The sequence below is a fragment of the Akkermansia massiliensis genome, assembly GCF_018847375.1.
Taxonomy (GTDB): Bacteria; Verrucomicrobiota; Verrucomicrobiia; order Verrucomicrobiales; family Akkermansiaceae; genus Akkermansia; species Akkermansia massiliensis.
This window is the reverse complement of record NZ_CP072036.1, coordinates 1,610,532-2,071,904: the sequence shown is the minus strand read 5'-3', so window position 1 is coordinate 2,071,904 and position 461,373 is coordinate 1,610,532. Positions and strand designations below refer to the sequence as shown.

The window sequence follows — 461,373 nt, the reverse complement described above, 5'->3', positions numbered from 1 at the left end:
TCATCGGCTAGGAACTCTTTCAGGGTTTTTCCCTGGGCAAAGGCTTTTTTCTCAAGAACCTTGCGGGTATCCGGGTCGAGCTTCAGGGTAATCAGCGTCTCCTCTTCCACCTGCACCCGGCTCGGGAGAGTCAGCGGGAGCTGCTTGATGAGTTCCCGGATGATATGTTCCTTGGCGGCGGGAATGGGCTTTTTCGCCATCCAGTTGCGGACGGTCGCTTCCGTCACGAAACATCGTTCGGCGAGCCATGCGTAGTCGAAACCGTTGGCCTTGAGCCACAGCTTGACATTCATTTTCAACTCATCCTGATTCACTCCCGCCATGTTTCGGAATGTAGCACTATCGCTCAGGAATGGCAATACGGTTATATAACATCCCTATTTTTGAGATTAAAGTGAGATTTTCAGGTTGACTAAAATCGTAAAAAGGAGATATACAGGCAATGTAAACGAGATGCCGGCAATGAAAAGTATCATCCAGTTCACCTGTCCCCAGTGCGGAGGCCATCAACTGATGCTCGTCGAACGGGCCATGCACCGTTATGTCGTCCAGAGTCTGGAGGCCGATCGTCAGGGAGGGCTGTCTGTCGGACACAAGGTTCTGGTGGACGATTTATGCGGAGAGCCGCTGGGGTACCGCTGCGCGGACTGCCGTCATCCGGATTGCCATGGGAATGATTCATCGGAAGGATTTCAATGGCATTCCCTGAAGGAGGTGCAAAGCGCCGGAGCCATTGCCTGGCCGGACGGAATGGAAACGGTAGAGCACCGGTGCATGGTTTGTTTCCCCGACGGGAAGATGACGCCTGTGATCGTCGAGGTCGTTCATCCCGGAACTCTCACCGAGAAGGAACGCCGCACCGTTCTGGAACGGGAGCAGGCAGCGCATGGCATCCTGATCAGCCAGTCGGATTCCGGGATTCGAACGTTGGCCTGCCACAACTGGAAGCGGGTTAAGAAGCATATTCTGCAATCAATAACCAACGACATGTAATCACATGAAGAGAAATGAAATATATAAAATCGGGTTAGCGACTGGACTGGCCATTGTGACCACCTCCCTATTGTCCTCCTGCGCCATCCTTGTCGGGAAGAGCGCTCGGGAACTTAGCAAGACTGAACCAGGCAGGGAGATTCTGTTTACGTTGATTTGCTCCGGATTGTTTGGTTATTCGATCTTCCTGGCGCTTTACTGGTTGTCCGAGCATAAAGAACCGGCTGCAATCAAGGACTTCAAGACGATTGCCATTGTATTCGCCGTGGTCGATCTCATCCTTGCCGTGATAGACTCCGGTTTTCTTGCTTTGCTGGAATTGGCGGCCATTGTCCTGGTTGCTCATAAAGTTCTGAATTTCACACTGGGCAAATCATTCGGGGTATTAGGCATCAGTATGGGGATTTCTCTTGTCGGAGGTTTTCTGGCAGCAGCTATTTTGGGTGTAGAGATATAGAAACATTCGTACGTCACTCTTTGTGGTATTTTGGCTCTAACTCTTTTCGCGTCTTATCATGCAGGCAAAATCCTATCCGGATGGAATTAACACAAATACAAACATAACAATGAATACAGTACGTCAAAGACAAAGACTTGGGATAAAAAGAAGCATTCTTACTGCTCTGTTGATGGGATTTTGCTGCCTTTTTTATGCCCCTGAGGCGTTCTCTCAAGATGAGCCCGGCGCTCCTTCGCAGAGAACCGCAATGGATGATGACTTTGACAAGTCTATGGCGCAGGCGAGGCAACAATATGGTAATCGCTTGTACCAGCAGTACATGGGAGGGGCCACTACAGCCAAGGAACGTGCTATAGGAGTCCTACGGATGGAGAATGCTATTGCTGAAGCTGAGGGAAAGGGAGATACGGCCCAAGCTAATGCGTTGCGCCAGCAGCTTGCTATGGCTCAGAGCAACAATGAATGGTCGACAGGTCATTTACAGCAGAAAGCTAATGCCGGGGATACGAGAGCACAGAGAGAACTGGATGAATACTACGCATTCATGAAAACCGTGGAAGGTTCTTCTCCTGGGGAGGCGTTTCCATCCCTCATCAGCATCATCTCCGGTCTATTGTTGTACGGGTATATTGTGCTACTTTCTCCCAAGGATGCTACAATAAACCGGAAAACATTGATCCCGTGGTGCGTTGGTCTGGCCATCTTCGATATGCTTGGCAACTGGGTGAACCAGTCATGGCTCTTTCTCTTCGTTGAAATCCTGGTCATCCTTGTAGTCGCCCGGAATTTCCAATGCTCATGGAAACGTTCCTTTGCCATCCTGGGCCTCATGCTTGTTTCAATACTCATTCTGGGAGGACTGTTGCCATTATTCTTCTGATGCGCTTTCTCTCGTTCAGTTCATGAATCTACACTTTGATGCTTATGATTTCCTATTACCTTGCTCGACCGGGCAGCACACAGGAAGGACCTTTTTCCGAAGACGAGCTAAAAGGGTTCTATCATCAGCGGACTCTTCCCCCCGGGTCTTACGTCTGGACAGAAGGATGGGATCAATGGCGTCCCTGTGAAGACGCCTTTGAATGGTTTATTTCCAGCGCCAAGCTGCCGCCTCTTCCTCCACATTCCGGTTCAGAAGGTACGACATCCCATTCAAACACATCGTCTGCTCATGCGGAACAACACGAGAAAGCCTTTTCTCCAGATGAAATGAAGGCATCGACGGCAAAGGAATACAGGTCCTTGTCAGATTGGATGCAGAACCATGAAATTCTGAATCAGATCCATCGATGGGGATTGAAGAAACTGAATATAGGCTATAAATCATGGAAATTGAGCTATTACACTGCAATAGGAACGGGCTTGTTTTTTCTGATTTTAATAGGAATGCTGAATCATAGGGAAAACAATGATGATATAGTATCCTGGGAAAACGCTAGAACACAAAGGCAAATTTCGAATGAGCTCCAAGATCAAAGATTACGCCAAATGGCACAACAAGCGATAATGTACAATAACAGAATTCAGGCAGAACGTGAAGCCAATAAAATTGAGACCTGCAACAGATGCAGGGGAGCTGGAACATGTACTGCGGGGGCAGGTGGATACAATATGAACCGGCCAATTATTGTGTGCCCAACCTGTAGCGGAACAGGACAAGTAAGACATTCAAATAATCCAGGTCCATGGGCGCTTTAAAATTATGAAAAAATATATTACACTTTTTTTACTTTTTTCATTATTCCTGTCGTCTTGTGATAAGTTAACATCCTCAGATAAGCAAGAAATAGATAGGCAAGTTGCCCGACTATCTCCTGAAAAAGAAGCAGATTTTGTTCTTGGTAAAATGTTGTTAACGATCAAAAACGGAGGAGATATTAACGATTGTGAGACGAGGTATCCTTATATAGGAGGATCATGCGAATATCCCACGGCCTTGCATATTGCTGTTTATCAGAGAAAACCTCAAATTGCTGAGCTTCTGTTGAAACTTGGAGCAGATCCGAATGCTCATATCTCTAAAAATGAAATATCCGCATTGCATAACGCTGTCTTTACGGATCAGTATGATCTTGTTAAATCATTGCTGGATCGAGGAGCCAATCCCGATGAAGTAGGAAAACATACCTCTTCACTATTGGGAGACGCCTGCTCTCGATATCGAGAAAGTCCCCAAATAGCAATAGAGTTAATTCAAAGACACGCCAATGTCCGAATCACAGGAGTTGATGGTGCAACCCCACTTCACGATTTAGTGAAGCGTTCAGACTCCGATTATACCTCAGAATGGGGAACTGTCTTTGATCTTATTATTCGAAATGGAGCTGAAGTCAATTGTCGTGATGCGAAAGGGAAAACGCCCTTACATGAGGTAGACAACTTACACATGGCTAAATTACTTATTGCTAATGGGGCTGATATTAACAGCAAGGACAACTTGGGAAGAACCCCATTATTTTACATCAAAAATAAAGATATTATTCAATATCTTATAGAGAATGGAGCTATTCTTGATATAAAGGATAAAAACGGAGCAACTATTCTTCATTATATATTATCGCAAGACTTTGGAGAACTTGAATATTTTAGAGGGCTTAAATTCGAAGCCGATCGAATTAAATTTATTACAGAAAGAGGTATTGACGTAAACATTCAGGATATTGATGGAAATACGCCATTACATTTAATAATGAGAGAACCTTATTGTGAATATATTTCGGAATGGGGAACTTATGACAAGTTCGGAGCGGATGATTTATTTCCACTGCTAGTTACAAGCCAAACTGATGTAACGATCAAGAATAAGAAAAACAAAACAAGTTTAGAACTGGCATATTCAATTTCTAAAGAAACTGGAGATCGGTTAAAGGAAATATTAAGAGAAAAGAATAAGAACGGAAATACCGCACCTATGGATGTTGCCAACGAAGGAGATGCGACACAAGTGACATATGGAGACAAGGAACCACTTAGCAGAGAACAAATCAACGCAAATGCACTTAGAGAAGAGATTGCCAGACGTGATGCTTCTTTCGAAAATTCTCCAGCAAGACGTATGGAATGGATGCGAAATTCAGAACGTCAAAACATGCTAAATGAACTCGCACGACTTGAGACTGCAAAAGCGAACGTCAACATGCAGATTAAAGAAAGAGAACCAGCTCTTATGTCGGCTGTTGATGAGCGACATACGGATAGTGTAAAAGCATTACGGGAAGCCGTAGCAAACGCGAAAAGCAAGGATGAAGGGAAAAGAAAAGATTCCCTTTCCCCCGAGGAGGCTCAAAAACCAGTGGTTTTGCAAGACATATCGTCCGGCAACCTTAATGCAGGAAAAATGTCCATCGCCAACATTAAACGGGCTCTGAAGGACGCAAAAGAGGATGATCAACTACTACTTAACGATCTCGCTTCCGTCGTTACCGACCTTTATAGGTCAAAGCAAGAGATATCCCTGGTTCGTAAACAGAACATCAAAGATGAAAAGCAAATATCCAGCCTTGAATCATGGGCTGTCTCATGCATGACCCCCAACGCTCTTACTGGCCGTACCGATCCGGCAGGGGCGGAAAACGCCAGGCGTAAAGCCCGGATACTTGAGGGAGCAATTCAACAAAGGAATACCGGGATTCGAAACAAGTTGAATGCTCTCGCCGACAGAGCCCGGGAATTGGAGTCAAAGTTGAGAAATAATGGCAGAGCAGAAGATGCCGACATGCTGAAGAAAAGCGCTCGTTATTTTCTACAAGATCTTTGAGTTATCTAGTACTGTCTTCAGATGATACCTTGCCCTCTCCCATTGGCTTATTCGTCTCCTAACAATCATGATGACATAAACGTTACGGAAGATGGGAGCAAGAGCGCGTCGTTGCAATAACACCTCCCTCACCGTCATATATACCAGACACGGGAATTTACCCGCCTGTCATCCTTCACAACATGAAAATAATGAACTGGAACAATGTTTTCGCCTGTACTTTTGTTGCATTTACCTTACCCATTTCGGCGTTATCCGACACGGAACCGTTACCCGATTTTAACGTATTAAAGAAACAGGCTGAAGAGGGGGACATGGAATCCCAGTTTCAACTGGGCAGATGCTACGCTTTCGGCACAGGAACGGACAAAAATGGTAAGCAAGCTGCTCTCTGGTTTCGAAAAGCGGCGGAACAAGGGCATGCCAAGGCTCAATACAATTTGGGAGTAGCTTATGCGACCGCCCTTGGCGTTGATCATGATGATACCGAAGCTCGCAAATGGTTCCTTAAATCGGCTCAGCAGGGATTTGCAAACGCCCAATTCAACATGGGGCTACTGGAAGCTAAAGGAACTTCAGGAACAAGAAATATGGAACAAGCCTTCGGATGGTTCCTGAAAGCGGCCGAACAGGGATTGCCTCGTGCACAGTTTATGACTGGTCTCTTCTATTCTTCCGGAGAAGGATGCCGGAAAGACCACGATGAAGCCATGAAATGGATTTCAAAGGCGGCGGAACAAAATGATACGGAAGCCTTGTTATGGCTGGGTGATTCCTACGCCTTGAATGATGATATGAAGAAAGCCTTTTCACATTGGAAGAAAGCGGCCGATCTCAATCATCCCAAGGCCTTATATATTCTGGCCCAATGTTATGAACAGGGGAATATGGTAGAACAAAATGAACAGCAAGCTTTCGAGTTGTACCGGAAAGCGGCGGAATTGGGTCATATCCAAGCCATGAATACCCTGGCACTTTACTATCTTAACGGGAAAGGAGGAATTCCGAAAAATCCTCAACTTGCCATTTCCTGGCTTACAAAAACAGCGGAACAAGAGGATGCGTATGCCCAAAACTTGCTCGGGATGGGATATTTATATGGGTTGGGAAATATTCCCCAGGATCTGCAACTGGGGGCACAATGGACACTCCGGGCGGCTCGTCAAGGGGTTCCTGAAGCTCAGTCACGTGCCGGTAGTATGTATTTCACGGGTATGGGAGTTGAAAAAAATATGAAAAAAGCCGTATCGTGGTGGGAAAAAGCCGTCGCTCAGGGAGAGAAAAGAGCCCAATTCAGTTTAGGTTTATGCCTTATTGATGGAAATGGAATCGGAAAGGATCCGGAAAGAGGAATCAAATTGATTGAATTGTCGGCGCAGCAAGGAGAAGTGGCTGCACAACATTACATGGGGCTTTTTTGTGCTCAGGGAACATTTGGCATGAAAAAGGATATGGAAAAGGCTATCTCCTGGTGGGAAAAAGCAGCCTCTCAAAATAACCCTGCCTCACTATGTATTTTGGCTCAAATTTATGAAGAAGGCATCCATAAGCCCAAAAATGAAAATATGTTTATTCAATTATACCGCAAAGCGGCAGAAGGTGGAGACGCCATTGCTCAAAATGCTCTCGGCCACTTCTACACGAACGGTCTTTACGGTTTTCCTAAAGACCCGAAGCTTGCCTTTCAGTGGACGCTTAAATCGGCAGAGCAAGGTAATTCCAGTGCCATGGTCAATTTGGGGTATTTTTATGAAGTAGGAGATGGTTCAACCGATCCCAAACGCGTATTTGACAGGCCTTACGGTATCGTACCCAGAGATTACGACAAAGCTGCCGAGTGGTACGAAAAAGCAGCGGTTCAAGGTCATGTTCGTGCGCATTTTTACCTTGCTACAATTTACAGGCTCAAATCAGACGATAGAAAATACATGGAATATCTTGCCAGGGCTGCGAACCTGGGAGATCCGGAAGCTCAATTTGAAATAGCGAACACTTTTCAAAGTATCGGCGATCGTAAATCCGCCGTGACCTGGCTCATGAAAGCAGCCGAGCAAGGATTTACCAGAGCACAAGTTAATCTTGGCTACTGTTATGAAATGGGTGATGGAGTTGCCAAGGACCTTGATAAGGCGGCCGAATGGTACAATAAAGCTGCCAATTTGGGAAACGGGGAAGCAAAATACCTGTTGAATAAACTTAAGGAACAATAACGTTAGGAACATGATTTCATTTAGATGAAAGACAAATCAAATCGCTGGCCCCGGAGTGCCAAGATCACTGTGTGGGTGCTGGGTGTTTTGCTCGTCGCTTCATTGGTTACTGGCTTTATGTTGTATTCTGGACTTATGGATACAGCATACGATCCTAATGTAGCTAATCCTTGTGACATAATTTATTGACATCCAGCAATACTTCGCCGCTCCAAGTTCCCGGTGTAATTATCCCACGCCCCGGTACAGAGCACTGTACCGGGGCGTTGATTTTCTGAACAACTCAAAGAAAGGAGATTCTTATCATGAAAAGTAAAAGAACGCCGACAATCGAAGAAGTAGACGAGAAGCTTCAGGAGATCGCATACGGACCCGCCAAACGTCCGTGGCCCCGGAGTGCGAAGATCACTGTGTGGGTGCTGGGCATCTTGCTGTTCCTTGCCGGTGCCTATGTTGTGCTTGACGCTACAACAGTGCCAGCAGGGGACTATATTACGGACGAAGGTGACATTCATCTCCTCAACAGACTCGTACCGGAATTGCCAGACTCCAAGCAAGCCCCAACAAAAACGGTAAGAGAATTGTAATCTCGTCAGCAACACCCAGCTGTTCCACACCCGGAGCGGCTGGGTGTTGCTTTTCTTTTAGCTCAGTCATAAATACTGTTCATGAGATCTTCCTACTGGCATCAGCTGACCAAGACAGCTACTACGATTCATGGTTCCGGGTACGACAAGTTCATGTCCACTTTCCCGGGACAACGGGATATGAAGCTCTTTCTCATCTGAAATAACACCTTCCCTCCCGTCATATATACCAGACACAGGGATTTACCTGCCTGTCATCCTTCGAAGAGCCGCCATGGTCCCATCCCGGGGCATGGCGGTTTTTCTGTATCCATCCATCAACAACGAAAGAACCACCATCATGGCTATCAAACTCATCGCCAACTACAGCAAACGACTCGGACTGCCGGGATATTCCTCCCACCAGTTCGAGGTCTCCATCGAAACCGAAATCACCCACACATCCGAACTGGCTGCGGAAACCGAGCGGCTCTACGGCTCCCTTCAGACTGCCGTCGACGCCCGGATCCAACAGGTCGGGTTCGTTCCTGACGAACATTACGGCTCACAGGTCACGCAAAGGCCTGCCCTTGGGGCTTCCTGCTCACAGATGATATCCACATCATCCGTGAAACAAACACCGCCTGCAAGCGCTCCCGAGACCTCTGTTGCAACCGTTCCCACATGGAAGTTCTCGGAGAAGCAACAGTCTCTCATCCTGGAACTGGCCGGGAAGGCCGGGTTGGATGACTCTGCCCTGAACGAACTGGCTTCCCGGAGATTCAACAAGTCCGTTGCCATGCTCAACCGCATGGAAGCCTCCGGGTTAATCGACGAACTGATGAACCGCTCCGGTGCGACATTCAAACGTTCGGCATCAGGCAGGAACAACTACACCCGCCGTCCCGCTACGACCTATGCCGGTAACTCCAACCCGTACTGACCTATGATTGCTCCCGTAACCTGTCCCATACGTTCATCCTCCCTGCACCCGGCTATCGCATTGGTGAACAAATTTCCTTCGGAGGCTTCTTCTCCTTCTGCCATCCGCCCGGACTACCTGTCTCCCTCCTCGGTCAAATCGTATCTGTCGTGTTCTCTGCGCTTCTTCTTCGAGAGGGTAGCACAGATACGGAAGCCGACGACGGTTGCCCCGCATGTCGGCAAGGCCATCCACGCCACACTCCAGTCCTTCAACCTCGCCCGATGGCGGGAAGAGGACAGTAGTGAGACGGCCATGGAAGAAGCCTTCTCCGCCCACTTTCTGGAGTTGGAGAAGACGGAAGGCCCGGTGACTACGTCGACGAAGAAACGAGACAGAAGATACGTTCCTGCGCCTTTGACCACGAACTCCAGCTGGTTACCTATCAGATGATGATCGAAGAAGCCACGGGAGACACGCCTCCGTCGCTGGATCTGATCTACCTGGTCAAGACGAAGATGCCCCAGGTGATCCGGGTCAAGATTCACCCAGCCAACGAACAGCGCAAGCAACGCATCGCCGACTTGTACAGGATTGCCTGTGAAGGCATCACTACTGAACGTTTCCATCCCCAGCCCGGGATGCAATGCTCCTGGTGCCAGTACAGGAAGGAATGTTCCGGGTGGTGCAGGCAGTAAAGGGATGGAGATGCTGTCGATTCAGAAGCCTGCCATCAGGTGTGGCTGGCTTCTTTTTAGCTGTCACATCTATATTTCTTCCTCATCAGAGAAGAAGGAAGGAGTCAGTTCCAGAAGCTGGTAACGATTCTTTCTGACTCCCAGATTGTATTCCACAAGAAGAGAAACCAATTGGTCGCCGTCAATCAAATCGATGGGGGTATGGGAGGAGGTGCGCCTCGCTTCATCCCTGGCGCCTCTGGAAAAATTGGAAGTCGTCACAATCAGGCCGCGTTCGTCCGTCCCCAAGCTGCCGCGAAGTTGCTGGACGACAGGAGACTGCACATTGGCTTTCCATCGTTTGGCCTGTACGGCCAGCTTGATATGAATGACATCATGTACCGTCATAATGCCTCGCACATCAACGCCCCCGTCTCCGCCATAGGGAGTCCTGCTCACTTCGGAAAATCCCATTTTACTCAACAGAGTAGTAATCAATTCCTCAAAATCCTGCGGGTTTAATTGCATCATCCGTTCCATCAGGACTTTTCTTTGTTTATCATTGAACGAATCAATGTGACGTTCCAAGCCGGTTGATTTCCAGATGGTCAACCCAACCATTCCATTGCCCAACTTTTCGAAGCGGGGGATCTTCCCCTGTTTTTCTCTTCGCTGGATTTCTGTCAGGATTTGCGCGTACATGCTGGCCTCGGGAGTCAGCCCTTCCGTCTTGAGCCACCCCAACTCCAGGGCTTTGCTGGTAATATCCCTGTAGTGCATGGGGGCATTCCCTGAAAAGTGAAGGAGGACTTTTTCCGCACAGTCCGAAAAAGAATAGGAACCTGCTGACTTCTCCGGTTGTTTCCTTTTAACCGCTTTTCCTGCCTTTTCCCCTGAGTCCGACAATTCGATTTTCACGTTCGGGTTAAGCGCAAAGAGCCCTTCTGCCGCCTTGATGAACCGGGATTGATTTCCATGCTTTTTGATATCCTCATAGATACGCGCTCCGACTGTAGCGTCGGGAGTCTTTCCTTGAGATTGCCACATTCCCCGTTGGATGAGTGCAGCGGCAAGTTCTTTAGGACGCATGGGAGATACAGATTTTTGCAGAAGTAAATAAACGGAATCAAGAAGGCGGCTCATCTCAGGAATTGTCATAGGTTACCATCCTTTCCGGGGCGGGCAATCTCTTTTATCTCTGCTTCCCGTTTATCTGAGTACGATCCGTACCGAATAGGTCAGCATGGGGCCGCATGATTGTGCATCCAATAAGTGCGGAACAAATTTTTGATGAAATACTCTGAATGAGATGGCTGGATACCGCTTTGTATGGTACTTGTCTCTGTAGTTCTACATCTGTTTCATCTTATGCCCATCAAAAAAAGCCAAATATACTCTTCACTCTGGTCTGCCTGCGACGAATTGCGCGGCGGTATGGATGCCTCCCAGTACAAGGATTATATTCTGACTCTGTTGTTCATCAAATACATCAGCGATTTACACAAGGCCGGACGCCGGTCCCTGATCGTGGTTCCCCGGGGTGCGAGCTTCGATGACATGTATGCCATCCGCCACGAGGACGATCTGGGCGACAAAATGAATAAGATGGTCGAGAAGATCACCTCGGCCAATGCGGGGATCGGCAATATCAATGTGGCAGATTTCGACGACGGCAACAAGCTGGGTGACGCCCGAGAGAAAAAAGAGAAACTTGCCAGACTACTTGCTATCTTCAGCCGTCCGGAGCTGGATCTTACATCCAACCGTGTCGATGGGGACGATATTCTGGGCGACGCCTACGAGTACCTGATGAAGAACTTCGCCACGGAGTCAGGGAAATCGAAAGGCCAGTTTTATACCCCTGCCGAAGTTTCGCGCCTGATTGCAGCCGTCATCGGCATGAGTAACCGCCCTGCGGACGGCGAAAGCCTGGTGACTCTCTATGACCCGGCATGCGGCTCCGGCTCTCTCCTGCTGCGGGCGGCAGAGGCTTCCCCTGTCAAGGTATCCATCCACGGGCAGGAAAAGGACGGTTCCACAGCCGGCCTTGCCCGGATGAACATGGTGCTGCACGGGCAGGATACCGCCGTCATTCACGATGGCAACACGCTGGCCAATCCGCGCTTCAAGGACGGAGACGTCTTGCGGACATTCGACTACGTGGTCGCCAATCCGCCTTTTTCGCAAAAGAACTGGATGACGGGGTTCGAGCCTGCTGCCGATCTTTATCACCGTTTCGAGGACGGCATTCCCCCGGAAAAGAACGGAGACTATGCCTTCCTGCTTCATATCATCAAGTCCATGAAGCCCAAGACGGGCAAGGGCGCGTGCATTCTTCCCCACGGCATTCTGTTCCGGGGCAACGCAGAGGCGGATATCCGCCGGAACCTGATCAAGAGACGCATCATCAAGGCTATCATCAGCCTGCCGCCGAATCTGTTTTATGGGACGGGTATTCCCGCCTGCATCATTGTTCTGGACAAGGAAAACGCCGCCGCCCGGGATGGTATTTTCATGATCGACGCCAGCAAAGGCTTCATCAAGGACGGCGCGAAGAACCGTCTGCGCGAGCAGGATATCCAGAAGGCCATGGATGTCTTCCATGAATGTCAGGAGATACCGGGGTACTCCCGCATGGTTCCCTTGGCCGAAATTGATGCCAATGACTACAACTTGAATCTTCCGAGATACATCGACTCTTCGAATGATGAAGTGCGGCAGAACCTCTTTGCTCATCTCAACGGGGGGATTCCCGATGACGATCTCCGGGAGTTGGACGATTATTGGCAGGTATTCCCCCAGTTGCGTACACAATTATTTTCTCCGTCCGTTCATGTCGGGTACAGTGTATTGAATGTACCGTCCGGAAATATCCGTTCGTTGATTCTGGAAAGTCCCGAATTTCAGCAATTCCGCACTGCGGTGGAAAATCGCTTGTCGCGTTGGATGCAGCAGACCCGCGAGCTCATGATGGGGCTCCATGTCGGCGTGCATGCGAAGGACTTCATTCGTACGCTGGGCGACTCGCTGCGCGAACTCTTCCACGACATGCACCTTGTAGATGAATACGATGTGTACCAGCGCCTGATGGACTACTGGGAAGAGCCGATGCGGGATGATGTCTACCTCATCGCGGCCGAAGGGTGGATCTTCAAGACCAGCAACCTGACCAAAACAGACAAAAAGGGGAAAGAAAAAATCACGGGATGGGAAAGCCCCCTTCTACCGGAGACCTTGCTGCAACAGCACTTCTTCCCGGATGAAGTCGAGGAGCTTCACCAAAAACGACTGCAAGCCGAACAAATACAGACAGAGCTTGATTCGCAGGAAGAGGAACAACTGGGAGAGGACGGCTTCTTCTTCCAGTGGGAAAAAGTCGATCTTGCGGCATTGAAAAGCCGTATCAAGGAGATCAAAGGAGATTTGCTGAGAGCAGAAGAACTGGCCTTCCTCCGGGATTTTCTCGCCCGGAAGACAAGCGTCAATGAATTGAAATCCGACATCAAAACGTTGGAAACGAAGCTAAACCTTCGTACTCGGCAGGCGTGTGATGCTCTGACCGAAGACGAGGGGAAAATGATTGTCGTGAATCAAAAGTGGTTAGCGTCTCTTCGTTCCAGCATCCACGAAGATGCGGAACGAGTGATGCATACGTTTGCGCAGCAGTTGAAGATTCTGGCGGATCGTTATGCTACACCGTTGCCGGAGATTGAGCAGAACGTTGTTGAACTCAAGGATAGGGTAACCGCCCATTTGCAGAAAATGGGGCTGACATGGGAGGGGAGTCAGAGATGAGTAGTATTCCCAAAGGGTACAAAAAAACTGAAGTCGGGGTAATTCCTGAAGAGTGGGATGTACTAGATATTGATCATATCACTGATAAAGTTGGCAGTGGAATAACACCCAGTGGAGGCAGTCTCGTCTATTCAACAAATGGGCATCCGTTTATTCGAAGCCAAAATGTTGGTTGGGGAAATTTCATAATGGATGATATAGTTTACATAAATGATCATATACATAAAAAACAGTTATCTACTGAGGTAAAGTGGGGGGATATTTTACTTAATATAACAGGAGCCTCAATAGGTAGATCTTCGGTTGTGTTACGAGACGATTTGATTGGTGGAAACGTTAATCAACATGTGTGTATTATACGTTTATGTGATCAATATGATTCAAAATTTGTTAATATAAATATATTGTCTAATTTAGTTCAAAATCAAATCAAAGCATTTCAAGCTGGAGGTAATAGAGAGGGACTCAATTTTTCCCAAGTAAGAGTTATTAAAATGCCTTTCCCTCCTTCTTCTGAAAGGCAAGCCATTACCGAAGTTCTTTCGGACATGGACGCGTTGATTGAAGCGCAGAAAAAACTCATCGCTAAAAAACGGGACATCAAGCAAGGAACCATGCAGTATCTTCTTTCCGGGCGAGTGCGCCTCCCGGGGTATGAAACCAAAGGCTGGAAGCATACGGATATTGGAGATATTCCGGATGATTGGGTGGTGAAAAAGTTAGGAGATATTTCCGACTTATATCAGCCTAAAACAATTTCTCAAAATGAAATGCATGACTCTGGTCCTTATTTAGTTTATGGTGCAAATGGTATTATAGGACGTTATCACGAATACAATCACAAAGAATCAGAGATTATGATTACATGTCGAGGAAATACATGTGGCACAATCAATATATCATCTCCATATGCTTGGATTACCGGTAATGCCATGGTTGTTCGTATACAAAATAAAGAATTTATAGATAACAAGTTTATTTCATATTTTCTGAAATACACTTCACAAATTTTAGGATCAATTACGGGTGGAGCACAACCTCAAATTACCCGTGAACCTCTGAAAAAATTATGGATTTATTGTCCTCGTTTTTCCGAACAACAAGCCATTGCGCAAGTCCTTTCTGACATGGATAATGAAATAGAAACCCTCGAAGCGGAACTTGAGAAACTTAACCACATGAAACGCGGTATGATGCAGGAACTGCTGACGGGACGCATCCGCTTGATCTAAATACTTCTTCTTTACACCATCATGCAGGACGACACATACAACGAACTCGGGGCAGCCGAACGTGTGACACAGAACAAGGTTGTGGCCTTGTTCCGGGATCATCTGCAATTCACGTATCTGGGAAACTGGAAAGCATCTCCGGAAAATGCCCGCACGTCTCCCATCGAAGAAGGTTTGCTGCGTTCCTGGCTGGAACGGCGCGGAGGGGAAAGTGCTGTCTATGCTCCCAAAATCATTCAGACATTGAAGCGTGCCGCTTCGAATCCTTCCTGTTCTCTCTACGAGACAAACAAGGCTGTTTATTCTCTGCTGTATTACGGGGTGGAAATCAACCGCGAGGTGGGCCAATCTCACACCACGTTGCCCCTTATCGACTGGGATCACCCGGAAAATAACGAATTCGCCGTAGCGGAAGAGGTAAGCGTTCGCCGGGCTGACGGAAAGACGACGCGCCGCCCGGATGTCGTCCTGTATGTCAACGGGATTGCCCTGGCCGTACTGGAGCTCAAACGCGGCAGCGTGACCGTGAATGAAGCGATCCGGCAAAATCAGACAAACCAGCACGAGGGCGAAATTCCGCATTTCTTTTCGACTGTGCAGCTCGTCATGGCAGCCAATGAGACGGAAGGGCTGCGCTATGCGACGACTCAAACGCCCCCCAAGTATTACCTGACATGGAAACGCGATCAGGAAGATACGCCAGTCAACCATCTGCTCGAACACCTTCGGGAACTTTGCTCACAGAAACGCCTGCTGGAGTTCATCCACGATTTCGTGGTCTATGACGCCGGCATCAAAAAGGTGGCTCGCCCCCACCAGTACCGGGGAATCAAAAAGACACAGGAGTACCTGAGGCGGCGCGAAGGAGGAATCATCTGGCATACGCAGGGCAGCGGCAAGAGCCTGCTGATGATCTGGCTGGCAAAATGGATTCTGCGCAACACCCCCGATTCCCGTGTGCTGGTGATTACCGACCGCACGGAGCTTGATGAACAGATCGACCGCAACTTTAACCAGGCCGGAATTACCTCTTACCGGACAACATCCAGCCGGGATCTGTTCGCCAAACTCAACCGGGCGGAAGAACGCGTCATTTGCTCACTCGTCCACAAATTCGGGCTGCGCGAAGGAGATACTGATGACATCATCAGAGAATGGGATGATACGATTCCTGCCGATTTCAAGGTCAAGGGCGACTTGCATGTCTTCATCGACGAGTGTCACCGCACACAATCGGGCAAGTTGGCGAAGGCCATGAAAAGACTGCTGGGCTCGGGTATCTTCATTGGTTTTACAGGTACGCCTCTGTTCAAGTCGGACAAGGAAACCAGCCGGGAAACCTTCGGTAATTTCATTGATACATACAAATTCGACGAAGCGGTCAAGGATGGCGCCGTGCTTGACCTGCGTTACGAAGCTCGCAATGTGGATCAGGATTTTTCTCCCAAGGGAGATATCAAACTCGATGAGAGGTTCGAACGGCTGACGACCGGCATGACGGACGAGCAAAAATACCAGCTCAAGCAAAAATGGGGGACGATGAAGGCCCTGTACAGCAGCCGGGAGCGGCTGGAACGCATCGCCGCCAATATCTGCGAGGACATGGATCGTGATCCCCGGCTGCGCATGGATGCCGGAAACGCCATGCTGGTCGCCGACAATATTTATCAGGCTTTTCGATTTTACGAGATTTTTCAACGAACGGAATTGAAGGGTAAGTGTGCCGTGGTCAGTTCGTACATTGCTTCCAACGAAGCTTCGCGGACAGCAGGCTTGGGGGCAGCCCAGCAATCCGAGGAAATGCTCAAATATGAGACCTGCCAGCAGATGCTGAAGGATTTCGGCTTTCAGACGGCAAGCGTTACCGCCTGCGAAAAATTCGAGAGCAAGGTTAAAGAAATGTTCATCAAGGAGCCGGGGCGTATGAAACTGCTTATCGTCGTCGACAAGCTCCTGACGGGGTTTGATGCTCCTCCGGCCACCTACCTGTATATCGACAAGAAAATGCAGGATCACGGGCTCTTTCAGGCGATTTGTCGCGTCAACCGACTGGACGGCGAAAGCAAGGAATTTGGCTATATTGTCGACTACAAGGATCTCTTCCTGAGTCTGGGGGAAGCGGTCAAATCTTTCACGGCGGAGGCCTTCGAGCATTATGAATCCGCCGATGTGCAAGGACTGCTCAAAGACCGGCTCACAGAAGCGAACAAATTGCTGATGCAGCGCCTCGACCGGTTGCGTGCTCTTTGTGAACCCGTCGCGGAACCGAAGGGGCAGGATGAGTATCTGTCCTATTTCTGTATGGGCGAAAACCTGGAAAAACATCAACGCCAACGCATCGAACTCTATACGGGAACGGCGGCTCTGATGCGAGCCTATGCCAAAGTGTGCGATGAGCTTGATCTGGCCGGGTACAGCAAGGACCAGATTGTTTTGCTCCGGGAGGAGGTCGAACACTTTATTGATGCCAGAGATGCCGTAAAGCGTGCAAGTGGCGACTACATCGACATGAAGATGTATGAAGCGGAAATGCGCAATCTGATTGATACCTATGTGCATGCTTCGGACGCGGAAAGCGTCTCTACGATGGAGGATATGGGAATGGTCGAGCTGCTGGTTACCCGGACGGAAGAAATCATCCGCGACACCGAAAAAAAGACGGGCAAGCACGCGGCGGAGAGTATCGGCAACAACTTGAAAAAGGAGATTACGGAGAAACGTTCGCTCAATCCCAAATTCTACGACAGCATGGGAACGCTGTTGATTCGGCTATTGGAAGATCACAAGAAAGGAGCCATCGAGTACAAGGATTTTCTGGATGGCGTTGTGGAACTGGCTAAAAAGATAAGAGGCGGAGAGCGTCCGCGCCCGCAACCAATCAATACGCCACGGCTCAAGGCCTTGTACGACAATGCCCCTGTTCCGCGCAGGCATGCAGAACGATTCCCGGAGCAGTTTGCACTGATAATGGACAGGAAGTGCGCCGGAATGCAGGCGGGATTTAATGACCCCGTTTCGACACGTTATCGTGAGGCTTTCGTCTTGATTCGGGAAGGAATGGAAGAACTGGCTGGTGAATTCGATCTCGATATCAACGAGGAAATGATCGAGACTGTCTTCAATCTGGCGGTACAACATTACGGCAGATCATGAAGGTCGGCGGCATTAATGTGCGCATCGTAAGGAAAGGCGTCAAGCACCTCAGACTGTCGGTATGCCCTCCATCCGGTGAAGTCGTAATCACCGCCCCGCTGGCGATGGACGAGGATGCCGTGCGGTTGGCCGCTGTGCAGCGGTTGACCTGGATTCATGCACGACGCAGGGAATTCGATGATCAGGAACGCCAGAGCCTTCGCACGTATGAATCGGGAGAGACGCATTACTTTCTGGGTCGCCGCTATCGTTTGAAGGTGGTTCATATCCGTTCAGGAGAACCCCACTGCATCGAACCCAAGGGGAAATTCTTCGTGATGAACGTTTACGCTGAAACGACCCCCGGCAATCGTGAAGAGCTCCTGCATGCGTGGTACCGTCATCAACTGCGGGACATGGTAACGCCCTTGCTTGTCAAATGGTGCAAACGCCTTGAATTGACGGTACCAGTATTCACGATTCGAAAAATGAAGACAAAGTGGGGTTCTTGTGCTCCGGATGCCCATCGCATCCAGCTCAATATGGACCTGATCAAAAAGCCGCCTTTATGCATCGAATACGTGATTTTGCACGAACTGATTCATTTCTTTGAAGCGAACCACACTCCCCGGTTCAAAGCTCTTCTGTCAGCCCACATGCCCATGTGGGAACATTTGAAGGATGTCTTGAATCTGGCTCCTCTGGGCGAAGAGGTTTGGGAGGAAATGACGGAATAATTCATTTGTTTCTACACAATACATCATGATTGCTTGAGTAAGAATCACCTTCGAGTGTTTCCATTCTCAGCCCGGGACGAAATGCTTAGGGCGGGGAAGGAGGTAAAGGAATGAAGTCTATTCCGAAATCTGCCGTGAGGTATGCTTCTTTTTATCTGAAATCATTTACTGAATTCCGATTCCACAAAGTTCCGAATACGCTGTACGATGGCGGTAAACTCTTCAATTTCGCCAAACAACATCGGTTTCATTTGGATGTAGTCACGAGCCCAGGACTGATAACTGTGATCATCAGGAGGCAGGATATTCATATCGGAAGGACCCAGATGTTCGTAATCGATCCATGAATATCCATAATTGACTGCACGTTGTTGTTTGATTTGTTCAAACAAAGAGTTGTCGTACATGCCATTTCTGATCAGGGCGTCCAGATCATAATAGTGTCTGGCCAACCGTGGTTTGCTTGGGCCTCCCCGCACGTTTTCCTCATGCAGAATGAACGCCTTTTCCCAAAAGGTTCGTTTGGGAGAAACGACTTGCAGAGAAACAGGTTCTGCCAGTTCGGGAAAAACTTGGGCTATATAGGAGTCGATTTCAGCAGGAGAGGAAGGTGTTGTCTCTGCTCTGCCGCTTAGTTCCAGTTTGACCGCCGGAGCCACATAGGAACCGGCATCATGTTCCAGCACGGAAGGATAATGAATGAAAAGAACGAACGGGTCGCGAGCCTTACTGAGATCTTCCAGTTCAAAACGAACCCCTGAAATACCACGACAGTCAAAGGATTGCTGTAAGGCTGGCAGGATGAAGTCACACATCAGATTCCTGTAATACTCTCTCATCTTGCGCTGCTTGCGATCACGCTGCGACGAAGATTCACCAGGAACGGGGAGCAACTCTCTGGGCATGTCTGAAAAGAACGCAGGAGACAAAGCAATGTCTATGTCTTCAGAAAAGCGCTGGATGCAATGAAAGGCTTTTGACAAGGATGTGCCACCCCGGAAACACAAATGAGGCTCTAACGCTTGGTTTTCAAACAACATATCCAGAACCCGGCATACCCAGTAGTCTTTTTCCAGAAAGAGAGCTGGCAAACCTAATTGGTTCTGAGTTTCAGCAAGCACATCACGCTGCTGTTCGGGGACAAGCTGAAAATAACGAATCATGACGGCAAATTGCAGATAATGGGACGCATCCATTCAGGAGCTTGGGGTGCCCACCGGTTGAGTTGCTTCTTATCGTTCGATGAAAGGTTTTGAGACAAGCGGGAACGCACTTCTTCCACACTAGTCTGATTCTTACCGAGGAAACGCAATGCCATATATACTTCTCCCATGATGGTGCCTGACAAATCCATCAGGTTTTTGGCCGTGCGGCGTAACCTGATTTGCAAAGCCCCGATACGGAACTCTTTTGACCGTCCATCTGTCAAATACTCATAAGAGGCGGGAACCTGATCGCTCAACCCGAGTTTGTTGGCAAGGCTTGCCCCTGTCGGCATGATGCGGGAACCTGTTTTACGAGCCAGAGCCTGAATGATCTGATCCGGAGACGGAGGCAATGGCCGTTGAGAATAACTGCTGATTCGGGGCATGTAATACAACCCGGTTGCAATCCTGACAATACATCCTCTCTCTGCCAGCCGGGAAAGAGACTGATCCAAAGCAGCCCTGGTACCAAGTTCCTTCAAGTCTACAGCTGAGAACACATCTCCCAAGGCAAATCGCTTTTTGATTTGCTTCAGCATGTCGATTCTGGTTGCGGACAAGTTCATATCTTTCTGAGGAGCTGTAAATAATTTGCACGATCTCTGACATAAGGTCAAGATATATACTTGCACGATTTCTGACATCATGTATTTCGGGCAATCCATCATACGATTCAGGCGTGATGACTCGTTGGTTGATCAGAAAGACCATGAAGAGCATCATGGAAAGACAGCAGATCATTCGAAGTATTACCGCCTTCTTCGAAGATAGAGGTATTACCTGGAACAAGGTTTATATCGGAGTAACTAACAATGCAGAAAAACGCCTGTTTCAGGACCATAATGTGGACAGGAGGGAGGACGACTACATCGTCTGCCAATCCCGGTCTGCTGATGAAGCACGCAGTATCGAAGGATATTTCCAGGAGCTTGGGGCCTCCGGCTTCAATGGAGGAGGCAATGACACCAGCAGCATTGTCTACGCCTATCGCAAAAGGGGCTATACGATTGAATAAGCCTGTCTTTCGGATGGAGACATCCATCTGAAAATCCCCCTCTCTTCACGTCATATATCATTGAGGAAGTAGATGCTCTGCTTCCTGCCTGTGCCCGCCTCCCGGCTTTGTTCCGGGAGGCGGGCTTTTTGTTGCAACAAACCAATCATCAATGAACATGAATACTCGTACATCCACACGTGAACTCTATCGTAACCGAGATAACAGCCCTCTGGACAGATTCCAGATCCGGCGTGTCGCTCCCTCCGTCTTTGCCGACCGTGAGGACGACAGCCGTTCGGAGAAGTACCGTTTCGTCTCGTCCGACTCCCTGCTCGACCAGATGGAAGAGGCTGGATTCCTCGTCGTCGGAGCTCAGGAACAACGTACCCGGAAATCGGACGGCACGCCCACCCGCAAGCACCTGATTCGCTTCGCCCACCGGGACGTGCTGGAACACAACCGTGAGCAGCGCATCGAAGTGGTCATGATCAACAGTCACAACGGCAGCTGCTCCTACCAGCTCATGGCCGGTATCTTCCGGCTGGTGTGTACCAACGGTCTGATTGTCGGGGCGCGTATTGCCGCGATCAACATTCGTCACATGGGTCATACCGGAGAAGAGGTGATCGCCGCCAGTCTCCGGCTGGCCTCTGAAACGCCCCGGATCATGGACGACATTCACCGCATGCAGGGAGTCGAACTACCCTACAAGCGTCAGGTGGACTTCGTTCATGAAGCGGCACAGCTGCGAATGGGAGACGACTACGAAGACAAAATACGTCCCGAAGCCCTTCTGTCGCCCCGGCGCTGGAACGACATCGGCTTTACGGCGGGAGGACCAGCTACCGTCTGGCAGTGCTTCAACCGGGTTCAGGAAAACCTGATCCGGGGAGGCGTTCCTTTAAAACCGCAGACGGACGGCGTATATCGTCGCCGCTCCCTGCGTGCGCTCAATGGCATTGACGGAAACACACGCCTGAACCGGGAGCTCTGGGATCTGGCCGACAGCTATACCCTGAACAACTGATCTGAAACGACCATGAGAAGAAAACAACATCTACGGTTGAAACGTCTGGGGCGGGCTCCGTCCCTGACCGGACTGGAGCTGTCCATTCTCCTGTACCTTCACGGCGACTTTGAACGCAGTGACAAGGAGATCATGGCGGAATGCCATGGCATCAAGCAGGAAAGCGTCAGGCATTCCGTCCGAGGTCTGGCCGGGCGGGAGTTCATCATCCGCACAAAGGAAGAGGAATTTCTGCTTCGGTCCGATTGCTGGCTGATTACCTATGCCGGACGGCAGGCGCTCAGGCAATGGGTGTCCGCTGCCGCTCCGGTTCGTCGATCATCCCGGACAAGAATTCCCGCATGAGGCACGTCATGAACATGAAAGGCATCATGATCGCCCTGGTGGCGCTCGTACTGCTGTGTCTGCTGGGACCGATTGTCGTCGGCGTCCTGTCGGCTCTGGTGGCCGTAGCACCGTACCTGCTAGCCGTGCTGTTGCTCATGGGCGTCATCGCCTTCTTCTGCAAGTAACTCCGACAGGAAAGGAAGAGAACGAGACATGAAGACGATGCCCATCATCGCGCAACTGCGTTCCACGAGCGGATCCGATACGGACGTATCTGGAAGTGGATACGGAGCTATTGGCCCGGATCGGGAAGGCAGTGTCGCTTTGCAGCAGTCATCAGAACGATCCATCGCTGGGGCTGAGCACGCTGACGATTCACGGGCCGTCCATGACGGCTCTGGTGAATCTCCCGGAACTGACGGAAGAACAGCAGAAGTCTCTGGACGACGACGAAAGCATCCTGCTGGATTCGCCGATTCCGGAGGCGGAGCTGGCTACCCTTGAAAGCTGCATCCGGCTCTGCGGTGAAGCCATCGACATTCTTGATGTCCGGTATCTGTATGCCGTCGCCTGCAACAAGCACACACGGGACATGTATGAGGCCAATATCGGGGCCGTACTGAGACATCTGCTCAAGTCCCGCCATCATCCCGGAAAGGAGGTGTTGCCTGATGCTGACGATTGAAAAGTACAAGGGCACCCGCTTCTGGGCCGTCTTTCAAGACGGAGAGCTGTTGGCCGTGACCGTGTACAAACGAGGGGCTCAGGCCATTGTCAGGACGCTGGAAGCCAAGGACGGATAAGGCCTCCATTCAGCAGCTCTTCTTCATCATGAAGGAGAGCTGTTTTTTAGCTGTCGCAGGGAGGTTCCGATTCTGGCCTCAGATTATGAATACGTATTGAGGGTAATGTAGAGCCCGGATATGTCTGGGCCTACGTCTGCAAGTACTTGTTCTCTCCCAGTCTGGATAAACACAGGTACGAGTACAAACTGTATACCCCAGAGTCGGTTAAAGCTGCTATTCCGAAATGGATCAACGAGTATCAGGATAAGGAGATGATCAAGCAGTTCCGGGAAGCCGGGCTGTATGAGCCTCCGAGAATATCGTAGTTGAACCCAGTGTGACACTGCGTGTCTCATTTTCTTGCAAAATCCTGCACTGAAACAGGGGTAAATGTGACACTGAGGGCACAGAATGGCAACAGTCTAATGAGGGATATTCGGTGCTAATGATTGATTAGGAGCAGATTGCAGAGGTTTGAGTTATGGTGTGTAAGGCCGCTGCGCCACCACTTTTGAGATAACACGCATGCGAATCATTCCTCCCGGAATAAAACCGCACAGGCAAACTTTCTGCACGCCCTTCTTCTAAAGAAGAAGGGCGTTGCTGATAACGAAAAGAAATAAATCCCCTTCTGCAGAATAATTGCGACCATCTTGCAGCATTCTCTCACAGCACCCGGAGACGGCTCTCCGGGTGCTGTGATTGTTTTTAGCCCCAGGATGCCCCAGGCAGGCCGTTTATTCTCCGGAGCGAGATATGAGGCCAGCTCCCTTACGGGGCGTTCTGAAGCCATTTATACCCCAATATCGAGGACATTCTGCCACGCAGCGGACTTCCTGTATGAATTCCTTGTTGCAAACAGTTTATTGTTTTGAATCACCCTGATATTTCATGAGGTCAAGTCCATAGGTTCGCAACTGCATGAGTTCGTCCACAAGGTTCCTGACAAACTCGGTTTTTAACGCATTGAGCTGCCGTTTTTTCATTCCGAACAAAATTTGATAATCGGTGTCTGTCGCTTTCTCCTCCAGATATCTGAAAAGATCAGGATGTTCGAAAAGTTCTTTCCAGTTTTGTGACTGATGAAATTCCTGCACCTGTTTATTTGGAATTTTGATTCTGCCCAAGTAGCACCCCAGTACATATGCTTCGATACCACCCGAAGCAAAGCCGTAATAGCGCGGAATTCCTTTCTCGTCAAAGGGGCCGTTGTTCCACGCTTGAATACTGGAATCGAGCCAGATTTCACGTTGATATTTCAAATACGACCGCAGCCCGTTTTCTGTCCAGGAGGGGATATGGTACCCGTCAATCGGCTTTGGCCATTCCTTGAATTCCGACAGCATTTCCGGGCACAGAGATACGATACAGCATATACGTTCTGTTATTTTTGACTGCCAACTGATTATCGCTTGAGGGTGGTAAAATTCGGGAGAATCATGAATTCCATGAATCACACTGAACGGTTGTTTGCGTGTGCTGAATCTCTGGACAATCCAGTCAACGAATGGGATCGAACGCTTGAGGGCAAACGCTCCGAGATCATCCAGATAGTCTTCGTAATCCGTCATGGTGGAATCAAAAAGAAGCCGGGCCCAATGGGTATGTTTAAGCAGCCATAAAATGATAGCACCGGGAGGCAAGTTCTCTTCATTTTTGTACAGTGCAATAGCCTTTCTTACATCGGCCATGGCATGTCTCTGCCACTGTTGAACCAGCCTGTTCAGCTCCCGCAAGGAAACCTCCTCTCCTTCCTTTCGATAAGGAACCCATTCCGGGATTAGCGGCTCATCACCCTGTATCCCGGGGGAAGAGTCGAGACTGGGGCGGTCAGGGCGCAGCCCTGCCGCCGCAGGCGAGCTATTCATTCCTGTCGAAGTCGTCGGTAACGACAGGTCAGAGGCGGTGCCGAGACCTGTCGTTATCAGACTTTTGTTATTCACGACGCAATTCTTCATCTCGGTCATCCGCAAATTTTCATCTTGGTTTTGCATGGCTTCAATTCGTACCCGACGTCCATCAGGTATCTTCAGAGGAGGGTTCGAAACAGCTTTGTATAGACAAAGGGTACCTCGAACATCCCTCTTGCTCCGGAGAGGTGATTCTTCCAGATACCCGGCTTTGCGTAACTTGTTAAGGCGTGACTTCAGCGCAGACACAGAGATCTTCTTGTTCAAAAAATGAGGCAATTTCTGATGAATGGCCTTGAGTGTATGATTTTTCGGAGGTGTCGTCTGGCAATGGATGTATAACCAGAGCCAGAATGCCCGGTCCTTGGCAGTAAGTCGAGTGTCCAGCATTGGCCCGTTGGGAACGGGGATTTCTATGCGTTTGATGCCTTTTTTGTCAACTTCTCTGATATTTAGACAGATGTCTTGATGCCTTTGACGATCACAAAGGTTCAGACCTCTAGGAACACCTCCTTTCGCTACTTCGATCCAATTATCAGGGAAGGCGGTCCTTGCCCTCCAGTTTTGCAGGTCATGATAATACAGAGGAGTTCCTTCCTTTTTGGGTATACGCTGTTTACAGCACCAATGATTTTTCGCAAGGGCATTTAGCACAGAAGGCAGGGTTCTTACGGAAATGCCTGTCCCATTACTGATTGAGCTGATGGTATGCACGGTAAAACAATCACGTGCGTAAAGATAGAACCAGACAACTGCCTGGTTGTGATCTTCGAAGAGTGAAAGCATAATCCGAGAGAAAGGCGTGTAGTTTCCTCTTCTTTCGGTATATTGTGCTTCGATTGATGCGTCGGAACGCTTCCTTTGTTTTTTGCAGGTACTCATGATTAGTATGAAGCAAGAGCATACTTTGCTAATGAAAATAGTTCCTTCAGGCGCTCTTGATACTGAAGGGGGAAAATAATGTGGGATCTCGTTTGGATCTCCCGTTCAAGTTTTATGAGACTCAGCGAGTCTCCTTCCCGGCTATGCCGGAGTGCCTGCCTTCATCAAGAATGCAGGACAATTAACCTTATTAAGTAATATGAGAAATGCCCCTGTCGTGAAACTCCGGCGAACTCGCTGGGGGTGGAACTCAAGGAACAGGTATGAGGAGCTAGACCACCATTCCTTGTACGTTCCGGGTTTATAGAAAACCCAATGAAACGCTTGAGAGCGTCAAGATGTCCTGCGCTCAATGGTGACGACGGACAACGAAAACCAGTTACTACATCTGAAGATGGAGGTCAACAAAAACAGCAGGTTAATGACCAGTTTCCTCCGGAAATACATGGAACCATGCTTCGCCTTCGGCAGCACGAACGCCTTCCCGGTAATGCTTTTCCGTCATGTTGGTTCCCGAGTGTCCAAGCCACATGGATACCCGGGGTATATCGTGTGTTTTGGCTGCGGCATATGAGGCAAACGAATGGCGTAGGGCATTATGCGGTAGCGTGATGCCTGCAATTTCTGCCATTTTTTTGAGGCAGCGTCCATGGCGATTCTCGTATAATCTGTCAATTTCGTCAGGAGCCGGTTCATATTCCGCCAAGGCGAGCCAGGCCTTGGCAGCGGCAGGGAGTGGAACAAAACGTTGTTTCCCGGTTTTGGCTATTGAGGCCGAGACAAATACTTCATCCTTTTCATCAAGGATGGCATCCCGTGTTATTCTAACGCATTCGGAACGGCGCAGCCCGCAAAAGGCGACCAGGACCAATCGGAACAACATTCCTCTGTCGTGCTCAAGGGCAGCTTGCAGGAGTTTCTTCAGTTCAGACGGAGAGATGATACCAATCTGGACAGATTCCGCTCTCGGAGCAAGCGTTCTTTCAACCGGGTTATACGCAATGAGGTCCCTGCTCTGCGCCCAGACAAAGAATCCATGCAGGGTTGTACGGTAACGCCGTTTGGTAGCATTACTGAGTGGTTGTTTCCGATATCGGAATGAGGCCAGCTTTTCTTCAATCATGTCCGGCATTATCTGATTGAGCGGAAGGTCTTCCCATCCCAGTAGCCATTTTTGCAGTTCCATGATCATGCTGTCATGATGGGCTTTTTTGATGAGGTTAGATTCGAGCTTCTTATCGATCACTTCCTGATATTGCTCTGCGAGGGTGCCGAACTTTCTTTTGAAGTCAACTTTGACCTGTTCTTTCTTGTTCGCAAGGAATCTGGTCAGAGAAAACAAATTGGTCAGTTCTTCCAGCCTGTTCAAATTTTCCTCGTCCGTACGCGTTACCATCCAGTTGCCATTAGCGTCTTTCCGACCATAAATCGCGCCACTGGCTATTTCTCTCTTCAGGTTCTTCAAGGCTTCACGTACTACCAGATACAAAGGGAGAGAAGATTGTTGGGTTACTTCATCATAGATGCTCCTGAATTCTCTCCATAAAAGAATAGCATTGTAGTCCTGTTCATCTACATGTTCCCTCCATTCCTGCTTTCGCAAGTGTTCCGGCAACATATCGTTCAATGATTGATGCTGAAGTCGTTGATAGGCTTTCAGCGCCTCTTCATAGGAATCAAAGAGTCGGTGAGTTTCCCGGTCACCGGACATATCGCGCACCAGCCATTTTCTCTTTCCCCGGTGCTTTCTCGGGGAAAGAGAGGCATGTGAACCATATTGATTTTTTCGGGATCTTCTCACGGTTGAAAGTATCCCATGATCATTTATATTGACAAACCAAAAGTGTGTACAAAGTGTGTACAGTCATATAACTTATTGATAATTATCATACAGAATCAGACTTAGGATCTGGTGCCGAAAGGCGTACAGGTTCGAGTCCTGCCAGGCGCACCATTTATACCCCCCTTAAGTAAACAACTTGAAGAGGGGTTTTTGTTTATGGTGAAAAATTGGACCCTTTCACGCCGCTTTCGCCCCTATTTGACAAGGTATTTGCGCCATGCAAACTACATCATGCACGGATATTTGGCCGCCATGTAAAACAACAATCCAGTGCCTTATTCATCATTATTTACGCTTGTTACCATCAGATAAGGCGATTGGATGAATTACTCCGCAGTAATGACAAGAAGTACCCGGCTGACGACTCCCAACAGAAAAGCCGGCGGCCGCCCTTCGCACTCGCCTGCCCTGTCCGTACATTTGGAAGTCAATTCGTACTCCCGGCAAAGAGAATATTTTAAAATCCTCCTTAAAAATTAATTTAAAATCCTTATTATCAACATAAAAAATAATCATGCATACCATTTATACATGTACCCAAGGGAAAATCGAACCCGTTAATATCGGAAATTTCATACCACGCATCCAACAATACGGTCAGCATCTGTCCCCCCGCCACTATCAGGGCCCAACTCCATATATTCCGAAAAGACAGGGAATAAAACGCAATATTTTGACTACATATCAAAAAGGCCTGTTAACATTTGACGCCAATCCAGCAATGCTGTATTCCACCAACCTGTTGTCGTGCGTTTCAGTCATTTACACATCGACAGACATACGCGCTCAAGCATGCGCCCATGTTCATCACGTCAATTGCGGCAACCTGGCACTAACTGATATTGATCAAGCAATCCAGTCCCTTTACCCGGACAATTCAGCCTATCCATCCGACCCCCGTAAAATCTATGTAGTCTATGCCCACCCCACCAGCAATGTTTCGTACGGAGATGAAATCAAAAAATTGATGGAATGCGGCATTCTCTTGAACAACATCGTGGAAATCGAAGAATTGCCTACAGGAAGCTTCGGAATAGATAATAATGGCTATATCGGCTGCGTTGATTGACGCACCCGCATGTTCATTTCCTTCTCCCTGGCAAACAGACAACCCTGAATTTTTCATTCCCTTTTCCGGGAGGCTACCTGAACTTTTTCAGGAAGGGTGCAATGAACGCCGTGCCCAGCCCCACCAGGGCAATGAGGGAGAAGGACCACCGGAGGGAGGAAGCATGGGCAATGTGGCCGATGACCGGAGGCCCCAGCAGGAAGCCCAGAAAGCCGATGGTGGAGACGGAGGCCAGGGCTACGCTTGGTATCATTTTTTTGGATTTTCCGGCCATGCTGTAGCAAAGGGGAACGATGGAGGAGGTACCGAAGCCCACCAGCAGGAAGCCCAGCGTGGCGGACCACAGCATGGGGAACAGGACGGAGACCAGCAGCCCGGAGGCAATGAGAATGCCGCTGGCGCGCAGCACGCGCACGGGGCCGAAGCGCATCACCATGCGGTCCGCCGTAAAGCGTCCCAGGGCCATGGTGCTCATGAACGCCACGTAGCCCATCTGCACCAGTCCGGGACCGGGCTGCACCACGCTTTCAAAGTACACGCCGCTCCAGTCAAACATGGTTCCCTCGCTCACCATGCTTCCGAAGGCGATCAGTCCGATCACCAAGACATAGGCATCCATGCTCCGGAACATGCCTCCGCCCTGGGTGGAGGAGCGGCGTGCATCCCGCGGCAGGAGGGAGGGGGAAAAGACGGCCAGAATGACCATGCACATCAGGAAAATGGCGATGAAGTGCATTTCCGTGGATACCTTCCAGTCCACCATCACCGCCCCCAGCAGGGCGCCGAAGAATCCCGCCAGGCTCCACAAGCCATGGAACCGGGCCATGATGCTGCACTGGTACAGCCGCTCCACTCCCACGCCCTGCGTGTTGACGGAGATATTCGTCAAATTAGCGGCCACCCCGAAGAAAAACAGCCCCGCCGCCAGTTCCCAGAAGGAGGACGCCATGCCCAGATACACAAGCACGGCGGGATAAAAGATGGAAGCCGCTATCAGTATCCTCCGGCTGCCGCAACGGCCCACCAGATAGCCGGACAGCGCCATGGCGGACATTTGCCCCACCGGAACGGCAAAGAGCACGGAGCCAAGGTCGGCGTCATTCAGTCCCAGCGCATTCTTGATGTCCGGAATACGGCACGCCCAACTGGCGAATACCAGGCCCTGGAGAAAATAGAAGGTGCTGACCGACAGGCGGTAGACGCCCTGCGTCGTTTTGGGAAGAGGCAGATTCATGCTGGATTTCCTGGTCACGCAGACGCTATCCCCATTCCCTTTCCCTGGCAAGAGAAATCATCTTTCATACAATAAGAATTTATCCGCAAAAGAGACATAGAGGCAAGGAATAAGCCTTAAGGGGATTTTTCCCCGCCATAGGATTTCCCAGGGTTGTCCCCTTTCTTCCACATGAAAAACGCCGCGTTCCCGACGGAGCACGGCGTTTGATGAAATGGAATAAGGAAGGGTCAGCGGGGATCGTGGTGCCAGTTCAGGGCCCCCTTGCCCAGCGCGTACAGGTAGGCCACCAGCAGAATGCCGATGAAGATGCACATGGCCGTGAAGGATTCCGGATTCATCATCACATAGTCCCGGAAGTTGACGGCCCAGGGATAGAGGAATACCACTTCCAGGTCAAAGATGACGAAGAGCATGGCCACCATGTAGAATTTCACGGAGAACATGGGAGCGCCTTCCCCCATGGGAATCATCCCGCATTCGTAGGGAATGTCCGCAGGCTTGCGCACGGAGGAGCGCTTGCCCATCAAGATACTGAGCAACAAGATAATGCCGGCCAGCCCCAGGGCTGCCACCACTTGCACAAGCACTGAAAAGAATTCCTGATTCATGACGTCTGGCACGGATGTACCATATACGCCCCGGAAAAGCAAAACTAAAAAGGGCAGCGGCTTTCATGCTGACGGGGGCGCCCGTTTCCTCCCGGAACCGGAACCGTTATGATGAACCGCGTTCCCCATGTCCCTGCATTCCTTCCTCCAGTCACGGCTCTGCCGCACATTTTCCTTAGAAAAACGGGCGGCGCAACGGTTCCACCCTCCGGAACCGATACCGCACCGCAGCCACTGGAGCATCGTCAAATGGATGCTCACGCGCCGTCCGCGCCCCTATCCGTCCGTGGCGGAAAACGCCCGTATTCCCTCCTTTCATGTTCCCGTGGAACGGAGGCAATGGGAGGCCGTCATGGTCAATCATGCCACCATCCTGATTCGGCTGCACGGCCTGAACGTGCTGACGGACCCCGTCTGGTCCGGCCGCGTGAGCCCCGTGGCATGGATGGGCCCCAAACGGAAGCGGCCCGCGGGTATCGCATGGGAGGATCTGCCGCAGGTGGACGCCGTACTGGTTTCACACGACCATTACGACCATTTTGACGCGCCCACCCTGAAAAGGCTGGAGGAACGCTTCCACCCCATCTTTCTTGTTCCTCTGGGGCTGCGCCGCCTGCTTCTCCGCCATTGCGGCGCACAGGCGCAGATCCGCGAGCTGGACTGGTGGCAGTCCGCCGCCCTGCCGTCCGGGGATGGGGAAACCACCGTGACTTTTACCCCCGCACGGCATTACAGCGGCCGCAGTCCATTCCACGGAGACGCCAACCGGTCCCTGTGGGGAGGCTTTTTCCTGCGCGCGGCGGACGGCCCGGGAATTTATTTTGCCGGAGATACGGCCCGGACACGCTTTTTCGCGGAAATACGGGACCGCCTCGGCTCTCCGGACCTGGCCCTTCTTTCCATCGGGTCCTATCTTCCGGAAGAACTCATGGCAGGCGTCCATCTGTCGCCGCGCGACGCAGTCCGGGCCTTTAAAACGCTGCGCGCCAGGCAGGGCATGGCCTTCCACTTCGGCACCTGGCAACTAGCGGACGACGGCTACCAGGAAACGCTGGACGATTTCCGGGAAGCCCTTCGCCGGGAAGGCGTGGAGGAAGCATCCTTCATTGCCGCGGACAACGGCTTTACGCTCCCATCAAATGGAGAACCCAGTCCCCAGCCGCTTCCATCAGAACCAGATATCCCGCCAGAATCCCAAGAAGGGGATCCTCCAGCTTGAACAGCAGAAAGCCAGTTCCCGGCAAAACGCCGCCCACGCAGGCGAACACGGCCATCACCGGCATGGAACATAAGCCTGCCAGCCACGCCAGGATGCCCCATGCCCTTGTTTTACCAGTTTCCCTGCTCCCGGCAATATGGACCGGACGGCTCAGCAGTCCCCGGCCCCACCCTGCGGAGCATGGACCTCCAGCAACTTTCCGAGCACCTGCATGACTCCGTTTTCCTGATTGGACGGGGCCTCAAACGCGGCCATGGCACGGATTTCCGGCACGGCGTTCGCCACGGCATAGCTGAACCGGGCCTGCCGCATCATTTCCGCATCATTCATCTGGTCCCCAAAGACCATCGTTTCCTCCGGAGAAATGCCCAGTTTCCGCTGAATCAGCTCCAGGGCGGCGCCCTTATCGGCTCCCTTCCGGCTGATGTCCATCCATTTTTCTCCGGAGACGGCCACCTGGAAGCCATGCTCCAAATGCTTCAGGCGGGGATAACTGTTTTCCTTCGCTCCCTTGAAGTCATATACGGCTATTTTCAGCAGCTTGTCCCCCTGCACGTCCAGCAGGTCATCCACCTCCTTGCAGCGGGTGTAATACCGGCGGGCCTCCCGGACGAATTCCGGCTGTTTATCTTCAATATATGCGGAGTCCAGGCCTGCAAGGACAATGCACGTCCCTTCAATGCGCCTGATCATGGCAATCAGCCCGGCCACCGTTTCACGGTCCATGTCCAGCACCAGCCATTCTCTGGAACCAGACGCCACATAGGCGCCGTTTTCGGCAATGAACAGCATCCGGTCCGCCACGGGGGCAAAGGTCCGGCGCAGTCCGTCATACTGGCGCCCGCTGGCCGCCGCAAAGCGGATGCCCCGGTGTTCAAGTTTTTTAAAGAGGGAGAAAAACGCAGGGTCCAGTTCTCCCTTTCCATTGAGCAGCGTTCCATCCATATCGGACGCAATAAGTTTGACGGAGTCCATAACGTTGCCTGAATCATCATGCGCCGTTTCTTCCAAGGCAAGAGCGGCTTCAGACAGCATGGGCCAGGCGACGGAAGAGACGTTTCAGCACACAGTAACGGAAATACCGCCTTTTTTCCGGCTGTTTTTACGGAAAACTGGTGCTCCCTGCATTTTTTAACTTCAATGGCAACAACAGCAAATGAAAGAAATTTTAAGACAGCCGTCACAACCGCAACGCCTAACGCATCATACCGGATTGTGAATCCGGACATAATTCAAATAATTGGAATTAAATGAACCACATCATAAGACCCATGTCCAATATGACGTCCGGGGCATGACACCATATTTTCCGCCACCCTCGCAAATGACTTTATCCACGGGCTTCTTTTCCATATCAGGCGGGAAAAAATCTCCCTCCGGATTCACAATCCGCCGTTTAAATTTCCATATAATTCGCTCCGGGCATTCCTTGCGCGTACCATTTTTTCATTGCCCGAAGTTACGGATTCCTGCATCATGGCTTTTTGCAGTTCCCCTGCTTATGATACACACGACCTTAAGAAAGAAAACCCTCTGGTTTCTTGGAGCTTTGAGCGTTTTTGCGGCTCTTGTCGCAGGCTCCACCATTTTCTGGTTCCTCAGGAATGACCCTTCCCCCGCGGAATGGAAATTCAACCCTATCTGGACAAAAGCGGAAAGGGAGCAAATTCTTACCGCAGCGGATTTCACGGCGCACCGCAGCCCGGAGCGTTTCATTTTCCGCGGGCTTTCCCCCAATTCCCGCCATATTGACTGGCACATGTTTTCCGAGGTTTCCATGCGCCAGTACATGCAGGACGAAATCAGGGAAAGGCTCCAGATGATCCGGAATACGGCGGAGAGCGCGGACGGCCGCTGCAGCACCTCGTCCCACGAAACCCTGCTGCACCTGGCTGCGGGGCTCGGAGAGGTGCAATTGCTGGGCCGCCTTCTGCAGCGCAACGCGGACCCGAACCTCCAGATCATCCTGCCGCACCAGGCCCTTCCCTCCATCCCGGGGTCCGAACAGGGGGATACACCCCTGACTTATGCCTGCCAGCCCGGAATGGACGATACCAGGCCCCTGCCGGTGCACAACAGGCTTTCCTGCCTTAACCTGCTGATCCAAAACGGCGCGGATGTGGATAAACCGGGCCCGATGGGCTGGCCTCCCCTCGTCATGACCTGCGTAGCCGGCATCGGAGGGGCGCCCTATGAGGAAACGGCTCTGTTTCTTCTGAAATGCGGGGCGGATATTTCCCTCCAGCCGGAATTGAGGGGTAAAAAAACCAGTCTGCTGACCTGGGCCGCCGCTGCCGGATACCCTCTTCTGGTCCGCAAGCTTTGCGAAGCCGGGTATGATCCCAATTTCCGCGGAGAGATGACCCCTCCCCTTCTTTCCCTGAACCTGAACACCCCGAAAACCGCGCTGCAAATCGCGCATACCCTGCTGGAGTACGGGGCGGACGTCAACGCGGCCATGCCCATGAACACGGCTCCGCCGGATTCCGGAGGAGACACGGCCCTGCTGAACCTGTGCCGCCAATTGGCTTTCATTGATATATCCCATCTCCCCCAAATCAGGGAACTGGTCAATCTTTTCATCAGCGAGGGGGCGGACGTCAACCATCAAAACGCAGCCGGGGAAACGGCCCTCATGCTGTGCTGCCGTGACATGCTGCTGGGGGACGATTCCCTTGACCGCCTGAAACTGGGCATTGCACGCCTGCTGCTGGACCACCAGGCAGACCCTTCCCTGCGTGACAAGTACGGGCGCACGGTCCTCCAGCAGATAGGCAACCGGTCAAACGACCATCTGCACATGGTCCTGAAGAACCTGCCGGAGTTAAACGCTTCACCGCTTCCGAAAAAGAGAGGCCGCTGAGTTCCTGCCGCCCCCCTGCGGCAGGACGCCTTTTATTTCACCCGGGCGTTCACCGTATCCAGCAGGACGCCGGCATCCGGTTTGGAACCGGTGCTGATGAAATGGATGTAACTGGCTCCGTTGGGAGATTGATTGGCCATTTTCAGCGTTCCGGCCTTCTTCCCGTCCAGGGAGACCACAGCCTGCGGCCCCTGCCACAGAATGGAAATTTCATGCCACGCGCCGGGCGCAAAAGGAACTTTTTTCATGCCCAGCAGCAGATGGGGCGCGGGCTTCAGCTTGATGGGGAAGGTGAACAGGGCGTAATCCTTCGTGGTGGTATCACAGGCATTGAACAGGCGGTCCGTCAGGGAAACCTGAAGGCCGGAATCGTCCGCCTGGTCCCCGTCCGCCACGCGGAAGCGGAACTTGACCAGCCCCGTGGTCCCGTTCGGGAAGTTCCAGGTGGCGCCCCCGTTCTGGTAATCCACATTGGATTTCTCATTAACCAGTTCTGGATCATTCAGGCGTTTGATTTGCAGCACTTTTTTTCCACCTCCGGAGGGGTCGGGCACCAGTTCAGCGGAGGGTTTGCGGTTATAGCTGCAATGGCCTTTTTTCTGGGGGATATAGGTATGGATGGTCCACTGGCCGTCCAGGTCCCTGCCCGTCTGCGTGGAACGCGTTTTGGCAGCCACCCAGCGGCGGTCCACGATGACCAGGCGGCGGTGGTTTTTGTGCTGCCCCAGGGAAATCAGGATGCGGTTCTTGTCAAGCTGCACCATTTCACTCTGGTGCTTGCCGCGGTCCTCCGGACCGTCCAGGGTGGCATAGCCGGGATGGTTGCGGTGTTCGTCCAGAATGATTTCCCGGAAGCCGTACCACGTCTTTCCTTCGTCATCAGACATGGCGATGTGGTGGGAATCACGGTTGGTGAACACGTCCTCCCACGTGCCGTTGCCTGCCGTGGCGTTTTCAGGCAGGGCCATCGTGTTCGTCCACAGGGAGACGATGGTTCCGTCATCCAGGCGGCCCAGCGTATTCATGGTCAGGGTTCCGAAGAAACGGGACGGCTCCGGCTTGCTCCATGTTTCACCGAAATCCTTGGAGAAAGCCTGCCACGCCTGGTCCTGGGAGGTGCGGGCCAGCGCCCACAGGGTGCCGTCCTTCATTTCCAGCACTGTGGCTTCCACGGCATTGTTGAACCACCTGACGCCCTGGTGGGGCGGCCTGGCTTCATGCTTGGGAGAGGTAACGCCATTTTTGGACACGCGCCAGGTCAGGCCTCCGTCGTCGGAAATATGGAACTTGGTGCCGCCGCCCATGTTATGGAACGGCACGATCACCCTCCTGCCCTTGTTGACAAAGGTGGGCGTGCGCATGATGCCGCCCAGTTTTTTCAGATTTTTCTGCTTCTCCGGATTTTTCCAGTCTTCCTCCAGCTTGCCGTCGTTCGTGACCGCAAACCACTTGCCGTCCAGGCCTCCCTTGGAGAGGAAGATGAACCCTCCGATGGGCTGCACGCGGATGAATTCCCTGGTCACGGGGTTGCGCGCAATCGCCGGGGATTCCTTGGGAATGCCTCCATAGTTGGGCGGGTAGCCGCTCGGAGCCGCCTTCATTTCCCAGGTCTTTCCGTTGTCCTTGCTGACCAGGTAGTCCGGTTCCTTGCGGGTGCCGGAGTAATAGCGGATTTCACGGGAGTTCACGCGGATGAGGCCGCGTCCGGCATCGGACGGCGGCGTAGCGACAATTTCAGGCTCCGGAGCGGGAGCGGCGTTCTGCTGGGCATAACAGCAGCAGACGGAACCGGCAAACAACGCAAACAACAGGTTTTTCATAAATCAAATACTAAAGGCGGTACATTTTCCTCAAACAGGACTTCCCCTTCAAGCACAATTCCCTCCTTCCTCAAAAAGACCACCGTCAGGAATGCTTGCCCGCGGATTTCCCGCCGCGGTATTTCGCATCCAGCTTTTTCAGAAGTACGGCCAGTTCCTTCTCCAGCACCTCGTACCCTTTGGCATTGGGATGCACTACATCCTTCATCAATTCATTGCGCGGAGAAACGCCGTCCGCGGAAAGGAGAGCCTTCCCCGGATCGGCAAAAAAGACGTTTTTTCCATTCTGCAGCTTTGCGAGCAGCTTGTTCGTCTGCTTCACCGGCTCCGTCAGGTTTTTCTCCCTCCTGGGCAGAATGCCCAGCAGCAGGATTTTGGAAGAGGGGCATTTCTGATGCACCAGGCGAACAAATGCCTTGATATTGTCCGCACAGGCCTGCGGAGCATCCTTCCGGTGGCCCAGATTGTTGGTTCCCAGCAGAATAATGATGACCCGCGGGGAGATGCCGGCCAGCTCCCCGTTCTGCACGCGGTAATAGGCATTGTCCACATAATCAAAGCCAAAGCCCATGTTGGTCACCGCATGGGGACCGAACAATTTCTCCCAGGAGGCCTCCCCCGCCTTCCTGCTGTCTCCGGAGGGTTCCCCTCCCCAATGATGGGTGATGCTGTCCCCTATCATCACGTATTCCGGCTTCACGGCCCGGTTCCGCTTCTTGACGGCTTCATGCCGCGCATTCCAGTCATACGGATCCCGCTGGTGGGGTTCCGGCTTCAGGGTGGCGGGCAGCGCGGCCGCAGGAGCGGAAAATGCGGGGAGCGCCAGGCAGGCGGCACCCAGCAGCGCAGTGAACGTATACAGCAGGGAATTCATGACGGAAAAACGGAATTGAAAAGCAGTTTAAAGAAATACTTCCGCGCATCAAGACCACATGCTGAAGCGGCCTTTCCCGGAAGAAAAAGACCACTGCCCCGACAGCCGGCCATGCCGCGCCGGAACATCAGGACGCGCATCCTCCCATTCCTGTCTTACCGAACTACGGAACCTCCCTTGTATCTGCCGTCTATTTTCTCCAGAAGCGAACTCAATTCCTTCCCCAGCACGTCATATCCCGCAGCACTGGGATGCAAGCCATCCACCAGCAGGCCGCTCTTTGGCGACACGCCATCTTCTGCCAGAAACGCCGTGCCCGGATTGGCAAAAAACACCCTCTTTCCATCAGCAAGAACGGATATCATTTTATTAGTTTCCACAATCAGGGGCGCCACCGCCTTTTCCTTCCTGGGCAGAATGCCCAGGAGCAGGATTTTAGAGGCCGGGCACTTCCGCCCCACCAGGCTCACAAAAGCCTTGAGGTTGTCCGCGCATGACTGGGGGGTATCCTTCCTGCCGCCAAGATTATTGGTTCCCAAAAGCACGATGATCACGCGCGGAGAGATTCCGTCCAGTTCCCCAAGCTGCACACGGTAGTAGGCATTGTCCACGTAATCTGAGCCAAACCCCATATTGGTCACCGTATGAGGGGAGAAAAGATTTTTCCATGCCTCCTTTCCCGTCCCCAGGGCCCTGTTGTCTCCGGAAGGCTCCCCTCCCCAGCGGTGGGTAATGCTGTCGCCAAAGACGGCATATTCCGGATTAACGCTCCGGTTCCTCTCCATCACGGCCTTATGACGGCCATTCCAGTCATAAACGGCGCGCTCGTTCACCTGAGGCTTTAGCGTAGACGGCAGCTCATTGGCGCACGCGCCGGAGAAAAAGGCCGCGCAAGAAACTCCCGCCAGCAACAAACAGAGGAATGAATGGGATTTCATCAAAATGATAGTTAAATATTGTTGGCGGCAATTTGGAGAGTAAAGAAAAAACTATCCCCCATAACCGTAAATTTCCCTCATTTTTTATTCCGGAACAGCCAGATGCCTGAAACAGACCAGCGCAACCGCTCCCGTTCCCCTCCTGGAAGAATTGGCCTTGTTGACCGCTAACATTCCCGGTATAATCAGGCGGTGCGGAGTTTCGCCGCTTCCGGGCTTTCAGCGGGCGCGGAGCGTCTTTCTCCGGTCTTCTTCACTACATCCTATTTATGATCAGCATAGTAAAAGACTTGAAGGAATCCCCCGCCCTTCCGCAGGAATGGCAGGGATTCAAGCCGGGAGCATGGACGGAGTCCATTGACGTACGGGATTTCATCCAGAACAACTACACGCCCTATTCCGGCAATGAAGAGTTTCTTTCCGGCCCCTCCCAACGCACGCTCCGGCTCTGGGAGGAACTGAAAGTCCTGCTGAAACGGGAAATAGACAACGGCGGCGTGCTGGATGCGGACCAGGAAGTGGTCTCCTCCATCGTCTCCCACAAGCCCGGCTACATTGACAAGGAGCTGGAAGTGGTGGTGGGCCTCCAGACGGACGCTCCCCTGAAACGCGCCCTGATGCCCTTCGGCGGCCTGCGCATGGCCCAGCAGGCCCTGGAATCCTACGGGTTCAAGATGTGCGAAAAAACGGCGGATATTTTCAACAAGATACGCAAGACGCATAACGAGGGCGTTTTCGACGCCTACACCTCCGACATCCGCGCCGCCCGCTCCGCCGGCATCATCACCGGACTTCCGGACGCCTACGGCCGCGGCCGCATCATCGGGGACTACCGCCGCGTGGCCCTGTACGGCACGGACAAGCTGATTGCCGAACGCCGCAAGGATCTCAAAAACCGTGAAAATTCCCCCCTTACGGATGAGCTGATCCGCCTGCGCGAGGAAATGAGCGAACAAATCCGCGCCCTGGAGGAACTCGCCCGGATGGGCGCCTCCTACGGCTGCGACCTCAGCCGCCCCGCCGGGAACGCCCGCGAAGCCGTGCAATGGACCTACCTGGGCTACCTGGCCGCCGTGAAGGAACAGAACGGCGCGGCCATGTCCCTGGGCCGCGTCTCCACCTTCTTTGACATTTACTTTACCCGCGACCTGGAACAGGGCCTCATCACGGAAGAGGGAGTGCAGGAAATCATTGACCAGTTCGTGATGAAGCTGCGCATCGTCCGCTTCATCCGCACGCCGGACTACAACAACCTGTTCTCCGGGGACCCCACCTGGGTGACGGAATCCATCGGCGGCATGGGGGAAGACGGGCGCACCCTCGTCACCCGCAGCTCCTTCCGCATGCTCCAGACGCTGTACAACCTGGGTCCGGCTCCGGAGCCGAACCTGACGGTGCTGTGGTCCGGGAACCTGCCGGAAGCCTTCAAGAATTTCTGCGCCAGGGTTTCCATTGAAACGTCCTCCGTCCAGTACGAGAACGACGACCTGATGCGCCCGCACTGGGGCGACGACTACGGCATCGCCTGCTGCGTGTCCGCCATGCGCATCGGCAAGCAGATGCAATTCTTCGGTGCGCGCGCCAACCTCGCCAAGTGCCTGCTGTACGCCCTGAACGGCGGCGTGGACGAACTCAAGGGGAAACAGGTGGCCCCGCCCTCCCCGCGCTATACGGAGGAAGTGCTCAAGTACGACGAAGTGATGGCCCTGTACGACAAGATGCAGGACTGGCTTGCCAAAACCTACGTTGACGCGCTGAACATCATCCACTACATGCACGACAAGTACTGCTATGAACGCATTGAAATGGCGCTGCATGATCCGGAAATCCTGCGCACCATGGCCACGGGCATCGCCGGGCTCTCCGTGGCCGCGGACTCCCTGTCCGCCATCAAGTACGCCACCGTGAAGGCCGTCCGCAATGAAGAGGGCCTGATTGTGGATTTCAAGACGGAAGGGGAATTCCCGTGCTACGGGAACAACGACCCGCGCGTGGACGAAATCGCATGCAGCCTGGTCAGCAACTTCATGGAAAAGCTGCGCAAGCTCCACACCTACCGCAACTCCCTGCCCACCCAGTCCATCCTGACCATCACCTCCAACGTGGTGTACGGCAAGAAGACGGGCAACACGCCGGACGGCCGCCGCGCCGGGGAACCGTTCGCGCCCGGCGCCAACCCCATGCACGGAAGGGACAGGAACGGAGCCGTGGCCTCCATGCTCTCCGTAGCCAAACTGTCCTATGGCGACTCCCTGGACGGCATCTCCTACACCTTCTCCATCGTGCCGCAGGCCCTGGGCAAGGAAGAAGGGGAACGCCGCACGAAGCTCGTCTCCCTGCTGGACGCCTACTTTGCCGCCACCGGGCACCACATCAACGTGAACGTGCTGGAGCGGGAAACCCTCCTTGACGCGATGGACCACCCGGAAAAATACCCTCAGCTCACCATCCGCGTTTCCGGCTATGCCGTGAACTTCATCAAGCTGACCCGGGAACAGCAGCAGGAGGTCATCAACCGCACCTTCCATACCCGTTAACCCAGCCAGGAAGCGGATGCCGCAGGCTTTCTCCCAGAATCCGGCCCCGGACGGTGAAACTGCCGTCACCGGACTGGTCCATTCCGTGGAATCCTGCGGCACCGTGGACGGTCCAGGCATCCGCTTTGTCCTCTTCCTGTCCGGGTGCAGCCTGCGCTGCCGCTACTGCCACAATCCGGACACCTCCTACGTGCGGAGGGGACGCCGCAGAAGCGTGGCCGACGTCCTTGAAGAAATAGCCCGCTACCGGGATTTCCTGCTGGCGGCGGGCGGAGGCGTCACCCTTTCCGGGGGAGATCCCCTTTTCCAGCCGGATTTTGCGAGAACCGTACTGAAAGGATGCAAGAAACTGGGGCTGCACACCTGCCTGGACACCTCCGGCCATCTGGGCGCGAACGCGGATGAAGAACTGCTGGCGAATACGGACCTCGTCCTGCTGGACATCAAGGCGTGGAACCCGGAACGGTACCGGGCCCTGGCAGGCGGGGAATTGCGCCCCACCCTGGAATTCGCGGAACGCCTGGCCGCCCTCCGCAAACCCGTCTGGCTGCGCTACGTCCTGGTTCCGGGCCTCACGGACAACATGGAAGACATCACAGAGCTCTCCCGCCATGCGGCGCGCCTGGGCAACGTGGAGCGCGTGGACGTGCTCCCCTTCCACCAGATGGGGCGCTTCAAGTGGGATGAACTGAAGCTGGACTACACCTTGAAGGACGTTCCGGAACCTTCCGAGGAACTGACGGAACAGGTCCGCGACATCTTCCGCCAGGAAGAAAATTTAAAAAGTTCCGTGCATTGAAGGCAGGAAAAATTCTTTTCAACCATGAGGCGTTTATAAAACATCCATTCCTCCTTTTACCATTCCAAGTAAAATCTCTACCTTATATTCAGCTTTTAAAGCACGTTCACGCCATATTCTGACATCCAAAGCCAGACCCTCCTCCCGTGCTTGTAACAGCAACGCAAGAATACATTCCCGTATGCAGGGAGGAATTTTTTCTCCCTGTTCCAAACGAACTATATCGGTCACGTCATATCCAGACAATTCAGCAAGATGAGCCAGCGTTAAACCGGCATCATTTCTCAACTTTTTAAAATTAATGCCTTTAGACATGACTTCCTGTTTAACACAGGCGTTTCTTCATCATAAGAAAAAGGACTAAGCTCTTTTCTTGGTAGAGAAACCCGTTAAATTTCAGAGGTTGTTATTTCCCTCAGAGCATCCAATACCTCCTGCACGGCAATATGGCGGTTGCAGGGAACATCACGGTCGCACTCCTTCAGGAAGCAGGGGGAACAGCACTGGTGGCTGTACAGGGAGCGGTTGAAGGGGCCCATGGGCCGGCAAACGTCCGGGAGGCGGGTGGAAAACAGGGTCACCACCGGAAGACCGCGGAAGGAGCAGAGGGACGGAATGTCACCATCCACAGCCACGGCCGCCACGGCGGCATCCATCACGGGGAACAAGGCTTCCGGAGTTCCCACCGCCAGCTCCACATTCAGGCGTTCCGCCAGAGCGGACGCGCGTTCCCGGTCTTCTTCCAGAGCGGCCAGTACGGGCCTGCCCGGCAGAAGGGAAACCAGCTCCGCCCATTGTTCCTCACTCCATTCACTGGCGCTGCCCAAGCTGGAGAACGGAGCCAGCAGGATGGGGGCGTTTTCCGCCGCAGCCGCCTTTTTCACCGGGAACAGGGACGGATTCCAGGCATCCAGCCCGTGCAGCCCCCCCAGTTGCAGATAAAGCTGAACCCGGTGCATGGGGGGAGCGGCGCGCAGGACGGGAGCCTTCACCCGGAATTTGTATTTCCGTGCGCCGGGATGCGTGTCCAGCCCGGAGAACATCATGGGCCCGTACGGTTCCAGCGCCTTGAGCGTTTCCATGTCCTGGTCCAGCATGACGCCCAGGTCCAGCGGACCGTCATTGTAAAATTCATCCGCGGCCAGCGCCTCCCGGAGCTGATTCAGGGAATCGTGCGGCAGAACATGGGTGACTTCCGGCACCGCCTTCCATACCCCCGCCTGCGCGGACGGGCAGATGACGTTCACCTGCATGTCGCGCCGGACGGCTTTCAGCGCACGGACCAGGGGAACGGTCACCAGGGCTTCATCCAGCGCCTTGGGAACAGCCACCAGAATGCGGTACGGCTGCAGCTCCATGTTTTCCAGAAGGCCGTCCGTTTTTTTATCCTGCGGAGCAAAGCGGTCGATGGACTTCCAGCGGTGGTGCATCCAGAACACGTCCAGAACGGACTTGCGGATCAACGTTTCCAGGCTCCGGTTCACTTCAATGGTGTCCCCCGCCAGGGAACCGTCCGAGTTGGAAAAATCCACCACGTTCCCCATGTCCGCTATCCAGTGTCCGGGAGAATCCGTGCGTACTGCGATGGCTACCATATCCGCTCCCGTCCTCTTCCGCAGCAAAGCGGGCAACGGCGTCGTGCCGGTCACCTTGCCGAAGAAGGGGACATACACCCCCTCCCAGACGAACTGGTCGCTCAGCACACCCAGGGCGCCGCCCTCCTTGACCATCTTCATGGGAGCCTTGATGCCGCCTTCCTTGGAAAACATCCGCGTGCCCCGCTCCGTGCGCCGCTTGTATACGTATTCCTCCATCAGCGGGTTGTCAAACTGGCGGTATATGGACCCGTAACGTTCCACTTCTGGAAAGAACACGCGTATCCTCGCCAGCGCCTCCCAGTTGCCGGAATGGGCTATGGCGCATACCTGCCCGCGCCTTTCCGCCGCAGGAGCGGCAAATTCTTCATGCCCCGCGATGGTGACGCATTTTTTCAACTGCTCATCCGTCAGGGTGGCCGTCTTCGCGGAGCACAGGAAATTGGCTATCGTCCTTTTGAAATTTTCCCTGCTCAATTTTTGCAGTTCCCTGCCGCGCAGGGCCGGATCCAGCACAATGCGCAGGTTTCTTTCCACAATTTTCCGGCGTTGCGGCAGCAAGTACCACGCCACGCCGCCCGCCACGCGCCCCAGGCGGTAAAGCGTTTTCATGCCCACGAGCTTCAGCAGCCCTTCCATGATCAGGAATCCTTTCATTCCCAGCTGATGGGCAAATGCAGGGCGAGAAGGAGAGGATGAAGGGGAGCTCGTCATAAGAAAACCGGAGAACATTTTATACGAATCCCTTCCGGTCCACAAACCCTTTATTCTCCCGCATGCGGCTTCCCTCCCGCGTTCCGGCGGCCTGCCGTCCCGGGAAGCCCCGTTCCATGCTTCCTTCCCACGGCGGAAAAGAACCGCTGCCGGAACGGAAACTGCACCGCCCTCCCGCCCCGTTCCGGATTTCACCATGAACTGTTTCTCCTCCAAATGCAGGAAAAAGCTTCCGGAAGGCTGCAACTGCCGCAAGCTGCAGCCCGGGGCCATACAGGGACCCGGACCGCAGCAGGTCATGGAAAAGATGTATCCCGTCCGGACAGCGGATACCGTTTACATGACATCCGCACGTCCGAAGGAAGGGCCGGGAAAAACAGAAACTCACCAGTACATGGCGGCCCAGAGCCGCCATCGGAAAAAGAAGAGCCGTCTTTTTGCAACAGTTCCGTGAAACAATAAAAAAGCGGACATTCCCACCGGAAATGTCCGCCCTGCTGCCTGCCGTTTGAAATGTATTTTTTCCGCCTCTCTCACTTCCGGCGGCGCACCAGCAGCGCCATCAGTCCCAGAACGCTCAAGGAGGCGGCCGCTGGTTCGGGAACCATGTTCCACGCCTCCTTGATTTCCTGTCCCGTCAATGCGGTACCATAAGCCTTGAAATCCGCGATGCTGAAGTAATGTTCATCCGTCGTGCCTCCGCCGACGGTCACGGTTCCGTTCTGGCCTCCGTTGAGCCCCGCGGACAACTGGGGGGTATCCACGATGTTTTCCCCGTTCAGGAAAATCTGGAAATCCGTTTTCCGGGTGGTGGTATCCGTACTGAGGGACATGGAGAGGTTGAACCATCCTCCATCAATGACGTCCTGCCCAATGGTGAAAGTCTGGCCCGCTTCTCCCGTTCTCCTGGAAGTAAACGTGCCGTCCCCGTTGTAAACAAGCTGGAGGCCGCGGAGAGAATCCGTCTCTCCAAAGCTGTAAATAGTGGCGGCAGACCCCAGGGAGGACAAATCCAGCCACATGCCCACCGTCTGCGTAGAAATGTTGCGGTCCCCGCCCGTCACCGTCGCCCAGTCCGTATAGGATGCCGTTGAATTGACCGCGGAGGAAATGCTCCATCCTTCCAGCTTGATGCCGCTTCCCGTCATGAATTGTTCCGAGGGAACGCCGGAAGAAAATTCCCAGGCGGCGGTAGTTGCGGCGCAGGCGGAACCAATGCCGGCAGCCAGCATGATGGTTAAGAATGTCTTTTTCATTATCTTAAACAGAGTTGATCGTCAGTTGATTGAAGGGAATATCCAGAACCTTCCCTTCCATGCAAAACCAATACCGGATTTGTAATCCGGTATTGATTCTACAGTCGGGAAAAGCTGTCCTTCGCGAAACTCCGGCATCGTGGGTACGAACCTTAATTGATATTACCCAGCTCCTTTCCCCAGCCAGGCGGTATGCGGCAACGGTTATTGAACGGAAGCTTCCGCTACGCTACAGAACGGGTTTCAACCACGAAAGGCGGGAGCCTTCCGCTCCCAGGCGACGGAGCCGCAAAATCACCGGGCACCGGCAAGCGAAATTTGCCCAAACCTTTTTTCTTTCAATTTTGTAGGCTTGACTTCGGATTACAAATCCGTCCATGCGTACTATCTTCTCTTCCGCAAGCCGCAGAAGCAGTTCGTCCGGAACTGCAATTTTACTTTTGGTAAAGAAATGACTTTACAATTCTTAACCAAACGGTATATTCCGTCTCCCGAACCGAACACCAAACCGGAGTTACACACCATGAAAGTTCTTTCTTCCTTAGCCTCTATGAAGCGCCGCCACGCAGACTGCCAAATCGTGAAGCGCAAGGGCACGCTGTATGTGATTTGCAAGAGCAATCCCAAGTTTAAAGCCCGCCAGGGCGCCACGGCAGGTACGCGTCTTTCCAAGAAGGGCGTCAAGTAAACCCTGGCCCAGCACAGATTTCAAGAAGACCGCCGCCCGCCGGGTGCCGGTCTTTTTTTGCTGACAAAGACCCTTCCCGCACATCCATGCAGCTTCCCACCGTCCAAACCAGATTTCTGGACCTGCCCGGCTCCTTTTCCCTGCGGAACGGCGCCGTGCTGGACAAGGTGCGCGTGGCCTACGAGCAGTACGGCGCCCTGACGCCGGAGAAGGACAACGTGATCCTGCTGTTCCACGCTCTTTCCGGCAGCCAGCACGCCTACGGTTACAATCCGGAAGTTCCGGGCACCGGGTCCCTCTGGAAACCGGAAAACCACGAGGGCTGGTGGAACAGCATCATCGGCCCCGGCAAGCCGCTGAATACGGACCGCTTCTGCATCATCTGCGCCAATTACCTGGGGGGCTGCTACGGCACCACCGGACCGGCCAGCCCATCCCCTGCGGACGGCCTGCCCTACGGCTCCCGTTTCCCGCACGTGGAGGCGGCGGACCAGGCGCGCCTCCAGGCTCTTCTGCTGGACAGCCTGGGAATAGAACGCATCCATCTGGCAGGACCGTCCGTAGGCGGCCTGATCGCCCTCAGCTTCGCGTGCCAGTTCCCGGAACGGGCACGGAGCTTCATTTCCATCGGCTCCGGCTACCGGGCTTCCATTGAACACCGTTTGTCCCTGTTTGAACAAATCCTGGCCATCGAGCTTGATCCGGATTTCCGCGGGGGCGACTATTACCAGGGACCGGCCCCCAAAAAGGGGCTGGCGTTCGCGCGCATCATCGGCCACAAGTCGTTCGTATACCAGGAAGGCCTGGAACAGCGCGCCAGAAAGGAAGTGGGGGGCAAGTCCGGACTGCTCACATGGATGACACCCACCCGCAGCACACAGAGCTACATGCTGCACCAGGGGACCAAGTTTGCGGAACGCTTTGACGCGAACGCCTACATCCGCATTGCGGACATGTGGGCGGAGTTCGACATCCGCGACCACGCTCCGGACGGAACGTTTAAAACCGCTCTGGAAGGCTTCCGCCGCGCAGGAATTCCCTCGCTCGTCTTTTCCATTGATACGGATTGCTGCTTCCGCCCGGCGGAACAGCAGGATTTTGTGGCGCAGCTGGAATCCGCGCGCATTCCCGTGGAGTTCCATACCATCGTTTCCACCAAGGGGCACGATTCCTTCCTGCTGGAGCCAGAGCTTTACGCGGAACCCATCCGGCGCATTCTGGCGGAAGGGCACCCGGAACACACTCCGTAAGCTTTTCCGTTCAAGCCGGGGAAACCTCCCTCCCCATCCGTTCTCCTGATAACCGCATCCCCGGAAACAAGGGCCCCCGCCCTTGTAAAGCGATTCCCACAAACAAGGAGGCGCCACGGGTCCGGGCAAGCCCGGAAGACGGATTGACAGCAAAGCCCTCCGGCTTTAGTCTCCCTGTCAAGGCACCGGACGCTTCCGGCGAATCATGAAAACTGCGAATTCCCCACGGAGCATTTCATGGCAGCCGCACAGGAGCCGTCCACCAGGGAAAGGAAGGATATGAACTATTATTTTATCGTAACGGTTTCTTTAAGCTCCGATGCAGACACTACATACGATTCCTACATCAGGGAAGTGAAGCCCATTGTTGAAAAACACGGCGGCGAATACCTGGTCAGGACCAATGAGGTCATTCCGCTGAGCTCCGGGTGGAAGCCGGACCGCGTGATCGTCATCCGTTTTCCCTCCAGGGAAAGCCTGGAACGCTGCTTTTCTTCGGAAGAATACCGGCAGATCAAGTCACTGCGTGAAGATTCCGTTGACAGCCACGCCATCATCGTGAAAGGAACGGATGGTGATGAAGCTCGGTGAAGGGCTGCATCAGATCAGGATTGATTTCCTGGCAAGCACAGGAGAACGGGGATAAGGGGGGGCTTTGCCGCGCATGCCGGAATGGACCGGCACCCCTGCAAATCGGATTTCCGCGACGGCCCAACTAAAAAAATAACCAAATTCAGGTGAACTCGATCCAGGGTTCCGCTGTCACACTCCTATGACTGATACTCATTACACCTCCGAGACGGAGAACGTCGGGCAATTCCGCTGTGAAACCACCTACATTCCCTCCAACATCACTTTTGCCACGGACCTGCCCGCCTCTTTTGAAGGCCGCGCGGAGTTTCCCTCCCCCGGCGTGATGCTCGGTTCCACGCTCGCCTCCTGCATGATGAGCCTGGTTTCCGTGGTCGCGGCCAGAAAGGGCGTGGACCTGAAAGGCATGCGCGTTCTGGCGCGCGCGGTGGAATCCTCCAAGGGGATTGAAAAGATTGAGCTGAAGGCCGTAATGCCCCTGGAAAGCAGCCATCCCCTCCGTTCCATGCTGGAAAAAACGGCCATGAGCTGCCCGGTCCGCCAGGCGCTGAGGCCGGACATGGAAACGCCCGTTGAATGGGAATGGAAGTAAGCCGCCCATGAGAGGGCGGAAATCACTCTTCACGTTATCCTATAAAGAAATCCCGCCCATTCACGAAGAAGGCCGCTGCGGATTATTCCGCAGCGGCCTTCTGATTAACTGACGTTTTCTTCCTTTAGAAGTTGTAGCGGTAGCCGATGCTTCCGTTGATGGAGCTGGAACCGCTGCGGATGTCCGCATTGCCGTCCACGAAGATGACGCCCTGGGTGCCTACGGGGACGCTCAGCCCCACACCGGCCTGGAAGGCCGTGCTTCCCACCTTGGCGCCGTACACCGGACGCGTGTAGGAGGGGTCCGCCAGGAAGCCCACATTGGCCTGCCCGCGGCGGTCGCCCATGTCCTGGGAGACGTTCACCCGGATTTCACCCAGCGCTTCACGCCCGAAGACGTTGGAGCCCATGAGGCCGGAGAGTCTGGCGCCCACGGCGACTGCGGCCGTGGTCAGTTCCTGGTCCTCCACCCTCAGCCCGGCATTTCCGGCGGAGCCGCTTTCACTGTAGCCGTCCATGCGCGTCGTCACGATGGAGGCGTTGAACAGGGGCTGGAGAATCACGCTCTTGTCTTCATTGAGGGCGATGTCGTACGCCAGCTCGTACATGGCGCCGAAGCCGGACCCGGTGGTACTGCCGTGGGCCTGGTAGGAGCCCGAGCCGTAATCCACCGTGCGCGTGAGTTTGGCATCATTCCAGCCGCCCGTCAGGATAAGCAGGTGGGACCATTTGCGGGACTGGTACCGGGCGAACAGGTTGACGTAGTAGCTGTCCAGGTCACCGTCCGCGGTATCCGCCGCATTCGCCGTGAGGCTTCCGTAGTTGGCCGTGAAGGCCGCGCCAGCGGTGAAGTTGTCGTTGATGTCCACGTCCATGCCTACCGTTCCGCCCCAGGTGGTGAGCTCATAGCCGCTTTCATCCCCCTTGGTGTCCAGCTTGGCATAAGACCCGGTGCCCTGCATCCACATGTGGAAGTACGGCATGTCCTCATGGACGTACGCGGGGTTCACGCCCATCTGCGCCACGCGGTTGCGGATCCAGCCCATCTGGTCGCGCAGGGAGTCACGCTGGGCGATGCCCAGGCTGGTGACCGTGCTGCCCGCGGCGGCGGCCAGCTTGCGGGCCGCGCCGGAGTAGTCGCCCGCGTTCTGGGAGAGCAGAACGGAGGTGTAGAAGTCGCGCAGGGTGGTGCCTTCCTCCATATGGTAGCGGGAGTTCCACAGCAGGTCCGCCCCGGTGGCCGCGTTCCGCGTCAGGGAGGAGTCACGGAAGATGTTTTCCGTGCGCGCCGTGCCGGTGAGGATGATGGCCGTCATGCTGTCATTCGTGGTCAGAGACAGGTTTTCATACAGGGAGCTGAGGATCATGTCCTGGAGGGTGACGTTGTCGCCCAGGGATACCAGCGCGCCGTCCGTCGTCTTGAACAGTTCCATGTTCAGCGTTTCCGTGCTCCCCGTCACCAGGGTGTCCAGGTTGCTCATGACGAGCGTGACTTCCCCCGTTCCGTCGCCCAGCGTAATGTTTCCGCTGGAGGTGACGAAGGGGTTCCCCAGGCCATCCACCGTGGTGGAGGACGTGGTGATGGTAACCGTGCTGTTCCCCGTCACGCTCAAGCCGTCCGTGCCAAGAGTCAACTGGGTCTTGGGAGCGTCCGCACTGCCGATGTTGAGCGTGCCTCCGTTCACTGTAATGCCCTTGTAGGCAGCCTGGGCGGGATTGCCGCCTTCCGCAGCCGCGCCGGCCAGGGTCAGCGCGCCGCCGTCGCTCACGTTCAGGTTGTAGCCGGCATTGCCCGCACCCTTGATGGTCTGCACGCTGCCGTTGCCGGATTTGACGTTGAGCGTTCCGGATGCGCCGTCCAGCGTACCGGTGAAGGTATGGGAGGCGGAGGAGTCCACCGTCATTTCCGCACCGCTCAGCTTCAGGGCGCCCCCGCCCGTCAGGCCGGAGACCGTGTTCACGGAGCCGGCCGCGGTGGAAAGCGCGGAACCTTCCCGGATGTCCAGCAGAACGCCGTCCAGGGAGGAGCCGTTGCCCAGCGTCAGGGAGGAGTCCGTTCCCGTTCCTCCGAGAGTCAGCGTGCCGTCACCGGAAATGGTCACATCAGTCACATGGCTGCCGGCCTGCTGGCCGGTGAGGACCAGCTGGGCGCCGCGGCCCAGGTCCAGGGTTCCTCCACCCGTGCCGGAGGCCAGGTTTTCCACCGTCGTCACGCGGGAGGCGCCGTCATTCCTGCCGCCCAGCGTGATGTCTCCCCCGGCGAGCTCCAGCGTAGTGAGGCTGTTGCCCGTACCGTTCAGGACAATGTTCCCTTCCGTGGAGCTCAGCATGGAGTCATTTCCGGTGAAGCTGCCTTCCACGGTGAGGGTTTCCGCTCCTTTCTTGATAAAGTCCACATGGTCCCCGCTGATGGTGCCGCCGTAGCTGTTGCCTCCGGCGTCAACGTTCTGGATCAGGTCTACCACGGCATGGTTGGCGGCAGCGTCCGCCGCCGTATTCGTCACCACCAGAGCGCCATTGCTGCCGATCAGGTTGCTGACTTTCAGGCCGTCTCCGTTCCGGGAGGCTTCAGGAGCACCGTTCAGGCTTACATTGAGCGTGGTTCCGTTGATGCCCACGGCCTTGTAGGGATCCAGGGCGGCGTAGTCGCTGATGTTGGGGTTGTCCGAGTTGGGCGTGGTGTCCACGAGGTAGACGAGGTCCGTATTGCCGCTGACCATCAGCGTTCCGTCCGCGCCCAGGACTTCCGTCACGGCATAACCGAGGGAGGCCAGAAGCGGGGAGAAGGCTATCTGCTTGTAGTTGTCCACGGTCAGCGTTCCCGTCGTCAGCACCAGCCCTACGCCGTCGGCGGAATCCCGGTTGGCGGAGAGCAGGTCCAGGACGCCCTGGTTGCTGAGGTTGATGGTCGTGTTGGCGGCGGAGAGCGTCAGGCTGTCCGCATCAATGACGCCCTGCCCGGTTGTTCCGCCCGCGGTAAGGCTGCCGGAATCCAGTTTCAGCGTCACCGTCTTTCCCGTCATGTCCAGGCCGCCGGAGATGCCGGTGAGCCGGGAGTATTCTTCCATGACGATGGAGCCGACCATGGAGCCGGACAGACCGCCCAGATTGATGGTGTTCAGGGCGCCCTGCGTTCCGGCGGAAGCGGCCACTTCCACGTTTCCGGTGGTTTTAGCTCCCGCGTTTGCCAGGCTTCCCTTCGTGATCAGGATGGCGTTGGCCGCATTCTGGGAGGCCAGGTCAAGAATCCCGTTGTTGACGGTGACCCGCCCGGACCCCAGGGAGTCGGCCCCCGCGAGGGTGACGGTGCCCGTTCCGGAGAGCGTAGTGGAACCGGTGAACCCGGTGTTGCCGGCCGCCAGCGTTATATTCCCCGTGGTGTCGACGACCAGGGAACCGGCTCCGGAGAGGGCCCCGGCCCAGGCGCTCCCGTCACCCAGCCGCGCCGTAGCGCCGCCCGCAATGGAGAGGGTGCCCAGGAAGGTGTTCGCTCCGGTGAGCTCCAGCGTTCCGGCGTTTACGGATACCGTGCTGCCGGCCGTGCCGCTGATGACGCCGCCGTAGGAGAAGTCGCGGGCAAAGGCCAGCGTGGAGTTGTTCTGGATGTCAATGCTGTCCCCCAGCTTGGTCACATTGGCGGAGTTCACCGTAACCGTGCCGCGGTGCACCTTGAGCTGTCCGTCCAGATTGACGCCGCCCGTGAGGGTGATGTTGCCCGCACCCTGGGTGGAGAACGCCGTGCCGCTCAGATCTCCGCTGAGGGTGAAGTCCTTGGTGGCGAAGACCTGGTTGCCCGTAAAGACAATGTCATTGGCAAAGGCGCCCCCGGCCGTGCCGTTCCATTCCGCACGGACATTGGAGTCCGCCAGGTTCACGGTGCCGTCTGCTCCCATGGTCACGTTGTTCAATTGGAAGTAACCGGATGTCACGGACAGGGTTCCCTGGAATGCCGTGCTCATGTTCAGGACATTGGCTCCGTAGCTGGTTCCCAGGCCCACGGAAATGGTGCCGGTGCCGGAGGCATCCAGGTTCAGCGCCGTGTTGTCATTGGCGCCGCTGACCGTCAGCATGGAGCCGGCGGCCAGTTCCACGGTTTTTCCGTTGGCCAGGGCCTTGGCGGCGGTAGCCGTCACATTTTCACCCAGGATCAGGGAGCCGTCCGTCCACGTCATGTTGTCTGCAGTGAACGCCGTGGCAAAGGCGCCGGACGCCAGATTGAGGCTCCCGCCCTGAAGGTTGATCATGCCCATGCCCGGCTGGACGTCAGCCGTCGCCAGCGTGAGCGTACCGCCCGTAATGGTGACAGCCCCGGAACCGAGGGAGTTGGCCACCTGGGCCACCAGCTCGCCCTGCTGGAGGGAGATGGCTCCCGCCCAGCCCGTATTGTCCAGGTTCAGGGTCAGCTTGCCTTCGCCACGCTTGGTCAGCGTGCCCTGCGCAATTTTTCCGGTGCCGTCTGAGGCGAATACATAGTCGCTGCCCGCGGCGTTGTTCACCGTGATGGAGGCCGGATTCACCGCGCCGGACAGGGTGACGGTTCCCGCTCCGGAGCTGTTGAAGACCAAGTTCTGGCCGGCGGCCGTATCCGCAGAGCCGTCAATGCCCCACTGGGCTCCCGTGTTCGTGTCGCTCCAGGTCATGCCTTCCGTTCCCTGCCAGATCCAAACGTCCCCGGCGGAAGTCACCACCAACTTGAGGGTGGTGCCCGTCTGTTCGAGCGTGTAAATCAGCGTTTCGTCTCCGGTATAGCCGGCCCAGTTGAAGATGGCGCTGGCGGCATCAAGTCCGCTGGCAGCAGAAATCAGGGTGTATTCCCCGGCTTCCGTAATGCCTTCAAGGCCATTCAGGGTGAGGTTGAACGTACCGGCCCCGAAGGCCCCACCCACGCCGATGGAAGAGCTTATATCCAGGGTCAGCGTGGAACTGGCCGCCAGATTCAGGGCCCCGGCGGTCGTCATCCGCGTATTGGCCGCCATGGTGATGTTCCCCAGGGACGTGGCCCCTGCGGCAGTAAGGGCAAGGGTTCCACCCTGGATGTTCGTCAGCCCCGTGTAGCTGACCGTTCCGCCCAGCGTCAGGGTTTCATCGCTGACCTTGGTCAGGGAGAGGACTCCGGTGGTGTCATAGGAGATGGTGGTGGCTCCGTAGGCGATGGCAACGCCGTGGTCCGTGATGGTGCCGTTATACGTGCCGGAACCCACCGTCAGCGTACGCGCTCCCCCCACGGCGCCCACCTGGGAGTTGGCCGTGCCGTCCAGGGAGGCGATTTCAATATCCCCCAGCACGCGCATGAAGGCGAATCCCGTGGTATCCGTGCCGGACGTGAGGGTGACCCCGCCCTGCGCCATGGAGGTGCGCATGTCAAGCCCCGTGCTGTACCCGTTGGCGGCGTTCATGGTGATCATGCCGGTAAATCCGGAGGCGTCACCGCCGATGATGAGCTTGCCGTTGGAGTTGTACCTGCCGTCGCCCCCTCCGCGGCTGTAGGTCAGGGAGCCTGCGCCTGTAAGCGTTCCGGTGAAGCCCATTTCCTTGGCCCAGTTGTCCCGGCCCACCAGGGTGGCCGCCCCGTTGACGGTAACGGTTCCCGTAAAGTTATGCTGGTAATTGGTGGCGTTTGCCTGGGAGGCGTCCACCCATTTCAGGGAGACCGCGTCAGATGCGGCCGTGCCCAGAATCAGATCGGAACCGATGGTGTGGTGGGCGCTGTTGCCCGCAATGATCAGGGACGTGCCGTTCTGCAGGGTGACGGAGGAACCGGCGCTGCCCCAATTGATGGCAGTGGAGCCGCCCCCTATCTGGACGTTGCCTTCCTGCACGATCAGGTGGCCGGAGTTGGCCCCCGTCAATTTCAGCAGCCCCGTACCGGTTTTCCGGACGGAGCCGGCTCCCGTGATGTTATTGCCGAAGGTAAGGTCTGAAGGCGTTACCAGATTAATGAATGAGTTGGTATCCGCGGCAAGGGAGAACGCCGGGTTGGTCACGGTTCCCAGATTCACCGTGACCGTCGCGCCGTTGGCCGCTCCCAGGGAGGAACCCGCGCCCCAGGTGATGCCCGTGGCCGGCAGGTCCGTATCATACCCGAACGCCAGAACGCCCTGGTTCACGGCTACGGTGGTTCCCGTACCGAGGATGGAAGCGGAGCCCAGCACCAGGGTTCCCGTGCCTTCCTTGGTAACGGCGGTATTGGCAATTACTCCGGTTCCCGCCAGCTCATAGCGGGTGGTGGTGTTGCGGACCAGCATGGAGCCGGGGGAAACCTCGGAATCAAGCTGCACCGCGGAGGTGGCGACTCCGGCCTGGTCTGCAAAGGAAACCGCCAGGCCGTCCGCATACGTGGCGGGCGTGCCGCCGTCCGTCCAGATGTTTTCCGCGCTCCAGACCCCGTTTTCACCGCCCGCCCACAGCAGGAGGGTTTCCGCCGTGTAAACCAGGTCCCTGCCATTGTTGGAAAGGGTGATGGTTCCCGCCACGCCGTCCGCAAAGACGGCCTTGATGGAAGAGATGTTGGTCAGTCCGGTGGTGGAGAGCACGGACATGCCGTCCGTCAAGGCGCCAAACCCGGTAAGGTCCAGATTCAATTCCCCTTCCGCGGAAAGGGCGAACGTGCCATTCACGTTGATTCCCGTTCCGGCGCCTCCCGCCAGGGCCAGCGTGCTGGAGCCGTCCACGTTCAGGTTCCCCGTAAAGAAGGAGTTCTGGAACATGGTCACAATGTCGAAGCCGGTAATGACCGTATTGGAGAAGGAGATGGCCTGGTCCGCCGTATTGCCGTAACCGCCCAGAAGCAGGGAGGAGGTGCCCCCTACCGTGCCTTCCGACACATTCAGCGTGCTGCCCGCTCGGAACACGGCTTTTTTAACGGTGAGGGTGGCGTTCCCGTTCACGGCGGACCTTGCTCCGCCGCCGCCCGCATAAAGGGCTCCCGTATAGGCGCCGCCATCCAGCGTCAGGTTGGAATTGCCTCTGACCGTGGAAGTTCCGGCAGTGCCGTAGCCGCCGCCGTAAATGGCCCCGGTAAAGACGGCGTCACTGGCGGCAGTGATGCTGACGTTGGAGTCCCCGTTGATCGTATATGTTCCGGAGCTGCCCGAGTAGGAACCGCCCACGATGCTCTTGACGAAGGTGCCGGAGGCAGTCCCCAGGTCAATCGTCACATTGGTGCTTCCGGTGATGGCGGCGCTGGAAGTGGAGTTGGCTTCATAGGCGCTGCCGCCGATGATGAAGCCCCTGGCTACGGAATTGAGCGAGACGGTTTCATCCGTCACGCTCTGCATGCTGCGCACCACGACAAAGGTGCTGCCGTCAATGTTGTTGGTGGAGTTGTGGGCCGCGGTGCCGCCGCCTATCACGCTCCCCTTGACCACGGCATTTCCGTCCACGGACACGTAAACGTTCCCCGTAATGCCGGCAGCCTGGCCGTCCTTGTAGTTGCCGCCCACCACCCAGTTGACGGAGGTATCCCCCTGAATCTGGGTATGGACGTCACCCGTGATGTTCCACTTGCCGGTGCCGCTCCAGTTGTTGGCATAACTGCCGCCGATGATCAGGCCGTAATTGCCCCCGAGCACATCCGTCCAGATGCCGGTAGTGATCTCCGTGGCCGTTGCATTGGTTGCAGTGTTGTAATAGCCGCCTGCCAGGGTCACTCCCGTCAGGTCACCCGTTCCGGTCACGACGTTCACGGAGCCGAAGCCCTCCTGCATGGACGCGGCGCGAATGTTGTACAGGGCCAGCGTCTGCTGGTCCGCCAGTGTTCCGGCGCCGGAGGTGGGGGCGTTTTCCAGCCTCCAGGCGGAATCCCATGCGGTATCATACGCGCCGGATCCCGTGAAGGTAATAACCGTTTTCCCGTCAACGGTGGTGATGGTGTACAGGGACTCGTCAATATCCGCCAGCGTGAACCCCGTCCCCAGGTCAACGCCCAGATTGTAGGAGGTATTCACCAGGGCTTCGGAACCGAACAGGTCCTGGAATTCCTGGAAACCGGAAAAATCAATCAGGCCGGAAGTCAGCGTCACGTTCTGAAGCACGCTGCCCACATTGTCCATGGAGGTGTAGTACAGGCGTCCGCCGTCCACCGTTACATTGCCCGTAATGGTTCCGGAACCGTTGGCGAGGATGCCCATCGTTTCCCCCACTGTGAAGGCGTCCTGGAAATTCATGGTGCCCGCGGAGGCGGAGATGGTTCCATTCCCCGTCAGTCCCGTCACATTCATGGTTCCATTGCCTGCATCCAGCCTGCCTCCCGCAAGCGCGGCGCTGATGGCGCCGGTCTTGGAAAGTACGGCGCCGGAATTGACGGTGTAGGTGCCTGTAAGCGCTACGTTCTCGGACAGATGCACCCAGCCTGACTGGGCTACAAAGTTGCCTGCCCCGGTGATGGAGTTGTCAATGACGTCCGCCGCTTCTCCCGCCGTACCGTAATAAGTGAGGTACTGGCTGCCGGAGGAAGTGGTTACGGCGGCAGTGCCGAGGGAACCGGAAGCGTTGATGCCCAGGGAAGTGGAGTTGCGGGTGATGGCGATGGTCCCGCCAATCTGGTTTTCCGTGCCGGTCAGGGTGTAATAAGTGTATTCGCTATCGGCCCCGCTGATGGAAAAGCCGGAGGCGGCCGTAAGCACGCCCGTGAATTTGATGTTCTTGCCGTACTGGGTAGTGAGGTTCACTCCGGTGCCGAACGTGGCTGCCCCGGAGAAGGTAAAGCCATCCCCATTGATGGAAGTGGCGTCATAGTTATAATATCCGGAAACGGCGGGGCCGTCCTGCACGGTGAGCGTTGTGCCGTCCCCCATGACCAGCTTCTGTGACCAGTTGACATTGCCGGAAAACAGGGAAAGCGTTCCGCTGCTGATTTTAAGAGTGGCATCCGCGGAAGCGGCAGGGGTCAGAGCCACGGTCTTGTCGGAATTGCCCAGGGTGAACGTGCCGCCCCCCGTGTAATCAACCGTCACGGTGCCGCCGAAGCTTCCGCCGTAGGAGGAAGAATCCCCGGTGATGGTCAGCGTGGTTCCCTCCCCGGTAATCAGGGCGGCGGTGTTGTTGTGCTCCAGCTTGCTGATGGAGGTGTTCACGCCCGCTTGCAGGACGGAAGCTCCGGTCGTATACCCGTAGCCGCCCAGCTTGATGGTGGCGTTCTGGGCTGCCAGCGCGTGGTTGAGGTTCAGGATGTTGTTCTGCGTCCCCCCCGTCGTGTTGGAATAGAGGGAAATAATGCCGTTGAAGGTGCCCGCCCCGTTCAGGGTCAGGGTGGAGAGGGCCGTTCTTCCGTTGGCGACGCGGTTTACCGTCAGCACGGCTTCCGGAGCGTCTCCATTCAAATTGGTGATGGTGGCCGTGCCGGCTCCGGCAAAATTCAAGGTGGTGGAAGCCGTGACAGTGCCCACTTCATAGGCGGAAGTACCCCCCCGCCGCTACGTTAACCTGCGTTCCGTTAAAAGCAACGTCCGCCGCATAAGCCTGTGATACAGTTATTAAAAGACCAGAGACTCCTGCAAAAGTGGCAGTTCCAAGTGTTACTCCTGAGAAGGAAGTCATCAGGGCAGCCAGCAGATTCAAGGGAAGGTGCAATTTCATGTAACGTTTGACAATTAAGGGTTTATAAATCATAAAAGAACCTTTCCCACAACACGGCAAGGGGAATATGATTGTGAATATAAATAAGGAATTCGCAATCCGCTGTCAAAGGAAAAGAGTCAGTTGCAACGGTTTTCTAACAGTACAGAAATATTCCCATTGACAAAATTTTCCAAGTTCGCTCTGAATGGATTATTTTGGAAATAGATAATTCATTGCTCGTTAAACGTTATTCAATAATTGAATTTTGAATAATAGGTGAATATGGAGACAGCGGATTGCGAATCCGCATTTGCCCTTTTAATGGCAGGATAAAATAAAAAGATGCCCTGCAACAGGTTATGAAGGAATCTGCTTGGAGATTGAGGAAGAATGACTGGATATGCCTCTGGTCCATTTTCCAAAATTTCCCACTCTCGCAGTTTTGTAAAGCGTCTGAGCAGAACTCCGGGGCACGGCTCCGCACGAACGGACCGCTGAACCGGCGTCCGTTGAAACACAGGAAGAGTGAACGGATCCGGAAGAGAAACGGACTTGCAAGGCCGAGCCCCCTTGTTCCCGGGAGAACGGCCATCAGATAGCTTGGAGGACTCCATGGCTTGAACGCGTTTTCCCGGCTTTATCAATCAATCTCCTCCAAGCACAACAGAGGAATTCCATCTGTTTATTCCTTCCGGGGTCCTATGATTATTTTCTCCTTTTCCGGCATGTGACGGATTTCTAATCCGATGTCAATCCTACTACAATGATAGGGAATTATTTTAAGACAAATTCCTCTTCTGAAATAGAGCGCTGAGCGAAACCCCTTCATCTTTCAGAACCCCATGCTTCATTCTTTTCTTTTTTGCCGCGGCAAATTTCTTAATGCCCCAAAAATACTTAATCACATAGAAATACATAGTTTTCCAACAATCAATCCTGTTACCCGATATTTCTCAAATGGTACCTGCTTGAGTTTCTTCCTGCGGCTGAAGAAAAATACGGATTAGAAATCCGCTATTTAGTTCTGCTCTTTGCCATAAGGCTATATTTATTCTTATTATTGATCATGAAACCCATCCTTCCTTTGTTGCTGCGCCGCAGCCTCCTGGCCTCTCTGCTGGTTCCCATTATTTCCCTGTCCTTCTCCGCCTCCGCGGCGGACTTCATGGTAGACGCATCTCAATATTCCGATCCAAACAATAACATATACTCCACCCTGGAGGAACTGGTCTCCTCCGTCGCCCTAGTTGCCGGGGATACGGTGATTCTGAACAACGATGACGCCTCCCTGACTACCGGTCTAACCGTTCCTGTCAACTTCCGCTCCGCTGATCCGGCTGCACTCTGTGCCGTAGACTTATCCGGCCTGGGTAAGAATCCCTTGTACAACCTGGGAGCGGGAGAGTACACGCTGGAGATGGACTCCGTCATCTGGAGCAATGGCGCCGCAGGAGTGATACGCACAGCAGATGATAACGTATCTCTGGAAATCACCGGAGAGGTTCAATTTCTCAATAACCATGTTGATAATTCAAACAATAGTGCTTACGGAGGAGCTATTGATATGGAGGGAGACCATGCAACGCTGACCCTGGGGAACAACGCTACCTTCTCCAGGAATTATGCTTTCTCCTCCTCCAACTACTCCTCTTCCTCCTCCTCTGGCGGAGCGATTGCTATGAGTGGAGATTATACAACGGTGACTCTGGAGGACAACGCTACCTTCTCCGGGAATTATACTTTCTCCGACTCCACCTCCCACTTATCCAACTACCCCTCCACCTCCTTTGGCGGAGCAATTTACATGGAGGGAGACCATGCAACGCTGACCCTGGGGAGCAACGCTACCTTCTCCGGGAATTATACTTTCTCCAAGTCCGGCACCTACTCCACCGCCACCACCGCCACCTCCTCTGGCGGAGCGATTTATATGCGTGGAGACCATGCAATGCTGACGCTGGGGGACAACGCTACCTTCTCCGGGAATTATGCTTACTCAGACTCCTCCTCCAACTACTCCACCAACTACTCCAACTCCTCTGGCGGAGCGATTCATATGGAGGGAGACCATGCAACGCTGACCCTGGGAAACAATGTTACCTTCTCCGGGAATTATGCTTCCTCAGACTCCTACTCCATCTCCACCTCCTCTGGCGGAGCGATTTATATGCAGGGTGTTAACTCTTTCCTCACGATCTGTAACGGCGCCATCTTCACCAATAACTATTCCTCTACCTACGGTGGAGCCATTTACCTGCAAGGGATCACTACCGACAATTCCAGCCGCTTTCTGGCATTCACGCATGACGTGCTCTTCAGCGGCAACATGACCGGGGGAACGTTCACTCAACACAATGACGGCTCCTTCTCCGTGGTAAACGGCGTTGCCAACGCCATTCATGTAGACGGAACCAACCATCTCCAACTGGCCGCCGCCCAAGGAAAGGAGGTTCGCTTTAATGATCCGATCACCAGTGCGGCTTATTTTAGTTCTACGGAAAACGTCACCCTCTCTCTCAACCAGTACACGGATGATGACGGCATCTCCCACACTACGGATGGCACTGTCATCTTCAGCGGGGAACTCTACCAGGGAGACGACGCCCACCTCGTGGCCAGCCGCTACAGCGATTTCAAGGGACAAACCACCCTCTACGGCGGCTCCCTCATCCTGGAACACAATGTCGTCTTCGGCAATGCCGGCCTGCGGGACGATACCTCCATGACTCTGGAACACGGCACTCTGGAAATCACCGGGGGCAGCGTCATCAATGCCGCCTCCTTCTCCATCACCAACAATGACGTCGTCCTGCGCCCCGGAACCAGCGCCTTCATCAATGCCAAAAACGTGGATCTTTCCCGCGGCTTCGTCTTTGACATGCAGAAGCAGGCGCAGGAAGCCGCCTCCCTGGCAAACGCCACCGGACTTTCCATCTCCGCCACCGGTTCCTTCATCCTGGGCGGATCCATAGGCATCATGGACACGGGCACTACCGCGGACTACTTCTATGCAGACAATTCCTGGGCGCAGCAGCGCGCCTTCATTGTCCTGACGGATGCCAACCAGACCCACACGGATGACTTCTCCGGCGCCCATTCTCTGGCTACCGGGTCCGACCGGGTGGACAGCCCCTATGCCTACACGGGCTCCTGGAGCCACCAGTGGGTAGATGCGGATGGTGACGGCTTCCCGGAACAACTCCAACTGGTCTGGACTCCCGCCGAGGACTCCGCCATCCGGGACATCCTTCCGGAACTGGCAGGTACCCTGGCCATGAACTCCATGTGGTCCAGCGCCGCCAACGCGCTTGGGATGTCCCGGGCCGCCTTGGGCAACCTGGATGCCCAGCGCTTCATCACCGGGCCGGAAAACAACTACTGGGTCAAGGGCATGGGGGATTTCCTCAACCACGCCTCCGAGGGAGTACGGGACGGATTTGACTACCACGGCGGCGGCTATTCCGTGGGAGCGGACAGGAGAATCACTTCCCACGCTATCCTGGGCCTGGGCTTCGGAGACCTGTACGGCAAGATGCGCGGGCGCAGCTTTGCGGGAGATATTGACCAGCAGACGCGCATCGGCATGCTCTACGGCGGCTGGCACAAGGTTCTCAACAGGAAGAATACGTTGCTGGTGACGGGAACGGCAGGCTATGGCTGGACGGACAACAAGATGAATTCCTTCCACACGGGCGGCCGGTCCCACGGCAAGTGGACCAATGAAACCCTGTTTGGAACATTCACCGGGAAGTGGAGCCGCCGGGTAAACGAGACCGTTGCAATGGAGGTCATGCTGGGGCTGGAGTATACGGACGTGACGCAGGAGGCGTTTACGGAAACGGGCTGGGACGCGAGGCGCTTTGAAAAGGGGCGCCTGAAGAACCTGAGCGTACCGGTGGGAGTGGGCTTGACGCACCGCAGTGAGCTGAAAGACCGGGAATGGATCAACAGCGCGATGGTGAGCTACGTGCCGGACGTGTACCGCAGGAACCCAAGTGCGCAGGCGGAGCGGCTGCTCAACGGGTACCGCTGGGAAGCGGAAGGAACGTCTCCTGACCGGAACGGGGTGAGAGTGAACGTGAACAGCGCCCTGCAGTTGAACGCGCGCTGGAGGATGTATGCAGGGTACGAGTTTGAGGGAAGGAGCAAGGCCACGGCGCACCGGTTTAACGCCGGCGTCAGTTATGCCTATTGACAGAGCCTGATTGCAGGCGCCGGAAAACCGTCAAAATTACTTTATCTTTGACGGGCGGCCAGCAGCAAAGAGGCTGTGCAGTTATTCTGCACAGCCTCTTTTTAACGTTAACAGAAATGTTATTTTATTTTCCGGTCCATTTGCCCAGGAATTCCGCCGCATCCTTCCCTTCCGCAATGTGCCTGAGCAGGGCGCTGCCGAGGACGGCGGCGTCCGGACGGGCGTCTTCCGGCAGGGCGTCAAGCTGGTCCGGCGTCTGGAGGCCGAAGCCCAGTGCCAGAGGCACGTCAAATACGGCCCGGGCGCGGCGCATGGTTTCCGTGACGCTCTGCGTCAGGTCCACCTTTCCACCCGTGGTCCCCAGCACGGAAACCACGTAAACGAAGCCGGAGGTATGGGGCTTGTATTCCCGCATTCGTTCCACGGAGGTGTTGGGAGCCACCAGCGTGACGAGCGTCAGTCCGTGGGGGTCAAAGGCATCCCTGAAGATGCCGGATTCTTCCAGCGGCATGTCCGGAACGATGAAGCCGCTGACTCCGGCTTCCGCCGCATCCAGGGCAAGCCGTTCCAGCCCGTACTGGTAAAAGGGGTTCACGTACCCCATCAGCGCCAGTTTGGCGAAAAAGCGGCCCTTGCGGGCTTTCAGACCGTCCAGAATCCATTTCAGGCTTACGCCGCGGGCCAGCGCGTCCCGTGAGGCCTGTTCAATGAGAGGACCGTCCGCAACGGGGTCCGAGAAGGGAACGCCTATTTCAATGATGTCCGCCCCTGCTCCGTCAATCCGCTCCAGATGGGTCCAGAAGGATTCCTTGTCCGGAAATCCGGCGGTGATGAAGGGGATGACGGCGCGCCTGCCGAGGGAATGGGCGTGCTCCACGGCTTCCTGCAACGGTGATTTCTGCATGTTGTTCATGGAAAGATGCTGCTTAAAGGTTCAGATATTTTTTAACGATGCCCAGGTCCTTGTCTCCGCGGCCGGAGAGGTTCACCAGCACGTCACCCCCCGCGGGCAGCTCGTCCGCATGGTCCAGCACCCATGCCACGGCATGGGAGGATTCCAGGGCGGGGATGATGCCTTCCTCCTGCGTCAGGGTCTGGAAGGCGTTCAGCGCGGAGGCGTCACAGATGACGCCGTAATGCACCCGGCCGATTTCCGCCAGGTGGGAGTGCTCCGGCCCCACGCCGGGGTAGTCCAGCCCGGCGGAGATGGAGTGGGACGGCTGTATCTGCCCGTCTTGATCCTGTAAAAGCATGGTCACGTGGCCGTGCAGCACGCCGGGGCTGCCCAGGTTGATGGGTGCGGAGTTGTAACATCCGGGCTCCCCGGTGCCTCCGGCCTCCACGCCCACCAGGCGCACGCCTTCATCTTCCACAAAGGGGTGGAGCATGCCGATGGCGTTGGAACCGCCGCCCACGCATGCCACTACCACGTCCGGAAGCCTTCTGGCGCGTTCCAGCATCTGGGCCCGGGCCTCCGTGCCGATGACGGACTGGAGCTGCCTGACCAGCGTGGGGAACGGGTGGGGCCCCGCCGCCGTGCCGAAGCAGTACAGGGTGTCCTCCTGATGGGAAATCCAGTAGCGCAGGGCCTCGTTAATGGCGTCCTTCAGGGTGCGGGAACCGCTTTCTATCGGGAACACGCGGGCGCCAAGCAGTTTCATGCGCATGACGTTCATGGACTGGCGCTCCACGTCCTCCGCGCCCATGAAGATGGTGCAGTCCATCTTGAGCCGGGCCGCCGCCGTAGCCGTAGCCACGCCGTGCTGCCCCGCCCCGGTCTCCGCAATGAGGTGGGTTTTCCCCATCATCCTGGCCAGCAGGGCCTGCCCCAGCGCGTTATTGATCTTGTGCGCTCCGGTGTGCAGCAGGTCCTCCCGCTTCAGCCACAGGCGGAAGCCCAGCTTTTCCGAGAGATGGGGGCAGAACGTGAGGGGCGTTTCACGGCCCGCGTAGTTGACCAGCAGGTCCTGGAGCGCGTCCCGGTACTCGCGGGACGGCATGATGGTGGCCATGGCTTCCTCCAGCTCCATGAGCGGGGGGCGCAGCGCTTCCGGTACGAAGCGGCCGCCGAAGTTGCCGAAATATCCTTCTTTGTTCATGCGATATGGTAAGGGGTGTAGGAGATGAGTGATTTAAGGGCTGCCAGCAGCTTTTGCGGGCTTTTCTGGCCGGGGATGGCTTCCACGCCGGAGTTCAGGTCAATGCCGTTCGGGGTGCACTGCTCCAGCGCCTTGTTCAGGGAGGCGGAGGAAAGGCCGCCCGCCAGGAACCAGGGCCGGGGGGATTTGAGAGCCGCCAGGGCGTTCCAGTCCAGGGAGACGCCGTGGCCGCCGCCGTGGCTGCCCGCATCCAGCAGGAACCAGGCGCAGCTGTCCGCCCAGAGTTCCATTTCCTTCTGAAGGGCCGCCAGGGATTCATACCGGTCCGGCCACAGCACGCGGATCACCTTTTCCGGGCCTATGCGGCGGGCGCAGTCCAGGGACTGGGCGCCATGGAGCTGGGCGAATTCCAGCCGGGCCGTTTTCATGACGTCCATGATTTCCTCCGCGTTCTGGTTCACGAAGACTCCCACGCGGCGGATCAGCGCGGAGTCCAGGGCCGCGGCGCGTGACGGAGCAATATAACGCGGGCTTTTGGGATGAAAGATGAATCCGCAGAAATGGGCTCCCATCCCCATGGCGGTTGACAAATCGCTCTGGCGGGTAATCCCGCACACCTTGATTGCGAATGAATGCTTCTTCATGTTGTTTCTTCTAAAATTGCAGCCAGTTTTTCACCCGGCTTTCCGCCGTCCATCAGGGCAGTCCCCATCAGTACGGCCTGGAAGCCCGCTTCCGCGGCTTCCCTGAGATGCGCCCCGGCGCTCATGGCGCTGGCGGCGATCCACACCTCCCCCTCACGGCGGAGTTTCCCCATGTCCAGGCAGGCAGTCCTGTCCGTTTCAAGCGTATCCAGGTCACGGGCATTCACCTGGATGATGCGAGCGCCGGATTCCCTGGCAATTGCCAGGTCCGACTCGTCAAAAACCTCCACCACGGCATGCATGCCGTAGGCTTCCGCCTGTTCCCTCAGGATGCGGAGCGTCCGCGCGTCCGGCGTCAGGCGCACGATGAGCAGCAGGGCGGAAGCCGGGGTGGAGGCCGTCTCCATCACCTGGAGCTGGTGGAAGATGAAGTCCTTGCGGAGCAGCGGAAGCCCGGCGCGGCTCATGCGCTCCAGATACCCGATGCGGCCGCCAAAAAATTGTTCCTCCGTCAGCACGGAGATGCAGGAGGCGCCCGCCGCGGCATACTGTTCCGCCACTTCCTCCGGTTTCAGCCCGGTGGCGATGACGCCGCGCGACGGGGAGGACTGCTTGAACTCCGCAATGACGGCCACGGACTGCCCGGCGGGCGGCTCCGCGATGGCTTTCAGGAAGTCCGGCCTGTGCCCCTTCCACGGGTGCGGCAGCTCCCGGCGGGAGGCCATGTCCGTGAGCAGGGCTATTTCCTCCGCCTTGGCTTCCCTGAACCGGTCAAGCAGCATGAAGCGTTCTCCTTCCTACTCCGGCGCAGACGGCCTCACGGGCCTTCGCCATGCAGACGGCCAGGTCCATGTGGTCCTCCAGCAGGAACATGGCCACCCCCACATTGAGAATCACCATGTCCATCATGGCGCGCGGGCCTTTCCCCGCCAGAATGTCCTTCAGCACGGCCACGGCTTCCGATTTGGACCGAACGGCCAGGTCCTCCGGTTCGCAGGGCTGGATGCCGTAGTCCGCGGGGTCCAGGGTCATGGGCGTCAGCCTGCCGTTATGGACGATCATCATCTTGGTGGGTCCCAGCGGCGTCACCTCGTCATACCCTCCTGCGCCGTACACCACGGCGGCCCTGCGGATGTGGGACTGGCTGAGCGTCTCCGCCAGCAGTTCCACCAGCTCCGGACGGGCCACGCCCAGCAGGATGTGCGTGGGACGCGCCGGATTAATGAGGGGCCCCAGCAGGTTGAACAGGGTACGTATGCCCAGCTCCCTGCGGATGGGGCCCACATTGCGGAAGGCGGGATGGAAATTGGGCGCGAACAGGAAGGCGAAGTTCCGCTCGTCCAGCAGGCGCTGCACGTCCTCCGGAGCCACGTCCAGCGGGAAGCCCAGGCCTTCCAGGGCGTCCGCGGAGCCGCAGGAGGAGGACACGGCGCGGTTGCCGTGCTTCACCACCTTGTACCCCATTCCGGCCAGCGTCAGGGACGTGGCGGTGGAGCAGTTGAAAGAGCTGCGGCCGTCGCCGCCCGTGCCAACCACGTCTATGCAGTCCCCTTCCAGCCCTTCCACACGGTTGGCGCGGCCCAGGGCGATGCCGACGGCATGGGCCATCTCCAGCGGGGTCTCTCCCTTCATGCGCAGGCCCATCAGGAAGCAGCCCGCCTGGGCCGGGGTCATGCGGCCGTCCATGATGTCCGCAAAGCCCGCGGCGGCCATGTCCGCCGTCAGGTCCTGCCCGGCGGCCAGCGTGTCCAGAATGCGGTTGATGCGCTTTTCCTTCTGCCCTGCCGGAACGATGTTGTCCGGGAAGTTGCCCAGGAGCTGGAGGCCGTCCGGCGTCAGGATGGATTCCGGATGGAACTGGATGCCCACCCAGGGGCGGTCATTATAGCGCAGGGCCATGACTTCCCCTTCCGGCCCGCGGGAGGTGACGGTAAAACGGGGATTGGGCTCGTCCTCCTTGGACTGGACCACCAGGGAATGGTAGCGGCCCACGGTCATGGGGTTGGGAAGGCCGGTGAACAGCCCCGAACCGTCATGGATGATGTCCGAGCTCTTTCCGTGCATCACGTACGGAGCGCGGGAAACCTCCGCTCCGGCGAAGTAGCCCAGGAGCTGGTGCCCCAGGCATACGCCCAGCACGGGAACGGCGGCGGGGAGGCGTTTCAGGAACTCCAGGCACAGCCCGGCGTTGCGCGGATGGCTGGGGCCGGGGGAAATGCACACGGCCTCCAGCTCCGGGCTGGCCGCCAGGTCCAGAATGCGCGGATCGTCATTCGCGTACACCACGGGCTTGCGGCCCAGGGCGTAAAACGCCTGCACCAGATTCCACGAGAAGGAATCGTAATTATCAATGAACAGAAACATGGTCTTCTCCTTTCAAAATAACGTCAATAATCTTGCCCTTGTTCATGCACTCCTGCCATTCGGCGGCCGGGTCTGAATCGTACACAATGCCGGCGCCCGCCTGCCAGTGGATGCGGCCGTCCTTCACCCACATGCTGCGGATGGTGATGCCGGAATCCATGTGGACGCCGTTCCTGTCCAGCCCCAGCCAGCCGATGCAGCCGGCGTACGGCCCGCGCGGCAGGGGTTCCTCCTCCGCCAGGATTTCCATGGCCCGCACCTTGGGAGCGCCGCTGACCGTTCCGGCGGGGAAGGCCGCGCCGAGGATGTCCAGGGCGTCCAATCCGTCGTTCACCTGGGCGGTCACGCGGGAAGTCATGTGCATCACATGGGAAAAACGTTCAATCTCCATCAGGCGTTCCAGCTTCACGGAGCCGGGCTTGGCGACGCGGCCCAGGTCGTTGCGGCCCAGGTCCACCAGCATCACGTGTTCAGAGCACTCCTTCGGGTCCTTCAGCAGGTCGGCGGCCAGTGCGGAGTCTTCCTCATCGTCCCTGCCGCGCTTGCGCGTCCCGGCAATGGGGGAGAGCTGGAGCTTGCCGTCCGTGCACCGCACCATCAGTTCCGGGGAGGAGCCGAACAGCGTCACCTCCGGCAGACGCATGAAGAACATGTACGGGGAGGGATTGATGCTGCGCATGCGGCGGTACAGCGTGAAGGCGTCACCGTGGAACTCCGCGGAGGCCTGGGAGGAAAGCACCACCTGGATGGCTTCTCCGTCATGGAGCAGTTCCTTGATATGCTCCACGCCCTTCATGTAGCCCGCCTGGTCCGGCGTGCGGGAAACCTCCCCGACGGAAGGTTCTTCCGTCTCCTGAAGGGGCGCGTGGGACAGGTCCCGGTGTTCGCCCAGGCTGATCTGGGTGAGGCGGTTGTACAAATGGTCAAACACGATCACTGTGCCCGCCAATACCAGGCAGGATTCCGCGGAAGAGGGACTGATGGTCTGCGCCAGCTTGGGCTGGAACAGGGCGGCGGTTTCATACCCGAAGTAGCCGTACAGAGCCCGCGTGATGGGAGCCTGCCTCATGTCGTCCCCCACCAGTTCCAGACGCTGCATCAGGGAGCGCAGGCCGTCCAGGTAAGGCATGCCTTCCAGCTCCTTCAGGGAAGCGAGCCGGTCATCGCTGATGGAAAGGGAAAGCCTGGCGTCCACGCAGGAAACGGTCATCAGGTAATCGCAGGCGATGACGCTGTAGCGGCCCCATCTGCCATCCACCTCCGCGCTCTCCAGCAGAAGGCCGGGAGTTTGGTTCTGGGTCAGGCTCAGGAACAGGCTGATGGGCGTCTCCAAATCGGCGCTCAGCCGCCGGCTGCGCTGTTGGAGGGTGATGATGGATGGTGGTTGCATGGATGGATGATGGTGTAAGTTGAAAATAAAAAAACTGCTTTGACTCTCGGAGGAATCAAAGCAGTTCTTGAAAAACGGTCATAGCTGGATGCTACTACTGCACATCGGGATTCCCCCGTCCGGACATGGGTATACGCCACCAATAGCCGTTGCCATAATAACGGGTCGTGCTAAAAAAGGGCTGTCCAGTGCTGAATTGCATCTGCGCGTTTATTACTCCTCCCGCCCGGCGTTGTCAAAAAAACTTTCCGTCAATGGCGAAAAAAATCCACGGCGTCCTTCCTGCCGCCGGAAAAAAAGCCCGTGGATTCCACTGAATCCACGGGCCTTGAACATAATGACTGTCAACCTTTAGAACAGCGTCACGGCAATATTGACGCCGGCGGTGACGATGGCCACCATGCTCATGAGCTTGATCAGGATGTTCAGGGAGGGGCCGGACGTATCCTTGAAGGGGTCGCCCACGGTGTCGCCGATGACGGCGGCCTTATGGCTTTCCGATCCCTTGCCGCCCACGTGGCCCTGCTCAATGTACTTCTTGGCATTGTCCCATGCGCCGCCGGAGTTCGCCATGAACACGGCCAGTACGAAGCCGGAGGCCAGGCCGCCGGCCAGCAGCCCGAACACGCCGGGAACGCCGAACACGAGGCCCATGCAGATGGGGGTGATGACCGCCAGCACGGACGGCCAGATCATTTCATGCTGCGCGCCCGCCGTGGAGATTTCCACACAGCGCACGTAATCCGGTTCCGCTTCCCCGGTCAGGATGCCCTTGATTTCCTTGAACTGGCGGCGCACTTCCTTCACCATCTTCTCCGCGGCGCGGCCCACGGCGTTCATGGTCAGGCCGCAGAACAGGAAGGACATCATGGCGCCCACGAAAAGGCCCATGAGCACTTTCGGGTTCATCAGGGTCACCTGGAAGTAATTCATGAATTCAGGCAGCGTGCAGGAAGCTATCTTGGACACTTCCACGCTCACCGCGTCATTAATCTTGTACATGGTGTTTCCGGTGGCGTCCCCCCAATGCTGGATGGAAATCTTCAGCTCTTCAATGTAGGAGGCCAGCAGGGCCAGCGCGGTCAGCGCGGCGGAACCGATGGCGAAGCCCTTGCCCGTGGCGGCGGTCGTGTTGCCCAGGGCGTCCAGGGCGTCCGTGCGGCGGCGCACTTCCGGGTCCAGCTTGCTCATCTCCGCATTGCCACCGGCGTTGTCGGAAATGGGGCCGTAGGCGTCCGTCGCCAGGGTCAGGCCCAGGGTTGAAAGCATGCCGACAGCGGCAATGCCGATGCCGTACAGGCCCTTGCTCATTTCAGCGCCGGTGAAATGCCAGTCCCCGGAGGCCATGCCGTAGGCCAGCACGGTGCCCACGACGATGGTGATCACGGGAATGCAGGTGGAAATCATGCCGATGCCGATGCCGGAGATGATGACGGTGGCGGGCCCCGTCTTCGCGCTGTGGGCGATCTTGCGGCAGGGATAGGAGTCATGGGAGGTGTAATGCTCCGTGCTCTTCCCGATGATGATGCCCACCGCCAGGCCGGTGACGATGGCGCCCCAGATGCCCGCCCAGTTGTCCAGGCCGATGAGCTGGAGCAGGAAGGCGGAGGCGATGGCGATCAGGAAGGAGCTCAGGTTGATGCCGCGGTTCAGGGCGGCCATCAGCTCCGTCTGGGAAGCGCCGCGCTTTACGCGCACCGCATACACGCCCAGCAGGGAGAGAATGGTGCCGAGGGCGGCGATCAGCATGGGTGTGAGAACGGCCTTGATCGCCATTTCCGGCACGGCCATGTAAGCCGCGGCGCCAAGGGCCGCGGATGCCAGAATGGAACCGCAGTAGGACTCGTAAAGGTCCGCGCCCATGCCGGCCACGTCCCCCACGTTGTCGCCCACGTTATCCGCGATGGTGGCGGGATTGCGGGGGTCGTCCTCCGGAATGCCGGCTTCCACCTTCCCCACCAGGTCGGCCCCTACGTCCGCGGCCTTCGTGAAAATGCCGCCGCCCACGCGGGCGAACAGGGCCTGGAGGGAGGCCCCCATGCCGAAGGTCAGCATGGTGGTGGTGATGACGACCAGGCGCATGGAAAGCTCCATGTCTTCATAAAACCAGTCCAGCACCCAGTACCAGACGCCAATGTCAAGCATGGCAAGGCCCACGACGGTCAGGCCAAGCACGGCGCCCGAACGGAAGGCGATCTGCAGGCCGGCGTCCAGGGAGTGGCGGCAGGCGTTCGCCACGCGGCCGGAAGCGTATGTGGCCGTCTTCATGCCGATGTAGCCGGCCAGGCCGGAGAAAAAGCCGCCGGAAATGAACGCGAACGGCACCCAGGGATTCTGGATATGGAGGCAGTACGCCAGAAAAGCGAATACGACGGTAATCAGCACAAAGAAGATCGTGACGATCTTGTATTGCTGCCGCAGATAGGCCATGGCGCCGCTGCGAACGTGCTTGGCGATCATTTTCATGACCTCGTTCCCCTCATCCTGGGCTTTCATGCGGTAAAAAAAGACGGCCGCAAAAATGAGGGCCAGCACGGAAGCCGATGGGATGAGCCAAAATAAATCCTGGATGGTTATCATTGTCAGTACACTTTAAATTAAAGTGGTAGGAACATAACACCTGGTCCACTTTACTCCAAGAAAAAACCTCCGTTCGGAACGGAAAATTCACCTTCCTGCGGAAAGACCAGCACCGCAGGAAAATCCGGCGGATTCACGGAAGAAGCAAGTACCGCACCGATTAATCCAAATTGACTCCGGAGGTTCCGGAAGCGGCTGGGCCGCCCCTCTTTCCCCCTGCCTACTTCTTGTTACGGTTTTCTGCTGCCGGAAGCCCTGGAAAACGGCAAAAAACCGTGGTATTCCGCGCAATGTGCTCTCCTTGGCCAGCTATCTCCGGCAATTCTTGAAGCTGCCCTGATTCCGGGAAAACTGGATAAAAAGAAAAAGCAAACGCTCCCATTGGAAATAACAGCGCCTACCTGTCCGCCATTCCGTCAATGATGGAAAGCTCCTCCGCGGTGAACCGCGTATTTTCCAGGGCTTTCAGGCAATCCATGACTTGCTGGGGGCGGCTGGCGCCTATCAGGGCCGTGGTCACCACGGGGTCTCTCAACACCCAGGCCAGCGCCATCTGGGCGAGGCTCTGGCCGCGGCCCCGGGCCAGGGCAGCCAGGCTGCGAATTTTCTCCCCATGCTCCCGGACCCGTTCTTCCGTTAAAAAGACGGAGGAACCTGCCGCACGGGAATCCGCTGGAATTCCCTCCAGATAACGGTCCGTCAGCATTCCCTGGGCCAGGGGGGAAAAGGCGACGCACCCGGTGCCCGTTTCACGGATGGCCTGAAAAACGGACTCTTCCGGCTCCCGGTTGAACATGTTGTAACGGAGCTGGTGGACCAGGCACGGGACGCCGGCCTCCCTGAGCATGGCGCATATCTGCCTGGTTTGCTCTGCCGGGAATTTGGAAATACCGGCATACAAGGCCTTTCCGGACCGGACCGCCGTGACGAGGGCCCCCGCCGTCTCTTCCAGCGGAGTCTCCGAGTCATGCCGGTGCGCATAAAAAATATCCACGTAATCCAGCTTCATGCGGGAAAGGGACTGGTCCAGGCTGGCAAGCATATGCTTGCGGGAACCCCAGTCCCCGTACGGTCCGGCCCACATCAGGTGCCCCGCCTTGGTAGCGATGACAAGCTCGTCACGGAAACGGGACAAATCCTGCATGAAAATGCGGCCGAAGCATTCTTCCGCCGCGCCGGGAGGCGGCCCGTAATTGTTCGCCAGGTCAAAATACGTGATGCCGGCGTCAAACGCGCCATGGATAAGCTGCCGCGCATTCTCGAAATCGTCGGCAGCGCCGAAATTGTGCCAAAGCCCCAGGGAAACGGGAGGAAGCAGCAGCCCGCTGCGCCCGCAACGGCGATAGTCCAGATAACTGTAACGGCCGGGATCGGGGAGGTAACTCATCGGAAGGAAAAACGGGAGGGTTCACCGGGCATGGGACGTACGCTCATGCCGCACGCCGGAGCGCCATGCCTCCGTGCGGTATTTGGATGCCAGCAGCTCCGCCACCCTAGCGTTCATGCCGGGAAACAGCTCCGCTTCCACGCACAGGGAATGTCCGTCCGCCAGACGGGCGGCCAGCATTTCATCCCATCCGGCGGGAAGAAGGCAATTCTGGATGCTCCCCTGATGGAGAACGCCGCCGCGGACTCTTCTCTGGCCGCCACCGGCCAGCTTTTCCCCGCCGGGAAGTACTAAATCACTCGTCACGGGGCTGGCAAAACAGGCGCGGCCACCGTCCGGGGCGTCTCCGTCCAGCATCACGCACTCCACGCCGCAATCTCTCAAAACACGGGCCAAAGCCCCGTGAATCCATCGGTACAGGGTGGCGCTGGAAGGCCGTTCCTTCTCTCCCCGGCGGTGCATGGCCAAGGTAAAGGGGATGTCCTGCCGATGGTCCACAATTCCCCCTCCCGTCCAGCGGCGGACAAAATGGAGTTCCTCTCCCGGAAAAATGGCGCGTGCCGTGGCTTCCTCGTCAAAATAACCGTAGGTCACGGTCGGCTCCGCCCAGCGGTATGCACGCAGCACGGGCTTCTCTCCCCATTCCAGCAGGGCTTCATCCACGGCCATGGCTTCCTCCCCGCTTCTGGCGACCGGGTCGCGCCACAGCACCAGCTCCGGCAGAGGGGACAAATTGCCGACGACATTTGCGAAACCAGACATTTTGCAACTACAGTGTAAATAACGGCAGGACGCTCCGGGCGGGAAACGGCAGCGGAAAAACCCGCTTCCATCAGCCCCCATACCACAGGCCTAACGGTTCATGGGCAATGCTACGCGCTGGGTGAAGGACCGGGTATAGCGCTCAAAGAATTCCTCCGGAGAGGGGGCGGGACGCTTCTTCTGCCGGATCTGGTCCACCAGGGCCATGCCTTCATCCGTCACAACCGTCATGGAAATCGTCACGGCAGTGACGCGTCCGGACTTCAAATCGTCAATATTCACGCTGCTGCCGATGATGTCCAGACGGTTGCCGTACACATCCATCTGGGTGCAGGAACCGAGCCGGTTGGCCCCCGTAGTCATGACGGGCACCAGCACGGACGCCCGCTGCGTGGCATCCTTGTCCGACTTGTTGCTGCCGGAATTGCCGATCTTCTTCTGGTAATCCACTTCAAAAATCAGCGTCATTTCCACCACGTTCTCCACCAGGAAATTGGCGGGAATGGTCTCATCCTGCTGGTAGCGGGTATAAGCGGACCAAAGGTCCTGCTGGCCCAGGAGATTCTGCACGGTATCCTCCGCGCTGATCAAATTGCGGTACAAGGAATAAACCGGAAAGCCGTCAGACTCCGCCGTAGCGTCCTGGTCCAGAATCTGGTCACGGTAAAGCAGCTTGTACCCCACGCAATTCACGTCACCGATGATGCGGTCGTTCCGCATGTCCATGCTGGACTTGGCAGGATTGCGGTCCGTAGCCGTGGTAAAGAAAATCAACTGGGAGGCATTCGTGATCTTGGCGCCTTCCGGCCCCATGGTCATCAGGTTCACGCGGGCTTCATTCAGGGCGGAAGAACCGCCCTTCTTCCTGGACGCCGTGGTCTTGGTCGCGCGGGAAACCAGATCGCTGTCCCGCTGCACCAGCATCCATTCAAAGGGATTACCGGCACGGAACTGCATGCTCTCAAAATCCTTGGTCATGGTATCCATGGCCGTGCGGGCAAGCGTGGTGGTCCGCACATCCTGCAGCACCCATCTCCAGATATCCACCCCGCGGGAGGTCAGGGCCACAATCACCAGCACCAGCACGGTGGTGATGGTCATGGCTGCCAGGAGCTCAATCAGGGTGAACGCGCCGGATTTGATTTTGGCAAATGTCTTCATGATTTTTCAGAGGTCTTCAGATAATGCCCGTTAGCGGCGGAAAGCGAGATTGCGCGTAAAGATGGGAGTCTTCAAATTCTCCCACGTCAGGTGCTGCAAACGTTCAGGGTCCGTATTCAACAGCTGAAAAAACTCCGCCTGGTACAGGACTTCCGCCCCCCACGGCAAATTCAGGCCGCCGCCCTTCTCCGGCGTATAAACGTACAGGGAAGGCTCCGTAATCACCTTGCCGCGGTTGTAGGGATTATAAATCGTCCCGTACTTGGGAGCCAGCTTGTACCCGTAAGCGTTGGAATCCATGCGCTCCACCACCAGCTGGGTCATGCGCACGGCGAAGACGGGGCCGACAAGCGCCTTGAAATCATCCCAGCGGTCCTTGTTGTTCGCCAGGCAAACTCCCGTCACCACCGCCGTATTCTGCCCGGGGATGCTCCCGCCTTCCTCCAGCCAGGGCTGGGGGGTGCCGTCCTTGCGGGCGCCCTTGGTCAGATCCGCCCTGTAATTGTAAACAAGAATGGTCGTAGCGGGCTTGGACGTAAACTGCATCCAGTAAAACGCCTTGTCAAAAGCGGAAATATATCTGGTGGTGGAAGACTTTCTGGCATTGGGAGCGGCACGCTCGGAATTGCGAAGCTCTCCAAGTTCCGCCGTCAGGGCGTGGACGATGCGGTCCGCTTCGCGGATGGTCAGAGCGGACTGAACCGTCCTTCTGGCTGGAATGAACATGGCCATGAACACCACGATCAGCACGGCAACCACGCCGATCGCAAGCACCACTTCCGTCAGGGTGAACCCCTTGGAACGAGACTGTTTCATACACTTGGTCAACATAAAATGGGAAATCCGGTAAAATATGAATTAGTTGGGAATCACCTGCTCCGTCGTCCTCAGCCGGCTGATATTGCCTTTGGGATAAATCACGATGCCGCCTGCCAGGCCCGGCTTGCCGTCCACCACCGGAGTCGGTTTCTCCTCCTTGCCGTTTCCGGCGGAACCGGAAACCACCACCAGGCGGGTGGGGGCGTTCGGCTGGGACATGCGGCCTTCCTCGTCAAACTCAATGAAATAAATATCCGTCATCCTGTTGCCCGGAAGATTGACGGTATCCTGCCCGTCACGGCTGGCAAAGCTGCGGGCTGCGGACTTGCCCTTGGTCTTCTTGGAGCCTTCCAGCAGGGTGCTGTAGGTGGGGCTGATGTAAAACCCGGCGGGAAGAGTCTGCAAACGGTTGACCAGATGCCACTTTCCGGTGCGCGTATTTTTGGACATCACGCCCAGGGTGCGCATGTTGCGGGCTTCGTCCTCAGGAGTGCTCACGATAATCAGGCGGCTCCACGTTCCCTTGCCCATGGCGTCCAGGCGGGCTTCCTGCACCATGCCGTCCACCATCTCCACGGCGGACTGAAGGCCCTGCCCCCTGCCCCCTCCTCTTAACATGCTGGCGGCCAAGGCCATCATGGCAACCATAATGGTGATGACGACAATCAGTTCCACCAGGGTAAACCCCTTGCTCCCTGACGAGGAACAGTGCGAAGCCGTTCCGGAATGCTTGGAAAAATATCTCATACAGATGATGCAGGATTGAACAACGATTTTTGGCATGCTACCCGTTTCACACGGACACGGCAATCATTTTTTGAGAAACGGGAATGCCGGATATATTCCTGTCCAAATAAAAATCCGGCAACGGTTCACCACCCGGTAATCCTGGCTCCTTTCATCCGTCCGGAAGAAAAAAACTTCCGGCAGATTCAAGCCTCACATTTCAAAAAGGATAGGGAAAAACGGCCTTGAAGGAATCTCTTGAAATCCTCTTCCCTATCCGGCTCTTTCCTGCAAAGAAAAACACCTGGATATCTACCTCAATTCCACCCAAATGCCACGGTGGTCGCTGGCCTGGCGGGAGGGGGGAGAGTCAAGGATGCCCATGGGGGGCTTGCGGCCAAGGCGCTTTTTCAGGGTATTGTTGATGAAGAGATGGTCAAAGGAGTGGTAGGTGTCTCCGTCTTCGTAGTAGATGGTCCAAGTTTCCCCGCGGGAATCCCTGGGTTTCAGGCGGTTCAGGCGGTATTCCGTTTTAGCCGGCCCCTGGATGACCTGCACGGCGCTGTCCGCCGGACCGTCATTGAAGTCTCCGTACAAAAGCAGCGGCATGCCGTCCTGGGAGGCGATGGCTTCATTCAGGTAGTCCCGCAGGGCATACGCTTCCCTTCGCCGCGTGTCTTCCGCGGAGCCGTCACGGCTGAGGCGGGACTTCAAATGAATGCCCATCAGGCGGAAGAGGCGGCCATCCGGCGTTTTCACCGTGGCGTCCAGAATGCCCCGCAGCATCGTTTTTTTCCTCTTCGTTTCTCCGGATACAGGCATGTCCGTCACGGAACGGTTGTCCACAATGGGATATTTGGAGAGAAGGGCCAATCCCCGGTCTTCTCCGTTCCGCATGACCAGGACCTTATGCGGTAACTGAACTCCTTTTCTTTTCAGCCGCATTTGCAGGTCGCGCACGGCGGCTTCCCCACCCATTTCTGACAATCCTACTATTTCTGCACCGGATTGCCGGATGAGTTCGGCCACGGCCTCCCGTGCTTCAACGGGCTTGTATTTTACCTGAAAGTTGCTCCTGCGCGGATCTTCCGGTACAAAATAGTTGCCAGCATTTATTGTGAATAACCTGACAGGTTCTCCCTTTTCCGGTATAGAGATTTTCTCCAGAACCCTTCCCTTCCCGGGCGCCTCCCGGGAGGCAGGGACCGCCTGCGGCGTATCCGTCAGCGGCTTCCATTCCGTCAAGCCATACCCCAGCACCGCGCACAGCACAACCAGGGCCGCGATGACGGAGGTTCCCCTGCGTTTTGACGTTTTCCTCATCATGTCCGTTCCCTTGAAAGATTTTCTCCATGAAGGACGTAGTGAATGAACAGGCCGAGCCGCACAAAATTTTCCGGCTTATTACTCGGCTTTCACTTCACTTTCATCCGTAGTTCATGATAAACCATGAATGTGCCTTCATTGCAACCCCAGAACGAGTCCCAGCCTGACGAGCAGACACTTTCCCAATATGCCGAACATACCAGGAAAAGCCTGATTGCGCGCCTGGAGAATTGGGAGGACCAGCGCACGTGGGATGAGTTTTACCGGACGTACTGGCGTCTTATTTATTCCGTGGCCCTCAAGGCCGGATTGAGGGAGGACGAAGCCTGGGACGTGGTGCAGGAAACCATTCTTTCCATCGCCAAGCAGAGCAAGAAGAATATTTACAAGCCAGAACAGGGTTCCTTCAAGCTCTGGCTCTGGAATATGACCCGCTGGCGCATTAACGACCAGTTCCGCAAGCGGAAGAAGGATACGGCCATGCTGATGAGCCCGGACGCCACGGAGAGCCAGGAACATCCCATCGACAAGATTCCGGACGAAGGGAAGAATAATTTTGACCAGGTGTGGGAGAGGGAGTGGCAGAATAACCTGCTCCAGGCTGCCCTGGAACGCGTCAAAGCGAAGGTGTCTCCCAAGCAGTTTCAAATTTTTGATTATTACGTGTTGCGGGAGTGGGATGCGGCGAAGGTCCGCAGACAGCTCGGCGTCACGATTGCCCAGGTTTATCTGGCGAAGCACCGCGTAGGAAGCGCCTTGAAGAAAGAGCTGCAATTCCTTCATTCCCAGGAAGAGGAGAAGGAGAGATAGGCGGATGCCGCCCCGGTGCAACCGGGCCCGTTTCCCGCTTTTCTCCTGCCGTTCCGCTTTTCAGGAATGATTCCTTTATTTTGCCTCTTGCCAAGGCAGATGTTTTGTCGTTAGATAACGGCAACTGCAATGCCGCCCTCACGCAACAGACATTCCGCCCAGAGAGTTTTTACCTGGGACAAGATCAAGATGGCCCTGGCGGCGGCGGAAGAAGGGTTTTATATCTGGAATATCAAAACGGGCGTCATCCATTACACGGACCGCTGCCTGACCATGATGGGGGCCAGCCGCAAGGAGAAGGCCCCCAATATTTTCACCCAGCCGGAGCTTACCATCCACGAGGAGGACCAAGCCTTTTTTTCCCAGGAGGTGCGCCGTTACCTGGACGGCCATTCCCACATGCCCATGCGCATTGAAATACGCATGAAGAAGCTGAATTCCAAGAGCTGGAGCTGGGTCCGCATCAACGGTCTCGCTCGCAGGGACAAGCAGCGCCGCCCCGTCATGCTGGTAGGGGTATGGGTCAACATTACCCGGCGGAAGACGGCGGAACTGCGCGCCGCGGAAGACAGGGACCTGTTCCACACCCTGATTGAGCACATTCCGGACAGCATTTATTTCAAGAACCGGGAATCGCGCTTCGTGCTGGCGAATACCGCCACGGCCAATAAGCTGGGCGTGCCCACGCCGGCTGACCTGACCGGAAGGACGGACGATTACTTTTTCGATCAAACGATGTCCGATGTTTCCCGCAAGGAGGAGCTGGACATCATGGCTACCGGACGCCCCATCCGCGCCCGCCTCCATCATGAGACATGGCTTCACAAGGATGATTCCTGGAGCCAGATCAGCAAGTTTCCTTGGTACGGCCGCAACGGGGACCTGAAGGGCATCGTGGGCATTTCCAGCGACGTTACCAAGCTGGTGAAGACGGAGATCAAGGCCACGGAAACAGCCCGTATTCTGGAAGAGCGCAACAAGTCCCTGGAGAAGGAGATAGATTTGGCCCGGGAAATCCAGTTCGCCCTGCTTCCCTATGAGATTCCCTCCCGCTCCCATACGGAACACGGCCTGACGCGCCATGTGGATTTCCACCACATTTTCACTCCTTCAGAGGGGGTGGCGGGCGATTGGTTCGATGCCTTTCCCGTGGGGAATTCCGGCGTAGGCGCCATCGTCTGCGACGTGATGGGCCACGGCATCCGCGCCGCCCTAATCGCTTCCATGCTCCGCGGCCTGATGGAGCAGTTGTCCCATCTGGCGGACAATCCGGCGGCCTTTCTGTCTTCCCTCAACCACCAGCTTGCCAAAATTCTGCAACGGGCGAATACCACGATGTTCGCCTCCGCCGTTTATATTTACCTGGATTTGGAAACCGGCGTCATGACCGCCTCCACGGCCGGGCACCCGCATCCCATTATCCTGGGGCCGGACGGAGTTGCGCGCAAGATGCCGCTGCCCAGGGGCATTGCCCTGGGGCTGCTGGATGACGCCACATACCAGAACGCCCAGTTCCCCCTCCTGGCAGGTTCCCGCGTCCTGATGTATACGGACGGACTGACGGAAGCCGCCAATTCGGAAGGGGAAGAGCTGGGCGTGGAGAGGCTGATCGATTATTTCAACAATTCATCCCCCAAGAGCACCAAGGATTTTGTCCATCAGGCCCTTACCTGCGTAGCAAAGTTCACCGGCTGCACCAACCAGGCCGACGATATCTGCATGCTGGGCATCAGTTATTCCGAACACGAGGCAAAGCCGGGGCATTAACAAACCCGGTTGCTCCATTTTCCGGATATTTACCTCCTTCCTCCTTTTTTGCTGGGGAAAACTCCACATTCCGTCCGCCTGAAAAACAGGAATCATTCAAGCAGGAAGGCCCTTTCCCGGAAGGACGGTCTGCCAAGTTTTCCTTTTTCCCTGAAGAGTCCTGCCGGCAGGGAGGCACATTCTCCCTGCAAGGCCGCAGATGATTCCCGCCAGGAGAAAAACGGCAGAAGCGGCTTTCAATTTTCCCGCAGGACCGGAATACGCCTGCTCTCTTTTCAGTAAAACAGGTTCAAGAACTTCCTTTCCAGCCTCTCCCAAGCCGCATTCCGGAATTCCCGCCGCCAGGAACTTCCCGAATCGCATCTTCCTGACCAATCCTTAAAAGCCAGCGGAATACGGGACGGCAGTTTTCCCATGCCGCCAAATGACAAGGATCCGTCAGGTTGCCTCAGGACAATCATCCGGAGAGAATTTGAAGTTGCGCCAGAACGGAACGCTCAGCATCCAGATGGAGAACAAGGCTTCCAGCCCTCCCGCCATGATGATCGTCGCCTGGACTCCCCAAACATCCACTACGGCTCCCCAGCCCATGGCCGCCAAAGGCTGCACCCCAATCGTAACGATGCTGAACAGCCCCAGAATGGCAGATTTGCGTTCCGGCGGCGCCAGAAGCTGCACGGCGGATGAAGAGGTGACAAAGAGGGAAGAAGTAGCCAGACCGGCAAAGAAGAAGCAGAGGGCCTGTATTTCCACCACGGGAATGATGCCGGCCACGCATAATGCGCTCCCCATCCACAGCGTGCCCGAGGAGAGCTTGGCCCCCACCCTGTCGCTTTTGCGCGCAAACGGCAGGACAAAGAGGATGCTCACCATGGCACCGGCTCCGACCGCTCCCAGAATGAGGCCGGTATTCCTGGGGTTCCCGTGCATCAATGCCGGAACAATCTGGTAAAGGGATTGCCCGCAGATGTTCTGAATGAGCGCGCTGATCATGATGAAGAGCAGGCTGCGCGTAGAAAGCACCGCCTTGAGCCCGGAGGCCTTTCTTCCGGCCCCGCGCTGCTTTTTAGGGGCGGAGGTATCCGCAACGCGCCCTTTCAGAGCCACCAGGCAGCCTATCAACGGCAGGCTTGCCACGACATTGCCGCCAAAGGCGGTTCCGGCCCCCCCACTCCGCAATGATGTAGCCGGCCAGCGCCGGACCTACGGCGCGGCACGTGTTGAATACCAGGGAGTACATGCCCACGGCCTCCTGCAACTGCCTGCGCGGGATCAGATCGCCCACAAAAGCCTGCTGCGTGGGAAAGCCCACCGTCTGGTTGACGCCCATGACCAGCCCGGCGGCATACAAGTGCCATAGCTGGAGCATGTCCAGCATCGTCAGCAGAAACAGGGCTACGGCCACCAGCCATTGGACGCATTGCACGGCTATGAGCAGTTTTCTCCTGTCAAAACGGTCTCCCAGCCCGGCCAGCAGCATGCCGCCCAGAAAGAAAGGGAGCGCGTTCAGGGCGGCCAGGAAGCCCACCGCCGTGGCGGAGCCGCCGGAAATGTCGTACACAAGAATGCCCATGGCCGTCACCTGCAGCCACATCCCGATCAGGGCGGCGGCCTGCCCGGACCAGAAGATTTGCAGGTTCCTCACCTGAAGGGGCTTGAAAAAGCCCAGCCAGTCATTCAGCCATTTCATCAGCTCCGCCATCCTAGCCCCCGCCGCCGGAACCGTCCAGACGCGAGTGCGGCAACGGAAGCCCTCATAATCCCGGAACCTTTTTATTCCTCCGCGGTATAGCAGGCCGGGTAGTCCTTGGAAGGCAGCCAGACGGGAAGGTCTTTCATCCTGTCCGCGGCGCGTTCGGAAACCGGCATGCGCCAGATTTTAAAGAAAGGCCCCATGTTTTTTCCCGTGACCTTGGAGAAGGCGTTCATGACCCATTCCCATTTCTTTTCATCACTCAGCTTGCCGTTGTCGTACGGCTTGTCATGGAATTGAAGGGCCACCTGCCGGAAAGCGTCAAATCCCAGATAGTACATGAGCTCCACCCAGAAGAAGAGCTGCACCTTGTTGGGCGCTTCATTGTAGGTCTGGTCGCCGGAGAAGTATTTTTTCATCTCAGCGCTCATGCCGTACGGCCCCATGCCGCCGCCCCAGCAGGATTCAAAGTTTTTCCCGGTGCCCATTACCTCGCAAACCATGGAGAAGATGTTGACGGATACTTCCGTCTGGCCCTCCATCGTAAACGGAGGCGACTGGTGGTTATGCCCCAGTTCATGCCACAGCCCCCAGCTTCCGGAATGGATGATGGAGCCGCTGGCAATGGAGTCCGTCCAGTCCTTCGTAGCCATGGCGGGATAACCGGAATGCCCGGCCCCGGCGGAAATCTGCCTGTCCACGACAAAACGCATCGGGTGATGCAGGCGGTCCGGCTTGGTGTCCCATCCCATGATCCAGTCCTGGAGGGCCATGTTTTTTTGCAGGAATTCAGCCGTTTTCTGAACATCCGGGCACCGCTTCAACTGCTCCACGGGCATCGTGACAATGAGGCGGGGCATGCAGATTTCCCCCCACGGCGCCTTGGCATTTTCCAGTTGTTCGGCCCATTGTTCCGGAGTGGTCTTCCCCATGACGAACAGAGGGGCCGGCACGGCTCCGGAAATCTGAACCTTGAATACTTTTCCCCGTTTGGAACGCTGGCCCACATTCACGTAAACCAGGCCGCCCATCGGGTTCACCATTTTCACGCGGCCCCGGTCCGCCGGAACCTGCATGGTTATTTCCGGAACCCTTTTCCATTCATCCAGCTTGTGCAGGCTGTCCGTATGGCACCCTATGCGCACGCTGACCGTGCTGTCCTTGGGCGCGCCGGACAGGGAAAAGGAGATTTCCCCTCCGGGGGGAGCATACAGTCCCGTACTGTGCCAGCCGCCGATGTTGGAATCTATTTCCACCGTCCTTCTTACCGTCTGGGCCCCGTCCTCCGGAACGCCGGGAAAATCCTTCGCCGCCGGGCACGCCTTCAGGGTGGAAAGCTTGGCGTCCTTCCATTCCCGGCATTTTTCCAGAAGCTCCTGCATGCGCCGGGTGTCATTACCTCTTTTCCACGGAGCGGCTCCCGCAGGGAATTCCTCCATTCCCGCCATTTTTTCCGCCTTGTCCCAGGACCATGTTTCCAGCGGCTTGTCCTTATCCGTTTGAATTTCATCCCTGGAGGGGATTGAGTAGACGGAAAGCTCCGGCATCCGGTTCTTCACAGGCTGGGGAAAACGCCCTTCCGGTTCAGGCTCATCTTCTTCCACAGGGATGTTTTCCTCCTGCCTGCGGGCCTGTTCCTCACGTTCGCGCCGTTCCAGCTCCTCCCTCCTCTTCTTTTCCTTCTCTTCGCGTTGAGCCTGCTCCCGGAGCTTTTGAGCCGCTTCCGCAGCCTGCCGTTCCTTCTTTTCCCTGGCTTCCTCACGCGCCTTCTGCTCTGCCTGCCTCTCCTTTTCCTTCTTCTCCCTGATTTCCCGCTCACGCTGCATTCTCTGTTTTTCAGCGGCTTCCCTGGCCTTCTTTTCCTTCATTTTACGCTCGGCAGTCAATTCCTGGGCAGCTTTCCTTTTTGCCAGGTTATCCTGGTACAGATAATATCCGGCTCCCGCGCCGCAAACCAGCAGAAGCACTAAAAACCAGCCTACGGCGGAACCTCTGGAGACGCTTCGGGTAAAAGAAGGAATATTCATGTGATCGGAATTCGGAATAAATCGTCATTATTTCTGCATCGCAGACATTTCTTGTCAATACGATTCTTCCTTTTCCGCGGGAGCTTTCATGGAAAGAACATTCCGGAAACCGATTTTCCCCGCATCCGGCGTCCCCCGTTTTTCAAGCGTCCGCTTCCGGAACCTCCGCCTTCATCCCGAAATGGGGGAACGCGCCATGCATCAGGCCGTCCAGCACGCCGCGGGTGCGCGGTTCCGGGCTGATGTATCCATGGCCGCAGGCTACCATGGCTTTCACTTCCTCCGCCGCATTGGAGGGACAGCACCGGAACGCTTCCGGCAAATGGCGCATGGCGTCCAGGTCGTTGTGCCCGTCTCCGAAGATGGCCGCATGGACGGGAGGCACACCGAACCGTGAGGCTACAAAAGCCAGGGAAGTCCCCTTGTTGTAGTCACGGTGGCTGAAACGCAGGTAGGGCCCAGCCCTCTGCGTGACGATTTCATCATACGGTCCAACCGTGTCCTGAATGACGCAGGAGACGTCATCCAGCCCGCAGGCATCGTTCACCACCAGGGAAAAAGCGTCATTGGCCTGCCTGCGGAGTTCCAGCTCGGAGAACCGGTGTTCCAGATGGTCCATCAATGATTCCAGCATTCCGCCGTAACGGGTGAACAGGTCGTCATGGGCCACGGAGCAGGCATCGTTCCACGGAACGCCGGGCATCAGCCGCCCTTCCGCATCCGCCAGATGAACGTTCCGTTCCATCGTGACCGTAAAATCCGGGGCAAACGCTTCCGGATTACCCTGGAACATGTCCATCAGCCCTTCCCGCAGGTAAACGGGGTCCCTCCCCGTATTGATGCCCCAGAGCACGCCGTACCGCACCCGGAGTCCACGCATGGTTCTGAAAAAAACGCGTCTTTCCTCCGCAGGGCCGCCCAACGTGAACAGGGTATCGTCAAAGTCAAAGGAGAAGAGATACCGGGGCAGTCCGGGCCTGGGCAAGGCACGGACCGGCAGAAAACGCATCAGTTCCATTTCAGGCCAGTCCTCCCTTCACCGCGGCGCGCCTCTCCGCATGCACGACGGGTTCCGCCAGCGGAATATCCTCCTCCACCGGCTCCGCCGAGGGAATGTGTTCTTCCACGGGTTCGGCGGAAGGAATGGTTTCCGGAACGGGTTCCGCCTCAGGGATGACTTCCTGCCGCGGCGCAGGCTTCTCCCGGCGTCCCGGCGCAGCGGGAGCGGGACGGGCTGCCGGGACGGCAGACGGCGGACGCGCCGCAGGGGCCGTTTTCCTTTCTCCTGCGGAAGCGGGGATTCTGGCCTCGGCGCCCACGCCGGCCCGCACCTGGCGGGCAATGGGGGTATTCATATCCACCGCATACGTGACGGGCAGGCTTCCGGCGGGAATTTCCTCTCCCGGCTTGCGCATGTGGATTTCCACCCTGCGGTTGGCAGCCTGGGCATTCCGGTCCCCCTTCGTGGAGACTACCGGGCGGGAGGCCCCGCAGGCGCGTATGTAGAGCCTGCATTCCCCGTTCGGGCGCGTCAGGGCAATGCCGTTGTCCTTCAGCCACTGGCGCACGGCATTGGCCCGCATCAGGGAGAGCACGGCATTATATTCTCCGGAACCGAAGCTGTCCGTATGCCCCTCTACAATGAAAATCGTGTCCGGGTTTTTCATCATCAGCCCGGCGAGCTGAAGCATGCTGAGGCGCGCGGAATTTTTCATCACCGCCTTGTTGTATTCAAACAGAAGGTCCGCGCCCAGCCTGCTGTAACCGCTGTCCTTGCCCAGGGAGGACTGGGCCATCAACTGGGAAAGTGATTTACTGCCGTCCGGCAGATGGGAATCATCCTGGCCGCCAGCCCCCTTGAGCTTGTTGTTGTACCATTCGTCCGGGTTGACCATGTCCGGCTCCGCCGTCTTGATAGTCGCCGGGCTGGCGGAAGTTTTCAGCATCTCGGGCGGAGAAGGTTCAGGCAGTCCCTTCGCGACGGCATTCATGTCCACCTGCGGCATTTTGGGGGCGAGGGATTCCGGCGGGGACGGAGTAACCGGATCGGCGGAAAAGCTGGTTTCCCCCGGAGCGATCACCACCTGTTCCGGCAGCATGTCCTCCAGGTCCGGCAATTCCGGCGGCACTTCCTCAAGCTGCTCGATATCCGGTTTTTCAACCACTTCCGCCACATCCGGTGCGGGACGGTCGTCCGCTTTCAGCACGATTTTCTCAGGCAGCGGCTTCCGGTCCTCCTGAACCGCGGGTGCCTTATGCACATGAATGCCCAGGTCAAACCAGCTCAGAACGATGAAGCCCAGGTAGTGCACCAGCACGGCGGCAAGAAGGGCCCCCACCGCCACGGCGGCAAGATGGCGCGGCGCAGGCAGGATGAAACGGCTGCGCCTGCGGCGGTTCTCGCGGAGTTCACGGGTGTTTTCCTGATTGGCACTCACGGGATCATCAGCAAAAGGAGAGGCACGGTTCATGAACCGGAAGGAGCGGTGCCCGTAGCAGGTGCACTGTAGGTTTCATGGGACAACACCCTGGGCATGGGCATGCGCGTATTCTCATGAATCCATTCCGCAATGCCAGCCTGCAACTCGTCATCCCCGGCATAGACGTTGACCTTGTAGGTTTTCTCGAATTTCTCCCCCTTTTTTCCTTCAATGGAATGGAGGAAGGTCCGCTCCCGGGTGCCGTAGGGCTCGCCTTCCCGGATGGATTCATAAAGTTGTTTTTTCTCGTTTCTCAGGGAGTCGTAAATGCTCAGGCAATCCTCCAGCGTGGAGAAGAAGTACTGGTTCGTGCAAACCACCATGACGGGATAATCCAGTTTCAGGGCATCGTCTACGGGAGCTACGTCAAACGTACTGAAATCCGCACGCCAGTCAACGCCGGCATCCAGCAGCCAGTACGCGGCATAACACAGGGGCTTGCCCCAGTCCTGCTCCATTTCCCGGACGGCCACGGTTTTCAGGGAAGGAAAGCAGTCCATGCTGACCATGCAGCGGATGCGGGGATCTTCAGACGCGGCTTTCAGCAGCACCGCTGCCCCAAACCCCTGCCCTACGGCGGCCACGGGCGGCAATCCCCCCTGTTTCCGGGATACGGCGTCCAGCAGAGCCGTTACGTCCGCATATTCCTTCAATCCGTACGTGCAGAATTTCCGGGCGTCGTTTTTCCCGCGCGGATTCCATACCAGGCACGTGTAACCGGCTCCGGTCAGTCCTTCCGCCAGCGGCAGGGAGCCTTTCACCCCCTGGTCCCAGGAGGTGGCTATCACCACCAGCTCCGGCTTCGCCTCCAGATGCGGCATTCTTCCGCGCAGTTTCAAGGTATCCCGCACGCGGCTCTGGCGCGGGGACAAGGCCTCCGGACGCCCCGGACGCACCAGATAGCCTTCAATGGCGGTACCGTCGGCGGAGACGGCTTCCACCGGCTCCATCACCAGGGAATCCGCAACGGGAGAAGCGGAGGGTTCATCCCCCCCCACGGGAACGAGCAACGGAGTGGACACATACCACGCAAACCACACCAGGACGCCCACTGCTGCCAGAAGGAGCAGAAGAAACAGTTGAACAAGACGTTTGAACATGGAAAAGCTGTACCCGGAAAGCGGTTGTCAGGAAGATTTTATCCCATCCTGTCTACGTTGACAACACTCAACTTCTATCAGGAGAATATCTTCCGCACGCCATTCCGGCCCGCATGGAGCCGTGCCGCACCGCCCTCCGCTGGACAGGCGCGGGCGCACGGACATGCGGTTCCGGCAAGCCTCCGTCCCTGCCCGGCGGCCAAATAACGCTTTATTTCCCGCCCCCGATCTGGCATCCTTGTCCCACCTTACTTTTTCATGGCAATCCAGGCCCGACATTTCCGCCAATGGTTCGCATTCCTCCTCCTGCTTGCGCTGGGAGGAACGGCGGCCTGGTTCCTGATGCCCCGGGAATGGTCCCAGATGCAATGGGAAATTCCCGGCACGCCGTCCGAATATCCCCTTGCCCAGCTTCTGCGGCCCTGGCTCATTCTCCTGGGCTGTTTCCTTCCGGCGCTGGGGATGCTGCTGTACAACCGCTCGGGCATCCTGGACAGGTATGTGGCGCGTACCTGGTTCACGGCTTTCATCATGTGCACGGCCATCCTCACGCTGATTTACATCATCGGCGACTTTGCGGACAATGTGGGGGACCTGATGAACCTGGATTCCCCCCTGGCGGGCACCTTCCGCTTCTACCTGAGCCAGCTGCCCATGATTCTGAACCTGATCCTTCCCTACACCCTTCTGCTGGGAACGCTCTGGGCGCTTACCAAGCTTTCCTCATCCTCGGAAATCACCGGCATGCTGCAATCCGGGAGATCCCTGCTCCGGATCAACGCCCCGGTCATCATCGGTGCCGTCTTTGCGGCCATCTACTTCGGCATCTTCGGGTTTCACTGGGCTCCCAATTCCACTCTGTACAGGAAATTGATGTTTTCCTCCCTGAGCCAGAATAAAAATGACGACGCCTCCCGGAGCACCATCTACAAGAACGACGCGGAATCCCGCATCTGGTACCTCGGCGACCCTCCCGGAATAGACTCCCCCGGCGAGCCGTTCAGGCAGGTGCGCGTGGAACAGTTCAGCGCGCCCGGAAAGATGGAGTACGAGCTGTTTGCGGATGAAGCCATGTGGGACCCGGCTTCCAGAACATGGACATTCCGGCAAGCCATCAAAAGGAATTATTCCCAGGAGGAACCCCGCCAGCTGAACGACGTGCCCGTGTTCGCCGGGCAGGAATACCAAACGTTGAAAGAGCATTATCCAGAGACTCCCTGGCAGTTGATTTCCCCCAACGTCCGCGTGGATACCCAGGGCACTCCGGCCCTCCAGGAAATCATCAGGTCCGGCACGACAAACGCCAAGTACCTCAGAAGCCTGCAAACGGAATGGCACGTCAGGATAGCCCGCATGTTTTCCTGCATTATCCTGACATTCATCGCCATTCCTTCCGCCATCACGTTCCAGCGGCGCTCCGCCATGTCCGGCATCGGCATTGCGCTGTTCCTGGCGGCGGCCATGCTGTTCCTGTATGAGTTTTTCCCCACGCTGGCCTCCGCAGGCTACCTCCCCACCTGGCTGGGGGCGTGGATGCCCAACATCATTTACACCATCATCGCCATCCGCCTGTTCCAGACCAAGCTGGCCCACAGAAGCTTCATGGAGATGCTGAGAGGCTTGAAAAAGACACCCGTCCATGACCAACCCTGACCACCTTGACGACTCCCTGGCAGCCGTCCGGAAAGCCCGCGAACTGCTCCACCGGGCACGCGCCGTGATTTTTGACTTTGACGGGCTGCTGGTGGATACGGAATACGCCATTTATTCCTCCTGGGAACGCGTGTTCGCATCCTGCGGCCACGCCCTCCCCCTGGATTTGTTCAACCAGTGCCTGGGGAGCGGCTACACCCACTGGAACCCCGGGGAGCATCTGGAACAACTGACGGGCCGCACCTTCGACTGGGAAGCCGTCAACGGCCGCCGCCAGGAGGAAATCGTCCGCGACCTGGAGCACGCCGGCCTTCTGCCAGGAGCCTGCGAACTCATCCGGAGCCTGGCGGAAGCCGGAACGCCCATGGGCGTCGCCTCCAGCTCTTCCCACCGCTGGGTGGACGGCTGGCTGAACAGGCTGGACATCATGCCCTATTTCCAGACCGTCGTCTGCCGTGACGACGGCCTTCCCGTCAAACCGGACCCGGCCCTGTTCCTGAAGGCTGCGGAAAACCTGGGCATGCAGCCGGCTGAATGCCTGGTGCTGGAAGATTCCCAGAACGGCACCACCGCCGCGCACCGCGCAGGAATGCCCGTCATCTCCATCCCGAACCGGGTGACGGAGCAGGCGGATTTTTCCCTGGCAACCAGTAAAATCCGTTCCCTGGCGGAACTTCTTTAGGAATTCGGGAATTCCGCCTTCCATTCCGTTACGCTTGTTTCTTGACGGAATTCCTTTCATGCCTTATGTAAGGAGAATGGCTTCCCAACGTACCCCATTATATCACTACCGCGTCAAAGACAAGATTGTGGGCCCTATCTGCCTGACAGACCTCCACGCCCTGCTTGTCTCCAAGAAGATTCTTCCGGACACCATGATCCGGGAGGAACATTCCCAGTGCTGGATGCCGCTCGCAACGGAGCTGCGCCGCCAGGAGCGCCTGGCGCGCCTCAGGGCATCCGCCTTCATGCTTTCCTGCCGCCCTCCTAAAAGCTGCCTCCTGTTTTACATCATTGCCCTTCTCCTTCTGGCCTGCGGCGTGGCGCATTCCATCATGCTCCACACCATCCTTTACATGGAAGTGCTGTTCGTGCCTGCCATAGCGTTTTTCATGGGAAAGATGCTGATGTACATGCACCTTCTTACCGGAGGCATGAGGAAAATGCCCGCCCAGGAACCGGAACGCTGACCAGACGCAAACGTCTTCCTCCTCCCCGCTCTCTCCCCTGCAGCCTATGAGCCCGATACCCGCCAGAGCAACGCTCTACCATTACCGCACCGATGAGAAAACCGCCGGTCCCGTCAGCAAGGAAGTGATCGACACGCTGGCGGCAGCCGGCAAGCTTCCGTTTTCCACCACCATGGTCAGGAAAGAAGATTCCCGGAACTGGGTCCCCCTTTCCGCCATTCTGCAGAGGCGGATTAAATTCAAGGCGCTCCAGCCTTCAAAGAAGGAGCAGCCTTCCATCCGCATCCTGTTTTACGCAGCGGCAACCCTCTTTTTCTGCTTTGGCATCGTGATATTTTTCCTGACGAACCATGCCGAACTGGAAGTAATCATCCTGATTCCCTGCATCCTCGTTTTCATGGGCAAGCTTTTATGCTACGTCCACACGCTTGTGGAAAAGTGCGGCATTACCGCTGCTCCCGGCAGGGAATAAGAGCGCGGCGGAACGTCCGCCACCGTGTTGCACCCGGGCCGGGACGCCGTGCCGTCGGATAACTTGAAATAAAGAACCGCCGGGACCGTTGAAGATCCGGCGGTTTGAAAATTACTGTTACGGAGAATTATTTATTTAATTCCGCAACGGCGGCTTCCAGGCTGGGCACGTCTTCGATGGAGATGACGGTGGCATCCTTGCAGATGCGGCCCATCATGCCGGCCAGCGTCTTGCCCGGTCCCAGTTCAATGAAAAGGCGGTGGCCCTGGTCCACCAGCTTCTGCATGGAGGCCGTCCAGCGCACGGAGCCGCACACCTGGTGCTCCAGCACATTGCGGATGTCGTCCGGCCCTTCCACCACGCGGGCTTCATAGTTGCAGTAGACGGGCATGGAAGGCGTGCCGAAGGAGACATTCTTGAGTTCCTCCGCCAGCTTCACCATGGCGCTGTGCATCAGGCGGGAATGGTAGGCTCCCGCCACATTGAGCTTCTTGGCGATCTTGCAGCCGGCAGCCTTGGCTCCGGCAATGGCCTTGTCCACGCCTTCTTCCGTGCCGGAAACGACCGTCTGGCCGGGGCAGTTGAAGTTGGCAACGTCCACGTCGCATTCCTGCGCCAGCTTGATGACGTTTTCATCCGTCCCGCCGATCATCGCGGCCATGGTGCCCTTCGTGGCGTTGCAGGCTTCCTCCATGAACGCGCCGCGCTTCTGGACCAGGCGAAGGCCTTCTTCAAAGGTATAGGTTCCGGCAGCCGCATGAGCCGTGAATTCACCCAGGGAAAGGCCGGCGGCAGCCACGGGATTCAGGGAAGGCGCCAGCTCCTTCAAGACGGCCAGGCAGGCCAGGCCATGCACGTAGAGAGCGGGCTGGCAATTGCAGGTGCGGGTCAGTTCTTCGCCGGGGCCTTCAAACATGATGGAGGAGAGGGATTCCCCAAGCGCCTTGTCCGCCTGCTCAATCAGGGCCCTGGCTGCGGGATACTGGTCATACAAATCTTTGCCCATGCCTACTTTTTGGGCACCTTGTCCGGAAAACAATAATACTGCGTCCATAGTTGAGGCTGAATTATACCGTTCCGGCAGGAAAGAAGCAAGAGCGATCTTGCCACCGCACTTCCTCCGTAATCTCTTTACCGCCAATATGAATAGAAAATCCGCCCCGGTCTCTGCGAGAGGCCGGGGCAGATGGTTAAGCCTGATGTGTCAGGGAACGGCCTTAGGCGGTTGCTTCCGTGGTTGCGGGAGCTTCTTCCTTTTCAGCCGTTTCGCGGGGCAGATCGATGATTTCGATCATGGCCACGAGGGCGGAGTCCGTCAGACGCTGGCCCAGCTTGACGATGCGGGTATAGCCGCCCTTGCGTTCCGCGCAGAGGGGAGCGATTTCATCAAACAGGCGCTTGACGGCAACCGTGTTGTGAATGGTGGCGGTAGCCAGGCGGCGGGAATGCACGTCGCCGCGCTTGGCGAGCGTGATCAGCTTTTCCACATAGGGACGGAGAGCCTTGGCCTTGGCCAGGGTGGTGGTGATGCGTCCGTTGAGGATGAGGCTGCATGCCTGGTTGGCGAGCAAAGCCCTGCGGTGAGAAGCGTTGCGCTGAAGCTTGGAGGTTTTTACACCGTGTCTCATGATGATATTTTTCTATGTGTGTTGGTTTTGTGAGATTTAGTCGTCGTCGTCTTCGATGTTGGCGGCAATCAGGTCTGCCAGGCCCACGGGGCTTTCCTCTTCCAGACCCAGGCGCGGCTTGGCCTGCGGCACGGGACCGGTAAGCAGGGAGGGATCCACCTGAACACCCAGGGAAAGGCCCAGTTCCAGCAGCTTGTCCTTGATTTCGTTGAGGGACTTCTTGCCGAAGTTGCGGTACTTGAGCATTTCGCTTTCGCTCTTCATGGCGAGCTGGCCGACGGTGGTGATGTTGGCGTTGTTGAGGCAGTTGGCGGCGCGCACGGAAAGCTCGATTTCGTTGACGCTCATGTTGAGCAGCTTGCGCAGGCGGGCCGTTTCCTCGTCCTGGACGGCGGAAGGAGCTTCTTCAAAGTTGACCTGCTTGTCGTCATAGTTAACGAAGACGTCCAGGTGGTGGCGCAGAATGGCGGAGGCCTGGAGCATGGCGTCTGCGGGGGAGATGCGCCCGTCCGTCCATACTTCAAGGATCAGCTTGTCGTAGTCGGTCATCTGGCCCACACGGGTATTCTGCACGGAGTACTTCACGCGGGTGACCGGGGAGAAAATGGAGTCGATCGGGATCACGCCAATGGGCATGTCCGGCACCTTGTTTTCGTCGCCGGTGGCAAAGCCGCGGCCCACGCGCACCTGGAATTCGCATTCGAACATGGTGTCCTGGTCCAGGGTGCAGATGATTTGATCGGGATTGACCACCTGGTAGGTGGTGTCGTCAGTGATGTCGGCGGCGGTCACGACGCCCTGCTTGTGCACGCGCAGGGAGAGCAGGCGCGGTTCCTTGCCGTTGTGCTTGAACTTGACCTTTTTCAGGTTCAGCACGATTTCCGTCACGTCTTCCACCACGCCGGGCAGGGAGGAGAATTCATGCTGTGCGCCGGCGATGCGGACGGAGGTGATGGCGGCGCCTTCAAGTGAACCCAGAAGAACGCGGCGCAGGGAGTTGCCAAGCGTATGGCCGTAACCGTTTTCAAACGGTTCCGCCACGAAGGTCAGATGATTCGCATCATTCGGGTCTTCAATTTTTTCCAGACGGCTGGGAACTTCAAAGCGGGCCAGCGTGGTAACGGCGGTTTCTTCTGCAGTAGTGGTTTCGTTTTCCGACATAATCGTATGTAATGTACCGGGTTTCCCCTCAGCACGGGCATGGCGGGCAATCCGCCTGAAGGACCTACGGCATGTTTTGGAAACGCCCGTGCGGGGAGCAATTTAACGATCTGTTTTCAACAATCAACTCTTTTCATGTCCGCCGGCAAATTTTCTGTGACTTAACGTGCGTCATCTGGCATAGTGGGGCAAACCTATATACCAACTCATGAAGCATCCTGATTTTTTGGACAACAGGGATTTTACGGGGGAAGACAAGAAGCGCCCCTCCACCATGTCCATGGACACCAGCTACCAGGCTCTGGAAGGAGTCGTCAAAAAACTTTCCGAAATAGCCTCCACCAGGCACGATCCCCGTTACCTCCAGGAGTATATCAAGACGGGCATCAACATGGCGCAGTCCGAAGCCTCCGACCACGATTTTACCGTCCTGATCCGTTCCGGGCGGGAGATGTACCGGGCCAACTGCGTTTTCGCCCCGTACCGCCACATCCGCAAGATTTCCGTGTTCGGCTCCGCGCGCATCAGGAATGATGAGCCGGCGTATGAAACGGCGCGGGAGTTCGCCAGGGAAGCCAGCGAACACGGTTACATGGTCATTACGGGTGGCGGACCGGGCATCATGCAGGCGGCCAATGAAGGAGCCGGCGAGCAACGCTCCTTCGGCCTGAACATCACCCTGCCGTATGAGCAGACTTCCAACCACGTGGTAGCCCACAGCGACAAGCTGATCAATTTCTATTATTTCTTTGTCAGAAAGCTGAATTTCGTAGCGGAAAGCGATGCCATGGTGGCGTTCCCCGGCGGCTTCGGCACCATGGACGAGGTGTTTGAAACCCTCACCCTGATCCAGACGGGGAAGGCCACCATTTACCCGATCGTCCTTCTCGATTCCCCCGGCAAGACTTTCTGGCTGAACTGGCTGGCCTTCATCCGCGTGGAACTGGTGGATTCCGGCCTGATTTCCGCGGATGACCTGCACCTCATCCACGTCACCAAGAATCCGGCGGAGGCCATGGAGCACATCGACCGCTTCTACCGCATTTTCCACTCCTACCGTTTTGTCAGGGACGCCATCGTCATCCGCCTGAACACGCACCTGCCCGCCCAGTGGGTGGAGCACCTGGAACGGGATTTTTCAGACCTGATCCTGCCCGGGGGAAGAATGGTCCAGAGCGGACCGCTCCCGGATGAGGCGGACGAACCCCACCTGGACCGGCTGCCACGCCTCATTTTCCCCATCAAACGCGGCAATTACGGCAGGCTGAGGCTGCTGATTGACCGCATCAACCAGACGCCCAGCCGGACTTATTCCCCACCCTCCCATGTCTGACGGCCTTCCCGCGTGGCTGATTCCGCTGATTTTCGGCCTGATGGGAGCCTGCATCGGCTCCTTCCTGAACGTGGTCATTTACCGGACGCCGCTGGGCATCTCCGTCAATGATCCGGCGCGCTCCTTCTGCCCGGAATGCGAGGAACCCATTCCGTGGTACCTGAATATTCCGGTGCTAAGCTGGCTGGCGCTCCGGGGAAAATCCGCCTGCTGCGGAACGCGCATCAGCTTCCGCTATTGCTTCGTGGAGCTGCTTACGGCCCTGCTTTTCGCCGCCCTGGGGTGGAAGTACGCGGACGCCTCCGCGGGAGCCGCCATACTGCTCTGCCTGTGGACTGCCATGGCCATCGTCATCATGTTCATTGACGCGGAGCATCTGATCGTATTCCGCACCCAGGCGCTCATCGGCGCCGCAGCCGGAGTGGGAGCCTGTGCCCTTTACCCGTTTCTCCTGCCGGACAATGACGTCATGACCTGGACGGACGCCTTCACGGCCTCCGTGCTGGGGGGAATCGCCGGGTATGCCGCCATCAGGCTGGTGATTGAACTGGGCAAGCTCCTGTTCGGCACCTGGAAGCAGCACTTTGACGCTCCCGCTCCGTGGAGCCTGAAGGAGCCGGAATCCGACCGGGACGAGCTCCAGCTCATTATCAACGGACAGCCTCACGACTGGTCCATGCTTTTCCACCGGGCCACGGACAAGGCCGTCATTTCCGGGGGCTCCGTCACCATTGACGGGGAAACGCTCCCTCCCTGCTCCGTCATCCTGCGCCAGGATAGGATAGAGCTGGAGAACGGAGACGTTTTCCCGCTGGAAGACCTGGAAAGCGTGGAAGGAACCATGATGGATATTCGCGCGCAGCGGGAAGCCATGGGCTCCGGTGATGCCTGGATTCTGATGATGGCCGGATGCGTGGGCGGATGGCAGGGCGCGGTGTTCTGCCTTTTCCTCGGCTCCCTGCTGGGGATTGTGCAGGCAGTCGTTTCACGCATGGGGTTCGGCAGGAATCTTCCCTTCGGCCCCGCTCTGCTCAGCGCCGCCCTGATCTGGCTGCTGGGTGGCGACCAGTGGTGGCTGGCCTATCTCCGCTTCATTTCCGGAGAATAATTTTTCCCTCCATGACACGGCTGGACCGCAACCCTTCCGGGCTGCGGTCTTTTTTTACAGATTTATTTCATATTCAACAGCTTTACCATTCTGCACCCCGGCAGAAAAAAGGAAGCCCCGCAAAGGCTCCGTCCGCCCCTTTCCGGAGCACGCACGTTTTTATTTTGCAACCAGGACGAATTCCGGGGGTTCATCCTAGCAAAGGGAGGCGTTTCCACCTGTTTGAGATATCACAGCGCGACGCCCCTTTCCGAAACGCATCAAACCTCACCACTCAAAGTTATGACCAAGCAAATGATTATCGCCGCGGCCTTTGCCGCATGCTCCGCGTTCGCTCAGGACGCGCCGCCGCCCCCCGCCCCGGACGCACCTTCCGACGCTCCGGAAATGCAGCCCCCTCCTGAAAGAAGGGGAGGCCCCCGCCACCGCGCCGGAGGCAGGGACCGCCAGGGCCCAGGTCCGGAACGGGCCAACCTCCAAATGAGGAGAATTGATCCCGGCATCATGATCATCGGGGAAGAACTGGTCATGGCCAAGTATGACACCGACAAGGACGGCAAGCTTTCCGACGAGGAAATAGCCGTTCTCCAGGCGGACGTCAAGAAAGCCCAGGAAGCCAGGAAGGCCGCCATCCTGAAGAAGTTCGACAAGGACGGCGACGGCAAGCTTTCCAAGGAGGAAAGAAAGGCCATGCAGGAAGAATGGCTCAAGGACCATCCGGAAGCCGCCAAGCGCATGGAAGAAATGAAGGCCCGCCAGGAAGCCCGCAAGGCCGAAATGCTTAAGAAGTATGACAAGGACGGCGACGGCAAGCTTTCCGACGAGGAAAAGAAAGCCATGCGGGAGGACTGGGCCAAGGACCATCCGGAAGCCGCCAAGCGCATGGAGGAAATGAAAGCCCGCCAGGAAGCCCACGCTGCCAACATGATCAAGAAGTTTGACAAGGACGGCGACGGCAAGCTTTCCCCGGAAGAATTGCAGGCTATCCCTCCCCATCACGGCCAGCCCGGCCCGCATCATGCCGCGCCCGGCGGTCCCAAGGGACCGGGTGCGCCCAAGATGGATGGCCCGCGCCGTCCCGGAGGCCCCAGGGCTGAAGGACCCCGCGCGCCCAGGGGACCGGAAGGTCGCAGAGGCGGTGAAGGACGCCGCGGAGACGGTGACCGCGGTCCCCGCGGCAACCGCCCGGACGGCCCCCGCCCCCAGCTTGATCCCAACCGCGCCCCCATCATGGCGGCCGGCTGGATCCTGATTGAGGAAAAGTATGACGCCGACAAGGACGGCAAGCTGAATGAAGCTGAAATGGCACAGCTCAACGCTGACGCCTCCAAGGCTCTGGAAGCGCGCCGTTCCGCTCGCAGGGAAGCCAGGAAGGCAGCCCGCGGCAATAACGATATGCCCCTCCCTCCCGCTCCGGTCCAGGAAGAAGGGGATGATGAATAAGTTCACCCGCAGAAACGCATAGCAGAAACAGAGAGACGGCCCCGTCTGCCTTACGGCAGGCGGGGTTTTTCTTATCAGGGAAAAGGGAAAAGGAATTAGGGGTTATAGGAATCATAGGGAACTTTAGGGATTATAGGGAATTCCCATCATCACCCCTCTTACCCCTCTTACCCCTCTTACCCCTCTTACCCCTCTTACCCCTCTTACCCCTCTTACCCCTCTTACCCCTCTTACCCCTCTTACCCCTCTTACCCCTCTTACCCCTCTTACCTAGCAAACTCTCTCGGACTTACTTAACCCTTCCCCTTCCTTCCACCAAGAAACAGACCGGGGGAGGCATGCGGCCTCCCCCGGTCAGAGTTAACGAATCAATTTCCTGCCGCGCCTCAGGCTCCGGCCTTCATGGCCTGCTTGACTTCCTCATGCAGACCGTGCTTCCGGGAGAAGAGGAGGGCCGCCGGAGAGGCGATGAAGATGGAGGAGTACGTGCCGATCAGAATACCTGCGGAAATCGTCCAGGCGAAGTCCTCCATGGAAGGGCCGCCGAAGAAGTACAGGCACACCAGAACGGCCAGCGTGGAAAGAGAGGTCAGAATGGTGCGGGAAAGCGTCTGGTTGATGGCTTCATTCATGATCTGGGACGCGCTTTCATTCGGGTCCGAGAAGCGGAGGAATTCGCGAATGCGGTCAAACACGATGATTTTGTCATTGATGGAATAGCCGGCCACCGTCAGCAGCGCGCCGATGTGGATGACGTTCAGCTCAGTGCCGCTGATGATCACCAGCCCCAGCACCAGCAGGACGTCATGCGTCAGGGCGATGACCGCGCCGATGGCGAAGGTCCATTCAAACCGCACCGTCAGGTAAACCATGATGCCCAGAATGCCGAAGAAGAGTGCCCAGGCGGAAGTGATGAGCGTATCGTATCCCATGGACTGCCCGATGGTTTCCTCGCTGAATGGTGCGTTGTCCAGCACGGGGAACGCCTTGTCCAGGGCCGTGGTGATGGCCGCCTTGTCCAGGGCGTTGTCAGAGAAGTTGATCAGGATGTTGACTTTGCTGCTGTCCGTGGATTCCGCCACTTCCTGCACAGTGGCTTTCTGGGTCAGGGCCAGCTTGTTAACCACGCCTTCCACTTCCCGGAAGGAGATGTCTCCCTTGTTGACCAGGTAGGAGATGGAGGAACCGCCCGTAAAGTCCATGCCCAGGCAGTCCTTGCCCTTCATGGCCCCCACCACGATGCAGATAAGCAGCAGAATGGCGGACAGGGAGCAGGACCAGACCTTCTGGCCCATGAAGTTGATGTTGCTCTTCTTCTTGAAGAGATTCAGGAATTTAAGGTCCTTCATCATGCCGATGGTATCCGCCCAGTAGAACAGGACGCGGGTGACGAGAATCGCCCCGATCATGGAGGTGATGACGCCCACCGTCAGCGTAACGGCAAAGCCCTTGATGGTGCCGGTGGCCATCCAGTACAGGATGACGGCGGTAATGAGGGAGGTGATGTTGGAGTCAAAGATGGCGGAGAAAGCCTTGTCAAAGGAGTTGCGGATAGCCACGCGGAAGGGGCGCCCCATTTCCTTTTCTTCCCTCAGGCGTTCGTAAATCAGCACGTTCGCGTCCACCGCCACGCCCAGGGTCAGCACGATACCGGCAATACCCGGCAGCGTCAGCTCAAACCCGAAGATGGACATGGCCCCCAGAAGAAGCAGGGCATTGATCGTCAGGCCCATGATAGCCACCAGACCGGCAAAGCGGTAGTAGATGATCATCATGATGAAGCAGAGAATCAGCCCCGTGATGCCCGCGTATTCCCCCTGAAGGAGGGCCGTATGGCCCAGGGAGGCGGAGATTTCGCTGGCGGATTCAAAGTTGAGCTTGTTGGTGAGGGGGTTGGAAAGCACCTTCGTCAGGGCCTCCGCCTCGCCGGGCGCATCCAGTCCGCTGATTTCAAAGCTTTTTGAAAGAATGGCCTGAACCGTAGGCGCGCTCTTGACCACGTCATCCAGAACAATGGCCATGCGGTCGTGGCCCAGCTGCATGCGGGAAGTCAGGTTGTACATCTTGTCCGCCCCCTCGTTGCTCAGGGTGACGTTGACATGGCCGGGACGGGCCAGGTCCACCCCGGCGCGCACGATGTCCTTGCCCGTCAGGGATTCACGTTTTTCCAGGAAGATTTTTTCCGTGACGTCCTCGTTTTTGCCGTTCTTGAAGGTGTATTCATACATCCTGTAGCCGGGAACGCGGATGCGGCCTTCCGCCACCAGTTCATTGTTGCGCGGATGGACGGGGAGAATCTGCAGCTTGGCCACCTTGGTCAGGATGGCCTTGGTTTCCTCGCGCTTGGCAGGGTCCGCGGCGGGAATCTGCACTTCAATGAGGTTCAGGTTGTCCTTTTTCTTCGGGCGGATGATGACGTCATTGGCTCCGGTGCTGTTGAGCCGTTCCGTCAGGATCACGCACGCCTGCTCCATGGCCTGGTCCGTCAGCGGAATGGGCTTGCCGTCATCCCCGATGTTCGGTTCTACGCTCAGCGTGAAGGAGACGCCCCCGGCAATGTCAATGCCGTATTTCAAGCCCTGCTGGAAAAGGGAGAACAGGGAAAAGGACGCAATGCCGATGATGAAGATCGTGCCGGCGTTGCGCTTGACCTTGTCCTGGTCGGAACCCAGGTACCAGAAAAACACACCCAGCAATACCAGACCGCCAATGAAAATGAAGAGAGGGTTGTTGAAGAGATCGTAAATAAACGCGAGAGGAGCGGACATTCCGCCAGCCGCGGGGAGAGTATCGGCAGATGCCAGGAGATTCATAGACATTTCAATCCGGATTGGGTGTGAGTAATACGGCAAGGGATTGTGGAGAAATTCGCCAGCAGGTCAAGCCTTCTGTGCGTGTACCCGTTAAGAGGAAGCCACCCCCTGCGGACCTCCGGAAAACGAGCTCCGCCGCGGGCATGAAAAACCCGGTTTCCCTGCGGAAACCGGGTTGAAAGAAGAATGGAAAAGGGGAAACGCCGGAGATTACATGCCTGCCACCGTTTCAACGGGAACGGGGGCGGGCGCCACGGGAGTGACGATCACGGGCGCGGAAAGGGGGGAGGAATCCGGAACGGCGGGAGAAGCGGGCATGGAAGGAGCATGGCCGGCGGCGGCGCGTCCGCGCCGGATGAGCTCGGAAACGGTCACCAGCTCATAACCGCGGTTTTTCAGCCCTTTCACAATGGCGTCTACAGCCGCCACCGTGGAGGCGTGGATGTCATGCACCAGGATGATGGAGCCGGGCTTGGCGCCGTTTACGGCGCGGGCGGCCACCACGGAGGAGCCGGGCTTGCGCCAGTCATTCGTGTCCACGTCCCACATGATGGTGGTGAAGCCGAAGCGCTGGCGGGCCCAGGAAGCTACGCCGGCGTTCGTGTAGCCTCCGGGGGGGCGCATGACCACGGGAACAATGCCGCAGGCGTTGCGGATGGCTTCATTGGTGCTCTGGAGCTGGGATTCCGCCTTTTCGCGGGATACCTTGCTCAGGTAGGCGTGGTTCCACGTATGGTTGCCCACTTCATGGCCTTCACTGACCATGCGGCGCACTACCTGGGGATGGGCTTTCACGTTGCAGCCCTGCATGAAGAAGGTTCCCTTGACATTGTTGTCCCGCAGGATGTCCAGCACCCTGGGGGTCAGCGTCCCGTGGGGACCGTCGTCAAAGGTGAGGGCCACCACTTTGTCCGGCACGGCCACGCGGCTGACCGTCACTCCCGGAATGCGGGGGGAAAGCGGGGTGTTGTTGTAGGACGGGCTCACGGACGGCACCTGCACGGACTTGGGGGGCAGCTTCACGGCGGGGCGGTCCGGCTTCTTCCCCGGAGCGGTCACGGGAGAAAGGGAGGTCTTCACCGGAGCGCCGGACTCCACCGGCTGCTCCTGATGCTGGGAACAGGCGGACAGCCCGAGCGCCAGGGCACATGCAAGGAATAAACGTTTCTTCATAACAGGTTTTTGGAGGATGTACGCCCATCCCTCCTTCTTGTCACGTCCTAAATCATCCATCCGTGCGGCATGAAAAAGAAGGAGGCTTCCCCTCCCTGGGAAGGGCGCCCGCGGGAACGAGGCGGGGGATTATTCCGGACTGTCCATGTCGATATAGCTGACGGATACCGTTCTGCGGGGATTGGAGGGGTCCCGAACCTCCACCTTCATCCGTTTGAAAAACCAGGAGCCGTCCTTCAGCTTCATCACGGAATCAATCATGAACCTTTTAGCCAGTTCCCCGCGGCCGTCAATGCCGTCCACCTGCCACATGGCTCCGTTTTCCTTGTCAATCCAGACGCGCACCCAGGCATACTGCCCGACCTTGGGATTCGGGTTCGGAATCTGGACAATCCAGCAGTCCCGGCCCTTCACCGTGCTCGCCGCGTCGTCCCGGACGATTTTGGCCTGGGGCCAGTACAGGTAGCGCATGGAGAGGTCCTCATACGTCACGTCCGTCCCAGCGATGGGCACCGCGTACTGGGCGACCGGCAGAACGCCTGCTTTCCCGTCCTTCCAGGAAAGGATTTCCTGGCCGCGGTCCTTGAATTTCAGGTCAAACCTGTTCCAGACGTTATTCAACTGGTACTGGAAGGCAATGAGGTTGCCGCGCAAGCTCATGGAAAAGGGAACTTTCACGCTGCGTTTGCGTATTTGCCCCTTGATGTCCTTGTTCTCCTGGAGGGTCGCCCCCTGGCGAACCCTTTTCAGCAGTTGCCCGGCATCCGGGACGGCCTGGGAAAATGAAGGAGCCAGGGAAAGGACCATGGCGGCCATCCCCGCGAAAAAAGTGGAAAGCAAAGAATGTCTGCGCAGCATGAATTGCTCATATCACTCCGGAAACGCGGAAAAAAACCTTTTCTCAGTCACCGGGCGGCGTCCGTGACATTTTGCGCTAGATTTTGCTCGACTAGGTAATACAAAACGACAAGATGTGCCCAACGACATCTATTGATCCATCAATTATGGAAACGCCTGCATTCTTGAAGCCCATCCAGTCCTATCCTGGGGAAATCGTCCAGTTTATTGAAAGAATCCCGGGGGTGGACGTAACCGGAGACCGCGAAACCGTGCTGGAACAGCTGGAACCGTACCACAAGGCGGAAGTGGAGGCCCTGGGCTGGCGGTGGAAGGACCTGCGCCGCGCCGAACAGGTACACGGCACCAGGGTGGCCCTGGTGGGGGACATCGGCTCCAATTATCCCGTGGAAGGCGTGGACAGCCTGATCTGCTCCGGAGTTTCCGACTGCGTGCTTGCCATTTACGTGGCGGACTGCGCCGCCGTCTGGCTGTACGACAAGGAAAACTGCCACCGCTCCCTGATTCACTCAGGCAAGGCTGGAACCGCCGGCAACATCGTTTCCAACACCATCAAGTCCATGAAGAAATGCCTGGGGGTGGACCCTGCCAACCTGATTGCCGTCATCTCCCCCTGCATCCGTCCCCCCCATTATGAGGAAGACATCCCCACGGCCATCAAGGCCCAGCTCGTTGAGGAAGGGGTGCCGGAAGACCAGATTCACGATTCAGGGCTGGACACGGCGGCGGATACCAAGCGCTTCTACTCCTACCGCGTGGAGAAGGGGCAGACGGGCCGCATGCTGGCCCTCTTCGGCCCGGACCACGCCACCCGCCCGCACCCGATCATTCTTTAACAGCGGAAAGGCAGCGCCTTTCATTCCTTTTGCCCAGCGCATCACGGTTCCGCCGTGGTGCGTTTTTTTTGCAGGTGGCCCATACCCGTTGGCGCTGGACGGGACCGGCCCGCAATCCCGCAAGGGACATGGCCGCATCCCACCGCGGCAGGACCGTTCCGGTTATTCCGGACCCGATAATCCAAGTTGCCGTTCCCGCATTCAAACATCATTACATTTGCAATCATGGCAGTAACAATCAGCGACAATTATCAGGTAAAATACACCAGGAAATGGGGCACCCTGCTCCAGCAGCACGCCTCCCGCCTGGACAAATACGTCAGCGTCATGCGCGACTTGAGCGGAAAGGTGGTCTTTCTGGACCAATTCGGCGTTCTGGACTTCACGGAAAAAACCACCCGCGTGGGCCAGACCGTTCTGAACGAGGCGCCCACCACGCGCCGTTCCATGCGTCCGCGCACCTTCACCAAGGCCATCGGCTACGACGAATTCGACGCTACCCGCCTGGGCGACATGGACCTTCCCGTCAGCAAGACGATTGAAGGACTCCAGGCCGCCGCAGGGCGCCGCATGGACGACGTGATGATCTCCGCCTTTCTGGACACGAATTACGTGGGGGAAGACGGCATGACCGCCGTTCCGTTCAAGGAGAGCCAGCAGATCGCCGTGGACCACGTGGACAGCGGGACCAAGGGCGCGAGCAACCTCACGGTAGCCAAGCTGCGCGCGGCCCTCCAGCTCTTTGAGGAAAACGAGGCATGGAACCAGGATGCCCCCCAGTTCGGCGACCAGCTCGTCATTGCGGTGACCAGCTCCCAGATCATGAGCCTGCTGCGGGAAACGGAGGTCAGCAGTTATGACTTCAACAACGTGAAAGCCCTGGTGGAAGGCAAGATAGACACCTTCATGGGCTTCAAGTTCATCCGTACCCAGCGGCTTCCGAAGGCGGAGGACGGCACCCGTTCCTGCCTGGCCTGGGTGAAGAGCAAGGCGCAGTTCGGCATCTGGAACGACTTCAAGGTGAAGCTTTCCGTACGCGACGACATGGAGGAAGCCCTCCAGATCCGCGCCAAGTTCGCCTGCGGCGCCACCCGTCTCCAGGAGGAAGGCTTTGTCAAAATCCTGTGTGACGAAGGGGCCAGTTAATCCCCGGACACCCGTTTAACCCTGAACCACTCCCCTCTTCCATGAAGGGAGGCGCCCCGGACCGGCCTGCGGTCCGGGGCTTTTGTCTTTCCCCGGTATGCGTACACGCTCCAAAACGGGAATTTGACTTTCCCGGCATACCGGATACATTGCCCTGATGAACTGGAAGCGCTTTCATCTGGTACTCTGCATGCTCCTGCTGGCGGCATGCTCTACGGCACGCGGGGAGAAAACACGCGTCCTGATTGTGGACGGCTTTTCCAACCATGACTGGCAGCGCACCACCGCCTGCCTCCGGATGCTGCTGGAGAACGAGGGCAGCTATTCCGTGGACGTGAGCACCTTCCCGGCACGCGCCACGGAGGCGGAACGGGAGGCATGGCATCCGGATTTCAAAGGCTACGACGTGGTGATCCAGAATACCAATGGCGGAACGAACGGTCCCGAATGGGGCGCCGGGGCGAAAAAGGCCCTGGAACAGTACCTCGCGGAGGGAGGCGGCATGCTGGCCTTCCACTCCGCCAATAACGCCTTTCCCCGGTGGCCGGAATACAACCGCATGATCGGGCTGGGGTGGAGGCCACGGGATTACGGCACCTCCCTGGTCATTACGGATGATGAAGCCATCCTGCGCCTCCCTCCCGGCGAAGGGGGCCACACGTCCCACGGGGAACGGGTGGATGCGCTGGTCACACGCCTGGGAGAGCACCCCATTCATGCCGAACTGCCGCGCCGCTGGAGAACGGCGGACGTTGAAGTGTACCGTTATGTACGCGGCCCGGCGGAACACGTCCAGGTGCTTTCCTATGCCCGGGACCCGCTGACGGGCCTCAATTTTCCGGTGGAATGGACGGTCCAGTACGGAAAAGGGCGCGTATACACCTCCACGCTGGGCCATGTCTGGCCCGGAGACCCCAGCCTGAAGGGGATTCAATGCGCCGCCTTCCAGACCCTGCTGTTCCGTGCCCTGGACTGGCTGGCGGGAAAACCGGTCCACTACGCCGTTCCCGGAGATTTTCCGGACCGGAAAAAACCGTCCCTGCGTCCCCTCCCCCATATCCTCCTTCAGATGGTCTCCCCCTGAACGGGCACGCGTTTACGCATGCCTCCCCATGCCTTTACACCCAGAGCTGGCCCATGCTCCCGCGCCGGTGGCGTAGCGTTGCGCCTCCATGGAAAAGCTGACATTTTCCGGGCGCCAAAATGGGGTAATGTCATTAATAGAAGATTGACCTTCCTTCCTTAGCTGGGATAGTAGGATGTATGCAGCAGATTGTACGTGAACATCAGACCTATCCGCCGAAAATCGTTGCGTCCGTCACCTCATGGGAGTTGTGGAAAACGCTGAAAGGAAAAGATTTAACAGACCAGTGCGACTGGGTGGAACTGCGCGTGGATGCCCTTCCCCCGGAACTCACGGCGGAGCAGGTCATGGAGTTCAGGCCGGAGATGCCCCTGCTGGTCACCGTACGCTGCCATGAAGAAGGCGGCCTGCGCCGCATTCCGGAAGAGGAGCGCTTTGCCCTGCTCCGTGCCTACATGCCGTACGCCACCGCCATGGACATTGAAATCAAGGCCATGCGGCATGCCAGGGAACTAATCATGGAAGCGGGGGCACGGGACGTCATCGTCATCGGCTCCACCCATGACTTCCAAATCACGCCGGGCGTGGACTACCTGCGCGAACTGGAAAAACGGGCGCGCGCCCACAAGGCGGACATCGTCAAATTCGCGTTCACGCCGTGCCTCGCCTCGGACATCCAGACGGGCGTGCAGCTTTTCACCAAGCCCAAGGGGCCGATTGCCGTCATGGGCATGGGACCCATGGGGCCCGTCTCCCGCCTGCTTTACTCCCAGCTCGGCTCCTGCCTGGTGTACGGCTACCTGGGGGAAAAAGAGACGGCGCCCGGCCAGTGGCACGTCTCCCTCATCAAGGAAACCCTCCGCCACCTCGGCCCTATTCTCCGCTGATTCCGGAGCCTTTCTTTCCGCTCTCTCATGAACATTATTACTTCCGCCTTTCTGGCGGCACGCCCCAAAACACTCACCGCCTCCCTCATTCCGGTATGGGCAGGCTGCATGGTGGTGCAGAAACTGACCGGAAACTGGAACGCGGCCCTGGCCCTCCTGACGCTTGCCTCCTGCCTCTGCCTCCAGATTGCCTGCAATTTCTTCAATGACGCCATTGACCACGCCAAGCACGCCGATACGGAACGGCGCACCGGCCCCGTGCGCATGACGGCCAGCGGAGCGCTCTCCCACGGAACGGTCATGATCATCGGCCTCGCCTTCCTGCTGGGCGCGTGCCTGCTGGCGCTCCCCCTCATTGAGCTGCGCGGCTGGCCCATCATCGCCATCGGCATTCCGTCCCTCTACTTCACCTACGGCTACACGGGGGGACCATGGCCGCTGGCCTACAAGGGGCTGGGGGAAATATTCGTCATCCTCTTCTTCGGCCTGGTGGCCGTCCTGGGAACCATCCTGGTGCAGATAGGCACGGCTCCGGTCGTCCCCGGCACGCTGGTGGAATCCCTGGCGGTGTACAACGCCGGCATCGTGGTGGGCATTCAGTGCGGCCTTCTGTGCGCCGTCATGATAGCCGTCAACAACATCCGCGACAGAAAGGAAGACCTCACTACGGGCAAGCGCACGCTGGCCGTGCGGCTGGGGGAGGGAAAAGCGCGCGCCATGGCCCAGGCTTTCATCCTGGCGGCCTACATCACGCTGCCCACGTCCAGCCGGGCCCTGCACCTGAACCTCTCCCATACGTGGTGGATGTGGATTCCCGCCATCCTCTTCGGCGGCTACCTGATGCTCCTGATCCGCAAAACGCCTGCGGACAAACGCATGAACAAGGTGCTGGCCCTCGCCTCCCTCCACCTGCTGCTGTACCTGGCCACGTACACAATTCTGCCCGCACACTGAAAAACGCCTCCTTTTCCCAACGTAGTAACATACGTGTATCATGAATCTGCTTAAATTCATTCCCGTTTTTCTCATTCTCCCCACCTTCTTCTCCTGCACTCAAAAAAGCACTCTGGAAATCGCCACCGGGAAGGTGACGACCATCAAGCTGGGCAACGTGGTCCGCATCAAGGAAATCAACGTGCTGACCTCCGCGGATGACGGCACCTTCGCCAACATGGCGGGCACGGCGGCGGAAGCGATGACGCCCGGCATCATCGGCATGGGCACCTCCAAACTGGCTTCCGCCACCGGCTCCATCGTGGACGGCAGGGTGGAGGCCACCAAAATGATCCGCGTGCGCGTCAAGCTCAAGGACACGAACGAACTCGTGGAAGTCCAGCAGGAAGTAACGCCCAATTTCACCCTGAAAATAGGCCAGGAAGTCGTCATCACCCAGGGCAGCACGCCCGGCAATGTCTGGCCCGATTAACGGAAATGAACCACGCTGCGGCACCCGCCCCGCCACACCGGGGCCTCCTGATTAAAAGCGCCGGCCTCCTGGTGGCCGTCTCCCCCCTCTGTGCGTGGAACTACTGGAACAGCATTCCTTCCGCAGCGCTGCTGGCCCCCCTGCTCCTTGCGGCCCTGTTCGCCGGAACGGCATGGGCCATGAAAAAAAACGTCCGTGAAACCTTCCGCCCGGTTCTTCCGGCGGTGCGTCTCACGCTGGCCGCTGGACTGGCCTTCACGCTTATCACCCAGCTTTCCCAGGCTGCCCTCAACTGGCTTCCCCAGGTACTGGCGGGAACGGCAATCATGCCGCCCGCATGGATTATCCCGCTGGGTCACCTGAATCTGCTGGTGACCTTCTGTGCCCTTCTTCTGCTAACCATGGCGGCGGCCTGTGCATGCCTTCTCTGCATCGGAAAACGCGGAAGCCGCCCCACCGCGGAAAAAACGCAACCGGACTCCCGAACCCGGCCTTCCTGACGGAAGCCGCCGAAGACGCCAAGAAGATACTCCGGAAATACGGGGATGAACATCCCCTAACTCTCCCGCATCAGGCGGAACACGTCTTCCGGACGCATCCCCGCGGCACGCATCTCCTGAAGGCTCAGGCTCCGGTCCCTCTTGGCAAGCCGCTTGCCGGAGGCGTCCTTCACCAGCCGGTGATGGTACCACTGCGGCACTGGAAGCCCCAGCAGGGCCTGGAGCGTCCGGTGAATGCCGGTCACAGGGAACAAATCCTCACCACGGCTCACATGGGTGACGCCCTGGGCCGCATCATCCACCACCACGGCAATATGGTAGCTGGCCGCACAATCCTTGCGGCCCAGAATCACGTCCCCCAGTTCCTCCGGGCGGCAGACCTGGTCTCCGGACCGCATGTCCCGCCACAGCAGGGGGCCCGTAATCCGCGCCGCGGCGCGGCAGTCCAGCCGCCACGAAAAGGGCTTGCCGGATTTGAGAAGCTCCTTCCGGCGCCCCTTGTCAAGCAGGCGGCAGGTTCCCGGATAAACGTCCACGCGGCCGCCCTGCGGCGCGCCGCCCATGGCGGCCACCTCCTCCGCAATCTCCCGGCGCGTGCAGAAACAGGGGTACAGCACGCCGCGGTCCTTCAATATCTGGAGGGCGTGTTCATAAGCGCTGAAGCGTGAAGACTGGACCATCATCGGCCCGTCAAAGCGGATGCCCAGCCAGTCCAGGTCTTCCAGGATGCCCCCTACAAACTCCGGACGGCACCGCGTCCGGTCGATGTCTTCCATCCTCAGCACGCACCTTCCGGAAAAACGGTCCGCCAGGGAACGGGCCTCCCACGCGGCCAGGGCATGCCCCAGATGGAGACGGCCCGTAGGGCTGGGGGCGAACCTTGTTACTATGGGGGAATCCATGCGGCGCCGCCACCATAAAAAAGCGCAGCCGCCTTTTCAAACCCTTTCCGGAAAATTATTGCGGCTTGACAGAAAGAGGCCGGGAAAGTAGGAGAGTTGGTCCCTTTCCCTGCACCTTCAACTTTCAGTACATGCTTTCTCTTCTCAACATCAACTCCGCCTCCGTCATGGGCTGGCTGGAATCAGCGGCCACCCAGCAATGGATTGTGGGCATCCTGCTACTGCTCCTGTTCATCTGCTTCATCAAGGAATGGATGCCCGTGGAAATCACGGCCCTGGCAGGAACCGCCGTACTCATGCTTACGGGGATACTGAGCACGCGGGACGTGCTGTCCAGCTTTGCCAACAGCGGCCCGCTGACGGTGGTCTGCATGTTCATCCTGAGCGCCTCCCTGGAAAGGACGGGGCTGATCGGGGACCTCTCCAAGCTTTTCAACAAGGTAGCCAAAGGCCGGGAGCTGACCGCGCTGCTGGTCATCACGCTGGGGGCGTTCATGGTCTCCCCCTTCGTCAACAACACCCCGGTGGTCGTCATCCTGATGCCCATTGTGCTGGCCTTCTGCCGGGACCACAACATCGCGGCCTCCAAACTCCTCATTCCCCTCTCCTACGCCACCATCCTGGGCGGCACCTGCTCCGTGGTGGGCACCTCCACCAACGTGGTCGTGCTGGGCCAGGTGCAGAAACTGGGCTATGAAGGCATCCAGATGTTCACGGTAACTCCCATGGGGCTGATTTACGCGGCTGCGGGGCTGCTCTATCTCTGGACCTTTGGCCGCAAATGGCTCCCGTCCCGTCCTACCCTGTCCACCATGCTCCCCGGCGGCATCCAGCGCGACTTCCTGCTCCAGGTCAGAATCCCCGCGGACTCCCCGCACATCGGCGCCACTCCCGTCAGCCTCATGCAGTCCGAACTGCTGGGCACCAAAATCGTGGAAGTGCGCCGCAAGGGCTTCTCCATGCAGGAGGAACTGCAGCACATCAACCTGGAGGAGGGCGACCGCATCCTCTTCCTGTGCAATGCCAGAAAAGTCAACCAGGTCCGGGAGGCCAGGGGCGTGGACCTGGGCTGGGACGACAGCCGCGGACTGGAAACGCTGGAACAGCGCGACGTGCAAATCGTGGAAGGCATGATTGCCAACAATTCCGAATTCGCCGGACTGTCCCTGTCCGAACTCAAGCTGCGCCAGCGGTTCAACATTTTTGTGCTCGCCATCCACAGGCAGGGCAAGAACATCACGGACATGGGGCCGGATACCAAGCTGGCCGCCGGGGACACCCTGCTGCTGGAAGGCCCGCAGGAAGGGATGAACCGCATCCTGACCAAGCAGCGCATCATTCCCCTGAGCCAGCGCCCCGCGGACGCGCACAACCGCAGCAAGCAGGGCTGGGCCATCCTGGCCATGGGGCTGTTCATCTTCATCGGGCTGCTGGGCTCCTTTGAGCAGTACGGGGAATTTTTCAAATTCTTCGCGCGCTTCAACCCCTTCTACCTCGCCTTCATCGGCGCCCTGATCGTCGTCATCTCCGGCTGCGTCAAGCCGAAGGAAGCCTACCAGGCGGTGGACTGGGGCATCATCTTCCTGATTCTGGGCATGCTGTGCGTGGGGGAAGCCATGAGCAAGACCGGACTAGCCAAGGCCATCGCCTTCGGCGTGGTGGACAACATAGGCCCCATGGGCTGCCTGGTCGCCATCTCCGGCCTCTACCTGATCTGCTCCATCCTGACGGAAATGATTTCCAACAACGCCGTAGCCGCCGTCATGGGACCGCTGGCCTATGAAATGGCCCTGCAATTCGACGCCAACCCCATCCCCTTCATCCTGGCCGTCATGTTCGGCGCCAGCGCCAGCTTCTCCACCCCCATCGGCTACCAGACCAACACCTACGTGTACAACGCAGGCGGCTACAAATTCAAGGACTTCGTGAAAGTAGGGCTGCCCCTCAACATTCTTCTGTGGATCATCTTCACCTGCACCGTCGGCTGGCTGTACCCGCTCAAGTAGAAAAGACGATTCTGCGGAAAAGGCTTCCCGGCGGGCAATCCGCTCTTCCGTGTAAAAAGTCAGGATTCATCCGGATCACAGGAAAGGCGTTCTTTCCGTATCTTCTGACGCATGGGTTCTGAATGAAGATAAAGTGCCTCCTCATTCAAGTAGGAATCCGGCTGGGCCATCGTATGGAAAAAAGAAAGAATGGTCTCAATCAGGGGCGTGAATTCCTTCTTTTCTGTTAACGAAGCAAGCTTTTCACTTACCCGCACATACAGGGAATCAGGCTGGTGAATCACAGGTGACAAGTTACTGTACTGAAGAAATACTGATTTATAAAAGAATTGGCCCAAAGCCTGCTGTTCCTTCTCTGAGGCGGGTGGCTGAAGGGACATCACGTTCTGACCGGCGTTAATAGCGGCTTTCCAGGCGTCAACTGTCTTGGACATATCTTTTTCCCCATCCATGGCCAGCGTAAGGGCGCACGCGGCATTCCATGCCTTTTGAAGGTCCAGGATGACTTGACGTTGCTGTTTTTCAGAAGCGCCCGCGTGTTTGTCACGGAATAGGGGATCATAACCCTCTCTGGATAATCGGGAGGGCATGCGGAGGGTTGCGCCTTCCAATCCCTCGGCAATCATCGCCTGGAACTGCTGGCCGTTGAGAATGTCCGCGATCTGTTTCCGGGAGGGGCTGTTCGGAGATAGTTTGGAGTCCAGCTCCTTACAAATATCTCTGATTTGCCGGTCTCTCCAATTCAGGGCGAAAAAATTGTCCCTGGGACCTTCAAAAGGATCAAAAATGATTTTTTCAAGAAAACCTTGATGAAGCGGATCCGTGGCTTTTGCACGCCTGGCCAGTTCTTGAACTGCCTGCAAATAGTCTTCATCCGGAAATTTTCTGATGTAGTCAGCCATCTGTGTAAGCTCCACCCTGGAAAACCGGGAAAGATCATTGAAGATAAAGGGAATATTCTTAAGAATAAGCTGACGGCATTCGGCATCCGCCTTTGCCGCGGCCTTCCATTGCTTCTCCTTGATGCATTGACTTTTCTGTTGCTGAACAATTTTTATTTTTTTCCAATAATCCGGACTCTCCTGATTATTGGAAAAAGCCGGAAAGGAAAGCAGGCTCAGCAAGAAATAAGATAATAGTTTATTCATGTTTTCTAAAATAATTCGGGAATATTAAATAGAGAATTTTATTGTTATCAGAAACTCCGCCACTAATTCCTGCACCGTCATAGTCTATAATAGCACAGTGGGCATCATCGAAACAAAGCCATCCAGGCTCAGGTAAAACAGTGGAAGCCTTGAACCATTTCCACCCTTTTATTGTTGTATTTGGTGATATCCATTCTGCAACTATGGGGGCCCGTGATTGGACGAGGTTGATGGTGAAGGTAGGAATATCAATACCACAGGAATGGCAGTGGTAAAATACAAATATATTACATTTGCTCTGATTATAAAAATTATTCATTCCAAAGGCATTATGCCCGTAATTCTTTACTTCTTTTTTAAGAAGAGCCGCTTCCGTATAAAGCTGTTTTGTTGCGGTATCCAATGGAGGAGAAGCGTTACGGAAAACATCTTCCAATTTGTCAAAATCATACCACGGGGTCAATTTGGCATAAGTCTTTTTCATCAAATCTGCGATGGCACTATTAATAAGGTTTTTCTCATGCTGACTGTTGACTACCCCTACGCAATCCGGGTCTCCCCTACACAAAAAAGGAGATTTTTTTCCACCATACGCATCTTCCCGCCGAGTATATGTAAAAATTTTACCATTGATTTTAGAACGCACACGGTAAATTCCCGGAGTATTGCACTGGTAGGTACATGTTGTTCCATTTCCAACTTCAACCCATTGGGTTTCAAAATTAAGTGTCTTTGATGCTCGAAGCCGGCATATTTCCCATGTGATAATATCTTTAAATTTGCTTTTTTGTCCCAGCATATCCTTATTCAACGCCATTTCTATGCATTCTCCCTTAATCAGCAATACTCTACTGTTCTCCGTAGGCGCATTTTGCTTCCGCACGGAAATGTCCACCACAACAGGAGTGACGAAAAGGGTAATTCCGTCTAGATCTTTTTTCCCCGGAGCCGGATTGTAATAGGTCTGGGAATATTCAATGTCAAACGTATGGGTGCCGGGCATCAAAATGTGGGGATAATCCCTTCTTCCCTTGGAAATATCATGACCTTTGCCGCTTTCTTTCAGCCATTCCTGTTTTTTTCCCTTATCGTCCGTAATGGAAATAGTGCAACCGTCATCTGATACCAGAGCCACGAAACCGATACCGCAAGGCTGACCAGAAAAATCGTTGTTTTTGTCGTCGTCATATTCAGGGCGTTTACGGGAATTGGGAGCCTCCTTAAAAGTGAAGGAGACGGAATAATTCTCCTTGTGAGGTTTTCGAGGATCATCAACAATGGTTGAGTTAGGTTTTTTGACATGGCCTTCCAATACAATCCCACTCTTGAACATTCTCAGTGAGAAGTATCTATCAATGTTGAGCTGGTCCGGCAAATCCGGAATCCGGAGCCTGATCCCACGGTACATTTTACCTTCCGTGGTGATTCAGATGTGGACCCATTTCATTATTTGGGGCTGTCTCTCCTGTAAAAAGAAAGACAGCCCCTTAAAAATCCAGCACCCGGGAGTCCTACTCCCTCATCAGCGCCACGCGCATGGACTGGCACTTGAGCAGGGCGGCAAAGGCGGCGTAGTCCGTTTCCCGGTCTGAGGAAACCAGGCAATACTGGTACCGGGGCAGGCAGGCGTCCTCCCGCGCGGCATTGCGCAGGCGCAGGGAGATCACCTCGTCTTCATCCGTCTGGCGGCCGCAAAGGCGGTTTCTCAGCTCTTCCTGAGGCACGTAGATGTAGACGTCCGTATAGCATTTGGGAAGAATGCCGTCCACGCAGGCGCGGATCTGCTCCGCCCCCTGCACGTCTATGTCCATCACCACGTTTTTCCCCTGTTCCAGAAGATTCAGGATGTCCGCCTTCAGCGTGCCGTAACGGTTGCCGTGCACCTCCGCATATTCCAGAAAGTCCCCCCGCTCCACCCTGGCGGCGAATTCGGCGGCAGTCAGGAAGTGGTAGTCCACCCCGTCAACTTCCCCGGACCTGGGACGGCGCGTCGTGCAGGAGATGCTGTACACGCACAGCCCGTTTTCCGTCGCGCGGCGGCACAAGGTCGTTTTCCCGGAACCGGAAGGCCCGGACACCACCAGCAAAGTTCCCAATGGCTGTTTCATGGCTGTTATTCGATGTTCTGAACCTGTTCCCTGATTTTTTCCAGCTCCGTCTTGGCCGCCACCACCAGATGGGCCAGCGTGGAGTCGTTCGCCTTGGCGCCGATGGTGTTGAATTCCCGGAAGATTTCCTGGCAGAGGAAGTCCAGGGGCCTGCCCGCGGGCGCGGACGAACCGCACAAGGTGCGGAACTGGTCAAAATGGGAGGAAAGGCGGGTGATTTCCTCGGAAATGTCGCACTTGTCCGCAAACAGGGCCACTTCCCGGATGATGCGTTCATCGTCCGCAGAAACGGACAGGTCGGCCTCCGCCAGACGCTTGAGCATGGCTTCCCGCAGCCTGACGGGCACGGAAGGGGCGTGCTCCGCGATGCTGAGGCGGAATTGTTCCAGCGTATCCAGCTTGCCCAGCACGTCCGCTTTCAGATTGGCTCCTTCCGCCGCGCGCATGGCGGTAAAATCTTTCAGGGCGGCCTTGAGCGCCTCTTCCACCACCGGCCAAGCCTCCTCCGGAGAAAGGGCGGCTTCCGCCGTGGAAGCGATGATTTCCAGCCGCAGCAAGTCGGACGCCTGGAGGGGCATGGGCTGCCCGGCCAGGTCAGCCGCGCGGTTCAGCAGCCCCGCGAGGGAGGCCAGCTTGTTTTCATCAAGCTGGAGGGAGCCGTCCGCTTCCGCCAGCCGTTCCACGGAGACGGAGACGCCCACGCGGCCGCGTGATACGGCCCCCTGGACGATGGAGCGCACGGGGGCGTCCCATTCCGCATAGCTGCGCGGCACGTTGACGGCAATTTCCGTCTGTTTGCGGTTTACGCCTGATATTTCAACAAGGATGTTGTAACGGTCTGTCTGGGCAACGGCTCTGCCGAAGCCGGTCATGCTGTTCATGGTTACGGGTCAGATTTAGGTTAAGAATGGGAGTAGGCCTTCTTCACCTCGTCCGCCACGATGGAAAGCCCCTTGCGCAGGAGTTCCTCCGTCTGGGTGAAGCTGATGCGGATGCATTCATGCCGGTGCGGCCAGGGTTCCCCCTCCTCCGGAAGGGCGAAGAAGAAGTGGTGGCCGGGATTCACAAAACATCCCCGGGCCTTGCACCGTTCGTAGAGTTCCTGGCACGTGATGGGAAGCCCCTCGAACCACAGCCACAGGAACATGGCGCCTTCACTCTTGTGGACGCGCCACGGGATGGATTCTCCGAAGAGTTCCGGCAGCAGGGACAGGGCGAATTCCGCCTGTCCGCGGTAAAACGGCGTGAGGGTTTCACGGCAGACGCGCTCCAGCGTGCCGTCTTCCAGATAGGGCGTTACCAGCGCCTGGCCCAGGTTGTTCGGGCACAGGGAGGAGGTGGTCACCATGCTGACCACGGCCCGGATGACGTCCGGGCGCGCAATCACGATGCCGGTGCGCGTGCCGGGCAGACCGATTTTGGAAAGGCTCATGGTCAGGATCATGTTTTCATCCCAGGCCGGCTTCACGGGCACAAAGCAGATGTTGGGCAGCGGCGGTCCGTAGGCGTTGTCAATCATCAGGGGCACCCCGGCGCGGGACGCCATCTCCCGCAGGCGGTCCAGCTCCTCATCCGTCACCACGTTGCCGGTGGGGTTCGTAGGGCGGGACATGCAGACGGCGGCCGTTTCCGGGCGTATGTCCAGGCGGTCAAAGTCAATCACGTACTTGAACGTATGGCCGTCCAGCATGCGGATGCCGGGCCGGATGCCCCGGAACATCACGCCCCCGCACAGGGACTGGGACTGGTAGCCCACATAATCCGGGCACAGCGGAAAAAGGATTTCACGCATGCCTCCGCCCGGGCAAGGCCCCGCGAGCATGTTGAACAGCGTGAAGCAGGCCATCTGGCCGCCCTGGGTGATCGCCACGTTCTCCGGCGCCAGGTTCCAGCCGCAGCGTTCATTGAGAAAACGGACCAGCGCGCGAATGAAGGCGGGGTCACCGCCCGGATGGGCGTAATGGCCCACCAGCACGTCAAACTTTCCATTCCGCACCAGCTCCGCCATGCTGCGGCGCCAGAGTTCCGTCACCTCAGGAATGACGGCGGGGCTCCCACCGTTCAACTGGCACAGGCCTGTTTCCTCCGAATGGAGGGCCTTGAACAAATCCTCCATCAAATCATCAATACCCGTTCTGGCCGTCAGGTGGCCTCCAATCTCCGATAATTGCATCATGCCGCGGGCATTGTAGCCGCATGCGCGTTTTATGCGAGAAAAATCATTGTTCCGCAGGGCGCATGAACAGTTTGACTTTCCCCCCCCGTTAATGTTCATAATCCCCGGCATGTTCAATATCGTGCGATTCACCAGGCGTACCTGTCCGGCGCTGGCCCTTGCGCTGGCCCTCACCTCGTGCGACAGCGGTACGAATGAAGCCCTTACCTCCTTTATTACGGGAAATTCCTCCTCGGAACACCAGCAGCTCCAGGCCCAGCTCCAGCAGGCGAAGGACGCCCTGGCCCAGATAGACCAGGAAATCAGCCGCGCGGAATCCCACGACGCCCGCGTGAACTACAATCTTCAAAAACGGCTTTCCACCCCGGGAAAAGTCACCACGCCTTTCACGGTGAAGGATATTGACATTCTGCCCTCCAAGCGCCGCGACTTCGAGCACCTGTGCTTTGACATTGAAGACATGCGCAAGACGCTGGCTCAGCGCAAGCAGGAGTTCCACGCCCTGCAATACCAGTATAACGCGTATGCCGCCAAACTGGCCGAATTCAAGCAGTCCCACCCGGTAGATTAACCCCACCCCCCACGTAACCCATGACTGACTCACCTTCCCCCAAGCAGCCGTCCGACGAGGCCCTCCCTCCTTCCGAAGACGAAACCCGCTTCGCCCCCAGGGAGAACGGCGAAGAACACAAGGACGGAACCTCCGCCCCTGCGGCTAAAAAACGCCTGAAAACCTCCCTGGACGTTGTGTCCGAACACGCCGCGGAAGAAGAATCGGCCCGGCAGGAAGACGCCGAACGGAAAGCCAGGGGAGACGCCCTTTTCTGGAATCTGTGCCTTGGGCTGTTCGCCCTCATCGTCATCGGGGCCGGCTACATCGTTTATGAAAAATTCTCCCAGCTCCCGGACCCGGTCAAAGACGCGCGGGAGGCGCTGGAGGCCAATCACTCCCAGCTCCTGAAAAAGCAGGTACAGCTCATGGAAATACGGAACAGGACCGCCCCCAAGGAACAGCTCCTCGGCCTGCTGGACATTTTTGAACATACGGCATCCGATCTGGAAGAGACGCAGAAGTCCATTGAGAAGGAGAAAATGCGCGTGGCCGGCATCCGGGGGGAAATCCGCTCCTACTTTGAACGCTACCGCCAGGACGCCAGGGCCAAGGCCCGCGGCCGCAAATTCGACATCCTCAGAACATCCCATTCCGGCAAAACCTACCTGAACGTGGAAATCACCCGCGTGGAAAATGAATTCGTGCGCATCATGCACGAACAGGGGAGCACCTCCATTCCGGCCGGAGACCTCCCGGACGACATCCGGGAAATGCTGGCCTACGGCGACCCCCTGAACATCACGGCCATGAACCAGACGGACGCCTCCCTTCAGGCCCCCGTGATCCGCCGGGCGCCTTCTCCGGCTCCGGCTCCCTCCCCCGCTCCACAGTCCCCCAAAAAGAAAGTGGTGGTGGAGGACCTGGACCCGCCCGCCGGAAAGCCGCAAATTGAAACGCCCACACACACGGGAGATTCGGACGGATCCTCTTCCGGGAACATGTGGGTTCCTCCCGCCCATTCTCCGCTGCCCCCCATGTAACAATCATCTCCATATTATGAAAACACTCATATTACCCCTCGTGGCCGCGCTCCTTGCCGGAGTCGCCGGAGCTTCCGAAGCCTGGAGCACCAACCCCGCAGAGGCCATGCAGCAGGCCGCCGCCCGGAAAAAGGGCGTGATGCTGGAATTCACCGGTTCCGACTGGTGCGGAGCCTGCACCATGCAGAAAAAGCAGGCCCTTTCCCTCCCCAAAGTGCAGGAAGACATCGCCCGCTCCTTCATTCCCGTGGAACTGGACTACCCGCGTAAAAAGCAGCAGGACGAACAGACAAAAGCTTCTCTGGAAACCTACAAGAAATCCTACGGCATCACCGGATTCCCCACGCTGGTGTTTGCGGACGCCCAGGGGCGCCCCGTCCATACCGTCGTAGGCTACTCCAATCCGGACCAGGTCATGCAGGATACGGAAAAGGCGGCGGAAGCCCTCAAAACGCAGCAGGCCCTGACGGCCAAACTGGCGGGACAGCTTACAGAGCAAGAGCGCCGGGACGCCCTGGTCCAGCTGCTGAACACGGTTCCCCAGTCCAGCATCCGCACCTTCTATAAGCCGGCTCTGGAAGAACTGGCGAAACTGGATCCGCAGGATGCTTCCGGCATCCGCGCCAAACTGAACAGGAAAGAGCTGCTCAATACCCAGAGAGAGGAATTGGCCGATACGTTCCGGCAGAAAAACGTCCACATCCTGGCGGAGCAAAAGCCTGACGAAGCCCTTTCCATCATGGACGGCTACCTGAAGAAGGACGGGCTGCTTCCGGAAGTCAAACAGGCTGTCCTCATGCAAGAGGTGAACCTGCTCATGCAGCAAAACAGGGTGAATGAACTGGAACGGCCCCTTAAAGAAGCCATTGCGCTTCTTCCGGACAGCTTTGAAGGAAAAAGGTGCAGCAGGCTTCTGGAAAAACTGCCCGAAATCAAGAAGGAACGGGGCCAGCTGAAGCCGGGCGAAGAGCCCCCGCTTCCCCCCGGAGCCATCCGGGCCACTAAAATGATCGTTCCTCCGGCGCCCGCGAAAAAATAACCTATTTTTTCCTGCCGGGTACCGGGTTCTCCCTGCCCGGCAGGTCCGCACATGGACCTTTCCGCCAACCACATCCTCGTCGTCTTCCTGCTCACTACGCTGGCCGGTCTCGCCACCGGCATAGGGGGCTTCATCGCCTTCTTCATGAAGAGGACGGATACGAAGACGCTTACCTTTTCCCTGGGGTTTTCCGGCGGGGTGATGGTGTACATTTCCCTGGTGGAACTGCTGGGAGAGGCGCAGCACCGGCTGATGGAATTTGAAGGTCACACGGCAGGCGCATGGATTGCCATTGCCTCCTTCTTCGGAGGCATTGCCGTGGCGGCCCTGATTGACTACCTGGTGCCGGAAGACGAAAACCCGCACGAAGCGCGCGGCCCGGAAGACATCCACGGGCAGGGCAGCGGGGAATTTTCCTCCTCCAAAATCAAAAGGTCCGGCATCCTGTTCGCGCTGGCCATCGGCATCCACAACTTTCCGGAAGGGGTCGCCACCTTCGCCGCCGGGCTGGACTCCCTGACGCTGGGCACGTCCATCGCCCTGGCCGTAGCCGTCCACAACATTCCGGAAGGGATTGCCGTGGCGGTGCCTCTTTACTACGGTACGGGCAACCGTAAAAAAGCCCTCTTCTATTCCTTCCTCTCCGGCCTGGCGGAACCGGTGGGCGCGGCCATCGCCATGCTCTTCCTGTTCCACTTCCTCACCCCCACCGTGCTGGCCATCCTCTTCGCTTCCGTGGCGGGCATCATGGTCTTCATATCCTTTGACGAGCTGCTGCCCATGGCGGAACGCTGGGGGCACCACCACATTTCCATCATGGGCATCATTGCCGGGATGCTGCTGATGGCGGTTGTCCTGATCTGACCGGCCCTGCTGCGGGAAAGAAATTTTCCGTGTCCTGGATGCGGGCATATTGAGCATTTCCCGGCGTCAGGGGGTCTAAACGGAAACCCCCTTCTCATCCATGCCGGACTCCCCTGCTACCCCTGCTACCCCTGCTACCCCTGCTACCCCTGCTACCCCTGCTACCCCTGCTACCCCTGCTACCCCTGCTACCCCTGCTACCCCTGCTACCCCTGCTACTCCTGCTACTCCTGCTACTCCTGCTACTCCTGCTACTCCTGCTACTCCTGCTTCTCCTGCCGTTTCCGCCGCTCCACAGTCATCTTCCTCCCCTTCCCCCCTTTCCTGCTGGAAAAAAGGCTTCCGCCGTTATGCGGATTTCCGGGGCTGCACTTCCCGGGCGGAATTCTGGTGGTTCATGGCTCTTCCCCTCCTGGCCCTGATTCCGGCCCTGGCAGGCTACATCCTGACGGACTGGCTGCACATTCCGGATACAAGGCTGAGCGTTTACGGGGACGCCCTGACCATCCTCCTGTGGGCAGCCCTGATAGTTCCCTGCGCGGCGGCGGCATTCAGACGCCTGCATGATACGGGCAGGAGCGGCCTCTGGATTCTTTCCGTGCTGCTTCCCTTCGGCCTGGGGCACCTGATTTTTTTCTACCTGACGCTGGGAGAAAGCAAGACGGACGGCAACAAGTACTGCCGCCGCGCGGGCGCACAGCCGGCAAACGCCTCCGTTACTCCCGGAGAACGGAAAAAGCCGCCTTTCACGCCGTTTTACCTTTACTGGCTCATCAGCCTGCGGAAGCTGACCACGGTGGCCGGGCGCGCCTCACGGGCGGAATTCTGGTCCTTCTTCCTCCTTTCCGTCCTCCTGTTCCTGCCGCTGGGCTACAGCATGATAGACGTGGACAGCAACCCGCTGGGCTTTTACGTCTCCCCGTCCCGCCAAATCCTGCTGTACGCCGCCCACCCGCAGGATACCCTGATCCTGCTGGCGCACGCCTGCTTTAACCCCACCTTTTACTTTTTCTACCAGTCCGGAGAGCTGAGCATGCTTTCCCTGGAGCTTCTGGCGGCTGTGGCGGGGCTCAACATCCTGTTCAACCTGCCGGTGGCCGTGCGCCGCCTGCATGACAGCAGCCTGAGCGGAAAATTCATCCTGATTCCCATCCTCATTTTCATCGTTACCTTCCTGCTGATTTTCCTGCTGCGCCTGATTCCGGAGGACATGACGCCCTACCTGGGCTATCTGGGGATGGCCTCCAGCCTGATGGACCTGTTTTCCATCCTCTTCCTGTCCATGATGCTGCTTAAAAGCTCTCCCGGTCCCAATGAATATGGCGTGCTTCCGCAAAAAATAACCGTATCCTGATTCCAGGATACGGTTGAAAAACAGTCAACGCCGCAGGAGGCCGCGTTGTTCGCCTGCAAACGGGGGAACGTCAGTCCCCGAAGCATACGCCCAGGTCGCGCGCCGTGCGCACCAGCTGGCAGTCGGGGTCCACCAGCTTCAGGGTTTTCACGGCTTCCTCAATGGGCACGGCAGTCATCTGCGTTCCCCGGAGGGCAACCATGCAGCTGAACTTGCGCTTTTCCACCAGCTCCACGGCGTAACTGCCGAACCGCACGCCCAGAATACGGTCATAGGCGCAGGGGGAACCGCCGCGCTGGATATGGCCCAGCACGCAGGAACGCGTTTCAATTCCCGTGGCTTCCTCCAGTTTCTTGGAGATCACCTTGCCGATGCCTCCCAGGCGCACTTCCCCCTGGGTCTTTTCATCCAGCAGCACCAGTTCGTCCGCCAGGCGGGCGCCTTCAGAGACCACTACCAGGATTTCCCGCTGCCCGGCCGCCTTGCGGTCCTTGATGCATTTCACCACGTTTTCAATGGAGAAGGGAATTTCCGGCAGCAGGATCACATCCGCGCTTCCGGCGATGCCGCCTTCCAGGGCAATCCACCCCGCATGCCGCCCCATCACTTCCACCACCATCATGCGCTGGTGCGCGTTTGCGGTGGTTTCCAGGCGGTCCAGGGATTCGGAGACGATGGAAACGGCGCTGTAGAAGCCGAAGGTGACATCGGTCGCGCCCAGGTCGTTGTCAATGGTCTTGGGCACCCCTACCACGGGAAGGCCTATTTCAGAAAGCAGCAGAGCTGTGGACTGGGAGCCGTCTCCGCCCACGACGATCAGGGCGTCCAGGCCCAGCCGCCGGATGGTGGCCTTGGTCTTTTCCAGCACGGCGGGTTCAATCGCCCCCTTCTGGTCCACGCCTACCTTGATGGCGAAGTTCCCCTTGTTCACGGTTCCCAGGATGGTGCCGCCCTTGGCGCGCAAGCCGCGGCAGCAGACAGGAGTCAGCCATTCAAACCGTTCATTGCCTTCCTCGGACAGAAGCCCTTCAAAACCGTCGTAAAAACCGACAACGTTCCAGCCGCGGCGGGAAGCCGCGCCTACCACACCTTCAATGACTGCATTCAACCCGGGAGAGTCACCCCCGCTATTCAAAACACCGATGTTCATATTCGGTGCCTCTTATAGCAGAAAATTCCGGGGCCGTCTACTTCCTATCTCTTTTCTGTACCAGATTTCACGGGAAGCTGGACAAACTCCTTGGGATCCTTCATGTCCATGCCGGAAGCCTGCCAGTTTTCCCACACCCGCCAGCCGGTGGTCATCATCTGCTTGGCCAGGGGATAGCGGTTCGCAGAGCCGAGCACCACAATAATCATGCGCTGCGGGTAAATCACCTCCGTCCCCGTCTGGGGGCTGCGGCGGGAGATGGCGTTGCGCGTCACGCTGAGCAGCAGGCAGGGGCCGGCGGCGCGGGAGGTTCCCGCCTTGATGCCGTCCACGCCGGGAGAGCTCATGAGCTTGTTGTTGTTGGAAATATCATACATCGTCCTGCCCTTGGTCTGGGACTGCACCTCAATGCGGCGGCTCGCCTGGGAAACGATGTAGCAGAAGGCCGGGTTCTGCATGCTGTAAACGCCCAGCAGGGCCATGTCCAGCGCGCAGGAGGTGGAAACGGAGTTGCCCGCGTCCAGGCCGTGGGGAGCGGTGAAGCGCGTCTTGGCCATCCTCAGGGAACGGGCCAGGTTGTTCATTTCCGTCACGAAGGCGGCAATGGGTGAGCCGCCGCCCCGGCGGGACACCAGGTCACGGCCCACAAAGGAGGCGATGGTCAGGGCGGACACGTTGTCCGAGCCCAGCAGGGTGGAATACAGCGCGTCCCGGAGCGTCAGGCGGTCTCCCGGCTGGAGATCCATGGGATTTCCGGCGCGGAGGCCGAAGGCTTCCTGCGGCACGGCGATGAAGGTGTCCAGCGGCAGGCGCGTGCGGGCCACCCAGTCCAGCGTCACCATGGCGGTAGCTACCTGGGAGAGGCTGGCTACGGGCCGTTTTGCTTCCGCGTTGGAACTGAAAAGGAGTTTGCCGGAATTGGCCTCAATGGCGATGTAACTGGGCCGTTCCTGCGCCTGGGCGGAGAACTGGAATACACAGACCAGGGTCAAGAGGAATAGAGATAGCTTTTTCATGGCGGGACCGGCGGGATAGTGCCCGTTCCCCCCACGTTTGAAAAGTCTAAAATATTTTCCGTACAACACTTATATGTCATGACACGGAAAAACGCATTGACCTTTCGGCTCCTATCCTATTTGTTGGAGGAAGCCGTTTCCCGCAAACGGAAGCAGTCCGGACATCCCCACCGCCATGACCAGCATTCAATTTTTTTACAACCGGGACTTTCCGGGAAACGCCCTGCGCTCCAACGCCCGCCAGGCGCTGGACCGTCTGGGCATGAAACCGGAGATGCGGGAAACGGAAGCCGCGCCGGAGCAGGTCGGCGCTCCGCTTCCCGCCCTCGCCATTGACGGGGAGATCGTCGTTTCCGGCGTGGAGCCCTCCGTGCGCGAGCTGGAAATCCTCTTTGAAGACCACGCGCAGGAAGGGGAGGAAGATTCCGCCTGCGGCGCGTGCGGCATGGAGTGCGGCGGCGTGAACGGCACGGAGCATTGCCCCATGTGCGGCCAGCACGGGGAAGGCGGCAGCGTGGCGGGCAGGATTATCGGCTTCGTGATCCTGCTCATTATTCTGTTCCTTGCGGTTAAAATACTGTCCTGAATCTTTCCACGCCGCCTTCGTCTTCCCTCTTTTTACAGCTGCCCCACGCGCCGGGATTGAGCCGGCATGCGCCGGCGCAGTCGCCGCTCTGCTTCTGGCGCCTTCTTTCTGCGCCGCCGCCCCTTCCGGAAATGGGCGTGCGCAGCGGCGGAGTTTTACGTGGCCGTTTACGGCGTTTCCAGCCCATGCAGGCGGTCTTGATAATTTCTTGAATTCCCCTTTCCGTCAGGACACAGTAACGGCATGCGCTCCTTCTTCGGTTCCATTCTCCTGATTCTGGTGCTGGCCGCCCTTGGCGCCACCATTTACTACCACTGGTCCACCAACTCCCACCTGGAGTTCGAACTCCGCAACCCTGACGAACCGGAAAAAACCACCCAGGTCATCAACATGGAGAAGCGGGCTGCCGCCCTCCAGGCGGCCCCGGCGGCAGAAGCCCCTGCTCCCGCTGCCCCCCCTGCGGAAGAAGTTCCGGCTCCCGCCGCGGGGATACCGGAAGCCACGGAATTGTAAGGGCGCCACTTTCCACACCATGAAACCGGTTATCGGATACACGCTGGGCGACCAGTCAGGCATAGGCCCGGAAGTCATCTCCGCAGCTCTTGCCTCCGGAGAGCTCCCGGAAGGGGCGGAATACCGCCTCATCGGCAAGAGGGTGCAGGTCCGCATCGGCAGGCCGAATGCGGAATCCGCCAAGCACGCCTTTGACCATCTGGAACAGGCGGCCCATGCCCTGCGGGAAGGAACGGTTGACGCCGTCGTCACCGCGCCCGTCTGCAAGGAAACCCTGCACGAGGCAGGCTTCCGCTGGCCGGGACAGACGGAATTCTTCGCGGAACGCCTGGATACGGACAATTACGCCATGTGCCTGACCGGAAAACGGCTGACGGTGGGCCTGGCCACCATCCACACGTCCCTTCAAAGCGTGCCGTCCCTGCTGAACACGGAGGAACTGGTCCGCATCGGAACCCTGTTGAAAAATTTCTGCCTCCGCAAGGGAATCCTCCGCCCGCGCATCGCCCTGGCGGCCCTGAACCCCCACGCCGGGGAACACGGCGCCTTCGGCGACGAGGACGGAACTATTATTGCCCCGGCCGTAGAACGGCTGGGGGCCATTCATCCGGACGCGGAATTTGACGGTCCGTCCGTTCCGGACTGCGTGTACCGGGACGCCGTGGAAGGGAACTATGACGCCGTGCTGGCCCCATACCATGACCAGGGGCTGATTCCGCTGAAACTGGTGGACTTCCATACCGCCGTGAATGTCACGCTGGGCCTTCCCCGTCCCCGGCTGAGCCCGGACCACGGAACCGCCTTCAACCTGGCGGGCGCCGGAAAGGCCAATCCGTCCAGCACCATCCACGCCTTCCAGCTGGCCGTAAGGATGGCGCAGACGCGTTAACGCCCCTCTTCTTTCCGGAGTTTTTTCCGCCACACCTCTGCCACCCGTTCCGAGGCTGAAACCCAATACCGGAAGGTTTCTTCCATCAGGGGATCACTTTCCTCCCTTTCTCCTTTATTCCACAAAAGCAGAGCAATCGTTAACAGATCTGCGGCGGAACGTTCCAAGGCTTCCCTGTCATGCTCCCTCTTTTGGAACCAGCACCATTGTTCAGGCGTCAGGGCCGGAAGCCTGGAAAACCTTTCCGCCATCTCCACCTGCCGGTCTGCATAACACCGGATTAACAAAAAACGCCTCTCACGGGAAATCCGGGGAACCGTATCCGTCAACAACCCCAGAACTTCGCCACTCCAGCACCGTTGCAGCGTTTCTTCCAGACTGCCGTTAACCAGCGGGTCGTGATCTATCTTATAAGACAGGGAAGATTCAGGATTCAACTTCCAGGCCAGCAGCTTTTCATAGGAGTCTCCCTCCGGGGATGACGGCAGAGGCAGTTCCGCCTGCGCGATGAAATCATCCAGGGAGTCTATCGCCGTCTTGGACGCCCACATCATCCTGCGCAGCGCAGAAAATCCCTCTTCCGCCTCCTCATGGGTAATGACGCCGTCATCCTCCAATTCCGATAAGGAAACTATCTCCTCCTTTTTTTCCCGTTTCCTGCTTTCCGCCATTTTTCTGAACAACTGCACATCCACGTCAGCCACACGGCACCACTCCTGCGTGGTAGGGGGTCCGGACATGAACGCCTCCCGCCACGCCTTTTCCATCCGGTCAGCCTCCCGGTTCAATTCCTTGACCACTTTTTTGCAGGAGGAGGAATCCTTCACCTGGCTGCCAATCGTCCCCAGAGCCCTGGTAAACGTTTCATCCCCCACCACATCCACCATCCGGACGCCGGAACGGGCGCTCCCGCAGCAGAGGAATCCGGCAAGAAGCGCCATGCAGAACAATTTCACCATGAACGGATGATTGGCAACCGTACGGGAAAAGTCAATCTCTTCCGTTGCCGCGTTCCCCATTCTTTCCTTCCCCGACGGGAATAAAATGCAGGAAACGGCATCTTCCCGGAAACAAGGTAAAAAATAGGCTTGCTTTCTGAAGACAATCATTGCACCTTACTTGCCCGCAAGGTGCGCACCGTTCGCACGACACATTTCTAATTATCACAAGACCATGAGAAATTACGAAGCTCTTATCGTATTCAACATGAAGGGTACGGAAACCCCCGTTGAGGAGTTGATCAATACCGTAGCCGCCACGATGAAGGAAGAAGGCGCCGACATCACCGCCACGGAAAACACCGGCCGCCGCGAATTCGCTTACGAATCCAACCACCTTTCCGCCGGCCAGTACGTGACCTACACGTTCTCTGCGGAACCTTCCGCCATCAAGACCATCCGCGAACGCCTTCGCCTGAATCCCCAGATTCACCTTCAGTACTACAAGGTGCTCGGCTAAAGCCGGCCCATGCGGACGAAGCATCCGCTCCTTGCCTTTTTTCAAAAAGAACCGCCTCCCTAAAGGGGCGGTTCTTTTCTTATGGCCTGTTCCTTCCGTGCACGGAAGCAGGGAAGCCTTGTTCAGTAAACGTTTGCCGCCCTGGAGGCAATGTTCCTCAGCAGCTGGCGGATGGGGGCAACAGGAGGCAGATTTTCCACGCCGTATGCCCTGGCAATTTTTTCCATGTGGGGAAAGCTGATCCAGGTGCTGCCCTCCTTATCCTCCCATACGGCAATGCGCAGAGGCAGTTCCGTGGCAATGCCCGGGTTTTCCAGCATCAGGTTGGTGCCTACCTTGGGAGAGCCGAAGATGACGACCTTGGAGGGGGGCATTTCCAGTCCGGCTTCACGGGCGTTCTTACCGTGGTCAATCCTGGCAAAGACGGGAATGGATTTTTCCGCCAGAATTTTTTCAATGCGCTCCATGGTTTCGTCCACGCCGAAGACGCTTTCATAAAGATACAGGGAATCGTCGTCCAGATGGCCGGAGCCCAGCTTGGGATCCAGCGCCCCGGCGATGCGGCGCGCCAGATTGGTCAGGTCCACGCCCTCCTTGTTCGCCGTCAGCGTCACGCACACGAGTTCGGACGGGTCCGTGAACCGGCAGATGTAGGAGGAGAAGCCGGGAACGCCGCCTTTAATATCCATCAGGCCCTTGTGGTGAGGGAACTGCCAGCCGGCCATGGCCGGAACGATTTTCCCGTTGTCCAGCCGGATGGGCTTGTAAATCATGTCCCGGTGCTTTTCATCCTTCACCAGGATGGAGCCCGCCAGGCAAATGTCCCAGAAGCTGATTTCCTGCGGCGTGGACCAGATGTCCGAAAAACCGCGCAGGGAAGAGCGCGCGGGCGGCGGAACGGATTTAACGGCGCCGTCCTTTACCGCATAGCCCGCCGCCGTTTCCGCCGGGTCCACATATTCCACACGGGATTTGAACAGGGAATGCCTGTTGCCGTGTTCGCGCACGTTGTCCTGCTGCACGGCTCCCAGATCCTTCCCGAACATGGTGTGCTGGAGGCCCAGCGGCTGGAACTGGTTTTCCCGGACGAATTCCTCATAAGGCATGCCCGCCACCGCATCAATGACCATGGACAGAAGCAGGAAGTTCGTGGCGCTCTGGCGCACGTCCGTTCCGGAGGGGAATTCCAGATCGTTCAGCCTGACCAGGGAAAGGAGTTCCGCCGGATCATAATCCCGGCCTATATCGAACTGGGGGGATTTCCTGTAGTCCGGAATGCCGGAGGAATGCTGAAGAAGCTGGAGCACGGAGACATTCTGCCAGGCTTCCGGCAGGCCGGCCACATAGCGGGACACCTTGTCATGGATGTCCATTTTGCCCTTTTCCACGAGCTGGAAGGCGGCAATGGCGGCATATCCCTGGGAGATTTCCGCCGCAGGCCACAAGGTATTGGTGGAAGACAGCAGGCCCGTTTCCGCATTGGACAAGCCGTATCCTACCACGCGGGGAATGTAGGGGGCCTGGACAATCGCAAGGGTCATGCCGGGAATTTTTTCCTCCTGCATGAAGTCGTAAATCAACTGGTCCATGGACTGCCCAAGGTACTCTACCCTGGAATTTCCGCGGCCCTGGGCCGGGAGCTGGATGGTTGCAGATTCTTGAGCGGACATTTTGGTGGGGATGTTATTTGCATGTGCGGGAAGGCCGCCCAGCATGCACGCGCATGCGAGAATCCCTCCTGTTAACCTGAATGATTTATTCATGGGTGTCTTTTTATAAGACCGCATTCCGCGCATACGGTTCATTCAATTTGTCATCACTATCCCCAAAATAACGCAAAGGCGGGAGAATGCAATCCTCCCCTGCCCCGTCCTCCAGGAAAAGGGCCCTCCCGTCCCGGTTCCGTGATTTGCGGGCTACAGGGAAACGAAGTTTTCCAGCAGCTTCACGCCCAGTTTCTGGCTTTTTTCCGGGTGGAACTGCGTGGCGACCAGGTTGCCGCGCCTGATGGCGGCGGCAAAACGCACGCCGTAGGTGCAGAAGGCGGCCGCCAGGGATTCATCCTCCGGCTGCGGATAATAGGAGTGCACAAAGTAGAAGTACGGCTCCGGCCCCATGCCTTTCCAGATGGGATCGGCGGGATTGGAAAGAGTCAGGCTGTTCCATCCCATGTGGGGCACCTTGAGTTCCGATTCCGCAAAACGGACCACGCGGCCCTTGAAGATGCCCAGTCCGGGCACCTGTTCGTCTTCCTCCCCGGTTTCAAAGAGAACCTGGTAGCCCACGCAGATGCCCAGAAAAGGCTTGTCCTGCCCTATCCACGTCCGGATCAGCGGCACCAGCTCCTGGCTGCGCAGCTTTTCCGCGCAGTCGCCGAAGGCGCCCACACCGGGAAGAACCAGATGGGTCACGCCTGCCGCATCCTCCGGCGTGCGGACCAGATGGCCAGTCACGCCGGCAGCCTCAAAGGTGTTCAGCACGCTGCGGAGGTTGCCCGCGCCGTAATCAATCACGCCGAGCTTCATGGACTTACAGCATTCCCTTGGTTGAAGGCAGCGTCCCGGCGGCACGCGGGTCAATGGCCGCGGCCTGCCGCAGCGCATGGGCGATGCCCTTGAAGACGGATTCCGCAATATGGTGGCCGTCCCTGCCGTAGAGCACTTCCACATGCAGGTTGCAGCGCAGGTTGTTGGCCAGGGCGCGGCAGAATTCCTCGCACAGGGTCAGCGGAAAGTTGGGCGCGTCCGGAAGGCCCCCTTCCGGAATGCGGAAGACCACATACGAGCGGTTGCTCAGGTCCATCACCACGCGCGTAAGGGTTTCATCCATGGGCAGGTAGGAACAGCCGTAGCGCGCAATTCCCTTCTTGTCCCCCAGGGCGTTCTTGATGCATTCCCCCAGAACGATTCCTACGTCCTCCACCGTGTGGTGGGCGTCCACCTCCAGGTCGCCGCGGGCCTGGAGGGTCAGGTCCATCAGGGAATGGCGAGCCAGCAAATCCAGCATGTGGTCAAAAAACGCATGGCCCGTGGCGACGGCGGCGCACCCGGTGCCGTCCAGGTTCAGTTCCATGCTGATGTCCGTTTCACCGGTGACCCGTTTGCAAGAAGCGTTCCTCATGTGACTCTTCTATACCGAAGCCGCGGCGGAAGAAAGCAGGAAATACCGCATGGGGTAAGATTTGCCCGCTTTTCCGCGCAAAAAACCGCATGGCCCAGTAATAGGGCCATGCCACCGGAGCCCCCTCCATCAGAAGAATTCCAGGAGGCTTTTATATTAAACAACACGGGGTAAATGGACTAAACAGGCCCGACGGACAGAATGGGTCCAGCTTTACTTGATCCATCCTGTCCATGAAGGCCATTTCTGCGGCGCTCCCCGGAGGGTCTTTTCTCCGGGAAACAGCCGGATTATTTTTTCCTGGCCTTGGCAGCGGCAGCCCGTTCCTCCTGGCGCTTCTTGTCCCGGTCTTCACGGGCCTTGCGCGCCGCTTCCGCACGTTCCGCGCGTTCGCGGGCACGCTGTTCCTGCAGGCCCGCGCGCACCGTCTCCGTCAGTTCCTCATAGTATTCCCTGGGAACCTGGGCGGTGCGGACTTCCGTCAGGGCCTCCATGGCCTCGTCAAATTTCTTCTCGTCACACAGGTTCCAGGCCTTTTCCAGTGCGGCAGAGCCAGCCCCGTTTTCCGGGTCCTGGTTTTTCAGGCGTTCCGCATCCGTAGCGGCCACCAGCTTGACGTCCCTCATGGCTTCCAGGGAGCCGGCCGCAGGTTCAAACCACCGGTCCCCGCGCTCCTTGACCTTCTTGCGCAAGGCCCGGTGCACTTCCGTGAGCTGGTTTTCACGCTCCCGGATGGCGGTCTGCCTTTTCTGGAAAGCGTCCATCAGGAGCTGGCGCTGCTCTTTCGTCAGCTTGGGGTCTCCGCGGCGCTTTTCCTCTTCCTTTCTCAAGGTTTCACGTTCCTTTTCCAGGGCTTTTTCCTTGGCGGCTATCATGACCTCCAGCTTGCGGTTAAGCTGGCCGGCGATTCTGGAGGCATCCGGATAGGCGTCCGCCAAAGCGGCGGAGCCGGGGTAGCCGTCACGCAGGCGGTCGTACACAGCCATGGCCTGATAGGGATTGCGCACGGCAAGCGCCTTGAAGCGCTTCAACAGCTTATTGGCCTCATGGTCATATTTGGTGCGCACGGTCACTTCCGCCTCCTCCTTGGCTTCCTGGGCGGCCTGGGCTCCTTCCACCAGCTTCTTCTCCTCCAGCAGAACCACCACCCTGGCCCTGGCCTTGACGGCGGCGTCATGGGCAAGCCCCTGGGGATTCTTCTTGATGGTCTTGTCCAGGTCCGCCAGAGCGCTTTCCAGGTCCTTGGCGTTCATGGTTTCCGGCTTGGCGTACGTCTTGTTGATCTTGGCGGCCTCCAGTTCATCCGGAGTCGCCTTCTTGATGGATTCAATCAGTTCCCTTTTAACGGTCACGGAATCCTTGATCCCGCCGGCTACGGGGACCAGGAGGCTGACGCTTTCCGGCGTTTCCACCTCCACGGTGCAATCCTTGTAAACGGTTCCATCCTTGAGTTTTACTTCATCCGCCGCGGCAAGCGGAACGAGTGCGGTCAACGCCAATATGAGGGACTTGTTCATAAATCTAAGGCTTTTTTCCAGAGTAATCTGACGAATACGTATCTTGCACTTTACCAGAAGACGCCCTCTTGGCGACAAAAAAAAGCCCGGAGCCGTAAAAACGGTTCCGGGCCCGGAGAGATAAAAAACAGGCTGTTTCTGGCTTACTTCTCGGCAACGGCTTCTTCAGCGGCCGGAGCGGCTTCCTCACTGGAAACGCGGGGGGCTTCCACGATGGCCACGATCACGTCGCCGGCCAGTTCCGTGTTCACGCCGGAGGGCAGTTTGAGATCGGCAATGCGCAGGGTTTCACCCAGCTTCAGGCCGGAGATGTCGGCAGTAATGGCTTCCGGCAGGTTCTTCACCTGGCAGACGATAGCCAGTTCATGAATGGTCTGGTCCAGCACGCCGCCCAGGGCTACGCCGGCGGCTTCGCCTTCCAGAATAACGGGAACGATGGAGTGAATGACCGTGGTGTCGGTCACGGCCTGGAAGTCCACATGCAGGCAGGCGTTGGTGATGGGGTTGTGCTGCACTTCCTTGAGGAGAGCCTTCACGATCTTGCCGTTGATGTCCAGGGCCACCAGGATATGTTCGGAAACGGCGGAAGCCAGCATGCGAGCGAATTCGCGGGCGTCAACCTGGATATTGACGTTGTCAAAACCGGGACCGTAAACCACGCCGGGGACCAGGCCCTGGCTGCGGAGTTGCTTCAGATTACCGGAGCCGCAGGCTCTCGTTTCGGCCTTGAGGGAATGGGATGTAGCCATGTTTTATAGAGGCAATATTGAGTGTTGATTGATAATGTTTCCTAATCGGGTTCAGGCAGAGGCCCCGCCGGGATTTCTGAACCCGCGTAAACCGGTACTCAGGTCAGGGCGCAGGACTCTGCACTAAAATTGGCTAAATGTCAAATAATGATGATACGGATTCTCCGTCATGTATGCGCTGCACGGCATGGCCCAGCAGGTCGCCCACGCTGATGCAGTCCACCTTGGGGCCATAGGCCATGGGAACGGTGTCGGAGGTAAGAACGCGTTCAATGCAGGAGCCGGCAATGCGTTCGCGGGCCATGTCCCCCAGCACGCCGTGGGACACGCAGGCAAACACGCGCTGGGCGCCGCGTTCCTTCAGGATGTTGGCGGCGGCGCACAGGGTGCCGGCGGTCTCCGTCATGTCGTCAATCAGGACGGCGTCACGGCCTTCCACATCACCGATGACGTTCATGGCTTCCACATGCGTGGCGTTGACGCGGTGCTTGGCGACGATGGCCAGCTCCGCACCCAGGGCGTCGGAATAGGCGCGGGCCATTTTCACGCCGCCCACGTCCGGGGAGACGACGACCAGGTTCTGGAGGTCTTTTACATAGTGCTCGCGCAAGTGGCGGATTAAAACGGGAGCGGCGTACAGGTGGTCCACCGGAATATCGAAGAAGCCCTGGATCTGGGCGGCGTGCAGGTCCATGGTCAGCACGCGGTCCACGCCGGCGGCGGTCAGCAGGTTGGCCACCAGCTTGGCGGTAATGGGAACGCGGGGCTGGTCCTTGCGGTCCTGGCGGGCGTACCCGAAGAAGGGGACCACCGCGGTGATGCGTCCGGCGCTGGCACGGCGGGCGGCGTCCACCATCACGCACAATTCCATGATGTTATGGTTGGTGGGGGGGCAGGTGGGCTGAATGAGGAAAACATCCTTGCCGCGGATGTTTTCATTTATCTTTACAAAACTTTCCCCATCGGGGAAAGTGTTCACCGTGACGTCCGTCAACTGAATGCCTACGCTTTGCGCAATGCGCTCCGCAAGTTCTCTGTGTGCTGTACCGCTGATAATCTTCATACCGGAAACTGAAAAGCGGACGCATTCTGAACACAGGTCCACATAATCGCAATACTTAATTCTCACAATTTGATTTTTCTCCATGATGGGTTCCCCCGTTCCAGATGCCAAAGAGAGATTTCTAACCGTCCCCATGATTGCCGCCCTGGCCGTGTGCGCCATCCTGCTGGCGGTACCCTACCTGGCGTTTCCCGAATTCGGCTCTACCGGGAATGAAAGCAGCATCCAGTGGCTCGTTTCCTCCTGGAACAAGCAGACGGATTACGAACACGGCTGGCTGGTGGTCCCCATCATCGCCTTCATGCTGTACCACGCCAGAAAGAAGATTGCCCAGGCGCCCAGGCGCATGGACTGGCGCGGGCTGATCCTTTTCATCCCGGCGGCCCTGCTTCTGGCGCTCTCCTTCCGCGTGGGACAGCCCCGCGTGGCCGTGGGCGCGCTTCCCCTGATCCTGCTGGGCGGAGCCTGGTACCTGGCCGGACCGCAGATCGCCAGGCTGTGCGCCTTCCCCCTGCTCTTCTTCTGGCTGTGCATTCCCCTTCCCTCTTTCCAGCAGGCTACGGTGGAGCTGCAAATCGTCGCCACGGAGCTGGGGCACCTGGGTGCGGCCCTTTTCGGCGTGGATACCTACCTGCAAGGCACCAACATCCGCTCCACCGGCGGCCACTGGGACGCCTTCAACATCTCAGGGGGGTGCAGCGGCATGCGTTCCCTGATGGCCCTGCTCATGCTGTCCGCCGCCTGGGCCTACCTGTCCGACCTGAAGTTCTGGAAAAAATGCGTGCTCTTCCTCAGCGCCATTCCCCTGGCCGTCATCGGCAACGGCGTCCGCATCACCAGCATTGTGGTGCTGGCGGAATACGGGGACCCCGAGTTTGCCGCGAAAACCTGGCACGACTGGTCCGGCCTGCTGTTCTTCTTCCCCATCTGCCTTCTCGGCCTGGCGGCCGTCCACTCCCTGCTGGCCGGGGAGCTGATCTGGAAGCCGTCCCGGCGCAAAAAGCTGGTCGTTAAAATGAACAAGTCCCACTAAGCGTTTCCGCCGCCATGAACATTAAAACGCTCAAGATTTTCGTCCTTCCCCTCCTGCTGGCCGTCACGCTCGGCGGCATTTACCTGATGCCGCGCAAGGGAGAGGTGCAGGATTCGTCCATCAGCATGGCCCTCCCCACCGGCATGAATCCGGACGGCTGGCACGGCACGCGCCGGCAGGAGTCTGAACAGGAGCGCGGCATCCTGGCTCCGGACACGGAATTCTCCAAGGCGGATTACGTGCAGGAAGTCCCCATCAGCCTGGACGCGCCGGAAACCGCTCCCGTGCTGTGCCGCGTCTCCATCGTCAAATCCGGCCATGACCTGAACAACTCCATCCACCGCCCGGAACGCTGCCTTCCGGCCCAGGGTCATTTCAACCTGACGGGAACCAAGGTGGAGGTGCCCGTGGAAGGCCACGGAATTATCAGGATGACCAAGCTGAAATCCCAGCAAAACATCACTCCGGACCAGCCGCAGCCCATCATTCTGGACAGCATGCACTATTACGTGTTCATTGGCCACCACCACATGACGGAGGACCACCTGGCCCGTACCCTGACGGATATGAAGGACAGGGTGCTGTACGGCGTGGACCAGCGCTGGTGCTACTTCCAGATTTCCACCGCGTACGGGGACAAGATCAAGGTGCCGGAGGAGGAAGCCCGGAAACAGACGGAGCGCCTCATCAGCCAGCTTCTTTCCCAACTGGTGAAGTGGGACGAACTGGACCGGTAGCGCTCCCCGCCCCGCGGCAGTCAGCCCGGAAGACGGCCTTCCAGCCATGCGGAGGCCGCCTGAAAAAGGCTGCACGTTTCTTCCACGGGGGCTTCATACAGCATGGGAGCGGGCCTCCGGTGGGAATAAAGGCGGCCCTCCCGGTCGCGCCGGTAGCCGGAAAAAGCCAGGTTGGCGTCCGCCCCGGCGCAGTGCCCCCAGCGGCCGCCGATCCTGGGCACCACGTCCATGAAGCCGCCCCCGTCCCGCAAGTAGGCGTTCCCCCACCATTCCACGCAGGCCGGGCGCGCGTTTTTCTGCCGGCGCGCCACGGCGTCTATGGTCAGGAGGCAGAGCGGAGCAGCCTGAACAGACTGGCGCCTAGCTACTTCCACCGCGCAGGAGCCGCCATAGCTGTGGCCCACCAGCACGACGGGCAGCCCGGGGCATTCCCGGCGCAGCTCTTCCAGCTCCGCCGCAATTTTTCCGCACCTGTCCAGGAACACGCCGCAGCCGCCCCCGTCCCAGTGGTAATAGGCCGTGGCATGCGCCACCCCTGGCAAAAAACCGGGAAACCTCTTTTCCACCCGGCTCAGGCAACCCGCCACCACGTCCCCGAAGCCGCCGATGAACACGGCCAGGTAACCGGGAGCGCTTCCGCGGGAAAGCAGGTTCAGTGTCCTTTGAAAATGCATGACGGAGCCCATGATGGAGAAATCACGTCAATATCCAAGTCCATAAGACGTTCTGGCTTGATAAAACCTGCAAACTGTCCAAATGTGATGGTATGCAAGTAATCATTCACCAATGGGCCTTCAACGGAAGCTTTGACCAGCTTGCCTCCCTGCCCCGCCAGGAACTCGTCAACGACTGGTTCGGCTACGACGTGGAGCCAAGCGCGGAGTTCGCCTTCGCCACGGACGGCGAGTACCTCTGGTTCCTGGCCTCCCGCAGCAAGGAAGCCACCGTTCATCCGGACGCCCGGCCCGGCCAGTTCCTGCCGGAGCTGTGGCGGTACGACCTGGCGGAATGGTTCATGGCCGCCGGGGACGGCACCAATTACTGGGAATTCAACCTTGCGCCCAACGGCGCGTGGTGGGCCTGCGCCTTTTCCGACACCCGCCGGGCCAATGAAGACATTCCCGCCCCGCTGGCCGTGGATACCAAGTGCATTCTGACGGACGAAGGCTGGTGCGCCATGGCCCGCATTCCGCTGAACGAACTGCGCGGCGTGGACGTACGCGACTGCAAGCTGGCCGCCACGTTCATCCTGGACACCCCGGACCAGATTTTCCTGACTACGGCGGACGACCTTTCCGGCAACCCGGACTTCCACCGCCCGGACTGCTTCTGCACCCCCATTCTCAAGTAATCCATGTCTTTGGAAGAAGACATTTCCCGCATCCTGGGGCCTGAAAAGGTCTCCGGGGCTCCGGATGTGCTGGCCGCGCACGCCGGGGACAAATGGTACGCGTCCGTGCTGCCGGAGGCAGTCGTCTTCCCGGAAAGCACGGAGGACGTCTCCCTGCTCCTGCGCTACGCCTCCTCCATGAACATTCCCGTCACGGCCCGCGGCGGCGGCGTGGGATACGTGGGGGGCTGCGTTCCCGTGCGCGGAGGCATCAGCCTTTCCCTGGAACGGATGAACCGCATTCTGGAAATCTCCCCGGAAGACGGCGTGGCCGTGGTGGAACCCGGCGTCATCACGGCGGACCTCCAGCGGGAAGCCCGCGCGCTGGGCTGGTTCTACCCACCGGACCCGGCGTCCAGGAAGGAATGCAGCATCGGAGGCAACATCGCCACGAACGCAGGAGGCCCCAGGTGCCTGAAATACGGAGTCACCAAGGCCTACGTGCTGGGCCTGACCGTAGTGCTTGCCAGCGGGGAAGTGGTGGAATGCGGAGGGCGCACTCACAAAAACAAAACGGGCTTCGACCTCGGAGACCTCTTCATCGGTTCGGAAGGGATGCTGGGCATCGTCACCCGGGCCATTCTGCGGATCATCCCCCATCCGGAAGCCTTCGGCGCGCTCAGCGCCAGCTTTCCTCAGTTCCCGCTGGCCGCCGCCGCCGTGCAGCGCATCCTGAACAGCGGGCACCTTCCCTCCGCCCTGGAAATAACGGACAGCTTCACCCTCCGCGCCGCCCGGGCCTACCTGGGGGACAGCGCCCTGCCCTCCGGCAGCCGCGGCCACCTGATTGTGGAAGTGGACGGCAGGCAGGCCGCCGTGCGGGAAGAACTGGATTCCCTCTGCGCCTTGCTGGAAGAATGCGGCGCAACCGACATCCTGCGCGCGGACACGGAAGAGAAGGCGGAAGCCATTTGGCAGCTGCGGCGTGAATTTTCCTACAGCCTGAAAGCCACCGGCATGACCAAGCTGAATGAAGACATCGTCATCCCCAGGTCCCGCCTGGTGGACCTGGTGGAATTCTGCGAGGCCATGAACCGGGAAACGGGGCTGGACATCGCATGCTTCGGCCATTCCGGAGACGGCAACATTCACACCAACATCATGGTGGACGATTACGCGGACCCGGAGAAGAAAGCCCTGGCGGACGCCTGCGTGGACAGGCTGTTCCGCTGGGTGCTGGAACACGGGGGCACCATCACCGGGGAACACGGCATCGGCCTGGCGAAGGCCAAATGGTTCCGGGAAGCCGTGGGAGAAGGAGCCTTCCACCTGCACGAACTGGTCAAATCCGCCCTGGACCCCCGGAATTTGCTGAATCCGGGCAAAATGGGACTCCCGTAACGTAAAATAGACTTCCATGATGCCCCCGGACGGGGCATCATGGCAACCGCACTTCATGAACAGCCCGCACAAGTCCATCCTAGCTGCCCTTTACGACCATTTCCCGGTCGCAGATGCCATCCTGGTGTTTATTCTGGACCATCCCCTGGCCTGGTTTACGCCCAAATGGCGCAGGAAAGGCCGCATGGCCCTGAAAGCGGTGCGCCGCTACGTCAATTACAACCGCGACCTTTTGCCGCCCGAGCGCCTGGCGGAGTTTGAAGAAAACCGCAACCTGCTGAAAACGGCCCTCCGCCGGGGTGACAGGCAGCAGGTGGAAACCATCACTGCCAAACTGGAATCCACGCTGGAATCCATTCCCGGCGCGCTGCCCTCCGGACTGGCGGAAAACGTGGAGGTGCTGTTCGTGATTCTGGCCATTTTCCTGGGCCTGCGCTGTTATGTAGTCCAGCCCTTCCGCATCCCGACCGGCTCCATGCAGCCCTCCCTGAACGGCATCCGCGCCGTCCCCCAGGAGGGAGACCCCACCCTGATGAAGAAAATCGGGGACATGATCCTGTACGGCGGCTCCTATGTGCATGAAACGGCCTCCAAGGAAAAGAAAATCGTCCGCTTCGAGCCCGCTACCAAATACCTCCTGCTCACGGTAACCAACGTGATTTTCGACGACGGCTCCAAGCTGGAAATTCCGGCGGCGGAGGCGGAGACGCGCCGCTACTTCCTCAACCAGGAACCGCGTTTCGAGTCCGAGCGGCACACTCCCTTCAGAAGCTACCTGCCGGGGGATACGATCGTGAACGCCCGCTTTGACGCCGGTGACCTGATCGTGGTGAACAAGATGGCCTACCACTTCCGCAAGCCGGAGCGCGGGGAAGTCTTCGTCTTTGACACGCGCGGCATTGAAGGCATTGCCAACAAGGGAAGCAGCACCGGGCAGGAAGGCGGAACGCACTACGTCAAACGCCTCTCCGGCGTACCGGGAGATTCCCTGTCCATCCGGGATTCCCAATTGATCGTGAACGGAAAACCGGCCACGGAATGGACCATCCAGAGGGTAGCTTCCGGCAAGCCCCCCTACCAGCCCTGCGGCTATGTGGCCCTTCCCGCCCCCCTCAGCCTGCTGGACGGCAGGGCCTACATCACGGAAGGGGGAACCGTGCACCTCTCCAATGATAAAAAACGCCCCTACCTGCGTGAGTACGTGGCCCTGGGCGACAATTCCACCCGTGAAAATTCCTTTGACTCCCGGTACTGGGGGCCCGTTCACCAATACAACATCGTAGGCCCCGCCAGCTTCTGCCTGTGGCCCTTCACTTCCCACTGGGGGCTTATCCCCTGATTCCCGGCCATTCCGCAGGCACGCTTTCCCCGTCAAGACATGACTCAAGCTCAGACTATTACAAGCAAGGCCAAGTCCAACCTGGCCTTCGCCCTCATTGACCTTCCTGAAGAAGAACGCCGCCACATGGCGGAATTTTACGCCTTCTGCCGTACGGTGGACGACATCGTGGACGAACCGGGAATGACGCCCCGAGAACGCCACGACGCCCTGAACCGCTGGATAGAAGTCATCAACGGCGGAGACGTTCTGGAGCTGACGGAGCTGGAAGAAGACATCATCGCCCTCATCCAGGACCTGGAGCTGGACACCACCCCCATGCTGCACCTGATTGAAGGCTGCCGTTCGGACATCTGCCAGCAACAGCCCCTGAACCGTGACGAACTGCTGGATTACACTTACTGCGTGGCCTGCTGCGTGGGCCTCACCTCCGCCCGCATCATGGGCGCCGGGGAAGCCGCCTACCCGTACGCCATCGCCCTGGGGCACGCGCTGCAAATGGTGAACATCATCCGTGACGTGGCGGAAGACTGCGGCAAATCCAACCGCATCTACCTGCCCAGAGAGGACATGGACCGCTTCGGCTACACCCTGGAAGACCTGCGCGGCAGAGTCTATTCCCCCCAGCTTCAGGAACTGCTGCAATATGAAGCGGACCTGGCGGAAAAGTTCTTCGCGGAGGCGGAGGAGGAATACAACCGCCTCAGCCCGGAGGATAGGGCGGCGCTCGTTCCCGCCCAGGCCATGGCGCTCATCTACCACACCATTCTGGACAAAATGAAGGCGGGCGGCTTCCGCATCTTCGACATCCGCTACCGCGTCAACACCTTCCACAAGCTCTGGCTTCTGTTCCGCACCAAGCTGGACATCGACCCCCAGTCCTACTACGACAAGTCCAAGGCGTACTATGACAAGCTGGTCGGCTTCCTTTCCCGCCCCGGCAGGAAGGATGAAAAGTAAGGGCCGCTCTCCCGGCGCGCAGGGCAGAAAACCACGGCCTTTCCTTCCGGCCCTGCGGGCATTATGCTTGTCCTGAAAGCCGTGTTCCTGTAGGAATGCAGCATGCAAACTCCCGCAGCCGCCCTGCTTCTTGTTCTCACAACACTAACCGGGCTGTGCGCGGCAGCGGACTACCCGGAACGGGCTCAGCGCACACAATCCGCCGGGAACCATACCTGGTACATAGACCCGGACCAGGGAAACGACGGCAACCCCGGAACTTCCCCCTCCACGGCCTGGAAGAGCATGTCCCCGGCCAACCGCCTCATCATGTCGCGCGGGGACACGCTCGTCATCCAGCCCGGAGAGCATGCGGCCTCTCTGGCGCTCATGGGGGAAGGCTCCAGACAGGCCCCGGTCACTATCCGGTTCATGCCCGGCAGGCACGTTTTCAAGCACGGTGCCCTGGTCTCCGGAAAGCCGCAGATTTCCAACACCAATGACGCTCCCAACGAGGCCAAGGCTATGGCCATCCGCCTGGTGGAGGCCAAAAACGTACGACTGGAGGGCAAGCCGGGAGCCACCGACATCCTGCTGGAGGGAAAAGCCATTTTCGTCTGCATGGAGCACGCGGAAAACGTTTCCCTGAACGGCCTGGGCTTTGACTACGTGCACCCTACCATGGGGGAATTCCTGGTGACGGAAGTTGAAGGAAACACTATGAAGGCGACCATTCCGGACGGTACCCTGTATACGGTGAAGGACGGCTCCCTGACCTGGCGCGGCCCCGGCTGGGAATTCCGGATGGGAGGATATTCCAAGGTCTTCGATGCCGCCTCCGGCACCTTCCAGGGCCGCTTTGACCCGGGAAAAACAGTCATTAAAGAACTGTCCCCCGGAAAAATCAGCATCACGTTCAAGGAAGGCGCCCCGACCATGCGGGCGGGACAATCCTACCAGAACCGCAACACGCGGCGGGACTGCTGCGGATTTTTCCAGCACAGGAGCAGGAACATCGTCTGGAACAACTGCCATATCTACTACATGCACGGCATGGGCGTGGTTTCCCAGTTCAGCGAGAATATCATATTCAATAACTTGAAGATAGCGCCGCGCCCCGGCTCCCTGCGCACCAATTCCTCCTGGGCGGACAACCTGCATTTTTCCGGATGCAGGGGGAAAATCATCGTCAGGGACTGCGTGCTGGGAGCCTCCCATGACGACGCCATCAACGTGCACGGCACCCACCTGCGCATTGTGGACCAGCCGGCACCCAATAAAATCACCGTCCGGTTCATGCACCCCCAGACCTTCGGTTTTGACGCCTTCGCGGTGGGGGACCGGATTGACTACGTTTCCTGCAAGACGCTGGTTCCTTACGCCTCCAATACCGTTTCCGGCATCAAAAAGCTCAATGAGAAGGAAATAGAACTCACGCTGCGGCAGCCCAACCCCGGGAACATCCAGCCCAACGACGCCGTGGAGAACACCACCTGGACGCCCTCCGTCCACGTCAGCAACACGGTTTGCCGCCACATTCCCACCAGGGGCTTCCTGCTTACCACCAGGAAGCCGGTGCTGATTGAACGGTGCCGGTTTGAGAAGACGGGCATGCCTGCCATTCTGGTGGAGGATGACGCCTCCGGCTGGTATGAATCCGGTGTGGTCAAGGACATGGCCATCTCCCGCAACACCTTCATTCAATGCGGGGAGGCCGTCATCCAGATCGTTCCGCACGCCCCCCAGCCGGAAGGAAACGTTCACGAGAACATCACCATCACCGGCAATACGTTTGACCTCAGGAACGGCACCGCCATCCGCACCCGCCATACCGGCAACGTAAAGGCGGAGAAAAACACCTTCACCAAAGACGGGAAAAACATTCCCGCGGAGAAGGCAGTGGATATCCGGTAGGGAGCCTCCCCTTTTACCGGTGCCGTGAAACATGCACCGTCACGGAGACGCTGTCCGTCCGCGGCAGGATGAACTTGCGCAGGGTGACGATCACGTGACGCGCGCCGAACTCCTTCAGGCAAACCTTTCCCATGTCCTCCGCCAGCGTTTCCACCAGCTTGCGGGGTCGCGCCATGGCTTCCGCCCTCAGGGCGCGGGCGATGGAATCATAACAGACGGTCCTGGAAAAATCGTCGTTCAGGCCGGAGAGGGCTTCATCCGGATAAAAAGTGATATCCGCCTTCAGGGTCTGCATGGAGGCGCGTTCCTCCTCCGGCACGCCGATGAAGGTATCCAGCTCCAGGCCGTTGATGTTGATGGAATCCTGCGTATCTGAAGGCAGGGCATAGCGGCGCATCAGCGTGCGCAGGACAAGCAGGTCCGGAACGATGATGTCCGGCCTGGCCTTGGAAAGCTGGGCGGCGTCATTATAGCCGGTCAGCACGGCGATGGACGTGATGCCCGCATGGTGGGCCGTCTCTATGTCATGCTGCATGTCCCCGATGAACGCGGTTTCATGGGCATGCAGCCCGTGCTGGGCCAGCAGGGTGTGGATATGGGCGTCCTTATGGCGGATGCCCGCGTGAATGGCTTCAAAATATTCCATCATGCCCAGCTCCCGGCACTGGATGTCGAACTCCTTGGCGTCCACGCTGGTGAGGATAAAGCAGCGCACGCCGCGCGCGCGGCAGAACTCCAGGAATTCCCGCGCGTTCGGCAGCACCTCCACCGGCGCGTTGGAAACGCGGAAGGCGTACCGGAAATGGTCTTCCAGTTCATTCAAATCCGCCTGGGGCAGCACGCGGGCATAATAGTCCGGATAGGGAAGCTGGAATTCCGCGCGGAATTCATCCCTGTCCATGCAGGGTTTTCCGTACTGGGAAAAAACGTAATTGGACGCGTCCAGCGTCAGGGCCAGGTCATCCACCAGGGTGCCGGACCAGTCGAAAATGAGATTCTTGAACATGGGAATGCGTATCGGGAAAAACTCAGTCCAGGGCGTACCGCATGGCGGCCAGCCCGAAGAAGGCGGCCGTCTCCACCCGGAGGACGATGGGGCCAAGCGTAACGGGAGAGAATCCGGCCTCCAGCGCCATGGCCGTCTCCTGGTCCGTAAAGTCGCCCTCCGGCCCCACCAGCAGGGCAGCACTCCGCACGGAGCGGGAGCGGGCTTCCTCCAGCACGTCCCTGACCGGGCGCACGCCGGGCACCAGGGAGGCGATCACGTTCAGCCCTTCCGGCGCTCCGCGGCGCAGCCATTCCGCAAAGGGAACGGGAGCCGTAACCTCGGGAAGCGTGTTCTGGCCGCACTGCTTGCAGGCCTCCAGGGCGATGCGCTGCCACTTCTGCCTCTTGGCCTCCGCCTCCCGCGCGTTCAGGCGCACGATCGTGCGGTCCGTCAGGAGCGGAACGATGGCGGAAACGCCCAGTTCCACGGATTTCTGAATGATGAGGTCCATGTTGGCTCCTTTGGGGACCGCCTGGCACAGCGTCAGATGGGCCAATTCTGGAGCGGGAGGACATTCCTCCCCCGGAGCCAGCAGCACCCCGGAACTGCGCGGAGGTTCCGCCACCACGGCATGGGCGGCGCGGCCGCAACCGTCAAAGACGACGCAGGAATCACCCTGTTTCAGGCGCAGAACCTTGGCGGCATGGTGCGCCTCATCCCCGCGCAGCTCCCAGGAGGGAGCGGCCCATTCCGAAGCCGGGAGGTAAAAGCGAGCCATGCGTGAAAGGGAAAAACGGACCTTACTTGTTCTTCAGGTAGCGCGCCGCCTTGTCGGCAAACGCCACGCAGGCCGGCTGGTTGCGCTTCTCATCCACCGTGGAGGCAAAGGCGTTCAGCTTGTCCATCTGGTCCTTGGTGAGCTGGGTGGGGATTTCCACCTCCACTTCCACCAGCATGTCCCCTACGTCCGAACTGCGGAGGGCTTTCATGCCCTTGCCGCGCAGGCGGAAGATCATGCCGTTCTGCGTGCCTTCCGGCAGCTTGATGGTGGCCGCGCCTTCCAGCGTGGGAACCTTCAGCCTGCCGCCGGAGACGGCCAGGGAAAGCGGAACCGGAACCGTGCAGCTCAGGTCGTTGCCTTCCCTCTGGAAAATATCGTGAGGTTTTACGTCAATAAACACGTGCAGGTCCCCGGTGGGGCCGCCGTGCACCCCGGCATCCCCTTCCCCGGCGATGCGGAGCTGGCTGCCCGTGGCCACGCCTGCGGGAATGCGGATGGTGATGTGGGAATCTTCCCTCACGCGCCCTTCCCCGCGGCAGGCGGGGCACGGGTCCGAGATGATTTCCCCGGTGCCGTGGCAGGTGGGGCAGGTGGACTGCTGGACGAAAAAGCCGCTCTGCTGGGTGATGATGCCGCGCCCCTGGCAGGTGGGACACGTCTTGAACGCTTCCTTTCCATCCCGGGCTCCGGTGCCGTGGCAGGCCTTGCAGGTCACCAGGCGCTCAATCTCCAGCTTCTTGGTGCAGCCCTTCGCGGCTTCTTCCAGCGTAATGTCCAGGTCATAGCGCAGATCGGAACCGGGCCTCTTGGAGGATCTCTTCTGGCCGCCGTGGCCACCGCCGCCGAACATGTCCGCAAAACCGCCCATTCCGGAAAACATCTGGGCAAAAATATCCATCGGGTCCTGGAACCCGCCTCCGCCATAGCCGCCGCCCGCGGCGGGACCGCCCTGTTCAAAGGCGGCATGGCCGAAGCGGTCGTAAGCGGCCTTTTTGTCCGCATCGGAAAGCACCTCGTAGGCCTCTCCCAGCTCCTTGAACTTCTCTTCCGCGGAAGGATCGTCCGGATTGCGGTCCGGGTGGTACTTCAAGGCCAGCTTGCGGTAGGCCTTCTTGATCTCATCATCAGTGGCGTCCTTGGAAACGCCCAGGATCTCGTAATAATCTTTCTTAGCCATGTGGCGTGAATGTTAAAAAAACGGTCAAACTTGCGGTTCGGGTTCCGGAGTCTCGGCCACCACGACGTTTGCCGGGCGCAGAAGCCTGTCCTTCAGCTTGTATCCCTTGCGGATAACGCGGAGCACGGTGCCTTCAGGCTGGTCGGAGGGTTCGCGCTGGAGGGCTTCCTCCGTGGCGTGGTCAAACATGCTGCCCACTACCGGTTCAATGGCGCTCACGCCATTGCTGGAAAGGAATTCGTCCAACTGCTTCTTCACCATGCTCATGCCGATGTAAATCATGGAGGCGGTGTCCGCGCTGGCCGCCGCCATGCCCATTTCAAAATTATCAATCACCGGCAGCAGTTCTTCCAGCAGGCGCTGGTTGGCAAACTTGGCGCATTCTTCCTTTTCCTTCACCATGCGCTTGCGGTAATTGTCGTATTCCGCGGCGGTGCGCATGGCGGTATCCCTCCATTTAAGCAATTCCTCTTCCAGGGAAGCTTCCGCTCCTTTTTCCTCTGCGGGGGCGTCCTGGGCCTGTTCCAGAACTTCCTGCTCTTCCGCTTCCGCGTTCTTCTCTTTCTCTTCGTTGCTCATGCGGACAATGTAGATACTTTTACCGAATGCGTCAACGGCCTGCTAAGACATGGATGACGTTTGACGCGTGATGACCGGAACATGATGCAACTCATCTATGCAGAAAAGGGAATGGCGGCTTTCCGGCCAGCCTCCCTAAGCTTCCGGAACGCCTGCCGCAGGCAGCAGCCGGGCAAGCTTTTCCGCGCAGCCGTCCGGCAGCTCCACCACTTTCAGCCGGGCTGACTCTCCGCGCAGCAGGCTGACGGCGGACCGGGGAACGTCCAGCCACGCGGACAGGAACAGGATGACGGCCCTGTTCGCCTTCCCCTCCACGGGAGGCGCGGCAATGCGCAGCTTCAGCACGCGTCCGGCACGGGGATCGTCCTCCCAGCCCGCGGCTTCGCTCTTCTTCGCGTTGGGAATGACTTTCAGGGCCAGCTTCATGCCTTGCGCCTTTCCGTCCCGGATTTCCCGCTTTGCCTCGCCACCAGGTCCGCGTACCTGATGAGGCCGCCCCCGAACAGGTCCAGAGCGCTCCCCGCCGTGGCGTCCATCGCGCCGCCGCTCAGGGCGTCTATCTCGTCAAAATCCTGAATACGGCTGATTCCGCCGGCATAGGTCATGGGCAGGCGGCGCCAGCTTCCCAGCATCTCCACCAGTTCCCGGTCAATGCCCGTGCAAAGGCCTTCCACGTCCGCCGCATGGATAAGGAACTCCGCGCAGTGCTCCGCCAGCATGTCCAGCGTCTCCGCCGTCACCTGGAGCTCCGTCAAGGTCTGCCACCGGTTCATGGCCACGGCCCAGCCGCCCGGAACCCTGCGGCAGCTCAAATCCAGCACCAGGCGTTCCGCGCCCACGGCGGAAACAAGGTCCTTGAGCTTCCCCTCCAGAAATTTCCCCTCCGCATCAAACAGGCAGGAGGTGACGATCACATGGCTGGCTCCGGCTGAAATCCATTCCTCCGCGTTCCCCGGCGTTATGCCGCCGCCTACCTGGAGGCCGCCCGGCCACGCCGCCAGGGCTTCCCGCGCCGCAAGGTCGTTGCCGGGTCCCAGCTTGATCACGTGGCCGCCGTGCAGGCCGTCCCTGCGGTACAAATCCGCATACCATGCCGCGCCGCGGTCGGAGACGAAATTGGTGCGCAGGGAAGCTCCGTCCTGCGTCAGGGAACCGCCCACGATCTGCTTCACGCGCCCGTCATGTAAATCAATGCATGGTCTGAATCTCGTCACGCGGCCACTTTGCCCGCCCCATCCCCGCAGGTCAAGAAGGGATTACCCTCCGGCGCCGTCCGGAAAACGGGCGCGGAAAATTACACAAAACAGTCCCGGGCCTCCGCTTTACCGGATAACCGCCCCTGAACATCGTTCAAGAAGCCGATGAAAAACAACCTCGTCAAAAACAACCTCCTTTCCTACTGCGCCGGGAGCGCCCTGTTTGCCCTCCTGGCCTTCCCACCTTCCGTTGCGGAAGCCGGAATCCATCTGCACGGTGAAATGCGCATGGCCCCGGAAGGACAAGGCAGCCTCCTGTATGACTCCTCCGGATTCCCTATCTGGGGCTATTCCGCATGCGGCCGGCCCATTTACGCCTATTCCCCCGTAGGCATGCCCATCTACGTCATCAGGGGCATCTACCGCGGCTACTACGTTCCCGCCTGGAATCCCAGGCCGCATTATCACGGCCCCTTCTGGCCTGCGGGCGTCTGCCGCGGACGCCATGCCGCGCATCCGCGGTGCGGAATGCCAGGGCCGCCGCGGCTCCACTGCCGGCCCTGCCGCCCCAGGCCTCCCTACGGCGGGCCGCCGTCCCATTTCCACCGCCGGTAAACAACACGCGCCGCGGAAATACGGAACGGAAAAAGGCCACTCATGGAATAACGCGCCTTCCGGCACATCCTTTCCTTTATTCAGGGAAGGAAAGGCCGTACCACCCTTCCCCGAGCAGCTTCACCAGGGTGAAGGAATATTCCCCCTTGCGGTTGGGCTCCTTGCTGCGGGAAAGCAGGACGCGCACGCGGAGCATGTCAAGCTCGTCATTAGCGTTCAGCACCCGGTATGGGGAATGCTCCATTTCCTCATTGATTTTAAACAGCATAAACAGTCGCTTGCCCGTTTCCGATTTTCTGGGAACATAAACCATGGGCCGCGCAATGCTGCGCTCCTCCGACCCGTTCATTCCGGGAGCGATCAGCTTGAACGCGTAGTTGTCCTTATTCTCCGACATGCGGTCCCGGATCATCCACACGCGGAATTCCGCGATGTCCTCCCCTTTTCCACGGACAAAATCCTCCCAGTTCACCGGCTGGTAGCGGGCGAACTGCTGCCAGTCCAGCTTCCAGGCGCCATCCTGTCCATCCTTGAAAAAGCAGAATTCCATGTCGGGCGTCTTTTCAAAGCCTATCAGCAGCTGGGCGCAGGGATGCCCCTCCACCTCAAGCACGGCGAAACTTTTAGGCCCCACGGGCTTGCTGGCAATCACCTCAGGCGGAGATACGGCGTAATGCCTGACCATCAAAGGAAGCGATTGCAGGGAATTCCACACGAAGGAGGATTTCTGGACCACGTCCGGAGCGCTCAAATATTTCTGCGCCTCCACCAGGCAATTGCGCAGCAGGTCCTGCCGCTCCATCGGGGGAATGTGGCAGGGAGGCCAGAAACTGTAGTCCACCTTGTCCTTCAGCGTGGCCTGCAATTCCCCGGACAGCATCTCCGGCGTGGCGCAAATCCGCGCGGCGGCCCCTGAATCCCGGGATGCCTGGCGCTTCTGGAGCCAGAAAAAAAGGCCGCCGAAAAACAGCCCCAGCGCCATCATGAAGAAGATGACGGACAGAATGCGCCCCAGCGCGCCGCCCGCTTTTCCGCCGCTCCTGCGCGCGGCAGGGGAAAGGGGCGGTTTGTTGTCAGATAAATCACTCATTTTAAACCGGAAATACCCACAGAAAACAACTGCGGAAGGATGGTCAAACACTACCGGAACGCCAAGGGTAACGCAACGATAAAAAACAGACACATTTTTTTATCCCTTCCGGAGAAAATTGTTTCACATCCACAAGCGGGTGATGTACATTAAACCGGACGAGTTTCAAGAACTCCCACCTTACCTTTCACCCCTCCCTCTTTTTAACGCCATGTTTGGATCATTCACCACCGTTCCCGCCCCCAAGGGCAACAAGAATCCTGAATCCACCCCCAGCTGGATGGACGTAGCCAAGAGCCAGGACACCCCCGAACCGGTTGCGGAAGCCGTACCCTCCCCCGCTTCCTACGCCCCCACTACGCGCGTCCAGCAACTGACCCGCAACGTGCTGAACTCCGACGTGGAGGTTGTCGGCTCCCTGCGTTTTTCCGACGACCTGCTGATTGACGGCACCGTTGAAGGCGACATTTCTTCCGAAGGGGTGCTCTCCGTAGGCCAGAATGCCGTCATCCGCGCGGAAATCAACACCAAGTCCGTCATCATCCACGGCAAGGTCATCGGCAATGTAACGGTTACGGACCGCGTGGAACTGAAAAGCACCGCGGAACTCGTAGGCGACATCCAGGCCGCCTCCCTGGCTATTGAAGGCGGCGCGATCTTCATCGGCCATTCCACCGTAGGCGCCCCTACGGTAGGCACCGCCGGAGCCTCCGCCGCGAAGAAAGCGGCCCCCGTTCATACCTTCACTCCGGAACCGGAAGCCCCCGCCCCGACCAGCCAGAGCACGCTGGACATTGACGCGGAATAAGAAAAACCTTCTACCAGCCATTTTCAGGGGCGTCAAAGGAACGGATCGTTCTTTTGCCGCCCTCTTTGTTCCATGACTCCCTCCTTCCATCCCGTTCCACGGACCAGCAGCGCGCCTTCCGGGAAAATCAGGCGTCCCGCTCCGGCCCCGCCCTGGACGCTCCCGGCAGCCGCGGAAAGCAGGCCTGCGCCCACCCGGGAGGTGGAATGCTTCTCCTGCCGCAAAAACACTTCCGTTCCCGTCACGGCCGTTTCCGCCAGATGCGGGCACTGCTCCGCCTACATCAAGCTGGACGACGTCATCCTGCACAGCAGGACGCACAGAACGAAGGTGCAGACCTGCGGAAGCGTCACCGTGCAGGCCAATGCAGACCTAAAGGGACTGAACATCGAATGCCGGGACCTGGTCTTATACGGCAGGGCGTCCGGCGATTTTCTGTGCCGGGGCGTCTGCAAGATCAAAACGGACCAGCACATCTCCGGCTCCATCTCCGCCCGCAGGCTGGTGGTGGAAAAAAAGACGACGGTGCTGGTCACAGGAGTCATCCAGGTGGAAAACATCTGGATACAGGGTTCCCTGGAAGGAACGCTCACGGCGGATGAAACCGTTACCATCCACCGGCACGCCAAATTCCTGGGGGACATCACGGCGCGCCGCCTCATCATTGAGGAAGGGGGGGCGCACCAGGGCTCCTTTATCCGGCTTACGTGACATGAACCTTCCCATCTCCATCCGCGGCGCACGCCAGCACAACCTCCGGAACCTGGACCTGGACCTTCCGTCCAACAAGCTGATCGTGTTCAGCGGCCCTTCCGGCTCCGGAAAATCCTCCCTGGCGTTCGACACGCTTTTCTCCGAATCCCGCAGGCGTTTCCTGGATTGTCTTTCGGCACGGGCCAGGCAGGGCATGGAACAGCCGGAAAAGCCGGAGGTGGACAGCATCACCGGACTGCCCCCGGCCCTGTGCCTGGAACAATCCGCCAGGCAGCAGAGTTCTCGCACCCTGCTGGGGAGCATCACGGAAATTCTGGACTACCTGCGCATCCTGTATGCGGCTGCCGGCACTCCCCATAACCCGGAAACGGGCAAGGAACTGGTGCGCAAAAGCCCGGACCAGATTACGGAGGAACTCGTCTCCCTGCCGGAACAGACGCGCCTGGTCCTGGCCGCTCCGGCGGAAGCCCTGCTGGCCCAGGATCCTGCGGCGACTCTGGGCGACTTCCAGCGCCAGGGCTTTCTGCGGGTCTATTGGAACGGGGAAATGCAGGATATTGAGGAAATAGGCTCCCCGGCTCCTCCCCCGCCGGATGCCGCCCTGGTCATCGACCGCATCATCGTCCGCGGGGAAAACACGGCCTCCCGCCTGGCGGACTCCCTCCAAACGGCCCTCCGGATCAATCCGGACGAGGTGCGGGCCATCATCACCAGGCCGGGGGAAGAAACTACCGTCCAGGCCTTCCATACCCGCTACCGCAACCCGGAAACGGGCTTCCTGCTTCCCCAGCTTACGCCCCGCCATTTCTCCTTCAACTCTCCACTGGGCGCGTGCCCTTCCTGCCAGGGCTCCGGCCTGAATGAGCGGGAAAAAGGCCCATGCTCCGCCTGCGGCGGCCTGCGGCTCTCCCCCCTGGCGCTGGCCGTCACCATGCACACGCCGGACCGCGCCTATAACCTGGCGGAACTGACGGCTCTACCGCTGGAAGACATGGCCGGAGAGCTGGAACGGCTGAAGACGCCCGCCTCCCTGGCGGCGGCGCTGGACCCGCTCATGAAGGAGATCAACAAGCGCGTGCGCTTCCTGAACGAACTGGGCCTTTCCTACCTCTCCCTGGACCGGCAGGCAAACACTCTTTCCGGCGGGGAACTGCAAAGGGCGCGCCTGGCCTCCCAGCTGGGCGGCGGTCTTTCCGGGGTCCTTTACATCCTGGACGAACCTACTGCCGGACTTCACCCCGCCGATACGGACCGCCTGCTCCGCGCGCTCCGGACGCTCCGGGACCAGGGCAACACGGTCCTGGTAGTGGAGCACGACGAACAAATTCTGAACGCGGCGGACCATCTGGTGGACATGGGCCCCGGCTCCGGCACCCACGGCGGCCGTATTCTGGCGCAAGGTCCCCTTCCGGAAATTCTGGAAAACGCCGAGAGCCCTACCGGAGCATGGCTCTCCGGCAAACGGAGCATGCCCGCCTCCGGACACAGGACGGTTCCCACCGGGCATCTGGTCCTGGCCGGGGCGGACAAGCACAACCTCAACAACGTCACCCTGAACATCCCGGTAGGCACGCTGACCTGCATCTCCGGGCCCTCCGGTTCCGGAAAATCCACTCTTGTCCGGGACTGCCTCATTCCCGCGGTCAGGCAGGACATCCCCGGGAAAAAGGGCGTTCCGCGCCGCGTGCAGGGCTCGGAACACTTCAACCGCCTCGTCGTCATCGACCAGTCGCCCATCGGCAGGACGCCGCGCTCCACGCCGGCCACAGCCACCGGACTGCTCCAGGTCCTGCGCCCCCTTTACGCCCAGCTCCCTCTTTCCAAGCAAAGGGGATACACGGCGGCGCGCTTTTCCCCCAACATCCGCGGGGGGCGCTGCGAACGGTGCCTGGGCACGGGCATGATTGAAGTGGACATGAACTTTCTGGGCAACGTCACGATGCCCTGCAACGCCTGCCAGGGCCAGTGCTACAACCGGGAAACGCTGGAAGTCACCTGGAAGGGAAAATCCATCGCCCAGGCGCTGGCGCTGACGGTGGATGAAGCGGCGGAATTCTTCTCCTCCCTGCCCCGGGCCACCGCCATCCTGAAAAGCATGCAGGACGTGGGCCTGGGATACCTCAGCCTCAACCGCCGGGCAGACACCCTCTCCGGCGGGGAATCCCAGCGCATCAAAATAGCCGCGGAGCTGGCCAAGGCCCCGGCCTGGAAACTGGCGGAGGACGGCAAGCGCGCCCTCTTCATTCTGGACGAACCTACCAGCGGCCTCCACTTCAATGAAGTGGCCCTTCTTCTGACAGCTCTTTTCCGTCTGAGGGACGCCGGGCACACCATCCTCTGCGTGGAACACCACAAGGACCTGCTGAACGCCGCGGACTACCTGGTGGATATGGGCCCCGGAGCCGGAAGACATGGCGGAAACATCGTGGCGGAAGGAACGCCCGCCGCCGTAGCAGCCATGCCGGAAGCGCCCACGGCGCCGTGGCTTCTCGCCCGTTAAGGAAGAATAATTATTATTATCTTGACGTTTTTCAGGCTTTTATCTAGCAATATGGGAATTCCTCTCTGCTTTTCCGATGAATCCCCGTTCCTTTTCCCTAGCGCTGCTGGCGCTGTTTCTTCTTCCTGAAACACTCCATGCCACGCCCGTATTCCTTGAAAACGTCTCCGAATCCGGCGGATGGTATGACTGCAACAAGAAAACCAAATGGAAGTGGGGCAGCGGTTCCATGACAGACCGTCCTTCCGGCTACTACAGCCTGGACAATCCCGTAGACAGCCAGCTCTGCTGGGCAGCGGCGGCCTTCAACGTTCTTCAATGGTGGCAGAATACCAGAAGCGACCTCTCACCTACGACCCCCAACGGAAAATCCTCCACTTACGGCAACATGCCGGAAGCCTGCCAGCTGCGCATTTACCAGACCATGGCGACGAGCTGGACTGACAAGGGAGGGTCCGTGGAACAGGCTTACAACTGGTGGTTCAACGGAGGAATGCTTCCCTCCGCCTTTTATGGGACCGACTCCACGATCAGGGACAACCCCTCCTCCGAAGGAGGCTACTGGAAAGAGCTGAACCTGACCGTGACCTACGACAAGTGGGGAGCGCCGGACAACACTCCGCTATTCAATTCCTACACTTTCTGGGAGGGCGATACCAGGGACGGAATCTACAGCGTTTTGAAAAACAGCATCAACAACAACTGGGGAACCACGCTCAGCATCGGCCAGTACGGAACCGGCCACGCCATCACCATGTGGGGCTATGATATGGACGCGGACGGGAACCTGATTATCTACCTGACGGATTCCGATGACTATGCATTGGGAATGTTCCGGCAGAAAGTCATCGTGGACGATGAGAAACACATCTATCTGACCAGCGTGGACGGTGAAAACAACGTGTACGGCTATAATTACGATGAAGCAGCCCTGACCGGCACCCGGCTGGGCGAACTTCAAAGCTTCACCGCCCCGCTGGGAGACCTCAGGATTCCGGAACCCGGCACTGGAATTCTTTCCCTCTGCGGCGTATTCCTTACCGTGTCCCGACGCAGGCGCATCCTGCGGTAAGGCCTTCCGAACTCCCTTCTCTCTCAAAAACGGGTCTTGATTCTTGCCGGGGAAATGTGCAGAATCGGGAAACGCATAAGTTCAGAAGAGCATGAATTGTTCCAATGTTCTCCAGTGCGGTTACCTGTGAAATGAATGACGCTTCCAACAACCACGGCGAGCTGGAAAGCACCGTCTCGACCTATTCCGTCGACATAGAAACCCTTCAGCAGATAGCCCTGAAAGGAGACGCCCAGGCACTGTTCCAACTGGCGATCAGTTATGAACAGGGGCGCGGGGTAGCGGAAAACCAGCAGGAAGCCTTCTACTGCTACCAGCAGGCGGCGGAACTGGGCCACGTGACAGCCCAGCTCAACCTTGGCTGGGCCTACTCCAACGGCATAGGCGCCCCGCAGGACAATGACAAAGCCTTTTACTGGTACCGAAAAGCCGCCGAGCAAGGCCATCCCACCGCGCAATTCGACCTCGGATTCTGCTATATCAACGGGCTGGGCGTGGAAAAAGACGAAAACCAGGCCATCACCTGGTACAAAAAAGCGGCGGAACAAGGTCACGCGGTAGCCCAGCTCAACCTCGGCTGGATTTACGCCAACAGCGCCAGCCAGAAAAACTGGGAACAGGCCGTGTACTGGTACAAGCAGGCCGCGGAACAGGGGGATCCCCGTGCCCAGTACAACCTGGCCTGGTGCTACGGCAATGGAAGCGGCACTCCCCGGAATCCGCAAAAAGCCGCCTACTGGTATGAGGAGGCCGCCATGCAGAACCACGCTACGGCCCAGTATAACCTGGGCTGGTGTTATGAAAACGGTTTCGGCGTGCAGCCGAATATCGACAAGGCGCTGGTATGGTACCACAAATCAGCCCTCCAGGGCCAGATCACGGCCCAATACACGCTGGGCTGGTGCTACGGCAACGGCCGGGGCATGGAAGTGGACATGGCCAAAGCCGTCCACTGGTACACCAAGGCCGCCGAACAGGGCCATACAACGGCCCAGCTCAACCTGGGGTGGTGCCACCTGAACGGCAAGGGAACGCCCGTCAACCGGGAGGAAGCCTTGAAATGGTATCTCAAGGCGGCGGAACAGGGCAATGCCACAGCCATGTTCAATGTGGGCAACTGCTACGCCCACGGCTACGGCATTCCGCAGGATGACGAACAGGCGGCGGAATGGTACCAGAAAGCCGTCAGGCACGGCAACAAAAAGGCCGCCAGCGCCCTGCGCCACCTGGCCTCCAAGCAGGAAAAAGAGAAAAAACCGGATGCGGAGGCCTGAAAAAACGCTTCTTCTTTTTACAAGAATCGGAGAATCCCTTTTCGCAGCGCAGCAGCCATCAAAAAAACGCAGGGAAAAAACATATCCCCATGGCTTAAAGAAAAAACGTCCGCCTGGGATTGAAGGCCCCCGGCCTTCATCAAGAAGCCGCCGCATTCCATCACCGCCGCCCCTTCCTCCCACCGCCCGCCGGGCCTTTCCGGGACAACCTTTCCACCGCCTCCGGCAGCCGTGTTGCGCCATCGCCGCCCAGCACGACGTCAATATCCTCGAGAGCGCGAATCAGATCGATCACTTCCCGCCGGGGCAAGGCCCCACCCGCAGACATGCAGAAATGAGTGCGGCACGCCAGCGGCCTTCCCTGGTAAATCATGCACTTCCCCTGCCCGTTCAGAAATGGGCAGCTTCCGTCCGGCGGCAGCTCCACGCGCATGCGTCCGGCGGCGCGCCACGCCTTCCAGGCCATCCACGCCTCCCCCAGCGTCACATGCGGCGTCTCTCCTGTCAGCCGGAACCGGCAGCAGTCCGCCACACCCGTGCAGGAACGCTGCGCCCGGGAAGCCCGGAGAGCGCCTTCATCCAGAAGGCGCCGTACTTCCATCAGCATTTCAGCGGAGGGAACAGCTCCCTCCGCTCTTCCATGACGGCACTTCCCCGGCGCCATGACTGCGGCGGTTAATGCGTCAGGCCGTCGGCCTTCGCCTGGTTCCAATACGCGTACTCGGAACGGTTGAAGTCCACATACTCCGGAGACAAATCCGTGGTGTACACCGTATGGGAAAACTCGCCCCGGTTCAAATTGATATCCACCTGGAATGCGGAAACCTGCACGGCCTGCCGCAAATCGTCCGACGGAGTATCCGCCTGCATGCCGCCGCGGCAGGCGGCCAATCCGGCGATGTCGATGTCGATCTTCTCTTCATCCACCTTCGCGCCGCAATAGCCCACGGCATGGATAATGCGCCCCCAGTTGGGATCGTTCCCGTTCCAGGAACTCTTCACCAGGGATGACTTGGCGACGGCTTCCGCCGCCTTCTTCGCTTCATCCTCCGTACGGCCTCCGGTCACATGCACGGTCACAAACTTGGTCACGCGTTCGCCGTCCTGCACGATATGCTTGGCCAGCTCCAGCATCACATGGGCCAGAGCCTGCTGGAACGCGTAAATATCTTCCGGGGATTCCAGCTTCACGCCGGAAGCGCCGTTCGCCATCACCAGCACCGTGTCGTTCGTGCTCATGTCGCCGTCGATGGTGATGCAATTGAAGGAACTTTTCACGCCGGACTGCACGCACAGCTCCAGCACGTCGCGGGAAATGCCCGCGTCCGTCGTAATAAAGCACAGCATGGTAGCCATGCAGGGATTGATCATGCCCGCGCCCTTGCAGCATGCGCCGATGCGCACGGGCCTGCCCTGCACCATGAACTCAATGGCAATGATCTTCTCCTTCGTATCGCTGGTCATCACGGCCTGGGCCACCTCGTGCCCCTTGTCGCGGGAAAGGCCTTCCGCCAATTCCGGGAACTTCGGGTAAATGCGCATCATGGGCATCGGCAGGCCGATCACGCCGGTGGAGCACACGGCCACTTCCGCAGGTTTCAGCCCCAGAAGTTCCGCAACGCTCCTGCACTCGCCCCTGGCGTCTTCCACGCCCTGGGCTCCGGTACACGCGTTCGCATTCCCGCTGTTCGCCACGATGGCGCGGATATTCCCCTTCCGGAGGTGCTCCCGGCTCACCTTCACGCAGGCGGCCTGCACTCGGTTGGTCGTGAACGTGCCTGCGGAAACGCAGGGTTCCGTGGAATAAATCAGGGCCAGGTCCAGGCGCGTGGCCGTAGGCTTCTTGATGCCGCAGCTTACGGCGCTCCCCACAAAGCCCTGGGGCGCGCAAACGCCCCCGTCAACCGGAATATAGGATGAATCATTCATCGTCTTGAAGTGCCTTCCAGCGTATCAAAAAACTACAGGACCCACAAGCCTTCCGTTTCATCGAACCCGCACATGATATTGAAGGACTGGACGGCCTGGCCGCCCGCGCCTTTCACCACATTATCCTCCGCGCTCATCAGAATCACGCGGTTCGTCCGGGGATCATAGGCCCAGCCGATGTCCACGCAATTCGTCCGCGTCACATTCTTGGTATCCGCAGGCTGGTTGCGGCCCAGAAGGCGCACGAACGGAGCCGCCGCATAAGCTTCTTCCAACAGGCGGCCGACGGACTCGGGATCCGCTCCCTTCTTCACCCTGGCCGTAATGGTGGAGCAAATGCCCGTATTCACGGGAATCAGGTGCGGGGTGAAGGACATCACCACCGTCTTCCCGGCGGCATGGGAAAGCTCCTGCTCAATCTCGCTCAAATGGCGGTGCTTCGGCACGCCGTAGGCATGGAAACTCTCATTGCACTCGCAGAACAGCAGGGGAATGGACGCCTTGCGCCCCGCGCCGCTCACGCCGCTGCCGGAGCAGACCACGACGTCCTCCGGCTCCAGAATGCCGGCCTTGAACAGGGGAATCAGGGGAAGAAGGATGCTGGTGGGATAGCAGCCGGGGGAAGCTACGATGCGCGCCCGGGCAATCTCCTCCCTGCGCCACTCCGGCAGGCCATACACGGCCTCCTGCATCAGGGCCGTATCCGGATGGGCGTTGCCGTAATACTCCTCGTACACTTCCGGGCTGTCCAGGCGGAAATCCGCGCTCAGGTCAATCACGCGCACGCCGCGGTCCACCAGGCCGCGGGCATAGGAAGCGGCCACACCATGCGGCAGCGCCAGGAAAGCCACCTCCGCGCCCGTGGCGGCAATCGCGTCCACATCGGAATCCGTAAACTTCAGGTCGGAACCCGGAACCTGCCGGAAACGGGGAAACACCTCCCACAACGGCTGTCCGGCATACTGGCGGGAGGTAGCGCACACCAGCTTCACTCCGCGGTGATTCAACAGGATGCGCAACAACTCCTGTCCGGTGTAGCCACTGGCCCCGACGACTGCAACTTGAACTTGCTTCATGACAAAAAAGGTATGCTATGAAAAAAGACTCTTGCCAACACTAAAGTTTTCCTATATACACCTCGCCGTCGCAAGACACGGCCCCGGTCGGTCCGATTTTATCGGGTTGTAGCGCAGTCTGGTAGCGCACCTGCATGGGGTGCAGGGGGTCGCAGGTTCGAATCCTGTCAACCCGACCACTTTTAACCGCTGTAAGTTGAAAAGCTTACGGCGGTTTTTCATTTTCCGGCATATTGAAATAATTGCCGTCCGCCTGCCTCTCAACATCATGGGGATGTGGGTCTTTCTATCCATGAACCCGCGTCAATGCGGAAAAATTAGGAAAAGGAAAAAAGGACGTGGAATCGTTGTATTCTGCCCATTTGGCGTTTCCGCCTGACGTTGCATGCGGGATGACTTCTTTTTGAAATACATGCAAATTCCTTTCGCAAGGTGTCTGTCCTGAAACAGGTTCCCGAGTAATCAGGAGATATGTATCCAAGGAAAAACAGGATGTTCACCAGCCGGGGTTATCCCGAACCAATTAGACAACAATCATGAATGAGATTATCACGATTAACGGAATCCTGATGACCACGCAGAATGAATTTTCCGCTCATGCAGGAAACGCAAGCATTCACGTCACGGCACAGGAAAAGGAAAAATGGAACTCAGGCGGTCAAGGACCTAAAGGAGACAAGGGCGATCCGGGAGCCCCGGGACCGGAAGGCCCCCAAGGCCCCAAGGGTGAACCCGGCATCCAGGGCCCTGCCGGTCCACAGGGCCCCAAAGGGGACAAGGGAGATAAAGGGGATGCAGGTCCCGAAGGTCCGCAAGGTTCCAGCGTGCCTCCTGGCTGCTTCATGTGGTTCTGCGGCAGCGTAGCGCCGGCGGGCTGGCTGGAATGCAATGGGACAATTCTCCAAATCAGTCAGTATCCGGAATTGTACGCGGCAATCAGCACCACCTATGGCGGCGACGGCGTAACTACCTTCGCCCTTCCCGACTTGACAAAAGACAGCGGGCTGTTCATCCGTTCCACTTCTACAGAGAGAACTGTAGGTAGCGTGCAAGGGGATGCTATCCGCAATATTACAGGGAAACTGCAAACAAATATTTCAATTGGCCCATCAGGGGGAACTGGCGTGTTTTCAAAAATGACAGGTAAAAATCAAACATACGGAGGACATACACAATATACGGACAGATTTACCAGCACTCTGATTTTTGACGCCTCCGACTCTGTTCCGACGGCCGACGAAAACCGCCCTGTCAATATGGCTTTGATACCCATTATCAAGTACTAGACTATATCTATTAATAAAAACATTACAGTTGGTTGAATCTCACGCCTGTTTTATCTTTTACCCAAAGGAATATTTGAACGCTTCAGCGTCAAAACCAGTGGCAGCAACCATCTCCAACCGCCGCGAGTATCCTGCTTTCGGCGGTTTTTCTTTCCATTTAAGGGACGAATAGAGCCTTTCTTTACTCAGAAGCTGTATTTCACCATCATGTAATGAAACGAATTACATTTGCATCCATCCTTCTTCTGAAAAAAGAATATTCTTAATATTTGATGAAAAACATTTTTTACACTGTTGGCTCCGGTAGTCTCCTGCTATAAACCACCTGTTGCTGAACAAAAGATAGGCTGACATCGTAAAATGTCCGGACATCTGTTCTCATGAAAAACCCCACCTCACTGGTATAAAAGATAATGCGTATGAAAAAAATCCTGTCGTTTCTGTCTATTTTACTGGTCCCTTTTTTCCCTGCACAGGCGGCCAATGTTCCTATTGACAGCATTCCCTTTGAGCTGGGCACTGCCAGCCGCATTTACGTGAAGGGGAGCGTCAATGGCAGCCGTCCCCTGCGTTTTCTTTTTGATACCGGAGCCACATCCATGGTCATCAGCACCAATTCCCTGAAAGGCGTTCCCATGGAATTCAACGAGACCGTCGTCAACCATGGCGCCACAGGGTCCGATGAAGTACGCGCGAGCACGGAGAACAAATTCACCATCGGAGGACGAAGCCTGGAGCACGTTCCCTTTATTGCCATTCCCTATTCACCGGACCAGTGGGACGGCGTGCTGGGCCTCTGGTTCATCCAACGGCAGGTAACGGAAGTGAATTACACGGACCGGAAGATTTACCTGTACCCGCACGGTTCCTATACGCCGCCGGCGAATGCCATCCGCCTGAAGATTGAGTACGTGATGGGCGTTCCGATTGTCCCCGCACAAGTGACGGTCAACGGGAAAACCTACCAGCTCCGTTTATCCGTGGATACCGGCTCTGACCGTGTCCTGGACCTCAATACGCCTTTCGTCAAAAAACATCATTTGCTGGGCAGCCAAAAGCCGTTTTCCCTTTCCCGCATTTCCAGTTCGGATTCCCATACCGGGGTTCTGGAAAACGTCATGTTCGACAGCATCCAACTGGGCGGCTGCAAGCTCCCCCTCATCCCCGGCGCCTTCTCCACCGTCACCAGCGGTATTCAGAGCATCGCGGAAATGGACGGCGTCATGGGCAACAACCTGCTAAAACGGTTCAACATGGTCTATGATTCCCGGGAAGGGTATATTTACCTGATTCCCAACAATCTGCTTTACACCCCGTTTTACGACTGTCTGCTCCGTCCGCAGCCGGCCCCGGCCCTTTCCCCCGGGAAGTAAGGCGTTCCGTCAACGCTCCACCCTACCGGGCACTTCCGCGCAGGTTGATGATGCGGGTGCAGAGGTCCACCAGCTTCGTTCCCAGCCGGGAATGCAGGACCCGGTAGATGCCGAAGAGGGCGCACCGAACGCGGAAGTCGTTCCCTTTCGCAATGTGTCTCAACAGGCGGAAGGGGGATTCCGGGGATTTGACGAACTCACGCCATTCATATTTGTCCAGTAGCGTCCGGACGGCGTCCAGAGCCTCCTTTTTTTCTGCCGCCGTCTGGTTCAACAGGTTGGAGGAAAAGAGCTGGATGCTGCCGTTCAGCCAGTTCAGCACCGTAATCCCGGCTCTTTCCAGCACGCCCTGTTCCCGGTAGGCCGCCGCAATCAGGTCAATGCGTTCCAGAGCCGGATAAAAGCCGGAACCCTTTTTGTCCGGGGCCTTGTACACGTTCACCAGGGAGTCCGGGCGGGTAGGACGGTAGATGTACAGGCAGTCCGGTATTTTCACGATTCTTTTCACATAGGGCTGGAGCAGGTTGTTGAAGAGGGCGTCGCTCCCCTGCCGCATCCCCGCCCTGAAGCGCAGACCCGTCTTTTTCAGGAATTCCGCCCGGTACAGCTTGTCCCAGCACAGTTCGCTGAACGGCCCCATCGTCGTGAAGTCATAGTTACCGCAATGCCATTCCGGGCATTGCAGGCCGTTGAGCATGCTCCAGCGGACGGAGAGGGGCATGTCCCCCGCAATCGTCGCCCCCATGCACGCCACGTCCGCCCGGTATTCCTCCGCCGCCAGATACAGGCGCTGGAACATGACGGGGGAAATGTAGTCGTCCGGGTCCACAAAGCCGATGTATTCCCCGGAAGCCGCATCCAGCCCGGCGTTCCGCGCCGCCGCCACGCCCGCATTCGGCTGGTCGATGACGACGAACCGTTCATCCGCGGCTTCATATTCCCTCAGGATGTCCAGGGTTCCATCCCCGGAGCCGTCGTTGATGCAGATGATTTGAATGTCCCGGAGCGTCTGGGAGCAGACGGTATCCAGGCATTTTTTCATGAAGGGGGCTACGTTGTAGCAGGGAATGATGATGGAAACGAGCGGCATGTTTTTATGAAAATAAAGGTTAGCGTGATGAAGAAGAGTTTAATTGACGGAAGAGGTCCATCCACGCGGCGCAGACGGGATCCATCGCATAACGGGCCGCCTTGTTCCGGGCGGCTTCCCCCAGGCGGCTCCTTAGCTCCGGCTGTTCCATCAGCCGGATGATGGCGCGGGCCAGGGCGTCCGTATCCCCGGGGGGAACCAGCAAGCCGTCTTCTTCCGGGGAAATGACGTCCCGCGGACCGCACGGGCATTCAAAAGCCACGCACGGCACGCCGCACGCCATGGCTTCCACCAGCACCATGCCGAAGCCTTCAAAGAGGGAGGGGAATACCAGCATGGAGGATTGAAGCAGTTTTTCCTGCACCTCCCCTGTGGCTCCGCGCAGCAGCACGTTTTTTTCCAGCCCTTTTCCCCGGACCAGGCGTTCAAGAGAACCGCGCTCCGGACCGTCCCCCCCAAATTTCCAGTTTCCAGTCCGGATGAACGGCGGCCACTTTTTCCCACGCGCGTACCAGCAGGCCGAATCCCTTCACCGGAACCAGCCGCCCAACGGCCACAGCCCGCGGACGTTCCAGGGGAGCAACCCGCTCCGGCCGCCATACGCACGGATTGGGGATGACATGCACTCCCCGCCTGCCCTTCCAGTTTTCTTCCCGGTCCTGCCGGGTGAGAACGACGGTAGCGTCATAGGTTCCCCTGCGGAGGCCGAATTCATAGAAGTCGGAAAGAGCAGCCATTACGCGCGCACGGATTCCCCCCTGAAGCCGCGCATAGTCCTTCCGGTACGTTCCGGAGTAGTGGAATTCGCGCACGGTTTTCCACGGCTTGTCGCGCGACAGGCGCGGTATCATGAATTTTTCCGACTGCCCGACGGAGACGACTATATCCGGACGGAGTTCATCCAGCGCCTTCCGCAGAGCTTTCGCATGCCTCCTGCGCCGGACCAGAATGCCCTTCAGCACATACAGGAATCCCTTCCAGTCGTCCTCATAGTAGTTCACACCCAGGTGAACCACCTTCACGCCCGGAGGGAGGGAGGAAGCGGTCCGCCGGGAATCATTGGCCGTCACCAGCATTATTTCATTGCCGGGGATGGCAGCCAGGGCGGCAGCCTTGGCGCGGGTCACGGCCTGAATGCCGCCCGCCGCGTCCAGATCATCCAGTACATAGGCTATTTTCATTTCCGTTATTCCTTTCTTCCGTTTTTGGCCAGAATGAGTCCTGTCAGGACCACTCCGAACGGCAGGGCCGCCAGAGTCAGCAACGGTCGCGGTGATTCCCGCAAAAAACCCGGATTGCGGGCCAGCAGGGAGGCGGAGACGTAATGAACCGCCTCCATGAACCGCCGACGCCGGGAGGGCTGGTATTTCATTCCCTCCTTCCGCAGAAAGGCGAATCCCCGCGGGTTGAGCACGTATTGGCGGAACATGTTCCTGGAGGAGCCGTCCTCCCGGTATTCCACCAGGCAAAGCACCTTGTTCATCGTAAGCAGCGGGGCGACGCGGTCCGCCAGCATGTACTTGTAGCCCAGCCCCACGTATTTTTCACCGGGAAAGACGGGATACGGCGGCAATTGCTTCATCAGCGCGGTGCGGTACACCAGCTTCTTGTCTCCGCGGCCTCCCGCCGCATAAAACCCGGTCAATGTGGTTTCCTGCACATCCCCTGCAAAGGCCGTGCCGATGAGTTCCCCCGTCTTCACGTCCGCATCCAGCCCTGCCAGTCCGGCCACACGGTCACTTCCGTGACGTTCCCAGAATTCCAGAATGGAGGCCACGGCGTCTTCCGGCATCAGGTCGTCGGAATCCAGGCAGACATTGAGTTCCGTGTCCATCAATTCATACGCGGCATTGTGGGCGGCATGCATGCCTCCGTTTTCCTGATGGTGGCAGCGTATGTCCAGCGCGCCTTCCCGCATCCATTCCTTCACCAGTTCCTTCGTGCCGTCGGTGGAGCCGTCGTCCACCACCAGCCAGATAAAATCACGGCAGGTCTGCCGCCGCAGGCTTTCATAGCAGTGGCGCAGGCAGTCCGCCCTGTTGAAGGAGGGCGTGAAGACGGTGAGCAGGGGTTTCATGCTTCACCTCCCTGTGACAGATAGAGTTCCTGAAGCTTTTCCGCATTGCGGACGATGTCCAGCCCCGCTTCACGGATGAAGGCGGACGCATCCGTCCGTTGCCAGCCGTCCGCCAGTTCCGCTATTTTCCGCGCCCAGGCGGCGGGGGATTTTTTCAGGGACATAAAATTCACATGGCCCGGGACCACCGCTCCATCCCCCGGCACCTGGTCGGACGCCACCACGGGCAGCCCCGCCGCCTGCGCTTCCAGCATCGCAATGCCGAAGCCTTCAAACCGGGAGGGGAAGACAAAGACATCCATCCCCTGCACCAGGGCGGCAACGTCATCCCTGCCGCCCAGCAGGCGGATGCTTCCGTCCCATTCAGGCCGCTCCGCCTCCTGCCGGATCCTGCCCTCTCCTTCCCCGCCGCTTCCCACCAGCGCCAGCAGGGCGTCCGGCCTTACCGCCAGCAGGGCGCGGAAGACGCGCAGCAGGAATTCGTGGTTTTTGGGCCAGGAAAAATTGCCGATGTGGCCCACTACCAGCCTGCCTTCCCAGCCCATTTCCTTCCGCACCCGCTCCCGGACCTCCGGGGAATAGGTGAACCGCCCCGCGTCAATGGCGTTCCGGACGACGATGGCGTCACGCGCGCCCCTGCGGCCGAAAAGCCAGCGCCCGCACAGTTCGTTACATGTGAACCGGTGGGTCAGGCAGGGACGCATCAGGTGCTTGAGCACGAAGCGGAACAGGGAGTTTTTATCAATTCCTACCGGAGAGCTGTGGGCATGCGCCGCAATGAAAGGAATGTTCCGCGCCGCCGCCTCACGATATACCCAGTAGCCCAGCTCGGAACAGTGGCCGTGAACCATCCTGTATTCCGGATGTCCGTCAAAAAAAGCCGCTATTTTTTCCTGATACGCCGCCAGACCGCGCAGGGTGATGGGCGGCAGCCTGTAAATCCGCCCTCCCAGCCTCCGGATTTCCTCTTCATAAATGCCGGGCGTCTCCCGGTGCACCAGAAAGTCAAACTGGAGCTTGCCGCGGTCCATGCGGCGGTAATAGTTCATCACCATCGTTTCCGCTCCGCCGCGGTTCATGATGGTGAATACCATGAGCACTCGTTGAGGGGTCATTTTGCCAGAATTTTTTTAATGGTCAGAAGAAGCAGGTACAAACCGGGGACGAACCCCAGCTTCACGGTCAGGAAAAACGCTTTCCAGTGGGGAGGGAGAGATGCTGTGGGTAGTCCTTTCACCGCCTCCCGGCACCAATCCCGTTTCAGCAGTTCATGGAGAATACGGCATTTCCGGAAGGAGGAGGCCGGAGCGTCGCAGACGTTCAAGCCCAGGAAAATGACGGAGAGCGCCATGCGGTTCCGCAGGGCCTGCTCCGCTTCCGGATAAGCTCCGCTTTCCCGCACCTGCCGCTCCATCCGGCGGAAGAGTTCCTCCCACTGGTCCGCCAGCTCCGGCTTGTACCGCTTGGTCAGGGCTCCCGCCGCCGTCTTCCGGTAATGGTAGAAGGTGGTGGGGATGTACACCGCCCTGCGGGCCGCCCGGAACAGGGAAAGATTGCAGAGCACGTCTTCCGCGGAGCCGATCAGGGCCGTGTCCACGAAGGAGGCTTCCCCTTCCCGGAACAGGGAACGCCTGTAGAGCTTGCCCCAGGCCGTACCGTAGGAGTCCAGCCGTTCCGGACGCCCCAGTTCAGCCCCGGACGGCCCCAGGAGCCGGTTCCTCAGCCATTCCATGGATTCCCCTTCAAACACCCGCTCCTCGCGCCAGAACAGCACCGGGGCGGACGTCGTTCCATATTCCCTGGCATAGCTCCAGAACACGATGTCCGCGTCCCTTCCCAGCATGGCTTCCATCGCGTCCGCGCACGCGTGTTCGTCCAGCCAGTCGTCCGCGTCCACAAACATCACGTATTCCCCTTCCGCCAGCTCCAGCCCGGCATTCCGGGAGGCGGACAAGCCGGAGTTTTCCCGGCAAGCCACCTGTACCCGGCCATCCCGGCGGCGCAGTTCTTCCAGCATGTCCCCACTGGAGTCCGTGGAACCGTCATTCACGCAGATGACCTGAATATCCCGGTACGTCTGGTTCAGAATGCTTTCCATGCAGCGGGAAAGATAAGCCTCCGCGTTATAGACGGGAACGATGACGGAAATCACGGCTTGCCCCCTTTCCTTTCCTGAAGGATGCGGCGGAACAGGCCGTCCCATTGGGCCGCCACCGTTTCAGCCGCGTACCGCTTCACATTTTCCCGCGCTTTCGCGGCCATGGAGGAGCGCAGTTTTTCATTCCCCATCAGAAGTTCCAGGGCGGAAGCCAGTTCCGCCACCTTTCCCGGCCGCGCCAGAAGGCCGTCCTCCCCATGGCGGATGATGTCGCCGGGGCCGCAGGGGCAGTCAAAGGCCACGCACGGCACGCCGCACGCCATGGCCTCAGCCAGCATCATGCCGAAGCCTTCATACCGGGAAGACATGGCGCAGATGGAAGACCGCAGATATTCCCGCATGATCCTCCGGGTGGGCGGATGCAGCAGAAAACTTTCTTCCAGCCCTTCCCGGCGTATTTCCTCCCTCAGCTTTCCACCATCCCGCTCCGCTCCGAACAGCTCCAGCTTCCATTCCGGAAATTTACCGTGCGCCTTTTTCCAGGCGGCCAGAAGCGCTCCGTAGTTTTTCTGGGGGGAAACCTTGCCGACGGCAATCACCCTTTTTTCTTTTCCGGAAGAGGGTGCCTCCGGATAAAACGGCAGGGGATTGGGAATCACCTCCACATTCGCCATGGGCCATTCCTCCCGGTTGCCGGGCGTCAGCACCACAAAACGGGAGAAGCGTTTTCCCAGGAACCGCATCAGGGCGAATTCCAGTTTCATGAGAGCGGAAGATTTCAGGCCGTCCGCCTGAATCAGCCGGGAAACGTGGCGTTCATAGACCACGGGGCAGCCGCAGCCCGTCAGCAGGAAGGGAATCCAGAACCCCTTGAAGCCGTCGTCGCAAACGGAAACGACAGCAGGCTTGACGGCGCGCACCGCCTTCCGAACGCCGCTTGCCCAGGCCTTCAGCCTCGCGGCGGGATTTCCCTGCATGCGCACGTCATGGACGTGAATGCCGGGCCAGAAGTCATAAAAAGGCTCCTTTCCTTCTTCATTCAGCGTCAGGATATGGATTTCATCCCCGTACCGTTCCGCCAGCAGGCGCGTCCGGACGGAGAGCACCCGTTCCAGCCCTCCCGCTCCGGCGATGCCGTTGGTGATGTATAAAAGCCGTCTTCCCATGTCAGATCAATGCCTCCAGTTTCAGGATTTCATTACGGTTGCCGTAGTCACGCCTCCGGCATTCCGCAGACAGGCTTTCCAGGCGCGCGTCATCCTTCAGCAGCCGGAACAGGGCCAGCGCGGCGCCTTCCTCGTCATTCGGGATGATGACTCCGTCCACGCCGTCTTCCAGATGCCCGGCAGAGGTCGGAAAGTTTGTAATGGCTACGGGCCGTCCCAATATCTGCGCCTCCCTCACCGCCACGGCCCTTCCCTCATACCGGGACGGCTGCACATACAGCCCGCAGGCGGCCATGTACGGGTAGGGGTTGGCCTTTTTACCCAGAATGACCACGTGTTCTCGCATGCCGCAGGCGGCAATTTCACGGCGCAGGGACATTTCATCCCCGTAGCCGATGAGGTACCAGCGCAGTTTTTCCATCCCCATTGCCACCAGGCGCGCGGCCAGCCTGACGGCGCGGTCCATCCCCTTGGCATGGGAGAACCTTCCCACGGTGCACAGGGACGGGGCCCCCTCCATCACGGCGGAAACGTCTTCCAGAGCGGCCTGTTCCCTCACCGCTTCCGGGGAAACGATGTTCTGCATCTCCACCAGCTTATCCTCCAGTTCCGGAAAGCGGGACAGGAAGCCCCTCCCGGCCTGGGGGGAAATGGAGATGATGCGGTCATAGCTGCGCCACACCGGCAATTCACGCTCCACATTGATTCCGATGGAGGAGTAGTCCGTATGAATCCAGGCTATTTTCCTGCGGGCCAGCACCTTGTCCCGGACGATGCGGTGGGGCGTCAGGAAGCTGATGGCCAAGTCATACACGCCCAGCTTTTTCAGGGAAGGAAGAAACGGGGAGACGGCGGCGGCGGCATCGTCAAAGACGGCGTAGTTTTCACGGCCTTCCAGCCGTTTTCCAAAACGGGCGGAACGCCGCTTGGCCCACAGGCGCGCGGCGGCAATGCCCAGCCTCCCTTCCTTCAGGATGTCCTTTACCGGACGGGACAGCGCACGGTAGGAGGGAAGTTCCGGCAGAAGGTTCACTTTATCCGGAATCAGCGGCATCAGCTCTCCGGAATGGCGGTAAACAAACAGGTCCACGCGGAAGCGGGAGGCGTCCAGCGCATCCAGCAGCCCCAGCAGAGCGCGTTCCGCGCCCCCCAGCTCCATGTATTGAATGGCTATGAATATACGTTTCATCTGCATGCCAGCGTGCGCATGTGGCCCATCAGCCCGCGGAAGGGGGACGTCCTGAACAGCACGAGTACGTCCAGCCCCAGCGGAATGACTACGGAAATAATGCCCCACATGAACAGGTCCGCCAGGGGGGAGGAAAAATAGGAACGGGCGCAGAGGGGATACGTCAGCGCATATCCCGCCGCCGCCAGCAGCAGGTACCATCCGTACGTGATGAAGTACCGCCTCAGGGGCTGGTGGAATACATGCCTGTACACCAGCCGGGGGAATTGCCAGACGCCTATGGAGAGAAGGCTGAGCGTCGCGGCCAGCAGCACGCCCGTAATCCCCCACCACTGCACCAGCGTGACGGAAAGCGCGACGTTGATCACGCCCTGGAGAAGCGGGGAGTACCGGTCCTGGTGGAAGATGCCCGCCTTGGTCTTGAACACCATGGCGGAACGCCTCATGCCCACCACGAAGAAGTTCAGGATGATGACGAACGAGCAGGCCCCGGAGAGCATGTATTCAGGCCCCAGCCACCAGACGATGAAGGGATTCAGCGTGTTCAGCAGAACGATGGAGGACACCCCTGAAATCAGGAAGTTAATCAGGAAAACCCTCTTGAAAATCTCGTACACATGCCCTCTGTCCTCACTGGCGATCAGGTTGCCCACGCTTTCCGCCATGCTGTTGATCACCTGCATGATGAAGGTGGAGATGGTTCCCACCACCAGCATGTAGTTGGAATAGAAGCCCACCGCCGCCAGCCCCACGAAGCTGGAGATGACGATGTTGCTGGTGGAGTGCATGAAGTAGCCGCCCACGCTATGCAGGAACAGGGCCTTGACGTTGACGACGATCTGGCTTTTCGTCACGGCGTCCAGGGCATGGGAGACCCTGCTCCTGACGTAGGGGTACAGGGCATCCACCTTGCGCACCATCGCCACGTTGAACCCCGCCAGGAACAGGGATTCCACCACCAGGTACAGGACGTAGTTGCCCGTCCAGTACAGGATGGCCAGCTTGGACAGGTTCAGCCCCACCTGGTAGATGAAGTTGATGGCGCCCAGCCTGTAATTTTTCTGGTCCGCGTTGATGAGGGAATTCTTGTACGCCGTCAGGTACGGCAGGATGGAGTTGAAGACGAAGATGAAATAAACCAGCGCCAGGTAGTCCAGATGCCCCTCGTCCTTGATGAAGCAGCCAAGGAACGGATACAGGCACAGGCACAGCACAAACACGGCGGCGGCAATGATGCGGTACACCTTGCGGTAAAATTGCAGCAGGGCCAGAATCCGCGGCCGGTCATTCTCCGCCAGAGGCTTGTAGAGGTGAAAAACCACGCTTGTCCCGAAGCCGGATTCCAGCAGCGTCACCGCCGCCAGGATGTTGGTCAGCAGGCCGTTGAGGCCCAGGTACTCCACCCCTATTTCATTGACAAACAGCTTGCGCGTCACAAAGCCCAGCAGGGTCATCGTGACCATCAGGCTGATGGTCACCAGAAAGTTCTTGCCGGAGTTCAGCGTTCTCACGCCTTCCCCTCCTCCCCGTTTAGTTCCACGCTCAGCCGCAGGGCCATTCCCTGGGCGAACGGCATCAGGCTCCACACGTCGGAATACATGCCGATGCCCTTGGTATCCCCCTGGCACATGTCCAGCACGCCGTTGCGGCGCGTCACCCCCATCAGCGCCTTTTCCGCACGGAAGGCGGCTTTCAGAAAACGCTCCTCTCCGGAAATGCGGTAGGCGGCCAGCAGCAGAAGGCCCAGCAGGGCCGTTCCGGAAGATTCAAACACGGATTCCGGCCTGGCGACCATCCAGCCGAAGCCGCCGTTTTTCTTTTGCAGGGGCAGCAGTTCCTCCGCCAGCGCCAGAATGCGCCGGGCCATTCCAGCCGCCTCCGGCCTCCCGTGCCGAGCCATCAGGCGGTAAAGCTCACACAATCCCAGCGCATACCAGCCCAGGCCGCGGGACCAGTCATGCAGCCCCAGCGGATAACCGCGCTCCATCTCAAACCCGTGGGCCGGGAAGGAGGAGCCCGGCAGCAGGGCCACATCATATTCCTCCACCTGCTTCACCGCCAGGTTCCAGTATTCTTCCTTCCCCGTATGCACCGCGCAGGCGGCGGCCAGCGGACACGTCAGGCCGATGGTATCCACATAACGCATGCCGGGCTGCCTGCGCCTGTAGGCCAGCGTTCCCGCCCCCGTCCGCAGGGATTCCAGCAATGCGGCGGAAGCCTCCGCCACCTGGTCCGCCCCGCGGCATCCGGCCTCCAGCACGGCATAATCCAGCAGCAGCCGGTCCACCTCCCACCGTTCCGGGTATGGAACGTCCAGATAATTTTTCACCAGTTCATGTTCTTCCAGACTGCGGCGCAGCTTTTCCTTCAATGCCTCATCCTTCCTGTCCGCGGCATAGGCGTGCAGACCCAGGAACAACCCAGCCGCCTGCCACCCCTGAATGGCGGCGTCCGCGTAGGTTCCCCGCGCCATCTCCCACAGGATGCGCCTGCCCTGGTCCCTCCTGGGCACGGCGGGCATGCGCCGCGTCCATGAGGAGGCCGTCCGGGCCAGAGCCTCCTGCCACGCGCGCCGGTCCTGCCAGCGCCCGATATGGAAACGCCCCGCCAGCGTCCCCAGGAATCGCCAGGCGTCCACGCAAACCACGGCCAGAACCAGCAGGAGCAGGACGGACAAGATGGAAACGTACGCAATCATGACCGCTTCAACAGGGTTGAAAGTTCTTCCGGCAGACGCGCCAGGCGTTCCCGGTACGCGGGGATTTTTTCCGCATAGGCGGCCTTCAGGCCGTCTTCCCTTTCCATCATCCGGACAAACGCCTTCCTCAACTCGCCAGGGTCATCCATCGCCTGCACGGGCAGCACGTGGCCGTCTTCCGTCCCGAACAAATCGCGGGCAATCCCCCTGGCCTTCACGGAATATCCCGCCACCAGCGTGGGAACGCCCGTGGAATAGGCGGCAATGGAGGCGTGGGTACGGGCGGCCACCAGGAAACGGCACCGGGAAATGCAGCCCTTCAATTCCTCACAGGGGGCGTCCCCAACCATAATGACGCGCCCCGTGTGCCGGAAACGCTCCCGCAACGCGCCCAGCGGCTTCCGGTCATCGTTGCCGGGCCACACCACATGGGGGATGAGGGCCACATTCATATCCGTAGCTTCCAGCAGGTATTCCACCAGCCGCACATAGTTTTCCATCACGGACCCGGCCCTTCCCTCATGGCCGATAATCAGGGGGCTGACGTTGATGCCGACCATGTTCCCTTCCTTCCAGCCCTCCGGCAAAGGCCCCTCCTTCACCGGAAGGGCAAACGCCGGGTCCGGGTACAGCACCGTGCGGAGGCACCCGCATTCCAACAGGGCGTCGCAGGTCAGGGTTTCCCTCGCCACAATCAGGTCAAAGGCCCGGAGGTCCTCCAGCATCCGCCCCTTCATATCCTTCCGTTCCAGGGAACACCCCCACAGGACGGTGGGCACGCCGGCGCGGCGCAGCAGGTCGTTCTGCAAATAAATATGCACGGGCTCCCCGTAGCAGTAATTGTCCCCGCCGCTGCACAGGGCCAGGTCCGCACCCTCCTTCACGATGCCGCCGAACGCGAGCCGGTCAAAGGCGTCACGGACGCCCAGCACGCGCCGCCGCAGCCACGCGCCCGCATACCCGGAGGAGCACCTCCGGATGGGCCGCTGTTCCGGCAGCACCCTCACCACTTGTTCCAGCCCATAACGCCTGTCTTCCCCGCACGCGGAGGAGAATAGAACACCCTGTCCGGGACGGAGCAGCAGCATCGTGGACCTGACAATCGCCTCGCAGCCGTGATTGCCGCTGCCTCCATGGGGATATAAAAGAATCTTATGCATGCCCATTCGATTTATTTTTTCCGGCGCGCGCGCCTTCCATCAGCAGGAACAGGCAGAAGGGCCAGCGGTTGAATAAACACATGCTCATCCACCCGGGACAGTGGAACACCCCGGGATAAGCGCGCAGCAGGTTGTTTTCCGGCGTTCCCACAATGGTTCTCACCGCCTTCATGCGCTCCGCCAGGCCGTACCGGTCCCTGAAACGGTAGATTTCAAACAGGGCGTTGTACACCAGCCCCCACCAGCGGAAGGCCAGGTATTCCTCGATTGACGCCCCTTCCAGCCCCCTGGTATGGAAGTACTTCCGCTCCAGGCGGAACTGCCTGACAATCCAGATGAATTTTTCCGGGACAAAACGCGTGGACAGGGTGCCTTCCTCCGCCCGGCGATAGAAGTATCCGGCCTTGTCCACCGTTCTCAAACGCCTGATGTATTTCAGGTACGCCATGTTGAACATCAGGTCCTCTCCATAGGAAACGTCCTCCGGAAAGCGTATGGAATGCCGGGACAGCAGGGTGCGGCGGTACAATTTCACCACCGGGCCAAAAAGCAGGAAGGAACGGAACAGCCGTACCCAGGCTTCCTCCTCTCCGGGCCTGGCGTCCAGTTCCATGGGCTGCGGCACCGTCACTTCATCCTTTTTCCCGGCGCGGACGGAGCACAGCCCTTCCACCACCAGGTCGCAGGCGCCGTCCTCCACGGCGGAGACCAGTTCCTGAAGGTAGGAGGGGGTCACCCAGTCATCCCCGTCAATGAAACACAGCCAGCGGCCGTCCGTTTCCTTCATGCCGCGGTTCCTGGCGGCGGAAACCCCCATGTTCCTGTCCAGATGGATGACCCGGACGCGCTCGTCCCCGGAAGCCAGCCTGTCGCACAGCGGGCCGCTTCCGTCCGTGGAGCCGTCATCCACCAGGCAGACGTCAAAATCCGTGAAGGTCTGGTCCAGCACGGACCCCACGCATTTTTCAAGGAAACGCGCGGCGTTGAACACGGGAATAATGACGGATACGGAGGGCATGGCGGTTCAGCGCGTTTCTTCAAAAAGTTCTTTCACGGCATTCATCTGCCCATCCAGGTCAAACCGGCTTCCCCCGCGGAGCGCCCGCCCGCAATAGTCCCGGCGGTCCGCCTTTCCCGTCAGAATATCTTCCAGGGCGCGGTAAAGCCCCAGCAGGTGGTTTTCCGCAATCAACCCGAATTCCCCGTCCCCAAGCTGCTCCCGGACTCCGGAACACAACGTGGCCGCCACGGGCGTGCCAAGAATCAGGCTCTCGGAAATCACGGTGGAATACCCCTCGCTGCGGGAGGAACAGACCAGCCAGTCCGCCGCCTTCACGTAGGGATACGGATTTTCCAGTTGCCCCAGCAGGGATATCCTGCCCTGCAAGTTCCCCTCCGCGATCATGCGTTCCAGCGTCTTCCTTTCAGGCCCCTCCCCCAGAATCCAGAGATGGAAGGAGAAGCCCTCCTGAGCCAGATAGCGGCACGCCGTCACCAGCCGGTCAAAGCCCTTCTGGCGGACGAGACGGCCGGAAGCGCAGAACAGGACGGCCCCTTCCGGACGTTCCGGAACGGATTTCCCCGCCTTTTCCCGGACGCGCGGAACGTCCACGGGGTTGTAAACCACCCGCGCATCCCGCAAAGGCCCCACCAGCTCCAGCAGGGAGTCCCGGACATTCCGGGAGACGCAGGCCACCGTGTCAAAACGGCGGTAAACGGCCTTTTCCTCTTCCGCGTTCCGGTAGGCCGGCAGCGTCCAGTGGTTGGCGGCCAGGTCAATGTGGACCCAGGCCAGTTTCCGGCTTCCGGCATGGGGGGAGCCGGCGGCTATCCGCGTGGCGTAGCCTTCAATGAAGGCGGCCTCCACGTCATAGGTTCCGCGAATGAACAAGCGGTAGAAAACGGAAGGAGGGAAATGCCTGTAAACCAGCAATTTCAGACCGTTCCGGATTTTGACGAGCAGGCGCGCCCAGGGGCCGTCCTCCTCCCGGAGGGCGTCAAACAGAAAACGGACGGACACATTCCGGGGGTAGCCGGCCGGGATGTCCTCCTTCCTGATGGAATAAACGACCACCTGCCACCGGTTTCCGTTCCAGCGGTTCAGCAGGGTTTGCAGAATTTTTTCCGCACCGCCGCCGGACAGGCTGTTGACAAAAAACGCCACCTTCTTCATTTCATTTCCTCCAGCAAATGCTCCACCTTCCGCACGGCGCTTTCATAAGCAACCTCATCGCCGCCCCGGGCCGCCCTTTCCCTCCAATCTTCACAGGATTCCCTGCCGGAGAGGAAATCCTCCATGCCGCCGGCCAGCGCCTCATCATGATTTTCCACAATGCGCCCGAACTTTCCCATGCCAAGCTGTTCCCGCACGCCGGAACACTCCACGGCCAGAACAGGCAGGCCCAGCGCCAGCGCCTCCGTGACCACGGTGCTCATTCCCTCGCTGCGGGAGCTGCATACGAATACATCGGCAGTGGCCATCCACGGGTAGGGATTCTCCCGGAAGCCGGGCATCAGCACGGAGTCCGCCACTCCCAGAGCCGCCGCCTGGCTTTCCAGCTCCCGCCTCCGGCTCCCTTCCCCCAGAATCACCAGTTCCGCCTGCCATCCGCGCTCCTTCAAGCGGGCCAGCGCGGCAATCAGCCGGTCAAAGCCCTTCTGTTCTTCCAGACGCCCCACGGAAACAAAGCGGAAACACTTTTTTTCCGGCACTTTCTCCGCAGCGGAGGCACCGGAACGCACAGCATCCCGGTCCACCGGATTGTGCAGGACGACGGACCCGGCATGCGCTCCAAAGCGCCGTTCAAACGCTTCCCTGACGGTTTGCGACACATGCGCCACGGTTTGAAAACGGGCGTAAGCCTTCCTTTCCTCCTCCAGCGACCGGAACACCGGCCCCTGCGTCCAGGGCCGGGCCTCCAGGTCCACATGGACCCACGCCAGCCTCCGGGCCTTCCCTTCCGGAGCGGCTGCAAGAAGGCGCGTGGGAAACCCTTCCGTAAAAGCCGCCTCCACATCGTAATCCCCGGCAATGCACCACTTGTAAATCCAGCCCGCAGGCAGAAAACGGTACACCAGAGCGTACTTGAGCCGGTAGAGCCAGCCCCGGCCGCCCACGATGGTGCGGTAATGCGCGTATTTTCCTACTTCCTCCCGGTACGGACCGCAGTCCACCACCGTGCACACCGTCACGTCAAAACGCTCCCGGTCCAGGCCGCGCACCAGCCCGGAGAGAACTTTCTCCGCCCCTCCCCCGGACAGGGATTCCACCAGGAACAGGACTTTCAGACGGGAACGCGGCATAAGACGGGCTTCTGAAACGAATTATTTTCCCGCGCACGGGGAGGAGGTGTCCAGGCTTCTGTACACGGCATACCCGCGGGAAGAGCGGCCATGGGGCTCCACGTCGCACAGGACGATGCCCATGCGCTTCAGCTCTCCGTTTTTCCAGATCTTCTGCAATCCGGCCAAATCACGCTTCTTCACGCAGCCGGCCCGCATGACGTACAGCGTAACGTCGGCCAGCCGGGCGACGATGCGCGCATCCGCCAGGGAGGAGTAGGGAACGCAGTCCATGAAGATGAAATCATACTGCTCCTTTACTTCCTCCATCAGCTTCCTGATGCGGTCATGCAGCAAAAGCCGGGAGGGATGGTCCGGCACGGTTCCCGCAAACAGGTAATCCAGGTGGTCGGAAACGGGGGATTGTTCCACCAGGGAACGCCAGCCGCCCTCCCCGGCCTGCTCCAGATCCCCCAGGCCCGGCTTTCCGGCTCCGCCCAGCAGGGCGCTGAGCGCCCCTTTTCTTAAATCCATATCCATCAGCAGCACCTTCTTTCCGGCCACGGCCAGGGAAAGGGCCAGGTTCACGGAAAGATAGGTTTTCCCCTCCCCGGAACAGGTGGACGTAATCAGGACGCTGAGGGGGTTCCCCTCGTTCCCGTCGGAAAGGGCCACCATGCGTTCCGCCAGCAGGGGGAAGCATTCGGACAGCTCGGAAGGTTCTTCCAGATTCACCACGATTTCCTGGTTCTTCAGCTTCCGCGGCTTGCGCGGCAGTTCCCCGTACACGGGAATGGAGGTCAGGGTTTCTATTTCCTTCCGGCGCTTCACGCTGGAATCCAGCATGGCCGCGACCACGCACAGGAACACGGGAATGGCCATCCCGGCCAGAAATCCCACCATCAGAATCTTGGGAACGTTCGGCTCCAGCGGACCGTTGCCGCCCCGCACGCCGTCCACCATCCGCGCGTTGTCTTCCGTGGCGGCCAGGGCCAGGGAATTTTCCTCCCTCTTGTTCAGCAGGAGAACGTACAGGGATTCCCGGACGCGCTGCTCGCGTTCAATGTGGTTGACGGCCCTTTCCCTGCTGGAAACATTCCTGATATGCTCCCGCGTCTGCTCATGCTGGTCCTGCACGTTCTTCTTCTTGACCAGCAGGGACGTATAGTAGTTATTCACGGAACGCTTCAACGCATCCTTCAGGGAGTTCAAATTGGCCTCCAGTTCGCGGATAATCGGATTGTTGTCCCCGGCATTCACCTTCAGGCTCGTCCTTTTCAGCAGGGTGTCATTAAAAACGCTGATCTGGTCCCGGATGCCCATGTCCGCTATCTTTGAATTGATGGGGACCAGCCTGGCGTCATGCTCGGCCTCCTGCTCCAGGTAATCTTTCAGGTATTCTATGGACTTGATTTCAAGCTCCAGCTCTCTCAAATCCTTCTTGTCATTGAGGCTGTTCTCATATTCCTCCGTGAGGGCCGTGGACAGGTCCGTCAGAACGTCCGTCTCCTTTTTCAGATCTTCAATGGCGAGGTCATTTTTCTTCATTTCCTCACTGATGACGTCCAGGCGATCTCCGATGAACTCGTTCGTCTTCGTGCCGCGCTTGTTCTTTTCCTCCAGGGACGCCTCATTGTAAAAATGGACGATGCTGTACAGAATATCCTCCGCCTTCACCGGATTATTGCAGCGCATGGAAATGTTGATCAAATCATTCTTTCCGCTCGCCTTTCTGACGGTCAGGCCGCTTCCCAGCCCCATCGCCGCATTCTTCACGGAAGTTCTCCTGACAATCACGGGAACGTTCAGGCTGCTTTCGTCAAACTTGGAAGTTTTCTCCACGATGAAGGCCTGGGAGTCAAACCGGATTTCCTTGCCGAAGACGCCCGTCTCATGCCCGTGATGATCCTTCTCATCCTTTTCCAGGCGGAATTCCGTTCCGGAAACGGGAATCACCAGGAACCGGGCGTCAGCCGTTTTTCCCTCCTGCGTGAACTGCACCGCAATAGGGGAGTCCTGATAAATTTCCACCTTCCGGAACCCGTTCTTCTTCCAGTAGGTGACGTCCAGCTTCAAATTCCGGACTACCGTTTTCAGCAGGGAATGGGAGGAAAGCAGGAAAATTTCATTGTCCAGATTGGTGGCGCCCGTGTTGACTATTCCGTTGGTGGAGGCCAGCACCGTGGCGGCCACGGATTCCCTGGGGTAATCATCCTTGATGAGGATGGTGGTGGCCTTTCCGTACACCTGGGGCTGCCGCGCCGCGTACAGATAGGCCAGGGGCAGGCAAATGCAAAGGGAAAGCACGCACCAGTACCATTTCCGGACAATCCGGCCCATGATGGCCCTGGGGCTGGGAAGCAGGGATGCCGGAGCGGCGCCGCCGACATCCAGGGTTTCCTTCTTGGGGGAGAGGTCTTTCATGGGATTAAATGCAGAAGGCCAGAATGACCATGGCAATGGAGGTGCCGGAAATCAGGTAGGGATAAATCTGGAGCTGTTCGCTACGCGTGTTCACCTTCCTGTCCGACGGAGTGACGTAAATGACGTCATTCTGCTGGATGTAGTAGTAGGGGGAATGGAACAGGTCGCTGTTCCGCAGGTCCACCTTGGACGCAATGCGCTCTCCCTGTGATTCCCGGATAACGTAAATGTCACGGTTGCCGTCCATGTTCAGGTCTCCGGCCTTGCTCAGCGCTTCCAGCAGCGTCAGGCGTTCCCCCTTGATTTCATAATTGCCCGGCTTGGACACTTCCCCGAGCACGGAGAATTTGAAGTTCATCAGGCGCACGCTGACGGCGGGGTCCTTGATGTACCCTTCCCTGATGATTTCACTTTCAATGTCGTTCGCCAGCTGGGTGCAGGTTTTGCCCACGGCCTTGATTCTCCCCAGAACGGGGAACACGATGTCGCCGTCCGTGTTCACGAAGTACCCGCGCTCGTCATCCCTGGGGCTGGAAACGCTGCCGCTGTCCTTGTTGAACATCTGCGCGAGCGTGGGATTCTTGCTGCTGACGGAAATGAACAGGCGGTCATCCTTTTTGATGACTATCTTATATTCCTTCCCGATGGACGCTTTCTGGTCCAGCACCAGGTTCTGGACGTAATTGACTTCTTCAGGCTTGACGCAGGCGGGAAGCGCGCACGCCAGGGCGGCGGCCACCAGCAGGCGGCTCCACAGGGAGGGATGACGGAACAGATGTAGGTATTTCATTGGATGATTAAGCAGAGGTTAGATGGTAAGGGGTTTCTTCAAGTCCAGGTAGTCGTACTTAGCGTAGGGAGAGTTGTTGCTCTTGTATTCGGGTATCAATTGCTTCATGGCGCGGATGGTATCCTCCAGATGGTGGGCTTCCGCATGCCGCACCAGCTCTTCAAAGGCTTCCTTCAGCTCGGACATGTCATATTTCCGGGTCTGGAAAATGCGGATGCGCTGGTGGGAGGTTTCCAGCGTATGTTCATAGTCCGCCAGAAGTTCTTCATAAAGTTTTTCGCCGGGGCGCAGTCCGGTGAAGACGATGCGGATATCCTTCAGCGGAGAGAGCCCTGCCAGGCGAATCATTTTTTTAGCCAGCTCCACGATTCTGACCTGTTCCCCCATGTCGAAGACGAAAATCTCCCCGCCCTTCCCCATGGCGTTCGCTTGCAGAATCAGGCGGCAGGCTTCCGGGATGGTCATGAAATAGCGGATCATTTCAGGATGTGTGACCGTAACGGGCCCTCCCTTCCTGATCTGCTCCTTGAACAGGGGAATAACGGAGCCCGCGCTTCCCAGCACATTGCCGAACCTCGTGGTAATGAATACGGTGGCTCCTTTTCCGCTCTTTTTCAGCAGGGCTTCCCCCAGGCTCTGCACGTACATTTCAGCCAGCCGCTTGGTAGCGCCCATGACGCTGGTGGGGTTCACCGCCTTGTCCGTGGAGACCATGACGAAACGCTGCACCCCGTACTTGACGGCCAGGGAGGCCAGATGCATGGCCCCCTTCACGTTATTGACCACGGCCGTGCACGGGTTCTCCTCCATCAGCGGAACATGCTTGTAGGCGGCCGCATGGAAAATCACATCCGGCCGGTACAGCTTCATGCTTTCCTCCAGCTGGCGGCGGTGGCAGACATTGGTGATGGAAGTGGCAACGGGAACGTGGGGATATGATTTTTCCACCTCCTGGCGCACCAGCCACAGCGGCGTTTCCGCGTGGTCCAGCAGAACGATCCGGCGCGGGGAAAACCGGCACAGCTGCCTGACCAGTTCGCTTCCTATGGAACCGGCCGCGCCCGTCACCATCACCACCCTGCCCTTGATGCCGCCGGAGATTTTTTCCATGTCGATGCTGATTTCCTCCCGCTCCATCAGGTCTTCAATCTGCACTTCATCCACGGCCACGCCGGAATATTCGTGAAACGACTGGAACAGGTCGTGGGAAATCATCAGTTCAATCCCCTTTTCCAGGCAGACGTCCGCCAGCTTCTTATCTCCCAGCAAATCGTCCTTCCCCACAAAAATGACTCCCGACGCCTGGAACACATTCAAGGCCGTCTCCACCTCCGCGGCCTCCTTGATCAACCGTATCGGAATCTCCTTGATTTCCTTGCCGTCCGCCTCCGGAGCGGAAGTCAGGATGCCCACCACTTCATATTCCTCACTTTTCAGGCTTCTGATAAGGGAGGCTTTCAGGAGGCAGGCGTCCAGCTTGCCCACCAGCGCAATCCTCTTGCGTCCGGTCGTCGTGAGAGAGGAAACGGATTCGCTGGAATTGAGGTGTTCCAGCCATCTTCTCCCGCCGATGCACGCCATGCGGCACCCGATCAGGACCAGGAAGGTGATGACGAAATTGAAAATGGCGCAAACGACATGCCCCTTGTAATACGCGGGCCAGAGAAGAATGTTAAAGAGGCACAGTAGCATGCTGGCCAGCAGGATGGCCGCCATCAGCTTCTGCAAATCCTTCATGGTCGTGAACCGGACCAGGGTCTTGTAAACGCCGGACCGCCAGAGCATGGTGCCCGTGACAGCGAGATCGAAGAGAAGGGCTACCCCCATGTGCTTGTCCACCCAGTCACCCTTGTAAATCCATTCCCCGTAATAGCAGGCCAGCAGCGTGACCAGGGAGGAAAGCCCCAAATCCAGCAGGAAGATGAATTTCCCGCTGGCATTCAGCAGATAATGCCGGGCGTAATAGAGGAATTTTGAAATCTGGCTATGAGTCTCGGTCATAAGAGCGAACATTAAAGATTCAACAAGACGTCAATGATGCGGTCCACGTCCTCCCCGGCCAGGGAAGCGCCCGAAGGCAGGCACAGGCCCTGTTCAAACAGGCGGTCCGATACGCCGGAGCCATAAAACGGGCAGGAGCGGAACACGGGCTGCAAATGCATGGGCTTCCAGAGAGGGCGGCTTTCCACCCCGGCCTTCTGGAGCGCCAGCCGCAGCGTTTCCCGGTCAAACCGGGCCTCCTCCGGATTGACCTGAACGCAGGTCAGCCAGTGGTTGGAATGGTAGCGGGAATCCGGATTTTCCAGCAGGGACAGCCCCGGCACGCCGGAAAGCCGGCGGCGGTATTCTTCATGGATGCCGCGCCTTTTTTCCAGGAAGGAGGGGAGGGAAAGCATCTGCCCGCGGCCTATGCCCGCGCACACGTTGCTGAGGCGGTAATTGTAGCCTATGCGCGTGTGTTCATAATGCGGCGCCTGGTCCCTGGCCTGGGTGGCGTAAAACTTGACCCTGTTCCGGGATTCCTCATCCGGACAGCACAGGGCGCCCCCGCCGGAGGTGGTGATGATCTTGTTTCCGTTAAAGGAAAAGGCCCCGTACGTGCCGAACACCCCGCACTTCCGCCCCCGGTATTCGGAACCCAGCGCTTCCGCGGCGTCTTCCAGCACGGGAATGCCGTATTTCCCGGCAATCTCCATGATCTCCCCCATGCTGGCGGGCATGCCGTAGAGGTCCACCGGAATGATGGCTTTGGGGGTGCGGCCCGTCTGCCTGATGCGGTCCCGGATGGCTTCCTCCAGCATCTCCGGAGACATGTTCCACGTCTTTTCCTCACTGTCCACAAACACCGGGGAAGCCCCCTGGTAAATGATGGGATTGGCGGAAGCGGCAAAGGTCATGGACTGGCAGAGGACTTCATCCCCCGGCCCCACTCCCACCATCACCAGCCCCAGATGAAGGGCGGAAGTGCCGGACGCCAGGGCCACCACATGCGTTTCCCCCAGGTATTCCTCCAGTTCCCGTTCAAAAGCGTCCACGTTCGGCCCCACCGTCGTCACCCACTTTGATTCAAAGGCTTCATGCACGAACCTTTCCTCTGCCTCCCCCGTGCAGGCGAGGGACAGCCAGACGGTGGATTTCTTCTCCGGCGCAGGGGACGGCTTCTTTTTCAGCACGGCGGGACAGCCCGCATAAGTGCCTCCCACCAGCGCATCCCGGACCAGGGTGGAATTGGCGCCCAGGACGACGTTTTCCTTCACCGTGCGGCACGGGAGCACCACGGACGCGGCCCCCAGGAAATTGGCATTACCCAGCGTCACGCCTCCGGACACCTTGCAGCCGTTGGCCACGACGTTCCAGTTTCCCAGCGTCACGTCATGGCCGATCAGGGAACCGCAGCTGAACAGGTTGAAATCTCCCATGTCCACATGGCAGCTGAAGATGTGGCCGAAGCTGATGACATTCCCCTTCCCCATGGCCACCCGGCCGCGGTCATAAAACTTCACATCAGGGGCGATGATATTGGGAAAATCCAGCAGGGGATTATCCAACAGGCCGGAAATGCGTTCCAAAGCCCGTGGCGAAGCAATCGCGATCACGACGGAAAGAGGCTCCTTCCAGGCATTCAGGTCTTCCACCGTGCCCAGCACGCGGCCGTACTCATTTTCCGTTCCGGCGGCCACCCCGTCATCAAAGAAACCTATCAAATTCCAGGAGGGGGACTTCCCGTTGATTGCGCGGAGGCAGCAGGCCGTTTCCCTGCCGAATCCCCCGGCGCCGATGATTGCTATATTCTTCTTCATTTTCCGGAACCCGTGAATTTTTCCATGGTGGCGCTTCCCTCAGCGCTGATGCCCTGGCGCTGGACCACCTTCGCCAGCGTTAACAGAATGATGCGCGCATCCAGCAACAAGCTCAGATGGTCCACATACCAGACGTCCAGTTCAAATTTGCGGTCCCAGCCGATGGAGTTGCGCCCGTTGACCTGGGCCCAGCCCGTAATGCCGGGCCTCACGTCATGGCGGCGCGCCTGCTCCGCACTGTACAGGGGCAGGTATTCCGGCAGCAGCGGGCGCGGACCGATAAAGCTCATCTGCCCCGCCAGCACATTGAACAGCTGGGGCAGTTCATCCAGGGACAGGGAGCGCACCAGCCTCCCCGCGCGCGTCAGCCGTCGTTCGTCCGGCAGCAGTTCTCCCCGGTCATCCTTTTCATCCGTCATCGTCTTGAATTTGACGATGCGGAACAACTTGCCGTGGCGGCCGGGCCGCGTCTGGCGGAAAAACGGCGTTCCGCGGTTGGCGGCGGCCAGAAGCGCCGCCAGCGCCAGGAACGGAACCAGCAGCACCGCCAGCACAATCAGGGCGGCGGAAAAATCCAGCACCCTCTTGATGCAATTACCGTAAATCATGCCGACGCCCTCCCGTAAAAATGGAGCAATGCTTCCCACACCATCCGGCAGCTGAAACGGCTTTTCACCTGTTCCGCCGCTTCCGCGCCCATCCTCCCGCGCCGTTCCGGGTCGTCCCGCATGGCCGCCATGGCCTGCCGGAGAGCCTCTTCATCCCGTGCCGGAACCAGCAGGCCGTTCACGCCGTCTTTCACAATCTCATTGCACCCGCATATATCCGTGGCAATGGAGGGCAGTTCCATGGCACCCGCCTGCAGCAGCGAATTGGGAAATCCCTCCCGGTAGCTGGGCAGCACGAACGCGTCCGCGGCTTCCAGCCAGGGCCGGATATCCTCCTGAAAACCGGGGCGGAACACGCCGGGCACGTCCAGCTTGTCTCCAGCGTAATCCTCCGTCCATCCCACCAGAGCCAGAAAAACGGGAGTACGCCCGGCCTCTGCGCGCAGGGCGGAAAACGCGGCAAGCAGCTCACGGATGCCCTTGTCTTCCGTAATGCGCCCCACAAAAACAAACAGCACGGCATCTTCCGGCAGTTCCAGACGCTCCCTCACTTCCTCCCGGCAGCCGGAACGGCGGAAATAATCAGGATCAACGCCGTTGACGTTCCCGTGGGCCAGGATTTCCAGGGGCTTGCCCGTCACCTTCTCCGCCATCAAGAGCTGCCGGACGCCCTCCCCCTCCGGAATAACGTGGGTGGCAAACAGGCAGGTCAGGCGGTCCATCTGCTTGAGCAGGAACTTGAAGGCCCCCTTCCGGTAGGGAAAAATCAGGCCGGTGAAGGTATGGACGCGGACCGGAACGCGGGCAAGAGCCGCCGCCGCCATGCTCAGCAGTCCGGCCTTGGGGGTCACGGAATGCACTCCCCACGGGCGTTCCCTGCGGAACAGCAGGAACAGGCGCCACAGGCTTTTCAAATCCTTCCACAGGGAAATGGCCCGTTCCATCTCCAGCTCCACGGTTTCCACGCCTTCGCGGCGGCGGATGCGCGCATGCGCCGCTCCGGGGGAAGCCACGGCAAGAACGTCAAAAAACCCGTTCAGGTAATTCAACTGGCCCTTGAGCAGCAGGTCCAGCGAGATAGGGGACGCCGCAACCCGGATAAGCTTCCTTTTCATGCGTTGTAAATATTCATGTAAAAGGTGAAGGCGTAAACCACCGGGATAAAGCAGGCCAGTTTCTTTTCCTGGTCCGCCCAGAACCTCTGCTTGAAAAAGGGATAGATGAAGACAAAGCCCATCAGGAACCAGGAAAGCTGGGCGAACCTGTTGCTGAACGCCGCGTACATGCAGAGAATCCAGAACGCATTGGCCGCAATGTAGATGTTCAGCAGCCACGTATACATCACGTCCCGGTATTCCTCCCGGAACAGGAAGTAACAGCCCGTCACAATGGGGAGCGCGCTGTAAATCAGGAAATCCCAGCGGAAACCCACGCTGCTGAACAATGCGGAGGAAGCCTTCAATTCATCCGCCTGGTTGATGTAAAGGGTCAGGCGCGGATCATCGAAAAAGCCGGAGGAGGCGATCATCTCCCCGATGGCGGGACCGGCCAGAATAACGGCCAGGATGCTCCCCACCCACGCCGCCACGTAATACCGCGTATCCGTGATAAACCAGGCGCAGGCTCCCGCCGCGGCCAGCAGCATCATGGACTTGTGCAGGCTGACGGCGAGCACGGTGCAAAGGAGCAGCATTTTAAGGTTGCTGCGGAAGGTGAGGCCCAGAATCATCACGGAGGCGGCCATGCCGTTGCGGACGCCGTTGACCCCATATACCCAGAAGGTGAACATGGCGCACGTAATCAGGAAGGGAATGAACCACCGGGCTCCGAAAATCCTGTAGCTGGCCAGGGCCAGCGCTCCCACGTATACCGCGGAACAGGTCAGGAAATAATCGTGCACATTGCCGTGCTGCACCCACGCATGCAGAATGACGGCAAACAGCCATTCTCCCTTCATGCCCGTCAACTGGGCTTTCCAGTTGCCCGCCTCCTCCTGCTGAAGCGTCTGGAATTCCGCGGCGTAATTGATGGTATCTCCAAACTCCGCGCTGACGGGACGCGCGCCCATGTACATGATCAGGGCGACGACGAATAAAAAGCCGGCCAGACTGTCCAGCCTGGCGGTGGAAGCGGAAAAGATTCCTCCCGTTCCCGCCTGATAAACCGCACCAAGGATTAAAAAAAGAATGGTCCAGTTAAACAATGCAGTGTATGAGGAAATGGGAATAAAATCGAAACACATGCCAAGGCAAAAACGGGCGCGGCCGGACATTAGCGGATTACCAGTCCGTTTGAAAATACAGGCCCGGAAAAGCTGGCAAATTCAGCCTCTTAGGCAGGGGAGGAAAAACGGCTTTTCCGTTGGGATAAAAATCCAGAAACTCCTTAAAGTTTATATTGTCAGAATCTTCGATTGACAGCGGACTGGTAATCCGGTTTAATATTTGGCCCTCAAAAAACGATTTTTCTTTCCCTTTATCATTATATATTGAATATGAAGAAAATAGCAAATGACTCTAACTATACGATAATGTAGAAAACAGCTTTTCGGCATTGTTTGACGCGCCCGGATGCCCTATCGTTTCCTCCGGTCCGGGCCATGTCCCCTGCTTCCGTTCCGGCAGGCATCCTGTTCATGGCGGCGGAGCCTTTACGACCGCACCCATGCACCACCCTGTTCAAACCATTCCGGAGGCTCCCCTCGTCAGCATTATCGTTCCCGTGTACAACCTGGAAACGTGCGTTTCCTCCTGCCTGGACAGCCTGCTGCGCCAGACCTGGTCACCGCTGGAAATCATCCTGGTCAATGACGGTTCCACGGACCGCACGGCGCACATCCTGAACGCCTATGCGGCGCGGCATCAGAACATCCGGGTCATCACCCGGGAGAACGCGGGGGTGGACGCCGCGCGCTACGCCGGCATGGACATGGCCGCGGGAGAGTATGTGATGTTCGTGGACGGGGACGACGCCATTTTTCCGGACAGCGTGGAAGCCATGGCTCAAATGGCCGTCCGGGAACGGGCGGACGTCGTCATCGGAGACTACGTCCGCCATCTGGACCGCTTCGGCCTCTTCCGCAGGAAGGACGGGCATATCCCGCACAGCCGGGTGGTGGAAAGGGAGGAATTCCTGTCCTCCTACCATTCCGGCTTCTTCGGCATGGACAGGCACGGCCTGTTCTACACCTACGGGAAAATGTGCATCAAGCTTTACAGAAGGGAATTCCTTTTGTCCAGCCGTCCCTCCCCCAGCGGGCTCAGGTACGCGGAAGACCAGCTGTTCAACCTTCAGGTATTCCCCAGGGCGGAACGAATCGCCGTGCTGGCAAAGGAGGTGTATATCTATAAATTCGGAGGGGTGACCGGGAACCTGTCCCTCTCCCTCTTTGACGACATGCTCCGCCTTCATTCCCTCAAGCTGACCCTGACGGACCGGGAAGACTGGAAAAAAAGCGAACTGGGGGCCTTCCTGAACAACGTGCGCAGCTTTCTGGCAACCCTGGCCGTCTCCGGAAAACTGAAGGCGGACGGCATGCCGCAGGCGCTTGAAAAATTGAACGCCAGCTCCATCTGGCGCCACGCGCTGGAAGCCTATCCCGCCCGTGACGACGCCTTCCTTTCCGCCATGCGCCGGAATGACGCCGCGGCGGCCTACGCGGAACTCAGCCGCCATACCTTCCTGAAAAAAATCGCCTACAGGCTGCGCCGGATCCTTCTGCGGCTGGTCCGCTGAATCCATTCCCGCACCGTGGGAACGTCCCCACGCTCCCCGGCACAGCCGCCGCAGGGCCGGAAAAAGCCGGAGCCGGGAAGAAACAGTTTTTTATTGCGTTCCGGGCGGGTAAATCATATATCCCAGCGGTTCAGCCTCCACCGTTTTTTTCCTACCTTCCATGCCCTCCATTTCCTTCCTGAAAAACCTCGGAGTCCTGCTGACGGGCTGGCTCCTCTTATGCTGCGGCGCGGGAGCGGCGGAAAACGGCAGAATCCTGATGGTGACGGAAGCGACCTTCCCGCCCTACGAATTCCGGGAGGGGAACGCCATCATGGGCATTGACCCGGAAATCATGCGGGAGGTGGCCCGGCGCACCGGCAGGGAGCTGGTCATTGAAGACATGAGCTTTGACTCCGTGATTACGGCGGTGGTCTCCGGAAAGGCGGACGTGGCCGCCTCCGGCATCACGGTCACTCCGGAACGCAGGGGAAAGGTGGACTTCTCCATCCCCTACGTGGAAGCCGCGCAGGTCATCATCGTCCCCAAAGGCTCCCCCATCCGGGGCCGGGAAGACATCCGCGGCAGGAGAATCGGCGTGCAGCACGGAGCCACGGGAGACACCTACGTCACCCGGAACATCCAGCAGCCGGAACGCTTCCCCAACGGGGCGCTGGCCGTAGCCGCCGTGGCGGCGGGCAAGGTGGACGTGGCCGTAATTGATCAGGACCCGGCCAGAATGTACGTGGCAGGCAATGACCGGCTGGAAATCCTGCCGGAACCCCTCACCTCAGAATCCTATGCCATTGCCGTCCGCAAGGGAAATCCGGAACTTCTCCAGGACATCAACAGCGCCATTGCGGACCTGAAAGCCTCCGGCAGGCTGGAGGAAATAAGGACCGCGTACGCGGCCATGCAGGTCAAGTCCGCCGCGGGAGCCGGAAAACACGCCGCCGGGGGGAACTGGCTGGAAAACATGTGGCTGGACCTGAAGGACTCCTTTGACGTCAACTTCATGCAGGAAGGCCGCTGGAAATACCTGGCCAACGGCTTCCTGGTCACGGTGGAGGTCTCCTTTTTCTCCGTCCTGCTGGGCATCCTGATGGGCTTTGTGGTAGCCGTCATCCGCGCCACGCATGACAAGACGGGCAATTTCCGCTTCCTGAACGCCCTCTGCAAACTGTACCTGACGGTGATCCGCGGCACGCCCGTGGTCGTGCAACTGCTCATTATCTACTTTGTGATCTTCGGTACCGTGGACGTCAGCAAGGTGCTGGTGGCCGTGGTGGCCTTCGGCTTCAACTCCGGCGCCTACGTGGCGGAAATCATCCGCGGCGGCATCATGGCCATTGACAAGGGGCAGTTTGAAGCCGGCCGCAGCCTGGGCCTGGGATACGCCCAGACCATGATTTTCATCATCCTGCCCCAGGCCTTTAAAAACGTGCTGCCCGCGCTGGGGAACGAATTCATCGTGCTGCTGAAGGAGACCAGCGTCTCCGGCTACATTGCCCTTCAGGACCTGACCAAGGGCGGCGACATCATCCGGAGCCAGACTTACACCGCCTTCATGCCCCTGACGGCCGTAGCCCTGATTTACCTCTCCGTGGTCATGCTGTTCAGCTGGCTGCTCGGCAAACTGGAAAGGAGACTGAAAAACAATGAATGAACAGCCCGGAAACACCCCCATGTTCCAGATCAGCCGCCTGGTGAAGGAATTCAACTCCGTGCCTGCGGTCAATGACGTCACCACGCAGATTGACCGGGGGGAAGTGGTCTTCATCGTAGGGCCGTCCGGCTCCGGGAAAAGCACCTTCCTGCGCTGCCTGAACCTGCTGGAGGAACCCACCTCCGGGGAAATCCTCTTCAAGGGGGAGCTGGTCACCTCCCCCCGCACGGACGTCAACCAGTTCCGCCGGCACGTAGGCATGGTCTTCCAGCACTTCAACCTTTTCCCGCACCTGACCATCCTGGAAAACATCACGATCGCCCCGGTCAAAACGGGACGCTCCACCAGGAAGGAGGCCGTGGCCCAGGCGGAAACCCTGCTCCGGCGCATCGGGCTGTACGACAAGAGGAACTCCTATCCCCTCCAGCTTTCCGGGGGACAGAAGCAGCGCATCGCCATCGTGCGCGCCCTGGTCATGAATCCGGACGTGATCCTGTTTGACGAACCCACATCCGCCCTGGATCCGGAAATGGTGGGGGAAGTGCTCTCCCTGATGAAGGACCTGGCGCAGGGTGGGCTGACCATGGTGGTGGTCACCCATGAAATAGGGTTTGCGCGGGAGGTGGCCTCCCGCGTCCTGTTCATGGACAAGGGAAAAATTGTGGAAGAAGGGCCTCCCGCCCAGGTGATCGACCACCCCGCCAACCCCAGGCTGAAGGAATTCTTCTCCAAGGTGCTCTGACGCGGCCAGCCCCGGAAACTTCTCCGCCGGAGACCTGCCCCGCGCCCTCCTGCCGCCGAAGCAGGAGGCAGCGAAGACCGCCTTACTTCTTCTTCTCCCTGATCTCCCCCCTCATGCCCAGCTTGACGTCCACGGGGACGGAGACCGGCTCCACAGGAACCTTGTAAATCATCCGGAACCTGAGTTTTTGCATATTCTCCGGCTCTTCAAACTGCAGGCGCCTTGTCCATTCACGGTAGGAGGAGTTCATGCTGCTCCCCCCGCCACGGGATTCGGTTTCCAGAACTTCGTCCTTCTCATTGAGAATTTCAAAACGGTCCAGGTCGAAGGAGCTTTCCACCCCCAGCCCCAGAATCATTTTCCTCATCTTTTTTCCGTTCCTTTCAAACGTACTGCACTCTTTCAGGAAAAGCCTGCCTGTAGGCACGCTTTCAGACAGGACGATGTCTCCGCCGCCCGCTTCCTCCCGGTCATTGGCTCCCGGCAGCGGCACATGCTCTTCCGCCTCTTCTGCCAGGGGAAATTCGTAAACAGGGCTCTCCACGGAACGGGAGACGGGAACGCGGAACACCCCTTTCAGCCGTACCCAGGAAGCGTCCGGAGAAGGCAGTTCTCCGGCAACTCCATTGACGGTTGCCTGTACTATTCCGCCTTCACTCCGCGGGTACATGCTGCCCATCCTAAACTCTGCCGGGGCCAGCTTCCTGCCGGTGGAATCGGTCGCCTCCAGATACTGGATACCGTCATCGTATCGCGATCCAAAGCCCAAGGGGGACTTGACGCTGAAATTTACTCCGAACTTCAGCTGCAGAGGGGATTCCTGGGGCGCTCCGTTAATCCACATGCTGTTTTTTTCCATGCCGACGGAAACAAAAACGACCTTCACCGGATTTTTTTCCTCCGGCTTGCCGCCGCCCCACGCCGCCGCTCCCAAAGCCGCAGCGGCGCACAGCAAAAAACCGGGCAACAATAATGCTCTGCCTGTTCATCCTAGTTCTCCTTGTTCGGGGTATCCTGTTGTTCCACGGCGCCGGACAGGCCGCACTGGATACGGACGGGCACCATGATTTTCCTTAATCCCTCCGCATATTGAACGGCCACCTTCAGTTCCTCCTGCTTCTTCCCCTGCATCCGGAAGTACCGGCCCCAGTCATAACTCTTCAGGGAGCGTCCGGAGCTGGAACCGTAATTTTCCGTCACCAGTGGAGCGCCATCCGGGGAATGCAGTTCAAAATCCAGAAAGCCAAGCGGAGTGGAAGAATGGACTTCCACCCTCAGCATATACCCCTTCGTGTCGTCTCCGCCCTCATCATAATGGCCTTTCAGTTTGACCTTCACGTCCCCGCCGTCCAGTCCGGCGTTCTTGAGCACCAGAGGAACGGAGAAATCCTTGACCGTCATCTTGAGCGTCACGCTCTCTGAAACGGCGGGGCTGCTATATATCACCAAGGGAACCTCCCCTTTGACTTCCACCCACCTGGCTTTTTCCGAAGGCAGCCAGGACGGCGTACTTAAAAAAATTGTTCCGGCTATGTTGCTCTGCTGGTAGGAACGGGAATCACTGTAATGGCAATTCGTTTTGGCAGGAGAACTTCCTTCGGAATCCGTCAGGGCCAGCTCGGAACCGGACTCCCCGCCATAAGCCACCTTCCATGAAGAAGACGTTTCCCTGACCTTCAAATCCATGGAAAACGACCGGCTGGCTTTTGAAAACGGCCCGGCCTCCTGGAGGTTCGTTCTCCAACCATCCAGGGAAACGGTTACGGCAGGTTCTTCAGGGCTTTCCTTTCCGGCAGCGGGGCCGGAAACAGCCGCGCAGCAGAACGCGGCCAGCCAGGGCAGGCAATAGTGAAGCATAGGCAGGGGGTAAGGGTACTTTTTCAGCATAACACGTTCGCAGAACGGCACAAGATGAAAAGAGACCGCCGCCAAGGAAGAAGCGCCGGTTCCGGCAAAACGCTAGCCTGCTTTCTTTCCTCCCCGCTTTTCCGCCTCCTCCCGTATTTCCCCGCCTATGCCGAACCTGGCATCTACAGGAACGGAAACATACTTCAGGGCAGTTTTATAAACCAGCCGGACCCTGCATTTGTCTGCATTCATTTTTTCCGGAGGGGAAAACGTAAAATCGGCCGTCCAGGTTGTTGACTCATCATCAATCTCCGAATTGTCAAGGGACTGGTACTCCAGCACTTTCCCATTCTCGTCAAGAAGCTGGAATTTTTCCGGACGGAACGCGTTATTCGCGTCCAGACAAATGCTGAGCATGAGCTGTTTTTTTCCATCTTCCGTCACCCGCTCGCATTTTTTCACATACAGGTTCCCCACCGGCAGCTCGCCCGGTTCCACCACATCGTTCACATTCCCGCCGTTCTCTTCCTCAATGCCAGGAAGCGGAATGAAGGCGGCGGCGCCCTGCCTTAAAGGCAGTTCGTAAACAGGGCTTTCCAGCGTGCGCGCCACCGGGACCCTCAGGCATCCCTTCAGCCGGATCCAGGCACAGCCGGCAGGGGGCAGATTGGCCGCAGTGCCTTCAATTACCGTGAAACTCACTCCTTTTCTACTATTTTCATTCAGCCATGCCGTTTGAAATTCCACAGGGGCCAGCTCCCTGCCATCCGCTGCCCACCTTCCCAAAGACTGGTTTTCCACCACGCTACTCTCTCCAAACCCCCAGGGTTCGCGGATGAAAAGAACGGCGCTGCACTTCCATTGCAGTACCCCTTCCCCGCCGTCATTCCCCGTGTCCCGCTTCAACCCCGCTTCCCTAAAGACGATTCCCACTTTTTCCTCCATTTTCCCCTCTTCCGCTCCCCGGCACGGCTGCCAGCCCGGCAGGCAGAAGACGATGCCGCACCATAAACAATGTATCGCCTTCATGGTTTCCGCTGCCGTGAAGTTTCCCGGACCATTCCGGACAGACCGAATTTCAGGTCGACAGGCACGTCAATCCGTTTCAGCTCAGTCATGTAATTCACCAAGACCTGTATCTCCCCCTTTTCTTCCGGTTCCAGCCTGTAATCCCATTCCCAGGAGAGGGAACCGCCGGAACCGGAAGAATAGCCCCAGCTCCAATTTTTCCCCATCACGGGAGTACCGTCCGGTTTCATGAGCGTCACTCCGCAAATACCCAGCATGCGTGACGAAACCAGCTCCACGTTCAGGTTTATTTTTCCGGAATCCTTATTGAGCGACCTTGTTATTTTCAGAGTAGCCTGCGCGTCTCCCTGCCGGCCGTCATCCATCAGGCTCCCGCCTTTCAGAACAACATGGCGTTCTTCCTTTTCCTTGTCCATGGAAAAAAGACAGCCCTCGGACGTCACCTCCTTCTCCGCTGTCACCAGCAGCATATTCCCCTTTACACTCACCCAGCGGGCATCCGGAGCGGGAACCCAATCTTCCGTTTCCATCCTGAATTCGGGATCGCGGGCATGCAGGAAATCAACATAATCGGAAGGAACGTTCCCGCCACCGGTGGAATCACGTATCTCCAGGCGGATGCCCTCCTTTCTGCTCCCTATGATTTTGCCGGGACCGGGATTGGAAAAACCCAGCACGACCTGGAACGTTCTTTCCGGTTTTTTTATTCCGGGCTCCCAAGGGATTTTACTTGTAGCCGACAGAAGAATGACGGAAACCGCCTTTTCCGCCGGCGCCTCGTCACCCGGCACGGAAACGCCCGCAAACAGGCAAAAAACGGGGATTGCGAAAAAGATTTTCATCAGGGCAGTTGTTACAGTAATTCACGCTAGCATTTCCCTTTCAAGGATCAAGGGTAAAATGAAAACGTCAGGAATTCACTCCCTCTGCCGCCGCATGGGAACGGTGGAAGCGCAGCATTCCGTTCCCGCAAAGCCGCCTTCCGGCCATGTTGTAAAACCGGGAAGCCGCTGCCGGAAAACTTCTCCGCCCGGGTGAAATGTCCATCCCGAGCAATGCCTGACGCTATGGAAAGCCGCAGGCAGGCATAGCGCCGCCTCTCTCCGGAAAGGCCTCACACGAGACCTCCGTTTTTACAACACGATATCCACGTTGTAGGACTCCTCAATCAACAGATAGTCACACCCATGCTGCCTGCATTTCTCAAGGTTGTCCCTGTTTTCACGCAGCAGGCTCTCCCGTGTGCAGGACGCCTCATCCATGCGCTGCTCAATCGCGTTTGCATGGTCCATGATGTCATGGTAATGCCTTTGAATATAATTCTCTGAAAAAATCAGGCAAACATACCGGATCTGCTCCCGGCAGGCCGGTGTAAAATCCTTCTTCCAGTCAAAGGGGATGTAGCACCCTTCCACCACCAGATTCTGCCCGTTTTCCATGGCGGTTTTTACAATTTCCCTGATAACGCTCCAAAGGAAGGGGGTGAGCTCTTCATCTGGGCTTTCAGGTGCAAGGGGACATATTCCGCTGCGTATCAACCCCATCTTTAAATGGTCAATGGATAAATAGGGATAGGAATATTTTTCAAGCGCCCGCTGCGCCGCAAGCGTTTTTCCGGTATGCGTGCCGCCGCCAATCAGCAGAATCACCGGAAATCCCTCCCCCGGCGTCCCTGCGAGGCATGCTCGATTCGCCCGATGCGGGCAACGCCCGGCATTGTTCCATTTCCGTTATCCAGGTTCATGTTGACTAACTGTGGATATATTTTACAGGATTTCCCGCAAGCCGCGTGTTTTGCAAAAAAAACGGGCCGGGCCGCACAGAGGGGGAACAGGGGGCGCCCCTCCCTACAGGCATTTTGCCCTGCTTTCCGGAGGCACGTTCTGCGGCTAGGGACCCTAAAGTTCCAGTTGCTCCGCCAGCTTGATTTCCGCAAACATTCCATTCAAGCCTGCCATATACGCATCCTGTACTGCCTGGGCCGGGATGGAATGCTCCATGATCTTCAAATCCCTGGCAGCGCAGGCGTCATACAGGAGCGTGACGGGAATGCCGTAATCCTTCGCCGCGCGCACGGTGGTATCAATGCACATATGGGTCATCATTCCGCAGACAACCAGTTCATTCACTTCCCTGGCTTGCAAGAGCTCCAGAAGATTCGTCCGGAAAAAGCTGTTTGGAGCATGTTTCACGACAACCGGCTCATCCCCCGCGGGAGCAATGTCCGGATGGATTTCCGCGCCGACGGTATCCGGGAGGAAAAACGAAGCGTCCGGACGGGTGTTGATGTGCTGGACAAAGATAACGGGAAGCCCCTTTTCCCGGAACCGGTCCAGTACGGCCCTGGTCCGTTCAAGCGCTTCAACGGCGCCCGCCAGTTCAAACCGGCCGCCGGGAAAATAATCATTTTGAACGTCAATAATAAGCAATGCCTGCATCAGCTTCTCCATCCGGCCATTTTTCCAGTTCTTGCAGAGGCGGGCAAGGAAAATTACAGGAGCGCGTGTACTCCTCTCCTCCCCGCTACCGTTGCTTTTGCGGAATCTGGCAGAATGAAGTAATACGTTTGACGGAAGCATCCCGGGAAAAGAGCCTCACAGCGGCCATACCGGGAAGGAGACCGCCGCGGCCGCTTCCGGCCCGGGGCAGCCCATCCGCAGGAAGGCCGTCCATCCAGCAACAAAGCCTTTGCCGTCTCCGGCAAAGGCTTTGAGAATGGCGCCCCGTCGCGGGCGCGGAATGGATCGGAACCTTAATTGCTGTAGGAGGATTCCACGCGCTTGGCTACGTCGCGGTAGCCGTATTCGGCGTCGTAAATCTGCTGGAACGCCGCCAGGGATTCCTCCTTCTTGCCCAGCTTTTCATAAAGCAGGCCGATCATGTAAAGGATTTCCTTCTTGGTGTCATTCATTTCAATCAGTTCCTTGTTGGCTTCCTCCAACTGGCGCAGGGCCATATCATGCATGTTTTTGGCGTCATAGCACTTGCCGAGCAACAGCATGGCGCGGATGCGGATATGGGGGTTGTTGCGGGCGCGCTGGAGCTCCGGAATGGCTTCCGTGTAGTTGCCGCAGTCGAAGAGGGCCTGCCCCAGTTCAAAGCGCGTCTGCGGGTCCGTGGGGTTGTTTTCCACGCGCTGGCGGCACACGGCCACCTGCTGTTCCGCCGCTTCCTTGCTGAACTGGGCGAGCTGTTCCTGAAGTTCCTTGTTGTCCGGCTCCGCGGCGGCGCGGCGGCGGATTTCCTCCACCTGGGCCTTGCGGTAGCGCTCGTTCATTTCAGAGGCCTTGTTTTCCAGGGAAATATCATTGTTGCTGAGGCTGAACGCGTAGTTGTAGAAGGAATAGGCATTCGCCCAGTCCTCCATCTGTTCATAGACGCCGGCGATGTCGCGCACGGCGGCCAGGTCCTGCTGGTTCTGGGCATAACGGGCGGAAAGGAGCCCAAGGCGTTCTTCCAGCTCCGCACGGGTGAGGCCCTTCTTGTCGCTCTTGTCCAGGGAGTTCGTTTCCGCGGAGTTCTTCATCACGTCCCGGAAGCTCTTGGCTTCCTCCCACTTCTGCTGCTGCATCGTGGCGCGGGCCATGCAGTCTTTTTCACTCTTCACGGCCACGCTGTCCGTGGGGTCCAGCTTCACGAGGTCATGGTACACCTCAGCAGCCTGGGCGGGCATGTCCCGTGAAACGTAATGGGAGGCCAGCATGTGGAGCATCTTCTTGTTGCCGGGATGGCCCTGGCGGACGGTTTCCAGCGCAAAGGCGGCCAGGTCCGGGAAGCCCACGTCCATGGCGGCCGTGTACAGGGCCTCGTTGACCGGAATGCTGTAAGGATCATTTTCCAGTTCGTCTTCCAGCGCGGAAAGCTGGGTGGCCGCATCCTTCTTGGAGGAGGTGAGCTTGCTGGTGCTGATTTTCATGCCGCTGAACAGGCCGCCTTTCTTGGCTTCCGGGTTCAGCTTGATTTCACAGGCGCGCAGCGCCCTGCGGCCTTCCAGAAAGCCGGGAAGCTGCTTCACCAGGGCCTTGAGCAGGCTGACGGCATAGGGATAATTGTTCATGTCCACCGCCTGGCGGGCGCGCACCCAAAATTCGGCCTGCTGGGGGGTCAACTGTTCTTCTGTAATCGTTTCAATCATGGAACTATATAAGCGTAAATGGTGAACAACGGCAGCGCTCCAAACGGGGAGGCTCCGCATGTAATAGTTTAATGCTATCAGCCGGGGAGGCATACTTCAACCTTGTTTTTTGTTCCCGTTAGGAAAAAATACGCCGTATGAGACTGGATGCTCTTTTATCCCGCTACGGGTACTGTTCCAGGCGGGAAGCGCCGGGCTGGATCAAACGCCACTCCATCACGTTCAAGGGGGAACCCTGCTCCGCCCCCACGGACAAGGTGCAGGCGGAAGGCATCCTCCTGGACGGGGAGCCGGTGGAGTTCCCGGACGGCCTGTACGCCGCCCTTTACAAGCCCGCGGGATATACGTGCAGCCATGACGACAGGGAGGGAGACGTGATTTACGACCTGCTGCCCTTCCAGTGGCGGCACAGGAACCCCGCGGTTTCTTCCGTAGGACGGCTGGACAAGGAAACATCCGGCCTGCTCCTCATTACGGACGACGGGAAATTCATCCACCGCATGACGTCCCCCAGGCATCACGTCGCCAAGGTTTACGAAGCCGTCACGGAAGAGGACATTCCGGCGGAGGCCGTGGAACTGTTCGCCTCCGGAACTTTCACGCTGAACGGGGAGGACCGCCCCTGCGCCCCCGCCGTGCTGGAAATCCTGGAACCGCGCCGCGCCCGGCTGACGCTGACGGAGGGGAAGTACCACCAGGTGCGCCGCATGCTGGCCGCCGTGGGCGCTCCCGTGGCCTCCCTGTGCCGCATTTCCATCGGCTCCCTGCATCTGGACAGCCTGAACCTGGAGCCGGGGGAATGGATGCCCATCCGTCCGGATGCGCTGTAATCCTCCTGTTCGCCATGTGGATTCCCATTTCCGACGCTCCTATTGCCTGCTTTCCGCACTTTGAGGTGGCGGCGGAGTCCGGGGACTGGATTGTGGTGGACAAGGGCGCGCCCCTCATCGTCCACCCGTCCAACGGGAAGAAGGAGCCCAACCTGCTGGAGGGCGTGGAAGCCCTGCTGAGCTATGAAATAGTCAACGGAGCCGCCCTTTCCCTGGTCAACAGGCTGGATCGGGAAACCAGCGGCCTGACGCTGATCGCCAAGAACAAGGCGGCGGCGCGCGAGCTGGGGAGGGCCATGCAGCGGCGCAGGATGCACAAGGAATACCTGGCAATCGTGCAAGGCCGGCCGGAGTGGGCGGAAACAACCTGCGCCGCCCCCATCCTGAGACAGGGGGACGTCGCGGAAAGCCCCATCTGGGTCAAGCAGGCCGTTCACCCCGCCGGGAAGGCATGCGCCACCGTTTTCCGGACGGAACGGACGTGGAACACGCCCCGCGGCCCGCTGGCCCTGGTCCGGTGCATTCCGGAAACCGGACGCATGCACCAGATACGCGTGCATCTGACGCACCTCGGCCATCCTATTCTGGGAGACAAGATTTACGGCCCCTCCGAAGCCTGCTATCTGGAATACATCCAGCACGGCTGGAGCCGGGAGCTGGAAGAACGGCTGATCCTGCCGCGCCATGCGCTGCATGCCTGCCGGCTGGAGTTCCCGTTTGATGAAGAAGTTTTCACCGCGGAAGCCCCGCTGCCGGAAGACATGCGGCAACTGCTTGAAGCGGGGGATTAAAGAAAATTCCGTCAGACGACCGGAATGACGTCATCCCGGTCAAAGCGCACTTTTGCCAGACGGGCGTATTTGTCCGCCTCTTCATCCCGGTAGCCCAGGGCCAGGGCGCAAAGCGCATAGTACGGGGAGCCTTCCAGGTTCAGAATGCGGTCATAGGCCGCAGGGTCCATTCCTTCCAGAGCGCAGGTATCCACCCGGAGGTCAGCGGCGCAGCTCATCATGAACCCGAGGGCGATGTACACCTGGCGTTCCAGCCATGCCTTCAGGACTTCCGGAGACTTGGAATCCACCAGTTCAAAAATGCGCGCGCGGTACTGCTCCAGGGATTCCATGGTGACGCCGCGCACTTCCACAATGCGTTCCAGATAGCGCTGCACATCCTCCGGCTTGAAGTCCCTGCGGGCGCAGAAGACTACCAGATGGGAGGCGTCCGTAACCTGGGGCTGTCCCCAGGAAACCTCCCGGAGCCGTGAGCGCACGGACGGATCCTGCACGTCGAGGAATTTCCACATCTGGAGACCGAGGGAGGAAGGACTCAAATGCAGGGATTCCAGAAGGGCCTCCCAATCCTCCGCCGGAATTTGGCGGTCCGGGTTGAATATCTTGGTGGCATAGCGCCATTCCAGCGTCTTGATCAATTCCTGAGCGTTCATATTCGTATAAAATGATTGATGCGGGAGCTTTCCGCGTAGCCGGCGCGCCGGGCGGCGTTGCCGCCATGGCATGCGCCGCGGTTTGCCCCATGTCATGGCATTTTCCCCGTTTCCTCCCCGGAATGCAAGCCAAGGTTCCGGCACAAGCGCGGCAGCGGGTTCTTGCGGAAAAACTTTTCCTACCCGGTACGCCGGAAGCCCCAGCCCTCCCTGAAAAGAAGATGAACGTGGACGGACGAATTGTAAAAATGCGGCCTTGGACCGTGTCCGGGGGGGCCATGAACAAAAGCTGATTCGTTCATCTTCCAGCTTCACTCACCTTGAGGACGGCCTGTCTCGCATTCCGCTCCAACCAGGGAATCCCGGTTTCCCGGCCCCTGCAAAATCACGCAACCCCGGAGAAAAAGCCCCCCTCCCCGGAAAAACGTCACACAGCCCGGGCAGCTTCCATCCCTAAAAACACGGATGCCGTAACAAGGAGAAACGCTTCCGGCGCACCCATTACAAGAGAACCGCGCCCTTCCCCGGACATTAGAGGAACTTGACCGGCATGTAGTCCCCGGTCTGCTGAATGGTGAAGCTGATGCCCAGGCCGAATTCGTTTTTATTCCCGTTCTTGCGCACGAACGCTCCCACGCCCAAATACCAGGAACCCATGTTGTGGTACACGTTGTATTCCTGAATGTCCAGCTTTCCGTCCAGCAGGGAGAAGCGCCACTTGCCGCTGAATGCCCAGGCTTCCGAAAAACGCTGCAAAACGCGCAGGTCAAGCTGGCTGCTGTCCTCCAGCAGGGAGTGCTGGTTCAGGTAACGGTGCCCCACCACGAATTCCGTGGAGCGCCACGGCATGAAGCGCAGTGAGTTGTTGTACTCATGGCAGCCGGAAATCTTGTCCTTCCCCAGGATGGGGGCCTGCATTTCCGACCGGTATTCCATCCACGGAACAGGATTCCAGCGCATGAAGGAGAAGAGGTTGGAGAAGTCCCGCTGGTTGATCGGGTCATACAGGTACGCATCCATGAACACATCCCAGGAAAACCAGCGGTGGGAATTGGCGTCCCGGCTGGTCATCAGCATGTTGCGCAGGCCGTACCGGAATACCAGCCCCGTGGGGAGGGAGTCAATCTCCGTATACCTGCCCAGGCTCAGGGACGGCGGATTGGTGGTGGGGGTGTCTCCGTCAATCTGGGGATAAAGCTCGCTCAGGCGGTTGGTCTTCACGTACGCCAGCGTAAAATGGGGCTGCACGATGTGGTTCATGCCGTTCAGGCCCAGGGAATCACTGTACACGGAGGAATAACGGCGGGAAAATTTGAAGTCCGCATCCGTTCCGGCATAAAAAATCCCCTGGTTGAGCGGCTTGTAGTCCTCCACGCCGTAATACCCGGTGTAGCCCCCGCCCAGTTTGGGCGTCAGGTTCAGGAACCCCATGATTTTCTTGGAGGCGGAAATTTCATGGAAGGAATGGAACCGGCTGTAGCTGTCCGTCATCAGCATGCGGGCCCAGTAATCATAGGAAGTGGTTCCGGGCTCCATCTCGTCCAGCATATCCTGGATTTCCGTCCGCATGAAAGGGGGGACGTACTGCTTCAGGAAGGCGAAGCTGGTGCGGCTTTCATACATGACGGGAGAACGGAAAATGGGGGACTTGATGCGTTCATAGCTGAACTCCGTCCGCTGGTCCGCCATGTAGAAGTTGTTGGGAACGAAACGCTGCAGCAGTGAAAAATCATTCGTGTCGTCCGTGCGGGAGAGAAGCACCGTATTATCCGGAGAAGAATTGCGCTGATAGATTTCCGGATAAAAGTCGCGGAGCATGTACTCGTCGCTCAGCATGTTGACGTTGGCCTTCAGCCGCCAGTCCGTGCGGGCGTTTACCCGGTGGGACCACATCTGCTGGAGCGCCAGCCGCCACCGGTCCGGGTCCAAGTGCTCGCGGTATTCATCATCCCCGGCGTTAATCTTCACCCCCTTGTCATGGGTTTTGTAAAAGGACAGGCCCGTCATGTCCGGACAGTCCTTTTCCAGCAGCACGTCACGGATGTCCAGCCCGTAGGCGAAGCCGCGCCTGGTGCGGTAATCCACATGGAGGGTGCCCAGATAGTCGGCGGAAGGCATGCCGTTGTCCGACCATTTTTCCCCCAGCAGGAACCCGTATTCATTCAGGAGGTAAGGCCCCCAGATGGACCGCATGCCGGGAAGGGGAAGATAGCCCACCTCCGGATTCAGGGAATGGCTGAGATAGGGAAAGTAAAAGAAGGGAACGCCCCCGTAATGCAGGGTCAGGTTCTTGAAGGAGAACCTGTCTTCCGGATACACGCGTATCCTGTCCGCTGAAATCCAGGTGAGGGGTTCGCTGACGTCCTCCGCCGTAACGGAGGCGTTACGGGCTTCCAGATAGGTCTTGCCGGCGGCGTCCTTCCGGGATTCAAACTTCCCGCTGCGCAGGATCAGCCCTTCCATCTTCGCCCGGATGGCGTCCGTGAGGAGCACTTCGTTCTCCCAGTCGAACTCCGCGCTGCTGGCGCGTATCAGGCTGTTGGTGCGCGTCTTGCTGTCGCTCTGGTAAATGGACAGGTTCCCTTTCAGAAAAACCCTGCTCCGGTCCATATCCGCCTGCGCATAATCCGCAAACACCTCCACCCCGGTATCCGTGACCATGTGCACGCGCGGGCCTTCAAAAATGATCTTCCTGGCTTTCTCCACCCTGATGGGCCCGTCATTGGTGATGGAGATATTGGAGGGAATCTGCGGCATGAGCGTGCCGGAAAGCAGGTTCCCCACCATTTCCCCCTGGGGCTCTTCCTGCCCGGAACCGGAGGACGGGGAGGACGGCGGCTGTTCCGCGGGCGTCTCTGCAAACAGGGGAGCGCCGGCAATCAGCGCCGCGGCACCCCATAGCTTTGCATTCATCCCAATCATGGCTAGTCCACAGAACACTATGAGAAAGGACAAAAGACAAGCCTAATGTCACATTTCTCCGCCAGTGGAGCGGAAATTTACCGGGTCAGAATGCCGTTGGCAATGATGCCCCAATCGGCGGCATTGCCGTCTCCGGCGTCGTCCACGCGGATTTCCAGCTTCCTGCCGCCCTCCACCGCCGCCTTCACCGGAACGGAGGAGCCGTCCTTGAGCACGGGGGTTTCCACAAGCTTTTTGCCGTCCAGGTACACGCCGAATTTGACGCTGCCGCGGGAACCGAAGGGCAGCCCCACATCCGCGCGGAACTCCTTCCAGCGTCCGTCCAGGTCATAGGAAAAGACGGCCGGGGCATGCGCCAGGATGAAGCGTTCCGGCTTCCCGATCGTCCTGAAGAAAGGCACAGGCCCCAGGTCAGTCGGAAAGAGAACGTCCCACAACGGAACGGCCCACCCCACTTGAGCCACGGAGGGCTTGCAGTCATTCAGGCTGACGCTGGCGGTTTCCGCAGGAATCTGGGCCGGGGTAGCCTCCAGGGAGGGGTCCTGGCGCTCCAGGGCGCGCTTCCAGATGGGGAGCCATTCTTTCACCTCCGGACGGGAGCCATGCTTGCGCTCCACCTCCGCGAGGGCCTTCCGGGCTTCCTCCGCGCGGCCGCGTATCCACAGGTTCTGAACATCGCCGAAGTAAACGGTCTGGGCCAGCGAAGGAGTCTTGGCCCCCTGGGCGTCCATCCACACGGGCAGCGTAATCATGCTGCGGGTGCTGTCGCAGTTCAGCACGGCCACCCGCATTTCTATAAAGCCGCCCCTGTAGCCGGGCCGGCAGATGGTAAGGTCAAACTCTCCCTTTCCATTCAGGGAAGCTCCCACGGCATTGGAATCATAATCCGAACCGCCGGGAGGGTCCAGGTGGACTACGATTCCATAAGCGGGCCGCGTCAGGCGCACCCGGCCTTTCAGCCGCAGGCCGTCCTTGACGGGAATGGCCTCCAGCCGTTCAAAGGACCCCGGAACGTATTTGCCGATCATGCGCCCGTAGGAGGCGTCAGCAGGAAGCTCTGTCTCCACGCCGTTGAACAGGGGAACGCTGGCCAGTTTCAGGGCGTCCGTAGGCGCCAGGAAAGCCCCCTTCCCCTCGTTGCGCAGTTCATTGCCGTACGAGGAATTGCCGTGGCCCATCAGGGAATCCCCCGCGTTAGGGTAGTCCCATCCGTTGCCCGTGTGCGGAAGGCCGAAGGAATGCCCCAGCTCATGAGCCGTGCCGCCTATGTAAATGGTGGCGTTCTTCCCCTTGGTCACTTTGAAGCGGCCACCCTGCATCATCTCCGTATCCAGGAAGCTGGCGGGATCCAGCCCCTCCTGGTCGCAGGTCCAGCCCGTTCCCTGGTGGCTGAAGCCGCCGCCGTAATAAGGCCCTACGCCGTCCGGCAGCTGGCACACGATCAGCACGTGTTCCTTTTCAATGTCAATCCCCTTGGACGCCAGCACCTTCTTGGCCGCCTCCCGGGAGACGGGACCGGAGCTCTGCACGTTCATCTCGCTCATGGGCCTGTCCACATAGGCATCGTAAATGACCAGCTTCCCCCGTTCGTCCAGGTCCAATTGGAACGTAAGCGGAGGGAACCCGTTGGCCTGCATCTGGTCCGCATAATAAGCCTGGATATTCTTCAGGATATGGTCATACCGTTCCCGGTATCCTTCAAGAGCCGGCCTGTCCTTGAACGTTACGTAAACCACGTGCAGCTTTCTGGAAGACTTGGGCTTCCCCTGGTGATAGGCGCTCAGGGCCTTCCATGCGGCGCGCGCGTTGGCGGCATCCCCGGGATTCACCGTCCAGCTCACGGGCAGGCGGGTGAACTCCGCCCCTTCCCGGGCCGCGGGAGCCGGAGACCGGGAGGCTGATTCCGCATCCTTCCCCATGGCGGGGGCGTTCCACGCCCCGGCGCCCAGGGCCAGCAATAAGACAAAAAAGCGTTTCGACATAAAATCCATGAACCGATGTCAGGATATACGGGTAAACCGGAGGTGTTTTATCACCATATCATTCACCAGACGGTTCATATTCTCGGAAAAAGAGTCGTACACCACTTCCACGCGGCAGGGACCGGGCGTCATCACCACCTCCACCGCCGTGGAATAAATGAAATGCTCCCAGTTGCCGGAGCGTGACGTATGGGGAAAAGCCAGCGTGCCCGCGCGCCGCCCGTCCAGATACAGGCTGCGCAGGGCGCAGGTGTTCCCGTCTGAAACGTCAAAAGTGCCGTTCGCGAAAAAGGCGTCCACCCGGTACACGCCGGGCTTGTCTATGTTGACATTATAGCACAGGGCGTCCGGAGACTCCGTAACGCGGGAAAACCAGACTTCATCCCCGCTCAGCCCGCAGGGGCGCGTCTCCATGCGGGCATCCGCGGAAGGATAGTCATTGGGTTCATTCAGATAAGACTCCCTGCCGTCCAGAGCGACCGCCATCACCTGGAAAGACACGTCCCCCCGGCTGGGGGCAGGCATGTAATGGCAATACTCCGTCTGGGACACGGGAATGCCGTTCCGGTAAACACGGTAATAATCCGCTCCGGCCACGGCCTCCCAGGCGATTCCATGGCGGGCCGCCTTCCACTCCGGAGCCTCCAGGCTGCCGCCCATGTGGGCCAGATTCACCTGCCCCGCCCCTTCTTCTGCGGCAACCAGCTCCAGTTCCACGAACACGCGGCCCTTCATGCCCGGAGAAAGCACGGGGGGAGCCTCCTGCCCGTTGACCAGGCACCGCGCTATCCGGCGCCCGTGGCCGCGCAAGCGCACATCCACCGTCATGCCGCGGTATTCCAGCCCGGCCAGTTCATGAACTCCCTCAAAAGACTCCGGAACACAGGGGCGGAACTCCATGGAATCCGGCTGAAGGCGGATGCCGAACAACCCCTTGTAAAAACTGCCCAGCATCCCGGCAATGCTCCAGAGCTGGCTGTCCGAACTGAGCAGCAGCCCTTCATCCAGGCCCGTTTCCAGAAGCACGTTCTCCTTGTTCGTTCCACACAGCAGGGCGGCGCGCACCATGCAGGCGAACGCCAGGGCCAGGGCGGACTCATTCTCCACCGCGGCGGCGGCCTGCGCGTAATAGCCCTCCAGGAACGGCCACATGGCACGGTTGTGGTAAGGCGGCACGCCGTCCGGCATCTGGGGATGGAAACAGGGAATGCCGTACACGCAATGGGGGAGGACGGCTACCATTCCGGCGGCATGCGGACCGTGAGCCTGCCCCAGAAGCACGCAAAGCAGATTGCCCAGGGAATCCACCTTTTCCGACAGCACGGGGTAGCCCCGGCCATACAGGTACTGCCCGTACAGGGCATGCTCCGGAATCCGGAAAAACCGCTCGATGACGGCGGACAGGGAGACGCTTTTTTCCTCCCATTCCCGCGCCTTCTCCTCCAGCCCCAGTTCCCGGAACATCCGTGCCAGAACCTTGCGGGCCTCCGCATGCAGAACCATGGTGGAAAGGCTGCATGAATCCCCGATGTCCGCGGAAGTCATCCACGCCGGGTAACTCTGTTCCCGCCAGTCCAGGAAAGATGACTCCCCTTTCACCAGGCCGCCGGTAGCCGCAAGCACCTGTTCATCCCGCATGCACGTCTTTTCCAGCACGCGGCAGGAACGGGCCAGCCAGCCGGCGTCCCCCGTCAGGCAGTAAACCTCCCAGGCGGCCATTCCCCACACCACGCGGTCAGAGGAAATGGGCCAGGAACCGCCCGTGCCGGTATCCTGCTCCACCTCCCCGTTCCGCACCCGGGCATTCAGGCTCTTCATGCAGGCATGGACATTCCACAACCCCAGCCCCAGATGAGTGGCGTAGGAAATATCCCGGGTCCACACGGTGGGCCAGTTGGCTCCCGTCCGGAACGTCCCTTCTTCATTGAGCAGGGAGCCGGCCTCGTTAAGCGCCAGGCTGTAGGCCTTATTGAGCACTTCAAAGCTTCCCCGGTAATGCGGGGCATTCCCGGCCTCCGGCAGAACGCGCCATTCGGAATAACGGCCGTTCTTCATGGTCTTCACCTGGCCGTCCGGCTGCACCTCCGCCCAATGCGCGGCATCCTGGCGCACGGAATTTCCGGTCAGTGTAAAGGCCTCACCCCGGTATAATATGCGGTCTTGGTCCATAAATAAGCGGATGCTGCATCCATCTTTCTTTTTAACACGGGGGAAAACTTCTGTCCCGCAGAAAATGAGGCTTACGGAGCTTTCAAGGCACAAAAAAACCGGGCTCCCCGAAAACGGGAAGCCCGGCGCAAGAGCAAATCAACTTTAATGCTTCAACAGAGAGGAAACGGCGTCACGTTCTTCCTTCAGTTCATTGACGGTGGCGTCAATCTTTTCCTGGGAGAACGCGTTGATCGGCAGGCCCTGCACGATTTCCCAGCCGCCGTCCTTGGTGGTGCGGACCGGAAAGGAGCAGATGAGGCCCTTTTCAATGCCGTAGGAGCCATCGGAGCACACGGCCACGGAATACCAGTCGCCTTCCGGCGTCTGGGTAGCCAGGCTGCGGACGGTATCCACGGCGGCGGAGGCGGCGGAGGCGGCGGAAGAAGCGCCGCGGGCCTTGATGATGGCGGCACCGCGCTGCTGCACGGTGGTGATGAAATCACCCTTGAGCCATTCCGTATCCTTGATGACTTCCGTCACGGGCTTGCCGCCGATCTTGGCGTTCGTGAAGTCCGGGTACTGGGTGGAGGAATGGTTGCCCCAGATGGTCATGTTGGTCACTTCCGTCACATGGACGCCAGCCTTTTCAGCAAGCTGGCTCTTGGCGCGGTTTTCATCCAGGCGGGTCATGGCGAAGAAACGGTCGGCGGGAACGCCGCTCGCATTGTGCATGGCGATCAGGGCATTCGTATTGCAGGGGTTGCCTACAACCAGCACGCGCACGTCCTTGGCGGCGCTGCGGGCGATGGCCTGGCCCTGGCCGATGAACACCTTGCCGTTGATGTCCAGCAGGTCCTTGCGTTCCATACCGGCCTTGCGGGGCACGGAGCCTACCAGAAGGCACCAGTTGGCGCCGGCGAAGGCTTCATCCGGATCAGAGGTGGGAACGATTTCATTGACCAGCGGGAACGCGGCATCACGCAGTTCCATTACCACCCCTTCCAGAGCATTCATGGCCGGGGGAATTTCCAGCAGGCGCAGGTTGATCGGCTGGTCCGGTCCCAGCATGCTGCCGGAAGCAATACGGAACAGCAGGGAATAGGCAATTTGGCCGGCGGCTCCTGTAACGGTAACGGTGATAGGTGTTTTCATAACGTTCAAATTAAAATAAACAGATCTTTTCTGTCTGGTCCCGGTTATAGCACAGGGAAGAACGGCGCTCAATCAGGAACTTTTTATTTTGACAGAAAAAATCCTCTTCCCCATTATGCTTGAACATCAGCCCTGCAGGCCTTATCCTTTAAATCAACCAAGTTTTTACCATATATTTGCACTGATACCATGAATTTAACGATCATCGGCAGTGGCTACGTGGGGCTTACCACGGGCACCTGTTTTGCGGAAATGGGCCACCACGTCATCTGTGTGGACAATAACGCGGAAAAAATACGCACCCTCCAATCCGGGTCCATTCCCATTTACGAGCCCAAGCTGGAAGAACTCGTGAAAAAAAACGTGGCCGTCGGACGGCTGGAATTTTCCCCCTCCATTGCTGATTCCATTGCGGAAAGCGAAGTCATCTTCATTGCCGTGCCCACGCCGCCCAATACGGACGGCTCCGTGGACCTGACCTACATTGAAAAAGTGGCGCGGGAAATCGCCCAGGTGCTGAAACCGGAAATGGGTTACAAGGTCATTGTGGACAAATCCACCGTACCCGTCAAAACCGGTGAAAAAGTCCGCCAGACCATCAAGCGCTATGCAGGAACGGACGTGCAATTCGACATCGTTTCCAACCCTGAATTCCTGAGGGAGGGATGCGCGGTGGACGACCTGCTGCATCCCGACCGCATCGTCATCGGCGCCAACTCGGAACGCGCCATGGACGTCATCAAGCGCGTCTACCAGCCCATCCACGCGCCCATTCTGGAAACGGACGTCAACTCTGCGGAGCTCATCAAGCACGCCGCCAACTCCTTCCTGGCCCTGAAAATTTCCTACATCAATGCCGTCGCCAAGGTCTGCGAAAAAACGGGAGCGGACGTGGAACTGGTGGCGGAAGGCATCGGCATGGACAAGCGAATCTCCCGCCACTTCCTCAACGCGGGACTGGGCTACGGGGGCTCCTGCTTCCCGAAGGACGTCAAAGCCTTCATCAACATCAGCCGCACGCTGGGCATTCCCTTCACCCTGCTGGAGGAAGTGGAACATATCAATGACACCCAGCACATCCACTTCCTGGACCAGATCAGGGACCGTCTGTGGGTGCTCAAGGATAAAAAAATAGCCGTCTGGGGCCTGGCCTTCAAGCAGAACACGGACGACATCCGGGAATCCATCGCCCTCAAGCTGTGTGAAAAGCTCCGCAGGGAAGGAGCCATCGTCACCGCCACGGACCCCAAGGCCATGCACACCGCCGCCCCAATCCTGGAACCGCTGGGCGTTACGCTGGAGGAAGACATGTACGAATGCGCCCGGGATGCGGAAGTGCTGATCATCGCCACGGAATGGAGCGAATACGCGAATGCGGACCTGCAAAAGCTGGCGGACGTCATGCGCAACCGCATCATCTTTGACGGAAGGAACATCCTCTCTCCGGCCAACATCCGGGCCGTTGGATTTGAGTACCATTCCGTGGGCAGGCCCTCCATTGAAGAAGCCTGACCGCTGCCGGGAATAATTCCGGCTCCAAACGCCCCATTTGCAGAAAAGCCCCCGGAGCGCTGAATGCTCCGGGGGCCTTTGTTATGTATTCGCTAATCCTGTTGGCCGATCAAAACTCAAACTGCAATCCCGCGCGCAGGTAGAAACCGGGATCGTAATGGTACTTCTCCAGCTCATGGCTCCCGTTGCTGGTCTTGATGGTGCCGGAGTTCCCAAAGGAAAAACCGACGTCCGCCACCAGTCTGGGACGAACGCTGCCCCAGTGTCCCAGGCCTACGTCGGCGCCCACGCCGGCGACGCCGGAAATCCACTCGAACTGGCGGACGCGGCGGTCATGGTGAATCGTCCAGGTGCCGGACACCACGGAAACGAAAGGCCCCCACGTCAGGCCGTCGCTGACCTTGTTGATATAGGAAAGCCGGGCTCCTTCCAGTTGAAGGGTCCAATTATTCGTTGCCTTCCATTCAAACTGGATAAGGGGAAGGAGGGGAAAATCTCCCAGCTGCGGATAACAGCCGACGCCGATACCATAGCTGAACCGGTCATTCAAGGGACCTGCGAGAAGGGCATGGCCGCCGAAAAACAAATTATGGGTCGTCCAGGTATCGAAATCCGTGGAAATCTGCGGCGTTACGCCGAAAACCAGGCTCGTCTTCCCCCTGAGCTTGTAAGACGCTGTCACATTCAGCCAAATCGTGTACAGCTCATCCACATCCATCTCGCGCGCGCCTTCTCCGTTGAACCAGCTCAAACGAAGGGCGGCCGTGGAGGAAAAGCCCCAGGAACCGCTGGACATCCGGCACAAATTCAGGTCCGTCATCCAATTCTGTATGTTCACGCTCCCATGTCCGTTTCTGGAATCCATGGGGCCAAGCAGCTCAAAATAGGACTGCGTGGGAAAAACGGGCTTGGAGGCGTTCTCCCCCGTAGGAGCCGGAGAGCTATTGTAGCCTCCGGAATAAGCTTCCGCATAATAGCCGGTATCATAACCGTCTGAGGAATCGGAATCCGGATAAGGCTGGGCGTTCGCCTGGGCGACCAGAGTCATGCCGGCCATGAGAGAGAAACTTGATAATAATCGAAGGAACATGATCGGAAATTATATATCAGTGCACACTCGGTCAATCAAAACATATACAAATGACTAATTAATATTTTCACGCCCGAACAGCAGCGCGATCATAATCATCACGAGTACAAGAAGTAAGTACCAGCGGGCCGCTTTGCTGCTCCGGATACACGCCCCCGCACAAACAAGAGACACGACAAAACAAACCGCCGCCGCCAAAAGCATGGCCCGCGCCAGCATGGGAAAATCCAGCGCCCCTGCCCCCGCCGCAAAAAGCGTCCCTACCACATACCCGGCAAATGACCACCTCAACCCCGCCAGCCAGGAAAAGGAGGCTGTTTTTTGCTGACTCTGCTTCATATATTCACTCTGCTTGCCTCCCTCCGAAGCTCAAGTAAAAAATCGGCTTTCTCCATGATATCAACAAAGAGAATCTCCCTCAACACGGGAATGCCTCCCAAAAGCAATAAAAAAGCACGTTGAAAAATAGACCGGGCACAAGAGGCGAAGACCCCCCATATCTGGTTTTATGAACTAAAAAAACTCCGGAATACTGCACCTCCAGGATTTCTTCTCAAGATAACATTATTCAGGTTCCATATACGGTTCAACATTTATTTGTTTTTCCTGACTGCTTCAAGCCTCTTATCAATTTGCTCTGTTAGGGAAAGAACAGAACAAGACGGATCCATGGAAACAAGGGCTACTACCGTATTACCGTTCACGAAAAAGAGGGACGACTCGTTGCTCGACGGAATAATTCCGCCAAAATCGCCCAATACCCCCTGCCTTCCCAAACTGTAATCTCCCAGTTTGAACGGATTGACGACCACTGTTGCTATTTCGTCATCCCAAGACCATTGTTCAGGCCTGTCCGGGGTTTTCTGAAAACGCCGTGAATACAGCTCGTTCATGGCCGCAGACTGAGACTGGCAATAGCCGACAAAAAGCCAAATATCGCTCTTGTCATCGTCTTTCCCTTCCGTATGAAGGCGCGCAACCACGCCGTTTTCCTGTTCATCCACCACATCCACGTCTCCCTTCTTCCAAACAGTCTTCAACCATGCCTGATTGATAGCACCCTGATCGGGATTGGGCAAAATAACCTTCTTGTCGGGAGAAAGCGAAAGAGATGAGAAATATGTATCAAAGTTTTTCCACTTTAAACCTTCCGATAAATCAGATTCCCCACGAACGCTAAAAGGAAACTTTCCGGGAATGCCATAGTCGGGAGCAAGTTTTTTTCGTTCTTCCCGCTGCTTCTCTTCTTTTTGCCAACGGAGTTTGGATACTTCTCTGGCCCTACGGTCCCGCTGTTTGATAGATCGGTTGAATTCCATTAATTTTTCTTGGGCTAAATCAAAATCATAAACAGCCGGCGCTTTCCCATCCAGAACGAGAGACAATGCTTTAAGTACAGGCAGCATTTCACGCGTAGAGGCATATCTCGTCTTTACCGTTTCGGGGGTAACAAAAGTAGCCGGATCGGTAAATCCCTTGAACGCCAATCCAGCGTTTTTAAACGTAAAACAAAGAATATCATCACCTTTGGTCATAACCCAGCAATCGTCGCTTAACACTATTTCCTTATAAATGGAAGGCATGGACCAATAATTGAATGAAGCTCCTTCAAAAATAATCATATCAGTCCGTATGCCGAAAACACTGGTGGAGTATCTGACATCCATCGATCCATTTATATGTCCATGTTGATTGCAATAGAGAATAGGATTCCATGAATCGGAGGTAACAAAAAAAATACCGTTTCTCACTTTTAATCCATGGAGGATTTTTTTGAGATCAGGCGCCTGATCTGTTAACTTTTTACTTCCAAAATGAAAGGAAGTATTTTCCAAGTCTTTTAGCCCATGCAATCTTATGCTTTGCATGGAAGATCTATTTTTTTCCGCAGCTACTGTCATCAAAGGCATAGACTCCGTTGCAAATAATGAAACGGAAGTACATGATATTGTAAATAGTATAATCAATATATTTTTCATGAGAACTCTGTTTTAAATATTCTACTATTAGGCGGAACAGGTGGATTTTCTATCGTGCTTTTTTGATAGGAATTAGAACTATCACCAACTACTGGTCCGGCACAGGCATCATAAATAAATTTAAACGAAGAACCAAATAAACTTACATCGAATACGACATATGCATGATTACCAAATCCGGTCCTATACTGATAATAGGGATTTGTTTTCAGAATGACTGGAACCGCAAGAGCTGCGGGAAGGCGAGGATTTTTATAAAAAGGATTATTACAAGAACCCACTCCTATTAAATTGACAGTTAATATATTCCCAAAAGGTTCCTGATAATTTCCTTCGACGTTGATTCCAAGCAATCTAACGAGAGCAGTTAGAGAAAAGCATTGGTCGTAACAATTGACTACATTCCCATTGTTCTTCTCAAGATAGGAATCCAGATTAATAGTACCAAGTGATGGAGTATACTTTGGTGCTCCCCTCACCGTATCATAAGTCCACCCCATCTTGCTAAAAGTATAATTAGTAATATTTTTTATGATTGAATCTGATGAATTTTTATCAAGCCCTATATTCCCTGAACCTTCTATTACTACATCTAGCGCTTTAATCCATGGTTTTTTCTTATTGTCATTCATATCCCACGGCGATTTGAGTGGTTCACTAAACAGGACATACCCATTCCTAACTGTTGTTTCAAAAACAATTGTCTCGTTAGTAAGAGCAGTTCCTTGAATCTCTGTTAATCTCCAAGTCCATTGTTGATTTCCTTTATTCAATTTGGAATCAATATTATCTTTGAAAGGAATTTCAAATTCTGTGTTGTTATCAAATTCCTGTTCATCCAGTTCTGGGAGGAAATTTTTCGAAACTTTTCCCTCACCCTTTGTCTTTACCTTCGCTTTCTTTATGATTCCAGGTTTTACTTCCGCTTTAATTTTTAGATCAGGTTTTTTACCGCCAATATAGAGAAAAGGTTCCGATTTCGTTGCTTTGCCATTCTTATCAAAAGTTGCTTCCGGGACATCTATGATTTTCCCTTTATAAGTTTTTAATAAATCCATAGCATCCTTGTCATGCTTACCCTGTACGTGATTGAAACTTATTTGATGGATTAGGAGGCTTGGAGTTAATAATTTGTGTGCGGCTTCAAGATCAGTCAAATGTTTTTTCTGTCCGTTTTTAGTCTCATAAAAACTCATCTTGCATTTTACCGTGATCACTTTTCCCCACTGTTCCTTGTTAGACGAATGGACAGTACAAGTGTCCTGATCTCCATTTTTGACTTCCAACTTTTCCGTAACGGTCCATTCGTACTTTTTCTCTTCGTCCAATTCGTATCCTGCATGCGGCTGCGGCGGCTCCACGACAACAACAGTGAATTGCCCCTTAGCTTTATACTCCTTGATTTTCTCTGGTTCAAAAATGGCATATTTATTGCTGTTCTCATCTTCTGGATCCTCTCCTTCTGCTTCTTCTATAGTACATATGGGAAGTGACTGAGGATCCACCTTGATTTTACCTCCCGGCTCCCCGCTCGCCCAACTCGCTTGCAGAATCAGAGAACAGGCAATTAGAACAATATAATAATACCGCAATATACTCATATGTCTTTTATCGATTAAAATATTCATTCAGCCGTAATCTCATTTTATTTACATTTGATTCACTGTATTGCTTTGTTCCAATGATAAATTGTTTCCAATCAACTTTCCATCTATCCATCATTCTGATTTCCTGGGGAGTAAAATCAATGACATTGGGACTGTTGGGGAATTTATAGCTGGAGCGATAATAAGAATCCTTCATTTGCTCCGTTGACCATGTCTCAAGCATCTTTTGTTCAAATTTCTTGATATCGCCTTCATCCCAGATCTTTAGATGCCACTTCCAGTTTTCTTTCAATGGACCGGGAACTGAAGCCTCATTCCATAGTTTCCTAAACGTATAAAGCAGTAATTTTTGGGAAAGGCGAAGATGAAATGGAGAATCGGCCCGTTTCACAAAACAGTTGCTCCAAGCTTTCAGTAGATTTTCCGGAACATCAGCATTTTTTATGGAAGTAAGTTCCGGAGGGGAAGGCATCCTGGCATTCTGATAGCCGCTTTCCAGACATGCATTCAGAAAAACACCACCAAAAGTCGCCTCTTTAGAGCCATTTCTGGAAATTCTTAAAAAATAGAATCCGGCCCGGTCCGTATAAAAATTTTTATATACTCCATTATTCCCGAAATCCCGGCATCTCGTACGGACCATAACAGGAAGCGACATGATACGGGTTAGTTCAAGGTTTACAATATTTTCCGATTTTTTCCCATTCCTTTGAATCAGAACCTCCTGAGGCAAACGAGATTCGACAAAACGAGCTTCGATCAGGTAATCCCGATCATAGCGTGAAATGTCATTGGATAAGGGTTGGTTGAAGTAGAGGGAAATTTCATTTTTACCAGCAGGAACGCGTACAAGAACCCATAAGTCTGGACCATCAAAAAAGGTACCGTGCATATAACCCTGATCACTCCATTCGGAACAGGGACGGGTCGCATCGTTGATGTTGTACAGACAAATTCGGGACGCTGCATTTTCTTCATAGAATTTCCCCGATATCCAGGCATCTTTGATTTTCTTCCTCGGCCCGAGAGTTACTCTGGCGTCATACAAATAGCCTCGGAAATCCTTTCGTTGATCAAAACGATGCATGATATTTCCCCATGACTTTTTTGCCGAACGTCTTAAGGAAAAATGGCGTCCATATCTGTTGCACCAGTCGCCCTGTGTTTCCCAATCATCACAGGCAAAACAAATACCATAAGGCCTTTCGCCAAGCGGCAGAGATTGAAACTGGTTCAAAGAATTATGCCATGCCTGATCATCTGGAATGGAAAAAATTTTTGGATGTTTGATTTCATCTCCAAGACGACGTCTTTTCTTTTTACTGGCTGTTGTTTTTCCAACGACCCGAAACCCTTCTCCAAAAACTCCAGCTAAAACAGTCCCATCAGGAAGATCAACAAAACAACTGACTGTGCCTCCCTTTTTTTTCTCTGCCAATTTAGTGTTCACAGAACTTTCATATTGCATATTTGCCGGATTAAGCAAGATGGGAACTTGATTGCGGAAGCCTATCCACACTCCTTCCTTTACGGGATAAAGGCTCGTCACATAATCTTCGGGAAGAGGCCTCAATTTACCTTGGGAAGATTTCATAATTCCCTTCGCTTTCAGTTTTTCCACGGCATCCATTCCCCGGATAAAAATCTCTTTGTCACCGCGTTTTATTCCCAGTCCTGACGTTGTGCCCACAAATACGGAATTACCATTGGCAGCCATGGTATTGCACAAATTTGACGGCAGCCCTGCACCGAAAAGAACCGGAGGTTGCGAAAGCTTGCGTGCATCATCCGAATGCCATTTTGACTGAAAAAACTCACAGGTCTTGTATTCATCCTTAAGAGTCATCCGGGCCATTCCTGCCGTTAAGAAGCCTACCCACAAATCTCCCGACCTATCAAAGGCTAGTGCTGAAACTTGATCTTCAGGCAAGCCATCGGCCCGCGTGACATCCTTCCATGAATCCGTCAAAGGGGAATAAATAGCAATGCCTCCCGAGGTTGCTACGGCAACATCCCCTGTTGCAGAAGAGACGCTAATGTCAAAAACACGGCCACCCGGCAATGTCGTCTTACGGGTGTATGTTTTCCATTGTTTGCCATTCCAAATACACACTCCCCAACGGTCTGTTCCCACCCATATTCTTCCCTGGGCATCTTCAGCCAGGGCATAGAAATTTTCAGTATCTGGAAAATCTGCCGCTGTTCCTGCCTTTTTCCAGACCTTTTTATCCAGCTCCAAGTAGAATAATCCCTCACCCTGGGTTGAAGCCCATAAAATACCTGAAGAATCCACTAAAGCATCCGTTATCCTGCTTCCGGGACAAGGAGGAAGGTTGGAGAAATTTTCCACCCCAAGAGAGAAGGAACATAATGCAAGCAAAGTTGAGACCATTAATCCCAATAGCTTCAGAAATGCCGTGAATCTCATATTCATCGGATGAAATTCTACTAATTTCTACAACAAAAAACTAAAATAGGGCTTATCAGCAACAGTAGTTCTTCTGATATTTGCTATTATGTGGAAATCAAATTAAAAAGTCAAAAATTATTTCCCTCCTTATTTTGGAATATTCAAGACTCTCCCTGGTTTTTCCCATTACTGGGAGTAAAAAGTGGTCGGGAAGACAGGATTCGAACCTGCGACATCCTGCTCCCAAAGCAGGCGCTCCACCAGGCTGAGCTACTTCCCGTATAAAAAAGGGATTAAAAAATTGGGAGAAAAAATGGTGGCTCGGGACGGGATCGAACCGCCGACACGGGGATTTTCAATCCCCTGCTCTACCGACTGAGCTACCGAGCCACTTGCTTGCACGCAGAACGTGTTTGCGGGGCAGAATCTAGCACCGCATCTCCGGTATTGCAACCACAAAATATCATTTTTCCAATTTTCCTGCGTTTTGCCGTGTCCGGCCCAAGGAAGTTCTTCCCTGTCAATCAGGAGGAAGCCTGAGCCAGAATACCGCTCAGCAACAGCGGAAAGATCAGCGCCACCCAGGAGAGGGTGTACAGCAGGAGAGGGGGCATGTTCTTTTTCAACCTGTCCAGCACGAACATGAATACCCCCGCCATGGCCAGCCCGTAATAGATCCACGCGTCACCGGTGTATTCCCGGGCGGCGGCGGCCAGGCAGAAGACGACGTAGATCACAATCACCCCCATCCAGACCAGGGAAACCATGTCCCGGGCGGCGGAGTCCTGCCCGTCTTCCTCCTCTTCTTCATTCCACCGTTTGCGGCTGAACATGCTGAGGATGACCAGAGCGACGAGATACCAGGTGGGCGTGGACAGCTGGCCGCCCCAGCCTCCGCCCATCGTTCCATAGAAGTAGGCAGGGATTCCCGCTCCCGTAGAAAAGGAGACGGCGGCAAAGAATGATGCCATGACGAATCCGGAGGACAGGCTCCCCTTTTTGTGCGGATTGGAGGAAAAGTAGAGGAAGAGCAGGCTGCAAATACCCGGAAGCAGGGCAAACTGGAAGATGACCACGCCCAGTTGGAAGAACATGATCCACAGCCCCGTCACGGCCGCCACCACAATGAGCAGGGAGATGACGAAGCAGTGCTTTTTGGCAAACAGCAGGCATTCATCCGAGTATGCCGCAGGGCCTCCCCGGAATATTTTAAGCACCCGGTCCAGCATGTTGACGCACCAGACGGCCACAAAGAGGAATTGGTACAGCCAGGGGGTGGAGACTACCACCAGATGGGACTGGCTGACGGCAAAAGCCCATGCAATGGCTGCAGAAGGAATCTCCAGTCCCATCAGGGAAAACCACGCCCACCAGGGGGGTCTCTTCAGCACCTGCTCCATTTTCCGTTACATCATCCCCATAACCGTTCCTCCCGCAAGCTCCCGAACCGTCATTCACAAACTTCCGCATTTTTATGCGGGGATGCTTGACATGCAATAAAACACTCCTATACTGGTGCTCCCCTTGCGTCGGAAACGCAATACATCACCATGAAGAAAGATATTCATCCCCAGTACAATCCGGTCGTTTTTGTCGACATCACCACCGGACGCCGCTTCATCACCCATTCCACCGTTCGCTCCCCCAAGACGGAAGTTATTGACGGGGTTGAACATTTCGTGGTTTCCTGCGGCATCACCTCCGACTCCCACCCGTTCTTCACCGGCAAGAACCAGTTCGTGGACACGGAAGGCCGCATCGACAAGTTCCAGAAGCGTTTCGGCGCCGTCCGCCGCAGCGGCGGCAAGCCCAAGCTCAACAAGTAAGGCTTGTCCCCAACAGTTTTCCAACCCCGTTTCCTTTCCGGAAAGCGGGGTTTTTTATTTGCAGGCTTCTCTTTGCCCCTTTTTCCTGCTTCACTGGCGGCAGCATGACGTTGACACCAGACCATTTTGACAAGCAGTCTGCGGAGCTTCTCCGCTCCGGCCGTCCCGTCCTTGCCGGAATCAGCGGCGGACGGGATTCCATGGCGCTGCTTTCCCTGCTTTCCCAAATGCCGGGGTGCCACCTCATTGCCTGCCACGTAAATCACGGGCTGCGCCCGGAGGCGGAGGAGGAGGCACAGTTCGTATGCCAATACGCCGCCTGCCTGGGGGTTCCCTGTGTCCGGGAACGGGCGGACGTCCGCGGCATGGCCCGTTCACGTGGAATTTCCATTGAAGAAGCGGCGCGGGATGCCCGGCAGGCCTTGTTCCTGAAATGGGCTGCCGGCTATCCGGGGGCTTTCGTGGCCCTGGCCCACCACCGGAACGACCAGCAGGAGACAGCCCTTCTCCACCTGTGCCGCGGGGCTTCCGGCATTCACGGCATGTCACCCGTTTCCACCTGGGCCAACGGATTGACTGTCGTACGCCCCCTGCTGGATTTTTCCCGGAAGGATATTACCGCCTACCTGGAGCATCGCCATATTCCATGGCGGGAGGATTCCAGCAACCAGTCTGCAGAGTATACCAGGAACGCCCTGCGCCATGAGGTCATTCCCAGGCTGGACACGCTGTTCCAGCGAGACACCAGCCTTTCCTTTTCACGCGCCTGCCGCATTGAGAACCAAATCCGCACGGCGCTTTCCCAGGCGCTGGATTCCATGAATCTGGCAGACCCCCAGGGGCGCCTGTTCCTGCCCAAGGTCAACCAGCTTCCCGCGGAGCTGAGGCAATGCGCCGTGCATGATTACCTGCGCCGGCAGCATATTCCGGACCTGACGGAGGACGCCGTGCTCCGGGTGATGAGCATTCTGGATACGGACGGTCCTTCCCGGACTTCCCTGCCCGGCGGCAAGCTGGCCGTACGCAAGGAGAAGCGCCTGATGGTCACGGATGCGCCGCGCCCAATCAATAAAGGGGAGCAACCCCCTGCGGGTACAGCAGGTGGAATTTAATGGCTTCATTCCCCACCACCAGAGCGGTGCCGAACATCCTGTCTTCATCCGTCAGCCGCGGGAGCTGGGCAATCGGGAAGAGCAGCCCTCCCAGAATGAGGCCGTAGTTGTATACGGACGGCATCATGCAGAGCAGCTTTTTGGAGATGTCCGCGGCGTCCAGGGTCGGGAAGACCCACACGTCACTGGGCTGAAGCATGGAGTTGCGGTGAACGCGCACGCTGTAGGAGTCCGGGGACAGGGCGGCGTCAATCTGGATTTCCCCTTCCACGGAGATTTCATTGTTCAGGCAGTCCTTCTGCACCATGCTCCGGGCCAGCGCGGTAGCGGCCCTGGTGCGGTCTGCAGCCAGTTCCGGCACGGACCCGGCGGTGGAGGCGCTCAACATGGCGACGCGAACGCTTTTGCCGAGCATGTGGCGGGCCATTTTGGCCGTTTCCACGGCAAAGTAGGCCATGTTTTCCACGGTGGGATCAGGGGTCACCCCGGTATCCGCCAGGAAGTAGATGCCGCGGCCGCCGAATTTTTTGGCAAATTCGGGAACGAGAACGATCGAGATGGCAAAGAGGGGCTTGGTAGGAACGGGTTCCTGCCGGTATTTGTTCACGGCGCGGAAGACGGAAGCCACCCTTTTCATGTTCCCGGCCACAATGGCGTCCGCCTGGCCGTAAAGCACCATCATGGCGGCAAAGTGGACCGGCTCGGAGACGATTTCACGGGTGTTCATGGGCAATCCGTTGCCGAACATTTGTTCCGCCCGTTCATAGCGGTCGCAGAACATTTGAAGGTCCGAGCTTTTTTCCGGCTCAATGATGCGGACGAATTTCAGGGAAATTCCGTTCATTTCCGCCATCCTCCTGATGACTTCCTTCCTGCCCAGCAGGATGGGCACGCCTGCCTGTTCCGCCACGAAGCGTTCGGACACGCGCAGCACGCGAACATCCTCCCCTTCCGGGAAAACGATGCGCTTGGGATGACGCTTCAGGTTGTCCAGGAGCGGTCCTGTAAAATCATTCAGCGGGGAAAAGCCTTGCCAATCACTCATATGTCACGTGTCCTATTTAACGCGACTCTAAAAAATCCTGTCCATAAAATCAACCCATAATGTCAAAGACGGCAAATAATCGGCAAATACGTCCTCCGGGTTGAACCGCCCGCGCCGCCGTGCTAACATGGGCATTCCTCCATGTACTGCGATTACCATACCCATACCCCCCTGTGCCTGCACGCCTCCGGCACTCCGCAGGAATATGTGCAGGCAGCCGTCCGCGCCGGCCTCCGGGAATACGGCATTTCAGATCACGCCCCAATGCCCGGGGAGCCTTTTGACGACTGGCGCATGAAGCAGGCGGACATGCCGGCCTATCTGGACTGGCTCACGGAGGCCCGGGAATGCGCCGCACCGCACCGCCTGACGGTCCGCGCCGCGCTGGAATGCGACTGGTTTCCCGGCATTGGGCCATGGATAGAGCACTTGCAGAGCCTGCACGCATGGGATTACCTGATCGGGTCCGTCCATTATCTGGGGGAGAAGGAGGAGTTTGACAATCCCTACAAGATGGATTTCTGGAACCGGACGGATGTGGAGGACGCATGGAGGCAGTATTGGGAACGCTTCCGGGACATGGCGGCTTCAGGCCTGTTCCACATCATGGGCCATGCAGACCTGATCAAGAAGTTCGGCTTCCGCCCTTCCGGAGATTTGCGTCCTTATTACGAACCGTCTCTGGAAGCCATGAAGGAGTCCGGCGCCTGTCTGGAGCTTAATACCGCCGGCTGGCGCAACAAGTGCGCCGAACAGTATCCGGACGCGCAGTTTTTAAAGATGGCGGCGGAGATGAATATTCCCCTCACCATCAGCTCAGACGCCCACAAGCCGGAGGACGTGGGCCGGGATTTTGAGCGCGCTGCGGAACTGGCCCGCCAGACGGGCTTCACGCATCTGGCCTCCTTCCAGGAGGGCCGCATGGAGCTGTATCCCCTGCCCGGAATCTGACCTTCCCCTTTCCTCTGCGGGAAGGGAATGCTTCCCGGGGCCGCGGCGTCTGCCGCCTGGGCAGCCCGTGCCTTGAGTTTTCTGTTCCGGCAGCCCGTTTGCTGCGGAGGCTGACGCACGATTTCCGGAAGAAGAGGAGGAACCCGCGGACGCACTTTCAACCACCGTACAAGCCAGGCTTCACAGGCAAAGGCATTGGACGCGGTGGAACGGGGCGGGGAGGGACGGGATGGGGCCTTGGCGGCAGGGGGGAAGGCCGGATAATGACGGGCGGCGGATAGTTCCACGTCCTGATAATCGGAGGGACAATGATGCGCTCCGTTCTCGGCTGGCTGGCCACCTCCCTTACTTCCCCCTGCAACTGGGAGACCTGCTTGTTCAAGTCCGCAATTTTCTTCTGGGTTCCGTCCTTCAGAGCCAGGTATTTCTTTTCCAAATCCTGCCAGTACTGTTCGGCGGTCTCCCTTTTTTTACGGATGGCGTTCACCTGTTCCTGATAGGTTCCCATCCTCGCACGGAAGATACGGGCATCCTCCGGCAGTCCCACGCGGTCCGCTTCCAGGGCATTCCATTGCAGGGCCATGACTTCCGCCTCCACCTGGGAGAGTTCCCCCAGCAGCAGAAACATGCGGGAGATATCCGCTCCTTCCAGATAACGGGGATGCCGCTCCGCTTCAGACAGGGATTCCCTGATTTTCCTGGCTTCTTCATCAGCCGCCTTTCTGGCCTCTTCCGCCTTTTTCCTGCGCGCCGCGTCCTCCAGGCGCCGCTGGTCCAGCCTGGTTTTCACGTCCTCCGGCGTCATCCTGTAATCCTTCTGCTGGGCATCCGTGAGCTCCTTGTAGGAGACCTTGGCCACCCCGTCCGTGTACTGGACGCTGACAAAGTCGTCTCCGGAAGACACCACGCTGGCGTCTTCCAGCACCCTGCCGGACCGCAGGGTCATATTTTCCGCCAGGGCCGCAGGCAGCAGGGCGCACAACATCAAAAAACAGGTTCCAGGCTTCATATGATTCTCCTCTTCTACGTTGGTAAGAGGCGTGGGGAAAGAAATTTATTCAAAAAAAATAGAACCAGAGGTTAATACTGGCGCCGCGGCCCGGTTTTCGCTAGCATCACGCGAGTCATTTACACGTGTTATGAGTCTCTATTCTTCATCCTGGTCCCCTTTACCCTCTCTTCCCGATCCGGAAGGTTTCGCCGGCATGTATGCCGGAACATGCGGAGAAACAATGATTTGTGCCGGCGGCACCAATTTCCCGGACAAACCCATGCTTGAAGGCGGCGCCAAAACGTGGACGGACCGCATTTTCACGCTGTCTCCGGGGGAGAATGGGTGGACGGAGGCAGGAACGCTCCCCGCGCCTTACGCGTACGGAGCCTCCGCCAGCACCAGGGAAGGCCTGCTGTGCATCGGCGGCTGCGGCAAGGAAGGCCACCGGAAGGACGTTTACCTGCTGAGCACTGCGGACGGAGCCGTCACTGTGACTCCCTTCCCTCCCCTTCCCATAGCCCTGGCTTACACGGCCGCCGCCGTTCTGGGCGGCAAGGTTTATCTTACGGGAGGCTGTGAGCGCCCCGGGGAGCAGGACTGCACCAACCGGGTTTTCATGCTGGACGCACGCGGGCCGGAACAGGGCTGGCAGGAGCTGGACCCGCTGCCGGGCCGCGGACGCTTCCTGCACCAGATGGCCGCGGCGGACGGCGTCCTTTACGTGCTCGGCGGCATCGGCCTCCGGGAGGAGGATGGCAAACAGGCCCGGGAATTGCTGACGGAAGCCTGGAGCTTCACGCCGGAACGCGGATGGACGCGCCTGCCGGAGATGCCTTACGCCATCGCCGCGGCCCCCACCCCGGCCCCGGTTTCCCGGAACGGCGTGATTTATTTGCTGGGCGGGGACGACGGCTCCGGAAAGAAGTATACCCCGCAGACCAACCCCGGCTTCAACAACCAGTCCCTGTGCCTGGATACAGCCGCCATGGAATGGCACGACGCAGGGCCCATCGCGGCGCCCAGGGCGGTCCTTCCGTGCTGCGCGTGGCAGGGCCGTTTTGCAGCCGTGAACGGAGAACTTAAACCCGGCAGGCGCTCCCCTGAAGTGTGGAGCATCACCCTTTCCTGATTTTTCACCCACATCCCATCCCTATCTTCCAGCATATGCACATTTCACGTCACCTTACCCGGTTTTCCAGGGCATGCGGCTCCGCTTTCGCCGCCCTGCTGCTGATGGCGGCCCCCGCTGCCAACGCCTCTTTTTCCGTGGATGTACACCCGGCCGGAGCCATTCCCGACCTGCCGGACCCGGCGGGCCGCGCTGGAATGGCGGCTGGAACCGTTACGGAAAGTGACGGCACCCAGTCCATCATCGCCGCAGGCGGCGCCAATTTCCCCCAGGCCGCTCCGGGAGCCTCAACGCCGGAAGAACGCGGGCCTAAGGCGTACCACCAGGATATTTTCAAACTCCGCAACGGCCAATGGAGCAAGGCGGGGACGCTGCCCGCTCCGCTGGGTTACGCGGCTTTTGCAAGCGTAGGCAAGGGGCTGGCGGTAGCCGGAGGCCATAATGCGGAAGGCATCCTGAAAGACGCCCTGCTGATCAAGGCGGACGGCTCCGTGGAAAAGCTTCCTCCCCTTCCCGTCCCCGTTACGGAAGCCGCCTTCGCTGCTCACGGAAACAAGCTGTTCGTCATCGGCGGACGGGACAGCGACCAGCCGGAAGCCGCCCTCAATACTATCTATATGCTGGACACCACTCCGGATACGGCCAAAATGAAATGGGCGTCCCTCCCGCCCTTCCCCGGTGCGGGCCGCATCCTCTCCACCGCCGCCGTCTGTGACAGCACCCTGTTCATCGCAGGCGGCTGCACCCTGTCCAGGGATGCCGCCGGAGAAACCGCCAGAACGTACCTTTCCGACATGATCGGCTACGACATGACGTCCAACGATCCCGCCGAATGGGGAGCCGCGGGCAAACAGCAGCCTGCCGGACCGGGAACGCCCGTAGCCGCCGCCGCAGGCCCCGCCCCGGTACGTGAAAATTCCATCATCCTCATCGGCGGGGACAAGCGCGGCAATGCGCCGGACCCGTCCAAGCCCGTGGTGCAGTCCCGCGACATCCTGGTTTATGACGTCATCGGAAACAAATGGACGCACCAGGGGGAGTGGCCCGTCGGCATCGCCACCGCGCCCGCCGTCGTGAAGGGTTCCGAGATCATGACCATCAGCGGGGAAACCGCCCCGGGCGTCCGGACCCCCGTGAACGCCTCCGCCTCCGCAGGGTACCATTTTGAAATGAGCACGGTTGATTACGCCGTTCTCATCCTGACCGTCATCGTCATGGCGATCATCATCGTTTCCGCCGTGCGCAACGGCGTTAAAAATGTTTCTGCCGTCACGGACCCGAACACCAGGCCGGGCCTGTGGGCCTGGGTGGCCGTCATCGTCCTGTGGTTCGTGGTCATGCTGAACTATTTTGACCGCCAGCTCCTTTCCGCGCTGCATGAACCCATCGTCCGGGACATTCCGCAGACGGAAGCCCAGTTCGGCATGGTTACCTCCGTCTTCCTGCTGATTTACGCCCTGCTCAGCCCGGTGGGCGGCTTCCTGGCGGACCGCTACAGCCGCCGCCTGATGATTCTCTGCTCCCTCGTCGTCTGGTCCGTGGTTACCTGGTGGACCGGCCATGCGGAGGATTACACGTCCCTGCTCATCGCGCGCGGCGCCATGGGCATCAGTGAGGCCTTTTACATCCCCGCCGCCCTGGCCCTGATTACGGACTACCACCGGGGCAGCACGCGCTCCATCGCCACGGGGCTGCACATGAGCGGCATTTACGTGGGCATGGCCGTGGCCGGCTTCGGGGCCACCATGGCTTCATGGACGGGCTGGCGCATGACGTTCGCCCTGTTCGGCCTGATCGGCGTGGCGTATGCCATCGTCCTCATCCTGTTCCTGAAAGACCCGGCCAAGGCCCCTGCGGATACGGCGCAGGCCAAAAAGCCGTCCGAACCCAAGGAAAAAACGGTCCTGATCAATGTGGACAATGACGAACGGGCCATCAAGGAACCCGCGTCCAATCTTTCCACCGGCGCCGTGCTTTCCAGCCTGCTGAGCGGCCGCCCCATGTGGATGCTGCTGGCCGTGGTCGCCTTTGCAGGCGCCGGGAACTGGTTCCTGCTCACCTGGTACCCCACCCTGCTTCAGGATAAATACCAGCTTTCCTCCGCGGAGGCAGGCCCCGCCGCCACCCTGTGGAGCTCCGTAGCCAAGTACGTGGCCGTGCTGGGCGGCGCCATTCTGGCGGACATGTGGTACCGGCGCAACGCCCGCGCCCGCGCCCTGGTGCCCGGCATCACCTTCACCATATCCGGCCCGCTGGTGGTCCTGGCTCTGCTGCCCGGCATCTTCGGCTGGGACATTGCGGTTCCCCTCGTGCTCATGCTGGGCCTCGTCGCCACGCAGGGGCTGGCGCAGGGATCGCTGGACGCCACCCTCATGCCTGTGCTACGCTCCCATATCGACGAGCGTTATTCCGCCACCGGCTATGGCCTCCTCAACCTAACGTCCGCGGGCGTGGGCGCCCTTATCTCCTTCTTCGGGGGATGGTTCAAGGACCAGGGCGTTCCGCTGACCACCACCCTGGCGGCGGCAGGATGCCTGATGCTGCTCTGCGGACTGCTGCTCCTGATGCTGCCGCGTCCCAAACATTAACAGCAACCTTCTTTCATATCCCCAACCCCAGCCTTATGAAGAATCCCGCATGCCTGTACCTGGTGACGGGAGCCCTGTGCTCCCTCTCCTTCCTTCCCCTCGCGCAGGGGCGCACCTGGACCAGCGTCCAGGGGAAAAGCCTGGAAGCCGAGTTCGTCAGGCTGGACGGCCAGAAAGCCGTGCTGAAACGCTCCGGCGGCCAAACCGTCTCCATCCCCCTCGCCCAGCTTTCCCGGGAAGACAGAGATTTCATCGCGGCCCGGGGAAAGGGAGGGGCTGCCTCCTCCAATCCCGCGGACAATTACCACCTGCCATGGCCCAGGACCGTCAAATGCCAGGACAATTTCAAGGTGGAAACCATCAAGGAGGAACAAGGGGAGTATATTTATGAAACGCCCCATTTCCGCTTCATCTGCGACGCAAAGCTGGGCGCCGGCATGATCAAGCGCCTGGGCCTTCTCTTCGAGGCCACCCACCTGGCGAACAAAACGCTTCCCATCGGCAACATCCCCCCTCACGACGATTCCGCCAAATTCCCCGCCTACCTGTACGAAAAGTTCAGCACGTACCTGGAAAACGGAGGCCGTGAAGGCACGGCAGGCATTTTCCTGGGGACGACGCGCAGCGGAGACCGCGGCAAAATCCTGGTCCCGTTTGATTCCCTGGGCGTCAAGACCATGGGGAGCACGTACATCATTGACCGCGACAAGGATTCCTCCACCCTCATCCATGAACTGACGCACCAGCTCATGTCCCCGGAGGCCAAGCAGGCAAGCTGGTTCTGTGAAGGCTCCGCGGAATACATGGGGATGACCCCGTATTCCGGAGGCCGCTTCAACTTCGGGGCCAACCGTTCCCACATTGTCTCCCGCGTGACGGAATACGGCAAGAAAAATACGGGGGGCCGCGCCCTGGGGGACGACTTTGAGGCGCCCAGCCTGGAGTCCTACATGAACATGCCCTATTCCCAGTTCACGGGAGAGAACGCCAACCTGAATTACGGCCTGGCCGCCCTGATGGCCTACTATTTCTACCACATGGACGGCAAGGGGGACGCCCAGCGCGTGAAGAACTACATGAAGGCCATCCAGTCCGGCAGCAGTGAAAAAGAAGCGCAAAAGCTCCTCCTTGATGGCCGGAGCTATGAGGAGCTGGCCAAGGAGATTGAACAGAAATGGCGCAAGGCCGGCGTTAAAATCCGCTTCCGCTCCTCCTCCTGACCCGCGCCGCGCATGCGGAAAGACGCTTCCGTCAATGGCCGGAGGACAGTCTGTGCCCTGAAAAACCGTTGACATGGCAGGGAAAGGCGGCACACTTTCCACCAGCAGGGGCTATCAGACACGCATGGCAGAAGACGCTTCCATAACCGCCCTGATGGACAGGGTGGCCCGCACCGCACCCTTTCACCGGGAACTCGCGAAACTGGGCACGGAGGAACAGGCGGTTTTCGACCATACCTCCCTGCCCGGGGTTCCGTTCGTGGCGGCCCTGTGCATCAGGACCATTCCGGACACCGCCCGGGCCTGGGTGATCGCGCCCCATCTGCGCGCGCAGGAATCCCTTGCCGCGCAACTGGAAACATGGGGAGTGCGCAACATCCTCTTCGTCCCGGAAAAAGAGGTGGCCCTGGGGGAGGAAGTGGGAGACCCGGAGCTTGCCGCGGAACGGCTGAACGTCCTTCACCGCATCGCTTCCGGCCATGTGGGCAGGCAAACCGTCGTTCTGACGGAAGGCAGCCTGAATGACGAGGTTCCCTCCCCCGACGGCATGCAGAACCAGGGAATGACCCTGAAAACGGGAGAAACGCACGCCCCTGACGATTTGATACGGCTGTTTGAGGAGGCGGGGTTCGAGGGCGTTCCTCAGGTCATTTCCCGCGGGCAGTGGTCCCGCCGCGGCGGCATTCTGGACGTTTTCCCGCTCCAGTCCTCCCATCCCGTACGCCTGGAGTTTTTTGACGACGAGATTGAATCCATCCGGGAATTTGACGTGGACTCCCAGATTTCCTTCCGGAAGACGGAGCACGTCAACCTCGTCCTGACGGAAGCGGCGGGCGTGGAAACCCTGCGGGCCTGGATCAAGCCGGGCGACCTGGTCATTACGGCCCCTTTCTGCAAGGAACGGGGGAACGTGTGCATCCTCACCGCACCGCCGGAGAACGCGGAGGGGGAGGAGGACTTCTCCCTGGCCATCCATGACAATCCCCTGGGCAGCTTTGACGCCGGGGACTTCGTGATGCAGGAGATGCGGCGGGAGCTGGCGGAACGCCAGATCCGAGAATGGCTGGACCGGAAATGGAACGTCAGCATGTTTTTTCCCAACGAAGGGGAGGAAGAGCGCTTCCGGGACATCTGCGCCGGAACGCCCGCGCTGCTGTCCATCACCGCCCTGCGCGGGGACCTGCCCGGCGGCTTCAGCATTCCGGGGGCAAAAACGGCCGTTCTCTCCTCCTCGGAGCTGTTCGGCAGGTACCAGTCCGCCACGGCGCGCCGCCGCGCCAGCCGGGAGGACAAGGCCCGCAAGGCCCGCGCGCAGGCCTCCCTGAAGGACATCAACCCCGGAGACCTGGTGGTGCACACCAGCTACGGCATCGGCAAATTCATCAACATTTCCACCTCTCCGGACTCCGGAGACGAGGAAATGAACATCCTTTACCGGGACAATACGATCCTGCACGTCCCCCTCAGCCAGGCGCACCTGGTTTCACGGTACATAGGGCTGGGCAGCAAGACGCCGGAACTCAACAAGCTGGGGGATTCCAAATGGCAGCGCGCCAAAAAATCCGCGGAACGCTCCGTGGCGGACTACGCCGCCCAGCTCCTCAACGTGCAGGCGGAACGCCAGACAGGAAAGGGCTACAGCCACCCTCCGGACAGCAAATGGATGTGGGAGTTTGAAAGCTCCTTCCCCTTCCGGGAGACCCAGGACCAGCTCCGCGCCATCGCCCAGACGAAGGCGGACATGGAAGCCACCCGCCCCATGGACCGCCTGATCTGCGGGGACGTGGGCTTCGGCAAGACGGAGGTGGCCATCCGCGCCGCCTTCAAATGCGTGACGGGAGGCCGCCAGGTGGCCGTGCTGGTGCCCACCACCGTGCTCGCGGAACAGCACTTCCGCACCTTCAAGGAGCGCATGAGCGAATACCCCGTGCGGATTGAAATGCTCAGCCGCTTCAGCAGCGCGGCGGACGTCCGCTCCACGCTGGAAGGGCTTAAGTCCGGGGCCGTGGACATCGTCATCGGCACGCACCGCCTCATCTCCGAGGACGTGTCCATTAAAAACCTGGGCCTGGTGGTGATTGACGAGGAACAGCGCTTCGGCGTCAGGCACAAGGAGAAATTCAAGGAACGCTTCAAGGGCATTGACGTGCTCACGCTGTCCGCCACGCCCATTCCCCGCACCCTGTACATTGCGCTGATGGGAGCGAGGGACATGAGCTCCATTGAAACGCCGCCCGTCAACCGGCAGCCCGTGCAGACGAGCGTATGCCCCTATGACGAACGCATCATGAAGAAGGCCATGGAGCGCGAACTGGAACGCGGCGGCCAGATTTTCCTGCTGCACAACCGCGTCAAAACCATCGAACTGTTCCGGGACCGCATCCAGGCCCTGGTGCCCAAGGCCCGCATCGTCATCGGCCACGGACAGATGCCCAAGGACGAGCTGGAGAAGGTCATGCGCACCTTCGTGCAGGGGAAGGCGGACATCCTGCTGGCAACCACCATCATCGAATCCGGCATCGACATCCCGAACGCCAACACCATCATCATTGACCGCGCGGACCGCTTCGGCCTGGCGGACCTCTACCAGCTCCGCGGCCGCGTGGGCCGCGCAGGGCACCGGGCCTACGCCTACCTCATGCTCCCCAGGTCCGCCGCCACCACGGGAGACGCCCGCAAGCGCGTCTCCGCCATCAAGCAGTACACGGAGCTGGGTTCCGGCTTCAAGATAGCCATGAGGGACCTGGAAATACGCGGCGCGGGCAACCTGCTGGGCACCCAGCAGAGCGGCCACATTGCCGCTATCGGCTTTGACCTGTACTGCCAGCTTCTCCAGCAGTCCATCGCCCACATGCAGGGCAGGCACACGGCCCCCCGGCCGGACGCGGCCCTGAGAACGGATTTCATCGTGAACAGCGAGACGCAGTTCGCCGCCAAATCCCGCAAGGATTATCTGGGCGCCTTCCTGCCCCGGGATTACATCAGCGACGCAGCCCTGCGCATTTCCGCGTACAAGGACCTGGCGGCAGTCCGCACCCTGAAGGAGGCGGACGCCCTGCTCCGCGCGTGGGAAGACCGCTTCGGCCCTGCACCGGAAACGGTGCATCACCTGCTGGATTCCCACAAAATCAAGATACTGGCCTCCAAAGCAAACATCTCCATGGTGGAAATCAGCGGACAGCGCCTGATGCTCACCAGGAACGGGGATTTTATCCTGCTGTCCAACAAATTTCCGCGGCTGGCAGGCGTCTCTCCCGCAGACAAGCTACGGGAAGCGCTGGAAATGCTGAAGAACATCTAAACCGCGCCACAGCCTTCCCGGCCGGGCCATCCAGTGGAAACAGGAAGGCCCCGGCGCCGGGGCCTTCCGCCCCGAACGGCTTCCGATAACGGACGGAAACCGCATGCCGCGTTCTCTCCTTTCCCGTGGTAAAATCCTTCCATCAAATTCGCAGCTCTTCCGCGCCGGAAAACTCCTTCTTCCTCATCATTTCCATGATGCCGGACGTATTGGCCGGAGCCATGATGACCTCTATCGACCATTCGGAACTGTCCATTTCCTTTGCGTAATCCTCCATGTTTATGGAGACCTCCAGGACGGGAGACTCCCGGGTAAGGGCCGTACGGAAAGAACGGGACATGACCTCCTGCCCGTTCCGCAACAGAATCACCTTGTCAATAAGGATACTTCCCCCTTCCACGGAGGTCCGTACCAGCCGCAGTCCTGAAAATTGGCTCATCTTCCTGCCGGGAATGGAGCAGCGCATCCTCGTATAGGTTTCCTCCTTCTGCCCCAGAAGCTCCCAATGGGATAAAATGGGGGCCGACAAGGTAAGCCGCGACAGGTCGTAACCGGAACCGGCCAACAGCCTGGACAGGCGCGCGACCATCTCCGCGGAATATTCCACCCCCCACCCCTGGGAATACAAGACACCCAGCATATACAGCACGGAAGGATCCTGCGCGGCAAAGGACATCAGAAGGAAATCAACCGCCTGAGAATAGTTCTGGGACAGGCTGACCGGGCACTGAAGCATATCCGGGAAAAATTCCTTGCCCCCCACAAGAAGAAACGCCAGATCCCTCTGCGCCACAATAAAGCCCCCCATGGCCGCCTTATAAAGCCAGGCGCCTCCTTCCTCTCCGTATCTCCCATCCCGTTCAAAGATGAGACGGGCTATTTTATACTGGGCGGCGGGATACCCCGCCTTGGCGAACTTCCGCACCTGCGTCTTCTCCTGTTCCGTCAGCACGATGGAATCAATTTCCGTACGGTTCCTTTTCCGGGAGGCGATGAGCATTTCCCGGATCCTGCCGTTTTCCGGCCTGTTCAGCGAATCTCTCACCTCGGAGTCATCCATCGCGCAAATGAATTTAAAATGGGGCCTCACGGTTTTCCCGCTCTCCAGCGTCGTAACCTGGGAAGAAACAACCTTCAGCGGATGAGGAACATTATCCTTGGTTTCAAAACTGAACCTGTAAGGCGCATCCACATTCAGCGCCGGAAGATCCACAAAGCGGAACCCGGTGAGCACAGGACTCTCGATCAAGGTGAAGGAAAAGCCGTTGAGAGACCGGGAAACCAGCTTTCCCTCCTCATCACGTATGGTCAAATACAGGGGCGGGCACATCTTGTCTTCCTGAAGCACCCTCAAATGGACACACGCCAAGGAAAAGCGGTCGGGAAGCAGGGATGGAAGAGCATGGCGCGACAAAGACGGACTATCCAGCCTGACGTCAAAACGTTCCACGGGACTCAGCAAGGAAACGCCCCTGGATTCTGAAATAATCTGGGGAATGGGGGTGGACATTACACTGGGAAAGCGAAGCCCTAAAGCATCGTCCTCCTCCGGGCCGCCTCCCCAGTCATAAACAAAATAGCCGAGGGTTGCGCCAATCACGCCCGCAACAACGAAGAGCCCCAGCACCTTCCTCCATCCGGCCCCCCACTTTTCGTGCCCTTCCGACATGATGCGGGAAGAGGACAAGGCAAACAGATTGAAAAAACGCTTACGGGCGGACTTGAACTCCTCACTGGAGAACTTAATGGTTGAGAGCGCCCCTCCTTCCACTCCCAGATCCTTCATCCACTCTTCCGCGGAGTTATAACGATCTTCCACCCGAGGAGAAAGGGCCTTGTCTATGGTCCTGAGAAAATTTTTCGAATAATGGGAGGACAAGGGCGCGGACAATTCCAAAGGCTGTATGGTATCGTGGATCAGCCGCTCCTCTCCTCTGGGGGGCGCACCCCCCCTCAGCAGGGAATAGAACGTAGCGCCCAGGGAATAAATGTCGCTCCAGGGTCCCGTGTTTTTCCTGCCGAGAGCCTGTTCCGGAGAAGAAAAGCCATGAGTCGCCAGGACGGTCTGGGTATGGGTGCTCTCCATGTGGCGCGACGCGCCGAAATCCACGAAAACGGGCGTTCCCTCCTGTGTAAGCAATATATTTCCCGGTTTGATGTCCCTGTGGCAGATGCCTTTTTTATGAAGGTAATCCAAAATCTGGAGGATGTGCATCAGCAATCCCTTCAACTTGGCTTCCGAATAAAAGTTTCCGGCAAGCAGCTGCTGTTCTCCCAGGTAATCCAGAGGAAGCCCCTGAACATAATCCATGGAAAAATAAGCCGTACCGTTGCACTCAAAAACGGAAAGAACCCGGACAATACCTGGAGAATCCAGCCTCGCAAGAATGCGGGCTTCATTCAAAAAGTTGGAAAGGGTCCACTTGAAATACTCGGCGTCATGCTCATTATTGGGAACCACGCGCCCCGTAAACGGATCTCTGTAAGCATAGGAAGAAGGAAAATTCTCTTTTAAAACCACTTTCCTCTTCAGCATCAAGTCCCGGACCAGATAGGTAATGCCGAATCCGCCGCTTCCCAGCACCTTCAATATTTTATAATGCTCCAACGTCGCTCCGTCCGGGAGTTCTTTGGAATAAACGGAAAACTCGTTCCAGGAAGAGGGAGGTGTCAATTTGGATCCATGCACGGAAACATTATTCAAATGAGCATCTTTTCCCGGAACTGCCGCATGGTGAAAATCGGGAACACTATTTGAGCCGCAACTCTCCATCCTAATATCTGATCAGGAAATTACTTTTATCTTTTCCATCTAATTTGTAAAGATTATTCTTTTGCCGCTCACCGGGTTGGTTATTTCTCCATAACCTCTTGCACGGGAAACAAGACATCCGCCATTTTTCATCTTCATGAACAGCTCACGGCTTCCACGGATTTAACGGAGAACCACCCGGCATTCACGCAGGGAGGGCCTTTTCCCCCATTCCGGAAAGTAGATGCGCTGGTTGCCGCCCTTCCAAAACATACTTTTGCAATAAACGGGCCAAGATGGACGTATTCTGACAAAGATATGATTGTAAAATCTCTCATTATTTTCAGCAATATGGCAGGATGCCTCCTGCCCGGTTCCGGACAGGCGGGAGAATTGCATGCCTCTCTGCAATCCCCGGACGGCCGTCTGTCCTGGATGCTCCACGCGGATAACCGGACCGCCCATTCCCTGAAAAAGGGAAACAGGACGGTTCTGGAGCCCTCCGGCCTGGGCATCGTGGTGAACGGCAAGGACCTTGCCGGAGGCATTACGGGATGGAGCGTGGAAAAAGTGAAGGACAACATCCGCGACACCTTTGAAACGCGCGGCAAATACCCCTCCGCTTCCGTCCATTTTAACGAATACGTGGTTTCCGGGGATAATTCCGGCCTCCGCCTCCGCGCCCGCGTTTTCAACAACGGAGTCGCCTTCCGCTACGAGTGGACGGAAGACGTGCAAAAAGCGCCCGTGCTGAACATCGGGGAAGAAAAAACGTCGTTCGCCTTCCCGGAAAAAGCCGTCCTGTGGACCCAGGACGCCGCTTCCGCACTGGGTCCCTGCGAGGGAGTCTGGTCTCCTTCCAGAATAGCCGATTTCAAGAAAGACCCCGGCAATCCCCGCAGCCATGTCCGCACCATGCCGATTGCGGCGGAACTGCCGGGCGGAGGCTTCGCCCTCATCCAGGAAGCCGCCAATTTCAACAGGCAGTGGAGCGGCATTAAATTCTCCCTTCAGGACGGCGCATGCAGGACGGTATATTTCCAGGACCCGGAAGGCTTTTCCGCCCCCTCTTCCGCAGAGATGCCCTGGCGGGTCATCCTGGTGAACGACGACCTCAACGGCCTGGTCCGGAACGACGTCATCCCTTCCCTGGCTCCGGAACCGGACAGGAACCTTTTTCCGGAAGGAGCCAAAACGCCCTGGATCAAGCCGGGCCGCTCCACCTGGACCTGGTGGGACCGCGGAAACGTCCGTGAAGAGGACCAGTACGCCTTTGTCGACATGGCCTCCGAATTCGGCTGGGAATACCACCTCGTTGACGAAGGATGGAAGAAATGGGGCAAAACCGTGCCGGAAAGCATGGACAAGGTGGCTCAACTGGCCAGCTACGCCGCCGGCAAACAAGTAGGCATCTGGGTATGGGTGCGCTGGTCAGACGTCAACAACCCCGCCAACGACTGGGAAAGCATGCGCAGCTTTTTCAGAAGCCTTGCCAAAACGGGCATCAAGGGAATCAAGATAGACTTCATGGATTCCGCCTCCCGGGAACGCCTGGCCTTTTATGACGCCGTCGCGGAAAACCTGGCTAAAAACAAGCTCATGGTCAACTTTCACGGCGCCAATACCCCCACGGGGGAAGAACGCTCCTGGCCGCATGAAATGAGCCGGGAAGGCATCTACGGCGGGGAACAGAACATCTGGGCCGCCATCGGCGGACGGCACTACTGCGCACTGCCCTTCACCCGGCTGGTCTCCGGCCACGCTGATTTCACTGGCGGCTACTTCGGCCACGGGCCCAAGCTGCGCGGCTCTTCCTGGCCCCTCCAGATGGCGGCCAATATCATTTATACGTCCCCCGTTCTCCACTGGGTATCCAACCCCGCAGACATGGAAGCCGCCTTCCCGAAAGGCTCCCCGGAACGGGAAGCCGTCCGGAACATTCCCTCCGTATGGGATGAGACTATCGTCCTGCCGCCGTCCGCCATCGGGGAATGCGCCGCCTTTGCCCGGCGTTCCGGGGACCAGTGGTACATTGCCCTGATGAACGGGGACGGACGGGAACGCACCGTTTCCATTCCCCTGGACTTCCTGAACAGGAACACCGCGTACCGGGCCACCATCCTCCGCGACCTGCCGGAAAAGAACGACGGCTGGAAGGTGGAAAACCGGGAACTCCATTCCGGAAGCACCCTTTCCTTCACCATGCGCGTCAAGGGCGGCGGCATTGCCCGCCTGGTTCCCGCGCCTTCCGGCGACTAAACGATACTCAGTAACAACCTTTCCTATTGGGAATTGTATAGTTAATTCCGATGCTTAATAAGCAATAGATCACCTAAAGAACGTCTTTGAGAGTTTTTTTTAACTCTATTTTTAAGCAATAATTGTTCCTTTTCATCTAAAGGAGATTCATTCGTGGCTTGTCCAACTACAATAGATGGCTGAACATTATCTATATGATAACGGAAAAGTGCCAAAAATGGAGAGAATATATTAGAAAAATTCTCCATATCTTGCTGCAATTGTGTTGTATCTATTCTTTTCAATGATGAAGTATGAGTACTTTCATATACAATAGCACCAAACCAAGACTTTTGCTTTATAGTTTGTTTCAAGCGATGGGCTATATACACTGTACTTCTTAATTTCATACTGGCTACATCACGAGGATGATGATCCAATTCTTTATAATGATAAAGATAGTAATCCAAATTTCTTGATTTTAAAAGTTCCTCACAGTTTTCTGGGAGATAAATTTTGTTTAATTCGTCGGCATTAGGAGAGAAATCTTTGGTATATGGAGAACAAGACAGCCCGGATTGTTTAAATAGTTCACATAGACGATCTGTGTTTGTTTTTTCATCCCATAATTCAAGATTATATTTCTTAATCATTTGATTTTTCGGCCTCAGCACAAAGGGATGCTCTTCGGTTTTTGACTGAATCCCTTTTTCATAGGTTTTAAGATGTTCTTTTTTGAGCTTTTCATCATAAGAACCTCTAGCCAAACATTTATATTTATTTTTTAATTCTCCATCATCTTTTAATTTTATATAAAAAGAAAATCTTTCTTGAACTCCATTAGAAATCTCATAATTCTCATTTTTATCACAATACAATTCTGTAAGAGAATGCAGGGCTTTTCTCAATAACTCTTCGTATCTTTCTATTAAAGATTTGTTTAGTTTTATAGAATTTAATGGTATTATATGATCGTACCAAAATCTTCTAATGAAGTCGCAGATATAATTAGTGTGTTTCTGGTAAAGTAAAAACTCTTTATCCAATTTCTCAAATTCATTCAAGGTATCATTTGATTTTCTCCATTCACAAATCAAATTAATGAGCATACAAAGAAAACAAACACCAGCTAAAATTGAAATCGCAGTAGAAAATTTATCTGCGATAGCGAGTAATGTAGAAGCAACAGACGCAAAAAAACAACTTATAGCACTGAGTTTTCGCTCTTCTATAAATTGGAAAAAGTTTTCCTTTGAAGCCATAGAAATCTCTCCACCTTTTCTTAAATTACTTTATAAGAAATAAGTTTCAAATCATGAGAGAAATAAAACACTACACGAGATACAGTCCTTCCAACGGCTCTATAGGCATCAATGAGTAAATCGGCAGTTACACTAAAATCCAAAGCTTTGCAAAAACCATCAATAACTTTAGATAACTCTTCCGCTGGTAAAGGCCTCTCTGTATCCTTAAAAATAAATTCACAAGAATCCAACTCCCAAAGGAGTGAGTCTTTCTGTTGTACATTCTTATTCATTTTGATTCTATCGAATATCATTGATGATGTTCTCTCAAAGTCTGTAATAGTACTTGACCCTTAGGATACGCATCACGTTTAAAATGTGAAGTCAAAAAATGTCTTTCACAAAATTATCATAATTATTCACACGTTCTCAAAAAGTGAAAGATATCCTCTCCATTGTATATTTGTGATTTATGGTAAACCTTCAATGACTTTCTCAACAGCTATAAAAAATCTGTCATCTTCTCAGATTTCGTGAATTGTTTCCTATAACGAATTTCTCAACTTATTTCCTTTTGAGTCAGCGCTCGGACAAATTAATTGAAAATCTTACTTTACATATAGAAGCTGAAAACCACGAGGAAACCGAAAAAAGGTCAATCCGTGCTGGATTTCCCGGAGGCTTCTTCTACTTCCTTCAGAGTGCTCCACGCCGGGAGCCACTGAACGTTCCGGAGGCGGGAGCCGCGCTTCACCAGTTCCCGGTGCAAGCCGGGGAGGTGGGCCGCCCCGTAAAAGATGCCTATTTTGCGCACGTTCCGGCCACCCCACTGGTCAAACACTTCCATGCATTTGGCATTCCGCCCTTCCAGAATCACGGTATTCTCCAGGTCCTCCGGGGCATTGGCAAAAATGCGCATCAGTTCATTTTTCAGCCCCTTTTTATTTCCGGAAAGCAAATCCAGCATCAGGCCGAATTCATTAGGCTGGTACGCGCGGGGCTTCTCCACCAGGGAAGACAAAAAGGATTTGAGCATCAGTCCGGCAAAGCTTTCCCCCTTCCTGGCCTGTGCCAGCCGGAACTCCTCCAGCGTCATGTCCGCATGGACAAAACGGGGCGCGGAATAGTCAATGCTCTGGTACTGGGTCTGCAAGCCCACCGTATCACTCAATTTCTGATAAACGCTGCCCAGCAGCCCCAGCAGGAAGGATTTTTCCTCCTCAGCGCTTTTTCTCCTCCATTCCACGATCCGGTTCCATTCACGCGCCTCTTCCAGCGTCAGGCCGCCCAGCGGCTTGCTGCGGTCCAGCTTGCGGCGCAGTTCCTGCTCCCGCTGCAACCCCTCTCCGCCAATCATTTCAAACAGCACCACATCATACCCGCTGAACAGCTTGTTCAGGCGCGCATAGTAGGCCGCCTCCGCCACATGAATGGCTCCGATGAGCGCCACTTCCCTGCCTTCCCCGTCCACATAGGAGGCCACGGGCGTGGACAGGCTCTGCCGGTCGCGGGAGGATGATTCCAGCAGCATGTACTTTGCGGGGTACGCACCCCGCTCCTCTTTTTCCGCACCGGGGGAGTGCGCCGCAAGCACGGGAGAGCACCACAGAAAAACAGCCGGAAGGCAACGCAGCATCTTCATACATCATCAGCCTAGCCGGAGCCGCACGCAGAGCAAGCCCAAAAAGGGACTGCCCCGCCTTTACCCGCGGCAGCCGGCAGGCAAAAAATTCCCCGCACCCGGAGACGGGAACGGGGAATGAAGGGATTGATTCAAGGCTGCCAGGCGGAAAAACGCTCCACAGCCTGTTAACGGGCTACTTCTGGCAGCAGCAGCCGCACTTGTCCGTCAGGGCGCCCACGCCGGGGAGCACCTTGCCTTCCAGCAGTTCCAGGGAAGCGCCGCCGCCCGTAGAGCAGAAGGAAAGCTTGTCCTGGACCTTGAACTTCTTGGCCGCCGTCACGGAATCGCCGCCGCCCACGATGGAGATGGCGGAGGAATCCGCCAGGGCTTCCGCAATTTCCTTGGTGCCCTTGGCAAAGCAGTCCATTTCAAACACGCCCATCGGGCCGTTCCACAGAACGGTCTTGGCGTCCTTGATGATGGCGGAGAATTCTTCAATAGCCTTGTCGCCGATGTCGATGGCCATGCCGCCTTCCGGCACCTTGCCGCCTTCCGCGAAGGGAGCCGTGCAGAAGGTTTCAGCGCCGTCTTCAAACTTCATGGCTACGCGCACGTCCGCAGGAAGCAGGAATTTCACGCCCTTGGCCTTGGCTTCCGCCAGGATTTCACGGGCCAGATCCAGCTTGTCGCCTTCAATCTTGGAAGCGCCCAGGTCATACCCTTCAGCCGCCAGGAACGTGTTGGCCATGGCGCCCCCGATCAGGAACGTATCAGCCTTTTCCATCAGCTTGGAAAGCACTTCAATCTTGTCGGACACCTTGGCGCCGCCCATGATTACCACGAAGGGCTTTTCCGGGTTTTCCAGCTTGCCTTCCAGGTATTCCAGTTCGCGTTCGATCAGGAAGCCCATGGCGCTCTTTTCCGCAAAATGCGTCACCCCTTCCGTGGAAGCGTGGGCGCGGTGGGCGGTGCCGAACGCGTCGTTCACGAACAGCGTGGCATTGCCCAGAAGAGCCTTGGCAAATTCCGGATCGTTCTTCTTTTCACCGGGATAGAAGCGGACGTTTTCCAGCAGGACCACGTCGCCGTCCTTCATGGCGGCGCGGGCGGCTTCCGATTCCGGGCCGATGGCGGCGGGAACGAATTTCACTTCCTTGCCGAGCAGTTCGGAAAGGCGGACGGCAACGGGCTTCAGGGAAAAAGCGGGATCGGGTTCGTTCTTGGGACGGCCCAGATGGGAGGTGAGGACAAGGCGGGCGCCCTGGTCCAGCAGGAACTTGATGGTGGGGAGGGCGGCCACGATGCGGGCGTCATTGGTAATTTCCCCATCCTTGAGGGGGACGTTGAAATCCACGCGCATCAGGACTTCCTTTCCCTTGGCATCAAGGTCACGTACAGTAAGTTTAGCCATATCGGTTTATATTGTTTGGTTCAATGGAATAAAAAAGGGAGGGCATTTCTGCCCTCCCGGATAAATCCCCGGCCGCCTGGACAAACCCGGTTCAGGAACCGGAAGGTTGAAGCAGGCAACCGGCAAGACTTGTCGTGCAACTGAAGAGCAAGCGTTGTTCGGAAGAACTTACTTGCCGCAGGAGCAGCCGCAGCTCACGCTGTCGCCCAGCTTCTTCATGGCTTCAGCGGCGCGGTTGGAGTAGCCCCATTCGTTGTCGTACCAGCCGCAGACCTTCACCAGGTTGCCGCCGACCACATACGTGAAGCCGGAGTCAAAGATGCAGGAGTGGGGGTCGGAAACGATGTCCTGGAGAACGAGGGCTTCTTCAGAGTAATCCAGAATGCCCTTCAGCGGGCCTTCAGCGGCTTCCTTCATGGCGGCGTTCACTTCTTCCACGGTCACGTTCTTCTTGAGAACGGCCACGAAGTCGGTCAGGGAACCGGTCGGGGTCGGCACGCGGAAGGAAGCGCCGTTCAGGGAGCCCTTCAGGTTCGGCATCACTTCGCCGATGGCCTTGGCGGCGCCGGTGGTCGTCGGGATGATGTTGATCGCGGCGGCGCGGGCGCGGCGGGGATCGGAGTGGGGAAGGTCCAGGATGCGCTGGTCGTTCGTGTAGGAGTGAATCGTGCTCATCATGCCCTTTTCAATGCCGAACTTGTCGTCCAGCACCTTCACCATGGGAGCGAGGCAGTTGGTGGTGCAGGAAGCGTTGGAAACGATGTCGTGCTTGGCAGGATCGTATTCGCTGTCGTTGATGCCCAGAACGAAGGTCAGGTCAGGATCCGGGGAGGGAGCGGAAATGAGCACCTTCTTGGCGCCGGCTTCAAGGTGCTTCTTGGCGGCGTCACGCTTGGTGAACAGGCCGGTGGATTCCAGAACGACGTCTACGCCCAGCTTCTTCCAGGGAAGGTTGGCGGGGTCGCGTTCCACGGTGATGAGGATCTTGTGACCGTCAACGACCAGATATTCTCCATCAATGGAAATTTCACCGTCAAACTTGCCCTGCGTGGAGTCATACTTGAGCAGGTGGGCGATCATTTCAATGGGGGTCAGGTCATTGATGGCAACAACCTTGTTGCGTTCTTCCTTGGACATGGCGCGCAGTACGTTGCGACCAATACGTCCAAAACCGTTAATAGCATATTTGGCCATAAGATTGAGGGCTTCAGATTTGATTAATTACTAGTCCCGGACTTATTTAAGTACCATGGACGCCGTAAGTTTAAAAACGATTCAACCAGCCGTCAACACTATTGTTCCCCCATCATGGCAGTATGCTCCCGCGCCTGCGCAGACCGCAGGAAGCCCTGCCCGCGGGCATGCTCCCGCATGGAAGTCAAATGCTTGCAGAGCCGGTCCCCGGGTGGGGAAGACGGTCAGTTCATGGAGCGCAGGGCGGCGCGGATCAGTTCGTCCGCATCCGCGTCCGGATGGTCTTTCAGGTGGGCGGCGATCGCCTTGCGGGACTCCACCTGCTTGAACCCGAGCGCAATCAACGCCAGCTCCGCATCCCCCGCTGCCTGGGAGGTGGCGCCCTGCGCCTGGGCCTCCCACGTAGCGGCCAGTCCCACCTTGTCCTTCAGCTCCAGGACAATGCGTTCCGCCGTCTTCTTGCCCACGCCCTTGGCCCGCGCAATGCCGGAAACGTCCCCGCTCACCACCGCCTGCTTGAACTGCTCCACGGACAGGGAACCAAGAATGGCGATGGCCGTGGCAGGGCCGATGCCTGAAACGCGGTCGATCAGCAGCAGGAAAATGTCCCGCTCCGCATCCGTGGCAAAGCCGTAGAGCACCTGCATGTTCTCCCGGACATGCAGGTAGGTTTTCAGCGTCAGCTCCCTGCCGGGAAGAGGGTTCAGCCTGTCAAAGGTGGAGAGGGGCACAATCACCTCATACCCCACGCCATGAACATCCAGAATCAACCGCTGGGGATATGATTCCGCTACCGTGCCGCGCAGAAAAGCTATCATGCCCATAACGTGACACAATCCGGCCCGCGCTCAAGCCAAAAACGCATCTGCGGAAACCGGCCCCATCATCTTTTCTGGAGCACGTGCAGCCTGATATGCTCCAGATCCTCCCGGTGATAAAAACAGCGCACCCGGAGGCCGCGGGCGGTCTTCATCCGGCACCGGTATTCGCGCAGCAACCCCTTTTTCACGAGCCTGTAAATGTAGCTGCGCACCACCCCCAGCATGTTGATAGCCTCAGCCATGTCCATGTAGCACGGTGGCACGCGGCGGCGTACAGGCTCCCGCCGGGCGAGAATCCGGTCCACATCCGCACGCCGCCAGTACAGGGCCAGGGAACCCGTACCCTTGCGGACCACGCGGAAGCGGGCTCCGTGACGGTGCAGGTACTGGCGGGCGGCGGACGCGCTGCAGCAGAGCCGCGAGGCGATGGAGGACGTTTCCACGAACGCGCTGCCCGCTTCCGCATAAGGCTGGCCGGATTTGGGATTCGTTCCCCGACGGCGGATTTTCACATGTTCCGGGAAGCTCAGCTTGGGATTGTTAATGTATTCCCGTCCTCCTACTCCGATGAATGTTTTCTTAAAATGGTATATCATGGTTAATGAGTTTTTACATTGGGATTGCGAAGCTCCATGCAGACATTCCGCACGAAACTCTAACATTTTTGGAAGATTCCAAAAATGCATTGAGTCCAAGAATGTTCAACATTTTTCTTTGTTTTTCTGTTTTTCACATTCATACTGAACTCATTTCATCGCAATATATGCCCGGAGGCCGTATCAGCCAATCACAGGAAAAGGGCCTACGCCCCCGGCGGAAACAGCATGTTCCTCAACTCTTTCCGCCCCGCAGGCCTTCCGTTCCGGTGAATACAGAGGTTCACGGGCACAGGGAAAAACCCCCTTCCACTAGCGTTTTTACTGGCGCCGTACGGTTCAAGGGAAAACTTTTTTCCCGCTATGATTCTACCATACGGTTCCACGCATGCACGGCCCATTTCCAGAAAAGGGCCTGGGAAATTTTATGAAAGGCCTTCCGCGTTCCATCTCCCCAGCGGCCTGTTCCCATCCCGGACGCCGGCCCACGTGTTTTTTCCGGCATTCCATGGATTTTCCGGGAACCGGGGCAATAAAAAACCCGGCTTCCCTATGGAAAGCCGGGCATGAAAAAAGAATGTTTCAGGGCAGGAGCTTCGCGGGCCGCCCTTCAAAAATCCCGCGCTGGGGAACGAAGATGCGGTCATTGGGCTGAATGGGAATCGCCCTGTCCTTGATGGAGAAGTAATCGTACGTCACGGTTTTTCCGCCGCGCGTCACCTGCACGTACCGGGAACCCCAGTCCGTAATGTCGCCCGCGCCCACAATCGCTTCCAGAAGCGTCATGCCGCGCCGCCACAAGACGTTTTTCTTCATGGCTACGCCGCCGCTCACCAGCACAATGTGCTCCGTCAGCCGCGCGTCCGAACTCTGCACCTTCACCAGAAAGGTGGGGGCCGTGTACAATTCCGCCTTCTTATAGGCGGCCATCAGCATATCTTCAATCTGGCGCGCCGTCTTGCCTACCACGCGCAGCACGTCGTGGCCCGGCGGAAGCTGGGGCATGCGTATCGTCCCGTTGCCGTCCAGCAGATACTGGCCGGAAATGGCCGTAGCGTCATCCGCAGGAATGCCGCGCACCTGAATTTCAATGGTGCCCTGCGCAGGCACGGCGTCCGGAGACTGGGCGGACGCCAGCCCCGCCGCACCCAGCAAGAGGCAAAGGAGGGAACAAATGTATTTTTTCATGGAGCAATGGGTTAGTACAGATCTTCACTATCATGGGACTGGGTGGCCGCCAGCTCCTTGGCCTTTCCGGAACGCTCGGCCTTCTTCATGGAAGAGGCGTCCGCATTCTCGCCGGAGGAACCGCCATCCGCAGAATAATAGGAGTAATAAGTCGTGTAATACTGATACTGGTGATCGGACGTGATGTCCACATTATTCATCACCACGCCGGCCAGGTTGCCGCCTACGGATTCAATCACCTGCTTCTGCCTCAGCAGGGCTTTCAGCGGCAGTTTGCGGGGCTGAACGACCATGAGCGTCATATCCACCTCACTCACGATGACGGCGGAATCACTGACGCCGAGGATGGGCGGGGAGTCCACCAGCACGATGTCAAAGCGCTGCTTCACTTCCTGGAGCAGTTCATTGAATTTGCGGGAATTCAACGCGCCCGACGGGTCGAAGGGCGTGGGGCCCGCAGGCATCACGTACAGGTTTTCAATGGGCGTCTGGAAAATCACTTCCTCCAGCGGGTAGTCTTCCAGCAGATAGGAGGTCAGCCCCACTTCATTGTCCAGTTCATAATACCGGTGAAGCTTGGAGCGGCGCAGGTCGGCGTCAATCATCAGGGTGGCATAGCCGCCCTGGGCGCAGATATAGGCCAGGTTGCACAAGGTGGTGGTCTTCCCTTCCCCGGCACTGCCGGAAACAAAGGTCAGGGAAATTTCCTCCAATCCCTTTTTATTGAATTCTATATTTGTTCGCAGAATACGGTAGGCTTCCGCGTCCGGGCCCATCACATCGGAAGAATGAAGGATCGGCACATTCTTGGGGATAATGCCCAGCACCGGAACCTGCAGGGCCCGTTCCACGTCCTCCATCGTCTTCACGGAGGTGTCCATGAATTCCAGCAACAGGGCCAGCCCGATGCCCAGAAGCAGCCCGGCCCCGGCGCCCACCGCCAGGTTGATGGTCACGTTCGGCTTGTAGGGAGCGGCAGGATAGGTCGGAAGCTGGTACATTTCAATCGCTTCACGGGGAACGCGCAGACGGGCGATTTCATCCTTGTACCGGGAATCCAGGTCCTTGAGCTGGTCCAGCGCAGCGTCATAATCACGGCTGGCCTGTTCATACATGGGAACCTGCAGGACATGCTTCTGGAGAGCTTCCTCCTTTTGAGCGACGGTCGCCTCCCAGTGCTTCCGGCTTGCGGAAACCATTTCCAGCTTGCTTTTCAGGGAGGAGCGCAGCCCGATCAGCTCCTTGTTCAGCTTCTCTCCCAGAATCCTTTCCGTCTCCAGCAGCGCCAGCATCTTGGGGTGCCTGGCCCCGATGTTCTGGGCTTTCAGGTTTTCCTTCTCCTTGAGCTTGTCGGAAAATTCGGCATAGGTTTCACGCAGGGCCTTGGCCCCTACGGATTCCGCATTCAGCAGGTCGGAACTGATGACGTAATCCAGCAGCTTGTCGTCAGGCAGACGCTGCAGTTCCTGCACGTAGGAAGCCAGTTCCTTTTCATCCTTTTCAAACTGCATGGCCTGGGATTTGGCGTTCCGGAAGTCTTCCTCTTCCATGCCGGCCGTCAGAGTGCTCCGGTTTTCACCGTTTCTCCAGGTAGTGGGAAGGTAGGAGCTTTCCGCAATCAGCTTCTTGAGGGACATCATCTTTTCATTGACGGTATCCTCCTGTTCCCGGAGAACGTCCTTCAAACTTTTGATGGCGGTTTCCACCAGGCGGTTTTCACGCATTTCACGGTCCTGCTTGTAAGCCTCGGGAACCGTCTTGGCGATATTCTGCACCAGTTTGGGATCCGGGCCGGAGACAATGACGTCCACCAGGTCCGTCGCACGCACGGGAGCCACCTTGATCATGCCGGCCAGATTGGATGCCGCCATTTCATCCGTCATGCCCCATTCCGCGGCAAGATTCAGCTTCCTGGACACCACCTTCAGAACTTCAGTGGAAGTCAGCACGGAATACTGCATGGGAATGTAGTTAGCCGTCACGTTGGAGGAGGCGACCACGTCCCCCCCCTGGCCGATTTCCATTACGGGCTTGGGCAGCTTGATCTGGAACTGGCTCGTCGCCCGGTAGGAGGGCGGCATCAGGAAAGTCACTACCACGGAAATGACCAGCACCAGAAGGAAGACCAGGAAGACCTCCTTCCAGCGATTTTTTAAAACTTGCAAATAGTCAATGTTGCGTACGATGCGATCACTGTTCTGCTGATCCTGGGCATTCATGAAAGATAGTGAGGTAGTAAGATAAAAACTCCTCTAATTGTGAATGAACATTCGCAATTAGAGGAGTAAGGACATTAATGGTCAGTCAAGACTTAGAAGCTGTAATTCACGCCGAAGGAGAACACGTTGCGGTTGTAGGAGGGCATCGGGTAGTTATAGCCGCCGTAGGAACCGTTGGTGTAGGAGTACTGGGCCGTAAGAGCCAGCGCATTAGTCAGCAGCAGCTTGATGCCGGCCGTAGCATTGAAGGTCAGGTCAGACGTATCACTGTTGCTGCCGGAGCTCAGGCGGCTGTACTCGCTGGAAATCAGGTTTACGCCGCAGTTCAGGCTGGCGCGGTGCGTCAGTTTCAGCGTGCTGTTCACGCCGAAGCGCCACGTTTCATTGGAATAGTAACTGGCACCGCTGTAGGGAATGTACGTATTCGTCGCTTCGTTGGAGTAGCGGATGAACGTGCCGATCATGAAGCGGTCGCTCATGCGGTGGTTCAAACCGAATTCTGCGGAAGGATAGGTCCTGGTACCGTAGCTTTCCACATATTTGAACTGGGGACCTACGCGGAGCGTGGCGGACGTATTTTCAGCCACAGCGTATTCAGCGCCGGCCATGACGAAGTTGGAGAATTCGTTGTTGCCGTATTCGCGGTCGCAGTAGGAACCGTTCCAGCTCAGGGAAATAGCCAGGCGTTCCGTCCACTTGTAGCGGTTGGTGAAGTCCATGCCCACATAGTCGCGGTTGTCCGTCTTGGCGGAGTCCTCCTGATAGTTGATCATGGAGAAGTTGGCGCCCAGCGTGGTGGAGTAGCGGGAGGTCCATGCCTTGCTCACGGAGCTGGAGACGTACACGTAAATGTAGTCGCCGTCCCGGCGGGCGTTGGCAATGCCGTTGGAATAGTTGGGTTCCGGCTGCCACGCAAAGGACACGCTGCCGTTGTAGCGCAGGGTCTGGTCAAAGCTGTGGGAAAGGTTGGCGGAGAGCGTGGAGTTGGAAAGTGATTCGTTCGTCTCTCCCTCAAGGTCCTTCAGGTAAAAGATACCCCCAAGCTTGGCGGAGAAGGAGTACTGGGTCACGGAATCGTAGTTGGCCAGGGAGGCGCCGATGTCCGTGCTGATGAAAGCGGCTTCCTGCTGGTCATAGTTGGAAGCGTTGACGTTGTCGTCATAACCGCCGGCCAGATTGAATGTCCACTTCAGGGGAAGGGATTCTTCCAGACCGACCGGTCCTGCCAGGGTGTACAGGGACTGCCCGTTGGCATGGACGGCAAGCATGCCGGCAGCCATCAAGGAGAAAAAAGGACTCTTCATGCTATTGATAAATGGATCGGGTTAATTTCCGGCAGGATTGGAGATGGGAGCGGGGCTTGTAGCAGAGCCGCCCACGGGAAGACCGCCCGGCAGGACCAGGGCCCCTCCGGATGCTTCCTCACCAGGCCTCACCAGACCGCTGGTCTGAGTGGTCACCCCTTGCAGAGGATTGTCAGGCGTCTGGGCCGCCACGCCCACGGCAATGCCGGGAACGGCATTGGCTACCATGGAGCTGCCCAGAGCTTTCGTAACCGCTTCCGAGATGGGAGAGACGGACGCATACGGGTGGGGCTGCACAGCCACAGCAGAGGCAATCACGTTGCGTACGTTGGCTTCCGTTACCTGGGTTCCATAGCTTTTAACGGCGGCGGAAGCAACAGCGGGCGCGCTGCCCGGGAAAGCGCCTGCGGCCATGGATACCAGGGAGCCCATCACCTGGTCAGACACGCCGGCCTTGACGGCGGCGTTCAGAATCTCGGTCACGGCTTTCATATCCAGGGCGCCGGCCTTCAGACTGGCCTGGACAACACCTGCCATTTGATTCATAAAAGCCTTTTCAACAGCAGAGGCTTTAACCTTATTAACAGCCGGAACGGCTGCCGGAGAAGCAGTTTGCTGAGCCACACCGGGGAGGGCGCCCGCAAACGCAAGTGCCAGCGCACTGAGCGCCGTCTTTGTCATGAACCTGGCTTTCATAAAGGAAGTATCTAGCAGGTGAATTTAATGAAAAAATGGAGCGGGTAACGGGAATCGAACCCGTGTGATCAGCTTGGAAGGCTGGAGCTTTACCATTAAGCTATACCCGCACAACAGAGGCATTATGTTCAAGCCTCGGGGGTAAGACAAGTTTTTTTTCATTTCTGTGTTAAAATATCAAAAAAGAAGACACGATTTTTCTGTGGTCTTGACATACCTGCCTTCTGCCGCTAAATAGGCATCCGCATTTCATGCGGGCGTCGTTCAATGGTAGGACGCGAGCTTCCCAAGCTTGAGACGTGGGTTCGATTCCCATCGCCCGTACCACTTTTATACCGCAAGCAATTGTTCCTCAATGCTTGCGGTTTTTCTTTACACTTTAAAAAGACGAGCATTCCGGAGGCTTTCGCTTTCCGGAAAATAAATTTCCCCCATTCCCGCTTCCCGGGTATTCCGGGAGAATTTCCGGATAAGAAAATGCCGCTCCCTCTTCCGCTGCGCCGGAAGCAGCCGCCTCCGGCGCAGCCGTGAATTACAGGCCTTTACCAGCCAAGAACAAATTTCCGCTGAATTTTCGCCAAAAGAAGAACCTTGCGGATCATCGTGCGGGTTTCATTAAGGAGGTTGAGGTAGAGGAGCGCCCGCCGCATGTCGGATACGTCCTCCGCCCGCAGGATGATCTGCTGCTTGACCGCCTCTGCAAATTCCTCATCCAGCGCGTCCATGCCGGCCAGGCATTGGTCCAGCCCGGCATAGTCGTTGCTTTCCATCATTTCCCGGAAACGGGGGTACAGGGAGGAAACGCGGTTGTTCATCCCCCTCAAGTGCTCTATCCTGTCCATGTCCAGCCCTTCATGATTGTTGTCTATGTAGGCATGGCTGGCCGTGGTGATGTTGGAGAGGGATTCAAAGACGGAGGTGGCGTATTCCACCATCTGCACGTAGCGCTTGCCGCGGTCCGCCTCTTCATCCGGGAGTTCCCGGACGACGGGCATGACTTCCATCGCCATCCGGTCGCTCAGGGAGCGGCGGATGCCGCGAGCTTCCTTCCGGAGCTTTTTCAGCCGCTTCCGGTCCTCCACGTTCAGGGCTTCCAGGTTCATTTCATAGATTTCCGCCATGCGTTTCATCAGCTCAATGATTTCTTCATTGTAGCGGGCGGCGCAGGCCGGATCCCGGTAATTGGCCACCTTCGCCAGCGCCGCGGCCTGGGTTCTTTTTTTATGGAGCCTAGAGCTTTTCAGCAGCAGGAAGGCTGCCAGGGCACACATGGCGACAATGCCGAACAGGCCTCCGTAAACGATGCACGCCGCCACCATGCAGCACATGGTGAATGCGGCAAAGGCCGTAAAGAACCACCCGGAAATTACCGTAATCACCCCCGTGATGCGGTACACGGCGCTGTCCCGCCCCCAGGCTTTGTCCGCCAGGGAGGAACCCATCGCCACCATGAACGTCACATACGTGGTGGAAAGAGGAAGCCGGAGGGACGTAGCCAGGGAGATCAGCAGGGCGGCGACCGTCAAATTCACGGAAGCGCGGATCAGGTCAAAGGAGGCCCCGTTATCCGGGCCGTCCGGCACGGGCTGGAAACGTTTTTCAATGAATCTTCCCACGCAGGCGGGCATGATTTTTTCCACCGCGCGGGAGGCGTTCAACGCATAGCGCACGGCCATGCGGGCCGGGGGGACGGAGCCGAACCGCTCCACGCCCCCGCCCTGCCTCGCCAGGTTGACCTCCGTATCCGTGACGGTCTGCGCCTTTTTGGAGAACATGAGGGCCAGCACCATGATGACGCCCGCGCTCAGCAGGTAGCGCCAGTCCGCCGTGACGGGGACCATGAGGCCGCCCATGGTGAGGGTGGAAAGGTCCGCGCCCTGCGCCGCAGCGGCGGACGCTATCTCCATGGAGGACTGCCCCGCCATGAAAACGCCGATGAAGTTGACCAGGTCGTTTCCGGCAAAGGAGAGCGCCAGGGCCATGGTGCCCGCCAGGACGGATATTTTCAGGATGTTGATTTTGCAAATGTTCTGGAGAACGGCCATCAGGACGGTCCAGAATACCAGGCTGCAGCATACGTACAGCCAGATGTGAGCGTCCAGGTGGCGGATCATGTCCTTGGTGACCAGCGTACTGCCTTTCAGCCCCTTGAAGATGGCGAAGTAGGTGATGGCCGTCAGGGCCAAGCCGCACCAGACGGCCCCCAGGTATTTGAATGATTTTTTGTAGTTGAAGGAGAAGATGAGGCGGGAAATCCACATGACCGTTATCCCGCAAATGAAGGCGACGAAGACGGAGGAGAAGATGCCGGAGATGATCGCCAGCGCCTTGGAGGAGTTGATGTAGCTGGACAGTTCCTGCGCTGCGCCCGGCTCTGCGGACCAGATTTTGAACAGGGCAACCGCCACGGCGCCGCCCAGCAGTTCAAAGACGATGGAGACCGTGGTGGAGGTGGGAAGACCGAAGGTGTTGAAGACGTCCAGCAGAATCACGTCCGTCAGCATCACCGCCAGGAATATCAGCATGATGTCATGGAAGGTGAACTGGGCCGGCATGAATACGCCGCTTCTGGCGATTTCCATCATGCCGCTGGAGAACAGGGAGCCGATGATGATGCCCAGGGCGGCCACCAGTATGATCGTCCTGCGCGGCGCGGCCTTGGAACCGACGGCGGAGTTCAGGAAGTTGGCGGCGTCATTGGAGACCCCGACGACGAGGTCAAAGCAGGAGAGCACCAGAATCAGCCCTATGATGAAGTAATAGATTGGGTCCATAAGCGTAATAAACGGCCCTCTATTACAGGAGGCCGCTTCCGCACGCCCGTTTTAAAACGTGAACATTCCGTCACATTGATGCAACAATATGATTTTCAATGAAAACCATAGCGCTACACCTGCTTCCCGTGAAATCTTCCGTTTCTTCCGGGTACTTCCGGAGCCTGGTTTTCCTCCGGTTCTCCGGCAGCCACGGCTCATTTTCCTGAAATCCCTTCCCGCGGAGTGGCGGCTGCCGCCTTCCATACAAAACAAAAAGGCCCCCCGGAAAACCGGGGAGCCTTGAAGTCGATTGCCGTGTCTCGCAGAAACGGACGGGGGCTTACATCATGCCCATGCCGCCCATTCCTCCCATGCCGCCCATGTCGGGAGCGCCGGAGCCGCATCCGCAGCCCTTCTTCTCGGGCTTGTCGGCAATGACGCATTCCGTGGTAAGCAGCAGGCCGGCGATGGAAGCCGCGTTCTGCAGGGCGGAACGGGTTACCTTGGTCGGGTCCACCACACCGGCGGTGAGCAGGTCTTCATATTTGTCCGTGGCTACGTTGTAGCCGTCGGCCGCTTTCTTCATCCCCTTCACCTTGGCGACGATGAGGGCGCCTTCACGGCCGGCATTGCTGGCCAGTTGGCGGAGCGGAGCTTCCACCGCACGATAGACGATTTGAGCGCCGGTTTCCTCGTCGCCTTCCAGCTTGAGGGTGTCAATGGCTTTCTGGGCGCGGATCAGGGCCACGCCGCCGCCGGGAACGATGCCTTCTTCCACCGCAGCGCGGGTGGCGTGCAGGGCGTCGTCCACACGGGCCTTCTTTTCCTTCATTTCCGTTTCCGTAGCGGCACCCACATGGATGACGGCCACGCCGCCGGCCAGCTTGGCCAGGCGTTCCTGGAGTTTTTCACGGTCGTAGTCGGACGTGGTGTCCTTGATCTGGTGGCGGATCTGGGAGATGCGGCCTTCAATGTCCGCAGACTTGCCGGCGCCTTCCACGATGACGGTTTCATCCTTGGAGACGACCACGCGCTTGGCCTGGCCGAGGTCTTCAATGCCCACGTTTTCCAGCTTGATGCCCAGGTCTTCCGTGATGCACTTGCCGCCGGTCAGGATGGCAATGTCTTCCATCATGGCCTTGCGGCGGTCGCCGAAGCCGGGAGCCTTAACCGCGCAGATGTTCAGCACGCCGCGCAGGCGGTTGACCACCAGGGTAGCGAGAGCTTCGCCTTCAATGTCTTCCGCGATGACCAGGAAGGGACGGCCGCTCTTGGCCACTTTTTCAAGCAGCGGAAGGAAGTCCTTCAGGTTGTTGATCTTCTTTTCGTGGATGAGGATGTAGGGGTTTTCCAGCACCGCTTCCATCGTTTCCGCGTTGGTCACGAAGTAGGGGGACAGGTAGCCTTTGTCGAACTGCATGCCTTCCACCACGTCCAGCGTGGTTTCAATGCCCTTGGCTTCTTCCACGGTAATGGTGCCGTCCTTGCCCACCTTGTCCATGGCTTCCGCGATGATGTGGCCGATTTCGGCGTCCCAGTTGGCGGAAACGGTGGCAACCTGGGCCACTTCCTTGCTGGAGTCAACAGGCTTGCTGATTTTCTTGAGTTCTTCCACCACGGCGTCCGCGGCCTTCATGATGCCCCTCTGGAGGGAGATGGGGTTGGCGCCGGCGGTGACGTTGCGCAGGCCTTCGCGGTAAATGCTTTCAGCCAGCACGGTGGCGGTGGTGGTGCCGTCCCCGGCCACGTCGTTGGTCTTGGAGGAGACTTCCCGGACAAGCTGGGCGCCCATGTTTTCAAACGGGTCTTCCAGTTCGATTTCCTTGGCGACGGTCACGCCGTCCTTGGTGATGAGGGGGGAACCGAATTTCTTGTCGATCACCACGTTGCGGCCGGCAGGCCCCAGCGTGCTCTTGACAGCCTTGGCAATCTGTTCCACGCCGCGGAGCAGAGCCTGGCGGGCGGTTTCGTCAAATTGGATTTGTTTAGCCATAATATCAGGTTATTTTAAAATGATGTTGAGTGAGTGTGTCGTGTGATTTAGCCAATGATGGCCAGAATGTCGTTTTCAGACAGGATGAGGTAGTCTTCTCCGTCCAGCTTGATTTCCGTGCCGCCGTACTTGGAAATAAGAACGTGGTCGCCCGGCTTCACGGTGAATTCAATCAAGGCGCCCTTGTCATCGCGGCCGCCGGTGCCTACGGAGATCACTTCGGCTTCCTGGGGTTTTTCCTTGGCGGTGTCCGGCAGGAACAGGCCGCCGGCCGTCTTGGTTTCAGCTTCAATGCGCTTGACCAGCACACGTTGTCCTAGGGGTTTGATGTTTGCCATAGTATGTTGTTTTTGTGTTGTTATAGATGAATATATGGATGTAATGTTCCGCCGGAGGGGAAGTTGCTCCCCCTCCGGCGGGAAGGGGTTGCTTATTTGTCGTCGTCGACGATTTCGGCGTCCACCACGCGGCCTTTCGCCTTGCGGGGGCCGTCGGAAGCTTCTTCCTCCGGAGCGGCTCCCGGCATGGGGCCGGCTGCACCGGCGGACTGCTGGGCGGCTTCCGCTGCCTTGTAAAGGGCTTCCAGACGGGATTCCAGGTCTTCCTTCCCGGCCTTGATCGCGGTGTATTCCTTTTTGGAGATGGCTTCCTTGAGGTGCATCACCTTGTCTTCGATCTCGCGCTTGAGGTCTGCGGGAATCTTGTCCCCCATGTCCTTGAGCTGGCGTTCCACGGAGAAGCAGAGGGAGTCCGCCTGGTTGACGGTGTCAATTTCCTCGGCGCGCTTCTTGTCTTCTTCCGCATGGGCTTCTGCATCACGCTTGGCGCGTTCGATTTCATCCTTGGAAAGGCCGCTGGAGCCCTGGATGGAAATCTTCTGTTCCTTGCCGGTGCCCTTGTCCTTGGCGGAGACGTGCAGAATGCCGTTGGCGTCAATGTCAAAGGTCACTTCAATCTGCGGCACGCCGCGCGGAGCGGCGGAGATGCCGTCCAGCTTGAAGTTGCCGAGAAGCTTGTTGTCCTCAAACATTTTGCGTTCACCCTGGCAGATGCGGATGTCCACGGCGGGCTGGTTGTCCGCGGCGGTGGAGAACACCTGGCTCTTGCGCACCGGAATGGTCGTGTTGCGCTCGATCATCGGCGTAGCGATGCCGCCCATCGTTTCAATGGACAGGGTCAGCGGGGTCACGTCCAGCAGAAGCACGTCGTTGACGTCCCCCTGGAGCACGCCGCCCTGGATAGCGGCGCCTACGGCCACCACTTCATCCGGGTTCACGCCCTTGTGGGGTTCCTTGCCGGCCAGCGTATGGGCCATTTCCTGCACGGCGGGCATGCGGGTCATGCCGCCCACCAGCACCAGTTCGTCAATGTCCCCGGTCTTCAGGCCGGAGGCGGCGATGCAGTCCAGCACGGGCTTGCGGGTACGGTCCAGCAGGTCTTCCGTGAGCTGTTCCAGCTTGGGACGGCTCAGCGTCAGCTGGATGTGCTTGGGTCCGGAAGCGTCCGCCGTGATGAACGGCAGGCTGATGTCATAGCTCTGGGTGGAGGAAAGGGCGATCTTGGCCTTTTCAGCTTCTTCCTTGATGCGCTGGATGGCGTCCGGCTGGTTGGAAAGATCCATGCCGGAGTCCTTCTTGAACTCGTCCATGATCCAGGTGATGATCGCGTTGTCCCAGTCGTCGCCGCCCAGGTGGGTGTCGCCGTCGGAAGCCTTCACTTCAAACACGCCGTCACCGATTTCCAGCACGGAAATATCGAAGGTGCCGCCGCCGAGGTCGTACACGGCAATGTTTTCATTGGACTTCTTGTCCAGGCCGTAAGCCAGGGCAGCAGCCGTCGGTTCATTGATGATGCGGCGCACCTTCAAGCCGGCGATTTCACCGGCGGCCTTGGTCGCGTTGCGCTGGGCGTCATTGAAATAGGCGGGAACGGTAATCACGGCTTCCGTGATCGTCTCACCCAGCTTGGATTCCGCGTCGGCCTTCAGCTTGGCCAGGACCATGGAGGCGATTTCCTGGGGAGAAAAAGTCTTCTTTTCCCCGCCTACGTCCACGCGGATATAGGCGTCCCCGTTGGGGGCCTCCACAATTTCATAAGGCACCTTCTTATCTTCTTCCGTCAGCTCGCTGTACTTGCGGCCGATGAGGCGCTTGGAGGAAAACACGGTGTTTTTCGGATTGGTCACCGCCTGACGTTTGGCGGCCTGCCCCACGAGGCGTTCACCGCTCTTGGTGAAGGCAACAATGGAGGGAGTGGTGCGCGCACCTTCGCTGTTTTCAAGTACGGTACCCTGACCGCCTTCCATCACAGCCATGCACGAGTTGGTCGTGCCCAAGTCGATTCCTAATATTTTAGCCATATCGTTATCTTAGATTGTTTTAAATGGATTTCGTTGAGATTTGATTTCCCCATGACCTGAAGTGTCATGCAGGCAAACTCATGTTCTTGCCTCTCTTTCTGCAAATGGCATGCCAGCCTTGTAAGCCCTGTTGAAAAATAAACATAAACAGCATAAATTCATCGTATTATAACATCGCATCATTTCGACCGCTCTTTTTCCTGCCGAGCAGCAATGGGACATATTGTCACACCAAAAAGAGACAAAATGTCACACGCGGCCATTTTGTCCCACACCCCCCGGACAGCCTATCCCCGGCGCCCGTCACGAAGCTTCCTTGCAGGAGGAAGCTTCCGCTCTGGTTCCGCATTTGCCGTAAGCCAGGCGTTTCATGAAATCCTTGTAAAGCAGCGTTTCCATGCGGCCGTCCCCGTATTCCACCACCGCGCTCATGGTTTCCACCCAGTCCCCGCAATTCAGGTACCGCACCTCCCCCACCATGGTATCCGCCGGATGATGCACATGCCCGGCAATGATACCGTCACACTGCCTTTTCACCGCCAGATTCTGGAGCTGCTCCTCATATTTCCCAATGAAATTGACGGCGGATTTCACGCGGCTCTTGATGGCGCAGGAGACGGAATAATATTCCCTGCCCCGCCAGGCGCGGTATTTATTGTAAAGCCGGTTGACCGTCAGCAGAACGTCGTAGCCCAGGGAGCCGAGCATCGCCAGCCACCGGTGGTTGGTGGAGATGGCGTCAAAACCGTCTCCGTGCACGCACAGGTAACGCCTGCCGTCCGCCGCCCGGTGCACGCACTCCCTGGCCATTTTCAGGCCGCCCAGATGAAAGGGAAGGAATTTTTCCAGAATATCGTCGTGGTTCCCGCGCAGGTACAGCACTTCCACATCCTCCTGCTCCATCTTTTTCAGCAGGGTGCGGATCAGGCGCGTATGCCGCCTGCGCCAGCGGCTGCCGCGGGAGAGGGCCCAGGCGTCCACAATATCCCCTACCAGAACTATTTTTTCCGCACGGACATGCTTCAGGAACCTCCGGCATTCGTCCGCCTTGCAATCCTTCGTGCCCAGATGGAGGTCTGACAAAAAGACCGTGCGGCATTCCAGCACCGCATCCCGCGGGGGGCGGGCGTAGCCGGTTCCATTCTCCTCCCGCGCCACGGAGGCCAGCAGTTCTTCAAACCTGTCATGGATGGAATCCCACGCTCTGGCGCGCACGGTCCTGCGGGCCTGTTCGCCGAGTCTCCGGATCATCCCCCTGTCCTCCAGCAGACGGTGCATGGCGGAGTAAAAACCCTCCGCGTCCCCCTTCTCCGCCTGAAGGCCGTTGATGCCGTCCAGCACCACATCCGCAGAAGCGGCGTACCGGTAGCTGACCGTAGCCAGGCCGCTGGCCATCCCTTCCAGCAGAACGTTCCCGAAGGTCTCCGTCTCACTGGCGAAGAGCAGCACGTCCATGGCGGCGTAATGGCGCGCGAGGTCCTCCCCGCTGCGCATTCCGCAAAACACGGCGTCCGGAAACTCACTGCGCAGGCTGCTCATCATGGGACCGTCCCCCACCACGACCATCTTCATGCCGCAGGCCGGGAACTCCCGCTGCAGGCGCGTGTACAATCCCAGGGCCGTCACCAGGTTCTTCTCTCGGGCCAGACGCCCCACCACGCCGAACACCACTTCATCCCGCCAGGCGCCCCATGACTGGCGCAGGCCGGCATCCCTCCTGGCAGGGTCAAACAAGGCGGCATCCACCCCGCGCCCCATTACGGAGAGGCGTTCAAATCCCAGCCCCTCCAGCGCGCGGCGCATCTCCTCCGTGGGCACCACCGTCATCCCTGCCCGGTTGTGGAGCTTGCGCAGGTAATTCACGGCGGCGGTTTCCAGCCCGGAGAAATGGTAATCCTTCATGTACTGGTGAAAATTGGTGTAGAATCCCATCACCACGGGAATCTCCAGAGCGCGAGCGGCCTTCACGGCGGAGGCCCCCATGGGGCTTTCCGTGGCAACATAAACCACATCCGGCCTCTTCTTCATCCATCTGGAGCGGAACCTTTCTGCGGAAGGCAGCCCTATTTTCACCTCATGATACATGGGGAGGGAGAGAGACGGCATGGCCGTCTCTCCGGGAACGGAAGCTCCGTCCCTCCCGGAAGCCCTCAGCACATGCACCAGATGCCCCCGCGTCCGAAGCCCCCGGACCAGCCGCTCCAGCGTCAGGGCCACTCCATTCACGTCAGGTTCATACGTATCCGTTGCCACATCAATTCTCATGCGCCGGCACCATGGGCAGAAAGGCCTTCCCAGGCAAGCTGAGGAGGGAAACGAAACCGTCACAGGCTGCTGTCATCCGTCCCCGTCCCCAGCAGGAGAAACAACCGTGCCGGACAGATTCCGGCATGTCCCCCCCGGCTTTTCCTGCACGGGAAACCGAACAGAGGAGGCGGCCTCCCCCACTCCCTGTTTGGAAGGTGCCGCCGGCAAAACCGCACATTTCCGTAAAAAAACAGACGAATCATTGAATATCAGACGCTCTGAAACTACATGCGGCCATCCGCGCATTATAAATCCGCCGTCAACCAAATTTTTTGAGAAAAAATGATTTTCATCGTATCCAGGACGGGAAAAATCACAATGGAATCCAAAGGCCGTGAAATCTGATATTCTTATTAACCATTGATAATGTTTCTATTATTTATTAAAAAAATTATTCCTTCCCGACAGCCGGATTTATAATCCGCCAAAATGCATGCATACGAGATACATAAAACGGAAATGAAGGAATATTTAGAAAGATTTTTAATAAAAATAATAATGATTCCCATGTTCTGAAAGCCGGGAAAACGTGGCGGAACGCCGGATGCTTATCTCTGCCTTTTCCCGGTCCGGAAACCGCAGCCGGTTATCTCCTTCATTGCTCCTGATACTCTTGCATATTATCCTTCAACCTGCTTTAAACACCCCGGATTAGGAATCCGGCGTCAATACTAGTTTTTCATATCAAGCCTGTTTCTCCAAATCAATCCAGTATTTTCCTAGACGAAAGCCTTGATAAAATATGTTTGTTAGAATAAAGCATAAATACTTGAATATAATGATTGTTCATCTTATTTTAGCGCTGTCGGCCATTTCATCCGGATTCCTAATTCGCTATTGAAACAACCGACCCCCATCCCCTACCCCATTCCCCCAATGAAATTGATAGATTGCTATCGCTATGCAGCCATGCTTTATGCATCCGCCTGCTGTACCGCCTCGCCGCTTTACGGCCCTCTGGAAACAGGCTTGCAGGAAGCCCAGCTTCTGAGTTCCCTGAAAGCCTGCAAATCCCTGGAAGGTCCGGGAACGGACGCCTACCTGAGCCGCACTGGATTGAACGGCGCCTACAAAACGAAAAAGCCCATTGGCGGCCTTTTCTTTTCACTTCATTTTGAGTACAACAAGGATGGAGGCCTGAGAGCCGTCTCCTTTTACTCCAGCACCAAGGCAGGCAAGGACGAATACGATACGCGCCTGAAATCCCTGTACAAGCGCATGCTGAACGGGCTGACGGGCCTCTATGGCCCGCCCATGAATCTGCCGGACTGGATTGAGAAGGAGTCCCTGCCCGCGGAACGCGTGCTGTACATGCACATGTGGCGCATTCAGCCGGGCTGCTTCCTGATGGCCGGCCTGGCCAACATGGGGGCCTCCGGCTACATTCCCGTTTTCCGGATTTCCCCTCCTGCCGGCATGCCGCCCAAGTCCAAAAAGGACAGGGACAAACTCAAATCCGAATGGGCCGCCATTCCCGAATTTTACGAATTCACCAAGGCGGAACGCTTCCTGGCCAATGCGGTGTTCGCCATGTCCCATAAAAAATATCAGGACGCGCTCCAGCTCTTCCAGAAAGCCGCGGACCTGGGCAGCCCCAACGGATACTGGGGACTGGCCTACCTGTACCGGCTGGGACCCGCCGGCGTGGAAAAGAACGCGAGCCTGGCGGATGAACACACTAAAAAAGCGGCCCTGATGGGATTTGCGCGGGCTGCCATGAAATTCGGAAAAACATGGGAACAATTCTGCAAGAACCAGGATTTCACCGAAGCTGAAGCCAGGGAATGGCAGAACAGGAACCTTCGGGCAGCCAGAGCCGGCTATGCCTCCGAACAATACAACCTGGGCATCATCTACCAGCACGGCTTCGGCGTGGAAAAGAACCTGGCCACCGCCAGGGAATGGCTGGAAAAGGCGGCCTCCCAGGACCATACCCAGGCCAAAGCGGCATTAAAGACGCTGCCGGACGCCGGAGCCGGAAACGCGGAACTCTCCTGACCATCTTCCAACAACCAACTCCCCCAATACCAAGCCGGCTGTAGCTTCTCCGGAAGTACACGCAGCCGCTCCGGCAAATCCCTATGAAATGCCAGACCGGCAGGGAGGCGGCCCCAACCGCTTCCCTGCCAAAAAGCCGGAAATGCAACGCCGGAGGAAACCGCGGGAAGCATCAGCAAATGCGGGGCAGCTGCATCCCGGAAGGCATGCCCAGCACCCGTTCCACCCCCAGCTGCCCCGTCATCAGCAGGGGCGCCGTTCCAAACTCTTCCACACGGCCTATGGCGCAGGCCCCGGCGGACACGCCGCAGCCGCGCATCAGGCGCAGGGCCTCTTCCTCATGCTCCCGGGGAAGAATAGCCAGATAACGGCCTTCACAGGCCACTTGAAGAGGGTCCAGCCCCAGCAGGCCGCAGGCTGCTCTGACATCCTCCCGCACGGGAATGGACACTTCATCCAGTTTCACCGTCAGGCCGGAGGACTCCGCAATTTCCGAGAGCGTGGCGGTTAACCCGCCACGGGTCACGTCACGCAGGCAATGCACGGGGATTCCGGCCCGGACGACGGCAGCCACGGATTCATGCAGCGGGGCGGAATCACTCTCCAGTCCCTCCCCGAAGGACAACCCGGCCCGCAGGCTCATGATCGTCATGCCGTGCCTCCCCAGATCACCGCTGACCAGCACGGAATCCCCCGGACGGACGGAAGAAGGGCTGATTTCCAACCCATGGCGCACCACGCCCGCCCCGGCGGTATTAATATAAACGCCGTCACCCTTTCCGCGCTCCACCACTTTTGTATCTCCCGTCACGATGCGGACGCCCGCCGCGCGCGCCGCCGCCGCCATATCCTGCACCACGCGGTTCAGCGCCTCCAGCGGAAGCCCTTCTTCCAGGATAAAGCCTGCCGTCAAGTACAACGGGTCCGCGCCGCTCATGGCGAGATCATTCACCGTGCCGTGCACCGCCAGGGAACCGATGCTCCCTCCCGGAAACTCCAGAGGCTGCACCACAAAGCTATCCGTGGTCATCGCCAGCCGCCCCGGCGGAAAATCCAGAACGGCCGCATCATTCTGCACGCCGCCGGAGGGAGTGCCGAATGCGTTCAGAAAGACGGAACGGATCAGGTCATTCATCAGACGGCCTCCGCCGCCGTGGGCCATCTGGATACGGTCGGAAACAGGTTCCGGAACAGGACATTCAAACATGGAATCAACTTCTTTTATAACGGTAATAGGCGGCGCAGGCCCCTTCCCCGGACACCATGGGCGCGCCCAGGGGAGCCAGCGGCGTACAGGACGTGCCGAAAAACGGGCACTCCGCAGGACGAATCAGCCCCCTCAGCACCTGGCCGGCCAGGCATCCGGAAGCTTCATCCGCGCCATGGGCGCTTTTTCCGCATCCGAAACGCAGGGCGGCATCCATGTCCTCCCACTCCCGGCGCAGCCTCATGCCGCCGCCGGGAATCAGGCCCAGGCCGCGCCAATGGCGGTCTTCCGGCTCAAAAACCTCTTTCATCCTTTCCTGCGCCGCCCTGTTCCCCTCCGGCTTCACATAGCGCCCGTAGGCATTCTGCACCGTGCAATCCCCGTTCTCCAACTGGCGGACGCACATCAGGATGCCGCGGAGCAGGTCCGGAGCCTCAAACCCCGTCACCGCCATGGGCGTCCGGTAACGAGCGGCCAAACGGCCGTAATCCCCCTCCCCCATGATGGCGCAGACATGGCCGGGGGCCAGAAAGGCGTCCGGCCTTCCCTCGTCCTGATCCATCAGCCATTCCAGTGCGGGGGGAACCTGCACATGGGCACAGAGCACGGAAAAATTGGCGTAACCCAGCGCGCGGGCCTGCTGCATGGCAAGAGCCGTGGCCGGAGCAGTCGTCTCAAATCCTACGGCGAAAAATACCACTTCCGCTTCCGGATGGCTCCCGGCGAAAGCAACCGCTTCCAGCGGTGAATACATCAAAAGCACGTCCCCGCCGCGAGCCTTGGCGGAAAACAAATCTCCGCTGGAGCCTGGCACCCGCATCATATCCCCGTAGCTGCACAAAACCACGCCGGGCCGCAGGCTCAACTCCACGGCCTGGTCAATCAAATCCACCGACGTAACGCAAACCGGACAGCCGGGGCCGTGAATCAGACGAAGCCCAGGAGGAAGCAGCTCCTCAAGCCCCAGGGAGGCAATCGCATGCGTCTGTCCCCCGCACACCTCCATCACCGTCCACGGACGCGTCACGGCATGGCGCAGCTCCTCAAGCAACTGCTGAACTTCCTCCTGCATAAGCCATTAAAAATGTTCAATCCGGCAAACGACCCTCCCCTTACACGGGATCGGTATTCTCCACGATCTCCCGCATTTCCCTACGGGTTTGAAGCGCGGTCTTCTCATCCAGCACGCTCAGGGCCATCCCTACATGAACAATAACGTAATCCCCCAGGACGGCCTCCGGCACGCAGGCCAGGTTCACTTCACGGGTCACGCCGCCGAAATCAACCACTCCCAGCCTGAACAGCGGGTCCGTCTCATTAATGCTCACGATCTTTCCGGGAACAGCCAAACACATATTATTATCCTTTCCATTGGCGCACGACTGCCGCAGCCTGCCCCAGGGAAATTCCCCCGTCATTGCACGGCACCCGCTGCGGCAGGGACAACTGGCACCTTCTAGACTGTGCCATTCCCGCCAGGCCTTCAAGCAAAAAGGCATTCTGAAAACATCCGCCGCCCAGCACCAGCCTGTCCAGTGAGAAACGCTCCGCCACGTCAAAAGCCAGGTTCACCAGGCTCTCATGAAACTTGCGGGCGATGCAGCCGCGGGAAACGCCTCTCAGCAGGTCATCGTCCACGGCTTTCAGCATCGGGCGCCAATCCAGTTCCAGCAGGCCGCCCTCCTCATGCATGACCCATTCATACGGTTCCCCCGGCATTTCTTCCCCGGAAACCGCCGCAGCCCATGACTCCAGCATCATGGCGGCATGCCCTTCGCATCCCGCCACGCCGTCAAAGCCGCACCAGAAAGCCATGGCGTCAAACAGGCGCCCCATGGATGAAGTGGCGGGAGCTTGAATATTACGGGCCATCATCGCCTCCAGGGCTTCCCGCTTCTGCAAGGTCATTCCACCCTGCAGACGTTGTTCAAGCCCATCCGTGCGCCACGGCGCCATCTGCCGCGCCAGGGAACAGGCGCACCGGGCAGGTTCCCGGACCGCTTCATCCCCCCCGGGCAGCAAAAACGGCCTGAGCCGCGCCACTCTGCGGGGAGCGCCTTCCTCCTCCATCACAAAAAACTCTCCGCCCCATACCGTCCCGTCCGTGCCGAATCCCGTGCCGTCCCAGGCCGCGCCCAGGGCGGGCAACGGCGTCTCATTCTCCACGGCACAGGCCAGAACATGGGCCTGATGATGCTGCACCGGAACGACTTCCACATTCCATGCCCGCGCCAGACGCCTGCCCAGGGTAAACGACGGGCCGTCCGGATGGGCGTCCACGGCAATCACCTGCGGCACAGCACCCAGCGTGCGCCCCAGCGTCTCCACCGTCCGTTCAAACGCGTTCAGGGAAGCCGCGCTGTCAAGATCGCCCAGATGCTGGCTCATGACGGCCACGCCGTTCTTCAGCCAGCAAACGGTATTCTTCAACCCGGAGCCCAGCGCAAGAACGTCGGGAGCTTCTGCAGACGTGCGCCACACGGGCCGCGGAGCATACCCGCGGGCACGGCGCACCATCATGGCCCTTCCGTCCATGACGCGGACCACGGAATCATCCACGGGCCGCACGACCGGACGGTCATGCACAAAAAACACATCCGCCACATGGCCCAGTTTCTGCAAGCCTTCCTCCACGGAAATGCACAGGGGCTCCCCGCTCAGATTGCCGCTGGTCACCACCAGGGGCTTTCTCCATACATCCATCAGCAGGGCATGAAGGGGGGAGGACGGAAGCATCACCCCCACAAAACGGCTGAACATGCACACGGAAGGAGCCAGGTCCACATCCTTCCTTCCGGGAGCCAGTACGATGGGGGCCGCCGGAGAAGCCAGCAGGCGCTTCTCCTCCTCCGACAAACGGCACAGCTTCCCCGCCGCGTCCACATCCGGCACCATCACGGCAAAGGGCTTGGCATCCCGCTCCTTCAGCCTGCGGAGACGCCTGACGGCGGCTTCCGAAGAAGCGTCCGCCAGCAGTTGAAAGCCGCCCACGCCCAGCAGAGCCACGATCAGGCCGTCCGCCAGCACCCACGCCACCTGTTCCGCGGGAGTGTCAAACCCGTGGCCGAACCCCAGTTCGGAACCGTCTGAAAACAGCACCTTCATGGAAGGACCGCACGACGGGCAGCCTATGGGCTGGGCATGGAAACGCCTGTCCTCCACATCCCGGTACTCCCTCAGGCACTCCGGGCACATCTGGAACTTCTTCATGCTGGTGCCCGCACGGTCATACGGCATCTCCTCAATAATGGAATAGCGGGGGCCGCAGTGCGTGCAATTGGTAAACGGGTAATGATACCGTCGGGAGGCGGGGTCGCGCATCTCCTTCAGGCACTCCGGACACGGGGCCAGGTCCGGCAGCATCATCGGAACGCCGCCGGGAGTAGAATCGCTTTCCACAATGCGGAACTCTTCAAACCCGGCAGGCTCGCACACGGTCTGCTCCACGCCATACACGCGGGCGTGCTCCGGCAAAGTATCCATCAGCGCGGCAAAAAAACGTTCCGGAGCGCCGGGCTTCCCCTCCACATGGATTTCCACGCCGGACTCCGTATTGCGCACGAACCCCTTCAATCCGTGCCGCACAGCCAAACGGTACACATGGGGACGGAAACCGACCCCCTGGACGATGCCGGCTATCTCAAACTTCAACGCCGCAGCGGCCTGTTCAATGGTGGTGATGGCCATGGTGCTGGATCCTGCCTTCCCGGACGCGGCGCGCGCGTTCCACAATCTCGTCGCACCACGCGTCCATTCCCTCTCCGGTCTTGGAGGACAACTCAATCACGTGCGCATGATGGGCTACCTTGTTCAGGGCGGCCAGGGCGGCGTCCCGGTCAAAATCCACGGCATCCGCCAGATCGGACTTGGTCACCAGGGCCACATCCGCGGAATGGAACATGGGAGGATACTTCAACGGCTTGTCCTCCCCTTCCGTCACGGAAAGCAACACCACGCGCATGCCTTCCCCCAGATCATAGGAAGCCGGGCAAACCAGATTGCCCACGTTCTCAATAATCAGAACGTCAAGATCGTTCAAAGGCATCTTCTTCATGGCTTCTGCAATCATGCGGGCGTCCAGATGACACATGGTGCCCGTCGTAATCTGCACCACGGGAATATCCGCACGGCTCAGGCGTTCCGCATCATTATCCGTCGCCAGATCCCCCACGATCACCCCCATGCGCACACGGCCGCGGAGCATCTCCGCCGTCTTCTGCAGCAGAGAGGTCTTGCCGGACCCGGGTGAAGAAAAAACATTGATAACCAGAAGGTTCTTTGCTGCGAAAAAACCTCTGTTGCGCTCTGCCAGCCGGTCATTGGCGTCCAACACAGGAACATGGACGTCCATGCCGTGGCCGTGACTTTCATGGGTGTGCTCACCTCCGCATCCGCATTCTTTACACATAATCAATACTGATATTAGATTCCAAAAAAGAGAAAAAATCTCATTTATCCTACGTCATATCCTGGAGACGGCAAGGTCAAACTCCCCTTGAACCGCATTTCAGGCCCGGACATCCCGGGGCAGAATACGCTATCAAACAATTCCCGGAAAAACCGTTTAAAGAAACAGTCCGAATAAATAAGACAAGTTTACAATGCAGCTCTTCTGGCCTACCATCCCAATCAGGAAAACAGCAATGAAAAACGCGGAAGCAACAGTCGGAAATCTCATTGACCATCAGAAAGTGGCATTCATCAGCTCTATTGATGAACAGGGCTATCCGAATACGAAAGCCATGCTGCCGCCCCGGAAAAGGAAAGGCATCAAGGTCTTCTACTTCACCACCAACACCTCCTCCATGCGCGCAAGGCAATATCAAGACAACCCGAAAGCCTGCATTTACTTTTGTGACCGGAGATTCTTCAGAGGCGTCATGCTTCTCGGCTCCATGGAAGTGCTGGAGGACAGAATCTATAAGGAAATGATTTGGAGGGAGGGTGACACCATGTACTACCCGGAGGGAGTGACCGACCCGGATTATTGCGTTTTGCGGTTTACCGCCACGCAGGGCAGATTCTACAGCAACTTCAACTCTGAAAACTTTAATATCATATAAAGCTTTCCACGCCACATGGCCCCACCTCCTATAAAGGATTCCGGGTATGGAGGCAGAACGCCGTCCTCCCGGAAAGGTTCTCCGCCGGAAGAGAGAAAAATAAAAACAATCATGGTCGTTGAGGAGGCATATTCCGATAAACGGCCTTCCGTTGAAATTCCTTCATCGTAAGCATGTGGACTTGCCAAGGCATGGGAATTCTGTAAACTGTTTCGTCCTCAGACAACATCCTTTTTCCCAGGTTATGCCAGACGCTCGCTTTCAACCACTTCCCGGATTCCGTGATTTTGCACCGGCGGACTGCGCCGTGCGCAACTATCTCTTTAACGCATGGAAGAGGGTGGCGCACCGCTATGGATTCCTGGAATGGGAAGGCCCGACCGTGGAAGCCACGGAGCTTTACCTTAAAAAGAGCGGGGGCGAACTGCCCACCCAGCTCTTCCGCTTTACGGACCAGGGAGACAGGGACATCACCATCCGTCCGGAACTCACCGCCTCCCTGGGCCGCATCGCCGCCGCCTGCCAGCGGGAATACACCAAGCCGCTCAAGTGGTTTGAAATCGGCTCCTGCTTCCGTTACGAAAAACCGCAGAAAGGACGCCTGCGCGAATTCTACCAATTCAATGCGGACATTCTTGGGGAAGGCTCCGCGTGGGCGGACTCCGAACTGATTGCCCTGGCCATCGACTGCATGAGGGAGCTGGGCTTTACGCAGAACGACTTCATCGTACGCGTCTCCGACCGCGAAGCCTGGATCAGGTTTGCCGCGGAACACGGCGTGCAGGAGCAGGACATTCCCGCCTTCCTGGGCATTGTGGACAAATTTGAACGAGACCGCCCGGAAGAATGCCAGCGCAAGCTGGACGCCTTCCACATCAGCCGCAGCGACCTGATGGCCTTCATTGAGAACCCTCCCGCCGGAGCCTCCGAACGCTATGACATCCTGCTGAAAGACCTGGAAGCCCGCGGACTGGACGGCTACGTCAGGCTGGACCTCTCCGTGGTGCGCGGCCTGGCCTACTACACCGGGCTGGTCTTTGAAATCTTTGACACGCAGCGCAGCCTGCGCGCCGTGGCTGGCGGTGGCCGCTACGATACGCTGGTAGGCGCCCTCTCCAACAATGCGGTGGACATGCCGGCCACCGGGTTTGCCATGGGGGATGCCGTCATCACCCACCTCATTGACCAGACCCCCCATGCCAAGGCGCTGAAGGATGCGGCGCTGGCCGCCGCGGGATGCGACGTCTTCATGGTGCAGGCCTCCGAAAACCGCCGCGCGGAAATGCTCTCCATCGCCTCCGCCCTCCGGGACCAGGGGTACAGCGTGGACCTTCCCCTCACACTCACCAAAATCAACGGCCAGCTCCAGAAAGCCGTCAAATCCGGCGCGCGCGCGGCCCTGATTGTGGGAGACGAATTCCCTGCCCTGGAACTGCGCGACCTGCATGCGCGCTCCTCCTCCACTGTCGCCATGGAGAACCTGTTTGACGCCCTGGCCTCCCTGACCGGCCGTGATTGATACGTTCCTTCCTCCCTTCCATTTTCAACAAAGATGAACTCATACCGCACTCATACCTGCAGCGAATTGCGCGCTGCGAACATCGGCAAGCCGACCACCCTCATCGGCTGGGTAGATTCCGTCCGTGACCACGGCGGCGTCATATTTATCGACTTGCGCGACCGCTCCGGCATCACGCAGGTAGTCTTTCACCCGGAAGTCAACCAGGACGTGGCGAAGGCCTCCCAGCAGCTCCGCTCCGAAGACATGATCCAGATATCCGGCACCGTGGCTGCGCGCCTGAAAACGGACACGGTGGACACCACCAATGCGGACCTTCCGACCGGGGAAATTGAAGTCTCCGCGGACACCCTGAACGTCATCAACAAGGCGGACGTGCTCCCCTTCCAGCTGGACCGGGCCCTCTCCAATGAAGACCTGCGCCTCAAGTACCGCTTTCTGGACCTGCGCCGCCCGTCCATGGTCCGCAACATGCAGATACGCCACCGCGTGACCAAGACCACGCGCGACTATCTGGATGAACACGGCTTCCTGGAAATTGAAACGCCCATCCTTTCCAAATCCACGCCTGAAGGCGCGCGCGACTTCCTGGTCCCCTCCCGCCTGGCACCCGGCAAATTCTATGCCCTCCCCCAGGCCCCGCAACAGTACAAGCAATTGCTCATGGTAGCCGGCATGGAACGCTACTTCCAGATCGCCCGCTGCTTCCGTGACGAAGACCTGCGTGCGGACCGCCAGCTGGAATTCACCCAGGTGGACATTGAAGCCTCCTTCATCACGCCGGAAGACATCTACAACCTGGTGGAAGGCCTGCTCAAGCGCGTGTACAAGGAATCCCTGGACGTGGACATTCCCACCCCCTTCCCCCGCATGACGTGGAGGGAGGCCATGGACCAGTACGGCTCCGACAAGCCGGAACGCCGCTTCGGCATGAAGCTGACGGACGTCTCCTCCATCTTTGAAAACAGCGGGTTCAAGGTATTCGCCTCCGCCGTAAGCAATGGAGGCGTGGTCAAGGCCATCAACGCCAAGGGGTTCGGCTCCGCCTCCGTCGGACAAATCGACGCCCTGACGAAAACCGCCGTGGAAGCCGGAGCCAAGGGCCTGGCCTACATCAAGGTGCGCGAGGAAGACTGGAGAAGCCCCATCTCCAAATTCCTTTCCGACGAAGAAAAGCAAAAACTCACGGAAGCCCTCAACATTGAAACCGGAGACCTCGTTCTCTTTGCGGCCGGTCCGTGGGAACCCTCCTGCGATATCCTGGGCCGCGTGCGTCTGCAATGCGCCGAATTCATGGAACTGCTTAAGGACAACACGGAACGCGACTTCCTGTGGGTCATCGAATTCCCGCTGGTGGGCTGGGATGAGGAAGAACAGCGCTGGGTGGCCATCCATCACCCCTTCACCCGCCCCGTCAAGGAAGACGAGGAAAAACTGCTCAAGGGAGAACTCTCCTCAGACCTGCGCGCCCAGGCTTACGACGTGGTGCTCAACGGGACGGAACTGGGCGGCGGCTCCATCCGAATCCATGAACGCGACTTGCAATCCGCCATGTTCAAGGCGCTCGGCGTCACGGAGGAACAGGCCCGCGAACAATTCGGCCACATCCTGGACGCCTTCAGCTTCGGCGCTCCGCCCCACGGCGGCCTTGCGCTGGGCCTGGACCGCCTGGTCATGATGATCTGCAACGCGGAATCCATCCGTGAAGTCATCGCGTTCCCGAAAAACAATCGCGGAGCGGACCTGATGAGCGACTCCCCCGCCGCTGCGGAAGAGCGGCAATTGCGCGACATTCACATCCAGGTGAAACTGCCCGCTAAAAAATAACCGGAATCTTTAAACACAAACCCCCGGATGGAAGTTTTTCCATCCGGGGGTTTTTCATTCAAAGAGCTTCCTGCATCCGGAACCACGCCAACGGCAAGACAGAAATCCCTTCCTATAAACCGTGCCCGGCGCCCGTCAGACGCCGCCGGATATCCGCCATCTGCCGTAAATTCTTCATGACGGGCAAACGGTGACGCTTGTCCAGCGGCTGCGGAGGAGGATTGCCCGTCGTCACCATGGTGAAACGCTGGTAACCCTTCACCTCCGGATAACGTCCCCAGTAATACGCCGTCCACCCGCTGTCCGGCGCGTCCGGACCAAAGGGAGCATAAACCATGTGCCGTTCCTCTCCAGGATATAAATTAAAAGCGCTGGTGCCTATCACAATATCTTCCGGCGCGTCCGGCAGCAGCTCCAGCCTGCGAACATACTCCCGGATTTTTACGGCCGCATACGCCTTCAAGGCATACAGGCAGCCGTAAACACGCTGTTCCACGGAACCGCTGCCCCAGAACACCATCTCCCTCCGGTCGGCAAAACGCAGCAAATCATCTCCCGACACCATCACCGTATCCGCATCTATCTTCACCAGGGTATCCCCTTCATCGTCCATGCTCCGGAGCATCTCCCCCAGCATCCCTTCAATACAGGCCTTCCCCCTCAAATTGCCGCCTCTTTCCCAAAAGGACACGCGCCATTCCGCCCCCAGTTCCTCCGCCTGCGCCTTCACCTCATCCGGGCAAGGATGGCGCCCGTCGTCAATCACGACCAAATGGGCTCCGGGGAGGGCATGCCGGACACACAGCAGATTCTCCCCGACCAGGGCGGCGTCTCCCGAATAAACGAACAAATGAACGTGAATGCTTGCTTTCTTTTTCATCATCAATAACTCTATCGCTGGAATTCTTTTTCCTGTTTGCGATCATCATGACAGGAACTGCCGGACATCTCCATCTGCCGCAACGGGCCTTGTTCAACAGGCTCCAAGGAAAGCTCCGGCAGGGAAGAAGGAGAACCAGACACTGCGGCCTCCTTCCGCGCCTCCTGCTTCAACCGCAGCACGCCCAACTTGATTCTGGAGGCCATATTGCCCAAGGCATTCGCCCGGGAAGGAATCAGCCAGCCGCCAAGAACACCCTGATGAAGGAAATCCGTCTTTGCGGCCAGCACTTCTCCCGGCCTCAGTCCGGAAAACAGACGCACCCACAGAGCCATCAAACCTCGGCTGATGAGAGAATCGCTATCGGCATCAATCCGCACCAGACCGCCTGCAAGCTCCAGCCGCAGCCATACCCGGTACTGGCATCCCCGCAGAAGGCAGGCTTCCGTTTTCCATTCCTCCGCAAAGGGCGGCAACTGTTTCCCCTGGCGCATTAAAAAACCGTACAGAGCCCCCTCCCCGGACAGGGCGGCCAGCTCCTGCAGGAGAACCTGCCGCCGTTCTTCAAAACAATCCATATGTTCTTATTCGTTATTTGTTAAAAGCAATTCCGACCGTTCAGAAAACCCTCTTGAAAATCGACTTAACCGGAACGGTCCAGCTCCCTAGCCCTTCAATACACACTCGTCCCGCGCTGCCATCATGGAACCGGACCCGATTTCAATATTCAAAATCCGGCAGGGATGCTGGCGCTGTTCCGAGGCGCAATGCTGTAATCCCTGAATCAAAACCCTCAGGTCACCCGCCCGGTCATCTATTCTCCATCCGGAAATAAGCAAACGAAGACACTGCACTGCCTCATCTCCATTCGTTTGAAACCAGATGACCATCGTTTCATCCGTGGCGACGCGGCAGCCCCTTCCGGTGAGCCTGAACATTCCGGAATCTCCGATGCAGTCCATGCTGTCCCACACAACCTCCTTAATACCGCATTCCGCGGAATTCCTGACGGCAATCTTTCCACCGGGAAACCATCCCATATGGAACAATAAGCACCGCATCAGGTAGGCGCGCCTTAACGCACAATCCTCCTGATGGGTGCCAAGACCGAGCGACTTCCTGGCGCCGCAGAACTTGCTCCCCCGGTCAATGGTTAGTCTGACCTTATAACTTCCGGATGTATTCTTCCGCAATTCGATTGATCTATAGATGGACATGCAAATATTCATACAATATCCAAAAACTATATATATAAAATCAAACGGGCCTAGAATAAAAATGTTAGAAAACAGCACAACTTCATCAAAAAAAGCAATATTAGAAAACTATGCAATAAAGAAAAAATCAAAATATTCCATATCCAGAACGCTTCTGGCGTTCATGAAGAATCCTGTGCAGCAGACCTTTCTTCCCCCTCCCGGCATTTAAAAAACCGGCAATCCTTTATAGACGGTCTCAAGAGAGCTTTCTAAGGGAGCTTCCACTTGGCCCCTCCCTATAGTCAATCGGAGAAGGCAGGTCAAGCTGCTTTTTCTATTCCCCGCCACTTTCACCCAAAGTAAAAAAACATTCCTTCCTAACAAGCAGAAAGAACCTCAAACCATTTTAAAAACAGACGGCGAAAGCCTCTTCGCTTTTCAAGAACCAAACAGGCTTTCCGTGAATAGCCCTCAATCTTCACACACGATTCGCTCCCCGGAAGAAACGCTTCAAGTATCGGCCCCATGCCAGCGAAACCAATCCTTCCATGAAGTCCATATATACCATCCCATACACAAGACCACAGGCAATAGGACAAAAACAGCTCTCCTCAAAAGGCAACATCATTAAAAAGGGAATTGATACTCATCTCCCTCTCTTCCAATAGCATTGATAGTCTATCCTGACACAATGGCCAATAACCCGTAGCCCCTGGAATAACATTAGGAACCACTTGCTTTTCTTCTCTGTTCGCGTTGTACCTTGCACCCCAAACCCCGCTTTACCCCCAGTTCAGAAAGCTCCAAAGCTGTCTGCCTAATAAAAATGAATTGGAGGTGTAGGACATGCAATCCATGCTCGTTCCCATCAACTGAGCTCCCTATGAACAAAAACCGAGGCACATATGTACCTCGGCGTATAATTTACTTTATATTAAAAACTTAGATAAAGATATGATATCGCAATCTCTTTTATCAACAGTAATTTTACTTTTATCCTTATACATATTAAGAACGGCATCTACGACTGCATCAATATATTGCTCCGTTGAATCTGACCTTGCATAATTTTCCCGGCATATTGACCGTTATTTCTTTTCTGAAAATCAACCTTCGAATTTCATATTTTGTATTGTCGATTCATCCGGCCGATAACCAGTTATTCTCTTAAATACGAGAAACTTACTTCAAGAAGAAGAGGAATTTTCTACAAATTTAGAAGGATTTATATTTTCCAATTCCCCTAGCGTGTAGCTACTTTAGTCTATTTGTCTCTCTTGAGGGATCCCATCTGCGTTAGTCTTTAAATCCCAAATGATCTACCTAAGTACATTTGTACGTCTTGTCCCATCGCTCCTTTTTATTGCTGTCTAGCACATCTGTACTATCTGCTGAGATGCTGATATTACGGATAACTAAAAACATCAAAACCTATAGATGAACTGAAATGAGTGCCAGTAATCAAATAACACAGTAGAATCAATATATTAGTTAATGTAGTATATTAAGCCCAAATTCTCGTTACAGTATTCACAGGAATAGCGAAATTGCATTGCCATAGCTTGGATCATTTCTACATTCAGTGTTACTCTTAGATATTAAAAAAATGAGGTTGCTTTAATTTGATAAAACAACCTCATTAAATGATGTAAAGTCAATAAAAACTAATCCTTATCAACTTGATTCACTATTTTATCATAAAACCATTTCTGAAAATTTTTACATTCATCCACCGTCATAGTTTTTTTAACAGTATTACCATTGAAAGAATACAAGTTATGTATTATTTTATGATTTTTTGAATCTTCATAAATGCCTAATGGACTTTGCAATATTTCCGAATCAATCAAGCCGGCATCTACTAATCCTTTAAATATTTTATTCATTAAGTCAAATTTCACTAAGCTTTTTCCATCAAATTCATAGATGGAATTTGCTATGACATTAGCAGTTATCTGATCTACAATTTGCCGTAAGAGAATTTCAATATCCTTCATATCACCCTTTTCTTTCCTCAATACTGCCATTTCAGCAGATAATGAAATAATATAGGAAAGTCGGTCTATTTGTTCCTGACACATTTGTATATCATCCTGTTCCGGATCACATACAGAATTCTGGGTTGAAAGAAAAATTATACTCCAAACAATATTTGCAGCGAAAAGCACCCCTATTGCACTCCATAAAAAATATTTACTTATATTACATTTCATGCTAGTTTATCTTAACTTTTTACATTTCTCTTCACATTCTTTTAATTTTGACGAAAAAAGCTTATTGAATTCTTCTTGTTTCTTTTCTTCAATTTCCTCTTTTTTTGGTATCTTGTTGATAGATCCCAATCCGTCAGTATATGGATTCCCGTTACCAAAGGTTCTGCTATTAATTGTAAATGAACCTGTCATTGGAGCAATTGCTTCTCCATACAGCGCATTTTTTAACCAACCTTCACACTTGCATTTACACCTACATGTAAATTCTACTTTTACGTTCACCTGCAAAGAAAGCAAAAAGGGTGCCGCTGTAGTGAAAGACATCCCTAAAGCATCTAATCCTTTAACTGCGGTTTTTACAAGTTTAGGACGTTTAGTGTGCTTTTCAATTACTGCTTCAGATACTTTACGTACATATCTTTCGGTTTCCCGTGTACCAGCAAACTCCTCAGTCACTGTAATATCACTAGGGTCCTGTGTTAAAACGCAACCATCTCCATACCGTTCTTCTCTGGAAGAAAAAGACAGACCTAGATACTCACTAATTGATACAGGATTATTTTTTACAAATCCATATAAATGGACACCACCTTTTTCTCCAATCGGATCTCTGGATATCCAGCGACCATCTTGGGGATTGTAATGGCGGTAATTGTAGTAAATCAAACCTAAGTCTTCGTCATGGTACTCGCAGGAATAAAGGAATGGCATAGACGCAGCCTTAATTCCTTCCGAACTCAAGGTTTCTCCGTAGGGCGTATATTCAAACTTCGCCTGACGGTTTCCCGAGGAGTCGAACAGAGCGCTTATGCTCTTGAGCAGATCGTGCGCTACATACCGGGTGGTGGCCACGCTCTTGTCCGCGTTGTGCGTACACATTGCCAGTACTCGTGTCGACTCCGATTCCGCAGGATCCCAGAACCACGTAGCCACCAAGGACGGATTGGAGGTATTTTGCGTGCAGTCCATGCTTGCTACCATTAAGTATCCCATATACACGAATCTGGTACGCTTGGTCAAGGCATTTCCATCATATTCCACTTTTTCCACACGTCTCCCAAGATAGTCATACACGCATTCCACTTTTCTGTTTCCCTGCGAAAAAATAACAGGCCTATTATCCGCGTTATACTGGACAGACCATGTTCCCGTGGATGTGTTCACCCTGGTCTGGTTTCCATCCACGTCATACGCAGGAGTAAAAACCGTTCCGGAATGTGCCACTGCAGTATGCTGATTCAGATTATTGCCCTCATAAATACTGGAAATTCGGTTGCCGATGTTGTCATAGGCATAGCTAAAGGAACCTCCCGCATTCATGGTGTCTCCCGTCAATTCTCCTCGTGCATTGTAATCATACGTATGGCGGCGTGAAAGAGCCGTTGAACCTACATAATCTTCCCGCACGGAAGGACGCCTCATGCTGTCCCAAGTATAGACATGTTTAAGGTCCGGGGTGGCAGAAGAACCCTTTACATAAGTCAGAGATACTGGCAACGGCAGATTGGCATGGAATGTCGTCCTCTTCACCAACCCGTTTGGATATGATAGGCTATTGAGCCAGCCCGCCGCAGTATCATATCCATACGCGAAAGACGAGCCATTGAGCGAAGCCGTAGCGAGACGCTCATCAGCATCATATTCGAGTTCGACCTGCTGTACCGTTTTTTCATTCAGCGACAAAACATGGCCTGACGGACGTCCCATGCTGTCACGCTGGAAGGAGAGTATGCTCTCCGTCATTCCGGAAGTAGTTTCCGAAGCTATATCTTCCAGACCCGTATAAGTCATATTCCGGGTACCGGAAGCGTCATGAATAGTTGAAATGCGTTCCATGGCATCATAGTCAATGGATACGGAAGGAGTCCCATCACTGTGGGTGATGAGCGCCACCTGACCTGTGACAGAATCATATTCATAAGTAGTTACTATACCCCGAGCTTGCGCGCGGGTTACGAGACGCCACCACTTATCATACGTATACAACGTTTTGGAGCCATCAGCATAAACTTTTTCCAATAAAACTCCGGTCGCAGGATCATAATGCCAGCATGTCACATCCGAACCGGAAGAAGGAACCGTATCCAATATTTTCCCCGAAGAACGGTACGTATGCAGGGCCACAATATGATCCTGCTCATCATACTCCCATTTCATGGGCTGGACGGCCGTGCCATACCGCCGAACCAAGCGCCCCCGGAAATCATAGATATACCACATTTGCTTGCCGTCCGGCGTTGTAACACAAGAAGGCTGCCCCGTCATGGCATCATATGAAGTAGTAGTTACTTTTCCATCTTGATCCGTTCGTTTTATCTCACGACCAGCAGCATCACTAAGAATCACCGTATCCTTTCCGCGAGAATCCCGGATGGTGAGGGTATCTCCTCCTGTACCATATATACGGCAGTATTGGGTTGTGGTTCCATCCATTTCTGTCAGGCGCACCAAATCACCGTTCAAGCTGATTTCTTCGGTTTCCGCGTCACAACCTTCACGCCCATTCAGTACGCGTATATTGCCGCTCTCATTATAAACCTTTTCCCAAGACCAGCGGCCGTAAGCATCCTTGTACAATGTCAACGAATCAAGGAAAGCCAAAGAGGTATTCGTTCGAGAGACGAGTTCGTACCGGTATTCCTTTGCCTCCTCTATCTGCCCGACAAAACATGCCGCCCTTTCTTCACGAAATACGAGACCTTCTACATCCACGGGAAGTCCAGCCGGCAATTCCGACAATTTTTTATAAGAGATATGGAAAGAATATTTACTCAAGGCTCCACTCTCGGTACCATCTTTGGTACGCATTCGGACGGATAATGTTTGCAACAGATTGTCATAAATATAAATAATAGGCCAGGAATTTCCTTTACGTTCATAACTCACTTTTCCAAAAAGCTCATAGGAGGCCTCATAAAGAACTTCCCTGGAAGAAGGATCAGAAGGCGAAGGACAACGTATTTGCAAAATTTGTCCTTTCCCATTTTCCAAAATTTCTTCCACCACAGGATTCGTACTGGAATTTAACCGGATGCTCTTGATTACTCCCGTCTCATCCATGTCGTATGAATAATATTTGCTGGCTTGTCCCGTACCGGTTTCCCCTGTCACAAGACCTGAAGCAAATCTCCGGGTTATCAGGGTAGCCCCGGAAGGAGTCACTTCCGTGGTTGCCAAACCATCCTGTGAATAAGAATATTGGGCGGTTCTTCCCATATCATCCGTTTTAAACGCCATACGCCCTAAGATGTCGTACCCCATGGAAATTGTAGTAACTTTATCTCCAATGGAGTTGGTGACCGATAATGTATTGCCTGCGCCGTCATAAGTCATTTCCTGAATAGAATTCGGGCATGTTCCTGTCATTTCCATATCATTCCAGTCCTGTACGGGAAGTGCGGCATCCCGTTCTACCCGTATCAGGCGCTTGGCTCCATCGTAGATATACCGGGTTTGCAAACCCCGGATATCCGTTTCCCACAAAGGCCCTGCGCACCCCCACTCCGCCAGGGAATAAAGGCCATTGGCATAATCCGTCCTAATGACACGATGGGAAGCATCGTAAGACATCCGGCGCAGGTCAATGGAGACAAACCCTTCACCTTCGACATCCACTTGATGATCAGTAGCAACTTCATCCCCGTTTTCCGCGTAATAGTGTACTATCCGGGTAGACTGACCAGGAAAAGGAGTATCATACATCTGCAGAGTTTCTTCACATTTCCACGCAGCACCATATTCTGAACACAGACTGTAGGCAAATGAAGGTTCAGGACCGTTAATTTCCCATTTACCTTTCAGGCGGCCATTGGCATAGGGACAATCCGGATGGTTGGAATACCAACTCTGTCCGTAATAGTCTTCCCACTGTTGCCCTAAAAAAGTTTTTCTTACATTCTCAGAGTAAACACCGTTTTGTTCCGTATAAGAATACGTAGTTTGCTCCAGTGTATGGAAAATGCCGCCCTTGGTTAACATGACATGTTCCATGATAGGACGGCGATCATTAAATTTCTGGTCAGAGTACGCATAAGAAGTTCTCATAGAAATATCCCCATACCACGGCTCCGTCCGTTGAATCACGTTCCCGTTGGAATCATACTCCATCTCCACTACGGAACCGTCAGGGCGCGTTTCCCTGATGCGTTTGCCGTAATTGGAGGAAGACGGATCGCTGCCGTATCCGTACGTCCATGTTCTTTCCAGCGGGGTTCCATATCCTTCCGTGCGGGAGATAAGGACGTCCCCGTACAAACGGCGCTGGTATACTTCCTTTTCTGCGGAACACAACACGGCATGCTCGGTTCCGGCCACGCCGCTGTATACATACTTGAATTTTTCCTTCTTGTCCGTGTAGTACCCTCCCGCCACCATGGCCTGTCCGTTAATATCCTTGGCAACCAGGTTTTCATGGCCGGACGCCGGAAGGCATCTGGTGACGATGCTGATGGCGTCATCCCCCTCTCCTTTCACCAGGGTCAGATCGTCCGGGTAAAGGCCCGCGCGCCATTCACTGATAAAACCTCCCGGTTCTTCAATACGGAATGTCTGCAATAGCATCTGGGTCACTTCCGGATTTTCTTCATCCACAGCCCTGGCGACCATCGTCTCCGTATCTGCGAACGTCCAGGACAGCTTCCATGTCTTGATGGGAACAGCTCCTTTGCGAATGATATACGTGCCATTGTTATGCCGCCCCGTCACGTCTGCGGGGGCATACCATCTAATGCTCTGAACATTGCTTAGATCCAACAAGCCGTCCGTCTTGTTCCACACCTGCTTCAGCATGAACAGGGAAAGGGAATTGAAGGTTTCCACCTCACTGCCGGGTTCGTCCGAGACATCCTGCCTGACTACCTGAAGCTCCGCGGCCAGTTCAGCAAAGGTGATTTTCACGCCGCGCGGCGTCACGATATGATCAAATAAGGCGGAATTGGGGCGGAAGCGCATGGTCATGCCGCTTTCCTGAACTTCTTCCAGATAGGAAACGCCATCCACCACAACGCGCCGCATCCTGTCCTTGAACATCTGGGTACCGCCAAGAACCTCTGCCCCAGAAACATTTGGAGAGGCAAAGCTGTAATAACGCGGAAATCCTTTTTCAGTCTTCACCACCGCCCGGGAAACGTCTTCCGGCTCTTCCGGGCGGCTGATGGATGCATTGAGGGTTTCAGCCACTTCCAGACGGCGCTGGGAAATGTGCTCGTACTGGAAAGCGGTCCCCCAGCATAACCCGGCATCCATCATGTTCAGGTTCAGCATCAGGCGGCCTCCACTCAATTCCGGCCACTTGGGAAAGCGTCCGAATTCTATGGAGAAGGCCACGCTGTTGTTGTCCGTACTTCCCGTACCGGAGTCGCCCTCGGAACACGGGCACGGGTATTCCGTCTCCGGCCCTATGGGAGTGACAGGGTACCACGTATTGGGCCACGGCATCGGAGACGGTTCATCATTGGAAACGAATGCAACGGGATGGCTGGGCATTCCTCCGGATTGTTCCGGAGTGGATAACTGATTATCAATTTCTTTCATTGTTTTATTGTCGTTGAGGCACCTGCCGGGAATAAGGGAAAACGCCGCCATGGAATTTCCCCGGCCCCATTCCCGGCAGATGCTTTGGGTCAGGTTCAGGCGGCAGGTTGACGGTCCACGGAAACAGGACGGTTACAGATGGCGTTCCGCAGGCATCTCATGACGGAGATGCGGGCGCGGCGCGCCACCTTGTCCTGATAACGCCGGCTCATGGAGATCATGTCCATGTCCGCCAGGGATTCCACAGACGGAAAGGTCGTCCAGTTGTAATGCCCCCACAGGGGGCCTCCGGTTCCTCGCGTCCATGCCCTGGCGAGGAGTGGGGCCCCATCCGGGAACAGGGCGGTAAACGCTCCCAGGATGACGGCGCCCTCCGGACATTTCATCACGGAGGAGGATTGCTCCAGATGCTGGAGAATGGCCCGAAGCACAGCAGGCTTCAGGGCATAAAGTTCATTGCACAGCAGGCCGGACCGAAGACAGGTTCCGGATAATCCCGCTTCGGAACGGGCAAATTCCCTTAAAAAACCGGCATGGAGAATGAGATTGTCCGGCTTGGTGCGCACCAGCACATCATGTTCATGGCGCACAGCCTGAGCCATCAGAGCCAGAATAGCGGCCGCATGTTCGGAGGACGTATCAGTTTTCTTCAGCACTTTCCATTCCACGGACATGTTCCTCAGCACTTCCCTGACGGTTTGGGGGCAGCGTGCCCGGTCATCGTCCAGAATAATGACAGACGCTTCCGGAACGGCACGGCGGATGCCCTGTACAGCTTCCACCAGCAGAGGAGCGTTGTTTGCCTTGCAGGGAATGAAAAAGATGATTCCCGGCTGCTCCATAGGATCAGGCTGCGGAGAATTTGATATGGATTCATTCATACAGATAATCGTTGAGTTGTAATGAAATGATGCGTTGCATCAGTTCCAACCTTCATTATTCCCCTGTATGAATGCACGCTGTTTTAACGGGCCTAGTACATTGGTTTCAAATAAATTGAGGCATTTTCACGGTGGCAGGAATGAGTCTGTTTTTTCCTCTCATGCGTTTCTTCCGGCCCTTCCTCCGCGTTGCCCCTCGGCAAGAAAAGAAAATGAATACCCGGCCCCATTTCCACCGATATGGACATTATCACAAGCAGGAGATACCCTCTTCTCCAACCAGCCGTTCAAACTGCCGGAAAAAGTCTGCAACTGCATCCATTTCATGCTCCCCTCCTGTCAAATTATCTCTTTCCTCTCATCCGCACGGAAGACTCAATATGCTGAATCCCATAAAAAGGCCCTTCTCCGCCCCGTACGTTTCCGCCAGCCAAAGCCTCTTTGCCGCGTGCATAAAGAAGGGCGGTTTAAATGGACATGCAATCCCCTTCAAACCGCCCTGCCGGCAGGATTTCCATAACAGAAGAAACAGCCGGTAAACGAACACCGGGTGCCCTGCCTTCAAAGATTTTACCGCCTCATTTACCGGAAACAGAAGGCACCGGGCCTTCCAGTACGGCAGTAGCGCCCCTTGGAGCCGGTGGCGCTACCTCCAGGAACCTCTCCGTCACCGTCTCTTTTCTTTCCTCCGGATGGTCGATCAAAGAGATAACACGGTCCACCGCCTCGCATGCGTTGGGGTGCATTTCCTTCCGCGCCTCCCTCACAGCGCTGCAAGCCGTCCATGTGAATTCCTCCGTATGGGCATCCGCCTGTTTCATCACAGGCGCCAGAATCATGCCCTGATAAATGATCGCTCCAATAATGATCACCAGGCCGACACACCCGCAAGTCAGCGCGCCCCTGGCAGAACCATACGTCCTGTCATCACTCCTCTTTACCGCTACCGCTCCCAGAATAATAGCCAGAATGGCACAGAGAAGGCCGGGGACAATTGCTACCCACCCCAGACATGGAAGAAAGGCGAGCAACGCGAGAATCAATCCTACAATACCCAGAACCAATGCAAGAATGGTTGAAACGGTATCGGGGACGGAACGGCGGGGATCCGAGTAGTTTATTTTGTTCATCTTTCATTTTTTCATTGGATTTCCAGACACGGAAACGCTCTAATGTTAAAGAAAGCGTGTAAAATCTGTCAAGGAACCTCCTTGTTGCCCCTTAACGGCTCTCTCCTGTTCCAACATCCCCGGCTCATGTCAAAACAAAGGCCGAACGCTTCTCAATGCGCTAAAAATAAATACCATGATTGCATGGTCAATCATACTGCTTCCCTAGTTGCATACCTTCTTCAGAACATCGCCAGTATGACAAAAAACGCATGACACATCCATGGCCCTGCACCGGTTAGGAAGTTGTTTTTCCCTTTCCGCCTGCTGTTTTTTCATCCCGGAAGACCATTTTTCTTCCCCAAGCCTGCCCTCCTCCGCCAACACCATGCCAGATAAAACACGGCAGCTCCTCCATTGAGCAGCCCAGCCATAAACCAGACCGGAGCGCCCCGGTTCCTCTCCCATGCGGCACGTATATTCCCGCGGGCCATTTCCACATACCCGCGCGTCATGCCGCACAAAGGGCATTCCCGGTGCGGCACGGCCACGGAAGCCGCCAGTGAATTCATCCCGGCAGGACTGACTGTCAGGGCCATGAGGGACGGCGCCAACAACAGGAAGGACAGGATGGCCCATGCAGGCAGCCACACTTTCCTGATCATCCAGCTATTGCAGCATGAACGCCACGCAGAGCGCATGCAATTCATCGCCGTGCTCCCTTGAAAGCGTTTCAGAAACTACAGGTCCTGGGAACCCGTTTCATCAGCGGGGGAGGAATCCTCCGCCTCCCTGAGTCTTTTCAATTGCTCCTGGTTCTGCTGCTCCATCTGTTGAAGCTCTTTCTGGATCTCCTGCGCCTTCTTTTCCACATAATCCTGGTGCTGTTCCATGTAAGTCACGGTCGCGCTGGCCATCCATGCCTGGACAATGCCTGCTGCGGCAGATGCCGCCAACGCAATAATGGCGACAACAAGAGCGCCCTTGGGAGAGCCCTTGCTCACAGCCACAATACTCATGATGAGGGCAATAATGGCCAGCAGAGCCGCAGGAATCAGGGTAATCCAGCCCAGGCACGGGAAAAATCCGATCAACGCCAGCACCAGGGCAATAATGCCGAGGACCAAAGCAGCCGTGCAGGAAGGGGAACCGCTGCAGCAGGACGGAGGGGGAGAAGAATCAGGAGCATTCATCATCGTGTTATTCTATGGAGTTCAGTGAAAATTCCCTTTGGAACCTTCATCCCTTCCCTTACTGGAAGGGAGCATTCCTGTCAAGATGCAAGCTCTGCCATTCCGGACATCCGGCTGTCATTCCACGCCTCAAAGCATCAGATACCCCACCACCACAGCGGCTGTTCCCAAGAAGGCGCTGACCAGCATTAATTTCCGCTTCCCGCGGTTTTTCCACATCAGCAGAATTCCGGTAACATACAGTATAATCAGGGAAAGAGCCGCCCCGTATCCTAACGCAGTAAACCACCATCCCGCCTTCCCCTTGTGAGCCAGCATCAGATTGGGGTAAATGCCGGGCTCCACCACTTCCGCCCGGAGGGCATGGCCTTTCCTGAGGAACAGCACATGCGTATCCGTCATAGGACCCAGGAGGTAGTTCCCTTTGAACGGCCTTACCTTTCCTTCCGGCAATGCTACTCCGCGGCGTTCCAGTTCCCTGCAGGAATCCTCATAGGGCGGCTGGTCGGCGGCATTCAGCTCATGCACTTCCACATGGGAAGTGAAGTGCTGGTCCACGCCGCCCATGTACAGCAGGCCGGTCACGGCATACACCACGATCATCGGCAGGAAAAACAGGCTCAGGACCAAATGAAGGGAATGGGAAGACAACGCTTTCATCATTATTCAAGTAATTATGTTATTATCCGTGGAGCAACTCCGCCAACGCTTTTCCCAACCGCCCGATCTGGACGGTCCGATGGGCCGCCGTTACCGTAACGCGCAGACGGGCCGTTCCGCGGGGGACCGTAGGATAACGTATGGCGGGAGCCAGAAAACCGCGTTCCAGCAACGTACCCGCTGCGGCCAGGGCGGCATCATTCTCTCCCATTACCACGGGGAAGATGGAGGAAACGGGCCTGCCGGGCATTCCCAGCGCGGAGGACAAGGCATCCGCCAGCACGGAAACATGACGGCGCAGTTCCTGCCCTTCTGCACTCCGGATCACTTCCACCGCGGCCAGGGCGGCGGCGGCCAGGGCGGGAGGCGGAGCCGTGGAATAGATCAGGGACCGCGCAGAATTGATCATCACATCCGCCCAGGCGCGGGAACAGGCTACATAACCGCCGCTCACCCCGGCGGCCTTGCTCAAGGTCCCCATCTGAAAATCTATTCGGGAGGAGACGCCCAGTTCCTCCGCCAATCCCGCCCCGTGTTCTCCCAGCACACCGAATCCGTGTGCTTCATCCACCAGCAGCAGAGCGCCGAATTCATCCTTCAGGCGCACGATTTCCTGAAGAGGCGCGCGGTCCCCGTCCATGCTGAAAACGGATTCCGTCACCACCAGGATTCCGCCGGAAGGATTCGCGCTCCGCAAATGCTCCAGCTTTTTTCTCAATGATTCCATGTCGTTATGCAGGAACGTGGACAAGCGGGCACCGGACAGCCGCGCCCCGTCAATCAGGCTGGCATGGGACAGCTTGTCCATCAGCACCGTATCCTCCCGGTCCGCAATGGAGGTAATCACCCCCAGGGAGGTTGCGTAACCGGAGGAAAAGCTGACCGCCGCTTCAGTCCCCTTCAGATCAGCCAGGGCCTCCTCCAGACCGGAATGCGCCCGGCGCGTCCCCGTGACCAGGCGGGAAGCCATGGCCCCGGCCCCGCCATCACGCGCCGCACGGGAAAAAGCCTCCGCCAGGGCCGGATGATGAGCCAGGCCCAGGTAATCATTACTTGCCAGGTTGACTACCTCCCGGCCGTCCTCCATGCGGGCCATGCCGCCGGGCAGGCAATCCACATTCCGCAGAACGCGCAGCAGTCCCGCGGACTTCAACTCTGATAAAAACTGTCCAGGATTCTTCATAAGCGTTCTCGCTCCAGAAACATGTTAGCCGCCCACGTCAAGGCTCAGCACTACATTATGGCCGCCCATGGAAGCGGCGGACTTAACCAGCATCCGCCTCCCATCCAAAGGCAATTCTTCCGCAACACAAGCCGCACCTGCCGGGGAACTTACCCAGAAAGGATTAGGTGGCAAAGCCCCCTCCCTGATAAAAGCCAGCATCAGGGCCAGTTCCAGAATGCCGCTGCCGCCAATGGCATGACCCGTCCAGGGCTTCATCATCCTTAAATCCGGAAAGCCGGTTCCAAAAACCCGTTTTAAAGCGGCCCGCTCGGAAGCGGCATTCCCCGCCGTTCCACTGGCATGGGGGCAGACGGTCAAAGGAACCCTTCCATCCCAATTCCGCAGGGCGGCATCCAGCAGGGCGGCAATGCTCTTTCCATCCTCCGGCATTCCCAGCGGGCTGTAGGCATCTGAATTCACCAGATAATCCTTCACGTAAATGCCGGGACCGGAAGACAACTCCAGCGCCATGGCCGCCCCTCCCTCGGAAATGCACATGCCGTCGGCATGGGGACCGTAGGGATCATTCATTCCGTTGCGGGAAAGCATCCCGGAAGCCCAGTACGTCCCCAGCAGCTCCCGGCACAAGGGCAAATCCAGCCCGATAGCCAGCGCCCTCCTGACAATTCCCTGACGCATCAGCATGGCCGCCATGCCCACGGCATCCAGACCGGCGGCGCAGCCGCTCGCCAGCACGTGGTAAGGCCCGCGAATCCCCAGTTCAATGCTGACGCAGGAGGCAAGCTCACTGTGCAGGGAATTGGGAACGGCCAGAATCTTCATGGACCGCCGTCCGGGCCACGGGCTCAGCCAGCCGGAGGCGTTCCCGCGAGAACTGCCCACAATCAGGGCCGCATCCTTCAATTCTTCCTCTCCCCAACCGGCTTCCTCCACGGCCTGCCGCGCCAGCAGCAGTGCCAACTGGGAGGCAGGGCCGTTCCTGCGGCTGCATAAAAGCTTCCTGTCCGGAATCCACCCGCTCAAAACATCGCCCCACGGATGCCCCGCTCCCCACAGTTCCCTCAACGGCTTCAGCACGCTGCGCCCTTCCCTCACTCCGGTGAGATGGGCTGCCGCCCCCATGCCAAAGCCGGAAGCCAGCCCCAGGCCGCATACCCGCGGCTCCGGTCTTCCGTGACTTTTTCCCCCCGCAATCATGACGGCGGCCAGACTACTGCCGCACCCGGAAAAACTCAAGCTTCCGGTACGTCAGGAACAGCCAGGAAAAACGGTACCCCTGCCGTCTTGCAACGGGCTTCCTTTTATGGCAATCATAGTCCCATGACCATTCAGACCGCCGGATTTTTATCTCTTCTCTTCATGGCCATTTGCCTTCCCTCCCTCTCCTTTTCCTCACCGCAAGGAAAATTCCAGGCGGCTGACTGGGCGGTACTCCATTCCTCCCGGAACGACCAGCGGCACGTCTCCTCCCGCGGCGTCGTGCAAACAATGCTGGAAAACATTCAGCCGGCATGCGCATTCTCTCCGGACATGAGACCGGAAGACTTCCCCGCCTGGCAGAAGAAAGTCCGGGAAGCCATGAAAAAACTGATGAAATTCCCCCTTCATGACAACCTTCCCGCACCCGTCCTGGTAAAAACCGTGCAGAGGGAACACTACCGGGTAGAAAAATGGGAAGCCTATCCCCTCCCGGACGCTGCGGTACCGTTTCTGGTACTTGTTCCGGATACCGCTTCAGAAAAAAATCCGGTTCCCGTGCTATTCTGCATCCCCGGTTCTGATCAAACCAAGGAAGAACTGGCGGCGGAAACGTCTCCGGACCTGGCCCAGCCCCCCGTACCGCAGCCGGGCAGCAATGCCATGGCCTGCCACTACGTCAAACAGGGCTGGGCCGCCGTCGTGGTGGATAACGCCGGAACGGGAGAGGAGGGCGACGCCGAGCACGCCGCCGGCCGCTCTTCCCACGACTATGAAAACCTGGCCCGTTCCCTGCTGGAAATGGACTGGAGCTGGCTGGGCTACACCTCCTATATGGACCAATGCGTTCTGGACTGGGTAAAAACACGCCCCTGGGTGCAGAAAAACCGCATCATCCTGAGCGGCTTCTCCCTGGGAACGGAACCCATGATGGTGCTGGGCGTCCTGAATCCGGACATCTTTGCCTTTGTGTACAATGACTTCCTGTGCCGTACCCTGGAACGCGCCAAAGTCATGACCATGCCCAGCAACAGGGGAGTGCGCTCCGCGCCCAACTCCATCCGCCACCTCATTCCGGGTTTCTGGAAGCAGTTTGACTTTCCAGACATTGTGGCCGCTCTGGCTCCCCGCCCCGTAATCTGCACGGAAGGCGGCCTGGACAGGGACTTCCAACTCATCTCCGCGGCCTACCGCACAGCCGGAGCGCCGGACCATTTCCAGTACCGCCACCAGCCCCGCTTTGCAGACCCGGCCCAACGCTGGCACGGAGAACATTTGCCCGCAGGGCTGGACAGAGACGCCTTTTTCCGCCTCGCCAATGTGGACCCGAGCAACCACTTCTTCAAAAAAGACCTGGTCATTCCCTGGCTCAAGGGCCTTTTAGGCAGGGGACAGCAATAAGCGGGAAAACCATCCCGTTCTCAAACACGAGTTGTGCGGAATAACGGAACAGAACGTTTCCCCTGCCTTCAGGAATGCAGAAACAATCTGCGGCACACTTTCCGGAAGGCACAGCCCAGCTTCCCGAAAAAGCCGACGACTGCACGGGCTTCCCTGTTAACGTCCATAGTCTTGAATAAATAACGCCGTACGGCATCCACCAGGGAGCAGCCTGCATACACCGCAACAGCCATTGCCAGTACCTTCACGACCATCAACGCAGGGGAAGAAGACGCGGCCCATTCAAAGACATCCCATAAAAACCATTTGCCTATCAAAACATTGCAATGCAGCACATAAACACTGAACGAGGCGGCCGCCAGCCATGAAATGCAGGCAACCGTCCTGCGGGATGAAAAACGCATGCGGGAAAAAATCAGGAACAGGGCAACCGCCGTTCCTACAATGAACGGAGAATTATAGGCAATAAACGTTCCGCCGCCCCTTATCTGTCCAATCAGGTACGGGGACACCACGTCAAGAACCATCTTGAACGCCCAGACAAAACATACACACCCGGCATAAAGCATCCATAAGGCGCCCGTCCTCATTCCAGTCAACAGGCCATGCTTTTTAATATACATTCCCAGCATGTAGAGAACGCCCAGCCACCAGATGGAATACCCTCCCTCTACAGGAAACACATCCCTGTGAAGCAAGGTGGGAACCACGGAAAACAGAACAAAAACGGTAACCAGAAGATACTGGAACTGTGATTTGGTAAGCCGGTTCCCCAGGACATTAAGGAAAGGAATAAAGAAAAACAGCCCTACATACGCCGTCACATACCAATACTGGACGGTTAAAACGGGAAACAACGAATTCAGGACGTCATTAAAATGAACCACCTGGGAGGAAAACAGCAGCACCAGCAGCAGACTGCCCGCCGTATAAAAAATCACCTGGAACCATAAGGTAACCACGCGTTCATACCTGAACGTCCCGTCACAACATACATACCCAGTAATCAGCGCATAACAATTCACCCCGCAATAGGCGGCAATCTCCAGAAGCCACCCTACCCGGTAGGAAGCGGAATCATGATTGTCCAGCGGCAATACATGAGTGGCGGCCAAAAGATGAAGAACCAAAACCAGCATCATGGCGACAATGCGCAAGGCGTCTATTCCATAATTCCGCGACAGGGGAATATCCAGACCACCATAGGAAGAAGGCTTTCCTTTTCCCTGATCACCAGCCGACAGCAAGCTCATGGGGATATTTCAACGGATTTCTTATCCGTGGTCAAGTTCCAAGCTTGAGGGAAAAGTATTTGAGAAAAAACCTCCGCTGGTTTAAGGGTATTCCGCCGGGAACGGCAGGCTTCCGGCTTTCGGATAAAGCATAAAATCCCAGGAGGGGGAAAGCGGCATATCCTCCTGTTCATATATCTTTTCAAGGGCCGGGAGGCCCTTGTTCCCAGGGATTTCCTATTCTTTTTACACATGGCGGATCATGCTGCATCCCTGTGAAGAAAGGCTTTTCTTTCGGAAAACCTTTCCATCATTGATGAAAACGCGGATAAGAAATCCGCTGCCCATGATCAGGCAATCCGGCTGTCCAAATCGAACACCTGCCCGGAGGCTGCCGTGAGGACTTCCTGCAAAAACAGAATAAACGCCGCGGCCTGCTCCGGCGTATTGAACCTGCCCAGAACATGCCTGGACAAAGCAGACTCCTTCACGCTCTCCCTCAACCCGGCCGTCATCTCCGTCAGCATGAACCCCGGCAGCACCAGATTAACGCGTATTCCCTCCCTTCCCCATTCCCGCGCCAGGCTCTTCACCAGGCCTTCCAGCGCAGACTTGGAAGCGGCATAGGCCGCCTGGGACGGAGCCGGGCGAAGCGCCGCATAAGACCCCACCATTACTACCTGCCCCTCCCGCTTCTCCCTCGCCATGGCTGCGGCGGCACAGCGGGCGCACCAGGCGGCTCCCGTCACATTTACGTTCATCACCTCGTCCCACTCCTTTTCCGTCTGTTTCAGGAATGGCCTGTCTCTGGTAATTCCGGCGGCACACACCGCCAGGTCATACGGAGCATGTTCGTCAAACCAGCGGCGCACGGCGGAACGGTCCCCTACGTCCAGTTCAGCGTGTGACGGAGCATCCGCCTCCCATCCTGCGGCGGTAAAACACTCCACGGCAGCCCGCGCCAAACCGCCGTGGCCGCCGCTGATAAACATCCTTCCCATGCTGGAACCTCTCCGGAATCGTTAAAAGCCTCACTTGGGGTCCACCCACCGCCCGTACTCCTTGATCAGGTCCACCAGCCGCTCCACGGCCTCCTCCTGGGGAATGTTGAACTTGACGGGGGTGTGCTTCACGTACAGGTTGATCTTGTTCGGCGCGCCGCCCACATAGCCGAAATCGGCGTCCGCCATCTCGCCGGGACCGTTCACGATGCACCCCATCACGGCAATCCTCACGCCCTTCAAATGCTCCGTGGCCTTCCGGATGCGGGCCGTAGCCTCCTGAATATTGTACAGGGTGCGTCCGCAGGACGGGCAGGAAACGTAATCCGCACGCGTCAGGCGCGTCCCCGTAGCCTGCAAAATATTGAATCCGAGGAAGGAAGCCAGCCGGGGATCCGATTCCCCCTGAATCAGCACGGCATCTCCAATGCCGTCGCTCAGCAGGGAGCCGATATTGCGGGCGGCCACCAGCGGCACGTCCTCATCGGAAACGGAACCGGGCACCAGCGTATCCTTCAGCAGAATCAGGTGCCTGTCTTCCATGCGGGAAGCCAGAAGGCGGAACGCATACACGGGTTCCATGTCCAGGCCGTTCTTCACGGTGACAACGGACGGTTCGGCCAGTTCCTTCAGCGGCTCCAGCTCGTCACCGCAGCGGGGGTCCACCTCAATGGCCTCCAGTTGGCCGAAGGCCAGCTCCGGCATCATGTCCCCCATCGCATCCCGTTCCGTCTGGAGGGCGTAAAACCCCGCATCCGGCACCACCACGCGCACGGGCTGCTCCCAGCCCAGGCGCACCCCGTAACACATCGCCAGCCCTCCCTGCCTTTTGGAAAACTTCAGGGGATCATAGCTCAACTCCGGTTCGGGGAAGGAAGAAACGGGATCATCGGAACGCTCCGACGGCTGGAACGGATTGGACAGGCGGTAGGCCACAGGCACTTCCCGCACGGCGTCCTCCGTCAGGGAAACGCGCAGGGTATCCCCAATGCCGTCCGTCAGCAGGGACCCGATGCCCACCGCGCTCTTGATGCGGCCGTCCTCTCCGCCCCCGGCTTCCGTCACCCCCAGATGAATGGGATAATTCCAGTCCGGCCCCAGGGCATTCATGCGTTCCACCAGCAGGCGGTAGGCGGCCACCATCACCTTCACGTTGGAAGCCTTCATGGAAAACACCAGGGAATGGTAATCCAGGTCCCGGGCAATCTGAGCAAACTCAATCGCGCTCTCCACCATCCCCTCCGGCGTATCGCCAAAGCGGTTCAGAATGCGGTCGGACAGGGAGCCGTGGTTGGACCCGATGCGCATCGCGCGGCCATGCTCCCGGCAAAACAGCACCAGGGGCGTAAACTCCTCCCTCAGGCGGTCCAGTTCCTCACGGTATTCGGCGTCGGAATACTCCCTCACTTCAAACTTCTTCTTGTCGATGAAATTGCCAGGATTAATGCGTATCTTCTCCACCCACTTGGCGGCCTCCATGGCGGCGTCCGGCTTGAAATGAATATCAGCCACCAGCGGCACATGGCAACCCGCCGCGCGCAATTCACGGGAAATATTCTCCAGATTGGCCGCATACGCCTTGGTCTGGGCGGTCAGGCGGATAATCTCGCACCCCGCCGCGGCCAATTCCAGAGCCTCCTTCACGCAGGCATCCGTATCCCGCGTATCGGACGTCAGCATGGACTGGACCCGGATGGGATTGGAGCCGCCCACCCCCACATCCCCCACCATGACTTCACGGGTCACGCGGCGCGTATAACGGTAAGGACTCGGACAATAGGAAGACTGCATGAAACCACTCTACCGCGCCAGATTCCCCTGTCAACCATCCTTCAAAAACGGAAAGCCTTTTCACGTCAACCCATCAACATTGAAAAGGGAACGGAGCCGTTCCCGCTGCACGAAGACTTGATACGCTTTACAGCAAATTAACTATAACCAAGAATAACCATCATGTTTGAACCGCTCAGGAATGTCTTCATGCGAATAGCAGAAAAAGAGCAGGTAAAACTCCCCTCAACAACACCGGGAACAAGCTTTGGCTTGACACACAAAAAATTAACCCTGGACCACATTTCCTCCATAGGAGTCAAGGCAGGACTCTAAAAAAGATAAAGCACTGCCGGTTCCCACTAATCGCATCATTTCATCAATCCCTGTAACTTCTCAAGTTACCCATAACGGCAACGGCATCAGGAAAAAGAGCGGGCATCAGACAAGTTTTTCCGCAACTAAAAGCCCTTCTGAATCCGGAACCGGGTTACAACCTGGGAAATGCGGTTACACTTCCCTATTTCCCTGCATCGTTTGGGCAGATTGTATAAAGTGGTTCCTTTTAACATCATAGGGCTGCGTTATTTCTTTGGCGCTTCTTCCCATTGCCCGGACTCGAATCACCAATCGACGCACTTCCAAACTTGAGCTATTTTGCCAATATTCGCTAAGCAATTAAATTTCAATCACAAGAAACCTACCGTGTTTCTTCGGGTTTCATGAACAACTGCATATTCTTAAGCAAAGCTTCGTCCATTTGTTTTGCCAATGGCAAAACGGAAATATCCATCGTCTCGTTTTTCAGCATAACGGCCGTATTACCCCGTATGAAACTAATTGAGGAGTATTCTCCCTGGGGTACGGGGACTCCCAATTCATTGATTACCGGTTTGAGGCAGACATCGTAATCTCCCACCAGACCGGGATGTACCTGCAGGATTTTTTTCAGGATATCCGGCTTGATAAGTTGTTTTGATTGCTCCGCCTGCATCGCGAACATCGCTCTCAAGGCCTGGTCTTTCGTATGAAGATGCAGAATCGTGTAGGTGACGGGATAATCCCGTCCATTCTTGTTCACGCTAAAAGTACCGGAACATCCGTTGATATGAGATTCGTCATGACCTTTTTCCGCAATAAAAGGGATATTTACGTGCTTCTTGAGCCAGCGCACCGTTCCGATGCCGCTATTAATATTGGGTATCATTTCAGGCCCCTTGTCTTCGTTCCCGTCCGGCATATTCAGGTTGAGAATATTATCATTCCGTTGCAGCTCACGAGCATTCCGATCAATCCTGTCGTATAAGCCCTCGGGCATGCCTTTTGTTAATTTCCTTAATTCTTCTTCACGCCTGGTCCTCTTTTGATAAGGCATCTTTGAAATATCCTTCCACTTTTTCACCGCCTGCCGCGTCCTTTTCGGAAAATACCCGAATTGGCGTTTTCCATTAAGTGCGGCGAGTATAGTCTCTGATATTTCAAAAAGTTCTTTATCCTTAAGCTCTTTTCTAATAAGCGGAAAGAACCAGTGGTCAGCGGCAATGAGGGAAAACCCCTCCTGTTCTGCAAAGAATTCCCCACATAATTTTTTATCTTCGTCTAAAATAAACGGGACTTGCAGAAATGCCATTTTTATACCGTCACCAAACATGGTCCATCGGTATTCACGGTTACGGTTGACCGGAGGTCCCTGTTTTTGTGAGACAAGCATTTCATCTACTGCTTTCTGACGACTGTAGACGGGGTTTGGGGAGTAGAACATTTTGACGGCCATGTAGACGTTTCCCATGATATCGACAATGACCCAGTAATTCTGCTCATAGTCCCATCCCAGGTAGTACTGAGATATATTGAGCCCTTCCATGTCTTTTGCCGCCTCGGACTGTCCAGGAACAGGATTCCCGCCTGGTTTAATTTCCTCATACAGGTTATACAGACGGGCCTTGCGCTCAGCAGGATTGGATTTTATGGTGGTCTGGTTCCATACTGCGGCCGGTTTTATTTCCCAGACTGTTTGGCCGGGATACAGGTCATTCCCTGCAACAGGCGCCCCATGAAGAATCTGCCCTATGAGGGTTACGGCAATGAAGAAAAAGGGGAGAATTTTCATACTGTGCGTGCAAGTCATGATGGTTATTTGTTAAATGAGAAGTAGCAGCCGCCAGGTTCGGTAAAATTACTCCTGTTTTCATCGGATTTCAAATCGTCTTTTATGTAATCACTTTCCGATTTGTTGGTAGGACCTGCATTGTAGGGAACAGGGTTATGTACTTTACCTCCATAAAGGCACCAGGCATGGCCGGAGCGCCAGGATTTTGTCTCCTCCTGTCCTTGTGCGTTTGTTGTTTTTCTAGTTTCCGTCCACCCGACTCCTCTGGAACTGACTCCGCCCGAGCCGAGAACCGACGCAGAATATTCCATAAGACCGGCAGCTTCCACACAGATGATTTTTGCCGTTCCTTTGTCGATGGCATCTACCATTCCGGCTACCGACAAGGGCATGGGGTTTTGTTTCTGATCCACATACAGGGAGCCGGTTTTTCCCACTTCCGGGTTCCATTCATCGTAATAAGAAGCACTGTTGGATATACCGCGACTAAGCCTGTCCATAAGCTGATCATGGGTGGTCGCTCCGCTGAAGTTCCACTTCCCAAAAGCTGTTTTCAGCAGGGTTTTCCAAGGCTTGTCCAGATTACCCCTGTCAAGAAGAACATAGCATTTGCTGATGGTCATTTGTTCCTTGGCGGATAACTTCACTCCCAGAACAGAGAAACTCCAGGATGCATTTTCTGCGCGTCCCCGGCATTTTCTCTCCACGGCTTCCTTGGCGGTGACGACACCCTCGGCTTTTCCATTGGCAATGGACAATTCAGTTGCTTCAGAGGCAAATATTCCGTCGGTGCACGTTGCCTTGATTGTTTTCATGGAGTCCGGCAGCGCCTTGAAGGTGACAGTAAAGGAAGGAATATCCCCTGCATAGTACCCTACGGGTGATTTATCGTCATCCGGTGTTTTATCCTCCCTTTTGAATTCCGGAACCGGAACAGGCTTCCCTCTGAATTGATCGTGAATGGTGAAACCATTGCCCCCGGCATTTTCCCTGAACTTGGCGAACTGTATTTGAATTAACGGAGCTATGGCATCCATTTCATCTTCGGCCACCTCTCTTTTTCTCTTTGGACCGACCACCCCCATGTTCACCTTAACTTTGACCTTGAATTCAGTTCCCCAGTATTCTTCACTGGGAGAGCAAATTCCCGTAGAAGAAAATCCTCCCTTTCCCCTGGGAGGGTCGCTCGTCATGATTGGCGCAGGTTCCCATATATACTTTCTTGTTTTACCATATCGGTATTCTACCCATTCCTGTTCTGAGTCAGGAGTAAATTTGGCAACAGCTTTAAATTTGTAAACTTTGCCTTCCTGCTTGTCCAGTATGGCTTTATCCCCATCTTCGGACATGGCGACATTCTCGCCAGGAGTTATTTTTACTTCGCACTTGTAATCCTCCGCCGCGTGTAACGGCATCAGATGAAACAGTAATGCCGGCAAGAAGATGGCAGTAAATAATTTAATGCTCATTATTTTTTATTCTTTAACCATTCTTTCATTTGTTGAACGTCAAGTTCCGGTTTCTTGTTTGAACCCGGCAAATACTGTTTCCAATCAATTTTCAAAGCGGACATTTTTCTGACTTCATCGACTGAAAAGGGAATGGTGGTATCCGGCGCGAATGTAGCCCATTCAGAAGATCTGTAGAAATAGACCGTATCCTGCAAACTGGCCCACGCTTTTTTCATTTGTTGCCGGAAGTCCTTCCTGTCCTCCGTTTCCCATATTTTCAGTCTCCATCTCCAGTTCTTTTTGATTTCATCTGGAGCCTGGGTAGCAAGAAGGTGTCTGTAGGCATAAATTCCAAGTTTTCTTGATGAGAAGATTTCTTTCCCGTTTAACAGCCTCATGTCTTGGCTGGCAGCCCATAATTTTAAGAGGCTAGAAGAAAGTTTACTTGCCTGCTCGGAGTTCAAAGGAGGGGGAGATGGTATGCAAAGCCCATAGTAGAATGATTTTTGATTTAGTCTTTCCAGGAGTTTGTCGACAGCAATTTTCGTTTCGTCCAGGGATGAGATAAATACTCCGTTGAGGGTTGTAGAAACTGAGTAGTTTTTCAATATTCTGACGTAGTACCACCCTGAGCCTTCGACGATGAAATTCTTGTAAACTCCACATCCGGCAAATGATTTAACCCTGCTTCGCGCCAGAACAGGCAGGGGTATGTAATCCTTAAGCCCGTCATAGGAAGGTTCCCGGAATAAGTCTTCTTCCTGAACTTCCTCCTCTTTTCCAAGTCCCAGGAAGGAGTCAAAATCAAAATTGGCAGGTAGTTTTCTGATTTCGAGTATGTAATCCTTGAGGCTGTTGTCCAGATCATTGTCGGCAAGCGGGGTTGGATCATAAAAATAAAAGGAGAGGAGCTGTTTTTTGTCCGGAACCTGAATCAGCACGCCAAGGTCCGGACCGTCAAAGTCTCTGTCTACGGATTCTCCCCGGTCACTCCACCGGGCAAGCGTTCTGGTCGTGCTGATGGGGCAGTAAAGGATGTTTTCGTCACCCCGTTCATTTTCCCAGATAACTTTTCCGGATACACCGCTTTCACCCACTTTGACGTGTGGACCCTTGACGGATTCGCATCTGTATGCATTGTCAAAAGCCTCAAGGACGGAACCCATAGGACCGGCAGCTCCGCACAGGAGCATGTAACTCCGTCCATAGCGTTCGCACCAGTCGCCCCGGGTAGCCCAGTCTTCATACCAGAAAAGGGCTTTTGCAGGGGGATTTGTTTTTTTCATTCCATCAATTGCTGTCCTGGTTTTTAAAAGTTCCGACAGTTGTCCAATGCCCGGGAAAGAAGGATGCTTCACATCATTCAACGGGAAAATCCGTTTTCTCTCTACATGGCCCAAATGCAATAATCCTTTTCCATACGTTCCGGCATACAAGCTGCCATCCGGCAGAGAAGCAAAACTGGTCACGCTGACCAATTTTTCCACTTCATCGTCACAGGGCATATCCACAGTCTGAATTTTTTGTAAATTTTTCCGCACAAAAGAAACGCCCTTTTCCCTGAATCCTATCCACATCCCTTGGGAAGACGGATAAAAACAGGTGATATAATCCTCCGGCAAAAGAGAATCGTCATTGTTTTCCCTACGGTTCATTTTCAAGAGTTTTTGAGCATGCCGGACAGACGTTTTCTCATCCGGTTTCCATAGTCCTTCATTTTTCGCCCCATAGTCCCTGCCCCTCAGAAAGTTCCAGTCTGTTTTATTTTTAGAGTACCCGAGTCCGGAATTGGTGCCTACCCAAATCCAGCCCGATTCGGCACAAATCGCGTTGCAAAAATTTGAAGGCAGGCCTTTCCCTCTGGCTTCAAATGGTTGGCGAACTCTCTGCAGCGTATCCCAATACCACTTTGTCTGCACTACATTCCACCGTGAATATCCGTTGGAAGGTTCTGCTGAAGCCACTCCGGAAGTTTGAAAAGCTGCCCAAAGAGTTCCTTTTCGATCAAAGGAGAGAGAAGCAATCTGGTCCTCCGGCAAACCTTCCGCCCTTGTGTAATCTTTCCATGATTCCGTTTCCGGTTGATAAACAGTCAGGCCGCCGGAAGTAGCAATAGCCACATCTCCACTGACAGGAGATACAGCCATGGCGAAGATCCTCTCCCCCGGCAAGGCATTTGACTGGTTGTACTGTTGCCATGATTTCCCATTCCACACAGCCACTCCTTTATTGTCTGTCCCCACCCAGATACGCCCCTGCCTGTCTTCGAGAAGAGCATAGAAATTTGTTGTATCAGGCAGCCCGTTTCCTTTCTGCTGCTCCCATTTTTCCCCTCCGTATGGCAAGCGCATCAATCCCTTCCCTTCCGTCGCAACCCAAATATCTCCTGAACGGGTGCAAACGATAGACGTAATAAAGGAAGCTGGACAAGCAGGCAATTCTCCGCCATTTGAAGGAATGCCCATGTATAAAAAACAATAGATCCAAATAAATAAATAAGATCTAACAATCAGAAACATAAAAAAATAGTAAAATAAACACGTAAAAAGTCAATTGTTAAGTCTACTTGCCAAGGAGCGCAAAAAAGATGACTGAGCCACTGGTACAGATCCAGTTCAACGAAACCGGCCCAGTCTGCTGAAAAATAACTAAACTAAAAATGAACCCCTGAAAAGAGGAACACGCTTCCTCCCCCCCGGTTTGTTGAAAATTAATTCATTGGAAATAAACGTAGAAGATGTCAACGACATCGAACTTGACTCCGCGAGAAATAGTCTAAGCCGTTTTTAAGTCATTAATTTCATCATCAACAATTCCTCCGGGACATTTCACAAGCATAAGCTTTTCCCAAATCCGCGGCATGCTTTTCCGCCCCTGCGGAAAGCCGGATGGAGCCGGCAGGCGGAATGCCTTCAACGCAGGGCCTGTCCTCCATCAGCCCGAGGATTTCATCCCTGGTCAGCATCACGTCACGATGAAGCATCCCCATGATGCCGGCGACGGCATAGGCGGCCCACAGAGGAACGGACAGTACCGGACGACGGGCCCCGTCACCTTTCCCAGCATGGAAAACAATCCGCGGGACGTATACGTTTCTGGCCTCACCGCTTCAATCACGCTGTTTTACCCGTCTTCCCGCAACGCTTCCCGGGACCGCCAGGAGCGGTCAAATCCTGTACATGAACCGGCGGAAGGCGGTTTTCTCCATTCCCCGGAAACCGTTACAGCATGGACTGCACCACAAACAACACGACAGACCCCACATAAACGGCCGCCAGCACCACGGCGGCGCAACACAGGAAGAGCCTGTATCCACAGGCCAGTACCATCCTTCTGAGCTGGGATTCCGGATGCCGCCGCGCCCACCACGCATACAGCAGAAAAAGCACAGCCGTTCCGGCTGAAACAAACAGAGATTCCTTCAACAGAGGCGGATAATAATCAAACACCACCCTGTTCCGCCCCTCCTGAAGGCGCACCGCCATCAATTCCCCCACCTTTTCCACGGGCACGTCCACCCCGTTCCGCGTGGCCTTCCATCCACGGTCATGCACCACCGGAACCATCAGCGCCTCCCCCTTTCCGGCAGAGAGGGACACTTCCACATGGCCTCCGCGTCCGTGCGCCTCCAACCCGTATTGATCCTGGCCTTTCCCCAGAACCGGAACATCCTGCTCCGGCATTCGCGCCGCAGCCGCCAGAAGAGGAGCCTCCACCAGCCGCCGCATCCTTCCCTCCACCACGGTTTCCCCGGTTACACCCGCACGCTTTAATTCCAATGCTCCATTATAGGTGCGGCACGTCCCGCCGGGGGCCTTCTGCGCTTCCGCCATGACGGGCACCGCGCGGCCATTGACGCGGAGTTCCTCCGTATCCGTCTGCGGGAAGCCGTACACCGCGCCGGGATATTCCGGCACGCTCATCCGGTAAAAGTTGCCATTCCTCTCCGTCCGCACTTCTACGGGAGCATACAGGGGGCCTTCCGCTGACGGGCAAAGCGCGGCATGCAGGGCATTGAGATTGCTGAACACGCCGGCTTCCGCATCCAGCCGCAGCCCCAGCGCGCTCTGGGGAACCACCAGCCCCCAGCGGGCGCCCGGAAGCCTGTATAAATACATGCCTTCCCGGGAAAGCACGCTCTCCATTCCTTCCACGGGACGGGACGCCAGCAAAAAGCCATGGCCCAGCAGCAGATCGGAAAACAGGGTGCCCCCCTGACCGTACGTGCGTGTGAATTCATCCCGGTACCCCAGGTTTTTCAGAAAACGGAAATGGCTGATGCTCGTGGTATGCCGGAAGTTGCCGATGCTCGGGACAGGCCCCAGGCAATCCGCGTTGTCCACCAGCAGGCGGTCCCTATCTTTCACGCGCAGAAGCCCGGCGTACCCGTCCATTCCGCGCGCCAGCCATTCCGCATTCAGGGCCAGTACAGCGGCCTTTTCCTCTTCTCCCTGCTTCCAGAACGCGGCAGCCCCCACGGGCAGCCCCAGCAGCATCACGGCGGCTATGGACCACACCAGCCTTTTGCCTTCCACATGCCTCCAGCACAGCCATGCGCATGAAAAAAACAGCAGAGGCAGAAGGCGCGCCACCAGGTCCATATCCGTCACGTGAAGGACAATCAGGGAGACGGCAAACGCCGCCACGGGAAGGCCAAGACTCCATCCCCAGCCCCAGCGCCGCCCCGCCGACTGCGGCAGCCTCCCACCGGACAGGATCCAGGCGCAGAACGACGCCACCACCAGATTGGGAATGAACCCGAACCGGACCGGAAAATCCACGTAGCTCCACAGATGGGCGGCGCGGTGAAGGGGTTCAATGAACGCAGGGAGCATGGACGCCGCCAGCAGGAGAAGAAACAGCCGCCTCCCCCTGTTCGCCGGCGGAGCCTCCTTCCTCCCGTAAACCAGATAGACGGCAGCCAAAGCGGCGCACGCCATTCCCGGCAGGCAGGCATACAGGCGTTCCAGGAATTTGGGAGGGTCAAACGGCCAGGACAGTTCAAAAAAAGTGGGGGGAGTCATGAACAGGGACCGCATGGAATCCCGGCTCATCTCCATCATGGGCAGCCAGTAATAGCAGGTCGCCAGCGTCACCGCCGCCGTGTACCAGAACACGCGCGCCAGCCGGACGCGGCGTTCTGCCGTCCCTTTCAGGGGAAGCGTAAAGGCCCACGCGAACAGCCAGCCGGTCACGACGGCCATGAAAGCGCTGTACATGGAGGTAGCCAGCAGAAAGAGGCCGACGGCATACAGCCACCCCCTCCCTCCGTTCACCAGCTGGTAAAGGCCCAGGGCAAACAGGGGGAACATGGCGGCGTGGTCCAGGAACTGCATGAACCCGTACTTGGTCTGGAAAAATCCCCCCAGGGCATAACCCGCCGTCAGCAGCACGGTCCAGCATACGGGCAGGGAGGGGAAGACGCGTCTCAGGAACCAGGAAGCCGTCAGGCAGATGCAGGCCGCGTCCGCCAGCATCACCCATACCATGTCCTTCAACAGGAAGGAGTCTCCCATCGCCACCACAATCCAGGTGGAGGGAACTAGCAGCTGGTGCGGCAGGGAGGGGCTCACGCGGATGCCCGCTCCTCCATTGACATCATAAAAGAAGGATCCGTCCAACGCTCCGGTCATCAGGGCGGAGGCATAATATTTCAAGGTGGGATACACCATCTGCCCGTTATCCATGTATTCCAGGTAATGGCCGCCAAGCGGCCAAATTCCGCGCACCGCCAGGAACAGGAACAGAACGGCCAGGGCGAACGCAACAGACGCCAGAGACGTCAATACCGGGCGGGAAGAAGCGGGTTCCATGGCTCAATCAGCGGACAAACGGTTCGGCGGCCTGGACCAGGCGCAGGGCGCGGGCGCATTCCTCCACATCATGAACGCGGTGAATACGGGCGCCGTGCAAATGTCCCCATACCGTCATCACGGCGGTGCTCAGCGGCGCCCGCCCCTGCTCCGCATCACCCAGAACGGCTCCCAGCATGCGCTTGCGGGAAAGGCCCAGCAATACCGGACGTCCCGCCACCTCCAGCCTGTCCATATTGGACAGCAGGGCCAGATTGTGTTCCAGCGTCTTGCCGAAGCCGATGCCGGGGTCCCAGCAAATCTGCTCCGGGACCAGGCCGCGGCCCAGCAGAAAATCATAACGCTCCTCAAAATAGCCGCGCACCTCCCGCACCACGTCTTCATAAAAAGGCGCGTTCTGCATCGTTTCAGGCCGTCCCTGCATGTGCATCGCCACTACGCCGCAGCGCGCCTCCGCACACAGCTCCGCCATTCCCTCCTCCTGCAATCCGGAAATATCATTGATCACGTCCGCTCCCGCTTCCAGCACAGCCGCCGCCACGGCGGCATGGCGCGTATCCACGGAAATCACGGCGTCCGTGCATGGGCGGAGTTCCCGCACCACGGGAAGCACCCGGTCCAGTTCTTCCTCCACGGAGACCTCCGCCGCACCCGGCCTGGTGGATTCCCCCCCAATGTCCAGAATAAGGGCTCCCTGCCGCTCAAGCTCTTTTGCATGGGAAACGGCGCGTTCCACCGTATGGAAACGCCCTCCGTCGGAAAAGGAATCCGGAGTGACGTTTACAATTCCCATCAGCACGCCGCCGCGCGCCACATTCAATATGTCTCGCCTTACAAGCCAGTTCATCTAATTACGTTCTTGTCAAAGGCACTATACATCACTTTAATAAGTCAGAAACACTTTTTTCACCATGAAAACAACGCCCCTGCTTCTCATCATCCCCCTGCTCATGACGGCCGGAGCCCTGGCGGCCAGCCAGGATGATTTCAACGTCCAGACCGCTTCCTCCCGCATGGTCAAGCATGAAGACGGGTCGCGCAGCTACTTTGAAAAGACCGGGGACGGCAAGGGGATGAAAAAAACCACTTACAACATCCACAACGTTCTCGTTTCCGTAACCCTCTACAAAAGAGGCCCCTTTGGAGAACTGCGCTCATGCCTGATCTTTGACGGGCAGAAGAACGAACTCTTTTTCGTACGCTACGGTTACGACGGCAACGCCAACCTGAGGGAGGAGCAAATGTTCGATTCCAAGAGCAAGGAACTCGTGCGCCGCTTCCTTTACACATATGACGACATGGGCAACCGCAGCAAGCCCGTGTGCATCACGCTGGTCAAGAGCACCAAGGACATTGAGACGCACGCCGTTCCCACCGCTCCGGAAAAGGACCCCTTTGCCGCCGATTTTAAAAAGAAGAGCAAGTAAGCGCCGGACCCTCGGGGCAATGGTTCCCCCCTTCGCGCATGCCATCCGTTTTCTCCGTCTTTCAACCGGCCGCCGTCTCTGTGATGCGCGGCCGGTTTGACGTTATACCGCCGTGCGGGAAAATTGCGGCGAGTTCCGGAGACGGACGTTTTCTTTCCCCAGAAAAAGACCTGGTCCAAAGGCATGCCCGAGGTTTGAAACACGGCAAATCCGCGCCAACCACCCTGGCCAGGCGCACGACGGCCCATTTAAAGGAGGAACAGCTTCCTAAAAAGCCATTTTATTCTCCATCGCTGGCTTCCAGCCTGTTACGCCAGCGGCGGGCCACCCAGGGGCGCACCAGCCCGTAAAGCAGGTAAATGGAGAAAATGACCGCGGGCATCACCCACGGGAATTTGAAGATGCAGATGACCGTCAGCACAATGAGCACGATCGCGTACATAGTCCCCCGCGTGCGCATGTTGATGTGCTTGAAGCTGGGATAAACCACCCGGCTCATCATCAGGACGGACACCCCCGCCATCGCCAGGGCAATCACGTACTTGAAGACGCCCAGGTCCATGGCCCCGTTCGGAGCCCTTCCCGCCAGGTACATCACCAGGTACATGGTGGAAACCACGGCTCCCGCCGCCATCGGAACGGGCAGCCCCACAAAGTCGCTGCTCTGCCCCTCCTTGCGGGGAGCGGCGGCCATGCAGTTGAACCGCGCCAGGCGCAGGGCGGCGCACAGCAGGTACAGGATGCCTATGCCCCAGCCAACCTCCGGCGGAGAAAGCTGGAACAGGACGGCCTTGGCCACCAGCAGCGCAGGGGCAATGCCGAAGGAGACGATGTCCGCCAGGGAATCGAATTCCCGGCCGAAGGGGCCGTCCTGCCCGCGCATGCGGGCAATGCGGCCGTCAAACAAGTCAAACAGGCACGCCGCGAAAATCAGGAACGTGGCATTCTGGTAATAGGAGAAGGCCGCCACGGCGTCGCTGTCCGCCTGGTTGATCCCTTCAAAAATCGTCAGAATGGCGAAAAACCCGCACACCAGGTTCCCTGCCGTAAACAGGTTCGGCAGAATGGGAATCTCAGGTTCGTCCGGAAAAATCTTCTTGTCCATGATCGGTGTCCAGTGGGGCGCCCCGTGAAGGGCTTACCCGTTAATGATGTTGCGGGCCGCCGCGGCCAGGGCCTGGGGATCGGCATCCTGCGGAGCGGAACCGCGGGCCTGGTCCGGACGGCCGCCCCCCTTGCCTCCGGCAAGAGCGGAAACCTCGCGGATCATATCCCCGGCGGACAATCCGTCCGCAATGGCATCTTTGCCACAATAAGCGCCCAGGAGCAAGGAAGAACTGTCCACGCACAGCAGGAAGGCGGCGCCCGCATACTGGCGCTTTTTCAGGCCGTTCAGCAATTCCTGAAGCAATTCCCCGGCCCCTTCCGCCACCTGGATCAGGGAGGCGGGGTCATCGGAAAGCCATTCATTCAGCAGGGCGTCAGCCCTGGCGGCGGACTGCCCGGCGCGGGCCTTCCTAAGCTTCTTTTCCGCCTCCAGCGCTGTCTGCTTGAAATGCTCCACGGAGGCGTCGAAACGCGCCAGGGAATCATTCACCGTCCGGATGTCGGAGGCTCCCAGGGCGGACAGCCCCGGCTTGTCTTCAATCGTGGGAACCGGAACCTGTTCCAGCCCCATGTCCGCCAGCTCATAATTGACTTCCTTGATCTTTTCCACCGCCTTGGCGATTTCCAGGCTCCGGGCGACGACGTGCTGGCGGATCATTTCCAGGGCGGCGTCCCCCGTCATGGCCTCAATGCGGCGCACGCCGGAGGCGATGGCCCCCTCGCTCTTGATCTTGAACAGGCCTATATCCTTCGTATTGGCCATATGCGTTCCGCCGCAGAATTCCATGGAAACGCCGTCCAGTTCATTCCTGCAGCCGCCCACCTGGACCACGCGCACCACATCCCCGTACTTGTCGCCGAAGAACTGGGCAATCGCGGAATTGCCCTTTACGTCCGCATAGGCGCGTTCCGTGCAGTGCACCGGGAGAGCCGCCTCAATCCAGCCGTTCACCTTCTCTTCAATCAGGCGGAGCTGGTCCGGCGCCACGGCGGCGCTGTTAAAGTCAAAACGCAGGCGGTCTTCCGAAACGAAGGAACCCTGCTGGGCCGCATCCGGGCTGACTACCTGGTGCAGGGCGCAGTGAAGAAGATGGGTGGCGGTATGGTGCGCCTCAATGCGGCGGCGGCGTTCCGCGTCAATGCTCAAATGCACGCGGTCGCCGGGTTTCACGTCCAGCCCTTCGCGGGCTTCCACCACATGGGCGCGGGCATTGCCGATCTGCTGGACGGCCATCACATGGTAGCTCTCCCCGCCGATTTCAATCAACCCTGCGTCAGACACCTGGCCGCCCATCTCCGCATAAAACGGAGTCTTGTCCGTAATGATGAACAGGGAATCCCCCTGGCTGCTCACTTCCAGCACCGTGGCGGCGCATTCGTCCACATCGTATCCCGTAAATTCCGTCACGGCGTCCGTCTTCAAATCCAGGGCGCGCACCACCTCGCTCTTGCGGGCGGCGCGGGCGCGTTCCCGCTGCTCCTCCATCAGCCTGTTGAACCGTTCCATGTCGATGTCCAGGCCGCGTTCCTCCGCCAGCAGCGCGGTCAGGTCAATGGGGAAGCCGTACGTATCATACAGCTTGAAGGCGAACTCGCCGCTCACCTTTCCGGCGGAAGCCGTCTCAGCGTCAAACAGATCCAGGCCGCGGTCCAGCGTTTCATTGAAGCTGGCCTCCTCACGGTTCAGAACTTCCTTCACGGTGGAGGCGCGGGCGGACAGCTCCGGGAACACCTGGCCGAAGGATTCCACCAGCGTATCCACCAGTTCCGCCAGGAACGGCTGGGTGAAGCCCAGGCGGCGCCCGTAGCGCACGGCGCGGCGCAGAATGCGGCGCAGCACGTAATTACGGCCATTGTTGCCGGGAAGAATGCCGTCCGCTATGGAAAAACTGAGCGTGCGCAGATGGTCGGCAATCACGCGGAAGGCAATCGCCTCCTGAAGGGTGTCGTCCCCCGCCTCCACTCTCTTGGAACCGGGCGCCGGATACACGTCCGCGTACTTCCGGCCGCTCAAGGCCTCCAGACGGTCGAACAGGGGGCGGAACACGTCCGTGGCGTAATTGGAAGGCTTGCGGGAAAAATCCCTGAACCCGTCCGTGCACTGCATGATGGAGCACGCGCGTTCAAAACCCATGCCCGTATCCACGTGGCACGCCGGCAGATTGCGCATGGAGCCGTCGCTCTCCGCATTATACTGGATAAACACCAGGTTCCAGATTTCTATGCACTGGTCGGAATCCTTGTTCACCAGGCTGCCCTTCGTATTCCCCTCCGGGGTCAGGTCCACGTGCAGCTCGGAACACGGGCCGCAGGGGCCGGTTTCCCCCATCATCCAGAAATTATCCTTCACGTTCCCGTGCACGATCTGCACGTCCGGGTCCAGGCCGCGGGAACGGAACAGCTCCGCCCAGTAATCCCATGCCTCCTGGTCAAACTCCCCGGGGTCGCCCTTGGTCTTGTCCGGGGCGTACACGGTGGCGTACAGGCGTTCCGCGGGGAATCCCCACCGTTCCACCACCAGCTCCCAGGCCCAGCGGATGGCTTCCTTCTTGAAATAATCCCCGAAGGACCAGTTCCCCAGCATTTCAAAAAACGTGTGGTGGTAGGAATCATAACCCACATCCTCCAGGTCGTTGTGCTTGCCGCCGGCGCGGATGCACTTCTGGGTGTCCGTGGCGCGGGCGGGCGTCCAGGGGGGAGTCCATACGCCCAGGAAATACGGAACAAACTGGTTCATGCCGGCATTTGTGAACAACAAACCGGGGCTTTGGGGCATCAAAGAAGCGGAGGGCACGACCGTGTGCTGTTTCTCGCGGAAAAAGTCCAGAAAGCTTTGGCGTATCTCGGTGGCGGTCATCATATCAATAATAGGAAAAGTAAAAGTCGCCGGATTATGCCTGTTCCGCCCCCGTTAGTAAACCGCTAATTCCTTCTCCGTCATGACGGCTGCATTTTTGCTTGTAATAAATTATACATGCGTATAAATAAAGACATGAAAAAGCTGGTGATCCTCCTGATTCTTCTTGCGGCGGCAGGAGCGGCAGCCTGGTTCATCTACCGGGAAGCTCCGTCCGGGCCTGAGGACAAGGCCGTTCTTTACGGCAATGTGGACCTGCGCCAGGTGGACCTGGCCTTCCTGATTTCCGAACGCATTGATTCCGTGCTGGTGGACGAGGGAGATACGGTTGTTCCCGGCCAGAAACTCGCCACGCTGGAAACGGTGCGGCTGCAACAGGCCGCGGACGAGGCCCGGCAAACCGCGGAAGCCGCCCGCCAGAACTACCTGCGCGTTAAAAACGGACCGCGCGCGGAAGAAATAGCCCAGGCAAGGGCGAACGTGCAGGCGGCGGAAGCTACGCTGAACAACGCCGGGGTGCGCAGCAAGAGGCTGGTGGCTCTGGCTGAAACCAAATCCATCTCCCGCCAGGAGGCGGACGACGCCATCGCCTCCCAGCAGGTGGCCGCCGCCAATCTGGACGTAGCCAGAAAACAACTGGAGCTGCTGCTGGCCGGTTCCCGCGTGGAAGACATCGCCCAGGCCCTGGCCCAGTACAACCAGGCCAAAGCCAACCTGACCATCAGGGAACAGAACCTGAAAGACGCCGTGCTTTACGCCCCCAGCAATGCCGTGGTGCGCAACCGCATTCTGGAAAAGGGGGACATGGCCTCCCCGCAGAAACCCGTTTACAACCTTTCCCTGAACCATACCAAATGGGTGCGGGCCTACCTCACGGAATCCCAGCTCGGCAAAGTGAAGCCCGGCTTCTCCGCCACCGTGCACAATGACAGCTTCCCGGATACGGACTTCAAGGGAACGGTGGGCTTCATCTCCTCCGTGGCGGAATTCACCCCTAAAAACGTGGAAACGCCGGACCTCAGAACAGCCCTGGTCTATGAAGTGCGCATCATCGTGGACGACCCGGACAACCAGCTGCGCCTGGGCGCCCCCGCTACCGTCACCATCCCCCTGGACCAGAACGCCGGAACGCAGCCTCCGGAACAGCCCAGGCCATGACTACGGACTCCCAGCCCCTGATTGACTGCCGGAACGTCCAGAAAATGTTTCCGGACCCCGCCGGCGTTCCCTTCGCGGCGGTGGACGGCGTTTCCTTCCGCCTCTCCGCCGGGGAAATCGTGGGACTGCTGGGGCCGGACGGCGCGGGAAAAACCACCCTCATCCGCCTCATCACGGGACTGATGAAACCGCACGGCGGCTCCATCTCCGTGCTGAACCTAGACTCCGTGAAAAAAAGCCGGGCCATCCAGGCCTCCATAGGCTATATGCCGCAGAAATTCGGGCTTTACGAGGATCTCACCGTACAGGAAAACATGGAGCTTTACGCCCGCATGCACGGCGTCTACGGCCAGGACAGGGAAAAACGCTTCCGCAGCCTGCTCTCCATGACCAATCTGGAACGCTTCACCACGCGCCTGGCGGGCAAGCTCTCCGGCGGCATGAAACAGAAGCTGGGCCTGTGCTGCTCCCTGGTCTCCTCCCCGCCCCTCATCCTGCTGGACGAGCCCACCGTGGGCGTGGACCCGCTCTCCCGCCGGGAACTGTGGAACATCCTGAAGCAATTCTCCGGGGAGGAAGGCGTGGGAGTGCTGGTCAGCACCTCCTACATGGACGAATCCGCCTACTGCAACAGAACCCTCATCATGTATGAAGGGCGCCTGCTTATGGACGCCCCGCCCCCCGACGTCATTGCCCGGGCGGAAGGCATGTGCGTCACGGTGCACACGCCGGAGGGGCTGCATGCGCGCCAGTTCCAGAGCAGGCTGGCCGCCGTGCCCGGCATCATCAACGCCACCCCGCAGGGCAACACCGTCCGCATCATCGTTCCCCCCGGCCACCCTGCGCGGGAAAAGCTGGAGGAATACCACCCCAAACCCGCGCAGCCGGACTTCTCCGACGGCTTCATGACCCTGCTGGCCGATCAAATGGACCTCGCTCCGCAGGACATCCCCGTCCCCGCCGGACCGCCGGAACCGGAACAGGCGGAAAAAGGGGACACCGTCATCCAGGTGACGGACCTGGTAAGAAAATTCGGCAGCTTCATTGCCGTCAACCACGTCAGCTTCTCCGTCCGCAGGGGGCAGGTCTTCGGTCTGTTGGGTCCCAACGGGGCGGGAAAAAGCACCACCTTCCGCATGCTCTGCGGGCTGCTGCCCGCCAGCGGCGGCACGCTCAATGTGGCCGGGGCGGACCTGAGGACCGCCGCCGCGCGGGCGCGCAGGAAAGTGGGATACGTGGCCCAGAAATTCTCCATGTACGGCATGCTCACCACGCGGCAGAACCTGGAATTCTTCGCCGGGGCCTACGGCATGGCCGGAAAGGAACGGCAGGAAGCCATCCGTTCCATGGAAGAGGAATTCCACCTGACCCCGTACATGAACGCCCCCGCCGCGCACCTGCCCGGCGGCTACAAGCAGCGCCTCAGCATGGCGTGCGCCCTCCTCCACTCCCCGGACATCCTCTTTCTGGACGAACCCACTTCCGGCGCGGACCCCCTGGCCCGGCGGGACTTCTGGCTGCGCATCAACGCCCTGGCGGAAAAAGGCGTCACCATCATCATCACCACGCACTTCCTGGGAGAAGCGGAATTCTGCGACAACATGCTCATCATGATGGACGGGACCACGCTGGCGGAAGGCTCCCCGGACGACATCCGCAAACACGCCCCTCCGCGGGAGGACGGCGCCCCCGCTTCCCTGGAAGACGCCTTCCTGTCCATCACGGAGGAACACATGAAGAAAGGAGGGGAAGAAGCATGATTGCCTCCCTTAAAAGAATCGGAGCCCTCATCGTCAAGGAACTCCACCAGGTGGTCCGGGACCCCGGCAACGTGGGCATTGCGGTCATCCTGCCGGCCGTGCTCCTGCTCCTCTTCGGCTACGGCATGAGCATGGACATCAAAAACGTGCGCATCGCGTACCTGGCCGTTCCCGCCTCCAGCCAGTCCACGGAGCTGGAAACGCGGCTCACCCTCTCCAGGTACTTCCAGACCGCGCGCGTCTTCTCCACCCGGGAGGCGGAAGAAAAGCTGCGCACCCATGAGGCGGACGCCTTCATCGCCCTGCAAAGCGACGCGCCGGACACGCTCAACGGCGGAGTCACGAAAGTCCAGATCGTGGTCAACGGCGTCAACGCCAACCAGGCCACCCTCATCCGCAACTACCTCCAGGCCGTCGTGGGGTCCTGGGCAGCCTCCCTGAACGGCCAGGCCGCCCCCGTGCTGGACGTGCAGACGCGCACCCGCTTTAATGAAGCCAACGACAGCCACTACTACCTGGTCCCCGGCGTCATCGTCACCATCATGACCATGATCGGGGCGCTGCTCACCTCCCTCGTCATGGCGCGGGAATATGAACGGGGCACGCTGGAAAGCCTCTTCGTCACGCCCGTGGGCAGCGGGGAAATCCTGACGGCCAAGGCCGCCACCAACTTCCTGCTGGGCATGGTCAGCCTGGCCATCTCCATGATCTTCGCCGCCTTCGTCTTTGACATCCCCATCCGCGGCTCCCTCATCCTGCTGCTGGCGGTCTCCGCCCTGTTCCTGATCGTGGCCCTGGGGCTGGGGCTGGTCATCTCCACCGCCACCAAAAACCAGTTCCTGGCCTGCCAGTTCGCCATCATGGGCACCTTCATGCCGGCGCTCATGCTCTCCGGCTTCCTGTACGACATCCTCAACATGCCCCCCGCCGTCCGGGCCATCACCTACATCATCCCGGCCCGCTACTACGTCACCCTGCTCCAGACACTCTTCCTGGCCGGGGACATCCCCTCCGTCATCATTCCGTGCTGCATCACGCTGGGCGTCTTTGCCGTGGTGCTCATGGGCATCGCCCGGCTGAAAGCCCCCAAATCCCTCGAATAACGCCATGGACTTCCTCGTCAGAATAGCCTCCCTCGTCAAAAAGGAACTGCTGGCCGTGCTCAGGGACAAAAAAAGCCGGATGGCCCTCATCATCCCGCCCATCCTCCAGATAGCCATCTTCGGCTATGCCGCCACCATGAACGTCACCCGCGTGCCGTACGCCGTGCTGGACAAGGACGGGGGAGAAACGGCCGCCCAGTACATCGCGGACCTGGAAGGCACGGGCATCTTCCGGCGGCAGGCCACGGCGGCCACGGAAAAGGACATCGACCGCATGATCGACAACCGGGAAATCGTCGTGGGGCTCACCATCCCCCCGGACTTCTCCCGCAACCTCCAGACCGGGCGCCCCGCCTCCCTCCAGCTCATTGCGGACGGCCGCAACACGAACACGGCGGCCATCGCCCTCAGCTACGGCCAGCAAATCGCCTCCGCCTACGGGGCGGACCTGCTTGCCAAAAGCGGCGGCTCCTCCCCGGTGGAAATAGAATCCCGCGCCTGGTTCAACCCCAACCTCATCACCCGCTGGTTCATCGTCCCCGGCCTCATTGCCGTGCTCGTGCTGATCAACTCCATCCTCTCCGGCGCGCTCTCCATCGCCCGCGAACGGGAGGAAGGCACCTTCGACCAGCTCCTGGTCGCCCCGTACACCCCCGGAGAAATCCTGCTCGGCAAGGGGATTGCCTCCGTCATCACCGGAATCATGCAGGCCGTCTTCGTGGTGCTGGTAGCCATGTTCTGGTTCCGCATCCCCTTCCAGGGATCCGTCTGGCTGCTCTCCGCCGCCCTCCTGCTCTTCATCGTCACGGCGGCGGCCATCGGGCTGTGCATCTCCTCCTTTGCCCAGTCCCTCCAGCAGGCCATTGTGGGCACCTTCCTGCTGCTGGTGCCCATGGTCATGCTCTCCGGCTTTGCCACGCCCATCTCCAGCATGCCGGAAATCTTCCAGGACCTCACCCTGCTCAACCCCATGAGGTACGGCCTGGAGCTCATCCAGCGCATCTTTCTGGAAGGGGCCGGATTCCTGGACCTCTGGCCCCTCTTCGCGGCCATCATGACTGTTACGGTGGTGGCCGTTCTGGCAGCCATTTTCTCCTTCCACCATAAAATCTCCTGACGGAAAACTTTGCTTTCCCGGCCCCGGAACATTCTGGCGCCCTTTTGCCATTAGTCTTTCGCCTTTAATATTTTCATCACGCCAATCCCGTCACCCGCATAAAAATACTTGCATCCGGCCCGGTTTTTCTATTCTATCTCTCTCGTTCCTTGAGAACATGGGCTCGTCGTTCAATGGATAGGACATCGGTTTCCGGTACCGACGATGTAGGTTCGATTCCTACCGGGCCTACCAGAATTTTCATACCGCAAGCTGCTGTTTATCAGTGCCTGCGGTTTTTGTTTGATTGAAATCGCAAGACATCGGAACGGCGTTTGATTACCCCTCCGCACCGTCTGGCGGCAACGTTCCGCCTGTGCAGGTCATTCCGCACCACATCCTGCCGGCCTCCCGGAAACATCAACCGCAGGACATTCCCCGCCCACTTAAAGGGCGGTCCCTTTCTTCGTCATAAAAAGGCGGGACATGTCCGCTCCCTCAAGCTTCAGAAGACTGATTTTCGCGGCAATTCCGCCGGCATAGCCCGTCAGGCTCCCGCCTGCGCCCACCACCCGGTGGCACGGGATGATGATGGAAATGGGGTTATGCCCCACCGCTCCTCCTACTGCCTGAGCAGACATGCTCCTTCTATTCCCGCGCGCGGCCATCTTCCGGGCAATCTCTCCGTAAGTGGTAACCTCTCCGTAAGGGATGTCGCAGAGAATCTTCCATACGGCCTGGCGGAACTCTCCCCCCACGGGGGCCAGCGGCAATTCGGCTACCGGAGGCCTGCCGCCCGCAAAATACCTGTCCAGCCAGTCTCTTGCCGCGGCAAATACCGGCAGGCCGTCCCTTTCCTCCATGTCCCCGCTGACGGTATCTCCAAAATACTTCTGGCCCTCCAGCCACAAGCCCGCGAGATGTTCCCCATCGCTCGCCAGCGTGAGCGGACCAAGGGGTGACGAATAGTATGTTGAATAATACATCATCTTTCTATTGTTTCAGTGTTGTTTCAGTGAATTCCATAAATTGACGGCAGCATAGCCGCGCCACGGCCTCCAGCCTTCCGCCAGAGCAAGAATTTCCTTTTGCGTGCGCGGGGCGAGCGCCTCTCTAATGCCGGGATCGGTTGAAGGAAAGGCATCCGTCCACCCGAGAGCCCGCATGGCGATATACTGCGCCGTCCATGTTCCGATGCCGGGGAGCCCCGTCAGCTTTTTCATCTCCGCCTCAGGATCGGCCCGGAAACTGAAATCAATGCTCCCTTCTTCAAACGCGCGCGCCAGCTCGACAACCGCCCTGCCCCTGGATGCGGTCATTCCGGGAATGTCCCATCCGGCGCTTCCCGGGCCGCTCAGGGAAAGAATCTTCCCCGGCGCAGGAAACGCATGGGTCAGCCCCTCCATCCCCGTCCGCACGGGCTCGCCATGGCTCCGCGCCAGCCTCCCCGCCAGAGCATTCGCGGCTTTCATGGAAATTTGCCGTCCCAGCGCTGTCCGCACCGCCAGCTCGTAAGGGTCAAAGCAGCCGGGCAAACGGGTTCCCGGAACATACAGCCCCGGAGACAGGCCGTTCATGGAAGCCAGCGTTTCATCCACCGCGGCCGGGTCACAGTACAAGTCAAACAAATGCCGCACCCTTGCAAGCACCTGGGACAAGACTGGAAGCAGAGACCTCGCGATCACCACGATCAGCGCATTTTTCACGGGGCAATGGCCCACCCGTATCCAGCCATAGACATCTTTCCCCCTTCTGGTTGCAAGACGCACGGTGCGGCCATACTCCCCGCCGCGTACGGCCTCCACGCCGGGAATGGCCCGCAGCGCGAGGAACTCAAGCAGCCTCTCCCACCGGTAGGGAGGGCGGTAAGGCAGCGTCAGCGTTATTCCGGAGCCCTCCTCCTCTTTTCCCCCCTTCCCCAGCTTCCGCAATGCCGCCGGGGAAAGTCTGTATTCCTTTTTGAACAATTCATTGAAGCGCCGCAAACTGCCGAACCCCGCGCTCATGGCAACGTCAAGAACAGAAAGCCTCGTGCTTGTCAGGAGATTCTTCGCCAGCAGCAGCCGGAGAGTCTGCAAATACTGGATGGGGGAAACATTGAACTCCGCGGCAAAAGCCCGGCGCAAATGCCGCCCGGTGCAGCCAAGGTGGGCGGCAAGCTCTTCCAGGCTTTCCATGTCTCCGCAATTCTCCTCCAGGAAACCGGCCGCACGGCGCGCCAGGGAAGCGGCGGCGTCCACCGGGGCGGTTCCGGGCGCAAACTCCGGGCGGCATTGCAGGCAAGGCCGGAATCCGGCCCGTTCCGCTTCAGCCGCTGTGGCGTAATAGGTGCAATTCCCGGCCCTGGGCAGCTTTGCGCGGCATATGGGGCGGCAGTAAATGCCCGTAGATGCCACCCCCACGAAGAAATGGCCGTCAAAACGGGCATCCTTGGATTTAAACGCGGCATACCAGGCCTGTTCATTTCCTTTCATGGTTTTGCAAACTCCACGGTTGAGGCTCATGATAGCAAACCGCGGACATGATTCCCGCCATTTTCGGACATGCATCCAAAAAAATTATTTTGACATTGGGGAATAATTATATAACCAATTACGTAATCAGTTACATTTTTAACAATACAACAGGAGACGGGAATATGGATTTCTTCAACCGGACAGGAAAAATGGCCATTGGAAGCAGACTGCGGATGCTGACGGATAAAATAACGAATGACGCCGCCCTGATCTTCCGCATGTACGGCGTGGACATCCGCCCCAAATGGTTTCCCGTGTTCTTTGTCCTGTCCCGGGGAGAGGCCAAAACCATCACCTCCATTGCCAGGGAAATAGGGCATTCACACCCGTCCGTCAGCAACATTGTCAAGGAGATGGGCGCCAGGGGGCTGGTGAAAGAAAAGAAGGACAAAACGGACGGACGGAGAAACCTCGTCATGCTGTCCGCCAAGGGAAAGAAAATGTCCGATATCATGGCGGAACAATATCCCGACGTGGAAGCTGCCGTGGAACAAATTTCCAGCCAAACCCGGAACGACCTGTGGCGCGCCATTGAAGAATGGGAAGGCCTGCTGGCGGAAAAAACGCTGCTGGAACGGGTGAAAGAAGCAAAAAAGGAACGGGAAGGCAGGGATGTCTCCATCGTTCCCTACGATCCCCGCTACCGGGCCGCTTTCAAGGCGCTCAATGAAGAATGGATTACGGCGCACTGGCAGATGGAAGAACCGGACCATCACGCGCTGGACCACCCGCAGGAACACATTCTGGACAAGGGCGGCCACATCTTCGTGGCGCTTTACAGGGAAGAGCCTGTCGGCGTATGCGCCCTGTGCAGGAAGAACGATCCCGTTCATCAGTACGAACTGGCCAAACTTGCCGTCAGCCCCAGCGCGCAGGGCAAAGGCATCGGCATGCTGCTGTGCCGGACCGTCATCGCCAAGGCGAAAGAACTGGGCTGCAAAAAAATCTTTCTGGAAAGCAATACCCTGCTCCGCCCGGCCATCCAGCTATACAGGAAGGCGGGATTCAGGGAAGTGGAGATTTACCGCCCGTCCTATGAAAGGGTGGATATCCAGATGGAACTGGCGCTCCAGTAATGCGCCGCCATCCCGGCCCGTTCCGGAGGAAGGGCCACTATCCTTTCCTCCGGCCAAGAAATTCATGCCCCTCATATCGCCGTCAAATGGTCATCACTCGTTTTCCGGTGAAGCAGCCTGGTATCTGGTGAACAAATTTCATCAAAAGACACGAAGATGATACCCCCGGTTTGAGAGCTGGACATCAGGGCGCCAAAACAATCAAGGCCATAATCGTCCCTGACTGCGGGAGAATCGATGATTTTCAGAATCACGTTATGATCCTCGCCCCCGTCCGTGGTGATATGGTCGCCTATTTCAATCTCCTCTCCGGAAAAATACCTCTTCATCGCCGTTTCCTGATGTTCGGTTTTTATCATGAAGTCACCATTTCTCCAACTGGTTCCGTGCCCGGCAGTTTTTTCTTAGGGAAAAATCCGGGGCATGCCGTTCCTTCATGCCATGAACATAACACCTTCGCCTCAAATACCCCGTGATCAAGAAAAAAATGTGGGCAGCCAGAGCCTCTGATCTTTTTTAAAAAATCTCCCTTGTTCCGGACGATGGCGAAAGTCGCACTGCCATCAAGGGAAAAGGCAAAGGCGTCCGCGTCCTTCGCCTTTTCCATGCCCCAACGCCAACAAGGCCGTTTCCTCCGTGCAGAGGGGAAACTGCCTGCTGTTTTTCCCTCCAGCCCGTTCCCTTCATTTTTCCGCTTCCTTATCAAGCGCAGCCACTCCCTCTTTTATCGGGTTCCCGGCAAAAAAACGAATCTCCGGACTAGGAAGAAGAGAAGTTCCTTTCAGCACGGCGCGACCGGAGAAAGAGATACTTTCCCTATTAGTCTGACGGCGCTCCATTTTCCTCTGGAAATTCCGGTGTTCAACCACCTTCCTCCAAACCGTTTCATTCAAAATCGCCGCCTTTTCCAAAAACCTCCCTTTCTTTCATTTTCAAGCCTTTCTTTACCCTGTCCAACTGGACTTGGCAGGCAAATCGCGTTATGATGCGGCCGCTCCTTTCCTCATGATTTCCGCTTTAACCGGGATCATGAAGCGCACCCATGAAACAGAGAAAAATCATCCATGTGGACATGGATGCCTTTTACGCATCCATCGAACAGCGCGACCATCCCGAGTACCGCGGCAAGCCCATCGCCGTAGGAAGACCGGAGATGCGCGGCGTGGTGGCGGCGGCCAGCTATGAGGCGCGCCGCTTCGGCGTGCGTTCCGCCATGCCTTCCATGAAGGCGATGAAGCTTTGCCCCAAGCTGATTTTCACCCGCAACCGCATGGACGTGTACAAATCCGTTTCAGCGCAGATACGCTCCATCTTCCACCGTTACACGGACCTGGTGGAACCCCTTTCCCTGGATGAAGCTTTTCTGGACGTCACGGAAAACAAGCCGGGCATTCCGCTGGCCGTCGACATTGCACGGCGCATCAAGAGGGAAATCAGGCAGGAACTTCACCTGACGGCTTCCGCTGGCGTTTCCTACAATAAATTCCTGGCAAAAATCGCTTCCGACTACCGCAAGCCGGACGGCCTGTTCACCATTCATCCCTCCCGCGCGGAGGAATTCATCGCGCGGCTCCCCATTGAGGCCTTCTGGGGCGTCGGCCACGCCACCGCCGAACGCATGCGCGCCCTCTCCATCACCAACGGGGCGCAGCTCCGGGAACGCAGCCTGGATTTCCTGCTCCGCCATTTCGGCAAGATAGGGGGGATCTTCTACAACTTCGCCCGCGGCATGGACGACCGCCCCGTGGAACCTTCCCGCATCCGCAAATCCGTGGGCTGTGAAGAAACCTACCGGACAGACGTCACCAGGGCGGAGGCCCTGGAACAACACCTTCCCCTGCTGGTGGAAGAGCTCACGGGGCGCCTGGCGCGCTCCGGCTTCCGGGGCAACACGCTTACCCTGAAGGTTAAATTCCCGGACTTCGTCCAGAAGTCCCGCTGCATGACCGTTCCGGATTCCCTGACGGAGAAGGAGGACATCCTGCCCCTGGCCCGGACTTTGATGGAAGACCTGGATTCCGGGGACCGCACGTTCCGCCTTCTGGGGCTGTCCGTCTCCCACCCCCAGGAAGAACAGCGGCAAGGAATCTGGGAGCAGCTTTGGCTGGATTTAGAGTACTAATCCTCCCACAGACTCCCATATTTTTAGTATTCTCCCCTTAAAATCAACCTTATCCACAAGATATTGGTGTATGAATGAGCGAAATCCGCTCCAACCTGGTCATAGGTACGTATGAATCAGGAAGAACGTAGACACTGGGCATCATGGATAGGAACGATTGCGGAAGGGGTGGCAGGCGTCATGGCTGTGGACGGCGGAATTCCCGCCTCCCAGGGCGTGCCTGATCCCGGCCCATCCCGAACGCGCCGTCCCCTCACGGAAACGGAAAAGCGCATCATCGAGCACCAGGGAACGGAACCGCCCTTTTCCGGGCAGTTCGTCAGCTTCTTTGAACAAGGCACCTATGGCTGCCGCAAGTGCGGGGAAGCCCTGTTCCGGTCGGAAGACAAATTCGACGCCGGATGCGGCTGGCCCTGCTTTGACGATTCCCTGCCGGACGCCGTCAGAAGCATCAACGCAGGCCAGGGGCGGCGCACGGAGATCACATGCGCCCGGTGCGGAGCCCATCTGGGGCACATCTTCACCGGAGAACGCCTGACGCCGAAAAACACGCGCTACTGCGTCAATTCCCTTTCCCTGGAATTCCAGGCTGCGCCGCAGCCGGCCATGGCGAACAGCCCCCATTGACGCGCACGGCACGGAAAAAAGGACCGGACGGAAAAGCCGGGAACCGGATAAAAGCTCCGGGAAAATTCTATTTTCCGGAAGAAACGCGCCTCTGAAACATTCATTCCCGCGCCTGCGTAATGTGGTATCATGAGAATGACCACCCTGCGCATCATCCCGGTCCTGCTGGCCCTTTTCCTGGCGCACGCCATGGGCGGGGAGCCCAGAATCGCCATTTTGGGGGACAGCATCCCCTATTCCGGACAATGGCCTGCCCTGGTGGAAGCGGCCCTGCGGCAGGCTCCGGCCTACCGGCACGCGGAAATCGTCAGCATGGCGCTCCCCAGTGAAACGGTCTCCGGCCTGTCGGAACCGGGCCACGCCGGGGGCGCCTTCCCCCGCCCGTGCCTTCATGACCGCCTGGATTCCATTCTCTCCAAATACGCGCCCACCCTCGTCATTGCCTGCTATGGGATGAACGACGGCATGATGCAGCCCTTTTCCGAATCAGGCTTCCAGGCCTATCAACAAGGCATGGAACGGCTGAAAAAAAGAGTGGAAGACACCGGGGCCCAATTCATCGCCATCACGCCGCCTCCCTATATGGCGGATACCCCGGAAAAGGATGCGGCCCGTTACAACCAGGTGCTGGACACTTATGCCGCATGGCTCGCCAGCCGTAAAAAGGACGGCTGGAAGGTTGTGGACATGCGCCCGGAGCTGGGCCGCCAAATCCGGGAAGCGAAGAAAAGGAATCCCCGCTTCATTTACGCCGGGGACGGCGTCCATCCCGGGCAGGAGGGCCACTTCATGATTGCCAGGGCCATTTGGCCTCCCCTCGCCTCCATCCTCCGCGTGCCCGCCCGCGTCCGTTTTCCGGAAGGGGACGAGTTCAGGAAAGCCCTGGAGCGCCACAACCTGTACAAGCTGGCGTGGCTGACGGAAACGGGCCACCGCCGCCCCGGCATCCCGAAGGGGGTTCCGGTCTCCGTTCTTCCCTGCATCCGGGAGGGAGTGGCCGTCTCGGAATGGCACGGCTTCCCATCCCTTCACTTCAAGGTAGCGGGCAGGAACGCCACCCTCGTTCTCCCCAAAACCCCGGCGGAAAACAGGCCGTGGATCTGGCGGCAGGAATTCTTCGGGAACGAGCCGCAGGCGGACATAGCCCTGCTCATGGAAGGGTTTCATGTGGCTTACGTGGACGTGCAGAACATGTACGGCGCGCCCGCAGCCATGGACATCATGGACCGGTTTTATGAAACATTGGTCCGGGACTACCGCCTTTCCCCAAAAACGGTGCTGGAAGGGTTCAGCCGCGGAGGCCTCTTTTCCTTCAACTGGGCGGCCCTGCATCCCGGCCGGGTGGCCGCCATTTATGCGGACGCCCCCGTTTGCGACGTGGCGAGCTGGCCCGGCGGCAGGGGGAAGGGAACAGGCTCCCCGGAAGACTGGCTCCGCCTGCTGGACGTTTACGGCGCTACGGAACAGGAAGCCCTGAGCGGAAAGCTGAGCCCCGTCAACAGGCTGGCGCCGCTCGCCAACGCGCGCATTCCGGTGCTCGCCGTGGTGGGGGACGCGGACAACGTGGTGCCCCTGGAGGAGAACATGGCCGTAGTGGAACGGAAATACCGCGCCATGGGCGGCAGCATCCGGGTGATCCATAAACCGGGAGCAGGCCACCATCCCCACAGCCTGCCGGACCCGGCTCCCATTGTGGAATTTATCCTGAAATCCGTTCGCGGGACCGGCTCCGCCGCGGCGGAACAGGGAACGCCCGTATCCGGAAAGCCCTTGTCCCCCAGCAGGAAAGCCCCTTCCGCATTCCCCGTTCGCCCCGCACTGGGGAACGGGGGGGATTAGCTTGACTTTCCTGTAATGTCGCCTATTCTGACTCAAGCATTATTTGCAACCACTCACACTTATTATGACCGACCGCAGAATTGTTATCACCGGCATCGGAGTGATCAGCCCCTTGGGCAATGATCTTGCATCCACCTGGGAAGCCATGAAGGCTGGCCGCAGCGGCATTGACACCATCAAGTCCATGGATGTCACCGACTACTCCACGAAAATCGCCGGTGAAGTCAAGGATTTCGATCCCACCCCGTATTTCAAGACGCCCAAGGACGCCCGCCGCGTGGACCGCTTCACGCACTTTGCCATGGGCGCCGCCGGAATGGCTCTCAAGGACTCCGGAATGGATCTGGAAGCGGAGGACAAAACCCGCATAGGCGTCATGGTGGGCAGCGGCATCGGCGGCCTCGGCACGCTGGAAAGCCAGCACGCCACGCTTCTTTCCAAAGGGCCGGCCCGCGTGTCCCCCTTCATGATCCCGTACATGATCAGCAACATCGCCTCCGGCCTCATCTCCATGGAATACGGATTCGGCGGCCCGAACATGTCCATCGTCACGGCCTGCGCCACCTCCAACCACAACATCGGGGAAGCCTGGCGCATCATGAAATTCGGCGATGCGGACGTCATGGTCTGCGGCGGCGCGGAAGCCACCATCCTGCCTACGGGCGTCTCCGGATTCAGCAACATGAAAGCCCTCAGCTCCCGCAATGACGAACCCCAGCGCGCCTCCCGCCCGTATGATGTGGACCGCGACGGCTTCGTCATGGGCGAAGGATCCGGCGTCGTCATTCTGGAAACGCTGGAACATGCCCAGAAACGCGGCGCCAAGATTTACGGGGAACTCGTCGGCTACGGCATCTCCGCAGACGCCCACCACCTCACCGCTCCGGACCCGGAAGGCCGCGGCGCCGCACGCTGCATGCAGATGGCCCTGGAACACGCAGGCATGAAGCCGGAGGACATTGACTACATCAACACGCACGGCACCTCCACCCCGCTGGGGGACATCTGCGAAATCAAGGCCATCAAGGCCGTCTTTGGCGACCACGCCAAAAACGGGCTGCTCATCAGCTCCACCAAATCCATGACCGGCCACCTTCTGGGCGCCGCCGGCGGCGTGGAACTGGCAGCCTGCCTCATGGCCATGCAGGAAAACATCATCCCGCCCACCATCAACGTGGACAACCAGGACCCGGAATGCGACCTGGATTGCGTGCCCAACAAGGCCCGCGGGGCCAAAGTGGACGCCGTCCTGAGCAACTCCTTCGGTTTCGGGGGGCATAACTCCTCCGTCATCGTGAAGAGATTCGCCTGACCCTTTCAGGAAACCCCTTCCCGGCGGAAGCGCTGATGTTTGTGTCCACCGCAGCCATCGCGCTTCCGCCTTCTTCATTTCACAGCCATGCCTTCCAAAACGCACCAGGACATTCTGCTCATGCGGTGGGCCCTGTTCTCCGTAGCGGGGATCATCCTGATCGTGGTGCTGTATTCCCTGGGCGTCACCCCCGCCTGGGCGCAAGCCCTGAAGGGAGCCATGGCCTCCGCTCCGTTTCTGCTGGCTGCAGATGCTCCGGCCCTCTCCCCCGGCATGGGCTTCCTGCTGTGCATTGCGCTGACGCTGGCCCTGGTTTACGACCTGATCCTGATCCGCGGAACACTCCGTAAAACAGCCGTTCTGGCCGCCTTCCTTCTGCTGCTGGCCTGCTTTACCCCGGTGCTGGGGCTGTGGGGCATCTTCTTCAACGCCGTTCCGTGCCTGCTCTCCGCGGGGAGCGCGGGTGCGCTCGCCATCCTGTGGCCCCAGCCGTCACCCGGCCCGCATCATTCCGAACCTCCCCCCACTCATGAATAATCTGGACTATCCCCTTCCCGTGCTTGAACTGGTAACCGCCCTCAAGCAGCTTCCGGGCATCGGCACCCGCGGTGCGGAACGCATGGCCTTGTGGATGCTCCAGGGGCACATGGGGGAAGCGGAGGCGATTGCCCGCACCATCGGCCAGGCGGCGGAACACGTCACGCCGTGCCCCGTCTGCGGCTTTTTCAGCACCGCCGGAGAACCCTGCGCCGCCTGCCGGGATGAAGAACGGGACAGCCGCCTCATCTGCGTGGTGGAACAGGCCACGGACGTCATTCCCATTGAGCGCAGCAGCGCCTACCGCGGGCTGTACCATTGCCTGGGCGGCAAGCTCTCCCCGCTGGACGACGTGGAGCCGGAAGACCTCAATATCCAGTCCCTGGTGGAACGCGTCACCCGGCAGCCGGGCTGTGAAGTCATTCTGGCAACGGGGTCCGACGTGGAGGGGGAAGCCACGGCCACCTACCTCCACCACCTGCTCAAAGAACTGGACTGCAAGATTTCCCGCCCCGCCCAGGGCCTGCCCGCCGGCGCCGGCCTCAGCCATGCGGACACGCTGACGCTGATGAAAGCGCTGGAAGGCAGGACGGCCCTTTGAAAACGCTCTAAAAACAAACCCGGACTCCCTTTGAAAACAATCAGTCACGCATGTAGCAACATCGCTGACAACCAATTCATTAATACACAGCAGATTAAATCTCACGGGCGTATTGTCTGGATTGACATCTGCCGGGTACTCACCATGCTGTGCATTATAGCATCCCATGCCAATGTATGGAACTATTTCAGCGATAATATAATAGGCGCTTGGTCCGTCTTCGTTTTCTTTTTCATTTCAGCCTTGTTTATTAAACAGGACAGTAAAAAGGCGCTCAATTACAGCCGTTTTCTCAAACTGTTCATTCCTTATCTTCTCTGGTGCCTGATTGGAGCGTTGATCTACTTCAAATTCAATCTTCATGCCATCTATGCCAACATGGTTGCCGTTTTCGGCTGTAATATCTTCAACACCTTCCCCGCCTACGGAATACTGTGGTTCTTGAGGGAACTGCTGCTGTTAAGCCTTGTCAGCCCTCTGTTAAGTAAATTGAATGATGCGGCACTGTTGTTATTTACCGTCATTTTCCAAATTCTGGGGGCTGCCCCCGAATTAATTTACCATGCGGGTTTAGATGACATCCCCTTTTTATTTAAAGCACAGGGAGCGTACGGCATGTCCTGGTTCCTGCTTGGTATTTTTTGCGCGCGCAGGAAGCGCATCATCCGTCTTCACGCATGGATTTGCGAGCACCTTGCCCTTGTTTCATTCTTGACGCTGGCAATGCTGCTGTGCGCCGCAGTTGGCAAATACGCCATGCAGGATGCCGGAGGCAGCCAGCATGCCGCCCTCATATTGATATCCGTCCAAAACATCTTCATGGTCATTTTCCCCATGGTATGCGCCATAGCCTGCACCCGGCTATCTCCGGGAACGGCTACTAAACTATCCAGCCTGGCGCCTTCCGTCTTTTTCGTCTATGTCTTCCACCCCATAGGCATTATGCTATTCTATCACAGCATACCCGCCAGCATTGAAAACAGCACGCTGCACTCCATCCTGAAATTCTTTGAACCAGTTCTTGTCTTTGCTGTTTCAGTCTTTGTATTCAACATCCTCAGACGCTTTAAAACGGTGGGAAAATGGATATGCCTTTCCACATGAAAATGCCATAACGGCTAAAAACAGAATAAAAATCCGGAGGGAGGGGCCCCGGAGCCCGCATGGCAGAATCCATCCCGCAAATAAAATGGATCTGCACAAACGTACCCCCGCCGTGTGCCAAAAAGTCCACGTTCCCAAATATGAGGAGGGGAATGAAAACAGCTTGAAATATGCCGTTGGAACCTCAATCCCCCGTCATTCCGCCAGGCCGTCCACGCGGGCGCGGTCAAAATCCGCCGGGCAAATCGTCACGTTCACCCGGTCGCCCGGCTTGAGCACATCTCTTAACGGAGCGTTCTTTTTCTCCACAAAAGCCACAGTAGTCTTGCCGTTCGGCAGGGTGGCGCGGAAAGCCGTATCCGCGATGCGCTCCGCAATAACGGCCACTGCCTGCACTGTCTGGTAGGGATAAAGTTTCATCTGGAAAAATCAGGTTACAAATTCATCAATCCGTTCATCAGGTCGCTCCCGGTCTTGAGCCCCTTCTCCGCGGCGTCCTGAAGCTGGGGCATGACGGGAGCGGGAACCTGGTCTGCGGCCGGAATCCTGAACCCCCCGTTACCCTTTTCCGTGCCATCCTTCCCCCTGCCTTCCCCGGCCCCCTTGTTCAGCAGGCGCGACGCGACGTCCGCCACTTCCGCCACCTTGCCCATGCCGATCTCCGTCAGGCGGTCTCCCGCCGCCTTGATAAGCCGCGCGGACAAGTCTTCCGACGGGTTGTCCAGCGTGCCGCCAATGTTCACATTGGCCCATACCAGATTGCCTCCGGCTCCCTGGCGGGAAGCGGAAAACACGTCGGAAAAGCCCGGCAGGGCGCTCCACAGGCCGTCGGACCGCAGGCCCACCTGCAACCTTCCGTTAAGCTCGCCTCCTTTTCCGATTTCCAGCCAGCCTTCCACCCTCACCAGATTTTCGCTCTCCACCAGAATGTCGGAGACATGCCAGGCGGCTTCCTTATAGCGGAACTGGGCGGACGCCTTGTGCAGGGGGAGCTGGCGGAATCTGGAAGAACCGCAGAAGAGAGCCAGCCTGTCCAGGACGGGAAGCCCGGTCAGCATCCCGTCCTGCAATCTTACCAGCCCGGCCACATGCGTCACGCCGTCCCGGCCGCCGCGCAGGTCCACCCCGCCGCTCACACTGCCCTGGACATGCTTCTTCCAGTCATTCTCCAGGATGGAAGAGGCGGGAACGCTGTTCACCACCATATTCGCCGTCCAGGAGGAGGAAAGGCCGTCCCAGTCCCCCTTGATGTCCACATAGCCGCCGGCATCCGTGGTCAGGCGGCAGGAGGGAACGTTCACCCGCCTGCTGGAATGGTTGAACTGCGCCGTGCCGGACATCAGGGAAAACTCCGGACAGCCCTTGAAGGGAAGGAGCAGCCTGCCCCCCTGCACGTCAAACTTGTACTGGCTGGACCCGGCATCATGGGTACTCTCCACACGGGTTCCGTTCAGGGCGTACAGCCTGCCGGGAACACCGTAGGAGACGGACAGGGAATCAATGCTCCCCTTTTCCAGGCGGAACGTATCCGGCAGGATATTCTTTTCCACCCAGCTCCTGGGTCCCTCTTCCTTTTCCCGGAAACGGAAGGGCGCCGGGGACAGTTGAAGCTTCAGCTCCGCAATATTCACGGAGGTAATCACAAAGGCGCGCTTCAGCAAATCCCAGCGGCTGAACTCCGTTTCAATGTTTTTTGCCTGGAGGGAGGTTAAGAACTCATGCCCTTCCATCGTCACGCCGTCGCACCGGATGCCGGAACCGTCCCAGTCCAGCGGGGCTATCCTGGCGGCATCCACATTCATGTCGTCAACGGCGGACTGCCCCAGCATGGTTAAAAAATCGTCACTCTTCAAATAGGACCTGACATACAGGTAGGAGCCGGCTACCGCCGCCACAGCCAGCACCAGAGCCCCCAGCACGCCCCACAGCAACAGCTTTTTCCAAATGCCTCCGGCACGGGGCTTTTTCCTGCGTATCCTCCTCATTCTGGACATGGTAACAGACTATATCAAATCCGGCGGCGGTCAAGCCTCCGGATTGGACCTCCGGCTGCTGCAAGCCACGGATAAACGGACATCCGCGCCGGTTTTCCCCCGCCTACCGCGGGCCGTGGTACACCTTGTGCCTTCCGGACGCCATGGTGATAAAGAGCAGGAACAGGGTGTAGGCCGCCAGAAAGCCCATCGGAATAACCGCGCCATGCTCCCCGCGTCCCAGCGCTTCAATGGGGGCGGCCTGCTTCACCCAGATGTTCTGGGCCAGCCAGGTCAGGAAAATCGCCAGCAGCAGCGTGGGCGTCACGAACTTCATGATGAAGCGGTAGATTCTGGGAATGCGGATGACGGAACCGTCTTCCAGATCCATCAGCCCCCGGTCCACTCCCAGCTTCCAGGAAAACAGAATCATCATCACCATGGCGCTTACAAAGAAACACAGGGTGCCCAGGAAGAAATCATACGTATCCATCGCCAGCAGGTTGCCGCTGTACCAGGCGACGATCAGCGTGCCCGTGGCCGTGAAAAAACCCTGCACCACCACGGCCATCTTGCGTTTCAACCCCATGAACTCTTCAATAAAGGACAGGCCCACCTGCATCATGGAAATGGAGCTGGTAACCGCCGCCACGGTCAGGAGCAGGAAAAACAGGCTGCCGAAGATCACGCTGGAGCCCATCTTGGCAAAGGCCTGCGGAAGCACCATGAACCCCAGCGCAAAAGTTCCCTGCCCGGCGGCTCCGGCCACCCCCAGGAACGCCACGGCGGCAGGCACCGTCATCATGCCGGCAATGCCCACCTCGCACACCTCGTTGGAGGCGGCCGCGGAAAGGCCGCTCAATGCGATGTCCTCCTTCTTCCTGACGTAGCTCGCATAAGTCAGGATCAGCCCCGTCCCTACGGAAAGGCTCAGGAACACCTGCCCGGCCGCCGCTATCCAAAGTTCAATGTTTTTCAGGCCGTCCCACAACGTCACCTCGGTCAGCCTGCGGGTTCCGCCGGACATTTCCACCTGCCGCACGGCTTCATCCATGGCCCCCCGGTGGGAGGCGGACACCATGGAAACCGTCTTCCACTCCCCGCTGTCCCGGTCCTGCTCCTCCACCAGCACCTTGCTGGGATTCCACATATACCCCAGCCCCTGCTCAATGCTGCGGTCCGGATAGGATGGGTCCGGCGTGCCGATGCACAAAATGCGCACCAGCAGCACCAGGGAAATCAGCAGGAGTATCGGCATGAACCAGCGTGAAAACATCTCGATTCCCTTGCTGATGCCCCGGTAAATGATTCCCAGGTTCAGCAGGATGACTCCGCCGACGATCCAGAGCAGCCCGTTGTTAGACAGCAGGGCGCTCCCGTCCCCGTACATCCCCGTGAAACTGAAAAAGGTCTGCGCCGTTCCCTCAGCCGTGGCAAATACCTCCGGCTGGGTCAGCATCTTCCAGAAATAGCCGCAGCACCACGCCTCCACCACCATATAGTAAAAGGCCACGGAGGAAGGGCCCAGAACCGCGAGCACCCCCAGGAACTTCCACAGCCTGGACCCCTTGGTCAGGTACCAGAATACGCCGGGGGCGCAGTGGGCTCCCATCTGGCCGCCGCGCCGCCCGATGGACCACTCCGCCCATGCCACGGGCACGCCCACCAGCACCAGCATGAGACCGTACGCCACCATGAAGGCGCCCCCGCCGTACTGGGCCGCCAGCCCCGGAAAACGCAGAAAGTTGCCCAGCCCCACGGCGCTTCCGGCCACAGCAAGAATCACGCCAATTTTGCCGGACCACTCGTCTTGTTGCGCCTTTGAGGATGACATGCAGGCAATACTGACAAAAAAAGCTTCATTTTCAAGAGAAAACAGGTCCTTTTGCCACAGAGAAGGCATCATTGCCACTTGACTTTCGTTCGTTTTTTGGAATCATTCTTTTAGAACCAAACCAAAAAACCGACCATGCTCCTCATAGGAAAACCGGCACCTCATTTCAGTGCAAACGCAGTTGTAAACGGTACCATCGTACCGGATTTCAGTCTTGACCAGTTCAAGGGCAAAAAGTACGTGATCCTGTTCTTCTACCCGAAGGACTTCACGTTTGTGTGCCCCACTGAATTGATCGGCTTCCAGGAAGCCCTGGGCGAATTCGACAAGCGTGACGTAGCCGTCGTAGGCTGCTCCACGGACAGCGAATTCTCCCACTGGGCCTGGGTGAACACCCCCCGTGACCAGGGCGGCATCCAGGGCGTGAGCTACCCCATCGTTTCCGACATCAACAAGACCATTTCCGCCGACTACGGCGTTCTGGCCGGAGACGAGGAAATTGACGAAGACGGCAACGTGGAAGTCAACGGGGAACTGATCGCCTACCGCGGCCTCTTCCTGATCGACAAGGACGGCATCGTCCGCCACCAGCTCATCAACGACTTCCCGCTGGGACGCTCCATTGATGAAGCCATCCGCGTGGTAGACGCCCTCCAGCACTTTGAGCTGTACGGAGAAGTCTGCCCCCTTGGCTGGCACAAGGGTGAAGCGGCCATGACCCCGTCCCACGAAGGCGTGGCCTCCTACCTCAGCAAGTAAGCTGCCCCGGCAATATTTCAAGGCCGTTCCCTTTTCCGGGGAACGGCCTTTTTGCCGCTTTTCTCTAACATATAAGTATTGACAACGGACCCTTCCGTTCTAATTTACCCGGAATGAACTACTTCATGCCGGCTTTCCTGTTGATTTCTGCCCTTGCAGGCTCCGTCTGGGCCGCAAATGCCCAAGCGCCTGAAAACATCAGGGACCTTGAAACAGCCTATCAAAAATTCTGCACCAGGCGCGGGGAAGCTCTTCTTCCCGCATTTTCAAAAAAACTTCTCGCCCTCCAGCAGCAGGCGGTCAATCAATCCGACTTTGAAAAAGCCAAACAGATTCAATCCGTTCTTCAAAACATCAAAAAAGATATTCTCTCTCCGCCTTCTTCCAACACCATCGACCCGTTCTTCATAGGAAAGGCGTGGAAAAAGAACGGGGACAGCAACGAATTCACGCAGTTTCTGGATGCCGGACTGAGGCGGTTCTCAAAAGACATTAAACAAACAGCATTCCAGCCCCAGGACCAGTGGGCGGACCCCGGAAAATCCTCCCGGGAAATAGTGGTCTTCACCGGGGAGCCCCTGCGCATCTGGGTTAAAAAAGACGACTCCACCATCATTCAGATTTACAAGGACTCCAGTACTGACTGGCTCACCCTGCAAGACGGCAGGCAAAACATCATCAAATCACCGGAGCCGGGATTGAACAACCTGCACCAGGAATTCCTGACGGAATACTCCAAGGCGTGCCAGCCGTTAACCCGGAAATATCTGGCCGCCGTGGAAAAAAGGCAGAAGCAGCTGGCCCAGCAGGGAAGCATGGAGGAAGCGATCGCCATCCACAATTACATGAAGCCATTCAATTCCGAGGGCAGACCGGTGGACCAGCTGTTAAACGGAATCTGGAAGAACCAGGCGGGAGAACTGTATGACTTTTCCAATAAATCAAAAGCGGCCAAGAAAGGCCCGGACGGTTCCCTGAAATTTTATCTGGTTTATACGTCCGCCAGTCCTACAGGGGAATGGAAAATGGCTCGTGTAGACCGGGGGACGGAAAAGGGCATGGAAGTCATTTTCTTTTCCGCCGGAGGAAAAGTGTACCTCATTCCGAACAGGCCCTCCCGCTTTTTCTCTATCTTGACGCGCGTATCCGGTACCTGACGGCCCTTTAAGGCGCACATTCCCGGCTATCCCCCCTTCCCCGGCCGCGGCCTCTCCCTTTCCGGAAATGCCGGAACTGTCATAAATCAGGAGGAATACGCGCACGCCCCTTGAGCCGCACAGGGGTGTTTGCTACATCCTTGGCATGAATATGAATTTCATGGCAGCCGCATCCTCCAGGGAAGATATCTGGACAAGAACCATGGATTTTCTGAACATGCCGGACTGGCTCAAGCTGGAGATGGTGCAGTCCGTGGGCGCCAAAATCCTGCATGTGGTGATATGGCTGGTAGTCAGCTGGATTCTCCTGAAGCTGCTCTGCCAGGTGCTCCGGAAAATCACCGCCCTGAAAATGTCTCCCCAGGCGTCCCGCCTGACCGTTAAAATAGTCAAGGAGGCAGGCTACATCATCATCGGCGTGGAAGCCTTCGCCCTGATGGGGTTCGACATCCTCACCCTGCTGGGCGCGGCCAGCATCATCGGCGTGGCGGTCGGCTTCGCCTCCCAGACTTCCCTGTCCAACATCATCAGCGGCCTCTTCCTGGTGGGGGAAAAGCAAATCAACCTGGGGGACATGATTGAAGTGGGCGGCATCACCGGCAATGTGGACTCCATCAACCTCATGTCCGTCCAGCTCCGGCTGCCGAACAACACCATGGTCCGCATACCCAATGAAATGATCATCAAAAACCCGGTGAGCAACATCACCCGCTTTTCCACGCGCCGCTGTGACCTGGACCTGGGCGTGGACTACAATTGCGACATTGAACACGTCGTGAGCATATTGCAGGAAGTGGTCAAACAGAACAAGCTCTGCCTGGACGACCCGGCTCCCGTCATCATGTTCACCGGATTCCAGGATTCCTCCCTGGGATTCAAAATCGGCGCCTGGTGCCTGAAGGACAACTTTCTGGACTGCCAGAAAACGCTTGCCCACGACATCAAGCACCGCTTTGCAGCAGAGGGCATTTCCTTCCCCTTCCCCACCCGCAGTCTGGAGAGCAGAAGCCCCATCCAGGTGGAAATCTCCGGCACGGCGGAGAAAAATCAGTAGGTGCTCTCTTTTTGCTTTCTTTTTGCCCCGTGAAATTTCAATCTTGTCTGCGTAAAATCCGCATCTATGTCTGACACATCCGCACCCGCCTATCAAAGAATCCTCCTGAAACTCAGCGGAGAAGCCCTGCGCAGCCCCGGCAGCATGGACAACATTTCCCCGGAAATCGTCGCCCGCATTGCTGAAGAAATCGCCCAGGCGCACCGCGCCGGCGTGCAGATCGGCCTGGTCGTGGGCGGCGGCAACTTCTGGCGCGGGGCTAAAGCCAGCGTGCGCGGCATGGACCGCGCCACGGCGGACTACGTAGGCATGCTCGCCACGGTGATGAACGCCCTGGCTCTCCAAAGCGCGCTGGAACGCGCGGGAGTCCCCTGCGTGGTGCAGTCCGCCATTGAAATGAAAAACGTGGCGGAATCCTTCATCCGCCTGAAAGCCCGCACCTACCTGGACAACAATAAAATCGTCATCTTCGCCGCCGGCACCGGCAATCCGTTCTTTTCCACAGACACTACGGCGGCCCTGCGCGCCAGCGAGATCAATGCGGAAGTGGTCATGAAGGCCACCTCCGTGGACGGCGTTTATGATGCGGACCCCAAGAAGGTTTCCGACGCCAAGCGCTTTGACGCCATTTCCTACCAGGAATGCCTGGAACGCCAGCTCAAGGTGATGGACTCCACGGCCTTCACCCTGTGCATGGACAACAAGAAGCCCATCATCGTATTCGACATGCACACGCCGGGCAACATCACGCGCGCCCTGCTCGGGGAACCCATCGGCACCACCATCAGCTGAACTCCGCACGCCCCTTTTTCCAACCTACAAAAAACACTTAGCACCCACCACAATCATGGACGCAGAAACATTAATATTGGAAACGGAGGAATCCATGCTCAAGGCCGTGGACTTCGCCAAACAGGAATTCTCCGGCGTGCGCACGGGAAAAGCCTCCCCCGGCCTCGTTGAAAACCTGGACGTGCACGTCTCCAGCTACGGCTCCGTCATGAAGCTGAAGGGCCTGGCCGTCATCAGCACGCCGGAACCCCGCCTCATCCTCATCCAGCCCTTTGACCCGAGCACCGTCCATGACATCGGCCGCGCTATCAATGAAAGCAAGTTGAACCTCAACCCGCTGGTGGAAGGCCGCTCCATCCGCCTGCCCATTCCCGCCCTCACGGAAGAACGCCGCAAGGACCTCGTGAAGCTTGTCAAATCCCAGGCGGAAGAAGCCCGCGTGCGCGTACGCGGCGCCCGCAAGGCCGGCATGGACTCCGCCAAAAAGCTCAAGGCGGACAACATCGTCACGGAAGACGGCCAGCGCGATCTGGAAACGCAGATCCAGAAGCTCACGGACAAGTACGTGAAGGACATTGACGAGCTGGTGGCCGTCAAGGAAAAGGACATCATGACCATCTGAGCCAGAACCATCCATCCCCAACCATTTTACGACAATGACAGACAACGTAACAAACTTCCTCGCCTCCGGCATTGAAATCAAGGGAACCATCCGTTTCCAGAACGACATGCACATCGACGGCAAAATCGAAGGTGAAATCATTTCCGACAAAGGAAAAGTCACCATCGGAGAAACCGCCCAGATCAAGGGCGACATCACCGCCGGAGACGTGCGCATCTACGGCAACGTAGAAGGCAAGGTCACCTCCGACCGCTGCGAACTCAAGCAGCAGGCCCGCGTCGTCGGGGACATGAAGACCCGCAGCCTCGCCATGGAAGAAGGCGCCCACCTGCTGGGCCGCACGGAAATCGGTTAAAACCGCGAACCTCATTTTTTCATCAAGCCGTTCCGTCCTGCGCGAGGGAACGGCTTTTTTACGCCCGGTGGCAGGGCAACCCGGCAGAAAAAGAGGAATACTCCGCTTGAAAAACCGGTAAAGACGGAAAACTCCCATCCGGGAGCGGAAGGCTCCCGCCTTTCGCATTTACGTCCGTCCGAAGCAAAGCAGGGCTTTCTTCCCTTTCTCCCGCAGCCGCACTTGATGAGGGCCAGGAGGCCCTCATTCCCGGGCGGAACGCCGATTCCCACTTTTGCGGCAGGCAGGCCAGGCCCCCGGTGGAACCTGGCCGCCAACAGGGCAAAAAAACGGGAGGTGGAGCAAAAGCCGCTCCGTTATCCCGCTTCCTCAGGAAAGTCAGGAAAGGGGCGGACGCACGATGGACCAGGAACGCGGCTGCGCGGGGTCCAGCACCTTCTTGATAAAAGCGTTCACCTGGTCCAGCTCCATGTTCCTGATGGCGACTGTCTGCCGTTCAAACGCATCCAGGGGCAGCCCGAACAGGATATCCAGAGCCAGCATCTGGCACAGGGCTCCGTTGGACTGCATGGCCAGCAGGCGGGAGGAAAGGGCGGACGCCTTGGTGCGTTCCAGCTCCTCTTCCGTCATGCCGCGCTCATGAATCATCTCCAGAGTCTTTTCCAGCCGCTGCCCGGCTTCCTCCAGTTGTTCCGGAGAGGTGCCCAGGTAGAAGCAGATGCCTCCGGCGTCCATGCCGATGAACAGGGAGGAGCTGGCATAGTAGGCCAGCCCGGCTTCCTCCCGGATGTTGGTGAAAACGGGACCGGCCATGTCACTGCACCAGGCCTGGAACAGCAGCGCCTGCGCCATTTCCGGGGAAGCCACGTCCACGCACGGCATTCCCACCACCAGCACGGCTTGCTGCTTGTCCAGCACGGACACCTCCCGGCCAGCGCGCAGCGCGGGCGTGGGAGTCAGGACCGGCGGCATTCCGGCCCTCATTCCGCCAAGGCGCTTTTCCAGAAGAGGGAGAACCTCCTCCTTCCTGACATCTCCGGAAATGCATATCACGGCATTGGAGGCGCAGATGATGCGTTCATACTGTTCCTTCACGTCCCGCACCGTCAGTGAAGAAAGGCTCTCCGGCGTGCCGGACGGGGAATTCCCGTAGGAAACATGGCCGTAGGCCACCTTCCGTTCCTGCCGGAACGCCACGGAAAGCGGATCTTCCAAATCCTCCTCCGCATCCGCCACAAAGGACTCCTTCTCCCGGAGGAAGGCGTCCTCCGGGAAGGAGGGATTCATCACCACATCCGCCATCAGCTCCAGTCCGGAATCCAGGTCTTCCGCCAGAATCTGGCAGCCCACGCTCAGGGAATTGTTGCCTGTGGAGGTATTGATGGCCCCTCCGATGTCCTCCAGAAAACGCGCTATGTCCCCTGCGGAACGCGTGGCGGTCCCTTTCAGCAGGCATTCGGACATCAAATCCGTCACCCCGGCGTCATGTTCATTCTCCGCACGGCAGCCGGCCTTGAAGGCCAGGCAGGCATAGGCCAGCGGAAGGCGGTGGTCCTCACGAATCACCACCTTCATGCCGTTGCCAAGCACATGCTCGCTCAGGGCCGTTTCCGTCCCGGCGGCGGAACCGTCTTCCTCCGCGGCGTTGCTGCCCACGGGATCCAGGCTGACTTCCGTCACATTCGGGGAGGACAGCCAGGTGGAGCACACGCGGTGCAGGTCTTCCGTAGTCACCCGTTCAATGGCTTCCTGCCATTCTGAAGACAGGTTCAAATTGCGCGCCCCGAACCAGTCCGCCCCCATTTCCGAGGCCACTCCAGCGGCGGAACTCCTGCGGCGCAGGCGGCTGACCCGCGTCTGCTTGCAAACTCTCTTCAAATCCTCCGTAAAATCCTCCTGTGCCAGATTCCGCAGTTCCTGGAGCACCAGGTCCCGCACCTTGTCACGCTGGGCGCGGTCCACGTCAATGCTGATGGTGAACGCCCCTTCGTCAGTCTCGGACTGGTTGGAATGCACCTCAATGCTGTACACCAGCCCCAGGCGGTCGTGGAACTTTTCATAAAAACGCGCGGAACGGCCCCCGCCCAGGATGCTGGCCAGGGCGGAAAGGGCCGGCGTATCCGGATGGCCTGAACAGGGCAGGCGCCAGGCAAGGTTCAGTTTGGAATAAGGCACGGCAAATTCCTTGCGCACCCTGCGGGAACCGAACTGGTGCGGTTCATGGGGAATAAGCTCCCGGTTCAGGGGGCGGGACTTTAAATCTTCCACCAGCAGTTCCAGATGGGAAAAAATCTCTGCGGCATCCACATCCCCCGCGATGGAAAGCACCACATTGTTCGGAACATAGCGGCTGGCATGGTAATCCAGCACGTCCTGGCGCGTCAGGCAGTCAAACGCGGCGGGTTCCCCCAGCACGGGCCAGCGGCGCGGATGCTTGAGATACAATGTCTGCATCAGAAGCTGGTAAGCCACAGAATCGGGATCGTCCGCGTACATGGCCATCTCCCGGCGCACCACCCCCTTCTCCCGCTCCAGTTCATCCTCCGGGAACGTGGGGAAAAACACCAGCTCCGTCAGAAGGTTCAGGAAAATCTGCCAGGAATCCGCAGGGCCGTCTATATAATACACGGTGCGGTTCACGCTGGTATAGGCATTCCAGTGGCCGCCGCGTTCCTGGACCTTGCGGGCCAGGTCCTGCCCGGAATAATGCTCCGTTCCCTTGAACACCAGGTGTTCCAGCAAATGGGAAAGGCCGCTCCCCTGCCAGTGGCCCTCATTCATGGACCCGGTGCCCACCCAGTACTGAAGGGACACTACGGGATGGGACTTGTCCTCCTTGATCAAAACCGTCAAACCGTTTCCGAAACGGCGCGTCACAGGCTCCTTGGCTGAACTCATGTTTCTTAGCGTGCCTTAAGACGGCAGGCCATGCAAGCCGCCGCTCCGTCCACGCCGCGGCACTGTCAGACTTACCCCGGTTTAAAAAACGCAGTTGAATCGAAAACCTCCCTAAAAAAAACATGCTGACTGCACATTTTTTTGAACAAATCTTAAACTCTGTTACTCTATCAGTCGTAGAACGGCAGATTATGTGCCGTTTATCATCAACAACACCAACCTCACACATCATCATATGAAAAAGATCCTCGCTGTAGCAGCCTTTGCTTTCGCATTCAGTGTCAACGGTTACGCCCAGGAAGCCGCCGCTCCGGCCGATTCCTCCGCCCCCGCTGCTCAGAAGTGCTGCAAGAAAGACAAAAAGTGCGACAAGAAATGCGACAAGGAAGGCAAGTGCGGCAAAAAATGCGACAAGCCCTGCAGCAAAGGTGAAAAGCCCTGCGACTGCTCCAAAAAGGAAGAAGCTCCCAAGGCCTAACCTCACGGAAACCATCACAATGAACGCGAACCCTTGCCGAACCCTTTCGGCAAGGGTTTTCTCCACCGGGTGGGCGTAAAACCGTCCGTCCCGTTGACCATGAAATTACTTGATTTGAACCTTCAACCCATTTTATAAATTGTCATCATGAAAACGACTTCCATTCTTACCATCGGCTGTGCGGCCATCGCGCTGTCCATCACCTCCTGCACCAACTTCGGTTCCCCGAACGCCTACAACCTGAACGAAATCGGCGGCGCACAGGAAACCTATACCGGTACGGTCACCAGTGTGGAAAACGTCAAAATCCAGGCCAATAACGCCAATACCGGCACCGGCATCGGTGCAGTGGCGGGCGGCCTGACCGGCGCCATGTTCGGCGGCGGCAACGCCAAGTACGCCACGGCAGCGGGCGGCGCCATTCTGGGCGGCATCGCCGGCAACCAGATTGACAAGGCCGTGAACAACACGACCGGGGAACGCATCACCGTGCGCCTGGACCAGAAAAGGAACGGCACCCGCAACTACACGGTCGTGCAGGTCGCCAGCAGGAACAACCCGATCCAGGTCGGACAGCGCGTGCGCGTGATCATCGGCAACAACGGTTCCCGCGTGCTGGCCTACTAATTGGCCCTCCTTCACTGACCAGCTACATACCGGCATGATCTTCGGCACCTTACCCGGCGGCGCTCCAGTAGAACTGTTTGAACTGTCTTCCGACAAGCTGACGGTACGCATCAGCAACTACGGGGGGCGCATCATCTCCGTCGTCAAGGACGGCATGGACATGATCGTAGGGCCCAAGCACTTTGAAGACATGCTGAAAGACACCTGTTATTGCGGTGCGATTTGCGGCCGTGTCGCGAATCGCATCGCAAAAGGCAGGTTCTCCATTGACGGAGACTCCCATTCCGTGGCCGTCAACAACGGCCCCAACCACCTGCACGGAGGCGTGCAGGGCTTCGACAGCAAAATCTGGCAGGTGCAGGAAGCCACGCGCAACACGCTGGTGCTTACCCTGCACTCCGCAGACGGGGAGGAAAACTATCCCGGCAATCTGGAAGTGGTAGCCACCTATACCGTGGTGGAAGAAACCCTCCACCTCCGGCTGGAAGCGTACGCGGACGCGGCCACCATCGTCAACCTCACCAACCACGCCTACTGGAACCTTTCCGGCAAGCCCACCATTGACTCCATGACGCTGGAGGTGCGGGCTTCCGCCTACACCCCGGTGGACGCCACCAACATTCCGGACGGCCGCATCCTTCCCGTGGAAGGAACGGACTTTGACCTGCGGAAGGCAGCCCTGCTGGGAGAACGCAACTCCGCCGCCCATCCGGACACCGCCGCCGGACTGGACCACAACTACGTGCTGGATTCCGAACCCGGCGACAAAATCGCCGCCATCCTTCTGGACCCGGAATCCCGCCACCGCCTGATCGTGGCGACGGACGCGCCCGGCCTCCAGGTGTATACCGGGGAATACCTGCCCCAGGCGCGCCAGGGAATCGCGCTGGAAGCCCAGGGCTTCCCCAATGCCGTCAACACGCCCCACTTCCCTAGCGTCATCCTGCGTCCCGGCCAGTCAGCCACGCGCAATATCACCTGGACCGTCAGGTAAAAGGCATATCCGCAGTCCCCTGCGCGGGAAAGCCAGGAAATGTTCCGGCGCGCCAAACTCCGAAACCCCGTCTTTCAACTTTTCAGGCGTGCGCTGTCAAGACGCCGCATAAAGGGCTTCCGCCACCACCTTTTGCAGGCCTTCCGCCATGCGTTCCATGGAACGGCCCACAAAAATCAGGTCCGCCACGGAAATCAGATTGTCCTGATACTGTTCCGGCAGGCGCATGAACGTATCCGTCATGGCCGCCGCATGCTCCGCCAGCGTCTCCAGCGCGGGAACCAGCTCCGCCAGGGCCTTCCCGTCCCAGGAAGAGACGGCCTTGTTCACCGCTCTGAACTGCTCCGCCATCTCCCGGTAAACGGGGTCCGCCTGGGCGGCCTCCCGGATGCGGGGGCGCTTGTTAAGCTTGTTGGCCCTCTTGGCGATCGTCACGGCCTCATCCCCGATCCGTTCATACATGGAAGACATGCGTATGGAAGCCAGCACCACCTTGAGATCGGAGGCTACGGGACTGAAAAAAGCCAGCAGATGCAGGCCTTCCCGGTCCACCGTCATTTCCAGCTCGTCCAGCTCCTCATCATCCGCAATGGCCTGGTTGGAGGCGGATTCATTCTGCTGCAGCAGCCCGGCGGCAGCCAGGTCAAGGGCGCTCTGCGCCTTGTAGGCCATCTGGAGCAAATGCGTATTCAGGGAGGAAAGGGCGGCGTCAAACTCCCTCAGGGTGTGCGCGTCGTGATTCATGATTAGGAATATTGGCTTGAGGACTGGCGGCGCTTTTGCCGGCATGGTAAAAAATGTGCTGGCGGCGCAGGCTGTTCCTTTTGGCGGAGGATGCGGCCAGCCTCCGTACAACGCCGGAGGAAAGGGAAAAATGCCCGGCTCCCTTTCTGGAAGTAAACTTTGAAAAAAACATAAACAACTCTCTGTTAACTGAATCTTCCCGTGATATAATCCTCCGTTTCTTTCATGGAAGGATTGGAAAAAATCTTCTCCGTGGAATCAAACTCCACCAGTCTTCCCAGCATGAAAAAACCGGTCAGGTCGGAAACGCGGGTGGCCTGCTGCATGTTGTGGGTAACCACGATGATGGTGAACTCCTCCTTGAGCCGGTGCATCAGCTCTTCCACCCGCACCGTGGCAATGGGGTCCAGGGCGGAACAAGGTTCGTCCATCAGCAGGATGCGAGGCTTCACGGCAATGGAACGGGCGATGCACAGGCGCTGCTGCTGTCCCCCGGAAAGGCCGTTGGCGGAAGCATGCAGGCGGTCCTTCACTTCATCCCATAAGGCGGCATGCCTCAGGCTTTCCTCCACCGCTTCATCCAGAATGCCGCGGTTCCTTACCCCCGCCAGCTTCAACCCGTAGGAAACGTTCTCATAAATGGTCATCGGGAAGGGATTGGACTTCTGGAAAACCATCCCCACCTCCCGGCGCAAATGGATGGGGTCCAGGGCCGGGGAAGTCACGTCCACCCCGTCAATGCGGATGGAGCCGCCCGTGACGCGGGCCTCCGGAATGCGGTCATTCATCCGGTTGATGCAGCGCAGCAGCGTGGACTTTCCACATCCGGAAGGGCCGATGAACGCCGTCACCCGGTTTCTGGGAACCTTCATGGTGACATGGAACAGGGATTGCTTGCTCCCATAACAAAAATCCAGGGAATCCACCTCTACGGCGGTCTGATCGGCGGCGGCTGGATGCGGAGTCATGTTCGGTCAAATGGCGCGTCCTGCGCCGTTGACCGCATGGTATCCCAAAAACGAAGCTCCGGGTCTACTACGGGTTTGTGACAATTTCTTAACCTGGCTTTTTGAGAAAAAGAAAATCACGCAGCGGATTTAGAATCCGTTTACTTTTAATTGACTATAAAACTAAATGAGTGTGAATGCAAAAACACGTTTGGTCTTTTCTTTTTAGAGATACGTTTTTACTTGCAAAACGAGAACTATTTTGTATGTTGATATGACGTGCCGGAAAACCTATTGGCAGCAGCTTTGCGTCTCCCAGTTTTTATAATAGATTTTAATAATTTTCAGGAAAATTACGATGAAAAGAACAATTCCGCAAACCCAAAGATTTAAACATATAAGCAAGGGTTTTGCCCTGATTGCCACCATCACCCTGATGATGCTCCTGGCCCTCCTCAGCGTTGGCCTTCTTACCATTGCATCCTCACAGGTCCGCATTTCCGAAAAACAGCTCTTTGCCGCGGAGGCCAAATCCCTCGCCAGGTTTTCCCTCGAAGTGGCCCTCGGGCAGCTCCAGTGTGAGCTGGGGCCCGACCAGCGCGTTTCCGCCAACTCGGGCATCCTTTCCTCCGGCGCCAGCGAAGGCAACGCCCCGTACATCCTGGGCGTCTGGAACAGCTGGGATACCTGGCTCAACAAGACTAACTCCCAGGGCATGAACATTTCTTCCACCTACGATACGGGAAGAAAGTCCATGTTCCGCCGCTGGCTCATTTCCGACCCGGACCTGCGCAGACTCAGCACGCTGGAAGCGGGCAAAAGCCTGCTGGGCAAACGTTCCCTTACCAACCAAAATTTCCGCAGTGTCGCCTTGGTGGACCATGGCACGGTGGGAACGCCCGTAGGCGCCAAGAACCAGGACAAAAAGGAAATCTACGCCCGCATGGTGCGCGTGGACGATTCCTCCAAAACCATTGGCCTTAAAAGAAATTCCAGCGTGCGTAAATACATTGCGTGGTGGGTAACGGGAGAAAACCAGAAGGCGCGCATCAACCTGATGCCGCATGCCTCGGAAGAAAGCACGGATGCCCTGACGGTGATGCGCTCCACGTGGGACACGCCCGGTCCCGATTTGGAGCCCCTCAACCTTTCTTCCATGATGGCATCGAGTTCCGGAAACGACATGTCCACAGTCAGAAAACTCATCTCCCTTGATACGATACTGGCTAACAGTAAAAACGGCCGGCTGAAAGACTTGGGAGAGGTGTACCATGACATCTCCCTGGTTTCTTCCAGTCTCTTGACGGATTCTAAATTCGGAGGTCTTAAAAAGGACCTCAACATTATGTTTTCCCAGGAAAAGCTGCCTGAAGATTTCCGCGGAGACACCTCGGATATCGGTCTCCGGCCGTATACGTCCGAGGACGGAAACCCATCGGAACAGAACCGCCCGATCGGTTCCTGGAACCAGCTCTACCTGTGGGCCAACGTGTGGGACTCCTCCACGAAGAGGGACGGACAAGATTCTTCCGCCACCCTGCAATGGAATGGGTGCACCCCCAGCACATTGATTGCGGCGGACTCTGCGGCCAGTATGGAAATGATGGACAACCGCTACACGTACATGCGCCATCCCATCCTGCTGCGCTTTTATTCTTTCGTGGGACTTAACTATGTCAAACACGGCAACAAGCATCCCAACCGCGGTGGATGGATTGACTTCCGTATCGCCGTCATTCCGGTGTACGTCTGGTGGAACCCCTACAATGTGGATATGAAACTGACCGGAGCCGACGGCGGCGTCTGGGGCGCCTACTTCGGCGAACACCGTTTCATGCCCCTGCTGCTTTCCCACAATATCAAATTCGCATGGAACCAGCTGGATGAAGGCCAATTGTCCAATTACGGGGAATCCTGCCTGGTCCCCTACTTAAACGCTTCTTATAACAACCGCCAGGTGGCCGACTTTGGCGCCTCTTTCCGCACCACATCCAAACTCAGTGGAGATGGGGCCACGATCAAGGGAGAACCTTCTACCTTGAAGGCTGGAGAAATCGTTGTCTTTGCCCAGCCGGTCGTTTCCAACATTGCCAATGGCAATGAGGTTTATAAGACAAAACCCAACAGCGGTGATTTCAAACCGGACAGGTTCCCACTTAAGGAAGGTTGGTCCCAGGAGCCTGGCCAGGTCAGCTCCTATGCCGTCAACCTGACGGACGGTGTTCGCTACGAACTGCTGGACGGCAGTGGATATAATCAGCAGGGCATCGCCAAGGCTTCCATTATCTTCGCGGAAGATACCAGCCAACTCAATGGTACGCCCGATAATCATGTCCTCGCCGTCAAATACGGGGACAAGGGAGCATCAAAGGCCTTGGGAACCTTCGTCATGGGGGCCGGTCTCATGAATCCCAACAAGATGAACAGCTCCTCCTCCCTGAATGGGAAAAACACGGCTGAAATCGACATCTTCGCCAAAACCATGCCGGCTATCCTCAACCTGAACTGGGGCGCGTGGGAAAAACCTCTGGTCGACCAGATTAAGCTTCCGGCGGAAATGTGGGAACATAATGAAGGCACCAATGAAGAAGCCAAGAAGGCGGGCGAATACGGAACTCCCTCTTTGGATTCCACGTTCATCGCCTACTACGGGGTATCGGTCAAATGGGGCAAGCCCCCGGTGATCGGAGCCTACCCGGAAGGCAAGGACTACCGCGCCAAGACATGGCAGCACTCCAGCCCTCTCTTCTGGGGTGGGCAGATGCCCACCGCCTCCGAGCTCGGACGCCTCTACAGCCCCTACCAGTTTGAAGTCAAAAATGCCAACAGCGACTTCTTCCCCATCACCATCTCCAACATCCTCTCCAACGACGGCACCAGGCTCTCCCCCTTCGGCGGACCGGGCGCCGAGCAGGTCAACAAGATCGTGGCCGCGGAACTCCCCTTCCAGCAGCCCTCCAGCCTCGCCGGCTTCGCAGGCTGCCGCCTCACCCCGGGATGGTACAGGAGCGACTCCAAGGCGGCCGTCGCCAAGCGCTTCGCCTACCAGTCCGGCGTGCCGGGCGTGGGGATCGGCAACGCCTTTGCCGACCCCATGCTCCCGCCCGACAAGGTCTTCTCCCACAATGAAATCATGGGAGACGCCTCCCTGGGCGACTTCTGGGACCACGGCCTGATGGTCAACGACGCCCTCTGGGACTCCTGGTTCGCCTCCTCCCTGGCCGCGCGCCCCTCCAGCATCGGAGGCACGGGCAGGGAGGAACTTAAAACCGTGCTTCAACAGGCCTTCTCCACGGACGCCTCCTCCAACAGGGCCGCCGGCATTGCCAACAGGCGCTTCGTGCCCGACCTCCAGGGCAAGCCCTCCGAGGCCGTCGTCGAAGAACTCTCCAAGACCGACGAAGGCTACAAGCACGCCTCCAAGTACCTCACCGTGGCCGGGGGCTTCAACGTCAACTCCACCTCCCAGCGCGCCTGGGAAGCCACCCTGCTTGGGCTCAAAAAGCGCAAGCTCCTCTACTCCCGGAGCGGGACCCCCTCCGTGCTCAACAACAGCCAGACGGCCTTCTCCCGCTTCGGGGTGGCCAGCAGCGACAAGTCCCACGTGGACGACTACGGCTCGGTGGGCGTAACCCAGGGCATCCCGGACGGGGAGGCCATGGCGTGGTCCGACCTCAGAACGCTCAGCGACTCGCAGATCAAGTCCCTGGCCCGGAACATGGTCCAGGAGGTCAAGAAGAGGGGCCCCTTCCTGAACATGTCCGACTTCGTCAACCGCCGCCTGCAGAGCGGGGAGATGGGGGTGAAGGGGGCGCTTCAGGCGGCCATCGACGAAAGCTCCATCAACAGCACCTTTGACGAACTCTCCGACATGGTCATCACGCCCAAGGGAGGGTACCCGAACCAGGACGCGGCCAAGGGATCGGTGTACACGGCGGCGCCCGGCTACCTGATCCAGTCCGACGTGCTGGCGGTGCTGGGCAATATTTTAACGACGCGCGACGACACGTTTACGATCCGGGCCTACGGGGAGCTGACCAACCGCGAGGGTGTGGTGCTGTCGCGGGCGTGGTGCGAGGCGGTGGTGCAGAGGGGGATCAATTACGTGGACCCGGTGGACAGCCCGGAGACGCCGGTCAAGAAGATCAACATGAAGAGCGGAGCGCTGGAGGAGACGGAGCTGAGCGCGGTGAACAAGGCATTCGGGAGGAAGTTCAACATCGTCTCCTTCCGCTGGCTGTCTCCCGAGGAGGTGTAATAAAAGAGAGAGAGAGTTTTTTTCTTCTTCCCGGCCAGCGCCGCTTCCCATCCACGGGGAGCGGCTCTTTTTGTGCTTAAGGGGAGGGAGGGAAAGAAAGATAGGGGTTATAAGGTTTAAAGGGGTAATAGGAATAATGAGGGGGCAATTATAGACGCATATTTTTTAAGTGAGCCTCCATTTGAGAATTACGAAAAATATAAATCTGCAAGTACGAGGCCGGCTTGCTGACATGTTTACTATCCAGAAAGAGAAGGAACGTCTTTTGTTCGAGTAACTTACAAAGCAGCCAATTAAAGAAAACAGGCCTTCTGAAACCCTGGCAAAATGGGCCTTTGCGGATTTCAAGCCGCGGGGGCCTGCATCTTTTATCCCGAACCTCCAAAAGAGTGTTTCTATCATTCCATGTAACCACCCCCGGCATGAGAATTATTCCACTGCATTCCAGAGCAGTTTTTATGTGAAGCGGGAACAGCTTTTTCACGAAATCCATCGCGACAGACAGACCAGTACAGAGACTTCTGCATTTTTGCTCGATGGGGAAGACCTCAACGAACGAATTTTCAAGCGTTTCCCGAAGACGAAAAAGTGAAAAGTTGTAAAGAGGATATTATTTTACTCTCCTTGCCGTTATTTAAAAGAGCCAAAGACAAGGTACAGCCCACATTCCATAGGGACGTCATTAAACCGCTTCTATAAACGTTATCCACCACTTATTTTTTAAGCTGAGCAACAGCCCCTTCATGCAATATGTCGAATTCAGCAGGAGCAATTTCAGCAAGCAGTTTCATATGCTCCTGTTTCCGTGCCTATATCAAGCATATTCCGGCCACTTACACATAGTTTGCGATTGATGATTTTATCGTAAAATTCCTGCGGATAAATATCACGGAACATTGCACAGGATGCCGAAGTTCCGCCCCAGTCAAATGCTTTTCCTCCGCAGATGTCTTTATCTCACTTTTTCCGCCAAGAGGGCCCTTCCCACAAAACGCATCTTACCCGGCCAAGGCGAATAACCAAGGCTTCCTATCCTTTAAATGCAATTATTTTCCTGTGGAGATGTCACATAACTTGTTTTTCATCATTGCTCCATGTATCTGCACATAAGCCATTTTGTTCATTCAGATACTATTTTACCCTGTGCAGATGAGGTCATGCGTAACAGAAATGCTGAATCCGCAGGCTTTCCCGGCAGAAAAAGGGGGCCAATTACCGCTGGAATTTTCTATTTTTTATCTTCAACATCCCTACTTTGAGCTTGCACGGCCTTCCTCATTCCTGTACTTCACAAGGGATATAAAGTCCATCAAGGCTTGCGTCCGTACCCTGTTGCACGCTCCGATGGATTCAGCCTGCTGCATTCTCTCCCGCAAGACTGTCCGTCAAGGGTCCATGCGCCGGCCAAAAGCCCCCCTTTTATTTTTCACTCCCCCGAATATATGCGCATTTTACCCATCCTCGCCTTTACCTGCCTTCTCGGAAGCGTTTCTTTCGTCCATGGACAGACCCGCACTCCTTCCAAGCCGGAGCCGGCTAAACCGGAAACGAACGCCCCGGCGGCCGATACCGTGGACAAGTCCCTCTCCCCCGCCGCCGTCAACGGCATCCGGTTTGTCCTTAAGACGCCCATGCCCCTCCCCTCTCCCATTTACATGCCCATTGATTCCAAAAGGCTGGAGAAAGTGGAAATCCGCGCCGCCCTTCCCGGACGCCGCAGCGTTTATCCCAGGAGCAAGATTATTACCCTGTTCGGTGGCCTGGACCAGAAGGGGATGCCGACCAACAAGCTTGTCAGCAAGCCCCTTCCGACCGACCTTGGCCCCAAAACCCTGGCGCTGGTAGGCAAGAACAGCAGCGGAGAGTTTACCCTGGATTTTATCAATGAAGCGGAACTTCCGCTTAATTGCGTTTACATTCAGAATCTGACCGGGCGCACCTTCACTCTGGAGCTTCCCAAGCCCCCCGCGGGAGAAAAGAGCGCCATTGAATTGCCCAGCAAGTCCATTTACATTTTCGGCAAGGACTCTACGGACAGCAACGTTTCCCGCACCACTGCCGCCAATTTGACGTACATGACCCGTTTGAAGAACGGCAAAGTCGTGAAGGTGAAGGACAGGGGCATGATGCTGACCACCTACCCCGGGCGGAAAGTAGTGATGATCATTTCCCCGGATTCCACCGGACGCACCGTCGTTCTAACGGAGCTGATGATTTTCAAGGAAAAACCGGTGGCAGCCTCTTCGGGCAAGTAAGTTTTCCCCCTCAGCCTCCGGCAATACGGGGGCGAAAGATATTCAAGAGCCGGAAACCAATCCGGTTTATTCGGAAAAACGGGCATTACTGCCCGTTTTTTTTACGCCATCATCCCATCCTGCCGCCATTCCCGGTGAATAAAATGCTCCGCGTTTTCCCGGCAGGAGAAATTGCCGCCGCCATTTAGTTTCCTCATGCGGCAACCCATTCCTCCGGGACAACAACGGCATGATTCCCACAAGAGAAGGAAGTAAAAACAGCAGGTAAGGCAGAAAGTTCCTCCCGGTCAAAACCGGACGGCATGAAGAGCACGAAGATGCCTCGAATACTCCAGGCTCCCGGGCGGTTCATCTCTTCACCTCCCGGAAACCAACCGAGCTTAATAGACCTTAGGCACCAGTCCCTGGCGGCTCATCTTGTCCTCCACCTTGCGGCGGTTTTCCTCCAAGCGCCGTGCATCATAGGAGTCGTCCACAGGCTGGGCATCCGGAATGTTTTCTCCGCGGCCGGCCTGGTACTGCTGCACCTGCGGAAGCACCCCTTCCACCAGTTCCCGGCATATCCAGGAGGGGAGAATGTAGGTTTCCGTACGTCCGGCGCGGCTCAGGGCCAGCCCCACAAATTTTCCGTTAACGTCAATGACCGGGCATCCGGCGCGTTCCGGGAACAGCGTCATGTCCGACTGGATGACCAGCGGGAATTCGTCCCGCTTCAGGCTCATCCGGTTGCCCATGGAGTTCATCATGTCCAGGCGCTTCTGGGGGAATTTCATCACTTTGGGCCTGGGGCCCGTGAGGAGCTTCCCTTCAACCACCTGGTCCCGGCGCTTCACTTCCACGGGAACCGTCTCACCGGGGCGCACCCCGACCATGGCGGCACGGATGGAGTACATGCCGTCCACCGGCTTCCCATTCAGCTTCATCAGCACATCGCCGGCCAGCAAGCCGCTGCGGTGCGCTCCGCTTCCGGCCTCCACGCCGCCGATCATGACTCCCTCCCCGTCCCAGCGGGGATCGGAAACGATGCCCAGGTAAGGCTGGTCGTCCGCCCGCAGGCTGCGCTGCGCCACGGAAACAACCCCGAAGTCACTGACATGCCCCGTGGGGGACACGGCCGCAATCACGTCCCCTTCCTGCGCCTGCACGTAGGAGTTCAGGTCAATGGGGGGAGCGGGAAGCCCCGGGACGTCCATCATCAGCAGATCGTGTTCCGGCAGGGCAAAGAGCACCTTGGCGTCATACACCCGTCCGGAAGAGTCCACCAGCATGACCGGGCGCCGTTCCTTCTGAAGGTCGCTCAACTTGGTAAGCACTTTCCCCTTCCCCACTACCGTTCCCAGGGCCACCTGGGTATTGCCGGCCACCAGCGCCACCACGGACTGACCCACAGGTACAGCCACCTTGTCCCATTCCCGGAAGATTTCCTTGGCCTGGCTATCCAGCACGATTTTGTCCTCCGGGGCTATCATCTGGTCCGGAGGGAGCGGGGACGCTATTTCCTGGGCACACGCGGAAGCCGCCGCGAATGCCGCCCATAAGTATTTCATGATCATCCTTGAGTTTGTTCCTGGTATTTCAGGCCGGACATCAGATCGCCGCGCCTGCCGAATGTAAGATCCGCCTTGTAGGCCGTACCTTTCCTCACCACTACCACCGGAACGGTTTCCCCGGGACGGTGCCTGCCCAGCTCACGGAGCATGTCCCGCACGGAACGGAGGCTGCGGCTGTCCATGTGGGTAATGACGTCCCCCGGCTTGATGCCCGCGGTATCCGCCGGAGAGTTGACCACCACGTCTTCCACTACCACTCCGTCCACGCCCAGCACGTCCATCATGGCAAATCCCAATACGGGGGATTCCGGGTCAGCCATGGGATGAAGTCCAAGCTGGCCCCAGTGCCGCCCGGAAAGAAGCTTGTCCCAGTCCTTCCGGAATACGGAGACGGGGACATGGTTGTTGATTTTCAACATGGGGCCGATGGAGGAATGAATGCCCACCAGTTTGCCGGACAGGTCAAAGAGAGGGCCGCCGGAATCCCCGCCGATGAGCGTGCATTCCGAGATGAGAAAACGCTGTTTTCCGTCCGTGCACAGCCTTCCCATGCGGATGGGCGCGCGGCGTTCCGGGTCAAAGCCCTTGGAATGGCCCAGGGCCACCACAAAGTCCCCCACATGCAGCCCGTCGGATTCCCCCAGTTCCACATGGGGATAGTTTCCGCCGTCCATGATCTGCACCATGGCGGCGTCCCGCGTAAAGTTGGCCCCCAGCACGCGGCCCTTGACCACGCGCCCGTCGGCAAAGACCACGCGCATGATTTCATCGCCGCCCACCACGTGGGCCGCCGTCAGGATGAGCCCCTGCGGAGTGACAATCACGCCGCTGCCCGTCTCCCCCCCGTCGGAAACCAGCGCTACCGTAGCGGCCGTGACCCTGGAAGCCACCTGATGCACATGCTTCTGCAAGTCCGCCATGGAAGAGACATTCCCCGCAAGACTCATTCCTCCTAACAACAGGGACACAAGCCCCCCAACGACCAAGTAATAAAAACTCGTCATCCTGAATGCTGATATCATGAAATTATCGATAATCGAATGATAGGACATATCCTACCATATAAACGTTCAAACCGGTACGAATTTGTCTAAGGATTGCGACATGACGCTCCATCTTTTGCTTAGACCATTCCGGTTGTTTATGATAAAATTCCCTCACGGATGGGTTTAAACGACAAATCACGGAAACGAAATGCCGGCTCCTGGCGGGAACGCATCCAGGACGGTGAGGCGGCTTCCCGTCCCCAAACGGAACGCAAAAAAAGGCCTGCGCCCCGTCCGTCCTATCCCGGTTTGCCGCAGGAAGATCCCGGTCCGGCAGTCATTCCCGGCCCCACCCGCAGAACGAGAAATTCCCGCAGCGGTTCTTCCCGGCATGACACACCGCCCCCGCGCCCGCGGCGCGCTGCCCGTCCGGCTCCGCAGGAGGAGTATGAAGATTACCCTGAAGCGGAAGGAGAATCCCGTCCCGCACGCGCAGGAAGGCCGCGCAAGCCGCGCTTCACGATTTTCGGCGCCCTGCTGTTTGTCCTGCTGATGCCGTTCCGCTTCATCGGCTCCCTGACGCGGAATATCCGCTGGTTCATCAGCTGGCCCCTGCGCATCCTGCTGGGGTGCTGCTTCGTCGGCATCGTAATCGGTTCCATCCTGGTGTTCCTTTACGGAACCATTTCCAACCGCTATGACATTTCCGAGGTCAAGAGCAACATTCCGGAACGCACGGTGATTCTGGACCGCAAGAACCGGACCATCGGCACCCTGCACGGGGAAAACCGCAAGCGGGTGTCCCTCCGGGAAGTCCCCCCCATTTTCATCGACGCCCTGATTCTGCGTGAGGACAACCGCTTTTACGACCACGGCGGCGTGGACTGGATAGGCGTGGGCCGCGCCTTCGCACAGGTGCTCAAGCACAAGAGGGCCACGCAGGGAGCTTCCACGCTGACCATGCAGCTCGCCAAGATCACTTACAACCACCGGGAGCGCAACCTGCATTCCAAGCTGACGGAGGTGGCTCTGGCAAAGCGCATTGAAGCCACCTACACGAAGGATGAGATTCTGGAGACCTACATCAACCGCATTTTCTGGGGACACACTTTCCTGGGAATTGCGGCGGCGGCGCGCGGGTATTATGACAAGGAGCCCCGCGACCTGTCCCTGGCGGAATGCGCCACGCTGGCCGGCATCATTTACGGCCCGAATGATTTTTCCCCCATCAAACACCCGGAGGAAGCCAAAAAAGTGCGCGACATCGTCCTGGGACTGTTGAAAAACGAGGGCAAGATCACGGAGGTGCAGTATCAGGCGGCCCTGGCGGAACCCATCGTCACCCGGACTCCTCAGTCCCGGTCGGAGGAGAATTACGCCATGGACCTTGTGCGCCGAGAACTGGACGCCATTCTGGAAGAAGAAGACATCCGCCTGGGCGGTCTGGTGGTCCACACCACGCTGGACTTGGATTTGCAGAACGCCACGCTGGACGCCATCAACAAGCATATGGAAGCGCTGGAAGCGCGCAAGGATTTCAAGAAGCACCTGGCGTCCCTGCAAGCCAAACGTGAGAAGAAGGGAATCCTGAAGAACAAGCTGACCACCAAGGCAGAATATGAAGCAGCCCTGGCCGCCTGGAAGGCGCTGCCCGCGGAACGGAAGGAGGGAATGCAGCCTCCCATGCCCAATTACATCCAGTCTGCCGCCGTAGTCATGGACAACGCCACGGGGGCCCTCCTCGCCGTCGTCGGCGGACGGGATGCGGAGGAATCCAAGCTGAACCGCGCCATCCAGTCCAGAAGGCAGACCGGCTCCCTGTTCAAGCCGTTCATTTACGCCACGTTTTTCCAGCAGGGCAATTCCGCGGACACCCGCATTTCAGACGACCGGATCGCCTACGGGGAGGTACGCGGAGCCGCCAACTGGTCCCCCCGCAATTCGGACGGCACGTACCGGGGCATGAAGCCGGCCTCCTTCGGCCTCATCCTTTCCCGCAACACCATGTCCGTGCGCATCGGCAACCGGGCCGGGCTGTCCAACGTCATCCAGTCCGCCCAACTGGCGGGCTTCCACGGGAATATTTCCCGCACCCCGGCCCTTTACCTGGGCACGTGGGAGGCCTCCCCGCTGGACATCGCCAGCGCCTACAGCGTCTTCGCCAACGGCGGCGTGCGCCCCACTCCGTACATCATTGACCACATTACGGATTCCCAGGGCCAGCCGCGCTTCGCCATCACCAAGAGCAAGCGCACCGTGTATTCCCAGCGGGCGGCCAACATCACCTCCTCCATCCTCCAGCAGGTCTGCAAACCCGGCGGCACGGCGGGCAGGATCACCGCGCTGGGCTTCAAGTCCCCCTGCGGCGGCAAGACCGGGACCACGAACAATTACACGAACGCGTGGTTTGCCGGATATACTTCCAATCTCACGTGCAGCGTATGGGTGGGGTTTGACTCCTCCACCAAGATTCTGGAGAAAGGCTACGGCGGCACGCTGGCCCTTCCCGTCTGGGTGGACATCATGCTGGCCGCCCAGAAGGAGGGCTACCCCGCCAACGCCATCCGCACGCGGCCCGGTTCGGAAGGACAGGCCGTGCTCGTCTGCCGGGAGTCCAACCAACTGGCCCATTCCGGCTGCCAGTATGCCAAGACGGCGTATTTTGAAACTTCCGCCGGCTACCAGGCCCCCACCAGGATGTGTGAAAAGCACATCCCCATGGCGGAACCGGATACAGAAGAGAATATTCCCTATGCGGAGCCGCTGGACGGCAGCGACGACAATATTCCCCTGGCCGAACCCGTAGAAGAAACGGACGCCATCCCCTACGCCACCCCCATCTGATTGCCTTACCCTTCTTATGACTTCTCCCCTGATTCCCTGGTTTCTCGCCCTTCTGCTGCTGGCCGCCTGCGTGGCACTGCTGATTCTGCTGCTGCGCTACCGGGACCGCTCCGTCCGGCTCGAAGCGGAATCCCGCTCCTGGCAGGAACGGGCGGAGGATAGAACACAGATGCTCCACCGGGCGGAAGAGGTGCTGAAGGATTCCTTCGCCGGCATTAGCGCGGAAGTCCTCCGGAATTCGGAAAAACAATTCCTGAACCTGGCGGAAACGCGGCTGCAAAGCCAGCGCCAGCAGGCCAACCATGACCTGGAATCCCGCAAACAGGCCATTGAGTCCATGCTGAAGCCGGTGAGCGAGTCACTGAAACTCGTGCAGTCCCGGCTGGGAGAGATGGAAAAGGAGCGCGTGGGCGCCTATACGGACCTGAAAACGCAAATCCGCTACATCCTTTCCGGGAATGAAGCCCTGAAGAATGAGACCGCTAGGCTTTCCCAGGCCCTGCACCACAACAGCTCGCGCGGCCAGTGGGGGGAACTCCAACTGCGCCGCGTGGTGGAGCTGGCCGGAATGGTGGAATACTGTGATTTCACGACGCAGGAGACCCGTTCCAGGGAAGAGGACCGGGTGCGCCCGGATATGGTCATCCACCTGCCGGGAGGCCGTTCCATCATCATTGACGCGAAGGCCCCCATGTCCTCCTACCTGAATGCCGGGCAGACGGACAGGCTGGAGGAGCGCAGCCAGTGGATGTCCCGCCACGCCGCGGACGTAAAAAGACACCTCCAGCAGCTGAGCGCCAAGAATTATTTTGCCCAGTTTTCCCCGTGCCCCGAATTCGTCATCATGTTCCTGCCGGGGGAAGCCTTTTTCCAGGCGGCCCTGGAAGCGGACCCCTCCCTGATTGAATTCGGCGCGGAGAACAAGGTGATCCTTTCCACGCCCTCCACCCTGATCGCCCTGCTGAAAGCCGTCGCCTACGGCTGGAAGCAGGAGCAACTGGCGGACAATGCCAAGAAAATCTCGGAGGCGGGAGCGGACCTGTTCAATACCTGCTCCATCCTCACAGGGCACTTTTCCTCCCTGGGCAAGAGCCTGAACCAGGCGGTGACCCAGTATAACAAAACCGTTTCCTCCTTTGAGCACCGGTTCATTCCCCGGGCGCAGAAATTGAAGAATCTGGGCGTCACTTCCACCAAGGACCTGCCCGGTTCTCTGGAAGACATTACCGTGCAGGCCAAATCGACGGACGCCCCGGAAGAAATTTAAAGAATATAAAATTACAGATCATAAAGATCTATTAATCCTCTGGTGAACCGTCTTTAAACCAACGAATTTCTCTACTCTTTTTAGAGAGATCAATGACAACATGTGCTCCTATTTGATATTGAAATTCATTTTTTCCAAAAGTCAAATTTTTTAATTTAAAATAATCTTTCTCTGTTTCACACGAACCATTAATACTTTTCTTAATTTCAATAGCCATAAAATTATTATCAAACCCATTTTCCCCTCTTATATGTACTATTAAATCGGGCCTCATTAGGCTCTCCTTTCCAAGTTCGTCAATACATATTTTTGATCCATTTAAACATTTATTGTATTCTGCATCAACAACAAGATTCTCTGGTATATTTAATCTATCCGATTTTTTTAAAGAATCTAATTCATTCTGTAAATAATGACCTATTCTAAAAGAAATTGAACACTCGTGGGTTTTGTTTTCAAGCAAATAATGATCATTTTTCAACATTTTATCTACGCACGATTCAAGAATTTTTTTCAATTCTTCTCTAAAATCAAATGATTCCATGACCATAATATATTAAAAAATTAACGTCAAAAAATAGTTTACATACTATCCTTCATCCTGCTTTTTTAAAAGAAATTCCCTTCTTAATTACCTAACCGGAAACGGCAAATCGTCCACCTTTTTCAGCCGGGCGGACAGCTCCGCCACAGTGGCGCACACCGGCACGCGGAAGGCGTCCAGCGCGGCGCGGGAACTGTAGCCCCACCCTACCAGAACAAGCCGCGTTCCGGCGTTCACGGCCGTGTTGCCGTCATGGGCTGAATCCCCCACCATGCACACCTGCTCCGGCTCCATTCCCCAGGAACGGACGATGGACAGCAGGGAATCAGGCTCCGGCTTGCGCGGAAAGCGTTCGGAAAAGCCCATCACCTCCCGGAAGGGCACCTCTGGCAGGATATGGCGCACCAGCGGTCCCGTGACCACATGAGGCTTGTTGGACAGAACGCCCAGGGGGTGGCCTGCAGCGGCCAGTTCCAGCAGCATTTCACGGATGCCTGGGTACGGCACCGTGCCGTCCTGCCAGGTATGGGGGTATTCCCGCATGAATCCCCGGTGCACCGCTTCAAAGGCTTCCTCCGGCACTTCTCCATTGAAACAGCCTTTCAGGGAAGCCAGGCAGAGTTCCCGCGCGCCCCTGCCCACCATTCCCCGGATGGCATTCACGGAGTGCTCCGGATACCCCAGGGACTTCAAGGCCAGGTTCAGGCCGCGGGAGATGCCGGGAATGGAGTCCACCAGCGTTCCGTCCAGGTCAAAGACAAAACCTGTTTTCATGGCCTCAGTGGCAGAAGCCCCGTTCGGAAGTTTCCACGAACTTGACGATTCTTTTCAGACAGGCATTTTCCGCGTAGTCCGAGTTCCGGAGCTCTTCCAGCGCTTCATGAACGGTCAGCTTCTTGTTGACGAAAAGCTTTTTGTAGCACATGCGTACGGCCCGCAGGTCTTCCTCGGAAAATCCGCGCCTCTGCATGCCGATGGAGTTGACGGAGCGCGTCACGGCCGGATGGCCTTCCACAATGGTGTACGGCAGCACGTCCTGGCTCACGCGGGCCATCGCGCCCACCATGGAGTGCTCCCCGATGCTGACGAATTGGTGCACGGCGCAGCATCCCGCCAGAATGGCGTAATCCCCCACCGTAACGTGGCCGGCGGCAGTGGCGAAGCCGGAGAAAATCACATGATTGCCGATCTGGCAGTCATGCCCGGCGTGGCAGGAAACCAGGAAGAGGTTGTTATTCCCTATCCGCGTCGTGCCGCCGATGTCCGTAGCCCGGTTGATGGTGGCGTTTTCACGGAAGACGTTGTTGTCCCCCACTTCCAGATAGGTCGGTTCCCCCTTGTATTTCAAATCCTGGCTTTTCAGGCCGAGGACGGAAAACGGAAAAAATTCGTTGCCGCTTCCGAAGGTGGAAGGTCCTTCAATGACCACATGGCTGTGCAGCACGCAGCCCGGGCCCAGCTTTACATGTTCTCCGACAACGCAAAAGGGACCGATTTTAACATCATCCGCGATCTCCGCAGTAGGATGCACTACTGCCGTTGGGTGTATTTCTGGCATGGCTGGGACAAGTATGAAACAAATTCAGGTGATTAAAAGGCTAAATCCCGCGCGGCCGGTCTTTTTGTCACATTTGCCCGGAGGCGCCCATGTACGCCTCCATTTCCGGCAGCCAGGGAATCAGCAGCACGTACATGACCTGGAGGCACAGGATGACAAGCACCAGCGTCATCACCACCTTGCGGAGGGTGAGTGAGTCGTTCAGCACGTCCGTGGTGCCCAGCTTCCTGTCCCAGGGAGTGAAGCCGAAGCGGCGCACCCACCACCAGGAAAAGAACAGGGCCAGCAGCATCAGGGAGGGGGCAAAGCAGCCCAGCCCCAGCACCATGACGAACAGGGAGCGCCGGAACGCCGTGGAGAAGGAAAGGCGCTTCCCCCGGTAGTCCCTGACGGAGACGCCCAGCATGGCTTTCCCCGGAGTGGTGCCCAGCGTTCCCAGAAAGGCGGTTTCAATGAGCACCATCGGGAGACAGAGGTAAAGGAGGGCTTCATAGGAACCGGGAAGAAAATCGGGGCTGAAGGCCAGGCCGAAGATCCTGAGCACGGCCAGATACAGCGTCATGTGCATCATCACGTCCGCCGTTCTTCCCAGAAAACGGACGTACGGGTAAGGAACTACCAGAGGCGTGCCTTCCTCCACAGCCGTTTCCTCTTCTTCCGGCAGGGAATCCGCGTTCGTGGGGCCGGCGGCGGCATCTTGCGCCGCTTCATCCTCCGGCACATCTTCCTCCACATTACGCCGTTCTTCCTCTTCCTTGCGAACGGCGAACATTTCCTTCAGCGCCGGCAGGTCATGGATGCGCACCCATTCCGCACATCCGGCATGCCACGCCCGGGCGGTTTCCGGAATGAGGCCCGCCTCCAGCATGGAGATTACCTCCACCTCCGGCAGTGGGCCCTTCTTTTCATGATCCTGAATCCAGTAAATATCCATGGGCGGTTTCCTGTTACATGCTGCGCAGGGAGCGGGCCGGGTCCTGGCGCGCCGTGATCAGGGCCGGAACGATGGAGGCCACCACGACCATGACGAAGGCTTTCACCGCCTGCCACGCCAGCTCCGCCCAGTCAATCACCACCGGGATGTTCGCCGTGCCGTGGAAAGCCACGGGGAACGGGTCAAAGCCTATTCCCGCCAGAAAGCCCTGGATCTGCATGCGGTATTCCAGCACCAGCAGTCCCAGGCCCACGCCCAGGAGAGCTCCCACAAAGCCGATGATGACCCCCTGCCACAAGAAGACGCGCACCACCTGGAACGGCGTGGCGCCCAAGGCCTTCATCACGGCGATTTCCTTTTTCCTCTGGATGGAAACGGTAAACATCACCGCCATAATGCAGAAGGCGGAAATCAGGGAGATGAAGGAGAGCACAAAGCTCATCATCATGCGCTCCTTCTGCATGAGTTCAAACCACGCGTTAAAGCGGTCATGCCAGGTTTCCAGCGTCCACGCGGAAGAGGGCTTTTCCTTTTCCAGCGCCTGCATCACGGGGGACAGCATCGTTTCCACATGGTAGGGGTCGTTCACGCGCAGGGCCACGGCCTGCACCACGTCATCCTCATAACCCAGCAATTCCTGGCCGATGACCAGCGGAATGAAGAGGTCCGGGCTGGGCGTATGCTGGGAGGCCCGGTAAATGCCGATCACCTCCAGATCCTTCGGCATGACCAGCTCCCGGAGCTTGCGGAAGCATTCCATGTCCGCCTCATTCCTCTGCCCCGCCTTGAAGCCGCCCAGAATGGTTTCCCATTCCTTCCGCGTGCCTTCCGGGAAGGCCACCCTGCCGTTGTCCACGGCTTCCCCGTCATTCAGCACGGCAAGCAAATCCATCAGGCTGGAGCGCTCCGCATCCCTGCGGGGGACGGACAGCAGCCCGTTGAGCAGGGTGAATACCTTGTCCACGGAGGCCTTGCCGGCCGTTTCACGCTCTCCCTCCGTTTTCAGGGACTTGCCCCACTCCTTCAAATCATTGAGTTCCCGGGCGTTCTTTTCCGCCAGCACCGGCAGTTCCGTCTGCTGGTAGGCGTGAGAAATTTCCTGGAAATTGCGGGTAGTGTACACCCGGACCACATCCCCCACGTTCAGCCCCATGTTCTCCGCCACGATGGAGGAAACCACAGCCTTTTCCCCCATGTCCAGCTCCGCATTGCCGGCCACTACCAGGTGCTTCAAATCTTCCAGCTGGGCGGTGTTTTCCGTATCGATGGCCCGGAAAAAGCAGGGCCTCTGCCGTCCCTGCACGTCTACCAGCGCGTAGTCTTCTATCAGGGCATACGTGGACTGGACTCCGGGAACGTGCTTGAGCTTCTCGCTCAATTCCATCCAGTCCGGAATCACCTCCCTCACGCCGAAGTCATTCCGGTAGCACACCTGGACGTGCGGGGAGTGCGCAAACAGGTTCCCCTGGATTTCCTTCTGGAGGCCGCCCATGACGGACAGCACGACGATAAGCACCATCACCCCCAGCGATACGCCCAGCAGACAGATCAGGGTAATGATGGAAAAGAAAGTCCGCAGCGGGTTCAAATACCGCAGCGCCAGGCTCAGGCTGATGTACCGGCTCAATAGGTTCTTCATGAATAACGCGGCACACCTTGCCTGATAGCGGCCCCCTTTCCAAGCTTAAAACATGTTCCGGGGAAGGCCGTCCGCTACTTGGCGGCGGCGGCCTGCCATTCCGTGCACAGCCAGCGGGCCATGGAGGCGATCACCTTCTCACAGGCGGGAGCGGAATCCTTTGAATCCATGACGAACACGGAGACCGCCATTTTCCGCCCATTGGGAAGAACGATGATGCCGACGTCATTGACGGCGGTGATCACGCCCTCCGGAGTGGTGAAGCCCGATCCGGTCTTGTGCGCCACCACATAATCCTGCGGCAGCTTCCCTTTCAGGCGCGTAGTCCCCGTAGCGCAGCCGGCCATCATGTCCCAGAGAAGCCGCTGCGTGTCCTTGTTCAGTATCTTACCCTCGTCAAACGCGCGCAGCAGGGCATTCATGGCTGACGGACGGCTCGAGTTGGCGTACTGCAATTCATGATTCCGCAGCATCTCGTCTTCCGTAAACCGGATGTTGATGCCGCTGATGCCCCATTCCTTCAAATCCTTCTGCACGGTCTCCGTCCCGCCGATGAGGGCAAACAGGAGGTCGCACGTGTTGTTGTCGCTCTCCTGAACGGTCACGCGCAGCAGTTCCTTTAAAGAAAAATCACCGCCCTGCGGAAAGCGCTCCCGCAGGGGACTCCACGTGTCTTTTACCAACTGCTCCGGGCGTATATGGATGATCTGTTCCAGATTCAGGGCTCCCTGGTCCACCCGCTTGAGCACGGACAGGGCCAGCACGAATTTGAAGACGCTCTGCATGGGATAGGCAGTCTCATCACCCACCGCCACGGCCTCCCCCGTGTCCAGCATCACCGCGGCCATGCCCACACGGGCTTTCAGGGAATGAGCCAGCTTCTGCACAGCGGCGGAATCAGCCGCGGGAGACGCGGCCACCACGGGCATAACACCCATAGAAAGAGCGCAGGAGCACACCATGCAGCCACGCAGAAAAGAACCGGTGAAAGTCATGGGCGCCATTCTATACCACGCCCGCAAAAACCGCAACAGCAATCCATGCACTTCCCCCCTTTTTTCCGTCATCCGCAAGCCGGGCAGAAGCCTTGCCACACGCCTCCCTTCCTGATAAGAAGGGAGGCATGCCACCCGTCCTTTCAGAAACCCTCGTCTGGTGCGTCACCCTGCTGCTGTTCGGCATGGGGCTGATCGGCACGCTTATTCCCATGCTCCCCGGCATCATTATCATTGCGGCAGGGTGCATCTGGCAGGGAGTGATGGGCAGCAGGCACCTGGCGTGGTGGGAATGGACCGTCCTGGCGCTGATGGTTGCGGGCGGCCTGGTCATTGACAAGCTCTCCGGAGGCATGGGGGCCAAAAAATTCGGCAGCACCGCCGCCGGCATCTGGGGAGCCATCATCGGCGCCGTGGTGGGCGGCATCCTTTTCACCCCCATCGTGGGCCTTCTGTTCATGCCGTTCCTGGGGGCGCTGCTGGCGGAACTCATCTTTGCCAGAAAAGACATCATGGCCGCCTTCAAGGCAGGCTCCGGCGCTGCGCTGGGAATGCTCACCGGGCTGCTGCTGGAATTCACCTGCGGCCTGCTCATCATCGCCTGGTTCTGCTCCTGCTACTTCCTGTTTTGACGCAAAAAACAGGCCGCGGCGCTGCCTTGCGAAAGCTTCCGGCAGAAAAAACAGACGCTTTTTCTTCCGCTGAAAAAAAACCATTTCCCTAACGTATTCCCTTAAAGACCACTCTACGTACTTATCCGGGCGAGTTGCCGCGGACTTTCATTTCCCCCATTTTTCCGGCTTATGGATGCACCTATTCTGATACCCGTCGCCATGATGGCAGGCTTCATCATTCTTGGAGTCATTCTTTCCATGGGAAAATGTTCCTTCCTCATCGCAGGCTACAATATGATGAGCAAGGAGCAGAAGAAGCAGTACGATGAACGCGCGCTGTGCCGGTTCATGGGAAAGCTCATGTACTGCCTGGCCTTCGCCATGCTGCTGTGGCTCATCAGCATTATCCTCCAGAACTCCGTGCTCCTGTCCGTCTCCCTGTGCCTTCTGGTGGGCAGCATAGCGTTTGCAGTCATTTATGCCGGTACCGGAAGCCGGTTTAAAAAATAGCGGCTTTTTACATCAACCTCCTCTTTTACGGGATACCCATCCTCTCTCATGACTGTCTCTACAACCTTGAAATATTTCTTCCTCCCCTGCCTTCTTGCGGCGGCCATCCCCCTCCGGGCCGCTCCCGCCCCCATGCAGGCCACTTCCACCGAATCTGCACGGATCTGGACGGATGGCTACGGCACGGGCAACGGAAGGCTGGGCATTCTTTCTTTTGGCGTTTTTCCGAAGGAAATCGTCGTTTTCAATGAAGGAAGCATCTTCGCGAAGAAGAATTTCCAGATGAAGGAAGGCGCCGCGGAGGCCCTGGACAAGGCGCGCGAACTTTGCAAGGAAGGAAAATACCGGAGCGCGGACCAGGTGTTCCGGAAGGATATCCTTCCCCCCGGCAGCATCGCGGGGGATTACCAGCAGGGAGGTCTCCTCCAGGTGGAATTCCAGGGGCTTCCCTCCCCTGCCTCCTACCGGCGCACGCTGGACATGCAGCGGGGCAAGGCTTCCACCCGCGTTCAATTCGGCACGGGAGAATTGTCCACGGAAATCCTGGCGGCTCCGTCCAGCGATTGCGCCGCTTACCGCATCACCTGCACCCTTCCGGCCGGGTGCCGCGTTGCGCTGGACTTGCAGCATCCGGACCCGTCCGCCCGGATTGACGCACGGCCCGATGGCTGGGTCCTGACGGGACAGGGAAGCAACGGGGGCACCCAGTTTGAAAACAGGGTGGTCATCCTGGCTCCCGGCGCCGCCATATCCCGCAAGGGGAAAACGGTCGTTCTGGATTCCGCGCGGGAAGTGCTGGTGCTCTCCTCCACCTCCACGGATTACAATATCCGGAAGCCGGAAGAGCCCCTGACCCATTCCCTGGCAGACAAGAACAGGCAAATTCTGGCGAAGGCGCAGAAAAAAGGCTGGAAAAAACTGGCGGCGGAAACGGAAGATTATTTTTCCCGTCTCATGATGCGCTGCCAGGTGGACCTGGGGGATTCCCCTCCCGAGGTTTCCGCCATGACCACCCCTGAGCGGCTGGAACGGGTCAAACAAGGGGAAAAGGATCCGGACCTTCTGGAACAGCTTTTCCAGTTCGGCCGCTTTTGCACGATTGTCCACACCAGGCCGGGGCAGCTTCCCTGCGGCTTGCAGGGATTGTGGAATCCGGAGCTGCGGGCGGCGTGGATGGGCTGCTATTTCCTGAACATCAACAGCCAGATGAACCAGTGGCCCTCCTATGCCACCGGCCTGGGGGAATTCCAGCGGCCCTATCTTGAATTCGTCCGCAGCCTGCGCCCTCATGGAGAGGAATTTGCGCGCTTCATCAAACGGGACGGATTCTGCTTCGGCCATTACACGGACTGCTGGAAACGCACCTATTTTTCAGGAAATAACCCGGAATGGGGGGCCAGCCTCATGAACGGGGCGTGGGCGTGCGCCCACCTGGTGGACAGCTACCGCTTCACCGGAGACAGGGAAGACCTGAAGAAGTCCCTGCCCATTCTGGAATCCAACGCGCGTTTCATCATGTCCTGGTTTGAGGAGGACGACCAGGGGCATTACCTTTCCGGGCCCGGCGTCTCCCCGGAAACCGGATTTTACACGCCGGACGGCACAGGCCCCAACGTGCTTTCCTACGTTTCCAACGGGACTTCTCATGACCAGCTTCTGGGCAGGGAGTCCCTCCGCAATTACATTTACGCCTGCGGAGAGCTGGGCATACGGACGCCTACTCTGGTCAAAGCCGTTCAATTCCTCAAAAAGATTCCCCAGCCTGCCATTGGCTCCGACGGGAGGGTGCTGGAATGGAGGCAGCCTTTTGAAGAAATGCAGAAGGGCCATCGCCATATCAGCCATCTTTACGGCTTGTTTCCCGGCACGGAATGGGACGTGCTCAATACGCCTGAATATGCCGCCGCCGTGCGCAAGTCCGCCGATTTCCGGCGCAAGTACGCGGACAAGGGGAACAACGGCATCAGGACCGGCTGGAGCACCGCATGGCTCATCAACCTTTATGCCGCCCTTGGCGACGGAAACGCCGCGGAGGACAGGATGTACGCCATGCTGAGGCATTACATCAATTCCAACCTTTTCGACCTGCATCCCCCGTTCCAGATCGACGGCAACTTCGGCTTTGCCTCCGGCGTGGCCCAGTGCCTGATTCAGAGCCAGATCACGCAGGACGGCTTCCAGGTTATCCTGCTGGCTCCGGCCCTGGCGGACGATTGGAAGAAGGGTTCCGCCACGGGGCTGCGCACCCGGGGAGGGCTGAAGGTGGACCTGTCCTGGCAAAACGGCAGGGTGCAGGCCACAGCCACCGCCACCCGTCCCGGCAGGTTCCGGTTCATGCACCAGGGCAGGAAAAAGGATCTGGCCATGAAAAAGGGGGAAACGGCGCGGCTTGATTTTCCGCCGCTTCCCCACTAGCATTCCTTCCTCTCCCCACTCTCCAACTCCCCCATGAATGTCTCATCCAGGACTCTCAAGTACGGGCTGCTCACCGCGGCGGCCTGCGTCGCCCTCGGCTCCTGCTCCAAGCTTTTTTCCCCCTGCGGAAGCGGAGAAATTCCGGACACGGACCAGACGGAAACACTCCTGAAAGCACACGTGTTCCATCTGGCGGATTCCATCGGGGAACGCAACGTCTACAAACCCGGTACCATGGAGCGATCCGCCCGCTACATTGAAAAAACCCTGGCGGACATGGGCTATGCCGTCACGCGCCAGGCCGTGAACATTCCGCTCTCCGGGGAATTCGGCGCCGTGAAGGACAGGACGGCGTACAACCTCATCGCCACCAAAAAGGGAACATCTCTCCGCCCCAGAATGCTCATCGTAGGCGCGCATTACGATACCAAGGTAGGCATGGACAACTGGCACGACCACGGTCCCGCCAGACCCGCCCGTACCGGAACGCCGGGCGCCAATGACAACGCTTCCGGCGTTGCCGCCCTGCTGGAAACGGCGCGCGCCCTGAGGGCCACTCCCACCCTGCACGACGTGTGCCTGGTGGCTTATGCCAATGAAGAGCCGCCCTTTTACCAGACGCCCTCCATGGGCAGCGTGGTGCACGCCAAATCCGTCGCCCGCCATCCGGGCAAGGACAGAATCATCGGCATGATTGCCCTGGAAACGCTGGGCTGCTATTCCCCGCGGGTGAACAAAAAACGCCAGTCAGCCGTGGTTGCCGGATTGGCCGGGCTGCCGGACCGCTGCGACTACGTGGCCTTCATGTCCACCAACACGGGCCGCAAGCTGGCCCGCTCCTGCGCGGAGGAATTTGCCGCTTTGAGCCGCTTTCCGGTCCGTTCCGCCGTGTTCCCGTATTACACCCGCGGCGTTTCCTGGTCCGACGACTGGGGATACATGAAGGAGGGCATTCCCTCCTTTGCCGCCACGGACACGGCCTTCCTCCGCTGCGACGACTACCATGAAACCAGCGACACGGCTGAAAAGCTGGATTATCCCCAGTTTGCGGAAGTGGTGCAGGGCCTTTCCCAACTCGTCATCTCACTCGCCAATAAACCATGAGCATGAAGCTTGCCTTCCTCCTTCCCGCCCTTTTCCTGGCCTTCCCTCACGGCCACGCCGGAGCCGCGCCGTTTGAACCGTCCGTGCTGGAGGCCCTCCAGCCGCCCGCGGAACACGGAGCCTTTCATTCCGGGTGGATTTCCCTGGGGCTCAAGGCGGCGGACCTGGAGGAAAAACAAGTATCCCCCGGACATATTACGGACGTGGGGGAAGCGCAGATGCAGCTCTACTTTCCCGCCGGATGGAAGCCGCAGGACAGGCGCGCGGCCCTGTGCATTTTTCCGGGCGGGGGCTATGCCATCCAGGCCATTGAAAAGGAAGGCGGCCATATCGCCCGCTGGGCGGCGGAGCACGGCATGGTGGGCGTCGTCGTGAAGTACCGCGTTTCCGGGAGCAATGATGCCGTCGGCAGGTTTCCGGGCCCTCTGCTGGACGCCCGGCAGGCTCTGCGCGTAACGCGCCGGCATGCCTCCGCGCTGGGGGTTGACCCGCACCGCATCGGCGTCATGGGCTTTTCCGCAGGCGGCCATCTGGCTGCCATGGCCTCCACACTCTGGAACCGCCCCCTGCCGGAAGAAGCGGAAAACCCGCTGAAAAGCGTTTCCGCCCGGCCGGATTTCTCCCTGCTCATCTACCCCGTCATCACCATGGACCCCAAAACCACCCACGGGGGCACCCGCAGCAGGATTCTGGGGCCTGCCCCCGGCGCGGATCTGGCGGAGCTGTGTTCCGCGGAACGGCAGGTGACGCCGCAGACGCCGCCCGTGTTCCTCGTCCACGCGCTGGACGACGGCGTAGCCAGCGCCAACAGCAGGCTGATGGAACAGGCCTGCCGGGAAAAGGGCGTTCCCTCCAGCCTGCATTTTTATCCCTCCGGAGGGCATGGGTACGGCATGGAGAAGCGCGGCCAGCCCACGGACAAATGGCCGGAGGCCGCGGAACAATGGCTCGCGGAACGGGGAATTCTCCCCTCCCCGGCTCCTGCCTGCGGGAATGCGCCTTCCGGTGCGGGCGCCCCCCGGAACACGGCGGGAATGAATGCGCTAGGCCCTGATTTGTGCCGCACCGCAGGGTTGACCGGAAACGGGCCCGGTGCTACCTTTTTCGGGCATGAGTGCGCCCGAAAAGAATTATAAAGACACCATCCTGTTGCCGGAGACCGGCTTCCCCATGAGAGGGGACCTGACGAAAAACGAACCAGTACGCCTGAAAAAGTGGGAAGACACCGGGCTGTACGAACGAATTTTGTCCCGCAGGATAGAACAGGGCGCACCCCGTTTCCTCCTTCACGACGGCCCTCCCTTTGCCAACGGAGACGTGCACATGGGCACCGCCCTGAACAAGATTCTCAAGGACCTCGTCCTGAAGTCCAAGACCATGGCCGGCTACGCCGCCCCCTACGTTCCGGGCTGGGACTGCCACGGCCTCCCCATCGAATTCAAGGTGGTGCAGAAGGCCCGTGACCTGGACGCGGCTGAAATCCGCCGCCGCTGCGCGGAATTTGCCGAAGGCTTCATTGACATCCAACGGACTTCCTTCCGCCGCCTGGGCGTTTTCGGTGACTGGGAGCATCCCTACCTGACCATGAAGCCGGCGTATGAAGCCAACATTCTGCGCGTGTTCGCCAAGCTGGTGGAAGACGGCGCGGTCTACCAGAGCCGCAAGCCCGTCCAGTGGTCCTACGGGGCCTATACCGCGCTGGCGGAAGCGGAAATCGACTACAAGGAGAAGATCAGCTCCTCCGTGTTCGTGCGCTTCCCGCTGCTGGACAATCCCCTGGACCTGAAGGCCTCCATGGTGATCTGGACCACTACCCCGTGGACATTGCCTGCCAACGTGGGCATCGCCCTGCACCCGCGCTTCACGTATGTGGCCGGCAAGTTCATGAAGGACGGCCAGACGGAAACCCTCATCATCCTGAAAGACCTGCTGGACGCCTTCGCGCAGAAGACGGGCTGGGCCCTGGCGGAAACCATCCGCGAGTTCAAGGGCGCCGAGCTGGAAAACTGCGAGGCCCGGCACCCCTTCCTTCCCCGCACGTCAAAAATCATCCTGGCGGACTTCGTGACCACGGACACCGGCACCGGCGCCGTGCACATCGCTCCCGGCCACGGGGCGGACGACTACAACGTAGGCCGCCTATACGGACTGCCCGTCCTTTCCCCCGTGGACGACGACGGCAAGTACACGGAAGAAGTGGGCGTTCCCTCCCTGGTGGGCAAGCACGTCTTTGACGCCAACAAGGACATCATCTCCATGCTGGAGAAGGACGACAACCTTTTCGGCGTGGAGGAATACCGCCACCAGTACCCGCACTGCTGGCGTTCCAAGACGCCCATCATCTTCCGCGCCGTGGAGCAGTTCTTCATCTCCATGGACAGGCTGCGACCGCAGGCCCTGGAAGAAATAGACAAGGTGCAGTGGCTGCCCGCCTGGGGCCGCAACCGCATTTACGGCACCGTGGAGGCGCGCCCGGACTGGTGCATCTCCCGCCAGCGCACCTGGGGCGTGCCCCTGCCCGTCTTCTTTGACGAAGACGGAAAGGCCGTTCTGGACGCCGCCCTGGTCCGCAAGATCGCGGATATGGTGGAGGCCCACGGCTCCAACATCTGGTTTGAGCTTTCCGATGAAGACCTGTGCGAACGCCTCGGCCTGCCGAAGACCTGGAAGAAGGGCAAGGATACGCTGGACGTCTGGATCGATTCCGGCTGTTCCCACATGGCCGTCATGGACGCCCGCCCCGGGCTGGACGCCCCGGCGGACCTGTACCTGGAAGCCACGGACCAGCACCGCGGCTGGTTCCAGAGCTCCCTGATGCTTTCCGTCGCCTGGCGCGGCAAGGCCCCGTACAAGGCCGTGATGACCCACGGCTTCGTGGTGGACAAGGACACCGGGAAAAAGACCTCCAAGTCCGACGCCAAGAGCGGCAAGCCCATTGACGCCGCCTACTACTACGACAAGTACGGCGCGGACATCGTGCGCCTGTGGGCCGCCTCCGTGGACTGGCAGAATGAAGTCCCCTTCGGGGAAGACCTCTTCAAGCAGGTCACGGAGCCCTACCGACGGCTGCGCAACACCCTGCGCATCCTGCTGGGCAACATCAGCGGGTTTGACTTCGCCACGCAGGCGGTCGCCCCGGAACACATGCCCATCCTGGACCGCTGGATTCTGGAACGCCTGAACGCCGTCATCAAGGAAACGCTGAAAGCCTATGAAGCCTATGACTTCCGCAAGGCGTTCAGCGTCATCAACCAGTTCTGCACCAGCGACCTTTCCGCCCTGTACGTGGACACCACGAAGGACCGCCTGTACTGCGACGACGTCACCTCCGTGCGCCGCCGCGCCACCCAGACGGCCATGACCATCGTCTTCAAGGCCCTGTGCCGCCTGCTGGCCCCCATCCTGGTCTTCACGGCGGATGAAGCCTGGGAATACGCCGGGTATGAAGGCAGCGTGCACGAGCAGGACTTCCCCGCGCCGATGCCGGAGTACGACACCCAGGAGGCTTCCTCCGCCATTTCCCGCCTCCAGGAAATCAAGTCCGTCATCCAGGTAGCCATTGAAGAGCAGGTGAAAGCCAAGGCGTTCTCCAAGAACAATGAGGCCTCCATCACCCTCACCGTTCCCACGAATGAAAGCGAGGACGTGGTGGCGCTGCTGGAAGACCGCGCCTTTGCCACGGAATTCTTCATCATTGCAGCCCTGGACGTGAAGAGCGGTCCGGAGCTGGCGGCCACCGCCGCCAAAACGGAACACGCCATGTGCCCGCGCTGCCGCCGGTATGAACCCGCGGCGGACGGCAGCGACGTGTGCGAACGCTGCTCGGAAGTCCTTTCCTGAACTGAAACCATTCCCCGATCTTTTATGGATACCCAGACGGAAAAGGAACCCGGCCCCCATAAGAAAACGCCTCCCGGCTGGCTCTGGTGGAGCCTGCTGGGCGTAGGGCTGTATGTACTGGACCAGGCAAGCAAGCTGTGGATCGTCCACCGCTTCCCGCTGAACTACCTGAACGAGAAAGTCCACAAGTACGCCTACCTGCCGGACTTTCCGGGCTTCCACCACGTCAATGCGGACGGCACGCTGGACTTCGCCACGAACGGGCACATACCGGCGGCGGACATGGCGCAGTTCCAGGACCTGAACCCGAACACGGTGGACGCCCTGAACAGGCTGAGGGAGCTGGAACCCATTTCCTTCCTGGACGGCGCCGTGAATATCACCCGCGTGCACAACACGGGCGTGGCCTTCGGGCTGGGCAACGGAACGGCATGGTCCAGCTACCTGTTCCTGGCGATTCCCGTGCTCGCCATCGTGGCCCTGGTCGTGCTCTACCGGAAAAACTTTTTCCATACGGTATGGCTCAAGCTGGCCTATGTGCTGCTGCTGGCCGGGGTGGCGGGCAACCTGACGGACCGCCTGATGCAGGGCTTCCTGATTCCCTACGAACAGCCGCACGGCTTCTTCACGAAGCTCATGAACGGCTACGTGGTGGACTTCATTGACGTCACCATTCCCCTCTTCAACTACCGCTGGCCCGCCTTCAACGTGGCGGACTCCTGCATCTTCGTGGCGGCGATCATCTTCTTCATCGCCAGCATCTTCTCCGCCAGGAAGAAAGAGGAAAAACCATCCTGAAACGACCATGACCATCCGGACCATTATTCTGTCAGGACTGCTGCTGTGCGGGGGCCTCGCCTCCGGCAAAAACGAACTGTCCTTCAAGGAAACGGTGGTTCCGGTAAAGGTGGCTCCGGACCAGGACAGCATCACGGCCTCCTTCCCGTTCACCAATACCTCCGGCGTTCCCGTCACGATCAGCAAAATCCATGTCTCCTGCGACTGCACCACCGCCGGGGCGAAGGATAACAAGCTGACGTACGCTCCGGGGGAATCCGGCGTCATCAGCGCCGTGATGAAGACCGGCAACTTTTCCGGCACCGTGGACAAGGACATGACGGTGCACGCCAACGGCTCCGCCTACAAGCTGGTGATACGCGCGCAAATCCCGGACATCATCCGGATGGAACCCCGCAAGCTGGAATGGACCAGGGGAGAAGCCCCTGCCCCCAAGACCATTAAAATCACCATCTCCAAGGAACTGCCCGTCAACCTGACCACGGTGGACCTGACCGGGGACGCCTTTGACTATGAGCCCGTGACCGTGAAGAAAGGCAGGGAATACAAAATCATCGTCACTCCCAGGTCCACGGCCAAGCCGGCCTTCAACACCATCTGGGTGCGCACGGATTCCACCGTGCCGCGCTACAAGCGCCAGATGGGGTTCCTGACCATCAAGGAAAACTGACCTTCCCCACATGAGAGACGCCCTTTCCACCGCCCTGAAGCTCCTGCTGGCCGTATTCCTGCTGGCCGTGGGCATCGCTGCGCTGGACCTGCGCGTCATCCAGCCGTTCCGCACGCCGCCCTGCAATCCGGAGACGCTGGAGGAGGGGCACGTGTGCCTGGCCCAGGTGCTGAAGGAATGGCCGGGAAAAGTCATCTGGATAGACGCCAGAAAGCAGGACGACTTTGAACGCCACACTATCACGCAGGCCCCCGTCTACCCCATCCGCCCGGCGGACGCCAATTACCAGGAACTCCTGGCCAACGCCATGGAAGCCCTGATGACGGCGGAAGACAAGGGCTGCTGCATCGTCATCTTTTGCAGCAGGGACTGCACCTCCAGCGCAGCCGTAGCCAATGAACTGAAAAAGCCGGAATACGGCATCCGCGCGCCCATCTTCATTCTGGAAGGGGGCTGGGACGAATTGCGCAAAGAACCCTCACTCGTACCATAGCCATGCTTGACACAGCAACCATCCGCCCGCAGTTTCCCATCCTGGAAACCAGCGTGCACGGCAAACCGCTCATTTACCTGGACAATGCGGCCACCACGCAGAAGCCCCTGGCCGTCCTGGATGCCACCCGGAATTATTATGAAACGCAGAACGCCAACGTGCACCGCGGCTCCCACTACCTGAGCCAGCTTGCCACGGAGGCGCATGAAGAGTCGCGGGAAACGGTGGCCCGGTTCATCAACGCGCCGGAAACGGCGGAAGTCCTGTTCACCTCCGGCTGCACCATGGGCATCAACCTGGCGGCAGACACCATCGCCAGGTCCGGCATGGTCAAGCCGGGGGACGAAGTTATCCTGACCGCCTGTGAGCACCATTCCAACATCGTCCCCTGGCAGATGCTCTGCGAACGCACGGGCGCGGTCCTCAAGGTAGTCCCGCTGACGCCGGGCCAGACGCTGGACATGGAGGCCTACCGGAACCTGCTTTCCCCCCGCACCCGCATCGTGGCCGTGGGCCACGTCTCCAACACGCTCGGAACAATCAATCCCGTGCAGGAGATCACCGCGCTTGCCAGGGAAAACAGGCCGGACACCATTGTGCTGATTGACGGCGCCCAGGCCGTCTCCCACATGAACGTGGACGTTCAGGAACTGGGATGCGACCTGTACGCCTTTTCCGGCCACAAGCTGTACGCACCCACCGGCATCGGCGCGCTGTGGGGAAAAAGGGAGCTGCTGGAAAAGCTGCCGCCGTGGATGGGCGGCGGGGAGATGATCAAGGAAGTCACCTTTGAAAAAACCGTCTACAACGACATCCCTTTCAAATATGAGGCAGGGACGCCCAACATTGGCGGAGCGGTAGGTCTGGCGGCGGCCATCCGCTACGTCTCCGGACTGGGGCTGGACAACATCGCCGCCCATGAACAGAAACTGACGGACATGGCCGTGGAAGGCCTCAAGGCCATGCCGCGCCTGACCGTGCTGGCCCCGGACGTGCCGCACAGCGCCGTGGTCTCCGTCCTGGCGGAAGGCATCCACCATTACGACCTGGGCACCCTGCTGGACCAGATGGGCATTGCCGTGCGCACCGGGCACCATTGCTGCCAGCCTCTCATGTGCGCCCTGGGAACCACGGGAACCACCCGCGCCTCCTTTGCCCTGTACAATACGGAAGAGGAAGTTCAGACCTTCCTCAAGTCCATGAACCGGGCTCTGGACATGCTCTCCTGACCTCTCCGCCCCCTTCTCTCCTTGTTCATCATGAAAACGGCTTCCGCCCTTCTTCTAGGCCTTCTCATGGGCCTTTCCGGCTGTTCCCTGCACCACCAGCAGCAGGAAAGGGCGTACGCCCATTACCAGGATGACGCCGCAGCCATCCGGGAAGCCCAGGCCGCATGGCTCATCCTCTCCTCTCCCCACCGCAGCAGGGAATGGCCGGAAGCCAGAAAAAAATACAACGCGTGCATCCGGAAGCTGGCCTCCCACCTGAAAGAGGCCAAACGGGAGGGCGGCATGAATGAGAAGAAGCGTCAAAGCCTCCCCTTCATCATTGAAAAATCTCCTTACGCCAAGGACAGCAACCCCTGGTTCTACGAGGCCATCTTCATGTCCGACGAAGTGGACCCCACCTTCCGCCTGCGGGAAAGCGTAACCGTGGAGGGAATGGGCATTCCCCTGGCGGGCCTGGCGCCCCAGGGCGTCTCCCGGCCCCATGCCAACGTGCTCAAGGACAACGGGAACGTGCACACGCTGACGGCCATCCTGGACTTTGACCGCATGGTGGACGGGAAGCCCACCCTCCGCACCATTCCCCGTCTGATGAATGAGCACGTCTTCATCGGCAAAAACAAGGTGCGTCAGCCCCTGGCGGCCAACTTCTCCGTTCCCATCGCCCTTTTCTGGAAGCTTTCCGACGCGGACGGAACGGAACTGCTGGGCGCGTTCCGTCCCAAAAAGGCCATCAATACGATGGGGCTTTATTTTTCCGAACCCTATGACCCCCGGAAAATTCCCGTGGTCTTCACCCACGGCCTGATGTCCGGCCCCGCCACCTTTGCCAACCTGACCAACCGCCTTCTGGTGGATCCCGTCATCCGGGAAAACTACCAGTTCTGGTTCTTCGGCTATCCGTCCGGCCTGGCCTGGACCATTCCGGCCAGCAGGCAGCGGAAGGCCCTGGAGGAACTCATGCAGGAATACAATCCCCGCGGCGACTCCAGGGAAATGAACAACATCGTCATGGTGGGGCACTCCATGGGCGGCCTCATCACCCGCTTCAACAACTCCACCAAGCCCTGGACGCTGATGAAGGGCCTCTTTGAGCTTCCCCCGGAAACCTTTGCAGACATGACGCTGGAGAACTGGAAAACCGGGCTGGAACCCCTGCACTGTGACGAGCCCATGCTTGAACAGCTCCAGAACAATTTTATCTTCTCCCCCGCCAGGGGCGTCACGCGCATCGTGTACATGGCCACCCCGCACCGCGGCTCCACCTTTGCGGACAACTGGATAGGGCGGCTGGGCCAGCGCCTGATCGATCTCCCGGCGGACATGCTGGAGGAAGTCACCCGCATCGCCACCCTCAGCCGCGGCATGTTCCTGCTCAATCCCCTGCAGCTGAAGGACGAACTCACCAGCATCCGCCAGCTTTCCCCGAACTCCTCCCTGGTCAAGTACATGTCGGAGTTGCGCGGGGACCCGAACGTTCCCGTCCATTCCATCATCGGGGACAGGGGCAGGAACGATACGCCCCACTCCTCCGACGGCGTGGTCAAGTACCGCTCCTCCCATCTGGACTGGAGCGCCAGTGAAAAAATCGTCCCGTCCGGGCACAGCGTGCAGGATGACCCGGCCGCCGCCGTGGAACTGCGGCGCATCCTCCGGGAACACCTGATGAAGGTCAAGGGGCGCCAGACGCTGGAGGAAGCGGACGCACGGGCCGCCACCCCGGTGTGGCAGACCAACCCCGCCCCGCCCATCATCCTTAAAAGGCCGTAATGCAGGAATGCGGCTCCCCGCCGGGCCTCTGGAAATACCCCGCTCTTTCGCATGCATGATTTCCTGTCCCAGCTCCTGTCATCCATCATGGTTGACTGGACCGCGTTCAAAGCGAAAAAGGAAGAACGGTTCCTGAGTAAAAAGGAGGTTCGGGCAATCGTGGACAAACACAAACTCCCCGCTGAATTTGCCGGTTCGGCCTTCCGGCTTCTGCCCCTCCTGTTTTAACCGGACGGCAGGCAAAAAGGCCGTCTTCCGGCCACGGAACGAAGAGGAAACAACCCTTCCTGAAAACGGAGGGGGCATCCGCCTTTTCCAACAAACTTCCCCGTCAGGAAAAACCATTGCGCCAGCGGAAGGAACAGGCCCGTCAACCGTATGGATACGGAAAGAACGGCCCCTCGGGACGCCTTCTTCAAAGGAGAGCGTCCACCCCGCCCGGAAAAGGCCGTTCCGGCCCGGCACGAGCGGTTTCCGTTCAGCGTCAGGACATCCCGCCAGCAAAATATGCCCGCTTATAGAGTTGCTTCCGGCAAGGATTTTAAGGTAGACTGTTTGCCGATACTATTCCACCTCCCTTTTCCATGCCTGCCGACGATTCCCTTTCCATGGACCAGATTTCCGCCCTCTTCCCCCAGCTGGAAAACATCCAGCTTGTCGGGGCCAAAGGCCCCCAGCAAATTTTCACCGCCACCCTGAAATCCAATTTCGCTCCCGTCATGCTGCGGGTGGTCCCCACGGAGGAAGCCGGAGTCTTCGGCTGGAATCCGGAATTCATCGTCCGCTCCCTCACCATTGTGGAACAGGCGCACCAGGGCCTTCTGCGCGTTTACGAAGTGGGACAGGCAGGACCGTTCACCTTCATCATTTCCGAACACTCCCCCTATCCGCGCCTGGCGGACCTGGAAACCCTCCCCCAGATATCCCCCCAGGCGGCGCTCAACCTGGTGCGGAACATGGCGGAAGGCCTGCTGACGCTGCACCGGAAAAACATCTTTCACGGCGGCATCACGCCCAAGCTGATTTCCCTGCGCGCGGACGGCGGAGACGCCCTGCTGCTGCCCATCAACATTTATCCCGCGCAGCCCCCGGTAGACATGGGGGACTTCGCCTCTCCGGAATGGGTCACCGGGGCGGAAGCCGCCTTCACGCCGGGCATGGACATTTACGCCCTGGGGCTGACGCTCTACATCCTGCTGACCCGCAAGACGCCGATGGAAGCGGGCTTCGCCATGCCCTCCACCCTGATCAAGTGCAGCGACGCCGTGGACGCCGTGGTCTCCCGGGCCATCAATCCGGACACCCGCGAACGCTACCGGAACCTGGGGGACTTTATCACGGACCTGGACAAGGCCATCGCCAGCCCCACGGGAAGAAACGCGGCAGCCATTCCTCCCCGGCCGTCCTCAACGCCCGTCCCCGCCATGAATATGCAGAAAGGGCAGACCAATGTTTACTACTACCTTATCCCGGCCCTGATCGTGGGCATTGTGCTGACCTACACCTGCATCCTGTACAAGAAGGACGTCGTCAGAATGCGCAATGACTACAACGAACAGGTGCAGAAGGAAAACAACGCGAAGGCGGATGCGGCGAGAAAAGCGAACAGGGAAGCGCGCCGCCATGCTCCGGCAACACCTGCGCCCTCTGCCCCGGCCGTCGCGGAAAACACCACTCCGGCCCCTGCGGTTCCCGCACCTGCCCCGCTCCCGCATCCGGAACCCGTGCCTGCAGCTCCCAAACCCTCCGCCGAACCCGGCAAAGTCAACTGGAGCCTTCAGCCCGGCGTCAAGGTGCGCCAGAGCTCCAACCGCAACATGCTGGGCGCCTACGGTCCGGAAAAGGCCGTGGACGGCAATACCAGCTCCGAGCTTTCCGACGTTTCCATCAGCGCCACCGGCGTGGCGGAAGGAAAAACCGCCTGGTTCGGCATCGACTTCGGCAAGGAGACCAACCGCACCATAGAAAAAGTGGTTATTTACACGCCAGCCAACCTGACTCTGCTGGGCACCATGGAGGAATTCAAGGTGATTCTGTACGACAATGACAAGAACGTGCTGGCGGAAAAAACCTTCAACACCACACCCTCGGAAAAATCCACCAACGTCACCACCTGGAAGCTGGAAGCTCCGGTCAAGGCGCGCGCCCTGCGCGTGGAATCCACCGATCCGGCCCATCCGCTGGCGCTGACGGAAGTGGAGGCATACGGCCCGGAAGAAGCGGCGGAAACACCGGCCCCCGCACCTGCGGAAGAATAATGCCTGCGGAAGCGTTTTCAGCCGGAATTCCGCCCCTCCGGAAGCTCGGCGTCCTCTTGTTCCTCCTGTGCCTGTTTGCCCTGGCGCTGGCCGGGGGCACCTTCTATCTGCTTTTCCACGATCTTCCCCTGATTCAGCAAGCCATCTCGGAAACGCTGGCTCAAACCATGAAGGAACTCCAGGAAGGGGACCGCGCCTCCCTTTCCCTCTCCCTTGCCAGGGCGGATGCAAGCTCCGCCGCTCCGTTGACGCTGGACGGCGGCCTGTTTTACCTGTCCATGGCCGGGCTGGTGGTCTGCTGGCTGATGCTGGTTTACCGGCTGGCGCAGAATGCGGAAACGGTGAAGAAGGGAGCCATGCGCGCCTCTCCCCTGCTCTGCGTCCTTTCCTTCTTCCTCCCCGTGGGCAATATCTGGATGCCCCTTCAAGCCATGCTGGACGTCAACAAGGCCCTCTCCTTCCCCGGCCCTTCACGCGGAAAAGGCTGGATATGGCTGGCCTGGGCCGTCAGCGTGCCGGGTTCCCTGCTCATCTTCCTGTATACGCTGTTCCAGCCCCTGTTCCATTTCTCGGAGACGCTCCGGGCATGGGCGGAAGAAAGCCCGGAAAACGTGCTTGCGCTGGACCGGGAGCTGGAAGCCCTGCTGAACGGCATGGTGCGCCCCGTCATCATGTACAACGGAACGGCCTTCCTGGTGAGCCTGGCAAGTTCCGTGCTGATGATGCTCCACTTCTATTTCCTGCAAAAGAGGCTGGCCAACCGCCTGCCTTCCTGATTAGCTCCCTCCCCCCGGCAAAGCCCCGCCGGAAGGAACGGAAAAGCCGGAGGACTTGTTCCATCCCGTTCCTTTTTCTTGCCGGCTTTCTTTCAGCCTCTCTCCCCCTTTCCGGAACTTTCACCGGGAAAAACCGTGTTGCCCTCACAGGGGGTTTCACGAAAATTTTTTCACGCCTTCCTTTCCCGTCCGGCCCCTTCTTCCTCCGGGGTGGAATAAAACCTTCCGGGCATAAAAAACCCGGCCTCGCCTCACGGCGGGCCGGGCCAGCAAAAATAGCAATTTTTCCGATTACCGGTTGGCGGACTTCACGATCATGGCGTCCTTGCCGATACGGCCGCGCAGGTAGTGAAGCTTGGCACGGCGGACCTTGCCGCGGTTCACGACTTCAATCTTGGCGATGCGGGGGGTGTGCAGGGGGAACACACGCTCCACGCCTTCACCGTAGGAAATCTTGCGGACCGTGAAAGCTTCATTGATGCCGGAACCGCGCTTGGCGATCACGATGCCCTGGAAAATCTGGATACGTTCCTTGCCGCCTTCAATAACACGAGTGTGAACCTTGATGGTATCACCTACGTTAAATGGGGTCACATCCGCCTTGAGTTGCTCTTGCTCGATTTTGTTGATAATGTTCATCTTGTGTTATCTATTGCTGGTGAATATCAGTAAAAGGAAAACTTACGGGACGCAGAATATGGGCCATAATCCCCTAAAAGGCAATCCAAATTTGCCGTACGGCCTTAATTTTATTTTTTAGGCGGGGGCGGCGGCGGAGCTATCCTTGCATGCCACTCCTCCAGCGCCGGGAGAAAGGCGGAGGAAGACATGAGGGCGCGGACGCTGTCCATCCGCAGCAGGAAGGCCTTGTCCCCGCCCTGGGCGCGGTCCGCCAGCAGGGACTCCAGCAGAAGACGGGCGCGGGTGCGGGCGTCCGGCGCGCCGTCAAGGGCGGAGAAAACCAGCTCCCCGGCCCGTGCCGGCTCCTTCCGGTACAGGTGTTCCAGCGCCAGCGCTTCATAAAGGCAGGAGGAGGGTGCCTTCCGGGCGGATTCCAGCAGGCGCGCGGAACGGTCCCGCCAGCGGTCCCCGAACTGTACAGAGGAAGCCCACCAGCCCTGGAAATAGCGGTCCTCTTCCGTCGGCTTCACGTCCATGTCCTTCATGCGGGCGTACGGACGGTAGAGGGGGTCCCCGAACACCACCCCCTGCCAGGATAGTACGGGCATGCTCATCCAGGAGGCTTCCGCCACGGTATAGCCGTCCAGCAGGCGGTCCGCAAAAATGTCAAAGCGGTGGCACGCGCCCAGGAACGGTTCATACACGTTCCCCACCGTCACGTCCGCCCCCTTTTCCAGCAGGGCGGAACTCCACCCCCTGCCGGGAATCTTGAAATCGGAGGCGCTGAAGGAATGCAGGTGCATGGCGACCGCTCCGGGCCGGAAACGGAAGGTTGGGTCCGTAAACGGACCGTTCGCATTCCCGGTGTACCAGCCGCAGTAAAGCGCCGTGTCCCGGCTCAGCGGAAATTTCTCCGGAAGAGTCTGGGGCCAGTCATCCAGGTAAACGGGGATTCCCGCTTCCCGCACGCGGCGGAACACGGAATCCAGCCACTGGTCCCCCTGGGCGTAGGGGCCGCCCCGGTCCACCACCGCCCACCCCCACAGGCCCTTCTTCTCCACCTCCGCAGGTTCCGTGACCAGCCGCAGGCAGGTATCCGCCGTCAGGCCGTCCAGGCGGCACACCAGGAACGTGGGCAGGCCGGAGCCCACAAAATCCTCCTTCCTGTCAAAATAGGGGTTTCCTACCCAGGCCTTCCTCTCATAACCGTCCACCGCCAGCAGCGCCAGTTCGGAGTCCACGGCGGCGCGGTCCGTCTGCATCTGGTTGATATCCTTCCCGGGAGGGGGAACGGGCGCTTCATGCCGTATCTTCATTGGCAGGTCCGCCATCAGCACCAGCGCAAAAATCTTCCGGTCCATCATGGGGGCGGAGGCAATGCCGGACGGCACCCACCACCGCTGCTCCTGCGCCGTCCGCAGCAGGGGCGCACGGATCAGGTCTTCATACTCCTTCCGGGAAATCTCGTTGGCCGAGGGGCAGTCCAGGGAAACCAGGTTCCCTTCCGGCACGCCGCGCACCCGCGCATACTCCCTGGCCATGCGGCGGCTCAGCTCGGATTTTCCGTTGTAAACCACGGCCACATGGGCGGGCAGCAGCTCATAGGCACACGCGGCGGAAAACCACGACGCCAGCAGGAACAATACGGCTAATCCCCTCTTGAACATGCCCCTACCATACCTCATCTTCCGGGGCAATCAAGCAGGTGAAACGGAGCGGGCGCGATTTCGCCATTTTTCCGCTTTTCGCTTCACATCTAAAAAAAATCCGCTTTAATGGCTCCTGATGTATTGCAGGCTTCCACCTGCATTCCCTACAACCATCATACGCATATGATTCAACAAATTGACCATATCGGCATCGCCGTCAAGAGCCTTGACGCCACCGTTCCCTACTACCGTGATGCGCTCGGACTCGGAGAGCCCCACATTGAGGAAGTGCCCACGCAAAAGGTGCGCGTCGCCATGTTTGACGTTGCCGGAGTCCACATCGAACTGCTCGAACCCACCTCTCCGGAAAGCGCCATCGCCAAGGCCATCGAGAAGAAAGGGGAAGGCATCCACCACATCGCTTTCAAGACCAACGACATTGCTGACAACATCTCCCAGGCCAAGGAAGCCGGCCTTACCGTGCTGAACGACCCGCCCGTCCCCGGCGCGCACAATACGCAGGTCACCTTCCTGCATCCCAAGTGCACCTTCGGCGTGCTGACCGAATTCTGCCAGCACCCCGGCGGTTGCGGATGCGGCAAGTAACATTCTCCGAATCCACCATACCACTATACCAATGGCTATTGATCCCAAATTGATTGACGATCTGAACAGCCGCCGCAAGAAGGTCATCCTCAGCGGCGGTCAGGAAAAGATCGACAAGAGACACGAAAAGGGCGAAATGACGGCCCGCGACCGCATGGGGTACCTCTTTGAAGAAGGCACCTTCTCGGAAATCGGCATGCATGTGCGCCACAACTGCCACAACTTCGGCATGGGCAAGAAGGAAATCCCCGGCGACGGCGTCGTTTCCGGCTTCGGCCTCGTGAACGGCCGTCCGGTCGCCTGCGCGGCCTCCGACTTCCTGGCCCAGGGCGGCTCCCTCGGCTACATGCACGCCATGAAGATTGCGGACGCCCAGAAGTACGCCCTGAAAGCCGGCATCCCGATGGTGACGGTGAACGACTCCGGCGGCGCGCGCCTCCAGGAAGGCGTGGCGGCCCTGTCCGGCTACGCCCAGGTGTTCTACAACAACGTGCTGGCTTCCGGCGTGGTTCCGCAGATATCCATGATCCTGGGGCCCTGCGCAGGCGGCGCGGCCTATTCCCCCGCCCTGACGGACTTCATCATCATGCGCAATTCCGGCAACGCCGGCATGTACATCACCGGTCCCAAGGTGATTGAACAGGTCACGTATGAAAAGTGCACGATGGACGACATCGGCTCCGCGGCCATCCACGCCTCCGTGTCCGGCAACGTCCACTTCGTGGCGGACAGCGACGCGCACGCCCTGGACATCCTGAAGAGGCTCCTTTCCTTCCTTCCCGCCAACAACGCGGAAGAACCGCCCCACAAGCTGGACACCCCGCTTGACCTGAGCGCGGACGAAGGCATGAGCGACCTGATTCCCGGCGACAACCGCACGCCCCTGGACGTCCAGCCCATCATCAGCCGCCTGGTGGATGACGGGGATTTCCTGGAAGTGCACAAGGACTTCGCCAAGAACGTCGTCGTCGGCTTCGGCCGGGTCTGCGGCGTGGTGGTCGGCATCATCGCCAACCAGCCCAACGTGAAGGCCGGCTGCCTGGACATCGACTCCTCCGACAAGGCCGCCCGCTTCATCCGCTTCTGCAACGCGTTCAACATCCCATTGGTGAACCTGGTGGACGTGCCCGGCTTCCTGCCCGGCAAGAACCAGGAACGCGGCGGCATCATCCGCCACGGCGCCAAGCTCATCTTCGCCTACTCCCAGGCCACGGTGCCCAAGGTCACCCTGATCATGCGCAAAGCCTACGGCGGCGCCTATATCGCCATGTGCTGCAAGGACCTGGGCGCTGACGCCGTTTTCGCCTGGCCCGGCGCGGAAATCGCCGTGATGGGCGCGGAAGGCGCTGTTCCGGTGCTTTACGGCCGCGAGCTGAAAGCCGTGGAAGACCCCGCGGAAAAGGCCAAGCGCCAGGGAGAACTTCTGGAAGAATACCGGGAGGCCTTCTACAACCCGTACGTGGCGGCCGGCATGGGCCAGATCACGGAAGTCATCAATCCGGAAGAAACCCGCGCCAAGATCGCCTTCGCCCTGCGCACCCTCCTGAACAAGAAGGAAGTGCGTCCGGCCAAGAAGCACGGCAACATTCCGCTCTAACATCCATCTTAACGGATTCATATGTTACTTACGACACTCGCCTTTGCGCAGGGCATGGCCAACATCATGGAGAATCTGGACTACCAGATCGTCGGCATCCTGGTGGTCATGATGTGCCTGGGTGGCCTGGCCGTCATTCTGACCATCAGCGGCTCCATTGCCGCTTCCATCCAGAACAAGGCCAAAGCCAAGGCCGCAGCGGCCTCCGCCGCTCCCGCTCCTGTGCCTGCCGCCGCCCCTGCGGCAGCAGGCAAGCCGGGCATGACTCCGGAAATGCTCGCCATCCTCTCCGCAGCCGTGGACTCCGCCATGACGGAGCTCACGCCGGAAATGGTGGCCGTCATCTCCGCCGCCGTGGACGCAGGCCTGGACGGCATGAGCCACCGCATCGTGGAAATCAAGCAATCCCCGGGCTCCGGCTATGCGGCCGCAGGCAGGGCGGAAATCTTCGCCTCCCACCGCATCCGGCCCAGTCATTGAACCACTGCATTATTCACCCTTACCCCCGCCCCCGGCGGGAATCATTTAACTTAATATTCCATACCATACATTATTATGAAGAAACTTCGCATCACCGTAGACGGCAAGGTATTTGACGTATCCGTAGAACTCCTGGACCAGGTCTCCTCCACTACCTCCGCCCCGGCTCCGGCCCCCGTTGCAGCCCCGGCTCCCGCACCCGCAGCCTCCGCCCCTGTCGCGGCGCCCGCTCCGGCTCCCACGCCCGCCCCCGCCCCGGCCGCCGCCGGCGCAGGAGACGTGCCCAGCCCGCTCGCCGGCAAAGTCGTTTCCCTGGACGTTGCCCCCGGCACCGCCGTGAAGGCCGGTGACCAGATCCTGACGCTGGAAGCCATGAAGATGAACACCATCATTTACGCTCCCGCCTCCGGCACGCTCACCGCTTTCTGCGTAAGCGCGGGCGACACGGTTCAGGAAGGACAGGCGCTGGCCAAGATTGGTTAATCCCGGCGGGAGCCGCCCGGCCCCCCTAACACAGGTCCGGACTCCGACTCAGACTAAAAACCGCTACAATAATTATTCCATATGAGTCTTTTTGATTCATTAATCACCTTTTTACAGGGGATGGGCATCTTCTCCCTATCATGGCAAATGGTAGGGATGTGGGGCATTGCCGTTCTTCTCCTGTACCTGGGTGTAGCCAAGCAGTACGAACCTCTTCTGATGGTTCCGATTGCCTTTGGCGCATTAATTGCCAACATTCCGGACAACGGAATGCTCATCACCCAGCTGAACCAGCAGGTCATCTCCTCTAATAAGGCGGGGGAAGTGACCGCCACGTCCCTCAACAACGTGGGCTACCTGCGCGTTCACGTGGCCCCGCTCCAGCAGGCCCCCGTCAAGGTGCCGGCCAACCTGACCACGCCTGAAGCGCGCGCCCAGTATCTGGCAAACATGGAACAGCCCATGCAGGTTTACCCCGGCAGCCCGCTGACCGTCTCCCAGATCAAGCCCGTGCGGGAATCCCAGGAAAAAGCCAAGGCTGACGCCGCCCTTCTGGGGGACGACAGCCTGACGGTGGACCCCAACCTGAAGGACTTCCACAACGTGACGGAAGCGGACGCCAACGATCCGGTGTACCTGCTCACGAACGGTGGAGTCACCACCGTTCTGCGCCAGAAGGGAGTCAACTACTTTGACACGGAAGGTAACCAGGTTCCGGTGAATCTGGAAACGCAGAAGCTGGAACCCCTGGTGGTCTCCGCCGCAGGCAAGTACGTGGCCGTGGGCCAGCACACCCAGGAATTACTGGTCACCTCCATCCATGGGGGTCTGTACGACTGGATCGGGCTGGGCATCAAGGCTGAAATCTTCCCGCCCATCATCTTCCTGGGCGTGGGAGCCCTGACGGACTTCGGCCCGCTGCTCGCCGCACCGCGCACCCTTCTTCTGGGTGCAGCGGCCCAGGTGGGCGTGGCCGCCACGTTCTTCATGGCCCTGTTCATGGGCTTCACGCCCAATGAATCCGCCTCCATCGGCATCATCGGCGGCGCTGACGGCCCCACCTCCATCTTCCTGACGATGAAGCTGGCTCCGCACCTGCTGGGCGCCGTAGCCGTGGCCGCGTATACGTACATGGCCCTGGTCCCGCTGATACAGCCGCCCATCATGGCTCTGCTGACCACGAAGAAGGAGCGGGTCATCCGCATGAAATCCCTGCGAACGGTCAGCAAGAGTGAAAAACTGTTCTTCGCCGTGCTGGTAACCATTGTCACCATCCTGCTGATTCCGGACGCCTCTCCGCTGATCGGCATGCTGATGCTGGGCAACTTCCTGCGCGAGTGCAAGGTAACGGAACGCCTGGTGCAGGCCTCCCAGAATGAAATCATCAACATCGTCACCATCTTCCTGGGCACCTCCGTGGGCCTCACGATGCAGGGTGACCGCTTCCTGCAGAAGGAAACGCTGCTGATCATTCTGCTGGGCATTGTCGCCTTCGGCGTAGCCACCGCGGGCGGCGTGATCGCCGCCAAGCTGATGAACCTCATCTGGCGCAAGAATCCGGTCAACCCCCTGATCGGTTCCGCAGGCGTCTCCGCCGTTCCGATGGCGGCCCGCGTCTCCCACAATGTGGGCCAGAAGTATGATCCCTCCAACTATCTTCTCATGCACGCCATGGGACCGAACGTTGCGGGCGTGATCGGCACCGCAGTCATCGCAGGCTACTACATTGCCACTCTGGCGAGATAACCTGATTTGAAATTATTCCAGGCCTCGGCCCATCCCATGAATTCCACCGCCCCATCCCCCACTCCTCCAGAGGAGGAAGGACCATGCGGCGACTGGACCTATCATGAATGGGCCGAGGCTTCTTCCACCAATGACCTGGCCCGTTCCCTGCCCCCCCGCCACATTGCCGTCTGCCGCGTGCAGAAAAGCGGCCGCGGCAGGTTCAACCGCAAATGGGTAGGGGAGGAAGGCGGCCTGTGGTCCTCCTTCACCGTTCCCCTGGATACTGCGGCCGGCGTACACTGGGGCCATCTGCCCCTGGTTGCAGGGCTGGCCCTGCTCAACATGCTCCGCAGCATGGGCATTGCCAACGCGCGCCTGCGCTGGCCCAACGACGTCCTCATAGGAAAATCCAAACTGGCGGGCATTCTTGTGGAGCGCCCCTCCGCGCACATGGCCGTCATCGGCATAGGCATCAACATTTTCAATGACGTGGCCTCTATAGCCGGAGAAATCAAGGACCCTCCCGCAAGGCTCGCGGATCTTGTTCAGGACTGTCCCTCACTGCATGACGTCATGGCTTCCCTCGGCAGGCATTTGGACCAGGTTTTTTCTACCTTTGCCCACGGCGGCATCCCCACCCTTCAGGAGGGGCTGGCGCAAGCATGGGCCGGGGAAAGGCCGGTTTCCATCCTTACGGATGACGAAACCATCCGGGGAATCTTTACGGGGATTGACGATCAGGGCAATCCTGTGGTATCCCTTCCGACCGGTTCCCTCCGGACCGTTCCGGCACATCTGATCAACAGGCTTGTTGAAGAACAAGCCTGACCGCTCCGTTGACACGGAGTTTCTTTCTCTTTCATCCAACAAAAATCACTGACATGAGTTACAAGGAACTAACACCAGAAGAAGCAGCAAGCCTGATTAAACACGGCCACCACATTGGCCTGAGCGGGTTTACTCCCGCAGGGACGGCCAAGGCTGTGACGGCTGAATTGGCAAAAATTGCAGAAGCGGAACACGCTAAGGGGAACCCCTTCCAGGTGAGCGTCTTCACCGGTGCTTCCACGGGCGATTCCTGCGACGGGGTTCTTTCCCGCGCCAAGGCTATTCGCTACCGCGCCCCCTACACCACCAACGTTGACTTCCGCAAGGCGGTGAACAATGGGGAAATCGCCTACAACGACATCCACCTGTCCCAGATGGCCCAGGAAATCCGTTACGGGTTCATGGGCAAAGTAGACATGGCCATCATCGAAGCCTGCGAGGTCACGGCCGACGGTAAAATTTATCTGACGGCCGCCGGAGGGATCGCTCCCACCATTTGCCGCCTTGCCGACAAGATCATCGTGGAATTGAACGCCGCCCACAGCAAAAATGCCATGGGGCTGCATGACGTTTACGAACCCCTAGATCCTCCCAACCGCCGTGAAATCCCCATTTACAAACCCAGCGACCGTATCGGGAAACCATACATCCAGGTTGATCCGAAAAAGATCGTGGGCATCGTGGAAACCAACTGGCCGGACGAAGCCCGTTCCTTTGCCGCGGCTGACCCCCTGACCGATAAAATCGGGCAGAACGTGGCGGACTTCCTGGCCGCCGACATGAAGCGGGGCATTATCCCCTCCACCTTCCTGCCGCTTCAATCCGGCGTGGGCAACATTGCAAACGCCGTGCTGGGCGCCCTGGGCCGCGACAAGACCATTCCCGCCTTTGAAATGTACACGGAAGTCATTCAGAACTCCGTGATCGGTCTGATCCGGGAGGGCCGCGTGAAATTCGGGAGCGCCTGTTCCCTGACCGTTACGAACGACTGCCTGGAAGGCATTTACAGGGATATGGACTTCTTCCGCGACAAGCTGGTGCTCCGTCCCTCGGAAATATCCAACAGCCCGGAAGTGATCCGCCGCCTCGGCGTCATCTCCATCAACACCGCCATTGAAGCCGACCTTTACGGGAACGTCAACTCCACGCACATCGGCGGCACGAAGATGATGAACGGCATCGGCGGTTCCGGCGACTTCACGCGCAACGCCTATATTTCCATCTTCACCTGCCCGTCCGTCGCCAAGGACGGCAAGATCAGCGCCATCGTCCCCATGGTCTCCCACCACGACCATACGGAACATGACGTCAATATCATCATTACCGAACAGGGCGTCGCCGATCTTCGCGGCAAGAGCCCGAAAGAACGGGCCCAGACCATTATCGAGAACTGCGTCCATCCGGATTACAAGAACATCCTCTGGGATTACCTGAAACTGTCCGGCGGCAAGGCCCAGACTCCGCAGTCCATCCGGGCCGCCCTGGGCATGCATGCCGAGCTGGCCAGGAGCGGAGACATGAAGAATGTCGACTGGGCCCAGTACAAGTAACCCATGTCTGCCGTCATTGCATTGGCGTCCATGACTTCACGTTAACCCTACAGGACCGCTCCCGCGCAGGGAGCGGTCCTTTTCCTTTTTCCCGTCCTTCTCCACTTCCCGCTCCTCTCCCATGAACTGGATGATTTACCCCGCAGCCAAGGCATTTATCAGAGCCTGCACCTTCCTCTTCGGAGCAGGCGTCACGGCGACCGTCCTCATTCATCTTTTCATGCCCCTTTTCCTCCACTGCCCACGGACAGCCGCGCCCTTCCTGCTTTTGGGAACATGGTCGGAACTAATCTCCATCCTGGCCCTGTCTTTCCTCCTATCCTGGGGAAGCAGGGTCCTGCTGGCTTCCCAGGGGAGCAGGATCACAAGAATTCTAAGCGCGCTGGCCTTCCTGCCCGCCCTGTACTCCCTCCTCATTCCGTTTGCGGGGATGCCCGTCTTATTGCAATACGCGGAAATGGACAAGGTTTGGGAGTCCTTCCTCCTTCTGGCGGCCATCATTTCTTTCTTTTCTTTCCCTTATACGGCGGGATACGGATCCGCAGGCAGAAGGACATTCCTGGCCTGGGGCATTGCGGCGGCAGGCTGCGGACTGCAAAGCGTCCTGTTCTTCCTCTCCACCCTGTTGCGGCAGTGCCTGTCCTCCGTGGCTCCCTCCCTGGCAACGCCAGCTGCGTGGCTAGCCATTATCCTGTCCTGCGGCCTCGAAATCCTGCTAGCGGCCCTTTCCGTTATTCTGGTGCGGCGCCTTTTTAAAAACGCCATGTCCATAGCCTCCATGCCGGAATTGATGAATCCTTCCATGCCGGACAGCCGCCCGTAGGCCCCTCTCTCCATTCCTACAGGCTTTCCGAAAGAGTTCCTGCCTCATCCTGCGAAATGAATGCGCGCGCTCCGCGCCGCGGCCCTTCTTACAGCCCGGGTGCGGCTCCCGGAGCGCCGAAGCCTTTTACGGCTTTGAATAAAAAACCGGCGGCATCATTTATCCGTCCGGGAACACGGCCGTCCCTACGGGCAGGCACTGCAAGGGAGGCACCCACGCCCTCCGGGAATCCCGGGCTACGGCAGGGAGCCAACGCAACCCGGGCCATTTTCCCAGGCAGGGGAAACAGGAGCGCCGCTCGGAACGTTACTTCACCAATTCGTCCAAATAACAGCCGTAGCCGTTATTTTTCATGGCTCCGGCCTGAATACGCAGCGTTTCTGCGGAAATCCAGCCGTTGTTGAAGGCAATCTCCTCCAGGCACGCCACCTTGAAGCCCTGGTGGTGTTCCAGGGTGCGGACAAACATGGAAGCCTCCAGAAGGGTGTCGTGCGTGCCCGTGTCCAGCCACGTATAGCCGCGCGCCAGCTTTTCCACGCGCAGAAGGCCCTGTTTCAGGTACTCCTGGTTCACGGAGGTGATTTCCAGCTCTCCCCGGGCGGATTTGGGAATCCTCTTGGCGATCTCCACCACCTGGTTGTCGTAAAAATAAAGGCCCGTCACGGCGATGTCCGACTTGGGCTTGAGCGGTTTTTCCTCAATGAAAACGGCCTTTCCTTCTTCATTGAACTCCACCACGCCGAAACGCTGCGGATCGTGCACCTGGTAACCGAAAATGGTCGCCCCGCTCGTCAGTTCAGCGGCGCGCCTCAACTTCTCCGTCAGGCCGCGACCGTAAAAAATATTGTCCCCCAGCACCAGGGCCACGGTATCTTTTCCGATGAATTCCTCCCCGATGATGAAGGCCTGAGCCAGTCCCTCCGGCCTGGGCTGCTCCCGGTATTCAAAAGTTACGCCGAACCTGCTTCCGTCCCCCAGCAGATCCTGGTACAGAGGCAGGTCCCGCGGAGTGGAAATGACGAGGATTTCCCGTATCCCGGCCAGCATCAGCACGGAAATGGGGTAATACACCATCGGCTTGTCGTAAACGGGCAGCAATTGCTTGCTGACGGAAAGCGTGACGGGATGCAGGCGCGTGCCGCTTCCCCCGGCCAGAACAATACCTTTCATATCAATTTCCTAGCCATTGGTTCCCAGACGTTCCAGACGGTATTCCCCGGACAGGATTCCCCGCCACCAGTCTTCATGGTCCAGATACCACTGAATGGTTTTCCTGAACCCGGAGGAATGGTCCTGGCGCGGAGACCAGCCCAGCTCCCTCCGTATTTTGGACGCATCAATCGCATAGCGCAGGTCGTGGCCGGGCCTGTCCTGCACAAAGGTGATCTGCTCCCGGTAGCTCCGGCCGTCCGCGCGGGGCCGCAATTCATCCAGATGGGAGCACAGCAGCTCCACCAGCTCCAGATTCGTTTTCTCGTTATTGCCGCCGATGTTGTACGTTTCGCCGGGTTTTCCGGAGGAAACGACCGTCAGCAGGGCTTCGCAGTGGTCCTCCACGTACAGCCAGTCCCGCACGTTTTCCCCCTTGCCGTACACGGGAATGGGCTCGCCGCCCAGGGCCTTCAGGACGACCACGGGGATCAGTTTTTCCGGGAACTGGTAAGGGCCGTAGTTGTTGGAACAGTTGGTAATTAGCACGGGCAGCCCGTACGTATCATGCCAGGCGCGCACCAGATGGTCGCTGGACGCCTTGCTGGCGGAATAGGGGGAATGGGGGCGGTACGGCGTGGATTCCGTAAACAGGCCGTCCTTCCCCAGGGAGCCGTATACTTCGTCCGTGGAAATATGGTGGAAGCGGAAACGCTCCTTCTTCTCCCCCTCCAAGGAACGGTAATATTCCAGGGCGGCCTGGAGCATGGAAAAGGTGCCCATGACATTGGTGGTCATGAAATCCCCCGGATCGTCAATGGAACGGTCCACGTGGGACTCCGCCGCCAGGTGCATCACCCAATCCGGTCCGTATTCCCGCAGGGTGTTCCGCATCAGGGCGGCGTCCCGAACGTCGGCGTGCAGGAAGCGGTACGCCGGAGAATCCGCCGTGCCGTCCAGGGAACGGACGTTGCCGGCATAAGTCAGGGCGTCAATATTCAGGACTTCATGGCCGCGCTCAAGCAGCAGCCTGACCAGATTGGAGCCGATGAATCCGGCGCCGCCCGTAACGATAACTTTCATAACACTGTTTTCAGGGAAAGATGCGGCGCCATCATACAGCAGCGGCAGGGTTTTTCAAAACAAATCCGCCCATGCCGCCGGGAACATGGAGGCATGGGCGCGGAAAAGCGGGGGCAGGAACCGCGGAACCGGCTAGCAGCTCAGTTCCCGGCAGAGGTTGATGATGTCCGGATTCACGGAATACTGCTGCCCGGCCACGGCGTCCAGGGAGGCATAGCCGTACTGGCCGTCATGGTACACCATGATCTGGTTGATGTCCCCGTTGTTCAGGGCTTCCACGGCGCGGGTGGCAAAGCGGGTGCCCATCAGGCGGTCGCGGGCGGTGGGAGAGCCGCCGCGCTGCACATGGCCCAGCACGGTCAGGCGGGTGTCCATGCCGGCGCGTTCCGTCAGCCAGCGGGTCAGGTACTGCGCCACGCGGGTGCCTTCCGCCACCACGGCGATGATGCAGCTTCCTTCCTCATTGATGACGGGCTGGAGGCGCTTGTAAATGGATTCCAGGTCGTAAGGGATTTCAGGGACGATGCAGATGTCCGCCGCGCTGCAAAGGGCGGTGGTCATCGCCAGGTAGCCGCAGTCCCGGCCCATCGTCTCAATCACGAAGGCGCGGTGGTGGGAGCGGGCCGTGTCGCGGACGGAGTCGATGCAGTCCAGAATCACGTTCTGGGCAGTGTCCACGCCCAGGCAGTAATCCGTGCCGGCGATGTCGTTGTCAATCGTGGCCGGAATGCCGGCGAAGGGTACTTCAAAATCGTTAAAAAAGTCGTTCAGCGCGCGGAAGGAACCGTCGCCGCCCATGATAACGAGCTTGTCGATGTTGCGGTCCTTCAGGTGTTCGTAGGCCTGCTTGCGGAATTCATAATCGAAAAAGCGCTTGGACCGGGAGGAGCGGAGGAGAGTGCCGCCCCTGTAAATCATGTCGCTGGTCAGTTCCCTGGTGGCTTCCTTGATTTTTCCATCGATCAGTCCTTCCAAGCCGTCATAGACAACGTACGGGTTCATTCCAAGCTGGCGGGCATGATCCACAGCCGCCCTGATCGCCGGATTCATTCCGGCGGCGTCACCGCCTGATGTCATAATGGCTATTCCACTCATAAGTAATAAGGTTAACTTGTCCGGGGGGAAATGTTACCGGGCCGGGCAAATAATGCAAGCGCGGAGTTTTTGCTGGCGCAATAAACGGCAACGCTTCATGATGCAGCGGCATGAACGACACCGCAGCAGCCATTCTGAAGGCCACGGCCGCCCTCCGGGACGGTACGGAGCGGCTCCAGTTCGGAGACCCGGTCCACTTTACCTACAACCCGCTCACCTACGCCTGGGCGCCGCATGAGCAGTACGTGCGCGCCTACGGGAACGGGGAAAAGAGCCACTTCTTCCTGGGCATGAATCCCGGCCCCTTCGGCATGGCCCAGACGGGCGTCCCCTTCGGGGAAGTGGATGCGGTCGTCAACTGGCTGCACATCCGCGGAGAAGTCGGCAGGCCGGAGCACACCCATCCCAAGCGTCCCGTGGAGGGCTTCGGCTGCCCTCGGTCGGAAGTCAGCGGGCGCCGCCTGTGGGGGCTCTTTGCGGAAGCCTTCGGCACCGCGAAAAACTTCTTCCGTCACAATTACGTGGCCAACTACTGCCCGCTGATCTGGATGGGGGCAACGGGAGCCAACATCACGCCGGACAAATTACCGGCGGAACAGCGCGCCGCCGTGGATGCAGTATGCATGGAGCACCTGGTTTCCCTAATCACCATCCTGAACCCGCATACGCTGGTAGGGGTGGGAGCCTACGCCACGCAGAAGCTGCGGGACGCCGCCGAACGGCTCCCCGGCAAAAGCTTCACCATCGGCACCCTGCTCCACCCCAGCCCCGCCAGCCCCATCGCCAACAAGCTCTGGCCGGAACGCCCCCTCCAGCAGCTTAAAGAGTTGGGCATTTTATGAAGGGTTGAGAGTTCAGAGTGGAGAGTTTAGTGATGGAGGGAATTACTAGAGTAAAAAGCAGGAAATTTGCTGTTCGGATCGTTCGTTTGTACCAGTTTTTGTGTAATGAGAGAAAGGAGTTCGTGCTTTCAAAACAACTGCTGAGAAGCGGTACCGGCATTGGAGCCAACCTGGCGGAAGCGGAATGCGCCATCAGCAAAAAGGATTTCCTTTCCAAAATTTACATTGCCTTGAAGGAATGCTCGGAAACCCTCTATTGGCTGGATTTGCTTAAAGACACCTCTTTCCTGACGGAAGAAATGCACGCCAGCATTTACCGGGATGGAGAAGAACTCAAACGCCTCCTCACCTCCACCACAAAAACCGTCTCCCTCCAAATCAAAAAATAATTCTTAATCTAAAACTCCACTCTCCACTCTCCACTCTCCACTCTCCACTCTCCACTCTCCACTCTCCACTCTCCACTCTCCACTCTCCACTCTCCACTCTCCCGCCTCAGGCCTTTTTACTGGACAGGGAGAAGAGGGTTCCGTACAGTTTGCGCGATATTCAAGCGTTCCGAATTTATGGCAATTTCAGATTACATCGTGACCATTGGCCTGGAAGTCCACTGCCAGATCAAGACGAAGAGCAAAATGTTCTGCTCCTGCGAGACCGGCTTTGGCTTTGAACCCAATACGCGCGTGTGCCCCACCTGCCTGGGGCTGCCGGGCGCCCTGCCCGTCCTGAATGAGTTCGCCATTGAACGCACCCTGCTGACCGGGCTGATGCTGGGATGCTCCAGCCCGGAGGTTTCCCAGTGGGACCGCAAGAATTACTTCTACCCGGACATGGCGAAGAATTACCAGACTTCCCAGCTGGACCTGCCGCTGTGCCTGGGCGGGGAGGTGCCCCTGTATCCCTGGTCCTACCCGAACGACGTGATCAAGGCCGGCGTGCCCCCCTTCCGCACCGTGAAGCTGACCCGCATCCATTTGGAGGAAGACGCGGCGAAGATCACCCACCACGCCAATTATTCCCTGATTGACTACAACCGCGCGGGGTCCGCCCTGATGGAGATCGTCTCCGACCCGGACATCGATACCCCGGAGGAAGCCTACGCCTACCTCAAGTCCCTCCAGCAGATTCTGAATTACGGGGACATTTCCGACGCGGACATGGAGAAGGGCCAGATGCGCTGCGACGTGAACATTTCCCTGCGTCCCCACGGCCAGAAGGAACTGGGGGCAAAGGTGGAGATGAAGAATCTCAATTCCATGTCCGCCGTACGCCGCGCCCTTCATTATGAAATCCAGCGACAGGCGGAAGAACTGGACATGGGCATCGCACAGATCCAGTCCACCCGCCGCTGGGACGACGAACGCGGGGAAAGCTCCATCATGCGCACCAAGGAAGACGCGCACGATTACCGCTATTTCCCCTGCCCGGACCTGGTGCCCATACACACCGCCCCGCTGGTGGAGAGGGTGCGCAGCCAGATTCCGGAACTGCCCCAGGAACGCCAGAAAAGGTTCATGGAGGAGTACGGCCTGAGCGAATATGACGCCAACGTGCTGGTGGGAGACCTGGAACTGGCCCGCTTCTTTGAAGAGGCGGCGCAGGGAACCGCCAGCGGCAAGAAGATCGCCAACTGGGTCATCAACAACATTTCCGCCGTGCTGAATGAAAAAGGCATGCGCCCGTCCGAATGCCCGGTGAAGCCCGGCGCCATCCGGGACCTGATCGCCATTATTGACGACGGCACCGTTTCCAACAACCAGGCCAAGGACGTTTTCACCAGGATGTGGGAGGAACCGTCCCTCACCGCGGCGCAGGCCGCCAAGCTGCTGGGCTTTGAAAAGGCGGATTCCTCCTTCCTGGACGCCATCGTGCAGGAGGTCATTTCCGCCAATCCGGACAAGGTGGCGGAAATCCGGGGCGGCAACGACAAGCTCCTGAACTGGCTCACCGGCCAGGTGATGAAAGCCGCCAAAGGCAAAGCCAACCCGAAGATCGTGACGGAAGCGCTGAAAAAGGCTCTTTCAGAACAGTGACCAAATACTAAAGATGAAAGACCAAATATTTTCCGGCACGAGCTTTAGTATTTGGTCTTTCCTATTTAGTATTTTTGTTCAAGCCCTCAGGGCTTGAACAGCTTTCGGTTCCCGGCCAGGGTGTTCCACACCTGCTTCACTTCCCCGGTCAGCGTCTGCTTGACCATCGCCAGGGAGAAGTCCGCGGCCTGCCCCAGGCTGATGTAGGGGGGCAGCGCGATGGCATCCCGGTCCACACGGGCATCCAGCAGAGCCGCTCCCGGATATTTCAGGAAGGCCTGCACCATTTCGTCCACCTGGCTTGACTTGTCCAGCACAAAGCCCTTGATGCCCACGGCGTCCGCCACGGCGGCAAAGGAGGGGTTGTCCAGGTTGATGCCCCACGGAATCAGGCCCGCGGCCTGCATTTCCAACTGGATGAAGTCCAGGCAGTCGTTATTGTACACCACCAGCTTCACCGGCAGCTTGTACTGCGCTATGGTAATGAGGTCCCCCAGCAGCATGGACAGGCCGCCGTCTCCGCACAGGGCGACTACCTGGCGGTTCGGGTACGCCTTCTGGGCCCCGATCGCCATCGGCATGGCATTCGCCATGGAGCCGTGATTGAAGGAAGCCAGCGTTTTTCTGCCCAGCGTGGAGCACAGGAAACGCGCGCTCCAGATGCAGGGGGTGCCCGTGTCCACGGTAAACACGGCGTCCGGAGCCGCGTACTTGTTCACGGCGGTGGTCACCTGTTCGGGGCGGATGGGCGATTCCTTGTCGTTCCCGTCCATGTAGGCATTCATGTCCTTCACATCCTTGGCGTGACGCTTCAGGGAGGCGTCCAGGTGGTCGGAATCCTTTTTCTCCTCCACCATTCCCAGCAGGGCGTCCACCGTGGCGCCCACGTCCCCGCAGATTCCCAAGTCCAGGCGGCAGCGGCGGCCCAGCACTTCCCCGCGACGGTCGATCTGGACGATGGCGGGCTTGGTAGGAAGGAAGTTGAAATAGGGGAAATCCGTCCCCCACATCACGATCAGGTCGCTCTCATGCATGGCCTTGTACGCGTCACCCCAGCCCAGCAGTCCGGTCATGCCTACGCCCACGGGGTTGTCATGCTCAAAATAGTCCTTGCCGCGCCAGGTGTAGGCGATCGGGGCCTTCACGCGGGCGGCGAGCTGCACCACCTTGCGTTCCGCTCCGGCGCAGCCGCCCCCGCAGAAGAAAGTAATGCGGTCGTGTGAAGCGAGCATCTGGGCCAGGCGTGCCACGGATTCATGGTCCGGAACCACTGTTTCCCGGGCAAAGGCGGGTGGATGCACCAGGTCTTTGGCCTCCGCCGGCGCGTCCGCCACGTCGCCCGGCAGCACGATGACGCCCACGTCATGCAGGGAATAGGCATGCTGGATGGCGGACATCAGCACGCGGGGAGCCTGCTCCGCCGTGGAAGCCAGTTCCGCATAAGAGCTGCATTCCTTGAACAGTTGTTCCGGATGGGTCACCTGGAAATAGTCCACCCCCACCTGGCTCTGGGGGATGTGGGAGGCGATCGCCAGCACGCGGGCCCTGCTCCGGTGGGCATCATAAAGGCCATTGATCAAGTGAAGATTGCCGGGGCCGCTGCTGCCGCAGCACACGGCCAGGTTACCGGTCAGCTGGGCTTCCGCACTGGCGGCAAAGGCGCCCACCTCCTCATGCCTCATGTGGATCCATTCGATGGTTTTTTTTCTGCGGAGGGCGTCCGTAATGGGGTTCAAACTGTCTCCCACAATGCCGTAAATGCGCTTTATTCCCGCTTTTTCCAAGATTTCAACAAGCTGATCAGCTACCGTATACATGCAGATTAGACCAAGACCGGTTGAAAAAAATCAATGCTTGTGTGTCATAGATACCGGGAGTTCTTTCCGCACGGAAAACCATGACGGATTTTCAAACAGCCGCCTCGCCTGCCGGGAGGCTTTTTCCTTGAAGAAACCGCGTTGGGGTCTATCTTGGCAAGGTAGTTCCATTTTCCTTGATACCAAACCATGAAATTCCTCACTAAAGCTCTCCTGATGGCCGCCGTTCTGGGAAGCGTTGCCACCGTTCCCGCAGCAGTCGTCTTCCCGGGCCCCACCCCCGGCGCGGCCAATGCGGAGCAGGCTCCTTCCGGCTATACCCTTTCCAACAACATCCTGACGGCCAAATTCATCAACCGGGGCGGGAAGCTTTCCTTCGGAGGAATGACGTCCAAACTGGGCCCTGTAGCCAAGGCCGGGGACGAATTGTTCATCATCAATCTTCAGGACGGCCAGAGCATCAAGTCCTCCGGCCTGAAGGCGGGGGACGTCAAACTCGTCACCCTCCAGCCCAACCCCAAGGCGTTCAAACTGGCGGACCGCTTCCCCGGAAAAGCCGTCACGGCCTCCTTCCAGGCGCTGAACGGCTCCCTGCACATTTCCTGGCGCGCCGTACTCAGGGACAATTCCCACTACCTGCGGCAGGAACTCCGCCTGGTGAGCACAAAGCCCATCCAGATGAAGAGCATCGTGGCCATGCAGTATGACCTGGTGGAAGGGAAGGCGGGCTCCCCCTCCGTTTCCGGCAACGCCAGGGGCGCGCTCATCGTGAATGACCTGGCGTTCACCGCCCTGGAAACGCCCATGGGCATCAACACCGTGGGAGGCTCCGGAAACGCGGCAGGCGGGGAGTCCACAGCCTGGAACGCGGACAAATGGTCCACGGCTTCATGGACGGGCAATTTCAACATTCCGCAGGAGCTGAAAAAGCAGTACGGGGAACAGGTAGCCTGCGCGGAAGGCCCCGTCACCATTGACGGCAAGGGCTCCTGCACCATTACTTTCCAGTACAAGGGAGGCGACAAGGGAAACAACAAGCTGAACACCGCCGGCGTGCAGCTCCTTTCCGCCAAGGGGGCCGTCCTTGATTCCGACTTCCACGCCGGGAGTACCGGAGACGCCAATGCCAACAATTCCTACACCGTAAAAGTTCCCGCCAAGGGGAATTACCTGCTGCGCTACTGGGTCCAGACCAAGAGCGAACCGATTGCCAGCAAGGGGGAAATCACTTTCTCCCTGCCCGTGCGCACGCTGGAGGAAAAGGAAGACGCCCAGGCGGACGATTCCCAGCTCGCCCAGGGCGTCTGGAGCCGCAAAACCACCATGCAACCCAGGGAGGTGTGGGAGGTGTCCTCCGTCCTCGGCATCTTCGCCCCCGGCCAGCAACGCCGTTCCTTCCTGGCCTATATGGAGCGGGAGCGCGTGATGCCCTACCGTCCCTTCATCCATTACAATTCCTGGTATGAACTGAACATCAACCGGAACAATGATTCAGACCCCGCCAAGCGCATGACGGAAGAACAGTGCCTGGCCGTCCTGAAGGATTGGCAGGAACAGTTTTTCCAGAAGCGCGGCATGTCCATTGACGCCTTCGTCTGGGACGACGGCTGGGACGAGTTCAACAGCCTGTGGGATTTCCACAAGATGTTCCCGCAGGGCTTCAAGCGCATTGACGCCGCCGCGGGTAAACAAAAGGCCGGCATCGGCACCTGGCTGGGCCCGGTGGGCGGCTACGGTGCCTCCAAGGGCAAGCGCCTGGCCCACTGGAACGTGAAGCACCCGGACAACAAGATCGGCAACTTCCAGCTTTCCAACAAGGAATACTTTGACGCCTTTGTGGGCCGCTGCTCCCAGATGGTGAAGGACTACAACATGAAGTACTTCAAATTCGACGGCATCAGCACCCATTTCCACGCCAAGGGCCCCGGCAACGAGGAGGATGCGGAAGGCATCATCCGCGTGCTGAACGCCCTGCGCAAGAAGAAGGGGGACCTTTACATCAATTGCACCGTGGGCACCTGGGCCTCCCCGTTCTGGTTCCGTTATGCGGATTCCGTATGGAGGCAGGAAAACGACTTCGGAACGATCGGCGTGGGCGACAACCGCGACAAGTGGATCACCTACCGCGACCGCCTGGTGCATGAGGTCTTTGTGCAGGGTTCCCCGCTGATGCCCATCAATTCCATGATGACCCACGGCCTGATGGTCACCAAGTTCGGGCCGCCCGCGTGCATGCCCCGCGACCCTGAAAACGTGAAGAAGGAACTCCGCTGCGCCACGGCCTGCGGCACCTCCCTGCAGGAGCTTTACGTGGACAGGGACCTGATGAACGCCAAGGACGGCATGCTGTGGGACGAGCTGGCCAAGGGCATTAAATGGATACGCCGCAACGCGGACGTTCTGGACGACGTGCACTGGGTGGGCGGCAACCCGTGGAACAAGGAGGCCAATGAAGGGGCCGTGTACGGCTGGGCCGCATGGAATAAAAACAAGGCCACCCTGGCCCTCCGCAATTCCTCCGACCAGGAAAAGAGCCTGACCGGCACCCTGCGCGGCATCCTGGACATTCCCGCGGACGTCAAGGGGTCCATCACCTTCAAGGATTCCTATGACGACCAGCGGAAGCTGGACGGCTTCTCCGGCAAGACCGTAAACATTGACAAGGAGCTCACCTTCACGCTGAAGCCCTTTGAAGTGCTGGTGTACGAAGGAGGAAAGGTCAAATAAAAGCTTCCGGAGTCCCGGAGCCACGCTCCCGCTCAAGCAGAAGCGGCACTTGAAAAGCTACATTGGGGGGGAGGCTGGAAAAGCAGCCTCCCTCCATTTTTTCCACCCGCCCCTGCGCCCGGGTCAGAACGTTTTCTCAAACGTCACCGCTTCCAGCGGGTCGGAGGGGTTGACCGGCATCACCAGGCATTCCGCATTCTCCCCGCCCAGGTACAGCGTCAAACTGCTGCCGGGGGAATAAACGATGGAGACGCCGTAATATCCCCCTTTCTTCACCAGGGACCAGGTTCCGCGGCAGGAGGAAACGAGGTCCTCCTCCAGCACGGAAAGGTCATCCCTGTCTTCCGGGCGGGAAATCCACCTGCCCCACGCCTCCGGGCGCGGGAAGGAGGAAATCTCGCACGTTCCGTCTTCATTCAGGAGAAGCGTGGAGGAGCTGACCTGGAAAAAGCGCTTCAGCTCCGGCGGCCGGAAAAACCACCGCTCCCTGGGGGAGGATTCCACCTCGTACTTTCCGGACAGGGCCTGGAGCTCCGGCTCCTGGATCCACAGGAAGGTCTTTTGATGCATCACCTGGCGGCACGCCAGGCCCACCACGGCCAGCAGGGAAAGGAACGCCAGGGCAAACGCCCACAGGGCCAGCCGCTTTCTCCACCACGCATACACGGCGGCCAGTCCCGCCACGCTGCCCACGCAGATCCAGAACCCCCAGGAGCGGGAGAGGAAGGCAAGGGCGTCCGCCAGTACGGAAAGGCCATGAGAAAGATCATTCCACATAGGTGCTTCAGAATCGCCGGAACTCCGTCAAAGTCAAGGCAACAATGCCGCCTTTTACGGCACGGGAGGCAAGCCGCGCCGCTCCTTTCCCAAAAACTCCCGTCATCATCCCTGAAAATCCTCCTCCGCACTTTTCTCACGGACTCCAATCAGGTAAAGAAACATCTCAACCATGAAGAGTGCAGCACATCACCAGGGACTTTCGGAACAGCAGGTTCTGGAAAACCGGACCAAATACGGGGTCAATATCCTGACGCCCCCGGTAAAGGAACCCCTGTGGAAGCAGTTCCTGGAGAAATTCTCAGACCCCATCATCAAGATTCTGCTGGTGGCCCTGCTCCTGTCCGTAGGCGTGGCCTGCTACCAGTTCTTCACCGGAGCGGAACCGGCCAGCGTCTTCCTGGAGCCCGTGGGCATCCTGGTAGCCATCCTGCTGGCCACCTGCGTGGGCTTCGCCTTCGAGGTAAGCGCCAACAAGAAGTTTGAAATCCTGAACCAGGTCAACGACGAGACCATGGTCCAGGTGATCCGCGGCGGCAATATCTGCGAACTTCCCCGCCGGGACGTGGTGGTGGGAGACATCGTCATCCTGAACACTGGGGAGGAGGTTCCGGCGGACGGCGTCCTGCTGGAAGCCGTTTCCCTCCAGGTCAACGAATCCACGCTGACGGGGGAACCCCTCATCGGCAAAACCACGAATGAGGCGGAATTCAAGAAGGACGCCACCTACCCCTCCAACCACGTTCTGAAAGGAACCACCGTGGCGGACGGCCACGGCATCATGGAAGTGACGTCCGTAGGGGACAGGACGGAATACGGCAAGGTCTATGAAGGCTCCCAGATCGACAACAAGGTGCAGACGCCCCTCAACCGCCAGCTTTCCAGGCTGGGCGACCTCATCACCTGGGCCAGCTACGCCATTGCCGCCCTTATCATCATCGGGCGGCTTACCCTGTATTTCTCCCACCTGCCCGGCCCCGTGGAATGGCTGAGCGCGGGAACCTACATTCTGAACACCGTCATGATCGCCGTGACCGTCATCGTGGTTACGGTGCCGGAAGGGCTGCCCATGAGCGTCACCCTGAGCCTGGCCCTGAGCATGAAGAGCATGCTCGCCAACAACAACCTGGTGCGCAAGATGCACGCCTGCGAAACCATGGGGGCCGCCACCGTCATCTGCACGGACAAGACGGGCACCCTGACGCGCAACCAGATGAACGTATACAAGGCGGACTTCTACGGCCTGGGGGACGCCGCCCCGGCGGACGGCGAGCTGGGCAACCTGATCCGGGAAGGCATCGCCGTCAACTCCACCGCCTTCCTGGACTATGCGGACCCGGAACACATCAAGGCCCTGGGCAATCCCACGGAAGGGGCGCTCCTCCTGTGGCTGCACGGGCTGGGCGTGAATTACCTGGACCTGCGGGAAAACGCCCGCGTGCAGGAACAGCTCACTTTTTCCACGGAACGTAAGTACATGGCTACCGTGGTGGAATCCCCCCTGCTGGGCAAAAAAGTCCTTTACGTGAAGGGCGCGCCGGAAATCGTGCTGGGCCTCTGCTCCACCGTCCTGACTCCGGAAGGCCAGGTTCCTGCCGCGGACATGCGCCCCGCCATTGAGGAACAGCTCCTGGCCTACCAGAACCAGGCCATGCGCACGCTGGGCTTCGCGTACCGAATCCTGGATGATGACGCCCCGGTGTTTGAGGACGGCCGCGTCATCCGCAAGGACTTGGTTTACCTGGGCATCGCCGCCATTTCCGACCCCGTCCGGGACGACGTGCCCCAGGCTGTGAAGGACTGCATGGACGCGGGCATCAATATCAAGATCGTCACGGGGGACACCCCCGGCACCGCACGGGAAATCGGCCGCCAGATCGGCCTGTGGACGGAGGCGGACACGCCGGACCGCCTGATGACGGGCGTGGAGTTTGAACAGACGCCGGATGCGGAACTGCTGGACCGCGTGATGGACCTGAAAATCATGTGCCGCGCCAGGCCCATGGACAAGGAACGCCTGGTGAAGCTGCTCCAGAAGAAGGACCAGGTGGTGGCCGTCACCGGGGACGGCACCAACGACGCCCCCGCCCTGAACGCCGCGCAGGTGGGCCTCTCCATGGGGGACGGCACTACCGTAGCCAAGGAGGCCAGCGCCATCACCATCCTGGACAATTCCTTCATGAGCATTTCCCGCGCCGTCATGTGGGGACGCTCCCTGTACCGGAATATCCAGCGCTTCATCGTCTTCCAGATGACCATCAACGTGGCGGCCTGCCTCATTGTGCTCATCGGCGCGTTCCTGGGCACGGAATCCCCCCTCACGGTCACGCAGATGCTCTGGGTCAACCTCATCATGGATACCTTCGCCGCGCTGGCCCTGGCCTCCCTGCCGCCGGACGAACGCGTGATGCAGGATCCGCCGCGCAAGACGACGGACCACATCATCACCCGCCCCATGGGCAGGAACATTCTGGGCGTGGGCATCCTGTTCGTGGCCTTCCTGTTCGGCCTGCTGCAATACTTCAAGCATGCGGACGTCACCAGCCTCACGCAGTTCAGCCTCAGCGGCTACTTCGGCAGCTACCTGGACTTCTCCTCACCGGAGCATGAACTGACCGGCTATGAACTGTCCCTGTTTTTCACCATCTTCGTCCTTCTCCAGTTCTGGAACATGTTCAACGCCAAGGCTTTCAACACGCACCAGAGCGCCTTTGCCCGCATGGGCGCCAGCATCGGGGGCTTCGGAGTGGTGGCTCTGCTCATCCTGGCCGGGCAATACCTCATCGTCACCTTCGGCGGCAAGATGTTCAACGTGGTGCCCCTGAGCTGGACGGACTGGGGCATCATCTTTGCCGGCACCTCCCTCGTCCTGTGGATCGGAGAGCTGGTGCGCGCCTTCACGCCGGACAAATCCTCCGCCCGCCCGTAAGACGTCCCGCCGCGTCATCCGGGTGAAAATCCACCTGCATGACACGGACGGCGCTGCCGCCCGGAAAGCCTTCTTTCAACAAAGGAGGCCGCCGGCGTGTCATTCACAGCATGGACTTGACACGCCTGACGGGCTCTATCTCCGGTTCCGCCGTTCTCCTCTTCTTGTTCTCCCTCCTTTTTTCCGGGTGTAAAAAGACGGAACAGGTGCCGCATGAAACGCCCACGCTTATTTACGAACAGCCTGTTGCCATGGACATCCCGGTAACGGGAAGCTGGGTGGGCCATCTGGATGGCGTGGACAACGCCTCCATCGTTCCCCAAATCACGGGCTACCTGCAAACGCAGAATTACGCCAACGGCGCCATTGTGAAAAAGGGGGAGGTGCTTTTCCGCATTGACGATTCCACCTTCAAGGACCAGGTCTCCAGGGCCAAAGCCACGCTGGAACAGGCGCAGGCCCAGCTCCAGCAGTTGAATTATGACGCGGAGATTTACAAGCCCCTGGCCGCGGAGAACGCCATTTCCAAGCAGAAGTACGAGGATACGCGCCTCTCCGCCATTGCCGCGGAAGCGCAGGTGCAGCAGGCCACGGCGGCCCTGGCCCTGGCTGAAAAGAATCTTTCCTATACGGTGCTGTATGCCCCCTTTGACGGAATCGCCGGCATTTCCAAGACGAATATAGGCGACCTGGTCAGCCCGGAAAGCGGCCCCCTCGCCGTCGTATCCTCCGTCAATCCCATCCGCGTCAACTTTGCCGTCACCCAGCAGGAATGGATCCAGCAGGCCGGCAAGAACGGGAATGAAGGCGTCCAGACGGGCAGCAAGCTGGATATCACGCTGAAAGACGGTACCAAATACCCGGAACAGGCTACGGTGGTAGCCATTGACCGGGCGTTCAACCCCCAGACGGGCACCATCCGCGTGCAGGCCAACCTCCCCAATGCCGATTACCTGCTGCGCCCCGGCATGTTCATCATGGCTACGGCCCGGCTGGCTACCGTCAAAAACGCGCTGACCGTTCCGGCAAAGGCTCTTCTTTCCACGCAGGGGCGCTTTTTCGTCATTGCGCTGGATGAGAACAACCACCCTTCCATCATCCCCGTGCAGGCCGGAACGCAGCTCGGCGACCGGCAGCAGGTCATTCCGCTGAAACCGGGTTCCCTCACCCCGCAGAGCAAAGTGGTCGTGGACGGCCTTCTCCAGGCGGAAATGGCCTCCAGAAACCCGGACGCACGCCTGAAAGCGGTACCCGCCAGCAACCAATAAGCCCCTCCCGCCATGGCCGATTTCTTCATCAAGCGCCCCATCCTCTCCATCTGCCTCTCCATCATCATCGTCCTGCTGGGGACCTTCTCCATTCTGCGCCTGCCCATTTCCGAGTATCCGGACATCATCCCCCCTTCCATCCAGGTGACGGCCACCTATCCCGGAGCGGACTGCGAGACGGTGGTCAAATCCATCGCATCCCCCATTGAGCAGCAGATGTCCGGCGTGGACGGCATGTCCTACATGACTTCCGTCAATACCAACAACGGGCAGATGAGCATGATGATCCTCTTTGAGATCGGCACGGAGGCGAACATGGACCAGGTGCTTTCCTACCTGCGCTACGGGCAGGCCACCTCCCAGCTTCCGCCGGAAGTCAGCGAACTGGGCGTCTCCCTGCGCAAGACCAGCGGGCTGCCCGCCCTGGTCGTCAGCCTTTATTCCCCCCAGGGAACCTACGACGGCCTCTGGCTGGCCAATTACGCGTATATCAACATGGTGGACGCCATCAAGCGCGTGCCCGGCGTGGGCGACGTGCAGGTGTTCGGCTCCGGCCGCTATGCCATGCGCATCTGGCTGAATCCGGAAAAGATGGCCGCCCTGAACATCACGGCCCGTGACGTGATGCTGGCGGTGCAGGCCCAGAACGCCGTGAACCCGGCGGGCAAGATAGGCGCGCAGCCCGCTCCGCCGGACCAGCAGCTTTCCTTCACCGTGAAGGCGCCCGGACGCCTGACCAGCGTGAAGGAGTTTGAAAACATCGTGGTGCGCGGACAGGGCAGTTCCATCGTGCGGGTGGGTGACGTCGCCCGCGTGGAGCTGGGTTCGGAGACTTACAGCCTCAGCTCTTCCGTGAACGGCATGCCCGCCGCCTCCATCGGCATTTACGAAGCGCCCGGAGGGAACGCCATCCAGCTGGTGGACAATATCAAGGCCCTGCTGAACGATACGGAGATGCCCCCCGGCATGGATTACCTCGTTTCCCTGGACTCCACGCTGGCCGTCCGCGCCGGGATTGAAGACATCGTCAGCACGCTGGTGATCGCCCTGGGCCTGGTTGTGCTGGTGGTCTTCATCTTCCTCCAGGGCTGGCGCGGCACGCTGATTCCGGCTTTTGCCGTGCCGGTGTCCATCGTGGGCGCCTTCATCGCCTTTCCGTTTTTCGGCTTTTCCATCAATACCATCTGCCTGATGGGCCTTGTGCTGGCCATCGGCCTGGTGGTGGACGACGCCATCGTGGTGGTGGAGGCGGTGAAGAACCATATTTCCAACGGAGAAAAGCCGCTCCAGGCCACCATCGCAGCCATGAAGGAGGTATCCGGCCCCATCGTGAGCACGGCCCTGGTGATTTCCTGCGTGTTCGTGCCCACCCTGCTGCTGCCCGGCGTCACGGGCAAGCTGTTCGAGCAGTTCGCCGTGACTATCGGCATGTCCATCATCATTTCCGCCTTCTGCGCCCTGTCCCTCAGTCCCACCCTGTCCGCCGGGCTGCTGAAAGGAGGGAAAGCGGATTCCATCCCCCTGCTGGGGCCCTTCTTCAAGTTATTCAACAAGGGCTTCAACAAGGCGCGCGACTGGTACGTGGAAATTTGTGCCAAGCTCATCCGGCACATGTGGCTTTCCATCCTGCTGCTGGCCGCCATGACCGCCCTCCTCTTCCCTCTCGCCAAGCTCATTCCCACTGGCTTCCTTCCCAATGAGGACCAGGGCTACCTGTTCGGCGGCGTGGAACTGCCGGACAATACCTCCCTGAACGTCACGGCGGCCACCGCCGCGCGGATTGAACAGATCATCCGGGAAGATCCCGGCGTGGAAGTGGTCACCACCGTAAACGGGTTCAACCTCATCAGCTCCGTCCAGAGCTCCTCCAATTCCTTCTTCTTCATTTCCCTGAAACCATGGTCCGAACGCACCGCCCCGGGCATGACGGCGGACGGCATCGCCGCCCGGCTGAAAAGCAAGCTGAACGCGGAGATTTCCTCCGGCATGGCGTACGTGGTCCCGCCGCCGCCCCTGCCGGGCGTGGGCACATCCGGAGACGTCACCTTCCTGCTGGAGGACCGCCAGGGCATCGGGGAGAAATTCCTGGCCGCCAATACGTCCAAATTCATCGAGGCTGCGGAAAAGAGGCCGGAAATCGCGGGCATCAGCAATTTCATGTCTCCCTCCAACCTTCAGTACAATCTGAACGTGAATACGGAGCAAGCCACCCTCCAGAACATGAACGTGGATGAGATTTACGCCACCATCCAGGCGTATATGGGCAGCACCTTCCTGAACAATTTCAACATTTACGGTCAGGAATGGCAGGTGTACATGCAGGCGGACGCCCCGTACCGGAACAGCATCGACAAGCTTTCCATGTTTTACGTGCGCAACAATGACGGCGACCCGGTCCCGCTGGATTCCGTCATTAACGTCACTCACGGCTGGGCGCCGGAATTCCTGATCCGCCAGAACATGTTCAACAGCTCCCAGCTCAACGTCACCCCGGCTCCGGGCTATTCCTCCGGGCAGGTCATGAATGCCCTGGAGGAAGTCTTCGCCCAGACCATGCCGTCCGGCATGGGGTATGACTACTCCGGCATGAGCTACCAGGAAAAACAGGCGCAGAAAGGCATCACCATCGGCATGATCTTTGCGGCGTCCGCCGTGTTCGTTTTCCTGATCCTGGCCTCCCTGTATGAGAGCTGGTCCCTGCCCGTGGCCGTCTTCATGACCGCCCCCATCGCCATCCTGGGCGCATTCCTGGCCCTGTGGATGTTCGGGCTGAACCTGAACATTTATTCGGAAATCGGCCTCATCGTGCTGATTGCGCTGGCGGCCAAGAATGCCATCCTCATCGTGGAATTCGCCGTGCTGGAACTGAGGCAGGGCACGGACCTGCTCACGGCCACGCTGGACGCGGCCAGAATCCGCCTGCGCCCCATCCTGATGACCTGCTTTGCCTTCATCATGGGCTGCCTTCCCCTGGCCGTAGCCACGGGAGCGGGAGCGGCAGCGCGGCAGGTGGTGGGCGTGGGAGTCATCGGCGGCATGATTACGGCCGTCTTCATCGGGGTGTTCTTCATCCCCTCCTTCTTCTACCTGATTGCCAAGCTGGCCAAACTGGACAAGAAAGCGGCGCGGGAACTCCAGGAAAAGGCCCAGGGAACAGCCGTTCCGGCCAAGTAGGCCACGCCGCACGCCCGGAACGGCAAAGCCCGCGCCTGCACGGGAGCCCTTTCCGCTACATCCAGAATATCCAGGCCCAGAAAGCCTTCACGAAGACGAGCACCACATTGATCAGCAGCCCTACCTTCACCATGGTCATCTGAGGGAATTTCCCTGTGGCGAAGGCCAGGGCGTTGGGAGGCGTGGAGACGGGAAGCATGAAGGCGCAAGAGGCCCCGATGCCCACCAGAAGCACCAGCGGCGTGGCGGACATGCCCATGGCGGAGGCCACCGTCACCATCAACGGAGCCACCAGGGCTGCGCTGGCCGTATTGGAGCAGAATTCCGTCAGCGACGTGATGAAGAGGCTGATGATGAGCAGGATGATAATGGGACTCTGCCCCATGGCCAGGGAAGATACCTGGTCCGCCAGAAATCCCGCCGCCCCCGTCTGGACGAGGATGCTGCTGAGCGTGATGCCGCCGCCGAACAGCAGCAGGACGCCCCAGTCCGTATTTTTGGCGATGCCGCCCCAGTTGATGACCCCGCACAGGGGCAGCAGAACCGCGGCACACAGCGCAATGAGCGTGTCCATGGACGGAATGCCGCCCAGAGCGGAGGAAAGGAAGCTGCTGCACATCCAGCTCCCGGCCACCAGCACGAAGAGAAGCAGCACGCGCACCTGCCTGGCATTCAGCCGGGCCTCCGCAACCTCCCCTTCCGCCGGGGCCATGTCCACATGCAGCCCCAGCCGCGGGCGGAAGAACAGGTACATCAGGCAGAAGACAATCACTCCGAATACCAGGACAATGGGCATGGCAATCCGGAACCATTCCGCAAATCCCATGCCGAGCTCATGCGCCGCAATGGCGTTGGGAGGGGAACCCACCAGCGTTCCCATGCCGCCGATGGAGGCGCTGTACGCCACCCCCAGCACGGCAAAGGGAGCCGTCGTCTTGAGCTTTTCCGCCGGAATGCGGTCCAGCAGGCCGATGACCAGCGGGAGCATCATGGCAGCCGTGGCCGTATTGGACATCCACATGGAGAGGAACGCCGTAGCCAGGAAAATCAGGATCAGGGCCATCCCCAGGCTTCCGCGGGCCATCCGGAGGATTTTTCCAGCCAGCCAGGTATCAATTTTCTGTTCGTGGAGCGCCCCGGCCAGCGCAAAGCCGCCGAAGAACAGGAAAATGGTGGGATCCGCAAAGCCGGCCAATGCCTTCGCCCCCGGAAGAATCCCCATGAACATGGCGAGCACCGGCACCAGCAGGGCGGTCACGGTCACATGCAGTGCTTCCGTCAGCCACAGAATGCCGATGAAGGTGAGAACGGCCAGCCCCCTGGCTACCTCCGGCTCCACGGGAAGCCACTTGAGCATGGCCAGGAAAAGAAGCACGTCACACGCAATGATGATGTAATTGCGGTGTCCTTTGGCGGTGTCGGTGGTACGGTGGCGCATGGCTGGAAAAACAAAATGGTGTTATTTCCTTTTGTACGCCTCCGGGGAATAGAGTCAATATCATTCCGGAAAAGTCCGGGAGAAGCCCCCATGCCGCGGAAGCATGGGCAGGAACGGGCCATGGCTCACAGCGAAGGAATCCGCAGGGGCGCCCCAGGAAAAATCAGGCCGCCCACGGTTCCTTTGTACATAAGAAGGCCATGCCATGCAAAAAGCCGCCATGCAATTGCACGACGGCTTGTAAAAACTGTTTGATTGACGCGCGGAGGCAGTAACCTCCGCCCGGGCAATTATTCAGCGGCGGGTTCGGCGGCCTTCTTGGCAGCCGGCTTTTTGGCGGGAGCCTTCTTGGCGGCGGCAGCCTTGGTTTCAGTCTTCTTGGCTGGGGCCTTGGCCGCGGTCTTTTTGGCGGGAGCTTCCTTGGCGGCAGGCTTGGCGTCCTTGGCAACGGGAACGGCCAGACGGATAGGCGTATTGGAATTCAACTTGGACTGTTCCTTCTTACGCTTGATGTATTCAACACGTCTGCGGCGCTTGGTGACTTTGCGGATTTGCTGTCCCATAGTGATAATTGCTATGATATTTACTAATTCTTAAGAGCTCCATGTGGCACATGGGCGTGGATACAACTACCAACCCCGCCTCCCATACGCAAGCACAAAGCATTATTAAGGCACAGAAAGACGGCGGCAGTCCCCGCTTTTTCCAACCGGGCCGGAAAAAGGGAACGGCGGCAGGCGGGGCGGAACGAAAGGGCTCCCTACCACAATTTCAGCGCATCCACCCGGACCGGATGCTCCCAGCGCAGGTGGTCCCGGATGGCGGCGGCAATGAATTCCAGGCCGCGCTCCACCGCCGTGGCCAGTCCGTCCCCGGCGGCCAGCCGCGCCGCGATGGCGGCGGACAGGGAACAGCCCGTTCCATGCGTGCTCACATCCCTCACGCGCGGGCGGTTCCATTCCCCCAGCATGCGGCCGTCCGGGCCGGCCAGCACGTCCCGGCAGTCTCCTTCCAGATGGCCGCCCTTCAGCAGGACGGGGCACCCGTACCTAATGGCAAGGCGCGCGGCAGCCTCCGGCAGTTCATCCCTTTCAGGGTTGACAGAAGAGCGCAGCAGCACGGCGGCTTCATCCAGATTGGGGGTCAGCAGGGCCGCGCCCGGCAGCAGAAGTTCTTCATAAACGGCTACAGCCTCCTCCCTCATCAGCCGGTCTCCTGCCGTAGCGATCATGACGGGATCCACCACAACGGGGATACCCGTACCTGCCAGCACCTCATGCACCGCACGGACGATGGCCGGGGAGTACAGCATGCCCGTCTTCACGGCGCTTACCGGAAAATGCTCCAGATTGATGCGCACCTGGTCCGCCACCAGCTCAGGGTCCACCTCCTGGATGCCGCGCACCAGTCCCGGCACCTCGGACACGACGCAGGTGACGGCCGTGAGCGCAAACGCCCCCATGGCATGGGCCGCCTTCATATCCGCCTGAAGTCCGGCCCCTGCGGAGCAGTCGGAACCGGCAACCGTCATCATTACGGGAATACTCATGCCCCTGTTTTTAATCGGGAGGAAAGCCCTTGAACATCCAAAAATCCGCACGCACCGCCTCAATGTCACAAATCCGGGTGGGAAAACGCCGCGGGAATGCCACAATCCGCCCATGACGCACGCCGCCCCTGCCCCGGACGAACAGGAATTCTGGCTTTTCATTCAGGACGCCCCCCTGCCGGCGGCGGAGGAATTGCAGAAGAACATGTTCCGCCTGGACGCCTGCTTCCGGCTGAACCTTTCCGGCGCGCCGGAAAACGCGCCGGACCATGTGCTGGAAGGGGAATACCTGGACGAAGAGGGAGAATCCCAGCTTGACGTGTTCTGGGTCATGGAAACGGACGATGCCCGCCAGGCCTTCAAAAGGGACCGCTCCGCCCTCCGGCAAATAGGGGAACGCACCAAGATGCTGCGTTTCATCCTGGAGGACGAATGCGCGCTGGGCCATGTGTTCGCCATGCTTCACGCCATTCTGGAACACCGGGACGGCCTGCTGGTCATCCCGGACGACCGGGGCAACATCATTCTGGAACGGCGGCAGGCCCTGGAATTCCTGAACCGGGAAATCCGGGAAGACTAGCGTTCCTCCGTCTGCGGGACACGGCTGCCCTCCCGCTCCGCATTCAGTTGGAGCGCCTTCTTTTTCCAGACTTCCGCCATGTCCGCATCCTGCGGGGTTCCCTTTCCGGTGCTGTAGCAGACGGAAAGCATCAGCATGGCGTTGACGTGGTCCTGCCCGGCGGCCAGCCGGAGCCAGTTGAACGCCTTGCCTTCATCCACGAGTACGCCGGAGCCTTCCAGATACGCCAGCCCCACGATGTACTGGGCACGGGCGTCCCCGGCGGAGGCCGCCTGCTCATACCATTTCATCGCGCGCTCCATGTCCTGCTCCACGCCCTCCCCCTTCGCATAAATATTCCCCAGATAGACGGAGGAAGGCGTATTCCCCCCGTTGGCGGCCTTTTCCAGCAATACGCGCCCGGAAGCAGGATCCTTGTCAAAGCCCAGCTTCCCCTCCATGTAGGCCCGGCCCAGCAGGCCCATGGCCGCCGGATGCTCTTCATCCGCCGCCTTGCGCCACAGCTCCAGGGCCTTGTTCCGGTCCTGGTCCGCGCCGTCCCCCTTGAAATACATCATGCCCAGCATGTACAGGGCATTCCCCCGCTGGGTTCCTGGACGCGCCAGCCCGTATTCAAACCACTCCCTGGCCGCTCCGGCATCACGCTTGACGCCGGTTCCGTACAGGAACATGGCGCCGATAACCGTCTCCCCGGAATATCCGGAACCCGTTTCCGCCACGGAGTCACACCAGGAGCGCACATCCAGCGGATGGGCCCAGCCGTTCTGCAATCCCTCCGCATACAGGGCGGCCACGTCATTGAGCGTCTTCACGTGCTCCCTGTCATTCCCTTTCTCACGGGCGGCTTTGGCGGAGGCGGCGTCCAGGCGTTCCCGCCAGGCTGCGGCCTCCCCCTTTTCTTCGGCAGGCTCTTCCCGTTTCCCGGCAGGGGCGGCCTGCTTTTCCCCGGCAGCGGGCTTGCGGTCACACCCGCACCACAGGAGGGAGGCAGAGGCGGCCACGCACAAGACGGCAATTTTTTTCATCATGCGCATTACCATAGGACAGCCGCACGGAGCTGCCAAGAAGAGAAATGACGGAAATGCCGCAGCCGTCCCCGCATGGGGACGCACAACATGCCTCCTGCCGCCGCGGAAGCGGGATTTTCTCTTTTAGCATTGAATATTTCCCTATTTTTGTTCTACTGGAACCAGTTCAACCTCTGATGAAATCCGTACCGCGCCTGTATCTCCTGACGTGCCTGGGCCTGGCGTCCCTGGGAAGTTTCTGCTACCGGGGTTCCGCAACGGAACTTCCTGTAAAATACATCTTTGAACTGTCGGATGAACCGGTGAAAGTGCGCCCTGGAAAAATAGACACCAAGAGCGTTTTCTTCCCCAAATACGCGCGAGGCACTTCTCCGGAAGCCCTGAAGCGGCAGGCGGCCCTCTTCCAGTCCCAACTAGGGCAGGCCGCTTCCCGGAGCAAGCCTGCCATCAGCATCCACATGAATGACGACAGGACGGAAACGGACGGCAATGCCCGGTCAGGCTATGAATTCTACCATCCGGACAACCAGGAAGGGCTCATCATCACGACGGAGACGCCGGACGAGGAAGTCTGGCTGAACGATGGAGACCCTGACAGCCCCTTTTTCCACACTCCCCGCTCTGCCACCAATACGGAAATCCGTGAAATCTCCACGCCTTCCGACGTCTGGCCCGCCTGGAACGAAGCGGAAGTCAACCTGCACATGAACCTTCCGGAATCGGAGCCGCGCCCCTTTGTGATTCAGCCGGCGCCGTCCGGAGCCATCCGCACCATCATTAAATCCTTCAATGGAGCCATTTTTGAAGCGGACACCCAGCCCATGCATCCCGTGTGGGACCAGCTCCCCCCCGGATACGTTCCCATTCCGGCGCTCCCCGCTTACCAGCCCACTGTGCTGAGGAAACTGCAATAGCGGCAGGAGGGGATCAAAACTTGAACCGGACGGCCCCGAAAACAGACCATCCGTTGAAGGCCTTGGCCGTTGTTGAGTCCACCCGGCTGGTGACATATTCCACCGCCAGCATCAGCTTCACCGCGTTGACCGCTTCCGGGCACAGGTAGCAGTTCAGCCCCAGGTAAAAGGAATGCATGCTGTCCACCCACGCGGGGTAATGGGTGACGCTGGGCACATACCGCGTATTCAGCTTCACGGAGCGGTTTCCGAAGGAACACTGGTACTGAAAGACGCCTTCCAAGTGGGGGGAAATCCGGTAAACGGGCTGGAGAACCAGACCGTACACGTTCTTGGCGCCCGGCTGGCCCACGATCCCCACGCCCGCCAGCAGGTTCCCCATCACGGAAAAGGCGCCGCGGCTGGCGTCCCAGCTCAGGGAAAGCACGTCCTGCGCACCCGTTCCACAGTAATCGGAAGAGGAGGGAACCTTCCTTCCCCGCCACTCCGTAAAATTATGGGCGTACTGGTACCCCAGAGTCTGGCTGTCCCACATGGGGGAAGCCACCTTCCATTTCATGGCATTCAGGGCAAACAGGTTATCCGCGGAATGAAACTGGATTTCATCCTTCAAATCCGTACCATTCGCGTTCAGGTAAACGCCATAGGAATGGTACAGGCTCCTGGCGTCCTTCTGGAAATTGGCCTCCAGCCCCCAGTTGGAGATGGGAATCAATTCATTGCACAGGGCGGACCTCTCCACCGTTTTAATCCGGGAGGAAGCCAGGCAGTATTCCGACGTCAGGTGCGGCGTCAGCTTCCCGGCCCTGAACTTGATGCCGGGCATGGTCTTTTCCAGATAAAGCTCATACAGGGACCACTCCGTGCGGCTGCCGGTCCATTCTCCGCGCACTTCGCGGTGGCGGCCTTCCAGATCCCCCACGTTCGTCAGGTTGGACAGGCGCCAGGAGCCGTCCCCCATCACAACGTCGCCGCCCAGATAAGCGCGGCGCCACTCGCTGTTATGGCCGCCGGAAGAAGGGCAGAACTTGTTGGCTCCATTGGGGCTGACGGCTGCCGTCTGGTACTGGCCGATCAGGGTCAGCTTCACCCTCCTGATCCATGAGGAATCATCCCGGTACAGAACGGGCCCGCGGTCCAGCACACGGCACAGGGAGGGCAGAGAATCCCCGGAAGCGGGGTGAAGCTGCGCCGTTCCCGCGCCGGCCTCCGCCGCGGGAAAAGCGGCGCACCAGCAGGCGGCAAGCAGGTATTTCCCCAGAAAAACAGGCTTCATCATAGGCTCGACAAACAGGTTGCAGGACGCACACCTTAAGGGGGGCCCTCCGAAAATCAAGCCCGGATGTTTCTTTTGGCGTTGCTGTTTTTCAAAAAGCCATGTTATGAAAAGCGGCAGCTATGGACACTACAACACGACCCTCTCTCTGGAAATACTTCATCCTGTGCCTGACGAAAAAGTACTGCGCCTTCTCCGGAACGGCTCCCCGGCGAGAGTTCTGGGGCTTTTTCCTTTTCATGAACCTCTTCTCCTTCATCTTCAGTCTTGTCGGCGGAGTCATCGTCGCGGTCACTCTTCCGTGGGGAGAACTGGCGGCCATGCAGGACCCGGAACAAATGCAGGCTATCCTTTTTATCCGAATAGCCTCCTTCTTCTTCATTACCCAAATCGTCTTGCTGGTCCTTTATCTTCCTATCCTGGGCGTCACTATCAGAAGGCTTCGGGACGCCGGCTTCAACACGGCGTGGGGTTACGGTTACCTGGGCCTGGGCGTCATTATTTTCCTTAACTGGGCCATCCTGGAGCGCTTCCAGTATCCAGGGGGAACCGCGACGCAATTCCTGGGTATCATTTCTACCGCCTACTGGCTGCTCCTCCTCATTCTGGCATGCTTCCCCACCCGGCCCGCGGTGGAGAGCACGCCTGAATAAGCACTTCCCGTTCCTGCCGGGAGAGGCCGTAAACGCCTTCCATCAGCTCATTCATCCGTTCATCCCCTTCCGGGCAATAGCGGGCCGTGAGGGTATCCGCCAGCTCTTCCACCTCCCGCAGCACGGAAAGGCCGGGCACCCGGATGGGAACGCGGAGGATGGGTGCCGTATCCATCTGGAAAAAGTCCCCCTGCATCTTCCCCCTGCGGAGAAACCAGAACTGCATGAGACGTGAATTGAACAGGGCGGCCAGGTACTTCATGCTTACGCGTTCCGTGCGTATCACGTTGAACGCCATCATTACATAAGCCTCATCCTCCGTGTAGGAGAAGGTGGGCCGAGCACACTTCCGGACAGCCAGAATCTTGGGACCGGGAAGGAAGAACCGTTCCTTCCGGGGCCAGTGCACATGATAGTACTTCATGCGGCCCATGCGGGTTTCCCGCCGGGCTTCCATCAGGGGGCGGAACTTTTCCAGATGCCGGAGAAGCGTGACGGCCTGTTCCGACCCGTTGGACGGAGTCAGGTAGAGCAACACCTTCTCCGGAGCTTTCAACGCGTATCTTCCTGCCAGGACGGGTTCATACAGAGGCTTGAGAAAACGCCGTTCCGCTGCCGGCAGCCGGTTGAAATACCCCTGCGGCACTACAAACACCCCTTCCCCCCTCCGGACGCCGGACCGCTGCACTGCCTCCGGCACCAGGCTCTCCAGCGCACGGGCGGAAACGACATCGGGGTTCGGTACAATCCCCTGCGTCATTTCCTTTGCGGCATCCAGCCTGAAATTCCGGCATCTCTCCATCTTCTCCAGAACGTTCCATTCGGCTGCGGAGCAGAAAAACAATCCTTCCTTGACGCATGCCCCGGTATCTTCCGGCAAAGAAAACCGGCAGTACGGTTCATGTTCCAGAAAGGATTCCACCTCTTCCATGGGACCGCAAAAACGGCGGTATTCCGGCACCGGGAGTCCTCCCCCATCCCCCTTCCTTTCCGCCAGAACGGTCATGGTATGTACCCGTGCGGCTTCAAACACCCGGCAAGCCCCGAAATCCGACAAACGCAGCAATCCGCAATCTTCCAGCAGCTTGCGGCGAAGGGGAGCCGCTCCGGCATTCGCCATCCACCTGTTGGGAACAACCAAATGCATCACGCCCCCCTGTTTCAGGGCATCCAGACCCACACAGGCGAACACGTACCAGTAATCCATGCGGGAAGAACAATAGGAAGCCAACGGAGAAGACTTCAGACGGTCAAACAGCTCCTTGTTCCCTTTTTCCCCGACAAAAGGGGGATTCCCGATTACCAGGTCAAAGCCTCCGTCCGCCATCACCGCTGAAAGGCCCTGCCGCCAGACGCCATCCGCAGACATGTCCAGGCTGTCCCCGCACAGCAGGTGATCCCGGAAATCCCCCTTTCCTCCGGCAGCTAGCCATGCACAGTGAAAACGGAAACGGGCTACCTCCAGAGCCTCCGCACAAACATCCACCCCGTAAATATTCTCTTCCAGAATGGCACGGAATAAATCGGCCTCCGCATATTCCGGCTCCAGACGCTTTCTGCGCGCGGCAAGCTCCCGAAGCATTCCCATGGTGAATGCCCCCGCCCCGGCGGATAAATCCAGCACCCGGATATTTCTCAGCAACCCGGCTTCCTCATTACCATTCCGGGGAGCAGGCAATCTGGATGCCAGCCAGGAGGATACCGCCTCCCGGGCCATCCAGCGGACCAGGAAGCCGGGAGTATACACGGTTCCGGAACGGCGGCCATCCGTCAGGGAGCGTTCCAGCAATCCCTCCAGCACGGAAGGAGTAACAGCCCGGTGAGCATCCTCTTCCCGCAGGGAAAAAGAGAATCCTTCCGGAAGACGGAATTCATGGTCTGCCTGCCGTTCCAGCAAATTGTTCACCAAAGCCTCTTTCAACCGCCTCCAGGCTTCGGGACGGCTCCCCTTTCCCTTCTCCGGGGCGAAACACCGGGCCATGAAACAATCCTGAACGCTCCGCTCCTTCACTGCCGTATTCGTACACTACCAGACCGGACCACGCAATCAAAAGCAGGAATTGCCCCGGATACCTCCCTCACTACATTTCTGTACGGGACGCTTTTTCTTAACGTCTCCGGCGTGTTTACGTTGTTAGTTTTTGATTCATAGTAGCCGCAACCATTTCATAATTCTACCTTCATTGCCATGAACAACACTTTCAATATCGGCGCCATGGACACCGTCTACCCCTTCATTCCCATGTACCCCAACGGACAGCCCCAGGGCAACTTCCTGGTCAACGGCCTCTCCGCTCCCGTCCTTATCCCCAAACGCGCTGCTTCCTCCCCCACCCGGCACGAATGGTTCGGATACCTCAAGGTCATGGCTCCCGCCACCTGTTTTCTCCACCTTCACGCCCACTCCTCCATCTCCCTTTCCATCCCCGCCAAGGAACTGGAACTCTCCACGGAGCCGGGCTCTTCCCCCCCCCCTCCGCCGCCAGATCCAGTTTGACCAGGGATACTACTGGTGCCACATCGTCCATCAACACCAGCCCGGCCAGGGGTCGGAAGCCGAGTTCTGCATTGCCCTGATATGCGACAAGGAAGGAGAGCCCGACCTGGATTATTACCTGCTGGCGGAAAACACTCCCGCCGGCAAGGAGGGAGAAACCGTCCTGACCCTGGTCAACCTGTACCAGGAGGCGGAAGAAGGGGACTCGTCGAGCAGCAGTTCCAGTTCACTCTCCTTTTCCTCCAGCGGAGCCGGAGGAAGGGGGTTGTCCATGCCCTTGTTCCTGTGATTGTGACGAAGACGTCGAACAGTCCGATTGCAGCAAGAACACCTCCCATTTCTTCGGCGGCTATCCGGACGGGGCCGACGACTGCGAAGGCTTACTGGAAATGGGTGAGGGCGATTCCGAAGGAGGAAGTGGAGGAGGCAATCCCCCGCTTCTCCGCACCCTTGCCGAACCTTCCTCTCCATGTCCCATCACCCTGCGCTACAAGCATCCCCTCGAATGGACCGCCTCCTGCAATCCTGAAACCGGACAGATCTCCGTCAAACGACCCACGGGCAGTTCCATCTCCTTCCAGAGTTCTGACGGCCATGCCGGAGCCTCCGTCTCCGGAAGTTCGTGCAAGTTGAACTACAAGGTTCAGAAGCTGAATGCCGATAAGTCTCCCTGCACCGGCACCTCTCCCGCCTACCTGGACATGGTGCAGAGCAATGGGCGCACCCTGCGCTTCTCGGCAGCCACCGGAAAGGTCGTCTCCATGGTCTCCGTCTCCCACAACGACAACACTCCCGGATGGGAGTTTACCTACAACCGCATTGGACAAATGACCTCCGTCCGGGACGCCTCCGGCATCAGGGAATGCTCCTACGATGCCTACGGCCACATGATCCAGGACACTTCCTTTGGAACCGTGGAAAACTGCGCCCAGGAACAATACGATGCCTTGGGTCGTTCCAACGGATATCGCCTGATTCTTGGAACCCGTACCGTGCAGCACTCCCATCTTGACTACGATTCCAAAGGTGCCATCATCGGGATGAATCTGGAAGGACTGGAGTCTCCATTTACCTGGCAGTATGACCAACCCAGCGGCTTCCTCAACTATCTCACCTACCCCAACGGCATGGTCCGCTGCAATACCTATCATCCCAGGCTCGACCTCGTAACCGCCATCAGTTACAGAAAGGGAGCGGATGGCGAATTGGCAGCCGGCCACGAATACGGCTACGACGCGCTGATGCGTCCTGTCCAACGGCGGGACTCCTGGGATGGAACCACACCTGCAACCACCAGAAACTTCACCCACAACAGCCGCAGCGGGCTGGTCGAAGACCGGATCAGCCGGGGAGGAAGCTTTATCTATTCCTACGACAACATCGGCAACCGCAAGACCGCCCGGGAACCGGAAGAAGCAGTATCCTATGATGCCAATCGGCTCATTTCGTCTCCAGGTGGAGCTGCCGCTAAAAACACCGCTAAAGTTAATCTCCAACATATTACCACAAAAGAATCGAAAGAGTTAATTATAAGTTCCGGAAAATTAAGGGGACCTGCATACGCCGTTAATCGCGACCCTGCGTTACCTATAACGCGTAAAACCCTCGGAAGAGTAGGAGGCCATGGCCATCCGGATGATTTTGTTCAAATCCCCATACCTGAATCAGCATATCCATATTTTAAAAATCCAGTTGGCGGTCCCATATCTACAATACATCGAGCATTAGGCCATGATCACTCTAGATACACTATCACATTAGAAGGCACTATTGAGGGGTGTCCAAAAATCTTTCCGTTAAAAGCATTTCAATGGCAAGCATTGGATTCGTTATTGAACATTACAGGTCTCCGTGGAATTGAAGGATTATATAATTATTTAAGAAATTTAAATAAATAATGGAGTTCATTAATCATAAAAAAACAGCATTTGCCATTTTAAGTGCCATTTTGGGACCTTTTTCCCTTAAATATTGCATTAATTGCAAATCATCCGGAAACAGTTCCAGCGAATTTCTTCTATTGTATTCAATATTATGGTGGATTTATTTTATCCTTTATGTATTTACCCACACGTTCACCTTGCATTATATTGAAGTAATTTTTTATTGGATAGTATTTTGGATTGCTGTAATACTCATTTCATTATTTATAAAAAAAATACATGTTATTTCGTATTTAAATAAAAAATATGCGCATGATAGAACAAAAAAGATATTGATGTCTGCCAGTAATAATTTTTTTACGTTCTGGTTTCCTATAGGGAGTCTTGTCTACTTCGGGTACGGTCTTGCTAGAACTTTCGATTTACATTTGATTTATTACATCCTTTTATGGTGGTTAATATGGTTTGTCATTTGGTTCTTCAAACAATCTGTTATTTTATTTTTTAAAAATATTATAGAAAGCATCATCACGTCATTATATTCACGAAGAAAAGAATCTATAATAAATTATATCATTTTCATATTAATCTACAGTTGCGCATATAGCATCATTTTCATAATGTCTTGCATGAAATTTTTTTCATTATTAATTATAGTAGGAATCTATATAAATAAAGGAATTTATTTAAATTTTTTGTAATGGAAATTTATAAATCAAAAATGCCTCAACTGCCAACCAAGTAAATTTTTAAAACTAAATATAAAATGAAATTTCTGACAGCAAATTTACCATATACAACATTGGAAGAAAATTACTCATAAAATATCATCATATTAAGTGAAAAAGAATCTATTAAAAATATCTTTTCTGATTACATTGGTTATTTTAATCATTCCGGCAACTATTTTATTTACAAAAAACAATTGTGCCCATATTCAAATAAAATCAGAATCCGGAGATATTGTTTTTTCCGATGATGTATCATTTAATCAAAATCCGTATTTTTTGAATTTTGATTCCGACAACATCCGGGAATTTCTAGGAAAAAATGATATTGGAGATACGGACAACATAATCATTTATAATAACGATCATGTCATTTACCGGGGATATAAGGGATATCTGCGGTCTTTGAACGATTCCAAGCAATGGGGACTTCCCGGAAGATTCATTAAAAACGGCACCGTATTGACGGACATGTTTGCCGTCTCCACTTATTACAATGGACATGTTTTCAAAGAACCGTATTCCAAACAATATTTTCTTGAAATGTCATGCGTGAACGAAAACGATCCTTTCCCCATGTACGGAGATAATCAATAAGAACGGCATTCGCATGGAATTTTTTATGTTGCCGTTATTAAAACACTAAATGTAATTTCCAAGAGATTTCAACACCTGATTTTAAATAACTGCCTGTCCATATTATCGTACATGCTTGCACCGCCCGAAAAGAGGCTTGGCAGGGCAAATGAGAATCGGAAAGAACAAATCGTTTTTTCAACGTTCCCTATCAAACAAAAGTCCGGCTTTGCCATCAGCAAGCCGGACTTAAAAAGAGATGGTACCCCGTCACGGGCTCGAACCGTGGACAAACTGATTAAGAGTCAGCTGCTCTACCAACTGAGCTAACGAGGCACTGGAATGGCGGCGTTCCTTGCAGGAACGACCGGATGGTACCCCGTCACGGGCTCGAACCGTGGACAAACTGATTAAGAGTCAGCTGCTCTACCAACTGAGCTAACGAGGCATGTATCCGGCAGTTCCCCGCGACAAGCTCCAACTCTGAAGATGGAGCCACTGGTCGGAATTGAACCGACGACCCACGCATTACGAATGCGTTGCTCTACCCCTGAGCTACAGTGGCATCGCGAGAAGCGCGGAAGCAAGTAACCATAAGAGCCCCCTTTTAGCAAGTCTTTTTTGCAATAAGACCGTTTTTTTACGCCTTGAATCCGGAATAGAAGCCAAGTACGGCAGGTGACAGTAGAAGAGCTTGCATAGGAGGGGGAAACATGGTGGAGTTCATGTCCTCAAAGAGCTTTTCTTTCCCTACTTATCATGAAGGCATATTACATTTTCCAGCAGGCGGACGAAGAAACGATCAGCAACATTCTGGACTGGATGCGCAACCAGGAACGCGCCATTTACCGCGCCGCCGTGCGTGAACTCGGCGCTCTGAAAAAACTGCGCCCGGAATTCATCCAGCGCAAGCCCCTTCAGGAGCAATTCTCCTTCATCCAGAAAATGCTGGCGTGGAAACCCAGCAATGAAATCGGGGACCACCTGCTCCAGGTCTGGCTTCTGCGCAAGCATCAGGACATGCTGATTACTTTCCTGAATACGCTGGACATCCCCCATGACGGCAACGGCATTGTGAACGAACTGCCGGAAACGCTGGACAAGGAAAAACTCGCCAAGGCCGTGGACGAATTGTTTGAAAAATACCCTGCCGGCGTAGCGTCCGTTTACCTCCAGATGTTCCAGCTCCAGACGGAAGACGGCTGGGACGAACTGGCCGAGGTTCTGGCGAACGACCCCCGCGTCACCATTCGCTGACTTTTATCATTCTGCTCCCGTGAAGGGAATCTTGGAGCCGCTCCGGAAAGGAGCGGCTCTTCTTATTTTATATTGACTGTCAGTCAGTATACTGCTATCCACGGCAGTACCCCATGAAACGTTTCCTCCTACTGCCGGCGGCATTCCTGCTGCCGTGCGCCTGCATTTCCGTCAATACGGCCGCCCAGACGCTGAACGCCGGAACCGTTTACCGCAACTGGGAACTGGATGACCGCGCCTATGTGAAAAACGGCTTCGTTTACATCAAAGCCGTTCAATGCGACCAGCGCAAGGAAACTCCGGTCATCGGACCGCCCATGGCCCAGTCAGACTTCATTTCACAAATGGAGGATATTCCGGGAACGGGAAAGACCGTCTTTTTGCAGCTTAACAAGAAAGACCTTCCCGATCCCATAGAATACAAAGACCTCCTGAGCATGGTACTTGAAGAGAATTTCACCGTTCCTCCCCGGTTTTCCCTGTATGGAGCGCATCAAATTACCCTTCCCTACCTGAACTTGAGCAGGAAAGAAAACGCTTCTCCCACCGTAGCAGCCGTAAAGATCATCAGCGCTCCCTCCACAGGCCGGAGAATTCTGGCGGGAGCACAGAGCTGCGTGATTGACGCCCCCGGTACCGTGATTGCCAATATCCTTCTTATTCCGGTCAGCATTGTCGTTACCCCCTGCCTGGGCATGTATAACCTGTGCTCCGGGGAATGACGAACCAGGCCGTTCCAAACAAAAACTCGCCTCCGCGTTCGTGCCCGCCCTTGCTTCATCCGCATGCGGGCAATGTTTTTCCCGCACGTGTACGTATTCCATGACCCGGGAAACTCCGGATACCTGCCGCAGCCGCCGGCTGCCGTCATGAGGGGACCGTGTCCGGCGGCTCCGGACGGAACGTCCAGCCTTCATCCCCGTGATACACCATCATCCGAGTCATGCCGCCGTCAATGACCAGGTTTTCCGCATTGACGAAGCCGGAGCGGCAGAGGAAGAACACAGCCTGAACGATATCCTCCGGCGTTCCAACGCGCCCGGAAGGATGCTGGAGGCCGTCCTCCGGGGACAAGGCTCCAAAGGCCCCCGTGTCAATCCAGCCGGGGCTGATGCTGTTCACCCGGACGCCGAGGGGCGCGAGGCTCATGGCAAGAGCGTGGGTCAGGGAGATGAGGGCTCCCTTGGCCGCGCTGTAGCTTTCCGTATCCTTCTGGGACATGGAAGCGCGGGTGGAGGCGATGTTCACGATGGAAGCCCCGTGGGAAAAATGATCACGGAACAAAAGGCTGAGCAGGTAGGGGGCAGCAACGCCCACGCGCAGAACTTCATTAAAGTCCTCATAAGAGCAGCCGGAAAGAATGCCGTGGCGGGTGATGCACGCATTGTTTACCAGGACATCCACCCGGCCGAAATGCTCCAACACTTTTTCCGCAAAAAAACGCACGTCCTCTTCCACCCCCGCATCACCCGTCACGCAGAGATGGCCTTCTCCCGGCAATTCATCCAGCAGGGAGGCCGTTTCCTCATGCTTCACATCCAGCACCGCCACGCGTGCGCCTGCTGCGGCGCAAGCCTCCGCAATGGCGCGGCCAATGCCGCCGGCTCCGCCCGTCACGACCACGGCACTTCCGGAAAAATCAACATCCATCATGGGCAGATTGTCCCGTTCCGACGCCGGATGTCAATAGGCGCTTTCCGGCATGCAGCCCTCAGTGCGTGTACATCACATAGCGGTAAAAGCCCATGGCGCGGGAAAGAAGAGGGGAACGGGTCACAACGTCCGTCTCCACGATAAGATGGGCCATGGTACTGGAAACGGCCATTTCCGCTTCCTCCGCACGGCGGCTGATGCGTTCCAAATCCCTGGTTTTTACCTGGTTCATGCGGCCAGATTTCTGAAAATCATCCACGACGTAGCGCAGCCTTTTCAGCCTGGCCACCACTTCCACCAGCTCCATGGCGCGCTGGTCCGCCGTTCCGGTATCCTTAATGCCGCGCAGGAGATGCTGGATTCTTTCCAAACACAGGCAGAACTCCTCCATGGTCATGATGGGATCAGCCCAGAATTCCTGAAAATCCACCAGCCTAGGCTGTTCCATCTCAAGCCCCACCACTGCTTTCTGCATGGACGGGGAATCATACATTCTGGCCGTCACCAGCTTCAGGAGCGCCCGGAAAGCGCGTTTGCGGTTCTCGTCCGCCCTTCTCCTCATCTTCTCCAACCCGTCGTGGCAGTGCCGTTCAAAACCGGGGAGCCATTCTCCGTACTCCTGCTCCAGCCGGGTGATATTGTCCATCTGTTCCCTGACCATGCGCCCCTGAAGGGCTACGGACATGGCATAAGCCTCCGCAGCCACCTTGTTGTCAATCCCCTCCAGCATGTCCACCATGGTGGCGTACTGCTCCAGATACGCTTTCAGGAACGGCAGTATCCTGTCGTTCAAATACTGGGCCATCCGTTCGTCCGTCAGGCTGAGACCGTACTTTTCCAGATCATCCCTGATGACGGCGGAATCGTAATACTTGAGTTCATGAAGCTTCAGCATCGCCTGCATCATCCGGTCGCGGGCCTTGTCCACGCGCTCCCGGAGAATGGAATGGAAGGAGGGGTGAACCTCCCGGGACTCTTCATGCACGCGCGGATTCAGAATCATCAGCCGCCCGCAGTTCATGTCGTAAAGCTTCAGCCTGTCCGTCAACCGCCCCAGTTCCACCATCACGGCCTCTCCCGCAGCCCGGTCCTGGATGGAAGCGACCAGATCCGTCATCTGCTCCACGTCCTTCAGGCGCAGGGAAAGCAGTTCTTCATAGGATTCCACCGGGGAAAGCTTTTCAGCCTCCTTTTCCTCCGCAGCCCTTTCCCCTTCCTCCTTGTCCCCGCAGGAACACAGCGCCAGCAAACACGCGCCTCCCAACAGCGGCAAATTCAGGAACAGGGAAAAACGGGAACTGAGTTTCATGAGAAAGCGGCGTTGATGAGGGAGGCTCTGGAGCCCGGCCCGCATCGTGGCAACATGGTTACCGTAAGAAAGCGTCCCCAAAGTTCAAGGCCTTTTCATTTCATCCGGAAAAAACATTCCCGCATTCTTGATGTGCGGAAATATTCTTTTAAATATCATGAACACTCTCCCGAACCCGGAGGTCACACCTTATTACCAACTCCATCCTATCCGCCGTGATTCTTGACATTCTTCAATACGGACACCCCCTTTTGAGGGAGGAATGCAGCCCCGTGGTTCACATCAACAAAGACCTTCTTTCCTTCCTGGACGACATGCAGGAAACCCTGGCCCAGGGGGGCATAGGCCTGGCCGCTCCGCAGGTGGGAAGGGCCATTCAGATGGTCACCATCAATATTCCGCCCACGGACGCCACTACTACATGGCTGGAAGTGGACGGACGCCCGGCCACGCTGGCGCAAATCATGCCCTTGAATTTCATCAATCCTGTCCTCCACCCCTTCGGCAGGAATGTGCCGTACCGGGAAGGCTGCCTGAGCATCACCAAGGTGTATGCGGACGTCCTGCGCCGCTCCTGCGTGAAGGCTGTCCTGACCCTGATGGACGGACGCACCGTGACCATCAAATGCAACGGGCTCCTGGCGCGCTGCCTGCAGCACGAGGTGGACCATCTTCACGGAGGCCTGTTCACGGACCTGGTTTCCCCGGAGGACCATGACAAGGTGGTGCGGAGGCTCCGGCTGACCCATCCGGACGCCTTTGAGGAAGACGACGACAGCTACGCCCGCCGCATGAAGGAGGAACGCCGCGCCCGGGCCCGGGATGCCCAAACGCCACCCACGCCCAGAAAAACCGCTTGACGCTCCGGGAGCAAATCCTCACCCCCTATCCTGTGCCTTCTTAAAAAATGCCCCGGCGTTCCATCTGGAAGCCGGGGCATTCGTTACACGGTAAAAAAGCGGATAAATCAGACAATCCAGTCCAGAACCACCTTGCCGGACTTGCCGGAATTCATGGCCTCAAAGCCTTCCCGGAATTCCGTGTAGGGCAGCCGGTGCGTAATGATGGGCGCTATGTTCAGGCCGCTGCGGATCATGGAATCCATCTTGTGCCAGGTTTCAAAAATTTCACGGCCGTAAATGCCCTTCATCTTCAGCCCTTTCCAGATAAACTTGTTCCATTCGATGCTGGAGCCGTCCGGCTGGATGCCCAGCAGGGAAATGTTGGCTCCGTTCCGGGAATTGTCGATGATGTCTTTCAGGCAGGACGGGGCGCCGCTCATTTCCAGGCACACGTCAAACCCTTCCGTCATTTCCAGCTCCTTCATCACGTCCACCAGTTTTTCACGGGTCACGTTCACGGTGCGGTCCGCGCCCAGCGTCTTGGCCAGGCTCAGGCGGAAATCATTGATGTCCGTGATAACCACCGTCTTGGCTCCGGCCTTCTTGCAGACGGCGGCGGCCATGCAGCCGATGACTCCCGCGCCCGTAATCAGGACGTCTTCCCCCACCATGTCCCAGGACAAGGCCGTATGGACGGCGTTGCCCAGAGGGTCGAAGATGGAGGCGATTTCCATCGGAATGCTCTTGTGGATGCGCACCACGTTGTCCTGGGGAATGGAAAGATACTCCGCAAAGCAGCCGGGCCTGTTCACGCCCACGCCCTTCGTGTTCGGGCAAAGGTGCTTCTGACCGGAACGGCAGCTGCGGCAGTGGCCGCAGACGATGTGGCCTTCCCCGGAAACGATTTCCCCGGGCTTGTATTCCGTTACGGAGGAACCCACGGATTCAATCACGCCGCAGAACTCATGGCCCACGTGCATCCCCACGGGAATGGTCTGCTGGGCCCACTTGTCCCAGTTCCAGATATGAAGGTCCGTGCCGCAAATGGCTGTTTTATGAATTTTAATCAGGACATCGTTCGGGCCGACTTCCGGCATGGGGACATCCATCAGTTCCAAACCGGGGCCTGCCTGCGTTTTTACAAGAGCTTTCATGCCCCCCATTCATGCTCTTTTTCCCCTGCGGCGGCAAGCCCAAAATTCGTTTCCGGCGCCCCGGAAAACCGCTTCCGGAACGGAGGTCTGGGGCACCGCCGCATCCCCTTCTCCCCGGCCCGGTAAAACCTCGGAAAGCAAACTCCGGAAAGGCATTCCTGTTCAATCAACAATTCAGACACACACGCAATTTGCCCTTTCCAATATGGACGAATCATGATACCAAGGCATACGGTTCACCTGTTGAACGCTTTACTCTACTTACAGAACCATGGCGAAATCATTTTTACCCACCATTTTCGAACATCCGTATGAAATCGACCCCAAATACGGAAAAAGCGTAGCGTACTTCTCCATGGAATACGCCATTGACAATTCATTCAAAATCTACTCCGGCGGCCTGGGCTACCTGTCCGGCTCCCACATGCGCAGCGCGCACGACCTGCGGCAGAACCTCGTAGGCGTCGGCATCCTGTGGAGCTACGGCTACTACAACCAGATCCGGGCGGAAGACGGTTCCATGGCCACGCAATACATGCGCAAGAACTACCCGTTCCTGGAAGACCACAACATCAAATTCCTCATTCACGTCTGCGGCGCGCCCGTCTGGGTGAAGGCCTACTTCCTGAATCCGGAAACCTTCGGCACCGCCCCCATGTTCTTCCTTTCCACGGACCTGGAGGAAAACGACGAGGAAAGCCGCAACATTTCCCGCCGCCTGTACGACGCCAACGGCTTCACCCGCATCGCCCAGTACGTGCTGCTCGGCAAGGGCGGCGCCCGCCTCTTTGACGAACTGGGCATTGAACCGGAAATCTACCACCTGAACGAAGCCCATGGCCTGGCCGCCGCCTTCCACGTGCTTGCCAAAACCGGCAGCGTGGAGGAAGTGCGCAAGCGCTTCGTCTTCACCACCCACACTCCGGAGGAAGCCGGCAATGAAAAGATGGACGTGAACACCATGAACACGTTCTCCTTCTTCGACGGGCTTTCCATGGAACAGGTGCGCGCCGCCGTAGGCCTGACGGACAACACGTTCAACTACACGCTGGCCGCCCTGCGCCTCTCCCACATCGCCAACGGCGTCTCCAAGCTCCACGGCGAAGTTTCCCGCCAGATGTGGAAGGACTATGAAGGCGTGTGCCCCATCATCCACATCACGAACGCCCAGAACCAGAAATACTGGCAGGACCCGGAACTGGCGGAAGCCTTCCAGGCCCGCAACAAGGAGGCCTTCATCCGCCGCAAGCGCGCCCTGAAAAAAGCCCTCTTCCGCATGGTGGGGGAACAGACGGGCCGCGTTTTTGACCCGAACTGCCTCACCATCGTCTGGGCGCGCCGCTTTGCGGCCTACAAGCGTCCGGACCTGGTCACCGGCAATCCCACCATGTTTGAACGCATGCTCCAGCGCACCAACTATCCGGTGCAATTCATCTGGGCCGGCAAGCCCTACCCGATGGACCACGGCGCCATTGAAATCTTCAACCGCCTGAATGACATGACGGCCAAATACCCCCGTTCCGCCGTACTCACCGGCTATGAACTGGGCCTGAGCCGCTACCTGAAGAACGGCTCCGACGTGTGGCTGAACAACCCCGTAGTCACCCGGGAGGCCTCCGGCACCTCCGGCATGTCCGCCGCCATGAACGGCTCCATCTCCGTCTCCACCAATGACGGCTGGATCTGTGAATTCGCCAAGGACGGGGAAAACTGCTTCGTCATTCCGGAAGCTGCTCCCCATCTCTCTCCGGAAGCCCGCGACCGCTCCGACCGCGACAACTTCTACAACATCCTGGACGACAAGATTCTGCCGCTCTACTACGATCACAACGACAAGTGGATGGACATCGTCTTCAATGCGATGACGGATATCTACCCCGAGTTCGACTCCGACCGCATGGCGGACCAGTACTACACGGAAATGTACAACAGCTAAGGAAAACTCTTTTCCGCTTTTACGCAATGGCCGCCCTTCCCCGTGGAAAGGGCGGCCGTTCCTTTTCAAGCCTGTTTCAAAAATCCATGGACCGGAGTTGAGCAGCCCTCAAAAAAGACCGGGGGGCTATTTGGCCTCCCCTTCTTCGCCGCCGGCGTCAGCCGCGGCCTTGTCCGCGGGCCGCTTGCGGCGGTGCGCAAAAACGTTCTCCTGCTGCCATACGCGGGAAAAGGCGGACGTGATGAGACCCGTGGAAATGGCGATGATGGATACGGCAATGAACATGATCACCCCGGTAAAAATGCGCCCCATGGGCGTAATAGGCACCAGATCGCCATACCCCACCGTGCTCAGGGTCTCCACGGCGAACCAGAGAGCGTCAAAAAAGGAGCGGAACTTCTCCGGCTGGGCTTCATGCTCCGCAATGTAAATGCCCAGGGACGTGACGTACAGCATGAACAGGATCACGGAGAAGAACAGGAAAAACTCATCCCGGATCAGGTAAAAGGCCTTTTTAAAACTGGCCGCAGTTTCGTTAAACCGGGCCAGCTTGAAGATGGCCAGCACGCGGACAATCCGCAGGGAATAAAGAATCTGCCAGTCCAACCCGAAAAACATGCCCAGGAACGGCACGCAGACGATGAAATCCAGAATGCCCATGCCGCTGAAGATATAAGCCTTCCGCGGCTTGGCGCACAGCACCCGCAGGATGTACTCAAACACAAAGAAATAGCTGATCCAGTAATTCACCTTGGCCGCAATGCGGCCTACCAGCGGGTGAACGTCCGGAATGGCATTCAGCGTGTACAGCATGAACCATACCAGAATCAGCACCCTGACGACGTTCTCCCAGGGACCGAAATTGGCTGCGCCTTGCTTGGTGCGGGTAATCAGGGGCATGGCGGGAATCAGGGATGAAGGGCGGCTTTCCATTCGTCAGCCTTGAAGCCGACGCAGATCCTCCCGTTGGTGATTAAAATGGGGCGTTTGACCAGCATGCCGTTGGTAGCCAGCAAGGCCACCTGGTCCTCCAGGCTCATGCCGGGAAGCCTGTCTTTCAAATTCATGCTCTTGTACAGCAGGCCGCTGGTATTGAAAAACCTCTTGGACGGCAAGCCGCTCTCTTCAATCCAGGTCCGGAGCTCCTCCTCCGTGGGATTCTGCTCCACAATGTGGCGGTCCTCATAGGAAACGCCCTGTTCATCAAGCCATTTTTTGGCTTTCTGGCAAGTCGTGCACTTGGGATATTCAATAAACAAGGAAGACATACCTGCACGCTAGCCCCGCAAACACACCGGGTCAAGCGGGCAGCACAGCCATCCTGCCGTCATGACTTGATTGGAACACGCCGGGCGCCTCCGCCATGAAAGAGGCGTACCCTGAAAAAAAACGCAGCAGGAAGGCCCGGCGCTCCGGAACGTCAAAGCACCATGGCGCTTCCCAGTTGTGCGATGGAAACGGGATTGGGTTGCCGCGCCCTGAGAGCCTCCGCCAGGGCGAGGGAGGCCTTCTCCTCCCCGTGCGCCAGAATGATATTTCTCTTGGGTCCTCCGGTCTTGTCAAAATATTCCAGCAGCTCTCCATGGTCCGCATGGCCGGAAAAGGAATCCATCTCCCGTATCCTGGCCCGGACAGTGTACTGCTTGCCCAGGATGGGAACCTCCTTCCACCCGTCCATGATCTTGCGGCCCAGCGTATGTTCCGCGCAATAGCCCACAAAAAGGACCGTATTCTTCGGGTTGCCGATGTTGTTTGCCAAGTGGTGGAGGATACGCCCGGCTTCACACATGCCGGAGGCGGAAATAATGATAGCCTGCCCGTTCATCTTGTTCAGCTCCTGGGATTCCCCTACGGAACGGATAAGCCGCAGCTGTTCAAAACAGAACGGATCCTTTTCCCGGAACAGGAAATCGTACACCTCCTTGTTGAAGCACTCCGGATGAATGCGGAATATCTCCGTGGCGCCCACGGCCATGGGGCTGTCCACATACACGGGCAGCAAAGGCAGCGAGCCTTCATGATAAGCCCTGTTCAGCAGGTAAAGAAGCTGCTGGGTGCGTTCCACGGCAAAAGCCGGAATGTAAACGCGGCCGCCCAGCTCCAGAGCCTCCTTGATGGCCCGGCAGAAGGTCTCGTCATCACGGGAGGGAGCCTCATGGAAACGTCCGCCATAGGTGCTCTCCATCAGCAAAATGTCCACATCCGGAACAGGCACGGGGTCACGGAGAAGTTCATTATCCCCACGCCCCACGTCCCCGGAAAACAGGAAGCGTTTCTTCCGTCCGTCTTCCCGGTCCTCAATATCCAGGCATACCTGGGCGGCCCCCAGGATATGGCCCGCATCATAAAACGTGAGCGTCACGCCCGGAACGACGGGAATGGGCCGATCATACCCGATATTCACGAACTGGCGCATGCACCGTTCCGCGTCCTGCTCGGAATAAGTGGGGTAAACGTCCGGCTGATGAATGCCCCGGCGCTTGTTCATCTTATTGATGAATGCGCAATCGTGCTCCTGGATGCGGGCGGCGTCCGCCAGCATGAGCTGGCAGAGGTCCCGGGTCGCAAACGTACTGTAAATATTCCCCTGAAACCCCTGCTTCACCAGATTGGGAAGGTTGCCGGAATGGTCGATGTGCGCGTGGGAAAGAACCACCGCATCCACCTCCGCCGGAGAAAAATAGGGAAAATCCTTGTTGATGTGCCAGGCCTCCTCACGCCGCCCCTGGTACATGCCGCAATCCAGAAGAATCCTGCTCCCGTTCACCTCCAGCAAATGCTGGGACCCCGTCGTCGTACCCGCCGCTCCGCAAAAATGAATTTTCATTAATACATGTGTACAACAAGCCTCCGGCCAACGCAAGAAATCAATGCCTGAAGCTTGCAATTCAAAGGACTTGCCCCTCTGAAAAGAGAAAGAAGGAAACTGCCGGGGCGTAAACAATTTCCCGCGCCGGAAACGGCAGCTCTTTTGGAAACCGCGATACGTCAATCAAGAAGAATCATGCCCTTTCTCTCTCCGCCAGCCTTGGAGAAGAAAACTACAGTTTGAACCGTCCTCCGCTCCGTACCGCATTTCTGCAAACGTCAAGCTTCACCTCCATCCCCGCCCGGTTTCCGGCCCTTGTAAAAACTTATCCGGCAATACACACAACGCCCCGGACCTGCATCATGACTGAAAACCGGAACATCCCGCGTCTAGAAATAATACCTGTATAACTACCGGGAAAAAGAACCCGCACGAACTCTCTGAGGAAAATTCCGTTATGAACGCGCACGCCTCTTGAAAAGCCATGGCTTTTCAAGACGCTCCCTCCCACTTTTCAGAAAACCTTTGCGGCCAGGGTACAAAAAGGGCGGGAATCTCCCGCCCTGTACATGCCGCCGTCAGGCTGCAAAAACTTACTTGTCTTCCGGTTTGGTTTCCGCCGGCTTCTCCGCTTCCACGTCAATGGGCTGGGAAAGCTCGGGAGAGGGGCGGGACTCCGGCTTGGAGGCGGGAGCATCGCTCATGGTTTCCTTCTCCGTCTTCAACAGCTCCTCTTCAAACTCGGACTTGGCCTTCTTGAACTCTCCCAAGCTCTTGCCCAGGCCGCGGGCGAATTCCGGGAGTTTCTTAGCGCCGAACAGCAGGAAGACAATCACCAGAATGGCGATAATCTCCGGCGTTCCCAGTCCAAAAATAGCTAACGTGTTCATCATGGAGTGCTACGGTCTTTTTAACAGATTTTTTTCATGCCGGATACCTCATAATACGCTTCATGCGTCATCAGAGGATTGCTGTTCCTGTTTTTGCTGCTCCGCAAGCCTTCTGACGGCAAAACGGTGAAAACGCCAAACGACCAGGAAGATCACCAGGGAAAGCGCAGCCATGCTGCCCCACAGCAGCCAGAACGCGGCGGAAGCCGCCCCTTCATCCCCCAGTTCTCCGGCCTGGTTCCAATAATAATAGGACAGCACCGGATTCCAGGACAGGGTGCTGCCCGGCAGAAGATGGAGGCGCGCCATGCGGTTCATGGCCGGCAGATAAGCCGCCTGGGCGGATGCTTTCATCAGGGAATCCCCCTGCGCATCATCGCCCCGCGTATAATACACCTGGGCCAGCATGTACATGGCCTTGGGGTCCCCCGTTGCGTCTGCCGCGCGCCGCAGCAGCCTGTAGGCTTCATCCGCATCCAGTTCCCCGCCCTTCCCGTTCTGGAGCAATTCCGCGGCCTTCAGGGCGGCAGGGGGGTAACCGATGGCGGCGGCTTCACGGTACAGGGCCAGCGCGCGCGCCGCCTGTTCTCCGGAAGGAGAGCCTTCCATCAGCATGTCCGCCAGGGCAGCCATGCTGTACGGATCCTTCCATTCCGCGCCTTTTTCAAACCAGTTGAGGGCTTTTTCCCGGTCAGGGGGCATATACTTGCCGTCCCGGTACATCATGCCCAGTTCCATGACGGCGCCCAGATCCTTCCGTCCGGCCGCCTTTTCAAACCATTCCACGGCCTTGGCCGCATCCTGCGGAACGCCCAGGCCATCCCGGTACTTGAATGCCAGAAGCCCCTGCGCCGTCAGGTTGCCGCTTTCCGCAGCATGAAGGAGATACGGAACCGACTTTTCCGGAGAGCTGTCCGGAACCAGCTTCCGTTCATAAACAAGGGCCACCCACAACGCCGCCTTGGAATCGCCGGCGTCAGCCTCTTTCCTCCATGTTTGGAGGGCTTTTTCATAATAGCGGGCCGCCATTTCCTCATTCTTCGGACCGCCTGTTCCCTTGGAAGCCATTACAGCCACCTGGTACTGGGCCGCGGCATTGCCGCTGTCAGCGGCGCGGGCAAACCAGTACCGGGCCTTTTCAAGATTCTTGGGGTACAGGCGGCTGCCTGTATAAAACAGCTTGCCCAAATCCAGCATGGAATCCACGTCCCCGCCATTGGCCTCCTTCTCCGCCAGGGAAACGTATTCAGACATCCATTTGGACGTCTCCGGGGCATTCCCCTCCACATCATAATGCACTGCCAGTTCCCGGGCGGCAGCTTTATCCCCGTTATGGGCTTTCTCCTGAAGACTGGACAGGTACGTCCCAAAATCCCCCTCACCGGCAGGAGCCGGGGAGGGAACATCCTGAGACGCATGAAGCGGAGGCTGAACGAGGCACAGCCCACACAATCCGGCAAGGAGCCACCATTTGCACTGCTTCTTCATACCGGAACAAGTCAATCATTAACGGCCCCTGTTTCCGCGGGAGAAACCGCCGGAAGATCTGCTGCCAAAGCCCGGTTTGCGAAAACCGCCTTCACGACGCTGGAAGCCTCCCTCGCGGCGGTCTCCTCCGAAACCGCCTTCGCGGCGTTTGAAACCTCCTTCGCGGCGTTTGAAACCTCCTTCGCGACGTTGGAAGCCGCCTTCACGGCGCTGAAAACCTCCCTCGCGGCGGTCTCCTCCGAAGCCGCCTTCACGGCGCTGGAAGCCTCCTTCGCGGCGGTCTCCGCCAAATCCTCCCTCTCGACGCTGAAAACCTCCCTCGCGGCGGTCTCCTCCGAAGCCGCCTTCACGGCGTTGGAAACCTCCCTCGCGGCGGTCTCCTCCGAAGCCGCCTTCACGGCGCTGGAAACCTCCTTCGCGGCGGTCTCCTCCGAAGCCGCCTTCACGGCGCTGGAAACCTCCTTCGCGGCGGTCTCCTCCGAAGCCGCCTTCACGGCGCTGGAAACCTCCTTCGCGGCGGTCTCCTCCGAAGCCGCCTTCACGGCGCTGGAAACCTCCCTCGCGGCGGTCTCCGCCAAATCCTCCTTCACGGCGTTTGAAGCCTCCCTCGCGGCGGTCTCCTCCGAAACCTCCTTCACGACGCTGGAATCCTCCCTCACGGCGACTGCCACCGAAGCCGCCTTCCCGGCGCTGGAAACCGCCTTCGCGGCGTCCACGGAAACCATCTTCCCGGCGTTCGCGGGAACGGAATCCGGAATCATCCCGAAGGTCTTCACCGTCCTTGATTTCATCCTCGTCTTCCGTATCCGCAAAGCGGGTTTTCATTTCCGGAGTAGGTTCATAAGAATCCCCAGCCTCAAAATCTTCCGGATTAAATACATAACCTTCATCGGAATCATTGTCTTTCCCGCTCTGTTCGCCCTTGGCGGGAGTCCCGGCTACAAGCTGGGAAGCGCCCAGATACTTGCGCTGGCGGGGAGGATTCTTCAGCAGCAGGGCTACGTCCGCATCATCCAGGAATCTCCAGCTTCCGGGTTCCAGATCGCCCCCCCACAGGGAACCGATGCGCACGCGCACCAGCTTGCGGACACGGAGGCCCAGGCATTGGAACATCTGGCGCACCTGGCGTTTCAACCCCTGTTCCAGAACAATGCAGGCGCGGCGCGCGGAAGCGCGGCAGACGTACTTGGCCTTGGCATTGCCTTCCGGAATGCGGACTCCGCGCAAAAACTGCATCAGCACGGAATTGTCAAAATTCTGATCTACCGTCACCCAGTATTCCTTTTCAATCCCGCCGGTGGGGTGGGAAAGGGTCTGGGTCAGCTCCCCTTTGTTCGTCATGATCAGGAGGCCTTCGGAATCCGCATCCAGCCGTCCCACGTAATTCAGATGGCGCAGGCGCGGCGGCAGCAGGTCGTAAACAGTGCCTATGGCCCCCTGGGCTTCACGGCTGCATACGTACCCGCGCGGCTTGTTCAGCAGCACCACAACCTCCTCCATGGGAGTCATGTGACGGCCGTCCACCTTCACGAAATCCTTCTCCGTCACCCTCATTCCGGGCGTATCAATAACCTTCCCGTTCACTTCCACGCGTCCTTCCTCAATCAGTCTGTCAGCCACCCGGCGGGAATCAATGCCGCAGGATGCAAGGAATTTATTAATGCGGATACCTCCGTTTTCTTCGGAGCCATGTTGTTCTTCACTCATATTGGTATAATGTCCGCTATCTCAGCGGATGGTTTTGTATTGTTTGTATTACGGCAATTCACGCGCCCCAAAAAGAGGGAAAGCCTTCTTTGCCGGAAGAAAAAAGCCTCTCGGTTCATAGACATCCGAGAGGCTTCCTGTATTAGGAAAATGACTTGCCGTGCATGACTCCGCCGGGAAACTCTCCGGAGGGGGTAAAAGCAGGCTTAAGCTTCATGCTTGGTCTTCGGCAGGCCGAGGGGGCTTTGGCCCTTCTTCCATTCGCCGCGTTCCTTGAGAAGCTTGACGCGTTCAAAACGCTTCAGGACGGAACGCTTGCCGCCTACGGTACCGGTTGCTTTGAGGCTGGAATGCTTGGACATGATCTTGTGTTTTGTAAAAGGTTCAGAAAGGTGCTTTACACCACCCTCACGGTGGCAGGCGGGGTTTTATAACGGAAGGCCCCGGTCTTGGCAAGAGAAATTTGACGCGTCGGCCAAATATCTCATTCCACGGCATCCTCCGGATGCGTTCTCAGCCACTCCCTCCATAAATCCGGACGGTTCAGCCGCGTACGCTCTAGGGACTTCCCGTGCTTCCACTTTTCAATGGCGGGATGATTGCCGCCCAGCAGGATGTCCGGGACGGCCAGCCCGCGGAACACGTTCGGCTTGGTATAGGCGGGCGCCTCCAGAAGACCGTTGGAAAAAGACTCCTCCACGGAAGAGCGTTCATCCCCCAGCACACCGGGAATCAGGCGCGCCACGGCATCAATCACCACCACGGCGGCAATCGCCCCGTTCGTGAGAATATAATCCCCGATGGACAGCTCCACATCCACCAGCTCTTCCACCACGCGGTGGTCCACCCCCTCATAATGCCCGCAGAGAATGATGAGGTGGCCGCCGGATGCGGCCAGCTCCCCGGCCAGGGACTGATTGAAGGTGCGGCCCTGCGGGGTCATCAGCACCACGCGCGTTTCCGGCCTGCGGAGTTCCTCCACGGCGGCAAAAATGGGTTCCGGTTTCAGCAGCATGCCCTGCCCGCCCCCGCAGAGGTAGTCGTCCGTCTTGCGGTGCTTGTCCACCGTCCAGTCACGGATGTTATGGCAGCGCACCTCCACCAGACCCTTTTCACGGGCCTTCCCCAGGATGCTGCCGCCCAGGGGGGCTTCCACCATCTCCGGGAACAGGGAGAGAACGTCAATAATCAGTCCAGCGGCCATAAGAAGGGAAGGAAAACGTCAGCGTTCGCGCTTGTGGCCGCGCAGCATGGCCTCAATGAAGGGGTCCAGGTTGCCGTCCATTACGTCCTGAATGTTGCCGGACTCCACGCCCGTGCGCAAATCCTTCACCATCTGGTAAGGCTGGAAGACGTAGGAACGGATCTGGTTGCCCCAGCCGATGTCCCCCTTTTCACTGTACTGGCGGTCAGCTTCCGCCTGCTTCTTGTCTTCCTCAATCTGGTACAGCTTGGCGCGCAGCATGTTCATGGCCTCCTCCTTGTTGCGAAGCTGGCTGCGTTCGTTCTGGCAGGCTACGATCACTCCGGAGGGAATGTGCGTGATGCGCACGGCGGTTTCCACCTTGTTCACATTCTGGCCGCCCTTGCCGCCGGAACGGTAGGTGTCCACCTTCAAATCCTTGTCCAGAATCTCAATACTGATGGAATCGGAAACCTCCGGCGTAGCGTCCAGGGAGGCAAAGGAAGTATGCCGCTTACCGGCGGAATCAAAGGGAGAAATGCGCACCAGGCGGTGGATGCCGCGTTCATTCTTCAAATAACCGTAAGCATACTCTCCATCCACCTTCAAGGTCACGGAACGGATGCCGGCGTCATCCCCGTCCGTGCTTTCCAGATAAGTCACGGAAAAGCCGCGGCGCTCACACCAGCGGATGTACATGCGCATCAGCATGGACGCCCAGTCACAGGCTTCCGTGCCGCCTGCCCCGGCGTGAATGGTCACATAACAGGAAGCCTGGTCCTGCGGGCCGTTCAACAAGGTCAGCAGCTCAAAATCCGCCAGGGACTTCTGCCATTTGGCAAACTCCTCCACGGCCTCCCGGCCCAGGTCGTCGTCATCCGCCTCCTGGGCCAATTCAATGGTAGCGTCAATATCCTCCAGACGGGATTTCAATGCGGAAAACGCCTCCATCCTGTGTTTCAGGGGATTCACTTCCGCCATCAGCGCCCGCGCGGCATTCTGGTCATCCCAGAAATCCGGAGCGCTCATGCGTTCGTCCAACTCGGCCACTCGTTGTTGAATGCCGTCCAGGTCAAAGATAGCTCCCGAGCTCGGAAAGACGGCTGTGCAAAACAGCCGTGTCGAGCGCCGAGAGATCTGCAGCGATATGGGGATCCATGCGCGGGAACCTATCACGAATCACCTGAACGGAAAAGGGCAAAATACCGATTCTCCCGGTCATTCTTTTTTCAAGGAAAATTTCTCATGGAGATACTCCATAAGATTCTGGCAAGGGACGTGAGGTCCTTGTTCCCGGCAGTGCGGCTATCGGAAAAAGCAGGGGAAAGGACATATCCCACAGCCTGAACGAATCACAGGGCCGTGTATGGAGGTATCCCGTCCTTCCCGGATAGCCGGCACCCAAAGCGCAACGGAGGCTTGGTCCAAATCCCGCCCGCCACCGGAACTAAAACCTATCCGGCAGAATCTTCCCCGGCCCCCTCAAAAGGCCGTATCCGGCAGGACTTGAGCTTTTCAATCTCCTCAAAGGTCATGATATGCTCAATCTGGCAGGCAACCTCATTGGCGCGTTCTTCCGGAAGAGCCAGTTCCTCCCTCAGGAAATCAAACAAAATACCGTGGCTGACAATGATTTTTCCCGCGATTCTGCGGCCCTGGGGCGTCAGCTTGACGGGAGCATACTGGGTGTACTCCACCAGCCCCATGTCCGCCAGCTGCTTGACGGCAGACGTGACGGAAGGCATCTTCACCTTAAGCATCTCTGCAATATCCCGCACCTGGGCCGTTCCGCTCTTTTCAGACAGTAGCCCGATGGCCTCCAGATAATCCTCATTGCTCTTGGTCAGCTCCAACATGGTATAAGAGAACAGTTAATCCCTTAGGCGGAACTAACTCAAGACTTTTTCCATCCTAATTTGGAATGAGAAAAAAAACCGCCGCGAATATCACTATTCGCGGCGGTTAAATCAATCAGTGAATTACGTAGATAAGCTTACTTCTCTTCAGAAGGGCTCCATTCTTCGTTTTCACGGGTAGCCAGGTTGAAGGCGTGTTCCAGGCCCACCATGTCGCTGCTCGGGCGGAGAGCTTCAAAGGAGGCGGTTTCACGGCGGAGCTGCTCGGTGTCGTAATTGACGGCCTTGATGGAAAGGCCGATGCGGCGTTCGATGCTGTCCACCTTGATCACGCGGGCGGTGATTTCATCACCCACCTTGATCACATCCTTCACGCGTTCCACGTGGTCTTCGCTAAGCTGGGAGATGTGAATCAGGCCGTCGATGTCCCCGTTCAGGTTCACAAAGGCGCCGAAGCTGGCGATCTTGGCCACCTGGCCGGTCACCATGTCACCCACCTTGAAGCGGTCGTTGATGGATTCCCACGGATCAGACTCAAGCTGCTTGATGCCAAGGGAGACACGCTGGTCTTCCTTCTTGATTTCCAGAACGATGGCTTCCACTTCGTCGCCCTTCTTGAGGACTTCGGAGGGGTGGTTGATCTTGCGGGTCCAGCTCATGTCGGACACGTGGATCATGCCGTCGATGCCTTCTTCCAGACCCACAAAGGCGCCGTAGGGAGTAAGGTTGCGGACCTGGCCCTTGATAACGGTGCCGATCGGGAAGCGGGATTCGATATCCGCCCAGGGATTGTCTTCCAGCTGGCGAACGCCGAGGGAGATTTTCTGTTCCTTCACGGAAATGGAAAGCACCACGGCTTCGATTTCCTGGTCCAGCTTCAGCACGTCGCTCGGACGGGTGATTCTCTTGACCCAGGACAGTTCAGAAACGTGCACCAGGCCTTCCACGCCCTTTTCCAGCTCCACGAAGGCGCCGTAAGGCAGAAGCTTGGTCACGCGGCCCTTGACATGGGAATTGATCGGGTACTTGCGTTCGATGTCCGCCCAGGGATTGTCCGTCATCTGCTTCAGGCCCAGGGAAACGCGTTCCTTTTCGCGGTCCACTTCCAGAATCACGACTTCCAGGGACTGGCCGATGTGGAGCATTTCGCTCGGGTGGTTCACGCGGCCCCAGCTCATATCCGTGATATGAAGCAGGCCGTCCATGCCGCGGAGGTCGACAAAGGCGCCGAAGTCCGTGATGTTCTTCACGAGGCCTTCCACCTTGTCGCCTTCCTTGACGGTTTCAAGGAAGCGCTGGCGCTGGTCGGCGCGTTCGGCTTCGATCACTTCGCGGCGGGAAAGGACGATGTTCTTGCGGTCGTCGTTCACCTTGACGATCTTGAATTCGTAAACCTTGCCCACGTATTCGTTCAGGTCGCGCGGGGGAATGATATCCACCTGGGAACCGGGAAGGAAGGCTTCCACGCCAACGTTGACCATGAGGCCACCCTTGACGACGCTCTTCACTTTACCCTTGACCAGGCCGCCATCGCGGTACACGCCCACGATCTTATCCCAGTTCTGCTTATGGGCGGCCTTTTCCTTGGAAAGGACGACGATGCCTTCGTCGTTTTCGAGGCGTTCCAGAAGGACCTCGATCTGGTCCCCCACTTCGATTTCCTCGTCTTCAAACTCGGAAATGGAAATAGCGCCTTCGGACTTGTAGCCGATGTCCACCAAAACGACTTGGGGACGGATTTCCTGGATGGTTCCGGTAACGATGGAACCTTCACGCAATTCGCGGAACTTGCTGTCAATAAGTTCCGCCAGTTCAGTTGTGCTCATTTAAATGGTTGATGAGTTAGTATTGCCGATTTTTCTCATGGCCCCTTATTGGCCGGCGGGCAATCGGGGCGCCTTCCCCCGCCGGGCGAAAAATCGGTTGCCTTCAATACCAGTTTCACGCAAGAACTCAAGGCTTTTCTTGAAAAACTCCTTCCGATTTTTTTACGGCCCTGCGGCGCCCCGACGGATGGCGGCAAAAACAAGCGCACAAAAACCTTGTAGCCCTCCCTCCCCATGTTAAATTCCGGCTAATGGGAAAATGCGGAACATCCGCATCCGTCAACCACTCCCGCCGCAAAGCCATGAAAAAAATCATCCTGTCCCTCCTCGCCGCCGGGCTGTCCTCCACAGCCCTTCTTCACGCCGCGGAAACCGTCAAACTGGACAAGCCGGACCTGGAACGGGGAGCGCCCGTTATGAAAGCCCTGTCCGACCGCCAATCCATCCGGAGCTTCTCTGAAAAAATGCTCTCCCAAAAAGATCTGTCAGACCTGCTCTGGGCCGCCAACGGAATCAACCGCCAGGAATCCGGCAAGCGTACCGCCCCGTCCGCCATGAACCGGCAGGACGTCAAAATTTACGTATGCACGAAAGACGCCTCCTACCTCTATGACCACAAGGCCCACGCCATGGTCCCCGTAAGCGACGGGGACGCGCGCCCGGCGGACGCGCCCGTTTGCCTGGTTCTTGTGACGGACACGGCGGAACCCTGGGCAGCCATGGACGCTGGCATCGTTTCCCAGAACATCTCCCTGTTCTGCTCCGGAACGGGACTGGCTACCTACCCACGGGCCAGCATGAACAAGGAGGCCCTGGCAAAAGCCCTGAAACTGGCCTCCCCCCAAACGCCCATGCTCTGCCATCCGGTAGGGTATAAAAAATAACAACTTCCGGTTCCATCCTTTGGATGGGCCGGAAAAGGGGCCATCCGGAACCGGAAATGAATTCCGCAACAGGCGGAATCAGGGCTCCGGCAGAATATCCACATAAATGCCGGGAGAGCTCCCTTCAATGGGCATCGCGCCTACCGTCCGGGCATAAAAATCGGCCGGCCCTACCCCGCCGATGATGCCGTAGGCATGCCCCATCTCACGGAGTGCGTTCAATGCGGAAACCAGCAAAACCTTGCCCACGCCGCTCTTGCGCGCCTCCTCCGCAACCCCCATGGGGCCAAGAAAACCGCGCGCCGTCACGTCATAGCAGGCAAAGCCAAGAATCTTCTTCTCCCGTGTGGCAATATAACAGGAAATGGGCTGGCGGCAGAATGCAGTCTTCGTTTCACTCACCCACTTGGGAGAAAAATTCCGGCCTACCCATCCAGCCACCAAATGGCGTTCATAAGCCCCCGGCCGCCGGATCAAAATGCCGTCCTTCTCCAGCTTCCGCAGCTCTTCTTCAATATCGGGCAAATCATACAGCCGTACCAGCATATCCATCATAACCCCGGCACCGTATCACAACCAAGTGCCGCGGCGAATAAAAAAAACTGGACAAACCCTCCTTTCAACCGTAGACTTCGCCGCACCACAAACAACGAGCTGTAGCGCAGGCTGGTAGCGCGCTTCGTTCGGGACGAAGAGGTCGCAGGTTCGAATCCTGTCAGCTCGACCATATTTCCCCATTGCAAGACCTTGTAATTCATTCATGTTACAAGGTCTTTCTCTTTTCCGACTTGTGTATTCCGCGACCTTGTTGATAAACTTTCCTGCCCCCGTACTTTTACTTGAACACCAGCTTGAGCCCTCTCTCCTGCGGTTCCATGCACAACAGCATTATCTTGTTCGTACGGAGAGATATGCACAGGAAAAGCAGCCTATCCATTCCGGAAATTTAATAGCCCCCGGCGCTCTGACGACTTGCGACATGGCTTTTATTCAAGGCCAGGCACCTGGCATGGGACTTTATCAGTCATCCGTCAAATTCCCATTGCCCAGAGCCTGCTTCTTTTTCTAAAATACAGGTAATGAGTGAATACTTCCTGAAACTCCCCGGCGATTCCCAGCCGAGAGCCTATTCCGAATATGAAGTCCGTGAATTTCTGGGACAGGGCGTGATCGACTCAACAACGCTCACCTGGAAACAGGGCATGGATGGATGGCAGCCTGTGGACCAGGTTCTGCCGTCAATGTCCCCCGTCCGGAAAGAATTGCAGGAGGCAGAAGAGGAAAACCAGCCAGCGGAACAGGAATACCGTTTGCGTTATCCTCTGGCCGGGCTTGCCAAATTATCCATCCTGGCGTGCTTCGTGCTGCTGCCTTTCATGCTCTGGAGCAGCTGGATTGTTTTCTCCAACAACGTCACCAATTATGAGGAAATCCAGATGCTCATCCAGCAGAACATGGCTCACCTGCCGTCCTTCGCGGTTCCGCTGGTTTTCCTTTTCAGCATCCTGTTCATTCCTTCCCTGCTCATCCAGTTGATCTGGCTGTACCGGGCATCCGCCAATGTCCAGGGCTTCCAAATTCCGGGGCTGCGGTTCACGCCATTCCTGAGCGTCCTCCTGAGCTGCATGCCGGTAGTCGGCATGGTGCTCAATGCCCTGATCCTTCAGGAATTATACCGGGCTTCAAAGAATCCGGCGGCATGGATGCTGCAAGCCCCCTCCCGGTCGCTGCGGCTGTATCTGCTCGTTACCACGGCTTTGACCCTGTGCGCGCTCTTCCCCTTTGGGGCGGAACATTACCTGACGGCATTTCTGGTGATCGGCTCGCTGATGACGGCGGCCAGCATTCTGTGGCTGGTCTGCGTCCTGCAAATCACCAGGAAGCAGCAGGAGCTGGTCTCCAAAAATCCGGACACACGCTCCTGACGGGGAAAACGCCGGGGTTAGCGGTCTCCCTTTTCCTCCGTGTCCGGACGGTCGTCCGGAAGGATTTTATCCAGCGCTTCCATACTATTGTCCTTGTACAGGTTCTCCAGCAGCTTTTCCCATCCCGCCGCCATTTGAACCTGTTTCAGGGCAATAACGGGATCAGGCATCATCATTTCCGGGGAGGGAGCGTATCGTTTCAATACTTCATCCGGATTGATCCGGTTGAACGTCGTTTTTCCATAGCCCGGCATTCCCGCTTCATGGGCGATGGATTCAATCATCTCAAAATGCAGATGCGCCAGATAATTGCCGTGCGCCGTTCCGACCGTGCCGATCTGCTCTCCGCGCCCCACCAGCGCCCCCAAAGGAATGTCGCTGACGGTTTTCAAATGAGCGTACAGGCTCTGCACAAAACGCCCGTCCGGCAGGCGGTGGAGCAGGACGACGACATTGCCCCAGTCCGGCGAAGGCTCTCCCGCGTAAATCAATAACCCGCGTCCGGCGGCCCTCACGGGCAGTCCCTCATCCGTGTTCTCGCCACCAATCCCATTCAAATCCTGTCCGGTATGCCTCCCTCCACGGGCGGCATTCATATCACCCAGTCCCTGGGCAACATAGGTAAAGGCGCCATTTTCATCTCCGAGAGGGGACGTGAACGCATCCGCCAGCGGAGCCTTTGCCAGCTCCTGGGGCGTCAGCAAAATCATCCGGTAATCCACAGGCACCGGAGCAGACCGGGGAACATCCTCATCATAAATATTATGGCGCATCCCGGCATCCGGAGAGGCGGCATGGCTGGTTTTATACCAGGCAAACGCCGTAATCAGGATGCAGGCCGTTCCCAGAAGGCCCAGAATGACGCGGGATGTCGTCTTGTCTATCATCGTGCCGACTTTATATCCAATGAGCCGGATTTACAATCACAAGATGGTCAGTCCAGCGTCTCCGGAAACTTTTCCGTCCACAATTCGCGCGCCGCACGGATATCCTCCGCGGAAGCGCGTCCGGAGAGTTCCCAGACGAGCGGAACTCCATGCGGGAAAAAAGGCAGCAGGCGTTCAAACGGCACTCCGCCGCCCAGCAGGGGAACCTGGTGGTCCCGCGACGGCCACTTGACGTCGTTTACATGCCCACCTATCAAATGGGAAGACATCCTGCGGAGAAATTGTTCATGATTCAATATAAGGAGATTGTGCTTCCTTTGAATATGACCGAAGTCATGCCAGTACCCGATGAAGGGATTTTCCCCAAATTCCTGCATCAGCAGGCCCATTTCATCCTCGCTGGGAACCTGTTCATAATGGCTGCGCCCTTCAATGCCCAGCTTTACGCCAAGTTCCGCAGCATGGGGCAGAAGCTGCCGGATGGCCTCACGGGCACGTTCCAGATAAACGGGAGCAAGCCGGTTGCGGCGGCGCACAAACTCTCCCTTGGTTCCGGCAAATGACTCCGTTTCCACCATTCCCTGACGCGCCAGGCTCTGCAAATGAGCCGTATCCGTACGCTTCACCAGAGGTTCCACCGTCCCCATGTGCAGCACAATGTATCCGGCGCCCAGGGCGGCCCCCTGCTCCATGGATTTTTTCGTCAGCTCAATCGCCTTGGCGCGCACCTGCGGCAAATCTGCGGTAAACGGCCTGCTGTCCGGAGCGTCCCCCACCTCGTCGATGGGTGCCGGGAAATAATTATGGACCCCGGCCACCTGAACCTTTCCGGCTTCCACCGCCCTCATGATGCCGGGCAGAAGGGAAAGCTTGATGCCGTGGGAAAGTTCCACATGGTCAAATCCCAGGGAGAGGATTTCATCAATCATCTCTTCCCCGTCCTGGTGGCGGTGGGAGTTCCAGCATGTAGAAAATACCAGCATAGGCAACGGTCAACTGTTATGAACTGATGGAGCCGGGTTCCGTATAGGAATCCTTCATCCATTCCCTGACGGCGGCAGTCATGCTGCCGGCCACATCCGCTCGCGGTTTGACGAAGGCCGGGACAAACCACGGGAACGCCCCCACCAGGTCATGAATCACCACCACGTCCCCGTCACACGTATGCGCGCCGGAACCGATGCCCAGCGTGGGAATGGGGGAATGCACGGTAATCTGGCGGGCCGCATGAGGCGTCACGCCCTCCACGACCACAGCGCAGGCGCCCGCCTCCGCCACGGCTTCCACATCCTTTACCAGGGCTTCCTCCTCAGCGGAGGATTTCCCTTTGATTTTATATCCGCCTTCCTCCAGCACCTTTTGCGGCAAGAGGCCGATATGCCCTACCACGGGAATGCCGGCATCCACAATGGCACGGATCTTTTCCGCCTGGGCGGCTCCCCCCTCCAGCTTGACGGCGTCCGCTCCGGCCTGGAACAGCCTCCTTGCAGACTGCACGGCCTGCTCCACCGTATCATAGGTATGAATGGGCATATCTCCCACCAGCAGGGCATTCTTCACGCCGCGCGCCGTGGCTTCCACATGGTGAATCATGTGGTCCAGCGTCACATGGGTGGTATCCGGAAACCCCAGAAGCACCATTCCCACGGAATCGCCTACCAGCACAATATCCACGCCGGCCTCATCCAGAAGGCGGCCCGTAGGGTAGTCATAAGCAGTCACCAGCGTCACGTGCCGCCTGTTCTTGCAGGCGCGGATGCGTTCCGCTTTTTCAAGAGATTGATTCATGATGTTCTATAAACATGCAGTTACCAGCGTTCCGATACCAGGAGCGGGTCAGCCTCATCCGTATCCAGTTCCGCCAGCAGGCAAGAAACCGTTTTAGCCTGGCGGGGCAGAATGAGGTCCGGCCTGATGTCGGAAAGAGGCTTCAAGACAAATTTTCTCAAATGAGCCCTGGGATGGGGGAGAATCAGGCGGGGCGGATCGTTGACCACCATGTCCCCCGCGTAAATGATGTCCACGTCCGCCGTACGGGGTTCGCAGCGGATTCCGGAGCGGATGCGTCCCAGGGCGCGTTCTATGCCCTGGCAATGCACCAGCAGTTCTTCCACCGTACCGGGCCAGGTGAACTCCACCACGGCATTCAAATAATCATCCGCGCCATGCGGACATCCCTGCGGACTGGTAGCATACAGGGAGGATTGCAGGAAAGGATCGTCGGACAGGCTCATCTTCAGCAGATGGTCCCTGGCCTGAACCATCAGGCTGTTTTTGTCCCCCATATTGGATCCCAGTGCGATGCCGGCTCTCTTCATCAGCAAAAAAGGCATCATGGCCGTTCCGGGAAGGGGGGACGGCCATGATGCGGAAAAATTATAATTGGGAAAGGCCCAGAACGTCTTCCATGGTATACAGCCCCGGTTCCCTGCCCTGCAGCCAGAGAGCTGCACGGACCGCTCCGGAGGCAAACGTCATGCGGCTGGATGCCTTGTGGGTAAGCTCCAAACGTTCTCCGTCAGAGGCGAACACCACGGTATGGTCTCCTACTACATCCCCTCCGCGCAGGGAATGCATGCCTATTTCATTGGCGGGACGGGGACCCACCAGGCCTTCGCGGCCAAAAACCACGCTGTCTTCATAATTCCTGCCAATGGCGCCGGACAGGATTTCCGCCAGCGTCCGGGCCGTGCCGGAAGGAGCGTCAATCTTGTGGCGGTGATGCATTTCCATCACCTCAATGTCGCAGCTGCCGCCCAGGATCTGGGCCGCCTTGCGCGTCAGCCAGAACAGGGCGTTCACTCCTGCGGAATAGTTGGACGCGAATACGATCGGGATGGATGCGGCTGCATCCATAATCTCCTGACGTTCCAGCTCCGTATGCCCCGTGGTGCCTATCACCAGGGGCTTGTTATTGGCTACGGCTTCCGCCAGCAGGGTGCTGGTGAAAGCATGGTGGGAAAAATCAATGGCGACGTCGCATTTGGCAAGGGCCGGATAAAGCTCCTGCCCCTGGTCGTACGTGGCGCCCACGCAGGTGTCCGGATTCTGCGTCACCGCCTCCTGGACAGCGTGGCCCATGCGGCCCGAAATGCCTGTAACAAGAATGGAAATCATATAGTTGAGATATCAAAGAACGTTGAAACGTTGAAGAAGCGCGGAAAGCTGGGCTTCCTTTTCTTCCGGCAAAGGAACCAGCGGAAGCCGCACGCCGGGCTGAATATCCCCCCTCAGCGCCAGCGCCGCCTTGATCGGGACGGGGTTGGAATCCAGTGTCATGAGGCCCTTCATCAGTGGATAAAATGTTTTCTGGAGGGAAAGCATTTCACCCATATTCTGATCCAGGCCGGCTTTCACGATGGAATTCATGATTCCGGGAACCAGATTGGACGTTACGGAAACCAAGCCACTGGCGCCACAGGCCATAAAGGGAACCGTCAGGCCGTCATCACCGCACAGGACGGTAAAATCTTCCGGAACCACCTGCATCAGCTGGTTCACGCGGTCCACGCTGCCGCCGGCCTCTTTCACGCAAATAATGTGGGGACAGTCCTTTGCCAGGCGTCCCACCGTCTCCACGCTGATTTCAATACCGCAACGGCCCGGGATGCTGTACAGCATGATCGGCAGGCGGGTGGCGTCCGCAATGGCCTTGAAATGGGCATAAACGCCATCCTGGGAGGGCTTGTTGTAATAAGGGCACACCTGAAGCGTACCGTCCACGCCCATCTTCTCCGCCTCCTGGGTCATATGGATGGCCTCCGCGGTAGAATTGGCCCCCGTACCTGCAACTACCTGAATGCGGCCTGCCGCGCTCTCCACGGCCAGTTCAATCACCCTCAAGTGTTCTTTTACAGTCAAGGTGGGGGATTCACCCGTGGTGCCGACGGCCACAATGCCGGCCACGCCGGCAGCCACCTGGGCTTCCACAAGCATTCTAAAAGCCTCTTCATCGACCCGATTGCCGACAAACGGAGTCACAATTGCTGTATAAAGACCTTGAAACTTCATAACCTTACTTGGAAATATACTATATTAACAGACACTTTTTGTCACGACAGAATACAGAAATATGGCATGCCTGTTAGGCATCCCGGAATACCGTCCGGGAACAGACGGAACAAAATTCCAGACAGGAGTTGAACAAGGAAAGGGATGCTTCCGTCCTCATGCCGGGCTTCCAAGCGGCTTTTCTTCCATTGACAACGATGTATTCACGGTGAATATGACGCCCTTCCCTCCCGCACAGAAATAACGCCGCCGCACACGCGGAGGAAGCCAGCCTGGACTGGGAGACGTGCCGAAATACCGGACGGTGAATCACAACCTGGTTTATCCTGACGTCCTTCCTATTCAGACAATTTTCCAACCCTGCGGCATCTTCCTTCCAACACTGCTCCCTCCATCTTACCTTTCTTCCGGAACGGGAGACCATATTCACGACCATGGCGCCGGAAACAAAAGCGTGCTCAAGCAGAATGGACAGGCGACTGCGTGCGGAACAATTCAGGCCCTGCACCTCAACCGCGGCATCCTCACAGTTGATCAAATAATCGACTCGTCCATAGAGGGTATGTACCAGCCCTGCGAAGGAAGCCAGATCCGGAGGATGGCCCAGACAGCCCGACATGCCAAAGTGATTGCCCCCTGGCAGACAGTCCACCACGCGGGAAGACTCTTCACCGGCTTCATGCAACATGGCAACCACAGTTCCCCGGCACGCAAACGCCTTGGCGGCGAGGTATCCTATGTTGCCGGCGTTCCCCAGGATGACCGCAACGGGCTTCTGAATGATATGGGATTTCATACGCCGCCATTTTTGATGGAAGAACGGGTGCCGTCAATAGCAGGGATATCCTTAAACCGTTAAGAAAGAAAGAGGGATAGTTAAGGAAATGTTACGTAAGGTAAGAACTCTATTACGACAGGGATAGCCGTCCTCCTTGTTTGCCTCATCCTCCTTCAGTTCCACTTAGCCGGAGGAAGGAAGATCGCGCCATCAAGAAAACGAACAAGCCCCGCCAGTTGAGGAACTGGCGGGGCCTGATGAAAAAAAATCCCGGCGGCGACCTACTCTTGCGGGACCTATCGTCCGACTACCATTGGCGCGGCAGCGTTTCACTTCCGGGTTCGGAACGGGACCGGGTGGGACCACTGCGCTCTGGCCACCGGGCTTCAGGGGGAAGAGGGCTTTTTTTCTCTTCATCCTGCCTGCCCGGGAGCCCTTGGGGGGCTTTGAGGGGGATTTTTTAAGGGTTGTTGTGTGTGTGGCTAAGAAGATTTCCTCTCGTTACGAGGGGAAGGAATCAGCGTAAACTGACATCTGCGTGGCTGGTGGTGTTACTTTTAAACATACATCCAATGAACAAGACAACAGCAAGTTGTTATTCACGAACGGGAGTGATGTAATATGATGAAGTCTATTGGTGATTAGTATCGCTTGGCTCAATACATTGCTGCACTTACACCTGCGACCTATCAACGTGGTGGTCTTCCACGAACCTATAGGGAAAACTCATCTTGGGATGGGCTTGGCGCTTAGATGCTTTCAGCGCTTATCCCGTCCGCACTTAGCTACTCGGCCATGCACTTGACAGTACAACCGATGCACCAGTGGTGCGTCAGACCCGGTCCTCTCGTACTAAGGTCTGAACCCCTCAATTTTCCAACGCCCACAGAGGATAGAGGACCGAACTGTCTCGCGACGTTCTGAACCCAGCTCGCGTGCCGCTTTAACCGGCGAACAGCCGGACCCTTGGGACCTTCTCCAGCCCCAGGATGCGACGAGCCGACATCGAGGTGCCAAACCACGCCGTCGATATGAACTCTTGGGCGTGATCAGCCTGTTATCCCTAAGGTACCTTTTATCCGTTGAGCGACGGCAATTCCACTTTCTACCGCCGGATCACTTGGGCCTGCTTTCGCATCTGCTCGACTTGTTGGTCTCACAGTTAGGCGGGCTTATGCCCATGCACTCGACACCCGGTTGCCAACCGGGCTGAGCCCACCTTCGCGCTCCTCCGTTACTCTTTGGGAGGATACCGCCCCAGTAAAACTGACCGGCTGACACGGTCCTCTGGCCGGATTCACGGCTCAGGGTTAGATCCTCCAGTTTCAAAGGGTGGTGTCTCATTGATGACTCCGACGCCCCCTAAAGGGCGTCTTCAGCGTCTCCCACTTACTCTGAGCATTAAAACCGAAGAAACAATGACAGCTTACAGTTAAGGTCTATAGGGTCTTTCCGTCCTTCTGCGGGTAGGCGGCATCTTCACCGCCACTACAATTTCACTGAGCGCCTGGTTGAGACAGTGCCCAACTCGTTTCACGATTCGTGCAGGTCGGAACTTACCCGACAAGGAATTTCGCTACCTTAGGACCGTTATAGTTACGGCCGACATTCACCGGGACTTGGGTTCAGAGCTTCGCCTTGCGGCTAACCCCTTGCCTTAATCTTTCGGCATTGGTCACGTGTCACACCCTATACTTCGACTTGCGTCTTTGCAGAGTGCTGTGTTTTTGATAAACAGTCGGTTGGGCCATTTCTCTGCGGCCTGCATCGCTGCAGGCACCCCTTCTTCCGAAGTTACGGGGCTAATTTGCCGAGTTCCTTAACCAGGTTTCACTCTTACGCCTTGGTATATTCTACCCACCCACCTGTGTCGGTTTGCGGTACGGGTCGCTTAGCATACGCTGGGGCTTTTCTTGGCACTCGATCCAATGATGCGCTGAGTCCGTGGACTCAACTCGGAATTCAATAACCTAGTCATCTTTTCTCATGCGTCCCCCCAGTTTAAGGGTCGCGAGCTCAGGATTATTAACCTGATATCCATCGCCTACGCCTCTCGGCCTCGGCTTAGGTCCCGGCTAACCCAGGGACGAAACACGTTGCCCTGGAAACCTCGGGTTTACGGCGGCCGGGGATTTCACCCGGCTTTACGTTACTCATGTCTGCATACTCACTTGCATGTGCTCCAGGGTCAGTCGCCATCACCCTTCAACGCGCATGCAACGCTCTTCTACCACTCTACCGTAAGGTAAAGTCCAGAGCTTCGGTATAACGCTTGATCGCCAATCATTTTCGGCGCAGGATCACTCGATGAGTAAGCTATTACGCATTTTTTAAATGGTGGCTGCTTCTAAGCCAACATCCTCACTGTCTGTGTAATCCCACATCCTTTCCACTGAGCGTTATTTAGGCACCTTAGCTGCTGGTCTGGGTTGTTTCCCTCTCGACAATGAAGCTTATCCCCCACTGTCTCACTGCCACGTTCCATTGCACGGTATTCGGAGTTTGATAAGGTTTGGTAAGCGGGTGTGCCCCCTAGCCTTGTCAGTGCTCTACCCCCGCGCATCAGCACGTGACGCTGCACCTAAATGCATTTCGAAGAGAACCAGCTATCACGGGGTTTGATTAGCCTTTCACTCCTACCCTCAGCTCATCAGAGAACTTTTCAACGTTCACCTGTTCGGTCCTCCACATGGTTTTACCCATGCTTCAACCTGGCCAAGGGTAGGTCACCTCCGCTTCGGGTCCAGTACCTGCGACTTAATTCGCCCTATTCGGACTTGCTTTCGCTGCGACTCCGGGCCGGAAGCCCTTAGTCTTGCCACAAACACTGACTCGCAGACTCATTAAACAAAAGGCACGCCATCGCAGATTGCTCTGCTCTGACACTTTGTAGACATACGGTTTCAGGTTCTATTTCACTCCGCTCACAGCGGTTCTTTTCACCTTTCCCTCGCGGTACTTGTTCACTATCGGTCGCCAACTAGTATTTAGCCTTGCGCGGTGGTCCGCGCTGATTCATACATCGTTCCACGTGTGATGTATTACTCAGGATCCCACTAATTCCCACGCTGGATTTCGTCTACAGGGCTTTCACCTTCTACGGCCAGCCTTTCCAGGCTGTTCTACTATCCAGTATGGTCGAATATCTCGTGGTCCTACAACCCCGAAGGAGTACCTTCGGTTTGGGCTCCATCCGCTTTCGCTCGCCACTACTTACGGAATCGATTTCTCTTTCTTTTCCTCCGCTTACTGAGATGTTTCACTTCAGCGGGTTTCGCGTTTCATACCCTATGTATTCAGGTATGAACGATCGAGTATTGCCTCGATCAGGTTACCCCATTCGGATACCCCCGGATCATCGCTTGCTTGCAGCTTCCCGAGGATTTTCGCAGCTTGCCGCGTCCTTCTTCGCCTGTTGGCACCAAGGCATTCACCGTACGCCCTTACTTACTTCATCATATTGCAAAAGTTTTTTACCACTTCCACAATACCACAAAGCCCTTTCGTGACTTACTGTATTGTCTTATTTCTTGGTATGCATGTTTTAAATTGTGTATTGTAGTTGTTTTTCAACTACCCACTTTGTTGGAAAGCAATTGCTTCTCAGCAATTGTTTTCTTTGCCACGCAGATGTCAATTTTCGCTTTCCCTCAATAATCGATTTTTTTGGTGGGCCTGACAGGACTTGAACCTGTGACCCCGCGCTTATCAAGCGCGTGCTCTAACCAACTGAGCTACAGGCCCGGTTTTGGGTCTCGCAGAGGCAGTTAACAGTGAACAGGCAATAGTTAATAGCCATTTATCGTTCTCCGTTGCCGCCTTCTTACCGAAACTGGTGGAGGCACGGGGACTCGAACCCCGGACATCCAGCTTGCAAAGCTGGCGCTCTACCAACTGAGCTATACCCCCAGTTGCGGTTCTTTTTGAAAAAAGGTCGTCACGCACGTCGTGCCTAGTTTCGCTCCAAGCGAACTGGCTGTTTACACATCTTTGGTTCGTTGCGGGCCCTCGCGGGTTTCGCTCTCTCTTCCCTCGGGAAGAGATCCGACCTGTGCATTTTTCATGCACTTTCTCCATAGAAAGGAGGTGATCCAGCCGCAGGTTCCCCTACGGCTACCTTGTTACGACTTCATCCCAGTTACCAGTCTCACCTTAGGACCCTGCCTCCTTGCGGTTGGCTTCAGATACTTCGGGTGCGACCGGCTTCCATGATGTGACGGGCGGTGTGTACAAGACCCGGGAACGTATTCACGGCGCCGTAGCTGATGCGCCATTACTAGCGATTCCGGCTTCGTGTAGGCGGGTTGCAGCCTACAGTCCGAACTGGGCCCAGTTTTTAGGATTTCCTCCGCCTCGCGGCTTCGGCCCCCTCTGTACTGGGCATTGTAGTACGTGTGCAGCCCTGGGCATAAGGGCCATACTGACCTGACGTCGTCCCCACCTTCCTCCCAGTTGATCTGGGCAGTCTCGCCAGAGTCCCCACCTTTACGTGCTGGTAACTGGCAACAGGGGTTGCGCTCGTTGCTGGACTTAACCAAACATCTCACGACACGAGCTGACGACGGCCATGCAGCACCTGTGTAACGCCTCCGAAGAGTCGCATGCTTTCACATGTTGTTCATTACATGTCAAGCCCAGGTAAGGTTCTTCGCGTTGCATCGAATTAAGCCACATACTCCACCGCTTGTGCGGGTCCCCGTCAATTTCTTTGAGTTTTAATCTTGCGACCGTACTCCCCAGGCGGCACGCTTAACGCGTTAGCTCCGGCACGCAGGGGGTCGATTCCCCGCACACCAAGCGTGCACCGTTTACTGCCAGGACTACAGGGGTATCTAATCCCTTTCGCTCCCCTGGCCTTCGTGCCTCAGCGTCAGTTAATGTCCAGGAACCCGCCTTCGCCACGAGTGTTCCTCTCGATATCTACGCATTTCACTGCTACACCGAGAATTCCGGTTCCCCCTCCATTACTCTAGTCTCGCAGTATCATGTGCAGTCCGGGGGTTGAGCCCCCGCCTTTCACACACGACTTACGAAACCGCCTACGCACGCTTTACGCCCAGTGATTCCGAACAACGCTTGAGACCTCTGTATTACCGCGGCTGCTGGCACAGAGTTAGCCGTCTCTTCCTCTTGTGGTACTATCTTTTTAATTTGCTCCCACATGACAGGGGTTTACAATCCGAAGACCTTCATTCCCCCACGCGGCGTCGCACCATCAGGGTTTCCCCCATTGTGAATGATTCTCGACTGCTGCCACCCGTAGGTGTCTGGACCGTGTCTCAGTTCCAGTGTGGCCGGACATCCTCTCAGACCGGCTACCCGTCATCGCCTTGGTGAGCCGTTACCTCACCAACTAACTAATAGGACGCGAGCCCATCCCCAAGCGCATTGCTGCTTTAATCTTGCGATTTTATGCGGTATTAATCCCAGTTTCCCGGGGCTATCCCACTCTTGGGGGCAGGTTACTCACGTGTTACTCACCCGTGCGCCACTAGAGAATTATTAGCAAGCTAGCAATTCTCTCGTTCGACTTGCATGTCTTATCCACGCCGCCAGCGTTCGTTCTGAGCCAGAATCAAACTCTCCATCAAATATAATTTTTGAAATTGCTGGACCAAATGGAATCTTTCGATTTCATCTGCGCCATGCTTCAGTCAGCTCTTCCCTCAAGTTGTGTCTCTTGAGGTCCTCTTCGCTCTGCCAAGCACGGCGCGCGTCACGACCTTTTTTCTTTCCCCTTGCTTCTACCAATCCGCCCCTCTCGGAGCTAGGTCGCTCCTTCGGGTTTTTTCTCCCTCACACGTCTCTCGACGCATTCAGGAAAACCCTCGGCGGGTTCGGTAGTCATTCCCTTGAAATCTTCTTATCGGCCCCTTTAATGAGGCTCTTCCGGGTGGCCGGCCCCGGCTTCATTCAGGCCCTCTTCCGAGTCCCTCCTGCCGCCGGGCTTTTCATCCCGTCGCCGTGTTGGCGTGCCGAGAAGTCTACCATTTTCACCTCCCTTGTCAATTTTTTTCGAGTCGTTTTTTGTGAGAGTCTTTCACCCATTTTGTCACGTCCATTCATAACTTCCAATTTATAAAATAGTTAGGCTTTTGTCATACTCCCCCTCCCTCGTGCCATTTTTTTGAACATTTTCTTTTCGGATGGCGCAGCAGTCTTCCCAAAGGTCCAGGAGCCCTTCCCTTTGCCGGCGAGAACGAGAGGGGGCTTTCTTCCTTTTTACGATATCGGCGCCCTGGAGAAAAGAAGGGGGGAAGAAGGGCTGGCCAAGCGAGGAGTTTCAACAGCCCAAGGGGGAAGAGGTTTTCTTTTTTCCTTTTACAAGGGCCGACGGCTCGCCTTCTCTGCCGATACCTTTATTTCTACCCCTTACTTTCTTTTCCTCCAAGGCCACGCACGGACGGGGATTCTTTTTTCCGCGCCCTCACCGTTCGATATTTCCGCGCCCTGTCTCACTTAACCCTTCCCATGAACAATCCCCGCCTGAATTTTGTCTAATCGCGCATGAAGAATCAGGAAATCCACTTGCCAACGCCCGACCCCGAGCATCCTTATGGAGGAGGAAACGGACGTTACCGTTTTCCGGATATCAACGGCATGAATTTGCTGGGGGATAACGTTTCCCTTCCACCCATCGTGCCTAAAAGCTTCCATATCATGCTGACCGTTTTTCATCCGGAAACCCTGTACAGCATGAAGAAGTGGCTTCCGTTCTGCGAAGACCTCCGCAAGCAGTACAAGCATACGCCCACCCCGGTGGAGTACAATATTCTGCTGGTCCTGCAGCCGCCTCCCATTGAGGGGGACGTTCCCGCCTTTACACAGGCCCTGGGGGATATTCCGGATTTCTACATGAAGACCAATTCCCTTATTTCCTATTACGACCAGGCTTTCGTGCGCCGCAGGCTTTCCCTCCACAAGAAGGCGGAGACCGCGATTGTACTGCTGGACGGCAACGGCAATATCATCTGGAAGGATGACGGCGGCTTTACGCCTGCACGCGCGGAACATTTAAAGGTTATTCTGGAAACCCTTTCCCCGCTGGCGCCTAAGACAAGGACGCATTAGAGGCGGATTGCATCTTCTTTGCCTCATTCGCACTTTCCGTTTGAGCTTCCTTCCGGAATGCCTCATACTGGCCCCATGCCTACCATTTCTCTTGCTCTCGGGGAACGTTCCTACGATATCCACGTGGAAAACGGCGCGCTGGACCGCGTGGGTGAGTTTGCCTACCGCGCCGGACTGGACGGCAAGATTGCGATTATTACGGATACCTGCGTAGCCCCGCTTTATGCGGAACGCGTGATGAAGTCCCTGGAGAGCGCTGGGTTCATGCCCAGCCTGCATGTGGTGGATGCCGGAGAAGCGTCCAAGAATATGCTGCAGGCCCAGGAACTGTGTTCCGAGCTGGTACGGGCGGGCATTGACCGCACCGGGTGCATTGCCGCCCTGGGCGGCGGCGTGGTGGGAGACCTGGCCGGCTTCGTAGCTTCCATTTATTACCGCGGCATTCCTTTCATGCAGATTCCTACGACGGTAGTCGCCCAGGTGGACAGTTCCGTAGGGGGCAAGACTGCCGTCAATATTCCGGAAGGGAAAAACCTGGCAGGCGCGTTCCATCAGCCGGCCGTTGTCGTGATCGACCCCACCACGCTGGTGACCCTGGACCGCCGCACGCTGGCGGAAGGCCTGGCGGAAGCCGCCAAGCACGCGGCCATCCGGGATGCTTCCATGCTCCATGAATTGAAAGGCCTGGGACCGGAGCTTTCCATCGGCTTTTCCCTGAATACCATCGCCAAACTCCCCGATCTGATTGCCCGGAACGTGGCGATCAAGGCCCGCATCGTGGAGAATGATGAATTGGAAACACTGGATATCCGCGCCCTGCTCAATTTCGGCCATACCATCGGCCACGGCATTGAAGCCGCTGTTCCCTACGGCACCATCCTGCACGGGGAAGCCGTGGCGCTCGGCATGCGCGCCGCCCTGTTCCTGAGCGAACGGAAAGCCGGGTTGAGCTCTTCCGACGCCAAGAAGATTCTTTGCACCCTCCAGGCTCTGGAACTTCCCCTGGTTCTCCCGGATGACATTGATACGGAAACGGTTCTCAAGAAGACAGCGTCCGACAAGAAGTTCCGGGCCGGAACCATCCGCTTCGTTCTGCTTTCCAAGGCGGGGGAAGCAGGCATTTCCAAGAAGATTACGCGGGAAGATATGGCGGAAGCCATTGAAGAATTGCGCCGCCCCCTGCCCTGAGCTTCCTTTTTACGGCGTTGCCCCATCAGCCGGGCAAAAAAATTCCGGAGAACGGAAGGGGAGCATCTTTCCGCTCCTTTTCCTCCAGCATGTTTTTCCAGCAGGAGAAAGATTCAGAGTGTTTCCCTGAACCGCAGAAAAACCGTCCCCTCCGGAACAGCCTGGAAGCCGGGACATTTATTTTCCGTATCCGGCGCCCGAAAAGCAACGCCTCTCCCTTCCCGGAAGAACGGGATGGGAAAGGCGCAGAAACAGTCCATCGTTTCCCGGCACGGGGAATTTACTTTTTCGGCTCGTCCGGGGTAGGTTCAAAGCCATCCACGTCCAGAGGCACGCTGCCCGTGTATTCCCCGGCGTCAAACTGGATGCCCTTCAAGGCGTCTTCCAGGGACAGGGAGCCATAGCATTCCCGGCTGGCCAGACGGAGCAGTTCATTCATGATGTTCACGCTTTCTTGATGGGGAATGTCCTTGGGAAGGGCCACGGCCAGCTCCTTCACCTCCGCCGCATGGGCGTTTGCCGTAGCCTGGTCCTGAATAAGAAGGAGAACGGCCAGGATTTTTTCTCCCGGCGTTTTGGGAACGGCCTGTTCGCTGGCGGCAGAGGCATCCGGGGATTGATCCTGTTTTTTGCCGCCGTCACAGGAAACAAGGGCAAATGCCGCCAAAACCGCTGTAAAAGGAATGAGATTTTGCTTCATCATGATGATTGGTTGGAAAGCCGGAGGCCTCATTGGATTTATCATGAACACTGGGGATTCCGGAGTCAAATCAGTTTTTTACTCTCACGAAATGTTTTTTCAGACAAAATATTCCGCAGCGTGCGCTTTGCTTTCTGAACAGGGGGAGTAGCCCTGTTCAACCTAATAGCCAGAATATAGTGCATTCATTGGTTCCCTCAGTAGACGCAATTTCCGGAAACGGAGGTTGCGTCTACTTTTTGCGTCACCATTTCAATACAGCGTTTGATTCCATGGGCTGACGCCGTATAATTCCGCTGAGATGGGTTACCCTATTTGGAACAGACGCCGTTTTTTGAGAACCGCCGCTGGAACGGCCGGGTTCCTGGCAGCCATGCCCTATCTGAACGCCGCGGAAGCCCTGACGGACGCAAGACCGCTCAAGGTGGGCCTGGTAGGCTGCGGAGGCCGCGGCCTGGGCGCCATGAAGAACGCGCTGGACGCCGACCCCGGAACGGTAGTCTGGGCGCTGGCGGACGTGTTTCGGGAACGGATTGATTTCGGCTCCAATTTGCTGACGGAACAGTACGGCAGCCGCGTCCAGCTGGACAAGAGCCGCCTGTTCGACGGCCTGGACGGTTACAAGAAGCTGCTTCAAACGGATATTGACGTGGTGCTGCTCTGCACGCCTCCCGCCTTCCGTCCGGAGCATCTGGCGGCGGCCATTGACGCCGGCAAGCACATTTATGCGGAGAAGCCCGTGGCGGTGGACGTTCCCGGCGTGCTTTCCGTGCTGGAGTCCGCGCGTCTGGCAAAGCTTAAAAATCTGGTGATTCTGGACGGGTTCTGCTGGCGCTATGACAAGGCGAATGAGGAAGCCCACCGCAAGCTTTCCTCCGGAGAACTGGGACGCGTGCTTTCCTTTGACGGGCTGTATTACACCACGCCCCCCAAATCCCCGCTGGCTCTGGATTCCCGCCCTTCCTCGGATACGGACGTGGCGTGGGCCCTCCGCAACTGGACCGCCTGGAACTGGCTGAGCGGCGGCCAGTTCGTGGAACAGATCGTCCACACGATCGACGGCATGGTATGGTCCATGAACGAGCAGCTTCCGCTGGCGGCCTTCGGCTCCGGAGGACGCGCCCAGCGCCGGGACGACGGCGACGTGTGGGACCATTACGACGTTTATTTCGAGTACGACCACAACGTGGCCGCCCACATTTCATGCAGGCAGTGGGTAGGCTGCCACGGGGAGATCGTGGACCGGACGGTTTGTGAAAAAGGGATGCTGGTCACCCCGTACCGCCCCCATATCCAGGCGGATAAGCGCTGGCGTTTCCGCGGGGAACGGGGCAATATGTACGCGGACACGCACGTGGCCTTTTACCGTTTCCTCCGCTCCGGAACCTGGAAACAAACGCTGGAAAGCGCGGCCAATAAAACGCTGGTCGCCATCATGGGGCGTGAAGCGGCCCATACCGGGCAGCGCATCACCTGGGAACAGATTAAGAAGAGCGCCACGCGGCTGGTGCCTGAAGACCTGACGATGGATACGCCTCTGCCTCCCGCCCGCATTCCGCGGCCGGGCAGAGCGGCCTGACGGCGGGTCCCGCCTTTTCTCTCTACCGGACCATGGCCAACATCTTTCCACCCAATACCAACAGGCGCTTTTACGGAGGCGTCGCGCTGATTGCGCTCGCCGCCGCGCTGGCGCTGGGTGGGGTGTATTACGTCAATTTCCAGATTCCGGAGTATGAACCCGTGCAGCCGGTGCGTTTTTCCCACAAGCTCCACGCCGGAGACCTGAAGATGAGCTGCACGGCCTGCCACAGCGCCGCCCAGCGCTCTCCCAGGGCCGGCATTCCGGATACGAAGTCCTGCCTGGGCTGCCACCAGCATATTCTCCCGGACAGCCCGCTCATCGCTCCGCTGCGAGCGGCGGCGGACCCCCAATTTCCCGGCTATACGGGGGAACCGGTCCGCTGGGTCATGGTCAACCGCCTGTCCGGCCATGCCTATTTCAACCACATGGCCCACCTGAACCGCGGCATCGGCTGCACTTCCTGCCATGGGGACGTGGCAGGCATGGAACGCATCAGGGCTCCGCGCGATGCCCGCATGCAGTGGTGCCTGGACTGCCACCGCGACCCCGCCCCGCACCTGCGCCCGCTGGAGGAGACGGCCAGCTCCCATTATTCCGCCGCGGATTACCTTCGCACGCATTCCATCCGGGACGGGGAGGGAAACCGCATCCAAACTCCGCTTCAATTGGGAGATTTCCTGAAACACCAGTGGAAGATTCAGCCAAGAATGGACTGCACCGCCTGCCACCATTGACCACCGGGCGCAGGCCGGCTCCCGGCAAACATGCCTTTCCAGTCATCATACCTTCCATTTTCGCGATAGATGAATGCCGGACCGTTACTGTATGATGAAGTTATGGAATTGGACCTCGGCATTGTTTACTCCTGCCCTCCGGAAGAAGCGGTCCCGCATATTCTGGCTTATTTTCAGCAGGAATTTTCCAACCCCTTCCCCGCCCCCAAACCTGTTTCGCATGAAGAAGAACTTCTCCTGGAACAAATAGATTCCGCCTTTGACGGCGTCATTCTGGAAGACGGCATCGGCCTGATGACGACGGAACTCATCGACATGTACGCCCCCAGGGAAACCTGTGACGCCATCGGCCCCTGTGAAGAGCGGACCGACTGGCGCCGCATCACCCCTTCCATGATCCGGGCATGCCGGGACGCCCTGGTTTTTACCGATCCAAAGGGATACCGTTTTCTCCTGCCGGCATGGCTGACGCTGGACCTCCGCGGCCAGCTTGAAACCTGCGACGCCATGGACTACCTTCCCCTCGTTCCGGAAAATTGCGGGGATTATGAATCCAGGGCCATCCTGCTGAACGATCCCCAGCTTGAGGCCGTAATGAATTACATTGAATACCGTCAAAAAAAGGACGGATGCCCTTTTTCCACGGACTTCCGCTGCCCTGAAGATGGGTGCAGCCGGTAATCACCGCTTGATTTCACCTTCCGGATTGCCTAAAACAAGCCGTTCCCATTTCCCGTTAATCCACATCATCCTCCGGTTTGACTCCCCTTCCCCCATTTCACCAGAATGAAGCTCCCCAGGGCCACCCCGCTTTTCTTCCGGAAGAAGAGCGGGAAATGACGCGGCGCTCCTTCATGAAATGGATGGGCGCGGGCGCAGTCCTGGTGGGGGTGGGGCTTCCGGCCTGCCGCCGTGTGGAAAAATACCTGGTTCCCTATAATGAAGGACCGGAATGGTCCGTGCCCGGCGTGGAAACGGCTTACGCCACCTGCCTGACCATGGGCGGGAGCGCGCTGCCCGTGCTGGCCGCCTGTTATGAAGGGCGTCCCGTCAAGCTGCTTCCCTCCCTGCAATATCCGGAAGGCCCGGGCTTGCCGGCCACGGCCCAGGCTTCCATTCTGGACCTTTACGACCCAGGCCGCAGCAAGCATATCCTCTTTAACGGCAAGCCGGCTTCCGGGGACGAATTCCGCGGAGCCTTTTCCTCCTGGTCCCGCAACCTGCGGGACGGCGGCCATATCGGCATCCTTCTTCCCGCCACGGATTCTCCCCTGATGCACTCCATGCTGGAGGAAATCGGCAGGAAAAACCCCGGCGTGCGGATTTACCGCTATTCTCCCGTTCCCACGCCGGGCTCCGGCATGCAGGCAGGCTTGCCGCAGGAGGTCCGCTTCCGCGTGCGTTTCGCACGCGCCAAACGCATCCTTGCCCTGGATTGCGATTTCCTTCATGAGGATCCCTACGGCAATACGCGTGATTTCATTGCCGCCCGTTCCCCGGAGGGCCTCCATTACAAGGAAGAAAACCGGAACCGCACGCGCCTTTACGCCGTGGAGGGCCGCGTTTCCCTGACCGGAGCCCATGCCGACCACAGGCTGCCCGTTTCCCCCGCGCGCCTGGCGGTCTTTCTGGAGGAATTGTTCCGCTATCTCTCCGGTAAAAAAACCTCCCTTCAGACGCTAGAGCCTCCCCGGCAGACGGACCGCTCCCTGACGGAAAGGGAATTCACCTGGCTCCGCCACTGCGCGGACGATTTATTCAGCCATCCCGGAGAAAGCGTGGTCCTGCTGGGGGACAATCATCCGGAACTGTCCGCAAGCGTCTGGAAGCTCAACCTCCTTCTCGGCTCTATCGGAACGTGCGTCCAGTTGTTGAAGGCTCCGTCCACGCCGCCCCACGGAACGCTGGAGGATTTCATCCGGGATATCCGGAAGAAAGAGGTGGATATCGCCTTCCTGCTGGATTCGGGAAATCCCGTGCTGGATTCCGGGCACGGCTCCGCACTGGCGGAAGCCCTGAACGGAACGGAGAGCATTCATCTGGGGATGTATGAGGATGAAACCTCACGCGCCTGCCGATGGCATTTGCCGGCGGCCCATTTTCTGGAATCATGGGGAGTGGAATGGGACTGCCGCGGCAGATTCTGCTACCGCCAGCCCGTCATTCTTCCCCTGTACGGGGGCATTTCTGCGGAAGAAGTGCTTTCCGGGCTGCTTTCCACCAAGGGCCACCTCATCACGGCGGACAATTCGCCCACGCACCTTTCCCCCGTTTACCACCGGGCGCGCAAATGTTTTGAACGCGCCGTGAATCCGGAAAACAAGACTGCGGCCTGGACACAGGCGCTCCAGCGCGGCTATTCGGAAGAAACGGCTTATCCCCCCCTGTCCCCGCAGGAAGAAACGGCCCTCGGAACCGCCATGGCGCAAGCGCCCGTTGCTCCCTCCGGCAACAGCGGAAGCGGATTGGAAAACGGCCTGCTGGAACTGCAATTCTGTCCGGATTATTCCATCGGGGACGGCCGCTGGAAGCGCAACGCCTGGATGCAGGAATGCCCGGACCCCGTAACGGGCGTCAGCTGGGCGGCGTCCGCACAGGTTTCCCCCGCCACCTTCCGGCGGCTGGGAGGCGCGGATTCCGGGCCGATGCTCTGCACTCTGACCGTCCCCGGCGGACGGATGGAAGCCATCCTGTGCCCCATTCCCGGAGTGGCGGAGAACCTGATGGTTCTTCCCCTGGGGTATGGCGGCATGAACCACGTAGCGGAGAGGCAGGAGAATTCCGACGGTTATGCATTCCGCAGTCAGATGAAAAAAACGGCAGGCTGTGGAATTTCCCCGGAACAGGCCGCCCTGCGCGCCCTTCCGGAACGTACGGAAGCTGTTCAAAGCCCCGTCGTGCAGCCCTCCCCCTTCGCCCTTCAGTCCGGCGCCTCTCCGGCTCCGTTCACGCCGTCCGGCGCGGAGGGCGTGTACCAATGGAGAATGGCGATCGACACGTCCCGCTGCATCGGCTGCAATGCCTGCGTGATCGCCTGCCGGGCGGAAAATAACATTCCCGTGGTGGGCCGTGACCAGATGGCGAAGGGACGCGCGCTGGACTGGATTCGCATTGACCGGTATTTCACGGAGGCAGGGGCGCTCACCGCCATTCCCGTGGCCTGCCAGCAGTGCGGCAAGGCCCCGTGCGAGTCCGTGTGCCCCGTGAACGCCACCGTCCACACCACGGAGGGCCTGAACGCTATGGTATATGCCCGGTGCTGGGGTACCCGGTACTGCGCCACCAACTGCCCGTACAAGGCGCGCCGCTTCAATTTTTTTGATTATGCCAAGGCCTCCGGGGAAGCCACGCGCCTCCAGCGCAATCCGAACGTGACCGTTCGTTCCCGCGGCGTCATGGAAAAATGCACCTACTGCGTCCAGATGGTGGAACGCGCCAAAATCAGGCACAAATCCCGCCTGATGAAGGAACACCCGGGCCAGCCCTCCACTTCCATCCACGTGACGGAGAAAGACCTGCTCCTGCCGGACGGCGCGGCGCAAACAGCCTGCCAGCTCGCCTGCCCGATGGGCGCCATCACCTTCGGCAATGTGCTGGACCCCGCCGCCGCCGTCTCCCGCGCCAAATCCCTGCCGCGCCACAGGAGCCTTCTTTCCTCCCTGGGCACGGACCCCGGAACGGGATACCTGGCCCCGGCCGGGAATCCCAACCCCGCCATGGAAGCATGAAATCCCGCCGGAAGACTTGTTAAAGACGCCTTTCCCACCAAAGAATAAGGCCGCTCCTTTCAGGGAGCGGCCCTACCAGTCAAAGGTCTTTACAAGCTGATCATTTAGTCTTCCACAATTTGTTCCACGGTCGTAATCGTTTCCACCACTTCAATGTTGGCGGCGTCAGCGAAATTGTTCACCGCCTTGAGCAGGGCGGGCGTCATGAGCTTGTCCTTCTGAATGCGTTCGCAATTTTCCAGCATGTCCACGATGGTATCCTGGGCATCTCCGTTCAGTTTGGTGATCCGGATGGCCTGTTCGGAAGTGAGCTTCATTTTTTCCATGGCCTTGTCCAATTGCTTGGCCTGCTGGGTCAGGGCATTGAGCTGCTTGATGGCGATTTCAACCGCCGCATTGTCCTTCACGTCGTCCAGAACCTTGTTGGCGGACGAAATCAGGTCGACATTCTGCTTAACCATCTGCACGGGATCGGCAGCGTTCTGAGCAAGAGCGGAGGCGGAGCATACGATGGCCACCACGGGGAGTATTTGGTACGTTTGAATCATTGTTTTATCGGTGTTCGGGTTGAAGAAGAAATATCTTCTTTGCCTCTTTAGATTCATTCCAAGAGAGAAACCGTTGCACCCCATATCTGTCATACAGTCCTTACCGTCTGACTGTCAGCAAACGGCAGGAAGACAATCTTACCCCGTCACACGTTTTTCCTCCCCGTTTTCCAGCAGAAAACGGAGGGGGCGGTACTTGGCGGATTCCAGATTGGGATCCTCCGCCAGAATGGCCTCCGCCAGCTCCCGCCCGCGGTGAATCAGGCGCGCGTCCAGCAGCCATTCCTCAAAGCGCACGCCCTTCAGGCCGCTCTGGGAAGTGCCCAGCACGTCCCCGGGACCGCGGAGCTTCAAATCCTGTTCCGCCAAGTCAAAACCGTTGGCCGTGGTCTCCACAATATGCAGCTTCTCCCATTGTTCCTCCTCCGGCCGGGCCTCCGTCATCAGGATGCAGTAGGACTTGTGCGCCCCGCGGCCTATGCGCCCGCGGAGCTGGTGGAGCTGGGAGAGCCCGAAACTCTCCGCATTATTGATAATCATGACCGTAGCATTCGGCACATCCACCCCCACCTCCACCACCGTGGTAGCTACCAGCACGCTGATGCGGTTGGCGCGGAAGTCCTTCATGACCGCCTCCTTTTCCTCGGAGGACATCCTGCCGTGCAGCAGTCCCACATCCACATGCGGCAGCAGCGCCTTCCACTCGTCCAGCTCCTTTGTCACGGCTTTCCCTTTCCGGGAATCCTCCCCGTCAATGAGGGGGGAAACCACATAAACCTGCCTGCCTTCCTCCAACTGGCTCCGGACGAACTTCAATACCTTTTCCTGGTCCTTCTCCGCGCGGATGGCCGTAACCACCGCGCCGCGGCCTCCGGGAACGCCGTCCAGGATGGAAACGTCCAGCTCCCCGTAAAAAGTCAGCGTCAGCGTGCGGGGAATGGGGGTGGCGGTCATCACCAGCACGTCGGGGCGCTCTTCGCGGTCAATCAGCTTTTCCCGCTGGTTCACGCCGAATTTGTGCTGCTCGTCTATCACGACCAGCCCCACACGTTCCGGCACGTTCTTCCCGTACAGCAGGGCATGCGTTCCGACCACAATTCCCCCCTGCTTCCCGAAGGATACGTGGGATTCCTCCTTCCTGTCCGCCGTCACCAGGGACACGGGAACGTCCAGCTTGTCCAGCATCTGCCGGAACTTCAAATAATGCTGTTCCGCCAGAATCTGGGTGGGGGCCATCATCACGGCGGAATACCCGTGTTCCACGGCCAGCAGCATCGCGCACAGGGCCACCAGCGTCTTGCCGGACCCTACATCCCCCTGAAGCAGGCGGTTCATGGAACGGGGCGCCTTCATATCCCGGTAAATCTCCCTCACGCAGCGCTTCTGGGCCTCCGTCAGCTCAAACGGCAGAGAATCCGCCAAATCCTTCACCAGATGGCTGGAGCCTGCCGTCTGCATGCCGGGCACTTCATCCGCCCGCCTTCTCCTGTAAGCCACGTTCAACTGCTGCGCCAGGCACTCCTCCAGCGCAAACCGCCGCCTGGTCCGGTCGCGCACTTCCGCGGTCTCCGGAAAATGGAGGTCCCTCAACGCCGTTTTGCACGGGATGTCCGGCACAAACTCGTAAATCTCCGGTTCCGGAGCCGGGGAAAGCCGGGCCAGAGCCTCCCACACGATTTCCCGCAGCCTGCGCACGGCAATCCCCATGCGGCCGCTGTAAACGGGAACAATGCGGTTCAAATGGATGGACTGGTCATCCCCCTCCCGGATGATCTCAAAATCCGGATGGACGATGCTGAGCTTCTTCCCATACGGCTTCACGCGCCCGTACACGATCATCTCCTGCCCGGCGCACAGCATCCTGGCTACGCCCGGCATGCTGAACCACAGGCAGGAAAAACGGGCCTGCCCCAAAGATTGCTCATCCACCAGCACGGCTTCCACATACCGCCCGCGGCCCTTGCCGCCCTTCCCTCCCCAGCCTTTCCAGCCCACGTCCACCACCCGCCCCCTCAGGCAGACGGGCGCACCGGATGACAGGGAATCATAACGGTCAAACATGCGGCGGTCCTCATACCTGCGCGGCAGCATGAACAGCAAATCCCGCACGGAGGCCATTCCCGCCGCCTGCATGGCCGCCAGCTCCCTGGGGCGGATGAAGGCGCACTCCTCCAGGGGGGACGTTAAAAGCAGCTCTCCGGCCATGGGTCCAGGCGTATTCCTCACAGATCGCATCATGCCCGCGCGCCCGTCAGAGAGCGGCGGCGGGGCGGGTTTCCAGACAGCGCCTGTAATAATCCACGCGGGAGACGAACCAGCTCCATTTATGCCCCGGGCGGCCGTTGGTCAGCAGCGGGGCCGGGCAGTTCTTGCCCGTCCAGTAATAATGGGGCACCACATTACGGAGGGGAATGTTGTACTGCTTCATCAGCACCGCCGTCAGCTTGGCGGAACGGTTCCAGGTGACGATGGGGTTGTGGCTCCTCACCTCCCCCATCTCAATCCCGATGGAATACATGTCTCCGGGACCGCCGCGGTCCGCATGGCGCCCCGTCTCGTTCAGCGGAATATGCTGGATGGCCCGGTACTGGTCCACCGTAAAATGCCAGTTCAGGGAACCCATGGCCCCCCTTTTCAGCGCACGGGCATGCGCCGCGGCGTCTCCCGTGGGGTTGGCCGTGCTGTGGATGGTGATGAAGCGCGGATGCATGGAATGGGAGGCGCGCCGCGCGCGGGAGCGCGGGGACATGAAATCGCGGCTGATGTGCACTTCCCGGGACATCTGGGACATGGTGCGCGGCACGGGGGGAACGTTCTGAATCTTGAAGCTGACGGCAGGCGGGCGCGAGGCGTCCGAACACGCCGCCAGCAGGGCCGGCAGCACCAGAAACACCGCATTTGCCATCAACGTTCTAACATTCATGATTCTTCCCTAGACTATCCGGCGCGAGCTGGCAAGCAGATTTCCAGTCAAAACAGGCTTTTTCACCCTTCCCGGAGCACAGCAGCGGGGAAACGGGAGCCCCCGCGGAACGCTCCGGAGCGGCCACCGCCGGAATCAGGGCAACGCCTTCCCCTGCACGGGGTTTCCCCTCCGGGAGCAACCAAACCGCCCCATAAAAAGCCGCACGGGAGACTTGCCAACGGCCATTTCCGTGCATACACTATTTCCACCATGAGTACCACTCACGAAGCAGCTAAGAAGTGGGTCGACGAAATCGCCCAGCTTTGCCAACCCGACTCCATCTATTGGTGCAACGGCTCTCAGGAAGAAAATGATGAGCTTTGCAACATGATGGTAGAAAAGGGCACCTTTATCAAATTGAACCCCGAGAAGCGCCCCGGATGCTTCCTCGCCCGTTCCACCCCCTCCGATGTGGCCCGTGTGGAAGACCGCACGTTCATCTGCAGCGAGAAGGAAGAAGACGCAGGCCCGACCAACCACTGGGCCGACCCCGTTGAAATGAAGGCCAAACTGAAGGGCTTCTTCAAGGGCTGCATGAAGGGCCGTACCATGTACGTGATCCCCTTCTGCATGGGTCCCCTGGACTCCCCCCTGGCCAAGATCGGCATTGAAATCACGGACTCCCCCTACGTCGTGGTCAACATGCGCATCATGACCAAGATGGGTGAAACCGTTCTCAAGCGTCTGGAAGACGAAGTCAAGGGCGGCGGCAACCCCAAGCGCGACGGCTACGGAACCTTCGTTCCCTGCCTCCACACCGTGGGCGCCCCGCTTGCAGACGGCCAGATCGACGTGCCGTGGCCCTGCAACGAAGAAAAATACATCTGCCACTTCCCGGAAACGGAAGAAATCTGGTCCTTCGGTTCCGGTTACGGCGGCAACGCCCTGCTCGGCAAGAAGTGCCTGGCCCTGCGCATCGCCTCCGCCATCGCCCGCAAGAACAAGTGGATGGCCGAACACATGCTCCTTCTGGGCATTGAATCCCCGGACGGCACGAAGGCCTACGTCGGCGGCGCATTCCCGTCCGCCTGCGGCAAGACCAACCTGGCCATGCTCGTTCCCCCCGCCTCCTACCGTGAAGCCGGCTGGAAGACCTCCATCATCGGTGACGACATCGCCTGGATCTGGCCCCATGAAGACGGCACCTTCCACGCCATCAACCCGGAAAACGGCTACTTCGGCGTGGCTCCCGGCACGTCCTACAAGACGAACCCGATCGCCATGGACACCATCAAGGAAAACGTCATCTTCACCAACGTCGGCCTGACCGACGACGGCGACGTCTGGTG

379 protein-coding genes, 12 tRNA genes, 3 rRNA genes and 1 pseudogene (2 of these 395 running past the window's edge) are annotated in these 461,373 nt (G+C 57.7%); 171 read left to right on the top strand and 224 right to left on the bottom strand.

What is annotated here, in order from left to right:
• On the bottom strand, positions 1-323 hold the 5' portion of the coding sequence (locus J5W70_RS08670) for a hypothetical protein (protein WP_102730251.1). It extends 34 nt beyond the left edge of the window; only the first 323 of its 357 coding nucleotides appear in the window; its start codon is at positions 321-323; its stop codon lies beyond the left edge, outside the window.
• 139 nt (positions 324-462) lie between these two features.
• Between J5W70_RS08670 and J5W70_RS08665 the strand changes: the two genes are divergently transcribed.
• The 10 genes from J5W70_RS08665 (at position 463) to J5W70_RS08620 (ending at position 9,606) form a co-directional block, all read left to right on the top strand.
• Complete coding sequence (locus J5W70_RS08665) at positions 463-993, top strand: hypothetical protein (RefSeq protein WP_146020003.1); 531 nt, start codon at positions 463-465, stop codon at positions 991-993.
• Between the two features lie 4 nt (positions 994-997).
• On the top strand, positions 998-1,450 hold the full coding sequence (locus J5W70_RS08660) for a hypothetical protein (protein ID WP_102730916.1): 453 nt from the start codon (positions 998-1,000) through the stop codon (positions 1,448-1,450).
• 109 nt (positions 1,451-1,559) lie between these two features.
• Positions 1,560-2,333: a hypothetical protein gene (locus tag J5W70_RS08655; protein WP_146020004.1), complete on the top strand. Its 774-nt coding sequence runs from the start codon at positions 1,560-1,562 to the stop codon at positions 2,331-2,333.
• A 44-nt stretch (positions 2,334-2,377) separates the two neighbouring features.
• Complete coding sequence (locus tag J5W70_RS08650; protein WP_180973738.1) at positions 2,378-3,151, top strand: GYF domain-containing protein; 774 nt, start codon at positions 2,378-2,380, stop codon at positions 3,149-3,151.
• 4 nt (positions 3,152-3,155) lie between these two features.
• A complete protein-coding gene (locus J5W70_RS08645; protein WP_102730919.1) occupies positions 3,156-5,210 on the top strand; it encodes an ankyrin repeat domain-containing protein in 2,055 nt (684 codons plus the stop codon).
• Between the two features lie 182 nt (positions 5,211-5,392).
• Complete coding sequence (locus J5W70_RS08640; RefSeq protein WP_102730920.1) at positions 5,393-7,420, top strand: SEL1-like repeat protein; 2,028 nt, start codon at positions 5,393-5,395, stop codon at positions 7,418-7,420.
• 305 nt (positions 7,421-7,725) lie between these two features.
• Complete coding sequence (locus tag J5W70_RS08635; protein ID WP_102730921.1) at positions 7,726-8,007, top strand: hypothetical protein; 282 nt, start codon at positions 7,726-7,728, stop codon at positions 8,005-8,007.
• A 340-nt stretch (positions 8,008-8,347) separates the two neighbouring features.
• On the top strand, positions 8,348-8,929 hold the full coding sequence (locus J5W70_RS08630) for a hypothetical protein (RefSeq protein WP_215837039.1): 582 nt from the start codon (positions 8,348-8,350) through the stop codon (positions 8,927-8,929).
• A gap of 3 nt (positions 8,930-8,932) precedes the next feature.
• Complete coding sequence (locus tag J5W70_RS08625; protein ID WP_215832714.1) at positions 8,933-9,361, top strand: PD-(D/E)XK nuclease family protein; 429 nt, start codon at positions 8,933-8,935, stop codon at positions 9,359-9,361.
• A complete protein-coding gene (locus J5W70_RS08620; RefSeq protein WP_215832713.1) occupies positions 9,358-9,606 on the top strand; it encodes a PD-(D/E)XK nuclease family protein in 249 nt (82 codons plus the stop codon). The genes J5W70_RS08625 and J5W70_RS08620 overlap by 4 nt, the downstream gene beginning before the upstream one ends.
• A 69-nt stretch (positions 9,607-9,675) precedes the next feature.
• Here J5W70_RS08620 and J5W70_RS08615 read toward each other — a convergent pair whose 3' ends face one another.
• A complete protein-coding gene (locus J5W70_RS08615; RefSeq protein ID WP_215832712.1) occupies positions 9,676-10,728 on the bottom strand; it encodes a restriction endonuclease in 1,053 nt (350 codons plus the stop codon).
• Between the two features lie 225 nt (positions 10,729-10,953).
• Between J5W70_RS08615 and J5W70_RS08610 the strand changes: the two genes are divergently transcribed.
• Genes J5W70_RS08610 through J5W70_RS08595 form a run of 4 tightly spaced genes read left to right on the top strand, consistent with a single transcriptional unit; the run spans position 10,954 to position 18,481 of the window.
• Complete coding sequence (locus J5W70_RS08610; RefSeq protein ID WP_102731196.1) at positions 10,954-13,380, top strand: N-6 DNA methylase; 2,427 nt, start codon at positions 10,954-10,956, stop codon at positions 13,378-13,380.
• Entirely contained in the window at positions 13,377-14,612 is a 1,236-nt protein-coding gene (locus J5W70_RS08605; RefSeq protein WP_180973638.1) for a restriction endonuclease subunit S, read from the top strand. Before J5W70_RS08610 ends, J5W70_RS08605 begins: the two co-directional genes overlap by 4 nt.
• A gap of 21 nt (positions 14,613-14,633) precedes the next feature.
• On the top strand, positions 14,634-17,765 hold the full coding sequence (locus J5W70_RS08600) for a type I restriction endonuclease subunit R (protein WP_102731198.1): 3,132 nt from the start codon (positions 14,634-14,636) through the stop codon (positions 17,763-17,765).
• A complete protein-coding gene (locus J5W70_RS08595) occupies positions 17,762-18,481 on the top strand; it encodes a M48 family metallopeptidase (RefSeq protein ID WP_102731199.1) in 720 nt (239 codons plus the stop codon). The genes J5W70_RS08600 and J5W70_RS08595 overlap by 4 nt, the downstream gene beginning before the upstream one ends.
• A 161-nt stretch (positions 18,482-18,642) precedes the next feature.
• On the opposite strand, the gene J5W70_RS08590 is transcribed toward J5W70_RS08595, so the two are convergent.
• The gene (locus J5W70_RS08590; RefSeq protein ID WP_180973639.1) at positions 18,643-19,644 is read right to left on the bottom strand and encodes a nucleotidyl transferase AbiEii/AbiGii toxin family protein; all 1,002 of its coding nucleotides are present in this window, start codon (positions 19,642-19,644) and stop codon (positions 18,643-18,645) included.
• Positions 19,641-20,225: a DUF6088 family protein gene (locus tag J5W70_RS08585; protein WP_146020045.1), complete on the bottom strand. Its 585-nt coding sequence runs from the start codon at positions 20,223-20,225 to the stop codon at positions 19,641-19,643. The genes J5W70_RS08590 and J5W70_RS08585 overlap by 4 nt, the downstream gene beginning before the upstream one ends.
• Positions 20,226-20,395: 170 nt before the next feature.
• Between J5W70_RS08585 and J5W70_RS08580 the strand changes: the two genes are divergently transcribed.
• From J5W70_RS08580 to J5W70_RS12810, 6 genes are all read left to right on the top strand, one after another.
• Positions 20,396-20,701, top strand: a complete 306-nt coding sequence (locus tag J5W70_RS08580; RefSeq protein ID WP_146020046.1) for a hypothetical protein — start codon at positions 20,396-20,398, stop codon at positions 20,699-20,701.
• A 157-nt stretch (positions 20,702-20,858) separates the two neighbouring features.
• Positions 20,859-21,710, top strand: coding sequence for a DUF932 domain-containing protein (locus J5W70_RS08575; protein ID WP_180975916.1), 852 nt, complete (start codon positions 20,859-20,861; stop codon positions 21,708-21,710).
• 12 nt (positions 21,711-21,722) lie between these two features.
• Positions 21,723-22,055 (top strand): hypothetical protein, encoded by a 333-nt coding sequence (locus tag J5W70_RS08570; RefSeq protein ID WP_146020047.1) that lies wholly within the window; start codon positions 21,723-21,725, stop codon positions 22,053-22,055.
• Positions 22,052-22,222, top strand: coding sequence for a hypothetical protein (locus J5W70_RS08565; protein ID WP_180973732.1), 171 nt, complete (start codon positions 22,052-22,054; stop codon positions 22,220-22,222). The genes J5W70_RS08570 and J5W70_RS08565 overlap by 4 nt, the downstream gene beginning before the upstream one ends.
• A gap of 131 nt (positions 22,223-22,353) precedes the next feature.
• Positions 22,354-22,722 carry a hypothetical protein gene (locus J5W70_RS08560; protein ID WP_146021381.1) on the top strand — a complete coding sequence of 123 codons (369 nt, stop codon included), beginning with the start codon at positions 22,354-22,356 and terminating at the stop codon, positions 22,720-22,722.
• Positions 22,709-22,840 carry a hypothetical protein gene (locus J5W70_RS12810; protein WP_257228270.1) on the top strand — a complete coding sequence of 44 codons (132 nt, stop codon included), beginning with the start codon at positions 22,709-22,711 and terminating at the stop codon, positions 22,838-22,840. Before J5W70_RS08560 ends, J5W70_RS12810 begins: the two co-directional genes overlap by 14 nt.
• 845 nt (positions 22,841-23,685) lie before the next feature.
• Here the strand turns inward: J5W70_RS12810 and J5W70_RS08555 are convergent.
• From J5W70_RS08555 to J5W70_RS08545, 3 genes are all read right to left on the bottom strand, one after another.
• Positions 23,686-25,614 carry a hypothetical protein gene (locus tag J5W70_RS08555; protein ID WP_022397222.1) on the bottom strand — a complete coding sequence of 643 codons (1,929 nt, stop codon included), beginning with the start codon at positions 25,612-25,614 and terminating at the stop codon, positions 23,686-23,688.
• 418 nt (positions 25,615-26,032) lie between these two features.
• Positions 26,033-27,415, bottom strand: a complete 1,383-nt coding sequence (locus J5W70_RS08550; RefSeq protein ID WP_146021380.1) for a tyrosine-type recombinase/integrase — start codon at positions 27,413-27,415, stop codon at positions 26,033-26,035.
• Positions 27,416-27,742: 327 nt separating this feature from the next.
• On the bottom strand, positions 27,743-27,973 hold the full coding sequence (locus J5W70_RS08545; protein WP_146016952.1) for a hypothetical protein: 231 nt from the start codon (positions 27,971-27,973) through the stop codon (positions 27,743-27,745).
• On the opposite strand from J5W70_RS08545, the gene J5W70_RS08540 reads away from it, so the two are divergent.
• Positions 27,972-28,526: a hypothetical protein gene (locus J5W70_RS08540; protein ID WP_022397224.1), complete on the top strand. Its 555-nt coding sequence runs from the start codon at positions 27,972-27,974 to the stop codon at positions 28,524-28,526. The genes J5W70_RS08545 and J5W70_RS08540 overlap by 2 nt on opposite strands.
• 73 nt (positions 28,527-28,599) lie before the next feature.
• Here the strand turns inward: J5W70_RS08540 and J5W70_RS08535 are convergent, their stop codons facing one another.
• Together J5W70_RS08535 and J5W70_RS08530 are read right to left on the bottom strand one after the other, a co-directional pair.
• Positions 28,600-29,760, bottom strand: a complete 1,161-nt coding sequence (locus J5W70_RS08535) for an MFS transporter (RefSeq protein ID WP_022397225.1) — start codon at positions 29,758-29,760, stop codon at positions 28,600-28,602.
• Between the two features lie 230 nt (positions 29,761-29,990).
• The gene (locus J5W70_RS08530; protein ID WP_022397226.1) at positions 29,991-30,371 is read right to left on the bottom strand and encodes an NADH-quinone oxidoreductase subunit A; all 381 of its coding nucleotides are present in this window, start codon (positions 30,369-30,371) and stop codon (positions 29,991-29,993) included.
• Between the two features lie 127 nt (positions 30,372-30,498).
• On the opposite strand from J5W70_RS08530, the gene J5W70_RS08525 reads away from it, so the two are divergent.
• Complete coding sequence (locus J5W70_RS08525; protein WP_022397227.1) at positions 30,499-31,590, top strand: MBL fold metallo-hydrolase; 1,092 nt, start codon at positions 30,499-30,501, stop codon at positions 31,588-31,590.
• 150 nt (positions 31,591-31,740) lie between these two features.
• Here the strand turns inward: J5W70_RS08525 and J5W70_RS08520 are convergent, their stop codons facing one another.
• Positions 31,741-32,565, bottom strand: coding sequence for a Cof-type HAD-IIB family hydrolase (locus J5W70_RS08520; RefSeq protein WP_102722938.1), 825 nt, complete (start codon positions 32,563-32,565; stop codon positions 31,741-31,743).
• Positions 32,566-32,583: 18 nt separating this feature from the next.
• Here J5W70_RS08520 and J5W70_RS08515 point away from each other — a divergent pair, with 18 nt between their 5' ends.
• A complete protein-coding gene (locus J5W70_RS08515; protein WP_146021379.1) occupies positions 32,584-32,844 on the top strand; it encodes a hypothetical protein in 261 nt (86 codons plus the stop codon).
• Positions 32,845-33,091: 247 nt separating this feature from the next.
• Entirely contained in the window at positions 33,092-34,453 is a 1,362-nt protein-coding gene (locus J5W70_RS08510; protein ID WP_022397229.1) for an ankyrin repeat domain-containing protein, read from the top strand.
• Positions 34,454-34,485: 32 nt separating this feature from the next.
• Here the strand turns inward: J5W70_RS08510 and J5W70_RS08505 are convergent, their stop codons facing one another.
• The 3 genes from J5W70_RS08505 to J5W70_RS08495 form a co-directional block, all read right to left on the bottom strand.
• Complete coding sequence (locus J5W70_RS08505) at positions 34,486-36,273, bottom strand: sialidase family protein (RefSeq protein WP_022397230.1); 1,788 nt, start codon at positions 36,271-36,273, stop codon at positions 34,486-34,488.
• An 85-nt stretch (positions 36,274-36,358) separates the two neighbouring features.
• On the bottom strand, positions 36,359-37,147 hold the full coding sequence (locus J5W70_RS08500; RefSeq protein ID WP_022397231.1) for a GDSL-type esterase/lipase family protein: 789 nt from the start codon (positions 37,145-37,147) through the stop codon (positions 36,359-36,361).
• 155 nt (positions 37,148-37,302) lie between these two features.
• The gene (locus J5W70_RS08495; RefSeq protein ID WP_257228269.1) at positions 37,303-37,980 is read right to left on the bottom strand and encodes a GDSL-type esterase/lipase family protein; all 678 of its coding nucleotides are present in this window, start codon (positions 37,978-37,980) and stop codon (positions 37,303-37,305) included.
• Positions 37,981-38,354: 374 nt separating this feature from the next.
• Between J5W70_RS08495 and pflB the strand changes: the two genes are divergently transcribed.
• Both pflB and pflA read left to right on the top strand, forming a co-directional pair.
• Positions 38,355-40,622, top strand: coding sequence for a formate C-acetyltransferase (pflB, locus tag J5W70_RS08490; protein ID WP_022397233.1), 2,268 nt, complete (start codon positions 38,355-38,357; stop codon positions 40,620-40,622).
• A gap of 16 nt (positions 40,623-40,638) precedes the next feature.
• The gene (gene pflA, locus J5W70_RS08485) at positions 40,639-41,421 is read left to right on the top strand and encodes a pyruvate formate-lyase-activating protein (RefSeq protein WP_022397234.1); all 783 of its coding nucleotides are present in this window, start codon (positions 40,639-40,641) and stop codon (positions 41,419-41,421) included.
• A gap of 33 nt (positions 41,422-41,454) precedes the next feature.
• On the opposite strand, the gene J5W70_RS08480 is transcribed toward pflA, so the two are convergent.
• The 3 genes from J5W70_RS08480 to J5W70_RS08470 form a co-directional block, all read right to left on the bottom strand.
• Positions 41,455-41,736 (bottom strand): helix-turn-helix domain-containing protein, encoded by a 282-nt coding sequence (locus J5W70_RS08480; RefSeq protein ID WP_102722744.1) that lies wholly within the window; start codon positions 41,734-41,736, stop codon positions 41,455-41,457.
• A 74-nt stretch (positions 41,737-41,810) separates the two neighbouring features.
• Positions 41,811-43,673, bottom strand: coding sequence for an LpxL/LpxP family acyltransferase (locus tag J5W70_RS08475; protein ID WP_022397235.1), 1,863 nt, complete (start codon positions 43,671-43,673; stop codon positions 41,811-41,813).
• 590 nt (positions 43,674-44,263) lie between these two features.
• Positions 44,264-44,986 (bottom strand): LamG-like jellyroll fold domain-containing protein, encoded by a 723-nt coding sequence (locus J5W70_RS08470; RefSeq protein WP_022397236.1) that lies wholly within the window; start codon positions 44,984-44,986, stop codon positions 44,264-44,266.
• 523 nt (positions 44,987-45,509) lie between these two features.
• Here J5W70_RS08470 and ykgO point away from each other — a divergent pair.
• The 4 genes from ykgO to J5W70_RS08450 all read left to right on the top strand — a co-directional run bounded on the left by ykgO (position 45,510) and on the right by J5W70_RS08450 (position 48,107).
• The gene (gene ykgO / locus J5W70_RS08465; RefSeq protein ID WP_065529996.1) at positions 45,510-45,674 is read left to right on the top strand and encodes a type B 50S ribosomal protein L36; all 165 of its coding nucleotides are present in this window, start codon (positions 45,510-45,512) and stop codon (positions 45,672-45,674) included.
• Between the two features lie 86 nt (positions 45,675-45,760).
• Entirely contained in the window at positions 45,761-46,924 is a 1,164-nt protein-coding gene (locus J5W70_RS08460) for a homoserine O-acetyltransferase family protein (protein ID WP_022397238.1), read from the top strand.
• A gap of 279 nt (positions 46,925-47,203) precedes the next feature.
• Positions 47,204-47,515 (top strand): DUF1330 domain-containing protein, encoded by a 312-nt coding sequence (locus J5W70_RS08455; RefSeq protein ID WP_343123159.1) that lies wholly within the window; start codon positions 47,204-47,206, stop codon positions 47,513-47,515.
• Positions 47,516-47,696: 181 nt separating this feature from the next.
• Positions 47,697-48,107: an OsmC family protein gene (locus J5W70_RS08450; protein WP_022397240.1), complete on the top strand. Its 411-nt coding sequence runs from the start codon at positions 47,697-47,699 to the stop codon at positions 48,105-48,107.
• Between the two features lie 124 nt (positions 48,108-48,231).
• On the opposite strand, the gene J5W70_RS08445 is transcribed toward J5W70_RS08450, so the two are convergent.
• Complete coding sequence (locus J5W70_RS08445; protein ID WP_215841907.1) at positions 48,232-57,492, bottom strand: hypothetical protein; 9,261 nt, start codon at positions 57,490-57,492, stop codon at positions 48,232-48,234.
• 1,238 nt (positions 57,493-58,730) lie between these two features.
• Here J5W70_RS08445 and J5W70_RS08440 point away from each other — a divergent pair.
• The gene (locus J5W70_RS08440) at positions 58,731-61,859 is read left to right on the top strand and encodes an autotransporter domain-containing protein (protein ID WP_022397243.1); all 3,129 of its coding nucleotides are present in this window, start codon (positions 58,731-58,733) and stop codon (positions 61,857-61,859) included.
• Positions 61,860-61,983: 124 nt separating this feature from the next.
• Here the strand turns inward: J5W70_RS08440 and trpA are convergent, their stop codons facing one another.
• The 13 genes from trpA to J5W70_RS08375 form a co-directional block, all read right to left on the bottom strand.
• The gene (trpA, locus tag J5W70_RS08435) at positions 61,984-62,763 is read right to left on the bottom strand and encodes a tryptophan synthase subunit alpha (RefSeq protein ID WP_180970951.1); all 780 of its coding nucleotides are present in this window, start codon (positions 62,761-62,763) and stop codon (positions 61,984-61,986) included.
• Positions 62,764-62,785: 22 nt separating this feature from the next.
• Positions 62,786-63,958, bottom strand: a complete 1,173-nt coding sequence (gene trpB / locus J5W70_RS08430; RefSeq protein WP_022397245.1) for a tryptophan synthase subunit beta — start codon at positions 63,956-63,958, stop codon at positions 62,786-62,788.
• Positions 63,955-64,602, bottom strand: a complete 648-nt coding sequence (locus J5W70_RS08425; protein ID WP_022397246.1) for a phosphoribosylanthranilate isomerase — start codon at positions 64,600-64,602, stop codon at positions 63,955-63,957. The genes trpB and J5W70_RS08425 overlap by 4 nt, the downstream gene beginning before the upstream one ends.
• Entirely contained in the window at positions 64,599-65,384 is a 786-nt protein-coding gene (locus J5W70_RS08420) for an indole-3-glycerol phosphate synthase TrpC (protein ID WP_022397247.1), read from the bottom strand. The genes J5W70_RS08425 and J5W70_RS08420 overlap by 4 nt, the downstream gene beginning before the upstream one ends.
• Positions 65,374-66,966, bottom strand: coding sequence for an anthranilate phosphoribosyltransferase (gene trpD / locus J5W70_RS08415; RefSeq protein ID WP_022397248.1), 1,593 nt, complete (start codon positions 66,964-66,966; stop codon positions 65,374-65,376). The genes J5W70_RS08420 and trpD overlap by 11 nt, the downstream gene beginning before the upstream one ends.
• The gene (locus J5W70_RS08410) at positions 66,950-68,356 is read right to left on the bottom strand and encodes an anthranilate synthase component I family protein (protein WP_022397249.1); all 1,407 of its coding nucleotides are present in this window, start codon (positions 68,354-68,356) and stop codon (positions 66,950-66,952) included. Before J5W70_RS08410 ends, trpD begins: the two co-directional genes overlap by 17 nt.
• A 351-nt stretch (positions 68,357-68,707) precedes the next feature.
• On the bottom strand, positions 68,708-70,936 hold the full coding sequence (locus tag J5W70_RS08405) for a sodium-translocating pyrophosphatase (protein ID WP_022397250.1): 2,229 nt from the start codon (positions 70,934-70,936) through the stop codon (positions 68,708-68,710).
• Between the two features lie 397 nt (positions 70,937-71,333).
• A complete protein-coding gene (locus tag J5W70_RS08400; RefSeq protein ID WP_022397251.1) occupies positions 71,334-72,323 on the bottom strand; it encodes an aldo/keto reductase in 990 nt (329 codons plus the stop codon).
• 21 nt (positions 72,324-72,344) lie between these two features.
• A complete protein-coding gene (locus J5W70_RS08395; protein ID WP_022397252.1) occupies positions 72,345-73,085 on the bottom strand; it encodes a lipoyl protein ligase domain-containing protein in 741 nt (246 codons plus the stop codon).
• 90 nt (positions 73,086-73,175) lie between these two features.
• A complete protein-coding gene (locus J5W70_RS08390) occupies positions 73,176-74,246 on the bottom strand; it encodes a PulJ/GspJ family protein (RefSeq protein WP_022397253.1) in 1,071 nt (356 codons plus the stop codon).
• A gap of 30 nt (positions 74,247-74,276) precedes the next feature.
• Positions 74,277-75,062, bottom strand: a complete 786-nt coding sequence (locus tag J5W70_RS08385) for a type IV pilus modification PilV family protein (RefSeq protein ID WP_022397254.1) — start codon at positions 75,060-75,062, stop codon at positions 74,277-74,279.
• Positions 75,063-75,104: 42 nt separating this feature from the next.
• Positions 75,105-75,812, bottom strand: coding sequence for a prepilin-type N-terminal cleavage/methylation domain-containing protein (locus tag J5W70_RS08380; RefSeq protein ID WP_215832711.1), 708 nt, complete (start codon positions 75,810-75,812; stop codon positions 75,105-75,107).
• 291 nt (positions 75,813-76,103) lie between these two features.
• Positions 76,104-77,117, bottom strand: a complete 1,014-nt coding sequence (locus J5W70_RS08375; protein WP_022397256.1) for an endonuclease/exonuclease/phosphatase family protein — start codon at positions 77,115-77,117, stop codon at positions 76,104-76,106.
• Between the two features lie 123 nt (positions 77,118-77,240).
• On the opposite strand from J5W70_RS08375, the gene J5W70_RS08370 reads away from it, so the two are divergent.
• Positions 77,241-77,927, top strand: coding sequence for an RNA polymerase sigma factor (locus J5W70_RS08370; RefSeq protein WP_022397257.1), 687 nt, complete (start codon positions 77,241-77,243; stop codon positions 77,925-77,927).
• Between the two features lie 129 nt (positions 77,928-78,056).
• Positions 78,057-79,694, top strand: coding sequence for a SpoIIE family protein phosphatase (locus J5W70_RS08365; protein ID WP_022397258.1), 1,638 nt, complete (start codon positions 78,057-78,059; stop codon positions 79,692-79,694).
• 438 nt (positions 79,695-80,132) lie between these two features.
• On the opposite strand, the gene J5W70_RS12985 is transcribed toward J5W70_RS08365, so the two are convergent.
• The 6 genes from J5W70_RS12985 to J5W70_RS08335 form a co-directional block, all read right to left on the bottom strand.
• Entirely contained in the window at positions 80,133-80,831 is a 699-nt protein-coding gene (locus J5W70_RS12985; RefSeq protein WP_215841490.1) for an MFS transporter, read from the bottom strand.
• A complete protein-coding gene (locus tag J5W70_RS12980; protein WP_215841489.1) occupies positions 80,761-81,384 on the bottom strand; it encodes an MFS transporter in 624 nt (207 codons plus the stop codon). Before J5W70_RS12980 ends, J5W70_RS12985 begins: the two co-directional genes overlap by 71 nt.
• A gap of 83 nt (positions 81,385-81,467) precedes the next feature.
• Positions 81,468-83,414, bottom strand: a complete 1,947-nt coding sequence (locus J5W70_RS08350) for a M60 family metallopeptidase (protein ID WP_022397260.1) — start codon at positions 83,412-83,414, stop codon at positions 81,468-81,470.
• 142 nt (positions 83,415-83,556) lie between these two features.
• Positions 83,557-84,399, bottom strand: a complete 843-nt coding sequence (locus J5W70_RS08345) for an HAD hydrolase family protein (RefSeq protein ID WP_215832710.1) — start codon at positions 84,397-84,399, stop codon at positions 83,557-83,559.
• Between the two features lie 34 nt (positions 84,400-84,433).
• A complete protein-coding gene (locus J5W70_RS08340; protein WP_215832709.1) occupies positions 84,434-85,852 on the bottom strand; it encodes an OmpA family protein in 1,419 nt (472 codons plus the stop codon).
• A 29-nt stretch (positions 85,853-85,881) separates the two neighbouring features.
• Entirely contained in the window at positions 85,882-86,994 is a 1,113-nt protein-coding gene (locus J5W70_RS08335; protein WP_022397263.1) for an alpha/beta hydrolase family protein, read from the bottom strand.
• A gap of 258 nt (positions 86,995-87,252) precedes the next feature.
• Here J5W70_RS08335 and J5W70_RS08330 point away from each other — a divergent pair, with 258 nt between their 5' ends.
• The 4 genes from J5W70_RS08330 to J5W70_RS08315 all read left to right on the top strand — a co-directional run bounded on the left by J5W70_RS08330 (position 87,253) and on the right by J5W70_RS08315 (position 90,309).
• On the top strand, positions 87,253-88,647 hold the full coding sequence (locus J5W70_RS08330; protein WP_102722721.1) for an LptF/LptG family permease: 1,395 nt from the start codon (positions 87,253-87,255) through the stop codon (positions 88,645-88,647).
• Positions 88,634-89,329 (top strand): HAD family hydrolase, encoded by a 696-nt coding sequence (locus tag J5W70_RS08325; RefSeq protein ID WP_022397265.1) that lies wholly within the window; start codon positions 88,634-88,636, stop codon positions 89,327-89,329. Before J5W70_RS08330 ends, J5W70_RS08325 begins: the two co-directional genes overlap by 14 nt.
• Before the next feature lie 76 nt (positions 89,330-89,405).
• On the top strand, positions 89,406-89,837 hold the full coding sequence (locus J5W70_RS08320; protein ID WP_102726859.1) for a GYF domain-containing protein: 432 nt from the start codon (positions 89,406-89,408) through the stop codon (positions 89,835-89,837).
• Between the two features lie 46 nt (positions 89,838-89,883).
• Entirely contained in the window at positions 89,884-90,309 is a 426-nt protein-coding gene (locus J5W70_RS08315) for a DUF4339 domain-containing protein (RefSeq protein ID WP_022397267.1), read from the top strand.
• A gap of 127 nt (positions 90,310-90,436) precedes the next feature.
• Here the strand turns inward: J5W70_RS08315 and fabD are convergent, their stop codons facing one another.
• From fabD to J5W70_RS08300, 3 genes are all read right to left on the bottom strand, one after another.
• Positions 90,437-91,363, bottom strand: coding sequence for an ACP S-malonyltransferase (gene fabD, locus J5W70_RS08310; protein WP_102722719.1), 927 nt, complete (start codon positions 91,361-91,363; stop codon positions 90,437-90,439).
• Positions 91,364-91,526: 163 nt separating this feature from the next.
• Complete coding sequence (rplQ, locus tag J5W70_RS08305) at positions 91,527-91,937, bottom strand: 50S ribosomal protein L17 (protein ID WP_022397269.1); 411 nt, start codon at positions 91,935-91,937, stop codon at positions 91,527-91,529.
• A gap of 36 nt (positions 91,938-91,973) precedes the next feature.
• On the bottom strand, positions 91,974-93,098 hold the full coding sequence (locus J5W70_RS08300) for a DNA-directed RNA polymerase subunit alpha (RefSeq protein ID WP_022397270.1): 1,125 nt from the start codon (positions 93,096-93,098) through the stop codon (positions 91,974-91,976).
• A 208-nt stretch (positions 93,099-93,306) separates the two neighbouring features.
• On the opposite strand from J5W70_RS08300, the gene J5W70_RS08295 reads away from it, so the two are divergent.
• The 3 genes from J5W70_RS08295 to J5W70_RS08285 all read left to right on the top strand — a co-directional run bounded on the left by J5W70_RS08295 (position 93,307) and on the right by J5W70_RS08285 (position 96,982).
• Entirely contained in the window at positions 93,307-94,431 is a 1,125-nt protein-coding gene (locus tag J5W70_RS08295; RefSeq protein ID WP_022397271.1) for an LOG family protein, read from the top strand.
• Positions 94,424-95,539, top strand: a complete 1,116-nt coding sequence (locus J5W70_RS08290) for a prepilin peptidase (RefSeq protein WP_022397272.1) — start codon at positions 94,424-94,426, stop codon at positions 95,537-95,539. The genes J5W70_RS08295 and J5W70_RS08290 overlap by 8 nt, the downstream gene beginning before the upstream one ends.
• A gap of 282 nt (positions 95,540-95,821) precedes the next feature.
• Positions 95,822-96,982, top strand: coding sequence for an EF-hand domain-containing protein (locus tag J5W70_RS08285; RefSeq protein WP_022397273.1), 1,161 nt, complete (start codon positions 95,822-95,824; stop codon positions 96,980-96,982).
• Between the two features lie 130 nt (positions 96,983-97,112).
• Here the strand turns inward: J5W70_RS08285 and J5W70_RS08280 are convergent, their stop codons facing one another.
• From J5W70_RS08280 to J5W70_RS08265, 4 genes are all read right to left on the bottom strand, one after another.
• A complete protein-coding gene (locus J5W70_RS08280; protein WP_215841906.1) occupies positions 97,113-97,259 on the bottom strand; it encodes a hypothetical protein in 147 nt (48 codons plus the stop codon).
• 109 nt (positions 97,260-97,368) lie between these two features.
• The gene (gene secD / locus J5W70_RS08275; protein WP_102722551.1) at positions 97,369-99,801 is read right to left on the bottom strand and encodes a protein translocase subunit SecD; all 2,433 of its coding nucleotides are present in this window, start codon (positions 99,799-99,801) and stop codon (positions 97,369-97,371) included.
• A gap of 204 nt (positions 99,802-100,005) precedes the next feature.
• On the bottom strand, positions 100,006-100,968 hold the full coding sequence (locus J5W70_RS08270) for a polysaccharide deacetylase family protein (protein WP_180973695.1): 963 nt from the start codon (positions 100,966-100,968) through the stop codon (positions 100,006-100,008).
• A 129-nt stretch (positions 100,969-101,097) separates the two neighbouring features.
• On the bottom strand, positions 101,098-101,826 hold the full coding sequence (locus J5W70_RS08265) for an outer membrane lipoprotein-sorting protein (protein WP_022397276.1): 729 nt from the start codon (positions 101,824-101,826) through the stop codon (positions 101,098-101,100).
• Between the two features lie 146 nt (positions 101,827-101,972).
• On the opposite strand from J5W70_RS08265, the gene J5W70_RS08260 reads away from it, so the two are divergent.
• The 7 genes from J5W70_RS08260 to J5W70_RS08230 all read left to right on the top strand — a co-directional run bounded on the left by J5W70_RS08260 (position 101,973) and on the right by J5W70_RS08230 (position 107,705).
• Positions 101,973-102,662, top strand: coding sequence for a purine nucleoside phosphorylase YfiH/LACC1 family protein (locus tag J5W70_RS08260; RefSeq protein ID WP_022397277.1), 690 nt, complete (start codon positions 101,973-101,975; stop codon positions 102,660-102,662).
• Between the two features lie 225 nt (positions 102,663-102,887).
• A complete protein-coding gene (locus tag J5W70_RS08255) occupies positions 102,888-103,808 on the top strand; it encodes a phage capsid protein (protein ID WP_022397278.1) in 921 nt (306 codons plus the stop codon).
• 157 nt (positions 103,809-103,965) lie between these two features.
• Positions 103,966-104,892, top strand: coding sequence for a ThuA domain-containing protein (locus J5W70_RS08250; protein WP_022397279.1), 927 nt, complete (start codon positions 103,966-103,968; stop codon positions 104,890-104,892).
• 179 nt (positions 104,893-105,071) lie between these two features.
• On the top strand, positions 105,072-105,779 hold the full coding sequence (locus J5W70_RS08245; RefSeq protein WP_102722557.1) for a type I 3-dehydroquinate dehydratase: 708 nt from the start codon (positions 105,072-105,074) through the stop codon (positions 105,777-105,779).
• A 27-nt stretch (positions 105,780-105,806) separates the two neighbouring features.
• Positions 105,807-106,733 carry a 1,4-dihydroxy-2-naphthoate octaprenyltransferase gene (gene menA, locus J5W70_RS08240; protein WP_022397281.1) on the top strand — a complete coding sequence of 309 codons (927 nt, stop codon included), beginning with the start codon at positions 105,807-105,809 and terminating at the stop codon, positions 106,731-106,733.
• A gap of 40 nt (positions 106,734-106,773) precedes the next feature.
• Positions 106,774-107,205 carry a hypothetical protein gene (locus J5W70_RS08235; protein WP_022397282.1) on the top strand — a complete coding sequence of 144 codons (432 nt, stop codon included), beginning with the start codon at positions 106,774-106,776 and terminating at the stop codon, positions 107,203-107,205.
• A gap of 5 nt (positions 107,206-107,210) precedes the next feature.
• On the top strand, positions 107,211-107,705 hold the full coding sequence (locus J5W70_RS08230) for a hypothetical protein (protein ID WP_022397283.1): 495 nt from the start codon (positions 107,211-107,213) through the stop codon (positions 107,703-107,705).
• A gap of 56 nt (positions 107,706-107,761) precedes the next feature.
• Here J5W70_RS08230 and gluQRS read toward each other — a convergent pair whose 3' ends face one another.
• The gene (gluQRS, locus tag J5W70_RS08225; protein WP_022397284.1) at positions 107,762-108,607 is read right to left on the bottom strand and encodes a tRNA glutamyl-Q(34) synthetase GluQRS; all 846 of its coding nucleotides are present in this window, start codon (positions 108,605-108,607) and stop codon (positions 107,762-107,764) included.
• A 131-nt stretch (positions 108,608-108,738) separates the two neighbouring features.
• Here gluQRS and J5W70_RS08220 point away from each other — a divergent pair, with 131 nt between their 5' ends.
• Positions 108,739-110,613, top strand: a complete 1,875-nt coding sequence (locus J5W70_RS08220; RefSeq protein ID WP_022397285.1) for an SLC13 family permease — start codon at positions 108,739-108,741, stop codon at positions 110,611-110,613.
• Between the two features lie 59 nt (positions 110,614-110,672).
• On the opposite strand, the gene J5W70_RS08215 is transcribed toward J5W70_RS08220, so the two are convergent.
• From J5W70_RS08215 to J5W70_RS08195, 5 genes are all read right to left on the bottom strand, one after another.
• Positions 110,673-111,761: a hypothetical protein gene (locus tag J5W70_RS08215; protein WP_022397286.1), complete on the bottom strand. Its 1,089-nt coding sequence runs from the start codon at positions 111,759-111,761 to the stop codon at positions 110,673-110,675.
• Positions 111,754-113,094, bottom strand: a complete 1,341-nt coding sequence (locus J5W70_RS08210) for a hypothetical protein (protein WP_146020173.1) — start codon at positions 113,092-113,094, stop codon at positions 111,754-111,756. Before J5W70_RS08210 ends, J5W70_RS08215 begins: the two co-directional genes overlap by 8 nt.
• A 178-nt stretch (positions 113,095-113,272) precedes the next feature.
• Positions 113,273-113,869 carry a guanylate kinase gene (gene gmk / locus J5W70_RS08205; protein WP_022397288.1) on the bottom strand — a complete coding sequence of 199 codons (597 nt, stop codon included), beginning with the start codon at positions 113,867-113,869 and terminating at the stop codon, positions 113,273-113,275.
• 5 nt (positions 113,870-113,874) lie between these two features.
• Positions 113,875-114,750, bottom strand: a complete 876-nt coding sequence (locus tag J5W70_RS08200) for a YicC/YloC family endoribonuclease (RefSeq protein ID WP_022397289.1) — start codon at positions 114,748-114,750, stop codon at positions 113,875-113,877.
• 20 nt (positions 114,751-114,770) lie between these two features.
• Positions 114,771-116,045: a valine--pyruvate transaminase gene (locus J5W70_RS08195; RefSeq protein ID WP_022397290.1), complete on the bottom strand. Its 1,275-nt coding sequence runs from the start codon at positions 116,043-116,045 to the stop codon at positions 114,771-114,773.
• 109 nt (positions 116,046-116,154) lie between these two features.
• On the opposite strand from J5W70_RS08195, the gene J5W70_RS08190 reads away from it, so the two are divergent.
• The 5 genes from J5W70_RS08190 (at position 116,155) to J5W70_RS08170 (ending at position 120,895) form a co-directional block, all read left to right on the top strand.
• Positions 116,155-116,616: a hypothetical protein gene (locus J5W70_RS08190; RefSeq protein ID WP_146018153.1), complete on the top strand. Its 462-nt coding sequence runs from the start codon at positions 116,155-116,157 to the stop codon at positions 116,614-116,616.
• Positions 116,617-116,636: 20 nt separating this feature from the next.
• Positions 116,637-117,638 (top strand): hypothetical protein, encoded by a 1,002-nt coding sequence (locus J5W70_RS08185; protein WP_022397292.1) that lies wholly within the window; start codon positions 116,637-116,639, stop codon positions 117,636-117,638.
• Positions 117,639-117,654: 16 nt separating this feature from the next.
• Positions 117,655-118,677, top strand: coding sequence for a thioredoxin family protein (locus J5W70_RS08180; protein ID WP_022397293.1), 1,023 nt, complete (start codon positions 117,655-117,657; stop codon positions 118,675-118,677).
• Between the two features lie 51 nt (positions 118,678-118,728).
• Positions 118,729-119,541, top strand: a complete 813-nt coding sequence (zupT, locus tag J5W70_RS08175) for a zinc transporter ZupT (protein WP_022397294.1) — start codon at positions 118,729-118,731, stop codon at positions 119,539-119,541.
• Between the two features lie 100 nt (positions 119,542-119,641).
• Complete coding sequence (locus J5W70_RS08170) at positions 119,642-120,895, top strand: DUF805 domain-containing protein (RefSeq protein ID WP_215841905.1); 1,254 nt, start codon at positions 119,642-119,644, stop codon at positions 120,893-120,895.
• Positions 120,896-120,965: 70 nt separating this feature from the next.
• Here J5W70_RS08170 and J5W70_RS08165 read toward each other — a convergent pair whose 3' ends face one another.
• Complete coding sequence (locus tag J5W70_RS08165) at positions 120,966-122,045, bottom strand: 6-phosphofructokinase (RefSeq protein ID WP_022396132.1); 1,080 nt, start codon at positions 122,043-122,045, stop codon at positions 120,966-120,968.
• 44 nt (positions 122,046-122,089) lie between these two features.
• Positions 122,090-123,061, bottom strand: a complete 972-nt coding sequence (locus J5W70_RS08160) for a D-alanyl-D-alanine carboxypeptidase family protein (RefSeq protein ID WP_022396133.1) — start codon at positions 123,059-123,061, stop codon at positions 122,090-122,092.
• Between the two features lie 175 nt (positions 123,062-123,236).
• Here J5W70_RS08160 and J5W70_RS08155 point away from each other — a divergent pair, with 175 nt between their 5' ends.
• The 3 genes from J5W70_RS08155 to pdxA all read left to right on the top strand — a co-directional run bounded on the left by J5W70_RS08155 (position 123,237) and on the right by pdxA (position 125,049).
• Positions 123,237-123,647 carry a thioredoxin domain-containing protein gene (locus J5W70_RS08155; protein WP_022396134.1) on the top strand — a complete coding sequence of 137 codons (411 nt, stop codon included), beginning with the start codon at positions 123,237-123,239 and terminating at the stop codon, positions 123,645-123,647.
• Positions 123,648-123,890: 243 nt separating this feature from the next.
• The gene (locus J5W70_RS08150; protein WP_022396135.1) at positions 123,891-124,160 is read left to right on the top strand and encodes a hypothetical protein; all 270 of its coding nucleotides are present in this window, start codon (positions 123,891-123,893) and stop codon (positions 124,158-124,160) included.
• 19 nt (positions 124,161-124,179) lie between these two features.
• Complete coding sequence (pdxA, locus tag J5W70_RS08145) at positions 124,180-125,049, top strand: 4-hydroxythreonine-4-phosphate dehydrogenase PdxA (RefSeq protein WP_022396136.1); 870 nt, start codon at positions 124,180-124,182, stop codon at positions 125,047-125,049.
• On the opposite strand, the gene J5W70_RS08140 is transcribed toward pdxA, so the two are convergent.
• Complete coding sequence (locus J5W70_RS08140) at positions 125,046-126,068, bottom strand: hypothetical protein (protein WP_022396137.1); 1,023 nt, start codon at positions 126,066-126,068, stop codon at positions 125,046-125,048. The genes pdxA and J5W70_RS08140 overlap by 4 nt on opposite strands.
• Before the next feature lie 154 nt (positions 126,069-126,222).
• Here J5W70_RS08140 and rpsF point away from each other — a divergent pair, with 154 nt between their 5' ends.
• Entirely contained in the window at positions 126,223-126,507 is a 285-nt protein-coding gene (gene rpsF, locus J5W70_RS08135) for a 30S ribosomal protein S6 (RefSeq protein WP_022396138.1), read from the top strand.
• Between the two features lie 122 nt (positions 126,508-126,629).
• Here rpsF and J5W70_RS08130 read toward each other — a convergent pair whose 3' ends face one another.
• The 6 genes from J5W70_RS08130 to J5W70_RS08105 all read right to left on the bottom strand — a co-directional run bounded on the left by J5W70_RS08130 (position 126,630) and on the right by J5W70_RS08105 (position 132,956).
• Entirely contained in the window at positions 126,630-128,177 is a 1,548-nt protein-coding gene (locus J5W70_RS08130; protein ID WP_102731698.1) for a serine hydrolase, read from the bottom strand.
• Positions 128,178-128,423: 246 nt separating this feature from the next.
• Positions 128,424-129,032: an imidazole glycerol phosphate synthase subunit HisH gene (gene hisH, locus J5W70_RS08125; protein ID WP_022396140.1), complete on the bottom strand. Its 609-nt coding sequence runs from the start codon at positions 129,030-129,032 to the stop codon at positions 128,424-128,426.
• A gap of 4 nt (positions 129,033-129,036) precedes the next feature.
• Positions 129,037-129,627 carry an imidazoleglycerol-phosphate dehydratase HisB gene (hisB, locus tag J5W70_RS08120; RefSeq protein ID WP_022396141.1) on the bottom strand — a complete coding sequence of 197 codons (591 nt, stop codon included), beginning with the start codon at positions 129,625-129,627 and terminating at the stop codon, positions 129,037-129,039.
• 290 nt (positions 129,628-129,917) lie between these two features.
• A complete protein-coding gene (locus J5W70_RS08115; protein ID WP_022396142.1) occupies positions 129,918-131,144 on the bottom strand; it encodes a hypothetical protein in 1,227 nt (408 codons plus the stop codon).
• Between the two features lie 143 nt (positions 131,145-131,287).
• Entirely contained in the window at positions 131,288-131,893 is a 606-nt protein-coding gene (locus J5W70_RS08110) for a 50S ribosomal protein L25 (RefSeq protein ID WP_022396143.1), read from the bottom strand.
• A 133-nt stretch (positions 131,894-132,026) separates the two neighbouring features.
• Entirely contained in the window at positions 132,027-132,956 is a 930-nt protein-coding gene (locus J5W70_RS08105) for a ribose-phosphate diphosphokinase (protein WP_102722616.1), read from the bottom strand.
• A gap of 82 nt (positions 132,957-133,038) precedes the next feature.
• On the opposite strand from J5W70_RS08105, the gene J5W70_RS08100 reads away from it, so the two are divergent.
• Both J5W70_RS08100 and J5W70_RS08095 read left to right on the top strand, forming a co-directional pair.
• Complete coding sequence (locus tag J5W70_RS08100; RefSeq protein ID WP_102722575.1) at positions 133,039-133,989, top strand: exosortase/archaeosortase family protein; 951 nt, start codon at positions 133,039-133,041, stop codon at positions 133,987-133,989.
• A gap of 14 nt (positions 133,990-134,003) precedes the next feature.
• The gene (locus tag J5W70_RS08095; RefSeq protein WP_022396147.1) at positions 134,004-134,726 is read left to right on the top strand and encodes an EpsI family protein; all 723 of its coding nucleotides are present in this window, start codon (positions 134,004-134,006) and stop codon (positions 134,724-134,726) included.
• Positions 134,727-134,746: 20 nt separating this feature from the next.
• On the opposite strand, the gene J5W70_RS08090 is transcribed toward J5W70_RS08095, so the two are convergent.
• The gene (locus J5W70_RS08090; RefSeq protein ID WP_215832707.1) at positions 134,747-135,400 is read right to left on the bottom strand and encodes an alpha/beta fold hydrolase; all 654 of its coding nucleotides are present in this window, start codon (positions 135,398-135,400) and stop codon (positions 134,747-134,749) included.
• A gap of 92 nt (positions 135,401-135,492) precedes the next feature.
• On the opposite strand from J5W70_RS08090, the gene J5W70_RS08085 reads away from it, so the two are divergent.
• From J5W70_RS08085 to J5W70_RS08065, 5 genes are all read left to right on the top strand, one after another.
• Entirely contained in the window at positions 135,493-136,077 is a 585-nt protein-coding gene (locus J5W70_RS08085; protein ID WP_022396149.1) for a DOMON-like domain-containing protein, read from the top strand.
• Between the two features lie 3 nt (positions 136,078-136,080).
• Positions 136,081-137,457: an FAD-binding oxidoreductase gene (locus J5W70_RS08080; protein WP_022396150.1), complete on the top strand. Its 1,377-nt coding sequence runs from the start codon at positions 136,081-136,083 to the stop codon at positions 137,455-137,457.
• Positions 137,458-137,473: 16 nt separating this feature from the next.
• The gene (lepB, locus tag J5W70_RS08075; RefSeq protein ID WP_102728885.1) at positions 137,474-138,796 is read left to right on the top strand and encodes a signal peptidase I; all 1,323 of its coding nucleotides are present in this window, start codon (positions 137,474-137,476) and stop codon (positions 138,794-138,796) included.
• A 39-nt stretch (positions 138,797-138,835) separates the two neighbouring features.
• Positions 138,836-139,756: a phytoene/squalene synthase family protein gene (locus tag J5W70_RS08070; RefSeq protein ID WP_022396152.1), complete on the top strand. Its 921-nt coding sequence runs from the start codon at positions 138,836-138,838 to the stop codon at positions 139,754-139,756.
• A gap of 102 nt (positions 139,757-139,858) precedes the next feature.
• The gene (locus tag J5W70_RS08065; RefSeq protein ID WP_022396153.1) at positions 139,859-141,649 is read left to right on the top strand and encodes an alpha-1,3-galactosidase-related protein; all 1,791 of its coding nucleotides are present in this window, start codon (positions 139,859-139,861) and stop codon (positions 141,647-141,649) included.
• 13 nt (positions 141,650-141,662) lie between these two features.
• Here J5W70_RS08065 and J5W70_RS08060 read toward each other — a convergent pair whose 3' ends face one another.
• The 6 genes from J5W70_RS08060 to hisA all read right to left on the bottom strand — a co-directional run bounded on the left by J5W70_RS08060 (position 141,663) and on the right by hisA (position 146,388).
• Complete coding sequence (locus tag J5W70_RS08060) at positions 141,663-142,655, bottom strand: HAD hydrolase-like protein (protein WP_022396154.1); 993 nt, start codon at positions 142,653-142,655, stop codon at positions 141,663-141,665.
• A 22-nt stretch (positions 142,656-142,677) separates the two neighbouring features.
• Complete coding sequence (locus J5W70_RS08055; RefSeq protein WP_022396155.1) at positions 142,678-143,415, bottom strand: 16S rRNA (uracil(1498)-N(3))-methyltransferase; 738 nt, start codon at positions 143,413-143,415, stop codon at positions 142,678-142,680.
• A 22-nt stretch (positions 143,416-143,437) separates the two neighbouring features.
• Positions 143,438-144,595 carry a molecular chaperone DnaJ gene (gene dnaJ, locus J5W70_RS08050; protein WP_022396156.1) on the bottom strand — a complete coding sequence of 386 codons (1,158 nt, stop codon included), beginning with the start codon at positions 144,593-144,595 and terminating at the stop codon, positions 143,438-143,440.
• 24 nt (positions 144,596-144,619) lie between these two features.
• Positions 144,620-145,174 carry a nucleotide exchange factor GrpE gene (locus J5W70_RS08045; protein ID WP_022396157.1) on the bottom strand — a complete coding sequence of 185 codons (555 nt, stop codon included), beginning with the start codon at positions 145,172-145,174 and terminating at the stop codon, positions 144,620-144,622.
• Positions 145,175-145,309: 135 nt separating this feature from the next.
• Positions 145,310-145,600 carry a DUF167 domain-containing protein gene (locus tag J5W70_RS08040; RefSeq protein WP_022396158.1) on the bottom strand — a complete coding sequence of 97 codons (291 nt, stop codon included), beginning with the start codon at positions 145,598-145,600 and terminating at the stop codon, positions 145,310-145,312.
• On the bottom strand, positions 145,597-146,388 hold the full coding sequence (gene hisA / locus J5W70_RS08035; protein ID WP_215832706.1) for a phosphoribosylformimino-5-aminoimidazole carboxamide ribotide isomerase: 792 nt from the start codon (positions 146,386-146,388) through the stop codon (positions 145,597-145,599). The genes J5W70_RS08040 and hisA overlap by 4 nt, the downstream gene beginning before the upstream one ends.
• 147 nt (positions 146,389-146,535) lie before the next feature.
• Here hisA and J5W70_RS08030 point away from each other — a divergent pair, with 147 nt between their 5' ends.
• Entirely contained in the window at positions 146,536-146,985 is a 450-nt protein-coding gene (locus J5W70_RS08030; protein ID WP_022396160.1) for a hypothetical protein, read from the top strand.
• A gap of 76 nt (positions 146,986-147,061) precedes the next feature.
• On the opposite strand, the gene J5W70_RS08025 is transcribed toward J5W70_RS08030, so the two are convergent.
• Positions 147,062-148,075 (bottom strand): hypothetical protein, encoded by a 1,014-nt coding sequence (locus J5W70_RS08025; protein WP_022396161.1) that lies wholly within the window; start codon positions 148,073-148,075, stop codon positions 147,062-147,064.
• Between the two features lie 211 nt (positions 148,076-148,286).
• Between J5W70_RS08025 and J5W70_RS08020 the strand changes: the two genes are divergently transcribed.
• The 5 genes from J5W70_RS08020 (at position 148,287) to J5W70_RS08000 (ending at position 154,443) form a co-directional block, all read left to right on the top strand.
• Positions 148,287-148,883 carry a bactofilin family protein gene (locus J5W70_RS08020; RefSeq protein ID WP_022396162.1) on the top strand — a complete coding sequence of 199 codons (597 nt, stop codon included), beginning with the start codon at positions 148,287-148,289 and terminating at the stop codon, positions 148,881-148,883.
• 72 nt (positions 148,884-148,955) lie between these two features.
• On the top strand, positions 148,956-149,594 hold the full coding sequence (locus tag J5W70_RS08015) for a polymer-forming cytoskeletal protein (RefSeq protein ID WP_022396163.1): 639 nt from the start codon (positions 148,956-148,958) through the stop codon (positions 149,592-149,594).
• Position 149,595: 1 nt separating this feature from the next.
• Entirely contained in the window at positions 149,596-152,097 is a 2,502-nt protein-coding gene (locus J5W70_RS08010) for an excinuclease ABC subunit UvrA (protein WP_022396164.1), read from the top strand.
• Between the two features lie 76 nt (positions 152,098-152,173).
• Entirely contained in the window at positions 152,174-153,169 is a 996-nt protein-coding gene (locus tag J5W70_RS08005) for an IdeS/Mac family cysteine endopeptidase (RefSeq protein WP_022396165.1), read from the top strand.
• A gap of 131 nt (positions 153,170-153,300) precedes the next feature.
• The gene (locus tag J5W70_RS08000; protein ID WP_180971835.1) at positions 153,301-154,443 is read left to right on the top strand and encodes a tetratricopeptide repeat protein; all 1,143 of its coding nucleotides are present in this window, start codon (positions 153,301-153,303) and stop codon (positions 154,441-154,443) included.
• A gap of 160 nt (positions 154,444-154,603) precedes the next feature.
• On the opposite strand, the gene J5W70_RS07995 is transcribed toward J5W70_RS08000, so the two are convergent.
• From J5W70_RS07995 to argC, 3 genes are all read right to left on the bottom strand, one after another.
• A complete protein-coding gene (locus tag J5W70_RS07995; RefSeq protein ID WP_257228267.1) occupies positions 154,604-155,050 on the bottom strand; it encodes a YkgJ family cysteine cluster protein in 447 nt (148 codons plus the stop codon).
• Between the two features lie 68 nt (positions 155,051-155,118).
• On the bottom strand, positions 155,119-156,372 hold the full coding sequence (argJ, locus tag J5W70_RS07990; protein WP_022396168.1) for a bifunctional glutamate N-acetyltransferase/amino-acid acetyltransferase ArgJ: 1,254 nt from the start codon (positions 156,370-156,372) through the stop codon (positions 155,119-155,121).
• Positions 156,373-156,404: 32 nt separating this feature from the next.
• Positions 156,405-157,448, bottom strand: coding sequence for an N-acetyl-gamma-glutamyl-phosphate reductase (gene argC, locus J5W70_RS07985; protein WP_022396169.1), 1,044 nt, complete (start codon positions 157,446-157,448; stop codon positions 156,405-156,407).
• 102 nt (positions 157,449-157,550) lie between these two features.
• On the opposite strand from argC, the gene J5W70_RS07980 reads away from it, so the two are divergent.
• The 3 genes from J5W70_RS07980 to J5W70_RS07970 all read left to right on the top strand — a co-directional run bounded on the left by J5W70_RS07980 (position 157,551) and on the right by J5W70_RS07970 (position 160,107).
• Positions 157,551-157,627, top strand: a tRNA-Pro gene (locus J5W70_RS07980).
• 357 nt (positions 157,628-157,984) lie between these two features.
• Positions 157,985-158,734 (top strand): phage tail protein, encoded by a 750-nt coding sequence (locus J5W70_RS12910; RefSeq protein ID WP_022396171.1) that lies wholly within the window; start codon positions 157,985-157,987, stop codon positions 158,732-158,734.
• 419 nt (positions 158,735-159,153) lie between these two features.
• The gene (locus tag J5W70_RS07970) at positions 159,154-160,107 is read left to right on the top strand and encodes a retropepsin-like aspartic protease (RefSeq protein WP_215832705.1); all 954 of its coding nucleotides are present in this window, start codon (positions 159,154-159,156) and stop codon (positions 160,105-160,107) included.
• A gap of 22 nt (positions 160,108-160,129) precedes the next feature.
• On the opposite strand, the gene J5W70_RS07965 is transcribed toward J5W70_RS07970, so the two are convergent.
• From J5W70_RS07965 to J5W70_RS07865, 22 genes and pseudogenes are all read right to left on the bottom strand, one after another.
• Positions 160,130-161,197, bottom strand: a complete 1,068-nt coding sequence (locus J5W70_RS07965; protein ID WP_022396173.1) for a glycosyltransferase family 2 protein — start codon at positions 161,195-161,197, stop codon at positions 160,130-160,132.
• Positions 161,198-161,216: 19 nt separating this feature from the next.
• Complete coding sequence (locus tag J5W70_RS07960; RefSeq protein ID WP_257228535.1) at positions 161,217-161,600, bottom strand: glycosyltransferase; 384 nt, start codon at positions 161,598-161,600, stop codon at positions 161,217-161,219.
• A 22-nt stretch (positions 161,601-161,622) separates the two neighbouring features.
• Positions 161,623-162,378 (bottom strand): glycosyltransferase, encoded by a 756-nt coding sequence (locus J5W70_RS07955; RefSeq protein ID WP_215841904.1) that lies wholly within the window; start codon positions 162,376-162,378, stop codon positions 161,623-161,625.
• A 5-nt stretch (positions 162,379-162,383) separates the two neighbouring features.
• Positions 162,384-163,274: a glycosyltransferase family 2 protein gene (locus J5W70_RS07950; protein ID WP_022396175.1), complete on the bottom strand. Its 891-nt coding sequence runs from the start codon at positions 163,272-163,274 to the stop codon at positions 162,384-162,386.
• A complete protein-coding gene (locus tag J5W70_RS07945; RefSeq protein ID WP_215832704.1) occupies positions 163,271-164,389 on the bottom strand; it encodes a glycosyltransferase in 1,119 nt (372 codons plus the stop codon). Before J5W70_RS07945 ends, J5W70_RS07950 begins: the two co-directional genes overlap by 4 nt.
• Complete coding sequence (locus J5W70_RS07940; protein WP_022396177.1) at positions 164,386-165,426, bottom strand: glycosyltransferase family 2 protein; 1,041 nt, start codon at positions 165,424-165,426, stop codon at positions 164,386-164,388. Before J5W70_RS07940 ends, J5W70_RS07945 begins: the two co-directional genes overlap by 4 nt.
• On the bottom strand, positions 165,423-166,538 hold the full coding sequence (locus tag J5W70_RS07935) for a glycosyltransferase family 4 protein (RefSeq protein WP_022396178.1): 1,116 nt from the start codon (positions 166,536-166,538) through the stop codon (positions 165,423-165,425). Before J5W70_RS07935 ends, J5W70_RS07940 begins: the two co-directional genes overlap by 4 nt.
• Position 166,539: 1 nt before the next feature.
• Complete coding sequence (locus tag J5W70_RS07930; protein ID WP_215832703.1) at positions 166,540-167,727, bottom strand: glycosyltransferase; 1,188 nt, start codon at positions 167,725-167,727, stop codon at positions 166,540-166,542.
• Complete coding sequence (locus tag J5W70_RS07925; protein WP_022396180.1) at positions 167,724-169,238, bottom strand: lipopolysaccharide biosynthesis protein; 1,515 nt, start codon at positions 169,236-169,238, stop codon at positions 167,724-167,726. Before J5W70_RS07925 ends, J5W70_RS07930 begins: the two co-directional genes overlap by 4 nt.
• The gene (locus J5W70_RS07920) at positions 169,235-170,425 is read right to left on the bottom strand and encodes a glycoside hydrolase family 88 protein (RefSeq protein ID WP_022396181.1); all 1,191 of its coding nucleotides are present in this window, start codon (positions 170,423-170,425) and stop codon (positions 169,235-169,237) included. Before J5W70_RS07920 ends, J5W70_RS07925 begins: the two co-directional genes overlap by 4 nt.
• Positions 170,422-171,585: a polysaccharide pyruvyl transferase family protein gene (locus J5W70_RS07915; RefSeq protein WP_022396182.1), complete on the bottom strand. Its 1,164-nt coding sequence runs from the start codon at positions 171,583-171,585 to the stop codon at positions 170,422-170,424. The genes J5W70_RS07920 and J5W70_RS07915 overlap by 4 nt, the downstream gene beginning before the upstream one ends.
• A complete protein-coding gene (locus tag J5W70_RS07910) occupies positions 171,578-172,603 on the bottom strand; it encodes a glycosyltransferase family 2 protein (protein ID WP_022396183.1) in 1,026 nt (341 codons plus the stop codon). Before J5W70_RS07910 ends, J5W70_RS07915 begins: the two co-directional genes overlap by 8 nt.
• A 6-nt stretch (positions 172,604-172,609) precedes the next feature.
• A complete protein-coding gene (locus tag J5W70_RS07905; RefSeq protein ID WP_022396184.1) occupies positions 172,610-173,758 on the bottom strand; it encodes a glycosyltransferase in 1,149 nt (382 codons plus the stop codon).
• A complete protein-coding gene (locus J5W70_RS07900) occupies positions 173,755-174,888 on the bottom strand; it encodes a glycosyltransferase (protein WP_022396185.1) in 1,134 nt (377 codons plus the stop codon). Before J5W70_RS07900 ends, J5W70_RS07905 begins: the two co-directional genes overlap by 4 nt.
• Before the next feature lie 21 nt (positions 174,889-174,909).
• Complete coding sequence (locus J5W70_RS07895) at positions 174,910-177,291, bottom strand: GumC family protein (protein WP_022396186.1); 2,382 nt, start codon at positions 177,289-177,291, stop codon at positions 174,910-174,912.
• Positions 177,292-177,295: 4 nt separating this feature from the next.
• Positions 177,296-178,081: a polysaccharide biosynthesis/export family protein gene (locus J5W70_RS07890; RefSeq protein ID WP_022396187.1), complete on the bottom strand. Its 786-nt coding sequence runs from the start codon at positions 178,079-178,081 to the stop codon at positions 177,296-177,298.
• Between the two features lie 18 nt (positions 178,082-178,099).
• A complete protein-coding gene (locus tag J5W70_RS07885; RefSeq protein ID WP_022396188.1) occupies positions 178,100-180,082 on the bottom strand; it encodes a UDP-N-acetylglucosamine 4,6-dehydratase family protein in 1,983 nt (660 codons plus the stop codon).
• Positions 180,083-180,093: 11 nt separating this feature from the next.
• On the bottom strand, positions 180,094-181,251 hold the full coding sequence (locus tag J5W70_RS12975) for a DegT/DnrJ/EryC1/StrS family aminotransferase (RefSeq protein ID WP_343123149.1): 1,158 nt from the start codon (positions 181,249-181,251) through the stop codon (positions 180,094-180,096).
• A 399-nt stretch (positions 181,252-181,650) separates the two neighbouring features.
• Positions 181,651-181,881, bottom strand: a pseudogene (locus J5W70_RS12970) (PglD-related sugar-binding protein); the annotation flags it as partial.
• Positions 181,878-182,486 (bottom strand): sugar transferase, encoded by a 609-nt coding sequence (locus J5W70_RS07875; protein ID WP_102731695.1) that lies wholly within the window; start codon positions 182,484-182,486, stop codon positions 181,878-181,880. The pseudogene J5W70_RS12970 and the gene J5W70_RS07875, both read right to left, overlap by 4 nt.
• On the bottom strand, positions 182,486-183,604 hold the full coding sequence (locus J5W70_RS07870) for a glycosyltransferase family 4 protein (RefSeq protein ID WP_022396191.1): 1,119 nt from the start codon (positions 183,602-183,604) through the stop codon (positions 182,486-182,488). The genes J5W70_RS07875 and J5W70_RS07870 overlap by 1 nt, the downstream gene beginning before the upstream one ends.
• On the bottom strand, positions 183,601-184,692 hold the full coding sequence (locus J5W70_RS07865) for an EpsG family protein (RefSeq protein ID WP_215832702.1): 1,092 nt from the start codon (positions 184,690-184,692) through the stop codon (positions 183,601-183,603). Before J5W70_RS07865 ends, J5W70_RS07870 begins: the two co-directional genes overlap by 4 nt.
• A gap of 461 nt (positions 184,693-185,153) precedes the next feature.
• On the opposite strand from J5W70_RS07865, the gene J5W70_RS07860 reads away from it, so the two are divergent.
• From J5W70_RS07860 to J5W70_RS07850, 3 genes are all read left to right on the top strand, one after another.
• Complete coding sequence (locus J5W70_RS07860; protein WP_022396193.1) at positions 185,154-186,224, top strand: glycosyltransferase family 2 protein; 1,071 nt, start codon at positions 185,154-185,156, stop codon at positions 186,222-186,224.
• Positions 186,225-186,384: 160 nt separating this feature from the next.
• The gene (locus J5W70_RS13015) at positions 186,385-187,869 is read left to right on the top strand and encodes an ABC transporter substrate-binding protein/permease (RefSeq protein WP_022396194.1); all 1,485 of its coding nucleotides are present in this window, start codon (positions 186,385-186,387) and stop codon (positions 187,867-187,869) included.
• On the top strand, positions 187,862-188,611 hold the full coding sequence (locus J5W70_RS07850; protein WP_022396195.1) for an amino acid ABC transporter ATP-binding protein: 750 nt from the start codon (positions 187,862-187,864) through the stop codon (positions 188,609-188,611). The genes J5W70_RS13015 and J5W70_RS07850 overlap by 8 nt, the downstream gene beginning before the upstream one ends.
• Before the next feature lie 82 nt (positions 188,612-188,693).
• Here the strand turns inward: J5W70_RS07850 and J5W70_RS07845 are convergent, their stop codons facing one another.
• From J5W70_RS07845 to J5W70_RS07815, 7 genes are all read right to left on the bottom strand, one after another.
• Positions 188,694-189,578, bottom strand: coding sequence for a hypothetical protein (locus tag J5W70_RS07845; RefSeq protein WP_215841903.1), 885 nt, complete (start codon positions 189,576-189,578; stop codon positions 188,694-188,696).
• Between the two features lie 23 nt (positions 189,579-189,601).
• The gene (locus J5W70_RS07840; protein ID WP_102722366.1) at positions 189,602-190,468 is read right to left on the bottom strand and encodes a hypothetical protein; all 867 of its coding nucleotides are present in this window, start codon (positions 190,466-190,468) and stop codon (positions 189,602-189,604) included.
• A 102-nt stretch (positions 190,469-190,570) separates the two neighbouring features.
• Positions 190,571-191,488 carry a hypothetical protein gene (locus J5W70_RS07835; protein WP_022396198.1) on the bottom strand — a complete coding sequence of 306 codons (918 nt, stop codon included), beginning with the start codon at positions 191,486-191,488 and terminating at the stop codon, positions 190,571-190,573.
• Positions 191,485-192,330: a hypothetical protein gene (locus tag J5W70_RS07830; RefSeq protein ID WP_022396199.1), complete on the bottom strand. Its 846-nt coding sequence runs from the start codon at positions 192,328-192,330 to the stop codon at positions 191,485-191,487. Before J5W70_RS07830 ends, J5W70_RS07835 begins: the two co-directional genes overlap by 4 nt.
• A gap of 291 nt (positions 192,331-192,621) precedes the next feature.
• Positions 192,622-193,137 carry a P-loop NTPase family protein gene (locus J5W70_RS07825; RefSeq protein WP_022396200.1) on the bottom strand — a complete coding sequence of 172 codons (516 nt, stop codon included), beginning with the start codon at positions 193,135-193,137 and terminating at the stop codon, positions 192,622-192,624.
• Between the two features lie 249 nt (positions 193,138-193,386).
• A complete protein-coding gene (locus J5W70_RS07820) occupies positions 193,387-193,938 on the bottom strand; it encodes a cysteine hydrolase family protein (protein ID WP_022396201.1) in 552 nt (183 codons plus the stop codon).
• Positions 193,939-194,240: 302 nt separating this feature from the next.
• On the bottom strand, positions 194,241-195,623 hold the full coding sequence (locus J5W70_RS07815) for a tetratricopeptide repeat protein (protein WP_022396202.1): 1,383 nt from the start codon (positions 195,621-195,623) through the stop codon (positions 194,241-194,243).
• Positions 195,624-195,760: 137 nt separating this feature from the next.
• On the opposite strand from J5W70_RS07815, the gene J5W70_RS07810 reads away from it, so the two are divergent.
• Positions 195,761-196,453, top strand: a complete 693-nt coding sequence (locus J5W70_RS07810; RefSeq protein ID WP_022396203.1) for a pseudouridine synthase — start codon at positions 195,761-195,763, stop codon at positions 196,451-196,453.
• A gap of 14 nt (positions 196,454-196,467) precedes the next feature.
• Positions 196,468-197,244 (top strand): RluA family pseudouridine synthase, encoded by a 777-nt coding sequence (locus J5W70_RS07805; protein ID WP_022396204.1) that lies wholly within the window; start codon positions 196,468-196,470, stop codon positions 197,242-197,244.
• Between the two features lie 11 nt (positions 197,245-197,255).
• Here J5W70_RS07805 and J5W70_RS07800 read toward each other — a convergent pair whose 3' ends face one another.
• The 5 genes from J5W70_RS07800 to J5W70_RS07780 all read right to left on the bottom strand — a co-directional run bounded on the left by J5W70_RS07800 (position 197,256) and on the right by J5W70_RS07780 (position 206,104).
• Positions 197,256-197,897, bottom strand: a complete 642-nt coding sequence (locus J5W70_RS07800) for an NAD(P)H-dependent oxidoreductase (protein WP_022396205.1) — start codon at positions 197,895-197,897, stop codon at positions 197,256-197,258.
• Between the two features lie 531 nt (positions 197,898-198,428).
• A complete protein-coding gene (locus J5W70_RS07795; RefSeq protein WP_022396206.1) occupies positions 198,429-200,819 on the bottom strand; it encodes an LPS-assembly protein LptD in 2,391 nt (796 codons plus the stop codon).
• 77 nt (positions 200,820-200,896) lie between these two features.
• Entirely contained in the window at positions 200,897-202,801 is a 1,905-nt protein-coding gene (locus J5W70_RS07790) for an NPCBM/NEW2 domain-containing protein (protein ID WP_215832699.1), read from the bottom strand.
• Positions 202,802-202,819: 18 nt separating this feature from the next.
• Positions 202,820-204,970 (bottom strand): hypothetical protein, encoded by a 2,151-nt coding sequence (locus J5W70_RS07785; RefSeq protein ID WP_022396208.1) that lies wholly within the window; start codon positions 204,968-204,970, stop codon positions 202,820-202,822.
• 144 nt (positions 204,971-205,114) lie between these two features.
• Entirely contained in the window at positions 205,115-206,104 is a 990-nt protein-coding gene (locus J5W70_RS07780) for a malate dehydrogenase (RefSeq protein ID WP_022396209.1), read from the bottom strand.
• 189 nt (positions 206,105-206,293) lie between these two features.
• Here J5W70_RS07780 and J5W70_RS07775 point away from each other — a divergent pair, with 189 nt between their 5' ends.
• The gene (locus J5W70_RS07775; protein WP_022396211.1) at positions 206,294-207,616 is read left to right on the top strand and encodes a UDP-glucose dehydrogenase family protein; all 1,323 of its coding nucleotides are present in this window, start codon (positions 206,294-206,296) and stop codon (positions 207,614-207,616) included.
• 109 nt (positions 207,617-207,725) lie between these two features.
• Here the strand turns inward: J5W70_RS07775 and J5W70_RS07770 are convergent, their stop codons facing one another.
• The 8 genes from J5W70_RS07770 to J5W70_RS07735 all read right to left on the bottom strand — a co-directional run bounded on the left by J5W70_RS07770 (position 207,726) and on the right by J5W70_RS07735 (position 216,093).
• The gene (locus J5W70_RS07770) at positions 207,726-208,706 is read right to left on the bottom strand and encodes an Amuc_1434 family mucin 2-degrading aspartic protease (RefSeq protein ID WP_240454296.1); all 981 of its coding nucleotides are present in this window, start codon (positions 208,704-208,706) and stop codon (positions 207,726-207,728) included.
• A gap of 54 nt (positions 208,707-208,760) precedes the next feature.
• On the bottom strand, positions 208,761-209,045 hold the full coding sequence (locus J5W70_RS07765) for a hypothetical protein (protein WP_022396213.1): 285 nt from the start codon (positions 209,043-209,045) through the stop codon (positions 208,761-208,763).
• A 254-nt stretch (positions 209,046-209,299) separates the two neighbouring features.
• Positions 209,300-210,685, bottom strand: coding sequence for a hypothetical protein (locus J5W70_RS07760; RefSeq protein ID WP_146021176.1), 1,386 nt, complete (start codon positions 210,683-210,685; stop codon positions 209,300-209,302).
• Positions 210,682-212,313 carry a hypothetical protein gene (locus tag J5W70_RS07755; RefSeq protein WP_215832698.1) on the bottom strand — a complete coding sequence of 544 codons (1,632 nt, stop codon included), beginning with the start codon at positions 212,311-212,313 and terminating at the stop codon, positions 210,682-210,684. The genes J5W70_RS07760 and J5W70_RS07755 overlap by 4 nt, the downstream gene beginning before the upstream one ends.
• Positions 212,294-214,726, bottom strand: a complete 2,433-nt coding sequence (locus tag J5W70_RS07750; RefSeq protein WP_215832697.1) for a ligand-binding sensor domain-containing protein — start codon at positions 214,724-214,726, stop codon at positions 212,294-212,296. The genes J5W70_RS07755 and J5W70_RS07750 overlap by 20 nt, the downstream gene beginning before the upstream one ends.
• Before the next feature lie 179 nt (positions 214,727-214,905).
• Positions 214,906-214,982, bottom strand: a tRNA-Pro gene (locus J5W70_RS07745).
• A gap of 34 nt (positions 214,983-215,016) precedes the next feature.
• Positions 215,017-215,092 (bottom strand) — tRNA-Phe (locus J5W70_RS07740).
• 134 nt (positions 215,093-215,226) lie between these two features.
• Entirely contained in the window at positions 215,227-216,093 is an 867-nt protein-coding gene (locus J5W70_RS07735) for a hypothetical protein (RefSeq protein WP_146018163.1), read from the bottom strand.
• A gap of 159 nt (positions 216,094-216,252) precedes the next feature.
• Here J5W70_RS07735 and J5W70_RS07730 point away from each other — a divergent pair, with 159 nt between their 5' ends.
• Together J5W70_RS07730 and tilS are read left to right on the top strand one after the other, a co-directional pair.
• On the top strand, positions 216,253-216,528 hold the full coding sequence (locus tag J5W70_RS07730; protein WP_022396217.1) for a type B 50S ribosomal protein L31: 276 nt from the start codon (positions 216,253-216,255) through the stop codon (positions 216,526-216,528).
• Positions 216,529-216,632: 104 nt separating this feature from the next.
• A complete protein-coding gene (gene tilS, locus J5W70_RS07725) occupies positions 216,633-217,640 on the top strand; it encodes a tRNA lysidine(34) synthetase TilS (protein ID WP_022396218.1) in 1,008 nt (335 codons plus the stop codon).
• Here tilS and J5W70_RS07720 read toward each other — a convergent pair.
• A complete protein-coding gene (locus J5W70_RS07720; protein WP_022396219.1) occupies positions 217,594-218,685 on the bottom strand; it encodes a phosphate acyltransferase in 1,092 nt (363 codons plus the stop codon). The two genes, tilS and J5W70_RS07720, sit on opposite strands and share 47 nt — an antisense overlap.
• Positions 218,686-218,826: 141 nt before the next feature.
• Between J5W70_RS07720 and J5W70_RS07715 the strand changes: the two genes are divergently transcribed.
• Entirely contained in the window at positions 218,827-219,636 is an 810-nt protein-coding gene (locus tag J5W70_RS07715; protein WP_022396220.1) for a histidinol-phosphatase, read from the top strand.
• A 157-nt stretch (positions 219,637-219,793) separates the two neighbouring features.
• On the opposite strand, the gene J5W70_RS07710 is transcribed toward J5W70_RS07715, so the two are convergent.
• Positions 219,794-220,624 (bottom strand): AAA family ATPase, encoded by an 831-nt coding sequence (locus J5W70_RS07710; protein WP_215832696.1) that lies wholly within the window; start codon positions 220,622-220,624, stop codon positions 219,794-219,796.
• Positions 220,625-220,775: 151 nt separating this feature from the next.
• On the opposite strand from J5W70_RS07710, the gene J5W70_RS07705 reads away from it, so the two are divergent.
• The 4 genes from J5W70_RS07705 (at position 220,776) to mfd (ending at position 228,868) form a co-directional block, all read left to right on the top strand.
• Positions 220,776-221,759: a hypothetical protein gene (locus tag J5W70_RS07705; protein ID WP_146020133.1), complete on the top strand. Its 984-nt coding sequence runs from the start codon at positions 220,776-220,778 to the stop codon at positions 221,757-221,759.
• A 35-nt stretch (positions 221,760-221,794) separates the two neighbouring features.
• Positions 221,795-224,347, top strand: a complete 2,553-nt coding sequence (locus J5W70_RS07700; RefSeq protein WP_022396223.1) for an MFS transporter — start codon at positions 221,795-221,797, stop codon at positions 224,345-224,347.
• Between the two features lie 35 nt (positions 224,348-224,382).
• Complete coding sequence (locus J5W70_RS07695; RefSeq protein WP_022396224.1) at positions 224,383-225,567, top strand: SHD1 domain-containing protein; 1,185 nt, start codon at positions 224,383-224,385, stop codon at positions 225,565-225,567.
• Between the two features lie 124 nt (positions 225,568-225,691).
• Positions 225,692-228,868 (top strand): transcription-repair coupling factor, encoded by a 3,177-nt coding sequence (mfd, locus tag J5W70_RS07690; RefSeq protein WP_180973703.1) that lies wholly within the window; start codon positions 225,692-225,694, stop codon positions 228,866-228,868.
• A gap of 142 nt (positions 228,869-229,010) precedes the next feature.
• On the opposite strand, the gene J5W70_RS07685 is transcribed toward mfd, so the two are convergent.
• Entirely contained in the window at positions 229,011-231,542 is a 2,532-nt protein-coding gene (locus J5W70_RS07685; protein WP_215832694.1) for a protein kinase domain-containing protein, read from the bottom strand.
• Positions 231,543-231,938: 396 nt separating this feature from the next.
• On the opposite strand from J5W70_RS07685, the gene J5W70_RS07680 reads away from it, so the two are divergent.
• Complete coding sequence (locus tag J5W70_RS07680; protein WP_022396227.1) at positions 231,939-233,879, top strand: glycoside hydrolase family 97 protein; 1,941 nt, start codon at positions 231,939-231,941, stop codon at positions 233,877-233,879.
• 41 nt (positions 233,880-233,920) lie between these two features.
• On the opposite strand, the gene J5W70_RS07675 is transcribed toward J5W70_RS07680, so the two are convergent.
• From J5W70_RS07675 to J5W70_RS07620, 12 genes are all read right to left on the bottom strand, one after another.
• On the bottom strand, positions 233,921-235,120 hold the full coding sequence (locus J5W70_RS07675) for a hypothetical protein (protein WP_022396228.1): 1,200 nt from the start codon (positions 235,118-235,120) through the stop codon (positions 233,921-233,923).
• A gap of 20 nt (positions 235,121-235,140) precedes the next feature.
• Positions 235,141-235,395 carry a hypothetical protein gene (locus J5W70_RS07670; protein WP_215832692.1) on the bottom strand — a complete coding sequence of 85 codons (255 nt, stop codon included), beginning with the start codon at positions 235,393-235,395 and terminating at the stop codon, positions 235,141-235,143.
• Between the two features lie 362 nt (positions 235,396-235,757).
• The gene (locus tag J5W70_RS07665; protein WP_215837023.1) at positions 235,758-236,633 is read right to left on the bottom strand and encodes a hypothetical protein; all 876 of its coding nucleotides are present in this window, start codon (positions 236,631-236,633) and stop codon (positions 235,758-235,760) included.
• A gap of 286 nt (positions 236,634-236,919) precedes the next feature.
• Positions 236,920-238,137, bottom strand: a complete 1,218-nt coding sequence (locus J5W70_RS07660; RefSeq protein WP_022396230.1) for a phosphoglycerate kinase — start codon at positions 238,135-238,137, stop codon at positions 236,920-236,922.
• Positions 238,138-238,305: 168 nt separating this feature from the next.
• Positions 238,306-239,331 carry a type I glyceraldehyde-3-phosphate dehydrogenase gene (gene gap, locus J5W70_RS07655; RefSeq protein ID WP_022396231.1) on the bottom strand — a complete coding sequence of 342 codons (1,026 nt, stop codon included), beginning with the start codon at positions 239,329-239,331 and terminating at the stop codon, positions 238,306-238,308.
• 224 nt (positions 239,332-239,555) lie between these two features.
• Positions 239,556-240,149: a Holliday junction branch migration protein RuvA gene (ruvA, locus tag J5W70_RS07650; protein ID WP_102714792.1), complete on the bottom strand. Its 594-nt coding sequence runs from the start codon at positions 240,147-240,149 to the stop codon at positions 239,556-239,558.
• A gap of 65 nt (positions 240,150-240,214) precedes the next feature.
• Positions 240,215-240,748 carry a MerR family transcriptional regulator gene (locus J5W70_RS07645; RefSeq protein ID WP_022396233.1) on the bottom strand — a complete coding sequence of 178 codons (534 nt, stop codon included), beginning with the start codon at positions 240,746-240,748 and terminating at the stop codon, positions 240,215-240,217.
• A 582-nt stretch (positions 240,749-241,330) separates the two neighbouring features.
• Entirely contained in the window at positions 241,331-241,936 is a 606-nt protein-coding gene (locus J5W70_RS07640) for a polysaccharide biosynthesis/export family protein (protein WP_022396234.1), read from the bottom strand.
• Between the two features lie 11 nt (positions 241,937-241,947).
• Complete coding sequence (locus J5W70_RS07635; RefSeq protein ID WP_102722429.1) at positions 241,948-244,155, bottom strand: polysaccharide biosynthesis tyrosine autokinase; 2,208 nt, start codon at positions 244,153-244,155, stop codon at positions 241,948-241,950.
• Between the two features lie 92 nt (positions 244,156-244,247).
• On the bottom strand, positions 244,248-245,459 hold the full coding sequence (locus J5W70_RS07630; protein WP_215841902.1) for a hypothetical protein: 1,212 nt from the start codon (positions 245,457-245,459) through the stop codon (positions 244,248-244,250).
• Positions 245,460-245,480: 21 nt separating this feature from the next.
• A complete protein-coding gene (locus tag J5W70_RS07625; RefSeq protein WP_146019308.1) occupies positions 245,481-246,005 on the bottom strand; it encodes a hypothetical protein in 525 nt (174 codons plus the stop codon).
• 186 nt (positions 246,006-246,191) lie between these two features.
• Positions 246,192-246,265, bottom strand: a tRNA-Gly gene (locus J5W70_RS07620).
• Positions 246,266-246,408: 143 nt separating this feature from the next.
• Here J5W70_RS07620 and J5W70_RS07615 point away from each other — a divergent pair.
• Positions 246,409-246,482: transfer RNA gene (locus J5W70_RS07615), tRNA-Gly, on the top strand.
• 215 nt (positions 246,483-246,697) lie between these two features.
• On the opposite strand, the gene J5W70_RS07610 is transcribed toward J5W70_RS07615, so the two are convergent.
• The 5 genes from J5W70_RS07610 to J5W70_RS07590 all read right to left on the bottom strand — a co-directional run bounded on the left by J5W70_RS07610 (position 246,698) and on the right by J5W70_RS07590 (position 255,528).
• Positions 246,698-248,929 (bottom strand): inorganic phosphate transporter, encoded by a 2,232-nt coding sequence (locus tag J5W70_RS07610; protein ID WP_022396239.1) that lies wholly within the window; start codon positions 248,927-248,929, stop codon positions 246,698-246,700.
• Positions 248,930-249,251: 322 nt separating this feature from the next.
• Positions 249,252-250,907 carry a chaperonin GroEL gene (gene groL / locus J5W70_RS07605; protein WP_102722434.1) on the bottom strand — a complete coding sequence of 552 codons (1,656 nt, stop codon included), beginning with the start codon at positions 250,905-250,907 and terminating at the stop codon, positions 249,252-249,254.
• A gap of 44 nt (positions 250,908-250,951) precedes the next feature.
• The gene (gene groES / locus J5W70_RS07600) at positions 250,952-251,242 is read right to left on the bottom strand and encodes a co-chaperone GroES (RefSeq protein ID WP_022396241.1); all 291 of its coding nucleotides are present in this window, start codon (positions 251,240-251,242) and stop codon (positions 250,952-250,954) included.
• A 92-nt stretch (positions 251,243-251,334) separates the two neighbouring features.
• Positions 251,335-253,263 carry a molecular chaperone DnaK gene (dnaK, locus tag J5W70_RS07595; RefSeq protein ID WP_022396242.1) on the bottom strand — a complete coding sequence of 643 codons (1,929 nt, stop codon included), beginning with the start codon at positions 253,261-253,263 and terminating at the stop codon, positions 251,335-251,337.
• A gap of 303 nt (positions 253,264-253,566) precedes the next feature.
• On the bottom strand, positions 253,567-255,528 hold the full coding sequence (locus J5W70_RS07590; protein ID WP_022396243.1) for a glycosyltransferase: 1,962 nt from the start codon (positions 255,526-255,528) through the stop codon (positions 253,567-253,569).
• Positions 255,529-256,446: 918 nt separating this feature from the next.
• Between J5W70_RS07590 and J5W70_RS07585 the strand changes: the two genes are divergently transcribed.
• Positions 256,447-257,568: a tetratricopeptide repeat protein gene (locus J5W70_RS07585; protein ID WP_022396244.1), complete on the top strand. Its 1,122-nt coding sequence runs from the start codon at positions 256,447-256,449 to the stop codon at positions 257,566-257,568.
• 172 nt (positions 257,569-257,740) lie between these two features.
• Here J5W70_RS07585 and hypE read toward each other — a convergent pair whose 3' ends face one another.
• Genes hypE through hypB form a run of 5 tightly spaced genes read right to left on the bottom strand, consistent with a single transcriptional unit; the run spans position 257,741 to position 263,126 of the window.
• Positions 257,741-258,775, bottom strand: a complete 1,035-nt coding sequence (gene hypE / locus J5W70_RS07580) for a hydrogenase expression/formation protein HypE (protein WP_022396245.1) — start codon at positions 258,773-258,775, stop codon at positions 257,741-257,743.
• 4 nt (positions 258,776-258,779) lie between these two features.
• Positions 258,780-259,847: a hydrogenase formation protein HypD gene (gene hypD, locus J5W70_RS07575; protein ID WP_022396246.1), complete on the bottom strand. Its 1,068-nt coding sequence runs from the start codon at positions 259,845-259,847 to the stop codon at positions 258,780-258,782.
• Between the two features lie 40 nt (positions 259,848-259,887).
• A complete protein-coding gene (locus J5W70_RS07570) occupies positions 259,888-260,130 on the bottom strand; it encodes a HypC/HybG/HupF family hydrogenase formation chaperone (protein ID WP_102720978.1) in 243 nt (80 codons plus the stop codon).
• Between the two features lie 4 nt (positions 260,131-260,134).
• Complete coding sequence (gene hypF / locus J5W70_RS07565) at positions 260,135-262,462, bottom strand: carbamoyltransferase HypF (protein ID WP_022396248.1); 2,328 nt, start codon at positions 262,460-262,462, stop codon at positions 260,135-260,137.
• A complete protein-coding gene (gene hypB / locus J5W70_RS07560; protein WP_240454295.1) occupies positions 262,443-263,126 on the bottom strand; it encodes a hydrogenase nickel incorporation protein HypB in 684 nt (227 codons plus the stop codon). The genes hypF and hypB overlap by 20 nt, the downstream gene beginning before the upstream one ends.
• Positions 263,127-263,418: 292 nt before the next feature.
• Here hypB and J5W70_RS07555 point away from each other — a divergent pair, with 292 nt between their 5' ends.
• The 3 genes from J5W70_RS07555 to aspS all read left to right on the top strand — a co-directional run bounded on the left by J5W70_RS07555 (position 263,419) and on the right by aspS (position 267,184).
• A complete protein-coding gene (locus J5W70_RS07555; RefSeq protein WP_022396250.1) occupies positions 263,419-263,838 on the top strand; it encodes a pyridoxamine 5'-phosphate oxidase family protein in 420 nt (139 codons plus the stop codon).
• Positions 263,839-264,082: 244 nt separating this feature from the next.
• On the top strand, positions 264,083-265,357 hold the full coding sequence (gene hisS / locus J5W70_RS07550; protein WP_022396251.1) for a histidine--tRNA ligase: 1,275 nt from the start codon (positions 264,083-264,085) through the stop codon (positions 265,355-265,357).
• Positions 265,358-265,390: 33 nt separating this feature from the next.
• Positions 265,391-267,184: an aspartate--tRNA ligase gene (gene aspS / locus J5W70_RS07545; protein WP_022396252.1), complete on the top strand. Its 1,794-nt coding sequence runs from the start codon at positions 265,391-265,393 to the stop codon at positions 267,182-267,184.
• A 112-nt stretch (positions 267,185-267,296) separates the two neighbouring features.
• On the opposite strand, the gene J5W70_RS07540 is transcribed toward aspS, so the two are convergent.
• The 8 genes from J5W70_RS07540 to J5W70_RS13010 form a co-directional block, all read right to left on the bottom strand.
• Entirely contained in the window at positions 267,297-268,067 is a 771-nt protein-coding gene (locus J5W70_RS07540) for a glycosyltransferase family 2 protein (RefSeq protein ID WP_022396253.1), read from the bottom strand.
• An 8-nt stretch (positions 268,068-268,075) separates the two neighbouring features.
• Complete coding sequence (locus J5W70_RS07535) at positions 268,076-268,642, bottom strand: SufE family protein (RefSeq protein WP_022396254.1); 567 nt, start codon at positions 268,640-268,642, stop codon at positions 268,076-268,078.
• A gap of 87 nt (positions 268,643-268,729) precedes the next feature.
• Positions 268,730-269,026 (bottom strand): hypothetical protein, encoded by a 297-nt coding sequence (locus J5W70_RS07530; RefSeq protein WP_146019552.1) that lies wholly within the window; start codon positions 269,024-269,026, stop codon positions 268,730-268,732.
• Positions 269,027-270,927: 1,901 nt separating this feature from the next.
• The gene (locus J5W70_RS07525) at positions 270,928-271,476 is read right to left on the bottom strand and encodes a hypothetical protein (RefSeq protein ID WP_022396256.1); all 549 of its coding nucleotides are present in this window, start codon (positions 271,474-271,476) and stop codon (positions 270,928-270,930) included.
• Positions 271,477-271,482: 6 nt separating this feature from the next.
• Positions 271,483-277,008, bottom strand: a complete 5,526-nt coding sequence (locus J5W70_RS07520) for an RHS repeat domain-containing protein (protein ID WP_180973705.1) — start codon at positions 277,006-277,008, stop codon at positions 271,483-271,485.
• 95 nt (positions 277,009-277,103) lie between these two features.
• Positions 277,104-277,889, bottom strand: coding sequence for a hypothetical protein (locus J5W70_RS07515; RefSeq protein ID WP_102731705.1), 786 nt, complete (start codon positions 277,887-277,889; stop codon positions 277,104-277,106).
• Positions 277,890-278,467: 578 nt separating this feature from the next.
• The gene (locus J5W70_RS07510) at positions 278,468-279,019 is read right to left on the bottom strand and encodes a hypothetical protein (protein ID WP_022396259.1); all 552 of its coding nucleotides are present in this window, start codon (positions 279,017-279,019) and stop codon (positions 278,468-278,470) included.
• Positions 279,020-279,333: 314 nt separating this feature from the next.
• The gene (locus J5W70_RS13010; RefSeq protein ID WP_417001680.1) at positions 279,334-279,492 is read right to left on the bottom strand and encodes a hypothetical protein; all 159 of its coding nucleotides are present in this window, start codon (positions 279,490-279,492) and stop codon (positions 279,334-279,336) included.
• Positions 279,493-279,511: 19 nt separating this feature from the next.
• On the opposite strand from J5W70_RS13010, the gene J5W70_RS07500 reads away from it, so the two are divergent.
• The gene (locus J5W70_RS07500) at positions 279,512-279,724 is read left to right on the top strand and encodes a hypothetical protein (protein ID WP_022396260.1); all 213 of its coding nucleotides are present in this window, start codon (positions 279,512-279,514) and stop codon (positions 279,722-279,724) included.
• 14 nt (positions 279,725-279,738) lie between these two features.
• On the opposite strand, the gene J5W70_RS07495 is transcribed toward J5W70_RS07500, so the two are convergent.
• The 4 genes from J5W70_RS07495 to J5W70_RS07480 form a co-directional block, all read right to left on the bottom strand.
• The gene (locus J5W70_RS07495; protein WP_215832688.1) at positions 279,739-280,194 is read right to left on the bottom strand and encodes a hypothetical protein; all 456 of its coding nucleotides are present in this window, start codon (positions 280,192-280,194) and stop codon (positions 279,739-279,741) included.
• Between the two features lie 126 nt (positions 280,195-280,320).
• Complete coding sequence (locus J5W70_RS07490) at positions 280,321-280,854, bottom strand: hypothetical protein (RefSeq protein ID WP_022396262.1); 534 nt, start codon at positions 280,852-280,854, stop codon at positions 280,321-280,323.
• 19 nt (positions 280,855-280,873) lie between these two features.
• Positions 280,874-282,034, bottom strand: a complete 1,161-nt coding sequence (locus tag J5W70_RS07485; RefSeq protein WP_022396263.1) for an aminotransferase class I/II-fold pyridoxal phosphate-dependent enzyme — start codon at positions 282,032-282,034, stop codon at positions 280,874-280,876.
• A gap of 24 nt (positions 282,035-282,058) precedes the next feature.
• Complete coding sequence (locus J5W70_RS07480) at positions 282,059-283,273, bottom strand: beta-ketoacyl synthase N-terminal-like domain-containing protein (protein WP_146019549.1); 1,215 nt, start codon at positions 283,271-283,273, stop codon at positions 282,059-282,061.
• Between the two features lie 84 nt (positions 283,274-283,357).
• Between J5W70_RS07480 and J5W70_RS07475 the strand changes: the two genes are divergently transcribed.
• Entirely contained in the window at positions 283,358-284,635 is a 1,278-nt protein-coding gene (locus tag J5W70_RS07475) for an alpha/beta hydrolase family protein (protein WP_022396265.1), read from the top strand.
• 68 nt (positions 284,636-284,703) lie between these two features.
• On the opposite strand, the gene J5W70_RS07470 is transcribed toward J5W70_RS07475, so the two are convergent.
• The 3 genes from J5W70_RS07470 to ispG all read right to left on the bottom strand — a co-directional run bounded on the left by J5W70_RS07470 (position 284,704) and on the right by ispG (position 288,659).
• Positions 284,704-285,888 (bottom strand): acyltransferase, encoded by a 1,185-nt coding sequence (locus J5W70_RS07470; RefSeq protein ID WP_022396266.1) that lies wholly within the window; start codon positions 285,886-285,888, stop codon positions 284,704-284,706.
• A gap of 329 nt (positions 285,889-286,217) precedes the next feature.
• The gene (locus J5W70_RS07465) at positions 286,218-286,868 is read right to left on the bottom strand and encodes an SDR family NAD(P)-dependent oxidoreductase (protein ID WP_022396267.1); all 651 of its coding nucleotides are present in this window, start codon (positions 286,866-286,868) and stop codon (positions 286,218-286,220) included.
• A gap of 30 nt (positions 286,869-286,898) precedes the next feature.
• Positions 286,899-288,659: a (E)-4-hydroxy-3-methylbut-2-enyl-diphosphate synthase gene (gene ispG, locus J5W70_RS07460; RefSeq protein WP_022396268.1), complete on the bottom strand. Its 1,761-nt coding sequence runs from the start codon at positions 288,657-288,659 to the stop codon at positions 286,899-286,901.
• A 162-nt stretch (positions 288,660-288,821) separates the two neighbouring features.
• Here ispG and J5W70_RS07455 point away from each other — a divergent pair, with 162 nt between their 5' ends.
• Positions 288,822-288,974 carry a hypothetical protein gene (locus J5W70_RS07455; RefSeq protein ID WP_156340805.1) on the top strand — a complete coding sequence of 51 codons (153 nt, stop codon included), beginning with the start codon at positions 288,822-288,824 and terminating at the stop codon, positions 288,972-288,974.
• Between the two features lie 364 nt (positions 288,975-289,338).
• Here the strand turns inward: J5W70_RS07455 and J5W70_RS07450 are convergent, their stop codons facing one another.
• The 6 genes from J5W70_RS07450 to folP form a co-directional block, all read right to left on the bottom strand.
• On the bottom strand, positions 289,339-290,748 hold the full coding sequence (locus tag J5W70_RS07450) for a hypothetical protein (protein ID WP_022396269.1): 1,410 nt from the start codon (positions 290,746-290,748) through the stop codon (positions 289,339-289,341).
• A 23-nt stretch (positions 290,749-290,771) separates the two neighbouring features.
• The gene (locus J5W70_RS07445; RefSeq protein ID WP_022396270.1) at positions 290,772-292,217 is read right to left on the bottom strand and encodes a hypothetical protein; all 1,446 of its coding nucleotides are present in this window, start codon (positions 292,215-292,217) and stop codon (positions 290,772-290,774) included.
• A complete protein-coding gene (locus J5W70_RS07440; RefSeq protein WP_215832687.1) occupies positions 292,217-294,664 on the bottom strand; it encodes a ligand-binding sensor domain-containing protein in 2,448 nt (815 codons plus the stop codon). The genes J5W70_RS07445 and J5W70_RS07440 overlap by 1 nt, the downstream gene beginning before the upstream one ends.
• Before the next feature lie 341 nt (positions 294,665-295,005).
• Positions 295,006-295,188, bottom strand: a complete 183-nt coding sequence (locus tag J5W70_RS07435; protein WP_022396272.1) for a hypothetical protein — start codon at positions 295,186-295,188, stop codon at positions 295,006-295,008.
• A 232-nt stretch (positions 295,189-295,420) separates the two neighbouring features.
• Positions 295,421-298,012: a YfhO family protein gene (locus J5W70_RS07430; RefSeq protein WP_022396273.1), complete on the bottom strand. Its 2,592-nt coding sequence runs from the start codon at positions 298,010-298,012 to the stop codon at positions 295,421-295,423.
• 7 nt (positions 298,013-298,019) lie between these two features.
• A complete protein-coding gene (gene folP, locus J5W70_RS07425) occupies positions 298,020-298,859 on the bottom strand; it encodes a dihydropteroate synthase (RefSeq protein WP_022396274.1) in 840 nt (279 codons plus the stop codon).
• Positions 298,860-298,923: 64 nt separating this feature from the next.
• Between folP and J5W70_RS07420 the strand changes: the two genes are divergently transcribed.
• Positions 298,924-299,439 (top strand): hypothetical protein, encoded by a 516-nt coding sequence (locus J5W70_RS07420; protein WP_022396275.1) that lies wholly within the window; start codon positions 298,924-298,926, stop codon positions 299,437-299,439.
• A 280-nt stretch (positions 299,440-299,719) separates the two neighbouring features.
• Here J5W70_RS07420 and pssA read toward each other — a convergent pair whose 3' ends face one another.
• Positions 299,720-300,544 carry a CDP-diacylglycerol--serine O-phosphatidyltransferase gene (gene pssA, locus J5W70_RS07415; RefSeq protein WP_022396276.1) on the bottom strand — a complete coding sequence of 275 codons (825 nt, stop codon included), beginning with the start codon at positions 300,542-300,544 and terminating at the stop codon, positions 299,720-299,722.
• A 33-nt stretch (positions 300,545-300,577) separates the two neighbouring features.
• Complete coding sequence (gene alaS, locus J5W70_RS07410) at positions 300,578-303,403, bottom strand: alanine--tRNA ligase (protein WP_257228343.1); 2,826 nt, start codon at positions 303,401-303,403, stop codon at positions 300,578-300,580.
• 135 nt (positions 303,404-303,538) lie between these two features.
• On the opposite strand from alaS, the gene J5W70_RS07405 reads away from it, so the two are divergent.
• The 5 genes from J5W70_RS07405 (at position 303,539) to J5W70_RS07385 (ending at position 308,775) form a co-directional block, all read left to right on the top strand.
• The gene (locus J5W70_RS07405; protein ID WP_022396278.1) at positions 303,539-304,561 is read left to right on the top strand and encodes an HlyD family secretion protein; all 1,023 of its coding nucleotides are present in this window, start codon (positions 303,539-303,541) and stop codon (positions 304,559-304,561) included.
• Positions 304,558-306,321 carry an ATP-binding cassette domain-containing protein gene (locus tag J5W70_RS07400; protein WP_022396279.1) on the top strand — a complete coding sequence of 588 codons (1,764 nt, stop codon included), beginning with the start codon at positions 304,558-304,560 and terminating at the stop codon, positions 306,319-306,321. Before J5W70_RS07405 ends, J5W70_RS07400 begins: the two co-directional genes overlap by 4 nt.
• Positions 306,318-307,424: an ABC transporter permease gene (locus J5W70_RS07395; protein WP_022396280.1), complete on the top strand. Its 1,107-nt coding sequence runs from the start codon at positions 306,318-306,320 to the stop codon at positions 307,422-307,424. The genes J5W70_RS07400 and J5W70_RS07395 overlap by 4 nt, the downstream gene beginning before the upstream one ends.
• Positions 307,425-307,428: 4 nt before the next feature.
• A complete protein-coding gene (locus J5W70_RS07390) occupies positions 307,429-308,541 on the top strand; it encodes an ABC transporter permease (protein WP_022396281.1) in 1,113 nt (370 codons plus the stop codon).
• 159 nt (positions 308,542-308,700) lie between these two features.
• A tRNA-Arg gene (locus J5W70_RS07385) sits at positions 308,701-308,775 on the top strand.
• A 191-nt stretch (positions 308,776-308,966) separates the two neighbouring features.
• Here J5W70_RS07385 and J5W70_RS07380 read toward each other — a convergent pair.
• Positions 308,967-309,506, bottom strand: a complete 540-nt coding sequence (locus J5W70_RS07380; protein WP_022396282.1) for a methylated-DNA--[protein]-cysteine S-methyltransferase — start codon at positions 309,504-309,506, stop codon at positions 308,967-308,969.
• A gap of 15 nt (positions 309,507-309,521) precedes the next feature.
• Positions 309,522-310,994, bottom strand: a complete 1,473-nt coding sequence (locus tag J5W70_RS07375) for a DNA-3-methyladenine glycosylase 2 family protein (RefSeq protein WP_215832684.1) — start codon at positions 310,992-310,994, stop codon at positions 309,522-309,524.
• Between the two features lie 164 nt (positions 310,995-311,158).
• On the opposite strand from J5W70_RS07375, the gene J5W70_RS07370 reads away from it, so the two are divergent.
• Positions 311,159-312,112, top strand: coding sequence for a bifunctional helix-turn-helix transcriptional regulator/GNAT family N-acetyltransferase (locus J5W70_RS07370; RefSeq protein WP_102727839.1), 954 nt, complete (start codon positions 311,159-311,161; stop codon positions 312,110-312,112).
• Positions 312,113-312,183: 71 nt separating this feature from the next.
• On the opposite strand, the gene J5W70_RS07365 is transcribed toward J5W70_RS07370, so the two are convergent.
• Positions 312,184-312,471: a hypothetical protein gene (locus J5W70_RS07365; RefSeq protein WP_022396285.1), complete on the bottom strand. Its 288-nt coding sequence runs from the start codon at positions 312,469-312,471 to the stop codon at positions 312,184-312,186.
• Positions 312,468-312,719: a hypothetical protein gene (locus J5W70_RS07360; protein WP_102731720.1), complete on the bottom strand. Its 252-nt coding sequence runs from the start codon at positions 312,717-312,719 to the stop codon at positions 312,468-312,470. Before J5W70_RS07360 ends, J5W70_RS07365 begins: the two co-directional genes overlap by 4 nt.
• Before the next feature lie 435 nt (positions 312,720-313,154).
• Between J5W70_RS07360 and dinB the strand changes: the two genes are divergently transcribed.
• From dinB to J5W70_RS07325, 7 genes are all read left to right on the top strand, one after another.
• Positions 313,155-314,234: a DNA polymerase IV gene (gene dinB / locus J5W70_RS07355; protein ID WP_022396286.1), complete on the top strand. Its 1,080-nt coding sequence runs from the start codon at positions 313,155-313,157 to the stop codon at positions 314,232-314,234.
• A gap of 111 nt (positions 314,235-314,345) precedes the next feature.
• Positions 314,346-314,861 carry a peptide-methionine (R)-S-oxide reductase gene (locus J5W70_RS07350; protein ID WP_022396287.1) on the top strand — a complete coding sequence of 172 codons (516 nt, stop codon included), beginning with the start codon at positions 314,346-314,348 and terminating at the stop codon, positions 314,859-314,861.
• A 129-nt stretch (positions 314,862-314,990) separates the two neighbouring features.
• Positions 314,991-316,700 carry a DUF459 domain-containing protein gene (locus tag J5W70_RS07345; protein WP_215832683.1) on the top strand — a complete coding sequence of 570 codons (1,710 nt, stop codon included), beginning with the start codon at positions 314,991-314,993 and terminating at the stop codon, positions 316,698-316,700.
• 64 nt (positions 316,701-316,764) lie between these two features.
• On the top strand, positions 316,765-318,012 hold the full coding sequence (gene fabF / locus J5W70_RS07340) for a beta-ketoacyl-ACP synthase II (protein ID WP_022396289.1): 1,248 nt from the start codon (positions 316,765-316,767) through the stop codon (positions 318,010-318,012).
• Between the two features lie 87 nt (positions 318,013-318,099).
• Positions 318,100-318,549 carry a hypothetical protein gene (locus J5W70_RS07335; protein ID WP_022396290.1) on the top strand — a complete coding sequence of 150 codons (450 nt, stop codon included), beginning with the start codon at positions 318,100-318,102 and terminating at the stop codon, positions 318,547-318,549.
• Positions 318,542-319,150 (top strand): recombination mediator RecR, encoded by a 609-nt coding sequence (gene recR, locus J5W70_RS07330; RefSeq protein WP_022396291.1) that lies wholly within the window; start codon positions 318,542-318,544, stop codon positions 319,148-319,150. The genes J5W70_RS07335 and recR overlap by 8 nt, the downstream gene beginning before the upstream one ends.
• Before the next feature lie 30 nt (positions 319,151-319,180).
• On the top strand, positions 319,181-320,254 hold the full coding sequence (locus J5W70_RS07325; protein WP_102731722.1) for an acyltransferase family protein: 1,074 nt from the start codon (positions 319,181-319,183) through the stop codon (positions 320,252-320,254).
• 195 nt (positions 320,255-320,449) lie between these two features.
• Here the strand turns inward: J5W70_RS07325 and J5W70_RS07320 are convergent, their stop codons facing one another.
• From J5W70_RS07320 to J5W70_RS07310, 3 genes are all read right to left on the bottom strand, one after another.
• Complete coding sequence (locus tag J5W70_RS07320) at positions 320,450-320,674, bottom strand: S1 domain-containing protein (RefSeq protein WP_022396293.1); 225 nt, start codon at positions 320,672-320,674, stop codon at positions 320,450-320,452.
• A 14-nt stretch (positions 320,675-320,688) separates the two neighbouring features.
• Positions 320,689-322,248 carry a hypothetical protein gene (locus J5W70_RS07315; protein WP_022396294.1) on the bottom strand — a complete coding sequence of 520 codons (1,560 nt, stop codon included), beginning with the start codon at positions 322,246-322,248 and terminating at the stop codon, positions 320,689-320,691.
• Positions 322,249-322,351: 103 nt separating this feature from the next.
• A complete protein-coding gene (locus J5W70_RS07310) occupies positions 322,352-324,061 on the bottom strand; it encodes an SLC5/6 family protein (RefSeq protein WP_180973708.1) in 1,710 nt (569 codons plus the stop codon).
• 135 nt (positions 324,062-324,196) lie between these two features.
• Between J5W70_RS07310 and J5W70_RS07305 the strand changes: the two genes are divergently transcribed.
• The 6 genes from J5W70_RS07305 (at position 324,197) to J5W70_RS07280 (ending at position 328,800) form a co-directional block, all read left to right on the top strand.
• On the top strand, positions 324,197-324,820 hold the full coding sequence (locus J5W70_RS07305; RefSeq protein ID WP_022396296.1) for a peroxiredoxin: 624 nt from the start codon (positions 324,197-324,199) through the stop codon (positions 324,818-324,820).
• A 113-nt stretch (positions 324,821-324,933) separates the two neighbouring features.
• On the top strand, positions 324,934-325,977 hold the full coding sequence (locus tag J5W70_RS07300) for a hypothetical protein (RefSeq protein WP_022396297.1): 1,044 nt from the start codon (positions 324,934-324,936) through the stop codon (positions 325,975-325,977).
• A 145-nt stretch (positions 325,978-326,122) separates the two neighbouring features.
• A complete protein-coding gene (locus J5W70_RS07295; protein WP_102731723.1) occupies positions 326,123-327,031 on the top strand; it encodes a mechanosensitive ion channel family protein in 909 nt (302 codons plus the stop codon).
• A 66-nt stretch (positions 327,032-327,097) separates the two neighbouring features.
• Positions 327,098-327,823 carry a UMP kinase gene (pyrH, locus tag J5W70_RS07290; RefSeq protein ID WP_022396299.1) on the top strand — a complete coding sequence of 242 codons (726 nt, stop codon included), beginning with the start codon at positions 327,098-327,100 and terminating at the stop codon, positions 327,821-327,823.
• 55 nt (positions 327,824-327,878) lie between these two features.
• Positions 327,879-328,445: a ribosome recycling factor gene (frr, locus tag J5W70_RS07285; protein WP_022396300.1), complete on the top strand. Its 567-nt coding sequence runs from the start codon at positions 327,879-327,881 to the stop codon at positions 328,443-328,445.
• Between the two features lie 34 nt (positions 328,446-328,479).
• Complete coding sequence (locus J5W70_RS07280) at positions 328,480-328,800, top strand: bactofilin family protein (RefSeq protein WP_012420356.1); 321 nt, start codon at positions 328,480-328,482, stop codon at positions 328,798-328,800.
• Between the two features lie 378 nt (positions 328,801-329,178).
• Here the strand turns inward: J5W70_RS07280 and J5W70_RS07275 are convergent, their stop codons facing one another.
• Complete coding sequence (locus J5W70_RS07275) at positions 329,179-331,698, bottom strand: M16 family metallopeptidase (protein WP_022396301.1); 2,520 nt, start codon at positions 331,696-331,698, stop codon at positions 329,179-329,181.
• A 235-nt stretch (positions 331,699-331,933) separates the two neighbouring features.
• On the opposite strand from J5W70_RS07275, the gene J5W70_RS07270 reads away from it, so the two are divergent.
• From J5W70_RS07270 to J5W70_RS07260, 3 genes are all read left to right on the top strand, one after another.
• Positions 331,934-332,176: a hypothetical protein gene (locus J5W70_RS07270; protein ID WP_022396302.1), complete on the top strand. Its 243-nt coding sequence runs from the start codon at positions 331,934-331,936 to the stop codon at positions 332,174-332,176.
• A 147-nt stretch (positions 332,177-332,323) separates the two neighbouring features.
• The gene (locus tag J5W70_RS07265; RefSeq protein WP_022396303.1) at positions 332,324-332,803 is read left to right on the top strand and encodes an outer membrane lipoprotein; all 480 of its coding nucleotides are present in this window, start codon (positions 332,324-332,326) and stop codon (positions 332,801-332,803) included.
• A 34-nt stretch (positions 332,804-332,837) separates the two neighbouring features.
• Complete coding sequence (locus tag J5W70_RS07260) at positions 332,838-333,797, top strand: aldose epimerase family protein (RefSeq protein WP_022396304.1); 960 nt, start codon at positions 332,838-332,840, stop codon at positions 333,795-333,797.
• A gap of 96 nt (positions 333,798-333,893) precedes the next feature.
• Here J5W70_RS07260 and J5W70_RS07255 read toward each other — a convergent pair whose 3' ends face one another.
• Together J5W70_RS07255 and pstB are read right to left on the bottom strand one after the other, a co-directional pair.
• On the bottom strand, positions 333,894-334,541 hold the full coding sequence (locus J5W70_RS07255) for a phosphate signaling complex PhoU family protein (RefSeq protein ID WP_022396305.1): 648 nt from the start codon (positions 334,539-334,541) through the stop codon (positions 333,894-333,896).
• A 185-nt stretch (positions 334,542-334,726) separates the two neighbouring features.
• On the bottom strand, positions 334,727-335,509 hold the full coding sequence (gene pstB, locus J5W70_RS07250) for a phosphate ABC transporter ATP-binding protein PstB (protein WP_022396306.1): 783 nt from the start codon (positions 335,507-335,509) through the stop codon (positions 334,727-334,729).
• Positions 335,510-335,846: 337 nt separating this feature from the next.
• Between pstB and J5W70_RS07245 the strand changes: the two genes are divergently transcribed.
• Positions 335,847-339,746: a hypothetical protein gene (locus J5W70_RS07245; protein WP_215841901.1), complete on the top strand. Its 3,900-nt coding sequence runs from the start codon at positions 335,847-335,849 to the stop codon at positions 339,744-339,746.
• 1,442 nt (positions 339,747-341,188) lie between these two features.
• Positions 341,189-342,001: a hypothetical protein gene (locus J5W70_RS07240; RefSeq protein WP_022395928.1), complete on the top strand. Its 813-nt coding sequence runs from the start codon at positions 341,189-341,191 to the stop codon at positions 341,999-342,001.
• A 380-nt stretch (positions 342,002-342,381) separates the two neighbouring features.
• Here J5W70_RS07240 and J5W70_RS07235 read toward each other — a convergent pair whose 3' ends face one another.
• The gene (locus J5W70_RS07235; RefSeq protein ID WP_180971141.1) at positions 342,382-343,548 is read right to left on the bottom strand and encodes a PDZ domain-containing protein; all 1,167 of its coding nucleotides are present in this window, start codon (positions 343,546-343,548) and stop codon (positions 342,382-342,384) included.
• A gap of 2 nt (positions 343,549-343,550) precedes the next feature.
• Entirely contained in the window at positions 343,551-344,471 is a 921-nt protein-coding gene (locus J5W70_RS07230) for a S1C family serine protease (protein WP_180973635.1), read from the bottom strand.
• 243 nt (positions 344,472-344,714) lie between these two features.
• On the opposite strand from J5W70_RS07230, the gene J5W70_RS07225 reads away from it, so the two are divergent.
• Both J5W70_RS07225 and J5W70_RS07220 read left to right on the top strand, forming a co-directional pair.
• Positions 344,715-347,381: a transglycosylase domain-containing protein gene (locus J5W70_RS07225; RefSeq protein ID WP_022395931.1), complete on the top strand. Its 2,667-nt coding sequence runs from the start codon at positions 344,715-344,717 to the stop codon at positions 347,379-347,381.
• A 16-nt stretch (positions 347,382-347,397) separates the two neighbouring features.
• Positions 347,398-348,648 (top strand): DNA recombination protein RmuC, encoded by a 1,251-nt coding sequence (locus J5W70_RS07220; RefSeq protein ID WP_022395932.1) that lies wholly within the window; start codon positions 347,398-347,400, stop codon positions 348,646-348,648.
• A 31-nt stretch (positions 348,649-348,679) separates the two neighbouring features.
• On the opposite strand, the gene J5W70_RS07215 is transcribed toward J5W70_RS07220, so the two are convergent.
• From J5W70_RS07215 to bla, 6 genes are all read right to left on the bottom strand, one after another.
• On the bottom strand, positions 348,680-349,192 hold the full coding sequence (locus J5W70_RS07215; protein WP_022395933.1) for a hypothetical protein: 513 nt from the start codon (positions 349,190-349,192) through the stop codon (positions 348,680-348,682).
• Positions 349,193-349,279: 87 nt separating this feature from the next.
• A complete protein-coding gene (locus J5W70_RS07210) occupies positions 349,280-349,966 on the bottom strand; it encodes an HAD family hydrolase (RefSeq protein WP_022395934.1) in 687 nt (228 codons plus the stop codon).
• A 4-nt stretch (positions 349,967-349,970) separates the two neighbouring features.
• Positions 349,971-350,750: an acyl-ACP--UDP-N-acetylglucosamine O-acyltransferase gene (gene lpxA, locus J5W70_RS07205; RefSeq protein ID WP_022395935.1), complete on the bottom strand. Its 780-nt coding sequence runs from the start codon at positions 350,748-350,750 to the stop codon at positions 349,971-349,973.
• Between the two features lie 67 nt (positions 350,751-350,817).
• The gene (locus J5W70_RS07200; RefSeq protein WP_022395936.1) at positions 350,818-351,684 is read right to left on the bottom strand and encodes an RDD family protein; all 867 of its coding nucleotides are present in this window, start codon (positions 351,682-351,684) and stop codon (positions 350,818-350,820) included.
• 13 nt (positions 351,685-351,697) lie between these two features.
• Complete coding sequence (locus J5W70_RS07195; RefSeq protein ID WP_022395937.1) at positions 351,698-353,323, bottom strand: ABC transporter permease; 1,626 nt, start codon at positions 353,321-353,323, stop codon at positions 351,698-351,700.
• A gap of 74 nt (positions 353,324-353,397) precedes the next feature.
• Complete coding sequence (gene bla / locus J5W70_RS07190) at positions 353,398-354,261, bottom strand: class A beta-lactamase (RefSeq protein WP_022395938.1); 864 nt, start codon at positions 354,259-354,261, stop codon at positions 353,398-353,400.
• 185 nt (positions 354,262-354,446) lie between these two features.
• Here bla and J5W70_RS07185 point away from each other — a divergent pair, with 185 nt between their 5' ends.
• The 13 genes from J5W70_RS07185 (at position 354,447) to J5W70_RS07125 (ending at position 370,792) form a co-directional block, all read left to right on the top strand.
• The gene (locus J5W70_RS07185) at positions 354,447-354,950 is read left to right on the top strand and encodes a DUF456 domain-containing protein (protein ID WP_022395939.1); all 504 of its coding nucleotides are present in this window, start codon (positions 354,447-354,449) and stop codon (positions 354,948-354,950) included.
• Positions 354,951-355,121: 171 nt separating this feature from the next.
• Complete coding sequence (locus tag J5W70_RS07180; RefSeq protein ID WP_022395940.1) at positions 355,122-355,442, top strand: DUF3784 domain-containing protein; 321 nt, start codon at positions 355,122-355,124, stop codon at positions 355,440-355,442.
• Between the two features lie 48 nt (positions 355,443-355,490).
• Positions 355,491-357,857, top strand: coding sequence for a glycosyl hydrolase family 95 catalytic domain-containing protein (locus tag J5W70_RS07175; protein ID WP_022395941.1), 2,367 nt, complete (start codon positions 355,491-355,493; stop codon positions 357,855-357,857).
• Between the two features lie 33 nt (positions 357,858-357,890).
• Positions 357,891-358,961: a M20/M25/M40 family metallo-hydrolase gene (locus J5W70_RS07170; protein WP_022395942.1), complete on the top strand. Its 1,071-nt coding sequence runs from the start codon at positions 357,891-357,893 to the stop codon at positions 358,959-358,961.
• Complete coding sequence (locus tag J5W70_RS07165; protein ID WP_022395943.1) at positions 358,958-360,097, top strand: alpha/beta hydrolase; 1,140 nt, start codon at positions 358,958-358,960, stop codon at positions 360,095-360,097. The genes J5W70_RS07170 and J5W70_RS07165 overlap by 4 nt, the downstream gene beginning before the upstream one ends.
• Positions 360,072-362,801 (top strand): isoleucine--tRNA ligase, encoded by a 2,730-nt coding sequence (gene ileS, locus J5W70_RS07160; protein ID WP_022395944.1) that lies wholly within the window; start codon positions 360,072-360,074, stop codon positions 362,799-362,801. Before J5W70_RS07165 ends, ileS begins: the two co-directional genes overlap by 26 nt.
• A 24-nt stretch (positions 362,802-362,825) precedes the next feature.
• Positions 362,826-363,599 carry a signal peptidase II gene (locus tag J5W70_RS07155; RefSeq protein WP_022395945.1) on the top strand — a complete coding sequence of 258 codons (774 nt, stop codon included), beginning with the start codon at positions 362,826-362,828 and terminating at the stop codon, positions 363,597-363,599.
• A 7-nt stretch (positions 363,600-363,606) separates the two neighbouring features.
• Entirely contained in the window at positions 363,607-364,269 is a 663-nt protein-coding gene (locus tag J5W70_RS07150; RefSeq protein ID WP_022395946.1) for a DUF1573 domain-containing protein, read from the top strand.
• Between the two features lie 10 nt (positions 364,270-364,279).
• Complete coding sequence (locus J5W70_RS07145; RefSeq protein WP_022395947.1) at positions 364,280-364,762, top strand: rhodanese-like domain-containing protein; 483 nt, start codon at positions 364,280-364,282, stop codon at positions 364,760-364,762.
• Positions 364,763-364,764: 2 nt separating this feature from the next.
• Entirely contained in the window at positions 364,765-365,991 is a 1,227-nt protein-coding gene (locus tag J5W70_RS07140; RefSeq protein ID WP_022395948.1) for an aminotransferase class V-fold PLP-dependent enzyme, read from the top strand.
• A gap of 30 nt (positions 365,992-366,021) precedes the next feature.
• A complete protein-coding gene (locus tag J5W70_RS07135) occupies positions 366,022-367,758 on the top strand; it encodes an esterase/lipase family protein (protein WP_022395949.1) in 1,737 nt (578 codons plus the stop codon).
• A gap of 584 nt (positions 367,759-368,342) precedes the next feature.
• On the top strand, positions 368,343-370,016 hold the full coding sequence (locus tag J5W70_RS12905; RefSeq protein WP_022395951.1) for a discoidin domain-containing protein: 1,674 nt from the start codon (positions 368,343-368,345) through the stop codon (positions 370,014-370,016).
• Complete coding sequence (locus J5W70_RS07125) at positions 370,016-370,792, top strand: DUF4328 domain-containing protein (RefSeq protein ID WP_022395952.1); 777 nt, start codon at positions 370,016-370,018, stop codon at positions 370,790-370,792. The genes J5W70_RS12905 and J5W70_RS07125 overlap by 1 nt, the downstream gene beginning before the upstream one ends.
• 291 nt (positions 370,793-371,083) lie before the next feature.
• Here the strand turns inward: J5W70_RS07125 and rplS are convergent, their stop codons facing one another.
• Positions 371,084-371,431 (bottom strand): 50S ribosomal protein L19, encoded by a 348-nt coding sequence (gene rplS / locus J5W70_RS07120; RefSeq protein ID WP_012419257.1) that lies wholly within the window; start codon positions 371,429-371,431, stop codon positions 371,084-371,086.
• A 110-nt stretch (positions 371,432-371,541) separates the two neighbouring features.
• The gene (locus J5W70_RS07115) at positions 371,542-373,080 is read right to left on the bottom strand and encodes a TIGR03790 family protein (protein ID WP_022395953.1); all 1,539 of its coding nucleotides are present in this window, start codon (positions 373,078-373,080) and stop codon (positions 371,542-371,544) included.
• 165 nt (positions 373,081-373,245) lie between these two features.
• Between J5W70_RS07115 and mce the strand changes: the two genes are divergently transcribed.
• The 8 genes from mce to J5W70_RS07075 all read left to right on the top strand — a co-directional run bounded on the left by mce (position 373,246) and on the right by J5W70_RS07075 (position 381,157).
• Positions 373,246-373,668 (top strand): methylmalonyl-CoA epimerase, encoded by a 423-nt coding sequence (mce, locus tag J5W70_RS07110; RefSeq protein ID WP_102722924.1) that lies wholly within the window; start codon positions 373,246-373,248, stop codon positions 373,666-373,668.
• 31 nt (positions 373,669-373,699) lie between these two features.
• Entirely contained in the window at positions 373,700-375,265 is a 1,566-nt protein-coding gene (locus J5W70_RS07105; RefSeq protein WP_022395955.1) for an acyl-CoA carboxylase subunit beta, read from the top strand.
• A 21-nt stretch (positions 375,266-375,286) separates the two neighbouring features.
• Complete coding sequence (locus J5W70_RS07100; protein WP_022395956.1) at positions 375,287-375,745, top strand: OadG family transporter subunit; 459 nt, start codon at positions 375,287-375,289, stop codon at positions 375,743-375,745.
• A 75-nt stretch (positions 375,746-375,820) separates the two neighbouring features.
• On the top strand, positions 375,821-376,228 hold the full coding sequence (locus J5W70_RS07095; protein WP_180971744.1) for an acyl-CoA carboxylase biotin carboxyl carrier protein subunit: 408 nt from the start codon (positions 375,821-375,823) through the stop codon (positions 376,226-376,228).
• Between the two features lie 81 nt (positions 376,229-376,309).
• A complete protein-coding gene (locus tag J5W70_RS07090; RefSeq protein WP_102713851.1) occupies positions 376,310-377,974 on the top strand; it encodes a sodium ion-translocating decarboxylase subunit beta in 1,665 nt (554 codons plus the stop codon).
• Between the two features lie 36 nt (positions 377,975-378,010).
• Positions 378,011-378,784, top strand: coding sequence for a biotin--[acetyl-CoA-carboxylase] ligase (locus J5W70_RS07085; protein WP_022397421.1), 774 nt, complete (start codon positions 378,011-378,013; stop codon positions 378,782-378,784).
• Between the two features lie 53 nt (positions 378,785-378,837).
• Entirely contained in the window at positions 378,838-380,334 is a 1,497-nt protein-coding gene (locus J5W70_RS07080) for a butyryl-CoA:acetate CoA transferase (RefSeq protein WP_022397422.1), read from the top strand.
• 121 nt (positions 380,335-380,455) lie between these two features.
• Positions 380,456-381,157, top strand: coding sequence for a hypothetical protein (locus tag J5W70_RS07075; protein WP_022397423.1), 702 nt, complete (start codon positions 380,456-380,458; stop codon positions 381,155-381,157).
• Positions 381,158-381,463: 306 nt separating this feature from the next.
• Here the strand turns inward: J5W70_RS07075 and rfbA are convergent, their stop codons facing one another.
• From rfbA to J5W70_RS07060, 3 genes are all read right to left on the bottom strand, one after another.
• Positions 381,464-382,327: a glucose-1-phosphate thymidylyltransferase RfbA gene (rfbA, locus tag J5W70_RS07070; RefSeq protein ID WP_022397424.1), complete on the bottom strand. Its 864-nt coding sequence runs from the start codon at positions 382,325-382,327 to the stop codon at positions 381,464-381,466.
• Between the two features lie 9 nt (positions 382,328-382,336).
• On the bottom strand, positions 382,337-383,389 hold the full coding sequence (gene rfbB, locus J5W70_RS07065) for a dTDP-glucose 4,6-dehydratase (protein WP_022397425.1): 1,053 nt from the start codon (positions 383,387-383,389) through the stop codon (positions 382,337-382,339).
• Positions 383,390-383,521: 132 nt separating this feature from the next.
• A complete protein-coding gene (locus J5W70_RS07060; RefSeq protein ID WP_022397426.1) occupies positions 383,522-384,466 on the bottom strand; it encodes a 6-phosphofructokinase in 945 nt (314 codons plus the stop codon).
• Positions 384,467-384,594: 128 nt separating this feature from the next.
• Between J5W70_RS07060 and J5W70_RS07055 the strand changes: the two genes are divergently transcribed.
• From J5W70_RS07055 to gatB, 3 genes are all read left to right on the top strand, one after another.
• Positions 384,595-385,326, top strand: coding sequence for a uracil-DNA glycosylase family protein (locus J5W70_RS07055; RefSeq protein ID WP_022397427.1), 732 nt, complete (start codon positions 384,595-384,597; stop codon positions 385,324-385,326).
• Positions 385,327-385,358: 32 nt separating this feature from the next.
• Positions 385,359-385,715 carry a four helix bundle protein gene (locus J5W70_RS07050; protein ID WP_022397428.1) on the top strand — a complete coding sequence of 119 codons (357 nt, stop codon included), beginning with the start codon at positions 385,359-385,361 and terminating at the stop codon, positions 385,713-385,715.
• A gap of 177 nt (positions 385,716-385,892) precedes the next feature.
• Positions 385,893-387,359, top strand: a complete 1,467-nt coding sequence (gene gatB, locus J5W70_RS07045) for an Asp-tRNA(Asn)/Glu-tRNA(Gln) amidotransferase subunit GatB (RefSeq protein WP_022397429.1) — start codon at positions 385,893-385,895, stop codon at positions 387,357-387,359.
• Positions 387,360-387,445: 86 nt separating this feature from the next.
• Here gatB and J5W70_RS07040 read toward each other — a convergent pair whose 3' ends face one another.
• Entirely contained in the window at positions 387,446-389,176 is a 1,731-nt protein-coding gene (locus J5W70_RS07040; protein WP_022397430.1) for a thiamine pyrophosphate-dependent enzyme, read from the bottom strand.
• A 189-nt stretch (positions 389,177-389,365) separates the two neighbouring features.
• Between J5W70_RS07040 and J5W70_RS07035 the strand changes: the two genes are divergently transcribed.
• Entirely contained in the window at positions 389,366-391,903 is a 2,538-nt protein-coding gene (locus tag J5W70_RS07035; RefSeq protein ID WP_022397431.1) for an alpha-amylase family protein, read from the top strand.
• A gap of 123 nt (positions 391,904-392,026) precedes the next feature.
• Here J5W70_RS07035 and J5W70_RS07030 read toward each other — a convergent pair whose 3' ends face one another.
• The gene (locus tag J5W70_RS07030; RefSeq protein ID WP_022397432.1) at positions 392,027-392,680 is read right to left on the bottom strand and encodes a hypothetical protein; all 654 of its coding nucleotides are present in this window, start codon (positions 392,678-392,680) and stop codon (positions 392,027-392,029) included.
• Between the two features lie 172 nt (positions 392,681-392,852).
• On the opposite strand from J5W70_RS07030, the gene J5W70_RS07025 reads away from it, so the two are divergent.
• The 3 genes from J5W70_RS07025 to J5W70_RS07015 all read left to right on the top strand — a co-directional run bounded on the left by J5W70_RS07025 (position 392,853) and on the right by J5W70_RS07015 (position 400,051).
• Complete coding sequence (locus J5W70_RS07025; protein WP_022397433.1) at positions 392,853-395,609, top strand: calcium-translocating P-type ATPase, PMCA-type; 2,757 nt, start codon at positions 392,853-392,855, stop codon at positions 395,607-395,609.
• Positions 395,610-395,719: 110 nt separating this feature from the next.
• Positions 395,720-396,877 (top strand): efflux RND transporter periplasmic adaptor subunit, encoded by a 1,158-nt coding sequence (locus tag J5W70_RS07020; protein ID WP_022397434.1) that lies wholly within the window; start codon positions 395,720-395,722, stop codon positions 396,875-396,877.
• Between the two features lie 12 nt (positions 396,878-396,889).
• A complete protein-coding gene (locus J5W70_RS07015) occupies positions 396,890-400,051 on the top strand; it encodes an efflux RND transporter permease subunit (RefSeq protein ID WP_022397435.1) in 3,162 nt (1,053 codons plus the stop codon).
• Positions 400,052-400,106: 55 nt separating this feature from the next.
• Here J5W70_RS07015 and J5W70_RS07010 read toward each other — a convergent pair whose 3' ends face one another.
• From J5W70_RS07010 to thiD, 3 genes are all read right to left on the bottom strand, one after another.
• Complete coding sequence (locus tag J5W70_RS07010) at positions 400,107-401,489, bottom strand: SLC13 family permease (RefSeq protein WP_022397436.1); 1,383 nt, start codon at positions 401,487-401,489, stop codon at positions 400,107-400,109.
• Positions 401,490-401,779: 290 nt separating this feature from the next.
• The gene (locus tag J5W70_RS07005; RefSeq protein ID WP_022397437.1) at positions 401,780-402,052 is read right to left on the bottom strand and encodes a hypothetical protein; all 273 of its coding nucleotides are present in this window, start codon (positions 402,050-402,052) and stop codon (positions 401,780-401,782) included.
• Positions 402,053-402,249: 197 nt separating this feature from the next.
• Positions 402,250-403,038, bottom strand: coding sequence for a bifunctional hydroxymethylpyrimidine kinase/phosphomethylpyrimidine kinase (gene thiD, locus J5W70_RS07000; RefSeq protein ID WP_022397438.1), 789 nt, complete (start codon positions 403,036-403,038; stop codon positions 402,250-402,252).
• 112 nt (positions 403,039-403,150) lie between these two features.
• Between thiD and J5W70_RS06995 the strand changes: the two genes are divergently transcribed.
• The gene (locus J5W70_RS06995; RefSeq protein ID WP_022397439.1) at positions 403,151-403,618 is read left to right on the top strand and encodes a hypothetical protein; all 468 of its coding nucleotides are present in this window, start codon (positions 403,151-403,153) and stop codon (positions 403,616-403,618) included.
• Here J5W70_RS06995 and J5W70_RS06990 read toward each other — a convergent pair.
• Positions 403,615-404,646 (bottom strand): tetratricopeptide repeat protein, encoded by a 1,032-nt coding sequence (locus tag J5W70_RS06990; RefSeq protein WP_180973632.1) that lies wholly within the window; start codon positions 404,644-404,646, stop codon positions 403,615-403,617. The two genes, J5W70_RS06995 and J5W70_RS06990, sit on opposite strands and share 4 nt — an antisense overlap.
• Positions 404,647-404,822: 176 nt before the next feature.
• Here J5W70_RS06990 and J5W70_RS06985 point away from each other — a divergent pair, with 176 nt between their 5' ends.
• Positions 404,823-405,560 (top strand): hypothetical protein, encoded by a 738-nt coding sequence (locus tag J5W70_RS06985; protein WP_022397441.1) that lies wholly within the window; start codon positions 404,823-404,825, stop codon positions 405,558-405,560.
• A 13-nt stretch (positions 405,561-405,573) separates the two neighbouring features.
• Here the strand turns inward: J5W70_RS06985 and J5W70_RS06980 are convergent, their stop codons facing one another.
• The gene (locus J5W70_RS06980; protein ID WP_022397442.1) at positions 405,574-406,839 is read right to left on the bottom strand and encodes a hypothetical protein; all 1,266 of its coding nucleotides are present in this window, start codon (positions 406,837-406,839) and stop codon (positions 405,574-405,576) included.
• Between the two features lie 119 nt (positions 406,840-406,958).
• On the opposite strand from J5W70_RS06980, the gene J5W70_RS06975 reads away from it, so the two are divergent.
• Entirely contained in the window at positions 406,959-407,489 is a 531-nt protein-coding gene (locus J5W70_RS06975) for a DUF805 domain-containing protein (RefSeq protein WP_022397443.1), read from the top strand.
• Here the strand turns inward: J5W70_RS06975 and J5W70_RS06970 are convergent.
• The gene (locus J5W70_RS06970) at positions 407,437-409,395 is read right to left on the bottom strand and encodes an Eco57I restriction-modification methylase domain-containing protein (RefSeq protein ID WP_215832878.1); all 1,959 of its coding nucleotides are present in this window, start codon (positions 409,393-409,395) and stop codon (positions 407,437-407,439) included. The genes J5W70_RS06975 and J5W70_RS06970 overlap by 53 nt on opposite strands.
• A gap of 282 nt (positions 409,396-409,677) precedes the next feature.
• On the opposite strand from J5W70_RS06970, the gene J5W70_RS06965 reads away from it, so the two are divergent.
• On the top strand, positions 409,678-409,986 hold the full coding sequence (locus J5W70_RS06965; RefSeq protein ID WP_215832879.1) for a hypothetical protein: 309 nt from the start codon (positions 409,678-409,680) through the stop codon (positions 409,984-409,986).
• Positions 409,987-410,100: 114 nt separating this feature from the next.
• Here the strand turns inward: J5W70_RS06965 and J5W70_RS06960 are convergent, their stop codons facing one another.
• On the bottom strand, positions 410,101-410,259 hold the full coding sequence (locus J5W70_RS06960) for a hypothetical protein (RefSeq protein WP_215832880.1): 159 nt from the start codon (positions 410,257-410,259) through the stop codon (positions 410,101-410,103).
• 116 nt (positions 410,260-410,375) lie between these two features.
• Between J5W70_RS06960 and J5W70_RS06955 the strand changes: the two genes are divergently transcribed.
• Positions 410,376-411,884, top strand: coding sequence for an RHS repeat protein (locus J5W70_RS06955; RefSeq protein ID WP_146020170.1), 1,509 nt, complete (start codon positions 410,376-410,378; stop codon positions 411,882-411,884).
• Positions 411,885-412,708: 824 nt separating this feature from the next.
• On the top strand, positions 412,709-413,194 hold the full coding sequence (locus J5W70_RS06950; RefSeq protein ID WP_146020169.1) for a hypothetical protein: 486 nt from the start codon (positions 412,709-412,711) through the stop codon (positions 413,192-413,194).
• A gap of 239 nt (positions 413,195-413,433) precedes the next feature.
• On the opposite strand, the gene J5W70_RS06945 is transcribed toward J5W70_RS06950, so the two are convergent.
• The 3 genes from J5W70_RS06945 to J5W70_RS06935 form a co-directional block, all read right to left on the bottom strand.
• Positions 413,434-413,509, bottom strand: a tRNA-Lys gene (locus J5W70_RS06945).
• A 36-nt stretch (positions 413,510-413,545) separates the two neighbouring features.
• Positions 413,546-413,621: transfer RNA gene (locus tag J5W70_RS06940), tRNA-Lys, on the bottom strand.
• 42 nt (positions 413,622-413,663) lie between these two features.
• A tRNA-Thr gene (locus J5W70_RS06935) sits at positions 413,664-413,738 on the bottom strand.
• A gap of 194 nt (positions 413,739-413,932) precedes the next feature.
• Between J5W70_RS06935 and J5W70_RS06930 the strand changes: the two genes are divergently transcribed.
• Both J5W70_RS06930 and J5W70_RS06925 read left to right on the top strand, forming a co-directional pair.
• Positions 413,933-414,430, top strand: coding sequence for a hypothetical protein (locus J5W70_RS06930; protein ID WP_022396083.1), 498 nt, complete (start codon positions 413,933-413,935; stop codon positions 414,428-414,430).
• 113 nt (positions 414,431-414,543) lie between these two features.
• A complete protein-coding gene (locus tag J5W70_RS06925) occupies positions 414,544-415,152 on the top strand; it encodes a hypothetical protein (protein WP_022396084.1) in 609 nt (202 codons plus the stop codon).
• Positions 415,153-415,297: 145 nt separating this feature from the next.
• Here J5W70_RS06925 and J5W70_RS06920 read toward each other — a convergent pair whose 3' ends face one another.
• Together J5W70_RS06920 and J5W70_RS06915 are read right to left on the bottom strand one after the other, a co-directional pair.
• Positions 415,298-416,083: an SDR family oxidoreductase gene (locus J5W70_RS06920; RefSeq protein WP_022396085.1), complete on the bottom strand. Its 786-nt coding sequence runs from the start codon at positions 416,081-416,083 to the stop codon at positions 415,298-415,300.
• Positions 416,084-416,141: 58 nt separating this feature from the next.
• Positions 416,142-417,392: a hypothetical protein gene (locus tag J5W70_RS06915; protein WP_022396086.1), complete on the bottom strand. Its 1,251-nt coding sequence runs from the start codon at positions 417,390-417,392 to the stop codon at positions 416,142-416,144.
• 215 nt (positions 417,393-417,607) lie between these two features.
• Between J5W70_RS06915 and def the strand changes: the two genes are divergently transcribed.
• Complete coding sequence (gene def / locus J5W70_RS06910; protein ID WP_022396087.1) at positions 417,608-418,252, top strand: peptide deformylase; 645 nt, start codon at positions 417,608-417,610, stop codon at positions 418,250-418,252.
• Positions 418,253-418,359: 107 nt separating this feature from the next.
• Here the strand turns inward: def and tdh are convergent, their stop codons facing one another.
• Positions 418,360-419,397, bottom strand: coding sequence for an L-threonine 3-dehydrogenase (gene tdh, locus J5W70_RS06905; RefSeq protein ID WP_102731891.1), 1,038 nt, complete (start codon positions 419,395-419,397; stop codon positions 418,360-418,362).
• Positions 419,398-419,659: 262 nt separating this feature from the next.
• Between tdh and glgP the strand changes: the two genes are divergently transcribed.
• A complete protein-coding gene (gene glgP / locus J5W70_RS06900; RefSeq protein ID WP_022396089.1) occupies positions 419,660-421,324 on the top strand; it encodes an alpha-glucan family phosphorylase in 1,665 nt (554 codons plus the stop codon).
• Between the two features lie 126 nt (positions 421,325-421,450).
• Here glgP and J5W70_RS06895 read toward each other — a convergent pair whose 3' ends face one another.
• The 11 genes from J5W70_RS06895 to J5W70_RS06845 form a co-directional block, all read right to left on the bottom strand.
• Positions 421,451-422,224: an ion transporter gene (locus J5W70_RS06895; protein ID WP_022396090.1), complete on the bottom strand. Its 774-nt coding sequence runs from the start codon at positions 422,222-422,224 to the stop codon at positions 421,451-421,453.
• Positions 422,225-422,232: 8 nt separating this feature from the next.
• Positions 422,233-422,592 (bottom strand): arsenate reductase family protein, encoded by a 360-nt coding sequence (locus J5W70_RS06890; RefSeq protein WP_022396091.1) that lies wholly within the window; start codon positions 422,590-422,592, stop codon positions 422,233-422,235.
• A 152-nt stretch (positions 422,593-422,744) separates the two neighbouring features.
• Positions 422,745-424,151, bottom strand: a complete 1,407-nt coding sequence (locus J5W70_RS06885; protein ID WP_102731890.1) for an MBL fold metallo-hydrolase RNA specificity domain-containing protein — start codon at positions 424,149-424,151, stop codon at positions 422,745-422,747.
• A 575-nt stretch (positions 424,152-424,726) separates the two neighbouring features.
• A complete protein-coding gene (gene tatA / locus J5W70_RS06880; protein ID WP_022396093.1) occupies positions 424,727-425,026 on the bottom strand; it encodes a Sec-independent protein translocase subunit TatA/TatB in 300 nt (99 codons plus the stop codon).
• A gap of 57 nt (positions 425,027-425,083) precedes the next feature.
• A complete protein-coding gene (locus tag J5W70_RS06875) occupies positions 425,084-426,511 on the bottom strand; it encodes a tetratricopeptide repeat protein (protein WP_022396094.1) in 1,428 nt (475 codons plus the stop codon).
• 18 nt (positions 426,512-426,529) lie between these two features.
• The gene (locus J5W70_RS06870) at positions 426,530-428,218 is read right to left on the bottom strand and encodes a pseudouridine synthase (protein ID WP_215832882.1); all 1,689 of its coding nucleotides are present in this window, start codon (positions 428,216-428,218) and stop codon (positions 426,530-426,532) included.
• Between the two features lie 206 nt (positions 428,219-428,424).
• Complete coding sequence (locus J5W70_RS06865) at positions 428,425-428,580, bottom strand: small basic protein (protein ID WP_012419301.1); 156 nt, start codon at positions 428,578-428,580, stop codon at positions 428,425-428,427.
• Positions 428,581-428,702: 122 nt separating this feature from the next.
• The gene (gene trmD, locus J5W70_RS06860) at positions 428,703-429,422 is read right to left on the bottom strand and encodes a tRNA (guanosine(37)-N1)-methyltransferase TrmD (RefSeq protein ID WP_022396953.1); all 720 of its coding nucleotides are present in this window, start codon (positions 429,420-429,422) and stop codon (positions 428,703-428,705) included.
• Between the two features lie 18 nt (positions 429,423-429,440).
• A protein-coding gene (prfB, locus tag J5W70_RS06855; protein ID WP_215443679.1) for a peptide chain release factor 2 occupies positions 429,441-430,560 on the bottom strand; the annotation gives its coding sequence in 2 pieces (ribosomal slippage) (positions 429,441-430,475 and positions 430,477-430,560; 1,119 coding nt in all).
• 295 nt (positions 430,561-430,855) lie between these two features.
• Positions 430,856-431,257 carry a metal-dependent transcriptional regulator gene (locus tag J5W70_RS06850; RefSeq protein ID WP_022396955.1) on the bottom strand — a complete coding sequence of 134 codons (402 nt, stop codon included), beginning with the start codon at positions 431,255-431,257 and terminating at the stop codon, positions 430,856-430,858.
• A 137-nt stretch (positions 431,258-431,394) separates the two neighbouring features.
• Entirely contained in the window at positions 431,395-433,083 is a 1,689-nt protein-coding gene (locus tag J5W70_RS06845) for a 30S ribosomal protein S1 (protein ID WP_102712389.1), read from the bottom strand.
• Between the two features lie 302 nt (positions 433,084-433,385).
• Here J5W70_RS06845 and J5W70_RS06840 point away from each other — a divergent pair, with 302 nt between their 5' ends.
• Positions 433,386-433,967, top strand: coding sequence for a nitroreductase family protein (locus J5W70_RS06840; protein WP_102731909.1), 582 nt, complete (start codon positions 433,386-433,388; stop codon positions 433,965-433,967).
• 78 nt (positions 433,968-434,045) lie between these two features.
• On the opposite strand, the gene J5W70_RS06835 is transcribed toward J5W70_RS06840, so the two are convergent.
• The gene (locus J5W70_RS06835; protein ID WP_022396959.1) at positions 434,046-434,522 is read right to left on the bottom strand and encodes a GNAT family N-acetyltransferase; all 477 of its coding nucleotides are present in this window, start codon (positions 434,520-434,522) and stop codon (positions 434,046-434,048) included.
• Positions 434,523-434,617: 95 nt separating this feature from the next.
• Here J5W70_RS06835 and J5W70_RS06830 point away from each other — a divergent pair.
• Positions 434,618-434,694 (top strand) — tRNA-Pro (locus J5W70_RS06830).
• Positions 434,695-435,046: 352 nt separating this feature from the next.
• Entirely contained in the window at positions 435,047-435,892 is an 846-nt protein-coding gene (locus tag J5W70_RS06825; RefSeq protein WP_022396960.1) for a GYF domain-containing protein, read from the top strand.
• Between the two features lie 17 nt (positions 435,893-435,909).
• Here the strand turns inward: J5W70_RS06825 and J5W70_RS06820 are convergent, their stop codons facing one another.
• From J5W70_RS06820 to dapA, 6 genes are read right to left on the bottom strand one after another with little or no spacing between them, the layout of a single operon-like run.
• Positions 435,910-436,779 (bottom strand): M23 family metallopeptidase, encoded by an 870-nt coding sequence (locus tag J5W70_RS06820; RefSeq protein ID WP_022396961.1) that lies wholly within the window; start codon positions 436,777-436,779, stop codon positions 435,910-435,912.
• A gap of 47 nt (positions 436,780-436,826) precedes the next feature.
• Positions 436,827-437,762 (bottom strand): sugar phosphate isomerase/epimerase family protein, encoded by a 936-nt coding sequence (locus J5W70_RS06815; RefSeq protein ID WP_022396962.1) that lies wholly within the window; start codon positions 437,760-437,762, stop codon positions 436,827-436,829.
• 16 nt (positions 437,763-437,778) lie between these two features.
• Positions 437,779-438,567, bottom strand: coding sequence for a 3-methyl-2-oxobutanoate hydroxymethyltransferase (gene panB / locus J5W70_RS06810; protein WP_022396963.1), 789 nt, complete (start codon positions 438,565-438,567; stop codon positions 437,779-437,781).
• A gap of 20 nt (positions 438,568-438,587) precedes the next feature.
• Positions 438,588-439,115, bottom strand: coding sequence for a 2-amino-4-hydroxy-6-hydroxymethyldihydropteridine diphosphokinase (gene folK / locus J5W70_RS06805; protein ID WP_022396964.1), 528 nt, complete (start codon positions 439,113-439,115; stop codon positions 438,588-438,590).
• Positions 439,116-439,155: 40 nt separating this feature from the next.
• Positions 439,156-439,896, bottom strand: a complete 741-nt coding sequence (dapB, locus tag J5W70_RS06800) for a 4-hydroxy-tetrahydrodipicolinate reductase (protein ID WP_022396965.1) — start codon at positions 439,894-439,896, stop codon at positions 439,156-439,158.
• A 12-nt stretch (positions 439,897-439,908) separates the two neighbouring features.
• Positions 439,909-440,790, bottom strand: a complete 882-nt coding sequence (gene dapA, locus J5W70_RS06795) for a 4-hydroxy-tetrahydrodipicolinate synthase (protein WP_022396966.1) — start codon at positions 440,788-440,790, stop codon at positions 439,909-439,911.
• A gap of 304 nt (positions 440,791-441,094) precedes the next feature.
• Between dapA and J5W70_RS06790 the strand changes: the two genes are divergently transcribed.
• On the top strand, positions 441,095-441,649 hold the full coding sequence (locus J5W70_RS06790; protein WP_146020177.1) for a hypothetical protein: 555 nt from the start codon (positions 441,095-441,097) through the stop codon (positions 441,647-441,649).
• Between the two features lie 187 nt (positions 441,650-441,836).
• Here J5W70_RS06790 and rrf read toward each other — a convergent pair.
• The 5 genes from rrf to J5W70_RS06765 all read right to left on the bottom strand — a co-directional run bounded on the left by rrf (position 441,837) and on the right by J5W70_RS06765 (position 447,159).
• Positions 441,837-441,952 (bottom strand): 5S ribosomal RNA (rrf, locus tag J5W70_RS06785).
• Between the two features lie 237 nt (positions 441,953-442,189).
• Positions 442,190-445,025, bottom strand: a 23S ribosomal RNA gene (locus J5W70_RS06780).
• Between the two features lie 210 nt (positions 445,026-445,235).
• Positions 445,236-445,312: transfer RNA gene (locus J5W70_RS06775), tRNA-Ile, on the bottom strand.
• Positions 445,313-445,401: 89 nt separating this feature from the next.
• Positions 445,402-445,477: transfer RNA gene (locus J5W70_RS06770), tRNA-Ala, on the bottom strand.
• A gap of 170 nt (positions 445,478-445,647) precedes the next feature.
• Positions 445,648-447,159, bottom strand: a 16S ribosomal RNA gene (locus tag J5W70_RS06765).
• Together the 16S, 23S and 5S rRNA genes with 2 tRNA genes alongside form the textbook arrangement of a ribosomal RNA operon.
• A gap of 1,009 nt (positions 447,160-448,168) precedes the next feature.
• Here J5W70_RS06765 and J5W70_RS06760 point away from each other — a divergent pair.
• Together J5W70_RS06760 and aroB are read left to right on the top strand one after the other, a co-directional pair.
• Complete coding sequence (locus J5W70_RS06760) at positions 448,169-448,639, top strand: hypothetical protein (protein WP_146020123.1); 471 nt, start codon at positions 448,169-448,171, stop codon at positions 448,637-448,639.
• 75 nt (positions 448,640-448,714) lie between these two features.
• Positions 448,715-449,827 (top strand): 3-dehydroquinate synthase, encoded by a 1,113-nt coding sequence (gene aroB, locus J5W70_RS06755; RefSeq protein ID WP_022398102.1) that lies wholly within the window; start codon positions 448,715-448,717, stop codon positions 449,825-449,827.
• Positions 449,828-450,107: 280 nt separating this feature from the next.
• On the opposite strand, the gene J5W70_RS06750 is transcribed toward aroB, so the two are convergent.
• Positions 450,108-450,530: a hypothetical protein gene (locus tag J5W70_RS06750; protein ID WP_022398103.1), complete on the bottom strand. Its 423-nt coding sequence runs from the start codon at positions 450,528-450,530 to the stop codon at positions 450,108-450,110.
• Positions 450,531-450,900: 370 nt separating this feature from the next.
• Here J5W70_RS06750 and J5W70_RS06745 point away from each other — a divergent pair, with 370 nt between their 5' ends.
• The 4 genes from J5W70_RS06745 (at position 450,901) to J5W70_RS06730 (ending at position 456,571) form a co-directional block, all read left to right on the top strand.
• Positions 450,901-452,106 (top strand): Gfo/Idh/MocA family protein, encoded by a 1,206-nt coding sequence (locus tag J5W70_RS06745; RefSeq protein ID WP_022398104.1) that lies wholly within the window; start codon positions 450,901-450,903, stop codon positions 452,104-452,106.
• A gap of 32 nt (positions 452,107-452,138) precedes the next feature.
• Positions 452,139-452,843, top strand: coding sequence for a cytochrome c3 family protein (locus J5W70_RS06740; protein ID WP_022398105.1), 705 nt, complete (start codon positions 452,139-452,141; stop codon positions 452,841-452,843).
• A gap of 102 nt (positions 452,844-452,945) precedes the next feature.
• Positions 452,946-453,524 (top strand): DUF6714 family protein, encoded by a 579-nt coding sequence (locus tag J5W70_RS06735; protein WP_102721287.1) that lies wholly within the window; start codon positions 452,946-452,948, stop codon positions 453,522-453,524.
• 77 nt (positions 453,525-453,601) lie between these two features.
• Positions 453,602-456,571 carry a 4Fe-4S dicluster domain-containing protein gene (locus tag J5W70_RS06730; protein ID WP_215832670.1) on the top strand — a complete coding sequence of 990 codons (2,970 nt, stop codon included), beginning with the start codon at positions 453,602-453,604 and terminating at the stop codon, positions 456,569-456,571.
• A 104-nt stretch (positions 456,572-456,675) separates the two neighbouring features.
• On the opposite strand, the gene J5W70_RS06725 is transcribed toward J5W70_RS06730, so the two are convergent.
• The 3 genes from J5W70_RS06725 to J5W70_RS06715 form a co-directional block, all read right to left on the bottom strand.
• Positions 456,676-457,119 (bottom strand): hypothetical protein, encoded by a 444-nt coding sequence (locus tag J5W70_RS06725; RefSeq protein WP_102721285.1) that lies wholly within the window; start codon positions 457,117-457,119, stop codon positions 456,676-456,678.
• A 138-nt stretch (positions 457,120-457,257) separates the two neighbouring features.
• Positions 457,258-459,357 carry an ATP-dependent DNA helicase RecG gene (gene recG, locus J5W70_RS06720; RefSeq protein WP_102731598.1) on the bottom strand — a complete coding sequence of 700 codons (2,100 nt, stop codon included), beginning with the start codon at positions 459,355-459,357 and terminating at the stop codon, positions 457,258-457,260.
• Positions 459,358-459,370: 13 nt separating this feature from the next.
• Complete coding sequence (locus tag J5W70_RS06715; protein ID WP_022398110.1) at positions 459,371-460,042, bottom strand: peptidoglycan recognition protein family protein; 672 nt, start codon at positions 460,040-460,042, stop codon at positions 459,371-459,373.
• A gap of 252 nt (positions 460,043-460,294) precedes the next feature.
• Between J5W70_RS06715 and J5W70_RS06710 the strand changes: the two genes are divergently transcribed.
• On the top strand, positions 460,295-461,373 hold the 5' portion of the coding sequence (locus tag J5W70_RS06710; RefSeq protein WP_022398111.1) for a phosphoenolpyruvate carboxykinase (GTP). 748 nt of this gene lie beyond the right edge of the window; only the first 1,079 of its 1,827 coding nucleotides appear in the window; it begins with the start codon at positions 460,295-460,297; its stop codon lies beyond the right edge, outside the window.

What these genes read in the sequence shown, in the direction of transcription:
- J5W70_RS07820 (WP_022396201.1), bottom strand. Translation starts at nt 193,938, where the DNA reads ATGGAGAAGCTGATGCAGGCATTGCTTATTATTGACGTTCAAAATGAT.
- J5W70_RS06745 (WP_022398104.1), top strand. Translation starts at nt 450,901, where the DNA reads ATGCCCTATCTGAACGCCGCGGAAGCCCTGACGGACGCAAGACCGCTC.
- J5W70_RS07155 (WP_022395945.1), top strand. Translation starts at nt 362,826, where the DNA reads ATGGATACCCAGACGGAAAAGGAACCCGGCCCCCATAAGAAAACGCCT.
- J5W70_RS06815 (WP_022396962.1), bottom strand. Translation starts at nt 437,762, where the DNA reads ATGCTGGTATTTTCTACATGCTGGAACTCCCACCGCCACCAGGACGGG.
- J5W70_RS08580 (WP_146020046.1), top strand. Translation starts at nt 20,396, where the DNA reads ATGAAGAGCATCATGGAAAGACAGCAGATCATTCGAAGTATTACCGCC.
- J5W70_RS08285 (WP_022397273.1), top strand. Translation starts at nt 95,822, where the DNA reads ATGACCAAGCAAATGATTATCGCCGCGGCCTTTGCCGCATGCTCCGCG.
- J5W70_RS07510 (WP_022396259.1), bottom strand. Translation starts at nt 279,019, where the DNA reads ATGAACAAAATAAACTACTCGGATCCCCGCCGTTCCGTCCCCGATACC.
- J5W70_RS07935 (WP_022396178.1), bottom strand. Translation starts at nt 166,538, where the DNA reads ATGGGAAGACGGCTTTTATACATCACCAACGGCATCGCCGGAGCGGGA.
- J5W70_RS08525 (WP_022397227.1), top strand. Translation starts at nt 30,499, where the DNA reads ATGTCCCTGCATTCCTTCCTCCAGTCACGGCTCTGCCGCACATTTTCC.
- J5W70_RS07405 (WP_022396278.1), top strand. Translation starts at nt 303,539, where the DNA reads ATGAAAAAGCTGGTGATCCTCCTGATTCTTCTTGCGGCGGCAGGAGCG.
- J5W70_RS07100 (WP_022395956.1), top strand. Translation starts at nt 375,287, where the DNA reads ATGTTACTTACGACACTCGCCTTTGCGCAGGGCATGGCCAACATCATG.
- J5W70_RS07500 (WP_022396260.1), top strand. Translation starts at nt 279,512, where the DNA reads ATGCCGCACAAAGGGCATTCCCGGTGCGGCACGGCCACGGAAGCCGCC.
- gap (WP_022396231.1), bottom strand. Translation starts at nt 239,331, where the DNA reads ATGGCCAAATATGCTATTAACGGTTTTGGACGTATTGGTCGCAACGTA.
- J5W70_RS08450 (WP_022397240.1), top strand. Translation starts at nt 47,697, where the DNA reads ATGACTGATACTCATTACACCTCCGAGACGGAGAACGTCGGGCAATTC.
- ruvA (WP_102714792.1), bottom strand. Translation starts at nt 240,149, where the DNA reads ATGATAGCTTTTCTGCGCGGCACGGTAGCGGAATCATATCCCCAGCGG.
- J5W70_RS08245 (WP_102722557.1), top strand. Translation starts at nt 105,072, where the DNA reads ATGCAGCAGATTGTACGTGAACATCAGACCTATCCGCCGAAAATCGTT.
- J5W70_RS08090 (WP_215832707.1), bottom strand. Translation starts at nt 135,400, where the DNA reads ATGCATTTTCAAAGGACACTGAACCTGCTTTCCCGCGGAAGCGCTCCC.
- J5W70_RS07715 (WP_022396220.1), top strand. Translation starts at nt 218,827, where the DNA reads ATGTACTGCGATTACCATACCCATACCCCCCTGTGCCTGCACGCCTCC.
- J5W70_RS07450 (WP_022396269.1), bottom strand. Translation starts at nt 290,748, where the DNA reads ATGAAAATTCTCCCCTTTTTCTTCATTGCCGTAACCCTCATAGGGCAG.
- J5W70_RS08645 (WP_102730919.1), top strand. Translation starts at nt 3,156, where the DNA reads ATGAAAAAATATATTACACTTTTTTTACTTTTTTCATTATTCCTGTCG.
- lpxA (WP_022395935.1), bottom strand. Translation starts at nt 350,750, where the DNA reads ATGCCAGAAATACACCCAACGGCAGTAGTGCATCCTACTGCGGAGATC.
- J5W70_RS07995 (WP_257228267.1), bottom strand. Translation starts at nt 155,050, where the DNA reads ATGCTGATGGAAGTACGGCGCCTTCTGGATGAAGGCGCTCTCCGGGCT.
- J5W70_RS06825 (WP_022396960.1), top strand. Translation starts at nt 435,047, where the DNA reads ATGAGTGAATACTTCCTGAAACTCCCCGGCGATTCCCAGCCGAGAGCC.
- J5W70_RS07540 (WP_022396253.1), bottom strand. Translation starts at nt 268,067, where the DNA reads ATGATGAAAAAGAAAGCAAGCATTCACGTTCATTTGTTCGTTTATTCG.
- secD (WP_102722551.1), bottom strand. Translation starts at nt 99,801, where the DNA reads ATGTCTATGAATCTCCTGGCATCTGCCGATACTCTCCCCGCGGCTGGC.
- J5W70_RS08500 (WP_022397231.1), bottom strand. Translation starts at nt 37,147, where the DNA reads ATGAATTCCCTGCTGTATACGTTCACTGCGCTGCTGGGTGCCGCCTGC.
- recG (WP_102731598.1), bottom strand. Translation starts at nt 459,357, where the DNA reads ATGATGCGATCTGTGAGGAATACGCCTGGACCCATGGCCGGAGAGCTG.
- J5W70_RS08390 (WP_022397253.1), bottom strand. Translation starts at nt 74,246, where the DNA reads ATGAAGACATTTGCCAAAATCAAATCCGGCGCGTTCACCCTGATTGAG.
- J5W70_RS08005 (WP_022396165.1), top strand. Translation starts at nt 152,174, where the DNA reads ATGAATCCCCGTTCCTTTTCCCTAGCGCTGCTGGCGCTGTTTCTTCTT.
- ispG (WP_022396268.1), bottom strand. Translation starts at nt 288,659, where the DNA reads ATGCAGTCTTCCTATTGTCCGAGTCCTTACCGTTATACGCGCCGCGTG.
- J5W70_RS07585 (WP_022396244.1), top strand. Translation starts at nt 256,447, where the DNA reads ATGAAATTGATAGATTGCTATCGCTATGCAGCCATGCTTTATGCATCC.
- J5W70_RS08235 (WP_022397282.1), top strand. Translation starts at nt 106,774, where the DNA reads ATGAATCTGCTTAAATTCATTCCCGTTTTTCTCATTCTCCCCACCTTC.
- J5W70_RS08040 (WP_022396158.1), bottom strand. Translation starts at nt 145,600, where the DNA reads ATGAAGCTGGCCCTGAAAGTCATTCCCAACGCGAAGAAGAGCGAAGCC.
- J5W70_RS08045 (WP_022396157.1), bottom strand. Translation starts at nt 145,174, where the DNA reads ATGAGCAACGAAGAGAAAGAGAAGAACGCGGAAGCGGAAGAGCAGGAA.
- J5W70_RS07025 (WP_022397433.1), top strand. Translation starts at nt 392,853, where the DNA reads ATGAAGAGTGCAGCACATCACCAGGGACTTTCGGAACAGCAGGTTCTG.
- J5W70_RS07345 (WP_215832683.1), top strand. Translation starts at nt 314,991, where the DNA reads ATGAGAATGACCACCCTGCGCATCATCCCGGTCCTGCTGGCCCTTTTC.
- J5W70_RS07015 (WP_022397435.1), top strand. Translation starts at nt 396,890, where the DNA reads ATGGCCGATTTCTTCATCAAGCGCCCCATCCTCTCCATCTGCCTCTCC.
- J5W70_RS07165 (WP_022395943.1), top strand. Translation starts at nt 358,958, where the DNA reads ATGAGCATGAAGCTTGCCTTCCTCCTTCCCGCCCTTTTCCTGGCCTTC.
- J5W70_RS07230 (WP_180973635.1), bottom strand. Translation starts at nt 344,471, where the DNA reads ATGGCGGACTTGCAGAAGCATGTGCATCAGGTGGCTTCCAGGGTCACG.
- J5W70_RS06760 (WP_146020123.1), top strand. Translation starts at nt 448,169, where the DNA reads ATGAATTTGCTGGGGGATAACGTTTCCCTTCCACCCATCGTGCCTAAA.
- J5W70_RS08600 (WP_102731198.1), top strand. Translation starts at nt 14,634, where the DNA reads ATGCAGGACGACACATACAACGAACTCGGGGCAGCCGAACGTGTGACA.
- J5W70_RS08545 (WP_146016952.1), bottom strand. Translation starts at nt 27,973, where the DNA reads ATGATTATTTTTTATGTTGATAATAAGGATTTTAAATTAATTTTTAAG.
- J5W70_RS08105 (WP_102722616.1), bottom strand. Translation starts at nt 132,956, where the DNA reads ATGAAGATTATCAGCGGTACAGCACACAGAGAACTTGCGGAGCGCATT.
- rfbB (WP_022397425.1), bottom strand. Translation starts at nt 383,389, where the DNA reads ATGAAAGTTATCGTTACGGGCGGCGCCGGATTCATCGGCTCCAATCTG.
- J5W70_RS08480 (WP_102722744.1), bottom strand. Translation starts at nt 41,736, where the DNA reads ATGTCTAAAGGCATTAATTTTAAAAAGTTGAGAAATGATGCCGGTTTA.
- J5W70_RS07180 (WP_022395940.1), top strand. Translation starts at nt 355,122, where the DNA reads ATGGATGCACCTATTCTGATACCCGTCGCCATGATGGCAGGCTTCATC.
- J5W70_RS08370 (WP_022397257.1), top strand. Translation starts at nt 77,241, where the DNA reads ATGAATGTGCCTTCATTGCAACCCCAGAACGAGTCCCAGCCTGACGAG.
- J5W70_RS08080 (WP_022396150.1), top strand. Translation starts at nt 136,081, where the DNA reads ATGTCTTTGGAAGAAGACATTTCCCGCATCCTGGGGCCTGAAAAGGTC.
- rplS (WP_012419257.1), bottom strand. Translation starts at nt 371,431, where the DNA reads ATGAACATTATCAACAAAATCGAGCAAGAGCAACTCAAGGCGGATGTG.
- J5W70_RS07830 (WP_022396199.1), bottom strand. Translation starts at nt 192,330, where the DNA reads ATGAAAATCTTTTTCGCAATCCCCGTTTTTTGCCTGTTTGCGGGCGTT.
- J5W70_RS12905 (WP_022395951.1), top strand. Translation starts at nt 368,343, where the DNA reads ATGCCTGCCGACGATTCCCTTTCCATGGACCAGATTTCCGCCCTCTTC.
- dnaJ (WP_022396156.1), bottom strand. Translation starts at nt 144,595, where the DNA reads ATGGCTAAGAAAGATTATTACGAGATCCTGGGCGTTTCCAAGGACGCC.
- J5W70_RS07035 (WP_022397431.1), top strand. Translation starts at nt 389,366, where the DNA reads ATGAAATTCCTCACTAAAGCTCTCCTGATGGCCGCCGTTCTGGGAAGC.
- J5W70_RS08590 (WP_180973639.1), bottom strand. Translation starts at nt 19,644, where the DNA reads ATGATTCGTTATTTTCAGCTTGTCCCCGAACAGCAGCGTGATGTGCTT.
- J5W70_RS08195 (WP_022397290.1), bottom strand. Translation starts at nt 116,045, where the DNA reads ATGATGCAATTATCGGAGATTGGAGGCCACCTGACGGCCAGAACGGGT.
- J5W70_RS07950 (WP_022396175.1), bottom strand. Translation starts at nt 163,274, where the DNA reads ATGAAACCCCTGCTCACCGTCTTCACGCCCTCCTTCAACAGGGCGGAC.
- J5W70_RS07815 (WP_022396202.1), bottom strand. Translation starts at nt 195,623, where the DNA reads ATGATTGAAACGATTACAGAAGAACAGTTGACCCCCCAGCAGGCCGAA.
- frr (WP_022396300.1), top strand. Translation starts at nt 327,879, where the DNA reads ATGGACGCAGAAACATTAATATTGGAAACGGAGGAATCCATGCTCAAG.
- J5W70_RS07090 (WP_102713851.1), top strand. Translation starts at nt 376,310, where the DNA reads ATGAGTCTTTTTGATTCATTAATCACCTTTTTACAGGGGATGGGCATC.
- J5W70_RS07360 (WP_102731720.1), bottom strand. Translation starts at nt 312,719, where the DNA reads ATGGAAAAGGCGAAGGACGCGGACGCCTTTGCCTTTTCCCTTGATGGC.
- J5W70_RS08170 (WP_215841905.1), top strand. Translation starts at nt 119,642, where the DNA reads ATGCCGGACTCCCCTGCTACCCCTGCTACCCCTGCTACCCCTGCTACC.
- pssA (WP_022396276.1), bottom strand. Translation starts at nt 300,544, where the DNA reads ATGGACAAGAAGATTTTTCCGGACGAACCTGAGATTCCCATTCTGCCG.
- J5W70_RS07775 (WP_022396211.1), top strand. Translation starts at nt 206,294, where the DNA reads ATGAATTTAACGATCATCGGCAGTGGCTACGTGGGGCTTACCACGGGC.
- J5W70_RS07890 (WP_022396187.1), bottom strand. Translation starts at nt 178,081, where the DNA reads ATGAAATACCTACATCTGTTCCGTCATCCCTCCCTGTGGAGCCGCCTG.
- J5W70_RS07525 (WP_022396256.1), bottom strand. Translation starts at nt 271,476, where the DNA reads ATGAAATGTAATATAAGTAAATATTTTTTATGGAGTGCAATAGGGGTG.
- J5W70_RS08620 (WP_215832713.1), top strand. Translation starts at nt 9,358, where the DNA reads ATGATGATCGAAGAAGCCACGGGAGACACGCCTCCGTCGCTGGATCTG.
- J5W70_RS07255 (WP_022396305.1), bottom strand. Translation starts at nt 334,541, where the DNA reads ATGAATCACGACGCGCACACCCTGAGGGAGTTTGACGCCGCCCTTTCC.
- J5W70_RS08405 (WP_022397250.1), bottom strand. Translation starts at nt 70,936, where the DNA reads ATGATAACCATCCAGGATTTATTTTGGCTCATCCCATCGGCTTCCGTG.
- J5W70_RS06975 (WP_022397443.1), top strand. Translation starts at nt 406,959, where the DNA reads ATGGACACTACAACACGACCCTCTCTCTGGAAATACTTCATCCTGTGC.
- J5W70_RS07810 (WP_022396203.1), top strand. Translation starts at nt 195,761, where the DNA reads ATGAGACTGGATGCTCTTTTATCCCGCTACGGGTACTGTTCCAGGCGG.
- menA (WP_022397281.1), top strand. Translation starts at nt 105,807, where the DNA reads ATGAACATTATTACTTCCGCCTTTCTGGCGGCACGCCCCAAAACACTC.
- argC (WP_022396169.1), bottom strand. Translation starts at nt 157,448, where the DNA reads ATGAAGCAAGTTCAAGTTGCAGTCGTCGGGGCCAGTGGCTACACCGGA.
- J5W70_RS13015 (WP_022396194.1), top strand. Translation starts at nt 186,385, where the DNA reads ATGCCCTCCATTTCCTTCCTGAAAAACCTCGGAGTCCTGCTGACGGGC.
- rpsF (WP_022396138.1), top strand. Translation starts at nt 126,223, where the DNA reads ATGAGAAATTACGAAGCTCTTATCGTATTCAACATGAAGGGTACGGAA.
- J5W70_RS08470 (WP_022397236.1), bottom strand. Translation starts at nt 44,986, where the DNA reads ATGAAAAAGACATTCTTAACCATCATGCTGGCTGCCGGCATTGGTTCC.
- J5W70_RS07200 (WP_022395936.1), bottom strand. Translation starts at nt 351,684, where the DNA reads ATGGATATTTACTGGATTCAGGATCATGAAAAGAAGGGCCCACTGCCG.
- J5W70_RS07835 (WP_022396198.1), bottom strand. Translation starts at nt 191,488, where the DNA reads ATGAAGGCGATACATTGTTTATGGTGCGGCATCGTCTTCTGCCTGCCG.
- J5W70_RS08095 (WP_022396147.1), top strand. Translation starts at nt 134,004, where the DNA reads ATGAACATTAAAACGCTCAAGATTTTCGTCCTTCCCCTCCTGCTGGCC.
- J5W70_RS08350 (WP_022397260.1), bottom strand. Translation starts at nt 83,414, where the DNA reads ATGAATATTCCTTCTTTTACCCGAAGCGTCTCCAGAGGTTCCGCCGTA.
- J5W70_RS08060 (WP_022396154.1), bottom strand. Translation starts at nt 142,655, where the DNA reads ATGTTCAAGAATCTCATTTTCGACTGGTCCGGCACCCTGGTGGATGAC.
- aspS (WP_022396252.1), top strand. Translation starts at nt 265,391, where the DNA reads ATGAACTCATACCGCACTCATACCTGCAGCGAATTGCGCGCTGCGAAC.
- aroB (WP_022398102.1), top strand. Translation starts at nt 448,715, where the DNA reads ATGCCTACCATTTCTCTTGCTCTCGGGGAACGTTCCTACGATATCCAC.
- J5W70_RS06725 (WP_102721285.1), bottom strand. Translation starts at nt 457,119, where the DNA reads ATGATTCAAACGTACCAAATACTCCCCGTGGTGGCCATCGTATGCTCC.
- J5W70_RS08200 (WP_022397289.1), bottom strand. Translation starts at nt 114,750, where the DNA reads ATGAACAGCATGACCGGCTTCGGCAGAGCCGTTGCCCAGACAGACCGT.
- rfbA (WP_022397424.1), bottom strand. Translation starts at nt 382,327, where the DNA reads ATGAAAGGTATTGTTCTGGCCGGGGGAAGCGGCACGCGCCTGCATCCC.
- J5W70_RS07490 (WP_022396262.1), bottom strand. Translation starts at nt 280,854, where the DNA reads ATGATGAAAGCGTTGTCTTCCCATTCCCTTCATTTGGTCCTGAGCCTG.
- J5W70_RS07060 (WP_022397426.1), bottom strand. Translation starts at nt 384,466, where the DNA reads ATGACATCAGGCGGTGACGCCGCCGGAATGAATCCGGCGATCAGGGCG.
- J5W70_RS07910 (WP_022396183.1), bottom strand. Translation starts at nt 172,603, where the DNA reads ATGCCCTCCGTATCCGTCATTATTCCCGTGTTCAACGCCGCGCGTTTC.
- J5W70_RS06875 (WP_022396094.1), bottom strand. Translation starts at nt 426,511, where the DNA reads ATGAAGAAGCAGTGCAAATGGTGGCTCCTTGCCGGATTGTGTGGGCTG.
- tilS (WP_022396218.1), top strand. Translation starts at nt 216,633, where the DNA reads ATGACGTTGACACCAGACCATTTTGACAAGCAGTCTGCGGAGCTTCTC.
- J5W70_RS07445 (WP_022396270.1), bottom strand. Translation starts at nt 292,217, where the DNA reads ATGAGCATTAAATTATTTACTGCCATCTTCTTGCCGGCATTACTGTTT.
- J5W70_RS08505 (WP_022397230.1), bottom strand. Translation starts at nt 36,273, where the DNA reads ATGAAAAACCTGTTGTTTGCGTTGTTTGCCGGTTCCGTCTGCTGCTGT.
- J5W70_RS07680 (WP_022396227.1), top strand. Translation starts at nt 231,939, where the DNA reads ATGATTGTAAAATCTCTCATTATTTTCAGCAATATGGCAGGATGCCTC.
- J5W70_RS08575 (WP_180975916.1), top strand. Translation starts at nt 20,859, where the DNA reads ATGAATACTCGTACATCCACACGTGAACTCTATCGTAACCGAGATAAC.
- J5W70_RS06715 (WP_022398110.1), bottom strand. Translation starts at nt 460,042, where the DNA reads ATGAATGTTAGAACGTTGATGGCAAATGCGGTGTTTCTGGTGCTGCCG.
- J5W70_RS07075 (WP_022397423.1), top strand. Translation starts at nt 380,456, where the DNA reads ATGAACTGGATGATTTACCCCGCAGCCAAGGCATTTATCAGAGCCTGC.
- folK (WP_022396964.1), bottom strand. Translation starts at nt 439,115, where the DNA reads ATGATGCCTTTTTTGCTGATGAAGAGAGCCGGCATCGCACTGGGATCC.
- hypF (WP_022396248.1), bottom strand. Translation starts at nt 262,462, where the DNA reads ATGGCCATCACCACCATTGAACAGGCCGCTGCGGCGTTGAAGTTTGAG.
- J5W70_RS08535 (WP_022397225.1), bottom strand. Translation starts at nt 29,760, where the DNA reads ATGAATCTGCCTCTTCCCAAAACGACGCAGGGCGTCTACCGCCTGTCG.
- J5W70_RS07305 (WP_022396296.1), top strand. Translation starts at nt 324,197, where the DNA reads ATGCTCCTCATAGGAAAACCGGCACCTCATTTCAGTGCAAACGCAGTT.
- dnaK (WP_022396242.1), bottom strand. Translation starts at nt 253,263, where the DNA reads ATGGCTAAAATATTAGGAATCGACTTGGGCACGACCAACTCGTGCATG.
- J5W70_RS07185 (WP_022395939.1), top strand. Translation starts at nt 354,447, where the DNA reads ATGCCACCCGTCCTTTCAGAAACCCTCGTCTGGTGCGTCACCCTGCTG.
- J5W70_RS08420 (WP_022397247.1), bottom strand. Translation starts at nt 65,384, where the DNA reads ATGCTGCTTGACCGGTTCAGGGAAGCCAAGGCGGAGGAAATAGCCCTG.
- J5W70_RS07150 (WP_022395946.1), top strand. Translation starts at nt 363,607, where the DNA reads ATGACCATCCGGACCATTATTCTGTCAGGACTGCTGCTGTGCGGGGGC.
- J5W70_RS08625 (WP_215832714.1), top strand. Translation starts at nt 8,933, where the DNA reads ATGATTGCTCCCGTAACCTGTCCCATACGTTCATCCTCCCTGCACCCG.
- gluQRS (WP_022397284.1), bottom strand. Translation starts at nt 108,607, where the DNA reads ATGGATTCCCCCATAGTAACAAGGTTCGCCCCCAGCCCTACGGGCCGT.
- J5W70_RS13010 (WP_417001680.1), bottom strand. Translation starts at nt 279,492, where the DNA reads ATGGCCCGCGGGAATATACGTGCCGCATGGGAGAGGAACCGGGGCGCT.
- J5W70_RS08555 (WP_022397222.1), bottom strand. Translation starts at nt 25,614, where the DNA reads ATGAGTACCTGCAAAAAACAAAGGAAGCGTTCCGACGCATCAATCGAA.
- J5W70_RS07590 (WP_022396243.1), bottom strand. Translation starts at nt 255,528, where the DNA reads ATGAGAATTGATGTGGCAACGGATACGTATGAACCTGACGTGAATGGA.
- J5W70_RS06845 (WP_102712389.1), bottom strand. Translation starts at nt 433,083, where the DNA reads ATGAGCACAACTGAACTGGCGGAACTTATTGACAGCAAGTTCCGCGAA.
- hypB (WP_240454295.1), bottom strand. Translation starts at nt 263,126, where the DNA reads ATGGACGTCCATGTTCCTGTGTTGGACGCCAATGACCGGCTGGCAGAG.
- J5W70_RS07265 (WP_022396303.1), top strand. Translation starts at nt 332,324, where the DNA reads ATGAAAACGACTTCCATTCTTACCATCGGCTGTGCGGCCATCGCGCTG.
- J5W70_RS08365 (WP_022397258.1), top strand. Translation starts at nt 78,057, where the DNA reads ATGCCGCCCTCACGCAACAGACATTCCGCCCAGAGAGTTTTTACCTGG.
- J5W70_RS07105 (WP_022395955.1), top strand. Translation starts at nt 373,700, where the DNA reads ATGGCTATTGATCCCAAATTGATTGACGATCTGAACAGCCGCCGCAAG.
- J5W70_RS07670 (WP_215832692.1), bottom strand. Translation starts at nt 235,395, where the DNA reads ATGAATAAGAATGTACAACAGAAAGACTCACTCCTTTGGGAGTTGGAT.
- J5W70_RS08055 (WP_022396155.1), bottom strand. Translation starts at nt 143,415, where the DNA reads ATGGCTCGCTTTTACCTCCCGGCTTCGGAATGGGCCGCTCCCTCCTGG.
- gmk (WP_022397288.1), bottom strand. Translation starts at nt 113,869, where the DNA reads ATGAAACAGCCATTGGGAACTTTGCTGGTGGTGTCCGGGCCTTCCGGT.
- J5W70_RS08115 (WP_022396142.1), bottom strand. Translation starts at nt 131,144, where the DNA reads ATGAACAAGTCCCTCATATTGGCGTTGACCGCACTCGTTCCGCTTGCC.
- J5W70_RS08515 (WP_146021379.1), top strand. Translation starts at nt 32,584, where the DNA reads ATGCGCCGTTTCTTCCAAGGCAAGAGCGGCTTCAGACAGCATGGGCCA.
- J5W70_RS08265 (WP_022397276.1), bottom strand. Translation starts at nt 101,826, where the DNA reads ATGCTGCGCAGACATTCTTTGCTTTCCACTTTTTTCGCGGGGATGGCC.
- J5W70_RS08110 (WP_022396143.1), bottom strand. Translation starts at nt 131,893, where the DNA reads ATGGCTACATCCCATTCCCTCAAGGCCGAAACGAGAGCCTGCGGCTCC.
- J5W70_RS08010 (WP_022396164.1), top strand. Translation starts at nt 149,596, where the DNA reads ATGAACCTTCCCATCTCCATCCGCGGCGCACGCCAGCACAACCTCCGG.
- pflB (WP_022397233.1), top strand. Translation starts at nt 38,355, where the DNA reads ATGATCAGCATAGTAAAAGACTTGAAGGAATCCCCCGCCCTTCCGCAG.
- J5W70_RS08385 (WP_022397254.1), bottom strand. Translation starts at nt 75,062, where the DNA reads ATGAAACAGTCTCGTTCCAAGGGGTTCACCCTGACGGAAGTGGTGCTT.
- J5W70_RS08015 (WP_022396163.1), top strand. Translation starts at nt 148,956, where the DNA reads ATGACTCCCTCCTTCCATCCCGTTCCACGGACCAGCAGCGCGCCTTCC.
- J5W70_RS07135 (WP_022395949.1), top strand. Translation starts at nt 366,022, where the DNA reads ATGAAAACGGCTTCCGCCCTTCTTCTAGGCCTTCTCATGGGCCTTTCC.
- J5W70_RS07780 (WP_022396209.1), bottom strand. Translation starts at nt 206,104, where the DNA reads ATGAAAACACCTATCACCGTTACCGTTACAGGAGCCGCCGGCCAAATT.
- J5W70_RS08000 (WP_180971835.1), top strand. Translation starts at nt 153,301, where the DNA reads ATGAATGACGCTTCCAACAACCACGGCGAGCTGGAAAGCACCGTCTCG.
- J5W70_RS07850 (WP_022396195.1), top strand. Translation starts at nt 187,862, where the DNA reads ATGAATGAACAGCCCGGAAACACCCCCATGTTCCAGATCAGCCGCCTG.
- J5W70_RS07695 (WP_022396224.1), top strand. Translation starts at nt 224,383, where the DNA reads ATGAAGAATCCCGCATGCCTGTACCTGGTGACGGGAGCCCTGTGCTCC.
- J5W70_RS08210 (WP_146020173.1), bottom strand. Translation starts at nt 113,094, where the DNA reads ATGTTCAAGAGTGGGATTGTATTGGAAGGCCATGTCAAAAAACCTAAC.
- J5W70_RS08595 (WP_102731199.1), top strand. Translation starts at nt 17,762, where the DNA reads ATGAAGGTCGGCGGCATTAATGTGCGCATCGTAAGGAAAGGCGTCAAG.
- J5W70_RS06985 (WP_022397441.1), top strand. Translation starts at nt 404,823, where the DNA reads ATGAAATCCGTACCGCGCCTGTATCTCCTGACGTGCCTGGGCCTGGCG.
- J5W70_RS08640 (WP_102730920.1), top strand. Translation starts at nt 5,393, where the DNA reads ATGAAAATAATGAACTGGAACAATGTTTTCGCCTGTACTTTTGTTGCA.
- J5W70_RS07790 (WP_215832699.1), bottom strand. Translation starts at nt 202,801, where the DNA reads ATGTCGAAACGCTTTTTTGTCTTATTGCTGGCCCTGGGCGCCGGGGCG.
- J5W70_RS06930 (WP_022396083.1), top strand. Translation starts at nt 413,933, where the DNA reads ATGAAGGCATATTACATTTTCCAGCAGGCGGACGAAGAAACGATCAGC.
- J5W70_RS08655 (WP_146020004.1), top strand. Translation starts at nt 1,560, where the DNA reads ATGAATACAGTACGTCAAAGACAAAGACTTGGGATAAAAAGAAGCATT.
- J5W70_RS08290 (WP_022397272.1), top strand. Translation starts at nt 94,424, where the DNA reads ATGTCTGACGGCCTTCCCGCGTGGCTGATTCCGCTGATTTTCGGCCTG.
- J5W70_RS07465 (WP_022396267.1), bottom strand. Translation starts at nt 286,868, where the DNA reads ATGGGAAGGATGTTTATCAGCGGCGGCCACGGCGGTTTGGCGCGGGCT.
- J5W70_RS07400 (WP_022396279.1), top strand. Translation starts at nt 304,558, where the DNA reads ATGACTACGGACTCCCAGCCCCTGATTGACTGCCGGAACGTCCAGAAA.
- gatB (WP_022397429.1), top strand. Translation starts at nt 385,893, where the DNA reads ATGGCAATTTCAGATTACATCGTGACCATTGGCCTGGAAGTCCACTGC.
- J5W70_RS07310 (WP_180973708.1), bottom strand. Translation starts at nt 324,061, where the DNA reads ATGTCATCCTCAAAGGCGCAACAAGACGAGTGGTCCGGCAAAATTGGC.
- lepB (WP_102728885.1), top strand. Translation starts at nt 137,474, where the DNA reads ATGATGCCCCCGGACGGGGCATCATGGCAACCGCACTTCATGAACAGC.
- J5W70_RS06835 (WP_022396959.1), bottom strand. Translation starts at nt 434,522, where the DNA reads ATGATGGATATGCTGGTACGGCTGTATGATTTGCCCGATATTGAAGAA.
- J5W70_RS08635 (WP_102730921.1), top strand. Translation starts at nt 7,726, where the DNA reads ATGAAAAGTAAAAGAACGCCGACAATCGAAGAAGTAGACGAGAAGCTT.
- J5W70_RS08440 (WP_022397243.1), top strand. Translation starts at nt 58,731, where the DNA reads ATGAAACCCATCCTTCCTTTGTTGCTGCGCCGCAGCCTCCTGGCCTCT.
- J5W70_RS08475 (WP_022397235.1), bottom strand. Translation starts at nt 43,673, where the DNA reads ATGAAAGGATTCCTGATCATGGAAGGGCTGCTGAAGCTCGTGGGCATG.
- J5W70_RS08395 (WP_022397252.1), bottom strand. Translation starts at nt 73,085, where the DNA reads ATGTCTGGTTTCGCAAATGTCGTCGGCAATTTGTCCCCTCTGCCGGAG.
- J5W70_RS06740 (WP_022398105.1), top strand. Translation starts at nt 452,139, where the DNA reads ATGGCCAACATCTTTCCACCCAATACCAACAGGCGCTTTTACGGAGGC.
- J5W70_RS06840 (WP_102731909.1), top strand. Translation starts at nt 433,386, where the DNA reads ATGAAAAAAATCATCCTGTCCCTCCTCGCCGCCGGGCTGTCCTCCACA.
- J5W70_RS07530 (WP_146019552.1), bottom strand. Translation starts at nt 269,026, where the DNA reads ATGGACTGCATCGGAGATTCCGGAATGTTCAGGCTCACCGGAAGGGGC.
- J5W70_RS07895 (WP_022396186.1), bottom strand. Translation starts at nt 177,291, where the DNA reads ATGAAAGACCTCTCCCCCAAGAAGGAAACCCTGGATGTCGGCGGCGCC.
- J5W70_RS08660 (WP_102730916.1), top strand. Translation starts at nt 998, where the DNA reads ATGAAGAGAAATGAAATATATAAAATCGGGTTAGCGACTGGACTGGCC.
- J5W70_RS07050 (WP_022397428.1), top strand. Translation starts at nt 385,359, where the DNA reads ATGGAGGGAATTACTAGAGTAAAAAGCAGGAAATTTGCTGTTCGGATC.
- J5W70_RS07535 (WP_022396254.1), bottom strand. Translation starts at nt 268,642, where the DNA reads ATGGATTGTTTTGAAGAACGGCGGCAGGTTCTCCTGCAGGAGCTGGCC.
- J5W70_RS08630 (WP_215837039.1), top strand. Translation starts at nt 8,348, where the DNA reads ATGGCTATCAAACTCATCGCCAACTACAGCAAACGACTCGGACTGCCG.
- J5W70_RS12810 (WP_257228270.1), top strand. Translation starts at nt 22,709, where the DNA reads ATGCTGACGATTGAAAAGTACAAGGGCACCCGCTTCTGGGCCGTCTTT.
- J5W70_RS07730 (WP_022396217.1), top strand. Translation starts at nt 216,253, where the DNA reads ATGAAGAAAGATATTCATCCCCAGTACAATCCGGTCGTTTTTGTCGAC.
- panB (WP_022396963.1), bottom strand. Translation starts at nt 438,567, where the DNA reads ATGAATCAATCTCTTGAAAAAGCGGAACGCATCCGCGCCTGCAAGAAC.
- J5W70_RS07700 (WP_022396223.1), top strand. Translation starts at nt 221,795, where the DNA reads ATGCACATTTCACGTCACCTTACCCGGTTTTCCAGGGCATGCGGCTCC.
- J5W70_RS08665 (WP_146020003.1), top strand. Translation starts at nt 463, where the DNA reads ATGAAAAGTATCATCCAGTTCACCTGTCCCCAGTGCGGAGGCCATCAA.
- J5W70_RS07370 (WP_102727839.1), top strand. Translation starts at nt 311,159, where the DNA reads ATGGATTTCTTCAACCGGACAGGAAAAATGGCCATTGGAAGCAGACTG.
- pflA (WP_022397234.1), top strand. Translation starts at nt 40,639, where the DNA reads ATGCCGCAGGCTTTCTCCCAGAATCCGGCCCCGGACGGTGAAACTGCC.
- J5W70_RS08260 (WP_022397277.1), top strand. Translation starts at nt 101,973, where the DNA reads ATGGAAACGCCTGCATTCTTGAAGCCCATCCAGTCCTATCCTGGGGAA.
- J5W70_RS06850 (WP_022396955.1), bottom strand. Translation starts at nt 431,257, where the DNA reads ATGTTGGAGCTGACCAAGAGCAATGAGGATTATCTGGAGGCCATCGGG.
- J5W70_RS06965 (WP_215832879.1), top strand. Translation starts at nt 409,678, where the DNA reads ATGAACAACACTTTCAATATCGGCGCCATGGACACCGTCTACCCCTTC.
- trpB (WP_022397245.1), bottom strand. Translation starts at nt 63,958, where the DNA reads ATGAACAAAGAAGGATATTTCGGCAACTTCGGCGGCCGCTTCGTACCG.
- J5W70_RS08085 (WP_022396149.1), top strand. Translation starts at nt 135,493, where the DNA reads ATGCAAGTAATCATTCACCAATGGGCCTTCAACGGAAGCTTTGACCAG.
- J5W70_RS07020 (WP_022397434.1), top strand. Translation starts at nt 395,720, where the DNA reads ATGGACTTGACACGCCTGACGGGCTCTATCTCCGGTTCCGCCGTTCTC.
- J5W70_RS08185 (WP_022397292.1), top strand. Translation starts at nt 116,637, where the DNA reads ATGACTGACTCACCTTCCCCCAAGCAGCCGTCCGACGAGGCCCTCCCT.
- J5W70_RS08230 (WP_022397283.1), top strand. Translation starts at nt 107,211, where the DNA reads ATGAACCACGCTGCGGCACCCGCCCCGCCACACCGGGGCCTCCTGATT.
- J5W70_RS08220 (WP_022397285.1), top strand. Translation starts at nt 108,739, where the DNA reads ATGCTTTCTCTTCTCAACATCAACTCCGCCTCCGTCATGGGCTGGCTG.
- J5W70_RS08375 (WP_022397256.1), bottom strand. Translation starts at nt 77,117, where the DNA reads ATGATGAGGAAAACGTCAAAACGCAGGGGAACCTCCGTCATCGCGGCC.
- J5W70_RS08140 (WP_022396137.1), bottom strand. Translation starts at nt 126,068, where the DNA reads ATGGGGAACGCGGCAACGGAAGAGATTGACTTTTCCCGTACGGTTGCC.
- J5W70_RS07315 (WP_022396294.1), bottom strand. Translation starts at nt 322,248, where the DNA reads ATGTCCAGAATGAGGAGGATACGCAGGAAAAAGCCCCGTGCCGGAGGC.
- J5W70_RS08100 (WP_102722575.1), top strand. Translation starts at nt 133,039, where the DNA reads ATGATGGGTTCCCCCGTTCCAGATGCCAAAGAGAGATTTCTAACCGTC.
- J5W70_RS07645 (WP_022396233.1), bottom strand. Translation starts at nt 240,748, where the DNA reads ATGATATACCATTTTAAGAAAACATTCATCGGAGTAGGAGGACGGGAA.
- J5W70_RS07005 (WP_022397437.1), bottom strand. Translation starts at nt 402,052, where the DNA reads ATGGGACAGCAAATCCGCAAAGTCACCAAGCGCCGCAGACGTGTTGAA.
- J5W70_RS07485 (WP_022396263.1), bottom strand. Translation starts at nt 282,034, where the DNA reads ATGAAGAATCCTGGACAGTTTTTATCAGAGTTGAAGTCCGCGGGACTG.
- J5W70_RS06820 (WP_022396961.1), bottom strand. Translation starts at nt 436,779, where the DNA reads ATGATAGACAAGACGACATCCCGCGTCATTCTGGGCCTTCTGGGAACG.
- J5W70_RS08250 (WP_022397279.1), top strand. Translation starts at nt 103,966, where the DNA reads ATGAACTGGAAGCGCTTTCATCTGGTACTCTGCATGCTCCTGCTGGCG.
- J5W70_RS06885 (WP_102731890.1), bottom strand. Translation starts at nt 424,151, where the DNA reads ATGAAAATTCATTTTTGCGGAGCGGCGGGTACGACGACGGGGTCCCAG.
- J5W70_RS06865 (WP_012419301.1), bottom strand. Translation starts at nt 428,580, where the DNA reads ATGTCCAAGCATTCCAGCCTCAAAGCAACCGGTACCGTAGGCGGCAAG.
- J5W70_RS06990 (WP_180973632.1), bottom strand. Translation starts at nt 404,646, where the DNA reads ATGATGAAAAAAATTGCCGTCTTGTGCGTGGCCGCCTCTGCCTCCCTC.
- trpD (WP_022397248.1), bottom strand. Translation starts at nt 66,966, where the DNA reads ATGTTTCTGTTCATTGATAATTACGATTCCTTCTCGTGGAATCTGGTG.
- J5W70_RS06750 (WP_022398103.1), bottom strand. Translation starts at nt 450,530, where the DNA reads ATGATGAAGCAAAATCTCATTCCTTTTACAGCGGTTTTGGCGGCATTT.
- J5W70_RS08610 (WP_102731196.1), top strand. Translation starts at nt 10,954, where the DNA reads ATGCCCATCAAAAAAAGCCAAATATACTCTTCACTCTGGTCTGCCTGC.
- J5W70_RS07770 (WP_240454296.1), bottom strand. Translation starts at nt 208,706, where the DNA reads ATGTTCCTTCGATTATTATCAAGTTTCTCTCTCATGGCCGGCATGACT.
- mce (WP_102722924.1), top strand. Translation starts at nt 373,246, where the DNA reads ATGATTCAACAAATTGACCATATCGGCATCGCCGTCAAGAGCCTTGAC.
- J5W70_RS07010 (WP_022397436.1), bottom strand. Translation starts at nt 401,489, where the DNA reads ATGCGCCACCGTACCACCGACACCGCCAAAGGACACCGCAATTACATC.
- J5W70_RS07625 (WP_146019308.1), bottom strand. Translation starts at nt 246,005, where the DNA reads ATGAATCAAATGGCAGGTGTTGTCCAGGCCAGTCTGAAGGCCGGCGCC.
- groES (WP_022396241.1), bottom strand. Translation starts at nt 251,242, where the DNA reads ATGGCAAACATCAAACCCCTAGGACAACGTGTGCTGGTCAAGCGCATT.
- J5W70_RS08455 (WP_343123159.1), top strand. Translation starts at nt 47,204, where the DNA reads ATGAACTATTATTTTATCGTAACGGTTTCTTTAAGCTCCGATGCAGAC.
- J5W70_RS07705 (WP_146020133.1), top strand. Translation starts at nt 220,776, where the DNA reads ATGAGTCTCTATTCTTCATCCTGGTCCCCTTTACCCTCTCTTCCCGAT.
- J5W70_RS06955 (WP_146020170.1), top strand. Translation starts at nt 410,376, where the DNA reads ATGGGTGAGGGCGATTCCGAAGGAGGAAGTGGAGGAGGCAATCCCCCG.
- J5W70_RS06915 (WP_022396086.1), bottom strand. Translation starts at nt 417,392, where the DNA reads ATGAAACTCAGTTCCCGTTTTTCCCTGTTCCTGAATTTGCCGCTGTTG.
- argJ (WP_022396168.1), bottom strand. Translation starts at nt 156,372, where the DNA reads ATGAATGATTCATCCTATATTCCGGTTGACGGGGGCGTTTGCGCGCCC.
- J5W70_RS08605 (WP_180973638.1), top strand. Translation starts at nt 13,377, where the DNA reads ATGAGTAGTATTCCCAAAGGGTACAAAAAAACTGAAGTCGGGGTAATT.
- J5W70_RS07210 (WP_022395934.1), bottom strand. Translation starts at nt 349,966, where the DNA reads ATGAAAACAGGTTTTGTCTTTGACCTGGACGGAACGCTGGTGGACTCC.
- J5W70_RS07175 (WP_022395941.1), top strand. Translation starts at nt 355,491, where the DNA reads ATGACTGTCTCTACAACCTTGAAATATTTCTTCCTCCCCTGCCTTCTT.
- J5W70_RS07040 (WP_022397430.1), bottom strand. Translation starts at nt 389,176, where the DNA reads ATGTATACGGTAGCTGATCAGCTTGTTGAAATCTTGGAAAAAGCGGGA.
- J5W70_RS08255 (WP_022397278.1), top strand. Translation starts at nt 102,888, where the DNA reads ATGGCAGTAACAATCAGCGACAATTATCAGGTAAAATACACCAGGAAA.
- ileS (WP_022395944.1), top strand. Translation starts at nt 360,072, where the DNA reads ATGAGTGCGCCCGAAAAGAATTATAAAGACACCATCCTGTTGCCGGAG.
- J5W70_RS07320 (WP_022396293.1), bottom strand. Translation starts at nt 320,674, where the DNA reads ATGAAACTTTATCCCTACCAGACAGTGCAGGCAGTGGCCGTTATTGCG.
- J5W70_RS08165 (WP_022396132.1), bottom strand. Translation starts at nt 122,045, where the DNA reads ATGAACATCGGTGTTTTGAATAGCGGGGGTGACTCTCCCGGGTTGAAT.
- J5W70_RS08065 (WP_022396153.1), top strand. Translation starts at nt 139,859, where the DNA reads ATGCAAACTCCCGCAGCCGCCCTGCTTCTTGTTCTCACAACACTAACC.
- J5W70_RS08400 (WP_022397251.1), bottom strand. Translation starts at nt 72,323, where the DNA reads ATGAGTTACCTCCCCGATCCCGGCCGTTACAGTTATCTGGACTATCGC.
- J5W70_RS07235 (WP_180971141.1), bottom strand. Translation starts at nt 343,548, where the DNA reads ATGAAATACTTATGGGCGGCATTCGCGGCGGCTTCCGCGTGTGCCCAG.
- folP (WP_022396274.1), bottom strand. Translation starts at nt 298,859, where the DNA reads ATGAACTGGCTTGTAAGGCGAGACATATTGAATGTGGCGCGCGGCGGC.
- J5W70_RS07665 (WP_215837023.1), bottom strand. Translation starts at nt 236,633, where the DNA reads ATGCTGCTGGAATCATCCTCCCGCGACCGGCAGAGCCTGTCCACGCCC.
- J5W70_RS07455 (WP_156340805.1), top strand. Translation starts at nt 288,822, where the DNA reads ATGTTTGAACCGCTCAGGAATGTCTTCATGCGAATAGCAGAAAAAGAG.
- J5W70_RS07275 (WP_022396301.1), bottom strand. Translation starts at nt 331,698, where the DNA reads ATGAGTTCAGCCAAGGAGCCTGTGACGCGCCGTTTCGGAAACGGTTTG.
- J5W70_RS12910 (WP_022396171.1), top strand. Translation starts at nt 157,985, where the DNA reads ATGAATGAGATTATCACGATTAACGGAATCCTGATGACCACGCAGAAT.
- J5W70_RS08130 (WP_102731698.1), bottom strand. Translation starts at nt 128,177, where the DNA reads ATGTCCGCTCAAGAATCTGCAACCATCCAGCTCCCGGCCCAGGGCCGC.
- J5W70_RS07395 (WP_022396280.1), top strand. Translation starts at nt 306,318, where the DNA reads ATGATTGCCTCCCTTAAAAGAATCGGAGCCCTCATCGTCAAGGAACTC.
- J5W70_RS07930 (WP_215832703.1), bottom strand. Translation starts at nt 167,727, where the DNA reads ATGAAACGTATATTCATAGCCATTCAATACATGGAGCTGGGGGGCGCG.
- J5W70_RS07860 (WP_022396193.1), top strand. Translation starts at nt 185,154, where the DNA reads ATGCACCACCCTGTTCAAACCATTCCGGAGGCTCCCCTCGTCAGCATT.
- J5W70_RS07495 (WP_215832688.1), bottom strand. Translation starts at nt 280,194, where the DNA reads ATGATGAATGCTCCTGATTCTTCTCCCCCTCCGTCCTGCTGCAGCGGT.
- J5W70_RS08410 (WP_022397249.1), bottom strand. Translation starts at nt 68,356, where the DNA reads ATGCAACCACCATCCATCATCACCCTCCAACAGCGCAGCCGGCGGCTG.
- J5W70_RS07365 (WP_022396285.1), bottom strand. Translation starts at nt 312,471, where the DNA reads ATGATAAAAACCGAACATCAGGAAACGGCGATGAAGAGGTATTTTTCC.
- J5W70_RS07140 (WP_022395948.1), top strand. Translation starts at nt 364,765, where the DNA reads ATGCTTGACACAGCAACCATCCGCCCGCAGTTTCCCATCCTGGAAACC.
- J5W70_RS07350 (WP_022396287.1), top strand. Translation starts at nt 314,346, where the DNA reads ATGAATCAGGAAGAACGTAGACACTGGGCATCATGGATAGGAACGATT.
- J5W70_RS07295 (WP_102731723.1), top strand. Translation starts at nt 326,123, where the DNA reads ATGAATATGAATTTCATGGCAGCCGCATCCTCCAGGGAAGATATCTGG.
- J5W70_RS07885 (WP_022396188.1), bottom strand. Translation starts at nt 180,082, where the DNA reads ATGACCGAGACTCATAGCCAGATTTCAAAATTCCTCTATTACGCCCGG.
- J5W70_RS08510 (WP_022397229.1), top strand. Translation starts at nt 33,092, where the DNA reads ATGATACACACGACCTTAAGAAAGAAAACCCTCTGGTTTCTTGGAGCT.
- J5W70_RS07195 (WP_022395937.1), bottom strand. Translation starts at nt 353,323, where the DNA reads ATGAAGAACCTATTGAGCCGGTACATCAGCCTGAGCCTGGCGCTGCGG.
- J5W70_RS07435 (WP_022396272.1), bottom strand. Translation starts at nt 295,188, where the DNA reads ATGGGGATGCTTCATCGTGACGTGATGCTGACCAGGGATGAAATCCTC.
- J5W70_RS06870 (WP_215832882.1), bottom strand. Translation starts at nt 428,218, where the DNA reads ATGAGTGAAGAACAACATGGCTCCGAAGAAAACGGAGGTATCCGCATT.
- J5W70_RS07970 (WP_215832705.1), top strand. Translation starts at nt 159,154, where the DNA reads ATGAAAAAAATCCTGTCGTTTCTGTCTATTTTACTGGTCCCTTTTTTC.
- hypD (WP_022396246.1), bottom strand. Translation starts at nt 259,847, where the DNA reads ATGCAGGAGGAAGTTCAGCAGTTGCTTGAGGAGCTGCGCCATGCCGTG.
- J5W70_RS07720 (WP_022396219.1), bottom strand. Translation starts at nt 218,685, where the DNA reads ATGAGTGATTGGCAAGGCTTTTCCCCGCTGAATGATTTTACAGGACCG.
- J5W70_RS07900 (WP_022396185.1), bottom strand. Translation starts at nt 174,888, where the DNA reads ATGCCGCGTTCCCGTCTGAAAGTCCTGTTCCTGGTGGAATCCCTGTCC.
- J5W70_RS06890 (WP_022396091.1), bottom strand. Translation starts at nt 422,592, where the DNA reads ATGTCTTCCTTGTTTATTGAATATCCCAAGTGCACGACTTGCCAGAAA.
- J5W70_RS07945 (WP_215832704.1), bottom strand. Translation starts at nt 164,389, where the DNA reads ATGACCCCTCAACGAGTGCTCATGGTATTCACCATCATGAACCGCGGC.
- fabF (WP_022396289.1), top strand. Translation starts at nt 316,765, where the DNA reads ATGACCGACCGCAGAATTGTTATCACCGGCATCGGAGTGATCAGCCCC.
- J5W70_RS08190 (WP_146018153.1), top strand. Translation starts at nt 116,155, where the DNA reads ATGTTCAATATCGTGCGATTCACCAGGCGTACCTGTCCGGCGCTGGCC.
- trpA (WP_180970951.1), bottom strand. Translation starts at nt 62,763, where the DNA reads ATGCAGAAATCACCGTTGCAGGAAGCCGTGGAGCACGCCCATTCCCTC.
- tatA (WP_022396093.1), bottom strand. Translation starts at nt 425,026, where the DNA reads ATGATGAACACGTTAGCTATTTTTGGACTGGGAACGCCGGAGATTATC.
- J5W70_RS07375 (WP_215832684.1), bottom strand. Translation starts at nt 310,994, where the DNA reads ATGAAAGGAAATGAACAGGCCTGGTATGCCGCGTTTAAATCCAAGGAT.
- rplQ (WP_022397269.1), bottom strand. Translation starts at nt 91,937, where the DNA reads ATGAGACACGGTGTAAAAACCTCCAAGCTTCAGCGCAACGCTTCTCAC.
- J5W70_RS08180 (WP_022397293.1), top strand. Translation starts at nt 117,655, where the DNA reads ATGAAAACACTCATATTACCCCTCGTGGCCGCGCTCCTTGCCGGAGTC.
- J5W70_RS08380 (WP_215832711.1), bottom strand. Translation starts at nt 75,812, where the DNA reads ATGAGATATTTTTCCAAGCATTCCGGAACGGCTTCGCACTGTTCCTCG.
- J5W70_RS07765 (WP_022396213.1), bottom strand. Translation starts at nt 209,045, where the DNA reads ATGAAGCAGAGTCAGCAAAAAACAGCCTCCTTTTCCTGGCTGGCGGGG.
- dapA (WP_022396966.1), bottom strand. Translation starts at nt 440,790, where the DNA reads ATGAAGTTTCAAGGTCTTTATACAGCAATTGTGACTCCGTTTGTCGGC.
- J5W70_RS07805 (WP_022396204.1), top strand. Translation starts at nt 196,468, where the DNA reads ATGTGGATTCCCATTTCCGACGCTCCTATTGCCTGCTTTCCGCACTTT.
- pyrH (WP_022396299.1), top strand. Translation starts at nt 327,098, where the DNA reads ATGTCTGACACATCCGCACCCGCCTATCAAAGAATCCTCCTGAAACTC.
- J5W70_RS08520 (WP_102722938.1), bottom strand. Translation starts at nt 32,565, where the DNA reads ATGGACTCCGTCAAACTTATTGCGTCCGATATGGATGGAACGCTGCTC.
- J5W70_RS06960 (WP_215832880.1), bottom strand. Translation starts at nt 410,259, where the DNA reads ATGGACAACCCCCTTCCTCCGGCTCCGCTGGAGGAAAAGGAGAGTGAA.
- recR (WP_022396291.1), top strand. Translation starts at nt 318,542, where the DNA reads ATGAATAATCTGGACTATCCCCTTCCCGTGCTTGAACTGGTAACCGCC.
- J5W70_RS07965 (WP_022396173.1), bottom strand. Translation starts at nt 161,197, where the DNA reads ATGCCGCTCGTTTCCATCATCATTCCCTGCTACAACGTAGCCCCCTTC.
- J5W70_RS08270 (WP_180973695.1), bottom strand. Translation starts at nt 100,968, where the DNA reads ATGAAGAAACGTTTATTCCTTGCATGTGCCCTGGCGCTCGGGCTGTCC.
- J5W70_RS07170 (WP_022395942.1), top strand. Translation starts at nt 357,891, where the DNA reads ATGAATGTCTCATCCAGGACTCTCAAGTACGGGCTGCTCACCGCGGCG.
- J5W70_RS07570 (WP_102720978.1), bottom strand. Translation starts at nt 260,130, where the DNA reads ATGTGTTTGGCTGTTCCCGGAAAGATCGTGAGCATTAATGAGACGGAC.
- J5W70_RS12980 (WP_215841489.1), bottom strand. Translation starts at nt 81,384, where the DNA reads ATGAAATGGCTGAATGACTGGCTGGGCTTTTTCAAGCCCCTTCAGGTG.
- J5W70_RS07245 (WP_215841901.1), top strand. Translation starts at nt 335,847, where the DNA reads ATGAAAAGAACAATTCCGCAAACCCAAAGATTTAAACATATAAGCAAG.
- glgP (WP_022396089.1), top strand. Translation starts at nt 419,660, where the DNA reads ATGGCGAAATCATTTTTACCCACCATTTTCGAACATCCGTATGAAATC.
- J5W70_RS08335 (WP_022397263.1), bottom strand. Translation starts at nt 86,994, where the DNA reads ATGTTCAAACGTCTTGTTCAACTGTTTCTTCTGCTCCTTCTGGCAGCA.
- J5W70_RS07800 (WP_022396205.1), bottom strand. Translation starts at nt 197,897, where the DNA reads ATGAACGCTCAGGAATTGATCAAGACGCTGGAATGGCGCTATGCCACC.
- J5W70_RS08570 (WP_146020047.1), top strand. Translation starts at nt 21,723, where the DNA reads ATGAGAAGAAAACAACATCTACGGTTGAAACGTCTGGGGCGGGCTCCG.
- J5W70_RS08020 (WP_022396162.1), top strand. Translation starts at nt 148,287, where the DNA reads ATGTTTGGATCATTCACCACCGTTCCCGCCCCCAAGGGCAACAAGAAT.
- thiD (WP_022397438.1), bottom strand. Translation starts at nt 403,038, where the DNA reads ATGAGTATTCCCGTAATGATGACGGTTGCCGGTTCCGACTGCTCCGCA.
- pdxA (WP_022396136.1), top strand. Translation starts at nt 124,180, where the DNA reads ATGAAACCGGTTATCGGATACACGCTGGGCGACCAGTCAGGCATAGGC.
- J5W70_RS07145 (WP_022395947.1), top strand. Translation starts at nt 364,280, where the DNA reads ATGAGAGACGCCCTTTCCACCGCCCTGAAGCTCCTGCTGGCCGTATTC.
- hisB (WP_022396141.1), bottom strand. Translation starts at nt 129,627, where the DNA reads ATGAGGAACGCTTCTTGCAAACGGGTCACCGGTGAAACGGACATCAGC.
- J5W70_RS08155 (WP_022396134.1), top strand. Translation starts at nt 123,237, where the DNA reads ATGACCAGCATTCAATTTTTTTACAACCGGGACTTTCCGGGAAACGCC.
- J5W70_RS08425 (WP_022397246.1), bottom strand. Translation starts at nt 64,602, where the DNA reads ATGAAGAAGCATTCATTCGCAATCAAGGTGTGCGGGATTACCCGCCAG.
- J5W70_RS07055 (WP_022397427.1), top strand. Translation starts at nt 384,595, where the DNA reads ATGAACGACACCGCAGCAGCCATTCTGAAGGCCACGGCCGCCCTCCGG.
- J5W70_RS07870 (WP_022396191.1), bottom strand. Translation starts at nt 183,604, where the DNA reads ATGAAAAGGAAGCTTATCCGGGTTGCGGCGTCCCCTATCTCGCTGGAC.
- J5W70_RS07030 (WP_022397432.1), bottom strand. Translation starts at nt 392,680, where the DNA reads ATGTGGAATGATCTTTCTCATGGCCTTTCCGTACTGGCGGACGCCCTT.
- ykgO (WP_065529996.1), top strand. Translation starts at nt 45,510, where the DNA reads ATGAAAGTTCTTTCTTCCTTAGCCTCTATGAAGCGCCGCCACGCAGAC.
- dapB (WP_022396965.1), bottom strand. Translation starts at nt 439,896, where the DNA reads ATGATTTCCATTCTTGTTACAGGCATTTCGGGCCGCATGGGCCACGCT.
- J5W70_RS08150 (WP_022396135.1), top strand. Translation starts at nt 123,891, where the DNA reads ATGCGCTCCTTCTTCGGTTCCATTCTCCTGATTCTGGTGCTGGCCGCC.
- J5W70_RS06995 (WP_022397439.1), top strand. Translation starts at nt 403,151, where the DNA reads ATGACGCACGCCGCCCCTGCCCCGGACGAACAGGAATTCTGGCTTTTC.
- J5W70_RS07420 (WP_022396275.1), top strand. Translation starts at nt 298,924, where the DNA reads ATGAAAACAACGCCCCTGCTTCTCATCATCCCCCTGCTCATGACGGCC.
- J5W70_RS07785 (WP_022396208.1), bottom strand. Translation starts at nt 204,970, where the DNA reads ATGGACCAAGACCGCATATTATACCGGGGTGAGGCCTTTACACTGACC.
- fabD (WP_102722719.1), bottom strand. Translation starts at nt 91,363, where the DNA reads ATGGACGCAGTATTATTGTTTTCCGGACAAGGTGCCCAAAAAGTAGGC.
- J5W70_RS08330 (WP_102722721.1), top strand. Translation starts at nt 87,253, where the DNA reads ATGGCAATCCAGGCCCGACATTTCCGCCAATGGTTCGCATTCCTCCTC.
- J5W70_RS08160 (WP_022396133.1), bottom strand. Translation starts at nt 123,061, where the DNA reads ATGAAAAAGCTATCTCTATTCCTCTTGACCCTGGTCTGTGTATTCCAG.
- J5W70_RS07795 (WP_022396206.1), bottom strand. Translation starts at nt 200,819, where the DNA reads ATGATTGGGATGAATGCAAAGCTATGGGGTGCCGCGGCGCTGATTGCC.
- tdh (WP_102731891.1), bottom strand. Translation starts at nt 419,397, where the DNA reads ATGGGGGGCATGAAAGCTCTTGTAAAAACGCAGGCAGGCCCCGGTTTG.
- J5W70_RS07555 (WP_022396250.1), top strand. Translation starts at nt 263,419, where the DNA reads ATGAAAAACGCGGAAGCAACAGTCGGAAATCTCATTGACCATCAGAAA.
- J5W70_RS07610 (WP_022396239.1), bottom strand. Translation starts at nt 248,929, where the DNA reads ATGGACCCAATCTATTACTTCATCATAGGGCTGATTCTGGTGCTCTCC.
- J5W70_RS07380 (WP_022396282.1), bottom strand. Translation starts at nt 309,506, where the DNA reads ATGTATTATTCAACATACTATTCGTCACCCCTTGGTCCGCTCACGCTG.
- J5W70_RS07755 (WP_215832698.1), bottom strand. Translation starts at nt 212,313, where the DNA reads ATGAATATTTTAATCGATAAAAGACATATGAGTATATTGCGGTATTAT.
- J5W70_RS07095 (WP_180971744.1), top strand. Translation starts at nt 375,821, where the DNA reads ATGAAGAAACTTCGCATCACCGTAGACGGCAAGGTATTTGACGTATCC.
- J5W70_RS08025 (WP_022396161.1), bottom strand. Translation starts at nt 148,075, where the DNA reads ATGAGTGATTTATCTGACAACAAACCGCCCCTTTCCCCTGCCGCGCGC.
- bla (WP_022395938.1), bottom strand. Translation starts at nt 354,261, where the DNA reads ATGGGTGTTATGCCCGTGGTGGCCGCGTCTCCCGCGGCTGATTCCGCC.
- J5W70_RS07080 (WP_022397422.1), top strand. Translation starts at nt 378,838, where the DNA reads ATGAGTTACAAGGAACTAACACCAGAAGAAGCAGCAAGCCTGATTAAA.
- J5W70_RS08070 (WP_022396152.1), top strand. Translation starts at nt 138,836, where the DNA reads ATGACTCAAGCTCAGACTATTACAAGCAAGGCCAAGTCCAACCTGGCC.
- J5W70_RS08325 (WP_022397265.1), top strand. Translation starts at nt 88,634, where the DNA reads ATGACCAACCCTGACCACCTTGACGACTCCCTGGCAGCCGTCCGGAAA.
- J5W70_RS07280 (WP_012420356.1), top strand. Translation starts at nt 328,480, where the DNA reads ATGACAGACAACGTAACAAACTTCCTCGCCTCCGGCATTGAAATCAAG.
- J5W70_RS08215 (WP_022397286.1), bottom strand. Translation starts at nt 111,761, where the DNA reads ATGAATAAACTATTATCTTATTTCTTGCTGAGCCTGCTTTCCTTTCCG.
- J5W70_RS08460 (WP_022397238.1), top strand. Translation starts at nt 45,761, where the DNA reads ATGCAGCTTCCCACCGTCCAAACCAGATTTCTGGACCTGCCCGGCTCC.
- J5W70_RS07660 (WP_022396230.1), bottom strand. Translation starts at nt 238,137, where the DNA reads ATGGCTAAACTTACTGTACGTGACCTTGATGCCAAGGGAAAGGAAGTC.
- J5W70_RS07225 (WP_022395931.1), top strand. Translation starts at nt 344,715, where the DNA reads ATGGGTTTAAACGACAAATCACGGAAACGAAATGCCGGCTCCTGGCGG.
- J5W70_RS07920 (WP_022396181.1), bottom strand. Translation starts at nt 170,425, where the DNA reads ATGATTGCGTACGTTTCCATCTTGTCCGTCCTGCTCCTGCTGGTTCTG.
- trmD (WP_022396953.1), bottom strand. Translation starts at nt 429,422, where the DNA reads ATGGCCGCTGGACTGATTATTGACGTTCTCTCCCTGTTCCCGGAGATG.
- J5W70_RS07300 (WP_022396297.1), top strand. Translation starts at nt 324,934, where the DNA reads ATGAACTACTTCATGCCGGCTTTCCTGTTGATTTCTGCCCTTGCAGGC.
- J5W70_RS06980 (WP_022397442.1), bottom strand. Translation starts at nt 406,839, where the DNA reads ATGATGAAGCCTGTTTTTCTGGGGAAATACCTGCTTGCCGCCTGCTGG.
- J5W70_RS07085 (WP_022397421.1), top strand. Translation starts at nt 378,011, where the DNA reads ATGAATTCCACCGCCCCATCCCCCACTCCTCCAGAGGAGGAAGGACCA.
- J5W70_RS07220 (WP_022395932.1), top strand. Translation starts at nt 347,398, where the DNA reads ATGACTTCTCCCCTGATTCCCTGGTTTCTCGCCCTTCTGCTGCTGGCC.
- J5W70_RS07520 (WP_180973705.1), bottom strand. Translation starts at nt 277,008, where the DNA reads ATGAAAGAAATTGATAATCAGTTATCCACTCCGGAACAATCCGGAGGA.
- hisH (WP_022396140.1), bottom strand. Translation starts at nt 129,032, where the DNA reads ATGAAGCTCGGCGTGATTGATTACGGCGCGGGCAACCTCCGCAGCGTG.
- J5W70_RS08585 (WP_146020045.1), bottom strand. Translation starts at nt 20,225, where the DNA reads ATGCTGAAGCAAATCAAAAAGCGATTTGCCTTGGGAGATGTGTTCTCA.
- J5W70_RS07630 (WP_215841902.1), bottom strand. Translation starts at nt 245,459, where the DNA reads ATGAAGAGTCCTTTTTTCTCCTTGATGGCTGCCGGCATGCTTGCCGTC.
- J5W70_RS08565 (WP_180973732.1), top strand. Translation starts at nt 22,052, where the DNA reads ATGAGGCACGTCATGAACATGAAAGGCATCATGATCGCCCTGGTGGCG.
- J5W70_RS07840 (WP_102722366.1), bottom strand. Translation starts at nt 190,468, where the DNA reads ATGCTTCACTATTGCCTGCCCTGGCTGGCCGCGTTCTGCTGCGCGGCT.
- J5W70_RS08540 (WP_022397224.1), top strand. Translation starts at nt 27,972, where the DNA reads ATGCATACCATTTATACATGTACCCAAGGGAAAATCGAACCCGTTAAT.
- J5W70_RS07240 (WP_022395928.1), top strand. Translation starts at nt 341,189, where the DNA reads ATGCGCATTTTACCCATCCTCGCCTTTACCTGCCTTCTCGGAAGCGTT.
- J5W70_RS07915 (WP_022396182.1), bottom strand. Translation starts at nt 171,585, where the DNA reads ATGCATAAGATTCTTTTATATCCCCATGGAGGCAGCGGCAATCACGGC.
- J5W70_RS06895 (WP_022396090.1), bottom strand. Translation starts at nt 422,224, where the DNA reads ATGCCCCTGATTACCCGCACCAAGCAAGGCGCAGCCAATTTCGGTCCC.
- J5W70_RS07905 (WP_022396184.1), bottom strand. Translation starts at nt 173,758, where the DNA reads ATGAAGAAGGTGGCGTTTTTTGTCAACAGCCTGTCCGGCGGCGGTGCG.
- J5W70_RS07260 (WP_022396304.1), top strand. Translation starts at nt 332,838, where the DNA reads ATGATCTTCGGCACCTTACCCGGCGGCGCTCCAGTAGAACTGTTTGAA.
- J5W70_RS07335 (WP_022396290.1), top strand. Translation starts at nt 318,100, where the DNA reads ATGCCTTCCAAAACGCACCAGGACATTCTGCTCATGCGGTGGGCCCTG.
- J5W70_RS08615 (WP_215832712.1), bottom strand. Translation starts at nt 10,728, where the DNA reads ATGAGCCGCCTTCTTGATTCCGTTTATTTACTTCTGCAAAAATCTGTA.
- J5W70_RS08030 (WP_022396160.1), top strand. Translation starts at nt 146,536, where the DNA reads ATGAAAAACAACCTCGTCAAAAACAACCTCCTTTCCTACTGCGCCGGG.
- J5W70_RS07270 (WP_022396302.1), top strand. Translation starts at nt 331,934, where the DNA reads ATGAAAAAGATCCTCGCTGTAGCAGCCTTTGCTTTCGCATTCAGTGTC.
- pstB (WP_022396306.1), bottom strand. Translation starts at nt 335,509, where the DNA reads ATGACTCCGCATCCAGCCGCCGCCGATCAGACCGCCGTAGAGGTGGAT.
- J5W70_RS07760 (WP_146021176.1), bottom strand. Translation starts at nt 210,685, where the DNA reads ATGAAAAATATATTGATTATACTATTTACAATATCATGTACTTCCGTT.
- J5W70_RS07390 (WP_022396281.1), top strand. Translation starts at nt 307,429, where the DNA reads ATGGACTTCCTCGTCAGAATAGCCTCCCTCGTCAAAAAGGAACTGCTG.
- J5W70_RS07430 (WP_022396273.1), bottom strand. Translation starts at nt 298,012, where the DNA reads ATGGAACCCGCTTCTTCCCGCCCGGTATTGACGTCTCTGGCGTCTGTT.
- J5W70_RS07215 (WP_022395933.1), bottom strand. Translation starts at nt 349,192, where the DNA reads ATGGAATCATTTGATTTTAGAGAAGAATTGAAAAAAATTCTTGAATCG.
- J5W70_RS06920 (WP_022396085.1), bottom strand. Translation starts at nt 416,083, where the DNA reads ATGATGGATGTTGATTTTTCCGGAAGTGCCGTGGTCGTGACGGGCGGA.
- J5W70_RS07640 (WP_022396234.1), bottom strand. Translation starts at nt 241,936, where the DNA reads ATGAAAAAATACATTTGTTCCCTCCTTTGCCTCTTGCTGGGTGCGGCG.
- J5W70_RS07635 (WP_102722429.1), bottom strand. Translation starts at nt 244,155, where the DNA reads ATGAATGCCCAGGATCAGCAGAACAGTGATCGCATCGTACGCAACATT.
- J5W70_RS08320 (WP_102726859.1), top strand. Translation starts at nt 89,406, where the DNA reads ATGGCTTCCCAACGTACCCCATTATATCACTACCGCGTCAAAGACAAG.
- J5W70_RS08650 (WP_180973738.1), top strand. Translation starts at nt 2,378, where the DNA reads ATGATTTCCTATTACCTTGCTCGACCGGGCAGCACACAGGAAGGACCT.
- zupT (WP_022397294.1), top strand. Translation starts at nt 118,729, where the DNA reads ATGGACCTTTCCGCCAACCACATCCTCGTCGTCTTCCTGCTCACTACG.
- hisS (WP_022396251.1), top strand. Translation starts at nt 264,083, where the DNA reads ATGCCAGACGCTCGCTTTCAACCACTTCCCGGATTCCGTGATTTTGCA.
- J5W70_RS07750 (WP_215832697.1), bottom strand. Translation starts at nt 214,726, where the DNA reads ATGAATATGAGATTCACGGCATTTCTGAAGCTATTGGGATTAATGGTC.
- J5W70_RS07955 (WP_215841904.1), bottom strand. Translation starts at nt 162,378, where the DNA reads ATGAAAATAGCCTATGTACTGGATGATCTGGACGCGGCGGGCGGCATT.
- J5W70_RS08530 (WP_022397226.1), bottom strand. Translation starts at nt 30,371, where the DNA reads ATGAATCAGGAATTCTTTTCAGTGCTTGTGCAAGTGGTGGCAGCCCTG.
- hypE (WP_022396245.1), bottom strand. Translation starts at nt 258,775, where the DNA reads ATGTTTGAATGTCCTGTTCCGGAACCTGTTTCCGACCGTATCCAGATG.
- J5W70_RS08315 (WP_022397267.1), top strand. Translation starts at nt 89,884, where the DNA reads ATGAGCCCGATACCCGCCAGAGCAACGCTCTACCATTACCGCACCGAT.
- J5W70_RS07470 (WP_022396266.1), bottom strand. Translation starts at nt 285,888, where the DNA reads ATGAGCTTGCTGTCGGCTGGTGATCAGGGAAAAGGAAAGCCTTCTTCC.
- J5W70_RS06925 (WP_022396084.1), top strand. Translation starts at nt 414,544, where the DNA reads ATGAAACGTTTCCTCCTACTGCCGGCGGCATTCCTGCTGCCGTGCGCC.
- J5W70_RS07675 (WP_022396228.1), bottom strand. Translation starts at nt 235,120, where the DNA reads ATGGCTTCAAAGGAAAACTTTTTCCAATTTATAGAAGAGCGAAAACTC.
- J5W70_RS07475 (WP_022396265.1), top strand. Translation starts at nt 283,358, where the DNA reads ATGACCATTCAGACCGCCGGATTTTTATCTCTTCTCTTCATGGCCATT.
- mfd (WP_180973703.1), top strand. Translation starts at nt 225,692, where the DNA reads ATGGCAGAAGACGCTTCCATAACCGCCCTGATGGACAGGGTGGCCCGC.
- J5W70_RS07515 (WP_102731705.1), bottom strand. Translation starts at nt 277,889, where the DNA reads ATGAATGAATCCATATCAAATTCTCCGCAGCCTGATCCTATGGAGCAG.
- J5W70_RS08295 (WP_022397271.1), top strand. Translation starts at nt 93,307, where the DNA reads ATGAAGCATCCTGATTTTTTGGACAACAGGGATTTTACGGGGGAAGAC.
- J5W70_RS08300 (WP_022397270.1), bottom strand. Translation starts at nt 93,098, where the DNA reads ATGTCGGAAAACGAAACCACTACTGCAGAAGAAACCGCCGTTACCACG.
- J5W70_RS07440 (WP_215832687.1), bottom strand. Translation starts at nt 294,664, where the DNA reads ATGGGCATTCCTTCAAATGGCGGAGAATTGCCTGCTTGTCCAGCTTCC.
- J5W70_RS07115 (WP_022395953.1), bottom strand. Translation starts at nt 373,080, where the DNA reads ATGTTCAAGAGGGGATTAGCCGTATTGTTCCTGCTGGCGTCGTGGTTT.
- J5W70_RS06735 (WP_102721287.1), top strand. Translation starts at nt 452,946, where the DNA reads ATGGAATTGGACCTCGGCATTGTTTACTCCTGCCCTCCGGAAGAAGCG.
- alaS (WP_257228343.1), bottom strand. Translation starts at nt 303,403, where the DNA reads ATGACCGCCACCGAGATACGCCAAAGCTTTCTGGACTTTTTCCGCGAG.
- J5W70_RS07125 (WP_022395952.1), top strand. Translation starts at nt 370,016, where the DNA reads ATGCCTGCGGAAGCGTTTTCAGCCGGAATTCCGCCCCTCCGGAAGCTC.
- dinB (WP_022396286.1), top strand. Translation starts at nt 313,155, where the DNA reads ATGAAACAGAGAAAAATCATCCATGTGGACATGGATGCCTTTTACGCA.